At 64.6% G+C, this 450,010-nt stretch carries 464 protein-coding genes, 8 tRNA genes and 5 pseudogenes (2 of these 477 only partly in view); 285 read left to right on the top strand and 192 right to left on the bottom strand.

Annotation, left to right across the window (positions count from 1 at the left end; genetic code table 11):
* The 3 genes from EP007_RS03430 to EP007_RS03420 all read left to right on the top strand — a co-directional run.
* Positions 1-1,551: the 3' portion of an ATP-binding protein gene (locus EP007_RS03430; protein WP_128476318.1), read on the top strand. Its footprint begins 240 nt before the window's first position; only the last 1,551 of its 1,791 coding nucleotides appear in the window; the start codon falls outside the window, past its left edge; its stop codon occupies positions 1,549-1,551.
* A 65-nt stretch (positions 1,552-1,616) separates the two neighbouring features.
* A complete protein-coding gene (locus EP007_RS03425) occupies positions 1,617-2,045 on the top strand; it encodes a universal stress protein (protein ID WP_128476317.1) in 429 nt (142 codons plus the stop codon).
* Between the two features lie 85 nt (positions 2,046-2,130).
* The gene (locus tag EP007_RS03420) at positions 2,131-3,396 is read left to right on the top strand and encodes a DUF7115 domain-containing protein (RefSeq protein WP_128476316.1); all 1,266 of its coding nucleotides are present in this window, start codon (positions 2,131-2,133) and stop codon (positions 3,394-3,396) included.
* A gap of 38 nt (positions 3,397-3,434) precedes the next feature.
* On the opposite strand, the gene EP007_RS03415 is transcribed toward EP007_RS03420, so the two are convergent.
* Positions 3,435-3,848, bottom strand: coding sequence for a DUF5830 family protein (locus EP007_RS03415; RefSeq protein WP_128476315.1), 414 nt, complete (start codon positions 3,846-3,848; stop codon positions 3,435-3,437).
* 119 nt (positions 3,849-3,967) lie between these two features.
* Here EP007_RS03415 and EP007_RS03410 point away from each other — a divergent pair, with 119 nt between their 5' ends.
* From EP007_RS03410 to EP007_RS03390, 5 genes are all read left to right on the top strand, one after another.
* Positions 3,968-4,615 carry a TVP38/TMEM64 family protein gene (locus EP007_RS03410; protein WP_128476314.1) on the top strand — a complete coding sequence of 216 codons (648 nt, stop codon included), beginning with the start codon at positions 3,968-3,970 and terminating at the stop codon, positions 4,613-4,615.
* Between the two features lie 231 nt (positions 4,616-4,846).
* On the top strand, positions 4,847-5,314 hold the full coding sequence (locus tag EP007_RS03405; RefSeq protein WP_128476313.1) for a PGF-CTERM sorting domain-containing protein: 468 nt from the start codon (positions 4,847-4,849) through the stop codon (positions 5,312-5,314).
* Positions 5,311-6,837, top strand: a complete 1,527-nt coding sequence (locus tag EP007_RS03400; RefSeq protein WP_128476312.1) for a molybdopterin-dependent oxidoreductase — start codon at positions 5,311-5,313, stop codon at positions 6,835-6,837. Before EP007_RS03405 ends, EP007_RS03400 begins: the two co-directional genes overlap by 4 nt.
* Positions 6,838-6,873: 36 nt before the next feature.
* Entirely contained in the window at positions 6,874-7,149 is a 276-nt protein-coding gene (locus EP007_RS03395) for an ArsR/SmtB family transcription factor (protein WP_128476311.1), read from the top strand.
* Between the two features lie 34 nt (positions 7,150-7,183).
* Positions 7,184-7,471, top strand: coding sequence for a hypothetical protein (locus EP007_RS03390; RefSeq protein ID WP_128476310.1), 288 nt, complete (start codon positions 7,184-7,186; stop codon positions 7,469-7,471).
* Here EP007_RS03390 and EP007_RS17305 read toward each other — a convergent pair whose 3' ends face one another.
* Positions 7,472-7,630, bottom strand: coding sequence for an HVO_2523 family zinc finger protein (locus EP007_RS17305; RefSeq protein ID WP_166035420.1), 159 nt, complete (start codon positions 7,628-7,630; stop codon positions 7,472-7,474). It lies immediately after the preceding gene.
* 161 nt (positions 7,631-7,791) lie between these two features.
* On the bottom strand, positions 7,792-10,899 hold the full coding sequence (locus EP007_RS03385; RefSeq protein ID WP_128476309.1) for an adenosylcobalamin-dependent ribonucleoside-diphosphate reductase: 3,108 nt from the start codon (positions 10,897-10,899) through the stop codon (positions 7,792-7,794).
* 399 nt (positions 10,900-11,298) lie between these two features.
* Here EP007_RS03385 and EP007_RS03380 point away from each other — a divergent pair, with 399 nt between their 5' ends.
* Complete coding sequence (locus tag EP007_RS03380; protein ID WP_128476308.1) at positions 11,299-11,493, top strand: hypothetical protein; 195 nt, start codon at positions 11,299-11,301, stop codon at positions 11,491-11,493.
* Positions 11,494-11,657: 164 nt separating this feature from the next.
* Here EP007_RS03380 and trpG read toward each other — a convergent pair whose 3' ends face one another.
* Genes trpG through trpD form a run of 4 tightly spaced genes read right to left on the bottom strand, consistent with a single transcriptional unit; the run spans position 11,658 to position 15,608 of the window.
* Positions 11,658-12,278, bottom strand: a complete 621-nt coding sequence (gene trpG, locus EP007_RS03375) for an anthranilate synthase component II (protein WP_128476307.1) — start codon at positions 12,276-12,278, stop codon at positions 11,658-11,660.
* Positions 12,275-13,930, bottom strand: a complete 1,656-nt coding sequence (gene trpE / locus EP007_RS03370) for an anthranilate synthase component I (protein WP_128476306.1) — start codon at positions 13,928-13,930, stop codon at positions 12,275-12,277. The genes trpG and trpE overlap by 4 nt, the downstream gene beginning before the upstream one ends.
* The gene (locus EP007_RS03365; protein ID WP_128476305.1) at positions 13,927-14,607 is read right to left on the bottom strand and encodes a phosphoribosylanthranilate isomerase; all 681 of its coding nucleotides are present in this window, start codon (positions 14,605-14,607) and stop codon (positions 13,927-13,929) included. The genes trpE and EP007_RS03365 overlap by 4 nt, the downstream gene beginning before the upstream one ends.
* Positions 14,604-15,608: an anthranilate phosphoribosyltransferase gene (trpD, locus tag EP007_RS03360; protein WP_128476304.1), complete on the bottom strand. Its 1,005-nt coding sequence runs from the start codon at positions 15,606-15,608 to the stop codon at positions 14,604-14,606. The genes EP007_RS03365 and trpD overlap by 4 nt, the downstream gene beginning before the upstream one ends.
* 328 nt (positions 15,609-15,936) lie before the next feature.
* Here trpD and EP007_RS03355 point away from each other — a divergent pair.
* Positions 15,937-16,010 (top strand) — tRNA-Val (locus EP007_RS03355).
* Positions 16,011-16,111: 101 nt separating this feature from the next.
* Here EP007_RS03355 and EP007_RS03350 read toward each other — a convergent pair.
* The 3 genes from EP007_RS03350 to EP007_RS03340 all read right to left on the bottom strand — a co-directional run bounded on the left by EP007_RS03350 (position 16,112) and on the right by EP007_RS03340 (position 17,843).
* Positions 16,112-16,678, bottom strand: coding sequence for a DUF7504 family protein (locus EP007_RS03350; protein WP_128476303.1), 567 nt, complete (start codon positions 16,676-16,678; stop codon positions 16,112-16,114).
* Between the two features lie 2 nt (positions 16,679-16,680).
* On the bottom strand, positions 16,681-17,352 hold the full coding sequence (locus EP007_RS03345) for a DUF7344 domain-containing protein (RefSeq protein WP_128476302.1): 672 nt from the start codon (positions 17,350-17,352) through the stop codon (positions 16,681-16,683).
* Between the two features lie 185 nt (positions 17,353-17,537).
* The gene (locus EP007_RS03340) at positions 17,538-17,843 is read right to left on the bottom strand and encodes a lycopene cyclase domain-containing protein (RefSeq protein ID WP_128476301.1); all 306 of its coding nucleotides are present in this window, start codon (positions 17,841-17,843) and stop codon (positions 17,538-17,540) included.
* A 166-nt stretch (positions 17,844-18,009) separates the two neighbouring features.
* Between EP007_RS03340 and EP007_RS03335 the strand changes: the two genes are divergently transcribed.
* Both EP007_RS03335 and EP007_RS17300 read left to right on the top strand, forming a co-directional pair.
* Entirely contained in the window at positions 18,010-19,152 is a 1,143-nt protein-coding gene (locus tag EP007_RS03335; protein ID WP_128476300.1) for a CBS domain-containing protein, read from the top strand.
* Between the two features lie 107 nt (positions 19,153-19,259).
* A complete protein-coding gene (locus EP007_RS17300; RefSeq protein ID WP_166035378.1) occupies positions 19,260-19,421 on the top strand; it encodes a hypothetical protein in 162 nt (53 codons plus the stop codon).
* Positions 19,422-19,434: 13 nt separating this feature from the next.
* Here EP007_RS17300 and EP007_RS03330 read toward each other — a convergent pair whose 3' ends face one another.
* Positions 19,435-20,436: a phosphate signaling complex PhoU family protein gene (locus EP007_RS03330; protein WP_128476299.1), complete on the bottom strand. Its 1,002-nt coding sequence runs from the start codon at positions 20,434-20,436 to the stop codon at positions 19,435-19,437.
* 271 nt (positions 20,437-20,707) lie between these two features.
* On the opposite strand from EP007_RS03330, the gene EP007_RS03325 reads away from it, so the two are divergent.
* From EP007_RS03325 to phoU, 5 genes are all read left to right on the top strand, one after another.
* Positions 20,708-21,799: a PstS family phosphate ABC transporter substrate-binding protein gene (locus tag EP007_RS03325; RefSeq protein WP_128476298.1), complete on the top strand. Its 1,092-nt coding sequence runs from the start codon at positions 20,708-20,710 to the stop codon at positions 21,797-21,799.
* A complete protein-coding gene (pstC, locus tag EP007_RS03320) occupies positions 21,796-22,869 on the top strand; it encodes a phosphate ABC transporter permease subunit PstC (RefSeq protein ID WP_128476297.1) in 1,074 nt (357 codons plus the stop codon). The genes EP007_RS03325 and pstC overlap by 4 nt, the downstream gene beginning before the upstream one ends.
* Positions 22,866-24,491 (top strand): phosphate ABC transporter permease PstA, encoded by a 1,626-nt coding sequence (pstA, locus tag EP007_RS03315; protein ID WP_128476296.1) that lies wholly within the window; start codon positions 22,866-22,868, stop codon positions 24,489-24,491. Before pstC ends, pstA begins: the two co-directional genes overlap by 4 nt.
* Positions 24,488-25,405, top strand: a complete 918-nt coding sequence (gene pstB / locus EP007_RS03310; protein WP_128476295.1) for a phosphate ABC transporter ATP-binding protein PstB — start codon at positions 24,488-24,490, stop codon at positions 25,403-25,405. The genes pstA and pstB overlap by 4 nt, the downstream gene beginning before the upstream one ends.
* Before the next feature lie 379 nt (positions 25,406-25,784).
* Complete coding sequence (phoU, locus tag EP007_RS03305; RefSeq protein WP_128476294.1) at positions 25,785-26,462, top strand: phosphate signaling complex protein PhoU; 678 nt, start codon at positions 25,785-25,787, stop codon at positions 26,460-26,462.
* 302 nt (positions 26,463-26,764) lie between these two features.
* On the opposite strand, the gene EP007_RS03300 is transcribed toward phoU, so the two are convergent.
* Positions 26,765-27,505, bottom strand: a complete 741-nt coding sequence (locus EP007_RS03300; RefSeq protein ID WP_128476293.1) for a sensor domain-containing protein — start codon at positions 27,503-27,505, stop codon at positions 26,765-26,767.
* Positions 27,506-27,766: 261 nt separating this feature from the next.
* Here EP007_RS03300 and EP007_RS03295 point away from each other — a divergent pair, with 261 nt between their 5' ends.
* Genes EP007_RS03295 through EP007_RS03285 form a run of 3 tightly spaced genes read left to right on the top strand, consistent with a single transcriptional unit; the run spans position 27,767 to position 28,660 of the window.
* Positions 27,767-28,084, top strand: a complete 318-nt coding sequence (locus EP007_RS03295; RefSeq protein ID WP_128478490.1) for an ArsR/SmtB family transcription factor — start codon at positions 27,767-27,769, stop codon at positions 28,082-28,084.
* The gene (locus EP007_RS03290) at positions 28,081-28,398 is read left to right on the top strand and encodes a DUF7521 family protein (protein WP_128476292.1); all 318 of its coding nucleotides are present in this window, start codon (positions 28,081-28,083) and stop codon (positions 28,396-28,398) included. Before EP007_RS03295 ends, EP007_RS03290 begins: the two co-directional genes overlap by 4 nt.
* Positions 28,388-28,660 (top strand): DUF7521 family protein, encoded by a 273-nt coding sequence (locus tag EP007_RS03285; protein WP_128476291.1) that lies wholly within the window; start codon positions 28,388-28,390, stop codon positions 28,658-28,660. Before EP007_RS03290 ends, EP007_RS03285 begins: the two co-directional genes overlap by 11 nt.
* A gap of 50 nt (positions 28,661-28,710) precedes the next feature.
* On the opposite strand, the gene EP007_RS03280 is transcribed toward EP007_RS03285, so the two are convergent.
* Positions 28,711-29,544 carry a DUF4097 family beta strand repeat-containing protein gene (locus EP007_RS03280; RefSeq protein ID WP_128476290.1) on the bottom strand — a complete coding sequence of 278 codons (834 nt, stop codon included), beginning with the start codon at positions 29,542-29,544 and terminating at the stop codon, positions 28,711-28,713.
* A 388-nt stretch (positions 29,545-29,932) separates the two neighbouring features.
* Entirely contained in the window at positions 29,933-32,158 is a 2,226-nt protein-coding gene (locus tag EP007_RS03275; protein ID WP_128476289.1) for a CDC48 family AAA ATPase, read from the bottom strand.
* A gap of 260 nt (positions 32,159-32,418) precedes the next feature.
* Here EP007_RS03275 and larC point away from each other — a divergent pair, with 260 nt between their 5' ends.
* Together larC and EP007_RS03265 are read left to right on the top strand one after the other, a co-directional pair.
* Positions 32,419-33,810, top strand: a complete 1,392-nt coding sequence (gene larC / locus EP007_RS03270; RefSeq protein WP_128476288.1) for a nickel pincer cofactor biosynthesis protein LarC — start codon at positions 32,419-32,421, stop codon at positions 33,808-33,810.
* A gap of 39 nt (positions 33,811-33,849) precedes the next feature.
* Positions 33,850-35,487, top strand: coding sequence for an ATP-dependent nuclease (locus tag EP007_RS03265; RefSeq protein WP_128476287.1), 1,638 nt, complete (start codon positions 33,850-33,852; stop codon positions 35,485-35,487).
* 4 nt (positions 35,488-35,491) lie between these two features.
* Here EP007_RS03265 and EP007_RS03260 read toward each other — a convergent pair whose 3' ends face one another.
* A complete protein-coding gene (locus EP007_RS03260; RefSeq protein ID WP_128476286.1) occupies positions 35,492-36,247 on the bottom strand; it encodes a hypothetical protein in 756 nt (251 codons plus the stop codon).
* A 92-nt stretch (positions 36,248-36,339) separates the two neighbouring features.
* On the bottom strand, positions 36,340-36,639 hold the full coding sequence (locus tag EP007_RS03255; protein ID WP_128476285.1) for a hypothetical protein: 300 nt from the start codon (positions 36,637-36,639) through the stop codon (positions 36,340-36,342).
* Between the two features lie 279 nt (positions 36,640-36,918).
* Between EP007_RS03255 and radB the strand changes: the two genes are divergently transcribed.
* Positions 36,919-37,638 carry a DNA repair and recombination protein RadB gene (radB, locus tag EP007_RS03250; protein ID WP_128476284.1) on the top strand — a complete coding sequence of 240 codons (720 nt, stop codon included), beginning with the start codon at positions 36,919-36,921 and terminating at the stop codon, positions 37,636-37,638.
* 119 nt (positions 37,639-37,757) lie between these two features.
* Here the strand turns inward: radB and EP007_RS03245 are convergent, their stop codons facing one another.
* Positions 37,758-38,132 carry a 30S ribosomal protein S8e gene (locus EP007_RS03245; protein ID WP_128476283.1) on the bottom strand — a complete coding sequence of 125 codons (375 nt, stop codon included), beginning with the start codon at positions 38,130-38,132 and terminating at the stop codon, positions 37,758-37,760.
* A gap of 250 nt (positions 38,133-38,382) precedes the next feature.
* Between EP007_RS03245 and EP007_RS03240 the strand changes: the two genes are divergently transcribed.
* The 4 genes from EP007_RS03240 to EP007_RS03225 all read left to right on the top strand — a co-directional run bounded on the left by EP007_RS03240 (position 38,383) and on the right by EP007_RS03225 (position 42,140).
* On the top strand, positions 38,383-39,816 hold the full coding sequence (locus tag EP007_RS03240; RefSeq protein WP_128476282.1) for an MFS transporter: 1,434 nt from the start codon (positions 38,383-38,385) through the stop codon (positions 39,814-39,816).
* Positions 39,817-39,909: 93 nt separating this feature from the next.
* On the top strand, positions 39,910-40,470 hold the full coding sequence (locus EP007_RS03235; RefSeq protein ID WP_128476281.1) for a hypothetical protein: 561 nt from the start codon (positions 39,910-39,912) through the stop codon (positions 40,468-40,470).
* A 59-nt stretch (positions 40,471-40,529) separates the two neighbouring features.
* Positions 40,530-41,810: an AI-2E family transporter gene (locus EP007_RS03230; RefSeq protein WP_128476280.1), complete on the top strand. Its 1,281-nt coding sequence runs from the start codon at positions 40,530-40,532 to the stop codon at positions 41,808-41,810.
* A gap of 69 nt (positions 41,811-41,879) precedes the next feature.
* Positions 41,880-42,140 carry a hypothetical protein gene (locus tag EP007_RS03225; RefSeq protein ID WP_128476279.1) on the top strand — a complete coding sequence of 87 codons (261 nt, stop codon included), beginning with the start codon at positions 41,880-41,882 and terminating at the stop codon, positions 42,138-42,140.
* A 9-nt stretch (positions 42,141-42,149) separates the two neighbouring features.
* On the opposite strand, the gene EP007_RS17870 is transcribed toward EP007_RS03225, so the two are convergent.
* Positions 42,150-42,716: a hypothetical protein gene (locus EP007_RS17870; protein WP_243700438.1), complete on the bottom strand. Its 567-nt coding sequence runs from the start codon at positions 42,714-42,716 to the stop codon at positions 42,150-42,152.
* A gap of 144 nt (positions 42,717-42,860) precedes the next feature.
* Between EP007_RS17870 and dnaG the strand changes: the two genes are divergently transcribed.
* A complete protein-coding gene (gene dnaG, locus EP007_RS03215; protein ID WP_128476278.1) occupies positions 42,861-44,357 on the top strand; it encodes a DNA primase DnaG in 1,497 nt (498 codons plus the stop codon).
* 115 nt (positions 44,358-44,472) lie between these two features.
* Here the strand turns inward: dnaG and EP007_RS03210 are convergent, their stop codons facing one another.
* Positions 44,473-44,895 (bottom strand): GNAT family N-acetyltransferase, encoded by a 423-nt coding sequence (locus tag EP007_RS03210; protein WP_128476277.1) that lies wholly within the window; start codon positions 44,893-44,895, stop codon positions 44,473-44,475.
* Positions 44,892-46,202, bottom strand: coding sequence for a DUF92 domain-containing protein (locus EP007_RS03205; protein WP_128476276.1), 1,311 nt, complete (start codon positions 46,200-46,202; stop codon positions 44,892-44,894). Before EP007_RS03205 ends, EP007_RS03210 begins: the two co-directional genes overlap by 4 nt.
* A 572-nt stretch (positions 46,203-46,774) precedes the next feature.
* Between EP007_RS03205 and EP007_RS03200 the strand changes: the two genes are divergently transcribed.
* Positions 46,775-47,383, top strand: a complete 609-nt coding sequence (locus EP007_RS03200) for an undecaprenyl diphosphate synthase family protein (protein ID WP_128476275.1) — start codon at positions 46,775-46,777, stop codon at positions 47,381-47,383.
* Position 47,384: 1 nt separating this feature from the next.
* Here the strand turns inward: EP007_RS03200 and uppS are convergent, their stop codons facing one another.
* Positions 47,385-48,323 carry a polyprenyl diphosphate synthase gene (gene uppS / locus EP007_RS03195; protein ID WP_128476274.1) on the bottom strand — a complete coding sequence of 313 codons (939 nt, stop codon included), beginning with the start codon at positions 48,321-48,323 and terminating at the stop codon, positions 47,385-47,387.
* A 170-nt stretch (positions 48,324-48,493) separates the two neighbouring features.
* On the opposite strand from uppS, the gene pyrB reads away from it, so the two are divergent.
* From pyrB to EP007_RS03175, 4 genes are all read left to right on the top strand, one after another.
* Positions 48,494-49,408 (top strand): aspartate carbamoyltransferase, encoded by a 915-nt coding sequence (pyrB, locus tag EP007_RS03190; RefSeq protein WP_128476273.1) that lies wholly within the window; start codon positions 48,494-48,496, stop codon positions 49,406-49,408.
* Complete coding sequence (gene pyrI, locus EP007_RS03185) at positions 49,405-49,866, top strand: aspartate carbamoyltransferase regulatory subunit (RefSeq protein WP_128476272.1); 462 nt, start codon at positions 49,405-49,407, stop codon at positions 49,864-49,866. The genes pyrB and pyrI overlap by 4 nt, the downstream gene beginning before the upstream one ends.
* Before the next feature lie 128 nt (positions 49,867-49,994).
* On the top strand, positions 49,995-50,771 hold the full coding sequence (locus EP007_RS03180) for a hypothetical protein (RefSeq protein ID WP_128476271.1): 777 nt from the start codon (positions 49,995-49,997) through the stop codon (positions 50,769-50,771).
* Between the two features lie 88 nt (positions 50,772-50,859).
* Positions 50,860-51,681, top strand: coding sequence for a glycoside hydrolase family 18 protein (locus tag EP007_RS03175; RefSeq protein WP_128476270.1), 822 nt, complete (start codon positions 50,860-50,862; stop codon positions 51,679-51,681).
* Between the two features lie 222 nt (positions 51,682-51,903).
* On the opposite strand, the gene EP007_RS03170 is transcribed toward EP007_RS03175, so the two are convergent.
* Positions 51,904-52,467, bottom strand: coding sequence for an NUDIX hydrolase (locus EP007_RS03170; protein WP_128476269.1), 564 nt, complete (start codon positions 52,465-52,467; stop codon positions 51,904-51,906).
* Positions 52,468-52,749: 282 nt separating this feature from the next.
* On the opposite strand from EP007_RS03170, the gene EP007_RS03165 reads away from it, so the two are divergent.
* From EP007_RS03165 to EP007_RS03150, 4 genes are all read left to right on the top strand, one after another.
* Positions 52,750-54,198, top strand: coding sequence for an alpha/beta hydrolase (locus EP007_RS03165; RefSeq protein ID WP_128476268.1), 1,449 nt, complete (start codon positions 52,750-52,752; stop codon positions 54,196-54,198).
* Positions 54,199-54,284: 86 nt separating this feature from the next.
* Complete coding sequence (locus EP007_RS03160) at positions 54,285-54,497, top strand: DUF1918 domain-containing protein (protein WP_128476267.1); 213 nt, start codon at positions 54,285-54,287, stop codon at positions 54,495-54,497.
* 90 nt (positions 54,498-54,587) lie between these two features.
* A complete protein-coding gene (locus tag EP007_RS03155) occupies positions 54,588-55,211 on the top strand; it encodes an archaellin/type IV pilin N-terminal domain-containing protein (protein WP_128476266.1) in 624 nt (207 codons plus the stop codon).
* Positions 55,212-55,256: 45 nt separating this feature from the next.
* Positions 55,257-55,682, top strand: a complete 426-nt coding sequence (locus EP007_RS03150) for an RNA-binding protein (protein WP_128476265.1) — start codon at positions 55,257-55,259, stop codon at positions 55,680-55,682.
* Positions 55,683-55,720: 38 nt separating this feature from the next.
* Here the strand turns inward: EP007_RS03150 and EP007_RS17295 are convergent, their stop codons facing one another.
* Together EP007_RS17295 and EP007_RS03145 are read right to left on the bottom strand one after the other, a co-directional pair.
* Positions 55,721-55,876 carry a hypothetical protein gene (locus tag EP007_RS17295; RefSeq protein ID WP_166035418.1) on the bottom strand — a complete coding sequence of 52 codons (156 nt, stop codon included), beginning with the start codon at positions 55,874-55,876 and terminating at the stop codon, positions 55,721-55,723.
* 98 nt (positions 55,877-55,974) lie between these two features.
* A complete protein-coding gene (locus EP007_RS03145) occupies positions 55,975-56,562 on the bottom strand; it encodes a DUF2391 family protein (RefSeq protein WP_128476264.1) in 588 nt (195 codons plus the stop codon).
* Between the two features lie 60 nt (positions 56,563-56,622).
* On the opposite strand from EP007_RS03145, the gene EP007_RS03140 reads away from it, so the two are divergent.
* Positions 56,623-57,399, top strand: a complete 777-nt coding sequence (locus EP007_RS03140) for a 3-oxoacyl-ACP reductase family protein (protein WP_128476263.1) — start codon at positions 56,623-56,625, stop codon at positions 57,397-57,399.
* 411 nt (positions 57,400-57,810) lie between these two features.
* Here EP007_RS03140 and EP007_RS03135 read toward each other — a convergent pair whose 3' ends face one another.
* From EP007_RS03135 to EP007_RS03120, 4 genes are all read right to left on the bottom strand, one after another.
* On the bottom strand, positions 57,811-58,707 hold the full coding sequence (locus EP007_RS03135; RefSeq protein WP_128476262.1) for an enoyl-CoA hydratase/isomerase family protein: 897 nt from the start codon (positions 58,705-58,707) through the stop codon (positions 57,811-57,813).
* The gene (locus EP007_RS03130) at positions 58,704-59,591 is read right to left on the bottom strand and encodes a 3-hydroxyacyl-CoA dehydrogenase family protein (protein WP_128478488.1); all 888 of its coding nucleotides are present in this window, start codon (positions 59,589-59,591) and stop codon (positions 58,704-58,706) included. Before EP007_RS03130 ends, EP007_RS03135 begins: the two co-directional genes overlap by 4 nt.
* 128 nt (positions 59,592-59,719) lie before the next feature.
* Complete coding sequence (locus tag EP007_RS03125; RefSeq protein ID WP_128476261.1) at positions 59,720-61,210, bottom strand: zinc ribbon domain-containing protein; 1,491 nt, start codon at positions 61,208-61,210, stop codon at positions 59,720-59,722.
* Positions 61,207-62,385, bottom strand: a complete 1,179-nt coding sequence (locus EP007_RS03120; protein ID WP_128476260.1) for a thiolase domain-containing protein — start codon at positions 62,383-62,385, stop codon at positions 61,207-61,209. The genes EP007_RS03125 and EP007_RS03120 overlap by 4 nt, the downstream gene beginning before the upstream one ends.
* 156 nt (positions 62,386-62,541) lie before the next feature.
* On the opposite strand from EP007_RS03120, the gene EP007_RS18095 reads away from it, so the two are divergent.
* The 10 genes from EP007_RS18095 (at position 62,542) to EP007_RS03075 (ending at position 69,728) form a co-directional block, all read left to right on the top strand.
* On the top strand, positions 62,542-62,667 hold the full coding sequence (locus tag EP007_RS18095; protein ID WP_281062931.1) for a hypothetical protein: 126 nt from the start codon (positions 62,542-62,544) through the stop codon (positions 62,665-62,667).
* 2 nt (positions 62,668-62,669) lie between these two features.
* Positions 62,670-63,734: a YeiH family protein gene (locus EP007_RS03115; protein ID WP_243700437.1), complete on the top strand. Its 1,065-nt coding sequence runs from the start codon at positions 62,670-62,672 to the stop codon at positions 63,732-63,734.
* A 41-nt stretch (positions 63,735-63,775) separates the two neighbouring features.
* A complete protein-coding gene (locus tag EP007_RS03110) occupies positions 63,776-64,432 on the top strand; it encodes a hypothetical protein (RefSeq protein ID WP_128476259.1) in 657 nt (218 codons plus the stop codon).
* 87 nt (positions 64,433-64,519) lie between these two features.
* Entirely contained in the window at positions 64,520-65,818 is a 1,299-nt protein-coding gene (paaK, locus tag EP007_RS03105) for a phenylacetate--CoA ligase PaaK (protein WP_128476258.1), read from the top strand.
* A gap of 114 nt (positions 65,819-65,932) precedes the next feature.
* Positions 65,933-66,127 (top strand): cold-shock protein, encoded by a 195-nt coding sequence (locus EP007_RS03100; RefSeq protein ID WP_128476257.1) that lies wholly within the window; start codon positions 65,933-65,935, stop codon positions 66,125-66,127.
* A gap of 121 nt (positions 66,128-66,248) precedes the next feature.
* Complete coding sequence (locus EP007_RS03095) at positions 66,249-66,650, top strand: DUF5778 family protein (protein WP_128476256.1); 402 nt, start codon at positions 66,249-66,251, stop codon at positions 66,648-66,650.
* A gap of 160 nt (positions 66,651-66,810) precedes the next feature.
* The gene (gene hemA, locus EP007_RS03090; RefSeq protein ID WP_208023523.1) at positions 66,811-68,178 is read left to right on the top strand and encodes a glutamyl-tRNA reductase; all 1,368 of its coding nucleotides are present in this window, start codon (positions 66,811-66,813) and stop codon (positions 68,176-68,178) included.
* A gap of 134 nt (positions 68,179-68,312) precedes the next feature.
* Positions 68,313-68,588, top strand: a complete 276-nt coding sequence (locus EP007_RS03085) for a 4a-hydroxytetrahydrobiopterin dehydratase (RefSeq protein WP_128476254.1) — start codon at positions 68,313-68,315, stop codon at positions 68,586-68,588.
* Between the two features lie 8 nt (positions 68,589-68,596).
* The gene (gene lwrS, locus EP007_RS03080; RefSeq protein WP_128476253.1) at positions 68,597-68,968 is read left to right on the top strand and encodes an LWR-salt protein; all 372 of its coding nucleotides are present in this window, start codon (positions 68,597-68,599) and stop codon (positions 68,966-68,968) included.
* Positions 68,969-69,041: 73 nt separating this feature from the next.
* On the top strand, positions 69,042-69,728 hold the full coding sequence (locus EP007_RS03075) for an HAD family hydrolase (RefSeq protein WP_128476252.1): 687 nt from the start codon (positions 69,042-69,044) through the stop codon (positions 69,726-69,728).
* Between the two features lie 15 nt (positions 69,729-69,743).
* Here EP007_RS03075 and EP007_RS03070 read toward each other — a convergent pair whose 3' ends face one another.
* From EP007_RS03070 to EP007_RS03060, 3 genes are all read right to left on the bottom strand, one after another.
* Positions 69,744-71,675 carry a molybdopterin biosynthesis protein gene (locus EP007_RS03070; protein ID WP_128476251.1) on the bottom strand — a complete coding sequence of 644 codons (1,932 nt, stop codon included), beginning with the start codon at positions 71,673-71,675 and terminating at the stop codon, positions 69,744-69,746.
* Between the two features lie 82 nt (positions 71,676-71,757).
* Positions 71,758-73,005: a molybdopterin molybdotransferase MoeA gene (locus EP007_RS03065; RefSeq protein ID WP_128476250.1), complete on the bottom strand. Its 1,248-nt coding sequence runs from the start codon at positions 73,003-73,005 to the stop codon at positions 71,758-71,760.
* A 59-nt stretch (positions 73,006-73,064) separates the two neighbouring features.
* The gene (locus EP007_RS03060; protein WP_128476249.1) at positions 73,065-73,430 is read right to left on the bottom strand and encodes an aminoglycoside phosphotransferase; all 366 of its coding nucleotides are present in this window, start codon (positions 73,428-73,430) and stop codon (positions 73,065-73,067) included.
* Positions 73,431-73,552: 122 nt separating this feature from the next.
* Here EP007_RS03060 and EP007_RS03055 point away from each other — a divergent pair, with 122 nt between their 5' ends.
* From EP007_RS03055 to EP007_RS03045, 3 genes are all read left to right on the top strand, one after another.
* On the top strand, positions 73,553-73,909 hold the full coding sequence (locus tag EP007_RS03055) for an Hsp20/alpha crystallin family protein (RefSeq protein WP_128476248.1): 357 nt from the start codon (positions 73,553-73,555) through the stop codon (positions 73,907-73,909).
* Between the two features lie 9 nt (positions 73,910-73,918).
* Positions 73,919-75,592, top strand: coding sequence for an ABC1 kinase family protein (locus tag EP007_RS03050; protein WP_128476247.1), 1,674 nt, complete (start codon positions 73,919-73,921; stop codon positions 75,590-75,592).
* 186 nt (positions 75,593-75,778) lie between these two features.
* Positions 75,779-76,696, top strand: coding sequence for a ZIP family metal transporter (locus EP007_RS03045; protein WP_128476246.1), 918 nt, complete (start codon positions 75,779-75,781; stop codon positions 76,694-76,696).
* A 41-nt stretch (positions 76,697-76,737) separates the two neighbouring features.
* On the opposite strand, the gene EP007_RS03040 is transcribed toward EP007_RS03045, so the two are convergent.
* Complete coding sequence (locus EP007_RS03040) at positions 76,738-78,144, bottom strand: DUF6498-containing protein (protein WP_128476245.1); 1,407 nt, start codon at positions 78,142-78,144, stop codon at positions 76,738-76,740.
* A 110-nt stretch (positions 78,145-78,254) separates the two neighbouring features.
* Here EP007_RS03040 and EP007_RS03035 point away from each other — a divergent pair, with 110 nt between their 5' ends.
* The 8 genes from EP007_RS03035 to EP007_RS03000 all read left to right on the top strand — a co-directional run bounded on the left by EP007_RS03035 (position 78,255) and on the right by EP007_RS03000 (position 86,692).
* A complete protein-coding gene (locus EP007_RS03035; protein WP_128476244.1) occupies positions 78,255-79,343 on the top strand; it encodes an aminotransferase class I/II-fold pyridoxal phosphate-dependent enzyme in 1,089 nt (362 codons plus the stop codon).
* Positions 79,344-79,626: 283 nt separating this feature from the next.
* Entirely contained in the window at positions 79,627-79,896 is a 270-nt protein-coding gene (locus tag EP007_RS03030; RefSeq protein WP_128476243.1) for a hypothetical protein, read from the top strand.
* Between the two features lie 130 nt (positions 79,897-80,026).
* A complete protein-coding gene (locus EP007_RS03025) occupies positions 80,027-80,407 on the top strand; it encodes a translation initiation factor IF-5A (RefSeq protein WP_128476242.1) in 381 nt (126 codons plus the stop codon).
* Entirely contained in the window at positions 80,408-81,238 is an 831-nt protein-coding gene (speB, locus tag EP007_RS03020; protein WP_128476241.1) for an agmatinase, read from the top strand.
* A gap of 107 nt (positions 81,239-81,345) precedes the next feature.
* Positions 81,346-82,113 (top strand): Nif3-like dinuclear metal center hexameric protein, encoded by a 768-nt coding sequence (locus EP007_RS03015; RefSeq protein WP_128476240.1) that lies wholly within the window; start codon positions 81,346-81,348, stop codon positions 82,111-82,113.
* 515 nt (positions 82,114-82,628) lie between these two features.
* Positions 82,629-84,842: a methyl-accepting chemotaxis protein gene (locus EP007_RS03010; RefSeq protein ID WP_166035416.1), complete on the top strand. Its 2,214-nt coding sequence runs from the start codon at positions 82,629-82,631 to the stop codon at positions 84,840-84,842.
* Complete coding sequence (locus tag EP007_RS03005) at positions 84,839-85,570, top strand: bacteriorhodopsin (protein ID WP_243700436.1); 732 nt, start codon at positions 84,839-84,841, stop codon at positions 85,568-85,570. Before EP007_RS03010 ends, EP007_RS03005 begins: the two co-directional genes overlap by 4 nt.
* Positions 85,571-85,648: 78 nt before the next feature.
* Positions 85,649-86,692: a deoxyhypusine synthase gene (locus EP007_RS03000; RefSeq protein WP_128476238.1), complete on the top strand. Its 1,044-nt coding sequence runs from the start codon at positions 85,649-85,651 to the stop codon at positions 86,690-86,692.
* Positions 86,693-86,959: 267 nt separating this feature from the next.
* Here the strand turns inward: EP007_RS03000 and EP007_RS02995 are convergent, their stop codons facing one another.
* Positions 86,960-87,250, bottom strand: coding sequence for a hypothetical protein (locus tag EP007_RS02995; protein WP_128476237.1), 291 nt, complete (start codon positions 87,248-87,250; stop codon positions 86,960-86,962).
* 146 nt (positions 87,251-87,396) lie between these two features.
* Between EP007_RS02995 and EP007_RS02990 the strand changes: the two genes are divergently transcribed.
* Together EP007_RS02990 and EP007_RS02985 are read left to right on the top strand one after the other, a co-directional pair.
* Positions 87,397-87,978 carry a transcription elongation protein SprT gene (locus tag EP007_RS02990; RefSeq protein ID WP_166035638.1) on the top strand — a complete coding sequence of 194 codons (582 nt, stop codon included), beginning with the start codon at positions 87,397-87,399 and terminating at the stop codon, positions 87,976-87,978.
* Between the two features lie 130 nt (positions 87,979-88,108).
* Complete coding sequence (locus EP007_RS02985; protein WP_128476236.1) at positions 88,109-88,726, top strand: GNAT family N-acetyltransferase; 618 nt, start codon at positions 88,109-88,111, stop codon at positions 88,724-88,726.
* Positions 88,727-89,088: 362 nt separating this feature from the next.
* Here EP007_RS02985 and EP007_RS02980 read toward each other — a convergent pair whose 3' ends face one another.
* Positions 89,089-89,682 carry a transporter gene (locus tag EP007_RS02980; RefSeq protein ID WP_128476235.1) on the bottom strand — a complete coding sequence of 198 codons (594 nt, stop codon included), beginning with the start codon at positions 89,680-89,682 and terminating at the stop codon, positions 89,089-89,091.
* Positions 89,683-89,816: 134 nt separating this feature from the next.
* Between EP007_RS02980 and EP007_RS02975 the strand changes: the two genes are divergently transcribed.
* Entirely contained in the window at positions 89,817-91,001 is a 1,185-nt protein-coding gene (locus EP007_RS02975) for a metal-dependent hydrolase family protein (protein ID WP_128476234.1), read from the top strand.
* 15 nt (positions 91,002-91,016) lie between these two features.
* Here EP007_RS02975 and EP007_RS02970 read toward each other — a convergent pair whose 3' ends face one another.
* The 3 genes from EP007_RS02970 to EP007_RS02960 form a co-directional block, all read right to left on the bottom strand.
* On the bottom strand, positions 91,017-91,244 hold the full coding sequence (locus EP007_RS02970) for a DUF7385 family protein (protein WP_128476233.1): 228 nt from the start codon (positions 91,242-91,244) through the stop codon (positions 91,017-91,019).
* 15 nt (positions 91,245-91,259) lie between these two features.
* On the bottom strand, positions 91,260-91,859 hold the full coding sequence (locus EP007_RS02965) for a GNAT family N-acetyltransferase (RefSeq protein ID WP_128476232.1): 600 nt from the start codon (positions 91,857-91,859) through the stop codon (positions 91,260-91,262).
* A 64-nt stretch (positions 91,860-91,923) separates the two neighbouring features.
* Positions 91,924-92,376, bottom strand: a complete 453-nt coding sequence (locus tag EP007_RS02960) for a pyridoxamine 5'-phosphate oxidase family protein (protein WP_128476231.1) — start codon at positions 92,374-92,376, stop codon at positions 91,924-91,926.
* A 134-nt stretch (positions 92,377-92,510) separates the two neighbouring features.
* Here EP007_RS02960 and EP007_RS02955 point away from each other — a divergent pair, with 134 nt between their 5' ends.
* Positions 92,511-93,965, top strand: a complete 1,455-nt coding sequence (locus EP007_RS02955; RefSeq protein ID WP_128476230.1) for a replication factor C large subunit — start codon at positions 92,511-92,513, stop codon at positions 93,963-93,965.
* Positions 93,966-93,971: 6 nt separating this feature from the next.
* Here EP007_RS02955 and EP007_RS02950 read toward each other — a convergent pair whose 3' ends face one another.
* A complete protein-coding gene (locus tag EP007_RS02950; RefSeq protein WP_128476229.1) occupies positions 93,972-94,280 on the bottom strand; it encodes a HalOD1 output domain-containing protein in 309 nt (102 codons plus the stop codon).
* Between the two features lie 243 nt (positions 94,281-94,523).
* On the opposite strand from EP007_RS02950, the gene EP007_RS02945 reads away from it, so the two are divergent.
* Together EP007_RS02945 and EP007_RS02940 are read left to right on the top strand one after the other, a co-directional pair.
* Positions 94,524-95,597 carry a helix-turn-helix transcriptional regulator gene (locus EP007_RS02945; protein WP_128476228.1) on the top strand — a complete coding sequence of 358 codons (1,074 nt, stop codon included), beginning with the start codon at positions 94,524-94,526 and terminating at the stop codon, positions 95,595-95,597.
* A 73-nt stretch (positions 95,598-95,670) separates the two neighbouring features.
* Positions 95,671-96,366, top strand: coding sequence for a DUF7096 domain-containing protein (locus EP007_RS02940; protein WP_128476227.1), 696 nt, complete (start codon positions 95,671-95,673; stop codon positions 96,364-96,366).
* Positions 96,367-96,423: 57 nt separating this feature from the next.
* Here EP007_RS02940 and EP007_RS02935 read toward each other — a convergent pair whose 3' ends face one another.
* The 5 genes from EP007_RS02935 to EP007_RS02915 all read right to left on the bottom strand — a co-directional run bounded on the left by EP007_RS02935 (position 96,424) and on the right by EP007_RS02915 (position 100,551).
* Entirely contained in the window at positions 96,424-97,161 is a 738-nt protein-coding gene (locus tag EP007_RS02935; RefSeq protein ID WP_128476226.1) for an amino acid ABC transporter ATP-binding protein, read from the bottom strand.
* A complete protein-coding gene (locus EP007_RS02930; RefSeq protein WP_128476225.1) occupies positions 97,154-97,993 on the bottom strand; it encodes an amino acid ABC transporter permease in 840 nt (279 codons plus the stop codon). The genes EP007_RS02935 and EP007_RS02930 overlap by 8 nt, the downstream gene beginning before the upstream one ends.
* Before the next feature lie 51 nt (positions 97,994-98,044).
* The gene (locus tag EP007_RS02925; RefSeq protein ID WP_128476224.1) at positions 98,045-98,938 is read right to left on the bottom strand and encodes a transporter substrate-binding domain-containing protein; all 894 of its coding nucleotides are present in this window, start codon (positions 98,936-98,938) and stop codon (positions 98,045-98,047) included.
* A gap of 153 nt (positions 98,939-99,091) precedes the next feature.
* Positions 99,092-99,979: a transporter substrate-binding domain-containing protein gene (locus tag EP007_RS02920; RefSeq protein WP_368408098.1), complete on the bottom strand. Its 888-nt coding sequence runs from the start codon at positions 99,977-99,979 to the stop codon at positions 99,092-99,094.
* Positions 99,980-100,074: 95 nt separating this feature from the next.
* The gene (locus tag EP007_RS02915) at positions 100,075-100,551 is read right to left on the bottom strand and encodes a COX15/CtaA family protein (protein ID WP_243700435.1); all 477 of its coding nucleotides are present in this window, start codon (positions 100,549-100,551) and stop codon (positions 100,075-100,077) included.
* Positions 100,552-100,726: 175 nt separating this feature from the next.
* Here EP007_RS02915 and EP007_RS02910 point away from each other — a divergent pair, with 175 nt between their 5' ends.
* From EP007_RS02910 to EP007_RS02900, 3 genes are all read left to right on the top strand, one after another.
* A complete protein-coding gene (locus EP007_RS02910) occupies positions 100,727-101,887 on the top strand; it encodes a M24 family metallopeptidase (RefSeq protein WP_128476221.1) in 1,161 nt (386 codons plus the stop codon).
* A gap of 82 nt (positions 101,888-101,969) precedes the next feature.
* Positions 101,970-104,228 carry an NADP-dependent malic enzyme gene (locus EP007_RS02905; RefSeq protein ID WP_128476220.1) on the top strand — a complete coding sequence of 753 codons (2,259 nt, stop codon included), beginning with the start codon at positions 101,970-101,972 and terminating at the stop codon, positions 104,226-104,228.
* Positions 104,229-104,368: 140 nt separating this feature from the next.
* Positions 104,369-105,340, top strand: coding sequence for a succinylglutamate desuccinylase/aspartoacylase family protein (locus tag EP007_RS02900; protein WP_128476219.1), 972 nt, complete (start codon positions 104,369-104,371; stop codon positions 105,338-105,340).
* Between the two features lie 141 nt (positions 105,341-105,481).
* Here the strand turns inward: EP007_RS02900 and EP007_RS02895 are convergent, their stop codons facing one another.
* Positions 105,482-105,742, bottom strand: coding sequence for a hypothetical protein (locus EP007_RS02895; protein WP_128476218.1), 261 nt, complete (start codon positions 105,740-105,742; stop codon positions 105,482-105,484).
* Positions 105,743-105,856: 114 nt separating this feature from the next.
* The gene (locus tag EP007_RS02890) at positions 105,857-106,090 is read right to left on the bottom strand and encodes a hypothetical protein (protein ID WP_243700434.1); all 234 of its coding nucleotides are present in this window, start codon (positions 106,088-106,090) and stop codon (positions 105,857-105,859) included.
* A 138-nt stretch (positions 106,091-106,228) separates the two neighbouring features.
* On the opposite strand from EP007_RS02890, the gene EP007_RS02885 reads away from it, so the two are divergent.
* Positions 106,229-106,954 carry a LolA family protein gene (locus EP007_RS02885; RefSeq protein WP_128476217.1) on the top strand — a complete coding sequence of 242 codons (726 nt, stop codon included), beginning with the start codon at positions 106,229-106,231 and terminating at the stop codon, positions 106,952-106,954.
* Between the two features lie 37 nt (positions 106,955-106,991).
* Here the strand turns inward: EP007_RS02885 and EP007_RS02880 are convergent, their stop codons facing one another.
* Positions 106,992-107,831 carry a twin-arginine translocation signal domain-containing protein gene (locus EP007_RS02880; RefSeq protein WP_128476216.1) on the bottom strand — a complete coding sequence of 280 codons (840 nt, stop codon included), beginning with the start codon at positions 107,829-107,831 and terminating at the stop codon, positions 106,992-106,994.
* 95 nt (positions 107,832-107,926) lie between these two features.
* Between EP007_RS02880 and EP007_RS02875 the strand changes: the two genes are divergently transcribed.
* Positions 107,927-110,653, top strand: coding sequence for a DUF4350 domain-containing protein (locus EP007_RS02875; protein ID WP_243700433.1), 2,727 nt, complete (start codon positions 107,927-107,929; stop codon positions 110,651-110,653).
* 334 nt (positions 110,654-110,987) lie between these two features.
* Here EP007_RS02875 and EP007_RS02865 read toward each other — a convergent pair whose 3' ends face one another.
* Positions 110,988-111,338: a VOC family protein gene (locus EP007_RS02865; RefSeq protein WP_243700432.1), complete on the bottom strand. Its 351-nt coding sequence runs from the start codon at positions 111,336-111,338 to the stop codon at positions 110,988-110,990.
* Positions 111,339-111,515: 177 nt separating this feature from the next.
* On the opposite strand from EP007_RS02865, the gene EP007_RS02860 reads away from it, so the two are divergent.
* Both EP007_RS02860 and EP007_RS02855 read left to right on the top strand, forming a co-directional pair.
* Positions 111,516-111,884: a 2Fe-2S iron-sulfur cluster-binding protein gene (locus EP007_RS02860; RefSeq protein WP_128476214.1), complete on the top strand. Its 369-nt coding sequence runs from the start codon at positions 111,516-111,518 to the stop codon at positions 111,882-111,884.
* Between the two features lie 51 nt (positions 111,885-111,935).
* Positions 111,936-113,564: a cryptochrome/photolyase family protein gene (locus EP007_RS02855; protein ID WP_128476213.1), complete on the top strand. Its 1,629-nt coding sequence runs from the start codon at positions 111,936-111,938 to the stop codon at positions 113,562-113,564.
* Here EP007_RS02855 and EP007_RS02850 read toward each other — a convergent pair whose 3' ends face one another.
* The 4 genes from EP007_RS02850 to EP007_RS02835 all read right to left on the bottom strand — a co-directional run bounded on the left by EP007_RS02850 (position 113,565) and on the right by EP007_RS02835 (position 119,142).
* Positions 113,565-115,112: a DASH family cryptochrome gene (locus EP007_RS02850; protein ID WP_368408097.1), complete on the bottom strand. Its 1,548-nt coding sequence runs from the start codon at positions 115,110-115,112 to the stop codon at positions 113,565-113,567.
* Between the two features lie 2 nt (positions 115,113-115,114).
* Positions 115,115-115,909 (bottom strand): HAD-IIA family hydrolase, encoded by a 795-nt coding sequence (locus tag EP007_RS02845; protein WP_128476211.1) that lies wholly within the window; start codon positions 115,907-115,909, stop codon positions 115,115-115,117.
* 161 nt (positions 115,910-116,070) lie between these two features.
* Positions 116,071-118,410, bottom strand: a complete 2,340-nt coding sequence (gene ppk1 / locus EP007_RS02840) for a polyphosphate kinase 1 (protein ID WP_128476210.1) — start codon at positions 118,408-118,410, stop codon at positions 116,071-116,073.
* A complete protein-coding gene (locus EP007_RS02835; RefSeq protein WP_128476209.1) occupies positions 118,411-119,142 on the bottom strand; it encodes a metallophosphoesterase family protein in 732 nt (243 codons plus the stop codon).
* 207 nt (positions 119,143-119,349) lie between these two features.
* Between EP007_RS02835 and EP007_RS02830 the strand changes: the two genes are divergently transcribed.
* The 3 genes from EP007_RS02830 (at position 119,350) to EP007_RS02820 (ending at position 121,011) form a co-directional block, all read left to right on the top strand.
* On the top strand, positions 119,350-120,357 hold the full coding sequence (locus tag EP007_RS02830) for a DUF7490 domain-containing protein (protein WP_128476208.1): 1,008 nt from the start codon (positions 119,350-119,352) through the stop codon (positions 120,355-120,357).
* Positions 120,354-120,647 (top strand): hypothetical protein, encoded by a 294-nt coding sequence (locus EP007_RS02825; protein ID WP_128476207.1) that lies wholly within the window; start codon positions 120,354-120,356, stop codon positions 120,645-120,647. Before EP007_RS02830 ends, EP007_RS02825 begins: the two co-directional genes overlap by 4 nt.
* A gap of 76 nt (positions 120,648-120,723) precedes the next feature.
* Positions 120,724-121,011 (top strand): hypothetical protein, encoded by a 288-nt coding sequence (locus EP007_RS02820; protein WP_128476206.1) that lies wholly within the window; start codon positions 120,724-120,726, stop codon positions 121,009-121,011.
* Between the two features lie 179 nt (positions 121,012-121,190).
* Here EP007_RS02820 and EP007_RS02815 read toward each other — a convergent pair.
* Positions 121,191-121,264 (bottom strand) — tRNA-Ile (locus EP007_RS02815).
* 136 nt (positions 121,265-121,400) lie between these two features.
* Entirely contained in the window at positions 121,401-122,021 is a 621-nt protein-coding gene (locus EP007_RS02810; protein ID WP_208023522.1) for an FxsA family protein, read from the bottom strand.
* A gap of 131 nt (positions 122,022-122,152) precedes the next feature.
* On the opposite strand from EP007_RS02810, the gene hpt reads away from it, so the two are divergent.
* The 4 genes from hpt to arcD all read left to right on the top strand — a co-directional run bounded on the left by hpt (position 122,153) and on the right by arcD (position 128,520).
* A complete protein-coding gene (gene hpt, locus EP007_RS02805) occupies positions 122,153-122,698 on the top strand; it encodes a hypoxanthine/guanine phosphoribosyltransferase (RefSeq protein ID WP_128476204.1) in 546 nt (181 codons plus the stop codon).
* 865 nt (positions 122,699-123,563) lie between these two features.
* Positions 123,564-124,946 (top strand): uracil-xanthine permease family protein, encoded by a 1,383-nt coding sequence (locus EP007_RS02800; protein WP_128476203.1) that lies wholly within the window; start codon positions 123,564-123,566, stop codon positions 124,944-124,946.
* Positions 124,947-124,998: 52 nt separating this feature from the next.
* A complete protein-coding gene (locus EP007_RS02795) occupies positions 124,999-126,867 on the top strand; it encodes a threonine--tRNA ligase (RefSeq protein WP_128476202.1) in 1,869 nt (622 codons plus the stop codon).
* A 171-nt stretch (positions 126,868-127,038) separates the two neighbouring features.
* Positions 127,039-128,520, top strand: coding sequence for an arginine/ornithine antiporter ArcD (gene arcD / locus EP007_RS02790; protein ID WP_128476201.1), 1,482 nt, complete (start codon positions 127,039-127,041; stop codon positions 128,518-128,520).
* Between the two features lie 63 nt (positions 128,521-128,583).
* On the opposite strand, the gene EP007_RS02785 is transcribed toward arcD, so the two are convergent.
* The 4 genes from EP007_RS02785 to EP007_RS02770 form a co-directional block, all read right to left on the bottom strand.
* Positions 128,584-129,624, bottom strand: a complete 1,041-nt coding sequence (locus EP007_RS02785; RefSeq protein ID WP_128476200.1) for a dipeptide epimerase — start codon at positions 129,622-129,624, stop codon at positions 128,584-128,586.
* Positions 129,621-130,634, bottom strand: a complete 1,014-nt coding sequence (locus tag EP007_RS02780) for a DUF1611 domain-containing protein (RefSeq protein ID WP_128476199.1) — start codon at positions 130,632-130,634, stop codon at positions 129,621-129,623. The genes EP007_RS02785 and EP007_RS02780 overlap by 4 nt, the downstream gene beginning before the upstream one ends.
* An 81-nt stretch (positions 130,635-130,715) precedes the next feature.
* Entirely contained in the window at positions 130,716-131,546 is an 831-nt protein-coding gene (locus tag EP007_RS02775) for a ZIP family metal transporter (protein ID WP_128476198.1), read from the bottom strand.
* Between the two features lie 212 nt (positions 131,547-131,758).
* The gene (locus EP007_RS02770; RefSeq protein WP_128476197.1) at positions 131,759-132,454 is read right to left on the bottom strand and encodes an SDR family NAD(P)-dependent oxidoreductase; all 696 of its coding nucleotides are present in this window, start codon (positions 132,452-132,454) and stop codon (positions 131,759-131,761) included.
* 96 nt (positions 132,455-132,550) lie between these two features.
* Between EP007_RS02770 and EP007_RS02765 the strand changes: the two genes are divergently transcribed.
* The gene (locus tag EP007_RS02765; protein ID WP_128476196.1) at positions 132,551-133,084 is read left to right on the top strand and encodes a metal-dependent hydrolase; all 534 of its coding nucleotides are present in this window, start codon (positions 132,551-132,553) and stop codon (positions 133,082-133,084) included.
* Positions 133,085-133,126: 42 nt separating this feature from the next.
* On the opposite strand, the gene EP007_RS17290 is transcribed toward EP007_RS02765, so the two are convergent.
* The gene (locus EP007_RS17290; protein WP_166035414.1) at positions 133,127-133,273 is read right to left on the bottom strand and encodes a hypothetical protein; all 147 of its coding nucleotides are present in this window, start codon (positions 133,271-133,273) and stop codon (positions 133,127-133,129) included.
* A 288-nt stretch (positions 133,274-133,561) separates the two neighbouring features.
* Here EP007_RS17290 and EP007_RS02760 point away from each other — a divergent pair, with 288 nt between their 5' ends.
* The 7 genes from EP007_RS02760 (at position 133,562) to EP007_RS02730 (ending at position 137,154) form a co-directional block, all read left to right on the top strand.
* Entirely contained in the window at positions 133,562-133,987 is a 426-nt protein-coding gene (locus EP007_RS02760; RefSeq protein ID WP_128476195.1) for a pyridoxamine 5'-phosphate oxidase family protein, read from the top strand.
* A gap of 112 nt (positions 133,988-134,099) precedes the next feature.
* The gene (gene msrB, locus EP007_RS02755; protein WP_128476194.1) at positions 134,100-134,519 is read left to right on the top strand and encodes a peptide-methionine (R)-S-oxide reductase MsrB; all 420 of its coding nucleotides are present in this window, start codon (positions 134,100-134,102) and stop codon (positions 134,517-134,519) included.
* Between the two features lie 63 nt (positions 134,520-134,582).
* The gene (locus EP007_RS02750) at positions 134,583-135,239 is read left to right on the top strand and encodes a PKD domain-containing protein (protein ID WP_128476193.1); all 657 of its coding nucleotides are present in this window, start codon (positions 134,583-134,585) and stop codon (positions 135,237-135,239) included.
* Positions 135,240-135,340: 101 nt separating this feature from the next.
* Entirely contained in the window at positions 135,341-135,982 is a 642-nt protein-coding gene (locus tag EP007_RS02745; RefSeq protein ID WP_243700431.1) for a hypothetical protein, read from the top strand.
* Between the two features lie 59 nt (positions 135,983-136,041).
* A complete protein-coding gene (locus EP007_RS02740; RefSeq protein ID WP_128476192.1) occupies positions 136,042-136,431 on the top strand; it encodes a pyridoxamine 5'-phosphate oxidase family protein in 390 nt (129 codons plus the stop codon).
* A gap of 56 nt (positions 136,432-136,487) precedes the next feature.
* Positions 136,488-136,847 carry a hypothetical protein gene (locus EP007_RS02735; protein ID WP_128476191.1) on the top strand — a complete coding sequence of 120 codons (360 nt, stop codon included), beginning with the start codon at positions 136,488-136,490 and terminating at the stop codon, positions 136,845-136,847.
* A 46-nt stretch (positions 136,848-136,893) separates the two neighbouring features.
* A complete protein-coding gene (locus EP007_RS02730; RefSeq protein WP_128476190.1) occupies positions 136,894-137,154 on the top strand; it encodes a hypothetical protein in 261 nt (86 codons plus the stop codon).
* 519 nt (positions 137,155-137,673) lie between these two features.
* Here EP007_RS02730 and EP007_RS02725 read toward each other — a convergent pair.
* Positions 137,674-138,639, bottom strand: a pseudogene (locus EP007_RS02725) (twin-arginine translocation signal domain-containing protein); the annotation flags it as partial.
* 355 nt (positions 138,640-138,994) lie between these two features.
* Here EP007_RS02725 and EP007_RS02720 point away from each other — a divergent pair.
* Positions 138,995-139,180: a hypothetical protein gene (locus EP007_RS02720; RefSeq protein ID WP_128476188.1), complete on the top strand. Its 186-nt coding sequence runs from the start codon at positions 138,995-138,997 to the stop codon at positions 139,178-139,180.
* A gap of 82 nt (positions 139,181-139,262) precedes the next feature.
* Here EP007_RS02720 and EP007_RS02715 read toward each other — a convergent pair whose 3' ends face one another.
* Positions 139,263-142,448, bottom strand: a complete 3,186-nt coding sequence (locus EP007_RS02715; protein ID WP_128476187.1) for a type 2 lanthipeptide synthetase LanM family protein — start codon at positions 142,446-142,448, stop codon at positions 139,263-139,265.
* Between the two features lie 301 nt (positions 142,449-142,749).
* Positions 142,750-143,469, bottom strand: coding sequence for a metal-dependent hydrolase (locus tag EP007_RS02710; RefSeq protein ID WP_128476186.1), 720 nt, complete (start codon positions 143,467-143,469; stop codon positions 142,750-142,752).
* Positions 143,470-143,576: 107 nt separating this feature from the next.
* Here EP007_RS02710 and EP007_RS02705 point away from each other — a divergent pair, with 107 nt between their 5' ends.
* The gene (locus EP007_RS02705; protein ID WP_128476185.1) at positions 143,577-144,290 is read left to right on the top strand and encodes a helix-turn-helix domain-containing protein; all 714 of its coding nucleotides are present in this window, start codon (positions 143,577-143,579) and stop codon (positions 144,288-144,290) included.
* Between the two features lie 78 nt (positions 144,291-144,368).
* On the opposite strand, the gene EP007_RS02700 is transcribed toward EP007_RS02705, so the two are convergent.
* The 5 genes from EP007_RS02700 to EP007_RS02680 all read right to left on the bottom strand — a co-directional run bounded on the left by EP007_RS02700 (position 144,369) and on the right by EP007_RS02680 (position 150,661).
* Complete coding sequence (locus EP007_RS02700) at positions 144,369-145,343, bottom strand: deoxyhypusine synthase (protein ID WP_128476184.1); 975 nt, start codon at positions 145,341-145,343, stop codon at positions 144,369-144,371.
* Positions 145,344-145,470: 127 nt separating this feature from the next.
* Positions 145,471-146,808 (bottom strand): hydroxymethylglutaryl-CoA synthase, encoded by a 1,338-nt coding sequence (hmgB, locus tag EP007_RS02695; protein WP_128476183.1) that lies wholly within the window; start codon positions 146,806-146,808, stop codon positions 145,471-145,473.
* A 70-nt stretch (positions 146,809-146,878) separates the two neighbouring features.
* Positions 146,879-148,954 carry a hypothetical protein gene (locus EP007_RS02690; protein WP_128476182.1) on the bottom strand — a complete coding sequence of 692 codons (2,076 nt, stop codon included), beginning with the start codon at positions 148,952-148,954 and terminating at the stop codon, positions 146,879-146,881.
* 78 nt (positions 148,955-149,032) lie between these two features.
* Positions 149,033-149,617: a DUF2150 family protein gene (locus tag EP007_RS02685; RefSeq protein WP_128476181.1), complete on the bottom strand. Its 585-nt coding sequence runs from the start codon at positions 149,615-149,617 to the stop codon at positions 149,033-149,035.
* 192 nt (positions 149,618-149,809) lie between these two features.
* Positions 149,810-150,661, bottom strand: coding sequence for a TatD family hydrolase (locus EP007_RS02680; RefSeq protein ID WP_128476180.1), 852 nt, complete (start codon positions 150,659-150,661; stop codon positions 149,810-149,812).
* A gap of 250 nt (positions 150,662-150,911) precedes the next feature.
* On the opposite strand from EP007_RS02680, the gene EP007_RS02675 reads away from it, so the two are divergent.
* A complete protein-coding gene (locus tag EP007_RS02675; RefSeq protein ID WP_128476179.1) occupies positions 150,912-151,382 on the top strand; it encodes a hypothetical protein in 471 nt (156 codons plus the stop codon).
* Between the two features lie 413 nt (positions 151,383-151,795).
* On the opposite strand, the gene EP007_RS02670 is transcribed toward EP007_RS02675, so the two are convergent.
* The gene (locus tag EP007_RS02670) at positions 151,796-152,266 is read right to left on the bottom strand and encodes an NYN domain-containing protein (protein ID WP_128476178.1); all 471 of its coding nucleotides are present in this window, start codon (positions 152,264-152,266) and stop codon (positions 151,796-151,798) included.
* 175 nt (positions 152,267-152,441) lie between these two features.
* Between EP007_RS02670 and EP007_RS02665 the strand changes: the two genes are divergently transcribed.
* Both EP007_RS02665 and EP007_RS02660 read left to right on the top strand, forming a co-directional pair.
* Positions 152,442-154,019, top strand: coding sequence for a S8 family serine peptidase (locus EP007_RS02665; RefSeq protein WP_128476177.1), 1,578 nt, complete (start codon positions 152,442-152,444; stop codon positions 154,017-154,019).
* Between the two features lie 161 nt (positions 154,020-154,180).
* The gene (locus EP007_RS02660; protein WP_128476176.1) at positions 154,181-154,471 is read left to right on the top strand and encodes a hypothetical protein; all 291 of its coding nucleotides are present in this window, start codon (positions 154,181-154,183) and stop codon (positions 154,469-154,471) included.
* Here the strand turns inward: EP007_RS02660 and EP007_RS02655 are convergent.
* Positions 154,447-154,935 carry a hypothetical protein gene (locus EP007_RS02655; RefSeq protein ID WP_128476175.1) on the bottom strand — a complete coding sequence of 163 codons (489 nt, stop codon included), beginning with the start codon at positions 154,933-154,935 and terminating at the stop codon, positions 154,447-154,449. The two genes, EP007_RS02660 and EP007_RS02655, sit on opposite strands and share 25 nt — an antisense overlap.
* 117 nt (positions 154,936-155,052) lie before the next feature.
* On the opposite strand from EP007_RS02655, the gene EP007_RS02650 reads away from it, so the two are divergent.
* A complete protein-coding gene (locus EP007_RS02650) occupies positions 155,053-157,161 on the top strand; it encodes a hypothetical protein (protein WP_128476174.1) in 2,109 nt (702 codons plus the stop codon).
* A 4-nt stretch (positions 157,162-157,165) separates the two neighbouring features.
* Here EP007_RS02650 and EP007_RS18350 read toward each other — a convergent pair whose 3' ends face one another.
* Positions 157,166-157,228 carry a hypothetical protein gene (locus tag EP007_RS18350; RefSeq protein WP_449405021.1) on the bottom strand — a complete coding sequence of 21 codons (63 nt, stop codon included), beginning with the start codon at positions 157,226-157,228 and terminating at the stop codon, positions 157,166-157,168.
* Between the two features lie 326 nt (positions 157,229-157,554).
* Between EP007_RS18350 and EP007_RS02645 the strand changes: the two genes are divergently transcribed.
* Complete coding sequence (locus EP007_RS02645; RefSeq protein WP_128476173.1) at positions 157,555-157,734, top strand: hypothetical protein; 180 nt, start codon at positions 157,555-157,557, stop codon at positions 157,732-157,734.
* A 174-nt stretch (positions 157,735-157,908) separates the two neighbouring features.
* On the opposite strand, the gene EP007_RS02640 is transcribed toward EP007_RS02645, so the two are convergent.
* From EP007_RS02640 to EP007_RS02630, 3 genes are all read right to left on the bottom strand, one after another.
* Positions 157,909-158,211, bottom strand: a complete 303-nt coding sequence (locus EP007_RS02640) for a PadR family transcriptional regulator (RefSeq protein ID WP_208023521.1) — start codon at positions 158,209-158,211, stop codon at positions 157,909-157,911.
* A 28-nt stretch (positions 158,212-158,239) separates the two neighbouring features.
* Positions 158,240-159,340 carry a restriction endonuclease, SacI family gene (locus tag EP007_RS02635; RefSeq protein ID WP_166035412.1) on the bottom strand — a complete coding sequence of 367 codons (1,101 nt, stop codon included), beginning with the start codon at positions 159,338-159,340 and terminating at the stop codon, positions 158,240-158,242.
* A 103-nt stretch (positions 159,341-159,443) separates the two neighbouring features.
* Positions 159,444-160,337: a DNA adenine methylase gene (locus EP007_RS02630; RefSeq protein ID WP_128476171.1), complete on the bottom strand. Its 894-nt coding sequence runs from the start codon at positions 160,335-160,337 to the stop codon at positions 159,444-159,446.
* Positions 160,338-160,496: 159 nt separating this feature from the next.
* Between EP007_RS02630 and EP007_RS02625 the strand changes: the two genes are divergently transcribed.
* From EP007_RS02625 to gcvPB, 7 genes are all read left to right on the top strand, one after another.
* Positions 160,497-161,189: a DUF7504 family protein gene (locus tag EP007_RS02625; RefSeq protein ID WP_128476170.1), complete on the top strand. Its 693-nt coding sequence runs from the start codon at positions 160,497-160,499 to the stop codon at positions 161,187-161,189.
* Between the two features lie 461 nt (positions 161,190-161,650).
* Positions 161,651-161,830, top strand: coding sequence for a hypothetical protein (locus EP007_RS02620; protein WP_128476169.1), 180 nt, complete (start codon positions 161,651-161,653; stop codon positions 161,828-161,830).
* A 106-nt stretch (positions 161,831-161,936) separates the two neighbouring features.
* Positions 161,937-163,034 carry a glycine cleavage system aminomethyltransferase GcvT gene (gcvT, locus tag EP007_RS02615; protein ID WP_128476168.1) on the top strand — a complete coding sequence of 366 codons (1,098 nt, stop codon included), beginning with the start codon at positions 161,937-161,939 and terminating at the stop codon, positions 163,032-163,034.
* Complete coding sequence (gene gcvH / locus EP007_RS02610; RefSeq protein WP_128476167.1) at positions 163,031-163,414, top strand: glycine cleavage system protein GcvH; 384 nt, start codon at positions 163,031-163,033, stop codon at positions 163,412-163,414. Before gcvT ends, gcvH begins: the two co-directional genes overlap by 4 nt.
* Positions 163,415-163,617: 203 nt before the next feature.
* Positions 163,618-163,971, top strand: coding sequence for a twin-arginine translocation signal domain-containing protein (locus EP007_RS02605; RefSeq protein ID WP_128476166.1), 354 nt, complete (start codon positions 163,618-163,620; stop codon positions 163,969-163,971).
* Positions 163,972-164,120: 149 nt separating this feature from the next.
* A complete protein-coding gene (gene gcvPA / locus EP007_RS02600; protein WP_128476165.1) occupies positions 164,121-165,464 on the top strand; it encodes an aminomethyl-transferring glycine dehydrogenase subunit GcvPA in 1,344 nt (447 codons plus the stop codon).
* The gene (gcvPB, locus tag EP007_RS02595; RefSeq protein WP_128476164.1) at positions 165,465-166,925 is read left to right on the top strand and encodes an aminomethyl-transferring glycine dehydrogenase subunit GcvPB; all 1,461 of its coding nucleotides are present in this window, start codon (positions 165,465-165,467) and stop codon (positions 166,923-166,925) included. It begins immediately after the preceding gene.
* Between the two features lie 30 nt (positions 166,926-166,955).
* Here gcvPB and EP007_RS02590 read toward each other — a convergent pair whose 3' ends face one another.
* Positions 166,956-167,312: a response regulator gene (locus EP007_RS02590; protein ID WP_128476163.1), complete on the bottom strand. Its 357-nt coding sequence runs from the start codon at positions 167,310-167,312 to the stop codon at positions 166,956-166,958.
* Between the two features lie 124 nt (positions 167,313-167,436).
* On the opposite strand from EP007_RS02590, the gene EP007_RS02585 reads away from it, so the two are divergent.
* Positions 167,437-168,291 carry a class I SAM-dependent methyltransferase gene (locus EP007_RS02585; protein ID WP_128476162.1) on the top strand — a complete coding sequence of 285 codons (855 nt, stop codon included), beginning with the start codon at positions 167,437-167,439 and terminating at the stop codon, positions 168,289-168,291.
* 409 nt (positions 168,292-168,700) lie between these two features.
* Here EP007_RS02585 and thrS read toward each other — a convergent pair whose 3' ends face one another.
* Positions 168,701-170,629: a threonine--tRNA ligase gene (gene thrS / locus EP007_RS02580; protein WP_128476161.1), complete on the bottom strand. Its 1,929-nt coding sequence runs from the start codon at positions 170,627-170,629 to the stop codon at positions 168,701-168,703.
* A gap of 472 nt (positions 170,630-171,101) precedes the next feature.
* The gene (locus EP007_RS17285) at positions 171,102-171,269 is read right to left on the bottom strand and encodes a DUF7838 family putative zinc beta-ribbon protein (protein WP_166035410.1); all 168 of its coding nucleotides are present in this window, start codon (positions 171,267-171,269) and stop codon (positions 171,102-171,104) included.
* 233 nt (positions 171,270-171,502) lie between these two features.
* Here EP007_RS17285 and EP007_RS02575 point away from each other — a divergent pair, with 233 nt between their 5' ends.
* The 5 genes from EP007_RS02575 to EP007_RS02560 all read left to right on the top strand — a co-directional run bounded on the left by EP007_RS02575 (position 171,503) and on the right by EP007_RS02560 (position 173,520).
* Complete coding sequence (locus EP007_RS02575) at positions 171,503-171,742, top strand: glutaredoxin family protein (protein ID WP_128476160.1); 240 nt, start codon at positions 171,503-171,505, stop codon at positions 171,740-171,742.
* 110 nt (positions 171,743-171,852) lie between these two features.
* Positions 171,853-172,386 carry a cob(I)yrinic acid a,c-diamide adenosyltransferase gene (locus EP007_RS02570; protein ID WP_128476159.1) on the top strand — a complete coding sequence of 178 codons (534 nt, stop codon included), beginning with the start codon at positions 171,853-171,855 and terminating at the stop codon, positions 172,384-172,386.
* Between the two features lie 132 nt (positions 172,387-172,518).
* Positions 172,519-173,070 carry a hypothetical protein gene (locus EP007_RS02565; RefSeq protein WP_128476158.1) on the top strand — a complete coding sequence of 184 codons (552 nt, stop codon included), beginning with the start codon at positions 172,519-172,521 and terminating at the stop codon, positions 173,068-173,070.
* Between the two features lie 73 nt (positions 173,071-173,143).
* Positions 173,144-173,320, top strand: a complete 177-nt coding sequence (locus EP007_RS17280; RefSeq protein ID WP_166035408.1) for a hypothetical protein — start codon at positions 173,144-173,146, stop codon at positions 173,318-173,320.
* A gap of 2 nt (positions 173,321-173,322) precedes the next feature.
* Complete coding sequence (locus EP007_RS02560) at positions 173,323-173,520, top strand: hypothetical protein (protein ID WP_128476157.1); 198 nt, start codon at positions 173,323-173,325, stop codon at positions 173,518-173,520.
* Positions 173,521-173,607: 87 nt separating this feature from the next.
* On the opposite strand, the gene EP007_RS02555 is transcribed toward EP007_RS02560, so the two are convergent.
* Positions 173,608-174,561, bottom strand: a complete 954-nt coding sequence (locus tag EP007_RS02555) for a zinc-dependent metalloprotease (protein WP_128476156.1) — start codon at positions 174,559-174,561, stop codon at positions 173,608-173,610.
* Positions 174,562-175,468: 907 nt separating this feature from the next.
* Between EP007_RS02555 and EP007_RS02550 the strand changes: the two genes are divergently transcribed.
* The 8 genes from EP007_RS02550 to EP007_RS02515 all read left to right on the top strand — a co-directional run bounded on the left by EP007_RS02550 (position 175,469) and on the right by EP007_RS02515 (position 183,705).
* Entirely contained in the window at positions 175,469-176,698 is a 1,230-nt protein-coding gene (locus EP007_RS02550; protein WP_128476155.1) for a Cdc6/Cdc18 family protein, read from the top strand.
* Between the two features lie 112 nt (positions 176,699-176,810).
* Positions 176,811-176,990: a DUF7501 family protein gene (locus EP007_RS02545; RefSeq protein WP_128476154.1), complete on the top strand. Its 180-nt coding sequence runs from the start codon at positions 176,811-176,813 to the stop codon at positions 176,988-176,990.
* 470 nt (positions 176,991-177,460) lie between these two features.
* Positions 177,461-180,235 carry an AAA domain-containing protein gene (locus EP007_RS02540; RefSeq protein WP_128476153.1) on the top strand — a complete coding sequence of 925 codons (2,775 nt, stop codon included), beginning with the start codon at positions 177,461-177,463 and terminating at the stop codon, positions 180,233-180,235.
* 154 nt (positions 180,236-180,389) lie between these two features.
* The gene (locus EP007_RS02535) at positions 180,390-180,581 is read left to right on the top strand and encodes an LSM domain-containing protein (RefSeq protein WP_128476152.1); all 192 of its coding nucleotides are present in this window, start codon (positions 180,390-180,392) and stop codon (positions 180,579-180,581) included.
* Positions 180,578-180,751, top strand: a complete 174-nt coding sequence (locus tag EP007_RS02530; RefSeq protein ID WP_128476151.1) for a 50S ribosomal protein L37e — start codon at positions 180,578-180,580, stop codon at positions 180,749-180,751. Before EP007_RS02535 ends, EP007_RS02530 begins: the two co-directional genes overlap by 4 nt.
* Before the next feature lie 521 nt (positions 180,752-181,272).
* Positions 181,273-182,817 carry an amidophosphoribosyltransferase gene (purF, locus tag EP007_RS02525; protein ID WP_128476150.1) on the top strand — a complete coding sequence of 515 codons (1,545 nt, stop codon included), beginning with the start codon at positions 181,273-181,275 and terminating at the stop codon, positions 182,815-182,817.
* 72 nt (positions 182,818-182,889) lie between these two features.
* Positions 182,890-183,330, top strand: coding sequence for a hypothetical protein (locus EP007_RS17865; RefSeq protein WP_243700429.1), 441 nt, complete (start codon positions 182,890-182,892; stop codon positions 183,328-183,330).
* Positions 183,331-183,441: 111 nt separating this feature from the next.
* On the top strand, positions 183,442-183,705 hold the full coding sequence (locus tag EP007_RS02515; RefSeq protein WP_128476149.1) for a hypothetical protein: 264 nt from the start codon (positions 183,442-183,444) through the stop codon (positions 183,703-183,705).
* On the opposite strand, the gene EP007_RS02510 is transcribed toward EP007_RS02515, so the two are convergent.
* Positions 183,702-184,256: a DUF420 domain-containing protein gene (locus EP007_RS02510; RefSeq protein ID WP_128476148.1), complete on the bottom strand. Its 555-nt coding sequence runs from the start codon at positions 184,254-184,256 to the stop codon at positions 183,702-183,704. The two genes, EP007_RS02515 and EP007_RS02510, sit on opposite strands and share 4 nt — an antisense overlap.
* A gap of 195 nt (positions 184,257-184,451) precedes the next feature.
* Between EP007_RS02510 and EP007_RS02505 the strand changes: the two genes are divergently transcribed.
* Positions 184,452-184,536: transfer RNA gene (locus EP007_RS02505), tRNA-Leu, on the top strand.
* A 372-nt stretch (positions 184,537-184,908) separates the two neighbouring features.
* Here EP007_RS02505 and EP007_RS02500 read toward each other — a convergent pair.
* The 3 genes from EP007_RS02500 to EP007_RS02490 all read right to left on the bottom strand — a co-directional run bounded on the left by EP007_RS02500 (position 184,909) and on the right by EP007_RS02490 (position 186,499).
* Complete coding sequence (locus tag EP007_RS02500) at positions 184,909-185,310, bottom strand: acyl-CoA thioesterase (RefSeq protein ID WP_128476147.1); 402 nt, start codon at positions 185,308-185,310, stop codon at positions 184,909-184,911.
* 69 nt (positions 185,311-185,379) lie between these two features.
* Entirely contained in the window at positions 185,380-186,087 is a 708-nt protein-coding gene (locus EP007_RS02495) for a DICT sensory domain-containing protein (RefSeq protein WP_128476146.1), read from the bottom strand.
* Positions 186,077-186,499, bottom strand: a complete 423-nt coding sequence (locus EP007_RS02490; RefSeq protein ID WP_128476145.1) for a DUF7344 domain-containing protein — start codon at positions 186,497-186,499, stop codon at positions 186,077-186,079. Before EP007_RS02490 ends, EP007_RS02495 begins: the two co-directional genes overlap by 11 nt.
* A 117-nt stretch (positions 186,500-186,616) precedes the next feature.
* Between EP007_RS02490 and EP007_RS02485 the strand changes: the two genes are divergently transcribed.
* Positions 186,617-187,117 (top strand): helix-turn-helix domain-containing protein, encoded by a 501-nt coding sequence (locus EP007_RS02485; protein WP_128476144.1) that lies wholly within the window; start codon positions 186,617-186,619, stop codon positions 187,115-187,117.
* Positions 187,118-187,213: 96 nt separating this feature from the next.
* A complete protein-coding gene (locus EP007_RS02480; RefSeq protein WP_128476143.1) occupies positions 187,214-188,182 on the top strand; it encodes a sugar phosphate isomerase/epimerase family protein in 969 nt (322 codons plus the stop codon).
* Here EP007_RS02480 and EP007_RS02475 read toward each other — a convergent pair whose 3' ends face one another.
* Positions 188,183-188,614, bottom strand: a complete 432-nt coding sequence (locus EP007_RS02475) for an NUDIX domain-containing protein (protein ID WP_128476142.1) — start codon at positions 188,612-188,614, stop codon at positions 188,183-188,185. It lies immediately after the preceding gene.
* 93 nt (positions 188,615-188,707) lie between these two features.
* Here EP007_RS02475 and EP007_RS02470 point away from each other — a divergent pair, with 93 nt between their 5' ends.
* From EP007_RS02470 to EP007_RS02460, 3 genes are all read left to right on the top strand, one after another.
* Positions 188,708-189,079, top strand: a complete 372-nt coding sequence (locus EP007_RS02470; protein WP_128476141.1) for a DUF7522 family protein — start codon at positions 188,708-188,710, stop codon at positions 189,077-189,079.
* Positions 189,080-189,203: 124 nt separating this feature from the next.
* Positions 189,204-189,497, top strand: a complete 294-nt coding sequence (locus EP007_RS02465; protein ID WP_128476140.1) for a hypothetical protein — start codon at positions 189,204-189,206, stop codon at positions 189,495-189,497.
* A 45-nt stretch (positions 189,498-189,542) separates the two neighbouring features.
* Complete coding sequence (locus EP007_RS02460; protein WP_128476139.1) at positions 189,543-190,655, top strand: Gfo/Idh/MocA family protein; 1,113 nt, start codon at positions 189,543-189,545, stop codon at positions 190,653-190,655.
* 39 nt (positions 190,656-190,694) lie between these two features.
* Here the strand turns inward: EP007_RS02460 and EP007_RS02455 are convergent, their stop codons facing one another.
* Positions 190,695-191,546: a translation initiation factor eIF-2B gene (locus EP007_RS02455; protein WP_128476138.1), complete on the bottom strand. Its 852-nt coding sequence runs from the start codon at positions 191,544-191,546 to the stop codon at positions 190,695-190,697.
* 249 nt (positions 191,547-191,795) lie between these two features.
* On the opposite strand from EP007_RS02455, the gene EP007_RS02450 reads away from it, so the two are divergent.
* Positions 191,796-192,146 carry a hypothetical protein gene (locus tag EP007_RS02450; RefSeq protein ID WP_243700428.1) on the top strand — a complete coding sequence of 117 codons (351 nt, stop codon included), beginning with the start codon at positions 191,796-191,798 and terminating at the stop codon, positions 192,144-192,146.
* Position 192,147: 1 nt separating this feature from the next.
* Here the strand turns inward: EP007_RS02450 and EP007_RS02445 are convergent, their stop codons facing one another.
* From EP007_RS02445 to EP007_RS02435, 3 genes are all read right to left on the bottom strand, one after another.
* On the bottom strand, positions 192,148-192,351 hold the full coding sequence (locus EP007_RS02445) for a ribbon-helix-helix protein, CopG family (RefSeq protein ID WP_128476137.1): 204 nt from the start codon (positions 192,349-192,351) through the stop codon (positions 192,148-192,150).
* A gap of 122 nt (positions 192,352-192,473) precedes the next feature.
* Complete coding sequence (locus tag EP007_RS02440; RefSeq protein WP_128476136.1) at positions 192,474-193,952, bottom strand: RtcB family protein; 1,479 nt, start codon at positions 193,950-193,952, stop codon at positions 192,474-192,476.
* A gap of 87 nt (positions 193,953-194,039) precedes the next feature.
* Positions 194,040-194,495, bottom strand: coding sequence for an archease (locus EP007_RS02435; protein WP_128476135.1), 456 nt, complete (start codon positions 194,493-194,495; stop codon positions 194,040-194,042).
* Between the two features lie 138 nt (positions 194,496-194,633).
* Here EP007_RS02435 and EP007_RS02430 point away from each other — a divergent pair, with 138 nt between their 5' ends.
* The 4 genes from EP007_RS02430 (at position 194,634) to EP007_RS02415 (ending at position 198,524) form a co-directional block, all read left to right on the top strand.
* Positions 194,634-195,122 carry a GNAT family N-acetyltransferase gene (locus tag EP007_RS02430; RefSeq protein WP_128476134.1) on the top strand — a complete coding sequence of 163 codons (489 nt, stop codon included), beginning with the start codon at positions 194,634-194,636 and terminating at the stop codon, positions 195,120-195,122.
* A gap of 90 nt (positions 195,123-195,212) precedes the next feature.
* Positions 195,213-196,370 carry a DNA primase small subunit PriS gene (gene priS, locus EP007_RS02425; RefSeq protein ID WP_128476133.1) on the top strand — a complete coding sequence of 386 codons (1,158 nt, stop codon included), beginning with the start codon at positions 195,213-195,215 and terminating at the stop codon, positions 196,368-196,370.
* 66 nt (positions 196,371-196,436) lie between these two features.
* Entirely contained in the window at positions 196,437-197,408 is a 972-nt protein-coding gene (locus EP007_RS02420; RefSeq protein ID WP_128476132.1) for a hypothetical protein, read from the top strand.
* Between the two features lie 99 nt (positions 197,409-197,507).
* Positions 197,508-198,524, top strand: coding sequence for a sodium:calcium antiporter (locus EP007_RS02415; protein ID WP_128476131.1), 1,017 nt, complete (start codon positions 197,508-197,510; stop codon positions 198,522-198,524).
* A 112-nt stretch (positions 198,525-198,636) separates the two neighbouring features.
* Here the strand turns inward: EP007_RS02415 and EP007_RS02410 are convergent, their stop codons facing one another.
* Both EP007_RS02410 and EP007_RS02405 read right to left on the bottom strand, forming a co-directional pair.
* Positions 198,637-200,901 carry a CDC48 family AAA ATPase gene (locus tag EP007_RS02410; protein ID WP_128476130.1) on the bottom strand — a complete coding sequence of 755 codons (2,265 nt, stop codon included), beginning with the start codon at positions 200,899-200,901 and terminating at the stop codon, positions 198,637-198,639.
* Positions 200,898-201,143: a DUF7127 family protein gene (locus EP007_RS02405; protein WP_128476129.1), complete on the bottom strand. Its 246-nt coding sequence runs from the start codon at positions 201,141-201,143 to the stop codon at positions 200,898-200,900. Before EP007_RS02405 ends, EP007_RS02410 begins: the two co-directional genes overlap by 4 nt.
* 209 nt (positions 201,144-201,352) lie before the next feature.
* On the opposite strand from EP007_RS02405, the gene EP007_RS02400 reads away from it, so the two are divergent.
* Positions 201,353-202,132, top strand: coding sequence for an alpha/beta fold hydrolase (locus tag EP007_RS02400; RefSeq protein ID WP_128476128.1), 780 nt, complete (start codon positions 201,353-201,355; stop codon positions 202,130-202,132).
* A gap of 1 nt (position 202,133) precedes the next feature.
* Here EP007_RS02400 and panB read toward each other — a convergent pair whose 3' ends face one another.
* A complete protein-coding gene (panB, locus tag EP007_RS02395) occupies positions 202,134-202,946 on the bottom strand; it encodes a 3-methyl-2-oxobutanoate hydroxymethyltransferase (protein WP_128476127.1) in 813 nt (270 codons plus the stop codon).
* A 356-nt stretch (positions 202,947-203,302) separates the two neighbouring features.
* Here panB and EP007_RS02390 point away from each other — a divergent pair, with 356 nt between their 5' ends.
* Entirely contained in the window at positions 203,303-204,442 is a 1,140-nt protein-coding gene (locus EP007_RS02390; protein WP_128476126.1) for a phospholipase C/P1 nuclease family protein, read from the top strand.
* 52 nt (positions 204,443-204,494) lie between these two features.
* Here the strand turns inward: EP007_RS02390 and EP007_RS02385 are convergent, their stop codons facing one another.
* Complete coding sequence (locus tag EP007_RS02385; protein WP_128476125.1) at positions 204,495-205,517, bottom strand: hypothetical protein; 1,023 nt, start codon at positions 205,515-205,517, stop codon at positions 204,495-204,497.
* A 164-nt stretch (positions 205,518-205,681) separates the two neighbouring features.
* Here EP007_RS02385 and EP007_RS02380 point away from each other — a divergent pair, with 164 nt between their 5' ends.
* Together EP007_RS02380 and EP007_RS02375 are read left to right on the top strand one after the other, a co-directional pair.
* Positions 205,682-205,939, top strand: a complete 258-nt coding sequence (locus EP007_RS02380) for a DUF5822 domain-containing protein (RefSeq protein ID WP_128476124.1) — start codon at positions 205,682-205,684, stop codon at positions 205,937-205,939.
* Positions 205,929-207,710 carry an ATP-dependent nuclease gene (locus EP007_RS02375; RefSeq protein WP_128476123.1) on the top strand — a complete coding sequence of 594 codons (1,782 nt, stop codon included), beginning with the start codon at positions 205,929-205,931 and terminating at the stop codon, positions 207,708-207,710. Before EP007_RS02380 ends, EP007_RS02375 begins: the two co-directional genes overlap by 11 nt.
* A gap of 3 nt (positions 207,711-207,713) precedes the next feature.
* Here the strand turns inward: EP007_RS02375 and EP007_RS02370 are convergent, their stop codons facing one another.
* Positions 207,714-208,247 (bottom strand): HAD family hydrolase, encoded by a 534-nt coding sequence (locus tag EP007_RS02370; RefSeq protein ID WP_128476122.1) that lies wholly within the window; start codon positions 208,245-208,247, stop codon positions 207,714-207,716.
* A 52-nt stretch (positions 208,248-208,299) separates the two neighbouring features.
* On the bottom strand, positions 208,300-209,427 hold the full coding sequence (locus EP007_RS02365; protein ID WP_128476121.1) for an acyl-CoA dehydrogenase family protein: 1,128 nt from the start codon (positions 209,425-209,427) through the stop codon (positions 208,300-208,302).
* A gap of 207 nt (positions 209,428-209,634) precedes the next feature.
* On the opposite strand from EP007_RS02365, the gene EP007_RS02360 reads away from it, so the two are divergent.
* Together EP007_RS02360 and EP007_RS02355 are read left to right on the top strand one after the other, a co-directional pair.
* A complete protein-coding gene (locus tag EP007_RS02360) occupies positions 209,635-211,062 on the top strand; it encodes an APC family permease (RefSeq protein WP_128478480.1) in 1,428 nt (475 codons plus the stop codon).
* Between the two features lie 3 nt (positions 211,063-211,065).
* Positions 211,066-211,719, top strand: coding sequence for a potassium channel family protein (locus EP007_RS02355; RefSeq protein WP_128476120.1), 654 nt, complete (start codon positions 211,066-211,068; stop codon positions 211,717-211,719).
* 172 nt (positions 211,720-211,891) lie between these two features.
* Here EP007_RS02355 and EP007_RS02350 read toward each other — a convergent pair whose 3' ends face one another.
* From EP007_RS02350 to EP007_RS02340, 3 genes are all read right to left on the bottom strand, one after another.
* The gene (locus tag EP007_RS02350; protein WP_128476119.1) at positions 211,892-212,341 is read right to left on the bottom strand and encodes a hypothetical protein; all 450 of its coding nucleotides are present in this window, start codon (positions 212,339-212,341) and stop codon (positions 211,892-211,894) included.
* 120 nt (positions 212,342-212,461) lie between these two features.
* On the bottom strand, positions 212,462-213,793 hold the full coding sequence (locus tag EP007_RS02345) for a class-III pyridoxal-phosphate-dependent aminotransferase (RefSeq protein ID WP_128476118.1): 1,332 nt from the start codon (positions 213,791-213,793) through the stop codon (positions 212,462-212,464).
* Between the two features lie 90 nt (positions 213,794-213,883).
* Positions 213,884-215,143, bottom strand: a complete 1,260-nt coding sequence (locus tag EP007_RS02340; protein ID WP_243700426.1) for an MgtC/SapB family protein — start codon at positions 215,141-215,143, stop codon at positions 213,884-213,886.
* Between the two features lie 146 nt (positions 215,144-215,289).
* On the opposite strand from EP007_RS02340, the gene EP007_RS02335 reads away from it, so the two are divergent.
* Entirely contained in the window at positions 215,290-216,531 is a 1,242-nt protein-coding gene (locus EP007_RS02335; protein ID WP_128476116.1) for an AI-2E family transporter, read from the top strand.
* A gap of 153 nt (positions 216,532-216,684) precedes the next feature.
* On the opposite strand, the gene EP007_RS02330 is transcribed toward EP007_RS02335, so the two are convergent.
* Positions 216,685-216,972 carry a PadR family transcriptional regulator gene (locus EP007_RS02330; protein WP_128476115.1) on the bottom strand — a complete coding sequence of 96 codons (288 nt, stop codon included), beginning with the start codon at positions 216,970-216,972 and terminating at the stop codon, positions 216,685-216,687.
* A gap of 138 nt (positions 216,973-217,110) precedes the next feature.
* Here EP007_RS02330 and EP007_RS02325 point away from each other — a divergent pair, with 138 nt between their 5' ends.
* The gene (locus EP007_RS02325) at positions 217,111-217,401 is read left to right on the top strand and encodes an amphi-Trp domain-containing protein (RefSeq protein WP_128476114.1); all 291 of its coding nucleotides are present in this window, start codon (positions 217,111-217,113) and stop codon (positions 217,399-217,401) included.
* Between the two features lie 172 nt (positions 217,402-217,573).
* On the opposite strand, the gene EP007_RS02320 is transcribed toward EP007_RS02325, so the two are convergent.
* Positions 217,574-217,658 (bottom strand) — tRNA-Leu (locus tag EP007_RS02320).
* A gap of 171 nt (positions 217,659-217,829) precedes the next feature.
* Here EP007_RS02320 and EP007_RS02315 point away from each other — a divergent pair.
* The gene (locus EP007_RS02315; RefSeq protein WP_128476113.1) at positions 217,830-218,579 is read left to right on the top strand and encodes a DUF7117 family protein; all 750 of its coding nucleotides are present in this window, start codon (positions 217,830-217,832) and stop codon (positions 218,577-218,579) included.
* Between the two features lie 21 nt (positions 218,580-218,600).
* Here EP007_RS02315 and EP007_RS02310 read toward each other — a convergent pair whose 3' ends face one another.
* The 3 genes from EP007_RS02310 to glyA form a co-directional block, all read right to left on the bottom strand.
* Entirely contained in the window at positions 218,601-219,542 is a 942-nt protein-coding gene (locus EP007_RS02310; RefSeq protein WP_243700425.1) for an alpha/beta hydrolase, read from the bottom strand.
* 129 nt (positions 219,543-219,671) lie between these two features.
* The gene (locus EP007_RS02305) at positions 219,672-220,565 is read right to left on the bottom strand and encodes a bifunctional methylenetetrahydrofolate dehydrogenase/methenyltetrahydrofolate cyclohydrolase (RefSeq protein ID WP_128476112.1); all 894 of its coding nucleotides are present in this window, start codon (positions 220,563-220,565) and stop codon (positions 219,672-219,674) included.
* Between the two features lie 208 nt (positions 220,566-220,773).
* Positions 220,774-222,021: a serine hydroxymethyltransferase gene (gene glyA / locus EP007_RS02300; protein WP_128476111.1), complete on the bottom strand. Its 1,248-nt coding sequence runs from the start codon at positions 222,019-222,021 to the stop codon at positions 220,774-220,776.
* A 102-nt stretch (positions 222,022-222,123) separates the two neighbouring features.
* On the opposite strand from glyA, the gene EP007_RS02295 reads away from it, so the two are divergent.
* From EP007_RS02295 to EP007_RS02280, 4 genes are all read left to right on the top strand, one after another.
* Complete coding sequence (locus EP007_RS02295) at positions 222,124-224,241, top strand: hypothetical protein (RefSeq protein ID WP_128476110.1); 2,118 nt, start codon at positions 222,124-222,126, stop codon at positions 224,239-224,241.
* A 446-nt stretch (positions 224,242-224,687) separates the two neighbouring features.
* A complete protein-coding gene (gene tbsP / locus EP007_RS02290) occupies positions 224,688-225,512 on the top strand; it encodes a transcriptional regulator TbsP (protein ID WP_128476109.1) in 825 nt (274 codons plus the stop codon).
* Between the two features lie 81 nt (positions 225,513-225,593).
* Entirely contained in the window at positions 225,594-227,372 is a 1,779-nt protein-coding gene (locus tag EP007_RS02285) for a YcaO-like family protein (protein WP_128476108.1), read from the top strand.
* An 84-nt stretch (positions 227,373-227,456) separates the two neighbouring features.
* Positions 227,457-228,401, top strand: coding sequence for a hypothetical protein (locus EP007_RS02280; RefSeq protein WP_128476107.1), 945 nt, complete (start codon positions 227,457-227,459; stop codon positions 228,399-228,401).
* Between the two features lie 43 nt (positions 228,402-228,444).
* On the opposite strand, the gene EP007_RS17860 is transcribed toward EP007_RS02280, so the two are convergent.
* The 6 genes from EP007_RS17860 to EP007_RS02255 all read right to left on the bottom strand — a co-directional run bounded on the left by EP007_RS17860 (position 228,445) and on the right by EP007_RS02255 (position 232,782).
* On the bottom strand, positions 228,445-228,555 hold the full coding sequence (locus EP007_RS17860) for a DUF63 family protein (protein WP_394346052.1): 111 nt from the start codon (positions 228,553-228,555) through the stop codon (positions 228,445-228,447).
* A 32-nt stretch (positions 228,556-228,587) separates the two neighbouring features.
* Positions 228,588-228,794 carry a hypothetical protein gene (locus EP007_RS02275; protein WP_128476106.1) on the bottom strand — a complete coding sequence of 69 codons (207 nt, stop codon included), beginning with the start codon at positions 228,792-228,794 and terminating at the stop codon, positions 228,588-228,590.
* 109 nt (positions 228,795-228,903) lie between these two features.
* Positions 228,904-229,998 (bottom strand): hypothetical protein, encoded by a 1,095-nt coding sequence (locus EP007_RS02270; RefSeq protein WP_166035406.1) that lies wholly within the window; start codon positions 229,996-229,998, stop codon positions 228,904-228,906.
* A 182-nt stretch (positions 229,999-230,180) separates the two neighbouring features.
* A complete protein-coding gene (locus EP007_RS02265; RefSeq protein WP_128476104.1) occupies positions 230,181-231,308 on the bottom strand; it encodes a DUF63 family protein in 1,128 nt (375 codons plus the stop codon).
* Positions 231,309-231,430: 122 nt separating this feature from the next.
* Entirely contained in the window at positions 231,431-231,895 is a 465-nt protein-coding gene (locus EP007_RS02260; protein ID WP_128476103.1) for an Lrp/AsnC family transcriptional regulator, read from the bottom strand.
* Between the two features lie 92 nt (positions 231,896-231,987).
* A complete protein-coding gene (locus tag EP007_RS02255) occupies positions 231,988-232,782 on the bottom strand; it encodes an inositol monophosphatase family protein (protein ID WP_128476102.1) in 795 nt (264 codons plus the stop codon).
* A gap of 186 nt (positions 232,783-232,968) precedes the next feature.
* Between EP007_RS02255 and EP007_RS02250 the strand changes: the two genes are divergently transcribed.
* The 8 genes from EP007_RS02250 to EP007_RS02220 all read left to right on the top strand — a co-directional run bounded on the left by EP007_RS02250 (position 232,969) and on the right by EP007_RS02220 (position 237,873).
* Positions 232,969-233,220: a hypothetical protein gene (locus EP007_RS02250; protein ID WP_128476101.1), complete on the top strand. Its 252-nt coding sequence runs from the start codon at positions 232,969-232,971 to the stop codon at positions 233,218-233,220.
* Between the two features lie 216 nt (positions 233,221-233,436).
* Positions 233,437-233,814, top strand: a complete 378-nt coding sequence (locus EP007_RS02245) for a DUF7528 family protein (protein ID WP_128476100.1) — start codon at positions 233,437-233,439, stop codon at positions 233,812-233,814.
* Between the two features lie 46 nt (positions 233,815-233,860).
* On the top strand, positions 233,861-234,787 hold the full coding sequence (locus tag EP007_RS02240) for a DUF1028 domain-containing protein (RefSeq protein ID WP_128476099.1): 927 nt from the start codon (positions 233,861-233,863) through the stop codon (positions 234,785-234,787).
* A 90-nt stretch (positions 234,788-234,877) separates the two neighbouring features.
* Entirely contained in the window at positions 234,878-235,024 is a 147-nt protein-coding gene (locus EP007_RS17270; protein ID WP_166035404.1) for a hypothetical protein, read from the top strand.
* Positions 235,025-235,423: 399 nt separating this feature from the next.
* On the top strand, positions 235,424-235,624 hold the full coding sequence (locus EP007_RS02235) for a hypothetical protein (RefSeq protein ID WP_208023520.1): 201 nt from the start codon (positions 235,424-235,426) through the stop codon (positions 235,622-235,624).
* Between the two features lie 65 nt (positions 235,625-235,689).
* The gene (locus EP007_RS02230) at positions 235,690-236,175 is read left to right on the top strand and encodes a DUF309 domain-containing protein (protein WP_128476098.1); all 486 of its coding nucleotides are present in this window, start codon (positions 235,690-235,692) and stop codon (positions 236,173-236,175) included.
* 166 nt (positions 236,176-236,341) lie between these two features.
* A complete protein-coding gene (locus tag EP007_RS17740; protein WP_128476097.1) occupies positions 236,342-237,022 on the top strand; it encodes a DUF7344 domain-containing protein in 681 nt (226 codons plus the stop codon).
* 53 nt (positions 237,023-237,075) lie between these two features.
* Positions 237,076-237,873: a M14 family metallopeptidase gene (locus EP007_RS02220; protein WP_128476096.1), complete on the top strand. Its 798-nt coding sequence runs from the start codon at positions 237,076-237,078 to the stop codon at positions 237,871-237,873.
* Between the two features lie 177 nt (positions 237,874-238,050).
* Here EP007_RS02220 and psmA read toward each other — a convergent pair whose 3' ends face one another.
* Positions 238,051-238,815: an archaeal proteasome endopeptidase complex subunit alpha gene (gene psmA, locus EP007_RS02215; RefSeq protein WP_128476095.1), complete on the bottom strand. Its 765-nt coding sequence runs from the start codon at positions 238,813-238,815 to the stop codon at positions 238,051-238,053.
* Between the two features lie 4 nt (positions 238,816-238,819).
* Entirely contained in the window at positions 238,820-239,299 is a 480-nt protein-coding gene (locus tag EP007_RS02210; RefSeq protein ID WP_128478478.1) for an Rpp14/Pop5 family protein, read from the bottom strand.
* A 183-nt stretch (positions 239,300-239,482) separates the two neighbouring features.
* On the opposite strand from EP007_RS02210, the gene EP007_RS02205 reads away from it, so the two are divergent.
* From EP007_RS02205 to EP007_RS02195, 4 genes and pseudogenes are all read left to right on the top strand, one after another.
* Positions 239,483-239,887 (top strand): hypothetical protein, encoded by a 405-nt coding sequence (locus tag EP007_RS02205; RefSeq protein ID WP_128476094.1) that lies wholly within the window; start codon positions 239,483-239,485, stop codon positions 239,885-239,887.
* 456 nt (positions 239,888-240,343) lie between these two features.
* Positions 240,344-240,736: a hypothetical protein gene (locus EP007_RS02200; protein WP_128476093.1), complete on the top strand. Its 393-nt coding sequence runs from the start codon at positions 240,344-240,346 to the stop codon at positions 240,734-240,736.
* Between the two features lie 249 nt (positions 240,737-240,985).
* Positions 240,986-241,680 (top strand): annotated as a pseudogene (locus EP007_RS17855) (ABC transporter permease subunit); the annotation flags it as partial.
* A pseudogene (locus tag EP007_RS02195) lies at positions 241,672-242,377 on the top strand (ABC transporter permease); the annotation flags it as partial. The pseudogenes EP007_RS17855 and EP007_RS02195, both read left to right, overlap by 9 nt.
* Positions 242,378-242,527: 150 nt before the next feature.
* Here EP007_RS02195 and EP007_RS02190 read toward each other — a convergent pair.
* The 4 genes from EP007_RS02190 to EP007_RS02175 all read right to left on the bottom strand — a co-directional run bounded on the left by EP007_RS02190 (position 242,528) and on the right by EP007_RS02175 (position 244,813).
* Positions 242,528-243,142, bottom strand: coding sequence for a class I SAM-dependent methyltransferase (locus EP007_RS02190; protein ID WP_128476092.1), 615 nt, complete (start codon positions 243,140-243,142; stop codon positions 242,528-242,530).
* Positions 243,126-243,836, bottom strand: coding sequence for an RNase P subunit p30 family protein (locus EP007_RS02185; protein WP_128476091.1), 711 nt, complete (start codon positions 243,834-243,836; stop codon positions 243,126-243,128). Before EP007_RS02185 ends, EP007_RS02190 begins: the two co-directional genes overlap by 17 nt.
* Before the next feature lie 325 nt (positions 243,837-244,161).
* Entirely contained in the window at positions 244,162-244,494 is a 333-nt protein-coding gene (locus EP007_RS02180) for a hypothetical protein (protein WP_128476090.1), read from the bottom strand.
* Positions 244,495-244,564: 70 nt separating this feature from the next.
* Entirely contained in the window at positions 244,565-244,813 is a 249-nt protein-coding gene (locus EP007_RS02175) for a hypothetical protein (protein ID WP_128476089.1), read from the bottom strand.
* 104 nt (positions 244,814-244,917) lie between these two features.
* Here EP007_RS02175 and EP007_RS02170 point away from each other — a divergent pair, with 104 nt between their 5' ends.
* The 4 genes from EP007_RS02170 to EP007_RS02155 all read left to right on the top strand — a co-directional run bounded on the left by EP007_RS02170 (position 244,918) and on the right by EP007_RS02155 (position 248,993).
* Positions 244,918-245,868, top strand: a complete 951-nt coding sequence (locus tag EP007_RS02170; RefSeq protein ID WP_128476088.1) for an HhH-GPD family protein — start codon at positions 244,918-244,920, stop codon at positions 245,866-245,868.
* 129 nt (positions 245,869-245,997) lie between these two features.
* Complete coding sequence (locus EP007_RS02165; protein ID WP_128476087.1) at positions 245,998-247,047, top strand: hypothetical protein; 1,050 nt, start codon at positions 245,998-246,000, stop codon at positions 247,045-247,047.
* An 82-nt stretch (positions 247,048-247,129) separates the two neighbouring features.
* The gene (locus tag EP007_RS02160; protein ID WP_128476086.1) at positions 247,130-247,516 is read left to right on the top strand and encodes a hypothetical protein; all 387 of its coding nucleotides are present in this window, start codon (positions 247,130-247,132) and stop codon (positions 247,514-247,516) included.
* 67 nt (positions 247,517-247,583) lie between these two features.
* Positions 247,584-248,993: a serpin family protein gene (locus EP007_RS02155; RefSeq protein WP_128476085.1), complete on the top strand. Its 1,410-nt coding sequence runs from the start codon at positions 247,584-247,586 to the stop codon at positions 248,991-248,993.
* Positions 248,994-249,145: 152 nt separating this feature from the next.
* Here EP007_RS02155 and gdhB read toward each other — a convergent pair whose 3' ends face one another.
* The 3 genes from gdhB to EP007_RS02140 form a co-directional block, all read right to left on the bottom strand.
* Positions 249,146-250,435 (bottom strand): glutamate dehydrogenase GdhB, encoded by a 1,290-nt coding sequence (gene gdhB / locus EP007_RS02150; protein ID WP_128476084.1) that lies wholly within the window; start codon positions 250,433-250,435, stop codon positions 249,146-249,148.
* Between the two features lie 6 nt (positions 250,436-250,441).
* Positions 250,442-250,591, bottom strand: a complete 150-nt coding sequence (locus EP007_RS02145) for a rubrerythrin-like domain-containing protein (RefSeq protein WP_128476083.1) — start codon at positions 250,589-250,591, stop codon at positions 250,442-250,444.
* An 81-nt stretch (positions 250,592-250,672) separates the two neighbouring features.
* A complete protein-coding gene (locus tag EP007_RS02140; protein ID WP_128476082.1) occupies positions 250,673-253,585 on the bottom strand; it encodes a bacterio-opsin activator domain-containing protein in 2,913 nt (970 codons plus the stop codon).
* 94 nt (positions 253,586-253,679) lie between these two features.
* On the opposite strand from EP007_RS02140, the gene EP007_RS02135 reads away from it, so the two are divergent.
* The 3 genes from EP007_RS02135 to EP007_RS02125 all read left to right on the top strand — a co-directional run bounded on the left by EP007_RS02135 (position 253,680) and on the right by EP007_RS02125 (position 256,546).
* The gene (locus EP007_RS02135) at positions 253,680-254,291 is read left to right on the top strand and encodes an NADPH-dependent FMN reductase (protein ID WP_128476081.1); all 612 of its coding nucleotides are present in this window, start codon (positions 253,680-253,682) and stop codon (positions 254,289-254,291) included.
* A gap of 57 nt (positions 254,292-254,348) precedes the next feature.
* Positions 254,349-255,119, top strand: a complete 771-nt coding sequence (locus EP007_RS02130; protein ID WP_128476080.1) for a halocin C8-like domain-containing protein — start codon at positions 254,349-254,351, stop codon at positions 255,117-255,119.
* Between the two features lie 407 nt (positions 255,120-255,526).
* Positions 255,527-256,546, top strand: coding sequence for an NADP-dependent oxidoreductase (locus tag EP007_RS02125; protein WP_128476079.1), 1,020 nt, complete (start codon positions 255,527-255,529; stop codon positions 256,544-256,546).
* A 1-nt stretch (position 256,547) separates the two neighbouring features.
* Here the strand turns inward: EP007_RS02125 and EP007_RS02120 are convergent, their stop codons facing one another.
* Entirely contained in the window at positions 256,548-257,282 is a 735-nt protein-coding gene (locus EP007_RS02120) for a competence/damage-inducible protein A (protein ID WP_128476078.1), read from the bottom strand.
* Between the two features lie 157 nt (positions 257,283-257,439).
* Between EP007_RS02120 and EP007_RS02115 the strand changes: the two genes are divergently transcribed.
* The 11 genes from EP007_RS02115 to EP007_RS02065 all read left to right on the top strand — a co-directional run bounded on the left by EP007_RS02115 (position 257,440) and on the right by EP007_RS02065 (position 266,194).
* Entirely contained in the window at positions 257,440-258,024 is a 585-nt protein-coding gene (locus EP007_RS02115) for a thymidine kinase (protein ID WP_128476077.1), read from the top strand.
* A gap of 9 nt (positions 258,025-258,033) precedes the next feature.
* Positions 258,034-258,687 (top strand): YIP1 family protein, encoded by a 654-nt coding sequence (locus EP007_RS02110; protein ID WP_128476076.1) that lies wholly within the window; start codon positions 258,034-258,036, stop codon positions 258,685-258,687.
* A 103-nt stretch (positions 258,688-258,790) separates the two neighbouring features.
* Positions 258,791-258,979, top strand: coding sequence for a hypothetical protein (locus tag EP007_RS02105; RefSeq protein ID WP_128476075.1), 189 nt, complete (start codon positions 258,791-258,793; stop codon positions 258,977-258,979).
* Between the two features lie 57 nt (positions 258,980-259,036).
* Positions 259,037-259,300 (top strand): hypothetical protein, encoded by a 264-nt coding sequence (locus tag EP007_RS02100; RefSeq protein WP_128476074.1) that lies wholly within the window; start codon positions 259,037-259,039, stop codon positions 259,298-259,300.
* Between the two features lie 333 nt (positions 259,301-259,633).
* Positions 259,634-259,873: a hypothetical protein gene (locus EP007_RS02095; protein ID WP_128476073.1), complete on the top strand. Its 240-nt coding sequence runs from the start codon at positions 259,634-259,636 to the stop codon at positions 259,871-259,873.
* A 76-nt stretch (positions 259,874-259,949) separates the two neighbouring features.
* Positions 259,950-262,073 carry a DHH family phosphoesterase gene (locus tag EP007_RS02090; RefSeq protein ID WP_128476072.1) on the top strand — a complete coding sequence of 708 codons (2,124 nt, stop codon included), beginning with the start codon at positions 259,950-259,952 and terminating at the stop codon, positions 262,071-262,073.
* A gap of 171 nt (positions 262,074-262,244) precedes the next feature.
* Complete coding sequence (locus EP007_RS02085) at positions 262,245-262,475, top strand: hypothetical protein (RefSeq protein ID WP_208023519.1); 231 nt, start codon at positions 262,245-262,247, stop codon at positions 262,473-262,475.
* A gap of 175 nt (positions 262,476-262,650) precedes the next feature.
* On the top strand, positions 262,651-264,306 hold the full coding sequence (locus EP007_RS02080) for a tRNA uridine(34) 5-carboxymethylaminomethyl modification radical SAM/GNAT enzyme Elp3 (RefSeq protein ID WP_128476071.1): 1,656 nt from the start codon (positions 262,651-262,653) through the stop codon (positions 264,304-264,306).
* Between the two features lie 97 nt (positions 264,307-264,403).
* Complete coding sequence (locus tag EP007_RS02075; protein WP_128476070.1) at positions 264,404-265,024, top strand: hypothetical protein; 621 nt, start codon at positions 264,404-264,406, stop codon at positions 265,022-265,024.
* Positions 265,021-265,650, top strand: a complete 630-nt coding sequence (locus EP007_RS02070) for a hypothetical protein (RefSeq protein WP_128476069.1) — start codon at positions 265,021-265,023, stop codon at positions 265,648-265,650. The genes EP007_RS02075 and EP007_RS02070 overlap by 4 nt, the downstream gene beginning before the upstream one ends.
* 253 nt (positions 265,651-265,903) lie before the next feature.
* Positions 265,904-266,194 carry a hypothetical protein gene (locus EP007_RS02065; protein ID WP_128476068.1) on the top strand — a complete coding sequence of 97 codons (291 nt, stop codon included), beginning with the start codon at positions 265,904-265,906 and terminating at the stop codon, positions 266,192-266,194.
* Positions 266,195-266,257: 63 nt separating this feature from the next.
* Here the strand turns inward: EP007_RS02065 and EP007_RS02060 are convergent, their stop codons facing one another.
* Positions 266,258-267,031, bottom strand: a complete 774-nt coding sequence (locus tag EP007_RS02060; RefSeq protein WP_128476067.1) for a hypothetical protein — start codon at positions 267,029-267,031, stop codon at positions 266,258-266,260.
* Positions 267,032-267,219: 188 nt separating this feature from the next.
* Here EP007_RS02060 and rqcH point away from each other — a divergent pair, with 188 nt between their 5' ends.
* From rqcH to EP007_RS02030, 6 genes are all read left to right on the top strand, one after another.
* Positions 267,220-269,328 carry a ribosome rescue protein RqcH gene (gene rqcH, locus EP007_RS02055; RefSeq protein ID WP_128476066.1) on the top strand — a complete coding sequence of 703 codons (2,109 nt, stop codon included), beginning with the start codon at positions 267,220-267,222 and terminating at the stop codon, positions 269,326-269,328.
* A gap of 90 nt (positions 269,329-269,418) precedes the next feature.
* Positions 269,419-270,102 (top strand): DUF4013 domain-containing protein, encoded by a 684-nt coding sequence (locus tag EP007_RS02050; protein WP_128476065.1) that lies wholly within the window; start codon positions 269,419-269,421, stop codon positions 270,100-270,102.
* Between the two features lie 127 nt (positions 270,103-270,229).
* Positions 270,230-271,297: an mRNA surveillance protein pelota gene (locus EP007_RS02045; protein ID WP_128476064.1), complete on the top strand. Its 1,068-nt coding sequence runs from the start codon at positions 270,230-270,232 to the stop codon at positions 271,295-271,297.
* A 159-nt stretch (positions 271,298-271,456) separates the two neighbouring features.
* A complete protein-coding gene (locus tag EP007_RS02040) occupies positions 271,457-272,470 on the top strand; it encodes an amidohydrolase family protein (protein WP_128476063.1) in 1,014 nt (337 codons plus the stop codon).
* Positions 272,471-272,545: 75 nt separating this feature from the next.
* Positions 272,546-273,289: an SDR family NAD(P)-dependent oxidoreductase gene (locus EP007_RS02035; RefSeq protein WP_128476062.1), complete on the top strand. Its 744-nt coding sequence runs from the start codon at positions 272,546-272,548 to the stop codon at positions 273,287-273,289.
* Between the two features lie 34 nt (positions 273,290-273,323).
* Entirely contained in the window at positions 273,324-274,163 is an 840-nt protein-coding gene (locus EP007_RS02030) for a hypothetical protein (protein ID WP_128476061.1), read from the top strand.
* Here the strand turns inward: EP007_RS02030 and EP007_RS02025 are convergent.
* A complete protein-coding gene (locus EP007_RS02025; protein ID WP_128476060.1) occupies positions 274,124-274,714 on the bottom strand; it encodes a hypothetical protein in 591 nt (196 codons plus the stop codon). The two genes, EP007_RS02030 and EP007_RS02025, sit on opposite strands and share 40 nt — an antisense overlap.
* A 203-nt stretch (positions 274,715-274,917) precedes the next feature.
* Between EP007_RS02025 and EP007_RS02020 the strand changes: the two genes are divergently transcribed.
* The 4 genes from EP007_RS02020 (at position 274,918) to EP007_RS02005 (ending at position 279,940) form a co-directional block, all read left to right on the top strand.
* The gene (locus EP007_RS02020) at positions 274,918-276,252 is read left to right on the top strand and encodes a sodium-dependent transporter (protein WP_128476059.1); all 1,335 of its coding nucleotides are present in this window, start codon (positions 274,918-274,920) and stop codon (positions 276,250-276,252) included.
* Between the two features lie 336 nt (positions 276,253-276,588).
* Positions 276,589-277,953, top strand: coding sequence for a sodium-dependent transporter (locus tag EP007_RS02015; RefSeq protein ID WP_128476058.1), 1,365 nt, complete (start codon positions 276,589-276,591; stop codon positions 277,951-277,953).
* 104 nt (positions 277,954-278,057) lie between these two features.
* Positions 278,058-279,602 carry an acyl-CoA carboxylase subunit beta gene (locus EP007_RS02010; RefSeq protein ID WP_128476057.1) on the top strand — a complete coding sequence of 515 codons (1,545 nt, stop codon included), beginning with the start codon at positions 278,058-278,060 and terminating at the stop codon, positions 279,600-279,602.
* A gap of 2 nt (positions 279,603-279,604) precedes the next feature.
* Positions 279,605-279,940, top strand: a complete 336-nt coding sequence (locus EP007_RS02005) for an acc operon protein (protein WP_368408087.1) — start codon at positions 279,605-279,607, stop codon at positions 279,938-279,940.
* Here the strand turns inward: EP007_RS02005 and EP007_RS02000 are convergent, their stop codons facing one another.
* A complete protein-coding gene (locus tag EP007_RS02000) occupies positions 279,941-281,359 on the bottom strand; it encodes a cytochrome P450 (protein ID WP_128476056.1) in 1,419 nt (472 codons plus the stop codon).
* A gap of 82 nt (positions 281,360-281,441) precedes the next feature.
* On the opposite strand from EP007_RS02000, the gene EP007_RS01995 reads away from it, so the two are divergent.
* The gene (locus EP007_RS01995; protein ID WP_128476055.1) at positions 281,442-282,101 is read left to right on the top strand and encodes a helix-turn-helix domain-containing protein; all 660 of its coding nucleotides are present in this window, start codon (positions 281,442-281,444) and stop codon (positions 282,099-282,101) included.
* Positions 282,102-282,186: 85 nt separating this feature from the next.
* Here the strand turns inward: EP007_RS01995 and EP007_RS01990 are convergent, their stop codons facing one another.
* Both EP007_RS01990 and EP007_RS01985 read right to left on the bottom strand, forming a co-directional pair.
* Positions 282,187-283,032, bottom strand: a complete 846-nt coding sequence (locus EP007_RS01990) for a class I SAM-dependent methyltransferase (RefSeq protein ID WP_128476054.1) — start codon at positions 283,030-283,032, stop codon at positions 282,187-282,189.
* 298 nt (positions 283,033-283,330) lie between these two features.
* Positions 283,331-284,764, bottom strand: a complete 1,434-nt coding sequence (locus EP007_RS01985; RefSeq protein ID WP_128476053.1) for a cytochrome P450 — start codon at positions 284,762-284,764, stop codon at positions 283,331-283,333.
* Between the two features lie 82 nt (positions 284,765-284,846).
* Between EP007_RS01985 and EP007_RS01980 the strand changes: the two genes are divergently transcribed.
* Complete coding sequence (locus tag EP007_RS01980) at positions 284,847-285,506, top strand: helix-turn-helix domain-containing protein (protein ID WP_128476052.1); 660 nt, start codon at positions 284,847-284,849, stop codon at positions 285,504-285,506.
* Positions 285,507-285,621: 115 nt separating this feature from the next.
* Complete coding sequence (locus EP007_RS01975) at positions 285,622-287,463, top strand: acetyl-CoA carboxylase biotin carboxylase subunit (protein WP_128476051.1); 1,842 nt, start codon at positions 285,622-285,624, stop codon at positions 287,461-287,463.
* Between the two features lie 320 nt (positions 287,464-287,783).
* Here EP007_RS01975 and EP007_RS01970 read toward each other — a convergent pair whose 3' ends face one another.
* Positions 287,784-288,119, bottom strand: a complete 336-nt coding sequence (locus EP007_RS01970; protein WP_128476050.1) for a hypothetical protein — start codon at positions 288,117-288,119, stop codon at positions 287,784-287,786.
* A 222-nt stretch (positions 288,120-288,341) separates the two neighbouring features.
* On the opposite strand from EP007_RS01970, the gene EP007_RS01965 reads away from it, so the two are divergent.
* The gene (locus EP007_RS01965; RefSeq protein ID WP_128476049.1) at positions 288,342-289,313 is read left to right on the top strand and encodes a biotin--[acetyl-CoA-carboxylase] ligase; all 972 of its coding nucleotides are present in this window, start codon (positions 288,342-288,344) and stop codon (positions 289,311-289,313) included.
* Between the two features lie 219 nt (positions 289,314-289,532).
* Here the strand turns inward: EP007_RS01965 and EP007_RS01960 are convergent, their stop codons facing one another.
* The 5 genes from EP007_RS01960 to EP007_RS01940 all read right to left on the bottom strand — a co-directional run bounded on the left by EP007_RS01960 (position 289,533) and on the right by EP007_RS01940 (position 295,312).
* The gene (locus EP007_RS01960; protein ID WP_128476048.1) at positions 289,533-290,024 is read right to left on the bottom strand and encodes a universal stress protein; all 492 of its coding nucleotides are present in this window, start codon (positions 290,022-290,024) and stop codon (positions 289,533-289,535) included.
* Positions 290,025-290,376: 352 nt separating this feature from the next.
* Positions 290,377-291,216: a sugar phosphate isomerase/epimerase family protein gene (locus EP007_RS01955; protein WP_128476047.1), complete on the bottom strand. Its 840-nt coding sequence runs from the start codon at positions 291,214-291,216 to the stop codon at positions 290,377-290,379.
* Positions 291,213-292,805, bottom strand: coding sequence for an HAD-IIA family hydrolase (locus EP007_RS01950; RefSeq protein WP_243700423.1), 1,593 nt, complete (start codon positions 292,803-292,805; stop codon positions 291,213-291,215). Before EP007_RS01950 ends, EP007_RS01955 begins: the two co-directional genes overlap by 4 nt.
* A 114-nt stretch (positions 292,806-292,919) precedes the next feature.
* Entirely contained in the window at positions 292,920-293,804 is an 885-nt protein-coding gene (locus EP007_RS01945; protein WP_128476046.1) for a glycerophosphodiester phosphodiesterase, read from the bottom strand.
* 143 nt (positions 293,805-293,947) lie between these two features.
* Positions 293,948-295,312, bottom strand: a complete 1,365-nt coding sequence (locus tag EP007_RS01940; RefSeq protein WP_128476045.1) for a CDP-glycerol glycerophosphotransferase family protein — start codon at positions 295,310-295,312, stop codon at positions 293,948-293,950.
* Between the two features lie 205 nt (positions 295,313-295,517).
* Here EP007_RS01940 and EP007_RS01935 point away from each other — a divergent pair, with 205 nt between their 5' ends.
* From EP007_RS01935 to EP007_RS01910, 6 genes are all read left to right on the top strand, one after another.
* The gene (locus EP007_RS01935) at positions 295,518-296,711 is read left to right on the top strand and encodes a redox-regulated ATPase YchF (protein WP_128476044.1); all 1,194 of its coding nucleotides are present in this window, start codon (positions 295,518-295,520) and stop codon (positions 296,709-296,711) included.
* 32 nt (positions 296,712-296,743) lie between these two features.
* Positions 296,744-296,947, top strand: coding sequence for a hypothetical protein (locus EP007_RS01930; RefSeq protein ID WP_128476043.1), 204 nt, complete (start codon positions 296,744-296,746; stop codon positions 296,945-296,947).
* A gap of 57 nt (positions 296,948-297,004) precedes the next feature.
* Positions 297,005-297,205, top strand: coding sequence for a hypothetical protein (locus EP007_RS01925; protein WP_128476042.1), 201 nt, complete (start codon positions 297,005-297,007; stop codon positions 297,203-297,205).
* A 307-nt stretch (positions 297,206-297,512) separates the two neighbouring features.
* A complete protein-coding gene (gene sucC / locus EP007_RS01920; RefSeq protein ID WP_128476041.1) occupies positions 297,513-298,658 on the top strand; it encodes an ADP-forming succinate--CoA ligase subunit beta in 1,146 nt (381 codons plus the stop codon).
* Positions 298,655-299,524: a succinate--CoA ligase subunit alpha gene (gene sucD, locus EP007_RS01915; protein ID WP_128476040.1), complete on the top strand. Its 870-nt coding sequence runs from the start codon at positions 298,655-298,657 to the stop codon at positions 299,522-299,524. Before sucC ends, sucD begins: the two co-directional genes overlap by 4 nt.
* A gap of 90 nt (positions 299,525-299,614) precedes the next feature.
* Positions 299,615-299,863, top strand: a complete 249-nt coding sequence (locus EP007_RS01910) for a DUF7127 family protein (protein ID WP_128476039.1) — start codon at positions 299,615-299,617, stop codon at positions 299,861-299,863.
* A 5-nt stretch (positions 299,864-299,868) separates the two neighbouring features.
* Here EP007_RS01910 and EP007_RS01905 read toward each other — a convergent pair whose 3' ends face one another.
* Together EP007_RS01905 and EP007_RS01900 are read right to left on the bottom strand one after the other, a co-directional pair.
* Positions 299,869-300,201, bottom strand: a complete 333-nt coding sequence (locus tag EP007_RS01905) for a zinc ribbon domain-containing protein (protein ID WP_128476038.1) — start codon at positions 300,199-300,201, stop codon at positions 299,869-299,871.
* 76 nt (positions 300,202-300,277) lie between these two features.
* Complete coding sequence (locus EP007_RS01900; RefSeq protein ID WP_128476037.1) at positions 300,278-300,514, bottom strand: DUF7511 domain-containing protein; 237 nt, start codon at positions 300,512-300,514, stop codon at positions 300,278-300,280.
* Positions 300,515-300,819: 305 nt separating this feature from the next.
* On the opposite strand from EP007_RS01900, the gene EP007_RS01895 reads away from it, so the two are divergent.
* Complete coding sequence (locus tag EP007_RS01895) at positions 300,820-301,479, top strand: DUF7282 domain-containing protein (protein WP_128476036.1); 660 nt, start codon at positions 300,820-300,822, stop codon at positions 301,477-301,479.
* Positions 301,480-301,575: 96 nt separating this feature from the next.
* On the opposite strand, the gene EP007_RS01890 is transcribed toward EP007_RS01895, so the two are convergent.
* From EP007_RS01890 to EP007_RS01880, 3 genes are all read right to left on the bottom strand, one after another.
* Positions 301,576-302,307 (bottom strand): hypothetical protein, encoded by a 732-nt coding sequence (locus tag EP007_RS01890; protein ID WP_128476035.1) that lies wholly within the window; start codon positions 302,305-302,307, stop codon positions 301,576-301,578.
* 388 nt (positions 302,308-302,695) lie between these two features.
* Positions 302,696-302,770: transfer RNA gene (locus tag EP007_RS01885), tRNA-Val, on the bottom strand.
* A gap of 92 nt (positions 302,771-302,862) precedes the next feature.
* Entirely contained in the window at positions 302,863-303,096 is a 234-nt protein-coding gene (locus EP007_RS01880) for a DUF7553 family protein (RefSeq protein ID WP_128476034.1), read from the bottom strand.
* Positions 303,097-303,451: 355 nt separating this feature from the next.
* Between EP007_RS01880 and EP007_RS01875 the strand changes: the two genes are divergently transcribed.
* Together EP007_RS01875 and EP007_RS01870 are read left to right on the top strand one after the other, a co-directional pair.
* Entirely contained in the window at positions 303,452-304,405 is a 954-nt protein-coding gene (locus EP007_RS01875; protein ID WP_128476033.1) for an MBL fold metallo-hydrolase, read from the top strand.
* Positions 304,402-306,180, top strand: coding sequence for an adenine deaminase C-terminal domain-containing protein (locus tag EP007_RS01870; protein WP_128476032.1), 1,779 nt, complete (start codon positions 304,402-304,404; stop codon positions 306,178-306,180). The genes EP007_RS01875 and EP007_RS01870 overlap by 4 nt, the downstream gene beginning before the upstream one ends.
* A gap of 22 nt (positions 306,181-306,202) precedes the next feature.
* Here EP007_RS01870 and EP007_RS17735 read toward each other — a convergent pair whose 3' ends face one another.
* Positions 306,203-306,487 (bottom strand): hypothetical protein, encoded by a 285-nt coding sequence (locus tag EP007_RS17735; RefSeq protein ID WP_208023516.1) that lies wholly within the window; start codon positions 306,485-306,487, stop codon positions 306,203-306,205.
* 67 nt (positions 306,488-306,554) lie between these two features.
* On the bottom strand, positions 306,555-306,860 hold the full coding sequence (locus tag EP007_RS01860) for a hypothetical protein (RefSeq protein ID WP_128476031.1): 306 nt from the start codon (positions 306,858-306,860) through the stop codon (positions 306,555-306,557).
* A 121-nt stretch (positions 306,861-306,981) separates the two neighbouring features.
* Here EP007_RS01860 and EP007_RS01855 point away from each other — a divergent pair, with 121 nt between their 5' ends.
* Both EP007_RS01855 and EP007_RS01850 read left to right on the top strand, forming a co-directional pair.
* Complete coding sequence (locus tag EP007_RS01855; RefSeq protein ID WP_128476030.1) at positions 306,982-308,046, top strand: M20/M25/M40 family metallo-hydrolase; 1,065 nt, start codon at positions 306,982-306,984, stop codon at positions 308,044-308,046.
* A gap of 303 nt (positions 308,047-308,349) precedes the next feature.
* Complete coding sequence (locus tag EP007_RS01850; RefSeq protein WP_128476029.1) at positions 308,350-309,639, top strand: lactate racemase domain-containing protein; 1,290 nt, start codon at positions 308,350-308,352, stop codon at positions 309,637-309,639.
* 17 nt (positions 309,640-309,656) lie between these two features.
* Here EP007_RS01850 and EP007_RS01845 read toward each other — a convergent pair whose 3' ends face one another.
* Entirely contained in the window at positions 309,657-312,437 is a 2,781-nt protein-coding gene (locus EP007_RS01845) for an ATP-dependent helicase (RefSeq protein ID WP_128476028.1), read from the bottom strand.
* 378 nt (positions 312,438-312,815) lie between these two features.
* Between EP007_RS01845 and EP007_RS01840 the strand changes: the two genes are divergently transcribed.
* The 3 genes from EP007_RS01840 (at position 312,816) to EP007_RS01835 (ending at position 314,577) form a co-directional block, all read left to right on the top strand.
* The gene (locus tag EP007_RS01840) at positions 312,816-313,559 is read left to right on the top strand and encodes an MBL fold metallo-hydrolase (protein ID WP_128476027.1); all 744 of its coding nucleotides are present in this window, start codon (positions 312,816-312,818) and stop codon (positions 313,557-313,559) included.
* Between the two features lie 197 nt (positions 313,560-313,756).
* A complete protein-coding gene (locus EP007_RS18090; protein WP_281062930.1) occupies positions 313,757-313,888 on the top strand; it encodes a hypothetical protein in 132 nt (43 codons plus the stop codon).
* Positions 313,888-314,577 carry an alpha/beta hydrolase gene (locus tag EP007_RS01835; RefSeq protein ID WP_128476026.1) on the top strand — a complete coding sequence of 230 codons (690 nt, stop codon included), beginning with the start codon at positions 313,888-313,890 and terminating at the stop codon, positions 314,575-314,577. The genes EP007_RS18090 and EP007_RS01835 overlap by 1 nt, the downstream gene beginning before the upstream one ends.
* Positions 314,578-314,834: 257 nt before the next feature.
* Here EP007_RS01835 and EP007_RS01830 read toward each other — a convergent pair whose 3' ends face one another.
* Positions 314,835-316,382 carry an aldehyde dehydrogenase family protein gene (locus EP007_RS01830; RefSeq protein WP_128476025.1) on the bottom strand — a complete coding sequence of 516 codons (1,548 nt, stop codon included), beginning with the start codon at positions 316,380-316,382 and terminating at the stop codon, positions 314,835-314,837.
* A gap of 88 nt (positions 316,383-316,470) precedes the next feature.
* A complete protein-coding gene (locus tag EP007_RS01825; protein WP_128476024.1) occupies positions 316,471-317,712 on the bottom strand; it encodes an HD domain-containing protein in 1,242 nt (413 codons plus the stop codon).
* Between the two features lie 157 nt (positions 317,713-317,869).
* Here EP007_RS01825 and EP007_RS01820 point away from each other — a divergent pair, with 157 nt between their 5' ends.
* The 5 genes from EP007_RS01820 to EP007_RS01800 all read left to right on the top strand — a co-directional run bounded on the left by EP007_RS01820 (position 317,870) and on the right by EP007_RS01800 (position 321,602).
* Complete coding sequence (locus EP007_RS01820; RefSeq protein WP_128476023.1) at positions 317,870-318,265, top strand: hypothetical protein; 396 nt, start codon at positions 317,870-317,872, stop codon at positions 318,263-318,265.
* 76 nt (positions 318,266-318,341) lie between these two features.
* The gene (cofD, locus tag EP007_RS01815; protein ID WP_128476022.1) at positions 318,342-319,352 is read left to right on the top strand and encodes a 2-phospho-L-lactate transferase; all 1,011 of its coding nucleotides are present in this window, start codon (positions 318,342-318,344) and stop codon (positions 319,350-319,352) included.
* On the top strand, positions 319,352-320,113 hold the full coding sequence (locus tag EP007_RS01810) for a tRNA-dihydrouridine synthase (RefSeq protein ID WP_128476021.1): 762 nt from the start codon (positions 319,352-319,354) through the stop codon (positions 320,111-320,113). Before cofD ends, EP007_RS01810 begins: the two co-directional genes overlap by 1 nt.
* Positions 320,110-320,952 carry a triphosphoribosyl-dephospho-CoA synthase gene (locus EP007_RS01805; RefSeq protein WP_128476020.1) on the top strand — a complete coding sequence of 281 codons (843 nt, stop codon included), beginning with the start codon at positions 320,110-320,112 and terminating at the stop codon, positions 320,950-320,952. The genes EP007_RS01810 and EP007_RS01805 overlap by 4 nt, the downstream gene beginning before the upstream one ends.
* Positions 320,949-321,602: a DUF447 domain-containing protein gene (locus EP007_RS01800; RefSeq protein ID WP_128476019.1), complete on the top strand. Its 654-nt coding sequence runs from the start codon at positions 320,949-320,951 to the stop codon at positions 321,600-321,602. Before EP007_RS01805 ends, EP007_RS01800 begins: the two co-directional genes overlap by 4 nt.
* Before the next feature lie 2 nt (positions 321,603-321,604).
* Here the strand turns inward: EP007_RS01800 and EP007_RS01795 are convergent, their stop codons facing one another.
* Together EP007_RS01795 and EP007_RS01790 are read right to left on the bottom strand one after the other, a co-directional pair.
* Entirely contained in the window at positions 321,605-321,805 is a 201-nt protein-coding gene (locus EP007_RS01795) for a hypothetical protein (protein ID WP_128476018.1), read from the bottom strand.
* Positions 321,806-321,909: 104 nt separating this feature from the next.
* On the bottom strand, positions 321,910-322,452 hold the full coding sequence (locus EP007_RS01790) for a hypothetical protein (RefSeq protein WP_128476017.1): 543 nt from the start codon (positions 322,450-322,452) through the stop codon (positions 321,910-321,912).
* A gap of 106 nt (positions 322,453-322,558) precedes the next feature.
* Here EP007_RS01790 and EP007_RS01785 point away from each other — a divergent pair, with 106 nt between their 5' ends.
* The 3 genes from EP007_RS01785 (at position 322,559) to EP007_RS01775 (ending at position 324,844) form a co-directional block, all read left to right on the top strand.
* Entirely contained in the window at positions 322,559-322,732 is a 174-nt protein-coding gene (locus EP007_RS01785) for a 30S ribosomal protein S17e (protein WP_128476016.1), read from the top strand.
* 128 nt (positions 322,733-322,860) lie between these two features.
* On the top strand, positions 322,861-323,895 hold the full coding sequence (gene asd / locus EP007_RS01780; RefSeq protein ID WP_128476015.1) for an aspartate-semialdehyde dehydrogenase: 1,035 nt from the start codon (positions 322,861-322,863) through the stop codon (positions 323,893-323,895).
* Between the two features lie 88 nt (positions 323,896-323,983).
* A complete protein-coding gene (locus EP007_RS01775; protein ID WP_128476014.1) occupies positions 323,984-324,844 on the top strand; it encodes a hypothetical protein in 861 nt (286 codons plus the stop codon).
* A gap of 23 nt (positions 324,845-324,867) precedes the next feature.
* On the opposite strand, the gene EP007_RS01770 is transcribed toward EP007_RS01775, so the two are convergent.
* Entirely contained in the window at positions 324,868-325,545 is a 678-nt protein-coding gene (locus tag EP007_RS01770; protein ID WP_128476013.1) for an ABC transporter permease, read from the bottom strand.
* 169 nt (positions 325,546-325,714) lie between these two features.
* Between EP007_RS01770 and EP007_RS01765 the strand changes: the two genes are divergently transcribed.
* Positions 325,715-326,488 (top strand): CPBP family intramembrane glutamic endopeptidase, encoded by a 774-nt coding sequence (locus EP007_RS01765; RefSeq protein WP_128476012.1) that lies wholly within the window; start codon positions 325,715-325,717, stop codon positions 326,486-326,488.
* Positions 326,489-326,586: 98 nt separating this feature from the next.
* Here the strand turns inward: EP007_RS01765 and EP007_RS01760 are convergent, their stop codons facing one another.
* Positions 326,587-327,546 carry a D-2-hydroxyacid dehydrogenase gene (locus tag EP007_RS01760; RefSeq protein WP_128476011.1) on the bottom strand — a complete coding sequence of 320 codons (960 nt, stop codon included), beginning with the start codon at positions 327,544-327,546 and terminating at the stop codon, positions 326,587-326,589.
* Positions 327,547-327,702: 156 nt separating this feature from the next.
* On the opposite strand from EP007_RS01760, the gene EP007_RS01755 reads away from it, so the two are divergent.
* The 7 genes from EP007_RS01755 (at position 327,703) to EP007_RS01725 (ending at position 335,948) form a co-directional block, all read left to right on the top strand.
* Complete coding sequence (locus EP007_RS01755) at positions 327,703-327,993, top strand: DUF7521 family protein (protein WP_128476010.1); 291 nt, start codon at positions 327,703-327,705, stop codon at positions 327,991-327,993.
* Positions 327,994-328,218: 225 nt separating this feature from the next.
* Positions 328,219-330,066 (top strand): BatA domain-containing protein, encoded by a 1,848-nt coding sequence (locus EP007_RS01750; protein ID WP_208023515.1) that lies wholly within the window; start codon positions 328,219-328,221, stop codon positions 330,064-330,066.
* Complete coding sequence (locus EP007_RS01745; RefSeq protein WP_128476008.1) at positions 330,066-332,483, top strand: vWA domain-containing protein; 2,418 nt, start codon at positions 330,066-330,068, stop codon at positions 332,481-332,483. Before EP007_RS01750 ends, EP007_RS01745 begins: the two co-directional genes overlap by 1 nt.
* The gene (locus EP007_RS01740; RefSeq protein WP_128476007.1) at positions 332,480-333,205 is read left to right on the top strand and encodes a coiled-coil domain-containing protein; all 726 of its coding nucleotides are present in this window, start codon (positions 332,480-332,482) and stop codon (positions 333,203-333,205) included. Before EP007_RS01745 ends, EP007_RS01740 begins: the two co-directional genes overlap by 4 nt.
* Positions 333,202-334,146, top strand: a complete 945-nt coding sequence (locus tag EP007_RS01735; RefSeq protein ID WP_128476006.1) for a DUF7502 family protein — start codon at positions 333,202-333,204, stop codon at positions 334,144-334,146. The genes EP007_RS01740 and EP007_RS01735 overlap by 4 nt, the downstream gene beginning before the upstream one ends.
* Positions 334,139-335,092 (top strand): AAA family ATPase, encoded by a 954-nt coding sequence (locus EP007_RS01730; RefSeq protein WP_128476005.1) that lies wholly within the window; start codon positions 334,139-334,141, stop codon positions 335,090-335,092. Before EP007_RS01735 ends, EP007_RS01730 begins: the two co-directional genes overlap by 8 nt.
* 4 nt (positions 335,093-335,096) lie before the next feature.
* The gene (locus EP007_RS01725) at positions 335,097-335,948 is read left to right on the top strand and encodes a DUF58 domain-containing protein (RefSeq protein ID WP_128476004.1); all 852 of its coding nucleotides are present in this window, start codon (positions 335,097-335,099) and stop codon (positions 335,946-335,948) included.
* 90 nt (positions 335,949-336,038) lie between these two features.
* Here the strand turns inward: EP007_RS01725 and EP007_RS01720 are convergent.
* The 3 genes from EP007_RS01720 to EP007_RS01710 form a co-directional block, all read right to left on the bottom strand.
* A tRNA-Glu gene (locus EP007_RS01720) sits at positions 336,039-336,113 on the bottom strand.
* A 116-nt stretch (positions 336,114-336,229) separates the two neighbouring features.
* Positions 336,230-336,916, bottom strand: a complete 687-nt coding sequence (locus EP007_RS01715) for an NUMOD3 domain-containing DNA-binding protein (protein WP_128476003.1) — start codon at positions 336,914-336,916, stop codon at positions 336,230-336,232.
* Positions 336,917-337,158: 242 nt separating this feature from the next.
* Positions 337,159-339,138, bottom strand: a complete 1,980-nt coding sequence (locus EP007_RS01710; protein WP_128476002.1) for a 3-hydroxyacyl-CoA dehydrogenase/enoyl-CoA hydratase family protein — start codon at positions 339,136-339,138, stop codon at positions 337,159-337,161.
* A gap of 115 nt (positions 339,139-339,253) precedes the next feature.
* Between EP007_RS01710 and EP007_RS01705 the strand changes: the two genes are divergently transcribed.
* From EP007_RS01705 to EP007_RS01695, 3 genes are all read left to right on the top strand, one after another.
* Positions 339,254-340,405 (top strand): acyl-CoA dehydrogenase family protein, encoded by a 1,152-nt coding sequence (locus tag EP007_RS01705; protein ID WP_128476001.1) that lies wholly within the window; start codon positions 339,254-339,256, stop codon positions 340,403-340,405.
* A gap of 288 nt (positions 340,406-340,693) precedes the next feature.
* Positions 340,694-342,034, top strand: coding sequence for a S8 family peptidase (locus EP007_RS01700; protein ID WP_243700422.1), 1,341 nt, complete (start codon positions 340,694-340,696; stop codon positions 342,032-342,034).
* A gap of 208 nt (positions 342,035-342,242) precedes the next feature.
* A complete protein-coding gene (locus tag EP007_RS01695; RefSeq protein WP_128476000.1) occupies positions 342,243-343,781 on the top strand; it encodes a S8 family peptidase in 1,539 nt (512 codons plus the stop codon).
* A 57-nt stretch (positions 343,782-343,838) separates the two neighbouring features.
* Here EP007_RS01695 and EP007_RS01690 read toward each other — a convergent pair whose 3' ends face one another.
* Positions 343,839-344,267, bottom strand: a complete 429-nt coding sequence (locus EP007_RS01690; protein ID WP_128475999.1) for a GtrA family protein — start codon at positions 344,265-344,267, stop codon at positions 343,839-343,841.
* Between the two features lie 147 nt (positions 344,268-344,414).
* Here EP007_RS01690 and EP007_RS01685 point away from each other — a divergent pair, with 147 nt between their 5' ends.
* A complete protein-coding gene (locus tag EP007_RS01685; RefSeq protein ID WP_128475998.1) occupies positions 344,415-345,101 on the top strand; it encodes a DNA methyltransferase in 687 nt (228 codons plus the stop codon).
* Between the two features lie 9 nt (positions 345,102-345,110).
* Here EP007_RS01685 and EP007_RS01680 read toward each other — a convergent pair whose 3' ends face one another.
* Positions 345,111-346,481 (bottom strand): NAD(P)/FAD-dependent oxidoreductase, encoded by a 1,371-nt coding sequence (locus tag EP007_RS01680; RefSeq protein WP_128475997.1) that lies wholly within the window; start codon positions 346,479-346,481, stop codon positions 345,111-345,113.
* 334 nt (positions 346,482-346,815) lie between these two features.
* Here EP007_RS01680 and EP007_RS01675 point away from each other — a divergent pair, with 334 nt between their 5' ends.
* The 5 genes from EP007_RS01675 (at position 346,816) to EP007_RS18225 (ending at position 353,514) form a co-directional block, all read left to right on the top strand.
* Positions 346,816-348,018 (top strand): amidohydrolase, encoded by a 1,203-nt coding sequence (locus EP007_RS01675; protein ID WP_128475996.1) that lies wholly within the window; start codon positions 346,816-346,818, stop codon positions 348,016-348,018.
* A gap of 87 nt (positions 348,019-348,105) precedes the next feature.
* A complete protein-coding gene (locus EP007_RS01670; RefSeq protein WP_128475995.1) occupies positions 348,106-348,687 on the top strand; it encodes a hypothetical protein in 582 nt (193 codons plus the stop codon).
* A gap of 170 nt (positions 348,688-348,857) precedes the next feature.
* Positions 348,858-351,248, top strand: coding sequence for a methyl-accepting chemotaxis protein (locus EP007_RS01665; protein ID WP_166035402.1), 2,391 nt, complete (start codon positions 348,858-348,860; stop codon positions 351,246-351,248).
* Complete coding sequence (locus EP007_RS01660) at positions 351,245-352,426, top strand: BMP family lipoprotein (protein WP_128475993.1); 1,182 nt, start codon at positions 351,245-351,247, stop codon at positions 352,424-352,426. Before EP007_RS01665 ends, EP007_RS01660 begins: the two co-directional genes overlap by 4 nt.
* A gap of 104 nt (positions 352,427-352,530) precedes the next feature.
* Positions 352,531-353,514, top strand: coding sequence for an archaellin/type IV pilin N-terminal domain-containing protein (locus tag EP007_RS18225; RefSeq protein WP_128475992.1), 984 nt, complete (start codon positions 352,531-352,533; stop codon positions 353,512-353,514).
* Positions 353,515-353,565: 51 nt separating this feature from the next.
* Here the strand turns inward: EP007_RS18225 and EP007_RS01650 are convergent, their stop codons facing one another.
* From EP007_RS01650 to EP007_RS01635, 4 genes are all read right to left on the bottom strand, one after another.
* Complete coding sequence (locus tag EP007_RS01650; protein WP_128475991.1) at positions 353,566-355,548, bottom strand: SpoVR family protein; 1,983 nt, start codon at positions 355,546-355,548, stop codon at positions 353,566-353,568.
* Positions 355,545-356,855, bottom strand: a complete 1,311-nt coding sequence (locus EP007_RS01645) for a YeaH/YhbH family protein (protein WP_128475990.1) — start codon at positions 356,853-356,855, stop codon at positions 355,545-355,547. Before EP007_RS01645 ends, EP007_RS01650 begins: the two co-directional genes overlap by 4 nt.
* A complete protein-coding gene (locus EP007_RS01640) occupies positions 356,846-359,119 on the bottom strand; it encodes a PrkA family serine protein kinase (protein WP_243700466.1) in 2,274 nt (757 codons plus the stop codon). Before EP007_RS01640 ends, EP007_RS01645 begins: the two co-directional genes overlap by 10 nt.
* Positions 359,120-359,217: 98 nt before the next feature.
* Entirely contained in the window at positions 359,218-361,281 is a 2,064-nt protein-coding gene (locus tag EP007_RS01635; RefSeq protein WP_128475988.1) for a PrkA family serine protein kinase, read from the bottom strand.
* 570 nt (positions 361,282-361,851) lie between these two features.
* Between EP007_RS01635 and EP007_RS01630 the strand changes: the two genes are divergently transcribed.
* Positions 361,852-362,343, top strand: a complete 492-nt coding sequence (locus EP007_RS01630; RefSeq protein ID WP_243700421.1) for a DUF5820 family protein — start codon at positions 361,852-361,854, stop codon at positions 362,341-362,343.
* Between the two features lie 127 nt (positions 362,344-362,470).
* On the top strand, positions 362,471-362,920 hold the full coding sequence (locus EP007_RS01625) for a UPF0179 family protein (RefSeq protein ID WP_128475987.1): 450 nt from the start codon (positions 362,471-362,473) through the stop codon (positions 362,918-362,920).
* Between the two features lie 53 nt (positions 362,921-362,973).
* Here the strand turns inward: EP007_RS01625 and EP007_RS01620 are convergent, their stop codons facing one another.
* Positions 362,974-363,354: a hypothetical protein gene (locus EP007_RS01620; protein ID WP_128475986.1), complete on the bottom strand. Its 381-nt coding sequence runs from the start codon at positions 363,352-363,354 to the stop codon at positions 362,974-362,976.
* Between the two features lie 159 nt (positions 363,355-363,513).
* On the opposite strand from EP007_RS01620, the gene EP007_RS01615 reads away from it, so the two are divergent.
* The 3 genes from EP007_RS01615 to EP007_RS01605 all read left to right on the top strand — a co-directional run bounded on the left by EP007_RS01615 (position 363,514) and on the right by EP007_RS01605 (position 365,140).
* The gene (locus EP007_RS01615) at positions 363,514-363,993 is read left to right on the top strand and encodes a phosphate-starvation-inducible PsiE family protein (RefSeq protein WP_128475985.1); all 480 of its coding nucleotides are present in this window, start codon (positions 363,514-363,516) and stop codon (positions 363,991-363,993) included.
* A gap of 61 nt (positions 363,994-364,054) precedes the next feature.
* Positions 364,055-364,780 carry a ribosome assembly factor SBDS gene (locus EP007_RS01610; protein WP_128475984.1) on the top strand — a complete coding sequence of 242 codons (726 nt, stop codon included), beginning with the start codon at positions 364,055-364,057 and terminating at the stop codon, positions 364,778-364,780.
* Positions 364,781-365,140: a hypothetical protein gene (locus EP007_RS01605; protein ID WP_128475983.1), complete on the top strand. Its 360-nt coding sequence runs from the start codon at positions 364,781-364,783 to the stop codon at positions 365,138-365,140.
* Here the strand turns inward: EP007_RS01605 and EP007_RS01600 are convergent.
* Entirely contained in the window at positions 365,115-365,435 is a 321-nt protein-coding gene (locus EP007_RS01600; protein ID WP_128475982.1) for an FUN14 domain-containing protein, read from the bottom strand. The genes EP007_RS01605 and EP007_RS01600 overlap by 26 nt on opposite strands.
* A gap of 179 nt (positions 365,436-365,614) precedes the next feature.
* On the opposite strand from EP007_RS01600, the gene EP007_RS01595 reads away from it, so the two are divergent.
* From EP007_RS01595 to EP007_RS01580, 4 genes are all read left to right on the top strand, one after another.
* Entirely contained in the window at positions 365,615-366,499 is an 885-nt protein-coding gene (locus EP007_RS01595; protein WP_128475981.1) for a hypothetical protein, read from the top strand.
* Positions 366,500-366,690: 191 nt separating this feature from the next.
* Positions 366,691-367,005, top strand: coding sequence for a DUF2209 family protein (locus EP007_RS01590; protein WP_243700420.1), 315 nt, complete (start codon positions 366,691-366,693; stop codon positions 367,003-367,005).
* Positions 367,002-368,297 carry a GTPase HflX gene (gene hflX, locus EP007_RS01585; protein WP_128475979.1) on the top strand — a complete coding sequence of 432 codons (1,296 nt, stop codon included), beginning with the start codon at positions 367,002-367,004 and terminating at the stop codon, positions 368,295-368,297. The genes EP007_RS01590 and hflX overlap by 4 nt, the downstream gene beginning before the upstream one ends.
* Positions 368,298-368,490: 193 nt before the next feature.
* A complete protein-coding gene (locus tag EP007_RS01580; RefSeq protein WP_128475978.1) occupies positions 368,491-369,204 on the top strand; it encodes a DUF7344 domain-containing protein in 714 nt (237 codons plus the stop codon).
* On the opposite strand, the gene moaC is transcribed toward EP007_RS01580, so the two are convergent.
* The 4 genes from moaC to EP007_RS01560 form a co-directional block, all read right to left on the bottom strand.
* On the bottom strand, positions 369,205-369,753 hold the full coding sequence (moaC, locus tag EP007_RS01575; RefSeq protein ID WP_128475977.1) for a cyclic pyranopterin monophosphate synthase MoaC: 549 nt from the start codon (positions 369,751-369,753) through the stop codon (positions 369,205-369,207).
* Positions 369,746-371,185 (bottom strand): NAD(P)H-hydrate dehydratase, encoded by a 1,440-nt coding sequence (locus tag EP007_RS01570; protein WP_128475976.1) that lies wholly within the window; start codon positions 371,183-371,185, stop codon positions 369,746-369,748. Before EP007_RS01570 ends, moaC begins: the two co-directional genes overlap by 8 nt.
* A 94-nt stretch (positions 371,186-371,279) precedes the next feature.
* Positions 371,280-371,579: an acylphosphatase gene (locus EP007_RS01565; protein WP_128475975.1), complete on the bottom strand. Its 300-nt coding sequence runs from the start codon at positions 371,577-371,579 to the stop codon at positions 371,280-371,282.
* Between the two features lie 86 nt (positions 371,580-371,665).
* Positions 371,666-372,571 carry a DNA-3-methyladenine glycosylase family protein gene (locus tag EP007_RS01560; protein ID WP_128478473.1) on the bottom strand — a complete coding sequence of 302 codons (906 nt, stop codon included), beginning with the start codon at positions 372,569-372,571 and terminating at the stop codon, positions 371,666-371,668.
* An 85-nt stretch (positions 372,572-372,656) separates the two neighbouring features.
* Here EP007_RS01560 and EP007_RS01555 point away from each other — a divergent pair, with 85 nt between their 5' ends.
* Positions 372,657-373,106, top strand: coding sequence for a DUF555 domain-containing protein (locus tag EP007_RS01555; protein WP_128475974.1), 450 nt, complete (start codon positions 372,657-372,659; stop codon positions 373,104-373,106).
* 190 nt (positions 373,107-373,296) lie between these two features.
* On the opposite strand, the gene EP007_RS01550 is transcribed toward EP007_RS01555, so the two are convergent.
* Positions 373,297-373,536 (bottom strand): UPF0058 family protein, encoded by a 240-nt coding sequence (locus tag EP007_RS01550; protein ID WP_128475973.1) that lies wholly within the window; start codon positions 373,534-373,536, stop codon positions 373,297-373,299.
* 250 nt (positions 373,537-373,786) lie between these two features.
* Here EP007_RS01550 and EP007_RS01545 point away from each other — a divergent pair, with 250 nt between their 5' ends.
* Positions 373,787-374,194 carry a translation initiation factor IF-2 subunit beta gene (locus EP007_RS01545; protein ID WP_128475972.1) on the top strand — a complete coding sequence of 136 codons (408 nt, stop codon included), beginning with the start codon at positions 373,787-373,789 and terminating at the stop codon, positions 374,192-374,194.
* Here EP007_RS01545 and EP007_RS01540 read toward each other — a convergent pair whose 3' ends face one another.
* A complete protein-coding gene (locus EP007_RS01540) occupies positions 374,195-374,374 on the bottom strand; it encodes a DUF7836 family putative zinc-binding protein (RefSeq protein ID WP_128475971.1) in 180 nt (59 codons plus the stop codon). It lies immediately after the preceding gene.
* Positions 374,375-374,535: 161 nt separating this feature from the next.
* On the opposite strand from EP007_RS01540, the gene EP007_RS01535 reads away from it, so the two are divergent.
* Positions 374,536-375,753: a putative manganese transporter gene (locus EP007_RS01535; protein WP_128475970.1), complete on the top strand. Its 1,218-nt coding sequence runs from the start codon at positions 374,536-374,538 to the stop codon at positions 375,751-375,753.
* Positions 375,754-375,980: 227 nt separating this feature from the next.
* Here the strand turns inward: EP007_RS01535 and EP007_RS01530 are convergent, their stop codons facing one another.
* Complete coding sequence (locus EP007_RS01530) at positions 375,981-376,265, bottom strand: DUF357 domain-containing protein (RefSeq protein WP_128475969.1); 285 nt, start codon at positions 376,263-376,265, stop codon at positions 375,981-375,983.
* Positions 376,266-376,423: 158 nt separating this feature from the next.
* Between EP007_RS01530 and EP007_RS01525 the strand changes: the two genes are divergently transcribed.
* Both EP007_RS01525 and grxC read left to right on the top strand, forming a co-directional pair.
* The gene (locus EP007_RS01525; RefSeq protein ID WP_128475968.1) at positions 376,424-376,804 is read left to right on the top strand and encodes a hypothetical protein; all 381 of its coding nucleotides are present in this window, start codon (positions 376,424-376,426) and stop codon (positions 376,802-376,804) included.
* Positions 376,805-376,889: 85 nt separating this feature from the next.
* Positions 376,890-378,206: a glutaredoxin 3 gene (gene grxC / locus EP007_RS01520; protein WP_128475967.1), complete on the top strand. Its 1,317-nt coding sequence runs from the start codon at positions 376,890-376,892 to the stop codon at positions 378,204-378,206.
* Between the two features lie 4 nt (positions 378,207-378,210).
* On the opposite strand, the gene EP007_RS01515 is transcribed toward grxC, so the two are convergent.
* On the bottom strand, positions 378,211-379,113 hold the full coding sequence (locus tag EP007_RS01515) for a DUF7282 domain-containing protein (RefSeq protein WP_128475966.1): 903 nt from the start codon (positions 379,111-379,113) through the stop codon (positions 378,211-378,213).
* A 374-nt stretch (positions 379,114-379,487) separates the two neighbouring features.
* On the opposite strand from EP007_RS01515, the gene EP007_RS01510 reads away from it, so the two are divergent.
* Together EP007_RS01510 and EP007_RS01505 are read left to right on the top strand one after the other, a co-directional pair.
* The gene (locus tag EP007_RS01510; protein ID WP_128475965.1) at positions 379,488-380,009 is read left to right on the top strand and encodes a hypothetical protein; all 522 of its coding nucleotides are present in this window, start codon (positions 379,488-379,490) and stop codon (positions 380,007-380,009) included.
* Between the two features lie 112 nt (positions 380,010-380,121).
* On the top strand, positions 380,122-380,784 hold the full coding sequence (locus EP007_RS01505; RefSeq protein ID WP_128475964.1) for a hypothetical protein: 663 nt from the start codon (positions 380,122-380,124) through the stop codon (positions 380,782-380,784).
* A gap of 101 nt (positions 380,785-380,885) precedes the next feature.
* Here the strand turns inward: EP007_RS01505 and EP007_RS01500 are convergent, their stop codons facing one another.
* Together EP007_RS01500 and EP007_RS01495 are read right to left on the bottom strand one after the other, a co-directional pair.
* Positions 380,886-382,355, bottom strand: coding sequence for an MATE family efflux transporter (locus EP007_RS01500; protein ID WP_128475963.1), 1,470 nt, complete (start codon positions 382,353-382,355; stop codon positions 380,886-380,888).
* Positions 382,352-382,927: a TetR/AcrR family transcriptional regulator gene (locus tag EP007_RS01495; RefSeq protein WP_128475962.1), complete on the bottom strand. Its 576-nt coding sequence runs from the start codon at positions 382,925-382,927 to the stop codon at positions 382,352-382,354. The genes EP007_RS01500 and EP007_RS01495 overlap by 4 nt, the downstream gene beginning before the upstream one ends.
* 179 nt (positions 382,928-383,106) lie before the next feature.
* On the opposite strand from EP007_RS01495, the gene EP007_RS01490 reads away from it, so the two are divergent.
* Positions 383,107-383,406 carry a DUF7545 family protein gene (locus EP007_RS01490; protein WP_128475961.1) on the top strand — a complete coding sequence of 100 codons (300 nt, stop codon included), beginning with the start codon at positions 383,107-383,109 and terminating at the stop codon, positions 383,404-383,406.
* Between the two features lie 141 nt (positions 383,407-383,547).
* On the top strand, positions 383,548-383,736 hold the full coding sequence (locus tag EP007_RS01485; protein WP_128475960.1) for a hypothetical protein: 189 nt from the start codon (positions 383,548-383,550) through the stop codon (positions 383,734-383,736).
* Between the two features lie 40 nt (positions 383,737-383,776).
* Here EP007_RS01485 and EP007_RS01480 read toward each other — a convergent pair whose 3' ends face one another.
* Positions 383,777-384,439 carry a 2,5-diamino-6-(ribosylamino)-4(3H)-pyrimidinone 5'-phosphate reductase gene (locus EP007_RS01480; protein ID WP_128475959.1) on the bottom strand — a complete coding sequence of 221 codons (663 nt, stop codon included), beginning with the start codon at positions 384,437-384,439 and terminating at the stop codon, positions 383,777-383,779.
* 70 nt (positions 384,440-384,509) lie between these two features.
* Between EP007_RS01480 and EP007_RS01475 the strand changes: the two genes are divergently transcribed.
* From EP007_RS01475 to EP007_RS01460, 4 genes are all read left to right on the top strand, one after another.
* The gene (locus EP007_RS01475; RefSeq protein WP_208023514.1) at positions 384,510-385,838 is read left to right on the top strand and encodes an arylsulfotransferase family protein; all 1,329 of its coding nucleotides are present in this window, start codon (positions 384,510-384,512) and stop codon (positions 385,836-385,838) included.
* 92 nt (positions 385,839-385,930) lie between these two features.
* The gene (locus EP007_RS01470; protein ID WP_128475957.1) at positions 385,931-387,199 is read left to right on the top strand and encodes a Single-stranded DNA binding protein; all 1,269 of its coding nucleotides are present in this window, start codon (positions 385,931-385,933) and stop codon (positions 387,197-387,199) included.
* Positions 387,196-388,674 (top strand): hypothetical protein, encoded by a 1,479-nt coding sequence (locus EP007_RS01465; protein WP_128475956.1) that lies wholly within the window; start codon positions 387,196-387,198, stop codon positions 388,672-388,674. The genes EP007_RS01470 and EP007_RS01465 overlap by 4 nt, the downstream gene beginning before the upstream one ends.
* Positions 388,674-389,417 (top strand): metallophosphoesterase, encoded by a 744-nt coding sequence (locus tag EP007_RS01460; RefSeq protein WP_128475955.1) that lies wholly within the window; start codon positions 388,674-388,676, stop codon positions 389,415-389,417. Before EP007_RS01465 ends, EP007_RS01460 begins: the two co-directional genes overlap by 1 nt.
* 42 nt (positions 389,418-389,459) lie before the next feature.
* Here EP007_RS01460 and EP007_RS01455 read toward each other — a convergent pair whose 3' ends face one another.
* Positions 389,460-389,933, bottom strand: a complete 474-nt coding sequence (locus tag EP007_RS01455) for a hypothetical protein (protein WP_128475954.1) — start codon at positions 389,931-389,933, stop codon at positions 389,460-389,462.
* Between the two features lie 48 nt (positions 389,934-389,981).
* Positions 389,982-390,347 (bottom strand): group I truncated hemoglobin, encoded by a 366-nt coding sequence (locus EP007_RS01450; RefSeq protein WP_128475953.1) that lies wholly within the window; start codon positions 390,345-390,347, stop codon positions 389,982-389,984.
* Positions 390,348-390,704: 357 nt separating this feature from the next.
* Between EP007_RS01450 and EP007_RS01445 the strand changes: the two genes are divergently transcribed.
* Positions 390,705-393,557: a DEAD/DEAH box helicase gene (locus EP007_RS01445; protein WP_128475952.1), complete on the top strand. Its 2,853-nt coding sequence runs from the start codon at positions 390,705-390,707 to the stop codon at positions 393,555-393,557.
* Positions 393,558-393,666: 109 nt separating this feature from the next.
* Positions 393,667-394,251: a hypothetical protein gene (locus EP007_RS01440; RefSeq protein ID WP_128475951.1), complete on the top strand. Its 585-nt coding sequence runs from the start codon at positions 393,667-393,669 to the stop codon at positions 394,249-394,251.
* 47 nt (positions 394,252-394,298) lie between these two features.
* Here the strand turns inward: EP007_RS01440 and EP007_RS01435 are convergent, their stop codons facing one another.
* The 4 genes from EP007_RS01435 to EP007_RS01420 all read right to left on the bottom strand — a co-directional run bounded on the left by EP007_RS01435 (position 394,299) and on the right by EP007_RS01420 (position 399,282).
* The gene (locus EP007_RS01435; protein WP_128475950.1) at positions 394,299-395,174 is read right to left on the bottom strand and encodes a hypothetical protein; all 876 of its coding nucleotides are present in this window, start codon (positions 395,172-395,174) and stop codon (positions 394,299-394,301) included.
* 116 nt (positions 395,175-395,290) lie between these two features.
* On the bottom strand, positions 395,291-395,644 hold the full coding sequence (locus tag EP007_RS01430) for a HalOD1 output domain-containing protein (protein ID WP_128475949.1): 354 nt from the start codon (positions 395,642-395,644) through the stop codon (positions 395,291-395,293).
* Between the two features lie 111 nt (positions 395,645-395,755).
* Entirely contained in the window at positions 395,756-397,003 is a 1,248-nt protein-coding gene (locus EP007_RS01425) for a CBS domain-containing protein (protein WP_128475948.1), read from the bottom strand.
* A gap of 68 nt (positions 397,004-397,071) precedes the next feature.
* Positions 397,072-399,282 (bottom strand): AAA family ATPase, encoded by a 2,211-nt coding sequence (locus tag EP007_RS01420; RefSeq protein WP_128475947.1) that lies wholly within the window; start codon positions 399,280-399,282, stop codon positions 397,072-397,074.
* 126 nt (positions 399,283-399,408) lie between these two features.
* Here EP007_RS01420 and EP007_RS18085 point away from each other — a divergent pair, with 126 nt between their 5' ends.
* Entirely contained in the window at positions 399,409-399,543 is a 135-nt protein-coding gene (locus EP007_RS18085) for a DUF7128 family protein (protein ID WP_281062929.1), read from the top strand.
* A gap of 394 nt (positions 399,544-399,937) precedes the next feature.
* Here the strand turns inward: EP007_RS18085 and EP007_RS01415 are convergent, their stop codons facing one another.
* Positions 399,938-400,183 (bottom strand): DUF7508 domain-containing protein, encoded by a 246-nt coding sequence (locus EP007_RS01415; protein ID WP_128475946.1) that lies wholly within the window; start codon positions 400,181-400,183, stop codon positions 399,938-399,940.
* An 11-nt stretch (positions 400,184-400,194) separates the two neighbouring features.
* Positions 400,195-400,623 carry a DUF5796 family protein gene (locus EP007_RS01410; protein ID WP_128475945.1) on the bottom strand — a complete coding sequence of 143 codons (429 nt, stop codon included), beginning with the start codon at positions 400,621-400,623 and terminating at the stop codon, positions 400,195-400,197.
* Between the two features lie 93 nt (positions 400,624-400,716).
* On the opposite strand from EP007_RS01410, the gene EP007_RS01405 reads away from it, so the two are divergent.
* Positions 400,717-401,580 carry a shikimate kinase gene (locus EP007_RS01405; protein ID WP_128475944.1) on the top strand — a complete coding sequence of 288 codons (864 nt, stop codon included), beginning with the start codon at positions 400,717-400,719 and terminating at the stop codon, positions 401,578-401,580.
* Entirely contained in the window at positions 401,538-401,843 is a 306-nt protein-coding gene (locus EP007_RS01400; protein ID WP_128475943.1) for a chorismate mutase, read from the top strand. The genes EP007_RS01405 and EP007_RS01400 overlap by 43 nt, the downstream gene beginning before the upstream one ends.
* Positions 401,844-401,893: 50 nt before the next feature.
* On the opposite strand, the gene EP007_RS01395 is transcribed toward EP007_RS01400, so the two are convergent.
* Both EP007_RS01395 and EP007_RS01390 read right to left on the bottom strand, forming a co-directional pair.
* Positions 401,894-402,280, bottom strand: coding sequence for a PIN domain-containing protein (locus EP007_RS01395; protein ID WP_128475942.1), 387 nt, complete (start codon positions 402,278-402,280; stop codon positions 401,894-401,896).
* A complete protein-coding gene (locus EP007_RS01390; RefSeq protein WP_128475941.1) occupies positions 402,277-402,522 on the bottom strand; it encodes an AbrB/MazE/SpoVT family DNA-binding domain-containing protein in 246 nt (81 codons plus the stop codon). The genes EP007_RS01395 and EP007_RS01390 overlap by 4 nt, the downstream gene beginning before the upstream one ends.
* 107 nt (positions 402,523-402,629) lie before the next feature.
* On the opposite strand from EP007_RS01390, the gene EP007_RS18220 reads away from it, so the two are divergent.
* Positions 402,630-402,782 carry a PIN domain-containing protein gene (locus EP007_RS18220; RefSeq protein WP_128478472.1) on the top strand — a complete coding sequence of 51 codons (153 nt, stop codon included), beginning with the start codon at positions 402,630-402,632 and terminating at the stop codon, positions 402,780-402,782.
* A gap of 111 nt (positions 402,783-402,893) precedes the next feature.
* Here the strand turns inward: EP007_RS18220 and EP007_RS01380 are convergent, their stop codons facing one another.
* From EP007_RS01380 to EP007_RS01370, 3 genes are all read right to left on the bottom strand, one after another.
* Positions 402,894-403,340, bottom strand: coding sequence for a hypothetical protein (locus EP007_RS01380; protein WP_128475940.1), 447 nt, complete (start codon positions 403,338-403,340; stop codon positions 402,894-402,896).
* 118 nt (positions 403,341-403,458) lie between these two features.
* Positions 403,459-404,139 carry a carbonic anhydrase gene (locus tag EP007_RS01375; protein ID WP_128475939.1) on the bottom strand — a complete coding sequence of 227 codons (681 nt, stop codon included), beginning with the start codon at positions 404,137-404,139 and terminating at the stop codon, positions 403,459-403,461.
* A gap of 75 nt (positions 404,140-404,214) precedes the next feature.
* Positions 404,215-404,634 (bottom strand): ribbon-helix-helix domain-containing protein, encoded by a 420-nt coding sequence (locus tag EP007_RS01370; RefSeq protein ID WP_128475938.1) that lies wholly within the window; start codon positions 404,632-404,634, stop codon positions 404,215-404,217.
* A 166-nt stretch (positions 404,635-404,800) separates the two neighbouring features.
* Between EP007_RS01370 and EP007_RS01365 the strand changes: the two genes are divergently transcribed.
* Entirely contained in the window at positions 404,801-404,974 is a 174-nt protein-coding gene (locus tag EP007_RS01365) for an AN1-type zinc finger domain-containing protein (RefSeq protein WP_128475937.1), read from the top strand.
* A gap of 35 nt (positions 404,975-405,009) precedes the next feature.
* Here EP007_RS01365 and surE read toward each other — a convergent pair whose 3' ends face one another.
* On the bottom strand, positions 405,010-405,825 hold the full coding sequence (surE, locus tag EP007_RS01360) for a 5'/3'-nucleotidase SurE (protein ID WP_128475936.1): 816 nt from the start codon (positions 405,823-405,825) through the stop codon (positions 405,010-405,012).
* Positions 405,826-405,928: 103 nt separating this feature from the next.
* On the opposite strand from surE, the gene EP007_RS01355 reads away from it, so the two are divergent.
* The gene (locus tag EP007_RS01355) at positions 405,929-406,567 is read left to right on the top strand and encodes a hypothetical protein (protein ID WP_128475935.1); all 639 of its coding nucleotides are present in this window, start codon (positions 405,929-405,931) and stop codon (positions 406,565-406,567) included.
* Positions 406,568-406,573: 6 nt separating this feature from the next.
* On the opposite strand, the gene EP007_RS01350 is transcribed toward EP007_RS01355, so the two are convergent.
* Both EP007_RS01350 and EP007_RS01345 read right to left on the bottom strand, forming a co-directional pair.
* Positions 406,574-407,935, bottom strand: coding sequence for an LLM class flavin-dependent oxidoreductase (locus EP007_RS01350; RefSeq protein ID WP_128475934.1), 1,362 nt, complete (start codon positions 407,933-407,935; stop codon positions 406,574-406,576).
* A gap of 155 nt (positions 407,936-408,090) precedes the next feature.
* On the bottom strand, positions 408,091-409,386 hold the full coding sequence (locus EP007_RS01345) for a carboxylate--amine ligase (protein WP_128475933.1): 1,296 nt from the start codon (positions 409,384-409,386) through the stop codon (positions 408,091-408,093).
* A 773-nt stretch (positions 409,387-410,159) separates the two neighbouring features.
* Between EP007_RS01345 and EP007_RS01335 the strand changes: the two genes are divergently transcribed.
* The gene (locus EP007_RS01335; protein WP_128475932.1) at positions 410,160-410,948 is read left to right on the top strand and encodes an aldo/keto reductase; all 789 of its coding nucleotides are present in this window, start codon (positions 410,160-410,162) and stop codon (positions 410,946-410,948) included.
* Between the two features lie 217 nt (positions 410,949-411,165).
* Positions 411,166-411,717 (top strand): GNAT family N-acetyltransferase, encoded by a 552-nt coding sequence (locus tag EP007_RS01330; RefSeq protein ID WP_128475931.1) that lies wholly within the window; start codon positions 411,166-411,168, stop codon positions 411,715-411,717.
* Positions 411,718-411,742: 25 nt separating this feature from the next.
* On the opposite strand, the gene EP007_RS01325 is transcribed toward EP007_RS01330, so the two are convergent.
* Positions 411,743-412,255, bottom strand: a complete 513-nt coding sequence (locus EP007_RS01325; protein ID WP_243700419.1) for a DUF3592 domain-containing protein — start codon at positions 412,253-412,255, stop codon at positions 411,743-411,745.
* A 186-nt stretch (positions 412,256-412,441) separates the two neighbouring features.
* Here EP007_RS01325 and EP007_RS01320 point away from each other — a divergent pair, with 186 nt between their 5' ends.
* Both EP007_RS01320 and EP007_RS01315 read left to right on the top strand, forming a co-directional pair.
* Entirely contained in the window at positions 412,442-413,242 is an 801-nt protein-coding gene (locus EP007_RS01320) for a prephenate dehydrogenase/arogenate dehydrogenase family protein (protein ID WP_128475930.1), read from the top strand.
* Positions 413,239-414,651 carry a small ribosomal subunit Rsm22 family protein gene (locus tag EP007_RS01315; RefSeq protein ID WP_128475929.1) on the top strand — a complete coding sequence of 471 codons (1,413 nt, stop codon included), beginning with the start codon at positions 413,239-413,241 and terminating at the stop codon, positions 414,649-414,651. The genes EP007_RS01320 and EP007_RS01315 overlap by 4 nt, the downstream gene beginning before the upstream one ends.
* A 7-nt stretch (positions 414,652-414,658) precedes the next feature.
* Here EP007_RS01315 and aroA read toward each other — a convergent pair whose 3' ends face one another.
* The 3 genes and pseudogenes from aroA to EP007_RS01300 form a co-directional block, all read right to left on the bottom strand.
* A complete protein-coding gene (gene aroA / locus EP007_RS01310) occupies positions 414,659-415,960 on the bottom strand; it encodes a 3-phosphoshikimate 1-carboxyvinyltransferase (protein WP_128475928.1) in 1,302 nt (433 codons plus the stop codon).
* 78 nt (positions 415,961-416,038) lie between these two features.
* Positions 416,039-416,272: pseudogene (locus tag EP007_RS01305) on the bottom strand (universal stress protein); the annotation flags it as partial.
* Positions 416,273-416,348: 76 nt separating this feature from the next.
* The gene (locus EP007_RS01300; protein WP_243700418.1) at positions 416,349-416,636 is read right to left on the bottom strand and encodes a hypothetical protein; all 288 of its coding nucleotides are present in this window, start codon (positions 416,634-416,636) and stop codon (positions 416,349-416,351) included.
* Between the two features lie 84 nt (positions 416,637-416,720).
* On the opposite strand from EP007_RS01300, the gene EP007_RS01295 reads away from it, so the two are divergent.
* The 3 genes from EP007_RS01295 (at position 416,721) to aroC (ending at position 419,809) form a co-directional block, all read left to right on the top strand.
* Positions 416,721-417,305 (top strand): hypothetical protein, encoded by a 585-nt coding sequence (locus tag EP007_RS01295; RefSeq protein WP_128475926.1) that lies wholly within the window; start codon positions 416,721-416,723, stop codon positions 417,303-417,305.
* 58 nt (positions 417,306-417,363) lie between these two features.
* Positions 417,364-418,536, top strand: a complete 1,173-nt coding sequence (locus tag EP007_RS01290) for a M24 family metallopeptidase (RefSeq protein ID WP_128475925.1) — start codon at positions 417,364-417,366, stop codon at positions 418,534-418,536.
* Between the two features lie 106 nt (positions 418,537-418,642).
* A complete protein-coding gene (aroC, locus tag EP007_RS01285) occupies positions 418,643-419,809 on the top strand; it encodes a chorismate synthase (protein ID WP_128475924.1) in 1,167 nt (388 codons plus the stop codon).
* Between the two features lie 51 nt (positions 419,810-419,860).
* Here the strand turns inward: aroC and EP007_RS01280 are convergent, their stop codons facing one another.
* Positions 419,861-420,424, bottom strand: coding sequence for a plastocyanin/azurin family copper-binding protein (locus tag EP007_RS01280; protein ID WP_243700417.1), 564 nt, complete (start codon positions 420,422-420,424; stop codon positions 419,861-419,863).
* Positions 420,425-420,757: 333 nt separating this feature from the next.
* On the opposite strand from EP007_RS01280, the gene EP007_RS01275 reads away from it, so the two are divergent.
* From EP007_RS01275 to EP007_RS01265, 3 genes are all read left to right on the top strand, one after another.
* Positions 420,758-421,078 (top strand): HalOD1 output domain-containing protein, encoded by a 321-nt coding sequence (locus tag EP007_RS01275; protein WP_128475922.1) that lies wholly within the window; start codon positions 420,758-420,760, stop codon positions 421,076-421,078.
* Positions 421,079-421,091: 13 nt separating this feature from the next.
* Positions 421,092-421,988, top strand: coding sequence for a DUF7504 family protein (locus tag EP007_RS01270; RefSeq protein ID WP_128475921.1), 897 nt, complete (start codon positions 421,092-421,094; stop codon positions 421,986-421,988).
* A 101-nt stretch (positions 421,989-422,089) separates the two neighbouring features.
* Positions 422,090-422,722 (top strand): uracil-DNA glycosylase, encoded by a 633-nt coding sequence (locus tag EP007_RS01265; RefSeq protein WP_128475920.1) that lies wholly within the window; start codon positions 422,090-422,092, stop codon positions 422,720-422,722.
* Between the two features lie 17 nt (positions 422,723-422,739).
* Here the strand turns inward: EP007_RS01265 and EP007_RS01260 are convergent, their stop codons facing one another.
* Positions 422,740-422,946 carry a hypothetical protein gene (locus EP007_RS01260; protein ID WP_128475919.1) on the bottom strand — a complete coding sequence of 69 codons (207 nt, stop codon included), beginning with the start codon at positions 422,944-422,946 and terminating at the stop codon, positions 422,740-422,742.
* Between the two features lie 20 nt (positions 422,947-422,966).
* Between EP007_RS01260 and EP007_RS18080 the strand changes: the two genes are divergently transcribed.
* From EP007_RS18080 to EP007_RS01245, 4 genes are all read left to right on the top strand, one after another.
* Positions 422,967-423,092, top strand: coding sequence for a hypothetical protein (locus tag EP007_RS18080; protein ID WP_281062928.1), 126 nt, complete (start codon positions 422,967-422,969; stop codon positions 423,090-423,092).
* Between the two features lie 35 nt (positions 423,093-423,127).
* Complete coding sequence (locus EP007_RS01255; RefSeq protein ID WP_128475918.1) at positions 423,128-423,904, top strand: TIGR04282 family arsenosugar biosynthesis glycosyltransferase; 777 nt, start codon at positions 423,128-423,130, stop codon at positions 423,902-423,904.
* Between the two features lie 28 nt (positions 423,905-423,932).
* Positions 423,933-424,015, top strand: a tRNA-Ser gene (locus EP007_RS01250).
* Positions 424,016-424,395: 380 nt separating this feature from the next.
* Complete coding sequence (locus EP007_RS01245) at positions 424,396-424,716, top strand: DUF5785 family protein (protein ID WP_128475917.1); 321 nt, start codon at positions 424,396-424,398, stop codon at positions 424,714-424,716.
* A gap of 242 nt (positions 424,717-424,958) precedes the next feature.
* On the opposite strand, the pseudogene udk reads toward EP007_RS01245, so the two are convergent.
* Positions 424,959-425,591, bottom strand: a pseudogene (gene udk / locus EP007_RS01240) (uridine kinase); the annotation flags it as partial.
* Positions 425,592-426,066: 475 nt separating this feature from the next.
* Positions 426,067-426,261 (bottom strand): cold-shock protein, encoded by a 195-nt coding sequence (locus EP007_RS01235; RefSeq protein ID WP_128475915.1) that lies wholly within the window; start codon positions 426,259-426,261, stop codon positions 426,067-426,069.
* Positions 426,262-426,553: 292 nt separating this feature from the next.
* On the opposite strand from EP007_RS01235, the gene EP007_RS01230 reads away from it, so the two are divergent.
* The 6 genes from EP007_RS01230 to EP007_RS01205 all read left to right on the top strand — a co-directional run bounded on the left by EP007_RS01230 (position 426,554) and on the right by EP007_RS01205 (position 433,376).
* The gene (locus EP007_RS01230; RefSeq protein WP_128475914.1) at positions 426,554-427,312 is read left to right on the top strand and encodes a GTP cyclohydrolase IIa; all 759 of its coding nucleotides are present in this window, start codon (positions 426,554-426,556) and stop codon (positions 427,310-427,312) included.
* 154 nt (positions 427,313-427,466) lie between these two features.
* Complete coding sequence (locus EP007_RS01225) at positions 427,467-428,084, top strand: CBS domain-containing protein (RefSeq protein ID WP_128475913.1); 618 nt, start codon at positions 427,467-427,469, stop codon at positions 428,082-428,084.
* A 174-nt stretch (positions 428,085-428,258) separates the two neighbouring features.
* Entirely contained in the window at positions 428,259-429,704 is a 1,446-nt protein-coding gene (locus EP007_RS01220; protein WP_128475912.1) for a branched-chain amino acid ABC transporter permease, read from the top strand.
* Position 429,705: 1 nt separating this feature from the next.
* On the top strand, positions 429,706-431,628 hold the full coding sequence (locus tag EP007_RS01215; protein ID WP_128475911.1) for a branched-chain amino acid ABC transporter permease: 1,923 nt from the start codon (positions 429,706-429,708) through the stop codon (positions 431,626-431,628).
* Entirely contained in the window at positions 431,625-432,629 is a 1,005-nt protein-coding gene (locus EP007_RS01210; protein ID WP_128475910.1) for an ABC transporter ATP-binding protein, read from the top strand. The genes EP007_RS01215 and EP007_RS01210 overlap by 4 nt, the downstream gene beginning before the upstream one ends.
* Before the next feature lie 3 nt (positions 432,630-432,632).
* Positions 432,633-433,376: an ABC transporter ATP-binding protein gene (locus EP007_RS01205; RefSeq protein ID WP_243700416.1), complete on the top strand. Its 744-nt coding sequence runs from the start codon at positions 432,633-432,635 to the stop codon at positions 433,374-433,376.
* A gap of 398 nt (positions 433,377-433,774) precedes the next feature.
* Here the strand turns inward: EP007_RS01205 and EP007_RS01200 are convergent, their stop codons facing one another.
* A complete protein-coding gene (locus tag EP007_RS01200; RefSeq protein ID WP_128475909.1) occupies positions 433,775-435,073 on the bottom strand; it encodes an ABC transporter substrate-binding protein in 1,299 nt (432 codons plus the stop codon).
* Between the two features lie 342 nt (positions 435,074-435,415).
* Between EP007_RS01200 and EP007_RS01195 the strand changes: the two genes are divergently transcribed.
* The 3 genes from EP007_RS01195 to EP007_RS01185 all read left to right on the top strand — a co-directional run bounded on the left by EP007_RS01195 (position 435,416) and on the right by EP007_RS01185 (position 437,331).
* Positions 435,416-436,615, top strand: coding sequence for a phosphoglycerate kinase (locus EP007_RS01195; RefSeq protein WP_128475908.1), 1,200 nt, complete (start codon positions 435,416-435,418; stop codon positions 436,613-436,615).
* Entirely contained in the window at positions 436,616-437,239 is a 624-nt protein-coding gene (locus tag EP007_RS01190) for a GNAT family N-acetyltransferase (protein WP_128475907.1), read from the top strand.
* 18 nt (positions 437,240-437,257) lie between these two features.
* Positions 437,258-437,331, top strand: a tRNA-Thr gene (locus EP007_RS01185).
* Positions 437,332-437,423: 92 nt separating this feature from the next.
* Here the strand turns inward: EP007_RS01185 and EP007_RS01180 are convergent.
* The 4 genes from EP007_RS01180 to EP007_RS01165 form a co-directional block, all read right to left on the bottom strand.
* Complete coding sequence (locus EP007_RS01180; protein ID WP_128475906.1) at positions 437,424-437,771, bottom strand: DUF7344 domain-containing protein; 348 nt, start codon at positions 437,769-437,771, stop codon at positions 437,424-437,426.
* Between the two features lie 221 nt (positions 437,772-437,992).
* On the bottom strand, positions 437,993-438,196 hold the full coding sequence (locus EP007_RS01175) for a hypothetical protein (RefSeq protein ID WP_128475905.1): 204 nt from the start codon (positions 438,194-438,196) through the stop codon (positions 437,993-437,995).
* A gap of 88 nt (positions 438,197-438,284) precedes the next feature.
* On the bottom strand, positions 438,285-439,139 hold the full coding sequence (locus EP007_RS01170; protein ID WP_128475904.1) for a Rieske (2Fe-2S) protein: 855 nt from the start codon (positions 439,137-439,139) through the stop codon (positions 438,285-438,287).
* Positions 439,140-439,463: 324 nt separating this feature from the next.
* Positions 439,464-439,688, bottom strand: coding sequence for a TrmB family transcriptional regulator (locus EP007_RS01165; RefSeq protein ID WP_128475903.1), 225 nt, complete (start codon positions 439,686-439,688; stop codon positions 439,464-439,466).
* Positions 439,689-439,925: 237 nt separating this feature from the next.
* Between EP007_RS01165 and EP007_RS01160 the strand changes: the two genes are divergently transcribed.
* The gene (locus EP007_RS01160) at positions 439,926-440,573 is read left to right on the top strand and encodes a DUF7500 family protein (protein WP_128475902.1); all 648 of its coding nucleotides are present in this window, start codon (positions 439,926-439,928) and stop codon (positions 440,571-440,573) included.
* A gap of 170 nt (positions 440,574-440,743) precedes the next feature.
* Here the strand turns inward: EP007_RS01160 and EP007_RS01155 are convergent, their stop codons facing one another.
* Complete coding sequence (locus EP007_RS01155; RefSeq protein ID WP_128475901.1) at positions 440,744-442,081, bottom strand: hypothetical protein; 1,338 nt, start codon at positions 442,079-442,081, stop codon at positions 440,744-440,746.
* 151 nt (positions 442,082-442,232) lie between these two features.
* Here EP007_RS01155 and EP007_RS01150 point away from each other — a divergent pair, with 151 nt between their 5' ends.
* The 9 genes from EP007_RS01150 to EP007_RS01110 all read left to right on the top strand — a co-directional run.
* Positions 442,233-442,760: a chemotaxis protein CheW gene (locus EP007_RS01150; protein ID WP_128475900.1), complete on the top strand. Its 528-nt coding sequence runs from the start codon at positions 442,233-442,235 to the stop codon at positions 442,758-442,760.
* Between the two features lie 111 nt (positions 442,761-442,871).
* Complete coding sequence (cheY, locus tag EP007_RS01145) at positions 442,872-443,234, top strand: chemotaxis protein CheY (RefSeq protein ID WP_128475899.1); 363 nt, start codon at positions 442,872-442,874, stop codon at positions 443,232-443,234.
* Positions 443,231-444,271 carry a chemotaxis-specific protein-glutamate methyltransferase CheB gene (cheB, locus tag EP007_RS01140; protein ID WP_128475898.1) on the top strand — a complete coding sequence of 347 codons (1,041 nt, stop codon included), beginning with the start codon at positions 443,231-443,233 and terminating at the stop codon, positions 444,269-444,271. Before cheY ends, cheB begins: the two co-directional genes overlap by 4 nt.
* A 6-nt stretch (positions 444,272-444,277) precedes the next feature.
* The gene (locus EP007_RS01135) at positions 444,278-446,452 is read left to right on the top strand and encodes a chemotaxis protein CheA (protein WP_128475897.1); all 2,175 of its coding nucleotides are present in this window, start codon (positions 444,278-444,280) and stop codon (positions 446,450-446,452) included.
* A gap of 13 nt (positions 446,453-446,465) precedes the next feature.
* A complete protein-coding gene (locus EP007_RS01130; protein WP_128475896.1) occupies positions 446,466-447,080 on the top strand; it encodes a chemotaxis protein CheC in 615 nt (204 codons plus the stop codon).
* A 22-nt stretch (positions 447,081-447,102) separates the two neighbouring features.
* Positions 447,103-448,275 carry a chemotaxis protein CheC gene (locus EP007_RS01125; RefSeq protein WP_128475895.1) on the top strand — a complete coding sequence of 391 codons (1,173 nt, stop codon included), beginning with the start codon at positions 447,103-447,105 and terminating at the stop codon, positions 448,273-448,275.
* Positions 448,275-448,784 (top strand): chemotaxis protein CheD, encoded by a 510-nt coding sequence (locus tag EP007_RS01120; protein WP_128478468.1) that lies wholly within the window; start codon positions 448,275-448,277, stop codon positions 448,782-448,784. Before EP007_RS01125 ends, EP007_RS01120 begins: the two co-directional genes overlap by 1 nt.
* Positions 448,781-449,605 (top strand): CheR family methyltransferase, encoded by an 825-nt coding sequence (locus EP007_RS01115; RefSeq protein WP_128475894.1) that lies wholly within the window; start codon positions 448,781-448,783, stop codon positions 449,603-449,605. Before EP007_RS01120 ends, EP007_RS01115 begins: the two co-directional genes overlap by 4 nt.
* A 122-nt stretch (positions 449,606-449,727) precedes the next feature.
* On the top strand, positions 449,728-450,010 hold the 5' portion of the coding sequence (locus EP007_RS01110) for a FlaD/FlaE family flagellar protein (protein ID WP_128475893.1). It continues 1,241 nt past the right edge of the window; the window shows 283 of its 1,524 coding nt (coding positions 1-283); its start codon is at positions 449,728-449,730; its stop codon lies beyond the right edge, outside the window.

Below are 450,010 nucleotides of genomic sequence, written 5' to 3'. Positions count from 1 at the left end.
TATCCCGACGGCGAGAAACTGTTCGCGCGGGTCGCCGCGCTGGAGTACCGACAGGAGTACCGCGTTGACGACGCGACCGAAATTCACTCCAAGCGCGCGATGCGCCGCGAGGAAATCGAGGAGAGCGACTACAAACTGATGGCGGACTTGGAACCGGTCGCCATCCTCTACGAGGACGGCGACGGCGACCCGGAGGTAGACGCCGACCTGAAGCGCCGGATGACCGACCGCGTGCCCAAGCCCAAGTCGGTCGTCCGGGAGGCCAGCGACAAGACCGAAATCAAGACCGGTCTCAAGATGCCCGAGGACGGCGTGTTCCTCGGGCACCTCTCGGTCGGCGGCGAGAAGGTCCACACTGCGGCCGAACCCCCAACCATCGACTATCGACTGAAGGACGACTACGACGACGGCGACCCCCTCGTCTTCCGGCACACGCTGGTCGCGGGCGGAACGGGGTCCGGGAAGACCCACGGCGCGAAGAACGTCCTCCGGCAGTTCCTCGCCGGGGAGCGCCGCTACGAGATGGACGACGGCGCGGAGCGCCGGGCCGCGGTGGTCCAGTTCGACCCGCAGGACGAGTATGCCGAGATGCACGACGACAACTCCGACGTGACCTCCGAGGACGAGCGCCGATGGGAGCGCGAGAACGTCGCTCACGGCGGCCACGACGACACCGTGGCCTTCGTGCCGAAGGTCGGCGGTAGCTCCTACGCCGCCGACCACCACCGTGCCGAGCAGGTCGAGTTCACGATTCCGTTCTCGATGGTTCAGGGCAAACCGTGGCTGGTCGCGGGTGCGAGCCTCAACGACAACCAGTACGGTGCGCTATCGCATCTCGTCCGCCGGTTTTTCAAGCAGCACGGAAACGCGGGCACCTACGAGGAGTTCAAGCGGTTCCTCGACGACCCCGCGCTCCGCGAGGAGTTAGACGAAAGCGGGCGGGTTCACGAGGCGACCTTCGACGCAGTGAAACGCCGCGTGCTGAACATGCCGAAAGGCGTCTTCGACCAGAACGCTCGGCCGATAACCGACCAGATACAGTCGTTCGTCAAGCCCGGCCAACTCACCGTGGTCCCGACCTACCACATCAACAACTCGCGGGCGACCGAAGTGGTGGTGTTGGCTCTCTCGACGCTTCTCGTGGAGGAGAAACTCTCGAACGCCCCCGAGTACGACCGCATCAAGGAGACGCCCCTCGTCGTCGGGATGGACGAGGCTCACAACTTCCTCACCGACGCCGACAACGTGCAGGCCCGGAAGGTCATCGGGAAGTTCACCGACGCCGCCAAACAGGGCCGCAAGGAGCGACTGGGCCTGTTCCTCATCACGCAGGACCCACAGGACATCCACGAGGCCGTCTTCAAGCAGATAAACACCACCGTCGTCCTGAATCTGGGCGACGAGGACGCAATCAAGAGCGTCAACATCCCTTCGAATCTGGAGGGCAAGGTCCCCTACATGGAGAAGGGCCAGATGGTCGTCTACTCGCCGGACAACTCCGAACCGGTCGAAATCATCGGTCTCTCGAAGTGCGTGACGAAACACGGGTAGGACCCAGACCGGTTCGTCCGTCGTCGTCCTGAAAGCTTAACCGGGTGCCCCGTCAAACGTCGGTCATGACCGAGAAAATTCTCGTTCCCACCGACGGGTCGCCCCAGTCGGACACGGCGCTCGAATACGCCTTAGAGGAGTTCGCCGAACAGAACATCACCCTGCTCAACGTCATCGACCCTGTCGATGCGGGATACAGCGCGCCGGTCGGCATCCCAGGCGGGTCCGAGGAGTGGTTCGAGAACGCCAAGGAGAACAGCGAAGCGATGTTCGAGGAGGCCCAGACGGTCGCCGACGACTACGGCGTCACTCTTGAGTCCGCCACCGAGATGGGCCGACCTGCCCAGACCATCGTGGAGTTCGCCGAGGACGAAGGCTTCGACCAAATCGTGATGGGCAGCCACGGGCGCTCGGGCGTCTCGCGCATCCTGCTCGGTAGCGTGGCCGAGACCGTGGTCCGGCGCGCGACGGTGCCCGTAACGGTCGTGCGCTGAGTCGTCGCGGCAGTTCTCTCGGCGGCGCGAAACATCGCGTCACTTACCCGGCGGATTTAAGCCGGGGGGCTAATCATACCTGAGCATGAGCGTTCCCGGAATCGTACAGTCCCGGCTCGACGGCGAACAGGTCGCGGCGCAGGTCGCCCTCGGCGGCGAGGACGGTCTCTACGTGACTCGCACGCGGACCCTCATCTACCGCGCTGACGGACTCCTGAGCGACGAGTCCGTCGAGGAGTACCCCCACGAAGCCGAACGCATCGAAATCTCTGAAGGACGACGCAAGTCGGCCATCAGTCTCGACTACGGCATCGACGGCGAGGAGAAGTTCAAAATCCCGAGCAACCGCCTCTACGAGGCGCTTCACCCCGTCCTCGCGGGCGTGCTGAACGCCGCGGACGTGACCGGTCCCGACGAGACGGTCAAGCAGACCTACCAGTTCAGCGAACTCACGCTGGTCATCACCAGCGAGCGCGTCGTCAAGCATGTCGGCGCGGCGGTCTGGGACGAAGACTACGAGGAGTTCCACTTCGACGACGTGACCGCCCTCGACGTGGAGGAAGGAAGCGTCTCCTCCCAGATTATCATCGAGAGCGGTGGCCGACCCCAGCGCATCAAGACGCCGAGCGACCAGACCCGCGAGGTCCGCGAGCGCATCGAGCGCGCGCTGGTCGAACATCACGGCGTCGCGTCCTACGAGGAGTTCGCCCGCGAACACGCCGTCGAGGAAGACGACGAAACCGAGGATGAAGCCATCGAGGACGAACCCAAAGCGGAGAACGCCGACCCGCTGGCCGGGGGCGGCGTGGACCCCATCGACGCCAACCCGCCGGAACTCGACGACGACGGAGCCATCATCGAGAACGAGGCAAGCGTCACGACCGACGACCGAGGAGACGAGGATGTCACCGCGGTCGAGGCCAGCGAGGCCGCCGCGCGCGCCGCGGAAGCGAGCGCAAGCGAGGGCGTGAGCGAAGAGGAGTCGGACGGAAGCCTCGACGCCGCAAGCCCCGCGGACACCGACGACTCCGCGGCCGTCGAGTCGGAGACCGAGGTGGGGTCGAGCCTCGAAGAACCGACCGACGAAGTAGTCGGAAACGGGGCATCCGCGGAGGTCGTGGAAACCGACGACACCGGTGAAGTCGCCACAACTCCCGAAGAGACCGAGGAAATCGAATCGAGCGGCTTCGCCGACTCGGGATTCGAACCGGCGAGTTCCGAACTGGAGGCAGACGAGACCGACGAGCAACTGGAAGCGCTGACCGAAGCGGTCCAGCGCCAGAACGAACTGCTCGCCGAGCAACAGCGCACGCTACAGCAACTCATCGAGGAACTCAGCCGCGGTCGATAGTCGGAATCGCCGCCATACCGGCCGATTCTCGCGGAAAGTCAGTCCCGACCCGTCACCTTCCGGATGCACTCCGGACCGAACGCGCCGTGTTCTCCCGCGTCGAGTTTGATGAAGTGGCCCGTCGAGATGCTCGCGCCACAGCGCTGACAGGAGAAGTCGCCTTCCTTGGTGACGACCTCGCTCTGGAAGCTGACGTACCCACCACCGGTGGTCGTGACGATGCCGTTCTCGCGCTCGATGACGCCGCGCTTCTCGGCCTCGTCCAGAATCTTCCGGGTCGTCGCGGGATGGGTGGTGACGGTCTCGATGCGGTCAACCGCCTCGGCGACCGAAAGCTCGGGGTGTTCGAGCTTCGAGAGGAGTTCGACGCCGAGTTCCACGGGGTCGGCGTCGCTCGCGCTCTCTTCGCCGTCGGTGGGACCACCGCTCGTTCCGTCCTCGTCGTCGGCCATCACTCCGGAGTCGCCCGCGAGCCGGATTAAACCTTGCGCGAAGCGGACGATTCTCCGGCGGTCGCTCCGACGCCCCCGACCCAAAAAGAGGATACCCGCCGAACGGGAACCACGGAGCGATGGCCGACGTCGCGCGCCGCCAAGTGGCCGGACTCGCCCTCCTCGCGGTCGTCGCGGCCGCCAGCCTGCTCGTCGCCCCGGACCGCCTGTTCGGCGTCGCCAGCGATCTCGCGGACCGCCCGGTCGTCTTCGGCGTCCTCCTCGTCGGCGTCTACCTCGTCCGGCCGCTGTTCGCGTGGCCCACCACGCTCGTCGCCATTCTCGCGGGCTACGCCTACGGTCCGGTCTGGGGCTTCCCGGTCGCGCTTTCGGGCACGACCGCGAGCGCGCTCCTGCCGTTCCTCGCGGCGCGCTACGTCGGCGCGGGGTCGGGGCTGGTCGCGCGCCTCGGCGACTCCGGCGAGCGGTTCTTCGCGGCGACCGGCGACCTGCGCGGGATGGTCGCCTCCCGACTCGCGCCCGCGCCTTCCGACCCCGTCTCGGCCGCGGCGGGTCTCTCGGGCGTCTCGACCGGCGCGTTTGTCGTCGGGACCGCGGTCGGCGAGATACCGTGGACCGTCGCGGCGGTCCTCGCCGGTGGGTCGCTCGACAGTCTCTCGACGGCCGGACTGACCGCGATTAGTTGGGAACTGCTGGCCGCGGGGGCCGCGGTCGCCGTCGCGCTTCTGGCCGGACCGGCGTATCGCGCCGCGAGCGCCCGGCGGTAGCGTGACGCTCCGGCAGTGTTTTCTCTCGGACTTCCCCTGCGACTGCTCAACGACTATCGCGGACTTCGCCACCGACCGTTCGACCGCACCGCGGACTTCCCCTGCGACTGCTCAATTGAGCAGTCGCAGGGGAAGTTGGAACGAATTTGGAACGGAGTCGGCCCGAACCGGGAACGGAGTGGGTCCGAACTTCGAAAAATCCCTTTTAGGGTGGCTCTCGCCGGTAGAATCATGCGATTTGCAACATCGATTACGGTGGCAGTGGTACTACTCACAGTCTGCGTCGCGCCGATTACGGCCCAGCAGACGACCGAGTGCGGCCCGACGACCAGCGAGATGATGGGCGACGAGTCGATGAACGAGACGACCGCAATGATGAGTGAGACGACGAATGGCGAGATGATGGACAACGAATCGATGACCGAGACGACCGAGATGATGGGTAACGAATCCATGGACTCGGAAACGACGACCTGTGAGGGCGACTCGATGAGCGACGAGTCGATGGACGAGACGACCGATTCGATGTCCGACGACTCGATGGCCGATACCACCAGCGAGAGCATGAACGACGACTCGATGAGCGAGACCACCGCCGATTCGGACGACGAGTCCAGCGCGTTCGCGCCCGGATTCGGCGTCGGCGCGGCACTGGTCGCGCTAGTGGGCGCGCTCTACATCGCGCGGAGGCGACCGTGAGCGACCGACCCGACGCGGGGGGCGTCCTCGACCGCCGCGACTCGCGGGGTCTCCTCGCTTCGACCGTCGTCGCGGGCGCGGCCGGAGTCGCGGGCGTCGCGGGGTCCTACGCCGCGGTCGGCCGGACGCCCGCGTTCGTCGCCGCGCCGATAAGCGAGGTCGTGGTCGCTTCGACGCCCGACGCGGTCGTCGCGTGGTCCATCCAGACCCTCGGCAACCTCGGGGCGCAACTCGGGTTCCTGCTGGCGCTCGCGCTCACGGTCGGTCTCTTCGCGTTGACGACCGCAGTCGCCGCCCTCCTCGCCGACCGGTTCGCGGTCCCGCCGTTCGCAGTCGCGCCCGTGGCCTGCGTCGCCGTCGCGCTGGCGCTCACGGGGTCGGCAGTCTCCACGCTCGCGGCCGGTGCGGGCGCTGGTCTCGTGGTCGCGCTCGCGTCGCTCGGCGTGGACCGAGAGTCGGAGACCGCCGACTCCTCCCGGTCGGCCCGGCGGCGCGTCCTCCAAGCGGTCGCTGGCGCGTTCGCGGTCGGCGGCGTCGGCGCGGTCCTCGGGACCCGCGAGGGCGGCGACGTGCCCGACGCCGACGGCGAGATTTCGGCCGGGGTCCAGTCCCTACTGGACGAGGCCGGAGACAAATCCCTCGATGTGGACGGCATCGAGCCGCTCGTCAGCGAGCAGTTCTATCAGGTCGATATTAACAACGTGGACCCGACTCCGGACCGAGAGGACTGGACGCTCAGCGTGACCGGCGCGGTCGAGGAGGAGGTCGAGTTCGACTACGACGACTTGGCCGGGATGAACGACGCGACCGAACACCGGTTCGTCACCCTGCGATGCGTCGGCGAGCGCCTGAACGGCAAGAAGATGGACACCGCGCTCTGGACCGGCGTGCCCGTGATGGACCTGCTCGACTCGGCGGGTATCGAGACCGACGAGTGCTGTGTCATGCTCCGCGCCGCCGACGACTACTTCGAGGAGTTCCCGTTGTCGGCGCTCGAAGACGGCTTTCTGGCCTTCGAGATGAACGGCGAGGCGCTCCCCCGCGGCCACGGCTACCCCGTCAGGGCGCTGATTCCGGGCCACTGGGGCGAGATAAACGTGAAGTGGCTCACCGAAATCGAGGTGCTAGAGGAGGAAGCGAAAGGGTACTGGGAGAAGCGCGGGTGGCACGGCACCGGTCCCGTCAACACCGTCGCCAAACTCCACACCGTAAATCGCCTCGGCGACGCCGCGGGCGGCGGGACCGAGATACAGGTCGGCGGCCACGCCTACGCGGGTACGCGAGGTATCCGGCGAGTCGAGGTTTCGACCGACGGCGGCGACTCGTGGAGCGAGGCGACGCTCTCCGAGCGGTTGCCCGCCGAGGACGCGTGGCGACAGTGGGAGTACACCTACGAGGCGGCCGAACCGCACGAGGTCGTCGTCCGCGCCACCGACGGCGAGGGCGACCTGCAACCGAGTGAAGAGACCAATCCCTTCCCGAGCGGGCCGTCCGGGTGGGTCTCGAAACGCGTCGAGCCGTAAGTATAAGCGTCGTGACTGACAATCGAAAGACAGCAGATGGACAAGGCGCTCTGGTACTTGCTCACGGCGACCCGCGGCGGCGAGAACCGCGCGCGACTCATCCGCGAACTCTCCGAGCGCCCACGCAACGCCAACCAACTCGCCGACGCGCTCGACGTGCGGTACAAGACGGTGCGCCACCACCTCGACATGCTCGAAGACCACGGCGTCGTCGAACCGGGAGACAACGAGTACGGGAAGCTCTACTTCCTCACCGACCAGTTCGAACAGCACCGCGAAGCGTTCGAGGAAATCATCGAACACATCGAATGATACGGAACCGACCGACTGACACGGAGACCACAACATGAGTACGATACAGTTCGCCAGCGGAATCGCGGTCGTGAACATCCTCCTGCTCGGCCTGCTCACGACCGTCTGGGTCCGCAACTACCGGAAGTTCCGGACCTCGTTACTGCTCGGACTGGTCGCGTTCGGGAGCGTCATGCTCGCCGAGAACGTGGTCGCAATCTACTTCTTCTTCAGCATGAAGATGCTCTACTCGGGGGACCCGACCGTCCAGCAGGCCGTGCTGGTGCTTCGGGGCTTGCAGTTCGTGGCCATCGCGTTCCTGACGTGGGTCACGATGAAGTAGCTAGTAGAAGGTGTCAGCGCAATCCATGATTACGCCGTGTTGCGGACAGACGTACTTGCAGTGTCGGGAGTACAGCGGCGTCTCGCAGATGGGACACGGGCGGCCGCCTTGCTCGCTGGACGTGTCGTCGCCGTCTCCGCTTTCTACCGAATCGCTCATGCTCCGACGACGGGCAGCGAGCGCCAAGACTGTTTCGTCCGGTGACTCGCCCGAGCGACTGCGCCGGTCGTTTCTCTCCGCCGACCCGAACTCATCGACCGACCGAATCGCTCTGGCCCGCCGTCGAAAAAAGACGCCGTCAGTCCGGAGTCAATCCGGAGTCAGCACTCGCTCCAGCCACAGGACTCGCAGGTCTTGCAGCCTTCGGAGTAGTACAGCGACAGCGACCCGCAGTCGGGACACTCGGGGCTCTCGCCCGAGTCGATGATGTCCTGCCGGTCGGCCTCCTTGCTGGTTGCGACCGCACCGCTACCGTCGGTTTCCGGCTCCGAACGCCGCTCGACTCCCTCTTCGACCTCGGTGAGGTTCTTCTGCTGGGGGTAGGCTTTCTCGACTTCGCCGTCGAGATACCGGCGCAGGGCCGTGCCGATGGCGTCCGGGATGGAGTTTATCTGCTCGCCCTTGTCCCACGCGACCTTCGGACTCCGGATGCCTCGTAGCTCGTCGGCGATTTCCGAGGGATCGACGCCCGAGCGGAGCGCGGTCGAGATGGTCTTGGCCAGCGCCTCGGTGAACGAGGCGGTGAAGCCGCCGGAGTTGCCGATGTTGGCGAACAGCTCGAAGGGTCGGCCATGTTCGTCCTCGTTGATGTTGACGTAGAGTTTGCCGTACCCGGTGTCGATGCGCTGGGTGATGCCGTGAAGCACGTCGGGCCGGGGGCGCTTGCTGGCGTACGGACCGTCGCCGTCCTCGCCGTCGGCAATTTTGAGGATGGACTCGACTTCCCGGTCGAGTGCGGCCTGCACGTCCTCGTTGTCGAGGAAGCCGTCGATGCCGCCGAAGACCTCGTTGATCTGTTCGACGAGCGTCTCGGCGGCCTCGCTCTCGTCGGCGAACTCCTTGTTGTCCGCGCGAGTCGTGAGGACCTGCTTCGAGCGGGTGCCGTCGCGGTAGACGGTCACGCCCTTGCCGCCGTTCTCGTAGATGTACTCGTAGACTTCCCGCATGTCCTCTTTGCTCGCGTCGTTCGGGAAGTTACAGGTCTTCGAGATGGCCGAGTCCACGCCCTCCTGACAGGCGCACTGCACCGCGGCGTGGTCCTTGCCAGAGAGGTCGGAGGTCACGACGAACAGTTCGCCGATGGCGTCCGGGACGGTACTCAGCCCATCGACGCCGTCGAACTCGTTTGCCGCCATCTGCTCTTGGGCCTCCTGTTTGACCGCTTCAACGTCGATGTCGTTGTCCTCCAGCGTCCGGAGGAAGTAGTCGTCGAACTCCACGAGCATCTCGTCGCCCTGCACGTCGTCGGAGACGTTCTTGTAGTAGGCGACGTTGTAGATGGGTTCACACCCGCCCGTGGTGTTGCCGACCATCGAGGTGGTGCCGGTCGGGGCGATGGTCGTCGTATTGTGGTTCCGAATCTGGAAGCCGTCCTCCCAGTCGTCGGCGCTCAGGCCGGTCTGCTTTTCGAACCACTCGGCGTACTCGGTCGGGTTCGCGTACTTGCTCTTGTCCCACTCCTCGAAGGACCCGCGCTCCTCGGCGAGTTCGTGGGAGGTCCACTTGCTCTCGTGGTTGATGTACTGCATCAACTGGCGCGCGATTTCGTTTCCGGCGTCGCTACCGTACTCGACGCCGAGTTGGATGTAAAGTTGGGCCAGTCCCATGATGCCCAGTCCGATTTTGCGCATCTCCCGGACCTTCTGCTCTATCTTCTCGACCGGGAAGTCCGACATCGTGACGACGTTTTCGAGGAACCGGGTGCCGTACTCGATGCGGTGGTCGAAGTCGTCCCACGCCATCGCGTCGGCGAGGAAGGCGTCCACGGCCGCCTCGAAGTCGTCGTACTCGTCGCCGTGGTCGTCGTACCAGACCCGCCAGTCGGGCGCGTCTGTGTCCGCGAGCGTCGAGAGGTTGATATGGCCGAGGTTGCAGGCCTCGTACTCTTCGAGAGGCTGTTCGCCACAGGGGTTGGTCGCCAGAATCCGGTGGTCGGGGTGTTCCTCGACGTCGAACGAATGTTCCTTGTTGACGCGCTCGAGGTAGATGACACCGGGTTCACCGTTCTCGTGGGCACCATCGACCATGCGACTCCAGAGGAGTTCCGCGGGAATCGACAGTTCCTCGCCCACCTCGACGTGTTCGCCGAGGTCGAACATCTCGTAGAGTTCTTTGGTGTGTTCGGTGGCGATGTGGGGTTCCTCCGTCCGCGGGTTCGTGAAGGTGAACTCCTCGCCGTTCTTCACGGCCTCCATGAAGTCGTCGGTGACGCCCACCGAGATGTTGAAGTTCGAGAGGTGGCCCTCGGCGGCGTTCCGGAGGTGCTTGGGGACGCGACCCTCGTCGTCGATGAGTTCGCGGGCCTCTTCGAGTGCGTCTTTGAACGAGTTGTGAGTGTAGTCGTCGGGGTCGTTCAGACGGAGGCTGTGAGCGAGGCTCACGTCCTTGTTCTTCGCGTGGATGAACTGGATAACGTCGGGGTGAGAGACGCGCATGACGCCCATCTGTGCGCCGCGCCGCGCACCGCCCTGCGCGATGGTCTCGCACATCTGGTCGTATGTCCGCATGAACGTGATGGGACCGGAGGCGATGCCGCCCGTGCTACCCACCGCGTCGCCGTAGGGTCGGAGTCGCCAGAAGGCATAGCCCATGCCGCCGCCGCTCTGGAAGACTTCTGCGGCCTCCTTTGCGGTCTGGTGGATGTTGGTGATATCGTCGTCCGGCGAATCGACGAAACAGGCCGAAAGCTGTTGGAGTTCGTCGCCCGCGTTCATCAGGGTGGGCGAGTTCGGCATAAAGGAGAGGTCCTCCATCAGGGTCTCGAACTCCTCGCGCACGTCTTCGACGTGGGTGCGAATCTCGTCGGGAAGTTCCGGAACGACGGTCTCGTAGGAGAACTTGTTGACGTTGTAGACAGAGAGCGTCGTTTCGGCGTCGTCCTCGACGGTGGTGCCTTTCCCAAAGACTTCCCCGGCGAGTTCGTCGCGGCGGGGATGGTCGGGCTTGAGCTGGTCGGGCGTGACTGTGACTTCTTCGTCGCGCTTCTCGGCCTCGTAGACCGCTTCGGCCAAGGCGATGTTCTCGGCGACGCGCGGGAAGAGGCCCTCCTGCTCCTCGATGAGGTCCCCGTCCGCGTTCTTGCGGAGATAGCGTGCTGGTAGAATATTGTGGTACGCGTTTCCAGTAAGTCGGTCTTCGAGGGTCTCGCCCTCGGTCCGCTTGATCGGGAGCGTGAGTTCGTCGGCCGTCAGTTCGCCCGCACCGCTCATACGTCGGTCACCTCGGGCATCTGTCCGGCGATTCCCGCTCTCGGGAGTGGTGTAGTTCGATTCATTCGTGACGGAGCTTTCATTCTGAGGCCTCCACTTTAGTCCTTACTGTCTTATTTGGATTACTCCAATTATAGTTGAACTTTGATGCCTCTAGCCGGAATTAATTGAACCGTGAACGGCGGCTACACGAACGCCGGATTCACGGCTACGCGTTGTCGATCAATGATAGCGTCTGAACCCTAATAAGAGTATGCAGACCGTAGCGAAAGTAGTACACGAGTCGAACTAGTCGTTTAGTAATCAGCTTCTACACCGCTGATTTCCGGCGATTCGGTAGTATCGAACTATGTTAAGCGAGCGATACGTTTACGGTGCAGTGCGCTCGTTGTCCCGAGTATGAACGTCGCCCTCGCCGCTGGACTGCTTGACTCCGGACTGCTCGCAACCCCGCTCGGAAAACTGCTGGTCGGACTCGTCGCGCTCGCGGCTATCGTACTGGTCGGGCGCGTCCTCCTGAGCGTCGCGTGGAAGCTCCTGATCGTCGCCATCGTGGTCGTCGGCGGACTCTACACCACGGGCGTCATGCTGTAGCGCGGGCAAGTTTTAAACCCGAAGCCGTGACGAATCTTGCTCGGACGCTCCGCGCGGTTGTGCCGAGGGAGTTGGCGAGTCAGTCAACAGTGTCGATGACCGCACGACCGCCAGTCCGACTACCCTGAAAAGGCTGTGCCAAGCGACGAATCACCAGCGACGCGCTACGCGACGCCGTCGAGGAAGTTCCGAATCACGTCGTGACCGACGGCGGTCAGCACGCTCTCGGGGTGGAACTGGACGCACTCGATGGGGTGTTCGCGGTGGCGCACGCCCATCACCAGTTCCTCCCCGTCGTGGTCGGTGGTCGCGGTCACCTCGAAGCAGTCGGGAACCTCCGTCGCCACCAGCGAGTGGTAGCGCCCGGCGCGGAACCCCTGCTCCAGCCCCACGTACACGCCGCGCTCGTCGTGAGAGACCGGGAACGCCTTGCCGTGAATCGGTTCGGGCGCGCGACCGACCGACCCACCGTAGGCGTACACCGCGGCTTCCAGTCCGAGACAGACCCCGAGCGTCGGCACCTCGGGGCTAATCTCGCGGAACACGTCGAGCGTGACGCCCACGTCTCGCTCGTTCGCCGGGTGGCCCGGTCCTGGCGAGACGACGACGGCGTCGGGGTCGGTCTCGCGCACGTCCGCGAGCGTGGCCGTGTTCCGGACGACTTCGGTGTCGGCGTGCTGGCTCGTGTACTCCACGAGGTTGTACGTGAACGAGTCGAAGTTGTCCACGAAGAGGACCTGCTGGCGGTTCGCTGTCGCGGATTCGCCTCCGGCGCTCGCGGTCATTGCTCCACCTCCGGCGCGTCGGGGTCTGGAGTCTCGGACGCGTCCGAAGTCTCTCTCCCGTCCGACTCCTCGATACGTTCGAGGGCGGCCAGCACCCCGTCCATCTTCTGCTCGGTCTCCTCGTACTCGGCGGCGGGGTCGCTGTCGGCGACGATGCCCGCCCCTGCCTGCACGGTGATGCGGTCGCGCGGAGTCGTGTCCGGGTCGGACTCAACCGTCGCGGTTCGGATGACGATGGCGAAGTCGGCGTCGCCCGACCACGAGTAGTAGCCGACGCCGCCGCCGTAGAGACCGCGCGCCGCGAGCTCGAGGTCGTCGATTATCTCCATCGCGCGAATCTTCGGCGCGCCAGAGAGCGTTCCGGCGGGGAACGACGCGCGAGTCGCGTCGAAGGGGTCGGCATCGGCCGCGAGTCGGCCAGTCACGGTACTCTCGATGTGCTGGACGTGGCTGTACTTGAGGACGTTCATGAACTCCTCGACCTGCACGCTTCCGGCGTCGCTCACCCGGCGCACGTCGTTGCGAGCGAGGTCCACGAGCATGGTGTGTTCGGCCCGCTCCTTGCCGTCGGCGAGCATCTCGCCCGCGAGGCGGCGGTCCTCGACCGGACTCGACCCACGCGAGCAGGTGCCCGCGATGGGGTTGGCCATCACGTCTCGGCCGCGGACCGAGACCAGCGTCTCGGGACTCGCGCCGACCACGGTCAGGTCGTCGTAGCCGAGCAGATACATGTACGGCGAGGGGTTCACGTCCCGGAGCGCCGCGTAGAACCCGAGCGGGTCCACGTCGCCGCGGAGTTCGCGCTTCCGGGAGATGACGCCCTGATAGATGTCGCCGTCGAGGACGTGTTCCTTCGCGGTTCGGACCGCGTCCTCGTACTCCTCGCGCGGCCCGGCCGTCGCCGACTCGCGGACGAAGCCGCCGGTCTCGGGGGGTTCGGCCTCGCCGAGGAGGTTGGCCACGCGCTCGGCCTCCCGTTGCAGGTCGTCGTAGACCGCTCCGGCGTCATCGTCCGGTCCCACGAGCGGCGTGAAGACGAGCGAGACGGTTCCGGCGTGGTGGTCGAACGCGACGGTCTTGGTGTTGAGGACGAACTGCGCGTCGGGGAACCGCGAGTCGGGGCGCTCGACGCCGACCTCGTCCAACCAGAGGTCGTACACCGCGTCGTAGGCCAGAAAGCCGACCAGTCCGCCTTCGAACTGCTGGCGGTCCTCGTCGGGGAAGCCGCGCTGTTCGGCCTCGGGCATCGCATCCCGGAGCGTGTCGAGCGTATCGCCCTCGCGGTCTGCGGAGACGTACTTCGCGGCCCGACCGCCGAGCGACTCGACTGCCACGTCCTCAGGGGCGACCGTCACGACGGCGTCGGGGTCGTAGCCGACGTAGGAGTAGCGGGCGTGGCGGTCGCCCGACTCATCCGGCGAAAACGCGCCGTCGGGGTCGCTGGAGGCGGTCTTCTCGGCGCTCTCCAGCAGAAAGGCGTACTCCGAGGGGTCCGCCTCAGTCGAGCGCCCGGTCAGCGCCGCGTAGGCCGACAGCGGCGTGGCGTCCACGTCGAGTTCGACCGCGACGCGGACGACGGTCGGGTCGTCGCGGCCCGCGAGGTCCACGAACTGCTCGCGCTCCGGAGTCGTCGCGTCGTCCCCGAGTGTCATGGTGCCGGAGGTGAGTGGGTTCGTTTCGCGTTCGCCACGAAGTCGGCGACAGCGTCCGGGTCTTTTCGGCCCTCGACCGTCGGTGACTGGTCGTCGGTTCCTTCGTCGCGGTCCACGCCGCTCGCCACGTCCACGGCGAACGGCTCGACCGCCTCTACGGCGTCGGCGACGTTCGTCGGGGTAAGTCCCCCAGCAAGGACGACCGGCGAATCGAGCGTCGAGACGGCTTCGGCGGTCCGGTCCCAGTCGTGGGTCTCGCCGGTGCCGCCCGCGCCGTCGTCGTCAACCGAGTCTACCAGCAGTGCGTCGGCCACTTCGTCGTAACGTCGGGCGGCCTCGGGGTCGGTGGCGTCTACGACTTTGATGACCTTCGCCTCGACGCTCGAAGTCAGGTACGCGAGGTCGCCGACGCCGAACTCGTCGTGAAGTTGGACTGCGTCGGGTTCGACGGTCTGGACGAGTTCGACGGCGCGCTCGGGCGAGTCGGGCATCGTGACGAGGACGCTGGTGACGAACGGCGGGACGGCGTCGGCGATTTCGACCGCGCGCTGGGGGTTGATTTCGCGGGGAGAATCGACGGGCACGTCCACCAGTAGGCCGACCGCGTCCGCACCCGCATCGACGGCGACCCGGAGGTCGTCGGTGGAGGTGAGTCCGCAGATTTTCACGCGCGTCATGCTCTCACGGTGGTCCGTAACTCCTCGAACTGGTCGGCGGCCCCGCCGTCGTCGATGGCCTTGGCGGCGAGTTGTGTCCCGTCTTCGAGCGAGTCGGCTTCGCCCGCGACGTAGAGGGCGGCCCCAGCGTTGGCGAGGATGATATCGCGCTTCGCGCCGGTCACCTCGCCGTCCACGATGCCGCGCATGTCCTCGGCGTTCTCCTCGGGAGTGCCACCGGCAACGTCGGCGATGTCGTGGCGCGCGAGACCGAGGTCTTCGGGCGCGATGGTGTACTCCTCGATGTCGTCGCCCCTGACCTCCGCGGCTGTGGTCTCGTCGTGGACCGTGATTTCGTCCATGCCTGCGCCGTGAACGACGAGCGCGCGCTCGACCTCCATCTTGGCGAGCGAGCGCGCGAGGACCGGTACGAGGTCGGGGTCGTAGACGCCGACGACCTGCGCGTCGGCCCCGGCGGGGTTCGTCAGCGGGCCGAGGACGTTGAACACCGTTCGCATCCCCAGTTCCTTTCGCGGGCCGATAACTGCCTTCATCGCGGGGTGGAAGATCGGCGCGAGCATGAACCCGATTCCGTCGTCCTCGATGGCGCGCTCAACCGCCGGGGGTTCGGCGTCGATTTCGACGCCAGCGACCTCCAGCACGTCGGCGCTCCCCGACGACGAGGAGACCGAGTAGTTGCCGTGTTTGGCCACCGGGACGCCCGCGCCGCTGGCGACGATGGCGCTAGTGGTCGAGACGTTGATCGTGTCGTAGTCGTCACCGCCGGTCCCGCAGGTGTCCACGAGCGGCGAGCGGTCGGGGTCGATGGTTCGGGCGGCGTCGCGCATGCCTTGGGCGAACCCGGCGATTTCGGTCTCGGTCTCGCCCTTCGCCCGGAGCGCCGCGAGCAGTGAGCCGATCTGTGCCTCGGTCGCGTCCTCGAAGACGGCCGTGGCCGCCTCGCGCGCCTCGTCGAGGGTCAGATTCTCGCCCTCGGTGACGCGTTCGATGTAATTCTGCATTTGAAATCACCAATGTACGTCTTCGTCTTACAATGAACACAATCGTACATCGACTTAAAGGTGTCGGGGCGCAAAGAACTGTCCGGCGCAGGTCGGTCGTCGTCCTTGTCGGGGGGACAGAGTGGGCGCGAACTTCCCCGGAATCAGGGAGCGGAGGACGTTTCGAGCCAATCATGCTTCCCGTGAGAACGAAAATTGAGTTCACAGACCGCGACGACCCCTTCTCGGCGAACCTTCATGGTAAATCGCTGGACTGCGACCGAATCGAAAGGTTCAATTGTATCGCGGGTAAACGAAGAAATGCGTCCGACAAAGACCGCAGCAAAATGGGTTTGTGGTCTAGTTGGTTATGACACCTCCTTGACATGGAGGAGGTCGGCAGTTCAAATCTGCCCAAACCCACTCCACTTTTCCAACGTTTCCGAAGTTCGAGTTTCGACTCTGTGAAACTTCACTACTCACGACAACCGCTTTCGAAGTCACTGGCCCACCGAAACGACCGCTCACCCGATTTCGTACTCGGCGTCGCACATCGCCCGGAATCGCTCGAACGTCTCGTCGGCGATGGCGTCGGGGTTCGCGCCGTACACGCCGTGAATATCCTGCGCTCGCACGCGACTGGTCAGCGTCTGGAAGAACCGACAGACGCGACTGGCGTCGGCATACATCAACAGCACCCCGAGCGCGTCGAGGACGACCCATCCGGTTTCGGACTCGACGTGTCTGATCGCGTCGGAGAATCGCATGGCGATGCCGGTCAGGTCGTTCGGATTCACGGGGTCGGTCGTCCACAGGTCGCCGTCGTAGTCGCAGGTCGCGGGGACCACCGGGACGACACCGACGTTCGCGGGGTCGTGGCCCGCGTGCTCCAGTCGCGTTTCGAGTCGCTTCGGGTGGTCGCGCGCCGAGACTATCAGCACGTTGTCGTACGCGCGCTCCGGCAGGGCGGCCAGCGGGTCGGCGTTGGTCGGCGTCCGAACGAGCGTTTGGGACCCGGCGGGGGCGAACGCGTCGCGTCGCGGGTTCTCGCGTCCGGGCGCACGCTTGCTTGACCGCACCACCTCGTCCATCGTCAGGACTCCTGAATCTCCGGGGGCGTCTCGCCAGCACCGCCAGCGTGCCGGGAGTAGTACGTGTGCGCGACGGCGACCGCGCCGTAGACGGCGACGACGCCGGTCGCAAGCAGCACGTCGCCGACCAGCGAGAAAGGCGGCAGACCGAGCCACGCGCCCGTGAGCAGTCCCAGTCCGCCGACTGCGAGTCCGAGGTACCAGTTACACCACGGGATGTCGGGTCGGGTTTCGAGGTCGAGATACACGTCGAGTTGTCCGGCGGCGTCGGAAAGTTCCACGATACCGCGGTTCTGGTTGTAATCGACGATGTCCGCGTCGTCCAGTTTCGGGAGGTGAGACTGATAGAGCGCAGTATACACGCGCTTGCGTTCCGCCGCCGAAATCGCATCGACCGCGATGTCGTTTTCCCACGCAGCGACCTGTTCGGCGAGTTCCGACAACTGGACCGACTCGTCGGCACGCCTGAGATAATGGAGCGCGTATCGTCGCCGTTGATTTTTCAGAACGTCGAAAACCAGATCGCGGGAGAGTTCCGATTCGGACTCCTCCTCCTCGCTCTCGGCATCGACGATGTCAGAGACCTGCTGTTTCGCTACAGCCGAGTCCTGCTGGTCCGGAGTCTCCTCCGGCTCGGTACTTCCGGTTCCGGATGAGTCACCAATGGTGCTCATTAATATGCCACCCCTTGCTCGTAACCCAGCATGGATAGAACACATCGCCGGGATTAGCCTTTGTTATTCACCATTTACCTACCGACAATGGTTGCTTACGGATAGTTGCGATATCATCTCAGCCCGACGCAGTCATGCGGTAATCACCGCTTACGGCACGTTTGGTCGGCGTCGAACGCTCCGGGTCAGTTCCGGTCGCGTAGACTCTCGTGTATCCCGAGGACGAACGCCGGAACGACCACCATGAAGAGATGTTCCTCGATTGGAATCCCGAGAAAGTCGATGCCGGTTCGAAGTTGGATGGCAAACACGCCGATATGGAGCGTGTACCAGTCCCACAAATAGGCGATTGGATACAGCACCGCGATAGTGCGGGCGGCTTGAACCAACGCGTCGGCCCGATAGAGGAGTCCTACCGCGACGGTTCCGAAGACCGCCTCGCTCACGAGATACGTGTACTCGCCGAAGACCGCGCCGATGTCGGGTATCACTCTCCCCAATACGGGCGCTCTCGGCAAAACGTTACGGGCGGACGACGAAATCGAGGCACTACTCTGCAACCTGATACGTTACCCCCGAAGGGCAGCCGAAGAAGTTCCCAATTTCCTGTAACTCGGCCAAGTTTCATTATTACTGGTGGCCTACGTTCAAGTGACGATGGACATCGCTGATATCGCAACGACGGAATACATCGAGTTGGACGCCGAATCGAACGTCGGAAAGGCCCGTTCCATCTTCGACGAGCAGAACCCCAAAGGCATCATCGTGACCCGCGCAGGGAAGTACGAGGGCGTCATCACCCAGAAGCAACTGCTTCGCTCCCACATCGAGGACCACACCAAAGTCGATACGCTCACCAAGTCCGCACCGCGAGTCAAGCGAACCGACAACGTCAGAGACGTGGCCCGCGACTTGGTCGAGGGCGGGACCAAGGTCGCGCCCGTCTTCGAGTCGGGCAACCTCTGGGGTGTCGTCACGCAGGACCTCATCCTCGAAGCGGTGCTGGAGAACCTCGACACGTTGACGGTCGAGCAGATTTACACCGAGAACGTCGTCTCCATCGCGGAGGGCGACACGCTCGGGCAGGCCATCAACCGCCTGCGCGAACACGGCGTCTCCCGTCTCCCCGTCGTGGACGACGACGGACACCTCTCGGGCGTCGTCACGACCCACGACGTGGTGAACTTTGCGACCCGGAACGTCGAGAAGACGACGGTCGGCGACCGCTCGGGCGAGGGCGACCGACTGCTGGACCTCCCGGTGTACGACGTGATGTCGAGTCCGGCCGCCACGACCACGCTGGACGAGAGCGTCCGCGACGCCGTCGAGCGCATGTTCGACCACGACTACTCGGGACTCGTCGTCACCCCCGAGGACGACGACCGAGTGGTCGGCGGCGTCGTCACCAAGACCGACGTGCTCCGCGCGCTCTCGTACACCGAGGAGGACGTGCTGGACGTGCAGATCACCAACGTCAATCTGCTCGACACGCTCTCGCGGGAGTCGATCCGCTCGTCCATCGCGGAGATTTCGGACAAGTACCAGAAGATGCAGGTCCGCCACGCCCACGTTCGATTCCACGAACACAAGGAAAAGCTTCGGGGCACGCCGCTCATCCAGTGTAAGATTCGACTCCGAACCAACCGCGGGCAGGTCGCCGGGTCGGGCGAAGGCTACGGTGCAGAACAGTCGTTCAACGTCGCTCGTGACAAGCTAGAGCGCAACGTCCTCGAAATGAAGGGCGTCGAGAGCGACCGCGAGTACGAGGGCCAACTCCTCCGAAAGCTCGGTGAGTTGTAGAGACGACCCTCTCGTTTTCGGACCGTCGCGGCGAGAATCGGTGACACGTCGGCGGGTCGATTGTGCCGAAGCGCTAAATAATCGCCACCTGATAGTTCGTCACAACGATGGACGACGACGATAGCTCTGAGGCGGCCGATCATTTGCGAATGGTGGTGTACCTGCTGTTTCTGGGCGGGAGCGTCTTCGTCGGCCCGCTGGAAGCGGTGCTAGGTCTGGCAGTGTACTGGCTGTTCGACTCCGAGGAGACCGAATCGACGCCAGAGTAGACTTCGGGCGAACTCAGTTCTCGGGCCGCGGCGCGGCCTTCTGGAGGGCGGTCTCGGCGATGTTGCCGCCGTAGTCGGCGCTCCGGGACAGCGAGTCCACGACGAGGCTGAGTTGCTGGGCGCGCTCGGCGTCCATCCCGCGGATGAGGTCGTCAACCGCTCGGGTGTGTTCGTCGATTTCGCGGACGTGTTCGCGGGCGTCGTTTCCGAGTCGGGTCGCCTCCGTGCCCTCCTCTTCGAGGAGCGCGTCCATCGCCATCTCCACGATGTCGGCCGACTCGGCGTGGAGGTCTTCGAGGGCGTCGGCGACTTCGTCGGGAACCTCCCCGAGTTTCAGCGCGTGCTGGCCGATTTTGGCGGCGTGGTCGGCGACTCGCTCCAGTTGGCGGGCGCTGGAGTGGTAGTCGAAACACGTCTCGCGCGGGAGACCGATGTCGGCGGCGGTACTCGGGTTGCGAAGCGCCGACCGGAACACCCGCGAAATCATGAACCAGAGCCGGTCCACGTCGTCGTCGCGTTCGATAACGTCGGTGGCCAGATCGTCGTCGTTCTCGATCAGCGCGGTCACCGCGTCCTGAAGCATGGTTATCGAGACGAGGCGCATGCGCGTGATGGCGTTGTGAATCGACAACTCCGAGGAGTCGAGTAGGTCCTGCAAGACCACTCGGTCGCCGGTCTCCTCGATGACTTCCAGTCCGACGAGACCCTGCGTGGCGTCCCGGACCGTCCGGCGCTGGTCGGGCGTCACGCGGGTCGCTTCGAGGTTGATGATGTCGAACCCGCTGACGTAGAGGGTAAACACCGTCCGCATGAGTTCGGCACCTTCGAGATCGGCGATATCGACGGTGCCCTCGACCGTATCGTCTGCCGTCCGAGGCGAGAGCAACAGCGAATCGCCCTCGGGGTGGAACTCGACGCGGTCGCCTGCCTCGATGCCGTTTTCGGTCGCCCATCCCTTCGGAATCGAGACGGTGAACGTGGATCCGCCAGTGACCTGAACTTTCCGCGTCTCCATGTCACGACCCGAGATGCGCCACACAATAAATCTATTCAAATCTATATACGATAACATTCTCTCGGTGAGTCGTCGCGGCGATTCGTGAAACCTCGGTATCGAATCCACATTCCAGTTCCGAGGATATAGGCCATCTATCACCATTTGGAGGCCGTAGTCTCAGTTCTCTCGATGGGGCCGATATACAAGAATATCTGGGTATGAATGGGTACGTATGTATATATAGATATAATAGTAGGGTATTTACTTGGTCTCAGGCAACTATTTTCCAATGCGGGAAAGACCCTCTGTGGACCGTCGAACTGTTCTGCTTGGAGGGGGAACTGCCATCGCTGGACTAGCTGGCTGTATCAGTACGAGTTCGACGCCGCCTGGTAGTCGTGGGGGAACGACCACCGGGTCCGAGGCGTCGGACGACTCGTCTTCGGAGCAACTGAAGGCGGGTGGTTCCTCGACTGTATACCCGATAACGAGCAAGGCGGCGTCGGTGTGGAACTCCAACCCACCCGCCGACGACGAGGAATACTGGGGACCGAGCAACTACGGCATCGACACCGACGAGCGACTGGCGACCTACTGGGCCGGTCTGTACGACTTCGAAGCCAGCGGCTCCACGCCGCCGTTCAAGGTCAACGTCGGACTGAGTCACTCGGGGACCGGACTGGAGAAGTTGAAGAACGGTCTCGTGGATCTCGGTAACGCAAGCGCGTCCGTCGATGCCGAACTCCCGGACCTGAGCGAGGAGGAGCGAGAGAAGTACGTCAACCACGTCGTCGGCGTGGACGCCCAGCCAATCGTCCTCAGCAAGGAGGTCGCCGAGGCGGGCGTCGAACAGTTGACCGCCGAGCAGGTCCGGGACATCTACACCGGGGAGATTACCAACTGGTCGGAGATTCCCTCCTACGAGGGCGAGGACAAGGAGATTCAGGCCGTCGGGCGTGCGGAAGGGTCGGGGACCGACACTGCGTTCCGAGTGAACATGCTCGGCGGTCCCGACGCGGAGATGGGTGGCGTGGACGTGCGCAAGGGTCAGAACCAGCAGGTCAAGACCATCGTCTCCCGGTCGAACAACGCCATCGCGTACATGGCGCTGGCGTTCGTCACCGACGAAGTCGCCTCCATCGCGCTGGAGTTCGACGGCACGGTGTACGAACCCGGCAAAAACCTCGCGGACGAGGACTACCCCCTCTCGCGTGACCTCCACTGTTACACCTACGACGGAACCTCACAGAAGGAGGCCGCCTACCTCCGGATGATAATCAGCGAGTTCGGACAGGAGCGCTTCGTCGAACCGTCGGGCTACGCGATGTTGACCCAAGAACGGCGCGAGAACCAGATCGAAACGCTCTCGGACGCGAAATGATCGGAAGCGTCGCCACGCGCGTTCGGTCAGTCCGCACGACAGTCGGGGAGATGGACCGCGGGGAGCAGTTCGTTGACGGCGTCGCAATCGCGTCGGTGCTGGGCACGCTGTTGGCGTTCCTCGTCGCGCCCGCCTACACGGTGTTTCCGCTGTTCGCGTTCTTCGGCATCGTCATCTACGGGTGGAAAGCCTATCAGGCAAACACCGCGAAACTCCTGATGTTCCTGATGACGGCCTCGACCATCGTCATCCTCGGTCTCATCACTATTTACCTGATGCTCCGGTCGCTCCCGGTGTTTCAGGCGATGGGACTCGACATCATCTTCCGGACGAGCGAACCGCTCTGGTCCACCAGCGAGGGCATCTACTCGCTGGTCCCAATGATGTGGGGGACGCTCGTCACGACCCTGCTGGCGATGGCCATCGCCGCGCCCCTCGGCGTCGCCGGGGCGCTGTTCATCAGCGAAATCGCGCCGGGGTGGGCACGCGAAGTCATCAAGCCCGGCATCGAGATTCTGGCTGGCGTCCCCTCCATCGTCTACGGGTTCATCGGCTACGTCATCATCAACACGTACATGATGGACGAGTTTCAGCTCGCCAACTTCGGGAGCCTGTTCGCGGCCGGACTCGTCATCGGCCTGATGGCGCTCCCGACCGTCGTCTCCATCGCCGAGGACGCCATCGGGAGCGTGCCCGAGTCGATGAAAAGCGGGTCGCTCGCGCTCGGTGCGACCGACTGGCAGACCATCAAGAGCGTCACCATCCCCGCGTCGTTCTCGGGGGTCTCGGCGGCGGTCCTGCTCGGCGTCGGCCGAGCGGTCGGCGAGACCATGGCCGTCACCGTGATGTTGCCCCACCAGCAGGTCCTTCCCGACCCCCTCTACGACGTGTTCAAGGGAACTGAGACCCTGACGAGCGTCATCGCGGGCCAGTACGGCATCGCCTCGGGCGAGCAGATGTCGGCGCTGTTCGCGGCCGGGGTCGTGCTGTTCGTGACCGTCCTCGGACTTAGCATCGCCTCGCAACTGGTCGAAGCACACATGGAGCGCAAACTGGGTGGGAACCAATGAGCTACGAATCGAACAATCTGGTCGCCGACGAGTCGTCGCTGGCCGAGCGAGTCGCCGCGGGAGTCGTCGGTCTGAACGTCTTCTCGGTCATCATGGGTCTCGCGGCCATCTTCCAGTGGACCGAGGTCGAGAGCACCTTCTTCGGCGTGAGCCTGTTCGACCTCTACGGTGCCAGCCTCCTCGTCACGGGCGTCGCCGTCGTCGCGCTCGGTGTCGCCTCGCGCGCCGACCTCGTGGACGCGACCCCTGACCGGAGCGCCGGACTGCTCACGGGCGGTCTGTTCGGTCTCATCGGCGTCGTCACGGGCGCGCTGGTCGCCTCCCAGACGCTCGGTCTGAGTAGCGTTGCCCTCTGGCTGCCGGTCGCGCTCCTCGTCGGCGCGGGCGTCGTCGCAGTGGCGGTCCTGCCCCGCGAGGACATCGGTTCGACGCTCCCTGCGGGCGCGCTGTCGATTCTCGTCGGCGCGCTGTTCCTGCTCGACGTTCTCACCGTCGCGTGGGAGTGGGAACCCCAAGGCTTCTCGGCGACGTTCACCGGCCCGGTCGTCGTCCCGGCGCTGACCATCTTCGCGGGACTCGTCTGCGCGTGGGCGGCCGCGAAATCCCACGAGGGCTTTGGAACGCAGGGGCGACAGGCGGGGGCCTATCTGCTCGTCGGCCTGAACGCCTTCGGCATGCTCGGGGTCCTCCTCCTGCTCGTGCTCTTCATCGTGCAGAAGGGCTGGTCCCGGATGGTCGAGGGCATCAAACTCGGCCTGTTCAGCGAACCCGCGTTCTGGTTCCACATGCCCGGACTCGACCAGTACGTCGTCTTCGAGATTCCCGGCGTCTGGTTCCACTGGCCGTTCACGATGAACGGCTACTCGCTGTCCGGGGACGTGATGAACGGCGTGATGCCCTCCATCGTCGGCACGGTCTGGCTGGTCGTCGGCGCGGTGCTGTTCGCGGTGCCCCTCGGCGTCGGCGCGGCGGTGTTCCTTACCGAGTACGCCGAACAGGGCGGATTCACCCGCGCGGTCGAAATCGCCACGAACGGCCTGTGGAGTACGCCGAGCATCGTCTATGGCCTGTTCGGCTACGCATTCCTCGTGCCGCGACTCGGCAACAGCACGTCGCTCATGTCTGGGCAACTGGTGCTCGGCTTTATGCTCCTGCCGCTGGTTCTCATCACCAGCAGGGAGGCCATCCAGACGGTGCCCGACGAGTACCGCGACGCCAGCGCCGCACTCGGCGTCAGCCAGTGGGAGACTATCAAGAGCGTGGTCCTTCCGGCCGCGATGCCCGGCGTCATCACCGGCGTCATCTTGGGCGTCGGCCGCATCGCGGGCGAGACCGCACCCATCCTGCTGGTGGCGACCGGCAACCCGCAGGCCACGTCCGCGCCCGCGCTTCTCTCGGGCTTCCAGTTCACGTCCAGTCCGCCGTTCGTGGCGAACCCGGTTCTGCTGGACAGCATCAGCGCACTGCCCTACAAACTCTACGCGACCATCACGGCGGGCGTCATCAGCGACGACCCGGCGTTCGGCTGGGCCACCGCGCTGGTGTTGCTCGTCGTGGTGCTGTCGTTCTACGCCGTCGGTATCGCCTCTCGAATCTACTTCCGGAGGAAACTCGAACAATGAGCAACGCAGAATTCCAACAGAGCGAGCAAGCCAGCGAACAGGAACCGAGCCAGTCCACCACCGTCAGCGCCGAGAGCCAAGAGCAACTCAAAGACGAGTGGACCGACTACGAGTTCGAGGGCGCGCCCAAGATTTCGGTCGAGGACTTGGACGTGTACTACGGCGACGACCACGCCATCCAGTCGGTGTCGATGGACGTGCCCGAGAACAGCGTCACCGCACTTATCGGACCCTCGGGCTGTGGGAAATCGACGTTCCTCCGGTGTCTCAACCGGATGAACGACCGCATCAACGCCGCGCGCGTCGAGGGGTCGGTCGAGATAGACGACAGCGAAATCTATCAGGACGGCGTGAACCTCGTGGAGTTACGCAAGCGTGTCGGCATGGTGTTTCAGGCACCGAACCCGTTCCCGAAGTCGATTCGGGACAACATCGCCTACGGTCCGCGCAAGCACGGCGAAATCAACGACGGCCTGCTCGACAAACTGCTCGGCCGCGCTAACGACGAGAAGGAGGACGAACTCGTGGAACGGTCGCTCAGACAGGCCGCGCTCTGGGAGGAAGTGAGCGACCGACTGGACGACAACGCGCTCGGGCTGTCGGGAGGCCAGCAACAGCGCCTCTGCATCGGTCGGTGTCTCGCGGTTGACCCTGAAGTCATTCTGATGGACGAACCGGCCTCCGCGCTCGACCCCATCGCCACCGCCAAAATCGAAGACCTCATCGAAGAACTCTCCGAGGACTACACCGTCGTCGTCGTCACCCACAACATGCAACAGGCCGCTCGCATCTCCGACCAGACCGCGGTGTTCCTGACCGGCGGCGAGTTGGTTGAATACGGCGAGACCGACCAAATCTTCGAGAATCCCAACAGTCAGCGCGTCGAAGACTACATCACTGGGAAGTTCGGATAAAACGCTACGACCTTTTCCAGCGGTCGAAAATTCGCCGACGGCGAATTTTCTCCCTTGCAAAAGCTCGACCAAAAACACGGCGCTCCTCCCGCCGTTCGCTTCATTGTCGCGCCTTCGGCGCGACTGCTCGGAAGAGCTTCGCTCTTCCGGCGCTCACTTTGGTCGTCGCTTGGTCCGCTCGCTCACTCCCTTCGGTCGTTCGTTCGCGGGGGATTTCGGTGTGTGACGGTGGAAAGCCGATATTCGCGGATTTCGAAGTTGGTTGCTAGGCACGGACTCATAACCGTCAAGCCGCGAAACGTATCCATAGAGTAACGCCAGCGAGCAGTGAGTTATCGCGGGCGAAAGGTACAACACGGGGACACGCGCATTCGTAACTATGCCCCGAGAGGACTATCAGCAGAAGCTTATCGACCTCCGAGAGAACGTCCTCTACATGAGCGAGGTCGTGATGGAGCGGCTCCGGATGGGTCTGGACGCGCTCGAACAGAAAGACAGCGACCTCGCGTGGGAGGTCATCGACGGCGACGAGGAGGTCAACCAACTGTATCTCGACCTCGAACAGGAGTGCATCGACCTGCTCGCGCTCCAACAGCCGGTCGCTGGCGACCTTCGGTTCGTCGCGGCGTCGTTCAAAATTATCACCGACCTCGAACGCATCGGCGACCTCGCCACCAACCTCGGAGAGTACACCCTCGACGCCAACCACGACGTGTTCCCCGAGGTCGATATTCAGGAACTCGGCACGCTCACCCTCGATATGATAGAGGACGCGATGGTCGCCTACGACGACGAGGACGCCGACGGTTGTTACAGCATCGCCGACCGCGACGACGAACTCGACACGCGATGCGAGCGCGCCAGCGAACTCGTCGTCCGAGACCTCATCGAGACCGAACTGGAGAACAACACCGAGGAAGAAATCGAACAGCTCTTAGAGGACGTGTCCCGACTCTTGCTGACGGTTCGGGACCTCGAACGAATCGGCGACCACGCGGTCAACATCGCGGCCCGCACCCTCTACATGGTCGAGAACGACGACGAGCTTATCTACTAAGAACGACCTTTTCCTGCAGTCGGAACTTCGCTGTTGGCGAAGTTCCTCCCTTGCAAAAGCTCGGCCAAAAACACGGCACTCCTCCCGCCACTCGCTGCGTCGTCGCGCCTTCGGCGCGACTGCTCGGAAGAGCGTCGCTCTTCCGGCGCTCGTTTTGGTCGTCGCTTGGTCCGCTCGCTCGTCGCTCGGCGCGGCGCTTCGCGCCGCGCTACCCCTCCTCGCTCGCGGTCGAACTGCTGGACAGCGCGTGGAAAGTTCGGTATGGGCGTAGCGTGGACAATCCGGTCGTCTCGAAATCCTCCTCACCGCGAGAGCGTCGGCGTCTCGGCGTTCCCGCCGAGCATTAGCTTCGTGTACCACGCCGAAAATCGCGCGAGACCGTTGAGCAGGTGGAGCGAGGCGACTCCGAGCAGGACGCCGAGTCCTGCGACGCCGAGCGCGGCCGGTAAGGTCTGGATCTGCCACGAGCCAATGCTGACGACCGTATCGATGCCCACGAGCAGGTTCCGCCAGACCACGTACAGCGAGGGGTGGAGTCGAATCGGGGCGTCGGTAACGATACCGACGTAGACGCCGGGTTGGTCGTAGACCAGCGGCACCGTGAGCATATTTACCGCGGTCACGAGCAGAACGAGGACCGACACGAACGCGACGAGTCCGATGACTAGTTTCGACCCGAGATAGACCAGCGCCTTCCACGTTCCGAGGTCGGTCACGAGGCGCTTCGAACGCTCGACTACCGATCCCGACTCGGTCACGACCCACCCCGGTGACTCCACTTCGACGCCGAGCAGTAGCGTCGCAATCTCGCGCTCGACGTTGGCGAGTCCGGTCGAGATGGCCAGCACCGCCAGCAGAACCGGAATCCCGACGACGGTGAACGCGAGGCCGACGCCGAACGGGATGCCGACCGACAGGAACGTGAAGTAGGCGAGACCGAGCGGAAACGACAACACCAGATACAGCAAGTTCCGGTAGGTCTGGAGCCTGAACGGGACGCCGAGGACGGTCCAGAGCCGCCCGCCGCGGTGGTCTGTCAACATCGAGTTACGACGGAGTTCTCCATTGTTCATAATAAGTTTTCGGACATTTGCACGCTCGGCGGCCGTCCGTAGTATTTTACACGTTTGATTCCGAACCCACGGTCGGACGGGAATGGGACGTTGGCTCGACGCGCTCGGCGCTCGCTCGCGGACTCGACTCGCGCTCGGAGCAGTGCGTCCGCGACTCGCTCTCGTAGCGGGAGCGTCTCGGTGCCGACCCGACGGGAGGGCGTCGCCGTGAGCGAGACGGACGCCGGGGCGATGTTCGAACTGCTTGACGACGAGTACGCCCGCGACATCCTCGTAGCGACCTACCGAGAGCCGAAGTCCGCCGACGCGCTCGCGGAGGTCTGCGACGCCTCGCCCTCGACTATCTACCGACGCGTCGAGCGCCTCGAAGACCAGCACCTGCTCGACGCCGAACAGCGGCTCGACCCGGACGGCCACCACTACGAGGTGTACGCGGCGTGCCTCCAGCGAGTCACCGTCGAACTGACCGAGGACGGCATCGAAATCGACGTGGACCGTGACGAGGACGCGGTGGACCGCTTCACCAGACTCTACGAGGGGTTCAAATGACGCCCGGTATCGTCCTCCAGACGGTCGTCGGTGGCTCCCGAATTGCCGTCGTCCTCGCGCTCGCCGGACTGCTGGTCGCGGCGGGCCTGTCGCTGATAGTCGTCTACAAACTGTTCGCTGGCTACCGGCGCAACGGCACGCGCCCGATGCTCGCGCTGGCGGTCGGTCTCGCGCTCCTCGTGACCGGTCCCATCTTCCTGCGCCTCGCGTTCAGCAACATCTGGGAGGTATCGCCCGAAGTACGGTCGATTGCGACGGCCACTTCCGAACTGTTCGGTCTCGTGACCATCCTGTACGCCATCTATGACCCCTAACGTCGTCACGCTCGCGTTGTCGCTCCCGGCCGCCCTCGGCCTGTTCGTCTCCTACTTGGCCTACAGAGGCTACCGACGACACGGAAGCACGACCATGGGACTGCTCGCGGTCGGTGTCGCATGTTTTACCGCGATTCCGTTCGCCTTTCGAACCCTCGTCGCGCCCGCGCTGGCGTGGTCGGACGCGCTGACGATTCTGGCCATCGCCACGGCGTACAACGTCGGTCTCGCGGCGATTCTCTGGTCGCTCCGCGGGAACTGACAACCCGTCCCCTCCGAGCGCCAGCATCGACGTGACCGAGCGAAAACGAGTTACCGCAGTTCCGAGAGTTCGATGCTTCCGTTGTCGGTGACGAACTGGAGTTCCGGACCGCCCTCGCCGAGCGACCCCTCCACGTGATGCTCGGACCGAGCGTCCGCCTCGAATCCCGACAGCCGAACGTCGATTTCGCCGATGTCGTTGTTGGCCACGAGGGTCGCGTTCAGGTCGGGCGCAATCGCCGCGCTCACGTTCCCGTTGTCGGTCTCGACGGTCGTCTCGCCGCTTATCGCCGGAACGTCTACTTCGATGTTTCCGTTCTCGGTCCGCACGTCGCTGATGCCCGCGCCGCCACGAATCGTCACGCCCCCGTTCTCGCTCTCGGCGGAGACGACCCCGTCGATGCCGTGTGCCTCGATAGGTCCGTTCTCGGTGACGAGCGCCGCGTCGGATTCGACGTTACGAACGTCCACGCTCCCGTTCTTGGTCCGAAGTTTGCCGATATCGACGCCCGAGGGGAGTTCGACGTTCATCTCGACTGCGGGGACGCCGCCGAGCCACGACCCGTCCCCAGTCTGACGAGTCGAGACGGACAGTTCGCCGTTCTCGACGCCCATATCGACGCTCACGTCGCTCAGGTCGCTGAAGACCGACCCCGACTTTTTGACGGTCTCGACTCGAACGCGGTCGGCGTCGGTCGGCCGGACGCGAATCTCGCCGTTCTCGGCGTCCACCGCGACGGAGTTCACCGCATCCGCGTCGAAAGTCTGTGCATCTTTCATTCGCTTGCCGACAAACGGCGTCGCGCCGCTACACCCTGAAAGAGCTGCGAGCGCGCCCGTCGCGCCCAGTCCGAGGACGCGACGGCGCTGAGTGTCTATCTTCATTACACATCGACGTACTGTTCAGCCCATCATAAAGAAGGGAACAGATTCGCCGAACGAGCATCCGTCCCCAATATTTATTACCGATGCCGATTTTTCGGCTTATCTCACCACGAAAAAGCGCGTCTTCGACGTTCACTAGCGAATTACGTCCACTACGTTCCACCGCACACCGCAATCCACCGCGGGCGAACGACCGCAGGGAGTGAGCGAGCGGCCCAAGGAACCCCTCGAAATCACGCGCCGAAGGCGCGTGATTAAGGGGGTGACGCCGTGTCGTCGTGAGCAGAACGAACGACGGCTCGGAAGGCGCTGTTTGCCTTCCGGTGTTTTTCATGAACGTTTTGCCAGGGAGAGCGCGCCTACGGCGCGCTCGACCGCAGCAAAAGTTTCATTGGAAGCCGATCCGGCCGCCGCGCCGACTCTCGGTCGGACTGGACGAGCCGCCTTTGAACTCGTCTTCCATCTGCTCGTAGTAGTCGAGCAGGTCCTCGGTGATCGTCGGGCGGACGTTCTCCATTGCCTGCCGGAAGTGGCTCATGCCGACTTCGGTGGCGTCGTCGTCCTCACGGAGCGCCTCAATGGCGGCCTCGCGGGCGATGGATTCGAGGTCGCTACCCACGTAGCCATCCGTAATCTCCGCGAGTTCCCGAAGGCTCACGTCGGCCGACAGCGGCGTGTCGTCCGTGTGAATCTTCAGAATCTGCTCGCGGCCCTCCTCGTCGGGTTGGCCGATCATGACGAGGCGGTCGAACCGTCCCGAGCGGATGAGCGCCGGGTCGATCATGTCCGGGCGGTTGGTCGCGCCGATGACCATCACGTCGCCCTTCTCTTCGAGACCGTCGAGTTCCGTGAGCAGTTGGTTGACCACGCGCTCGGAGACGTTACTGCCCATCTCCTGACTGCGCGAGGGCGCGAGGCTGTCCAACTCGTCGAAGAAGATGACCGTCGGGGAGACCTGCCGGGCCTTCCGGAACGTCTGGCGGATGGCCTTCTCGGACTCGCCGACCCACTTCGAGAGGAGTTGGGGACCGCGGACCGAGATGAAATTGGCGTTGGTCTCGTTGGCCACTGCCTTCGCCATCAGGGTCTTGCCCGTGCCGGGCGGGCCGTAGAGCAGGACGCCGCTCGGCGGGTTGATTCCCAACCGCTGGAACTTCTCGGGCGAGGAGAGGGGCCACTCAACGCTCTCCTGCACTTGGTCTTTCGCGTCTTCGAGACCGCCCACGTCGTCCCACGAAATCTTGGGCAGTTCCACGAGGACTTCGCGCATCGCGGAGGGTTCGACCTCGTTGAGCGCGCCGTTGAAGTCCTGCCGTTTGACTATCATCCGGTCGATGAGGCTCGGCGGGATATCCTCCTCGTCGAGGTCGATTTCGGGGAGGTACCTGCGCAGAGCCTTCATCGCGGCCTCCTTGGTCAGGCTCTCGATGTCCGCGCCGACGAAGCCGTGGGTGTCGTTGGCGAGGTTCGGGAGGTTCACGTCGTCGCTCAGGGGCATCCCGCGGGTGTGAATCTGGAGAATCTCCTCGCGGCCGGTCTCGTCGGGCACGCCGATTTCGATTTCGCGGTCGAACCGGCCGGGACGCCGCAGGGCCGGGTCCACGCTGTCCACGCGGTTGGTCGCCGCGATGACGATGACCTGTCCGCGCGATTCGAGACCGTCCATCATCGTCAGCAGTTGGGCGACGACGCGGCGCTCGACTTCGCCGGTCACGTCCTCGCGCTTGGGCGCGATGGAGTCCAACTCGTCGATGAAGATGATGGAGGGCGACTCCTCGGTGGCGTCCTCGAATATCTCCCGGAGTTGTTGCTCGGACTCGCCGTAGTATTTGGAGATGATTTCCGGTCCCGCGATGGAGAAGAAACTCGCGGAGGTCTCGTTAGCGACCGCCTTGGCGAGCAGGGTCTTGCCCGTACCGGGCGGCCCGTGGAGCAGGACGCCTTGGGGCGGTTCGATGCCCAGTTTCTTGAAAATCTGGGGGTGCTTCATCGGGAGTTCGACCATCTCCCGGACGCGCTGAATCTCGCTTTCGAGACCGCCGATGTCCTCGTAGGTGATGCCGCCGCCGGTCTTCTCGAAGCCGCTGATTGGCTCTTCGCGCAACTCGACCTCGGTGTCTTCGGTGATGAGACAGACGCCGTCCGGTTCGGTCTCGACCGCGATGAGCGGAATCGCCTGACCGGGCGACCGCATGAACGGGTGGTTGGTCGAGGACATCACGGGGACGATGTCGCGCTCGACCACCGGACGCTTGAGAATCTGGCGCTTGACCATTCCGGCCGCGTCGGAACCGAACTGGACGCTGGCCTCCTCGGGCGGCGCGAGGACGAGTTTGTCGGCCTTCTCGGCCTCGGCCTTCCGGATTTCGACGCGCTCGCCGATGCCCACGTCGGCGTTCTGCCGCGTGAAGCCGTCGATGCGAACCGTGTCGGTGTTCCAGTCCTGCCGGTCCGCGCGCCAGACCTTCGCGGCGGTCGTTTCTCCGCCTTCGATTTCGATGATGTCGCCCGGACTGAGCTTTAGATGCAACAGCGTGTCCGGGTCGAGACGGGCGATACCGCGACCCGAATCGTTCGGGTACGCCTTTGCCACCTCTAGTTGGACTTCATTCATGATTTAGTGGTACGGGGATTGTTTGTCGATGCGCGCCCGCGAAGGATAAGTCCTTTGCTGATTGGGGGTTCGTCCACTGCACCGGCCGACGAAGTCGTCACAGCGGGGCGCATGCTATGGCTTTGCATACGTGTTCGCGCTACATAGCAGTTTGGCCACCGGGAGTATTTTGTGGCAGATTCGGGCGCGCGCTCGGCGGGCACTCCGCCGCCGTTACGAGAACCACCGCCTTTTTCGCCGCGAACAACCACCCCTACTGCATGAAGACGCTCGCATTCGACGGCCGGATGGGCGCGAGTGGCGACATGCTACTCGCGGCCCTGCTCGCGGCGGGCGCGGACCGCGACGCCCTCGCGCCCGTCAAGGACGCCCTACCCGTGCGCTACGAAGTCGGCAAGACCGACAAGAACGGCATCGCTTCGACCACCGTGTCGGTCCTGCTGGCGGACGACGGCGAGAGCGACACCGGAGCGGGCGGCGATGACGATGGCGACGACCGGCACTCGCACGAAAATAACGGTCACGGCCACTCTCACGGCGACCACGACCATTCACACGAGGGCGACCACGGACACCACCACGACCATTCGCACGACCACGGCGACCACGGACACGACCACGACCACGGCGACCACACCCACGCCGAAGGCTCCGGACCCCTCCGAACCTACCCCGAAGTGGTCGAGATAGTCGAGTCGATGGACCTGCCCGAGCGCGTCGAAACCGACGCGCTGGCGGTCTTCGAGTTGCTCGGCGAGGCCGAGTCGAGCGTCCACGGCACGGACCTCGACTCGACGCACTTCCACGAGGTCGGTGCGGACGACGCCATCGCCGACGTGGTGGGCGCGGCGCTCCTCGTGGACGACTTGTCTCCCGAGCGCGTCGTGACGACGCCGCTTTCGACGGGCGGCGGCGAGGTCGAGATGAGCCACGGCGTCTACCCGGTGCCGACCCCCGCCGTGGTCGAAATCGCCGAGCGCGCCGACTGGTCGCTCCGGGGCGGACCCGTGGAGACCGAACTGCTGACGCCGACCGGCGCGGCGATTCTCGCGCACTTCGCGGCGGGCGTCGAGACCCTGCCGTCGCTCCGCGTCGAGTCGTCGGGCTACGGCGCGGGCGGGTACGACTTCCCCGACCACCCGAACGTCCTCCGGGCGATGGTGGGCGAGGCCGAGGACTCCGGAAGCCTCGTTTACGACGACATCGCGGTCCTCGAAACGAATCTGGACGACGCGCCCCCCGAGATTCTGGGCGGGTTGCAGGAGTCGCTTGCGGAGGTCGGCGCGCGCGACGTGTCGGTCGTCCCCCTGACGATGAAGAAGTCCCGGCCGGGCCACCTCGTGAAGGTCATCTGCAAACCCGACGACGCCGAGGCCGTGGCGCGCCGCCTCGCCGAGGAGACCGGCACGCTCGGGATTCGCCGGACCGGCGCGACCCACCGCTGGATAGCCAACCGGGAGTTCGAGTCGGTCGCCGTGGAGGTCGGCGGCGAGCGCTACGAGGTGAGCGTGAAACTTGCCAGCGACGACGACGGCGCGGTGTACGACGTGAGCGCGGAGTACGACGACTGCGCGGCGGTGGCGCGGGAAGCGGGCGTGGCCGTGCGCGAGGTGATGCGCCGAGCAGAAAACCAATCTCAGTCTGGAATCTAAACCGAATCCTTTTTATTTGCCACACTAATGCTAAGATTTATGCCTAAAATGGAGCTTTCCGCGTTTCGTGCGCAGAATTTTAAATCTATCGTGGACTCAGACAAATTAGAGACAGACGATCTTAACGTGTTTATTGGAAAGAACGACGCCGGGAAATCTTCAATATTGGAGGCTATCGATTGTCTATTGAGCAAGAGTAAGCCAAAAAGCCACCAGTTCCACCAAAAAGAAGCAGAAGAAATCACTCTTACAGGAACGTTTTCTTCTATTCCTGAAGATCTCCATAAAAGGCTTGGTGAAGATTATTCTTCAGACGGTGACGAAATAACGATACAAAGACAATTCAAGAGAAGAGAGAATACGACCCCCAGTGCTACAACATTTGTGAATGGCGAAGAGCTTTCTAAAGGAGCCATAATTTACGAAGATGAACGGCTTACTAAGGCCAAGTCACGGAATCATATTTGGGAACATTTTCTCCCTCGACCAATTTGGATTCCGGCCGAACGTGACGTAAAGGAGGAAACAAAACTGAAAGGAGGCACGATTTTAAACAATTTGCTGGAACCGATTCTCAAGCGAGGAGGAATTGACGAAGATGATCCACTGCAGGAGCACATCAACGATCTTGAAGACTCACTAAATGAGACTGCGTCTGATCTTGGATCAGAGCTTACCGAGAACATGCAGGACCACATGCCGGATGTCGCTAATATCAACGTTGATACTGGCTCTGTGAAGATTTCGAACGCAATCTCTCCGACAATCTCGATTAAAGATCAATACATGCCAGAGAAAGTGAATGTCTCTGAGCGAGGTTCTGGTGTGGGAAGCCTCCTTATTCTTTCACTGATGCAAACTTACGTAGACATGGAAGTCGGTGAAGGGTACTGTCTTTTGTTCGAAGAACCGGGGAATTTCCTTCACCCAGCGGCAGAACGAAAAATGCTGAGTGCCATTCAAAATATTGCGGCGAAAGGGCAGGCATGTATTTCTACCCACTCACAAACGATGATTGATAGAAAGAGTGAGGCGAATCTCCACGTCGTCCGAAGAAAGAGTGGTGAGACTAGTATAGAATACATCGCCGATGATGCATTTGCTGCCGTTGATGAAATTGGAGCACGAAACAGTGATATTCTACAGAGCGACTTCGTGATCTACGTCGAAGGCCCCACAGAAGTCAAAGTCATCGAAGAAATTGCACGCCGCGCAATCGAAAATTGGTCGAAGCACAACATCACGATTCAACATCTTGGTGGAACTGGCAACATGGCCCACTGCGAACCCGCTCGTTTAGAAAAAATAAATCGGAATTTCGCTCTCTTACTCGATAGCGACCAGAAATCAGCAGATGGAGAACCAGATAAAAAAGTTCAGGAAATCGAACAGAAGTTCAAGGACCACGGCAAACCATGCAAGATTCTTGAACGGAGAGAAATTGAGAACTATTACTCGCATGAATCAATAAGCGAAATCTGTTACATTGACGTGGACGAGTCTTTTGTTGGAAAGTATGAAAATATGGAAGAAAAAATCAACGAAGAAATGGATGATGGATACAAATTCAAGAAGATAGAGACTGGAAAGGAAATCGTCCAACATATGTATGAGAATGAAGAGAAAATAGAAGAAATAGAGAAATTGCTGAGGGATTGCGTGGATAAAGTAAAATAGCAAGTCATTCCCCGTTCCGATGCTCGGCCATCGCTTCCTCCAGCGTCAGGTCGCCCGCCGCGACTCGACGAGCCAGTTCCTCGTCGATTTCGCGGTTGTCCGCGGCCCGCTCGCGGGACTTGTTCTTGATGACCTGTAGCTCTCCGGCGGTCGGTTCGATGTCCCGGCCCTCGACGCGTTCGCCCTCCAGTCGGGCGATGTTCACCGCGGCCAGCACGTCGCCCATGCCGCGCGCGCCGGTGCCCAGATACGGCGTCGTCCCGGTCTCGTCCACCAGTTCGACCGCAACGTCCTCCAGTTCGCGGACGAGTTGAGACCCCTGCAAGCGCGCGCCGTCGCCGATGCGGACCACGGGGTCCACGGCGTCGGCAACCTCCCGGCGCACGGTCTCGGACACGTCGGCCAGCGGAACGTGGAACGCCGCGACCACCACGTCGCCCGAGAGGACCGCGATGCCGGGCCGCGTGCCGGGGTCGATACCGACGACAGTCCGGCCCTCGCCGCCGCGGAGGCGAGCAAGGGCTTCATCGACTGCGCGCCGGGGGTCGTCGGGGTCCGCGAGGACGGTTTCTACCTCGGCGTCCGCGTCGGCGATTTCCTCCGCGGAATCGTCGTCGCCCTCGGCGCGAATCAGCACCGTCGCGCCCTCCGGGAGCGAGTCGCCGGGTTCGACCGTGGTGAAGGTCACGCCCCGGTCGCGCAACTCGTTGACCACGCCGTGATACACCTCGAAGTCCGCTGTGGCGACGACGACTGTCACTGGTCGGGGATAACGCGCCCGAGGTGAAAAAGTTCGCTCTGTTCGGTCCCGGCGAGCGAACCGACTGATTCGCCCCGACCGGCCCACTCGGGCTACTCCGAGTCGTCCCGCAATCGCGCGGTCTCTATCGCGTGGGCCATCTCTACGAGGTCGCTGGCGGTCTCCAGTAGTTCGGTCATCATGCCCGCGAAGTTGACCTCGCTGTCCTCGTCGGCGTCGGCGTCGTCCTCGGCCTCGGCCATGCGCTCCAACTGGTCCGCGAGTTCGGTCCCCTGCGCGTGGAGGGCATCAGTCTTGTTCCGAATCGACTCCGCGAGAACCGTCGGCGAGACGTGTGAGTCGTCGTTTTCGGATTCGACACTACTATCTTGGTGCGAATTTTTATCTGACATTGTCGTGGTCTGCCCACGACACCCGGCAGGGTGCTGGTACACCCTGTCACCTTTTGCAGTGACGAGCCGAGTGTCGTGTTTTGTCGTTGCATACGACGTGTCTTAAAATTAGGGAATCTCGGCGAAAGTACGGGTTTCGGGACTCGCGGTTCGAGACTAGTTTGGTGACTCGACTTTGGAATTTAGACTCATTGATGCCTGTGGAGACGACCGCAGTCAGTAACGGACGCACTGATACGAATCCGGAGTCTTTTGACTGGGTGGGTCCAACCCCACCCCGTGAATCAGGAGTCCATCCCGACCGGGTGCGGGCCGCTCGACGACCTGCTCGGCGGCGGGTTCGAGACCGGAACCGTCACGCAGGTCTACGGCCCGCCCGCGGCGGGCAAGACGAACGTCGCGCTCGGCGCGGCGGTCGAGGTCGCCGCGAACGGCGGGACCGCGGTCTACATCGACACCGAGGGCCTGTCGCTGGCGCGCTTCCGACAGGTCGCCGAGGCCCGCGTGGACGCCGCGACCGGCGTGGACGACGTTGACGAGTTGGCCTCCCGCATCATCATCAAGGAGGCCTACGACTTCGCCGAGCAGGAGGAGGCGGTCCGAGATACGGAGGAACTCGCCGAGCGGGCCGACCTCGTAGTGCTGGACAGCGCGACGGGGTTCTACCGACTCGAACGCGCCGAGGACGAGGAGGGTGGCGAGGCGCTGCGCGAAGTCGCCAGTCAGGTCACGCACCTGCTGTCACTGGCGCGCAAGCACGACCTCGCGGTGGTTCTGACGAATCAGGTCTACACCGACCCCGACGGCGACCGCGCGCGACCGCTCGGCGGCCACACCCTCGAACACTGGACCGGAACCGTGATTCGAATCGAGCGATTCCGGGGGGGCAACCGGCGCGCCACGCTCGAAAAGCACCGCGCCAAGCCCGCGGGCGAGAAGGTCCAGTTCCGAATCACGGACGCCGGACTGGAGCGCGTCGAAGACGGTATCGGCGTCTGAGCGACGCTGAGAGGAGTTGAGCGGCGGCTATCGAATCGTGAGGATTCACCGCCGAGTTCGGCGAACGCGATTGGCAGTCGCCGAGTCGGTCGGATGCGAGTGAGAAGTCGAGAGCGGCGTTACTCGTCTTCGAGAACGGCGTTCACGTTACCGGTCTGGCCCGGTCGGGAGGTGACGCGCGCGAGACCTTCGCTCGTCTCGATGAGTGCGCCCTTGGTGATGATGTTCCGTCGGACGTAGTTCGGGTTGGCGTCGTTCTCCACAACGTCCTCGATTTCGGCCTGTACCGTCTCGCCGTCCGCGGCGACGCTGGCCACGTCCGTCGAGAGGGCACGGACCTTCTCGGTGTTTCCGCGGGCGTCGAGGACTCGGAGTTTGGTCTCGCCGACCGTGGTTTCGGTGGGTTCGCGGCCCAGTTCGTGCTTCTTCTTTTTGTGGGACGGACGGAGCCGACCGCCGGTACGCTTGCGCGTGGAACCTCCTTGGTCTTTCATACCCGTGAAATCGGCGTCGGGCGTACTTATATCCTTTCTATCGGGGCGGCGGTCCTCGCGCGCCGGACCCGCGACCGATTACCGCCCGGCCGTCGTCCGATTACCGCCCGACCGGTGCCGACTGGGACGACGAATCGAATCGGAATCTCTGTTTGAAGAGAAAAAATCTTCGAAACCCTTCTCTGTTGCTCTATTTCCTCATTCTTAAGTATGTTCGACGCCGACTTTCGAGCACAAGGAGTGCTACAAGATGGCAAAGGGAGCAACCACGGACGAGCGAGTGACCGTTTCACAGGTGATGGACCGGATTCCAGTCGGGCGATTCCACCGACGACTGTTGGCCATCTGCGGGAGCGCGTGGGCCTTCGACGGGATGGAGGTCATCATCATCAGCTTCACGCTCCCGGTTCTCATCTCGGCGTGGGGGCTGTCGGGCCTCGCGGCCGGACTGCTCGGGAGCGCGAGCCTGATGGGCATGATTCTGGGTAACTGGGTGTGGGGTCGGTACGCCGACGAGCGCGGGCGTATCGACGCCTTCCAGTGGACGGTGCTGACCTACTCGCTGTTCGCGGGCCTGACCGCCTTCGCCACCGGATTCTACTCCGGGTTCGCGCTCCGGTTCCTGACCGGCGTCGGACTGGGCGGCGCGCTCGCGGTGGACACTTCCTACCTCTCGGAACACCTGCCGACCGACCGGCGCGGCCGCTATCTGGTCTACCTCGACGCGTTCTGGCCGCTCGGCAACGTCTTCGCGGTCGTGCTGGCGTGGCTGTTCCTCTCGGTCCTCTCGACCGGCGGGACCGTTGCGGTCCCGTTCCTCGGCGCGGTCGCTGGCTGGCGACTCCTGTTCGCCAGCGCGGCGTTCCCGGCCCTACTCGTGTTCGTTATCCGGAGCCAACTCCGCGAGACGCCCTACTACCTCGCCCAGAAAGGCGACGTGGAGGGCGCAAACGAGCGCATCCGGGCCATCGCCGAGGAGAACGGCGAGGAGTTCACGCCCATCTCGGCCGAGTCGGTCGAGACCGGCGAGTCGCCGAGTTACTCGCGGCTCTTCGAGGCGGACCTCCGCAAGCGCACCGCGATGATAGCCCTCGCGTGGTTCGCGGTCAACTTCGGCTACTACGGCGTGTTCATCTGGCTCCCGGACACGGTCGGCGCGGCGGGCGTCGTCGGCGACTTCTCGGTCGCCGGAACAACGATTGAGGGACTGTACGTCTACTTCCTGCTCATCGGCGTCGTCCAGTTCCCCGGCTACTTCAGCGCGGCCTACCTCGTCGAGAAAATCGGCCGCAAGCCAACGCTCGGGAGCTATCTCGTCCTCTCGGGACTGTTCACCTTCGTCTTCGCCGCCTCGATGCCCGAGGTCTCGCTGTTCGGTACCGGGTTCTCGGGCTTCTGGCCGTTCTTCGGCGGCCTGCTCGCGGCGAGTTTCTTCACGCTGGGCGCGTGGGGTGCCATCTACGCCTACACCCCCGAACTGTTCCCGACCGAGGTCCGGGCCACCGGCAACGGGTTCGCTGGCGGCGTCGGGAAAATCGGCGCGGTCCTCGGTCCGATTCTGGCCGGGACGCTCGTGGAAGTCGGCTATCTCGCCGCGCTCGCGCCCCTCGCAGTCGCGTTCGTTCTCGGCGGTCTCGTGGTCTTCGCGTTCGGCCGCGAGACGATGGGCGAACCGTTATTCTGAGACCGTCGAAGCGATTTTCGCTCCGGATTCGCCGCGGGGAGACCCCGAATGTCACCCAGAAATGATTTACCGGAAGTGGCGCTACCGGGAGACGTGACGAGTTCGCTCTCCCGGCGGTCGTCCCTCCGAATCGCCGCAATCGGCTCTATCGGTGTCCTCGCGGGCTGTCTCGCCTTCGGCGGCGACGCCGACGAGTCGTCTCCGGCCGACTGCGACGACGTAGCGACGCCGCCGACCCCCGACGGAACCGACGAAATCGCCCCGAAACCGTACCCCGACTTCCCGGCGCGACTCTCGCGCTCGAACGCGAGCGAGTTCGCGGCGGACTACGAGCGCGCCTACAAGCACAACGAAATCCTTGAACGCGAGACGAACCTGGCGTACCTCGATGTCGGGATAACCGACGCGTCGGACGCCGAGCGCACCGACGACGGCTTCGTCGTCAACGTCACCACCGAGTTCGGGTGGGGACAGCGCGGTGATAGCCAGGGCGAAACAGCCACGCAAGTCCACGCGGACAGTGGAAGCAAAGTGAGCTATCTCGTCGGCAAGAACGTCCTGAAGCGGGTCGAAGCCGACGACTGGGAGTTCGCGGACCCTCGAACGACCGAGGGAACGCTACTCGGGTGCGGACCGAGTACGACGGCCGAGTAGGGTCGAACCGCGGCGCGTTCCCCCAGACAACTTATTGTCTGGGCGCCGAACGGTACTGCATGGGTTGGGTCCGTGAGTTCTCGTTCGACCGGGAGCGAATCGCGTGGTGGCTAGTCGCAGTCGCACTGCTCGCCGCGGTCGGCTACGTCGTCTCGGCGTTTCTCGGAACGTTCCTGCTCGGACTGTTCGTCTACTACGCGACCCGACCGATATACCGGCGACTGCTCGGGCGGCTACACCAACCGACGCTGACCGCCGCGACGGCGTTGCTCGGCCTCGCGTTCCCCGGTCTCGTGTTATTGGCCTACACCGTGGTCGTCAGCATTAGCGAACTGAGTTCGCTCGCCGGAGTCGGCGTCAAGGAACTCGAAGGCGTTCTCGGAGCCGAGATGAACCTCTCGCAACTGCTCGACCCCCAGCAGTTGCTCGCGCTCCTCCAGACGACTCCCCAACAGCTACAGGCGGACATCCAGCAGTTCGCCGCCCAGCGCGGGACCGAGACCGCCCGCGAGATTCTGGGGACGCTGTTCACCCTGCTCGGCATCGTCGCCAGCACCGCGCTCGGCATCATCATCACGCTCGTCGTCGCGTTCTACCTGCTCCGAGACGACCACCGACTCGCGGCGTGGTTCCGGACCGAGGTCGCCAACGAGGACGGTCCGACCGTCGCGTTCGCGCGGGCCGTAGACGAGGACCTCGAAACCGTCTACTTCGGCAACATCCTGACGGCCTTCGTCATCGGCGTCGTCGCCGCGGTCAGTTACAATCTGCTGGACCTACTCGCACCCGCTGCGGTCTCGGTCCCATCGCCGACGCTTCTCGGACTGCTCAGCGGTCTCGCCAGCCTCGTCCCGGTCGTCGGGATGAAACTGGTCTACGTCCCGCTAGGCATCGTCCTCGCGGTCGTCGCGGCGGTCACCGACCCCGCGCAGCTGTGGTTCCCGGCCGCGTTCCTGCTCGTGGCGTTCGTCGTCGTGGACACGATTCCCGAATTCGTCCTGCGGCCCTACGTCTCGGGCCGAGACCTCCACACCGGTCTCGTGTTGCTCGCGTACGTCGTCGGCCCGGTGCTGTTCGGCTGGTACGGTCTCTTTCTGGGACCGCTGCTCCTCGTGCTGGTCGTCCACTTCGTCCGCGTCATCGTGCCGGAACTGGTCGAGCGCGGCGAGGGCGACGGGGACGGCGACGCGCATCGCTCCGATTCGCTCGCCCGCGGCGAGTCTGCCCCCGCCGGGAGCCTCCGTGCGCGCGTCCGCGCTCCGGTCCGTGCGCTCGCCCGCGGCGAGCGCACGGCCGACAGCGGGGCACACCGAACCGCTGACGGCGAGTCGGAGCCGTAGCCCCCACGTTTCTCGAAGACGGTGTTTTCCCTGCCAACCGATTTACCGCGCCGAGGTGTACGCCTCGTCATGCGACCGGTGATACAACTCTACACGCTCCGAGACCTCGACGACTCGGTCCCCGACCTCATCCGCCGCGTCGGGGAGACCCGGTTCGAGGGCGTCGAGTTCGCGGGACTGGGCGAGTCGGACCCCGGAGAAATTCGGGACGCGCTGGACGACGCAGGTCTCGACGCGGCCGCGGCCCACGTCGGCATCGAAGACCTCGAAGCCGACCCCGAGCAGTCGCTGGCCCACGGTTCCGAGACGCTGGCGGAACTGGTAGAGTAGTCCGGCGGGCTACGCTTCTTGTGGGCCGGTGTTTCGCTCCCGCTCGAACACGATGCCGACCACGAACCCGAAGACGGCGAGACTCCACCCGAGCGCGGCAGCCGCGAGATTCGGTTCGGAGCCGATGCCAGCGAGGAGCATCACCACACCGAACGTCGTCACTCCGGCGAACGCGGCGCTGACCCAGTTCTCGCCGGACCGCCAGACAGCGTAGGGATAGCGGAGCGCGATGGCGGTCCCGACGGCGTACACCTGTGCGATGCCCGTGAGGAGAAGTAGCTGATGCGCGGAACGCTGCGTGACGGAGGCGACGCCGCCGGTCACGGCGGCCGCAACGAGAAGCGCGACAGCATAGCGGAGGACGCGGTTCACGTCGGCGATGCTCGGCCCGGCGGAGTGAACGTTTCGGTTCGGACAGTTATTCGACCGAAAGGAACTCCAGAGAGCGTCGAGCGGAACGTCACCGTCGCGTCGTCGGGCGGTAGAGTTCGGGAACCAAGAGGACCGCATCGTCGGTTCGGCCGAATCGATGCCGGAAACAGCGTTTAGCGTGACGGCCGAGCGAGCGCCCCACATATCAAATTTCGGGAAAAGAACGCTCGGAAACAGTTCCGCTGACGACAGGTATATCAGTTGGGCTGTACGATTTTAAAACATCCATGGCAGCGCAGTTCATGGACTCATCACCATCACGCCCCTCTCCGGGGCAGTTCATCACTCATGGACGATACAGCCAAATACGTTATTCACGCGGACATCACGGCCGACGGGGTGGTAGAGCGGAGTGACGTCGTCGGCGCGGTCTTCGGGCAGACCGAAGGCCTGCTCGGCGACGACTTGGACCTCCGGGACCTCCAGCAGTCGTCGAAACTCGGTCGCATCGACGTGAACATCGACAGCGAGAACGGACAGTCGTTCGGGACCATCACCATTGCGTCGAGTCTCGACAAGGTAGAGACCTCCATCCTCGCGGCGGCGCTCGAAACCATCAGTCGGGTCGGTCCTTGTCGGGCCACCGTCGCTATCGCAGGCATCGAGGACGTGCGCGCCGCCAAGCGCCGGAAGGTGGTCGAGCGCGCCAAGGAACTGCTCACCGACTCGTTCGACGAGGACGTGATGACCTCTCGGGAGATTCTCGAAGAAGTCCGCCAGAGCGCCCGCGTCGAGGACATCGCGGAGTACGAGGGCCTGCCCGCGGGACCGCGAGTCGAGGACAGCGACGCCATCATCGTGGTCGAGGGCCGGTCTGACGTGTTGAACCTCCTGCGCTACGGCGTCAAGAACGCCATCGCCGTCGAGGGTACCAACGTCCCCGACGCGGTGGCCGAGTTGACGCAGAATCGGACCGTCACCGCGTTCCTCGACGGCGACCGGGGCGGCGACCTCATCCGGAAGGAACTCGCACAGGTCGGTGACATCGACTACGTGGCGTTCGCGCCCGCGGACCAATCGGTCGAGGACTTGGCGCGCCACGAGGTCATGTCGGCGCTCCGGAGCAAGCGACCGTTCGACGCGTCGATGGTCGGCGAGGAGAGCGACGGCGACGCGACCGACGAATCGTCCGCCGACGCCGAAGCGTCCCCGGCCGACAGCGAGGCCAGCGGGGCCGGTCCCGCCGCGACGGACGGGAGCGCCCGACCCGCACCCGAGAGCAACGAGACCGGACCGGACGGTCCGGCCTCGCCCGACGCCGAACCGCAACGCGCGAGCGCCGACGCCGACGACCGCTCGGGTTCGGACATCTTCGACGGTATCGAGGCGGAGGTCGCGGCCGAAACGATAGACGACGCCGAATCGCTCGCTGGCGAGGCGTCGGCCGACGCCGAAAGTGCCGACGCCGAAACCGACAGCGAGAACGTGGACGCCGAGGCGACTGCCGCCGAAACCGACGACGCGGCCGCGGACGCCGAGACAACCGAGCGGGAACCGGCGACGCTCCGCGAACACGTCGAGGCGGTCGTAGACGACGAGACCGGGACCGCCCGTCTGCTGGACCAATCGTTCGGGACGCTCGCGGAGGTCACGGCCGAGGACGCCTTTGACGCCGTGGAGTCAGCCGACGAAGCGCCTTTCGCGGTCGTGCTGGACGGGACGGTAGACCAGCGCCTGCTCGACGTGTCGGCCCAGCGCGGCGTCGGACAGATAGTCGCCCGCGACTGCGGGGAGTTCGTCAAGCGACCCGCGGACGTGCGCGTGCGGACCGCCGAGCAGTTCTGACTGGCGGGCCAGCGGCCCGCCAATCGGACCTCCGCGGTTACGATGCGGTTCGCTACGCTCAATCAGGCCACACTCCCGCGGTCAGAACCACCGCGAGTTCTTTCGAAAATCCGCCTCACAGCTCTCGGCACATCGTAATCGCGTCGCTCCCGTCCTCGTAGTAGTTGTCTTCCCGGCCGATTTCCTCGAAGCCCATCGACTCGTAGAGGGTTCTGGCGGCGTCGTTCTCGGGGTGAACCGAGAGGCGGAGTCGGGCGCAGTCTCGCTCGCGGAGGGAGTCGCACGCGGCCGCGAGGAGGCGGCGCGCGCGACCTTCTCGACGGTACTCGGGCGCGACGACGATTTCCGCGACGTAACTCGCCTCCTCGTCGTAGAGTGCGACGAGATAGCCCGCGAGGTCGCCGTCCGGCGTCACCGAGACGAGAGTGACCGGCGGCCCGTCCACGGCGTAGGCCAGCAGGGCCGGATTCGGCTCTCGGAGGTGGCGCTGAATCTCTCGCAGGGTGGCGCGGTCGTCCGGACGCGCGAGTCGAATCACGGCAGGACGACCACCGCGAGACCCGCGCCGACGAGCGCGCCTGACAGAGTAGCGAGGAAGTTGACGCCCTGATTGCTGAGCGCGTCGCCTTCGAGGGTGGCACCGAGCAGACTGTCTATCGTCATGCCGCTGACGCCCGCCGCCGCGACGACCAGCGCGCCGACCGCGTCCACGCTCCCGAACAGGAGCGCGGTGATGAGTGCGACGACTGTCGCGCCCGTCGCGCCAGCGAGTTCGCCCTGCCACGTCACCGCGCCGTCGGTGCCGGGTTCGACGCGCTCGAAGGTGGTGATGAGTCGCGGATTGTCGAAAACGCCCCCGATTTCCGAGGAGAGGGTGTCGCTCATCGCGGTGGCGATGGACCCCGCGAACGCGAACAGGAACACGTCGCCGCCGATTCCGAACTTCGAGCGCGCGGCGTACGCGAGGACGGCCACGAGCGCGACGGCGGCGTTCCCGAGGACGTTGCCGCTCCCGCGCGCGCCCTCGTTCTCTTCGGCGACGCCGCGGGCCTCTTTCTCCTCGTAGCGGAACTTGGTCGAAAGGCTTCCGATGCCGAAGAAGGCGATGAGGACCGCGAACCAGCCGTAGCCGCCGAGGACGATGGTGAGCATCGCCAACAGCGCGCCAGTCATCATCCCCGGAATCGAGGCCGCGTCGAGCGCCCACGAGACGTAGCCAAAGAGCGCGCTGACCGCCAAGGCGACCGCGACGCCCTCGACGGTCACCACGACGGCGAGGTCGGCGAACAGCCACAGCAGGAACGCGACCGACAGCATCACGAGGGGGTCGTCGCGGGCGAACAGTACCGACCGGAGCAGTCCGGCCAGAAGCGCGCCGCTGGACGCCAGAAAGACGATTTGCGGGAGTGCAGGCGTGACCGGCGTGCCGACGACGGTGAGCGCGAGGGCTTGTCCGGCCACGGCCGCCACGATGCCGCCCGCGACGAACGCGCCGGTGCGGAGTATCGGTTCGGCGTCGAACGTCCACGCTACCTGCTGGGCGAGGTTGCCGTAGCCGACGACGAGGACGCTGGCGACGAAGACGTGGTCCGGGAGGTTCGCAAACACCGAGAGGAGTCCGATTCCGGACGCGGCGAAACCGAACGCCGCGAGACCGTGAAGGCGGCCTTCCTGTCGGTCAGCGGGGCGGGCGAACCACTCGAACACCGGTCCGTCGGTGACCGAGAGCGCGCCCACGGCGACCGCACCGAACGCCGCGGCGGTCGCCCACCCCAACGTCGGGGCGGCGAGCGCCAGCGTCGAGACGACGGCGTACGCCGCCGCACGCCGAACTCTGGTGGTCACGTTATCCCCCCGTTCCGCCGACGCCCACTTAATCCTCCCGAAGCGGCGGGCGCGCGCGGCGCCGAATCGTCAGACGAACGTCGGACGAACGCCCCGAACGCGCTTGATTTCATCATTTAGACCCGATTTTTCGCTGGCTCGGACGCGACAGAATTTTCTCCCGGTTGCACTCGATGGAACTTCCGACTCGGCGCGAAAGGGGAACCATTCGATTCGGCGCGTGCGGGCGCGGCGCGCAGTCGCGCGCCACGCCAATCCGCGCGAGGTCTGCGCGAGCGAAGCGAGTGCAGGCTCGTCAGAGCCTGCCTCTGACGGTGGACAACTGAGCGACTGCAAGGAGCGAGCGAAGAGGTTGGGGAGGTGTGAGGCTCGCGGCCGCGGTGCGGAGCGAGGCTGTGCGGTATGATTTGTGTCGGCAGTAGCTAGGGACTCGTCGGTCTCCCTCAACGTATTCCGGCGACCCACTCTCCCGTCTCAGCAGTTGCCGAACCTCGACAAACACCCGCAAACGATAATCACCCATAAGCCTCGGTCCGTGACGTTTAGGACGGTGGCCGTCAAAGTATAGCGGCGTGGGAGTGTACGACCGCTATCTCGCCGCCCGCCTCCGCAGACACGACGCTGACCCGCCCGACCACGTCGCGGTCGTCATCACCGAGCGCGACCTGCTGGAGCAGGGCGCGTACGCGACGCTGGAAGCCTTCTTCGAGTGGGCGTTCGACTACGGTGCCGAGCGCGTGACCGTGTACGTTAGCGTCCTCGACCCCGAGGCCGCCCCGACGTTGCGGCGCGAACTCGAAGGGGTGTCGGTCCCGCGCCGGTTGGCGGTCCGCGGACCTGACGACACCCAGCGCGCCGACGCGCCGATTCAGGTCTCCATCGGCTTGGGCGGCAAACACGAGTTCGCTGGCGCGGTTCAGAAAATCGCCGAGGACGTGCAGGAGGGCGAACTGGCCGCCGAACGCATCGACGAGTCCGAGGTCGAACAGCACCTCGTCTTCCCCGAGAACCCGGACTTGGTGCTGAAGACCGGCGCGGAACGCCTCTCGGACTTCATGATTTGGCAGTCGGTCTACTCCGAACTCTACTTCACCGACGTGAACTGGCGGGACTTCCGGAAGCGCGAGTATCTGCGCGCGCTGTTGGACTACAAGAATCGCCAGCGGCGCTTCGGTCGATGACTCACTCCGCTGCCTTCCCCTCGCTCTCGATCTCTAACTCCTCGACGCCCAGTTCCTCGACGCTCGTCTCCTCGGGCAGACTCTCGCGGAAGCCGTCGATGACGCCGCGGGCCTCTGCGAGTTCCACGCCGCCGAGGGCCTTCACCAGCGTGAGTGCGCGCTTGGCCTTCGTGCGCCGCCACGACTCCTCGCGGGACTCGTAGGTCCGGATTCCCCGTAGGAAGTCGATTTTGGAGAACTCGGGCCAGTAGGGCGTACAGAAGAACACCGCGGCCTCGTTGCCGTTGGCGTGCCACGGCAGGAAGTTCGACGTGCGCTCGTCGCCGCCGGTCCGGATGATGAGGTCCACGTCTCGGACTGGACAGTCGTAGATACGGTCTTCGATGGCCGACACGTCGATGTCCTCGGGGTCGAGGTCGCCGTCTTCGACCGCACTTGCCACGTCGCGGGTCGCATTGAGCAGTTCGTTCCGGCCGCCGTAGGCCAGCGCGACGTTGAGAGTAAACGAGTCGTAGTGTTCGGTCCGGCGCTCGGCGTAATCGATTGCCTCCCGGACGCGCTCGGGGAGCGCTTCGCGGTCGCCGATGACCCGAATGCAGACTTCGCCATCGTGGACGCGGTCGTCGTCGCCGAACTCGTGCAGTTTCTTTTCGAGGAGGTCGAACAGCGCCTCGTTTTCGTGGTCGGGACGCTCGAAGTTCTCGGTCGAGAAGGTGTACAGCGTCAACTCCTCGACACCCATCTCCTGACACCAGTGTAACACTTGTTCGGTCGTCCGAGCGCCCGCGCGGTGGCCGTCCGGGGCGTCGCCGCCCTGCTTGCTCGCGTAGCGTCGATTTCCGTCCTGAATCACGGCGACATGGGTCGGCGCGCCCGAAATTTCTCGTCTGAGAAGTCGTTCGTAGGCCGCCCGAACTCGCCGCTGTACCCACTGTAGCATCCGTTAGTGACACCGACACCGCCGAGCGCAATTAGCCTTTTGACCCCGGTCGCCTTTCAAGCGGTCCTCCGAGGACTCCCCGGCGTCGCATCGAGATGCCGGTGTCGCGGTGTTCGCGCCGATTGGCGTTCCGAGAGATTCAAGGCGCGCGCCGCGTCCATACATTACCAATGCGGGACGACCAGCTACTAACTGCAAAACAACTCTCCAGAGAGGACATCGAGGACATCCTCGACCGCGCGGCCGAGTTCGACGCCGACCCGGCCGCGTTCGGGGACCGACGCGAAGACGCGATACTCGGACTGTGCTTTTTCGAGCCGAGTACCCGGACCAAGATGAGCTTCGAGACCGCCATCAAGCGCCTCGGCGGCGACACGGTGGACATGGGACCCGTCGATTCGTCGTCGGTCAAGAAGGGCGAGAGCCTCGCCGACACCGCGCGCGTCGTCGAGGGGTACGCCGACGCGCTGGTCCTTCGTCACCCGAGTCAGGGCGCGGCCAAGATGGTCGGCGAGTTCGTGGACGTGCCCCTGCTCAACGCGGGCGACGGCGCGGGCCACCATCCGACCCAGACCCTGCTGGACCTCTACACGATTCGGGAGAACGCCGGACTGGACGATCTGACTATCGGCATCATGGGCGACTTGAAGTACGGTCGGACGGTCCACTCGCTGGCCCACGCGCTGACGAACTTCGACGCCGACCAGCACTTCGTCAGCCCCGAGAGCCTGAAACTCCCCCGGAGCGTGCGCTACGACCTCCACGAGGAGGGCGCGATGGTCCGAGAACACACCGAGTTAGACGACATCCTGCCGTCGCTCGACGTGCTGTACGTCACGCGCATCCAGCGCGAGCGCTTCCCCGACGAGAACGAGTATCAGGAGATAGCGGGCGAGTACGGCATCGACCTCGAAACGCTGGAGGCGGCGAAAGACGACCTGACCGTGATGCACCCCCTGCCGCGCGTGGACGAAATCGCGCCCGAAGTGGACGACACCGACTACGCGACCTACTTCGAGCAGGCGCACAACGGCGTACCGGTCCGGATGGCTCTCCTCGACCAACTACTGGAGGAAGACGAATGAGCGACCACCAACTCCGCGTCAGCAAGATTCCGCGAGGGACCGTCATCGACCACATCCGTGCGGGGCAAGCACTCAACGTCCTCGCCATCCTCGGCATCGACGGCGAGTCCGGCGAGACGGTCAGCGTCGGGATGAACATCCCCAGCGACCGGATGGGCCACAAGGACATCGTGAAAGTCGAGGACCGCGAGTTGAGCCAAGACGAGGTGGACGTGCTGTCGCTCATCGCGCCCGAGGCGACCATCAACATCATCCGCGAGTACGAGGTCGCCGAGAAGCAGTATCTCGAACGCCCCAAGCGTGTCGTCGGCATCCTCTCGTGTCCGAACCACAACTGCATCACCAACGAGAACGAACCCGTCGAGACGAAGTTTGACGTGCTGGACGACGGCGTGCGGTGCGAATACTGCGGGACCATCGTCCGCGACGACCTCGCGGCCCACATCGCGGCGGAGTAGGCGTCCTCGGTCTCCTCGGGCGGGAGCGGATAAGCGACCGCTACCCCGCACGAAACGCCTCGTTACGCGACGAAACGGACCAAACGGTCGGTTTCGTTTATTTTCCGCCTTGGAGAACGTCCGCGGTAATGAGTTCACGACCACTCCCCGTCGTCGCGCTCGCGGCCCTCGTCCTGTTGGCCGGAGCGGGACCGGTCGTCGGCGTCGGCACCGATGGCGACGACTCGGGGTTCGACGCCCACGACCGCGTTTTCGACGCCGACGCGTCGGTCGCTGACGCCAGCGGCGGCGTTCCAGACGCCACCGACATGATTTCGAACGCCGACGACTCGTTCGCCCAGTACAAGGTTTCGCTGGACAATGTGACGGTGCGGACGTGGCTGATTCGGAACTCGACGGTGTTGAACGCGACCGTCGAGAACGTCGTCGTCCGGAACGCGACGACCGAGAACGGGAGTCAAAAGAACGTCACGCTGTCGAACGTCTCGGTGGGCCAGTTCGCGCTCGACCGGGCCCGAATGAAGAACGTCACCGCACGGCGACTCGTCATTCGGAACAAATCCATTCTCGACGTGCCCGGCGGGAGCTTTTTCGACCCGAGCGTGGAGAATCGAACTATCGACCGCCAGTGGACAAAAAACGACACCGTCTCGGGCGTCGTCATCGACCGCATCGTCGTAGATGCGGCCATCCTCTGTGGGAACGCGACGCTCGGCCATCGCGCGCCGGGAAACGGCTCTTTCGCACCGGTAACGGGCGACGAGCGACCGGACATCACGGTCGAGAACGGAACTGTCGGCGAAGCGCTCGTCATGCGGGGCGACGCCTCGAACTGGTCGGTCGAGTCGGTGGACCGACCCAACGTGACTGACTTGACCCTGCCGCAGGGATGCAATCGCGGGTAACGTCCCGAAATAGCGTTCGTCCCGCGGCGACCGACGCTCGCCCACCCGAGAGCGAACGACTTACCCGGTCCGGCGACTAACGCCGGGTATGTACGGCGTCGTCACGCGCAACGAGGAAGAACTCGACTGGTCGGAGTTCGACCGCGGATTCTTGGAGGTCAAGGACGTGACCGGTCGGTCGGCCGAGGCGCTCGCCGAGGCGGTGAACATGGTGTCGTGTTTCGGGGACAACGCCGCCGTCGAGGCCGACCCGGACCTCGCGGCCGTCAGCGACGAGGGCGAACTCGCCACCCGTGAGCGCACGTACTTCGACTGGGCCTACGTCTGCCCGACGCGCGAGGACTACCGCGAGGGCGTGCTGGAAATCGTCTCGGACTGCGCGGAGACCAGCCCCGACGTGCGACTCGACGACGTTGGGTTCCCCCGTGCGGAGTATTGTCACTGCGACCGCTGTAACGAGCAGTTCGAAGCCAGCGACTTCGAGGATCGCTTCGAGTGGCGCGCGAACGTCATCACCGAGTTCGTCGCCGAGGCCGCCGACCGGATTCCCGGCAAGACCTACTTCACGCTCTATCCCGACCCGTATCCGGGCCACCTCTACGAGCGCGCGGGTCTGGACCTCGACGCGCTCTCGGAGTACGTCGATGAGTTCATCGTCCCACTCTACGACATGGCCTACGAGACGACCTACTGGCTCGAAACCATCGCCAGCGGCTTTCGGGACGCGCTCGACGTTCCGTTCAGCGTCGAACTCTACGCCGTGGACGTAGACATCGACAACCTCGTCCACGCCGCCGAAGTCGCCGACGAGTACGCCGAGAACGTCTTTTTCGGCTACGACGCTGGCAACGCGCGGGCCGCGATTCGCCGGGCGCGCGCCGAGTCGCGCGACGGCGTCTCCCACGGGTAGCGTCGAGCGTTCGCGGAGAGGTTCAGTTTCTGGTTCACGAGGATTTGACTTTTCGACTTCGTCGCGTGTGGTCGCGGTGCTGTGCGGTTGCAGTGCTGTATGATTGGCGTCGGCAATAGCTAGCTTCTCTCGACTATTCTCTCCCAGCGTCTCACTTGTTAATTAGTTCCCAGCGTCAGCACTCTGTGCGAGAACGACGCGTGAGACGGCAACTCCCCAAACTCACCCTAACGCGAACTCCCGCCACGCTCGTAGGTCCTCCCGGTCGCGGGTATTTTCGGGCAGGTCGCCGAACCACTCGGCGTCGGTGATTTCGCCGTCGGGGTCGGCAGGGTCGGGCGTCTGGTCGCCATCGGCGCGGGCCTCGAAGAGCGGAAGGACGCCCCACGTCTCGTAGTCGTCGCACCGAATCTCGACCCGGATGTTCATCGCCAGTCCGTCGTAGTGAGCGTTAACGCCCGCCTCTTCGGCGAGCTCGCGCTCCGCGGCGCGGCGAAACGACTCGTCGGGGTCGGGTTCGCCGCCGGGGACGACCCACATGTCCACGCCCGCGTGCCAGACGAGTAGGAGTTCGCCGGAGGGCCGGTAGACGACCGAGTGCGCGCCGTAGGGTGCGCCGAACTCCGCGATTCGCTCGGCGAGGGTGCGAAAGCGCGAGCGCGAGACCCGACGGCTGTGGCTCCGTTTGAGGAACTCCTCGTGGGCGTCGGTCAGGCAGTGGTGGGCCTGCTCGGCGCGCTGGTCGGCCTGCGTGGCGAGATACCACAGGTCGTCAACGGTGGTCATCGGGGCGTCGTGCGGCCGAAATCGACTGACAGCGGGCGGGTCGAACCGCAGGGGAGGGCGAGCGCAGAGTCATATCCCGAGGGTTGTCCGGCCGTCCGAATAAGCCTTCGGTCGGCGAGGGAACGTCGGCGACGATGGAGCAGACGTATTCTCTCCCGAACACTTCATCGCTGGTTTTAAGCCCGAGTGTAAAGAGGGCTTTACTGTAAAGCGTACTTTACAACGCCCGACACTGACGCACCGCACGACCGACGACCGACTCCGCAACAGCAACCACAAACGATGACAAACTTCGACCGACGAACGGTCCTGAGTACAGTCGGCAGCGGCGCAATCGCGCTGCTCGCGGGCTGTCAGGGGACCGACGACGCGCCCGACACGACCGCATCGACCGAACCCTCCACGACGACCACGGCCGGGAGCGGAACCGAGACGACCACGCGCGACGCTCCGGACGCCGATGAGCTGAAACGACGCGCCAGACGGTTCGTCGCGCTTCTGGCGGACGGGGCGTTCGAGGACGCTCACGAGCGATTCGCCCCGGCCGCGGCCGAGCAGATTTCCTCGGACCAACTCGAACGGGTGTGGACCGGAGTAGAATCGCAACTCGGCGAGTTCCGCACGCTTTCGGCGTTGGAAGTCGGCACGCGGGAGGGGTACGACGCGGCGACGGCCATCGCCAACTTCGAGCGCGGCCGTCGAGAGGTCGTCCTCGCGTTCGGGACGGACGCCGTCACCGGATTCTGGATTCGGCGCGTGACCGGGGAGTGGTCCCCGCCCGCGTACGCCGACCAGTCGTCGTTCACCGAGCGCGCGGTGTCGCTCCAAGCGACCGACGCCTGCGCGCTGGAAGGGACGCTGACGGTCCCGGAGGGCGTCGAGCGAGCGCCCGGTGTCGTCATCGTCCACGGACAGGGACCGCAGGACCGCGACGGCACCGTCGGTCCCAACAAGCCCTACAAGGACCTCGCGTGGGGGCTGGCCTCCCGCGGTGTGGCCGTCCTCCGGTACGAAAAGCGGACAGAGGCCTGTGACGTGAATCTCGCGGAGATAACTATGGACGGGGCCGTGACCGACGACGCGCTCGCGGCCGCGGACGCGCTCCGGGAAACCGAGGTCGTCGCGGACGAGGACGTAATCGTCGCGGGCCACAGCATCGGCGGGACGTTCGCACCGCGCATCGCGGCCCGCGACGGGAACCTCGGCGGAATCGCCATGCTCGCACCGCTGGGCCGGTCAGTGGACGATGCCATCCTCGACCAGAACCAGTATCTGGCCGAGCGAGACGGTACCGTCACCGACGCCGAGCGCGAGCAACTGAACCGCTCGCGCACCATCGTCGAGCAGATACGCGCGCTCGACTTTCCCGACGACGAAGTCGTCTATCTCGGCGGCGACGAGTATTGGCGCACGCTCCGGGAGTACGACCAACTGAACGCCGCGAGCGACCTCGAAATCCCGCGACTGCTCCTGTTCGGCGAGCGCGACTTTCAGGTAACCGTCGAGGACGACCTCCCGCTCTGGACGGACGCGCTCGGCGACGACCCGGCGGTCTCGTTCCGGCGCTACGACCGACTCAACCACTTTTTCATGCCCGGCGACGGCAAGCCCGGCATGGACGAATACTTCGAGCGCAACCACGTCGCCGAGCGAGTCGTGGCCGACCTCGCGGCGTTCGCCGCCGACGCGACGGGCGCCGAAGTCGGCGTCGAAACGACCACCAGTAAGTGAGCGTCGCCGCGACCCGGCCGCGCGAGTTCCCTTCCACGTCACGCCGAACCGGGTCGTTTTTACCACCAGCGGGGCTATCAGGACCCATGAGCTTCGACGAAGACGACCGCGTTATTCTGCACGACGAGCACAGCGACTACGACGGCGAAGAGGGTCAGGTCACGCAGGTCATGGACACGATGTTTGGCGACAGCACCTACACCGTCAGCTTCGAGGACGGACAGGAGACCGGCATCCCCGAGGACGCGCTGGAAGCCGCCGCCGACGAAGACGCGGACGACGAAGAAGACGAAGCGTAACGACGCTCCCGCCGATTTTGTTTGTTACTGACAGCTCTTTCGAGCTACTGACATGGGGTATTAACTACCGGTCGTGATTTAGAGAGGGACGTGAAGAAATTACTACGGCAGAAGCTATCGGATAGAGGGCAGGTGGGCATCGGGACGCTCATTGTCTTCATCGCTATGGTACTCGTCGCCGCCATCGCGGCCGGGGTTCTCATCAACACTGCAGGCTTCCTCCAGACCAAATCCGAACAGACCGGACAGGAGTCCAGCGCGCAGGTCTCGAACCGCGTGCAGGTCGTCTCCGCGTACGGAAACGTTGCGAACGACGACCGGGTTGACTTCGTGAACCTGACCGTGATGCGCGGGGCGGGGTCCGACGATATCAATCTCTCGTCGGCGACCCTCGAATGGATCGGTCCCGACACCGCCACGACGCTGGTCGGGAACAACTCCACGATGGAAGGCGGCAACTACGTCATCGACCCGAAGAGCGACGAGTTCGAGATTAGCCCGATTCAGGACTCAAGCAACACCGTGCCGGTGCTGTCCGAACACGAGGACCGCTTCCGGGTCACGATTCCGGCCTACCTCCTCGACGACGACGGACAGGGTCTCGAAGAGGGCGAGGAAGCGAAGGTGAAACTCACCACGCAGTACGGTGCGGTAACGCTCTACCGAGTGACGGTGCCCGAGTCGGTGTCTACGAAAAACGCCGTCACGGTCTAACGCAACGAAACGCCTTTTTCCGTTCGGGGGTTCTACCCCCTGCTAATGGCCGAAGTTCCGTTCCACTACATCGACCTGCGGGCGTTCTGCTACGCGACCGAGGACGACAAGCGCGTCGAGCAGGCCCTGCGGAGCTATCTCCCCGACGAACTCGAAATCCAGCGCGCGAAGAGCGAGGGCCACCACGGCGACCGCATCCTCGTCCTCTCGGCGCGCGTCGAGAACGCCGACGAGATGCGCCACATCCTCTCGAAGGTAGCCGAACTCCCCGACGCCGAGCGCCTGCTGGACGAACTCGACGAGCGCGTGGACGACAACTGCTCGTTGTTCCTCCGCCTCGACAAGCAGTCGGCTTACCGCGGCGAGGCCGAACTCGGCGAGGGCATCACCTTCCGAGCGAAGGTGGAAGCCTACCCCGCGAAGAAGGAGGCCGCCGTCGAGAACGCCCGCGAGGCGCTGGCGTCGCTCTGAGGTCGTCGGGAGTTCCGGAAGGAAGGGTTCCGGCGGCGTCAGTGTGCCGTGAACCCGTCGATCATCTCGTCGCAGTCCGGACAGGAGACGAGTTCCGAACCGGTTGATTTACTGCCGAGCGGTTCGCCGTTCCGCTGCGTCTGGGTCTTCGCGTCCCGATTCAGGTCCGAACCGCAGTGTGGACATTCTATCATACGTCTCACCGAAAATCCTGTGAACAGGTACCAATACCCTCACGATACACATATACTTTGTGTCGGTGTGGTGGATTTCCCGACAGTTCCAAAATTCGTTAGGACCCCGGCAGGATGTCGCCGAGCGCGGCCCCGAGCGCCATCGCGGAGAAGGTCACGCTCGTCTGGCAGAGCGCCAGCCACGGGGTCGCCCAGTTGACGCGCCCCCAGACGGTCATCATCACGGCCGCGGTGACAAACGAGACGACGACGACGCCCACGAGTCGTCGGGGGACGAACCCGAACAGCGGGCGGTGAATCTCGACCTGCTGAATCTCGGCGACGTAGAGCAGGCCGATTACCAGCGCGACGGTACCCGCGAGCGTGACCAGTAGCGAGGCCGGATGCGCGGCGATGAACGTCCCGATTTCGATGGTGCCGCCCTCGACCAGCATCGGAATCCCGAACACCACGCTCCCGACCAGCGCCTCGGCGGCGTCGTGGCGGTCGAACCCCTGAATGACCTGACCGAACGCGCTCGGCGTCGAGACCCGGCGCGCGATGCGAATCGTCTCGCGGACCTGCTCGCGCTCCTCGGGGTCATCGACGGTCTCCTCTAGTTGCTCCAGTTCGTCCAGCAGGTCGTCGAGTTCAGGGTCCTCCAGCGAGTCGAACCGCCGCTCGGAGTCTGCTCTCCGGTCGCTCATGCGTGGCAATTACGGGCGCCAGTCATAAACGCCAAGGTCCCCGCGAGTCGTGGTTGCGATATGCCAGCAGCACTCGTCACCGGATCCTCGCGGGGTATCGGCCGGGCTATCGCCGAGCGGTTCGCGCGCGACGGCTACGACGTGGCGGTCAACTACGTCTCTAGCGCCCAGAAAGCCAGAGCAGTCGCCGAGTCCATCGAGCAAAAGACCGACAGTGAGGCCGTCGCAGTTCGGGCGGACGTGGGCGACCCCGACGACGCCGCGGACCTCGTGGACGCGACGGTCGAGGCCTTCGGTGGTCTCTCGCACGTCGTCAACAACGCGGGCGTGGACCAGCACGTCTACACCGAGGACCTCTCGCCCGAGGACTTCGACAGCGTGATGGATACCAACGTCAACGGCGCGTTCAACGTCACCAAGGCCGCTCTGCCGCACCTCCGGGAGGCGGCCGAGCGCGATGCGGCAGACAACGAGACGACCGACGCCGACCCCGCGCCGACGCCCTCCGTTACCAACGTCTCGTCAATTTTGGCCCACACCGGCGCGCCGGTCGAGTGTCACTACGCCGCCTCGAAGGCCGGGATTCTGGGTCTCACGAAGAGCCACGCCGAAGACTTCGCGCCCGAGGTGCGGGTCAACGCCATCGCGCCGGGCCACGTCGAGACCGACATGACCGCCGACCGGACCGAGGAAGAGAAGGAGACCGAGATGGCCCAGATTCCGGTCGAGCGATTCGGCCAACCGCGGGACATCGCCGACGCCGCGGCGTATCTCCGGGACGCCGGGTTTGTCACGGGCGAGACGCTGAACGTCAACGGCGGCGAACTGATGCGGTAGTGAGGTCGCAAGGCGGATTTCGAGTCACGCGGTTCGCGCTCAGTTTGCGAATCATCTCGGCGCGCGCTGGCGTCTGCGCGAACGGACGTGAGCGCAGGCTCGTCGGACGCGGTTTGTCTGACGGCGCGGCCTCGTGCCGCGCCTTCAGCGCGCGAGGGATGAGTAGCGCAACGAAGTGAGGCTTGCGAGACGCTTCGCGTCTCGCTGATCTGCGGACGCGGTTCGCAGACAACGCAATCGGTTGGGGAGGCGTGAGGTCCGCGGCCGCGGTGCGGGGCGGTTTGCGGTATGATTGGCTCAAGCCTGAAGCTAGCTCTCTTGACCGTCCGACTCTTCCGACGCTCGCGTTTCGAGAGACGAATCGAACTACCTCAAAAATAAACGAGTAACAGTCTCTCTATCGCTATTCGACTACTTCCCTTCCCACTCCGGGTCGCGGTCCTCGAAGAAGGCGTCGATGCCCTCGTTCTTGTCCTCGGAGGCGAACAGGTGCGCGAACAGTTCGGCCTCGTACTCGATGCCCTGCTCCAACTCCATCCGACTCGACGCCTTCACCGCCTTCTTGGCGAACTCCAGCGCGAGCGGACTCTTCTCGGCCATCGATTCCGCGAGGTCGTACACCCGGTCTTCGAACTCCGCATCGCCGTGGACCTCGTCCACGAGACCGATGTCGCTGGCTTCCTCGGCGTCGATGAGTTCGCCCGAGAGAATCAGCTTCATCGCTTGGCCCTCGCCGACGAGTCGGGGGAGTCGCTGGGTTCCCCCGCCGCCGGGCATGATGCCCAGATTTATCTCCGGTTGCCCCAGCTTGGCCCCCTCGTGGGCGATGCGGGTGTCGCAGGCCAGCGCGAGTTCGCACCCGCCACCGAGGGTGTGACCGTTGAGCGCGCCGATGACCGGTTGTTCGAGGTCGTCCACGTACTCGTAGACCCGCGGGCGCTTGCTGGCCTCGCGCTGTTCGAGCGGACCGCGCTCGCGGAGTTCGGTCACGTCCGCGCCCGCGACGAACGCGCCCGACTCGTCGTCGCCGGTCAGGACGACCACGCGCACGTCGCTGGCCTCGATGGCGTCATCGGACGACGTCCGATTGCTCATTGAGCTTTGCTCAATGGCGTCCAGCACGTCCTTCAACTCCGCGCGGAGTTGCGCGTTCAGTGCGTTCCGGGCGTCCGGCCGCGAGAGCGTGACGGTGGCGACGCCTTCGACGCGCTCGCCGACCGACACCGCGACGGTCTCGCACTCCGCGGCGACCGCTTCGGGACTGCCGGGCGAAGGCTCGTCGGCGTCTCCGGCGTTCTCGCCAGTCATTCGTCGTCACCCCAGTCGCCGCTGGTGCCGACGATTTCGCCGTCCTCCCACACGTAGAATCCCTCCCCGGTCTTCTTGCCGAGTTTCCCGGCGCGGACCTTCCGGCGCAGGATTTGTGGCGGTCGGAACCGCTCACCCAACTCCTCGCGGAGGTGTTCGAGGATGTCGAGGCGCACGTCGAGTCCGACCACATCGCCGAGTTCGACCGGTCCCATCGGGTGGTTGTAACCCAACTCCATCGACTGGTCGATGTCGCGGGGGCTGGCGACGCCCTCCTCGACCATCCGCATCGCTTCGACTCCCAAGGCGACCCCGAGGCGCGAGGAGGCGAACCCCGCGGTGTCCTGCACCTCGATGGCGGTCTTGCCCACGTTCTCCACGAACTCGGTGACGAATTCGACCGTCTCGTCGTCGGTCTGCTCGCCGACGACGATTTCGACCAACTGCATGATGTGAACCGGATTGAAAAAGTGCAGGCCGATTCCCCGACCGGGGTCGTCCAGCGCGGAGACGATTTCGGTCACGGGGAGCGAGGACGTGTTCGACGCGATGATGGCGTCGTCGGGCGCGGCCGCCTCCACATCCTCGAAAGTCTGTTTCTTCAGGTCCACGTCCTCCGGGACCGCTTCGACCACGAGGTCAGCGTCCGAAACGGCCTCGGCGAGGTCGGTCGTGCCGGAGATGCGCGAGAGCGTCGCGGCCTTCTCGTCGCCGGACACCTTGTCGCGCTCGACGCCGCCCTGTAGGTTCTCCTCGATGGCGTCGATGCCGTCGTCCACGAAGTCCCGCTCGATGTCCCGAATCGTCACGCTGTGCCCGGCCATCGCCGACACTTGGGCGATGCCGTGGCCCATCGTTCCCGCTCCTAACACGGCGACTTGCAGGTCGTTCATGTCGGATTGGGCGACCGGAGCGCGGTTAAGCGTTTATCTATCGATGCTGTGAAAGATAACTCGCGTTCGTGTAATCGGTTTCTGGCGGGGTCGTGTGGAGGAGTTAAATTCGTCCTCGGTCACTGCGTTCCCTGCGGGCGAATTTTAAACCCGTATCTCGTCACGCCCTCCTGGGTGTAGATACGCCGCATCGTCGTCTCCACGGAATCACCGATGTTCACGTCCTCGGGGTCCGCCGCGACCACCTGCGCCGGAACGCTCGCCTCGCCGCCGTCCGGTCCTCGCAGAGCCACGACGGCCACGCCGAAGTCGCCCGACTGGGCCTGCTGCTCGGCGAACTCCGGGGGCGCGCCGCCCTGCGAAATGACCGTCGCGGCCTCGACGCGCCCCTCGCCGGTCAGTTCCACCTCGTCGTACTCCTCGACGAGGGTCTTGCAGTCGTTGCACGCGCCTTCCGGCGGGAAGTTGAGCGCGCCGCAGTCGGGACACCGGCCCGCGAGGAGTCGGTGGCGCTGGTCGAGCGTGCGTTTCCACGACGGCACGCTGACGTACGCCCCGCCGCCGTCGGGCGGTCCCGAGGTGAGTTCCCCGCGCTTGCGCAGGTACTCGGCGTAGCTCACTTGCTCGTCGTCGCCGAGCGCGAGCGACGAGGGGATTCCCCGATTCTCGACCAGCAGGGCGTCCGCGCCCGCGCCGCTTCCGAACGACGCGGCTAAAACCTGTTTTTCATCCTCTGCAAGTGCCTTTGCGAGTCCGAGCGGAACGCTCGCGGCGGCGGTGTCGCCCAACTCGTGGACCGTCGCGCACTGCTGAATCGCGTCGGTCTCGACGCCGAGCGCGCCCGCCGCGCGGTAGGGGAGTTTGCCGTTCGGGGCCTGTACCGCGGCGGCGTCTACGTCGCCGAGGTCCAACTGCGACACCGCTCCGGCCAGCGTCTCGGTGAACGCTTGGCGCTCGTACCCCGTCGCGCCGAGACCTTCGACGGTCTCCGACCCCGTAGGCCGGAAGCGCGTGCCAGGGTACTCCTCGGCGTACTCGGCGCGCTGGCGGATTTCGGCCGCGCCCGCGCCCGAGAGGACGAACGCCGCCGCGCCCGCTCCGGCAGCGTGGTCCTCGTCACTGTCGGGGTCGCCGCGCGGGCAGTCCGCGGCGACGACGAGTCCGACCGATTCGTCCGAAGCGTCGGAGGCGTTCGAGGCGTCCGGCGAAGACGCTTCGAGGGACGCCTCGCTATCCCACGGTCCGGCCGAGAGCGCGGCGTCAAGCGCCCGCGTCCCGGCACGCGTGCTTCCCGTGAAGACGTGGCGCGTGGCGTCCGACGGAACGCCGAGCATTCCGCCGAGGCGGGCGCTTAGGTCTTCTTCGGCCAGCGGCGGCGTCGTGGACGCGAGCGCGAGGAAGGCCACGTCCGCGCCCGCGCGGTCGGCCGCGTCGAGCGCGTGCTCGGCGGCCTCGTAGGCCATCGTCACCGCGTCCTCGTCGGCGTCGGGCACGGCCTTTTCGTTCACTCCGGCGGCGTGGAACTGGCCCCACGCCTCCTCAAACGCCTCGGCCGAGACGCGGAATCGCGGCGCGTAGGCTCCGACCGCCTCGATACTCGGACGGTTCATTTTGTCACCTCCGCCTCGCGCTCGAAAACATGAACGACCGCGGCCCCGCCACTCCCGCCGACGTTGTGGGTCAGGCCGCGTCTCGCGCCCTCGACCTGCCGATTTCCGGCGTCGCCCGAGAGTTGCTTGAACGCCTCGGCGACCTGACCCGCACCGGTCGCGCCGATGGGGTGGCCCTTCGACTTGAGACCGCCCGAGGTGTTGACCGGCAACTCGCCGCCGAGCGCGGTTTCGCCCGATTCCGCGAGTCGGCCGCCCTCGCCGGGTTCGCAGAAACCCAAGTCCTCGTAGGCCAGAATCTCGGCGATGGAGAAGCAATCGTGGACCTCCGCGAAGTCGATGGCGTCCGGGGAGATTCCGGCCCGGTCGTAGGCGGTCTCCGCGGCGCGCCGGGAGGCCTCGATGCCGGTGTAACTGTCGCGCTGGAACAGGCCCACGGCGTCGCTCGCGGCCCCGACCCCGGCGACCCGGATTGGGTCGTCGGTGTACTCGTCCACGGCGTCCTCGCTGGCAATCAGGGCGACGGCCGCCCCGTCCGTGGTCGGACAGCAGTGATACAGCGTCAGCGGGTCGGCGACGGTCTGGGCGCTCTCGGCGTCATCAAGCGAACACTCGAAGCCCAACTGGGCGTGGGGGTTCTTCGCGCCGTTTCGGTGGTTCTTCACCGCGACGTGCGAGAGTTGCTCGCTCGTAGTCCCGTACTCGGCCATGTGGGCGTCGGCCATCTGGGCGTAGACGCCCGCGAACGTCGTTCCGGAGAGTCGTTCCCACTCGGTCTCGCCCGAGACGCCGAGCCAGTATTTCGTGGCATCGCCCGAGGCGTCGGTCATGATTTCGACGCCGCCAGCGAGAACCACGTCGGCCATGCCCGAGCGCACGGCCTGCACGGCCTGTCTGACCGCGTACCCCGAGGCGGCGCAGGCGTTCTCGACTCGCGTCGTCGGAATGCCGTGGAGACCGACGTGTTCGGTCGCCGCCGGACCGGACAGCCCCAACTGGCGACCGCCGACGCCGAGGGTTCCGACGAACGCCTCGTCCACGTCGTCCGAATCGAGACCCGCGGGCACCGACTCGCGGGCCGCCTCGAACGCACTGGCGAACAGCGACCGATAGCTTTCGTCGGGGAACGACCCGAAGTCTGTCTGGGCCGCGCCGACGAGATAGGCGTCACGCATGCGTGTCACTGTCACCTCTCGAAGGAAATACTTGCCGTTGTCGGCCGGTTCGCGCCTCGGCGTCCTCGCGCGCGACACCGGTATCTCCGGGCCTTCGACCGACTCGTGCCGAACCCGAAAGCCTAACGCAGGTCGGGCCGCCAGTTCGGAACGAGCATGGCACGAGCGCGGGTATCGCGGGAGTTGGGCAACCCGACGAGTCAGCGGCGGTCCGACCCCGGCCGCCCGCGAGCGACGACGGTCGGCCGCCTCGCGGTCCCGGCGGCGCGGGTCGCTCGCTGACGATGGCGTCGCGCTTCGCGCTCTCGAAGATGTCGTCCTCGCTCCGAGAGTTGCTTCCCGGTCTCGCGCTCCTCGCCGCCCTCGCACTCCTCGCTCGCGGTCTGGGTTCAGTCGCCCCGATTCCCGCGCTTCTCGCCGCGGTGTTGGTCGGTGGTCTTCTCGCCAACACCGTCGGCGTCCCGCGTCGCTTCGCGCCCGGCGTCGAAACCTACGCGCGCTGGCTGGAGGTCGGCATCGTCCTCATGGGCGTCCGGGTCTCGCTCGACGCGCTCCTCGACGCCGGGCCGAAACTTCTCGTCGCGGTCGTCGGCGTCGTCGTCTTCACGCTCGCCATCGCGGAGGCGCTCGCGCGAGGGTTCGACCTCCAGCGACGACTCGGGTCGCTGGTCGCGGCGGGCGCGAGCGTCTGTGGCGTCTCGGCGGTCGTCGCCGTCGCGGGGACCATCCGGGCCGACGAAGAACACGTCGCCTACGCGACCAGCACGATTCTGGTCTTCGACGCGCTCACGCTCTTTACCTATCCCGCGCTCGGACAGTTCCTCGCGCTTCCGGACCGCGTGTTCGGCATCTGGGCGGGGCTGACGATGTTCAGCACGGGTCCCGTCACGGCCGCCGGGTTCGCCTACTCGGAGGTCGCTGGCCAGTGGGCCACGGTGGCGAAACTGGCCCGAAACGTCCTTCTGGGCGGTCTCGTCGTGGCGTACTCGGTGGCCTACGCCGACGGCGAGTCGAGTTCGGACGCGAACACGGACGCGGGGTCGCCGTCCGACGGCGACTCCGTGTCCGCCGCCACCTTCCTCCGGAACCTCTGGGCGGGCTTCCCGAAGTTCGTCTTCGGCTTCCTCGGGATGGTCTTGCTGGCCAGCGCGGGCGTCTTCAACGACGCCCAACTCGTCCGCATCGAGCAGGCCTATCAGGCGGCGTTCCTCGTGGCGTTCGCCGGACTCGGCACGAGCGTCGCGCTCGACGACCTGCGCGAGACCGGGGTTCGACCGCTGGCGGTCCTCGCACTCACGCTCGTGGTCGTGAGCGCGGTCACGCTGGTCGTCGTCCAGTTCGTCTTCTGAAACGACAAGGGATTTACCTTCTCAGCAGGGAACTGCGAGGTATGGTCCTCGACGCACGGAAACTGAAAGACGCGCTCCTCCTCGCGCTCGTCGTCGGACTGCTTCTGACCGGCGGCGAACCCGGTGCAGTCAACGCACTCCCCGGATTCTCGGACCACACAGGTCCGACCGAGATGGAAGTCGCAGAATTCGAACGCCTCGATTCGGGGTGTCACAACGTAGTCGGAACGTATAGCAGTGGTTCCTCCAGCGGTGACGGTCCCTACTCACAGACGACCTTCATCGAGACCGGCGACCCCGACGCCGACCTCTCGGCGTGGGTCGAACGGACCTCGCCGCCGGGTGCCGACCTGAGTACCTTCCGGGTCCACGTCGAGTCCCACGGGAGCGATGCGGGTGCGGCGAGTGCGAGGGACGAAGCAGGCGCGGCGAACGCGAGCGGGATGGCGAACGACTCGCTCGCCACGAATAAGTCGTCCTGCGAGATGGGCGTCCAGTACCGCATCAAGGTGACGGCCAGCGGCGGGAGTCCGGAAGGCATCCTACCCGACGCCCACGGCGAACGAGTCCTCTGGCTCCACGACGGCGAGTACGCGGGCTGTTCGGGGAGTCACACGGGTCCCCTTGACGGTAGTTGCTCCCACATCCGACCGCAGGATGGCGGCCCGAACCGGACGTGGGCGAACGCGACGGCGTAATCGAATCCGGGCAGTCACGACGCTGGGGTCGGACGACCTCTTGCCGACCAAACAGTTTAGACCCCGCCTTGCGAATGATTATTGCACATGGTCTACAACGACGTGGAGACCGCTCCCCGCGAGGAGTTGCGCGACTTACAGAGCGAACGACTCGCCGAGACCGTCGAATACGCCTACGAGAACGTCGATTTCTACCGCGAGGCGCTGGAGGAGGCGGGCGTCTCACCCGACGACATCGAGAGCGTCGAAGATATCTCGAAGCTTCCGTTCACGACGAAGGAGGACTTCCGCGACGAGTACCCTGACGGCCTGTTCGCGGTCGGACACGACGATGTGAGTCGGATTCACGCCTCTTCGGGCACGACCGGAAAGCCGAAAATTGTGAGCTACACCGAGGAGGACTTGGGCGTCTGGCGCGAGGTGATGGCCCGGTCGCTGTACGCCGCTGGCGTCCGTCCCGACCACGTCGTCCAGAACGCCTACGGCTACGGGCTGTTCACGGGCGGTCTGGGCTTCCACGACGGCGTCGAGGAGTTGGGAGCCTGCGTCATCCCGACCGGCGGGGGCAACACCGCTCGGCAGTTGGACATGCTTCAGGACATGGAGAGCGACGTGTTGTCGGCGACGCCCTCCTACTGCCTCTACCTCGCCGAGGCGGCCGAGGAGCGCGGCATCGACCCCCGCGACCTCCCGCTCTCGACGGTCATCATCGGCGCGGAACCGTTCACCGACCCGATGCGCGAGGAGATAGAACAAGCCCTCGACGTGACGGCGGTAGACGTGTACGGTCTCTCGGAGATTATCGGGCCGGGGGTCTCCATCGAGTGTGAGGCGGTTCAGAACGGGCTTCACGTCTGGGAGGACCACTTCTTCCCGGAGGTCGTTGACCCCCGAACCGGCGAGCCACTGCCGGAGGGCGAGGAGGGTGAACTCGTCCTGACGAGTCTGACCAAAGAGGCCCTGCCGGTCCTGCGCTATCGTACCGGCGACATGACCTCGCTGACCTACGAAAAGTGTGACTGCGGCCGGACCGTCGCCCGGATGGACAACGTGACCGGGCGGACCGACGACCTGCTCATCGTCCGCGGAGTCAACGTCTACCCGAGCCAAATCGAGGAAGTGATGGTGGACATCGAACACGTCGCGCCCCACTACCGCATCGACCTCTACCGGAAAGGGAATCTCGACACGATGGAACTCACCGTGGAGTACGACGAGAACTACGAGGGAACGCACGACGAACTGGAGCGAGATATTCGCAGGGAACTCGAAGAAACCCTCGAAGTGAAACCCGACGAAATCGAGGTCGTCGGGCCGGGCGTCGTGGACCGAACCGAGGTCGGGAAGGTCAAGCGCGTCTTCGACCACCGCGGTGAGGACGAGTAGAGACAAACGAGTTCCGAACGAAGGCGAACACGAATCGAGTCGGAGCGCGAGACGGCCACTACCTTCGGCGAGGGGGATACCTTTTTAACTGTGGAACGTCTTGGGACAGATGCAATGGCGAAAGGTACGGTTGATTTCTTCAACGACACTGGCGGTTACGGTTTCATCGACACTGAGGACGCTGACGAAGACGTGTTCTTCCACATGGAAGACATCGGCGGTCCGGACCTCGAAGAGGGGCAGGAAGTCGAGTTCGAGATAGAGCAGGCGGACAAGGGTCCGCGCGCGAAGAATCTCGAACGCCTGTAAACGCATCGCGTAGAACTGAGTTTTTATTGATGCCGACCGAACAGCGGCGGCACTCGCACTCGAACCGGCCGTTCTCCGATGAACCGCAGGGCGTTTAACGACCGGTCGGCTTGCTTCGAGTATGGAAGACGCACTCGACGAGGAGCTTCATCGGCGGACGAAGCAGTTGCTTGAACCCGGCGACATCGAACTCAACGGGGCCGTCGTCCACACCGACTACGGCGGCGACGAGGAGACCGAGATGCACCAAGCGACCGTAGACGTGGGCGACGTTATCGCTAAGCACGCAGGCCACGAACCCACGGACACCTTCGTCTACTCGGGCACCGACGACACCGACTTCGCGTCGAACCAGCATCAAGGCCTGACGCTGGACGACGAGTCGTTCGTCTGGGAGTGTCAACAACTCCTCCGGGAAGGCTCGTTCGACATGGTGTTCTACTACGAGGCCAGCGCCGACCACGAGGGCATCCTCGACGGCATTCGGGACCTCGGCTTCGAAGTGACCGGCGTCGAAGGGTAGTTCGACCAACCGGGATACCCGCGGACGTGTCTCGTTTGGAAGGGTTTACGTACTGGCCGTACCAAGCCACGGATAACAGCGGTGCGACGGGTGACTCAAAGGGTGACAACATGACTCTCGGAATCTATCTCTCTGACACGCGATTGGGGAGGCGATGCCCGTGAGTGCGACGAGCGGCGTCGTCTCCGGGATTCGAATCAGCCACGACCGCGCGAGTCTCGACGACGTGGAGTCAGCCTACCACGCCGACGAGACCGCGATTCTCGAACGAATCGCCGACGTGCCGGGCGTTCACGAGGCGTTCGTCCTCCAGACGTGCAACCGGTTCGAGACCTACGTCGTGACGGACAGCGAGGCGACCGGACGGGCCGTGCTGGCGGAGTTCGCGCCCGACGTAGGCGACCACTCGATGGTGGAGATGAGCCACGAAGAGAGCCTTCGCCACCTCCTGCGGGTCGCGGCCGGACTCGAATCGCTCGTCCTCGGTGAGGACCAGATTCTCGGGCAGGTCCGAGACGCCTACGAATCTGCCCGCGAGGTCGGCACGCTCGGCCCGATGCTCGACGACGCGGTGACGAAGGCCATCCACGTCGGCGAGCGCGCCCGGACCGAGACCGCCATCAACGACGGTGCGGTTTCGGTCGGGAGCGCCGCCGTGAAGCTACTGGACGAACGGACCGACCTCGACGACGCGACGGCGCTGGTCGTCGGCGCGGGCGAGATGGGCACCATCGCGGCCCACGCGCTCGCCGACGCCCCGGTCGGAACGCTGTACGTCGCAAATCGGTCGCTCGACAGCGCGACCGAACTCACCGACGCGGTGGCTCACGAGGACGCCCGTGCGCTCGCGCTCGACGGACTTCCCTCGGGTCTCGACGCGGCCGACGTGGTGGTCTCGGCGACGGGGAGCGAGGGCCACGTCCTCGACGCCGAGGACCTGCGCGATTCCGGCGAGACGGTCGTCGTTGACATCGCCCAACCGCGAGACGTTTCGCCCGCCGTGGACGCTATCAACGGCGTGACTCTCCACGGCATGGCGTCGCTGGAGTCGGTGACCGACGCGACCGAGCGCCGACGCCGGACGGCCGCCGAGTCGGTCGAGGCGATGATCGACCGAGAGTTCGAGCATCTGCTGGAGAGCTACAAGCGCAAGCGCGCCGACGAGGTCATCTCGGCGATGTACGAGAGCGCCGAGCGCATCAAGGAGCGCGAAGTCTCCGAAGCCCTCTCGAAACTCGACGCTCACGGCGACATCTCGGAAGAGCAACAGGAAGTCATCGGCGCGATGGCCGACGCGCTCATCTCCCAACTGCTCGCGCCGCCGACCAAGAGCCTGCGCGACGCCGCGGCCGACGACGACTGGACGACTATCAACACGGCGCTCCGGCTATTCGACCCTGACTTCGGCGACGAACGCGAGGGCGAACCGCCGGAGTTCGTCCGCGAGATGGCTGGCGAGATTCCCGACGAGATGGCCGAACGGATGCCCGACGACGTGCGGGCGACGATGGCGGGCGACGACGACTGAGTTTTCCCGTCGCCACTACTTTCGCGGAGAGCGGCGGCCGTCGCCGGAGCGCCACCACGAGACGACTCCCGCTCGGCGGTTCGCCTTCGATTTCGACACCGACCTTTTTGAGCGAGAACGCCCAACCACTACACATGGCCGACACCCTTTCCGACGACGAGATAGCGACGAAAATCCCGGACGACTGGGAGCGCGTGGACGACGAAATCGTGCGCGTCTTCGAGTTCGACGACTATCTCCAAGGCGTCGCGTTCGCCGCCGAAGTCGGCGAAATCGCCGAGGAGGAGTTCCACCACCCGACCATCGAGATTCGGTACGAGGAGGTCGAAATCCGGTTCACGAGCCACGAGGCGGGCGGTATCACCGACGACGACATCCACATGGCGGAACTGACCGACGACCTGCGGTAAGCCCCACGATGGACGCTCGCTACGTCTTCGCGGTTCGGTTTCGCCTCGACCCCGCGACCGGCGGCGTCTCGGTCGAACCGAACAAGTTCGAGACGCGACTCGCCCGCGACGCCGACCCGCCGGGCGATGAGGGGTGGTTGTTCTTCCGAGACAACCTCTGGCGCGGGGAGATAAACGACGACCGCCACTTCCGGCGACTGACCGAGGAGGCGCTGGACGTGACCGTACTGTCGGTCGAGTACCGCGCGTTCGAGACCGACGAGGAGTATCTCGATGCGCTGAAAGACGAGATTCGGGGCGACCTCGGGACGTTCAACGCGGACTCGGTCTCGGACGTGCTGAACAAGTATCTCGGGAGTTCCGTCGAGGTACAGCGGTAAGGCAGATGTATGAGAGAGTCGATGCAACTCCGGAAAACGTTTAAATTACCCGAGCGCTTACTCCGTTGTCCCTATGGTCGCCCGAGAGTACGATTACTGGCTGCTCGACTTGGACGGCACCCTCATCGACGTGGACTGGTCGTATCCGCGCTCGGTGTTCGACAGGGTCGGGGTCCGTCTAGGTCGGGAGTTCTCGGACCGCGAAGCCGAAATCCTCTGGCACGGTCTAGGCGGGAACCGCAACGACCAGTTGCGCGAGTGGGAGATAGACCCCGACGAGTTCTGGCCCGCGTTCCACGATATCGAGGACCCCCAGCGCCGGGCCGAGGAGACGTATCTCTACGACGACGCCGCGTTCGTCGGCGAGTTGGACTGCCCGGTCGGCCTCGTCACCCACTGCCAACCGTTCCTCGCCAATCCCGTGTTGGACGAACTCGGCATCCGCGACTGGTTCGATACGGTCATCTGCTGTGACGAGGAGTTAGGCTGGAAACCCGACCCCGCGCCGATGCACCACGCGATGGAACAACTCGGCGTCCGCGAGAGTGGAGAGGGCGTCTCCGCGAGCAGAGCGAGCGGCGAGTCGTCGAACGGCGTCTACGCGGGTGACGGCGCGAGCGATGTCGGCGCGGCCTGGAACGCCGGACTCGACGCCATCCACGTCGAGCGCCACGGCCACCACCGCCGCGAACAGTGCGTGCTGGGCGATTATCGCGTGGAGAGCTTCGACGAGTTGCTGGCGATGCCGAACTCGGAGTGACTTTGTCGCCGGACGCTACCGCTCGAATCCCGACAAGTCGGCGAGAATACCGTCGAGTTCGTCGTCCAGCGCGGCGTCGAGTTCCCGGACGCCAGCCTTCGCCGTGCGGTCGGGGTTCGCCAGCACGCGGACCGTTTCGGTGCCGACAGACACGAAGCCGAGACCCAACTTCTCGGCGGTCGTGCGCAGGCCGAGACCGGCGTCGGCCCGTCCGGCGGCGACGTTTCTGGCGGGACTCTCGTGGGCTTTCGCCGCGAGTTCGAAGCCGTCGATGGACTCCACGAGGTCGTGGCGCGTCGCGCCGCGTTCGTCGGCGAGGTCGGCCACAGTCTCGCCCAGCGTGGTCCGTAGACCCGAGTCCGACCCCCGGTTGACGAATCGCAGGTCACGGTCAACGAGGTCCGCGAGACCCGCGATTTCCTCGGGGTTCCCGGACGGAACGACTAGACCCCACTCGCGTTCGTAACTGGCGAGTTCGCTCGCGTCGAGTTGTCGGTCGCTCGCCGAGTCGCCGGACGTGACCACGAAGTCGGGCACGCCGTCTCGAAGCTTCCGAAGCCCCACGCGGGACCCGACCGAGAGATAGCGCGGTCGCTCCAGCGCGTCGAGCAGGCGCGCCAAGGCGGGGTCGTCCTCACCGACACCCAACACGCTCGGCGGGCGTACGTCCGGCGAGAACAACTGCACTTCGACCGACTCGCCCTCGGCGAGGTAGGCGGTGTCGGCCGGGACCGAGACGACGCCGTCGGCCTCCACGAGGCTGGTGGTCGCGCCGCTCCCCTTGTCCACGACGTAGGCCAGCAGGTCCCCATCGCCCGACTCGCCGGGACCGGTCTCGGTGAGACCGACCGGCATCAGTCGCATTCGACCCTCGCCGTAGCGTTCCTCGGTGGCCATTCGGGCCTCGACGGTCGCCGTGGCTGGTTCGGGGACCTCGGCCGCGCGCCGAATCGCTGGCGCGACGAACGTCCGGAAGATGGTGAGCGCGGAGACGGGATACCCCGGTAGGCCGACGTAGGCGGATTCACCGGCAGACTCGGAGTTCGCTAATCGCCCGACGAGCATCGGCTTGCCGGGCTTGACGGCGACGCCGTGGAGGAGCAACTCTCCGCGCTCCTCGATGACCTGATAAATCACGTCCACCGCGCTCGCGCTCGTGGACCCCGACGACAGTACGAGATCGCACTCGTCGGCGGCCTCGCGGAGGATGCGCTCCATCTCGTCGTAGTCGTCGCCCGCGTGGGGGTAGAGCGTCGGTTCGCCGCCCGCCTCCTCGACGGCGGCCGCGACGGTGTAGCTGTTCACGTCGTAAATCTGGCCCGCCGCGCTGTCTACCTCCTCACCCGGCCGGACCAACTCGTCGCCGGTCGAGACGATGCCGACGGTCGGCTTTCCGCGAACCGGGACGGAATCGACGCCGAGCGCCGACAGCAGGCCGATTTCGCGGGCCGTGAGCCGCGTTCCGGGTCCAAGCGCGCGCTCGCCAGCCGCCACGTCCGCGCCCGCGAGCATTACGTTGTCGCCCGGCGCGACGGCGGTGCGGACCGCGACGCTGTTTCCATCCTCGGACTCGTCGGTTCGCTCGACCATCACCACGCTGTCCGCGCCGGGGGGCATCACCGCGCCGGTCGAGATTTCGACGGCGCGGCCCTCCGTGACTTCCACGTCGGGTTCCTCGCCCGCATGGACGGTCCCCGCGAGTTCGAGGCTTTCGGGGTCGGTCTCGTCCGCGCCGAAGGTGTCGCGGGCGCGCACCGCGTAGCCGTCCATGCTCGCGCGGTCGAACCCCGGCACGTCGATATCGGCGTCCACGCGCTCGGCGAGGACGCGGCCGCGCGCGTCGGCGAGCGCGACCCGCTCCGGGTCGGGAGTGAGGTCGAGGCTGGCGATTGCGTCTCTGGCGGTTTCCGGGTCGGCGAGGTCTCTGAACTCCTTTCTGTCGGTCATCGGTCGTGTTCTCCTGTTTCGAGGTTCGGTTGCTGTGTTCGCTGTTCGGTGTCGATTACTGCCGGATTGGCATCTGGTTCGGTCACGCTGACCACTCCCAGTCCTGTACAGCGACGGTCTCGCCCGCGGGAATCCCCTCGCGGCCCTCCGGCACTTCGACCCAGCCGTCCGCGAGCGCGACGCTCGACAGGACGCCCGACCCGGAGGCTCTGGTCGGCGTAGCGGTCGTTTCTCCGGTCTCTCCGCCCTCGTCAAGTTGCACCCGCGCGAACGTCCGGATTCCCGGTTCGCTCCGAATCTTCCGGTCGAGTCGCGCCGCCGTCGTCGGGAACGACCGGCAGGGAAGCCCGCCGACCGCCTTCAGCGCGGGCCGGAGGAACTGGACCGCGTTGACGATGCACGCAACCGGATAGCCGGGGAGCGCGATGATGGGTGTCTCCTCGACGACGCCCACCGCGACAGGGTGGCCCGGCTTCAGGGCGACGCCGTGGAACAGAATTTCCCCGAGGTCCGAGAGGACTTCGGGGAGCAGGTCGCGCTCGCCGACCGACGACCCGCCGGTCGTGACCACAACGTCCTTGGTCAGGTCGCGCTGGATGGCCGCCCGGAGCGCGTCGGGGTCGTCGGTCACCACGTCGCGGTAGATCGCTTGCCCGCCCCACCGCTCGACGTACTGTGAGACGGTCAGCCCGTTGGTCTCGACGACTTCGCCGGGACCGGGGTCGGACTGAACCAGTTCCTCGCCGGTGGGAATCACGCCGACCGTCGGCCGCTCGCGGACTGCGACCGACTCCACGCCGACGGACTTCAGCAGTCCCAAATCGGAGGGCCGGAGGCGGTGGCCGGGGGCGTAGAGGTGCTGGCCCGACTCCACGTCCTCGCCGACCGGCGCGACGTTCTCGCCCTCTGCGACGGCGTCGAAGATTTCGACTTCGGAGCCGAATTCGTCTACCTGCTCTATCATCACCACAGCGTCCGCGCCCTCGGGCAGTTCGCTCCCGGTGTGGACGCGGACTGCACCCTTGGTGGGCACTTCGTCGGCGTCGTCGGCCGCGCCCGTGCTCCGAAGCACCTCCGGCGAGCGGTCGCTCGCGCCGAAGGTGTCCTCGGCGCGGACCGCGTAGCCGTCCATCGCGGCCCGCGGGTAGTGAGGAACGTTTCGCGCGGCGACGACTTCCTCGACCAGCACCCGGTCGTCCGCGGCGGCAAGTCGCACCTCCTCGGTCCGGTCGTGAGACGTGACGGCGTCGAGCAGGCGCTCGCGGGCCTCGCCAACGCGCGTCTTGTCCTTGAACCCGGACCGCTTTCGGTCCGGTTGCTCTTCGGTCATGAGTGAAAATCGGCCGTCAGCGGGCAAAAACGTGTGGGAGTGTCCTCTCGACCGAGAAATCACCGACGCTTGATGGCTCGATAGCTGAATATCACGGAGACGCCGAGGAAGCTGATTAGACTGAGAAGCATGCCATCAGTGAGTTCGGCACCCTCTACGATGGCGGCGGCGACCACGAGAACGCCCGAAAGTGCGAACAATCCCCACTCCTGCGGACCGGTCAGGTGCCGTTCGATCTGCTCACGAAATATCCAGTACACGAAGAAGGCCGCCAGCGTGACGCCGAGCGGGAGACCCCACTCGCCGGGTGTCGCCCCGACCACGACGAACAGGACCGCGAAGGCGACTGCGAACAACACCTGCAATCCAAACCGGAGTCGCGCCAAACTGTTTCTCTCGGAGTCGTCACCTTCCTCCCGGCTCATTGACAGCGATAGCTCGCTCTCGGAACATATCACTGTCGTGTTTCGATTGACGCGCCGTCCAGAGCCTCGCCGCCCAGACCGCGACCACACCCTTTTTCGCCCTTCCGTCCTAAGACGCAGGTATGTCAGCGCTTCGTGAAGCCATGCGAGAGTTGCCGGACGCGGTGTTCGCCGACTTGCTGGAGAGCGACGACGCCTACCTGTTGGTCATCGACGTGCCGGGAGTCAACGACGAGACGGTGGACGTGGGCGTCACCGACGGGCGACTCGAAATCGAGGCGCGCCGCGAGAAGGACGTACCGATGTCGTACTCCTACCTCCAAGAGGAGCGGTCGCTGTTCCTCGACGCCGACCTGCCGCTCCCGCCGGACGCCACAGGGGCGGACGCGGAGGCGACCATCGACCGCGGCGTGTTGGAGATTCGCCTCCCGAAGCGCGAGGCGGCACCCGAACGAGAAATCCCCATCGAGAGTCGGTGACGCCGCGAGGTGGTCACACTGGGTAATCTTCGTGCGTACCGGCGATTCTTCGTCGTCGCGTACCACTTCCTGCCGCTGTTGCTGAGTTACGCCCGCGACCGTCGCCGGTTCCTGCTGTTCGGACGGTCGCGCCGGGTCGATAGCCAGACGCGCGTCGAGCGCGCCAACACCCTGCTGGAGTCGCTGCTCACGCTCGGGCCGACGTTCATCAAACTCGGCCAACTGCTCTCGACGCGCCCGGACATCCTGCCGCCCGAGTACGTTGACGAGTTGTCGAAGCTCCAAGACGAGGTGCCCCCCGCCGACTGGGCGGAGGCGCGCGCGGTCCTCGAAGACGAAGTGGGACCCATCGAGGAGCATTTCGACGAGTTCGACACCGACGCTATCTCCGGTGCGAGTCTCGGACAGGTCTACACCGCCGAAATCGACGGCGAAGAGGTCGCCGTGAAGATCCGGCGACCGGGTATCGAGGAACTGGTCAACGCCGACCTCCGGGTCATCCAGTGGTCGCTCCCCATCCTGATGCGATTCATCGGGCAGGCACGGGCGTTCTCGCTGGACAACCTCGCCGACGAGTTCGACCGCACGATTCGACAGGAGATGGACTACGAGCGCGAAGCCGCGATGCTCACCGAGATTCGGTCGAACTTCGAGGGCAACGACAACGTGGCGATTCCCGCAGTGATAGATTCCCACTCCGGGTCGCGCGTGCTGACGATGGACTACATCACGGGCACGAAAATAAACGACGTGGAGGAACTGGACGCGGTGGGCGTGGACCGCCACCAGCTCGCGGTCAACCTCCAAGAGGCGTACCTCCAGATGATGCTGGAAGACGGCGTGTTCCACGCCGACCCCCATCCCGGCAACCTTGCCGTCCAATCCGACGGCACCATCGTCTTCTACGACTTCGGGATGTCGGGCCGGGTAGACGAGTTCATCCAGAACAAGATAATCGAGTTCTACATCGGCGTGGCGAACCAAGACATCGACGCCATCTTGGACGCGCTCGTGGAGATGGGTACTCTCAGCCCGGAGGCCGACCGCAAGACGATGGGGAATGTGATGGAGTTGGCCATCGAGGACGCCCGCGGCGAGGACATCGAGAACTACCGGGTCCAACAGATAGTCGAGCAGGTCGAGGATACCATCTACGAGTTCCCCCTGCGACTCCCCTCGAACCTCGCGCTGGTCCTGCGGGTCGCCACCGTTGTCGAAGGGGTCTGCGTGACGCTCGACCCCGGCTTCGACTTCATCTCGGTGGCGACCGACTACCTGACCGAGCAGGGCTACCGCGAGGAGTCGATAAAGCAGTTCGCCAGCGAGACCGGCGACCAGATTCAGCGCTCCATCCAGTCGTCGGTCCGGGTCCCGCCCAAGTTGGAGAACACCCTCGACCGCATCGAGCGCGACGACTTCTACGTCCGCGCCGACGTGGAAGACGGCAACGACGTGTTCGAGAAGCTAGCCAAGCGACTCGTCTACGGCATGATGCTCGCCTCGGGCGTGTTCTCGACCGCGTTCCTCTACGCGCTGACCAACGTCGAGGCCGCGGGGGTCGCGGGTGTCTTCTCGTTCGGCGTCGCCGCCCTGCTCTACAAGAACTTCCGCGGGCAGAAGGGGACCCGAGTGACGCCCCAGTTCACCCGCCACGAGATGCGACAGCGCCGCGGCGGGGAGTGACGCCGCCGCGGTGTGGACGACCACGTCGGCGTTCCCAGAGAACGCGCGGCGCGTTTTCGGTAACTACCCGCTGATACTCGATGGTGTGCTCTGCCGAGAGCGACGACGCGCACTGGTTTTAGGATAGCCAAAAACTAATTTTTGATTTTGGAAAGTCTTTTTGGACGGTGGTGAGAAGAGATGCACATGGTAGGAGTCGAAAATCTCGTGCTGGTGTTCGTCGCGGGCCTCGTGACGGCGCTGGCGACGGGACTCGGCGCGCTCCCGTTCTTCGTGGTCGATGACTTCAGCGACCGCTGGAACGTGGCGCTGTGGGGAATCGCGTCGGGAATCATGGTGTCGGCGTCGCTGTTCGGCCTGATAAACGAAGGGCTGGCCTACACGGCGGGCGGCTTTCCGACGCTGATGGTCGGCGGCCTGCTCGCGGGCGTCGTCCTCGTGGAAGTCGCAGACCGAGCGCTCGACGCCATCGACCTCGGTAGCGAGGAAGAGGAGGAAGACGACCACGCCGCTCACGACCACGGCGCTGGCGACGCGGAGGCCGTCCACGCCGACGGCGGGGGTCACGACCACGACGAACACGCGATGGAGGCCGAAGCGTTCGCGGAGGGCGACCTCAAGAAACTCGTCCTCATCCTCGGCATCCTGACGGTCCACAGTTTCCCCGAGGGCGTCGCAGTCGGCGTCTCGTTCGCGGAGTTGGGTCTGGAGGGCGGTCTCTCGATTTTGGGCTTCACCGTCCCCCTCCTCGCGGTGTTCATGACCGTCGCCATCTCCATCCACAACGTGCCGGAGGGGACCGCCATCGCCATCCCGATGCGCGCGATGGACGTGAGCAAGTGGCGGATGGTCGGCGCGGCGGTGTTCTCCAGTCTCCCCCAACCCATCGGCGCGGTCGTGGCCTTCGCGTTCGTCCGGTGGGCCGAGTCGTTCCTCCCCTTCGGGTTCGGGTTCGCCGCGGGCGCGATGATATACCTCGTCCTCACCGAGTTCATTCCCGAGGCGCTGGAGACCGGCGCGGAACTCCCCGGCGGGGGCCGCCGGGAACTGCTCGCCGGACTGGCGGCCGGGGTCGTCGCCATGATTCCGTTGATGTACGTCTGAGGCGTTGGTTCGTTTCCTCTCGGTGAGTTCGGAAGCGCTTGTCAAGCGTTGTACAGCGAGACCCAGAGCAACGGCGCGACGACCATCGCCATCGTCGGAATCATGATGAACGCGACCGCGACCGCTTCGGCCTCCGAGGCGACAGGAGCGAGATACAGCACCGCGGGGATGGCGAGAAAGAAGCAGGCCAGACCGAGCGCGGCCGCCGCTATCTGTCGGTTCGGGTCGTCCTGACTCGTGTCGAACTCGGGGAAACCGAGACGTTCGATGGCGGCGTCGGCGTCGGAGACGGGACCGAGGCGATACGACTCACCGGAGTCGTCGGCGAACTCGACGACGGTCGTTCCGAACAGTCTGCTCGTGATGCGACGCCGGGCCGAAGGGTCCCGGATTTCCTCGACCGGACAGACCCACTGGGGCGCGTCGAGCAACGTGTCGTAGCAGACAAGCGCATCGCCCCGACGTTGGTATTCGAGGGTCCCAAAGCGGGCGTAATGAACCAACACGCTGGGGGTTACGACGACGGCGAGTACGACCGCGGCCGCGAGAAGCGCCCAGAGACCGACCACGAGGAACAACAGCGCCGAGAGCAGTATCAGGATGATTCCGCCCCGAGTCAAGAGCACGAGCGCGACCGGAATCAGACTGGTGAACAGCACGGCCGAGGTGTCGGTCCGGACGCGCTCGTCGGGCGCGCTCTCGGGCGCGTCGATGCTCGGCGGCGGGTCGCCGGTCTCGACATTGCCGAAAACCCACTCGCCGATGCGGAGCGGTTCTTTCTCAAGGTGGTCAACCCAGAAGCCGTACGCGTCGGCGAGTGTCTTGACCGCGACGATGACCATCAACAGGACGGTCCCCGCGGCGCGCGATTCGTCCACCACGGCGAGCAACGGCAGGAGCAAGACGACCAGAATCATCTGCCGAGCGGCGGACGAACCGGCCGCGCGCGCGGAAACGTCGGTGTACTCCGCCCGTCCGATGTACTCGGTGCGGAACTCATTTGCGCGCGCTGCGACCAGTCCGACCGCCGAGAGTAGGACCGTCGCCGGGAGCGCGGCCGACGCCGAGAGCAGGAAGTCCGCCAGCACGAGGACGGCGATTCCGACCCAGACGAACAGGAAACTCCCGGCCATCCCGAGCGCGAACGGCAAGTTTCGCGGGTAGACAGGCGGCCATCCCTCTCGAAACGCGACGCCGCCGCGCTTGTCCAGCAGTTCCGAGAACGGGAGGTCGGTGCTACCGAACTTCGCGCTCGGAACTTGTTCGGCGAATAGCGTCTTCAGCGCGGCGAACACCGCGGTGACGACGCCCTCGATACCGTAGAGGACGAGCAACGCCGCGAGGTTCCACTCCCAGACCAGCACGCCGACCAGCGGGAGCGCGTTCCCGCCGACGAGCAGCGCCGCTCGGGCACCGTGTCCGAGGACCGCGCTCGCCCGACTCTTCATACTGGCCCGAAAAGAGGTAGACGACTTAGGTGTGGCGGAGCGTTGTCAGGTCCGGGTTCCGGAGTTCAGCCTTCCCGTGTCTTTACCCTCGCTGGCGACGAGGCTTCGGTATGGACATCGCGCCCTTCGAACTCGAACGCTGGTTCGCCAAGTACGAACACGAGGCCGACATCATGCTCGCCGAGAGCGGCATCCGGAGTCTGGAGGCCGACCGGTTCGACCTGAACCCCGGCAAACTCGGCTACGTCATCCCGACCAACGGGGACCCGGAACTCCGTGAGCAAGTCGCCGACCGCTACGACCGCGGGACCGACGAAGTGCTGTTCACCTGCGGCGCGCAGGAGGCCAACTTCCTCGCGTTCCTGTCGCTGCTGGACGGCGGAAATAGCGCGAGCGGCGAGAGCCACGCCGTCGTCGTCACGCCGACGTATCAGGCGCTCCACGCTGTGCCGGAGGCAATCGGGGACGTGACTCGGGTCCCGCTCGAACCGCCGAACTGGGAACTCGACGTGGACGCCGTCGCGGACGCGATTCGCCCGGAAACGTCGGTCGTGGTGCTGAACAACCCGAACAACCCGACCGGGCGCTACCACCCCGAAGAGAAAGTGCGGGCGCTCTACGACCTCGCCGCCGACGCGGACGCCTACCTGCTGTGTGACGAGGTGTACCGCCTGCTGTCGTCGGACCCGCTCCCGCCCGTGGCGAGCATGGGCGAGTACGGCATCAGCACGACCAGTTTGACGAAGGCGTACGGTCTCGCTGGCCTGCGGTTCGGGTGGATTGCGGGACCTTCGGAGGTCATCGAACGGGCGTGGCAGTGGAAAGACTACACGACCATCTCGCCCTCGTTGTTCGGCCAACACCTCGCCCGACAGGCGCTCGGCGAGCGCGAGGACGCGATTCTGGCCGAGAACCGCGAACTCGCCGCGCACAACCGCGAGCGCGTCCGGGAGTTCGTGACTCGCCACGACCTCTCGTGGTACGACCCCGTGGGCGTCAACGGATTCATCTCGGTGCCCGAAGGCTTCGACGGGAGCGTGGACTTCTGCGCGACGGTCGTCGAAGAGGCCAGCGTCGTCCTCGCGCCGGGCGACCTGTTCGGCTACGACGACTACTTCCGCATCGGGTTCGGCCTGCCGACCGACGAACTGGAGGAAGGACTCGCGCGCGTCGGCGACTGCATCGAGCGCCGCGCCTGAGCAGTCGGTCTCACGAGCGCGCGAACGTCCCGGTTCGACCTCGAACCGGGACGTTCGCGGCCCTGTGACGAGAAGTCATGCCAAGACGTTGGGTTTTGTGAGAGACTAGCTGAGAGTACGTTTTAAAATTTATAGAGCATTTTAAACGCGTCGTAAAACGTCAAGATGATCGCGTAAAACCGACGAAAAACTGCGGGTCGGTGATGAAAGACGTGAATTGCTGCTAACGCTCTGCCCTTTATATGGGGTTAGGGGTCAAAGCGAGAGATAGGTGACCACCCCAATGTCGAACGCCCCCTCCACTCTCGACACGCCCCTCACGGACGAACTGACCGACGACCGAATCGCCGACGACTTCGACGTTCGCTCGGCGCTCGACGCGCTGGCGTCGCCGTTCCAGTTCGCCGGATTCTGGTCGGCGGTCCTGCTCCCGCTCCTCTACGTCCCGGTGCTGGCTGGCGGGATTCCCGGCATCGAACGGGTGTCGCTCGGCGTCCTCGTCGCGGCCCACGCCGTGGCGCTCGTCGCGGGCCACGGCTACCAGTCGGAGTAGTTGTCTTCACGGGTGACTCGTCTGCACAGAGGGTACCTGTCTACCCGAAATGATTGCGGGGTCGAAATGACGGAACGCGGGGAAAACGCATTCCAAACTGTTTATACCGTCTCATCTGCTATCCGGCCATATGGCAAAAGAGCAGAAGGAAGTACGAGACCTGCAGGAAGGTAACTACGTGATGATCGAAGAGGCAGCGTGCGAAATAAACTCCTACAGCACGGCCAAGCCCGGCAAGCACGGCAGCGCGAAGGCCCGAATCGACGCCGAGGGCGTCTTCGACGGCAAGAAGCGTAGTCTCTCTCAGCCCGTTGACGCGAAGATTTGGGTGCCCATCATCAACCGCAAACAGGGCCAGATTGTCTCCGTCGAGAGCGACGACGTGGCACAGGTCATGGACCTCGAAACCTACGAGACTATCACCATCAAGACGCCCGGTGACACCTCGCTCTCGCCAGACGACGAAATCGAGTACCTCGAAATGGACGACCAGCGCAAGATTCTCGAATAGATGTTCCCCGGCGCGTCCACCGACCGCGAGGCGGCCGAATACGTGGTCGTCGGCGCGCCCCTCGACGTTTCCACGACGTTTCAACCCGGCGCGCGATTCGGACCGGAGCGCATCCGTCGCTTCGCCCGGAGCTATGACGACTACGACGCGCGCGCCGACAGACGCTTTTCTGACCTCGCGGTCCACGACCACGGCGACGTGCGAGCGTGGGACGACGCCGCCGAATACCTCGACTACCTCGGCGGCGTCGCCACGGATGCAGTGCGCGACGACGCCGTACCGCTTCTGCTCGGAGGCGAACACACTGTCACGGTCGCTGGCGTCCGCGCCGTGGACCCCGACGTGTTCGTCTGTCTCGATGCGCATCTGGACCTCCGCGAGGAGTACGACGGCAACGAGTTGAGCCACGCGACCGTGACCCGACACGCGCTCGAGGCGGCCGACGAAGCCGTGATTCTGGGGGCGCGAACCGGGAGCGAAGCGGAGTACGAGCGCGCCAGCGAGTCGGACGTGACGGTCGTGGCACCCGAGGACGTGGGCGACTGGTCGCCCGACTTCGAGACCGACGACGGCGCTCGCGCGCCGTCGGTCTACCTTAGCGTGGACATCGACGGCGCGGACCCCGGTTTCGCGCCCGGCACGGGCACGATGGAACCGTTCGGCCTGACGCCCCGCGAGATGCGCGACGTGGTTCGCGCGGTGGCCGACACGGGACTCGTCGAGGGGTTCGACGTGGTGGAGGTCAACGACCGCGACGACGGACAGGCCGCCGCGCTCGCCGGGAAGTTGCTCCGGGAATTCGTCTTCGCGGACGCGACGAGTTCGGAGTAGCGGAGCGTGGCGATTTCTCTGCCCGAGTTGTCCGTTCTTCGGGGAGTATCTACTCCTGCCGGGAGCAGTGATACAGATACAAACCCTCCCGAACACAAACGCCGAACATGGACCTCTCCGAAATCGTCTCCCGGTACGACGACGAACTCCGAACGAGCGACTTCGCCGACGTGGACGCCAGCGCCAACGGCTTGCAGGTCGGTCCCGACGAGCACGAGGTCGAGAGCGTCGCGTTCGCGGTGGACGCCGCCGAGCAGACCATCGAGGCCGCGGCCGACGGCGGTGCCGACCTGCTGGTCACTCACCACGGTCTCTCGTGGGGCGGCATCGAGCGCGTGACCGGCCGCCAGTACGGCCGCATCGCGCCGCTCATCGAGAACGACGTGGCGCTGTACGTCTCGCATCTCCCGCTCGACGCCCACCCCGAACTGGGTAACGCCGCCGGAATCGCCGACCTGCTCGGACTGGCGGACCGCGAACCGTTCGGCGAGTTGGGACCGGAACACATCGGCCAGCGGGGGCGCGCGAGCGACCCGATTCCGGTTGACCGCCTGCGCGAGACTCTCGAAACCGAACTCGATCACTTCGGGCAGGGCGTGCGCGTCCTCGACTTCGGTCCCGAGAACGTCGAGGACGTGGCCGTCGTGACCGGGAGCGGCGTCGATTGGCTCGACGAGGCCATCGAGAAGGACGTGGACGCGCTCATCACGGGCGAGGGCAAGCAGAAGGCCTACCACGAGGCGCGTGAGGCCGGACTGACCGTCTTCCTCGGCGGCCACTACGCGACCGAGACCTTCGGCGTGCAGTCCTTGCAGGCGCTCGCCGACGATTGGGGTCTCGAAACGACCTATATCGACGCGCCGACCGGTCTCTGAAACAGCGCAGACCGCTCGCCGAAACAGGAGCAGTCCCCGCGACGACGCAGAGAATGTTGATTATAATACACATTCGAAACAGATACTATTAAAACCCCCTCGACTCAACTTGAACCACATGTCCGCCGGGTTTCAACAACCCTCGACGGTTGCCGGAGCAATGGTCACGCACCGGTTCTCGGCGGAGACGGGCCGCGGCCAATCGGCCCTGACAGCCGACCCTTCGGGTACGGCTAATTGAACCGCCGCTGGCGTCCGACCCTCGCCACGCGGGCCCTCGCGGTAGTTGGCACTACAGTTTTCTGACGAAGACTCGGAGATGCGTTCTAAACGCCGATTATCAACAATGATACGACCACCTACGCTTATTTTTCTCCAATACTTATTCGTTTTCGAGCAGAACCAAAATGGGACACAGATGGGCATTTGTGAGACGAGTACAACGGAGCTATGCGCTAAAACTCGCTATCGCATTGGTATCCGTCGTCGCCATAACGGTCGCGGTCGGCGCGTTGGTGCAGGCACAGACCGCCGAGCAGGTGCGCGACGACGTGCAAGAGGAGTTGACAACCCTGTCCGACTCACGGGCCGAGAGCCTCGACGCGTGGCTCTCGAGCGTGAAGACGCAAACCGGGCTGACAGCCAAACATTCGGTGTTCCAAAGCGGGGACACCGACCGGATTCAGGGCCACTTGAAGGGGTTGGTAGACGACGGTAACGTTCCCGATGGCGTCGTCGCGGTCCACTACTACGACGCCGCCGAGAAGACTATCGTGACGAGTTCGAGCGACGAGATGGTCGGCGTGAGTCCGGCCGAGCAGAACGCGCCGTTCGCCGCCGACCCGCCGACGTTCGAGGACGAGTCGGACGTGTACGTCTCGGAACCGTTCGAGGTGTCGGTCGTGGATTTCCCGGTCGTGGCGGTCATCGCGCCGGTTCCCGACCGGCCGGACGAACGCGTCATCTACATGGTGAACATCGAGAAGCACACGCGGTCGCTGACCGGCGGCGTCGAGGGCGGCTACACCGTCGTCCTCAACTCGTCGGGCAACTACCTTGCGCACCCCGACGAGAGCAAACTGCTGGATGGCCACGGTAGCGGGGATAGCCCCGCTGTCGAGGCCGGTCTCGCAGGGAAATCCGGGTTCGACCGGATGGACGGCGGCATGCTGATGGGGTACGCACCGATGGAGTCGGCCGACTGGGTCGTCGTCGTCCATGCGCCCGCCAGCGAGGCGTACGCGCTGAGCGACGCCGTGACCTCGAACATCCTCGGTCTCATCCTGCTGTCGGTCGTGAGTCTCGCGCTCGTCGGCGTGACCGTCGGCAGCAACACCGTCATCTCGCTCCGGCAACTCTCGCGGAAGGCCGACGCGATGGCGGGCGGCGACCTCCAAGTCGAGTTGGAGACCAACCGCCGCGACGAGTTCGGGTCGCTGTACGACTCGTTCGCCCGGATGCGCGACTCCCTGCGCGAGCAGATTCGGGAAGCCGAGCAAGCCCGCGAGAGCGCCGAAGACGCCCGTCAGAGCGCCGAGGTCGCGCGCAAAGAGGCCGAGAGCCAGCGCGAGGAGGCCGAAGCCCTCTCCACGCACCTCGAAACGAAGGCGAGCCACTACGAGGACGTGATGAACGCGGCGGCAGACGGCGACCTCGGTGTTCGGGTCGATACGGAGAGTCGGAGCGAGGCGATGGTCGCCATCGGCGACTCGCTCAACGACATGCTGGACGACATCGAGCGCACGGTGGCGAACGTCAAGCGGTTCGCCTCCCACGTCTCGAACGCCGTCGTGGAGGTCGAGGGGAGCGCCGAGCAGATGATGGCCACCGGCGAGGAGGTCAGCGACTCGGTCGGTGAAATCTCGCAGGGCGCGGCCCGCCAGACCGACCAACTCGGCGAGGTCGCCAGCGAGATGAACACCCTCTCGGCCAGCGCCCAACAGGTCGCCGCGACCGTGGACGACGTGGCCGCGACCTCCCAGCAGGCCGCGGCCGCGGGCGAACTCGGCAAGGACGCCGCCGAGGAGGCCCTCTCGGAGATGGACGCCGTCGAGGCCCAGACCGAGCGGACCGCCGCGGAAATCGAGGAACTCGACGCCGAGATGGAGGCCATCGGCGACATCGTGGAGGTCATCACCGAAATCGCCGAGCAGACCAACATGCTCGCGCTCAACGCCTCCATCGAGGCCGCCCGAACCGACGCCGAGGGCGACGGCTTCGCGGTGGTCGCCGACGAGGTGAAGAATCTCGCGGAGGAGACCAAGGAGTCGGCGGCCGAAATCGAGGGGCGCATCGAGCGCGTCCAAGAGAAGACTGCCCAATCCGTCGAGGGCATGTCCGAGACCAGCGAGCGCATCAGCGCCGGAGTCGAGACGGTTGAGGGCGCAATCGACGCACTGGAGGAAATCGCGGAGTACGTCGAGGAGACCGACGCCCGGATTCAGGAGATACAGGAAGCGACCGAGGACCAAGCCGAATCCTCGACCGCGGTCGTCCAGATGGTTGACGACGTGGCCTCCATCAGCGAGGAGACGACGAGTCAGGCCGAATCGGTCACGGAAGCCGCCGACGCCCAGACCGAGACCCTGGCGGCGGTCCGGGACGACGCCGACGACCTCGCAGAGCGCGCGGCCGAACTGTCGCGCCTACTGGACGATTTCCGCGTGACTCGCGGGGCCGGGCCGATGGACGACACCGACTTCCAGAGCGCGGAGGTGAGCGACCAATGATGGACCTCGGCGCGATCTGGTTCTGGCTCGGCACGGTCGGTATGGCCGTGGGAACTGTCTACCCGCTGTGGCGACTCCTCACCGAACGCCGGTACTCGCGCCACTACGCGGTGCTGGCGGCTGTGACCGGGTTTGCCGCGGTGGCGTATCTCGCCATGGCGTTCGACCTCGGGAAAGTGACCATTGGTGGCAGCTCGCTATACCTGCCGCGCTATCTCGACTGGCTGGTGACGACACCCCTGCTGGTGCTGTATCTGGGGATGCTCTGTCGCCCCGAGCGGAAGGTGTACTCCGCGCTAATCGGCGTGGACGTGCTGGTCATCGGGTCGGGCGTCGCCGCGGGCCTGCTCCCGGAACCGTACAGCTACGTCGCGTATCTGGTCGGCTGTGTGACCTACGTCGGCCTGCTGTACCTGCTGTTGACCGTCCTGCCACGACAGGCGAATCTCCACGGCGACCGCGTGAGCGCGGTGTTCCAGAAGCTTCGGAACCTAACCGTCGTCCTCTGGACAATCTACCCGGTGGTCTGGATTCTCGGACCGCTCGGGTTCGGCCTGGTACAGACCGGGACCGAGGTGATGGTCGTCACCTATCTCGACCTCATCAGTAAGGTCGGATTCGTCTTCATGGCGGTCAACGGGGCGGACGCGCTCGACCAACTGCGGACCGGGGCGGCGCTGACCGACCCCGCTGACGCGGGCGACGAGCGCGCACCTGCGGCGGACTGACGCGCTGGCGGTTCCCTCTCCTTCTCTCGCGGCTCCGTAATCGCGGCGTTCAAGCGTCTGGGCGGACCAGCAACCGATATGACTGACGACCACGAGGAGGAGACCCACGACGGCCACCACGAACCCGACCGCGAGGAGTTCCACCACGACCCCATCGGCCACGCCGAGGTTCGGGCGGGCATGACGGTCGGCGAACTGGCCGACTCGTACGGGGACGCGGGCATCGGCGCGGCGGATATCCACGAGGCCGTGGACATCTACGCCGAGATGCTCGGCGACGACGACGTGACGAACTTCTTCGGGCTGGCTGGCGCGATGGTGCCGACCGGGATGCGGCGAATCGTCGCGGAACTCATCCGGGACGGGCACATCGACGCGCTGGTCACGACCGGCGCGAACCTGACCCACGACGCCATCGAGGCCATCGGCGGGAAGCACCACCACGGAACTGAAGAACCCGGCGAGGACCGGAGCCTGCGCGACCACGACGAGCAACTGCGCGACGAGGAGGTTGACCGGATTTACAACGTCTACCTGCCCCAAGAACACTTCGCGCTGTTCGAGAACCACCTGCGCTCGGAGGTCTTCCCCGCGGTCGAAGGTGAGGGCGCGGTCAGCATCCGGCGCTTGACCGAGGCGCTGGGCCGGGCCAACAGCGAGGTCAACGAGCGCGAGGGCGTCGAAGAGGGCGCGGGCCTCGCGGCCGCGGCCTTCGAGAGCGACGTGCCGATTTACTGCCCGGCGATTCAAGACTCGGTGCTGGGCCTGCAAGCGTGGATGTACTCCCAGACTTCCGACTTTACGCTCGACGCGCTGGCTGACATGACGACCATCACCGACCAAGCCTTTGAGGCCGAAAAGGCGGGCGCGATGGTCGTCGGCGGCGGCGTCCCGAAAAACTACGTCCTCCAGACGATGCTGGTCTCGCCGGAGGCCTACGACTACGCGGTCCAGTTGACGATGGACCCGCCCCAGACCGGCGGTCTCTCGGGCGCGACCCTCGACGAGGCGCGCTCGTGGGGCAAGTTGGAGAAGGCCGCCCGGAACGCGAGTGTCTACGCCGACGCGACGATTACGCTCCCGCTGGTGGTCGCGGCGGCCCGCGAGCGAATGGGCGAGTGAGCGGAACGTTCCGACTCCGGCGCTCGGTGACACAATCCACCGAAAGGCGCTCGGCGACACAGATTACGTTTGGGTGGACTGAAAGGGGCCGCCCGGTCGCGCCCGAAGGGTTTGGTCGCCTCACCGACCACTCTCCGACGCAACTACGTCCGTCGGAGATGTCGGTGAGCGACCGCGAGCGGGCGGGGGCTTTCTACGACTCGTTCACGCCGATTTCGCGGCCGTTCTTCCGGACGCTACCAGCAGTGTAATCCCACCGGACGGAAATCAAATCACGTCCTCGGGGTCGTGCAGGTCCGCCATCCGCGAGGCTTCGGCGGCGTACTGTTCGCGCTCGCCGGGGTCGTCCACGGTGCCGAGGTTGTCCGCGGCCACCGACATCGCCGCGGTGGTGTCGCGCTCGTCCGAGAAACTGGTCAGAGCGCGCTCCTTCCGGAAGTACCGCTCCCCGTCCGGCGTCGCGTAGACGAGGATGACGAGGTTCTGCTCGTCGTCCGAATAGGTGCGCTCGACGAGCCAGACTCGAACCTCGTCGTCCGCGTCGGCGTCCGTCGCCATGTCGATGTGTAGGGTTGCCGCCGAGTTAGTCGTTCGGGGGACTCTTGAGGGCGGGGTTCGTCGGGGCCGCCAAGGAGACTGTGACGAGCAACACCCGCCGCCTCGCGCCCGACGACGACCCCGAGCAGTCGCCGACGGTCCGGGCGCTGGCCCACGCCGAGACCCACGAGGAGTTGATTCTCGGGTCTCGGGCGTACTGCCGGGAGGCGACCCGCGAGTACGACCTCGACGTTTCGTTCTCCCTGCTCGACTGGGAGGTCTCGACTCGCGCGAAACGCCGGGCCGCCGCGGTCAAGCGCCCCAAGATTCCGGATGCCGAGGTCGGCGACCCGGTGGACTGGCGGGCCGCGGCCGAGCGCGCGGGCGTCCCGCACGACGACCTCCGGACCTGCACGCTGTCGCTGACGTGGCGCGCCTTCGAGTCGTTCGATGTGGGCGAGTGGACCGCGACCCTCCGCCACGAACTCGTTCACGTCGAGCAGTTCCAGCGGTTCGGCACAACCGACCACGGGGAAGCGTTCCGGGAGCGCGCCGCCGCGGTGGACGCGACGGTTCGGTGCCCGCCGTTCGCGGACCCGAAGTACGTCCTGACCTGCGCCGATTGCGGGACCGTGGTCGGACGCCGGTACCGCGAGTGTAAACTGGTACGAGAGTGCGAGCAGTATCGGTCGTCGTGCTGTGGCGCGTCGGTAGTCTGTTCGGGACCGGAGGAGACCGGAGGGGTGTGATGCCTCGGGGTGCTGTGCGGTTGCGGTGCCGAACGGTCCCAATCTCTGAGGCGTGCCAGTCTCCACCAACTCCCGAGCAGCGCCGTTCCGACTCGCAACCGCTAACACCCTCTCTCACGAAGCCCGGACCATGACCGACACGCGACTCCGTCCGTACGACCCCGACCGCGACCCCCGAGACCTCTGGGACCTCAAGCGCGCCTTCGAGTTGGGACTCGGCTCGGGAACGGGCGGCGACGACAAGCAGGCCGTCTACGAGGGGAAACTGACCGAGGAGTACGGCGAGCGCTACCTCGACTGGGTGTTTTGGTGTACGAAACACGACCCGCGGTGCGTGACCGTCGCCGAGGTCGAGACGGGTGACGGAAACCCGGAGAAAAGTGAAAGCAATGCAGAGAACGCTGAAAGCAATGCAAAGAGAGCTAAAAGCAATACAGAGGATTCTCAAGAAACGGCGGAGGATGCCGACGACCCCGCGCTGGCGGGCTACGTCTTCGTCCTGCCCCAGCAGTTGGCGATGATTTGGGACGCCGCGGTCCTGAACGAGATTTACGTCCGGCCGGAGTTCCGCGGCACGGACCTCGCGGACGACCTGATGAACGCCGCGGTCGAACTGGCCGAGGACCAAGACCTCCCGCTCGACCGCCTCGTGCTGGACGTGGACCGCAAGAACGACCGCGCACAGGCGTTCTACGACCGCCACGGCTTCGAACACTGGGGCGAGATGGTCGCCCGAAAGTTGGAGTAGGGAACGCCTCGATACGGTGGCCTACGGCGGAAATATCTGGAAGATGTTTTAGAAAGCCCCCGCCCGCTCGCGGTCGTTCTGCGGGATATTTCCGCGCTCTCTGCACTGCCCGCGCGGAAATAGTTGCCCGCAGAGACGACCAAGCAAGCGCGAGCGGGCGGCCCCTTTCAGTCCACCCACACGGCGGGATTCGTCGCCGAGCGTCTGCCAGTGGCCCGTGGCGTCGAGCGCGTGCCTCACACCTCCCCAACCTCCGCACTCCCTCGCTTCACTCGGTCGTTCGTCCCTCGCGCGTGTTGGCGAACCACGAGGGTTCGCCAGCGCGCGCCGAGAGTTGGAAACGCACCGAGCGTCCGCCTGACCTACTCCGCTACGCTACTCAGCGCGCCGCCGAGGGCACCGAGAACCAGCGGGTAGACCGCGCCAGCGAGCAGAATCGCGGTCACTGGGTCGGCCGCGATGGCGGCGTCAGTGTCGCCGACACTGTGGGTAGCGACCAGCGCAACCCCGGCCGACAGCGGGAGATAGCCCAGCGCCACCGTCGCGCCCACCTTCGCGCGCTCGACCGCACCGCCGGGTCGCCCGTACGCGGTGACCACTCCGGCCGCGAGCAGGACGACGACCGGGAGCGCGAGCAGGAGCGCCGACCCCTCCTCGCCGGTCACGAAGTTCGCGGTCTGAGTCCCGCCCGTGATGGTCGGGAACTTCGTGGCGACGACGTGGGCGTTCAAGAAGAGCCACGAGACCCCTTTCCACGCCGGAATCGTCTCGCCGCCGAGCAGTTGCGAGACGAACCCGATGCCCCGGAGCGCCTCCGAGATGGCTTGCGATTTCGAGACGTACGTGACGAGATAGCCGAGCATCCACGCGCCGAGACCAGCGACCGCGCCGCGGACCAGCGTGGCGCGCCGACCCCCGCCGTCGGTCGTGAGAGACGCGTCTTCTGCGGTAGTCATAGTCAGGGCGTTCCGCCGACGGCAGGAGTGTCTTGTGGCCGGGAGACAGTGAAACGACACGTCGGCCGCCCTCGCGGCCGGTCCCGCTGGGTGAGTCGCGGGATTCAAGAGCGCCGACTGGGAACATCCACCATATGATTCTCCGTGACGCCCGAGTCATCGACGGGACCGGCGACGTTCACGACGACGCCGCGCTCCAGTTCGACCCGGAATCGGGGCGCGTCGAGACCGTCGGCGACGCCGACCCGACAAAGAACGAACCGACCTACGACCTCGGAGGGAAGACGATAGTTCCGGGCATCGTGGACGCCCACGTCCACTTCTCGCTCTCAGGCGAGGCCAGCGTGGACGACGTGGTGTCGATGAGCGACGCTGAGTTGATGCTGACCGAGACCGTCAACGCCCGCGAAACGCTCGAAGCGGGGGTGACCAGCGTCCGCGCGATGGGTGCCCGCGACCTCGACGTGGTGCTTGCCGAACACGTCGCCTGCGGCGACGTGCCCGGTCCGCGGATGGTCGCCAACTGTCGCTCCATCACCATCACGGGCGGGCACGGCCACCACCTCGGCCGGGAAGTGGACGGTCCGACCGAGTGCCGGAAGGCGGTCCGCGAGCAGGTCAAGCGGGGCGCGCAGTTCATCAAGTTCATGGCGACCGGCGGGGTGACGACGCCCGGCACGGACCCGAACTCCCCGGCGTTCACCCAAGAAGAGATGGACGCCTTGGTGGACGAGGCCCACCGCCGTGGCGTCCACGTCGCGGCCCACGCCCACGGCGGCGAGGGCGTCCGCGCCGCCGTCCGCGCGGGCGTGGACACCATCGAACACGGCACGTTCCTCGACGAGGCGACTATCGACCTGCTCGTGGCCGAGGACGTGGTTCTCGTCCCGACGCTCTCGGCCCCCTACCGCATCGTTCGCAACGCCGACCACGCGACCGACGAGGCGCTCCAGAAGACCAACGACGTGTACGAGCGCCACATCGAGTCGTTCTCGGCGGCGGTCGAGGCGGGCGTGGACATCGCGGGCGGCACCGACGCGGGGACGCCGTTCAACTACCACGGCGCGAACGCCACGGAAATCTCCTTTATGGCCGAGTACGGGATGGACCCCCACGACGCGCTCGTGGCGATGACCGGCCGCGCGGCCGAAGTCATCGGACTGGACGACGCGGGCACGCTCGAAGCCGACTCCTTTGCCGACTTCCTCGTGGTGGACGACGACCCGCTCGCGGACCTCTCGGCGCTCGGCGAACCCGAGACAGTCGTCAAAGGCGGGGAGGTCGTCGCCGGGACCGCGCTCGACAGACTCGCGGAGTAGTCCGCAAAATCGGACTCAGTGCGTGAAGACCAGAATCCGGCCTTCCTCGCGGACGACGCAGAACCGACTCTCTGGCGCGTTGAAGCTGTTTTGGCGCTTCTCCGAAATCAGGAGGTCGGCGAAGGGGTCCTCGCAGGCCGGACAGTCCAGTTCTTTCCGGTTCTCCCAGAGTTGGGTCTGGCCGGTGTCCCTGTGAAGTTTCAGCGCGTGGCGGTGGTCGTGAACGTCGAATCGTTCGGGCATGGTCGGGTGTTCTCCTCAGTCCTCCTTCGTCGCTTCGACCCACTGCTCGCGCGTGACGGTGTAGCGGTATGCGTCCACCGGCCCATCGGGCGAGGTTTCGAAGTTCCGGAGGAGTCCTTCGCACTGGCCGCCGAATCGCTCGACGTATCGCTCGATGGCCCGCCGCGATTTCTCGTTGTCCGCGTGGTGCGAGACCGCGACGACTTCGAGGTCGAGTCGGTCGAAGGCGACCTCCATCAGGGCGGCGGCGCGCTCGCCCGAGTAGCCACGGCCCCAGAACGGCTTGCGGAGCCACGTCCCAAGGATGCCGGTCCGGCGCTCCCAGTCGGGATGGAGTCCGGCCGCGCCCGCGATTTCGCCCGCCCCGTCCTCGCCCTCTTTTGGTCGAACGACGTAGTTGGCGACCTCGCCCGCGTCCCACACTTCGGCCTGCGAGTCAAGGAACTCTCTGGTCTCCTTCGGGGTCTGGTGAGGGTCCCACGACAGGTACTCGGTTATCTCCTCGATGTGGGGATTCCGGTGGGACGCGTGAGGGTAGAAATCCAATACGTCCACGTTCTGGGGCGTCAGCGGTTCGAGGACGAGCCGGTCGGTCTCGATGCGCTCCGGGAACATGTCGGACGTGTCGGAGACCGGTGGCAAAAGCGTTCCCCGAGCGTGTGTCGTGGTGACAGACGACTCAGTAATCGCCGGTCGCCTCCTTGCGCCCCGCTATCTCGTCGGGGTCGAGTCGGAAGAATCGGAACGTCGTCTCCCGCGGAGTGCGCTCGAACACGTCCACCAGCAGAATCTCTACCTGTCGCATCGACTCGCCGACCGACGAGTCCAGCGACTCCTCGGAAATTTCTTCCAGTTCGCCCTCCGCGACCACGCTGCGCCACCCCTCGTCGGTGTCGTCGTAGGTGACGAACGTCATCGACGCATCCTCGCTCACCGCGTCTCGCTTCCCGGCGTCCGGCCCGAACGCGAGTCGGAAGTAAAAGTGGCCCTCGGTCTCGTCGTAGCCGTACGATACCGGGAGCGAGAAGGGCGACTCGTCGCCGCGCGCGAACGAGAGAACCCCCGTGCCCCCGTGTGCGAGAAATTCGGTGCGCTCCTCGGCGTCCATCTCGACAGCACCTGCGTCTGTCATGCGAGATAGTACCACTCGGAGGGAGAAAAAGATATGGCGCACGTCGGTGGCCGTATCCGGTCGGTAAGGGCGGTCCGAGAGGACCGTTGGGGACTCCGCAACCCCTAAACGCCGCTCGCACCTACCGCCTCCTAATGACCGACTGGACCGAGAAGTATCGGCCCTCCTCTCTCTCCGAACTCCGCGGGAACAACAAGGCCCGCGACGCGCTGAAGAAGTGGGCCGAGACGTGGGACGAACACCGCGACGCCGCCATTCTTCACGGAAGCCCCGGCGTCGGCAAAACCTCGGCGGCCCACGCGCTGGCCAACGACATGGACTGGCCAACCATCGAGTTGAACGCCAGCGACCAGCGCACCTCCTCGGTCGTCGAGAAGGTCGCGGGCGAGGCCGCCAAGTCCGGGACGCTGACCGGGGGCGGCGACGGCCGCCGACTCGTCATCATGGACGAGGCCGACAACCTCCACGGGAACGTGGACCGCGGCGGGTCGAAGGCCATCACCGGCGTCGTCAAGGAGGCCGGACAGCCGATGATACTCATCGCCAACGAGTTCTACGACATGTCCAACACGCTCCGGAACGCCTGCGAGGAGATAGAGTTCCGAGACGTGCAGGCCCGGTCCATCGTGCCCGCGCTCCGGCACATCTGCAAGCAGGAGGGCATCGACTACGAAAAGGACGCCCTCCGCGCTATCGCGGACAAGAACGACGGCGACCTGCGCTCGGCGGTCAACGACCTGCAAGCCATCGCCGAGACCGAACAGCGACTCACCGCCGAGGACGTGGAGGTCACGGGCGACCGCGACCGGTCGAGCGGCATCTTCGACTTCCTCGACGCGCTGTTCAAGGAGGAGGACGCCCGGAGCGCGATTCAGGAATCCTACGACGTGGACGAGACGCCCGACGACATGCTGAACTGGGTCGAGGACAACGTTCCCAAGGACTACGAGGGCGCGGAACTGGCCACCGCTTACGACTTTCTCTCGAACGCCGACAAGTGGCTCGGCCGGGTGCGGGCCACGCAGGACTACTCCTACTGGCGCTACGCTGGCGACAACATCGCGGGCGGGGTCGCGGCGGCCCGGAAGGGCAAGAAAGACGACTGGACGCGCTACGGCCCGCCGAGCTACTGGCGGAAGTTGGGGAGTTCCCGCGGGAACCGGAACAAGCGCGACTACGTGGCCCGGAAAATCGCCGAGGCCGACGGCGTGAGCATGTCCACCGCGCGCCGCGAAATGGTGCCGTTTCTCGCGGCGATGACCCACCACTGCAAGAACCGGGAGCTGACGATTGCGATGACCGCCAAGTACGACCTCGACGCCAAGCACGTCTCGTTCGTCACCGGGTCGGGCAAGGACACCAACAAGGTCCAGAACATCGTCGAGTCGGCCGAACAACTCCGAGAGGAGGCGGCCGTGGAGCATTCTGGGGGCGCGTTCGCGGGAAGTCACGGGTCAGCGTCCGCCGCCGACGAGTCGGCGGCGTCGGATTCGGAGGCCGAAGCGTCGGCGGGGGAGACCGACGAGACCGAGACCAGCGACGACGAGTCCGACGACGAGGCGCAGGCCGGGTTGGGCGACTTCGGCTAAGGCCGACTACCGCGCGGGCCAGACCAGAATCTCGCCATCGACGCCGACCCGCACGTCGTGGCCCTCGTACTGGAAGGTGACGGAGGTCTCGGTCTCCCGTTCGCGCATCGACGCCACGAACTCGTGGAGGGCGTCGGGGTCCATATACTCGTACAGCGGCGCGAGTTCGGTCACGGAGACACCGGTGGCCCGCGAGATGGCGTTCGTGACCGCCGAGTCGAGCGTCTCGGTGCCCGACCAGTCGGCCTGCACGCGCAGGGGTGTCTCGCTCTCATACTCCACCGCATCGACCGTGTGCGTTTCGGTCTTCGACATTGTATCTCGCCGACTGTGCCAAAGGCTGACAGGTGCTTCAACCCCTGAAACGCTGTACCCCGATTGGTGGCTCTGCGGGCGGCTTGGTCCCGAGTTAACGCGAATTAAGCCCGTCAATTCGCTCCTACCCGGAGTAACCGCGCCCTACGTTCGGAGAAACGCGCCGTGGAATCGAGTTGGACGGGGCGAGACGGCCAAAACGACGCAACTCCTTTTTCTCTGCGCGTCGCAGGGACGCGACGAATGGGGGCGCGACAGTCCATCGCCGTGCTCGTCGGGGCGCTCTGTCTGGCGACTACAATCGGTCCGGCCGTCGGTGCGACGACCGCCGTCGGCGATTCGGTCGCCGGGACCACCAAGTCCGCGACCGCCGTCGGCGAAGCGACAGGCCCGCGCGCACTCACCGACGCGGAGACTCGGAACCAGAGCCAGCGCGTCACGCCCGACACGGTCGTCCTCGACGCTCGCGTGTACGAAAACGGCTCCGCGAGGTGGCGTGTCGTCTACCGCACGCGACTCGACGACGCCGAGACGACCGCGGCGTTCAGAAGCTACAAAGCGGATGTGGAAGCGAACGCGACCCGGTACAGCGAGCAGTTCGTCGAGCGGATGAACGCCACCATCCGGAGCGCCGAGCGGGCCACCGGCCGGGAGATGTCCGGCGGGAACTACTCGGTCCGGGCCGAGATTCGGGAGTTCCCCCAGCGATACGGACTCGTCGTCTACTCCTTCGAGTGGCGCGACTTCGCGGCGATCTCCGGGGACGAGGTCCGAGTCGGCGACTCGCTGTCGGGACTCATCCTCAACCAGAAGACGCGCCTGCTGGTCGAGTGGCCCGAGGGCTACGAGGCGACGACCGTCCGGCCGCGACCCGATTCAGGGGATGAGCGGCGCGAGCGGGCGGTCGTCTGGAACGGACCCATCGAGTTCGCGGCCAACGAGCCGAGAATCGTCCTGAACGCACCCAGTTCGAGTGGTCCTGCGGTGCCGTGGCGACTGGTCGCGGCCGTGACCGGCGGACTCGCGGTCGTCGCCGCGTTCGCGGCCGGTGGCTGGTGGCTCCGGCGCGACGGCGCGGACCCCGACCCGGACGACAAACCGCCCGAGGACCTGTTGAGCAACGAGGAGCGAGTCCTCAGACTGCTCGAACGCCGCGGCGGTCGCATCAAACAGCGCGCGGTCGTGGACGAACTCGGCTGGACCGAGGCGAAGACGAGTCAGGTCGTCAGGAACCTGCGCGAGCAGGGGAGGTTGGAGAGTTTCAGGCTCGGTAGGGAGAACGTACTCGCGCTGCCGACCGAGCGACAGGAGTCCTGAACCGCGGTTAATTCGGCTGAATCCGGGTTCAGCGACGGCGACTTATTATCCGTGGAGGGCGTCGAGTGCATCGATGAAGCCGACGTTTCTCGTCCTCCTGACTGCGGTGGGACTGGCGCTCGTAACCGGGGTCGCGGTCGCCGACCAGTCGGCGGGACCGACCGCCGACGGCCCGGAGTTGCCCGGCGAGGAGACGACGACCAACGAGAGCGACGGCGGCGAGGCGAATGACGAGACGAACGACGAGAGCAAGACAACGCCCGGTCTCTCGCCGGGCCAGCGACTCACCGGTGCGGTCGGCGCGCAGGGGGCGTCTGTGCAGGGCGAACTCCTGAATCGGTCGCTCTCCGAGCGACTGGCGAACGCGACGACGCCCGCCCAGCGCGCGCAAGTGGTGGCCGACGAGAACGAATCGCTGGCGGCGTACCTCGACGCGCTCGAAGGCGTCCGCGAGAATATTACGACGGCGTGGGAAGCCGACGACCTCTCGGAAGGTCGGTACCGGGCCGCACTCGCCGAGTTCGTCGTCCGCGCGCGAACCGTCGAACTCCGGGCCAACCGGACCGCGCGGGCGGCCGAGGAACTGCCGGAATCGGTGCGCGAGACCCACGCCATCAACGCGACGCGCATTCGGGACCTCGGCGAGCGAGCGCGCGAACTCTACCGGTTCGAGGAGCCGATTGCGCGAGAAGTCGCCAACCAGACGGTCGAAAACAACGGCGAGCGCGCGCTCCCAGTCGAGCGACCGTTCAATCTGACGACGGCGTAGCGCGGTCGCCGGAAGACGAGCCGAAAAAACGTCGAGTCAGTCCCCCGCGACGGCCGCTCACTTCACCCGCGAGAGGAACTGCTTGGCGCGGTCGGTCCCCGGATTCTGGAAGAACTCCTCGGGCGGACCGGTCTCGATCACGTCGCCGTCGGCCATCAGCACGATTCGGTCGCCGACTTCGCGGGCGAAGCCCATCTCGTGGGTGACGACCAGCATCGTCATGCCCTCGTCGGCGAGCGTTCGCATCACTTCCAGCACCTCGCCGACCAGTTCGGGGTCGAGCGCCGACGTGACCTCGTCGAACAGCATCACGCTCGGGTCCATCGCCAGCGCCCGCGCGATGGCGACGCGCTGTTGCTGGCCGCCGGACAACTGGTTGGGGTACGAATCGCCCTGCGCGCCGAGTCCGACCTCTTCGAGCAGTTCGTGTCCGCGCTCGGTTGCCTCGGACTTCGGAAGTCCCCGGACCTCCGTCGGCGCGAGCGTAACGTTTTGGAGCGCCGTCTTGTGCGGGAAGAGGTTGAAACTCTGGAACACCATCCCGATGCGCTGGCGCAGGCGGTTCACGTCCACGTCGGGGTCGGTGATAGGCGTCCCCTGAATCCGGATTTCGCCGTCCTGAATCTCTTCGAGGCGGTTGACACAGCGCAGGAGCGTCGATTTCCCGCTCCCGCTCGGCCCGACGATGACGACGACTTCCTGTTCTTCGATTGAGAGATCGACATCCTTCAGGACGTGCGTCTCGCCGAAGTATTTGTCCACCTCGTCGAACTCCACGGCCGGAACGTCAGTCATGGCTCTCACCCCATTCCGAGCGGCGTTCGAGATAGCGCACGAGTTTGCCCAGCGGGAGCGTGATGGCGAGATACGCCACGGCGACCAACACGATGGGTGTCCACGCGTCGAACGTGTTGCTGTTGACGTTCCGGAACACGCTGATGATTTCGGGCACCGCGAGGACCGTCAGCAGCGAGGTGTCTTTCACGAGGATGACTTGGTCGTTGCCCAGCGCCGCGAGCGCGTTGCGCGCGGCTTGCGGGAGGATGACCTCGCGCATCGCGTCGATGTAGGACATGCCGAGCGACCGGGCGGCCTCCATCTGGCCGTCGGGGACGGCGGTGATACCGCCCTTGATGGCCTCGCCGGAGTAGGCCGCGTGGTTGATCGTCAGGCCGATGATGGCCGCGGCGAAACTCCAGTTCTCGATGGGGAACGGTTGGGGCGACGCCCGCCAGAACGCCGGGATGCCCAGGTAGATGATGAACAACTGGAACAGCAGCGGCGTTCCCCGGAAGAACTCGACGTAGGCCGTCGCTATCGAGCGAGTGAACCGCGTCCGGGACACCCGACCCAGTCCGACCAGCGTGCCCGCGATGAGCGACAGCACGCTCGAAATGAGGAATATCTGGAGTACGAGCAGGTAGGCGTCCACGAACCGCGGGACGATGGCCTGCATCAGTTCGTAGTCCACGAAGTCGGTCAGTATTCGATACAACAGGTAGAGGACCGCCAACGTGAACAGTCCGGCGACTGCAATGCCGAACCACTTGACCCGCCGGTCGGTCAGCACCCCGTCGTTAGTCTGGGGTTCTTCGACGTTCGTTTCGTCTGAGTATGTTCCCGCCATTATCGATGTATACCACGCTATCGTCAACGACCAAAAATCCTGCCTCGGTCGTCAGTTGCTGGACGATTCGAAATACTCGCCGTAAATATCGTCGTATCGGCCGCTCTCTCTGATAGCCGCCAGCGCCTCGTTGACCTGCTGGCGGAACTCGTCGTCGTCCTGCCGGAACGCGATGCCGTACTCCTCGACGGTGAGCGTGAGGTAGGGCGGTGCGTCTTCATCGTTCTCGGCGGCCTCGCCCTCGCCTTCGAGGAAGACGACGCCGTCTCGCTCGTTGACGTACTTGGCGTTGACCGTGTTGTCGTTGATGACCGCGGACGCCTGATTGTTCAGCAGGGCGTTGAACGCGCCGGTAATCTGGTCGTAGCTGTCGAGGGTAAGGTCGCCGTCGAAGTCCTCTTTGAGGCCCTCGGCGGCACTCTCGCCCGTCGTCCCCTTCTGGACCGCGACCGTCTCGCCCTTGAGGTCGTCGAGTTGCCCGATATTACCGTTTTCGAGGATGGCGACGGTCTGGTAGGCCGTGAAGTACGGGTTCGAGAAGTCCACCTGTTCGGACCGCTCGTCGTTGATGGTCATCGCCGACATGACCACGCGGAAGTTATCGTTCTTCAGACTCGGGATGATGGTGTCGAACCCGGTCTGCTTGAACTCGTAACCCAGACTCATCTCCTCTTCGAAGATGGCTTTTGCGATGTCCACGTCGAACCCGGTCAGGTCGCCGCTCTCCGTGCGGTACTCGAACGGCGGGTACGGAATGTCCGACCCGATGACGATGGGTCCCTCGACGCTCGAACTCTCTTCGGTGGTCTCGCTGTCAGAGGTTTCGTTGCCCGTCATCTCTTCGGTGGTTTCGCTTCCGTCGCCCTCCGAGCCGCCGAGACATCCCGCAACCGTCAGGCCGCCGGTGACACCGGCGGTTCCCTTTACGAACGTACGTCGTTTCATGCGTATGATACGGTCCGGTTTAGAGCATACCCATTTACTCTTTTTGATTTTCTCCCGCTCCGCAAAATACGGTGACAGATATTGTTCGAAAAAGCTTCAATAGTAACTAACTTTCAGTAGAGTCGCAAAAGTTGCGAAGACTTCTGATACGGTTCAGTTCCCGGAGTCGGCCGTCGTCGCAGTTTCCGTGGTCGTCTCGCCCGATTGCTGGCCGCGTTCGACGATGGCCGCTGGCGGGTCGCCGGTGAAATACTCCCGGTAGATTTCGGCGTATCGCCCGCTCTCGATGACCGCGGCCAACGCCTCGTTGACCTGCTGGCGGAACTCGTCGTCGTCCTGCCGGAACGCGATGCCGTAGCGCTCGACGGTGAGCGTGAGGTAGGGCGGCGCGCTCTCGAACTCCTCGGCGGCCTGCCCCTCTCCCTCCAGCAAGGTGACGCTCTCCTGATCTTCGGTGTACTGGAGGTTGACCGCGTTGTCGTTGACGACCGCGACGGCCTGATTGTTCAGCAGGGCGTTGAACGCGCCGGTAATCTGGTCGTAGCTGTCGATGCTGAGGTCGCCGTCGAAGCGCTCTTGCAGTCCCTCGGCGGCGGCCTCGCCGGTCGTCCCCTTCTGGACCGCGACTGTTTGGCCGCGCAGGTCCTCAAGACTCTGGATACTCCCTCCCTCCAGCACTGCCACCGTTTGGAACGCGATGAAGTACGGGTCCGAGAAGTCCACCTGTTGGGCGCGCTCGTCGTTGATCGTCATCGCCGACATGATGATGCGGAAGTTCCCGTTCCGCAGACTCGGGATGATGGTGTCGAATCCGGTCTGGACGAACTCGTACTCTTGGTCCAGTTGTCCGGCGAAGAGGGCCTCGGCGATGTCCACGTCGAACCCGACTAGCGACCCGTCCTGCGTGCGATACTCGAACGGCTTGTACGGGATGTCCGACCCGATTTGGACGACTCCTCCGTCCTGCGCCCCGGATACGCCGCTCAGTGCGAGTCCGCCGACGACTCCTGCGCTCCCCTTGACAAACGTCCGCCTGTCGATGTGCATCTGTTTTCCCCCGAACTCACGTCTACGCGATACTATATAACCGTGGCGCGAAACGTCCATATTCGGACGAAAGAGCCGCTAAAATTCGATTAGTCGTCGCTCGGATACCCGGCCGCGGCGTCGGCGGTCCGCGAGTCGGGCGCTCCCGACCGTTCGTAGGACCACAGCGTCGTCGCCAACAGCGAACCGAAGATTATCAGCGCCGCGGTGTGGTGGGCCACCTGCACGAGCGGGGTGTAGACGAACACCGTCGCGCCGCCGAGGATGACCTGAATCGGCGTCACCGCCAGCGCGAGGGTGGCCGCGCCCCGGATGCGCTTCTGGCCGGTGTATTTCCACGACCCGGCGGCGGTGCCGAGGATGAAGAACCCGGTAACCATGGCGACGAGTCGGTGGAACCACTCGACGAAACTCGGCCACGTCTGCGGAATCAGGCCGCCGTCGCAGAAGGGCCACTGGGCCGAACACGATAGCCCCGCGCCCATCGCGGCGGTGTAGACGCCGAGCAGGATGAGCGTGAACGTGAGACCGGTCGTGACCGCCGCAAGGTGGCGGAACCGGACCATTATCGGACGCCTCCCGCGTGTCGGAGTGTGTGGACTTTCACGGTTGGAACTCCCCTTATCGGACGTTTCGGCCGGTCGTACTTAGGTCTGTTCGACTGGCTTCCCGAGCGGATTCGGCGGCCGAAGGCCCACCGAATCCACCTGCTTGAAGGCCGTCGGCCACGAGCGACCACATATGACCAAGCAGGAGCGTCTCGACGCCTACCTCGCCGAGAACGACCTCGAAGCGGTCTGGTTTGCCCGACCGAACTCCTTCGCGTGGCTGACCGGCGCGAGCAACGTCGTGGACCGCGAGACCGACACCGGGGTCGCCGCGGTGGGGTACGACGGCGACCGACTCGAAGTCGTGACGAGCAACATCGAAGCGAACCGCTTCCGCGAGGAGGAACTGGCCGACGAGATTCCCGTCACCGAGTTCCGGTGGTACGAGGGGTCGCTCGCCGAGGCCGTCGCCGACCACAGCGGGGTGCCCGCCACGGCCGACTTCGACGTGCCGGGGATGGCGACCGTAGACGCCTCGCCGCTCCGCCAACCGCTCACCGAGGCGGACATCGAGAACTACCGCGAACTCGGGCAAGAGACCGCCCAAGCGGTCGAGTCGGTCTGCCGGGAACTCCAACCCGACGACGTGGAGTCGGAAGTCGCCTCCGCGCTCCGAGTCGCGCTGTCGGCGCGTGACATCGAGGTACCGGTGGCGCTGGTCGGCGGGAGCGAGCGCGCTCCGAAGTACCGCCACTACACCCCGACGAACGCCCGACTCGGCGAGTACGCGCTGGTCTCGGTGACGACCCAGCGCGACGGTCTCCACGCCAGCGCGACCCGGACCGTCGCCTTCGAGTCGGAGATGGACGACGCCGACCTGAACGACCTCGGCGACAGACACCACGCCGCGCGCATCGTGGAGACGACCGCGCTCGGCGCGACCCGAGCCATCGCGGACCTCTCGGCCGACCCCGAGAGCGTCTTTCAGGCGATTCAGGCCGCCTACGAACATCTCGGTTACGCCGACGAGTGGCAAAAGCACCACCAAGGCGGCGCGGCCGGGTTCGCGGGCCGAGAGTGGTTCGCCGCGCCCGAGATCGGCGACGAAGCCGAAATCACGACGCCGATGGCCTACGCCTACAACCCGACGATTCAGGGGGCCAAAAGCGAGGATACCGTACTGGTCACGGACGACGTCTCCGAGTCGGACTCGGAGGCTCGCCGGACGGAGTCCGGCGGTGGGTTCGAGGTGTTGACCGACACCGGACAGTGGCCCACGACGGCCGTGGACGCCTACGACTACGACGCCGTGATAGAGCGGCCCGACGTGTTGGTGCAGGGTGCGGACGACTGAAGGCGTCAGATTTCGTCGTCTGTCGAACCCCGGTTCGACGCCTTCGGGTAGATTTTTACGGTCGGCGACGGTTCGTCCGATTATGGGACTAGACGAGGATTCACTCGACTATCACCGAGAAGAACCGCCGGGGAAAATCGAAATTTCGACGACCAAGCCGACGAACACCCAGCGCGACCTGAGTCTGGCGTACTCGCCGGGGGTGGCCGCACCCTGCCGCGCGATAGACGAGAACCCCGACGACGCCTACAAGTACACCGCGAAGGGGAACCTCGTGGGCGTCGTCTCGAACGGGTCGGCGGTCCTCGGGTTAGGCGACATCGGCGCGCAGGCGTCCAAACCCGTGATGGAGGGGAAGGGCGTCCTGTTCAAGCGATTCGCCGACATCGACGTGTTCGACATCGAGTTGGACCAAGAGGACGCCGAGGACGTGATTCGGACGACGAAGGCGATGGAACCCACGTTCGGGGGCATCAATCTGGAGGACATCAAAGCGCCCGAGTGCTTCGAAATCGAGGAGACCCTGCGCGAGGAGATGGACATTCCGGTCTTCCACGACGACCAGCACGGCACCGCCATCATTTCGGGCGCGGCCCTGCTCAACGCCACCGAAATCAACGGCAAGGATATCGAGGACCTGAAAATCGTCTTCTCGGGTGCGGGGGCCTCCGCAATCGCCTCCGCGCGGTTCTACGTCTCGCTCGGCGCGAAGAAGGAGAACATCATCATGTGTGACTCCTCGGGCATCATCACGCAGAACCGCGCCGACCACGGCGACGTGAACGACTACAAGGCCCAGTTCGCCCGCGACGTGCCGGAGGGCGACCTCGAAGACGCGATGGAGGGCGCGGACGTATTCGTCGGTCTCTCGGTCGCCGGAATCGTCAGCCAAGAGATGGTCCAGTCGATGGCTGACGACCCCGTCATCTTCGCCATGGCGAACCCCGACCCCGAAATCGGCTACGAGGAGGCCAAGGCCGCCCGCGACGACACGGTCATCATGGCAACCGGGCGCTCGGACTACCCGAACATGGTCAACAACGTCCTTGGGTTCCCGTTCATCTTCCGGGGCGCGCTCGACGTGCGCGCGACCGAAATCAACGAGGAAATGAAGATAGCGGCCGCGGAAGCGCTCGCGGACCTCGCCAAGCAGGACGTGCCCGACGCCGTGGTCAAGGCCTACGGCGACCAACCGCTCCAGTTCGGTCCCGAGTACATCATCCCGAAGCCGCTGGACCCCCGCGTCCTCTTCGAGGTCGCGCCTGCCGTCGCCGACGCCGCGACGGAGAGCGGCGTCGCCCGCGGCGAGTTGGACACCGACGAGTACGTCGAGACGCTGGAGGCCCGACTCGGCAAGTCCCGCGAGATGATGCGGGTCGTCCTGAACAAGGCCAAGTCCGACCCCAAGCGCGTCGCGCTCGCGGAGGGCGACGACGAGAAGATGATTCGGGCGGCCTACCAGATGCAGGAGGAGGGCATCGCCAAGCCTGTTCTCATCGGCGACAGCGACTCCATCGCGGCGACTGCCGCGGACCTCGGTCTGGACTTCGACCCCGACATCGCTGACCCCGCGAACGCCGACCACGACGCGTACACCGAACGTCTCTACCAACTCCGTCGCCGGAAAGGTATCACCGAGAGCGAGGCCGAGGAACTCGTACGGAAGGACAGCAACTACTTCGCCAGCGTGATGGTCGAACAGGGCGACGCCGACGCGATGCTGACCGGCCTGACCCACCACTACCCCTCGGCGCTCCGACCACCCCTGCAAGTCATCGGCACGGCCGACGACGCTGACTACGCCGCGGGCGTCTACATGCTCACGTTCAAGAACCGCGTCATCTTCTGCGCGGACGCGACGGTCAATCAGGACCCCGACGAGGACGTGCTGGAAGAAATTACTCGCCACACCGCGGAACTCGCCCGGCGGTTCAACGTCGAACCGCGCGCGGCGATGCTGTCGTACTCGAACTTCGGGAGCGTAGACAACGAGGGCACGCGCAAGCCACGGAAAGCCGCCGAGGCGCTCCGCGCGGACCCCAACGTCGATTTCCCGGTTGACGGCGAGATGCAGGCCGACACCGCGGTTGTCGAGGACATTCTCAACGGGACCTACGAATTCTCGGAACTTGACGACCCCGCGAATCTCCTCATCTTCCCAAACCTCGAAGCGGGCAACATCGGCTACAAACTGCTCCAGCGGTTGGGCGGCGCGGACGCCATCGGTCCGATGCTGGTCGGCATGGACAAGCCGGTCCACGTCATCCAGCGCGGCGACGAGGTCAAAGACATCGTGAATCTGGCGGGCGTGGCAGTCGTGGACGCCCAGCAGAACGAATAGGCTCCGCGAGCGAACGGAGTGAGCGAGCGACTTTTTTGCTGGAGATTTTTTGCGCGACGGTGCCGAAGCGAGTGAAACGAGCGAGGATACCCCACCGCGAGAGGCAGTAGCTTCAACTATCGTGAGACGCAGAACCAGACATGAACCACACTACGGAGCGCGTCACGCTCGCGCGACTCCCCTCCGGCGTCGAAATCGAGACGACAGTGCACATCTACGACGGCGCGGCCGACGGGCCGACGGTGTACGTGCAGGCCGCCCAGCACGGCCGCGAGATAAACGGGACCGAGACGTTGCGGCGCGTCCACGACGAACTGCTCGCGGGCGAGACCGACCTCGCAGGGCGACTCGTCGCGGTGCCGGTCGCCGACCCTCTCACGTTCGACCGGGTGTCGTACACGACGCCCGAGCAGTTGGACAGCGTAAACCCGAACATGAATCGGGTCTGGCCGGGCGACCCGGAGGGCACCGTCCACGAACGCATGGCGGCGACGCTCTGGGAGTACGCCGAGGACGCCGACGCAGTGGTGGACCTCCACACCGGGAGCGCCGACATGCTCACTCACGTCGTGTTCATGGAGGGCCACGAGGAGTCGCGCGCGCTGGCCGAGGCGTTCGGCACCGACCTCCTGCTCTCGGAGGAGGCGGGCGACGACGCCGACACAGAGTGGGCCGACCGCGACTTCGACGGGAAACTCCGCGTCGCGGCGACCCGCGAGGGAATCCCGACCATCACGCCCGAACTCGCGCACAACAAGCACCTCGTGGAGGACGCCATCGAGGCGGGCGTCGCGGGCACACTCTCGGTCCTCCGGCACCTCGACCTGCTGGAGGGCGACCCGGACGCAGACGGCGCGCGCCGACTGGCGCGCAACCACCTCGGTCGGGTCACCGCCGACGACGCAGGCCTGTTCCGGGTGGACTCCGACCGCGCGGTCGGCCAGCGCGTCGAACCGGGCGAGCGCGTCGGCACGCTCTACGACCCGACGACCTACGAGGTGTTACAGGAGGTCGAGACCGACCGCGCCGGAACGCTGTACTCGCTGACGCGGGAAGCAACGGTCTCGGGCGGCGAGACGCTACTGAGCGTCGCGTTACCCCGAGAGGAGTAGACGGGCGACGGAGTTCGAGTGAGAAATTCGCGTTCGGAGTGGTGAGAACTCGCGCTTGCGGGTGGAGAATCCTCGCCCGCGGGAACCAGTCTGGGACTCCGAAACGACGACGGCGGAGAAGGGTCGCTGGCGTCTCGGTCGTCACGTTCGTGCCGTGACGTACAGCACGGGCGCGACGACGAGCAGTGCGATGCCGAGGAACTTGAACGACAACGGTGCCATTTTCACCGGGAGCACGAGGAACAGCAGTCCGAACGTGATGGCGTTCAGCGACAGCACCTTCCGCGAACCGAGCGGTATAGCCGCCACCACCGACAGGACGAACGCCAGCAGCAGCACCTGCCCCACGTTGTACTGGAGCAGGAAGTCGTCGATGATGGGCAGTGGCACGAACTCTATCATCCTTACCGAAAACTCGCCCCGAAATACTCTTTAAAGTTCCGCTATGCGCCAGTCGGCCGGGTCGGTCGGGGGCGGATGGTCACCTCGTCGCGTCGCTCGTGGTCCCGAGCCGCGCTAACTTGTCCCTTGGAAGTCGAGCGGTCGAATCCAGACGTACCAGATGGCGAGTATCGCGGTCAGATAGCCGCTGACCCACACCGCGGTCCCGAGCGCCTCGTAGCCGACGGTCGTGAAGGCGTACTTGAGAAAGCCCGGTACGATGACGCCGGTCGCAAGCGCCAGTCCGAACCGAAGTTTCTCGCCGCCGCCCATCACCGACCACCGCCGTTCCGTCGGTTCATAGGACATGGTAGGGACTCCACGCAGGTCAACTCCTCGGTTTAGAATAGGAGCCAAGAGAGAATGGGAAAAGGGCCGGAAAATCTCTATCAGCAAATATAGTATTATGGGAAGATTTACATTATGAAGAATAGTAGTACGATGGTGATGAATGGGGAGCCACCGTCGGTAGAAAAAATTGTAGAGAGACTACAAAAGGAAGATAATCTACCAGACACAATCCATGCGAAACAAGTAAAACAGTTAGAGTATGGAAATGGATTGAAAGAAACCGAAGTAGAAATCTGGGAATCGCTTCCCTATCAATTTCGCTCAGAAGTAATATCTACCAAAGTTATTCAAGAGTTCGATTTCGAAATTAGCGTTATAAATAGTCCTGTGAGTGAGTTTGGAAAATCTGGAGATATAGTCCTTCAAGATAGAAACAAAATAGTGATTTATGACGAAAAACAAAATACGTACAAAATTCATCCGCTACAATCACCAAGAGAGCAAATCGGTCATACGATAACTACGACGCTGATTGGTTCTTCTCCGTTAACGACGTTTAATATCTCTTATGAAGGTGTAGAGTATGTTGCAGACCGTAAGGCCTATGTTTTACGATTCCAACCGACGGAGATGGTCAATTCGTTCTTAGAAAATCTTGACTATATTTTCATTTGGATAGATTCTGAATATTGGTTCCCAATGAAACGTGAGGTGGAATATAAAATTAAAGATGGAGAAATTTTCAATACTCATGAATCGGTAGATTTCCAAGAGATCGATTTATTGCAAAAAAGAAAGTTCAAGCAAGTAGATATAAATACCGAGTTGTCAGCGTCTATTTTTGACTTTGACCCGCCAAAAGACGCGAAACGTATCGATTAATTAGTGTCTTTCAGATTCTGAAACCGGTGGTTGCTTGTTATAGCAAGTCTTCAGGTATGCTAGCTATGCATTTTGTACAGGATTTTACATCTAAGCCCACACAATGTTTCCCAATACAAGTAGCACAATCAATGGGGTTGCCGTGCTCAGGGAGACACGGAGTGAGACAGTTTCCAACACATCCTGGAGCATTGACACCACAGTTGAAACATGCCTCAGCATCAACCTGTGTGGTCACTGCTTTTTCAACTGAGGCATTATTAATTTTTGGACGCTCTATTTCTCCCGTAACGTAGTACGTCTCGCTTTCTCCAGTTTTCACGTAGTAATGATCATTCACATATAGAGCAGTGAAATTTTCGCTTCCTACGAGTTTAGACAGTTGAACTTGTTCGCTACGTGTCACAGTAGTAGTGAGACTCGTTCTATTACCCTTGTTGCGAAGTGTAAAGTCAACACCAGCCGGAATACTATTAACCCGAGTAGGTAGTGACCTCCGAGTTTCGCCGGTTAGATTTTCTACTTTAAATTTCAACGACGTATCTCCTTGATCGAATTTTCCGATATTCGATTCAAGCACTTCTAAGAATTTCACTGTTCCAACCTCCGTGTCGAGGTTGGCAGAAGCCAGTTTCAGGTTTCTTCCTTCATATACCTCAGAATTTTGGTCTTTTACTTCGGGGTTCCCTACCTTTTCCAACAAATCTTTTAAATTTTCTGAATCAAGAAAATCATCTATTTCGAATTTTTCTTCAGGGTTCGGCCTCAAAAAACCGGAAGTTAATGCTGCACTGCTTGTTGCACAGGCGGCTCCGAGGAAGCGGCGTCGATTGAGTGAACGATTCTTCGAACTTTCTTTTTCCATTTCCCGCGGCATTAATACATTCTTATATTTTAGACTATAAATATATTTTTATTTATTAGATTTTATTTTGGTGTGGTTTTATATTATGTGATGGTCGTTTTTCGCTCATGCGGAGACGCACCTTCCTGACCTCACTCGCGGCCGCAACGGGCGGTTCGGCCGCAGGTATCGAACTGACCGACCGCGTACGCGCGGCGTCCGGTCAGATTCCCGAACTCGAATGCTACTCCACGTCGAGTTTGGTGGACTACAACTACGAACCGCTCACCGACGACACCGCCGTCGCGGTGTGGGCCGAGAACACCGCGACGAACAGCGACGCCGACTCGAACGGCGACGGCGTCCTCTACGGCGACGACGCGTCGATTCCGCTCGTCGCCACCGACTGGAACGTGGTCGGGTTCGGGTCGATGCTGGTCACGGACTCCGACAGTAGTTGGCGACGCGGCAACGAGGAGTTCCTGCTCAACGTCTGGGACGACGCGCTCGGCGGGTCGGGAACCGTCCTCTGGGACGAGGGGCACGGCCAGTTCTACGGTCTCTCGAAGTTCTCCCAGTTCGAGAGCTACGCGGAGAACAACGGCTACACCGTCGAAGCGACCACCTCGCTCGCGTCGGACCTCTCCGGAGCAGACGCGGCGGTCGTCACCTCGCCGAGTACGGCGCTCACGTCGAGCGAACTCTCCGCGCTCGGCGACTTCGTGGCGAATGGCGGCTGGCTGTTCCTCCACGACCAGTCGGACTACGGCGGCTACGACGCCACGGGGAACCTCAACGACATCGCGGGCTACCTCGAACTCGCGTTCCGGTTCAACGACGACCAAGTGACCGACCAGTTCCGGAACGGCGGCGAACCCTACCAGCCGACGACCACGCAGTTCGACACGTCGTTCCCTTACTTCGGTGACCGCGACGGTCTGGGTCTCGACCCCGACAAGACCTACACAGTGCCCGTGACGGAGGTCCTCGACGGCGACACGGTGAAAGTCGAGTTCGCCGACGGCACGACCGAGAACGTCCGCATCCTCGGGACCGACACCGCCGAGAAGTCCTCGAACAGCCAGTACGAGCGCGTCCAAGAGTGGGAGGGCATCGAGGAAAACACCTACCTCGAAAACAAGGCCGACGATGCCACCGCCTTCGGGCAGAACGAACTCGGTGGAAAGACAGTGGACCTCGTGTTCGACGAGAACGAACCGGTTCGGGACGCCTTCGGCCGCGTGCTGGGCTATCTCTACTACGACAAGTCCGGCGACGGGACCCGCGACGCCAACTACAACCACCAACTCGTCAAGCAGGGCCACGCCCGCGTCTACGACTCGTCGTTCGCCAAACACCGCGAGTTCCGGGCCTCGGAGGACGCCGCGCGCGCCGAGGGCCGACAGGTCTGGGCCGAGAGCGACCCCGAGAACTCGACCGAGATTCGTGACAACCCCGTGGACGACCTCTTCTTCCCGCAGACCGCGAGCATCCGGACCGCCTCGGGCGCGGTGGCGGACTCGCGCGTGCCGGTCTACGCCGAGACCAGCGCGACCCAGCGACTCGACGGCGGCCACGACTACAGCGGCGACATCCCACTGGTGGCCGTGGACGAGGACGCCAGCGTCGGCGTCGTCGGCGGTCCGTTCATCGACGAGGGCTACGAGCAAAACGAGGGGTACAGCACCGATACCTCGGGCTACGGCAACTACCCCTTCCTGACGAATCTCGTGGACTACCTCGCGGACGCCTCGGGCGACATCCTCATCGACGGCGGTCACGGCCAGTTCAACGCGAGTTACGGTCTCTCCGCCGAGGACGCCGCCTACTACATGCGCTATCTCGAAGGACAGGACATCGGCTTCGAGGGCGTCAACGAGTTCACCAGCGCGACCCTTGAGGGCGCGCGAGCGGTCGTCGTCACGACTCCGCCCGAGTCGTTCGCCCAGAGCGAAATCGACGCGCTGAACGCCTTTGTCTCGAACGGCGGCGCGGTCGTGCTGATGGGCAGCGGCGTGACTACGCCGGAAGCGCGCGCGAACGTCAACGACCTCGCCAGCGGTCTCGGGTCGGACCTCCGGGTCAACGCCGACCAAGTCGTTGACGACACCAACAGCGTGGCGACCAGCGCCGAGGTGCCCGAGACGACCGTCTTCGACGGGTCGTTCCCGCTGTTCGACGCCTACACGCCCGACGACGGCGGTTCGTCCGGACCCTCGGTCTCGATTCCGACTATCAGCGAGGACGGCGCGACCCTCAACGACGAGTACGTGGACGTGAAAAACACCGGGGCGAGTAGCCTCGACCTGACCGACTGGTCGCTCGAAGATGAAGCGAACAACACTTACCAGTTCCCCGATGGCTTCTCGCTCGACGCTGGCGAGACGGTGCGGGTCCACACCGGGAGCGGCACGGACTCGGCGACCGACCTCTACTGGGGTCGCGGGTCCGCGGTCTGGAACAACGACAGCGACACGGCGTCCGTCTACGACGACACCGGAAACCTCGCCGTCGAACGGACGTACCCGACCAACGACTCGGACAGCAAAATCGCCGTCAAGACCATCAGCGAGGACGGCAAGACGCTCAACGACGAGTACGTGGACTTCGAGAACACCGGGTCCAGCGGCGAGGACCTGACCGGGTGGACCGTCGAGGACGAGGCGGGCAACAGCTACCAGTTCCCCGACGGCTTCTCGCTCGGCGCTGGCGACGCGGTTCGTCTCCACTCGGGCGACGGCACGGACTCGGCGACCGAACTCTACTGGGGCGGGTCGTACATCTGGAACAACGGGGGCGACACGGTGTACCTCTACGACGACGGCGGAAGCCTCCACACCGAGTACAGTTACTGAGAGATTCGTCTCGCGGTCTTTTTCTCTCCCCCCATTCGCTACTCGCTGTCCTTCCGTTCGGTACTCTCTGCTCGGTACTCTTCACCTCTCGAAAAGCGGGACGGTGGAAGTGGGGAACTTCCGAGGTGTCGCGGTAACGTCGGTGGCTGTAACACGTTGGCTGACTGGTTGGTGGCGTGCGTCGGCGAGTCGATGACAGATACCCTCAAGGCGCGACGGACGGGACGACACGCCACGTTTCGAGCGATGTACCGGGGTACGAAAAGCCTCGCTAATTGTTCGATATATCACTCAATAGCGGTACGTTCCGCTGGCCGGACGAATCGAGCGACCGCTACACGTCGTCTGTCGGGTGGAGGAACGTCTGGAACTCGACGGTCCGGCCGTCGGGGTCCGCGGCGAAGAACTGGTAGATGTCGTACGTTTCGTTCTCGTGGGGTTCCTCGCGGGCGCGGTCGGCCAGTCGCTCGTGCATCTCGTCTACGCCCGCGCGGTCGTCGGCGACGAAGGTGAGGATGCCCTCGGTGTCGGCATCCTCGCGCTCGCAGAACCCGAGCAACTGATTGTCGTACTTCAGAATCGTGCAGTCGGGCTGTTCGAGCCACACGTCCGCGCCGACGGTCTCGATGTAAAACTCGACGATGCGTTCCAAGTCGGTCGTGGCGAAGAAAGTTATCGCGCTCACACAGTCCATCTAGGAGGCGGCGGATAAAATTGTTCGAGGTGGCGAGTCGTGACCGCGGACCACTCCTCGCGCCCGAATGCACCGGGTTCGATACGTCCGTCGTGCGCATTCGGTCGAAGATTGCACCGACCGCCAAACGTGCTAACAATTATCATTGTTGCACGCGTACGACCGTCCATGCCGACGATTCGGTTTCAAGGCGAAGCGATAGACTGCAAAGAAGGCACGGTTCTCCGCGACGCGCTCCTCGATGCGGGCCTGTCGCCGCACAACGGCACGTCTCAGTACCTCAATTGCCGGGGACACGCCACCTGCGGGACCTGCGCGGTCGAGGTCCGCGGCGACGTGAGCGAGATGGCCGCCGACGAGCGCAGGCGGCTCTCGATGCGGCCACACGACCTCGACTCGGGGCTTCGACTGTCGTGCCAGACCCGCGTCGAGGGTGATGTGCAAGTGGTGAAACACCCCGGCTTCTGGGGCCAGAAGGTCGAAGACGGCGGCGAACGCGGCGAGGAGGTCGCGCCCGACTCCGACCCGACTGCCTGACCGCGCCGTCGGACGCCCGGAATTAAGCCGGTGGCGTCCGAAGCGCCGACCATGACCGTCTGGGTTCTGGGCGACCAGTTGCATCCCGACGCGGGACCGCTCGCCAACTGCTCGCCCGGCGACGAGCGCGTCCTCCTCGTGGAGTCGCGCGGGTTCGCCCGCCGGATGCCGTATCACCCTCAGAAGCTCACGCTCGTCTTCGCCGCCATGCGCCACTTCCGCGACGAGTTGCGCGACGCTGGCTACGAGGTCGAGTACCGGCGGGCCGAGACGTTCGCCGACGCCCTCGACGCTCACTTCGCCGACCACCCCGCCAACCACCTCCGCGCGATGAAACCCGCGAGCCACGGCGCGGCCGACCGCCTCCGGGACCTCGTGACCGACGCCGCGGGCGAGGAGGGACGGCTGACCCTCGTGGAGAACGACCTGTTTCTCTGTTCGCCCGACGAGTTCGACACGCGCTTTCCTGACGCGATTCCCCGCCAAGAGACGTTCTATCGCTGGATGCGCGAGCGGACGGGGTATCTGATGGAGGGCTGTGACGACGAGTCCGTTGAGGAAGACTCCCGACCCGCGGGCGGCGAGTGGAACTACGACGAACAGAACCGCCAGTTCCCGCCCGCGGAGTACGATTTTCCCGACCCACCCGCGTTCGACGCGACCGAGACGACCGAAGCCGTCGCCGATTGGGTGCGCGACGAGTTCGAGACGTGGGGCGACGACGCGCTCGGCGTCGCGGACGCGGACCCGACCGACGCCGCGAGGACCGACCTCACCGACTTCGCGGACGAGGAGGAAGACGGAGCGCGAGACGGCCGATTCCGCTGGCCGGTCACCCGCGAGCAGGCCCTGACCGCCCTCGATAGGTTCGTCGCCGAGCGATTGCCCGAGTTCGGTCCCTATCAGGACGCCATGCTCGCGCGGTCGTGGTCGGGCAACCACGCCCTGCTGTCGCCCGCGCTCAACCTCGGCCTGCTCCGGCCCGAGGAGGTAATCGAGCGCGCCATCGACGCCTACGAGGCCGACGAGGCACCCATCGAGAGCGTCGAGGGGTTCGTCCGGCAGGTCCTCGGGTGGCGCGAGTTCGTCCGCCACGCCTACCGCCGCCGGATGCCCGAGATGGCACGAGCGAATCACCTCGATGCGACCCGCGACCTGCCGCCGCTGTACTACGACGGCGAGACCGAGATGCGCTGTCTGGAGACCGTCGTTGGGCGCGTCCGAAACCGGGGGTACAGCCACCACATCGAGCGCCTGATGATTCTGTCGAACTTCGCGCTGATGTACGGCGCGGACCCCCACGAACTGAATCGCTGGTTCCACTTCGGCTACGTGGACGCCTACCACTGGGTCACGACACCCAACGTCGTCGGGATGGGCACCTTCGCCACCGACGCGCTCTCCACGAAACCGTACGCCGCGAGCGCGAACTACGTGGACAAGATGAGCGATTTCTGTGAGGGTTGTCGGTACGACCCCGACGAGACCACGGGAGAAGACGCCTGTCCGTTCAACGCGCTCTACTGGGACTTCCTCGCGGAGAACGACGAGACGCTTCGGGACAACCACCGGATGGGGCTGACCTACCACAATCTCGACCGGAAAGGCGACGACGAACTCGACGCCATCCGCGAGCGCGCCGCCGAGGTTCGAGAGCGGGCCGCGAATGGGAGCCTCTAGTCAGTCGTCCGGTCCCTCGTAGATTCCGGGGTCCACCATCGGTTCGGGGTAGTCGTCCCCGAGTTCGACGCCGTATTCGGCCTGTTCGTCGGCGGTCAGCGTCCACGGTTCGTGCGCGTTTCCACCCGGAATCTCACTCAGTTCCGGACACCACGTCCGGACGTACTCGGCGTCGGGGTCGTAGCGGTGGGCCTGCCACAGCACGTCGAACGACCGGTCCCGCGAGTCGTTGCCGACGCCAGCGACGTAGGCCCAGTTGCCGTAGTTGCTCGCGGGGTCGTAGTCCACGAGCAGGGTCTCGAAGTGGGCGGCCCCGCGACGCCAGTCGGTTCGCAGGTCGTTGGCCAGAAACGACGCCGCGTTCTGGCGCGCCCGGTTGGACTGGTAGCCCGTCGCGGCCAACTCGCGCATCGCGGCGTCCACGAACGGGATTCCGGTTTGCCCCGCCGCCCATCGCTCGAACGCGGCGGCGTTCTCGTTCGATTGGTCCGACTCGTCCGGCGCGTCCGACCAGTCTCGCCAGTCCACGTCGCGCTCCCGGATACCCTCCGGGCGAAAGAGTTGCGCGCCGTGCTTGGCGACCTGAAACTGGAAGAAGTCCCGCCAGCGCAACTCGAAGACGAGCCAGTACGTCGAGTCGTTTTCGACGCGTTCGGTCTCGTAGCGTTCCACCTCGGCGCAGACTCGCCGAGGGGACAGACACCCGAGATTCAGCCACGCCGAGAGCTTCGAGGAGTAGTCCGGCCCGAGAAGACCGTTTCTGGTCTCGCGGTACTCGCGCAGACAGTCGCGCTCCCAGATGAACTCGTCCAGTCGCGCGAGTCCGGCCGACTCCCCGCCTCGGAAGTCGAGCGCCGCGCGGTCGTCCTCCTCGGCAGTCGGGGCTTCGACGGACGAGACCCCGAGCGCGTCCGATTTCGGAATCTCGCCGAGCGAAATCCGTCCCTCCGAGTTCGCGTCCGTGGCCGCACCCGCGGCCACGGACGCAGGCGCGGGCGGCAACTCAGGTGTCCCAATCGGCTCGCGCACGCGACTGTTCGCTTCGAGGCGGTCTTTGAACGGCGTGAAAGTGTCGGCAATCTCGGCGACCGGCGTCGGCAGGTCGTCGCGGTGGTGGAGCGTGTGGGTCCAGCACGTCCGGAGTTCGACGCCGCGGTCGGCCAGCGCGCGCTCGACGCCCGTCTCGACCGCTCGCTCTTCGGGCGCGGGGAGCGTCTGGCAGTAGACCGCCGACGCGTCCGCCGCGTCCGCGAGATCTGGCAGGACCTCCTCGGGCCGCCCGTGGCGAACCACCAACTCCGAATCTCGCTCGCGCAGGTTCTCGCGGAGGTCGGCGACACTCTCGCGCAGGAACTGGGCGCGGTGCGGACCGGTCTTCTCGTACTCGAAGGAGTCGGGACCGCCGTAGGGTCGCGGCCCGAACTCGCGCGGGTCGAAGCAGTAGACCGGCAGGAGGCGGTCGGCGTCCTCGACGGCCGCGGCCAGTGTCTGATTGTCGTGCAGTCGGAGGTCGCGCCGGAACCAGACGAGCGCGACGGACGAATCCACGCTCATCTCTCGTCCTCCCACGAATCCAGCAGAGCGGGCAGGTCGGCCACCGAGTCGAGAACCGAGTCGGACGCGACCGGCGACGAGTCCGTGTCCGCGCGAGTCGTGATACCGGACAGGACCAGCGCCGTCGCCATGCCCGCGTTCTCGCCGAGCGCGATGTCCGTGTCGAGTCGGTCGCCGACGACGAGGACCTCCTCGTTCCGCCCCGCGACGCGGGATTCGACCGCCTCGGCCGCAGTTTTGCCCGGCTTGCCGAGCATCGCGTCGGGGTCGCGGTCGGCGGCCTCCGCGAGCGCGGCGACGATGGGACCCGACCCCGGAACCGGTCGGTCCGGCGCGGGAATCGTCCGGTCGGGGTCCGAGGCGACGAACGCCGCGCCCTCCAGCGCCCAGAGCGCGTCTCGGAGGCGGTCGTAACTGAACTCGCGGTCGATGGAGGCGACGACGACCTCGGCGCGGTCGGGGTCGGTTACGACTGGAACGCCCCGGTCGGCCAACATCTCGCGCAGGCCCGCCTCGCCCACCAAGTAGGTCGCCGCACCGGGGTGTTCGGCGGCCACGTAGTCGGCGGTCAGCGACCCCGAAGTCACCACGTCGTCGGGACCGACCGTGAACCCGAGGTCCGCGAGACGGGCGGCATAGGCCGCGGGCGTCTGGGTCGGGTTGTTCGACAGCATCAGGAGGTCCAGTCCGCGCTCGCGGAGTCGGTCCACCGTCTCGATGGCTCCCGGAATCACCTCGTCGCCGTGGACTAGCGTGCCGTCCACGTCGAGGACGACGCTTCGGACGGTCATCGGTCGCTCGCCTCCGCGAGGCGGGCGGCCGTCTCGGAGGCGTCACGGCGACAGTGGGGGGTCTCGGTTTTCCCGATATGCATCGTCGGTGAGTTAGGACTCGGACGCCTTGGCTCTGTTTCCGACGGCGGTCTCGAACGACCGTGCTTCCGGGCCGCGGTCTACCGCGACCCGTCTCGGTTTCGAAGCGCCTCCTCGGTCTCCCGCATGAAGGTCTCCTGTGCGTTCCGGACCGCCTCGCCCTCGGCGGGTCGAATCTGTTCGTAGCTCCCGTCCGAGTGCATGACCCACCGCTTGCGGTTGTCCGAGAGGAACGTCTCCAACACCCAGTCGAGTTTCGACTGCAGTCGCGGGTCCTCGATGGGCGCGATGGCCTCGACCCGATTGTCGAGGTTCCGGGTCATCCAGTCGGCCGATCCGACGTAGTAGCCGGGGTCGTCGTTTCCGAAGCGGTAGATGCGGGAGTGTTCGAGGAATCGGCCGACGACGCTGTACACGTCCACGTTGTCGCTGACGCCCGCCAATCCGGGGCGGAGCCGACAGATGTCTCGAACGACGAGGTCAATATCGACGCCCGCCATCGACGCTTCGTAGAGTTCCGCGACCATCTCGGGGTCCTCCAGACGGTTCACCTTGGCGGTGATACTGGCGTCCTCGCCGCGGCGGGCGCACTCGGCCTCGTTGCGAATCAGGTCCACGAAGCGCTCGCGCATGTTGCCCGGCGCGACCAGCAGTTCCCGGTACTGCTCGTGGAGCGAGTGGCCGGTGAAGTAGTTGAACAACTTCACGAGGTCTTGGCCCACGTCGCGGTCGGCGGTCAGTAGACCGAGGTCGTCGTACCGCTTGGCGGTCTCTGAGTGGTAGTTGCCCGTGCCGACGTGCGAGTACAACTGGACGCCCTCGCTGTCGTCCTCGTCGCGGACGACCAGCGAGGTCTTTGTGTGGGTCTTGAAGCCGATGGTGCCGTAGGCGACGTGAATGCCCTCCGCTTCCAGTTTCTTGGCCCACTCCAAGTTGTTCTGCTCGTCGAAGCGAGCTTTCAACTCGACCATCACCGCGACCTGCTTGCCGTTCCGGGCGGCCTCGATGAGCGTCTCGACCACCTTCGAGTCGCTGGCGGTCCGGTAGATAGCGGCCTTGATGGCCAACACGTCGGGGTCGCGGGCCGCGGTTTCGAGGAACTGCTGGACCGTCCCGGTAAACGAGTGGTACGGGTGGTGGACCAGCACGTCGTCAGCGCGAATCACGTCGAAGATGTCGCGGTCGTCGGTCCCGATGTCCGCGAGTCGCGGATGGGGCTTGGGCGACCAGTCGTCGAGTTTCAGGTCGGGGCGGTCCAGTTCGAGCAGCGAGTCGAAGTCCCGGAACGCCAGCGGGCCGCGGCGCTCGAATATCTCGCAGTCGTCCAAATCGAGTCTGTCGGCCAGTATCTCGCGGACGAGCGGGTGGGCGTCGTCCTCGATTTCGAGTCGGACGACGGTGGCGAATCGGCGCTCTTCCAAGACCTCTTCGATCATCTCGATGAGGTCCTCGGCGACCTCCTCGTCGCGCCCGACCTCGGCGTTGCGAGTGACGCGGAACGTCGAGTAGTCCACGATTTCGACGTTCGGAAAGAGCAAGTCGAGGTTGTCGGCGATAACGTCCTCTATCAGGACGAAACGGGCGTTCCGGTCGTCAGCACTCGCGCTCTCCGTACCGGAGTCGCCCGAGTCGCCGCCGACCCGGACCAGTCGCGGCCGGTTCTGCGGGACCTTCACCCGTGAGAAGGTGAGGTCGTCGTTGGGGTTCTCGCGGGTCAATACCCCGAGCGAGAGGCTGAGGTTCGAGATGTGCGGGAACGGATGTGCCGGGTCGAACGTCAGCGGCGTCAGCGTCGGGAGAACCGAACTCTCGAAGTACGCCCGGAGGTCGCCGCGCTCGTCGGCCGAGAGGTCGTCGTAGTCGAGAATCCGCACTCCGGCGTCGGCGAGCGCCGGTCTGACGGTCTCGTGGTAGCACTCGGTCTGGCGCTCGAACATCGGCCGAGCGATTTCGAGTATCTCGTCCCACTGCTCGCGCGGGGTGCGACCGTCCGGCGTGCGCTCGGTGACGCCTGCTTCGATCTGCTGTTTCAGGCCGCCGACCCGCTTGCGGAAGAACTCGTCCATGTTCGTGGTGAAGATGGAGAGAAACTTCACCTGCTCCAGCAAGGGGTTGCGCTCGTCGGTCGCCTCGTGGAGGACGCGCTTCTGGAACTCCAGTTCGCTGAGTTCCCGGTTCAGGTAGTACGCCGGGTCCGACCGGTCGAAGTCGGCCGGGGCGTCGGCCGAATCGGCGGCGTCGGACACGACGGTGGTCGTCTCGGAACTGTCGTCGTCTCCCTCCAAGGCGGCGAGGTCGCTCCCGTTCGTCTCGGCGGTGTCTGCCATCGCCGCGTTCTCGGTGTCTACCGGTCGCACCTCCTGGGAGTCGGCCCGTTCGCCGTCCGCGGTGTCGTCGGAACGTGGTGGCTCGTTCGACATCTATCGGAACACCGATTCGTCGCCGTCGAGCCGGACGACCTTGTCCGCACTGCGTTCCACGTAGGTCTCCTCGGCGGAGACCGCGACGAACTCCTCGCGGTCCCAGTCGTAGGCCGTCAGCGCGCCGCCGTGGACGCATCCGGTGTCGAGGGCGACTCCGCCGTCGGCGTCGTGGGGGCGCTCGTGGACGGTGTGGCCCGTGAACACGGTCGTCTCGCCGTCGTACTCGTCGTACCAGAGCGGACCGACGTACTCCTCGTCGGCGTGGGGCGCGCGCATGTTCAGCAGGTCGTTGACGCTGTGGTCGCGCAGGTCGCGGCGGGGGTCCACGCCACCGTGGACGACCAGCGCGCCCGCCCACGAGAGCGCGACGGGGAGCGACCGGACGAACTCGGCGTTCGCTTCCGAGAGGTCGAGGTCGGTCTCGCCGCGGAGAATTTTGGCTTCGTTGTTCCCGCGGACGCTCACGAGGTTCGGCCGCTCGCGCACGATGTCCAACACGCCCTCGGTGTCGGGACCCTTGCGCACGAGGTCGCCGACGAACACCACGAGGTCGTCCTCGGACACGTCGAGGCGTTCGAGCAGCGTTTCCAGTTCCGCTCGACAACCGTGAACATCGCCGACGACGTAGATGTCGTCCCACTCCTCGGCGTCGATTCGTTCGTTGGGGACGCCCTCGGCGAAACGCGACTCGGACTCCTTCGACAGTTGCTCGCCGGTAGTAATAGCCATTCACCTCTAGAGAGGGTGAATCCGTATTAAACTGGTACTATGAGAGATATATAGTGGTTTTTAGACCGCTGGAGGGTGGGACCTCCCGGTCACGTCGCCATCGGCGTCTGGCGACACGATGTGAATCCGGTCGGTCAGCAGTTGCGACTGTGCCGTCGTGTTCGACAGACCACAAAACACTTCACGCGCACCTGTGAGCGTCCCGATATGAACCGCGACACGATGCTGGCGGGCGGAATCGCCGTCGTCGTCGCGGTGTCGCTTCTCGCCGCCACCGTGGTCCCCGGCGCGATAGCCCAACCCGAGTCCGACCCCGTTCGGTCCGGTCACCTCGACATTCAGGAGGTCTCTATCGCACCCACGGCGGTGTCGGGCGGCACCGCGACCCTACAGGTCGATACGCGCCTCGAACACTGGGGCGGCGAGTCCGAGAACGTCACCGTCCGCGTCCGGGCGGTCGGTCTCGAATCCGGACTGGTCGAGACGACGACCGAAACGGCCGTCGAACCCATCTCGGGCGAGCGCGAGGTGTCGGTCCTCCAGAATCTCTCGGTCGAACGCGCCGGTGGCTACCGCGTCGAAACCGCGGTCTACCGCGACGGCGCGCGCATCGCTGACGGAAGCACGGAGGTCCGGGGCGTCGGCACGCTCACGCCCGCGTACGCCCGGACCGATGTCCGGTTCCACTGGCAGAGCGGCGACGGATTTCCGCCGATAGAGTACACTGTCCGGAACGCCGAGAACGACCGCGCCACGCTCGACGTTTCGACGTTCCTGACCAACGAGGGCGACGCCGACTCCGAGGAGTTGCGAGTCGTCGTCACCGCGCGACAGGCTGACTCGAACGTCGTCGCCAACCGGACCGAAGTCGAAGTCGGCACCATCCGACCCGGCCGAACCGCGACGCCGAGCGTCGAACTGACCGTCCCCGACGAGTACAACTATTACCTCGACGCGGTACTGTGGAAAGACGGCGTCATCGTCGGCACAGCCCGTAGCGTGGCGAATCTGAACCCGACCGAGACCGTCCGCACGAACGAGACGGTCCGCGAGGTCGGCATCAAGGTCAGCGACTTCGAGGACGGCGACACCAACCGCGGAGCGCGCGAGACGACGGCCAGCTCCGACGCGGACGGTAGCGTCCCCGGATTCGGGGTCGGCGTCGCAGTCGCCGCGCTGGGCGGCGCACTGCTGCTCGCACGGAGGCAATCATGACCGAGACTAACACCGACACGGAAATGACCGAGGAATCGACTCACCAGCAGACGCCGACGACGACTTCCGGATTCGAGATACGGACGAACCTCTACCGGGCCGCGCTGGCGCTGTTCGTCCTGCTCGCCGTCGTCGCGGTGATTCAACTGTACGCCAGCGTCAACGCCACCATCAACACGTTCATTACGGCCGAGTACCGGTCGCTGTTCCGCGCGGCGTTCAATCTGGTCGTGCTGTTGGTCTCGGGCATCGGCATCTCGCGGACGGTGCGGGAACTGAGCGGAGAGTAGGCCCGACCGATTCGGTTCGGCGGGCGGAATCCAATTCTACAAAAAATTAATAAGCATTAGAGGGGAAAGAACCCCTATGGACATCGAATCAGAGGGTTCCATCGAACTGCAAGGCGATGAAGAACCGGACATTGACGACGAGGACGTGTTCCCGCCGAGTTTCATGCAGGAACACACCGACCACGATTCGCTCTGGGACTTCTTCGGCAACAGCCAGTGGGAGATCGACGGCGAGGAGGACCTCAAAGCGGTCCCCGACGACGAGTTCGACGCGTACGTCGCCGCGAACAGCAACTTCGACGATTGGGACGAGATGAAAGCGAAAGCCGCGGCACAGATGCTTGCTCGGGAGATGGACTTCTGAAGCGGTCGTCCGGTACCGTCGGCTACGCAACTCGCTATCCGGCGTCGGGTTGCGTTCGTACTCCGAACGAACTCTCGGAAGAACATTCGCTTCTAGAAGCTGGGAAAGCCCAGTATTTCGCCCCCTGAGGTGTATCAGGAATTGTTTCTCTATCGGACAGGAAACGTGAGGAAAGGGAGTGGGCCAACGCGGATTTGAACCGCGAACCTCCCGGTTATCAGCCGAGCGCTCAACCTAATTGAGCTATTGGCCCTCGAACGCATTCTCTGCTTGCGCCCTTGAATGTTTAAGCGTTTCCTTTCGATGCCGGTTCGGCACGCCCTCACGGTGTTTTCCGGACAATCGCCCGCCCGTTTTGCCTCGTCGTCGCTTGAGCGCAACCGGCCGCGCTACGTCTCTTTCTCGCCGTCCTCGCGCTCCTCGGACTCGATGTCGTAGGCGTCGTCGTCCACGCGGTAGGTGTCCTCCGAGGCGTCGGAGTGGCTCCGCGACCCCGAACTCGTTCCGCTCGCGCCGGGACTTGCACTCCCTGCGCCAGCGTGGCCCGGATTCCCACCGCCCGCGCTCGCTCCGCCCGCACCGACATCCTCGGCGTTCGGGAACCCGAAGGTGTAGACGTTGCCGGTGGCGAACCCGTTGGTTTTCTTCTCGAGATAGGGCTTGACGAACCACTTCTGGACCGCCTCGCGGACGAGGATGCGCGAGGGCGGGAACGCCAGAAGGAACCCCACGCTGTCCGTGACGAGACCCGGCGTGAGCAGGAACGCGCCCGCCGCGATGAGGAGCGCGCCGTCGGTCAGTTCGTCGGTCGGGACCCTGCCCTCGCCGACCGCTTTCTGTAGCTTCCGGATGGTGTGACGGCCCTCCGCGCGGACGAACAGCGTTCCGATTAGCGCGGTCAGGACGACCAGCGCCACCGTCAGCGCGGGTCCGAGTTCGCTCGCCACGACGACGAGGAACAGCGCGTCTAAGAGCGGGATGAGGAGGAGTCCGAAGAGTACGCGTTTCATCAGTGCTGTCTTGGCCGATGGTAGTCGTTCGCGCCCTAAAACGTTTTAGGTGCCGAGAGTGTTCGTCGGCCGTCCGCGTTCGCTCGCGCCGAGAGCGAACCGTTTTTGGACCGTTTCTACCAACCATCGCCATGGAACGACTCCGCGAGTCACTCCACGAAGCACCGATTATCGACAAAGACGGCTATCAGTACCTCGTTCACCCCATCAGCAACGGCGTGCCGATGCTCGAACCCGAACTGCTTCGGGAAGTCGTCGTCGGCATCACGCAGGCGGCCGACCTCGACGTGGACAAAATCGTCGCCCCCGAGGCGATGGGCATCCATATCGCCACCGCGCTCTCGCTCCAGACCGACGTGCCCCTCGTGGTCATCCGCAAGCGCGAGTACGGACTGGAGGGCGAAGTCGCGCTCCACCAGACCACGGGCTACTCCGAGTCGGAGATGTACATCAACGACATCGAGGAGGGCGACCGCGTCCTCATCGTGGACGACCTGCTCTCGACCGGCGGGACGCTGGCCTCCATCTGCGACGCGATGGACGAAATCGGCGCGGAAATCGCGGACATCGCGGTCGTCATCCGGAAACTCGGCGAGACGGCGCTCGACGAGACGGAGTACGAGGCGACGAGTCTGGTCGATATCTCCGTCGAGGACTTCGAAGTGACGATTCACTAGGTGCGATATGCTTATGACGGATGCGCAACGAATAGCTAGCGTTGGCAACTCGCCAACGTCCCAAGTCGTGCAATCCAACAGGGCAGGCCGATAACCTCGACGTGCCTGTGGATGCGCGGGGCTAGGACACTTCAATCATCGTTCTCCAAGAAAACCCGCCACAGAGGAGCGGCGGGACCGCCGTCACTTACTCCGCTTTCGTTCGGGCGGTGATGTACTGCCCGAGAAGCCAGCAGCACAGGCAGAGGATCATAACGACCTTGCCAAAGCTGACTCCGTAGAGCAGCAAGACTGTACCTGCAAACATGCCTGCAGAGAGCGCAGGGAGATGAGACACCTCAATCATCGTTCGTAGGGGTCGCCCCGACTGTGGGACTTGCGTCGTTTTGGCGACGCTATCAGACTGTCCGTTGACAATAATATAAAAAGCTTCGTAAGCGAAGTGAAAGTGAAGAGTATGGATTTTCGTCAATCAGTGTCAATTAGAATCTTTCGAGATAGTAACCGTCCGAGCTAACTGTGGTACTGAAGACGAGTAGAAGCTAGCTTCAGGCTTGAACAACTCACACCGCACGGCACCGCCACGACGCCACAGCACCACTCCGCACCGCTACCGCCCCGCATCAGCCTCACGCCTCCCCAACCGCCTGCGTTGTCTGCGAACCGCGTTCGCAGACTACTCAGCCCTCGCGCGGATGGGCGCGGCCACTCGCAGGCCGCGCCCGCACGCGCCGGGTCGAACGTTCCACCGAGCGAAACCGACGTACGAATAATACACAAACTTGCATATTACTTCCCTTCTAGAACCAAATATGCGCTCGAACGCGAAACAATTATTGAACCCGACCCGTTCGTCGGGAGTATAATGGCGACAGACACGGACGGCGAGATAGACCTCGATTACGAACTCGACGACCGGCCGCCGTGGCCTAAGTCCCTCCTGCTGGGACTCCAGCACGTCGCGGTCATGCTGGTTCCGGCGACCGCGGTGGCGTTCATCGTCGCGGGCGCGGTCGGCCTGAGCGCGGGTGACACGGCCTACATCGTCCAGATGGTCCTGCTGTTCTCCGGACTGGCGACCGTCGTGCAGGCCTACACGGTCGGCCCGGTCGGAGCCAAACTCCCCATCGTGATGGGGACCAGTTTCACCTTCGTCGGCGCGGCCTCCTCAATCGGCGCGAGCTACGGACTCGGGGCCGTCTTCGGCGCGATACTGGTCACGGGCTTCGTCGTGGAGGGTATCATCGGCTGGCAGTTCGACCGCATCGAACCGTTCTTCCCGCCGCTCGTGACCGGACTCGTCGTCATCATCATCGGACTCTACCTCGTCCCGGTGGCGATGGACTACTCGGCGGGCGGCGTCGGCGCGAGCGACTACGGCGCGGCCCACAACGTCGGTCTCGCCGCGCTGGTCCTGTTCGTCTCGGTCGCGCTCAACCTCTTCACCGACGGCGTCACGCGACTCCTCAGCACGCTCGTCGGTCTCACTGTCGGCTACGTCGCTGCGCTCGCGCTCGGTCTCGTTGACTTCTCGCCGGTCGCGTCGGCGTCGTGGGTCGCGGTCCCCAACCCCGGCGCGTTCGGGTTCGAGTTCGAACCGGTCCCAATCGTCACCTTCGCCTTTCTCTTTCTGGTCTCGGCGATGGAGACAGTCGGCGACATGTCGAGCGTCACGGCCGCCGAGGGTCGCACGCCCGACAGCGAGGAACTACGCGGCGGTCTGTTCACCGACGGCCTGCTGAGTTCGCTCGGCGCGGCGTTCGGCGCGTTCCCCGTCACCTCATTCTCGCAGAACGCGGGCATCGTCAACTTCACCGGCGTCATGAGTCGCCACGTCGTCGGTGTCGCCGGGGCCATCCTCGCGGTCCTCGGACTTAGCCCGAAAGTCGGCGCGGCGGTCGCCACCATCCCGAGTCCCGTCTTCGGCGGCGCAGTCTTGCTGATGTCCGGGATGGTCGCCGCCAGCGGCGCGCGCCTCGTCTTTCTCCACACCGATCTCGACCGCCGGAACATGGTCATCCTCGCGGTGTCGCTCGGTCTCGGTCTCGGCGTCGCCACGCGCCCCGACGCGATTCAGGGTCTCCCGAGTGCCGCCCAGACCTTCTTCGGCGAACCAGTCGTCGTCACCGCGCTGACCGCGCTCGTCTTCAACACGCTCACGCCCGGCGAGCAGAGTCCGCTGTTCGACGCGCCCCCCGAGGAATCGGTCGCCGAGACGGAGGAACCGCCCGCGTCCGCGGACGATTAAACGAGCAGCGAACCTCGGCACACTTTTCCCCGCAGATGCGGTCACTCCCTCCATGCGACTGCTGTTCGTCCACTCCGACCATCTGGAGTTCGAGACCACCACGGAGACCGGGGAGGGTATCGCCGAGACCGAGGGCGTCCCGATGGCGGGCCGGATGGAGGACTGCGTGACCGCGTTCGTCAGCGTCGAGACCGGAGACGAGGCCGACCTCGACGCCGCGGTCGCAAATGCCGCCGACGAGGTACGCGACGTGACCGACCAGTTGAACACCCGGAAAATTGTTCTCTACCCCTACGCTCACCTGAGCGACGACCTCGCGGCCCCCGAGAGCGCTACGAACGTCCTCCGGGACCTCGAAAACGCCCTCGACGGAGACTACGAGGTCCTGCGGGCACCCTTCGGCTGGTACACGTCCTTCGAGGTCGCCTGCAAGGGTCACCCGCTCTCGGAACTCTCCCGGCACGTCACGCCCGAGCGCGGCGAGGAGGACGGAAGCGACGAACGCGCGTCGAGCGACTGGAAACTCGCGTTTTCCGACGGCGAGACCGCCGACCTCCCGGCGACGGACGCCATCGACTCGCTCGACGCGGAGGACGACGACCGCGTGAGCGACGACATGCGCGCGCTCGTCGCCGACGAAGTGGAGCGCGAGACCGCCAACGCGGGCGAGCAACCGCCCCACGTCGAGTTGATGCGCGAGCAGGAACTGGTCGGCGACGACGAGATGAGCGACGCGGGCACCCTTCGGTGGTACCCCCGCGGGAAGCTAATTCGGGACTCCCTCGTCGAGTACGTTGACGACCTCGCGGTCGAGTACGGCGGGATGCCCGTCGAGACGCCCGCGATGTACGACCTCGGAGTGCGGGCGGTCCGGGAACACGCCGAGACGTTCGGCGAGCGCCAGTATCGCTTCGAGTCGGGCGACCGCCCGACGATGCTCCGACCGGCGGCCTGTGTCGGCCAGTTCTCCGTCATGCGGGACATGCAGATTGCGGAGTCCGACCTCCCGCTTCGCCTCTACGAGACGGCCACCTCGTTCCGGCGCGAACGGCGCGGCGAAGTCGCGGGCCTGACCCGCCAGCGCGCGTTCATGATGCCCGACATGCACACCGCGACCCGCGACGTGGAACAGGCCAAAGCGGAACTCCGGGCGCAGGCGACCCTCGCGCTCCGGACCAGCGACGACCTCGGCCTGAACTACGAACCCGCGATTCGCGTGACCCGCGAGTTCTACGACGACAACGAGGCGTGGGTTGAGTCGCTTGCCGAAGACCTCGGCACGCCCGCCTTGCTCGAAATTCTGCCCGAGCGTCGCTACCACTGGTCGGCGAAGGTGGACTTCGCGGTCATCGACGGGCTGGGTCGTCCCATCGAGATTCCCACCGTGCAACTTGACGTAGAGAGCGCCGAACGGTTCGACATCGAGTACAGCACGGGCGAGGAGACGCGCCATCCGCCGATTCTCCACTCCTCGCCGACCGGGAGCATCGAGCGCGTGCTGGCCGCCCTCCTCGAAACGGCCGCCGAGCGAGACGTTCCGCGACTCCCGACATGGCTCTCGCCCACGCAGGTCCGGTTCGTCCCGGTCGGCGACGAACACGGTGACTACTGCGATGCGCTCGCCGACGACCTCCGGTCGTCGGGTATCCGCGCCGACGTGGACGAGCGCGACGAGACGGTCGGCAAGCGCATCGCAACCGCCGAGTCCGACTGGGTACCCTACTACGTCGTGGTCGGCGACCGCGAGGTCGAAACCGACGACGAGCAGTTGGCGGTGACCGTCCGCGGCGAGGGCGAGGAGCGCGAATTGACGTTCGGGGAGTTAGAGTCGGCAGTCCTTGCCGACATCGGTGACTCGCCGAAAAAGCGGCGCTACCTCCCGAAACGAGTCAGTAAGCGCCCGAGCTTCGCGGGTCGGTAGCCGGAGTTTTCGAGGCGGCGTCTTAGGAGAACGCGACAATTTCGTGTTCGCTACGTACAGGTCCGCTCGACGCGCTGTAGGCATGTTTATCGGTGCCAACCCTCAAGTTGAATATTCCTTATGCGAATAAAACCGTGGTTGTTTAATACCCTCAAGTAATATCCTGCTCACATGGCTTCACTCGACTTCGAACCGCTGACGTACGACGAACTGTCGCCCGAGCGGCGGCCGACGCTGGCGCAGGCTCTCGTCCCCGTTCTCGGCGTCATCGTTTTCCTCGGAATCGGCTCGGGGTATCTCGGACTCGCGCCCCACGCGCCGCTCCTCTGGAGCATCGTTCTCACGGGACTGGTCGGCTACTTCTGGCTCGATCTCTCGTGGGACGACCTGTACGACGGCATGGCCAACAGCCTGCTGATGGGGCTACAGGCGCTTCTCATCCTGTTCACAATCTACGCGCTCATCGCTACGTGGGTTAGCGCGGGCACAATTCCCGGTATGATGTACTACGGGCTGTCGATACTCACGCCCGAGGTGTTCCTGCCCGTGACCGCGATTCTCGCGGCACTCGTCGCGTTCTCTATCGGGTCGTCGTGGACCACCGCTGGCACGCTCGGCGTCGCGTTCATCGGCATCGGGTCGGGTCTCGGCATCCCCGCACCGATGACGGCGGGTGCGATTCTGAGCGGGGCGTACGCGGGCGACAAGCAGTCGCCCCTCTCGGACACGACCAACCTCGCGGCCGCCGTCACGAACACGGACCTCTTCGACCACATCCGGGCGATGCGGACCGGCACCGTGGTCGCGCTCGGTCTCTCGATCATCCTCTACGCCGTCCTCGGTCTCCGCGCGGGCGGAGCGATTCCCGAGGGGCAGGTCGCCGAGATTCAGGGCGCGCTGGCGGGCACCTACAGCCTCTCGCCGCTCGTGTTCTTGCCGCTGGTCGTCACCTTCGGTCTCGCGCTCTACGGCTACCCGGCGCTCCCCTCGCTCGTGGCGGGCGTCTTCGCGGGCGTCTTCACGACGTTCGCGGTGCAGGGTGTCGGGTTCACCGCCGCGTGGGACGTGTTCCTGATAGGGACCGAACCCCAGACCGGCACCAAGTTGGTCAACAAACTACTGCACGTCGATGGTCTCTCCGGGTCGGCGTGGACCATCACCGTCGTCGTCGCCGCGCTCGCGCTCGGCGGAATCCTCGAAGGAATCGGCGTCCTCGCAGTGCTGGCCCACCACCTCGTGCAGGCGGTCCGCAGTTCGACCAGCCTCGTCGTGAGTTCCGGCCTGTCGGCGATTCTGGTCAACGTCTTCAGCGCCCAGCAGTACATGGCCATCGTGATTCCGGGGATGACGCTCCGGAACCTCTACGACGACTACGACTTGGAGAGCAGCGACCTCTCGCGCGCCGTCGAGGCCGCGGGGACCCCGACCGGTGCGCTCATCCCGTGGCACGCCGGTGCGGTCTACATGTCCAGTGCCTTGGACGTGACGACGCTCTCGTTAGCGAGTTGGTCGGCGTTCTGGGGGTCGTACTTCCCGTACTACTTCTTCGCGTTCCTCTCGCCGCTCGTCCTGTTCGTCATGGCGCTGACCGGACGCGCGACAACGCCGAACGACGCTGCCGACTCGTCGGCCACCGTCGCGGCCGACGACTGAGACGGCGCGTCCGAGACCCTTTTTCCGGGCGAGTTGTTTCGCGTGCCGTCCGCGAACACCGACTTACTCCCGGCGAGCGCCGGTCCCCGGCCGGTCGAATCCGGCGAGGTCGATGTCGCCCTCGGGCATCGGAACACCACTATAGGGGTCGTCGTCGAGCAGGAGCGACCCGTCGAGGTCGGCGTAGTCCAGCAGGGGCGCGAGGTGGGCCGCCGCCGAGATGGCGGCGTTCGTCTCAATCATGCACCCGAGCATGACCTCCAGTCCGTGCGCGCGAGCGGCGTGAATCATGCGCTTGGCTTCCCTGAGACCGCCGCATTTCATCAGTTTCAGATTGGCGATGTCCACCGTGTCCGCAATTCGGGGGATGTCCGCGAGCGTCACGCACGACTCGTCGGCCGCGATGGGGAGCGGCGAGCGGTCGCGGACGAACTTCAGGCCCTCGGGGTCGTCGGCCGAGACGGGTTGCTCGACGAATTCGAGGTCGTACTCGGCCACGGCCTCGATTTTCCGGACGGCTTCGCGGGGCGACCACGCCTCGTTGGCGTCCACCCGAATCGTCGCGTCGGGCGCGTGTTCCCGGACCGTCGAGAGTATCTCCTCGTCGCGGTCGGTGCCGACCTTGACCTTGAGGACCGAGTAGCCCCGCTCGACCGCAGTCTCGGTCTTCTCGGCCATCCGCTCGGTGGTGTCGATGCCGATGGTGTAGGAGGTCGGAACTGTCTCCGCGGGGTCGAGTCCCCAATAGCGATACAGCGGCAGGTCCGCGCGCTTGGCCGCGAGGTCGTGGAGCGCGACGCTGACCGCGCATCTGGCGGCCGGGTTGCGCTCGACGGTTTCGCGCATCCGGCGCTCGATGCGGTGGAGTTGGTGGGGGTCGCCGACCTCCTCGACTACATCGAGGAGGTCGGGGAGGACGGTCTCCACGGTGGCGGCCGTCTCGCCGTAATGGCTGGAGGGCGCGGCCGCCCCGACGCCCTCGTTGCCCTCGTCGTCGGCGATGCGGACCGCGACGTTCTCGGCGGTCTCTTGGGTCCCCCGCGAGATGGTGAAGGCGTTTTCGAGCGGGAGCGACAGGCGCTCGAACTCGGTCGTGAGGGTCATAGGAGTTCGTCTAACACCTCGTCGGCGTCGAATCGAACCGGGTCGGTCGCGGGCGCGTCGAGTTCGTCGGCGAACGTCTCGACGGCGTCGCGGGCCGCCTCGTCGTCGCCGACCTCTTTCGTGTTGAGCGCGCCAGCGACGATTTTGGTTTCGTAAACTGCCCGGGCAAGATTCTCGTAGAGGTCCACGTAGTCGGCGACCGGCGGGAGGTCGAACTCCTCGTAGCCGTGGACCGCCTCGCGGCCCGCCTCGTGACAGAGGACGAGTTTGTCGGCCATCGACCCGTGGAGGATGCCGCAGGTGACCGCCGAATAGGCCGGATGGACGATGCTCCCCTGTCCCTCCACGAAGAGGTAGTCGTAGTCGTCGCCGCGCTCCAGAATCATCTCCTCGACCGCGCCTGCGGTGAAGTCCGAGACCACGCGGTCGATGGGCGTGCCCCAGTTCTCTATCATGATTCCGGTCTGGCCGGTCGGGATGAATCCGACATCCGCGCCGCGCTCGCGGGCCGCCTCCAGCAGTTCCATCGTCGCGGTCATCTTCCCGACCGAGCAGTCGGTACCAACCGTGAGGACGACTTCGGCCTCGACTTCGTCGGCGACGCCCTGCGCGACGGTCAGGTCCTCGGGGGGCTTTCGCACGTCCCAGATGTCGCAGTCGTTCTCGTCGGCGAGGCGGGCGAACTCCTCGTCGTCTTCGAGGAAGTAGTGGAGACCCGAAATCAGGTCGGTCCCGCGCTCCAAGGCGGTGGTCACGTCCGAGCGCCACGTCTCGTCGAACCCACCGCCGATGGGGGCGATGCCGACGATGAGTGCGTCCACCTCGGGCGCGTCGGCCATCTCGGCGACGATGGGTGCGTCCTGCACGTCAGGGACGAACTCCGAGACTCGCTTTCCGGCGTTGTCGCGGTCGAGGACCGCCTCGATGTCGTAATCGGCGTAGCGCAACAGGCCGACCGCGGTCTTCGCGCGCTCGGGGAACTTCTCGTGAGCGAGTACGGCGACTCTCATGAGAGAAGGGTTGCGATACGGCGGTATAAATCTCAGTGTGACGGTAACGGATCACAGATTGCTGACGAGTCGTCGCGGGGTCTAGGGACCGGGCCGCACGAGTAGCCACGCGACGAACACCACGACGCCGCCGAGACCAGTGCTGGCCACGGCGTGGGCCCGGAGGCGGTCGAGCAGGTCGTGGGCGTCGTCGGTAATCTGGGCCACCTCGTACACCTCGCCGCCGAGTTCACATCGCGGGAGGAAATCCATGGCGACGTGGAGGAACACGCCCGCCGCGAACCCGAAGACGAGACCGTTGATGGGGTCGCTGGAGGGGAGTTTCAGAAGCGCGGACGGAATCGCTGTAATCCCGACGCCCGCGGCCGGAAGCAGGAGGACCGAGACCGGTTTGTCGGCCCGGCGGAGTCGGTCGGCCGCGGCGTAGCCCGCAGGACCCTTGTGAGAGACGATGGCCAGTCCGAGCAGGAGTCCGGGGTCGGGCATGTTACCGTAGACGAGTCCGATGATGGCTCCCGCGGCGAACGAGTGGGCGGTCAACTCCGCGGCGGTGTGGTCGAATGGCAGTTCCATGTGGGTCGCGCGGTGGCCGAGCGTGTGGGCCGAGAACCCGACGAGGACGCCGAAGGCGATGCCGAACCCGCCGAACTTCGGGTGGTGGCCGATGGCTCCCGGCACGATGAAGACGGCCGCGCTGGTTATCATCGCGCCGCTGGCGAGTCCGTACCCCCAGACCAACCGCCCGGCGTCGGTCGTCGCGCCGGACCGCTCGCCCACCAGCGCCGCGCCCGCCATCGCGGCGAACGCCACCCACGCGATAATCGCAACCTTGAGCGTGCCCGCGCGCAACGCGAACGCCGTGAGCGCGACGAGCGCGACGGGACCGAGAAGACCGAGACGAGAGAGTCGCATGTTGTTAACGAGTTCTGTGCAGTTAATAAGGCCTCCGATTGCGGTACTCAGGGCCGACAAGACCACGTCATCGACCATCTTTTTTGAACCCCCCGCGCCCGAGGCGCAGTTCGAGACCAGTTTCAACTACGAGGGGTATCGCATCACGCCAGAACAGAACACCTCTCCGAAGCTAATGCAGACCGAAACCGGGTGAGATAGCGCCGGAAATCTCACGCCGTCGCCTTCTTGAACTCCTTCAGACCGACGACGCCGCCGTCGAACGTCTCCGGGGCGGCCGCTGTGGCGACCCAGTGGAGGAGGTCCGCAGCGTCCTCGGGGTCACGGCCCTGCCCGCCGGTGAGGTCGGTGGCGACAGCGCCGGGGTCCACGACGCCGATTGGCTGGTCGATTTCGGCCGCGAACTGACGCACGACCGCCTCGACCGCGGCTTTCGAGACCGCGTAGGCACCGTACCCCGATTTCGCCTCGCGGGCGATTTTCCCGGAGGGGACCAACACTCGCGCGTCGTCGGCGAGATGCGGCAGGGCCTCCTTGACCGCGGCGAACACGCCGCGGGCGTTGGTCCGGAACGAGTCGTCGAACGCCGAGTAGGCGTCCTCGGCCAGCGGCGACTTGCCGGGACTGCCGTGGAAGACCCCGGCGCTGGCGACTATCACGTCGATGCCGCCGTCGCTCCCGCGCGCCGCGGTCTCCATCAGTCGCTCCACGTCGAACTCGTCGCGCACGTCGGCGCGCATCCCTTTGACTTCGCCGCCCGCGTCCTCGATATCCGCGACGACGGCGTCGAGTTCGTCTTGCTCTCTCGCGCAGACGACGACTCGCGCGCCCTCGTCGGCGAACCGCCGCGCGACTGCCGCGCCGATGCCTCGACTCGCTCCCGTCACGACCGCAGTCTGACCGTCCATACTCTGACTCAGGGACTCCGACGCCAAACCGGTTTCCGTCCGCACGCTCCCGGCGACTCCGCCACAGTTACGTCCTCCGAGCGGTCACGCTCGCCCGTGTTCAGAATCGGTCACTACGGCGTCTCGCTCGCGCTGTACGCTCCCCTCGGCGGACTGCTGCTCGCTGGCGGCCACTCGACCGCGGCCGTGGCGGGCGGCGCGGTCGTCTGCTGGCTGGCGATGCTCCCCGACTTGGACCACCGCCTGCCGGGTATCTCTCACCGCGGGCCGACCCACACGCTGGCGTTCGTCGCGCTCGTCGGTGGTGCGGTGTGGGCCGCCGCGAGCGCGGGGTCGTCTGCGGCCGGACTCGGCGGTCTCGCCGTCGGCCCGGTCGGGTTCCCGGCGTTCGCGGGTGGAATCGCTGGCTTCGCGGTCCTCGCACACATCGTTGGCGACCTGCTGACGCCGATGGGCGTCGCGCTGCTCTGGCCGGTCTCGGGCCATCGCTACACGCTGTCGCTGACGCCTGCCGACAACACGGCGTGGAACTACGGCCTGTTCGCGCTCGGGGTGTTCGCCACCGCCGCGGCGGCGTATCTCGGCGTCGCGGCGGCGACCGACGGGGCGGTCCCGCTGGTGAGTCTCTGAGTGATTCCGGCGATCCGACTGGGCCACGAACGTCTCGACGACTCACCGGTCCCGAAACGTGAGTTTGTCGGCCTTGTTGGTGACCGCCTGCATCATGCATCCGTGGCACACCCAAACGTCCCCGCCGTTGCGCGAGACCAGTCGAGTCCCGTCGGACTGCTGGCCTTCGCAGATGTCACAGACTCGCATACCGTAGGTTCATCGTCCCGCTGTTTCAATCTCTCGGGCGTCGGTCGGCGTTTCGGGCGCGTGTCGGCCCGCACGTCGGTCGTTGGCCTGCGCTCCAGTCGCGCGCCGATTCGACGGCAGACTTTACTCTCGCCTACCGACAGTTTCGATGATGCTCCTGACGCTGTCAGAGCGGGTCGTCCGCGTGGTCGGTCCCGACCCCGTGATACAGGGTCGAATTCCGGACCGTAGTTCGGCTAGTGTTATTATACGGCAAGCAATTATATCGGCGGCCGTCGTAGCCTCGCTATGGAACACGTCGAATACGTCTACACCTTCGGGATGACTCCCGCGGAGGTCGGAGAGTCACTCCGAGAGGGCGAAGTGGGGGTCCTCGCGCTCGCAAGCGACAGCGACGCCTACGCGGTTCCGGTCGGCTACCACTACGACGGCGAACGCCTCCTCGTCAGGTTGGGCGAGCGCGACGACAGCACGAAGATGGACTTCCTTGAATCCACCGGGACGGCGACGCTGGTCGTCTACGAGAAAGAGAGCGAAACCTCGTCGTGGAGCGTCCTCGTCCGCGGGAAACTCGTGGGACTTCCGCCCGAGACCGACCGAGAGATAAACGAGCAGTTCGGGCCGTTCCGCCTGTTCGACGAGGGCGTCGAGGACGTGGACGCCGCGGTGTACGAGTTACGGATGGAGGAGGTGACTGGGCGACGGACCGACTGACGAGGCGGGGTCTCGATGGAGAGAGTCCGTACCCGAGGACGGGGACTGACCTCGGGTACGGACTCTCGCGGACCCGCGCAACCTCTAACCCTCCCGAGACCCAACGGGAAGTATGAGCGAAAGCGACGACAAAGAGCGACGCGAGGACCTGCCCGAAGACGACGCCGAGTGGCGCGAACGCCTCAGCGACGAGGAGTACCGCGTCCTCCGAGAGGCTGGGACCGAACGGCCCTTCTCCGGCGACCACGTTGACCGGAAGGACGACGGCACCTACGCCTGCGCCGGTTGCGGCGCGGAACTGTTCGACGCCAAAACCAAGTACGATTCGGGATGCGGGTGGCCGAGTTTCTACGACGCGGACGACGACCGCATCGAGACTCGCCGCGACACCAGCAAGGGGATGGACCGCACCGAGGTGCTGTGTGCGAACTGCGAGGGCCACCTCGGCCACGTCTTCGAGGACGGCCCGGAACCGACGGGCAAGCGATTCTGCATCAACTCGGTCGCGCTCGATTTCGACGACGAGGAGTAGTCGAGCGCCGTCGGAAACCTCTGGACCCGAACATTTATTTTATTGATAGCTCTGTTGCATGACATGGTAGACCACTCCGAGGTACGTACCGAGTCCCGAGCCATGCTCGAAACAGAGACCGCAGACACGACCACTGAATCGACGGACGCCGAGCGCGACGACGAACCGTCCATCGACTATCGCGGGGCGACAGTCAAATACGCACCGGGCGCGCCGGTCGCGGGCAACCCCGTGCTGTTCGAGACCGACCACGCGCCCGACCACCCCGAGACCGAGTTCGAGTGGCGTTTCGGCGACGGCGCGACCGCGACCGGCAAAAAAGCGAGCAACGTCTACGACGCGGGCGGCCGGACGGAAGTCACCCTGACCGTCACCGACGGCGAGGGCGCGACCGAGACCGCCACCGAAACCGTGACGGTCTATCACGAGGTCGAGACCACGCTCGGCGCGAGCGAGGACGACCTCGTCTCGGTCGTCCTCCGCAGTGACGAGGAGTTCGCGCCGACCGAATCTGTCTCCGTGACCTCGCTCCGGTTCGGCGCGCCGACCGCGGTCGCTATGGGGTCGGGCGCGAGTCCGGTTCGGACCGAGACCGACGGCGACGACCTTCGCGTGTGGGTACGACCCGACCGGGCCGGACTCGACGACACTGAGACGGTTCGCGTGGCCGGGCGCACGACCGACGGTGTTCCGCTCGCGGGAACCGTAGACGTACGATAGCTAGTTCGACGCGGCAGTGTTCTCCGGAACGTAGCCACTCGATAGGTATGCCCCCGAGTCACACTTATCACGATACGGTGACTACGTCCAGACGAGACCTGATGAGCGAACCCGCTAGCGACGCGCCCGCGGGCGACCCGTCCCCGAGCGCGCCCTCCGCGACGACCGAGGAATCGGCTGGGACGAGCGTCGAGTCGGTCGAAATGACCGCCGACGCTCCCGAGACGGACGACTCCACGGAGTCGCCCGCCGAGTACGAACGCCTCCGGACGAAGAAAAAAGAGCGAACGGGCAACACTGAGGAAGCCACGGTCCGGGACGTGTTCGTCGGCGAGAGCCGAGTCGTCCTGACCGCGGGCTTCCCGTGGACGACCGACACCGAGCGACTGGTCTACGACCTCGACAGCGACCGCGATGTCCTCAAGCTAGAGGCGCTGGCCGAGTCGAAGGGCTTCGACTTCGAACAGGTGTCGTTTCTCGACGGCGAGAGCCTTTCAGTCGTCTACACCTGCGGCGAGTGGGTCCCGGAGGCCCAAATCGAGTACGTCGAGGGTGAGGGGTCGGCGAGTTCGACGTTCCTGACCGAACTCCGACTACTCGGCCGGGAACTGGCGCGCTCGCCCAAGTTCCTCCGGCGACTCGTCCGCCTCTCGCGCACCATGACGACCAAGCAGGCGGTCATCGCGGTCATCCTCGTGAAGAAGCTGATTATCCTCGCGCTGGTGGCGTGGCTGGTGCTGTAGCGACGCTCCGGGACCCCCACGGCGGGAACGCTTTTTCTCGCGCCGACCGAACGACGACCATGACCGATTCGGTTCCGGCCGCCGCCGAGGAACTGCTCACGAGCGAACCCCTGATGGCCCACTTCGCCACCTGCGCGGAGGGCCGCCCGCACGTCGCGCCGGTCTGGTACCACTACGACGATGGCGTGCTGGAGGTGCTGACCGGCGGGCGAAAACTGGCGAACGTCCGGGAGAACCCCCGCGTCGCGGTTTCCGTCCAGAAAGACGACGGCGGGCAGGCCGAGTGGATGGTCACCCTGCGCGGGACGGCGGAGGTGGTCGAAGACCGCGACGAGCGCCTGCGCGCGGCCGAGCGAATCAACCCGAAGTACGGCGCGTCGGCCGACGAGTACCCCGAGAACGTGTTAGTCCGCGTCGAGGTCGGGTCCGCGAGCTATCAGACGTACTGACCCCTCGGGCGTTGGCGACCGACAGACAAATTTTCCGTCGCCCCGACAGGTGACACATGACTACCTCGGACGCGAACGCGACAGCTTCGGACGCCGGGCGACGGCGGGACGCCTCGGTCGTCTCCGGTCCCGACGAGTCGGCCGACGCGACGGTCGGGGGCGCGCCCGCCGGAGACGCGCCGGGAGCGAGAGACGGCGACTCGTCGTCGCTGACCGACAAACTCGACACCGCGGGGACGATCATCTGGACCGGGTTCCTCGCGGCCATCGTCGTCTTCACGCTGATTCCGGTCGTCGGTCTCGCGGCGGGGTACGCCCCGTTCGCCCCGCCGGAGACGACGCCGTACTTCGCGCTCGTCGGGACCGCGTTCGTCGGGACCGTCGTGTTGGTCGGCGGCGCGATACTCGACGCGTGACTGAGTGTGCGAACACGCTTTTGGAACCCGACGCGTTCGTTCCAGTATGAGCAAGACGCCGTTCCGCGAGCGGATGTACCCCTGCGTTCGCTGTCGCCGCGACGTGCGCGTCGAGTCGCTGTTGCACCACTTCGCCGCGATTCACGACGAGCAGTTGGTGACCGCCGAGCGCGACGGGACCGACGCCTGCGCGCTCTGCGGGATGGAGCTGCCGGGCGACGACGAGAACAACGCGTGGAAACTGCGCGTGCGCCACTTCCGAGAGCATCACGGAAAGCGACTGCTGGATACCGACGCGATTCGCTAAAAAAGGGGCGCTATCCGACCGTTTGCGGGCGAGGCGACTCTACGAGTTGACGTTCGTGACCTTGAAGTGGAACGTCTCCTGCGTGCCGTCGCCGTAGGCCAGCGTCGCGGAGATGTAGTTGCCGCTGGGCTTGTCCTGAACCGGACTGACCGCCAGCGCGACGTTGCCGCCGTCGTAGAGACCGAACTCAGCGGTTCCGGTCGTTCCGGCGTCGTACACCGCGTTGGTGTCGAGCGAGCGGAGTGTCCCGTCCACGGGGAACCCGTCGGTGCTGTCGGCCGACCCCACGGTGTCGCCAGCGAGCGTGACCTCGGCACCGGAGCGTTTGATGGTGCTGACCGAGACGTTGGTGTCGAGCGCGAACTGCTCGACGGTGACCGACTCCTCGCCGACGTTTTCGAGCGTGAACGTCAGGCTCTTCGAACCGGAGGTTTCGGTCGAGGCCCGCGCCATGCGACCGGCGTCGCCTTCCTGCCCACCGCCGCCGGAACCGGGGTCGGCGCTGGCGTCGGGGTTCGTCTCGAAGATGGTCCCGGAGGCACCGACCGCGATGTCGTTGTTCGACTGGTCGATGACCGCCTTCAGGCCTTGGGAGTTCGGCGTCGTGTCCTTCGTCCACGACCCGTTCTCGCGGTCGAAGACGGACCCGGAGTTGCCGACCGCGTAGCCGTCGCCGTCGGTCATCTCGATGTCGCGGAGACCGGGCGTGCCGATCTTCTGTTTGAACCACTTGAGCTTGCCTTCGGCGTCGGGCTTGTAGCGGTAGACCGTGCCGCTCCCGCCGACGACCCACACGTCGTCCGCGGCGTCGGAGTCGATACCGTAGAACGAGACGTTCGAGTCAGCGATGCCGGTTTTCGTCCAGGAGGAGCCGTCGGTCGTGTGGAAGACCTTGCCGTTGCCGTTGATGAGGTGGCCCTTCCGGGCGTCGTAGAAGTCGATGGCCTTGATGGCCGCGCCCTGACCGGGCGACACGTAGTTCCACGTTCCGCTGGCACCGTTGCGGAACGAGTAGAAGACGTTACCGGAACCGCCCGCGACGTAGACGTTCGCGTCGTCGGCCTTGCCGGTCACGGCCACGTCCTTGAAGTTGTTCGTGGCGTCGTTCGGTGCGGAGTGGTTCACCAGATTTCCGGTCTCCACGTCGTACTCGCCGATAGCGCCCGACGAGCCGACGAACCAGAGGCGCTTGCCGTCGTCGGTCACGTCGGCACCGTAGAGGCTGTTGCCGTTACTGGTCGGGCCGTCGCCGATGACCTTCTTCCAGCCCTCGTCGGTGCGCTCGACGACGACGCCCCCGCCGCCGACCGCGAAGTCGTTTCGTGACGAGGAGGCAACGTCCCAGAGGGTCACATCGACCGGACTCGATACCAACTTCCACGATGCCGACTCGGCCGAGACTGCGCCCGTGCCGAGGGCGGACGCAGCGACTGCTGTGCTACTCATCTGCAAGAACCGTCGTCGCGTCGTATTGCGTTCGCTCATGTCGCAGTCGGCTCTGGTCGGCGATTGCTATTTCAAGGCCCGGCACTGTTTCAGCAGTTTCAACCGTTTAACTTTATTCTGCAGGCCGTAAGAGGACTGAATTCTCGGGTTTTGAGTATAATTTCTGTTAAGTAATGACGACTATAAACGATGAATAAACAATGCAAAATAGAGCGAAGACTTAAGGGCAAAACGGCGAACTCGCCGCTGATACGTTACTTTGTGACGCGACCTCTACCGGAAAAAGTAGCTCGCGCGCGCTCCGACGACGGGACGTTCGAGAACGAGAAGATATCGACTCAACCCAGAGAGCATCTAGATAAATTTTTTATATCTTCAGGATAAAATCCAGATGATGTCCGTAAAAAGCGATTCGTTCGGCACGACGCACAGCTCGACTACTCCCGACCTCAAAGACGAGTTCGAGGAAGATTTCACCGAACAGCGACAGTCCAAGCCGCTGTTCCGGATGGCGAGCTACACGTACTGCCACTCGAACCCGGTCTGTACGTTCTGTGGTCCCGAAGACTCGGACGCCTAACTCGCGCAAGTGACGCAGGTCGGTGTTTTATTTTTTCGAACGGCTGTCTGGAGTCGGAGTCCGAACTCCAGTTAGTCAGGGGTCACTCCCAGAGGAGCAAGCACGGTAGCGAGTCGGTGTCGGTCACGCGAAGCATGGTGTATCCGATGCCAGCGAGTCCGTGAAACAGCGTCGGGTCGGTCCACGTCTCGATGCCGGACGAGACGCGGTAATACCCCGTCTCGGACTCGCGCGCTACGACACCGCCCAGAAGCTCTCGGGCACCCTCCGTTGGCTGGTCCCAGTGGCGGGCCGCTTTGAGCAGAAACTCCGCGCGCCCGGCGTTTCCACAACACAAATGATCAAGCGGGGCGAGTCCCGTCCCCTCGATTCCGTCGAGTGCCCGGTCGATTCCGGTCGCCACCCGGTCGCTGTCAACGTATCGCTGCATCCCGAGCCGTCCGAGACCGACACCCGTTCGTCCGTGACACCACTGGTCTACGAACTCCGGTGGCTGATTTCCGGGACGATAGTATGGCCAGTTACCCCGGTCTGGGTCGTAACACTGTCGCTCGTACTCGATGGCTTCCATCGCCGCGTCCCGATACCGGTCGTCGCCGGTCGCGTCCCAGAGCCGGACCAGCGCGTACGCGATTCCGGCAACACCGTGAGAGAATCCGGTCAGCGGTCGCGTCTCGTCGATAGTATCCCACACTCGATACTCCTCGAACGTGGTGCGCTCGGCCAACAGATGATCGCCACACTCGACGGCCAGCGAGAGTAGCTCGGGGGAGTTCCGGCGGTCGTGAACGCCTAACAACCCAAGTATCGTTCCGGCCGCTCCGGAGACTACGTCGTAGGCGTCGTCGGCGGCGATTAGCTCCTCCGTTACGAGTCTCCCCGCACGAGCGGCGTCCGCGAGCAGTTCGTCGTCGTCGAGAAACTCGCCCAACACGGCGAGACCGTACGCGACCGACCCGATTCCGTTCGTCCCGCCTAACTCGTCAAGCCACGGGTCGTGACGCCGCTCGCCCCGTATCGAGTCACGAATCGGGCGAACGGTCTCCGTGGCGACTCTCCGATAGCGGTCATCACCCGTGACCGCGAAGAGGCTACCGGCCAACAGCCCGATTCCACACCGACCGGTGTACAGCGTCTCGGTCTCGGGCCGAAGCCGCAACTCGTCGTTCGACGGTGCGGGGGATGTCCAGTGATACTCGCCCTCGGACTCGGTTGCGAGAGTCTGTACCCGCTCGAAGAGTTGACGCGCTTCGGTTCGGAGCGTGTCGTCGCTCACAGACCGGCGAACGGCGTTCGTCTCGGGATAATCAGGACGAGACGGTTTCTCGAAACACCGCCGAATCAGCGCCACTTGACGGTCGAGGTCGGCAGGGTCAGCTGACTCGATTCGCTCACGAACACGTCGGCTTCCGGATTCGTCGGCCACCGCTTCGACACGGTGGTCGCCCAACTCGAATGCGGTCCCGTCGGTCCGGGACTCAAACCGAGGCGGGTCGAGGCGGCGAATCGCTCGGCGCTCGGCGTCGTACAGTTCCCACGACCGTTCGTCACTGATAGCCTTTCGGCAAAGAGGTACGGCGAGTTCATCGACTTCGATGCCGAATCGGACACCGCTTTGCAGACAGTCTCGGTCGGAGACCGACCGTAGAATCCGCCCGTACTCGACGGTCGAGCGATAGAGGACTCGGTTGTCCAGTCCAAAGAGAGCGTCGGGCACACCGAGTTCCGACAGACGCCCCGAATCTCTGAGGTCCAGTATCGACTCGTACGTCCGTCGAAATCCCCCGACGAGGTCATCGACGTACTGGCCGGGTAGCCGGTCTTTCCCGTCGATTGTCGGGACGTTCTGACCGCGCTCCATCTCTACCGGAAACTCCTCAACCGAGAGCACGTCGGTCGTAACGTTCTCGAACCGCGACTCCGTGATGCCGTCTAACTCCACGTTCTCCGACGACGTACCGAACCCGGCCAACGCCGTCGAGAGGTTCGACTCCTGTTCTTCGGCTACGTCGAACGGGAACAGTCCGGTCAACAGGACGCTGTCCTGAACGAGCGGACTCACTCCCGCGTGGGCTGGCCGAGAGCCGATACCGACGTACGGATGCAGGAGCGTCTCGGCGTCAACGAGTACCGGGTGTTCGCCGGTAGCCAGCAGGTTCTCGAACTGGCAGTCCACGAACTCAAGCAGGTAGGCGAGACACGCCAGCGACCCCGCCCGGCGGTAGTAGCGCCGGACCGCCTCCTCGTTGGGACACGGCTCGTCGTCGATCCACCCCATCCACCCGTAGCCGTCTCGGACCAGATACGTCGGCACGTAGTGGTCCGGAGTCGGTAAGTGGTCGTCGAGGTCCGAGAGCAGGCGGTAGAACTTGGCCCCGATTTCGACGCTCCGGGGCTTGTACACCACCGAAGTTCCGGACTCAAAGGTGAGGCGCATCACCGCCCGTCCGTCGCCGTGAGTGTCGTCGGCTAGCGGTTCCAACTCCACGATTCTGCCCTCTGCGCCGAATCGGTCGGCGAGTGCGGACCGGTCCGACGCCAACCGACTGGCGAACTCCGACAGATGTTCGCGCCACTGTCGTAGCTGTCCGGCGACTTGTCGCGCGAACATCGGATACTCGCAACACAGTTCGTAGAACCCGTGGTCGAGGAGATAGTCGCGGAACTGCTCGTAGTAATCTGACGACGGGTCTCGGACCTCCGAAGAGTCGGCGCGAGCCAACTCCTCGTCGCGCGCAGCGACGAAGGACTTGAACTCGACGTAGAGAATGCGCTTGAACTGGGACTGAAACCGTCGTTGGAACCACGACGCCATCGTGGTAAGCGCCGTCTCCGGAACAACGTCGGTGACGTGTTCGGGGAGCGTCTGCCAGCCGTACGCCGCGATGCGAGCGGAGAGAAGTCCGAACAGCGGCGTGCCATCGCTCGCCTCTTCGATGGCGGCAACGAGGTCCGGGGCGGCGAACTCGCCCTGTACGGCCGTCACGATGGCGTCGAGAAGAGCGATCCATTCCGGAAGTGGCTCGTCGGCTGCGAGTCGGTCAGTGGCGATAGCTTCCCGACACGTCTGTTGAGAGACGCCCAACTGGTCGAGTCGGCGCTCGAACGTCGCCTCGTCAGGGAACTGCTCTCTCCAGTCTTCTAATAATTCCGACACGGTCTCGTCGTTCTTACTCCCTGCCATCGCCTCCGGTTCCTCGATGCGTTCTAAAAGTGTCCGCGCTCGACCAGCTATCAGCCGTCCGTGTTCCGGCTGTATCGTGTCCATACCGGTATCTCTCACACGCCAATAATTAATCCTATTGCTCGATGGATAATTTAAACAAAAGACAAATAACGTATGAATGGGCGGCCTCGGCACTCATAGGGCTCGTCACGACTGGTTGCCGAGACCAGTTCGGAGCGGAGGCCTCGTCATCGGCCGGTCGGACCTACTCGCTCCGGCGAAAAGACCCTTACTCCTTCCGGACGACGTGGCGACAGTTCCGTGACCGGTCCCGCGATTAGCTTCGTCGTCACCGCGAAAGACGAGCGGGCATCCCGACTCGACCGACCGATTCTGCCGGGATTCACTCTTGGCGCGCCATCCAGAGCCGGAGACCGACCACCGTGTAGCCGGTCAGCGCGAGGAGCGCGCGCTCGCCGGTGTACGCGATGGGGAACAGGCGCTCGACGTTTTCCTCTTCCGCCCCTTTCGCCGGGTCCACGCCCGTGCTGTAGTGGGTGTTCTCGGTCGTCCGCACGGCGTCGGAACCGCCGCCAGCGTCGGTGCCGCCAGCGCCGCCCGCCCCCGATTGGGTCCCCATGCCGGTGTCCTCGGGAGCGAACGCCTCGACCAGCGCCTCGAAATCGACGTTCACGAGCGTCTGGACGAACCCCTGTTCCGTCGAGTAGAACACCTTGCCGTCGAGCGTGTAGAACCGGTCGTGGAGCGGGTAGAGGAGGTTCGCGCCGTTGAAGAACGCGTCGAGACCGATACCCGCGGACATGACCGCGACGAGGCTAACCCACCAGACTCGGACGCCGCGCGCGCCCCACTGCGAACGCACGAGCGAGTCGTCGCCTCGCCGCAGGTCCGCCCAGAGTACGAGTCCGCCGAGGACGGGCACGACGAGCGTGTGAAACGCCGCCCGGTGCGCGCCGGATATCCAGAAACCGAGGAACACGTCGAAATCGACCAGCGCCGTGGTCGCCATCACCGCCGCCACCGCCTTCCAGTCGAAGTGTTCGGCGAGCAGTGCGGTCCCCACGAGTCCCGCGAGCGCGACGTGAACCACCGTCGAGGGCATAAATTGGCATACGACACTTACCCACATTATCGGTTTCCCGCCGTCTTCGGCGAACGTCGAACCCCGATTTCGATACGCTTTTCCGGACGACTCGCACAGTCGCCACCATGACCGACGCGACCGAACCCCGCGCGGACCTCGCCGAGCGCATCGCGGGCGAGATAACGCTCAGCGACGACCCCGGCGCGACACTCCGCAAGTGGCGCACCGACTTCGGCGTCTCCCAGACCGACCTCGCGGACCACCTCGACGTGTCCTCGTCGGTCGTCAGCGACTACGAGAGCGGCCGCCGGGAGAGTCCGGGCATCGGCGTCGTCTCCCGCCTCGTGAACGCCCTGCTCGACATCGACGAGCGCCGCGGCGGCGACCGAATCCGACAGTACGCTCGCGTCGTCTCCGCGGGGTTCGAGAGCGACATCGTCAACGACCTCCGGGAATACCCCACGCAGGTCGCGCTCGACCGGTTCTACGACGCGGTCGGCGCGACGGAGATCGCCGAGGGCGACCAGAGCCACGTCACCGGCCACACCGTCATCGACAGCATCCAAGCCATCACGCGCCTCTCCAGCGAGGAGTTCTACCGGCTCTACGGCCAGAGTACCAGCAGGGCGTTGATGTTCACCAACGTCACCCGCGGGGAGTCGCCGTTGGTCGCCATGCGCGTCGTCACCCCGACGCCGAACGCGGTGGTCCTCCACGGTCTCGACCGCGAGGATTTGTGGGACCACGCCCCGAAGATGGCCCGCCTCGACGGTTTCTCGCTGGCGATTACGAACGAACCCATCGAGGACGTGTTGGGGGCGCTCCGGGAGTTTCCGTAACTCGCGGGTCTCGCACCGTCTCGCCGCGGGCTCCCACCGGTTCGGTCGCTTTCGTTCTCTCCGGATGCTGCGTACTGCTTACTCGCCGAACGCGCCAGCGACGAGCAGTGGGAAAACGAGCGTCGCCTCGGCTTCGACCTGCGTGTAGTTCGTCTCGTTGTCCTTTATTTTCCCCCACGAGACCGCTTCGTTCGGCGGTGCCCCCGACAGGGACCCGTCTCCCTCGATCCCCGTCGAGATGTAGACGACGTAGTCGGCACCGCCGCGGAACAGGTTCGTCATGATGGCGTGGTGTTTCGGGACGCCGCCGCCGACCGCGATGAGACCCGTCTCGTCGGCGAGCAGGCCGTCCTCGATGAGCGAGTCGTAGTCGTCCAGTATCTCGATTCCGACCTCGGAGTCGTAGCCCTGCCGGTAGTAGTAGAGGAAGTTGCCGACCTCCGCGTCGGTCAGCGCCGGGCAGTAGACCGGCACGTCGTTGTCGGCCGCCTGCTTCAACACCGAGTCCTCGTCGTCGAGCGTCGCGCCCAACTCGCGGGCGAACGCCGTCGGCGTCCGGACCTTCTCTTCGGCGAAGAAATCGTCGAAGAAGTCGTAGAGGTACTCTTCGAGCCAGACGTACCGGTCGGAGGGGACGAAAATGTTGCCGAGGCGATTGATACCTCGCTCCCGAAGTTCGCTCTCGTCGGCGTCCCACTCACCCATCTTGAACGGTTTCGCCGTCTTGATAACGTCCTCGGTCAGCGACCCGGAAGTCGTGATGAGTACGTCCACGTATCCCTCGCGGACGAGCGCGGCGACGACCTCTCGAAGCCCCGAGGAGATGATGTTCGAAGTGAACGTCAGATAGACGGTCGCGTCGGCGTCCTGCATCTGCTCGGCGATGTCGATGGCCTCCGCGAGTTGGGTCGCCTGAAATCCGGTCGTCGCGTACGACGCCAGCAACTCGTCGAAATCGAACGATTCTCGGAAGTCGTATCCGCGAACGTCGGGAGCGTCTATCTCCTCGTCGGTTCCGGGCACGACGTGGTCGTGAGTCTCGTCTTCGGTCACACTGGTCTCTCTCTCGGTGGTCGGTTTGAATCGCTCGCATTCGAAGTGGACGCCGGGTATCTCTGCTCGAAGTGCAGACGAGACGCCAAAAAAGGAATCGACCGCCGGAAAGTCGCGTTCGGGCCGACTACTCCACGTAGTCGTAGAGACGCTCGTTCATCCGGCCCGTCCCGGTAAACACGAACTCGCCGTCCGGCACCGTGAAGTCCTCCATCTCGATGGTCTTGTCGTGGTTGTGCCGGTCGTGGACGTTCTCGTACTCTTCGAAGGTGAGGTCGTAGCGGTCCGCTATCTGCTCGTCAACGTTGAGTTGGTCTATCTCCTCGCGCCAGTCGTCGCCGACCGTCTCGGCGTGGATTTCGGCCTGCGCGCCCGACCCGTAGGAACCGACGCCGAGTTTCTTCCCGGCGAGGTCGATGTCCTGCTCGGCGGCCTGCTTGAGCGCGGCGGCGCGGGCGATGTGGACCGACCCGGTGTACCAGTTGCCGACCTGTCGAGAGATGGAGAGCGTCGGTTCGACGGTGTTGGCGTACCACTCCTGGTAGGCCGCCGTCGAGCTAAGGTCGTCCATGTGGTCGCGGATGGCCTCCTCGTAGGCCTCGCGGTCCTCGAAGTCCTCCTCGCGGGGTTGGAAGCCGATTTCCTCGGCGAGGTCTTCCTCGACGGGCGTGTCTCGAATCATGTGGCGGTAGGCCAGCACCGCGGCCTTCCGGACCATGCCGGGGAACGGCGTGTGGAACGGGATGTACGCGAAGTCGTCGGGGTGGGTCGCGCCCGAGACCGACTCGAAGTCCTCCAGCGCCTCGCGCATCCGGGCGAGATACACCTGCATCGAGCGCTTGCCGTCCACGCTCGGGAACTGCTGGTTGGGCTTGAGGAAGTCCGTCTCGTCCGCAGAGCCGTACCCCTGTTCGGTCGAGAGTTCCACGAGGTTCGGGTCCTCGGTGATGAGCATGGCGACTGCGCCCGCGCCCTGCGTGGCCTCGCCGGGGTCGCCGCGGGCGTAGAGCGCCGTGTCGGTGGCGACGACGAGCGCGGCCCGGCCGCGATTCCGCCCGGCCTTAATCCAGTTGTAGGCGTCGTCGAGACTCTGGGTGCCCGCGATGCAGGCGAACTTGCGCTCGCCCTTGTTGGCGTGGTGGAAGTCGCCGTCGTAGACCTGTTCGAGACAGCCCGCAATGTACGTCGAGACGGGCTTGGAGTTGTCGAACGCGCTCTCGGTCGCAACGTCGATGCGACCGATGTCCTCGGGCGTCAGGTCCTTGCGGTCCATCAGACGCTTGGCCGCGTTCGCGCCCATCGTCACGATGTCTTCGTGTGCGTCCGGGAACGAACTGGCGTGCAGGCCGAGTCCCTTGGTGTACTTCTCGGGGTCCTCGCCCTTCTCGGGCGCGAACGTCTCCGCGAGGTCCAGTTTGAGCTTTCCCGTCCAGATTTCGATGGCGTCGATACCGACGGCTGTCATATACGAATCTGCGGCGACCGGCTATATGGGTTTGTCGATAGGGGATTCGACGTTTGTCGAATCCTCGTCGTCAGCCAGTCACGGTGAACGTCAACGTGCCCGTAGTGCCGTCCGCTAGCTCGTAAGCGAGAGTAATATCGACGGCCCGACCGTTCATATCTTGGTCACGGGTGCCGAAGCCAGCTTGGAACTGGAACTTGTAGAGGAATACGGTCGCGTCCGACCCGCTGGACAGGACCGCCTCGACGTTGGCCCCGGAGTGACCGTCGGCGTCCATGTCTATCGTCGTCGGGAGGTCAGTCCCGCCGGGAACGTCGGTCACACCGTTTTGTAGGTTGGCCTCGACGTATAGCTCGCTTTCCCACTTGCCCTCCCGACCCGACGGGTCGTTAAGCCGGTTGATGAACCCGGCTTGGGGGGCGACCGTCACGTCGGTGATAGTCAACCGCTGGTCGAATCGGTTCGTGACGCTGAACTCCAGCGCCGACTCGGTGGTCCCGCCGTCTGTCGGCGAGTCGGTCGCTTGCCCGTCGTCGTTGTACGTGAGCCCACTGGCGCCCGAGGAGTAAACCTCAATGGCGAGCGCGTCGCCGGACCCGCCGCTGGCGGCGTAGGCGTTCACGACGCCGGTCGTGACAGTGTCGAGGTCCACCGTCGCGCGGCCGTCGGTGTCGGTGTTCAGCCGGTCAGACGCGAACTCGGCAACGGTGGTGTCGTTGACCGAGAATTCAACCGGCGCGTTCTGCGCGGTCGGGACCGTCTTCGCGGTGAGCGCGACCGACGCACCCGCCGACTGGTCGTATCGACAGGTGTCGTTGGCGGCGTAGCAGGTCGTGCCGGGTTCGGTCTCGATTGCCGGAATATCCCATAGGGTTTGATAGGCAGCGTCGCTCCCGCCACTGCCGCTCAGCCCGCTTCCGTCGGCGTTGACCGCGGTCAGGTTCAGACTCGCGTTCTCCGGGGTTCCGGGGGCGAAGCCGCCACCTGCGGGCGGCACCGACGCCATGCCGATTCGGACCTCGACGTTCCGGTTCGCGCCGTCGAAGCCGGTCGGCGCGTCGTACTGAATCGCCACCCGGCCCTCCGCGTCGGTCGTCAGGTCGGTGAGTTGGTCGCCGCGCTGGCCTTGCGCCGCGAGTTCGTCCGCGGAAAGCGCGCTGTCGAGAGTCACGTTCACGGACGTACCCGAGACAGGATTGTCGAAGCGGTCGCGGACCTCCACGATGAGTTCTTGACCGCTGTTCTCTGCGACGCTCGCGCTGTCGCCCCGAACGTCGGTGACGTAGTGGGGGTCGGTGTCGATTACGTCGGTTCCGACCCCGACCTTCGCCAATTCGAGTTCGTAGGTCGCGGGTTCGAGGACGAGTCGAACCGCGCTTCGGTCGGGGTCCTCCTCGACCGCACGGATGTAACGGTCGTCGCCTTTCGTCTGGTTCAGTTCTGCCGAGAGCAAGTCCTCCCACTCGTCGGCCGGTCGCTTCGTCGGGACCAGAATCGAGACGTTGTTCGAGTCGTTGCCGACCGTGACGGTCCGGGTCGCGGCGCTGACCGAGCGCAGGTCCACCGTGGCGGTGCTACTGCTGGACTTCGAGAGGCTTCCGTTCAGCGCGACCAGCGAGATGCTGTTACCGTCCACGAGGCGCTGGCCCGCGAGCGTCCGGTTCGCGCCGTCGAACCGGTTGTAGAGGATGCCGTTGTCGTAGACGGTGGTCGGCGGATTTTGGTAGACGTGATAGAGCGGGTCGTAGGTCAGCCCGCGGGTCGAGAAGTTGCGCGCGGTCCCGGTCCAGTAGTCGCCGGTTTCGCCGCTCGCGGTGGCGTTTTCGAGCGTGAGGTTCGCCGGAGGCCTCGTCCGGAGGGTGCCCGAGGGCGGCGCAGGGTTGACGAAGAACGCTCGGACGGGGTACTGGGTGCCGAGCGCGACGGAGGCCGACCCGTCGCTCCCCGTCGCGGCGGTCCGGTGGAGGTCGTCGCGCAGTTCCTGCAACTGGCTCTGGACCTGCTGGTTGTGGGTGAACTCCACCTGCTCGTTCTGCTGGGGAACCACCGATGCCTGATAAATCGACAGGAGAATGACGAGAACGCCGAACAGCAGGACGGTCCCAATCTGGACCGTCACGCCGCGCTCGTCGGTTCGAAGTCGCACTACCCGGTTCCTTACGGGGCAGGTAGTTAAAAATAGCGCCTGCGCGGTCGGAACTCCTCGCTCCCCGCGCCCGGCGGATTACTCTTCGTCTTCCTCTTCGACGACTTCGGGGTCGCTCATCGCGCTCTGGAGGCTGTCGAGACCGTTGACCCACTCGATGACGAGACCGTATTCGAGGTCTTCGGTCACCTCCATGTTCAGGTCCTCGCCGTCGATAATGCGCGTTCCGGCGGCCGCGACGAGACCGAGCGCCGAATCGAGGTCTTCGCCTTCCTCGGCGCGTCCGGCCTCGATGACGTACTCCTCGACGCTCGCTTCGTCGGCGGGACCCTCGGCGACGTACTGGTCGGCCGCGTAGAAGACGCAGACGAGACTCGTCTGGACGCCGTCGATGAGCATCGCTTTCTCGTCGTTGTCGAACTCGACTTCTTCGAGAACGACCTCGCGGATGTCGCCCAGTTCTTCGAGCGCCTCCTCCTCGTCGATAGCGCCGTCGTCGTAGGCGGTCACAATTTTGGCGACCGCGATGGCCACGTCGTCCTGCAAGTTGAGGAGCAGACGGGCGGAGTCTTCGTTCTCCGGGTCGATGTCTTCCTCCCGGATGCGGTCGAGCCAGTTCTGCCAGCGTTCGTCGGAGTAGAATTCCTCCGGAGGCGCGCTCATGTCTCTTCGGAGTGTTGCGCGCTTCATAAATCCTACGAGGCGACTCTCGTCCCGAAAAATGCCTCTTTCGCGGCGCTCACGCTCTTACTCGCCGTTCTAGCCCCGAGTTAGCTGTCGTTTCGATGGGGTTTTGCTCCGTCGGTGAGTGGTCGTCCGCGTCGCTGGAGGATCGTCCTCGCCGGTGAGCGCTCGCTATCGGTCGAGCGTCGCCTCGGTGTCGAGTCCGTAGACCGACTTGGGCGTCTCGACGTGGGCGTTGTGAATCGCGTCGTCGTAGCCTGATTCTCGCATCCAGCGGACCCGGCGGGGCACCGTCTTCGGTCCCATGACCGCGCCGGGCCGGTCGGGGTCGTCCACGAAGTCGGTCTCCATCAGGAAGGGGTCGCCACGGTCGGCCGCGAGTTCGAGGCGGTCTTTCTCGCTCATCACGCTCGGGGTCGGTCCCGCGAGTCTCCCACCGGCGTAGTGCTTGACGACTTTCCGGGGCGCGAGACCCGCGTCTTCTGCCCACTCCGCGACCTCGGTCAAGTCCTCACTGGCCTCGGTGTGAAGTTGGACCGCGCAGTCGTTCTCCGCGCCGAGCGCGAGTCCGTGCCGGAGGACTTCGTTCGAGGCCTCCCACACCGCCTCGCTCGTGTCGTAGTGCGGGCGACCGGTCTTGAGCGCGACGGCGTCGCCAGACGCGACGTACTCCGCAGCGAGGTCCAGTCCGGCCTGCATCAGGTCACGGGCCTCTGCGGGTGAGAACCCGCGGTCGTCCACCAGTTTCGAGACGAGTCCGGGGTGGACGCCGAGGACGGGCCACGCGCGACCCGGAAGCACTTCGTCGGCGCGCGAGACGACTTCGAGCGTGGTCTCGAAGACCGGTCGGAACTGTTCGCCGGTCTCGGGTTCGACGCCGAGCAACCACGAGGGTTTGTTCACCACGAGCAAGTGGGTGCCACCGCTCCGCGCGAAGTCCTTCACGGCCTCGATGCCCCGGCCGTGGTCGGGGTCCAGATGCAGGTGGTTGTCGAGTACCGGCGTGCCGAGGTCGTCGCTCATACCCGCCAGTTCGGGCGAGCGTCGGAAAAACCTCGGCGATTCCGCTCGGTCGGAACCGGGACGCCTCCGCGTTTGGCGAGGTCGAGGCGTGTCCGTTCGGCGGTCACGCGCATGCGAACACGTAACGCACGCGAGCGTGTGGCGCGCTCACGCGACGCGCTCCCGCGAAAGAATATATATGTAAACGAGTGGGTAACGTAGTTCGAGAGACGGCGCGAGGTTGAAGGGCGCTCGCGTTCGAGTCAGAAACATGGACGACGCTGACCCGCGTGCCGTCCGCTCGCTGGCGGTCACGACCGACGACGTTATCGCGGCCTACGAGGCCCGCCAGCGGAGTCCACGCAGGCCGGTCCTTCGGGTGACGCCGCCGTTTTCGGCCCGGATGCGGGCGCGACTCCACGACCCCGGCGCGGCCGAGTCGGGAATGGGGACCGAACCGGGTGACGACCGCGACCCGGCGACCGGTGCGCTCCACCTCCCGCCCGAGCGATTTTTCGACACTGATGCGACCGCGGCGTACCCCTCGCCCGACGACACCGAGGACGCGCTTCGCTCGGACCCCGACGCCGAGTTTTCGGTGGAACGTCACCGGGAGCGCCACGTCGAAGCCGTCGAGGCGTGGCGCGAGACTGTTCGGGAGGCCGTGGCGCGCGAGGTAGTGGTTCGGCTGGGTGAGGGCGAGCGACATCGCGTCGAAGTGAAGGCGCTCGGCGAAGCGTAGCGGAGAGTCGTTGGCGGCGGCTCTCGCGTCTGAAGACGTGTTTGTGTCCTCGATACAGCGAGGAAGGTTGTCAGCGAGACGCTAGCTACTGCCGACGCCACTCAGACCGCGGCCGCACGGCACCGCACTGCAACCGCGGGCCTCACACCTCCCCAACCTCTTCACTCCGTCGCCACGCTCAGTCGTTCGTCCCTCGCGCGGTTGGCGCGGCGCAGTTGCACGCCGGAAGACAAACCGCGTCTTCCGTGCTGTTGCGAATCGGAGATTCGCCACATTGCAAAAAGCTTCGGTTTTCGACAACCTCGTTCGCTTCGCTCACGAGGACGCCAGCACGCGCCGGAGTGGGGAAACCCGTCCGCGTTCTCGCCGCGAAAAAATCGCACTCCGAAGTCGGTAAAACGACGACTCGCCGGTCAGTCCTCGGACGCTTCGGCGTTCCCGTCGGGGTCCACGATCTGCGCGTCGTGGGCCGCGTTGCGGAGCGCGTCCGAGCGGCCGTACTCGCCCGGCGCGATGGCGACGGTTCGGACGCCGTTCTGGGCGGCTTTCTCCAGCACGGGCTTGAAGTCGGTGTCACGCGAGGCGACGGCCAGCACGTCGAGACCGTCGGTGAGCGCGAACTCGGTGGCGTCCACGGCGAGTTTCACGTCCACGTCGCCGGAGGTGATGGTCACCTCGAACCCGTGGGCTTCTGCGGCCTGAATCAGGCCCGGACTCGCGTGTTCGTCCAGATACAGTCGTGTCGCCGCGAGTCGGCCGAGGTCCTCGGCGGCCGTCCGAACGTCGTCCAAGTCCACGTCGAACTCCTCGCGGAGGACGTTGGGACCGTCCACGAACAGCGCGACGGTGGTCTCTCCGCCGAGAAGCGAACGCAACGGTTGCATATCCTGCCGTAGCGCCCGTTCCGGTTTAGCGGTGCCGGTCTCTCGTCGGGAGATTTTATTACACGGTTTGAAACGGTTCAATAGTTTATTTATCGTTTGATTATAACTAAATAACACTTTATTACAGGAAAAAATTAAGATTTAAATAAGGGTAGTGTGTGGGATGTAATGTAGCATGTCAGATGACAGCACGCAGCGATTTAATCGCCGTACGTTCCTCAAGGCCACGGGTGCGGTTGGCGCAGCAGCCGCCACCAGTGGTATCGCAGCAGCAACCCCCGGCCGCGACCCCGGCCCGAAGAAAGACGAGATTCTCGTCGGCGTCTCCGCCGGTCAGGGCGACGTTGAAGGGAAGGTCGCCACGAGCGTCCCCGGCAACGCGGAAGTCGTTCACACGAACGACAAGCTCCGCTACGCCGCCGTGAAGTTCCCGAGTCAGGTTCCCGACAAGGCCAAGCAGAACTTCATCGACGCCATCAGCAGGAAGGACGGCATCAAGTACGCAGAGCGGAACAAGACCCATCAGGCGTTCGCCACGCCGAACGACCCGCGCTTCAGCAACCAGTACGCGCCCAAGCAGGTCGAGTCCCCCGCCGCGTGGGACGAGGTCAGCGGCTTCGGTGACTCGGGCGTCACCATCGCCGTCGTGGACACGGGTGCCCAGTACGACCACCCCGACCTCGACGGGAACTACGAGTCCAACCCCGGCTACGACTTCGTAGACAACGACTCCGATCCCGCTCCGCCGTCCCCGTCGAGCGAGCAGCACGGTACCCACGTCTCAGGTTGTGCCGCCGCAGTCGTTGACGACGGCACGGGCGTCGCCGGACAGGGTAACTCCTCGCTCATCAACGGCCGCGCGCTCGGCCCGAACGGCGGTTCGACCGCCGACATCGCCGACGCCGTCGAGTGGGCGACCGACCAAGGCGCGGACATCATCAACATGTCCCTCGGTGGCGGTGGCTACACCCAGACGATGAAGAGCGCCGTCCAGTACGCGGTCAACAACGGTGCGCTCCCCATCTGTGCGGCCGGTAACAGCGGTGCCAGCTCCGTCAGCTACCCGGCGGCCTACGAGGAATGTATGGCCATCTCCGCGGTTGACTCCAACGAGCAACTCGCCAGCTTCTCGCAGTACGGCGACGTTGACCTCGCCGCGCCCGGCGTGGACGTTCTCTCCACGGTTCCGACCGACAGCTACGCGGAGTTCAGCGGTACCTCGATGGCGACCCCCGTCACGTCCGGCGTCGCCGGTCTGACGCTCGCCGCGTGGGACCTCAACACGTCCGAACTCCGCAGCCATCTCAAGGCGACCGCGAAGGACATCGGTCTCTCCTCGAACAAGCAGGGTGCCGGTCAAGTCAACGCCCTCAACGCAGTCACTACCGAACCCGGTAGCGGCGGCGGCGGTGGCGGCGGCGGTGGCGGCGACGGCTCCACCAGCGAGACGGTCAGCGACTCGCTCAGTAGCTCCTCTGACTCCGACGACTACTCGTGGTCGTGGAACTACAGCAGCCCGAGTCAGATTGTCGTGGAACTCAACGGCCCGACCGACGCCGACTTCGACCTCTACATCAACGAGGGAACGACGGCCGCGCCCACCCCGAGCAGCTACGACTACCGCTCGTACACCACGAACAGTCAGGAGAGCATCACCATCGACAACCCCGACGCATCGACGGAACTCCAGATTGCCGTGGACTCCTACAGCGGCTCCGGTAGCTACGACGTGACCATCACCGAGTACCAGTAACTCGGTCGTTCACTCCGACTGCTTCCTTTTTTGGCGACTCGGCGATGTAGTGGCGACTGTCAGTCGATAGTCCGACCTCGCAGTGCGACCAAGGTTCAAATACGATACCGCACGAGTTCGGGCCGACCGGCGCGCCGAACGCACCTGCCGGTCCGACAACCATGACCCACTGCAACAACTGCGGTCACTCCGGTACGTTCGTACTGCTCGCCCAACTCGCGCTCGCGGTTCCCGGTCCCACGGCGGACGACGCGTCCGCCGCTGCGGACTCTGGAGTCAACGGCGACGCCGACCGACCGCTTTCGTCGTCGGGAGAACGCTCGTCGTCAGACGATGTCGCGTCGGCGGGCGACTGCTCGCTGGCGGTGCAGTGTCCGGCCTGCGACAGCACCGACGTTGCGGTCGCGGCCAGCGACCTGCTCGCGCGCTACGGGTCGAGTACCACGTCGTAACCGCCCTCGACCGCAACGTCATCTTCGTTCGGTGTCGTCGGTTCGTTCGGTTCGTCCGATTCGCTCGTCCAGACGACCAGGCGCGCGTCCGCCCGGCGGGCGGCCGCGGCGAGTCGGCGTTCGAGCATATCGGCGACGCCGCGACTCCACCACGACCGAAGCTGTCCGCGTCCGCAGAGCCACACCGCTCGCGGGTCGCGCTCGGCGACCAGTCGCGCCGCGCAGTCGGCGGCAGCGCGAGCGTCGTCGCTGTCGTACTCTCGGATAGTCCGACCGCTCGGTGCCTCGGCGCTGACGAGTAGCGACGTGGTTCTGCCGTCGGGACCCATCGACGCGCTGATGCCCGGCGCGACCGTGACAGTTTCCGGCGGCCGTGAGGGCGCGTCCGCGCAACGGATGAGCGCGGTCTTCGCCCCGCTTCTATCCAGTCCCACTCGGAGTTGATTCACGTCCCAAATAGTCATAATTGACTATATATCTCCAGTAGACAAGTTTGCATAATACTACCGGTGTCGGAGCAGAAATTTCCGCGCTCCAGTGTAGTTAGAACTATACAGTCGGCCCAGGACGATTCGGAGTGAATGGAGTTCGACCCACTCGACGACCGCCCCGGAGTCCGTATCTTCGACCCCATCGAGAGCGTGCGCTTCGAGTTGTACACGCCGGTCGCCGTCGGACTGACACCGCGGCCGACCGACGAGTTTTACTTTCCGGTGGACGACGCGGTCGGGTTCCACGCGGCGGCGGTCGAGATTCCGAAACTCGTCTCGACGGTGGTCCGCGGGCAGGACGGCGAGATGCTGGCCGACGCGACCGCGAGCGAGGTCCAAACGTTCGAGCGCGGCCACTACCTCATCGAACTCCAAAGCACGCCGATGAAGGTCTACCTCGCGGTGGACGGCGAGTTGACCGTCGTCCCCGGCGAGGAGTCGGTCACGGCGAAGTTCGGCGAGCGATGCCACGTCCGGCTCGGCGCGCGGTCGTTCCACGAACACCCGGTCGGGACGGTGACCGTCACCGACGACCCGGCAGACGCGATGAAGGCGGTGTCGCTGTTCGGGTCCGCGCTGAAGACGACTTCCTGCGAGCGGTCGTTTCCGACGCTCCGGGGGTATCCGCCGCGAATCGAGCGCGGCGACGCCTTCGAGGTGTCGGGCGATATCGAGACGCCGGAGACGGGCGTCGAACTCGTCGTGCCGCCAGAGCGCGAGTACGTCTATCCGGCGGCGTCGCTGGCGTACTACCTCGGTGCCGACCTCGTGGGCGGCGCGGACCCGCGACTCGTGGCGGGCGAGTTCGAGCAGTCGCTCGACGGGCCGGGCGGCTACGAGGCGACGGTCAACCGGGTTCTCAAGCAGGTGTTTTTCCTCGACTGCCTGACTCGGACCGAGGGCTACTACACCGTAGACCTCCACGAGCGCGAGCAGGTCGAACCGTTGGTGGACCTCGATTTCGAGGCGCTGTACGGGCAACCCATCGCCGAGCAGGTGCGCGAGTACCTCGCGGTGCCGTTCGACGTGCTGGAACCGCACATTTTGGACTGGCACCTGACCACCGACATCGTTCCGGCGGCGGAGAACGTCGCCGCGCTCCCGCACTTCGCGCACGAACTCTCGCTGTTGCGGACGCCGGGCGACCCGGACCTCGGGTCGCCGAAACCGACGATGGAAGAAGTCGAGGAGTTCACCAGAGCGGCGGTGGCTTCCGGCGATTTCACGCGGAGCGCCAGCGACTCCCCTCCGAGCGGCGGCGAGTTCGCACGGAGTGCTGGCAACGACTGGGAGTCCGACGACGAGATGTTTCAACTCGAACCAGTCGAAACAGTTGAACACGCGTGGGTCGGCGACGGCTACCCCATCGACGCGAACAAGGTGACGATAGACTCACTCCATCGGGAGGCCGAGCGCACGCCGCCCGACGAGGCGACCATCGAGGTCCACGTCGTCTGCAACGACTCGCGGATGGCCGAGGAGAACGTGGTCCGGGAGTTCTACGGCACGCGGGACCGCCTGAGCTACGACGTGTCGTTTCACGAGGAGACGACCGTCGCGGAACTCGCAACCTTGTTCGAGTCCTCGGCGGACTTTCTCCACTACATCGGCCACGTAGACGAGGAGGGATTCCGGTGTCGTGACGGCTTTCTCGACGCCGACTCGTTGGATTCGGTCGGCGTCGAAGCCTTCGTGCTGAACGCCTGCAAATCCTACGAGCAGGGCGCGAAACTCGTCGAGAAGGGCAGTCGCGGCGGCGTCGTGACGCTCGCGGAAGTCGTTCACTCGGCGGCGACGAAAGTCGGGCGGGCGCTGGCGCGGTTGTTGAACTCCGGGTTCACGCTTCGGTCGGCGCTGAGTATTGCGAAGATGGAAATCGAGGTGTCGATGGAGTATATCACAGTCGGTCACGGTGGATTGACATTGTGCGAGGGCGAAAACGGTGCACCAGTAAGATTTGACCTCCGACGAGACGGTGATGAGTTTTTAGTTGATTATTACTCGTATATAAATGAGTCCTATCGATTAGGTAGCTTAGCGGTTTTTATCGCTGAATCCTCAATGAGGCATCTGCCTTCCGGTCCACGGGGAACATTTCGAATGACTGAGGAAGAATTAAAATTAATACTAGAGACTGACTTTGCACCCATTAAGATGAATGGTGAGATCTACTGGAGTGGGAAGTTCTTTGACCTCTAATCTTTCAAGGTCCATTCGTCCAACCACTGCTGTTCGCCGCAACGTTTCCTGCCTGCGCTAGCACCATCCCCGCAGTGAACAAGAAACCGATTAGTCGCGGATGCTGTTCCAACTGGTCGAAGATTTTTCCGTTTGGCATGCAACTGTAGTGTCGGCTTACCCGAAAGTATATTTTTCTAAATTATTCTAACTATGAAATATAGTATGAAAGTTGGATGAAGAAGATAAAACAATTGTCAAATAGGGCTTAAGTTAAATAGTGCAAATTTTGCGTGGCAGAGCGCGCACGTCGCTTTCAGTCCGGTTCGTCACGGTGGTCGGAAACGCCGTCCTCGCTCATCCGAGCGACCCCGAGAGCAAAAATAATGTGTCCAGAATGTGGCTGTAGAGCGTGTGACAGAACGCACATACGTTCCCAGAATCGTGATACTGGTCGGACTCACGATTGACGTAACGGCGTCGTATCTGCTCCCGCGAGTGGGGTACGATGGAACGCTCGATTTGACCCTCCTCAGTCTCGTCGGCACGGGAACGCTGTTGGCGGGCATCGCGTTGTTGTTCTACTACGAGTAGCCTCGCTCACCGTCGAATCGGTCGTTTTGAACGCTTGCCACTCATACAAACGGGGTCCGAAACTGATCGAAAAGAGAAGGCGTGGGGCGACATTCCTGTTCCGTTCACCGCAACGTTCCCTGCCTGCATCAAAACTATCTCAGCAGTAAAAACCACGAGCAGGATGACGCTCGCTCAGTTATCGTCCTTGTCTAGCAGTTCTAAGAGCGTACGGCCATCATCTGTAATCTGATATTCGGTTTTCTCTCTGCTGTCATCTTCGATTTTAGAGGACTCAACCATACCTGCATCCTCCAATTCTCCGAGATGCTGGTAAATTGTTGAGGTGGTCACGCCAATATCCTTGTGCAACTGGTAGCCGTGCGATGGTGACTCAGCTAGTCGTCCAAGAATAGCCATTTTTGTCTTACCGATTAGCGACACGTTGTTTCTCCGTTTAGCCGTCTCCCAAATTTGCTTTATATCGCCAAGAGCCAATATGTCGCCTCAAACCTGCATGTATCGTTTATCGTTCTTCCACCGACTCTGCTAACTCCGTCCACCGATCCTTATTGTTCTGATTCGCTCGCATATCGTTCAGAAACGCTCCGACCTTGTCGAGGAAGAAGCCGCGATCTGAGTCATCGACGACTTTCAAGAGAGCAATTAGTTCCTCGGAGTCCATCAAAATCAACTCTAGTGGAGCCTCCTCAATTTCCTTCTCAATATCGGCTTTTTCACCAGCTCTGTACCCAGAGCCAACCACGTAGATGTATTCGCCCAGTTTGTGCTGTCGTGCCTTCTCGATGGCGTGCTGGACCGACGACCGGGTCGCAGGCTTGTCTTTCACCTCCATCGCCTTCTGCAACTCATCATCACGGAAGAGTTCGATGTCACCGGCGGCTTTCGAGAACTCATCAGATACGTTCGCGTGTTCAGCATCTACCTGCCATTCAACATCGGCAGCATGTTCGTAGTATGTCTGCATGATGCCCGCAACGACAGCAGGTAGCCGCTCACCTTTCCCGGAGTCCTTCAAATACGTTGTCACAGCATCCTCTACTTCGGTGTAAGGTGCGTTACTGACGGATTCAAAGTCTACTAACTGTGACTCCAGTTGTGTAATCGCATAGAGGGTCTGCCGGAGGATATTCACCGGGTCTTCCACTCCTTCTTCCACCTTGTCCTCCATGCGCTGGAGCAAATTGTGGAGTCGGTCCTGCTTCTTGGTGGCGCGTGCCCGGTTTTCTGTACTAACTTCCTCGTGTCGCGCAGGATTATTGACAAACGGTTCAGGACTGCCACCGAGTCGTTCTCCATGTGCCTTTTCCCACGGCACCAAGACGGAGTGGGCGAGAGATCGGGCGTCGTGAGCGCCCTCTAGTGAGGACCCGGCCTGCAACGCCCGGTAATGGACATCGCTGTTCGTTGCTTTAGCGAGCGTCGCGTTCACGAGGATGTAGCGATACGTCTTTTGTGAGTCGTTTAATACCTCCGCGATTTTTGTACGGATACGATAGTCCTCGACGTACTCCGATTTATCCTCAGAGTTAACGCGTTTCCATTCCCGGTCGAGGAGACGAGACGCTTCTTCGTTATTCACATCTACTTGGGCCAAATTCGACACCGGGAGCAACTTCAGACATGACGTATAAAATTTATATATCGGTGAGAAGAGACATGCAGAGAGAAAACTGCATAAGATACAATCCGTGATCGAAAAGAGTTGGTTACTCCTCTATGTCAACTAGCGTCTGCTGACTGTCGTCTAACTCTTCGACATCAACACCTGCTTCGACATCAGTACGGCTCGGCGATTCATAGTTCAGCCACAACGCTTCCTGACGGGTGTCTTTCGTCGTGTGCATCGTCTTCTCTTCGGCATCCACACGGTTCCAGCCGTGGTCCTCGAAGAGTTCCTCGTACAGGTCACAGGTGTACCCCGAGACGGCGACTTTCCCCTCACAACTGCGGAGTTTCTCGGCGAGTTCTCGGTGGTCGTCGTCCGTCATCTCGTGGCTGTAACTGTTGGTGTCGCCTCGTACCTCATGGGGATACGGTGGGTCGCAGTAGAACAAGGCCTCTTCGTCATCGTGCCGGTCAATCACTTCGATAGCGTCTTTGTTCTCGATTTGCACGCGTCGGAGGCGGTCCGCAACGTCGTGTAACTGCTCAAGACGCCCATGGTACCGGCTGACCGCTCCGGACATGTTCCGGCGGCTTGTGGACTTACAATACGCCCACCGACCCGGTGTAGCTTCCTGTGCCAATCCGGATCTGGTCTGTCCGGCGCGAACAAAGAACAGTCGTGCCCGCTCAATGTCACTCAATTCGTCGTTGTTCTTCTGCTCCACAGCCGTCGCAAGTTCTTCACGGCTGAACGGGGTGAGCGCAATCTTCTCTAGCAGTTCGTCCCTGTTTTCCCTCAATACTTTGAAAAAATTGACCACATCTCCGTCGAGGTCATTGTACGTCTCAACAGGGCTGGGGTCTCGGTTAATCAGGACGGCAGCGCTACCGCCAAATGGCTCAATGTATTGCTCGGTTTTTGCCAGGTGAGGAAGGATAAAGTCCAAATGGCTGTATTTCCCGCCATACCACCGGAAAGGAAGCATCTTGCCCATCTATACGACTATGTGGCGGGTAATACGGTAAAAGCGTTATCTTCGCAGGAATTGTCCGGACGCTCCGACGAGAAATCGTGCGAACGGTGTCTCAGAGGCATCTATGCACCGATGAAACTCCGGTAATTTTATGATAGTCAGCATCGACAAAAGAAATAAATGACCTCTGAACTCCGCTTTCGCGGGAGTGGCGCGAACCCCAACTTCTCGCAATGGCTCACCGACCGGAAGGAGAGGGGCAGTAACATCCTTCTCACCGGCGAGGTACCTGACGCGGTGTCGGCGCGCATCTCGCGGTTCCTCTTTGGCGGCGACGAACCGCGCCGGTTTCGCGTCCTCGGACTAACTGACCAGTCGATTCGCAACGCCGCGACCCGACTTCCGAGCGACACCTCCTACAACGACCCCGAGACGTGGGTCATCGACCAGCGCCGCGGCGAGCGGTCAGTCCCCGCGAGCGCGGAGAGGTTCGCCCGCGATTCCGAGCCGCTGGAGACCGACGACGCTCGCCAGCTCTGCGAGGAGATTCAGACCGCGATTCGCTTCTACGACGAGCGCGCCGACGGACTCGCCCCCGCGGAACTCCGCGTCGGCGTCGATTCGCTGTTCCCCCTGCTACAGGAGGACCGCGAGACGACCGAGCGCGTCCTGCGGTCGCTCGCCGCGGCGGTCCGGGGCGTCCACGGCATGGCACACTACCACCTCCGGGTTCCCGACGACGACCCGCTCGTCGCGGACCTCATGGACCTCTTCGACGCGCGCGTCGAACTCCGGAAGCGACCGCGACGCAACCCCGAACAGCGGTGGCACGCTCCCGACATCGACGCCGTGACGCCGTGGATGGAACTGTGAGCGCGTCGGGTCGCTCCCGACGCACCGCCAACGTATCGCGCTACGACCGACACATCCGCGCCACCGACCCCCGCGCCTACTCCGCGAACGCCTCGACGTTTCCTTCTCACAACGCTCCCGAACGCTCTAGTTCCGACTGTAGCGCGTAGTGCAGTTCAACCACAGACTCCGCCTGTTCGGTCCCCGCGAGCGTGTACGTCGGCGACGAACGACCGTCCTCGACGTCGCGGCGCTCTATTACCTCGAACGCGAGCAAGACTGACTTGTGGTCGCAGCGGAACCCCGACAGGGAGATGTCCGTGAGGGTACACAGTTGTGCGGCATCTGGGAGAGAATCGACGGGAAAATAGTCGCCGAATTGGCGTGAATACCGACGAAATGCTAGCTATTCCACCTTTTCAGCCGATATAGTCGAAATAGCTAAGAGTCCATAACAACACCGATACCCAAGACGCCGGTAGATGAGCTCAGAAGAATCCGAAGAGAAGATACTCGGCACGACGACAGTCACCCAGCGATGGCGCATCAGTCTGATCAAGGCCGTCCGCGAAGAGTTCGCCGAGGACGGACTCGACGTCGAAGAGGGCGACCGCCTCGTCTACAAACTCCGCGACGGTCAGATCGTCGTCGAACCGGCGTGACCGCGCGACGAGGCCGACCCACACGCCGTTCGTTTACTCGAACGCGAATACCAATCGACGACCCGGAAGACAAAGCATTACGTACCGGGCGGACCACCGTTTCGGTATGACGCTTCGGAAGCCGCCGCTGCGCGACGTACACGACGCCGCGGGAGCGACGTTTACCGAGTTTGGCGGGTGGGACATGCCCGTCGAGTTCGACTCCATCAAGGCCGAACACCGCGCAGTCCGGGAGGGCGCGGGCATCTTCGACGTATCCCACATGGGTCAAATCGAAGTGGCCGGTCCCGACGCCGAGGCACTGATGCAACGGCTCACGTCCAACGACGTGACCGACCTCGGTCGCGGTGACTCGCACTACTCGATGATTCTCGACGAAGAGGGGACCATCCTCGACGACACGGTGGTCTACCGCCTCCCGGAGACCGACGACGCGGAGTACCTCTTCGTCCCCAACGCGGGCCATGACGAGCAGATGCACCGGCGGTGGACCGCCCACCGTGACGAGTGGGACTTCGACGCCACCGTCGAGAACGTCACCGACGAGTACGCGATGTACGCGGTGCAAGGACCGGAGGCCCCGAGCCTCGTCGCGGACGCGACCGACGACTCGCTTTCGGACCTCTCGAAGTTCGAGGGCAAGTATGCCGCGTTCGCCGGAGCCGACTGCTGGACCGCCCGCACGGGCTACACCGGCGAGAGCGGGTTCGAGATTATCGTTCCCGTCGAGTCGGCCGAAGCAGTCTGGGACCTGTTCGACTGCCAGCCCTGCGGACTCGGTGCCCGTGATACCCTCCGCATGGAGATGGGCTTTCTGCTCTCCGGGCAGGACTTCGACGCCGAGGACAACCCCCGGAATCCCTACGAGGCGGGCGTCAGTTGGACGGTCAAACTCGATACCGATTTCGTCGGCTGCGACGCGCTCGAACGCGCCAGCGAGGAGGGCACCGACGAGGAGTTCGTCGGCATCAAACTCGTGGACCGAGGCGTTCCGCGCCACGGCTACGACGTGACCGACACCGACGACCACGTCATCGGTGAGGTGACCAGCGGGACGATGAGTCCGACGCTTGGCGACCCCATCGCGCTGGGCTACGTTCCGGCCGACTACGCCGACCCCGGCACGGTCGTCCGCGTCGTCGTTCGCGGCCAGTCGAAAAAAGCAAAGATTGCGAACACGCCATTTCTGAGTGACCAACAATGAGCTTCGAAGTTCCCGACGACCGGAAGTATCTTGAATCGCACGAATGGGTAGAGAGCGACGCCGACACCGCGCGAATCGGCATTTCTGACTTCGCGCAGGACGAACTGGGCGACGTAGTATTCGTCGAGTTACCCGACGAGGGCGACGAACTCTCCGCGGACGAGGAGTTCGGCGTCGTCGAGTCCATCAAGGCCGTCTCGGACCTCTACTCGCCAGTTAGCGGCACCGTCACCGCGGTCAACGACGCGCTGGCCGACCAACCGGAACTCGTCAACGAGGACCCCTTCGGCGAGGGCTGGATGCTGGAAGTGGAGGTAGCCGATGAGAGCGAGCGTGACGAGCTATTGAGCGCCGAGGAGTACCGCGACCAAATCGAGTAACAAACGCCTTTCTTCTCCGAATTTGTCACGGCGGGGACGACCTGCGTGAGCGGTACTAAATCAGCCGACGGCTTCTGTGACCCGTTTTCGGTATAGTGTCTACTACCCATTATAGACACCACTTTCTTTATCTAGCTATAGTATAAATTTTTTATTTTCTTATAATAAAATTTAATATTGCTGCATTGTTACTGTAGGATGCAATGTCGGATGCAAGTACCCGACGTTCGTTCCTGAAGAAGAGCGCTGCAACCACGACGGTCCTCGCTGGCGGACTGCTCGGCACGGCCGGTTCGGCGTCAGCGTCCACGGATTTCGTGGTCGAGGGGTACAACAATACCAGCGAAGAGGGGCATTACTCGTTCAAAGTCTTCGGTGACTTCGACAGCATCAACGGAGACACCGACGGCCTTTATGACTACATCCCAGTGGAGGATGGCGGAATCATAAACGTCAACAACGTTCCTCCGACGGGAGACGACGAGTACTGGACCATCGAGGGCGGGAACAAGGTAGAGATTCTCGAAGAGACCAACATGAGCATGGAAGTCGTCTAAGCGTCCGTCCACTGCTCGAAACGGATACGAGAGTTTAGCGGTTCGGAAACGACGGCAGTTCCCGAACTCCGCCCCTTTTCGAGGAGTATCGCCACCGCTCGGGACGAATACCCCTATCTTAAAACGGTACACTCCTTAGCTCCGACTACATGAGCGGACGACACGAGTCTGGGGAGCGGGGAAGCCCGTACGCGCCACACACCGACGACGAGACCGCCGCGATGCTCGACGCGGTCGGCGCGGACGACGTAACGGAACTGTTCGAGATCCCCGAGTCGGTCGCGTTCGACGGGGAGTTCGACATCGAAGAACGAAGCGAGCGGGAGGCCGAACGCCACGTCCGGGGTCTGCTCTCGCGCAACGACGACCTGACCGAGTTCCTCGGCCGGGGCCACTACGACCACTACGTGCCCTCGCTGGTGGACCACCTCTCGTTGCGCTCGGAGTTTTTGACCTCCTACACGCAGTACCAACCGGAGGTCACGCAGGGGTTCCTGCAGGCCCTCTTCGAGTACCAGTCGATGCTGGTCGAACTGACCGGTCTCAACATCGTCAACGCCTCGATGTACGACCACGCGACCGCGCTGGCGGAGGCCGCCCTGCTCGCGGCGCGCGTCCGGTCAACCGACGGCGACCGCGTGCTGGTGCCCGACTACCTGCTGGAGAGTCGCCGCGACGTGCTGGAGAACTACACCGACGGCGCGGGTCTCGCCGTCGAGACGTTCGCCACCGACGACGGGAACGTCGATATCGACGCGCTCGCCGAGGCAATCGACGCCGAGACCGTGATGGTCTACGCCGAGAATCCGACCACGCGCGGGACCGTCGAGGAGAACCTCGACGCCATCGGCGACCTTGCAGACGACCACGACGCGCTGTTCTGCCTCGGGTCGGACCCCGTGGCGCTCTCGGTGCTTCAGGAACCCGAGCGCGTCGGCGCGGACGTGGTGGTCGGCGACGCCGCGACGCTCGGTCTCCCCACCGCGTACGGCATGGGTCTGGGCCTGTTCGCCTGCCGCGACGACTTCGTCCGGCAGGTGCCCGGCCGACTCGTCGGCGCGAGCGAGGACGCCGCCAACAACCGCACCTACACGCTGACGCTTCAGACGCGCGAACAGCACATCCGCCGCGAGCGCGCCACGAGTAACATCTGCACGAATCAAGCGTGGGTCGCGCTCCGGACCGCCATCCACGCGGCGTATCTCGGACCCGACGGACTCGTGGACCTCGCCAACGACTGCGTGCGCCTCGCCGACGACCTCGCCGAGCGACTGGACGCCGTCAGCGGCCTGCGAGCGCCGGTTCACGACCGACATCACTTCCGGGAGTTCGTCGCTCACACTGACCAAGCCGCGAACGCAATCGCACAAGACCTCGAAGCGGAAGGGTTCGCGGTCCACGCCGTGGGCGACCACGAAGTGCAAGTCTGTATCACCGACGCGAACGAACACGCCGCGGACAGACTCGTTGCGGCCTTCGAGGAGGTGGCCTAAATGAACTACGACCAAGCGCGTTGGACCGACGGCGAGGTAAAGAGCGGCGAAGATGCAGAGGGGCAGTACGAACCGCTCCTCTCCGAGAAAAACAGCGCGGAAGTCGAGGTCGAGGCGCCCCTGCCCGACGAGTTGACCCGCGACAGCGTCGAACTGCCCGACCTCGAAGAACCGCAACTCGCGCGCCACTATACGCGACTCTCTCAGATGAACTACGGCGTCGAGTCCGGGCCGTACCCCCTCGGAAGCTGTACGATGAAGTACAACCCGAAGTTCACCGAGGACGTGGCCGCGCTCCCGAGCGCGGGAGTCCACCACGACCGCTCGGACCGAAGTTTGCAAGGGACGCTCGGCCTGATGCACGGCCTGCAGGACTATCTCGCTGACATCGGCGGGATGGACGCCGTAAGTCTCCAACCCCCGGCGGGCGCGGCGGGAGAGTTCACCGGTATCTTGGTCGCCAAGGCGTTCCACGAACACAACGGCGAGGGCGACCAGCGCGACGAGATCATCGTCCCCGACAGCGCCCACGGCACCAACTTCGCCAGCGCCGCGCTCGCGGGCTACGAGGTCGTAGAACTGCCCTCGGGCGACGACGGCCGGGTGGACCTCGAAGCCCTCGAAGCCGCGGCGAGCGACCGGACCGCGCTGTTCATGCTCACGAACCCCAACACGCTGGGGCTGTTCGAGCGCGACATCGAGGAGATAGCTGAGACCATCCACGACGCTGGCGGTCTGCTCTACTACGACGGCGCGAACCTCAACGCTCTGCTGGGACAGGCCCGGCCGGGCGACATGGGTTTCGACATCATGCACTACAACGTCCACAAGACGTTCGCAACGCCCCACGGCGGCGGCGGACCGGGCGCTGGCCCGGTCGGGGTCGTCTCGGACCTCGCGGAGTTCCTGCCCGCTCCTCGGGTGCGTGAGGCAAGCGAGGGCGACGGCAGCTTCGAACGCTTCGATCCCGAATCGACCATCGGCAAGGTCCATGGCTTCGAGGGCAACTGGCTCGTCCTCGTCAAGACCTACGCCTACATCGCGCGCCTCGGCGACGCTGGTCTCGCTGACGCCGCCGAGAAGGCAGTCCTCAACGCCAACTACCTCGCCAGTCAGGTGGACTACGACGTGCCCTTCGAGCCGTTCCACCACGAGTTCGTCGCCAGCGCGGGCGACCAAGACGCCGCGGACGTGGCCAAGCGCATGCTCGACTACGGCGTCCACCCGCCGACGACGAAGTGGCCCGAAATCGTCTCGGAGGCGCTGATGACCGAACCGACCGAAATCGAGAGCAAGGACACCTTGGACCAACTCGCCGACGCGTTCAACCGAGTCGCCGCGGAGGACGACGAGACGCTGGCGGACGCGCCGAACCGGACCACGGCGCGGCGCATCGACCAGACCAGCGCCGCGCGGAATCTCCGGTTGTCGTGGCAGTCGCTCGACGGCGACGAAGAGTAGCCAATCGGGCGGAGAAGAGAGCGTGCCGCCTCAGAGGACCGACGCGAGTTCGGCCTTCACGTCCTCCGGTTCGAAGGGCTTGGTGACGTAGCTGTCCGCACCAGCCTTGACGGCCTGTTTCATCTTGCTCTGCTGGTCCACGCTCGTCACCATCACGATGACCGGCGGGTCCTCGCTTCCCTTTATTTGGGAGGTCGCCTCGACGCCGTTCATCTCGGGCATCATGATGTCCATGGTGACCGCGTCGGGTTGGTGAGTCTCGTACTGTTCGACCGCCTCGACGCCGTTGGCGGCCTCCGCGACGACCTCGAAGTCGTCCTCGACCGCTTGGCGGACCATCGTGCGCTGGAAGTCGCTGTCGTCCACGATTAACAAGGTAGGTGCCATTCGTTACTTGTCATGCGATGGAGGGAGGCAGCTAAATAAAACCCAAGGAAGGTCCCCGTCACACCCGCGGGAACCGCCGGTATCTTCCGGAACGCTTTTTCCCGGCGCGGCGGGCTACAACGCCATGCGCGAACTCGCCCTCGACGACCTGCCCAAGCACTCGCCGTGGCCCGCCCGCATCCTCGACCCCGAGGGCGCGGACGACGACGCCGAGTACGGCGGAACCGGCGTCTCGGCCTACGACGAGGTGTACGCCAACCTGCACGGACTCCTCGAATCGAACCCCGAGACGGGATTCCGAGAGCTACAGCGGTCCGCGAATCGCTACGCCGAGGAGAGTCCCGTCCCAATTTCACGGGCCGAGGAACTCTATCTCGTAGACGTGGACGAGAAGCAGACGCTACAGGACGAGGCGCTGGTGGCCTCGCTCGCGGGGACGCTCGACGGCGGCGAGACGGTCGTCTCGCTCGGCTGTGGCTGGGGGTACGAACTCGGCGTCCTCGCGGCGGCCTACCCCGACTGCGAGTTCGTCGGGGGCGACCCCGCCGAAAACGGCGTCGCGCTCGGCCGGGCGCTATTCGGTGACAGAGAGCGCATCCGAATCGAGCCGTTCGACTTCCGAGACGAGACGTGGGACCTGCTGGAGGGCGTGTTGGCCGAGCGCGACCCCGACGACGTGGTGGTGTTCACGCAGGGGTCGCTGACCGCGCTCCCGAGCGTGCGGGACATCGTGACCGAGACGCTGGCGGGGTACGCCGACCGCGTGCGCGAGGGCGTCCACCTCGAACACGTCTACGAACTCCATCCCGAGGAAACTCTGTTGGGACTGCTCCGCCGAGGCTACACCGACCTGCGGGACTACAACGACGACCTGCTGACCTCGTTGCGGGTCGCGGAGGGTATCGAGGTGTCGAGCGCGACCTACGACGTGGTCGGCGGGAACCCGCTCCATCCCCTTTCGGAAATTCGGTGGGAGTGAGTTCGGGTAGTGTCGGTCGGGTTGCAACTCGGGGTAGTGTCCGTCGGGTTGGTGTGGTGGGGTCGATTCTGTTCGTCGGAGAAAAAAGGGACGAGGGTGGTTTCGAGGTGATGGAAGTGGCGCAGAAGCTATCTACTGCCGACTCAAAGGAGTCACCGCGACCGCACAGCACCGTAACCGCGAGCCACACCCTCCCCAACCGATTGCGGTCCTCGGCCGACGGCCTGCGGTCCTCATCCACCGGAAGACAACCCGCGTCTTCCGAGCCTGCGCTCACATCCGTTCGCGCAGACCTCGCGCAGATGGGCGCGTCGCCGACGGCGACGCGCCCGCACGCGCCGGTCGGGTGAGTGGAGTCGAGTGGAAAATCGTAGAAAGAGAGAAGTAGCGAGTAGCAGTCCGAGAAGCCTTAATCGAGGAAGTTCGGCTCGATGGCCTTGCTTTCGATTTCCTCGGCGAGGTGGTCGCGGAACGCCTCGACTGCCACGTCGTCGCGCTCGCGCTCCTCGCGGTCACGCACCGAGATGGTTCCAGCCTCTTCCTCGTTGTCGCCGACGACGAGCATGTAGGGCACGTTGTCGTCGTGGGCCTGCTGAATCTTCTTGCCGACCGTCCACGACCGGTCCTCGATTTCGACCCGGAAGTCGCCCAGATACCGGTTCTGAAGCTGTTTCGCGTAGCCGATGTTGTCGTCGCTCACGGGCAGGATGCGAACCTGCTCGGGGGCGAGCCACGTCGGGAAGTTCCCCTTGAAGTGTTCGATGATGATGCCCATGAATCGCTCGAAGGTTCCCAGAAGCGCGCGGTGGACCATCACCGGGCGGTGTTCGTTGTTGTCCTCGCCGGTGTAGCTCAAGTCCAGTCGCTCGGGAATGTTGAAGTCCAGTTGGACCGTGCCGATGGTCCACTCCCGGCCGATTGCGTCCACGGCGTTGATGCCGATTTTCGGCCCGTAGAACGCGGCCTCGCCCTCTTCGACGTCGTAGTCGAGACCTTCCGAGGAGAGGGCGTCTTTCAGCGCGCCGGTCGCCTGCTCCCAGATTTCGTCGCTTCCGACCGCGTCCTCGCCCTTCGTCTCCAACTTGTACTGCACGTCGAGGTCGAAGTGGCCGTAGATTTCGTCGATAACGTCGAGGACCGACAGAATCTCGCCGCGAATCTGGTCCTTTCGGATGAAGGCGTGGCCGTCGTCCTGCGTGAACCCGCGGACCCGCAGGAGACCGGAGAGTTCGCCGGACTGCTCGTTGCGGTAGCAGGTGCCGAACTCCGAGAAGCGAACCGGCAGGTCCCGGTACGAATACTGGTGGTCGTCGAAGACGTGGGCGTGGTTCGCGCAGTTCATCGGCTTCAGGCCGTACTCGGTGTCGTCCTGCTCCCACGCGAACATCTCGCCCGCTTCCTTGAACGTGTCGTAGTGGCCCGTCGGCTTCCAGAGTTCGGCCTTGTTGAGTTCCGGCGTCCAAACCTCGTCGTAGCCCAACTCGTCGTTCTTCGACCGAATGTAGTCCTCCAACTCGCGCCGGATGGTCATCCCGTTGGGGTGGTAGTGTGCGCATCCCGGCGAGTGGTCGGGGATGGAGAACAGGTCCATCTCTCGACCGATTTTCCGGTGGTCGCGCTCCTCGGCCTCCTCTCTGCGTTCGAGGAACTCCTCCAGTTCGGCCTCGCTCTCGAAGGCCGTCCCGTAGACGCGGGTCAGCATCTCGTTTTCCTCGTCGCCGCGCCAGTAGGCACCGGAGATAGACAGCAGCGCGAACCCGCCGATTTCGCCGGTGGACTCGACGTGCGGTCCTTTACACAGGTCCTCGAACTCGCCCTGCTCGTAGAACGAAATGGACTCCTCGTCGGCGGCCTCGTCGTCCAGAATCTCGCGCTTGAATCGGTTGTCCTCGTAGACCTCGAAGGCCTCCTCGCGCGAGCGCTCGAATCGCTCGATGTCGAGATCCTCCTCGATGATGTCGTAGGCTTCGTCCTCGATGGCTTCGAGGTCTTCCTCTTCGAGTTCGACGCCGTAGATGTCGTAGTAGAACCCGTCGTCGGTCCACGGGCCGATGGTTAGGCTCGCTTCGGGATGGAGACGCTGGAGCGCCTGTGCGAAGACGTGGGCCGCCGAGTGGCGAAGCACGTCCCGGTACTCGTCGCTGGAGGGCGTGACGATTTCCAGTTTCGCGCCGTCGGGAAGCGCGCTTGCTTTGTCCACGAGGTCGCCGTTCACGACCCCCGCGACGGTGTCGCGGCCGAGACCGGGACCGATTTCGAACGCCGCGTCTTCGACCGTGGCCCCCTCCTCCAGTTCGAGTTCCGAACCGTCGGGAAGGACGACCGTAATCTGGCTCATGTTTTGGTTACGGTCCCGGCGAACTGATAACCCTTTCTACACGCGAGTTGAGTCCGTCACTTCGTGCTGAGGTCGTCTCGCCGCGCGAACTGCCGAGGGTCGTCGGGGTCCGGTATCGGTCGTGGCCCAAGGACTCGCAGGGAGCTGTGTGAAGAACATCGAACCGACGACGCGCGCCGCGCTCTCGGCGCGACGAACGCCAAGCGTCCTTCTCCACCTCGAAACACCGGTCTCTCGTTTCTCGCGAGAAATAGCGATTTCGTATATCTGAATGTAGTTTACGAGTTCGCTCTGCGACGGCAGTTCGCGCTTCGAGGTCGTCTCGGGCCGTTCGTCCCGGCTCAAGTCCTGACGACTCACAAATCAGTCGAGCGACTTTCCGACGTTCGGGACCGTCGCTGATGAGTCGCCGAGAATAGTCGAGCGAGCGATGCAACTCTAAAGCAACGAGTAGTCGAGAGGGAGACCGTCCTCAGGCTTGGGCCGAGTCGATGTCGCCGTCGATGCGAACGAACCGGAAGTCACACTCCGGACAGCCCCACTTGGTTTTCTCGCCGAGGTGGAGCGTGGTGCTCGCGGTGCGGTAGAACGTCCGCTCGGTGCCACACTGGGGACAGTCGTGGTCGAGTTCCTGAGCCATGTTCGGAGTTCGAACTGCGCGGCATTTGAGGATACTGGTTTGAGCGCGTGGGTCGTCGTTCGGGGGTTTCGATGCGGGCTACGGTGTGCTGGCAGTCGTCGGGTTCTGCCGGAGAAGAGGTTTCTGAAAGGGCGTAAATTTCATGATGCTATATCAAGTCATCTGCTCGACGCTCCACGACGGAAACCGACTTTGGCACCACATTCTTGCCGACCGACGCCCAACGCTCGGGCATGTCCGTAATCCTGTACGCGCTCGACGGCTGTCCGTACTGCGAGAAAGTCCACGACTCGCTCGACGACCACGGCGTCGAGTACGAGACCGAGTGGGTCGAAGCGCTTCACTCCGAGCGCGACGAGGTCAAGCGCGTTAGCGGTCAGCGCGGCGTTCCGGTCCTCGTGGACGAGGGGCGTGGCGTGACGATGGCCGAGAGCGACAAAATCGTGGAGTACGTCGAGACCTCGCTGGCCTGAGCGAGACCGGAATCGGTGGACTGGCAAGAATTGGGAGTTGGAAGTCGGGAAACGACCCTCGCCGACCGTTCGGGGCGGGAGTTAAGTGCAGTCGGTCGGTAGTCGATGGTATGAAGATTTACACTGGTCGCGGTGACGAGGGCCAGACCGACCTTCGAGACATGTCGCGCGTCTCGAAGGCCAGCCCGCGAATCGAGGCCTACGGCACGGTAGACGAGGTGAACGCGCTCGTCGGGCGCGTCCGCCCGACCGGCCACGACGACGTGGACGGCCACCTCCGGGAGATACAGAACCACCTCCATGTCGTGCAGGCGGACTTCGCCAACCCCGACCCGGACGAAGACGACCCCGCGGTCCGCGAGGAACACGTCGAGCAGTTGGAGGAGTGGATGGACGCCTACGACGAGGAACTCGCACCGCTCGAATCGTTCATCCTGCCCGGCGGCGGCGACGCTGGCGCGCGACTCCACCACGCCCGGACGGTCTGTCGCCGCGCCGAGCGCCGCGCCGTCGCGCTTGAAGCCGAAGAAGATATCAACGCCATCGCCGTCACCTACCTCAATCGACTGTCGGACGCGCTGTTCGTTCTCGGGCGCGTCGTCAACCAGCGCGAGAACGTGCCCGAAGAGTCGCCGACGTACTGAGTTCGGGAGTTGACTTCTACGAGAAAGGACGGGGGGTTTCTTCGGAGCCGTTTTTTGCGGGGTCGTTTCGGTTTGTGGGGTCGTTTCGGACCGATACGTTAATTCTCCCGCGCTCACATGTGACAGGTAAGCATGCGGATACGCGAGTGGAAGGACATCGTCGCAGACGTAGTCGAAAAGGACGTGAACCCCGACGACTGGCGGGCAGTCGGCGGCAAGCGCGCTGGCGGCGTCGGCGAGGACCTCTACCTCGGGCATCCGCGCGGCGGGGTCTACCACCTGAAGACCTACGCGAAGAACCCCTACGAGGTGAAGGGAGTCGGGGCGCGCGTCGCGCGCAAACTCGACGACGAAATCGGGTCGTTCCTTCCCGAACAGAAGACTGGCGGCCGATTCGCGGTCCAAAATCCGCCCGAGAACGAGGACGACGCCGAGCAGAAGGCCAAACACCTCGAAGAGGTCGTCAAGGCGCACGCCGACGCGCCGACCACCCCGGACGACTTCTTCGACGACGTGATGGACGCGCTCGACAGTCCCGCGTTCGGTCCCATCGACTTCGACCGCTACGACCGACCCGACCCCGCCGAGGAACTCTCCAACCGGTTCGAAGAGGCCGAAGACCTCCTGAACGAGGAGTTAGACGACCTCGTCCACGACGACGACGTAGGGCGTGGCTTCCAGTAGTCGGTTCCGGATTTCCGGGAAAGCACCCGCGTAGACGAGTAGGCTTAAGCGAGTTCACCCGCACGGATTCTGCATGAGCGCGACCGATGTTGATAACGACGACACCGGAACTCGCTGGTCGTTCGACACGCGGTGGAGCGGCGTCCTCGAACGCGAGGGTGGCGGAGGGAGCGAAGAATCGGACGACGAAAGAGACGAGCGGCGCTGGCAGTTCGTCCAGATGCACGTCAGCGCGTCGCACGAACTGTAACGATGGTCAGGCCACCATCTTCGGAGGACAAGCGCGAGTCGATGAACCGCCTCAAGATAGCCATCGTCGTGCTCGTCGGTGCCTCAGCCGGTCTCATTACGTTCTCTGGCGGCGGGTCGCTGGTGCAGGTCGTGGTCGCAGTCGGTGCGGGACTGGTGGTCGGCGTGGTGCTTCTTGCGTATCTTGTTCGAATTGCCTGAGAGCGAAAGCAGGCTCCTGAGAATGAGAGCGAAATCAGGCTCCTAAGAATGAGAGCGAAAGCAGATTCCCGAGAATGAGAGTGTTATTCAGGGGTTCACGCGAGCGAGCCACTGCTGGGGGTCGTCAAGCTCTGCGTCGGTGGGCAAATTCTCTGGGCGGTCCCAGACGACCGTCGCGCCCTCGATACCGCGCCGAGCGGCGACCGCCTCGAAGAACGCCTTGCCGCGCTCGTATTGGCGACGTTTCAGGCCGAGTCCGAGCATCCGGCGGACGAGCCGCGAGAGCGGGTCGCCGCCCTGCCGTCGGGCCTCCATCTTCTCGCGGAGGTCGGCGTACTCGTCGTCGAACGCGCCGTCCATCAGGAGTTCGGCGTATCCCTCGACGGCGGTCATGGCGGCGTCCAGTTCCTCAAAGGCGTCGCGGTCGAGGCGGCCCTGCGCCAGCGCATCGACGCCCGACTCCATGCGGGTTTCGAGGTGCTCGGAAAGCCACGGGGCCGCGCCGAACTCCGCGGCGTGCGTGACTTCGTGGAAGGCTATCCAGCGCCGGAATCGGTCGTAGTCCACGTCGAGTTCGCGGGCGATGCGCTCGATGTTCGGCCGGACGAAGTAGAGGGCGTGTTCGTCGCCGTCTGCTAACAAAAGCGGGTCGTACTGCCCGAGGACGTTCCTGCCCAGCACCGACAGCATCAGCGACATCGTTCCGGTGTTGATGGTCCGGGCGACGCCCGGCATGATGTCGGGACCGTGTTCCTCGACGGGTTCCATCACTCGCCGGAACGTGTCGATGTTCGCGTCGATCCAGTGGTGGCGGTTCTGCACCTCGATGGTGTCGGGAACGTCGAACTCCGCGCCGGAGACCTCGCGGACGCGGGTGCGGGCGTCGCGCACGTCGGCCGCGTAGCCCTCCCGCTCGCTCGGCGACATCTCAATCGAACCGGGGTCGGTTGACGCCTTGGCGGCCTCGGCGACGGCGTGCCAGTCGATGGGACCGGTTCCGGAGGCATCGGCAATCGCCCGGACGCTGCGGTAGAGACTCACGGATTTCGGTTGGGGCCGAGCGGTCAAAATCTTTCTGCTGGCTTCGGAAGATAACTTTCGGCGGATGCCGAGGACGACGACGGGCAGTAATATCGAGGGGGACACACCAGTGTCGCGTTTGTAAGAGGGTCGAAAGGGGTTCCGGGGGGTCGGTCGGTTCCTTAGACCCTAACACCACGCTCGCGTATGTACTGTCTCTCTCTGTATAAAAGATGATTTAGAAACACTATATAGGAGTATTAAGCTCTAAAAGCTATATATTCTGTGCATTTACATTCGAGATAGTGGTGTGTGTATTTCTCTAGAAAACATTTTTCCTTACAGACGCGATGAAGGTGTGTCACCGTACCTCTATTTTCGACTCGCTCTACTTCGGTTCGTTTTCGCATCTCTATCTCGGTTCGTTCTCTAGTCGATCCGTTCTCTAGTTGATCCATTCTGTTGTCAATTGCTCCGTCCTACTTCCAGTTGGTCCGTCCCGTTTCTGATGTTCGGGCGGGTCCACTCTTCGACGGTCTCGACTGTCCCACCTCATCCGGTTTTCGACGGCCTTGGCGGTCCGACCCTGTCCGGTTTTCGACGGCCTTGACGGTCCGACCTCGTCTACTTTTTGACGACCTTGACCAACTGACTCCGTCTTCGTTTAAATCCGCGAGCGTCTTTGACTCTTCTAACCAATCAACTCTACCCCCACCCACCCAAACCTCTTACATCCGCGAGGTAGGTGTCTGTCCCAACCGAACACGAATCGATCAGTTCGCGCGCCAGAACATCCGCGAGGGTACCCTGAGTCGATTTCTCACTCGAAGAGGCGACAAACGACGCTGGCCCCACGTTTGGCCCCGAGTTACATCCGCGACGATACCCCCTCCATTTATGTGCTGAAGTACGAAGGGAGTGGCAACTGATGGCTACCGACGACGAGGCGGACCGCGACCCGCTGTTCCGCTACGACGAGCCGATATTCGCCGACGAGGACCTGCTGCGCATCTCTCATCTCCCCGGCCCGAACCGAATCGTGGGGCGCGACGAACACATGCAGAAGGTGGCTGAAGCCCTCAATCCCGCCATCTTCGGCCAAGAACCGACCCATCTCTTTATCTTCGGCAAGACCGGGACCGGCAAGTCGCTCATCTCCCGGAGCGTCTCCAAGCGTGTCGAGAACGAGGCCGAACACGAAGACGTGAACGTCAAGACCGCCTTCATCGACTGCGGGGAGCAGACCACCGAGGCGTCGGTCATCAAGACCATCGGGCGCGAACTCAACGACCCGAACGAGACCGGCATCAAGGTCCCCCAGCGCGGCCTCGGCACCGGCGACTACTACGACCGACTCTGGCAAATCATCGACATTTGTAGCGATGTGGTCATTGTCATCCTCGACGAGATAGACATGCTGGAGGACGACGAGGTCCTGCGCAAACTCTCACGCGCGGGTGAGAACCGACGGGTCACCGACTCGACTATCGGTATCATCGGTATCTCGAACAAGATAGATTTCCCGGACGAACTCAACGAGCGCGTCAAGTCGAGTTTCGCCCACGACGAACTGGTCTTCCCGCCGTACGACGCCCACCAGCTCGTGGACATCCTCCAGAATCGCGCCGATGCGTTCCGCGACAGCGTCCTCTCGGACGACGCCGTCCCGCTGACTGCCGCCCTCGCCGCCCAAGAACACGGCGACGCCCGGAAGGCAATCGATATCCTGCGAAACGCTGGTCGAATCGCCACCAAGCAGGAAGACGAGGAGGTCACCGAGGAACACGTCTACGCCGCCAAGGAGAAGACCGAGGCCGACCGCTTCGCCGAACTCATCGAGGGCGCGCCGACCCAAGCGAAGGCCATCCTGCTTGCTCTCACGCTCCTGACCGAGAACAAGCCCCGCGACCAGTTCCCAACTCAGCAAATCTACCGCCAGTACCAGACCATCGCGTCGGACCTCGATATGGACCCCCTCTCGGAGCGCCGCGTGCAGGAGATTCTACAGGAACAGGACTTCTTGAACGTCATCAACTCCGAGACGAAGGGCCGGGGTCGGGGGCGCGGCGTCCACACCAAGCACCGACTGCTCGAAGAACCCGAAATCGTCAAGAAAGTTCTGAACCGGGACTCCCGAATCGCGGACCTCGGCATCTGAGCGGAGCGAGACGAAGAGATACTCGAAAAATATTAGGGGCATATTACTCCAATGAAGGTATTTCAGATATACCTGCACAGAACTTATACGCCAGAACGTTGCCGTCATATCCATGTCAACGAACGCCACGACGTGGACCGACCCGAACGACTGTCCCTTCTGCGGAACCGAACTTCGGAACCCCGGCGCGGGCTTCATCGACCACATTCACGAGAATCCGGACTGCGAAACCGGGTTCGAGATGTGGCGGAGCAACGTCAACGACGACATCTGCGCTGGCTGGTCCGGATAGGTCTTGAACCGACGTAGCAGCGCGCGAGCGTTTTCTTTTCACGCGAGTTGCTGATAGCCAGCGACTCGAGTCCAGAGAGAATAATATCTTCCTTATACAGATATTCACAAAATTACTAATATTGCAGGAAGGCTTATACCCTCGTCTCGGCTACCGACGCCTACGATGAGATGCCCACAATGCAGCGGTGAACTCGTAGTCGCGCACGGGTACGAATCCTGTTCGACGTGCGGCCACATCCCACCCCACGGTGCCGACTGACCGCTGGTTAGCCACGAGAAACCGAATTATTGACCAAGTATCGCCCGGACGAATGCCCTTTTTCGACGCCGATTCGTAACGGCTCTTTCTTTCGGCGCTGATTCGTAACGTCCCTCCCTTCCACATCGAGTCGGTACCCGAACGACCCGCACCACCGAACCCACCGCCGACCGGCGGAGTTTTTTACCGGCGGGCGCTACCACCGTCCCGTGAACGTTCGGGGAGAAGTCGTCGAAGTCACAGACGTTCGAACCGTCAGCACGCAGTACGGCGAGCGCGACCTCGCGGAGGTTACGGTCCGCGAGGACGCCGGGCACGGAGCGTCGGCGGGGAAGGGAGACCGCAAGCAGGTCACGCTCTGGGGCAAGTGGACCGAGAGCGCCGACCTCCTCGAACCGGGAATGGAACTGCTCGTCACCGAGGTCGAAGAGAGCGAGTATCAGGGCGAGACGACCTATTCGACGGGAAAAAACTCCTACGTCGTGGTGGAACCCTCGTTCCTCGTGGACGTGACCGACGTTCGGTCGTGGGTCCAGTGTCCGCGGATGTACTACCTGAACAAACTCTCGGGGGTTCCGCTCGCGTACCCCGTGGTCAAAGGGACCATCGTCCACGAGGTGTTCGGAGACCTGCTCCGAGGCCGCGATTTGGACGAGTCCATCGACGAGCGCGTCGAGGAGGCCGGACTAGAACTCGGCCTGCTCGGCCGCGAGCGCGACGAAGTCGCCGAGGAGGTCCGCCAGAACGCCGCCGCAATCGAAGGCTGGCTAGCCCAAGGTGCCCTAACCGAAGAAGACAACTGGCGGAGCGAGCAGACGCTCATCAGCGAGCAGTTCGGCATCAAGGGTCGGGCCGACGCGCTCCGGCGCGGGATGCCCGTCGAATTAAAGACCGGCAAGAACCTCAAGCGCGACCCCCGGTTTCAGGACAAGATTCAGGCGGCGTGTTACGCCCTGCTCCTCCGGGAGAAGGGCGTCCCCGCCGACACCGGGACCCTGCTCTACACGAAGAACTCGGCACTCGACCGCACCGAGGAAGACGGCGACCTCTCGCCCGCCAAGGAGTTCTCTATCGGCGACGGCTTGCTGGATTTCGTCGTGCGCACGCGCAACGAAATCGCGGCGATGGAGTACGACGCCGTCGCGCCGAGGGCCGACAACGCTGAGGGTGACCCCGGCGTCCCCACTGGCTACGAGGCCGACGCGACCTGCGAATACTGCTTCGAGCAGGACACCTGCATGGTGGTCTCGGGCCGACTCGACCAAGAGTCCAAGGCTGGCCAAATCGGGACCGCGATTCCCGAAGAAGAGCGCGACTACTTCGACCGCGTCTACCGACTCATCGAGGAGGAGCGGCGGGCGACTCACGCCGAGTACGCCAAGCTCTGGCAACAGACCGCCGAAGAGCGCGCGGACGACGACCGCGCGCTCATCGGTCTCGACCCCGTGGGCCGCCGCCAGCTCGACGGCGGCCGGTGGGAGATGCGCGCCGAGCGCGCGGGCGGGACTGTCTCGAAAATCCGGGAGGGCGACGTGGTGCTGGCCAGCGACGGCGACCCCGTGAACGGCCACGCCGAACTCGCCCGCGTCGAACGCTTGGACGAGGAAGTCGTCGTCACGGCGGACGAAGCGGTCGAACTCCGGCGACTTGACGTATACCCCTCGGAACTCTCGGCCGACCGAATGCTGACCGCCCTGCACGACGCCCTGCTGAAGGGCGACCCGCGCCGGAAGGACGTGCTGTTCGGCCGCGAGGACCCCGAATTTTCGGACGAGCGCGAGACGTACATCGACAACAACGAGGCCCAGAACGACGCCGTGAACCTCGCAGTGAACGCCGAGGATTTCGCGCTGGTCCACGGGCCGCCCGGCACGGGCAAGACCTACACCATCGCGCGGACGATTCGCGCCTTGACAGAGCGCGGCAACCGCGTCCTCCTCTCGGCGTTCACGAACCGCGCGGTGGACAACGCGCTCGAAGCGCTCCGCGAACAGGGCTTCGAAGATATCGTCCGCGTCGGTACCGAGAGCGGCGTCCGCGAGGACATGCAGGACCTCCGACTGGAGAAGGCTGGCGACCCCGGCGAGCGCGTCGCGGAGTTGCGCGAGGCCAGCGTCGTCGCGGCGACCACGGCCACCTGCGGGTCCCGAATCATGCGCGAGCAGTCCTTCGACGTGGCCTTGGTGGATGAAGCCTCGCAACTCACGGAACCAGCGACGCTCGCGGCGGTCAACCTCGCCGACCGGTTCGTTCTGGTCGGCGACCACGAGCAGTTACCGCCGGTGGTGCGGACGGATAGCGAGTCGGTCGCCTCGAACGAGGCGAGCGGCGAGGAACGTAGCGACGACCCGCGAGTGACCGACCTCTCGACCTCGCTGTTCGAGCGTCTCATCGACCAGTCGCCCGAGGCGGGCGTCATGCTTGACCGCCAGTACCGGATGGCCCAGCGGATTCAGGCGTTCTCCTCTCGGGAGTTCTATGACGGCGAGTTGCGCCCCGCGTCGGGCGAGGTGGCGGCCCAACAGCTCGCGGACCTGCCCCACGTCGCGGAGACCGACCTCCCCGACGAGTTGCGGAGCAGAGGCGGCGTCTCGTTCGTGGACCCCGACGGCCGCACGGAGGGCAACACCAACCCCGTCGAGGCTGACCGCGTGGCCGAAATCGTCGCGGACTTCCTCGACGCGGGGGTCGAACCCGCCGAAGTCGGCGTCATCGCGCCGTTCCGCGCGCAGGTCGCCGAAATCGGACGCCGGGTCCCTGACGCCGTGACGGTGGACACGGTGGACCGGTTTCAGGGGTCGAGCAAGGAGGTCATCGTGGTCTCGTTCGTCGCCACCGAAACCCTCGACAGCCCCATCTTCGAGGACCACCGCCGGGTGAACGTGGCGCTGACGCGAGCGAAGAAGTCGCTCGTGCTGGTCGGCGACGAAAGTGCCCTGCGGACCGACGACCGCTACGCGCGGATGGTCGAGTGGGCGCAGTAGTCGTCCGTCAGTGAGTCGAGGGTCGTTCGGTGGCCCGGAAGACCCTCGGCCGCCCCAGACGTGTCAGTTTTCTATTCGGAGTGCCCCCAATGAAAGTTTCCTCCAGAGAGGTGTTTCCGGTACGTTTAAGACTTAGACGGGTGGCGCTAATGATATGAGTGGACGACCGCTCGACGTACTGGAAGCCTCTTTGCAAGAAGAGGTTACGGTGCAATTGAAAGGCGGCGAGGAGTACGAGGGCATTCTCACTGGCTACGACCAGCACATGAATCTTGTGCTGGAAGACACCGAGGAGGAAGACACAACCATTATACGCGGCGATAACCTCGTTTCGATCAACCCATGACTGGCGCAGGTACCCCGAGCCAAGGGAAGAAGAACACGACGACCCACACGAAATGTCGTCGCTGTGGCGAGAAGTCGTATCACACGAAAAAGAAGGAGTGTTCGAGTTGCGGCTTTGGCAAGTCCGCCAAGCGCCGCGACTACGAGTGGCAGAGCAAGTCCGGCGAGTAATCGCCCTCGAACGCTTCTTTCCCTCTGCGGTTTCTCCGTTTTCGCGTAGCCGTTGGTGTGTCGATTCGATTTTCTGGATGTGGCCGAGTTGCCGGAAGTAGAATCGCCAGAACCGAGATAAACGTGTTTTAGAAAGCCTCCGGCCGGTCGCCCCCGGAAGACAAAGCGCGTCTTCCGAGGTCACGCTCGCTTCGCTCACGCAGACACCCAAACGGAGGTTTGTGGTAGCGAGCGCGCTCCGGTGGAGTGTCACCGAGCGTTCGCTGGCGGAGGCGTCACCGAGTGTTCGCTGGCGGAGGCGTCACCGAGCGTTCGCTGGCGGAGGCGTCACCGAGTGTTTCCTCGTGGAACGTCCCACCGAGCGCACCCGATGTCGCCGGACCGGCGGCATCGGTGCCGGAACCGGAGGTTTCAGCGCCGCAACCGAAAGTATACACGAATGTGAATACTTTTTGTCTTCCACCCCGAATTTTCGGCACGATAGCGAGGGTTTTTACTACGGTGGCGCAGTAGCTTCGTTCATGCCAAACGGCCGGGACGCGGCCCGAAGCGGTTCGACCGAGAACGCCCAGTCGGGGGAGTCAGATGCGGCCTCCGCGGGGGAGACGGCCCCGGACCTGTCGGGTCCGACCGAGAAGTGTGGCGTCGTCGGCGTCTCGCTCGAAGAGCGGGACGCCGCGCGCCCCCTCTACTACTCGCTGTACGCGCTCCAACATCGCGGACAGGAGTCGGCGGGAATCGTCACCCACGACGGGTTCCAACAGCACGACCACGTCGAGATGGGTCTCGTCGGCGACGCCTTCGACCAGTCGGACGTGGAGTCCCTGCGCGGGAGCGCGGGCATCGGCCACGTCCGGTACCCCACCGCGGGGAGCGTGGACAAGTCCTGCGCGCAACCGTTCACCGTCTCGTTCCGGAGCGGTGCCTTGGGCCTGAGTCACAACGGGAACCTCGTCAACGCCGAGGAGGTCCGCAACGAGTTGGCCGCGGAGGGCCACGCGTTCACCTCCGACGGCGACACCGAGGTCATCGCCCACGACCTCGCGCGCAACCTGCTGGAGGCCGACCTCGTGCGCGCCGTCAAGCGCACGATGGGTCGCATCCACGGGTCGTACTCGCTGACCATCATGCACGACGACACCGTGCTGGGGGTCCGAGACCCCGAGGGCAACCGCCCGCTCTGCATCGGCGAACTGGACGACGGCTACGTCCTCGCCAGCGAGTCGGCGGCCATCGACACCCTCGACGGCGAACTCGTCCGCGACGTGCGGCCGGGCGAACTCGTCGTCCTCCAACCGAACGGCGAGGGGTTCGACTCCTACCAACTGTTCGAGCGCGAGCAGACGGCCCACTGCTTTTTCGAACACGTCTACTTCGCGCGCCCGGACAGCGTCATCGACGACCACCTCGTCTACGAGGTCCGCCGCGAGTTGGGCCGTAAGCTCTGGGAGGAGAGCGGCATCGACACCGACGTGGTGATGCCCGTCCCCGACTCCGGGCGGGCCTTCGCTGGCGGGTACGCCGAGGCCGCCCAAGACGACGGCGCGACCGTCGAGTTCGCCGAGGGCCTGATGAAGAACCGCTACGTCGGCCGGACGTTCATCATGCCCACGCAGGACGAGCGCGAGCGCGCGGTCCGCCTCAAACTCAACCCTATCAAGTCCACCGTCGAAGGCAAGACCGTCACCATCATCGACGACTCCATCGTCCGCGGGACCACCTCGACGCAACTCGTCGCCCTGCTCAAGGACTGCGGCGCGGAGGAGGTCCACATGCGCGTCGGCGCGCCGCCCATCGTCGCGCCCTGCTACATGGGCATCGACATGGCGACCCGCGAGGAACTCATCGCGGCCGACAAATCCGTCGAGGAGATTCGGGAGGCCATCGAGGCAGACAGTCTCGCGTACCTCTCGAACGAGGCGGTCGCCGACGCCCTCGACAGCGAGCGCGCGGACCTCTGTATGGGGTGTGTCACGGGCGAGTACCCCTACGACATCGAGGGCGAGACGACCGACCGCGACGTGACCCGGCCCGAGGTCGGGACGCCCGCGAACGCGGACGACTGAGCGGTTCGACTGGGACTTTCTCGGTCTCGCTCGGCCACAGTTGCTACCCGTCTCGAAGCCGACGGGTTCGGCATGGTCGAAGAAGACCTCGGCGAGGCGACCATCGTCTACGAGGGACCGGACGGCGAGACTGTCGAGCAGAACGTCGAGAACGAACACGTCGCCTACTTTCAGGACCACTGGATACTCAAGACCGGCGAGGACGACCGAGGCCGCGACCTCGTACGCCGCATCCCCGCCTCGCGGGTGTACCACGTCGAGCGCACCGTCGAGCAGTTCGAGGAGGAGGTCAGCACGCTCCGGGACCAAGTGGAGTCGGTCGCCGACGACCTGCGGACGAGACTCCTCGGCAGTGGCGGCGACGAGCGCGGGAGCGACAGCGAGTCCCCGAGCAGAAGCGAGAGCATCAGCATCGAGGTGGAGCGTGGTGAAGAGGACGAACCTCCCGGAAGCGACGAACTCGGCGGGACCGACGACGCGGACGAAGACGACGACTCCAGCGACGAGCGATAGCGTTCGAAGCGAGACCGAAGCGAGAGCGCGGAGTTCGCTTCGCACATCTGACCGCGTTGTGGGGTCTCGCGGGCACAACGGTTAATCCGCGCGAGACCGTCGAAGACGAAAATGGCTCAGGGTCCCGACTCACGAGACGAGACCTCGTCCCGCGAGGAAAGCGGTGAGGGCGGCGAAATCGGCGAGAACACCGAAAAATCGGGCGTTCGCTCGCGGACAGAACTCAGGCGAGTGCAGGTCCGCCAACCCCGACACGCGCTCGAAATCGGGCAAAACGACCGCATCGTCGCCAGTCACTACTACAAGACTGACGACGTGTGGGACGTTCTGCTAGAAACGTACGACGAGACAGAGCGCACTGACACCGAGACCTAGAGATACAACAGCAGGTACACGACGACGCCGAGTCCGAACGAAGTCATCCACAGCGAGGCCGCGACTCGACCCACCCGCGGATGGTTCGTCGCCGGGAGTTCCGAGACCGGCCGGGTCAGCGCGAGCAGGAGGACGTAGTAGAGAAGCGGGATACAGACCACCGCGAGCAGGATGTGAACTCCCAGAATCGGGTAGTAGACGAACTGCTCGACCATCGCGGACCCCTCGAAGTCGGTCGGTCCGAGGAGCGCGACGCGATAGAGGTAGAGGGCCAGAAACGCCGCGAACAGGACGACGCCCGCCAGCATGCCTTTGCGGTGGCGCTCGACGTTACCACGCCGAATCGCGCGCCACGACGCCCCGACGACGACGAACGCGACCGTGCTGATGACGGCGTTGACGTGCGGGATGGCCGACAGTACGGCGTCGGGCGCTCGGGGGAGCACGCCCGCGGGCACGACGCGGAGCGCGGCCGCGAACACCAGCGCGAGCGAGACGACGGTCAGTAACCCGGTCACTGCGGGGACGTGGCGCTCGACGAATCGTTGCATATCCGGACGTTAGAAGCGGTCCGACATACGCCTTGCCGTGTGTCTCGAACGCGCTGTGGGTCGGCGTCGGCGAGCATTCGACCCGCGCCGACGGTCGGCGATATCACCGTGCGGGTACGTGCCGTCCCGTCCTCGAAACGAAAGGCCTTTTATCCGCTTGGCCACTACAATTGAGTGCAGAGAAAGACACAGCAAGCGTGGGTAGCCAAGCTAGGCCAACGGCGCAGCGTTGAGGGCGCTGTCCCGTAGGGGTCCGCCGGTTCAAATCCGGTCCCACGCATCGCAAGCGCGACACACTCGCGCACAGGATGCAGGTGGAGTCCCTTGGGACTGCACCCACGCACAATTCCTTTCGGACGCTACATTTCTAGTGACTACTCCGCGATGCACCGTGGGCGCTGTCCCGTAGGGGTCCGCCGGTGAGCAGTCGGCGGTGTTGACTGCGAACGTCGTCACGGAGCGAAGCGGAGTGACGGAAGTTCAAATCCGGTCCCACGCATCGCAAGCGCGACACACTCGCGCACAGGATGCAGGTGGAGTCCCTTGGGACTGCACCCACGCACAATTCCTTTCGGACGCTAACTTTCGAGCGACGACTCTATTCTGTCGAATCGGGCCTACGTCGAAAAACTGCAAAAGCGGAGCGGCGGCGCTACAGTCCCTCGAACGCCCGAATATCCTCGCGCCACGATTCCGGAATCGGCCGCGAGGATTTGGTCTCCCTATCGACCGCGACCTGCACCGTCTCGCCGGTGGCCGCGACCTCGCCGTCGGCCCGGACTTCGTACTCCATCGGCATCGAACTCTCGCCGAGTTCCGGGACGCGCATGGCAACGGTCACGTCGTGGTCTATCTCGACCGGTCGCCGGAAGTCGATTTCGAGGCTGGCCAGCACCGACTCGATCTCGCGGAGCGGCACGTCCAGCACTTCCTCGAAGTAGGCCACTCGGGCCTGCTCGAAGTAATTAGCGTAGACGGCGTTGTTTACGTGCTCCATCGTGTCGAGGTCGCGGTAGCGAACGTCCACGTCGTGAGTAAACGAGTAATCGCTCATCGGTTGTCGGTCCGAGCGGAGGACAGTTCGGTCTGTCGCTTCCGGAACTCTGGGTTTTCGCGGGCCGACTTATCGGTAGGTTCGCTTCAGGTACTCGTCGATGTCCGCGACTAGCTCCGGGTCGTAGGTCCAGAAGCCTCGGAACGTCTCGGAGTCGGTCTCGGTTTCCTCGGCGAGGAGCGCGCAGGCCTGTCGTTCGTCGTCGCCGCCGTCGAAGACGACGAACCAGAACGCGCCGATTTCCTCGGCGGTCTCGGCGTGGACGGTCACGCCCGGCACGTCCGGGGTCCAGTCGAAGTCGCCGTAGACGTGTACGTCCAGCAGAGTTTCGGTGGCCAGCGCCTCGTACACGTCGCGCTGGGCGTCCAACGCGCGGGCCGACTGAAAACCAGTTCGGAGCGTGCCGTGGCCGACGCGGTGCGCTCGGTCTTCGAACTCCCGACTGGCCGCGAGCAGGTGGCGCTTCTCGAAGGCGACGAACGTGGTCTCGGCGAGCAGGTTCATCGTCGCACGCAGCGCCTCGCTCGCGCCGGGTTCGAGGTCCGCGTCGGTCGGCGAGACGAGGTGGCGCACCGAAGTCATGGCCGCGCTCCCGGCGAACTCGCCGTCCACGTTCAGGACGACGAATCCGCCGCTCCCGTCGTCCGGAATCGGTTCGTACTCGACGGAGACGTTCCGGGTCTCGAAGTAACTCTCGACCGACTCACACGGCCGAGGCGAGAATACCGTGATGCGTCTGCGCGCCGAGACCGCCTCGTCGAGAAACTCACAGAGCATCGTCGGTCCTTGAGTCGTGCCAGTCGGCGTCGCCGGGCGACGCCGACCCGGATTCGCGCCGTCGCTGGCCGAGCGAGCGCGCCAGTACGGTTTCGAGCAGTTCCGGCACCTCGGCAAGTTCGACCCTGCCGGTCTCCCGGTCGTACCGGACGAACCCCTCGCGTTCGAGTCGCGGCAGATGGGTGTGGTGGAGCGCCACAAGAACGGCTTCGCGGTCCTCGGGTGTTACCACTGCGGTCGAGTTCGCGTTCACCTGCGTCCACCCCGCGACCACGGTCGCCAGCGTTTCGAGGTCGGACTCACCCCACTCGGAGAGGGCGTAGAGCGCGTAGCGGCGGCAGTCCTCCGAGACGGTCTCGAACACCGTGTTGACTAACTCCGAGGCATCGGCCTCAGTCGATTCGTCCGCCATTACCTTGATTATTGTTGGCACACAGAAAAGAGTGTTTGGGTCGATGCTCCGTCGAACCCGGTCGTTTCGACTGGCAAGCGGGGTATTCAAATGCTTCGTGGCCCTACTGGTTCGCATATGGCTAAGTATTCGACCGGCGGGTCGTCCGGCAGCGGTGGCGGCGGCGCGTGCGAACTCTGTGGCACGTCGAGTGATTCGCTGACCGAGGCCAACGTGGCCGGTGCGCAGTTGCACGTCTGTTCGGACTGTGCCTCCTCGCACAACGACAACCAGCAGACGAAGTCCGAGGACGACGAGAAGCGCGAGCGCAAGCGCAAGGCCGCCCAGAACACCGCGAAGGCCAGCGGCGTCTACGACGGCGACTCGCGCCACTGGGAGGAGGAAGGAACCAGCTACGACGACGACCCGCTCCCGTATCTGGTCTCGAACTACGGCGAACTCGTCGAGGAGGCACGACGCGAGGAGGGCCTTCAGCGTGACGAACTCGCCGAGGAACTCGACGTGCCCGAGAACGACCTGCTGGCCGTCGAGCAGGGCCGGGCGAATCAGGCCAACGTCGGTGGAACGCTCGTCGAGGCGCTCGAAGACCGCCTCGACGTGCAACTCGCCGAGGAGTAGCGCAAAAGCAGCGAAGCGAAATTTGGGGCGTTCCGGGAGCGCGCTGGGGTCGAGAACCCCCGTAATCTTATTCACTGCGTCCGTGGTGGTCGGGATATGGATATCGGCGTACACACACCGCCGCTGTACGACCAGTCGCTCGAAGACGCCATGGCGTATCTCCACGGCATCGGCGTTGACGCCATCGAACCCGGCGTCGGGGGCCATCCCGGAGACACCCACCTGCCCCGCGAGGAGTTTCTGGGCGACGACGAGAAACAGAACCACCTCTTCGACCTGCTTGACGAGTACGAGATGCGTATCTCCGCGCTGGCGACGCACAACAATCCGCTTCACCCCGACGACGAAATCGCTGAAGAGGCCGACACCGAACTCCGGGAGACCATCGAACTCGCCGACCAGTTGGACGTGGACACCGTGACCTGCTTCTCGGGGCTTCCCGCCGGAAGTCCCAACGACGAGACGCCCAACTGGGTCACGGCACCGTGGCCGGACGAACACGCCGACGCCCACCGGTACCAGTGGGAGGAAGTCGCCGTCCCCTACTGGTCGGACCTCGCCGACCACGCCGCACAATTCGGCGTCGATGTGGCCATCGAGATGCACCCGAACATGCTCGTCTACGAACCTTCCGGGATGCTCCACCTGCGCGAAGCGACGAACCACCACGTCGGCGCGAACTTCGACCCCTCGCACCTCTACTGGCAGGGTATCGACGTGACCGACGCCATTCGCTTTTTGGGCGACCACGACGCTATCCACCACGTCCACGCCAAGGACACTAAGGTCTACGACGCCAACGCCCGCATCAAGGGTGTCCTCGACACGACGCCCTACGACGAGGAGGCCGACCGCTCGTGGCTCTTCCGGTCGGTCGGCTACGGCCACGGCGAGGACCATTGGAAAGACATCGTGAGCACGCTCCGGATGGTTGGCTACGACGGTGCCCTGTCCATCGAACACGAGGACTCGCTGACCAGTTCCAACGAGGGTCTCGAAAAGGCCGTCGCCATGCTCCAGCGCGCCATCTTCCGCGAGCAACCCGGCGAGGCCTACTGGGCGTGACTACAGGTCCGAGACGACTGGCTCGGGATACAGCGTCTCGCCACCGTCTCGGAACGATGACGGTGACTTCCAGACGCACTCGATGACCTCGTCGTGTTCGGGTTCGTACCCCTCGAACTCCGACTGCTCGTAGGGCCACGCCTCCGCAATGTCGGCCTCGTAGACCCGCCATACTTCGTGTTCGGTCTCCCCGCCGGAGGTGAACACATCCTCGTAGGTTTCGAGGGACGAGACGTTCTCTAGCGCGACGCCCAATTCCTCGTCGAACTCTCGGTGGAGCGCCTCCTCGGTGTGTTCGCCGAAGTTCGCTCCGCCGCCGAGGAGGTAACAGAACGACTCCCCGGTAACGGGGTCTCGGTCACGCGCGACGAGGAGTTCCTCGCCGCGCCGGACGACCCCGCGGGCGGAGACGCGGACGTGTCGGTCGGTCATGTAACCGCGGCCGACACTCGGGTCGGGCAAAAGCGCCCCGATTTCGCGCGTTCGGCTAGCAGATTTTTGGTCCGCGAGCGCGATTCGTTGGATATGGCCAACCAGCCAGCGGACCTCGAAGATCAACTCGTCAGCGCCTGTCGGACCGCCGTCGGCGACGAACTCCGTAGCGTGACGTACTTCACCGAGGACGACCAGGACCAACTCTACCTCCGCGGAGACCTCGAATCGGACGCCGACCTCGTGGGCTTCGCCGACAACGAGCGACTGGGCTTTCACTCCCAATCGCTGTACGACGAGACCGAACTCGGGGAGTACCAGTTCACGATGCGCGTGTTCAGCCACGGCTACCTCACGCGAGTCATCGTCGGCGACCACGGCGCGTTCGTCACTACCGACGCGATGGAGATGGACCGGTTCAAGGAACTCGCGTCGGCGATGCAGTCGGTCCTCGCCGAGGAGTAGCGGATTCGACCGTTCTCTTCCGAGCGCACCGCGGTGTTCCGAACGCGGTCGTTCCCACCGGCCAAGAACGGTCCTCTGTTCTTATGTTTATCTGCTATCTACTTCAACATAGGAGGCGAGACCCATGACCACGACGCTCAAAATCGCCGCGATGGTCCTGTTCGCCCTCGCCGTGTTCGTTCTCGGTGCGACTGCGACTACGGGCGTTCACGTCACTGACTTTGCCGCTGACCCGGTCTCGACCGTTGGACACGTCTGCGACCAGTGGGGAGTCCAGAACGACTGGGGAGACCACCGACACGGCGACGACTGGACGAACCATCCCCATCACGGCGACGACCACGACGGGCAAATGGGCCACCACGGCCAACACGGCGGACCGCACGGTCCCCAGGGGTCTCACGGCCCGCATCACTGACCGCCGCCTGAAACACTAAATCGCTCGTCGGAGTACACCCGACATATGACGCTCACGGTCGGAGTCCTCGGCTACCGGTTCATGGGGAAAGCCCACGCGAACGCCCTCGCGCGACTGCCGATGTTCTTCCCGGACGCGCCGGACGTAGAGCGCCACGTCCTCGTCGGCCGCGACGAGGACGCGCTCGCGGACGCCGCCCACCGGTTCGGCTTCGACCGCACCGCGACCGACTGGGCGGACGTGGTCGAGGAGGTGGACGCCTTCTACAACCTCGGGCCGAACCACGTCCACGCCGAACCGTCAATCGCCGCGCTGGAGGCTGGAACCCCGGTCCTCTCCGAGAAGCCGCTGGCCAACGACCTCGACGGCGCCGAGCGCATGGCCGAGGCCGCCGCGTCGGCCGAAGTGCCAACCGCGACGGCGTTCAACTACCGGTTCGTCCCGGCGCTCCGGTACGCCAAGAACCTCATCAACGACGGCGAACTCGGTGAGATTCGTCACTTCCGCGGGCGCTACTTGCAGGACTGGCTGGTGGACCCCGAGGAACCGTGGTCGTGGCGCAACAGCAAGGAGATGGCCGGGAGCGGTGCCTTGGGGGACCTCGGCGCGCACACCATCGACCTCGCGCGCTTTCTCGTCGGCGACGTGGAGCGCGTGTCGGGACAGCTCCGGACCTTCGTGGACGAGCGCCCGGTGGAGGGCGAGGCGGACCAAACCCGGCCCGTCACGGTGGACGACGCCTACTCCGCGCAGGCCGAACTGGAGGGCGGCGTGATGGCGACGTTCGAGGCCTCGCGGTTCGCCGACGGTCACAAGAACGACCACACAATCGAAATTCACGGCTCGGAGGGGAGCCTCCGGTTTTCGCTGGAACGCCTCAACGAACTGGAGGTCCTGCGCGACGGCAACCGGGGCTACGAGACGATTCTCGTCACGGACGCCGAGGACCCGTACGTCGAACACTGGTGGCCGCCGGGCCACGTCCTCGGGTGGGAACACACCTTCGTCCACGAGAACTACGAGTTCCTGTCGGCCGTCGATTCCGGGGGTTCGGCCGACGGCTACCGACCCAACTTCGAGGACGGTCTCGCGGTCCAGATGGTTCTGGCGGCGATTCAGGAGAGCGACGAGCGCGGCGAGTGGGTCCCGGTGGAGTGAGAAGCGAGTGGTCGAGCGACCGAACGACCGAGCGCCGCCTCAGAACTCCCGGATACCCTCGTCGGTGACGACCGAATCGAGCAGGTCGGTTGGGGTCGCGTCGTAGGCCGGGTTCTCCACGGAAAAACCCTCCGCGGGTTCGAGCAGGACCTCGCTGGGCGACCGGAAGTCGTTCTCGAACCGGAAGCCCTCGCCGACCAGTTTGGCCGAGGACCCGACGACCGTGACGGGCACGTCGAGGTTGTCCGCGGTGGCGGCCAGCGGGAACGTGCCGATGCGGTTGTAGAGGGTGTCCTCGACGATACAGTCCATCCCCAACAGCACGCGGTCGCATTCGGGCAGGAAGTGACCGCTCGCCCCGTCCACGACGAGGTGGGCGTCTACGCGGTCCATCTCCGCGAGGACGCGGGCGGTCTTCCGACCGAGGTAGCGCGGTCGGGCCTCGGTGACGTACACCGTCAGGTAGCGCCCGTCCGAGACCGCTCGCTCGATGGTCTCCAACACCGTCGAGGAGTAGTCGTGGGTCAGGATGGTCGTGCCGTCCTCCACGAAGTCCATCGCGTTCTCTGCGGCGCGGCGCTTGGCGGTCTCGACCTGCTCGACCACACGCTCGACGGCCTCGGCCAGCGCGTCTTTGGCCTCGGCGACCGACTCCGCGCCGTTGTCCTCGACCATCGAGACGACGGCGCGCTGGGTCGTCACCAGCGAGGCGTGGGAGGGGTTTGCCCGCCGGAGCGCCGAGGAGTTTCGTTCGAGGTCGCGCTCGAAGTCCTCGACCGACGCGAACTCGCGGTCCCGCAGGTCCTCCAGCGCGCGCGCGGCCTTCACGGCGACGACGGAGGAGCTATGGGTCTGCATCTCCCGAATCTCCTCGACCGTCTCGTCTATCATACCTGAATCCTCTCCACCGCGGGCCAAAGGTCTTGCTTCTCGGGCCGCGAGACGCCGGGTTCGGAGCGTCGCACTTGGCGCGAGCCTCGGGGTCGTCGCGGGCGTGAGCTTCGGAGAGCTATCCACCGTGGCGCGTGCGGGCGCGGCGCGCAGTCGCGCGCCGCGCCCTTCCGCGAGAGAAAAAGCAAAAGGAACCCACAACCCCACCTAGGCGACAGTCGAAAGTAGCCGCCACACCAACGAACCACCATGACCGAAGTTCGCTACTACTGCCCGCGCTGTGGAACCATCGCGGCGCTCGAACGCGAGGGGTATCTCGCCGACAAGTGCGTGACGCCCACTCCCCTCGACGGGTGGGAGTACGCCGACGCCTACGACGACTTCGAGGACAGCGACGGCGTACAAATCGTCTGTGGAGCCGACGAGACCGAGGGCGATGGCTGTGGCGAACTCTACTACCTCAGTTTCGTGAAGTACGAAAACGGCGAGGAGATAGACCCCGAGGACCGGTCGTTCGTGCCGCCGACGGTTGACGGTCCCGCGATAGCGGAGTCGGAAGAGGACGACGAGGACGGACCGCGATTCGATTTCAAACCGTAGCTCACGCGTTCGGCTCCGATTTCTCAGTTTCTGTCCCCTCGGACGCCGACGCTCCGCGCTCTTTCAGCCACCTGTCGAGGAGTTCGCGTATCGCGGCCTCGCGGTTGTCTCGGTGGTCGGCGAACGCGATGTCGTCGATTTCGTCGAGTTCCTCCTCGGAGAGTTCGAGCGTGATCGACTCCATGTCGAGGTGGTCCTGATGCATATTGAGAATTCACCGACGCACGGACACAAATAAATTCGTCAGACGCGCGGCCGACGACCGCTTCGAAGCGGACCATCGCTCGGGAAATCTGCGGGGGAGGCGTCTCAACTTCGGGGTCTGCGCTACCCCTTGATGTTACAGACCGGGAACGTCCGGGCCACCTTGTCGCCGATGCCGAGCGCGTCCGAGACCCGGACCACTTCGTCCACGTCCTTGTAGACGCCCGGTGCCTCCTCGGCGACCGTCGCGCCGCTCTGGGCCTTGACGTAGATGTGTTCCTGCTCTAGTTCGTCCTGTACGTCGCCGCCCCAGTAGTCCTGTTTGGCCTGCGTTCGGCTCATCGTCCGACCAGCACCGTGGGCCGTCGAGCCGAAGGTGAGGTCCATCGACTCCTCGCCGCCCCGGAGGACGTAGCTACCCGCGCCCATGCTTCCGGGGATGATGATGGGTTGGCCCACATCGAGGTACGCGCCGGGGACCTCCTCGTGGCCCGCGGGAAAGGCTCTGGTCGCGCCCTTCCGATGCACGTAGAGTTCGCGCTCCTCGCCGTTCTCGACGGTGTGAGTCTCCTTCTTGGCGATGTTGTGGGCAACGTCGTACAGCAGGTCCATCTCCAGCGACTCCCAGTCGGTGTCGAAGACCTTCCCGAACACCTGTCGCGTGCGGTGCATGATGAGCTGTCGGTTCACCCACGCGAAGTTGATGGACGCGCACATCGCGTCGTAGTAGTCTTCGGCGAGTTGGCTCCCGGCGGGCGCGGCCGCGAGTTCCTTGTCCGGGAGTTGCGAGAGCATCCCCGAGTGGGCCTTCTCGATGTCCCGGAGGTAGTCCGTACAGACCTGATGGCCGAGGCCACGACTGCCGCAGTGGATGAGGACGACGATTTGGCCCTCTTCGAGTCCGTAGGCGTCGGCCACGTCGTCGAGATACGTGTCGGTCACGCGCTGGACTTCGAGGAAGTGGTTGCCCGACCCGAGGCTCCCGATTTGGTTCTTGCCCCTATCTTTGGCCTTCTGGGAGACCTTCGCGGGGTCGCTATCGTGGCGGACGCCCTCGTCCTCGCAGTGGGCCAAGTCCTCCTCGACGGCCCATCCCTCTTCGAGCGCCCACTCCATCCCGCGGTCGAGGATGGTCTCCACGGCGTCCATGTCGCCCTCGACGATGCCGCCGCCGCCGAGTCCCGAAGGGATGTTGGCGAACAGGGCGTCGAGCAGTTCCTCCTCGCGGCCCTGCACCTCCTCGTAGGTGAGGTTCGTTTTCATCATCCGGACGCCGCAGTTGATGTCGTACCCGACCGCTCCCGGCGAGATACAGCCCTCCTCGGCGTCGATTCCGGCCACGCCGCCGACCGGGAAGCCGTACCCCTGATGGCCGTCGGGCATGCAGACGTTGTACTTCCGGACGCCCGGCAGGTGCGTCGAGTTTTTGAGCTGTTCGAGGCTCTTGTCGTCGGCGATCTGGTCGAGCAGGGTCTCGCTGGCCAGCACGCGCGCCGGGGCGCGCATGTCGCCCTCCTGTGGAATCTCCCAGACGTAGTCACGGACCTTCTGAAGCGTGACATCGCCCGCGTCGTAGGTCTCTCTCGCGTCGTTCGTGGTCATGCTCGTCAGTTCGTCGTCCCACCGGAATACGTTTCGCCATTCGGCTCTGCTCGTGACCTGTCAACGCGTTCCAAAACCGCCTCGCGCTCACACGTCCAACACGACGTAGGCTTCCCAGCCCTCGTCGGTCTCCTCCAGCACCATCTCGGAGTAGGTCACGGCCTTGATTTCGCGGGCCGAGATGTCGCCGAGCGGAACCCCTCGGGCGCTCGCCTTGACGCGCCACGCGTCGGGGGTGTCGCCGTCGCTCGCGCCGTGACCGCCGTCGCCGCCCGTCGCTTCGCTCACGTCGGCGTCGTTGTCCACCGGGAGGACCGCCCGCACGTCGCGCTCGTAGATGAGTTGGTCGAGGTAGTCGAAAAGCAGCGCCTCGCGGCTCTCAGCCTCGACCTCAAAGTCGAATCGCTCGCCGCGTTCCTCGGGAATCTCGTCGCACATCGCGGCGGCCATCCCGTCGCCCGCGGCGGCGAACACCGCGTCGAGGGTCGGTCCGGTCGCCGCCACCGCGACGTCGGCGGTGTGGTCGCGGAGTTCGTAGCTCATACCCCGAGTCACGGCGCGGCGCGGGAAAGGTCTCGCCTTTTCCGGTCGCGTTCGACCGCGGCCGTGACGCGAGCGGCGGACGGACGCGGCCGTGGCGGGGCGGTGGAATTATATTACCCACGGGCTTACGCCACACTAGTGAGCGTCAACGTCGATACCGAAATCGCTCGCCCCGGCGACGACAGCTACGCCGAGGCGGCGTGGAAGCTCAAAGAGCGCATCCGCCACGAAGAGGACGTGCTCAAACAGCGAAAGGGCTTTTTCACCGACGCCTACCGGCGCTCGACGGTTTATCTCCTGTTGAGCCGGAACGGGAGCGACGAGCGACTGATGGGGTTCGCGGCGGTTCGACGCGACGGCTACATCCTCTTTCTCGCCGTCTCGCCCGAGTTTCGCGGCGAGGGCGTCGGCAAGCGACTCGTCGGACTGGTCGCGGAGAACCACGATACGATTACCTGCCACGCGCGGGCGAGCAACGAGAACGCGCTGGGCTTTTACAAGCATCTCGGCTTCAAGGTTGACCGCCACATCGAGAATTACTACGAGGACGCTGGCGACGCCTACTACTTGAAACTCGGCAGGAGCGGCGGTCTCACCGAGAAACTCTCGGAGTTTATGCGCGGGTGAGGCGGGTCGCGGACGGCGAGCGCGGACCGACCACGGTCTCCAAGAGGATAGACAACATTAAAGACTCGGACCGAGCATAGCCGAGACAGCATGGAAGAGCGCACCCTGAGATACCTCCGTGGTCGGTTCCGCGACCACTACCGGGCCGCGGACCTCACGCCGCCGCCGGACCCGCAGTTCCGCGAGTGGGGGTATATCCCGTGGACTCACGGGCCGACGACGATGGTTCGCCACCAGTCGTTGCTGGAACTGGGCGAACTCGGGGACTTCCTCCGGCGCGAGCGCCCGCGCCACGTCTACTTCTCGGCCGGGCGCTACGACGACCCCGGCGCGGACGACATGGAGGAGAAGGGCTGGCGCGACTCCGATTTGGTGTTCGACATCGACGCTGACCACCTAACCGGCGTGGACCCTCAACAGGACTCCTACGGCGAGATGCTGGCCGCCGGGAAGGCCGAAGTCGAAAACCTCATCGACATCCTCGATTCGGATTTCGGTTTCGATGACCTGACGGTCGTCTTCTCGGGCGGCCGGGGGTATCACGTTCACGTCCGCGACGAGGGCATCCGGGGACTCGACCGGAACGAGCGCCGGGAAATCGTGGACTACATCCGCGGCGACGGCATCGAACTCGACGCCATCCAGCGCACCGAGATGGGCGGCACCGCGACCCGACGCGTCCTCAAGAAAGACGGCGGGTGGGGTCGGCGAGTCCACCGCGAACTTCTCGCGCTCGCCGACGAACTGCTCGAACTGGACGAGGAGGACGCCCTCGACCGTCTCAAGGAGTTCGACCGAATCGGTGACGGGCGGGCCGAGACCATCCTCGGTGCGGTCTCGGAGGACTACGAGAAGTTGGCGAACGGGAACGTCGAGCGCGGCGGGCCGGGTATCCGGCAGTTGGCGAAGGTCATCACCCAGTCGGTTGTCGCCGACCAGTCGGCCGCAATCGACGAACCTGTGACCACCGACCTCCGGCGACTCATCCGCCTGCCGGGGAGTCTCCACGGCGGCACCGGTCTCGAAGTGACGCGCATCCCGCGCGAGGAGGTGGCCGCCTTCGACCCCCTCGTGGACCCGGTTCCCGAGACGTTCACCGGCAACGCGATTGTGGTCGAGGTAACCGACCCCGGCCCGGTCGAACTCGGTGGGGAAAGCTTTAGCCTCTCGGCGGGCGACGTATCGCTTCCGGAACACGTAGCGGTCTTCCTGATGGCTCGGGACCGGGCCGAGAAGGGCCGGGAATGACCGACGACCGACCGAACGACGCGACTCGCCTGACGAGCGCGACAGCACGACAATGACGGGACGACGATGAATATAGACGAACTCCGCACGGTACAGAGCAAGGAGCGGTCGAAAGATAGCCTCCAACACCTGCGGGAGTCGTTCTACGCGGACGTGGCTGACTACATCGCCGACCTGAAAGACCGGCGCGACCGGGCGGCCCAACAGACCGACAGTCCGTTCGACGACCCCGAGGTCAACCGACTGACCGACGAGATAAAGACGGCCGAGGACGTGGTCGAAGCGGTCTACGAGCGTCGCGTCGGGAAAATCGTCAAGCGCGCCAGCCTCGCCGCGGCGGGAATGCCCGCCGACGAGGAGGGTCTGACCAGCGAGGAACAGGACCTGTTCGACGGACTGGTCGAGCGCATCGAGTCGAACAAGGAGGACGTATTGGACGTGCTGGCGGGCGAGAAAGAGAGTCCCGCCGGGGCGTCGCCGACGCCGACCCCTGCTGAGGGCGCGGCGGGCGAGACCGGAGCGGACCCCACCCAACCGACCGGAGCGAGCGCACGCGACGAACCGACTGCACACGACCCGAACGCCGCGCCCGACCCCGGCGACCCGCCCGCAGCGGCGACGAGCGACTCCGGCGAGGACGTGAGCGCCGCGGACGTGATGGGCGGCGGCGACGATTCGACCTCCGGCACCGACGACGCATCCGACACCCAGCGCCCGGCCGCCGCGGAAGCGGCCGCCATCGCCGACGCCTCCGGGGAGGGTCCGGCGGGCGCGGCCGGTGGGCAGTCGCCCGGCGGCGAATCCCCCGTCGAGTCGGCGGACGCGCCCGCGGAGCAACCGGCGAGCGGTGGAGACGCGGACGACGACCCGCTCGCGGGTCTCGACGAGCGCGTGACCGTCCGGGTCACCGACGACGTGGGCGAGATTTTCGGCGTGGACGAGCGCACGTACGACCTCGCCAGCGAGGACGTGGTGACACTGCCCGAGGCGAACGCCGCGCCGCTCGTGGAACGGGGCGCGGCCGAGGAGTTAGAGTAGTCGCCCGAGGACGCCGCGTCCCGCGGCCGACCTGTCCGCGCTCGGCGACCGCCGTCGGACAGTCCGATTTAAGTCGCACGCGCGACACCTCCCGCCCGCATGCTTCCCTCAATTTTGGAGTTCGCCCTCCTTGCGGTCGGCGCTACCGCGATAATCTGGAAAGCTAGTGGCCTGCTCGAACGCGCGGCCGAGCGCCTGTCGGTGTACTACGGGCTTCCGGCCGTCGTGCAGGGCGCGGTCGTCGTCGCAATCGGGTCGAGTTTCCCCGAACTGTCGAGCGCGGTCATCGCAACGTGGCTCCACGGGGAGTTCGACCTCGGCGTGAGCGCCATCGTCGGGTCGGCCATCTTCAACCTACTGGTCATCCCCGCGGTGTCGGGTATCCTCGGTGACGGCGTCGAGGCCGACCGGACGCTCGTCTACAAGGAGGCACAGTTCTACATGATTGCAGTCTCGGTGCTGGTCATCACCTTCGCGCTGGCGGTCATCTACAACCCCGTCGAGGGGATGCGCCTCGGCGGGTCGGTGACGCGCCCGCTGGCACTCCTCCCCATCGCGTTCTACGGGGTGTACGTCTTCACGCAGTACCAAGACACGATGGACCACGATGCCGCGTCCGGGCCGGGCGACGTGGACGTACTGAAAGAGTGGGCGCTTCTCGGGGTTAGCCTCGCGCTCATCGCGGGGTCGGTCGAGGGACTCGTCGTCGCCGCGAAGGGCTTTGGAACCCTGTTCGGGACGCCGAACTTCGTCTGGGGGCTGACGGTCATCGCTGCCGGAACCAGCCTGCCTGATGCGCTGGTCAGCGTGCGCGCCGCCAAGAACGGCGAGGGCGTGACGAGTCTCGCCAACGTCCTCGGGAGCAACGTCTTCGACCTGCTGGTCGCGGTCCCGGCGGGTATCCTCGTCGCCGGAACGGCGGCCGTGAACTTCGCCGTCGCGGTCCCGATGATGGGCTTTCTGACGGTCGCCACGGTGGTCGTGTTCGCGTTCCTCCGGACCGAACTCTCGCTCTCGACCGGTGAGTCGTACGCCTTACTTGGGTTCTACGGCCTGTTCGTTCTCTGGATGGTACTAGAGACGATGGACGTGACCGCGCTGGTTCCGGGGGCATGAGAATAGCCCGCAAATAGACTCGCGCTCGGTGAGGGTGACCCCGTGGTTTTCGTGAAGGGTTCGCTGCGCGAGAAATCGCGGGTGAGCCGCGATTTCTCGCACAGCAAACGTTTCACTGGAAAGTTCTGCCCAGCTGGTCCTTCTCTTGGGCGGGGTCGGCGGTGTCGAACTGCTCTTCGATCTCCTCGTAGCGCTCTCTGGTCTGCTCGGTGACGCTCGGGGTCACCTCGTCGAGCGCCTGCTCGAAGTGCTCTTTGCTGATTCGGACGTTGCCTACGCTCTCGCCGATGTTTTCGGGGTCCACGCTGTTGATGAACTCCCGGCTGGCGGCCATCGAGGCCTCGCGGGTGACGGCCTCGATGTCTGCGCCGACGTAGCCCTCGGTCTCGCTGGCGAGCCAGTCGAGGTCAACGTCGTCGGCGACGGGCTTGGACCGGGTGTGGACCTCGAAGATGGCTTCGCGGGCCTCCTCGTCGGGCACCGGGACGTGGACGTGGCGGTCCAGTCTGCCGGGGCGCAGGAGCGCGCTGTCGATGAGGTCCGGCCGGTTCGTCGTGGCGACGACGACCACGTCTTCGAGTTCTTCGAGACCGTCCAACTCGGTCAGGAGTTGGGAGACGACCCGCTCGCTGACCTGCGAGCCGCCGCCTTCTCCGCCGCCGCGTTCGGTGGCGATGGAGTCGATTTCGTCGAAGAACACCACGGTCGGGGCGTTCTCGCGGGCCTTGCTGAACACTTCGCGGACGCCTTTCTCGGACTCGCCGACCCACTTGCTCAGCAGTTCGGGACCCTTGATCGAGATGAAGTTGCTGTCGCTCTCGTTGGCGACGGCCTTCGCCATCAGGGTCTTCCCGGTTCCGGGCGGGCCGTACAGCAGCACGCCCTTCGCGGCCTGCATGTCGAGTTCGTCGAACACTTCGGGGTAGTCAAGCGGCCACTGGATGGTCTCGCGGAGGCGCTCTTTGGTGTCCTCCAGTCCGCCGACTTGTTCCCACGTCACGTCGGGGACTTCCACGAACACCTCGCGGAGCGCCGACGGCTCGATGCCCTTCAGCGCCTCTCTGAGGTCGCGCTCGGTGACTTGCAGCGAGTCCAGCACGTCGGCCGGAATCTCGTCCTCTTCGAGGTCGATTTCGGGCCGAATGCGCCGGAGCGCGTTCATCGCGCCCTCCTTGGCGAGGCTTTCGAGGTCCGCGCCGACGAAGCCGTGGGTGTTGTCGGCGTACGCTTCAAGGTCCACGCCGTCCGCCAGCGGCATCCCGCGGGTGTGGACCTGCATGATTTCGAGGCGGCCCTCGCGGTCCGGCACGCCGATGTCGATTTCGCGGTCGAAGCGGCCGGGACGCCGGAGCGCCGGGTCGATGGCGTCCACGCGGTTGGTCGCCGCGATGACGGTGACCTCACCGCGCTCTTCGAGACCGTCCATCAGCGAGAGGAGTTGGGCCACGACGCGCCGTTCCACGTCGCCGCCTGCCTCCTCGCGCTTGGGCGCGATGGAGTCCAATTCGTCGATGAAGATTATCGCCGGAGCGTTCTGCTCGGCGTCCTCGAACACTTCCCGGAGTTTCTCCTCGGACTCCCCGTAATACTTCGACATGATTTCGGGACCCGAGATGGTCTGGAAGTGCGCGTCGATTTCGTTGGCGACGGCCTTCGCCATCAGGGTCTTGCCGGTCCCCGGCGGGCCGTGGAGCAGGACGCCCTTGGGGGGTTCGATGCCCAACCTGCTGAACAGTTCGGGGTGGCGCATCGGGAGTTCGATCATCTCCCGGACCTGTTCGAGTTCGCCTTCGAGACCGCCGATGTCCTCGTAGGTCACGCTCGGCGTGCCCTCGGGACCGCTGCCAGCGCCCTGTGCGATTTCCTCGGCGGCGCGCTCGCTGATGTTGATCTCCGTCGAGTCGGTCACGACGACCGTCCCCTCGGGGTCGGTGCTGGCGACCTTCAGCGGGATGGACTGTCCGGAACCCATCCCCATCAGGCCGAAGCCGAACGGGACATTTTGGCCCTGCGTGATGGCCTGTCCGCTTAGCTTGTCCCGGACGTGCGGCGTGATGTCACCCCGAATCTGGAGATTCTGGGGGAGCGCGATGGTGACGGAGTTGGCGGGTTTCACGTCCGCCTTCTCGATGGTCACTTTGTCGTCGATGCCCACTCCGGCCTCTTGACGGAGTTGGCCGTCGATGCGGACGATGCCGCGTCCCTCGTCTTCGGGGTAGCCCGGCCAGACGCGGGCTACCGCTCGGCCCTGACTTTTCCCCTCGATGACGACGTAGTCGCCGTTTTCGACGCCGAGTTCGTGCATCGACTGGCGGTCAACCGCGGCCAGTCCGCGTCCGGCGTCCTTCTGTTTCAACGGCTTGACAGTAAGCTTCATAGTCCCACCTCTATACTGAGGACGCCGTTGGTGATAAACGCTTCCGCCCCGCCCTCGGGCAGTTGAAACTCCATCTGTTGGGTTCCGTCCTCGCCGTCGAAGACGACGATGGCCGTATCGCCGAGAACGTCCACGGAGGCGTCGCCCGCGACGCCGAGGTCGGCCGCCAGAACTTCAGCGTCCTCGTACTCGTAGCGCCGGGTGAACACGTCGTCACGTTCGGTTATCTGTTTCAGTGACATTCTACTCCTAACCAAAAGTTAGGCTTCTAAGTATTTAAATCTTTCTCTGAGAAATCGCAGTAAGGCGTCGGGGTAGACTCTGACGGTGGAATTGCGGTTCGGATAGCGATGTCTCGCTATCGACGAGCGTGATGGGGGCGACCGACCGGAGAAAAAACGCGAGCGAACGGACCGGGGATGTTTTGTTTCGCGCACACGAACCCTGCGTCATGCAACGGGTCACACACCACGGACGGACGACGGCCTATCGGGTGGCCGACCGCGGCGGCGAGGGGTCGCCGCTGCTCTGTGTCCACGGGTCGGGCGGCACGCACGAAGCGTGGAAGGGACAACTCGGTCGGCTTGCAAGTCAGCGGCCGGTCGTCGCGCTCGACCTGAGCGGCCACGGCGAGTCCGAGGACTTCGACGCCGACGCCGGGTGGGAGACCCTCTCGGCTTACGCCGACGACGTGCTGGCCGTCGCCGACGAGACCGATGCGGGCGTGCTGGTCGGCAACTCGCTTGGCGGTGCGGTCGCGCTACAAATCGCCATCGAGCGCGACCACGATTTCGATGGACTCGTACTGGCTGGCACCGGGGCGAAACTCCCCGTACTGGCCGACCTGCGGCGATGGCTCGAAACCGACTTCGACCGCGCGGTCGAGTTTCTCCACGGCGAGGACCGACTCTTCCACGACGCCGACTCGCGGTACGTCCAACTATCGACCGAGGCGATGCAAGGCGTCGGCCAGCGCGTCACTCGTCGGGATTTCGAGACCTGCCACGTCTTCGACGTTCGGGACGGTCTCTCGGAAATCGAGGTCCCGACGCTCGCGCTCGTGGGCGAACACGACCATCTCACCCCGCCGGAGTACCACCGGTCGCTCGCCGACGCCATTCCGAACGCTCGGTACCGGGAAGTCCTCGGCGCGGCCCACCTCGCCATGCTGGAGGAACCGGAGGGGTTCAATGCCGCCATTCGGGAGTTTTTGGACGAAGAAGAGGTGTAACTCAGTAAATCTCGTCTATCTCGTCTTCGCTGTAGCTGTGTTCTTTCGCGGGGAATTCGCCGGACTCCACGGCGTCGCGGAACCCCGAAACCGCCTGCTCCATCTCGCCTTTCACGTCGCCGAACTGCTCGGAGAAGTAGGGACTCCGGTCGCTCATGCCGAACACGTCGTTTAGCACGAGAACCTGCCCGTCGGTGTCCGGTCCCGCGCCGATGCCGATTGTCGGGATATCGACAGCCTCGGTAATCTGGGCCGCGACGTTCGAGGGGACGTGTTCGAGCACCAGCGCGAAGGCTCCGGCATCCTCGTGGGCCGTCGCCAGTTCCAGCATCTCACCGGCGCTCTCCTCGTCGGTTCCCTGCCGGAAGTAGCCCCCGAGTTGGTTGAACCGCTGGGGGGTCAGGCCCAGATGGGCCATCACGGGGATGCCCAACTCGACGAGTCGCTCGGTGAGAGAGACGGTGTGCGGGCCGCTCTCCAGTTTCACCGCGTTGGCTTCGGCCTCTTTGAGCATCCGGCCGCAGTTCTCGATGGCCTCGCCCTCGTCCACCCCGTAGCTCAGAAACGGCATGTCCGCGACGACCATCGCATCGTCGGTTGCGCGAGCGACCGCTGCGGTTCGACTTCGCATCTCCTTGACTGTGACGGGGAGCGTCGAGTCGTGGCCGAGTACCGCGTTGCCCATGCTGTCGCCGACCAGAATCAGGTCGATGCCCGCCGAATCGACGATTGCCGCTGTTGGCGCGTCGTACGCGGTCAACATGGTTATCTCCTCGTCGCCTGCCTTCTGCTGTAGCGTCCGCACGGTTGGCATGTGTTGCCACTCGTAGGCGCGTCTGTTAAAGATGTTCGGTCCGCGGACGTTGTTCTCCACAACCACTTATTCACAAGATTATTTATTTTAAACTTAGAAATATAATTAACTAATTGAAATAATGGTGGTACGTTGTGAGAAAAAATAACGATTCGAACGACGTTACGCGTCGCTCTGCCCTCCAAGGACTCTCCGCGTTTGGTGCTACTCTCGCGGTTGGTGCTGTCCCCGGTTCCGCGACCGGAAACCCCTCCGGAAGTTCGCCGGACTCCCAAGGCGAACAAATATCCTACGACGCTCTTGACCTCCCGTACCCGGACGTAACGGTGAAAACGCTCGATTCGTCGGTCCAACGGGTGACTAACCACCCCGAACTGCTCACGCTGTCGGAGGACGCCATCGAGCGCCACTTCCAGCAGGCGGACCTCGAAGGACGCGCCTACAGAGACGCTCGCAAGTACGTCTCCAAACTCCGAAAGGCCTACCCGGTCGAGCGCGTCGAGAACGGTAACGAGGTCTCCGTCAGACTCGCCGACGGGGCCAAGGAGAAGAAACGCCTCACGCCGAACGAAGCGAAGAAGCAGGCCCGGCGAAACGCCATCGACGTGTTCGCTGGTTCCGGAACGGACACCGTCGAAGCGCAGTGGGATATGAACCACCACACCGAAATCACCGACTCCATCTTGGAGGACTCGATAGGGACCGACTACACCATCGAAACCCACTCCGACGACCCGGACGAGTTCGGCGATGTCGCACGGGGCGAAGTCGATGACATCACCGGTCAGATTTCGATGAGTTCGATCACCGGTGAGGTCACGAAATACGCCGTCGCCGAGGTCCTCAAGGCCGGACTCGACGTGTACCACTCCAACTGGGCGCAGTATCACGACCGGGACGCCACTACCATCGACTTCGGTCCTCTCGGGGAGGCCTCGTTTGGCGACGGACTCGGACGGGCACCGCGTACCGGCGACGAATTTTTCACGCAGGCGATTAACGAGGATTCGCGCTACGACGGCGAGAAGAAACTCGGTTGGAGCCTTCACTACCTACAAGACTGCGCACAGCCCCTCCACACCGGGATGGGTGCCGAACAAGCGGGACTCGACGTGCGCGGCGTGACGAACGGGGACATCGACTTCGCAACCTTCCCCAAGAAGTGGCTCCACTACGGCTACGAACACATCGTGAACAACAACTGGAAGTCGTCGGACGCGAGTTTCGTTGACGACAACCTCCAGAACCACCTCAGCGACTCGTCTTCGCCCCGGATTTACAGCGCGGCGCAAGCTATCCGCGACATGGCCGACGTTTCGGGGCAGTACAGCTACAACATCTACGACACCATCTACAGCAACCAGTCCAAGAGCGAGGACTACTGGAACTGGGACGACAGCACGAAGCGAACCGTCTACGAGAACCTCGCAAACTGCTTCAGCACGCTCGGCTACCTCGGACGCGGCTTCGCCGAGGAGTTTGAGCGGGACTTCTGAACGCTCGCACACCCACTCGACCGACTTTTTTGCGTCTCGTCGCTCGCTCGGACTACCGCGTCCAGAACGACCCGTCGTACCACGTCCCGTCGTAGCGGAACGTCGCTCCCGCGAATCGGTCCGACGAATCGGACGGGACCTCCTCCGGCATGTGTTCGAGCATCCCGAGTCGTTCGAGGACGCGCTCAAGTCCGTCGGACATCGACCCCGACTCCTGATACAATCGCCCGTTCCCCACATCGGTGGCGGTCCGCAGTATCTCGGCTACCTCCGAGGAGACTTCGGAGTCCTCGAACACCGTCTCGACCGTCTCTCGCTCGACGAACCGTTCGAGTTCTCGCATCGACGTTGCGACTTGCTCCGCGGTGTAGCTGTATCGAGTCAGTTCGACCTCGCCTCGCTCGGCCACGGCGGCGAAGTAGTCGCCGTCGCGCTCGACGTAGTCGAACGGCGGCGAGGGAACGAGGTCGCTCGCCTCGGGGTCCATGTGGTCGTGAAATATCACGCCTCGGTCCCCGAGCGGAAAGTCGCTTCTGTCCTGCCCGTCGGCGTTCGAGGCCACGGATTCGAGCGCGCGGCGGACGACCATCGTATCCGTCTCGGCAAGCGAGGACGGCGGGCCGGTGACGACCTCGTCCGCGTCGCTCGGCGTCGAGTCCGCGGGGTCGAGATAGAAGACCCATCGGTCCGCCGTGGTCTCCGTCCGCCCGCTCTCGACCACCGAGTAGTACGTGCCGTCGTCCTCCAGAAAGTACGGCCGCGGTCGGGTCGTCGTCCCGAACTCGCGGTCGTACGCGAGTTGCAACTGGACGACATCGACCGACCCCTCGGCGAGGAGCGTCTCGACAACCGACCGCTTGTAGTCGTCGGGGTAATCGATTGCGAACTTGGCGCGCTCGGCCGTCGGGTCGGTCACGAGATACTGGTCGGCGAGTTCCTCGACCGACTCGCCGACTGGGTTCGTGCTGAGGGTGTACGTCACGTCCCCGCCGATACAGCCAGCGAGTCCGACGAGACCGATGGTTGCGGCGGACCGCGTCAGAAACGCCCGCCGGGAGGTGTCCGCTGTAGTCACACCGATACTCTCGCCTACGCCGTTAAATGCTTTTATGCGGAATATAAACTCAATAAAAACTCACGAGAGACCGACATGATTGTTTCTCACAGCCCTGCGAATAAATGGCAAACTCTGTGTCGGAGACTGCAACGTTTAAGCCGCGAGCGTCCCGCGTTCCAACCATGCCCGAACCAGTCGAGACGCACGACCCCGAGGGCGTTGATTACGGGTGGGTGATGCAGACCACCTTCGTCGTCACCATCGTCGTCGGCGCGCCCGTGGTTGCGCTCATCGCGTTGCTGGTCGGCGTCTCGCTCCCGACGTGGGCCGCCCGCGCAGAGTTCGCCATTCGTGTCGGCGCGCTCGTCTGGTTCGTCGTCGCGGTGGGCGTGTTCTTGTGTGCGCGTAAGCGAAGTAGTAATAATAACAATGAATCTTAACGAATGGTACGTCAGCGGGTATAAGAGTATCAGCGAAGAGTCTATCGAACTTGACGACTTAACAATATTAATCGGCAAAAATAACTCGGGAAAGTCAAATCTACTAGAATCTCTTCAGGTGTATGCATATAGTATAACTGGCCCGTCAAATTATGAAGATCAATTAGAAGATTTCGAAAATTGCCTTAATAAAACGGATGAGATGAGTACAATCACATTTGAAGCAACTTATAAAACTTCAATAGAGGAACGAAACCAGATATATGATTTAATTGATGGACTGAGTCCAGAGCTACTTTCAAAACTAAGTTTTGCTTCTTCACTACGGCACAAAGTAGAATTTGGTGAGAATTGGCAGTTGAAGGCTACAGCCTTTGAAGTAACCATTAATGATGAATTTGTGAAGATAAGAGAGCGGCAAAAATCAACCAAAGGCTACGATTCTCAGTTTGTCAAATTAAAAAACATGGAAAACAGAGGTCTACAAAAAGCATCGAAAATAGAAGATCTGCCGACTGAAGCAATGGCAATACGGAATCCAGAAAACTCTATACCGGGTTCGTTCCAATTGATTGAAGATTCACTTTCTTCTTGGGATGCTATTGATGCATTTCGGCAACCAAAAAACCGTACAGAAGCAAGAATGGCAACTGAACTTGACTCACAGGGGAAAAATCTAGTGCGAGTCGCTCAGACTTTACAGGGTAGTAACCGTGAACTCTTTAATTTAGCTGAGGAAAGATTTGTTTCAATTATGGATGCAGTAAAAAGTATCACTACTCCTTACCGTGAGAAGACAAATATTACGATTTCAGTAACGGAAATGGGTAATTCTGAGAAATTTGATCTTTCATCACTTTCTAGCGGTACAAAGGAAATACTAACTCTTATTTTTGGAACTATAAATGCAGAAAATGAGTCCGAGTTGTTAATGATTGAAGAGCCAGAATTGCACCTTCATCCTGAAGCGGAACGAGAAGTTTACGAAATGATTACTGAAGTAGCATCCGAATCTACACAGATTATTGTTGCTACCCATTCTAACGTTTTTGTAGATGAAAGTAACATTAGCAATATCATTCGTGCAGAACGAAATAGAACTACCGAATTTCGTAGTATATCTAGTGAAGATATTCACGAGGAACTCCTTGATCTCGGCTACAGTCAAAGTGGATTACTTCAATCTGAGGGGGTTATTTTTGTAGAAGGAAAATCTGATAAGATGGTGATTCTAGCGATTGCTAAGAATCTTGGTTATGATTTTAACGATTTAGGTATCACTCTCATACCACTAGAAGGAGAAAGTAAAATGAGAACTCACGGCCGATCACTTGTGAAGACTCTTTATGCATTCGGAATCCCGTACCGTTTCTTAGTTGACTCTGATGGAAAGGAAAAATATGAAGTTAAGAAACAATATGTAGATAACATCAATAGAGGAGAAAAGAAGACAGAGTGGTACACAACACCAGAACACTTTCTTGTTTGGTCGAAGTATGATTTAGAGTCATATCTTGTTAGCTGTCCTCAAGCAATCGCTGAGGAGACGAATATGGATGTCGATATGATATGTGAAATAATTAAATATAATTCACATATAGAGAAAAAATCAGAAGTTCTTGACAAGATTTATTCTCGATCTTATGACCAGCTAGAGGACGGAAATGCATATCAGAAAGACGTTGATGGAATGAAAATTGCAAAACATATTAACGATGTTCCTCCAGAAATGAAAAATAAAATAGAGGAATTTGTCTCGATTGTTGGTTGATTTTCATACCCACTCGAACTGCGTCCCCGCTCGGTCTGCGGTCTCCTCGTCGCTCGCCGAGTCGCCGACGAACAGCACGTCCTCGGGTTCGACGCCCAACTCCTCGATTGCCGCCAGCAGGGCGCGCGGGTGCGGTTTGCGCTCGGGCACTGTCCCTCGGCCGACGACGCTCTCGACGTGCGCCGAGAGGTCGTGGCGGTCGAGCGCGACGCGGACGGCCTCCTCGTGGTTCAGCGAGCAGACACCGACCGGAATCTCACGCTCGGCGAGTTCGTCGGCGAGGGGAAGTCGCTCGGAGACTTCGGCTCCATCGCGCTCGGCGGTTGCGATGAGGTCGTCGGCCTCGTCGCCGACCCCGGCCGCCTCGGCGGCCGAGAGGAGGTCCCACGCGCTCAGGGGGTCGGTGTCCACGCCCTCGCGCTCCAGCAGGTCGGCCAGTCGGCGCTCTACGTCCGTCCAGTTGACGACGAGGCGGACGAGCGTCCCGTCCAAGTCGTAGACGACCGCCTCGGCCTCGCTCGCGTCTGTTCGGGTCACGTTGCGCGGTAGGGCGAGCGTCGGAAAAGGGGTGTCGGTCCGCCGAGTCGGACTACTCTAACACGTTCCGCGCGATGACCTTCTTCTGAATCTCAGAGGTGCCCTCGTAGATGGTCGTAATCTTCGAGTCGCGGTAAAGTCGTTCCACGTCGAAGTCGGTGGTGTAGCCGTAGCCGCCGTGAATCTGGACCGCCTCGTTGGTCACGTCCACCGCGGCCTCGCTGGCGAAGTATTTGGCCATGCTGGCGGCCATCTCGACGTTCTCGCCCGCCTCGTCTTTCCGGGCGGCGTCGCGGGTGAGCAGGCGCGCGGCCTGCACCTGCGTCTGCATGTCGGCCAGTTTGTGCCGGATGGTCTGAATCTCCGAAATCGGCTGGTCGAACTGCTCGCGGTCTTGAGAGTACGCGACGGCCTCGTCGAGCGCCGACTGGGCGAGTCCGACCGACTGGCTGGCGATGCCGATGCGCCCGCCGTTCAGGATGTGGAACGCGGCCGAGAGGCCCTTGCCCTCCTCAGTCAGGCGGTTTTCGGCGGGAATGCGCACGTCGTCGAAGACGAGCGAGGTCGTGTCGCTCGCGCGAAGCCCCAACTTGTCCTCTTTCTTGCCGACTTCCAGTCCGTCGGCGTCCTTCGGGACGACGAACTGAGTCACTGACCGGGGGTCGTCGCGGTCGGTCTTGGCGAACAGGACGACGACGCCCGCGCGCTCGCCGTTGGTTATCCACTGTTTCTTGCCGTTGATAACGTACTCGTCGCCCTCGCGCTTCGCCTCGGTGGTCATCTCCGCGGGGTTCGACCCGGCTTGGGGTTCCGAGAGGGCGAACGCGCCCACCGGTCGGCCTTCGGCCATGTCGGGAAGCCACCGCTCTCTCTGGTCCTCGTCGCCGAACTCGGCGATACAGGAGGTGGCGAGACTGTGGACCGACAGCGCAGTCGCCACCGAGAGCATCCCGTAGGCGACTTCCTCGTTGACGACGCTGTAGGTCAGGCGGCCCACGTCGAGACCGCCGTACTCCTCGGGGACCGTGAGGCTGGTCATGTCGAGTTCCGCGAGTCCGTCCCACACTTTCTCGGGGAACGTCTGGTTCTCGTCGCACTCTGTGGCGGTCGGACGAATCTCCTCGACCGCGAACTCCCGCACGACATCGCGGATGGCCCGTTGCTCGTCGGAAAGGTTCATACTGGGACGATAGGCGACTGGGTGGAAAAAGTTGCCTGTTCCGGTGCCCCAGCGCGCGTTCGAGTGACCCGATATTTAAGCACTCTCGGGCGTTTTCAGCGCGTATGGCGACTACAACAAGTCACGACTTACAACCGGACGGGGCGATGGGCCGTGAGTAGCCAGAGCCGCTCGCCCAAGGCCGAACTCGGTCTACTGGACGCGACGATGATCGGAATGGGCGCGATGATAGGTGCGGGCATCTTCGTTTTGACGGGTCTGGCGGCCGAAATCGCGGGTCCCGCGGCTATCCTCGTCTTCGCGCTCAACGGCGTCGTGACCGCGTTCACCGGTCTCTCGTACGCCGAACTCGCCGCCTCGATTCCCAAGAGCGGCGGAGGCTACGCCTTCGTCCGCGAGATTTTCGACGACTTCTCGTCGTTCATCATGGGCTGGATGCTCTGGTTCGCCTACATGATTGCGGGCGCGCTCTACGCGCTCGGGTTCGCCCCGAACTTCCTCGAACTGCTCCACGTCTACGGCATCGTCGCGCCGCCCGACCAAGTGGGCGCGATAGTCGTGCCCCTGCTGGACGTCTCGGTCCCGGCGGCGTTTCTGCTGGCGTTTGCGGCGGTCCTCCTGCTGGTCGCGGTCAACGCCGTCTCGACGGCGGCCAGCGGGAGCGTCGAGACCATCTTCACCATCGTCAAGGTCTCGATTCTGGTGGTCTTCGTCGCGTTCGGCGCGACGGCACCGATGTTCTCGACCGCCGAGTTCCAACCGCTGTTCCCCGACTCCGGGGGTGCGTTCGCAATCCTGCCCGCGATGGGGCTGACGTTCATCGCCTTCGAGGGCTACGATCTCATCACAACCGTCACCGAGGAGGTAGAGAACCCCCGCGAGAACATCCCGAAGGCCATCTTCGTGAGCCTCGCCGCGACGGTCGTCGTCTATCTGGCGGTCGTCACGGTCGCGGTCGGTACCCTCGGCGCGCAGGGACTCGCGGAGGCGGGCGAGGCCGGAATCGCGCAGGCGGCCACCGAGTTCATGCCGACCGGACTCCCAGTCATCCAGAACGGCGGCGCGATAATCGTCTTCGGCGCGGTGTTCTCGACGCTGACCGCGTTGAACGCGGTGGTCATCGCCTCGTCGCGGGTCGCGTTCTCGATGGGCCGGGAGGGCCAACTCCTCCGGCGGTTCGGCCAGATTCACCACCGCTTCGGGACGCCGTTCGTCGCTATCCTCGCCAGCGCGGTGGTGATGCTCGCGTCCGTCGTCCTCCCGACCCAGAGCGCGGGCAACATGTCGAGTCTCTTCTTCCTGCTCTCGTTTATTATCGTCAACGTCGCGGTGATTCGACTCCGCCGGGAGCGCCCGGACATGAACCGACCCTACGAGATTCCCTACTACCCCGTGCCGCCGATTCTGGGCATCCTGCTGAATCTGGTTCTGACGGTGGTCCTCGTGGCGTATCTCGTCCGAACCGACCCGATGGCGCTCGGACTGAGCGCCGGGTGGATTCTGCTCGGCGGTCTCGCGTACGTCCTCTTAGAGCGGGTTCGGAGGCCGAGCGAGGAGACCGACGAGGACGAAGCGCGACTGGCCGACGACCGGCCAACGACCGATATCGACATGACGCCGGAGAGTGAGGACTGACCCATGACCGGAAATCTCAAGATAGTCATCGCCGGGGGCGGCCGCGTTGGGTTCCAGACCGCGGAACTGCTCGGCGACCACGGCCACGACGTGACGATAATCGAGCGAGACGAGGCAGTCGTCGCGGATGTCGCCGACGAGTGGGTGGCGACGGTCATCGAGGGCGACGCGACGAATCCCGATGTCATCGAACAGGCCGGTATCGAGCGCGCCGACGTGGTCGCCGCGCTGACTGGCGAGATGGGACTGAACCTCGCGGTCTGTATGGCCGCGAAAGAACTGTCGCCCGGCATCCGGACCGTCGCGCGAATCGAGCGTGCCACGGGCGAGTCGTACCTCCAGTTCGTGGACGCGGTGGTGTTTCCCGAGCGAGCGGGTGCGCGCCTCGCCGCCAACGAGATTCTGGGCAGCGACGTGCAGACGCTCGCCGACGTGACGGGCGCGCTTGACATCATGCTGGTTCGCGTCGAAGAGGGTGCCCCGGCCGCGGGGAAGCGACTCGCGGACGTTCGCCTCCCGCGGGGCGCGCTGGTCGTTTCCGACGAGGACGGCGAGCGCATCGCCGGGCCGGAGACGACCCTCTCGCCGGGTCGGCACTTCATCGTCGCGGTCGAACCCGACGTGGCCGACGAGTTGATGAATCTCTTGCGAAGTTAGAAGCTTTGAGGAGTGTCTTTCGGCGGGGACGCTCGGTGAGGGACTGTTCGCTGCTCGCTACTGGCGACGTTTCTTCGACTCCATCGTGAGAACAGCGATTACTGACTGTACGCCACTGTGAACCGCGCTGTTGCCGACATCTATTAGACCGCAACCGCTCGCACTGAAACGGTCAGGTCGCCGACTCGCTCCCCGCCAAATCGGCCTGCACCTGCGCCTTGAGGTAGTCGAGCGCGGCGATGGCGGCCGGTCCCGACAGACAGAACCCCGCCAACAGCGCCCGGTCGCGCGGCCCGAGGTCCACGCCAAGCGCGGCCATGGCGACGACGAACAGCGCGGCGGCGGCCGCGACGCCGCCGACGCGCCTGCTCGCGCGCACCCAGTCGAACCGCTTAGCGGGACGCCACATGAGGTTCTCGGCCGCCACCGCGAGACCGACGCCTTCGACCGCGCCGACGAGCGCGTAGGCTCCGGGCGGGAGCGCCGGGAGCGGGTCCGGAAGCGCGACGACGCCGATGACCGCGACGACGCCGAGCGCGCCCGCGACTCGACTCCGGAGTACGCCGAGAAGTCGCGCGACAGGCGAAGACTCCTCTCGGAGGGAATCGCTGAGCTGATACATGCTCGTAGTATCGAGGATTCGCGTTATCAATCTTCTCGGCGATTTCGAAACTGGCGACCGGGAACCGAAGCAATGAGACTGCACTCCGAGCGCCGAAAAAAGGTAAAACTGGACGCCCGCTCAGGCCACGTCTTCGACCGCAGCGCGGAACACGTCGAAGCCGAGTTCGATTTCGCGCTCGGTCACGTCGAGCGGCGGCAGGAGTCGGAGCGTCTTGTAGCCACAGCCCAGCACCAGCAGGCCGCGCTTCAGGGCGGCCTCGACGACGGCCTCGCGCCGCTCTTTGGTGTCGAACTCGACGGCGAGCATCAGGCCGCGGCCCCGAACGTCGGTGATGTTCGGTAGCTCGGCGTCTTCGAGCAGTTCGGTCATCTGGCGACCGCGCTCGGCGACGTTGTCGAGCAGGTCGTACTCCTCGATGGCGTCGATGGTGAACACGCCCTGCATCGAGTCCACGATTTTGCCAGCGCCCCACGTCGAGGAGAGTCTCGCCTTCTCCTCGGGGAACATCTCGGAGTTAGCGACGGTCGCGCCCGCCCGGAGTCCCTTCGCCGAGGTGATAACGTCGGGTTCGAGGTCGAGGTGATCGACGGCCCACATCTCGCCCGTGCGGCCCATCCCGGCCTGAATCTCGTCGGCGATGACGTTCACGTCGAAGCGCGCGCGAATCTCCGCGAGGTCCTCGACGAACCCGTCGTGGGGGACGCGATAGCCGCCCTCGCCCTGCACGGGTTCGAGGATGATGTAGGCCACCTCCTCGGAGTCGATGATTCCCTGCGCGGGGTCGAGTTTGTCCGCGACGACGTTGCCGCCGGGACCGTCGGTGAGCCAGTCTTTCTGGTAGGCCTCCTCGGTGGAGGGGTAAGGGACCGAGACGACGCCGCCGACCTCGGGGTAGCCCTTCCGGTGGTTGACCTTCGAGCGGTTGAGGCTGAGCGCTCCGAGCGTCCGGCCGTGGAACGCGCCGTCGAAGGTGAACGCGCGGTGGCCGCCCTGCGCGTAGCAGATTTTGATTGCGTTCTCGACCGCTTCCGCCCCGGAGTTCGAGAGGAAGACGGTGTCCATGTCGTAGTGGCTGGTCATGTCGGTTAGTCGGTCCATCAACTGGGTCGGACCGGGGAGTTCGGGGTTCTCGGGCGGCCAGCCACCCGCGGCGTAGAAGTCCTGTCCCGCGATTTTTGTCGGGTCCACGAGGTCGAACTCCTCGAACTTCTCCATGATTTTGGGGTTGTTGTACCCCAGCGGCGCGGCCGCGACGTGGCTCGTGAAGTCCATCAGGACGTTGCCGTCGATGTCCGTACAGAACGGGCCTTCCGCTTCCGCGGTGAAGTCCCAGACGAAGTCGTAGACGTAGGTACTCGGCGCGGAGAACTGATGGTGGTAGTCGGCCCACTCTTTGGCCCGCTTACTGGGCATCTCTTCGACGGTCGGCTCTGCGGTATGCCTGTCCATAAATGTGCTTGGGAGACACACCCTTTAATTGAATTGGTTTGTTGCGCTTCGGGCAAGACTTGCAACAGATTCGGAACATCGCAGCCAAAGTTAGATTGCGGCCAGCGCCGCGGCGACTGCGGACCCCACGAGCAGGACGCTGCTCCACGCGGCGACTCGATAGCTGAAACTCTTATTGGGTGCAGAGACAGTCAGTGCGGCTTTCACGACGATTGAGGAGGCGGTCGCCAGCAGGATGCCGAACACCGATGTCTGGGCGTCGAGGGTCCCGCCCATGTAGAGCAGGACCGCCGAGGAGGTCGCGCCCGCGCTGGAGACCAGTCCAGAGAGGAGCGCGGTGACGTAGAACCCGGCGGAGCCGAACTGCTCTTGGGCTAGCGCGCCGCCCACGATGACCAGCAGGAAGATGGCACCGAACCCGAGCGCGTTCCGGAGCGAGAACGGGCTTTCGAGGTCGATATCGACGTGTTCGGACCAGTTAGCCGTGTACGCCGCGATGGCGACGCTTCCGAGGATGACCGCGCCGAGCGGCAGGACCGCGCCGTAGAGGATGGGCCGCCCGCTCGGGAGCGTGAACGCCAGCGCGATGGCGAGGTTCCGGACCGCCATCGCGGCGTCGGCCAACAGGATGGCGGCCACGCCGTAGGAGGCCGCTTCGGGCCGCTGGCGAACGTGGTCTAACATCGTCCCGACGACCGCGGTCGAGGACGCGAGACCGCCGAAAAAGCCCGTGACCGCGATGCCCCGGCCACCGTAGGTCGTCACGACGGCGTAGTTGACGATGCCGATGGCCGCGACGGTAACGACCATCAGCCAGACGACCCGCGGTTCGATGCCGAACGCGAACTGCTCGTCGGGGAGCAAGGGATAGATGACGAACGCGAGGATAGCGAACTCGACGGCCGACCGGAGTTCCTCGCGGGACAGTCCCCACGCGAGACTGTGGAGTTCGCGCTTGAGGACGAGCAACAGCGACGACAGCACCGCCACCGTGACGCCCACGAGGATGTACCCCTGCATCACGAGCGCGCCGACGCCGAACGACACGAGCATCGAGACGGAGGTCGTCAGCGACAGGCCTTCCTCCTCCTCGTCGGTCAGGCCCTGGACCGCGAGCAGGATGCCCTGCACGATGACCAGCAGGCCGCCGAGAAAGAGCAGAACTTCCTCGTCGAGCAGGGTGAACACCGCACCGAGCAGGCTGATGAGCGTGAACGTCCGGATGCCCGCGGGCTTGTGTGACCACTCCCGTTCCAGTCCGAGGAACAGTCCCAGCGCACCCGCCAGCGCGATGCGGACGACCTCGTTGTCCAGCGGCACCTGCGTCAAGAAATCGACGATGCTCGGCACGGTCTCAGTATTACTATGTAGGTATAAATATCTCTCCCTCGTTCGAGAGACGCGACGCCGAACCGCGCGACGACTTGTCGGTCGGCCGTCCGCGCCGAACTCCCGGACTGCGAACATTTTTACCGGAGCGCGCGAGTGGCTTGGGTATGGTCGGCGGTCTGGACATCGACCGGACGCGAATGGGCTGGTGGCTGGTCGGACTGGCGCTGGGAGCGGCGGTGCTGTTCGTCGTCTACTCGTTCGTCGGCACGTTCGTCTTCGGCATCTTTCTGTACTACGCGACTCGGCCGGTGTACAAGCGTCTCCGACGGCGCATCCGCCCGGCGAGTCTGGCCGCCGCGACCGCCCTCTTCGCGCTGGCGCTCCCGGTTCTCCTTCTCATGGCCTACACCGCGGCCATCGGACTACAGGAGTTCAACAACATCGCCAAGGGGATCGACATCAACGGGCTACAGACGACGATTCAGCCCTACATCGACGTTTCGACGCTGGCCCGGAGTCCCGAGGAACTGCTGGCGAACCCCGACCCCGCGTTGATTCAGGAGATCGGTCGCTCGGCGCTTGAGTATCTCGGCTTCATCGGCAACGCGGTCCTCCACCTGTTCGTGATGATCGCCATCGCGTTCTACCTGCTTCGGGACGACCACCGGCTCTCGCGGTTCTTCCGCCGACAGTTCGGCGACGAGGGCGGCGTCGCGGAAGCGTACGTCCGGGCGGTTGACAGGGACTTCAACAGCATCTTCTTCGGCAACATCCTGAACGCGCTGCTCACGGGGACCATCGGCGCGGCGTCGTACAACACCTTGAACATGGTCGCGCCGACCGAACTCCTCGTCCCGTACCCCACGCTACTCGGCCTGCTCACGGGCGCGGCCAGCCTCATCCCCATCGTCGGGATGAAACTGGTCTACTTCCCGGTCTCGGCGTATCTCGGCATCGAGACCGCGATGGCCGACCCGGCGTTCCTCTGGTTCCCCGCGCTGTTTTTCGTCGTCTCGCTCGTCGTCGTGGACACGATTCCGGACCTCGTCTTGCGCCCGTACGTCTCGGGCCGAAACCTCCACATCGGTCTCGTCATGCTAGCGTACATCTTCGGCCCGCTCCTGTTTGGCTGGTACGGCATCTTCCTCGGCCCGATGATTCTGGTGATGGTCGTCCACTTCGTCCGCATCGTCCTGCCGGAACTCGTCGCGGGCGAACCTATCCGGCCGTGGGCGGTGGACCCGACGTACCTCTTCGACCGCGACCCGCCCGCGGCGAACCGGGGCGAGCGGTTCGCTACCGGCGATACGGGCGACGGGTCCGGGGCGAACGCCGAAACCGGAGCGGGCGACGGCGGGACCGGACCGAGCGACGCTGGACCGTCGCCGGGCCGGACCGACCGCTGAAGACGAAATCGGGGGCGTCGCGGGGCAGCAGCGTTCCTGCATCTGTGGACGCGACGGACTGCACGACGTGGCGGGCCGGAAACGCGGTGAAGCGCGACCAATCTGCGAGGCTGGCGCGGGGACCGACCGCGAATCGCGGTCCGCGAGTCCGACTCAGGCTTCGACGCTCGGTTCGACGTACTGGGTTTCCCACTCCCTGCGGGCCTCGATTTCGCGCTCGCCTCGACGCGTCAGGATGTAGAAGTTGGTCCGGCGGTCGCGCTGGCCCTTCTCGACCAACCCCTTATCAACCAAGGTATCGAGGTTCGGGTAGAGTCGGCCGTGGTGAATTTCCTTTTCGTAGTAGTTCTCCAGTTCGTCCTTGATAGCGAGTCCGTGCGGTTCGTCCAGTCCCGCGATGACGTACAGCAGGTCGCGCTGGAAACCTGTCAAGTCGTGCATGGGTAACGTATCAGCTAGGACGCCGACGGAAATGAAGATAACGGCCCTTCGTGGCCGACTCTCGCCGTGTAACCGTCCCGGTACGTCGCCGTCGCGCTCGGGGGCGAACTTATCCGGGTGGGCCGCGTAGTCGTCGGTATGCCCGAGGAAGTCCTCTTCGAGACCGAGCGCCGGATGGACCGAAACGACGTAGCGAACTACCTCCGAACAGTCGCCGAGAAACTGGAGGCTGGCGGGGACCTCACGCTGTCGGCGGGCGACCAGTCGGTGACGCTCGCGCCGCCCGCCCAACCCACCTTCGAGGTGAAGGCCGAGCGCGAGACGCCGAGTGGCGGCGGGTCGGGCGAACTCAGCATCGAGTTCGAGTTGGAGTGGGACGAGGACGGCGGGTCCGAGAGCGGGTCCGACGCGTCGCTCGAAATCGAGTAGCGCCGACGCCGAAACGCCATTTTCACCGCGCGATGTGTGAATAGTCGTCGCTATCCAATCAACGTCGCGTCAGAATGTTGCGAGGGCCCGCGTGGGCCGTCAAGTTTTGCGAGGGAAGAACGCTCCGAAGCGGTCTTCCTGCACTGTTGACGTGGCAAAGCCACGCTGTAAGTGCGAGGGAAGGGATTCGAACCCTTGGACCCCTACGGGAGCGGATCTTGAGTCCGCCGCCGTTGGCCAGGCTTGGCTACCCTCGCACGCGGTCGTCGTCTCCGGGGTTCGCGCCTGACGTTTTTCTCTAAAACGCCGGGTATATAAACCTCCTACGGTGTCGGATTCGGGGGTCGGTGTGTCCGTCTCCGCTATCGAGTCGGGGAGAGAACTCCGAGAGCGACCGTATTTTGTGTCGCGGCGACCAACCACCGCGCATGAAGATTCGCGGCCAGCGTGAGTGTAAGGACTGCGGCGCGCGGTGGTCCTACTACGAGACGGGGAGCGTCGAGTGTCCCGACTGCGGAAGCCTCCGGAGCGTCGGCATCGACGAGGAGCGCAACCTCCACACCGACACGCCGGTCGAGTTCGATTTGACCGAGGTCCGGGAAGCGGTGGACGCCCGGCCGCTCCGGGAAATCGCCGACCGCGCGGGCGACCTCTCGCGCGAGTACGTCCGCAAGCGAGGGTTCGTGCGCGGCGGCGACCTCCGACCGCTGGACGACGCCTACCTCGCGGCCCAAGAACTCCGGCACGCCGCCGACGTGGTAGGCCGCGGTCTCGACCTGAGCGACGACGAAGAGTGGTACTTCCTCGCGCTCCTCCGCAGTGCGGACGCCGACCCCGAAACGGACCCGGAGACCGACCAGCGTCCCGCGCCCGACGACGTACCGAAGTCGATGCACCCGATTCGCGGACTGGCCTACGCCGAGTCGGTGGCCGAGTACCGCCGCGAGATGGCCGATTGGGCGGACGAACGCGACTCGTCGGCCGTCGGCGACGACGGCCGCGACGCGCTCGAAACGCTCGGCGACCACGTCAGGCGCGTGCAGGCGCTCGACGGCGACGTGGACGCCGACACCGCGGAACTGCTCGTGGCGGCGGCCCGCGACGTGAGCGAGTACGTCCGCGAGGGCGACGCCGACGCGCTGGCGAGCGCGCGCGACCGGTTCGGCCGACTGGCCTGAGTACGCGGCCTGATTCCGTCGCTACTCGAACGTCTCACGAAGGTCCTCGGCGATGCCCTCGACGGCCTCGTGAGCGGTCTCGACGCTGGCGGGTTCCTCCAGCATGCCCACGAAGCCGTGGACCATCCCCTCGTAGTTCCGGTGAGTCACGTTGACACCCGCGTCAGCGAGCGCCTCGGCGTACGCCCGGCCCTCGTCCCGGAGCGGGTCTAACTCGGCGGTGACGACCGTCGCGGGCGGGAGTCCGCCGTGGTCGCACGCCTGTAGCGGGAAGGCGTAGGGGTTGCGGGCGTCGAGGTCGCTTTCGAGGAACTGGTCGCCGAACCACTCCATCTCCGACCGGGAGAGGAACTGCCCCTCCGCGTTCTCCTTCGTTGACGGCCAGTCGTCGCGGGGACTGGTCGCCGGGTATATCAGCACCTGTCGGTCGATGTCGGGTCCGCCGCGGTCACGCGCGACGAGCGCGGTGGCGGCAGCGAGGTTCCCGCCCGCGCTGTCGCCGCCGACGGCGAGTCGGTCGGAGTAGACACCGATTTCCTCGCCGTTCTCCGCGACCCACTCGACCGCGGCCACGGCGTCCTCGGTCGGAGCGGGGAAGGGGTGTTCCGGCGCGAGTCGGTAGTCTACCGAGACCACCGCGCAGTCCGCGGCGTCGGTCAGGTGGCGACAGACCGAATCGTGCGTGTCGAGGTTGCCGACGACCCACCCGCCGCCGTGGAAGTAGACGAGCGCGGGATGCGGTCCCTCGCTCGCCGGTTCGTAGACGCGGACCGGTAGCTCGCCGCCCGGTCCCGGAATCGTCCGGTCGGTCACGTCGCCGACCTCCGCGGTGGACTCGCCCACCCGGAGTTCCGCGAACATCGTCCGGGCCTCCTCCGGATCGAGCGTCGAGAGGTCGGGGGCACCCATCTGTTCGAGACGGTCGAGTATCGCCTGTACCTGCGGATGCGGTTCGGAAGTCACGTCGGTAGATTTCTCGCCGGACGACAAAAATATCCAGACAATCAACGACCGACGAGGTTGGTACTATTTCGCATATTTATCGGGTCAATGCGAACAGACCGGACGAGCCGGGAGGGCGGACGCTCCGACTCAGGGGAGGTCCACGGCCACGCCTTCCTGCCGACCCGCGGCCTTGACAGCGTTGTAGAGGAGCATCGCGCGAGTCATCGGGCCGACGCCGCCGGGAACCGGCGTGATGGCGCTGGCTTTCTCTTTGGCGCTCTCGAAGTCCACGTCGCCGACGAGTTCGTAGCCCTTCTCGTTGTCGGCGTCCACGCGGTTGACGCCCACGTCGATGACCGTCGTTCCCGCAGAGAGCATCGACCCGTCCACGAGTTCGGGGACGCCGCAGGCCGCGATCACGATGTCCGCTTGACGGGTCTTCGCGGCGAGGTCGTCAGTCCGGGAGTGACACATCGTCACGGTGGCGTTGCCGTCCTCTGCCTTCTGGACGAGCAGGTTGGCCAGTGGCTTGCCGACGATGTTCGACCGGCCGACAATAGTTACGTCCGCGCCCTCGGTCTCGACGCCCGCCGACTCCAGCAACTTCTGGACGCCGTGGGGCGTGCAGGGTCGGTAGCGGGCGTGGCCCGCGACGAGTCGGCCGACGTTCTCGGGGTGGAAGCCGTCCACGTCCTTTTCGGGGTCGATTGCGCGCAGGACCCGCCGCTCGTCAACGTGGTCGGGCACGGGCATCTGGACCAAAATCCCGTGAACGTCGGGGTCGTCGTTGAGGTCCGCGATGGTGTCGAGAAGTTCCTCTTCGGGGGCCTCGGGGTCTATCTCGACGTGAATGCCCTCGATGCCGACCTCCTCGCAGTCGCGCTGTTTCATCGAGACGTAGGTCTCGCTCGCGGGGTCGTCGCTCATCAACACGGTCGCCAGTCCGACTTCGCACCCCTCGTCGGCCAGCGTCTCGATGCTGTCCTGTAAGTCCGCGCGAATCTGCTCGGCGACGGTATCGCCGTCGATTATCTCGGTCATTACCGGAGACTGGGACGCCGAGCGTCTTCAACCCTCGGGTTCGTGCGTATTTTCTGCCCCTGAAACCTCGTTCGATACACGTACTTGCATTACAATTCTACGGGCGAATGCGGTTGGGTCTCGGCGCTCGCGTAGTATTCACTGCGTACGAGGTAACAAAAGAGAGAATACCGGCGTTAATTCCTGATTACCGAGTCGGCGAAGCGCATTATTCGTACAACTGATTCGCCTCGCAGAGTTCCTGCACGTCCTCGGCGACTTCGGCCTTCACGTCCTCATCGTCGATGTTGTTCACGACGCGCGCGATAAGGTCGCCGACGTACCGGCAGTCCTCCTCGTCGAACCCGCGCGTCGTGAGCGCGGGCGTTCCGGCCCGGATGCCGCTGGTGACGAACGGCGAACGCGTCTCGCCCGGCACGGTGTTGGCGTTCAGGACGATGCCAACGTCTTCGAGGGCCTCCTCGGCGTCCTTGCCGGTCACGTCCTCGTGGGACTCCCGGAGGTCCACCAGCACGAGGTGGGTGTCGGTGCCGCCTGAGACGAGCGAGAAGCCGTGGTCCTGTAGCCTCTCGCCGAGAGCTTTCGCGTTCTCGACGGTCTGGGACGCGTACTCTTCGAACTCGGGCTGAAGGGCTTCCTCGAAGCCGACCGCTTTGCCCGCGATGTTGTGCATCAGGGGACCGCCCTGCATCCCCGGAATCACCGCCGAGTCGATGTCGTCGGCGTACTCCTCGTCGCACAGCACCATCCCTCCCCGGCCCGCGCGGATGGTCTTGTGAGTCGAACCGGTCACGAAGTCGGCGACACCGACCGGCGAGGGGTGTTCGCCCGCGGCGACGAGACCCGTGATGTGGGCCATATCCGCGAGGTGGTAGGCGTCCACCGTGTCGGCGGCCTCCTGAATCGTCTCCCATTCGACCTCGCGGGGGTACGCCGAGTAGCCCGAGACGATGATGTCGGGGTCGAACTCCTCGGCGTGGTCGCGCAGCGCCTCGTAGTCGAGATACCCCGTCTCGGGGTCCACTTCGTACTGCTCGACCTCGTAGAGTTGTCCGGTAAAGTTGGCGTGGTGGCCGTGGCTCAGGTGGCCGCCGTGGGTCAGGTCGAGCGAGAGAATCTTGTCGCCGGGGTCGAGCATGGCGAAGTAGACCGCCATGTTCGACTGCGTGCCAGAGTGGGGCTGGACGTTGACGTGTTCGGCACCCCACAACTCCTCGGCGCGTTCGATTGCCGCTTCCTCGACGGTATCGACGTGTTCACACCCGCCGTAGTAGCGCGAACCGGGGTAGCCCTCGGCGTACTTGTTGGTGAGGACGCTCCCTTGGGCCTCCATCACAGCCTCGCTGACGTGATTCTCGCTGGCGATCATCTCCAAGGTGTCGCGCTGGCGCTCTACCTCTGCTTCGAGGGCGTCTGCTACCTCGGGGTCAACATCGCGGACGCGGTCGTACTCCATATCAAAAATCGCGGCATCCCGGAGTATAAGCTTACCTTTCGCGTGGGAGAACTCGGCGACAAAAATATAAACTCCCGGTGAGACACCTTGTACGACGCCGACATGATAGAGTGGGAGGAGACAGAGTCCGAGTTGCGCGTGTTCGACCGTACGAAGACGGAGGTGTGTATCCAGACCAGCGACTGGAACGCCACGGGGACGGGCTACGATGTGGACCGCGCTCTCGACGAGACCATATCGGGCTACGTCTCGGAGCTTCGATTCCCCGCCGCACTGGTGAAGATACTCGGTCTCAACTCCGGGGAGGAGTACACGCACGGCGGCGACGCGGACCCGCTTGATCTTTCGAGCGACGAGTATCTGCTCGATATCAGTCTCAATATCAAGACCTACGTGCGCTTTTCGGGGACCGCGACCATCTCGAAAACCGACGACTACAACGAACTTCACGTCTCGTTCCCCGAACCGACGCTCGTGACTCTCGGCTTCCGGAGCCATCACGAAGTGCCAGTCGATACCATCACGGTGCCGCCGACGCCGGACGGTCTGGCGACGGCGGTCACGCACCTCTCGTCGTCGCACAAGGTCACGGGTCCCGACCGGTCGTATCCGACGCTTCGAGGCCATCCGCCCCGCGTCGAACTCGATGACGAGACCGATATTCCGGAGCCAGTCCGTGACGAACGATTCGACGTGGGAATCGAGGTGGCGATTCCCGACGAGTTCAAGTACGCCTTCGTCGCGGCACCGCTTGCGTACTATCTACAGGCCGAGATGTCCGTCGAGGACCGCCGCTCGCCGGTGATTCGCGCGCCTGAGGCAGGCGTCGAACACCGGTTGACTCCCTTCCCCGGCTTCCAACACGAGGTTGCCGACCTCCTCCGGCGGGTGTTCTTCCTCGACTGCCTCGTTCGGAACGCGGGCGAGTACAGTTGGGACCTCGCGGAACTCCCGCTGTTGGATGATATTGGCATCGACGCCGAAGCGACTTACGAGTCCACACCGGCCGAGCAGTTGGCGACGTATCTCGACGCGCCCTACCGGCGCATCGACGACGACCTGCCGGAGTGGCACCTCGCCATGCACGTCGAACCCTGCTCGGACAACTCGACCTCGCTCCCATACTTGCTCGACAATCTCTCGCTCGTCTACCCTCCCGAATCGACCGACTTGGAGAAAGATGAACTGCTGAACAAGTCTATCGACGATTTCTACCGCGCGGGCGACTCCGAGACGCCGCCTTCGACGTTGGCCACCCCGAGAGAGCGCGCCGCGATGGCTCGGAAAGGACCCGGCTCAGTCGAATCCGTCGATAGACGCGACCCAGTTCTCCACGAAGGGCAGGTCAACGGGTGGCTCGCCGATGGCGTGCCAATAGACGTGTTCAAGACGGTTCCCGAAGCCTACGAAAACCGCTTCAAGTACCTGAACCGTGAGGACGACGACATCGACGTGACCGTCATCCTCAACGACGACGAGATGGCTGACGAACACGAGTCGGTCGCCGAAATCTACGAGGAGCGCGCCGAGAATCTTCCCATCAACGTCACCGTCCACGAAGGCCTCTCGAAGGCCGAACTCGCGGACGTGTTGGAGTCACCCCTGGATTTCGTTCACTACATCGGACACTGCGAGGAAGACGGTCTGCGGTGTCGAAACGGCAATCTCTCGGTGGCAAACATCGAGGAGAGCAACGTCCAGACGTTCTTCCTGAACGCCTGCGGTTCCTACTACGAAGGCCACGACCTCATCAAGAAGGGGAGCGTCGCGGGCGCGGTGACGTTCACGAAGGTCCTGAACAAGCAGGCCGCGAAGGTCGGCGTGGCGTTCTCCCGACTCCTGATTCACGGCTACGACATTGCACACGCGATTCAACTCGCCCGACGCCGCATCATGATGGGCAAAGACTACGCGGTCGTCGGCGACGGAACGCATCGACTCACGCAGTGTGACAATCGGTTCCCCGCTTTAGCAACGCTCGAACATAAAGGCGACCAATACGAAGTCACGTACAGAAATCTCTCGATACCTCATGTTGGCGGCGTTTACGAACTTTATCGCAGCAATCAAGAAAAGCCGCGACTACAGAGTTCGGAATCGAATTTTACTGTCAATCAGACGGAGCTCCTCGCATTTCTAGAACGCGCAAAAGCGCCGTTCGTGTACGACGGCGATTTGTTCTGGTCCGAAGAACTTTTGCACCGAATTAACAGTTCCTAAGGACCACCACTTCCACCTGCCGCGTCCTGGATAGTAACCAGGAGTGTCCCTCCCACTGCCATCGCGTACGCTGCGTCCATCGCTCGCGGATTCTCCATGACCCATCGTCGAATCTTATCTCGCATGGCTTGATTCTTGTTAGTGCCCCTCACTACTTTATTGTTTTGCATATTTCATGTGGAAGGTAAATGCCGGATAACACGGGAAACCCGCCATTAAACCTACTCACAGATGACGCGAATGCTGAAGGTTCGTCTCTCACCGTCTTCTCCCCTGTTGATTTAAAATCTGATATATTAATTACGACGAGGTAGACACAGAACCCAAAACCGGTTCCTAAATCATCTTTGAATTGCTAAACTGTCTCTCGGCTCTCCCCGGATAATCTGTGATTTCCCTCCGTTACTAACGTTAAAATTAAGTAGGAGTAAAACGTTTGTGGGTATATGGAGACCGAATCGAATTTACTCGACCAACAAATCACCGAAATCCTTCGGACGGTCATCGATGAAGCACCCGAATCGATGCTCGTCGTCAACCCGTCGGAGGATGCCATCGAGGAACTGATCGACGTCGCCACCACGTACGAGGGCGACCTGCCGGAACTGCGCATGCTCGCGCAGTTGGGCACCCTGAAGGACGTGATGGAGGACTTCATCGTCGCTAGTAACGCGGCCGACCTCATCGACTCGGGGGCGCTCTCGCTGCGCACCACCGACGAGGTTCCGAGCAACTCCCTGCTCGTCACCGACGAAGTCGTCATCGCGCTCGTGACGGCCGACGACCGCGTCGGCGGTCTCACCGCCGATGACGAGGCGTTCGTCGCGGAGGCCTACGACTCGTACTCCGCACAGTTCGAGTCGGCCGACGAGTTCTCGCTGCGCACGCCGCCGCTCTCGCGCGTCCGCGACACGCTCGGCGACGAGATCAGCCCGGACGCCCAGAACGACTTCGACGAGGTCCTGTCCTCGATGGAGACTGCCCGTGGCGACGGTGACGGACTCGACGAAGTCACCATCAGCCTGCTCGTCGCCGCGAAGAACGAGGCCCTGCTGTACGACATCAGCAAGTGGGGAGAGGACGTTGGCATCGCCAGCAAGGCGACGTTCTCCCGGACGAAGACGAAGCTCGAAGACACGGGTCTCATCGGTACCGAGAAGGTTCCCATCGATGTCGGCCGCCCGCGCCTGCGCCTGAAGCTGGCCAACGACGAACTCCGTGACGCGGAGACCGACCAGCTCGCCAGCGCGGCACAGAGCCTCCTCAACTAATTCCGAACTCGTCACTTTTTCGCGCCGTAGCTCCCGAGCGATAGCAGCGCGTTTTTCCGGTCGCATTCCGTCGCTACCGCTATGAACGCACCGACAGTCGGACTCGTGGGCGCAGGTCCGGCAATCGACGCCGTGAGGGCCGCGCTCGCCGATACGGGGACTGAGACCGTCGAGTGTGAACCCGAGAACGTCGCAACTGTCGATTTCGCGGTGGTCGTCGGCAGAGCCGACGACCACCGCGACGCGCGGTTCGCCATGGCGAACCGCGCGGCCCGCGACGGCGGGACGCCGTGGCTCGCGGTCGAACTCGGCGGTGTTGGCGGTCACGCACTCGACATCGACGCCGCGGTCTCGGGATTCGCACCGGGAACCGCCTGCTGGCGCTGTCTTCGGACGCGCGTCGCCGCGAATCTGGACGACGAACGCGAGGGGTCCGATGAACCCGAATCCAACCCAAGCGAGGTTTCTCCGGCGAGCGCGCGCTTCGCGGGCGCGCTCGCCGGGCGCGAGGCCGAAACCCTTCTGTCGGGCGGCGAGTCGTCGGTCCTCGGCGGCGTCGTGGAGGTGCCCCACGCCGAGCGAACCCTGCTCCCCGTACCGGGATGTGGGGTCTGTGACGACGAGTCCGACGCGAGTCTGCGCCTCCCCTCGTCACTCGACCCCGAGTACGCCGACACCGAGTTAGAGACCACGCTTTCGCGGGCCGAACAGGCCGTTGACGAGCGCGTGGGAATCGTCTCCGCCATCGGCGAGGCCGAGTCGTTCCCCGCGCCGTACTACCTCGCGGAGGTCGCCGACACGACGGGGTTCAGCGACGCGCAGGCGGCCGAACAGGCCGCGGGCGTCGCCGACGACTGGAACGCGGCGCTGATGAAGGCACTCGGCGAGGCGCTTGAACGCTACGCCGCGGGCGTCTACCGGACCGACAGGTTCGAGACCGCTCGCGCAGCCGACCTCGATTCGGCGGTCGAACCGGCGAGGTTCGTCCGGCCGGAGGGGTGGACCGACGCCGACGCGGACGAGACGCTGGCGTGGGTCGCTGGCCGGAACCTCCACAGCGGGGACGCCGTGGACCTCCCCGCGGAGTTCGTCCACTTCCCGCCGCCGGAAGTCCGCTACAAGCCCTCCATCACGACTGGACTGGGACTCGGCAGTTCGACCGTCGAGGCACTGCTCGCTGGACTCTACGAGGTCATCGAGCGCGACGCGACGATACTCTCGTGGTACTCGACGTTCGACCCGCTCGAACTTGCGGTCGAGGACGAGCGATTCGACGCGCTCAGATCACGCGCACGCGCGAAGGAGTTGTCGGTGACGCCCCTGCTGGTCACGCAGGACGTGGACGTGCCGGTGGTCGCGGTCGCGGTCCACCGCGAGGGCGAGTGGCCGCGGTTCGCGGTTGGCTCGGACGCCGACCTCGACCCGGCGAGCGCGGCGACGTCCGCGCTCGCCGAGGCGCTCCAGAACTGGATGGAGTTGCGCTCGATGGGCGAGGACGACGCCGCCGACGCGGACGGCGCAATCGGCCGGTACGCAGACTTCCCCGAAACCGCCCGCGAATTTGTCGCGGCCGAGACCGCGATTCCCGCCGGGAGCGTCGGCCCGGCCGACGCGCCCACCGGCGAGACCGAACTCGACGCGGTTCTCTCCCGCCTCGCCGACGCCGACCTGTCGGCCTATGGCGCACGCCTGACGACCCGCGACGTGGAGCGTGCGGGTTTCGAGGCGGTTCGGGTCGTGGTGCCCGAGGCCCAACCGCTGTTCACCGGCGAGTCGTTCTTCGGCGAGCGATTGGGCGAGGTTCCGCCGGAGTTGGGCTTCGAGGCCCGACTTGACCGCGAGTTGCACCCCTACCCCTGACGCTCAGCGACTCCGGAACGCTACCGGCGGCAATTCAGCCCGGAACCGCAACGCACTACAGCGGTCGCCTGACTACGACCGTGCGTGTACGCGCTGACTCGTCTCGCAGGCTACGCCGTCCTGTTGGTCACGCCCGTTATCTTGCTCGCCAGTGCGCTGTCCGCGGGCGGTGTCTCGGCGACCGCCGTCGGTCTCGAAGGCGGAATTGTTCTCGCGGGCGGTATCGCGGCGGCGCGCGAGCGCGAACGCGCGCTCGTCGCGCCGGACGCGCCCGAACTCGACCGAAGCGACGCCCTCGACGCGCTCGCGGTCCCCGTGGCCGCGGTCCTCACCTACTGGCTGAGTGTCAACGCCGGTCTCGGGCCGGTTGTCGCCTCGGCGCTGGTCGGTCTCTTCGCGGGCGTCGCCGTCCCAAACGTCGGCGTTTCGGCTTACTGCGGGTCGTTCGTGGGCATGGCCTCGCCCGCGCTCTTCCCCTCGGTCGGCTACCTCGCAGTCGCGGGCCTGCTCTCGGGCCTCGCGTTCGTCGCCGCCGACCGCGCCTTTTCGGGATTCGGAGGAAAACTTGGCACGCTCGCGCTGTTCGGATGCGCGACTACGGCCGCCCTCACCGGGGCGGACTACGCCGCCGGGAGCGCGCTCCCGTGGACCGACGCGGTTCTTTTCGTGCCGGTCGCAGTCGTGGCGGCCGTCCTCACCGTCGTCCTGAGCCTCCGCCTCGAACTCGGTGCGGTGGTCGGGTCGGCGCTGGTCGGTCTGGTCGCCGGACTCGGCTTCCCGACGATTCTGGCGGGGGCTGGCGAGACGCTTGCCGCCGTCGCGTTCTGCGCGTCGTTCGTCGGCATGTCCTCGGCGGAGCGTCTCGACGGCGAGGCGCGAGTCGCGCTGGCCGGGGCGGTCTGCGGACTGGTCTTCGTCGGCGTCGCGGCGGCGGTCCCCGGCGCGGGCGGGAAACTCGGAACCGTCGCGTTCGTCGCCTGCGTCACGACCGCTGGCGCGGAGCGACTGCTCGCTCGCGCGCGAGCGTGAGGACGAACTGGCTCGAAATCGGGACTGGAGGAAGAGACGGGTTTCAGACGCCGAATGTCGCCCGGAGCATGTCCCGCGTGCCGGGACCGAGACCGACCGCGACGATGGCCACGAGCAGGAGGATGGCGTAGCGCGGACTTTCCTCGTCGAACACCTAGATGACGAACAGCGTGGGAGAATCTAATATCAAGAAATCTTTTCATCTTTAGTAGCAATATGAAATGATACAAATAGGATACCTATTGAAACAGACATAAGAATGAGAGAGAAGTTTTGACCATCAGGCATCAAGACGGCACTAATCGAAAGCACTCCGAAGATTAGAGCAGCAACTACATATTGAATGGCCCGAAGTCGGTTTACTAACTCACGCATCTCGGATTGCTCAGCCATACATTACAAATACATACAGAATATAAATACTTTTATTTTTGATATAGGATTTTACTACTGTTCTTGAGATTAGCAAAAATTAAACAAGTAAAGTGTCTGATTCTGGAATCTAAATTCCTTGAGCGAAGTTGTACGAGAGGTCCACACTCTCTTCTGCCATCGGGCACAAGCCGCTCCCGTCGTTACAATTTTCGGGATACATGAAAGCACCGTGGAACTCGGTCCAGATGTGCGGCGTTGGCAGAGACCCACTATAGGTGAACTCGTCCAAGAGACCTATGCTTGCATTGTATGCCCGGTATCGGTCACAAGCAACACTTGCGTCCGATTGGGGAACATCGATGAAAGCTTCCGCTGTCTCTTCCTCGAACGGGCTTTCGTCCTCAACGGTGACCTCCTCCTGTTTGAAATCGTATGTGTACGATGCCGAAGGCCCACTAGGCCCGATGCTGACTGTTGCAGTGCCGGATCCGCTCTGTTCCTCTGCTCCGGCAGGACTCCAATCCTCAAGTTTTGCACCGTTGCTCTTGTTCCAGTCGTGAGTCATTCGTGCATTCTCGATTTGTCCCTTCCAAGCATCGTCGATGTAGTCGGCCAACCGCTGATCGACTCTTGTCTGGTACACCATGACGTCCGAGTTGTTGTTCCATTCATTCTCGTAGATTCGGAACTGAACGTTACTCGGCGCAATCTCGTTACTCTCGTAATCGAGACGTTTGTCCGAAATCTGAGTGAACTCGGACGACATCGTCGAGAACTGTGGATTAGACTCTTGTTTCTTGGCCTCTAGGTGAGCGTCGGCTTTTCGGAAGAGGTCCGTATCGTCAGTCGATGAGGTGGACAGAGAGGAAGTCTCTTCGTCTTTCCCTCGGATTCCGTAATAGACGGACGGTTTCCCATTGTTGACAACTGCGTTGAACGCAACGATGTCACCAGTTTCTGAGACGTCATGCTGACGGAGTTGTTGGCGTCTACTTTCACTAAACTCAGCATCGACGTCTTCGAGAAGTTCGTCAACGGCATCTTCCAGCGCACCACGGGTGATGGGGTCCGAGAGAGTGCCACGCACTTTTGCGGCTTTGACAGAGTCACTAAGTTTCGCGCTAGCGCTACCCAGTACTGAGGTTCCTCCAACGAGAAGTCCAGCGCCTGCTTTGAGAACATTTCTACGTCGCATTGAACATCTATTTTTATCTTTTGACATCGCAATTAATGGGTGATGGTGTTAATTAAAATATCTTTCTAAGAATAAGTTATATAATGTATAATAGATATGAGTTAAATCATGTCCACTAGTATAATGGAGTATTTGCCGACTGAGTGTAACTCTGCCATTGTTCAACAGTGGTGGTTACTAAAATACTTAGGTGAAATGGAGTACTTCTCTTAGACGCCGAACGTCGCTCGCAGCATGTCTCGCGTACCAGGGCCGAGGCCGACCGCGACGATGGCCACGAGCAGAAGGATGGCGTAGCGCGGACTCTCCTCGAAGATCTGCTCGTCGAATACCCAGATGACGAACACCGCGGCCACGATTTTCACCAGTAGGAACGGCCAAGCCGCCCCGACCACGTCTATTACCGGCTCAGGAAATTGTTTTCCGACGTCGATGAGCGCTTCGTTTACTGGATGTTTTGGCTCAAGATCTCTGGGAAGCCCAAGTTCTTTCGCCCAGTCGATGCCGACGACGTTGGCCACGCCATCAACCGAGTGCGCCCAGATGACGACGATACCCATCCGACCCGTGCCGCGGTTGACCTCTGGCGCGTAGCGTTTGACGGCCGCCCACGTGAGAACCGTCACGAGCGTCGCGCCGACGAGGACGACGGCCGTAATCTGAGGGAAGAAATCGACGTAGTCGGTCGTGGACGAGAGGAAACCCAGATAGCCGACCGTGACCGAGAGGAGGGCCGCGCCGACGCCCGCGACGGAGTACCGGTAGCTGTCGGTGACGCCCGCGTTGCGGAGCCAGACGCTCCCGAGGAGCGCGGCCAGCGTGACCGCGAACATCGTGAAGTAGATGACCGGGCTGATGATGAGCGTGTTCCACGGGAACGTGATGGCGGCCTGCGCCGGATCGAGACCGTCGAAGGCGTCCTCGACCACGCGCAAGGCCCCGCCCAACAGCATGTAGGGGAACAGCGCGTAGAACAGCTCTCGGTCCTGACCAACGTCGAGTCGCCGGAGCATGAAGACGACGCCCAACAGCGCCAGCAGCATCGTGAGCGCGTATCCGACCTCAGAGATCAGCGTGTAGCCGGGGTACGCGACCGGTTCCGCCGCGGCGGTACACGCGGCCGAATCGTAGAGAAAGCTCACCGACCCGTCGGCGTAGGCCGCACACTGGGCGCTCTTGGCGTCGGCGACGACCGGTCCCCAGAAGTAGTGCCAGACGAATCCGTAGTAGACGCGCTCCGGGAACAGGAAGATGCCGCCGACGAGCGCGGTCAGCAATGCGGCGACCGCTCCGCCCCAGAGGCGTTCTGAGTCCATATCCTCGGTTACGGTGCTCATGTTTTTCAAAGCGCAAGCCGCCGGTTTTACGATTCCGGTCTCGGTCGTCGCGGCCGACTGACAGAGCCAGGTCTGCTCGGGAGGCTCCGTCGGCCCGTCGAGTCGCTATCGTTGCGGGGTCCTCAGACCTCGCTCCCGTCGATGGGCAACTCCTCGGTCTCGTAGGGGCTGTCGAGGATGACCATCGTCTGCGAGCGGGCGAATCCGTCCATCTGGGCGATGTTCTCGAACATGAGTTCCCGGAGTCGGTCGGCGTTCTCGGCGTACACGCGCATCAGCACGTCCCACGAACCGGTTGTGAGATGAACCTCTTGGACGCCGTCGATGTCTTCGAGGCGGCCGAGCGTCTCCTGTTCCTGTCCCTGTTCGACCTGTAGGCCGACGACTGCCGAGATACCGTAGTCGAGCGCCTTCGGGTCTACCTTCGCGTGGTACCCCTCGATGACGCCAGCGTCCTCCATCCGGTTGACTCGGTCGTGGACGGTCGCACTGGACATATCGATGCGCCGCGCAATCTCGCTGAACGGGGTCCGCGCGTCTTCTTGTAACGATTCCAAGATTTCTCGGTCGGTCTCATCGAGTTCCATATCCTACATCAGATTCTTTCAGGCTAAATATCCTTAGAATTCATCTCGTCAAAATCGGGGATTGCGTTTTCTGATGGAGGACAGAACCCGACTCAGTCGAGGTCTCGGACGGCCGCCACCAGTTCGTCGTGGGTCTCGCCGTTCGAAGCGACGAGGCTCTCGGAATCGTGTCGCCACGGGTCGCCCTGAAGGTCGGTGACGGTCCCACCCGCCTGCCGGACCATGTGTACTCCTGCCACGGTGTCCCACGGGTTGGGATCGACGTTCGTCACCGTGCCTTCTAGCGACCCGGCCGCGACCATCCCGAGAGTCACCTGCGCCGAACCGAACCGGCGGATGTCGGCGAACCGCTCGACGAGTTCTCGGCAGATCGCGGCGTACTCCTCGCGCCGGTCGAACCCCCACCAAATGGTCGGCGCGACGGCGAACGTCTCGGGGTCGGTCTTCTCGCTGACCGAGACCGAGTCCCCGTCGCGGTACGTGCCGTCGCGTCCGGCGACGTACGTCTCACCGAGCGCAGGGCAGTCGTTGACCGCGGCGACCGGTTCGCCGTCCCGGACCGCCGCGACGCTGGTCGTCCAGACCGGAATCGACCGGACGTAGTTGTTCGTCCCGTCGATGGGGTCTATCACCCACGCGTCGCCCTCGTCGGGCACCTCCTTCAGTTCGTCCTCTTCCTCGCCGACGATGGCGTCGTCGGGGTACTCCTCGCGGATGACCTCGATGACTCGCCGCTGGGTCTGGCGGTCGGCCTCGGTCACCACGTCGGTCTTCTCGGATTTGGTCTCCACCTCGATGTCCGCTCGAAAGCTCTCGGCGGCGATTTCGCTCCCCGTGCTGGCGGCGCGTTTCGCCACTGCGAGACGCTCCTCGGCGTCGTCGGTCATGTGTTCGTCGTCGGGCGTCGTCGGAAAAGCCCTGTCGATTCATCACTTTCGGCTCGGAACGACGGTGGAGCGAGCCTTCGACCTCGGCGCGACGACGCCGCGAGCGCACGGTTCGCGCACGGACGCTCTGCAACCTTCGCTCGAAATGCCTGAAAATTTATATCCCAGAGCGTCGTCGGGTGAGTCATGGAAGCGGGCGACCAGCGCCGACCCCTGAAGTTCCGAGTACCCGTCTCGGAGACTTTCCTACAGGAGTACGGCGTCCCCCTCGGCGTGCTACTGCTCTCGCTGTCCTCGCTGGCGGTGGTCGTCGCGCGCGAACCTGGCGATGGGGTGGTCGTCGGCGTGGTGGTCATCGGACTTTCGCTTGGCGCGGTCCTGACCGGACTGATGGTGTACAACGTCGTCGTCGCTGCGCTCGTCGCGGCGAAGTTGTGAGTCGAACGCTCGGCCCGACCCGGAGTTTTAAGCCCGCGCTTGAACTACACCTGACCACGATGTCGAGTCACGGCTTCACCGAGCCTGCTGAGGATAGAGTAAGTCGCCAGTCGGCGGCTGGTCGAGAAATTCGCCGCGGAACGTAACCATTCTGCGACCGACCGAGACGACGCCGATGAGACTGTCGCCGTCACCGTCGCGGGCGAGACTCACGACCTGACCAGAGCCGAGGCCGACCGGCTACGCGCGGCGCTCGGCGAGGCGTTGACCGAGCGCCGAGAGTTCGTGCGCACGGTCGGGACCCACCGCGAGGACGGCAGTTACGTCGTGGAGCGCCGCGGGGCGGACTCCTCGGGCCACCGAAAGGTGTTCGAGAGCGTCGCCGAAATCCGGCGACTCTACGACTGTCTGCCCGAGTCGTTCACCGCCGCGGACGTGGAGCGGTCGGGGCTGACCGGCGGGCGCAGGCACGTTCTGGTTCATCACTTCGCGGAGCATCCGGCCTTCGACTGTGAGTTGGCCAAGCACCAGCCCCTCACCGCGACCAAGACCGACGAAACGCCCCGGAGCGCGGGAGGTGAAACCGGAGACTGATACCGACTGGCGAACGCTTTTCGCTCTCGATTCCGAGGAGTCGGACATGGAACCGCGACCATCCACGTTCTCCATCGTCGCGCGCGACCCCGAAACCGAGGCGGTCGGCGTGGCCGTCCAGTCGAAGTTCGTCAGCGTCGGCTCCGTCGTTCCGTTCGCCAGCGCCGACGCCGGAGCTATCGCCACCCAGAGCTTCGCCAACGTTGCCTACGGCCCGGACGGTCTCGACCTGCTCCGCGAGGGGCAGTCTGCCGAGGAAGTAGTCGAAGAACTCACCGACGACGACCCCGAGGCACCACAGCGGCAGGTCGGCGTCGTCGGGCGAGACGGCTCCGTCGCGGCGTACACCGGCGAAGAGTGCTTCGAGTTCGCGGGCGACCGGCAGGGCGAGAGCTACACGGTGCAGGGAAACATCCTCGAAAACGAGGCGACCCTCGACGCGATGGAAGACGCCTACCGGGACACGGAGGGCGGTCTGCCGGAGAAACTCATCGCCGCGCTCCACGCGGGCAACGAGGCGGGCGGCGACAAGCGCGGCGAGCAGAGCGCGGCGCTCTACGTCGTCAAGCCCGAGGGCGGTTACGACGGGAAGAACGACCGCTGGATAGACGTGCGCGTGGACGACCACGAGGCCCCAATCGACGAACTCGAACGGGTGTTCAAGCTTTACGACGTGACCCTACTGGAGCGCGAGGAACCCGACGACGTGCGGGAGCTATCGGGTGAAACCGCCGAGGAAGTCACCGCGACGCTCGCGGAGTTGGGGTTCTACGACGGCGAGGCGACAGAGACCTTCGGCGAGGACGAGCGCGACGCCCTCGAAGCGTTCCGCGGGATGAACAACTTCGAGAACCACGACCTCGCGGTCGTCGAGGACGCGCTCGCTCGCGGGTGGAGCGAGTCGGTCGGCAACGGTGAAGACCGCATGGTTGACGCCATCTGGCACGGCCTGTCGCGCTTGGAGCGCGAGTAGTCGGGCGGGCCGTTCGCGGTCGAAAAACGCGGAACATCCGGAACGCGGTTCCCGCCGAACTCATTACGCGCGAAACCCAACGTACCGCCCATGAGAGACGAGGAGGAAATCCGCGAGCAGTACGAGTTCCTGACCGAACACCTCGAAGACGAGGAGATGCGACACGAGGGCGTCAGACAGATGTTTACGTACTACAAGCGGGCGCTCGGATGGGTTCTGGAGGAAGAGCATATCTAACTAACCTAATAATTCGAAAAATTTCGACACCTATGTTCTGAAACCTGTGTTTCGCCCCGGTACCGGTACAGGGTTCCGACGGCGTTAGGTTTAAGTTGTTACGGCGTTTTGTTTCAGTTGACGCTTCGCTTGGAGGGCCGAAGCGTCAGCGGGGACCAATTCAGGGCGGCAAGCGGTTCGCGGGGCTTTTTCACCCCCGCGTGTTCCGCTTTCCTTTCCATATTCCTTTCGAGCACCCACGACTTCGATAGTCCCGACTTCGTCGCTCCGAACGTTCGTACTGACTCGACCGCGAGGCGGCACCAAGACCTAATTGCGTGCGACTCGTGAGCGTGGTTTGATGCACTGGAAGCGACGGCGCGACCTCGAAGGGGCAAGGAACTCGGCGTCTGGTTGCTGATGGACGACGACGGGAGCGTCGAGCGCGAACTCTACGTCGAGAGCCACGAGTACCGCGGCGGTCACTTCGACGTGTACGTGATGGCCGACGACGAGTGGGACCACGAAGGCGAGTTCGAGACCAGCGAGGAGGCCTTTTCGCGGGCGCTCGACCTGCTCGAAGCGAGTTCACACTCCGTAGCGCGCGAGGGGTCCGTCTAACGCGACGAGGGAGCGCCACCGACCCGACCCACGACTCTTACCCGGTTCCGGAACGACGTTCCGGCATGGACAAACACACCCGCGACGAATCGGTCGGGCCGCCCCGTGCCGGGACCCCGACCGGGTGGCGTCCCGCGGAGGGCCACTGGGAACACGACACGCTCCGGCGGGCGACGGTCCACGGGATTCGACTGTTCAACGTCGGCGAGTTCCACGAATCGCACGACTGCTTCGAAGACGAGTGGTACAACTACGGAAGCGGGACCACCGAGAGTTCGTTCCTCCACGGGATGGTCCAAGTCGCCGCGGGCGCGTACAAGCACTTCGACTTCGAGGACGACGGCGGGATGCGGTCGCTGTTCGAGACGGCGCTCCAGTACCTCCACGGCGTCCCCCGCGACTACTACGGGGTGGACGTGCTGGACGTGCGCGAGACGATGACTCGGGCGCTCGACGACCCGACCGTACTGGAGGAGTGGCGAATTTCGCTCGACGGAGCGTACCCGACCGCCGACGACTCGGATTTCGCCTACGCGGAGTCGCTGGAGTGAGACGGCGTTTCCCTCTGTTTCTCGCTGTGTGCTGACGATTCCCGTAGATTGCCCCCGAACTCTCCTGCGCAATCAAAACGAATCAACAACTTATATACTATCGGCGTCGTTCGTCAATCCAGAGCGGTCTCTCACTGCTCGCGCGACACCCGACGGAGGTCACGATATGACAACGACCGACTCTTGCCCCGATACGGCGGACGCTAACCCGCACAGTCCTGAGCGCGCCGTCCCGCTCGATGCCACGTTCGACGCTCTCGAAAACGAGGACTGTCGGGTCCTGCTTTGGCACCTCGCCGAGAGCGACGACGCGCTCGTCGTCGATGACCTCGTGGACCGACTCGCGGAGACGGAGACCGACGAAGAGCGACTGCGCGCGCGACTTCACCACAGCCACTTGCCCAAACTCGCCGACGCGGGCCTCGTGGCGTACGACGCCGAGCGCGAACTCGTCGCCTACGGCGAGGACGCCCGGTTCGAGGCGATGGTTCCCATAATCGAGTCGTTCGAGCAGACTGACCACCCTATCTCGCTGGACTCGCTGCTCGGCCTGCTCGCGGATTTCCGGCGGCGCGAGGCGCTGGTCACGCTCCTAAACCACGAGGACCTGTCACTCCCGGACCTCGCCGACGAGGTGACTATCGCCGAGCGCGGCGAACCCCTCACGCGAATCGACGCCGACGACGTGTTGCAGGTCTATCTGTCGCTGTATCACACGCACGTCCCGAAACTCGCCCGCGCGGGCCTCGTGGACTACGACCAAGACGACGACTACGTCGCGCTGACCGATGCGGGTCTCGCGCTCGAATCGCCGATTCGGGCGCTGTGTGACCCGACCGACGACTGATCGACGGATTGGAGTCGAAACGCTCAAAAGCGCGCGGTGCGCCTTTTCTTCCGATGCGAATCGAGCAGTTGGGCGAGGGGACCCCCGAAATCGCCGTCGTCGCCGCGATTCACGGCGACGAACCGTGCGGCGTTCGGGCGATAGAGCGTCTCCTCGCGTCGTCGCCAGCAGTCGAGCGCCCAGTCAAGTTCATTGTCGCCAACGAGGAGGCGCTGGACCGCGGCGTCAGATACGTCGAGGAGGATCTGAACCGCGCGTTTCCGGGCGATCCGGACGCCGAAACCCACGAGCGGCGACTCGCCGCCGCGCTCTCCCGAGAGGTGCGCGACTGCACGACGCTCTCGCTCCACTCCACGCAGTCGTACGCCGACCCCTTCGCGCTGGTCGATACCGTCGATGCGGTCGCGCGCTCGGTCTGCCCGTATCTGCCGGTCTCCGTGCTGGTCGAGACCGAAGCCGAGAGCGACGGCCGCCTCATCGAGTACCCCCACGTCCTCGAAGTCGAGTGCGGCCTGCAAGGCTCCGACGAGGCCGCCGACAACGCCGTGGACCTGATTCGGGGCTTCCTCGAAGCGACCGGTGCCCTCCCCGACGACGAACCGGTCGCCGGATTCGACCGCGACGAAGTCGAGGTCTACCGACTCGGTGGCCCGGTGCCCAAGGTCGGTGACGACGACTTCCGTGTGTTCGCCCAGAACTTCGAGCGCGTCGCCGCGGGCGAGCGCTTCGCCGCCTCCGACGAGCGCGAACTAATCGCCGACGAATCGTTCTACCCGGTCCTGATGTCGCCGTACGGCTACGAGAACGTCTTCGGCTACCGCGGCGAACGCGTCGGCGTCCTCGACGGCTGACTATCTGATTCTCCGGCCTTTGGCTCCGGTACGACCGACGACCCACTGGCGTAGCGTGCGCTCCGCGTCTCGGTCCGTTTGGCGTGCGCTGGCGCGACCCCGCAAAGAACCCGGACACGCTTCCGGCTGAACACCCACGACTGCTCGATTAGCGAAACCGCGGGAAAGAAGGGGCCTCTACTCCTCTTCCGGCTCGTCTTCGTCGTCACCGTCGCCGAGCAGGCCGAGTTCGGCGAGGTACTCCTCGGTCTCGTCGTTCGTGAGTTCCATGAACTGCTCGGACTCGGCGTCCACGGTGGCGAGACCGACGCCCTCGGGGCTGAGTTCGCCGTCGTTGACCGACCCGAGCGCGCGGAGTGCGAGTTCGATGCCGCCGTCCAAGTCCATCGACTCGCTGTAGTTGTCTTCGAGGTACTCCTGAATCTCGCCGCGGTCCGCGCCGACCGCGAGGGCCTTCCACTCGTAGGGAGTGCCCGACGGGTCTGTCTCGTAGAGGCGCGGCTCGCCGTCCTCGATGCCACCGATGATGAGGGCGACACCGAACGGGCGCGCGCCGCCGACCTGCGTGTACTGCTGGATGTGGTCGGTGACATCCTTGGTCAGCGTCTCGACGCCGATAGGCTCGCCGTAGCGCAGGCGGTTGACCTGCGTCTGCTGGCGCGCGAAGTCGATGAGCTGGCGCGCGTCGGCGACGTGGCCTGCCGAGGCGATGCCGATGTGGTCGTCGGCTTTGTGAATCTTCTCGACGCTGGTCCGCTCCATCAGCTCCGAGCGGATGCGCTTGTCCACCGCGAGCACGACGCCGCCTTCGGTGCGGATGCCGATGCTCGCAGTGCCGCGTTTGACGGCCTCGCGGGCATATTCGACCTGATAGAGCCGTCCGTCCGGGGAGAAGATGGTAATCCCACGGTCGTAGGCCTGCTGTTGGGCTTGTCCCTGCATAGTATCACTCGAAATCGAGTTCCGTCGCGCCCGCGAACGCGCCGTCGGTCCGCACGTCGAGGAGTCCGTCTCGCTCGACTGCCGACCGCTGGGCGTCCTCGAACACGACTTTTCTCTCGTCACGAATTTGGCCGTCTGCTCCTAAATACTTTTCTTCACAGGCACGGACCGTACCGCTTATACCGCTGACGCGCAGGCCGACGGAGTCGTCTCGAATTTCGTCCACGCAGGCGAGCGCCGCGCGGGCCGCTTGGACCTGGCCGTGGCGGACCCGGAGGATGGCTTCCCCGGTGCCGTCGCCGAACTCGAACTGGAGGACCTTTAGGTCGGCGTCGGCGCTCCCGGCGTCGCCGAGCAGGTTCTGTGCCGCGAACCAGACGCTCCGCTGGAAGTCCCGGCGGTCGATGTCGGCGTCGGGCCACGATTCGAGTTCGACCGCGAGGTAGCGCCATCTGGGTCGGAGATGTTTCGGGAGGTGTTTCACGATGTCTCCGCTTCGGTCGGAACCCGCTTGAAGGCTAGTGGTTTGCACGGTACGCTCGTGCTCGACGCCCAGCCGATTTGATAATTTCTACCATCATTCAACTATTAAGATAAATGTCAGTAAGTAACAATGAAGATGTGAACCGATTAATTTTAGTCAATCAACTACGTTAGTATTCAATGCATGTCTGACGAAAGCAACAACGTGAGCCGACGTAACGTCCTGAAGAAAGGTGGAGCGGCCGCGACCGTCGCTGCCGGCGGTCTCGCCGCCACTAGTGGATCTGCCGCCGCACTCGACTGGCGCTACCTCCTCGTTCAGGGTCAGGGTAGCTTCCAGATCGAAGTGTACGCAGACAACGTCGAAGTGACCGACAACGGTGTCGATGGTACGCTCGACGTTGAGCAGGCCACCGACAGTTCGGGCAACTCGTTCTACATCCTCTCAGGAGAGGTCTACGGCGAGATCAACTCGACGCCCAACGACTACGCTCAGTTCAAGATCTACGGTCACCAGAAGTTCGACGACCGTACCTGGGAGAGCGGCGTCGATGTTTACTGGAAGACCGACGAACTGAGCCAGTCCTAATCCGTTCCCGACCTCATTTTTTGCGGTAGCGCGTCAGTACAGTCGAAGAAACCGCTCTCGGAGGATTCAACGACGAATTCGACTCTGGCGACTACGCCCAGTTCGGACTCTGTGGGTTCCGTACTTCGACGATTGAATGTAGGACTCGAATGTCGATCTCTACTAGAAGGCCGACGCTCTGTGGGCATCTTGACATCTTCCCCGCGCTAAAGTGCGGTTTTCTCTTTGCACTTCGTAAGCCGGTCGTCATCCCGATTTTTGCGTTTCTGTTTCGATATCACTACTCTCTCGGTGTCGTGAAACGTTTACCGTACGGCCGCGAGCGTACGTGACAGTCGATATTTCGGCTAGCCGCTTGCTCTTCGAGGCATAATACTGCTGTCTGAATGGCAGAAACTTACAAAGACGGTGCAAACCGATTAATTTTAGTTACTCAATCGAATTAGTATTCAATGCATGTCGGATGAAAGCAATGACGTGGGCCGACGTAACGTCCTAAAGAAAGGTGCAGCAGCCGCGACCGTCGCTGCCGGTGGTCTCGCAGCGACCAGCGGTTCCGCCGCCGCCCTCGATTACCGCTACCTTCGCATTCAGGGTAAAGGTAGCTACCAGATCGAGATCTACGCCGACGACGTTCAAGTCCAAGAGCCTGGCCTCGAATTCACCCTCGACCAGTACGACGATGGAGGCGACACCGTCTTCATCGTCTCGGGCGAAGTCGACGGCGAAATCAACTCCACCCCGGACGACTACGCTCAGTACCGAGTGTACGGCTTCGACCGTTTCGACGAGAAGACGTGGGACAGCGGCGTTGACGTCTTCTACAAAGCCGACGAAGTAACCCAGTAAGAGACGACCCTGCCGAAGTCGGTCAATTTTTGCATTTTATTTCTGTGTGGACTTCTCGTTAGTCTCTCTCATCTGAGAACGTAGTCACTGTTCGACCGAAAACGACGGCCAGTCTTCTACCGCTATCGATGAGTTCCTTCATCGAATTTTTGTTCAATTTTAACGGGCAATTTTTATAGGAACGCGAAGTAACTCGCTCGGGAGTGTAAGACAATAACACGAAACGCAGGCGCGACAGGGAAGACGACCGTGCGAGGCTGGCGACCGACCGCTGGCGACTTCGACCGACGAGAGTTCCTCAAATCGGGAGTCGCGCTCGTCAGCGGGACGGCCATCGCTGGACGGGTCGGCGCGCAGGACGGCGGCACGACGAACGTCGCGTTCACCCTGCGTCAGTCCACGATGCTCGTCCTCGCGGGCGTGGCGGTTGCCGTCGCGTTCCGAGCGGGGGTGTTCAACATCGGCATGCAGGGCCAGTTCGTCGTCGGCGGGTTTGCCACCGCGGTCACGGTGCTGTTCCTCGCGCCGATACTACCCGAGGGCGCGGTTGGGGGCGTCCTGCTGATGTGGCTGGGAACGCTCGCGGTGATTCTGGCTGGCGGCGCGTACGCGGCGCTCCCCGGACTGGTGAAGGCCTACGCCGACGCCAACAAGGTCATCCGACCATCATGCTCAACTTCATCGCGTCGGGCGTCGTCTTCTTCCTCGTTGACCAGTACCTCCGGCCTGCGGGCGCGTCTGCGCCCAACACCGAGACGTTCCCGCGGTTCGGCTTCAACGCCATCGCGGTGAGCCTCCTCACGGCGAACAACCCGCTCGGCGTCGTCCCCGCAGGAATCCTGTTCGGCGGTCTCGACGCGGGCGGTCAGTACATCGGCTTCACGCTCGACGTGCCGCCGGAACTGGTGAACGGCGTGGTCGGTCTCGTCGTCCTGTTCGTCGCTACGCTGGTGTTGATCATCCGGTACGAGGCCGATCAAATCGTCGCGGGACTGGCGGTCTGGTTCGTCGGACTCAGCTTCGGTCCGTTCACCGCGACGGTCATCTGGGGCGGCGTCTCCAGTCCGTCGCTCCCGAACATCGACAACGTGACCGTCCCGGTGCTTGCGCAGGTGCCGGTCGTCGGCCCGATTCTGTTCGATGTGTCGCCGTTGGTGCTTTTCACCGTCCTCCTCGCTATCGCGGCATGGGTCGTCCTCTACCGCACCAAGTACGGCTACTGGGTGCAGGCCGCGGGCGGGAACCCCGAGGCGTTGGACACCGCGGGCGTGGACGTGAACCGCGTGCGCTACGCCGCGGTCGTCTTCTCGGGCGCGCTGGCGGGGCTAGGCGGCGCTGTCCTCGCCATCGGCATCGGGAAGTGGGTTCACCGGGACCGGCGTGACGATGGGGGACGGCCGAGGCTGGATAGCCATTGTGGCGTACCTCTTTGGCAACTACAACCCGCTGGGCGCGTTCGGCGCGTCGCTGTTGTTCGGTGCGGCCGACATGTTGGACGTCCAGTTCCAGACGGTCGGCATCTCGCTTCTGGGGAGCATCGTCGGTCTGTTCTCCTACGTCGCGGTGCTAGTCGTGCTGAACCTGGTCGGCTGCACGCGTGTCCCGGCGGCGGTCGGCGAACCGTACGAGACCGAGGAGTGAGTCGGCCGCTCCGCGCCGTTCCAGAATAACTTTCATCATTTCCTAAGAAAGACGTATATTTTGAAAGAAAGCTTCTCCATTGCTAACAGACGTGAGATTCGTACTGCGGTCGGCCCGCGACCAGTCCGGTCGCACGTTGGCCTGCGTGGATTACTCGCCGTTCCCGCGCTCGGCTACCAACACACCGACCTGCTCGTGAACTTTCTCCACCGCCGTCAGCGCGAACCCGGCCTCGGTCAGCGCGTCGGCCAGATGTCCCACGGTCGAGGGGTCGTCCACTTCCGGGCTGTAGAACGGTTCGTCGGGGTTCGGTTCGCCGAAGAACATCACGTCGCCGAGGACGAACTTCCGGGGTCCCAACTCCGCGATGGTCTCGATGGCTTCGACCTTCTCCTCGTCGCTGAGGTGGTGCATGGCGAAGTTCGAGACCACGATGTCGGCGCTCTCGACGTTGGGGTTCCGGAAGCGCCCTTCCCCGAACGCCACGTTCTCGATGCCCTTCGAGTCGGCCTTCTCGCGGGCGCGCTCCATCATCCCCTCGCTGATGTCGCGGCCGACGACCTCCCCGGCGTCGTCGGCGAGCGCCAGCGCGATGGCTCCGGTGCCGGTGCCGAGGTCAGCCACGGTGTCCTCGGGACTGGGGTCTGTGTGTTCGACCACGAGCGAGACGCAGGCGCGGTACTCTTCGGTGTCGTTCTGGCTGTCGTCGTACTCGCCGGCGATGTCGTCGAAGCGCGAAGCGTGTTCCTCAAGCGTCCTCTTCATACCTGCCGCGTTTGACGCCCGGTGCAATGAACGCGTCGGACATGCGCTCGCGGTTGCGCTCGGCGAGCGCCGCCCACTCCGCCAGACCTTGCCGAATCTGGTCGCTGGAGAAGCCGATTGTCTCGCCGACCGCGACCAACTCGCGGGGTGCCCGCAGTTGGAGATGGCTGGTCGGGTTCGCGCTGACGACGTACGGCGCGTCGTACTGGGTGACGATCTCCCGAAGCTTTCGGAGGTCCTGTAAGGCCTGCACGCGCGGGCCGCCGTCCTCGCGCAGGACCCGCGAGAGGTCGAACTCCACGCGCGTCCCGTGTTCTGCCGCGGCCTTCGCCAGAACGTGGTTGAAGTCGCCCCGGCCGCGCATGGGGTGGGCCAGCACGTCCACGCGGTCGGACTCAACCGCGAAGCGATTCAGGGCGTTGGTCCCGCCGTGGAGCGCCACCACGGTGTGTTTTGGCCGGTAGTTGCCGACGTGGCCCGACGCCACGTCGGGGTTGTCGGCCCGGATTTCGATGGCGTCCACTACGTCCACGTCGTACTCCTCGGCGATTCGCTCGGCGTCGTAGTCGGGAGTGGCGTCGCTATGGTTGCGCACGACGACGCCGTCGAAGCCGTGTCGGGCGGCGGCGGCCGCGAAGCGCGCCGCGGTGCTGTCGCCGTCGGGATGGGCGTGGACGCCCTCGTAGCGTGGCATAAGGACCGTCTCGTCGTGGATGTTCTCCCGGCGCGGTTTTGGGTCTGTCCCTTCGAGGTCGGGATTTGGTAGGGTCGATTTTTATTTGTTACTGGGAGGACAGTCGAGAAGTAGCTAAGCTACTGCCGACGCCACTCAGACCGCAATAGCACGGCGACCGCACAGCGCCGCAACCGCGCCCCGTACCTCCCCGCTTGCGTCTGCGCTCGCGCAGGACCGCAAGCGCGAGCGCAGACGCGGCGCGTCCCGTGGACTGTCAGGGTCGAGCAGCGTGAAAAATTGAGACTCACGTAACAGAGCGGAAGACGCGCTTCGTCGGGGTTTCTCAGAACTGGTAGCGCCGGTCGTCCTTCTGCTGTTGCTGGGGGAACGATTGGCCGCCGCCGGTCATCTGGTCGTAGGTCATCCCCGAGAGGTACTCGTCGTAGGTCACGTCGTAGCCGCTCCGGAGGTGGAAGTCGAGATTTCCGGTATCCACCGTCCGCTGGAACAGCATGTGAATCGCCCGCCGGACCAGTTCGTCGGTTTCGTCGGCGTCGAGCGCGGTCTCCAGCATCGCCAGTTCGTTGCGGGTCTCGCCGTCGAGCGACACCGAGAGTTCGTCACCGAGGTCGGCGTACTCGCCCTCCACGTCGTCCTGTAGGTCGTCCAGACTCATGCCCGGAGGATTGGCACCGCGGCGGAAACGCCTTTCGACTGGGGCGCTTTCGAGCGCTAGAAAGGCAGAATCACCGGAGGTCCGCGCCGCACTCCCGACACTGCCCTCTGTCGGCCCAGTTGTTCGCGGCGCAGTCCGGGCACTGGGAACCGCCGGACTCGGACTCGCGGGGCCACGAGAACGAGGCGAGCGCGCCCGACAGGAGGAGCGCGCCGCCGACCGCGAACAGGCCGGTGACTCCCCAGAAGGTTATCGCCAGTCCCGCGAGGACGAGCGCGGCCTCGACGAGCATCGCCGAGCGCGCGACGCTAACACTCACGGCCCGAAAGTGTCGTAGCAGTCACATAAACCGACGCGGTTCCGACCGACTGCCCTGCGACCGAACCGCCGCCCATTTACCGACTTCCGCCCTATTGCTCGCCGATGAGCGACGCCGAATCGGACGACGCCGACTACTCGCTCCCCGAGGACCTTCCCGCGGTCCGCGACGCCCTAACCGCGTGGTACGAGACCGACCACCGACAGTTCCCGTGGCGGGAGACCGACGACGCCTACGAGATTCTGGTCTCGGAGGTCATGAGCCAGCAGACCCAACTCGGCCGGGTCGTGACCGCGTGGGAGGCGTTCCTCGACGAGTGGCCCACGCCTGCCGACCTCGCGGACGCCGACCGCGCCGACGTGGTGGGCTTCTGGACCGACCACAGCCTCGGCTACAACAACCGCGCGAAGTACCTCCACGAGGCCGCCGAGCAGGTCGTCACCGAGTACGACGGCGAATTTCCGGAGACTCCGGAAGAGCTTCAGAATCTCATGGGCGTCGGGCCGTACACCGCCAACGCCGTCGCCTCGTTCGCGTTCAACAACGGCGACGCCGTGGTGGACACCAACGTCAAGCGCGTCCTCCACCGCGCGTTCGACGTGCCCGACGACGACGCCGCGTTCGAGACCGCCGCCAGCGAGGCGATGCCCGAAGGCGAGTCGCGCGTCTGGAACAACGCCATCATGGAACTGGGCGGCGTCGCCTGCGAGCAGTCCCCGAAATGCGACTCAGCGGGGTGTCCGTGGCGCGAGTGGTGTCACGCTTACGAGACCGGCGACTTCACCGCGCCCGACGTGCCGACACAGCCGAGTTTCGAGGGGAGTCGTCGGCAGTTCCGCGGCAAGGTAATCTCCATCCTGAAGGAGTACGACGAACTCCCGCTGTCGAAACTCGGCCCGCGCGTCCGGGTCGATTACGCGCCGGAGGGCGAGTACGGCCGCGAGTGGCTTGAAGGGCTTCTCTCTGACCTCTCGGACGACGGACTGGTGGCGGTTGAGAAGACCGATGGAGACGGCGACTCTGCGGACGACGAGGCGGTCGCACGACTGCGGTAGTGGCGGGTTTTATTTGGAGTCATTTAACATAAAAATAATAATGGGCTTAGGAGCAGTCTATAAATGAATCTAGATAAGTATATACTATTTTAATAAATTTAATATATAAATAATAATGTACTTGCACAAATGGAAATGGTGTTATATGTGGAGTATATCGTATATCATGCAATGTCAAAAGAAAATAAATCAGATGGAATCAGCAGACGAAACGTTCTCCGGAGTTGCGCTACGGGTGCTGGGGTCGGTATCAGTGGGCTTAGCGGTAACGCGATAGCGAAGCGAGGAGCGAACGGAAGCGAGCTAAAAGAGTTCGAGCGAACCGCCGAGGTGCAGTCTATTCTGGAAGAACTCGGCCTCAATCGAATCCCGCGCCGTGGGACGGCAGAGACTACTGAACTTGACGGCGAATCTTTCACTCTTAAAACAGTTCAGATTGACCTCGGGTACGGGACGCTTCTGGTCGGGAGCGTGGACGACGAAATAAGCGCTGCCTTCACTTTCGATGGCGATGCACAAAAGAAGGCTCCGAACAAAAAGTACGACGATATTCCAACCGGTGTTGACGCGTGGTTGTTGGGAGCCGAGGACGAAGCAACCTTTCTCCGAACTGCGACGGACGAAGAACGAGAGGCCGCTCTCTCTGCGGCCTCGCTGGACGACCACGAGAGCATACTCGTCTACACTCGGTCGGACATCGAAGGACTCCACGTAGATGTTCTTGACCCCGAGTCAGTCGGAATTTCTCCGGACGAGTACGACGTTGAGAGGGTCGGGGCCGATTCGACGACCGACTCGACTGACGTTCCGACAACTGAATTTATCCGATACAACATCATCCCCGAGGAGACGACTGCTGCTTCAGTCTCCCCAGAGTCGGCGACGTTTGAACCTGAATTCATATCTGGCGCGGCTAAGGTCGTTGCGAAAAAGATAATCAAAAGCCTCGGGTTTGCGGGTTTAGGGTCGCTCACGGATAATTGTGCTGTCAAAGCTGTCGGATGCGTCGCCTCATTCTCTGGTAGTATCGCTGGATGTCTCAAATGTTCACCTGCCTGTGTCGGCAGCCCGACTGGTGTCGGTGCTGTCATCTGTGTTCTCTGCGTCTTCGGCGTTTGTTCGCACCTTCTCAGCGGAGTGAGTTGCGCGAACGCGATGGATTGCTTTGAAGGCGTCTGAAACAGGGCAAGAGAGAATCGAAATGTAACCATATCTCAGACAAACATACAAGCGTATCTACCCCGTCTTTCAGCACGATACGATGAGAATACAACGAATTGACCAACTCCTCTGGGGCGCGTCCTTCGCGGTCTTGGGCCACCTTCCGGTCGTCTACGACACGTCGCTCCCGCCGGTCGTCCTCGTCCTCTGGTACGTCACGTTGAACCTCCTCGGACTCTCGACCGTCGCCGAGGAGTTCGGCTATCCCTCGGTCCTCCGGACCCGGCCGGAGGCGGTCGAAATCGCCACCGCGGCGCTGTTGGCCCTTGCGCTGTCGCTGATTTCGATATTTGTCCTGTTCCCGCTCGCGTCGCCGCTGTACTCACTGTTGGCGGTCGTCGGACTGGCGACCGCGGCCGCGGTCGTTTGGACGACGCTCGACTCGCTCCGAAACGGTACCTCGAAATCGAACGAGCGCGGCGAGTGAACGCGTCACTGAAACGCCCGTTTCACTCTACAGAAAGCGTTTACCCCGACCCGTCGAAGCCCCGTTCATGTCCCTCCGACGCCGCGAAACCCTCGCGCTGTCCGGTGCCTTCCTCGCCGGACTCGCGGGATGTACGGGAAGCGACGACCCGCAGACGACCGGAACCGCGACCGACACGACCAGCGACACGTCCACTCCCGAGGAGACGACCACCGAGGAGTCGCCCGGTTTCGAGGACTTCGACGCGCCGCCCTTCCCCGAAATCGACCCCACGACCGACCCCGAACTCGCCGAGGACCTGCTCGCCGACCAGATTCGGGAGAACGTCGGGTTCGCGCTCGACCTGCTCGCGGTCCTGCGCGACCAGCAAGACGACCCGAACCTCTTCTACTCCCCCTACAGCGTCTCGGTTACGCTGGCGATGACCTACGCCGGTGCGCGCGAAGAGACGGCCGCCGAGATGGCCGACGCGCTCCGGTTCGTTCTCGACCGGCAAAATCTCCATCCGGCGTTTTCGTCGCTCGCCGCCGAGTTCGAGCGACGCAACGAGGACGGCGAGGATACGGACGCCCGGACGGTGTCGGGCGACGACGAGGACCCCGGTCCGGCCTTCGAGTTCACCACCGCGAACGGCGTGTGGGGCCAAGAGGGGTTCTCCTTCCGCGAGGAGTTTCTGGACCTGCTCGATGCCTACTACGGCGCGGGCCTGCGACTCGCGGACTTCAGGGGCGACCCGGAAGCGGCCCGAGAGCGAATCAACTCGTGGGTCGCCGAGCGCACCGAGGGCAACATCGAGGACCTGCTTCCCCGAGACGCCATCGACCAAGCGACTCGTCTCGTGCTGACGAACGCGGTCTACTTCTCGGCGCGCTGGGAGATTCCGTTCTCCGAGGACGAGACGGAGGAGCGGACCTTCACCGCGCTCGACGGTTCGACCGCGCGGGTGCCGACGATGCACAACGAACTGAAGGCGAACTACGCCGAAATCGACGGCCACCAACTGGTCGAACTCCCCTACGCCAACGGCGAGACGAGCATGGTCGTCGTCCTCCCCGCGGCGGGCGAGTTCGAGACCTTCGAGGCGTCGCTGACGGTCGATAGACTCGCCACGATGCTCGACCAGACGAGTCGCGCGCAGGTCACGCTCGCGCTCCCGAAGTTCGAGGTCGAGTCGTCGTTCAGCCTCGTGAAGGCGATGACGAATCTCGGAATGGAGCGAGCGTTCGGGCCGTCGGCGGACCTGTCGGGGATGAGCGAGGAGAATCTGTTCGTCAGCGATGTGGTCCACCAGAGCTTCGTGTCGGTGGACGAGCGCGGCACCGAGGCGGCGGCCGCGACGGCGGCGGTAATCGCTGAAAGCGCGTTGTCGAAGCGAGTCGAGATGACCGTGGACCGGCCGTTCCTGTTCTACATCCGGGACCGCCCGACAGAGACGCCGCTGTTCGTCGGGCGCGTGACCGACCTCTCCGGCGAGTAGTCATCTCGAAAAATACCGACCGCACTGCCCGCCCCTGACCCGGCGCACCGGTCTCGTCCGAACAAGCAAATCCCTAGGTCCCTTCTCGAAGCGAACCCGGTGCGCCCGCCGTCTGCGGAGTTCGCTTCGTCAGTGGTCTCCGACCGCGCTCGCTACGGCCAGAGACCGCGACTCGATTTCGCCTCGCCGACCCGTTCGAGCGCGACGACGTAGGCGGCGTCGCGCCAACTCAGGTCGCGGGTCTCGACTTCGGTCCGTACGTCGTCCCACGCCGAGAGCATGTGTGATTCCAATTCCTCGTTGACGCGTTCGAGCGACCACTGACGACGATTGATGTCCTGCAGCCACTCGAAGTACGAGACGGTGACCCCGCCCGCGTTGGCGAGGATGTCCGGGATGACTTCGACCCCGCGCTCGTCGAGGATTTCGTCCGCGGCCGAAGTTGTCGGGCCGTTCGCGCCCTCGACCACGATGTCGGCCTGCACGTCGCTGGCGTTGTCCGCGGTGAGGACGTTCCCAATGGCCGCCGGAACCAGCACGTCCACGTCGAGTTCCAGAATCTCCTCGTTCGTGAGCGTGTTCGGCGCGTCGTACTGCATCACGGCCTCGGGCTGTTCCTCGTGGGAGGGGACCGCGTGGGTGTCCAGCCCCGTCGTGTCGTAGGCCGCGCCGTTCACGTCGCTGACGGCGACGACGTTCGCGCCCCAGTCGTCGAGTAGGCGCGCGGCGTTCGCGCCGACCGAGCCGAATCCTTGAACCGCCACGGTGGCCTCGTCTACGTCCGTGTCGTAGTATTGGAGCGCCTCGCGTGCGATGATGGCGACCGAGCGACCCGGCGCTTCCTCGCGGCCTTCGCTCCCCCCGATGACGGGCGGCTTGCCCGTGACGACGCCGGGCGTCGTCTCGCCCTCCTGCATCGAGTAAGCGTCCATGAACCACGCCATCGTCTGGGCGTCGGTGCCCATGTCCGGCGCGGGGATGTCGCGCTTCGGGCCGATAGTCTCCCGAATTTCCTCGGCGAAGCGTCGGGTCAGACGCTCCTTCTCTTCGGTGCTGAGTTCCTTCGGGTTCACGACGATGCCGCCCTTCCCGCCGCCAAAGGGCAGGTCCATCACGGCGCACTTCCACGTCATCCACATCGAGAGACCGACACACTCCTCGGCGGTCACGTCGGGGTGGAAGCGCAGGCCGCCCTTGTACGGGCCGCGCACGTCGTCGTGCTGGGCGCGATACCCCGTGAACACTTCGACGCTTCCATCGTCGCGCTTCAGCGGCACGCCGACTTCGACCACCCGCGTCGGGTGTTTGAGGCGTTCGATGACGCCCTCGTCCACGTCAACGTGCGTGGCCGCCGCCGAGAGCTGTCGCAAGGCCGTTTCGAGCGCCGATTCGGTCTCCGAGTAGTCGTCTCCCTCGGGGTCGTCCAGTGTATTCGTTGCCATAGTAAATTACTCGTAGGGCATCCGTCGATTTCGCATCGAGCGTCCACAGTCGTCGCAATCGCCGGGGTGACTGCTCGCGCTCACCGTCGCACCGCAGTGCAGACACTCGTACTCGTAGTCCTCGTCTGCGTCGTACTCCGGGTCGCGGGTTTTCATTCGGTAAATATTGCTAAGACGCTACCGCGTCATGGACTGTCTTGTTGAATAGTAACCCGTGTTCCTCCGAGACGTGGGTTACTATTCAACCTCCTCGGTGTGCGGGCGGTTCTCGAACAGCGACGCAAACAGTTTCCGCTGGATTCGCCGAACGTGGTCGTAGAACGCGGTGTGAGAGATATCCAGCATCGCGGCTACGTCCCGGCCGGTCACGTCTCGGTCGGCGTCGAAGTAGCCCGCGTGGTAGGCCATCTGCGCGACCTCCAACTGTCGCTCGGTGAGGTCGTCGCGGAGTCGCCCGGCCCGCCCGCGCGTGTCCAGCGCCCGCGTTCGCTGGCGCTGTGCGACCGGTTCGGCCGAGTCGTAGCTGTTCGAGACGACTTCGTCTATCGACCGCGTCGTGACCGAGTCCGGTACGTCCACCGTCAGCGAGAGACCTTCGGGCGTCGCTCGGAAGCGTTGGAGGACCGCTCCGTGGTCGGCCAGCACCGAGGTCACGAAGTCCTCGCGCAGACGGAGTCCCACGAGTCCGCCCTCGTCGGTCTCCCGAACCGACTCCGCGTCGGCGACGCCGACCGAGGCCTCGGCCGACGCGACCACGCGGTTGAGGTCCGCGCCCTCGACGGTGACGAACACGAGTGTCGTCCCGTCGTCGCCGACCACGTCGCCCTCGACTTCCAGCGACGCGCCGGTCTCTCCGGCGAGTCGGGAGAGGACGCCGCTCGGGTCCGAAACTCGGTATTCGAGTTCGACCACCGCGTCGCTTCTCAGGGCCTCCTTGCGCTGGACCGCGTTGATCGCCGCGGCCACGGTGTCGCCGAGTTCCCGGAGGACCGACTGGACCATCTCGTCGAAGGCGTTCGGTCGGTCGGCGTAGACGGTCAGCGTCCCGAACAGCACGTCATCATACGCGAGCGGAATCGACAGCACCGACTGGAAGTCCCGCGATACCGCCTCTTTGCACCACTGGCCGGTCCGGAGGTGTTCGGCGACGTTGGCGACGAGCGTCGCCTCCCGACGCTCGGCGGTTCGGACGCTCGGTTCGGCGGCCGCCGAATCGCCGTCGAATTCGAAGGGCACGCCGTCGAGGTACCCCTGCTCGTCTCCCGCCCACGCTCGTGGCCGGAGCGTCCGACTCAGCGACGTGGTCTCGCCGATCCACGCGAACCGGAACCGGTCGTCGGCGGTCAGTCGCTCGCAGACCGCCGCCTCTATCTTCTCGCGGGACTCCGCGCGGACGAGCGCCTGGTCTATCTCGCGGATGAACTCGTTGACCCGGTTGAGTTGCGACAGTCGCTCGTTCTGTCGCTGGAGCGCCCGGTCGCGCTCGCGGAGTTCGCTCTCGCGCTCCACGCGGTCGAACGCCGCCTCGGTCGTCGCGGCCAGCAGTTCCGCCACCTCCGCGCCGACCTCGTCGAAGGTCGCCTCGGCGGCGGCCGCGAGGAAGACGCCGTGGTCGCCCAGCGGAACCGCAACGTAATCGCCGAGCGTCGAGAACGGCGACTGGGGAGCGCGGTCGGTCCGGTCGAGGTACGCGTCTCTTCCCGCGGAGTCATCGGTCCGGGTCTCGTCCTCCACGAAGGCCTCGGTGAGGGGGTTCTCGCGGTCGAGGCGGAACTCCGGGAGCGCGCCGACGAGTTCCTCGAACTCGTCGGAGACCGCCGTCGGGTAGAGGACGTTCTCCTCGCGGTCGAACCGGTAGAGCGCCGCGGCGGCCGAGGGGAGAACCGCGGCGGCGTCCGATACCACGCGGTCGGCTATCTCGGCTTTCGTCTCAGCGTAGAGCAGGCCGCGACTGGTCCGGTGGAGTTGCGTGAGCGCCCGCTCGCGCTGTTTTCGCTTCGTGATGTCACGGCAACTGTAGAGGGTCGTCCCGCCCTGAATCGACACCTGTCGGACGTTGACCAGCAGGGTGTGTTCCCGGCCGTCCTTGTCGGTCGCAGTGCATTCGATGTTGGTCAGAGTCCCCTCGGCGTCGAGTCCGTCCGGGTCGAAGAGGTCCTCGCCGAGAAGCGCGTCGATGGTCCCGAGGTCGTAAATCTCCTCGGCGCTGTGGCCGAAGATGAAGTGGACGTTCGGACAGACGTAGGTGAACTCGCCCTCGTCGTCGGTGACAAGGACGGTGTCGGTCATGTTGTTCAGCGTGACGCGGTGGAGTTCCTCTGACTCGCGCAGTTCCTCCTCCAGTCGGACGCGCTCGGCGACTTCGCGGCCCTCGACGACGAGGCGGTCCACGTCGCCGCCCTCGTTCGCCACGGGTCGGACGGTAAATTCGAACCGGGCCTCGCCGTCTGCGTCGCCAGCACCGGCGTCGCCGCCGTCGCCCGGCAGTCCCGCCTCGAACTCCGCGTACTCGCCCCGGCGAGCGCGGTGAACCGCTCGCTGGAGGTCCCGCGACGACTCGTCGGTCCACGGAAGCCCCCAGAACCGCTTGCCGAGGACGGCGCGCTCGTCGCGCCCCAGCGCGTCGAGCGCGCCCCGGTTTGCGCGGACGACGGTCCCGTCGGCGTCGAGGACCGCGGTGAACTGGCCCGGCGTGGCGAAAAACGACTCGAACTGGTCGGCTTGCTCGCGCCGTCGGCGCTGGTCGCCTCGTCGCTCGACCGCCGCCCGACATCGTTGACGGAACGCGGCCGCCTCCGTATCTGCCGGGAGGTAGTCGGCGACGCCCGCCCCGACGGCCTCGCTGGCGAGCGATTCGCTCCCGTCGCTCGGTGCCAACACGACGGGAATAGAGCATCCGCGTGACCCGAGCGCCGCCAGCAGGTCGAGACCGGTCTCCTCGCCGAGTCGGTGGGCGGCGACCACGCAATCGAGTTCGGCGCGTCGGTCGGTCGCCGCCGCGACTGCCTGCTCGACCGTCGAGACCGATTGTGCGGAAACGTCCTCGTCTTCGGCGAATATCGGTCCCACTCGCTGGTCCCACCGCTCCGGTCCCGCGAGGAGGACCCGCAGTCGGTCGTCGGCGGTCCGGCGTGACCGAGTCGTATCCATTAGCGCCGAGGTAGTGTTCGGACCGATAAGTGTCCGTTGTCTCCGATTCGGGTCGCCACCCACCTATTTGGCGCTCGCCTCCGAGGAAACAGGTATGTCGGACACACCTCACGTCGTCGCGCTCTGTGGAAGTCTGCGAGACGAGAGCGTCACGCGGGTCGCGCTGGAAGTTGCTTTGGAGACCGTCGAGAGCGAGGGCGGCGCGGCCGACCTGCTCGATCTGCGCGAGTACGACCTGCCCGCGTACGACCCCGACACCGACGACGCGGACGCGGGCGACGCCGCGGACCTCAAGCGCGCCGTCCGCGAGGCCGACGCCGTCCTGTTGGGGTCGCCGATGTACCACGGGTCGTACTCCTCGGTGCTGAAGACCGCGCTCGACTACTGCGGGTTCGAGGAGTTCGAACACAAGACGGTCGGCCTGCTCGCGGTGTCGGGCGGGGGCTTTCCCATCACGGCGCTCGAACACCTCCGGTCGGTCTGTCGGGCGCTCGACGCGTGGGTCCTGCCCCATCAGGCCGCGGTGCCTCGGTCGCACTCGGCAATTCGGGACGGCACGTTCACCGACGAGGACGTGGCCGAGCGCGTCCGAGAACTCGGCCGCGAGGTCGTCCGCTACGCCACCATCGAACCCAATCCGCCGACGATGGAGAGCGAGGAGAACGTCGGCGCGGTTGACCAGCTTACCCAAAATAAAAAATACTAAAATAAAGTTAGAAAAAAAAAACACATTTTTTAATCAAGGGGTTCGAATGTTAAGTCGATGTCAAAAGACAAAAACAGCGATAAGGATTCCAGAATAAGTCGTCGATCCCTTCTCGGAACGATAGGACTCAGTACTGCTGGGCTAGGAATTAGATCCGATTCAGTCCGTGGTGAAAAAAGCGAACTTATTGAACTAAAAAGAGCACAACAGAAAAGTATTGTAGATAAAGCACAGAATCAACCCGAGTTCGAACAATTGAGTAATCATTTTGAGGAACAATACAGTTTCACTGTAAACAAAGCGGATGTTGAAGCGTATCGGGTAATCTCCAAAGATGAGCAAGGTTTGTCCGGAAGGTTAGTGACCTTCGGTTTTGAATCAGCAGAGAAAACGTCAGACCCGAAAGAAGCGAGGATTGGTTTCTCCTTCTCAAACGGCGAACTCTTTGATTCGAAGGGTCAACTTCTCTGGGAACGAGATGGTAAACTGATAGTCAACTTTGCTACCATTGAGAACGGTCAAGTTCGTACAAAGGAAATCACACAATCTGGTGAACCTTCTGTCATCAAAGGAGAAAGTGTTTCGATTCAGGGTATTGGCGAGTGTACCGGTTGTAAAGAAATCGTAAAATACGTTTGCAAATATGGATGTGGATTAAGTACGACCGCGATTTGCCTTGGGGTAGGTTTGGTAAACGCCATTGCTGGTGCAACCTGTAGCGTCGTCGCTGAATACGTATGCAAAAATATTGACTTGACTAAAGATTGTAGACGAGCGGCCGGAGCAGTGTGTTACGACTTTGGTTACTGTAACACTCCACCACTGTGAATAAAATCTAATAAATGAAAAGTTACACAAGTGAACGTCTGAAGCTGTTTTTTATTCTTTTAATAGTCGTATCTGCCGGTCTGTTACTCGATGATCTGTTTCGCAGTAGTTTGGTTTCGTTTGTCTGTATAATGATTACGATGTGTCTCGGAATTTTTCTTGTAGATGTACTCATAATAGGTAAAAGTGTTAGCCAGAGCATCTCACATGCTGTTCGATATACTGCCGTCTACTCTGTACTGTTGTATCTAATTACATCCATTTAAGAATAATAATCGTTCAAACATCTCTGACCTCGTGTTTTCTACGAATTATATGCGCTGAGTCTGGTTAACTTATTTATGTTTAAACCGACCATCCCTGCCCCTTCCGCAGGTCCCTTCCGGGTAGCGACTCTTGGTACGACTATGCCGGAAACTAATCGCAAGTACCTACTGGCGCAACGCCCCGACGGCAAACCCGACCGAGATACCTTCGAGTTGGTCGAGGAAGACGTACCGGACCCGAACCCCGGCGAAGTGCTGGTTCGGACGCTCTACCTCTCGGTTGACCCCTACATGCGCGGACGGATGGACGCCGGAGAGTCCTACGCCGACCCGTGGGAAGTCGGCGACCCGCTACAGGCCGCCGTCGTCGGCGAAGTCGTCGAATCGAACGGCGCGGGCTTCGAGGAAGGCGACGTAGTGACGGGGAACCTCCAGTGGGCCGACTACGCGACGGCGCGCGGGAGCGACCTCCAGCGAGTGAACCCCGACCTCGGTCCGATTTCGACGGCGCTCGGCGTCCTCGGGATGCCGGGCCGCACCGCCTACTTCGGCACCCGCGAGGTCGCACAACCGAAGGCCGGTGACACGTTCGTCGTCACGGGCGCGGCGGGCGCAGTCGGGTCGGTCGCTGGCCAAATCGCCAAGCAGGCGGGCGCTCGCGTCGTCGGCTTCGCAGGCTCGGACGAGAAAGTCGAATTCCTCGAAGACGAACTCGGTTTCGACGCCGGTATCAACTACAAGACTACCGACGACTACGGCGCGGCCCTCGAAGAGGCCGCGCCGAACGGCGTGGATAGCTACTTCGACAACGTCGGCGGTCCCATCACGGACGCCGTCTTCTCGAAGCTCAACGTTGACGCCCGCGTCGCGGTCTGTGGCCAGATTTCGATGTACAACGCCCAAGAGATGCCCACGGGACCGCGAAAGCTCGGGAAGCTCATCGAGACCCGAGCGACGGTCGAGGGACTGCTCGTGCAGGACTTCATGTCGCGGTTCGAGCAGGCGACCCGGCAACTCGGCGAGTGGGTCGCCGAGGGCGAGATTCAGTACCGAGAGACGGTCACGGAGGGCTTGGAGAACGCGCCCGACGCCTTCCTTGGACTCTTCGAAGGCGAGAACATCGGCAAGCAACTCGTGAAGGTCGGCGAGCGCGAGGAGTAAGCTACTCCTCGGCGACGATTTCGACGCGCTCGCGCAACCACTCGGCGGCCGCCGCGACCGTCTCGGGGTCCGAGTCGGTCACTTTCAGTCGGTTTCGCTCGTCGGTGGCGGGGTAGCTCCCGACCGTCACGTCGAACTCCTCGCGCACGCCTGCCACCGCGTCCAGCAGGGACGCCTCGGGTTGGGGCGTGTAGAGCGTAGTCGAGACGGCGTCGCCGCCGAACTCCCCGGCGACCTGCTCGAACAGCGCGTGCATCTCCGCCGGGACGCCGGGGAACGCGTACACGTTGTCGAGGACGCAACCGGGACACAGCCCCTCGGGATTTATCAGCGACTTGCTTCCGGCCGGGAGCGACGCCCACGCGTCCACGTCGAGGTCCAAGTCGTGAGCCTCGACCGTCTCGGGGTTCTCGTCGCGGTACGCCGCCACTGTTTCTACCACGTCCTCGCGGACGGCGTCGGCGACGACGAGTTCGCGGTCGAACGCGTTGGCGATGGCGTCGGCCGTCACGTCGTCGTGGGTGCCGCCGAGACCGCCCGTCACGACGACGGCGTCGAAGGCGTCGGCCCACTTGCGCACGGTGTCTGCGACGAGTTCGCGGTCGTCGGGCACCGTGAGGATTCGCGCGACCGTCGCGCCGGAGTCGGTGAGTCGGCCCGCGAGCCACGTCGCGTTCGTGTTCTCGGTGTCACCCGCGAGTACCTCGTCGCCGACGGTGAGAATGGCGACCTGCATCGAGCGAAGCGAAGTCGTCCGCGGACAAAAGGGACGCGGTCGGGCACGGGGAGTGTCGCTATCGGTCTCGTTCCTGGACGCGATAATCGCTGTACGTTCACACGTCGCCGACCCGAATCGGCAACCCTTTTGACGCTCCTGTGAGCGCGAACCGGACATGCACAAAATCACGAACAGCGGGTGGGTCGAAGTTGTCACCGGCTGTATGTTCTCGGGGAAGACCGAGGAACTGCTCCGGCGGCTTCGCCGGGCCGAAATCGCGGGCCAAGAGGTCGCGGCGTTCAAGCCCTCGCTGGACGACCGGTACGGCGAGGGGACAGTGGGGTCGCACAACGGCCGCCAGTGGGACGCGACCGTGGTTGACCCGGAGGAGAGCGTCTGGGACATCCCCGAGGAACTGAACGGCGAGGAGGTCGTCGCCATCGACGAGGCGAACTTCTTCTCCGAGGAACTGGTCGAGGTCTGCGAATTCCTCGCGGACGACGACCGGCGCGTCGTGGTCTCTGGCACCGACCAGACGTTCCGGGGGGAACCGTTCGACCCACTGCCGCGGCTCATCGCGCTGGCCGAATACGTGGATAAGTATCAGGCCATCTGCGCCCAGTGTGGCGAACCGGCGACGCGGAACCAGCGGCTCATCGACGGCGAACCGGCCCACGTCGAGGACCCGACCATCATGGTCGGCGCCGACGAGTCCTACGAAGCGCGATGTCGGAACTGTCATACACTCCGGAGCGACTAGTTCGAGCTAATGACTCAGTGGGTCGAGAACCCGACCGGCGGGCGCGACCGCGGTCCCGCGGCGCTGGCTCGCGCGTGGCTGGAAGTCCTCGTCGCGCCCCGCAGATTCTTCGAGCGCGGCGTCGCGCCGGGCGACCAAGCACCGGGCCTCGTCTTCGCCATGACGGTCGTGCTGGTAGAGGTGGCGACCCGGTTCGCGCTGGTCCCCAGTGCGGTGCCCTCCATCGGCGGTCGCCCCGCGCTCGCGGCGCTGTTCGGTCTCGCGCTCGCCACCGTCTTCGTTGCGCCCGCGGTCCTCCACCTCACCGGCGCGCTCCAGACCGTCCTTCTCATGGGAGTCGTGCGCGACCGCGCGGGTACCAGCGAGACCGTGCAGGTCATCGCCTACGCGACGGCACCGTGCGTCTTTGCGGGGATTCCGAGTCCCACGCTCCGACTCGCCTGTACGGCCTACGGCGCGGTCCTGCTCGTCGTCGGTCTCCGGACGGTCCACGGGACTTCGACGCTCCGGGCCGCAGTCGCTGGCGCGATTCCCGCCGCGATAGTGTTCGGCTACGCCTTCCGGGGAGTTGCGGCGTTTGGCGAGGTCGTCGTCTGGACCGCTAGCGAGGTGTGTTTGCGGGTCTCGGAACTCGGCGCACAAGTCTGTCTCCCGCTCGCCTGAGAGACCGACAGCGCGGACTTCTGTCTTCGAGCGACGGTCGGGCAATAGGCTCACTGAGTTAATTCAACAATCATTATGAGGGTCGTTTTCATTTTACTCGCGTATGGTCTCCCCGTTCGAAAATCCCGTCGTCCGATACGGTATCGCGTTCGTTCAAACTTTACTCCTCGTCGTCATCGCGTTCGCCTTCCTCGACGGGACGATGCGGTGGCTCGTGCTGGGTATCGCCATCCTCGACCTCCTCATCGTTCCGCGAATCCTGAAGATGAGCGCCGAACAGAGCGCGGACTGACGACTCGCCGCTCTCGGACTCGGCTACTTATAAGACGCTCCGACTCGAAAGGCGCTCATGCTCAACCTCATTCTCGACGACTTCATGGTCGAGCTAAAAGACGGAGCTATCAAGAATGTCGGTCCCTCGAACAAGTCCGGCACCGCGAAACTGTTCGACGTGGAGTCGGCCGAGGCCCGCGAGTTCGGCGACAAGCGCGTGAAGGTCGTCTGCGAGGACGCCGAGGGCAACGAGGTCCAAATCGCGCTGTTCCCCGAGCAGGTCCGCGACATCGCCGACGACATCGAGGCGATGGAAGACGACAGTCCGGTTTTCGAGTAAGGCCAGCTCGGGTCGATTTACCGCGGTTCAGGTCGGTGAGTGTAGCTAGCTACTGCCGACGCCAGTCATACTGCAACCGCCCCGCACAGCACTGCCACTGCACAGCGCCGCAACCGCCCCGCACAGCACCGCAACTGCACAGCGCCGCAACCGCGCCTCGAACCTCCCCGCCATGTACCCTCGGCCGCGCAGAACCGCGAGCGCGGCCGAGTGCGCGGCGCATCCTCGTGGTCGGTGTAGTCTCGCGGGACCACAGATTGGTTCGGTTGCGACGACTCAGAGTTCAAATTCCGCGATGAACTTTAAAGAGTCTCGCCGTTGCGGTTCTACCGGATGGGACACGACGAGGCCGACGATTCGCACGACCACGAGGACCCGCAGAAGGGCGACCACTACCGCCACCGCGACGGCACCGACGAAATCGTCTTCGCGGTCGAGGACGGCCACGTACTGGCGATTCGGGAGTACGGGCGCGTCGAGGAGTTCGCGCAGGCGGTCGCCGACGCCGAGTTCGTGGGCACCCACGAGGGCGTCGCCGACCTGCCGGGTGCCGAAGCGTTCGAGGACGAGTGAAGCGAGTCGGTCGCTTGGTGCGCCGGGGCAGTTTCGACAACAGTTTTAGGCCGGGGCTATATTTCCCGCGTATAAGATGGGTTCGTGTATCATCTGCGGGACTCCTGCTGACGGCGCAATTTGCGACAGCCACGAGCAGGACGTCCTCTTCGAATTTGCCGGCGACAACCCCAACCAGTTGACGTCGGGACGGTATTACAGCGGAACTGTCGATGGCTTCGCCGAGTTCGGCGTCTTCGTCAACATCGGCGACCGAGTCACCGGTCTGCTCCACAAGAGCGAACTCGACCAGCGACTCGACTCGCTCGACTGGGACGAAGGCGAGACCGTCTTCGTTCAGGTCACGGGCGTTCGAGACAACGGCAACGTCGATCTCGGCTGGTCGATTCGCCAGTCCGAGCGCGAGTTCCGGGGCAAGCTACTCGACGACCCCGAGCGCGGTGCCATCCTCCCTGAGGACACCGACGCGACCGACGAAGACGACGAGAGCGACGACCAACAGGCGACGACCGACGGCGCTGGCGCTGTCTCCCCGGCCGAGCGAGAGACCGACAAGACGGACGAGTCCGAGGAGTCCGACGAAAGCGACGACTCCCAGTCTGAAACCGAGTCCGACACTGAGGAGTCCGACGCCGACGAGTCGTCCGCCGACAGCACCGACACCGAGGAATCGCAACCGGAGCGCACTCGCGTCACTATCGACAGCCTGAGCGACCGCGTGGACGAGGAGGTCCGAATCGAGGGCGAAATCGTCGGCGCGCGCCAGACCAGCGGCCCGACAGTCTTCGAGATCCGCGACGAGAGCGCCACGGTGGACTGCGCCGCGTTCGTGGAAGCGGGCGTCCGCGCCTACCCTGAGGCCGAGACGGGCGACCTCGTCGCCCTCGACGGCGTGGTCGAACTCCGAAACAACGAGCTACAGGTCGAGACCGACGAACTGGAGAAGTTGGAGGGCGACGACCGCAAGGCCGTCGAGACCCGACTCGAAGCCGCGCTGACGAGCGAGGCCCGCCCCGACGACGTGGACCTGCTGGCCGACCACGAGTCGGTCGCCGCGGTCCACAGTCGCATCCGAGACGCCGCCGAAGAGATTCGGCGCGCGGTCATGGAGTCCCGGCCGGTCATCGTCCGGCACAACGCCACCGCCGACGGCTACGTCGCTGGCGCGGCCATCGAGCGCGCGGTCCTGCCGCTCGTCCGCGACGAACACGCCAACAGCGACGCCGAGTACCACTTCTTCGACCGGCGGCCGCTCGAAGGCGGCGACTACGACATGGCCGACGCGACGAAGGACGCAACCCAGATGCTCGACAACCGCGAGCGCCACGACGAGAAACTGCCGCTGTTCGTCCTCGTCGCCGCGGGAAGCACCGACGAGTCCCGCGACGGACTCGAACTGCTGGACATCTACGACGCGCCGCGAGTCACCATCGACGCGGGCTACCCCGACGATGGCGTGGCCGACCTCGCCGACGTGGCGGTCAACCCGCACCTCGACGGCACTGACGCGGCCGACCTGACGGTCGGCGCTCTCGGCGCGAACGTCGCGGCCCACGTCAACGACGACGTGCGCGACGACGTATCCCACCTCCCGGCGGTCAGTTACTGGGAGGACGCCCCCGAGGACTACACCGCGCTCGCTGACGAGGCGGGCTACGACGCCGACCACACCACGGCGCTCCGCGAGGCCGTCGCGCTCGAAGCCTACTACCAGTCCTACGAGGACAAGCGCGAACTGATTACGGACCTCCTGTTCGAGCACGAGAAGCGCGACCTCGCCGAACACGTCGGCGAGCAGTTCCGCGAGAAGCTCGAAACGGAACTCGACACCGTGGGACCGAACCTCTCGGTTCGGGGCGAGAACGGTGTCTCCTTTACGGTGCTGGACACCGAGGCGTTCACCCACCGCTTCGACTTCCCGCCGACGGCCGTCCTGCTGGACGAGATTCACCGCCGAGGACTCGGCGCTGACGGCGCGCCCGGCGACGAACACGTCACGCTCGGCTTCGGCGAGGACGAGATTCACCTCCGGAGCGACGGCCGGGTCAACGCCCGCGAAGTCGCCGCGGCCGCCGCCGAACAGGCTGACAAGGCCGGTATCTCGGCGACGGGCACCCGCGACGGAGCCATCGAGTTCCTCGCGGGCGAGCGCGACGCCGCGCTCGACGCCGTGGTCGAAGCGGTCAGCGACCAGTTGTAGACCGCCTGCGCTCGCAGTCTCGCGGTCACAGGTATCGCCGTCGAAATCATCGCCGTTTTCAGATTTCTCACGTCGAACCGAGCGACGCGGCCGTTTGGACCAAAAGAGCGGTCGCCCCGGTGGTCGGACTGCCACCGCGACTTTCCCTCGCGGCGTCGTACTGGCGTCGCCATGAGTGCGCTCGATACGGCGATGGGTCTCTACCTGACGCTGGTCGAGCGCCGGTTCTGGCCGACGCTCGCCGTTCCGGTCGTGATGGTGCCGAACCGGGTGTACCTCGGTGCCCACGACTGGGCGCAGTCGGTCGTCGCGGTTCTCGTCGTGGCGGCCGTCGTCGTCGGCGTCTTCCGGTATCAGACCGGCGGGGAGTCGCGCGCGGAACCGGGGTCGGCGGTGTCGTGACGAGGCGGCGTCGCAGTTGTACCGGGCGAGCAGTTTTGACGGACGAGGTTGTCGCTGGTCGTGGACGGCGGTCTGACGAGTACGGGATGAGGAGTGTGCCAGTGACCGGACCGTCGTGACCGAGTCGTACTCGTAGACGACACCCTTATCCCGCCGAACCGACCAAAAACAGGTAATGAGTACCGAGACGCCGGACGCCACAGAGACCGAGGCGTTCGAGCGGGTGTGCGAAGAACTCGTCGAGCGCATCCTCGACGGCGAAGTCGAACGCGACGAGTTAGAGGGAGAGAAGCTGTCGGTCTGCTCGGAGTTCTCCTCGCCGAAAGTGCCGAAAAACTCCGAACTGCTCGACCACGCGCCCGAGGAACACCGTGAGGACTTACAGGAAGTCCTCCAGAGCAAGCCGGTTCGGACCGCCTCGGGCGTCTCGCCGGTCGCCATCATGACCAGTCCCCACCAGTGTCCGCACGGGAAGTGTCTCTACTGTCCCGGCGGGCCGGGGTCGGAGTTCTCCTCCTCGCAGAGTTACACCGGCCACGAACCCGCCGCGGCCCGCGGCGTCCAGAACGACTACGACCCCTACGGACAGGTGACGCTCCGGCTCGAACAACTGCGCGAAATCGGCCACCCCGTCGATAAGGTCGAACTCATCCTGATGGGCGGGACGATGACCGCCCGGAGCCACGACTATCAGGAGTGGTTCGTCAAGCGCGCGCTGGAGGCGATGAACGACTACGACACCGGGAAGGAGCCTCAGCCCGCTGAGGGCGTCAGCTTCGCCCAAGACCCCGAAAACGTCGATTTCCGCTATCTGGAGGACGTTATCGCCGAAAACGAGCAAAACGACGTGCGCGCCATCGGCATCACCTTCGAGACCAAGCCCGACTGGTGCGACCCCGAGCAGATAAACCGAATGCTCGATTTGGGCGGGACGAAGGTTGAGGTCGGCGTCCAGACCACCTACGAGCGCATCAACCGCGAGATGCACCGGGGCCACGGCGTGCAGGCCTCCATCGACGCCAACCAGCGCCTGCGCGATTCGGCGTTCAAGGTCGGCTTCCACATGATGCCCGGCCAACCCGGCATGTCCAAGGAGATGTGTCTGGAGGACTTCCGCAGACTCTTCGAGGACGAGAAGTGGAAGCCCGACTACCTGAAAATCTACCCGACGCTCGTCGTCCGGGGCACCGCGACGTACGACTCGTGGCACCGCGACGAGTACGAACCGCTCCAGAACGAGGAGGCCGCCGAGTTAGTCGCCGAAATCAAGTCGATGATTCCCAAATACACCCGCCTCCAGCGCGTCCAGCGCGACATCCCCGCGGACTTCATTGATGCGGGCGTCTGGAAGTCGAACCTCCGGCAGTTGGCCCGCAAGAAGATGGACGACCACGGGTGGGAATGTGACTGCATCCGGTGCCGCGAGGTCGGGATGAACGACGAGGACCCCGAGAACGTCGAACTCGACGTGATGACCTACGAGGCCGCCGGGGGCACCGAACATTTCATCAGCTACGAAGACCCCGACAAGGACCTCCTGATAGGGTTCTGTCGCCTGCGCGAACCCGGAAATCCGGTTCGTCGGGAACTCCAGAACGCCGCGCTGGTCCGCGAACTCCACGTCTACGGCCCGATGGTCGAAGTCGGCGACCAGAGCCACGACTGGCAGCACAAGGGCTACGGCAAGAAACTCCTCCGCAAGGCCGAGCAGTTGGCCGGAGACGCGGGCTACGAGAAGGTCAGCGTCATCTCGGGCATCGGCGCGCGCGAGTATTACCGCGAGAAGTTGGGCTACTATCAGGACGGGCCGTACGTCTCGAAGCGCCTGTGAACGCGGCGAACAGCGATTTCTGGTCGCTTGAACTCCGAGTATCGGCGACTTTATACCTCGCCTGCGTCGTAGTCGCTCGTAGAGACGTGATTACGAGATGACCGACGCCCCCCGGCCGAACGAGTCCGAGGACATCCTCGAACGACTGTTTCGGAGCGGTCGAACGAACGCCGCCCTCTCGTGGTTGTTCGTCGGCGTCCTCGCGCTGGTGTTCGTCGAGAGCGTGCTGGAGTTCGACCGCCAGTGGTTGACCTTCGTCGCCGCGGCGGGCGTCGTCGTCCTCGTTCCGCCGGTCGCACACCGCGACTGGCGCGTGATGTTGCCGTGGGAGTTGCTCGCGGTGGCGCTCCTGCCGATTCTCGTCCGGGGCCTGTCTGGGGGCGAACTCGGCCTGTTCGCGTACTACCTCTCGGTCGCCGGACTCGCGCTGGTCGTAACCGTCGAACTCCACATGTTCACCTCGCTGTCGGTGACCCATTGGTTCGCCGTCGCGTTCGTCGTCATGACGACGCTGGCGTCGGTCGCGGCGTGGTCCATCGTTCGGTGGAACTTCGACCGCATGTTCGGCACGTCGTACCTCTCGACGAACGATGCGCTGATGACCGAGTTCGTCTGGGTGACGGTGGCCGGATTCGCGGCCGGACTCCTCTTCGACGCGTACTTCAGGCGACGCGACCGCCAGCTTTGGCGAGCCATCAACTGGGTGTTTCGCCGATGACGGTACTCCCGCGCCCCTCGACGGCGAACCAGCGCCGCATCACGCGAGCGATGCAGGTGGTGTTGCTCGGCGTCGTCGCCTCCGGCGTCGTCGCCGGTCAGCCGAAAGCCATCGTTAACGGGAGCATCGCGCTCCTGATAACGACGCTCCCGGCGATGCTCGAACGCAACTACGAGATTCCGCTGGACCCGTGGCTCGGCCTCTGGATTACGACCGCCGTCTTCCTCCACACGCTCGGGTCCGCAGGCTTGTACGCACAAATCGTGTGGTGGGACCATCTGACCCACGCGTTCTCGGCGTCGTTGGCCGCGGCGGCCGGATACATCACCGCCCGCGCGATGGACCTTCACAGCGACGACATCAACATTCCGTCCCAGTTCGCGTTCGTCTACATCCTCGTGGTCGTGCTGTCGTTCGGCGTGGTCTGGGAACTGTTCGAGTTCGGACTCGACGCGGTGGCCGCCGAGACCGGTCTCACCATGCCGCTGGCCCAGCACGGTCTCGACGACACCATTCGGGACCTGATGTACAACTCGCTGGGCGCGCTGGTGGTCGCGTTCTTCGGGCAGGTCCACCTCACCGGCGTCGCCAGAACAATACGAGAGCAGTTGTTCGTCTCGGAGTAGCCCCGACTCTGGCGAGCGCCGTCGCTCGCCCTGCCAGTGACCCTTTACCGGCGGACGAGGTAGCGAGCGCCTGAACCTCTCCCTCTCAGGCTCGGGCGGCGACTCCCAGACCCGATGCCGACCTGCGACTGTCGCGTCTGCGAACCCGCCCGCGAGGTGGACCTACGACCGCATCGCCGACTCGCTCGACATCGAGGCCCAGTACGACGACCGCGGCTACGCCGAGTTCGAGTTTCTGGCCGATGGCGAGACGATGGCGCTCGTCTCTCCCGACGAGACGACGTTTCCGGACCTCGACAAGGTGCCCGACGACCGCGACCTGTGGGTCAAGGAGTGTGGCATGTTCCGGGAGACGCCCGACGGCCACCCCATCCTGAGCGACGAACTGTGGGCCGAGGAGCGCGACCACCAGACCACCTTCGACCAGACGCTCGAACAGGTCCGAACCGTCGCCCCGACCGCACCGTCCTCACAGAAATCGAGGAGATTTACCGGCGACGGCCCGAGGAGTACGCCGAACTGGCCGACGAGTACGAGGGGCTGAATCTGGAGTTCGGGCGCGACGGGATGGAACTGGAAATCTGATGCCCCGCTCTCGCGCTCGGCGTCACTCGTCGCGGAGTCGGGTGAGGTCGGGTCGGAGTTCGTTCTCGACGTAGGCGGCGATTTCGCCGACGTACTCCGGGTCGAACGTCCAGAATCCGGTGTAGGTCTCGGCTTCGACCTCCTGGGCGACGAGCGCGCTGGCGGCGTCCGAGTCCTCGCCCTGGGAGACGACGAACCAGAGGTCCCCGACGGTGCCGCCGTCCTCGTCGGCGAACACGGTCATCGAGTCGGTCGCCGGTGGCCGCCAGTCGGGGACGCCGTAGAGGTTCACGTCGGTCCCGCGGTCGGCGAGGCGGACGTAGGTCTCCCAGGTCTCGCGCTCGTCGCGGAGCCGCGAGAGCCGCTGGACGCCGGTGTGGATGGTACCCCCCTTCGTGCGGCCCGCCCGTTGCTCGATGACGCGGGAGATTCCGACGAGCGGAATCTTGCCCTCGCGCTCGACAGTGTAGACGGTACCGTCGAGGTTGGTCAGGAACGCCTGAATCGCGTGGAAGAGTTCCGGGTCGTCCGCCGAGCGGTGGGCGAACGACCCAGAGTTGAGCGTCTCGATGAGGTAGTCGTAGAGCGTGTCCACGTCGATGGCTGCGAGGCATCGCTCGCCCTCGGTGAGCAGGAGAAATCGGTCGGGAAGCGTCTCGTCTCGGAACGACGAGAGCGCGACGTCATAGCGCTCGAAGTACCGCCGAATCTCCGCGACCCGCTCGTCGTCGGTGTCGGCGTTCACCGCGATGAGTTCCCGGTTAGCAGACTTCCGGCTTTGAATGAAATCTCGCATAAACTCCCTTCGTTCAACTCTATACACGGCATCGGACTATAAATTCTCTGTTAAGCTGAATATCCATCTTCATTCACTAATTATCCAAAACTGTCAGGTCCCATCGGGGCGACTCCGTCCGTGCGGCTCGACGCGCCGCCCGACCGGGTAGCGATACGCCTTTCCGCGCCGGTAGAAAACGAATAGGCATGGACCAGAAGCGGGAACTGTCGAGTATCGACCTCGCGGCCGTCGTGGCCGAACTCGGTACCTACGAGGGCGCAAAACTCGACAAGGCCTACCTCTACGACGACGACCTCCTGCGGCTCAAGATGCGGGACTTCGACCGCGGTCGGGTCGAACTCATCGTGGAAGTCGGCGAGACCAAGCGGGCGCACGTCTCGGACCCGGAGAACGTCCCCGACGCGCCGGGTCGGCCGCCGAACTTCGCCATGATGCTTCGAAATCGACTGTCGGGCGCGGACTTCGCGGGCGTCGAACAGTACGGCTTCGACCGCATCCTCCAGTTCCACTTCGAGCGCGGCGACGAGGACACCACCATCGTCGCGGAACTGTTCGGACAGGGGAACGTCGCGGTGCTGGACGAGAACAACGAGGTCGTTGACTCACTCGACACGGTGCGGCTCAAGTCCCGAACCGTCGCGCCGGGGAGCCAGTACGAGTTCCCCGACGAGCGGGTCAACCCTCTCGATGTCGATTACGAGACCCTTGCGGCTCACATGGAGGATTCGGACACCGACCTCGTGCGCACCCTCGCCACGCAACTCAACTTCGGTGGTCTCTACGCCGAGGAAATCTGTACGCGCGCTGGCGTCGAGAAGGGCACGGACATCGGGGACGCCGACGCGGACGATTACGAGGCCATCTTCGACGCCATCGAGCGCCTTGCCGACCCCGTCCACTCCGGGGAGTTCGACCCCCGCGTCTACAGCAAGGACGACGTGTTAGTTGACGTGACGCCGATGCCCCTGCAGGAGTACGACGACCTCGAAAGCGAGGCGTTCGACACGTTCAACGAGGCGGTCGATTACTACTTCGCCAACCTCGTCCCCGAGGGCCAGACCGAGGCCGAGCAGTCCGCAAGCGACCAGCGCCCCGACTTCGAAGCCGAAATCGAGAAACAGAAACGCATCATCGAACAGCAAGAGCAGGCCATCGAGGGATTCGAAAAGGAGGCCGAGGAGGTCCGCGAGAAGGCCGAACGCCTCTACGGTCACTACGGTCTCGCCGACGACATCCTCACCACGGTCCGGAACGCGCTGGACGAGGGCACCTCGTGGGAGGAGATAGAGGCTCGGTTCGAGGAGGGTGCCGAGCAGGGCATCGAGGCCGCCGAGGCCGTGCGAGGCGTCACTCCCGAAAACGGCATGGTCACGGTCGAACTCGACGGCATCGACGTTCCCCTCGACGCCGAGATGGGTGTCGAGAAGAACGCCGACCGACTCTACACCGAGGCCAAGCGCATCGAGGGCAAGAAGGAGGGCGCGCAGGCCGCCATCGAGGACACCCGCGAGGACTTGGCGGAAGTCCAACAGCGCAAGGAAGAGTGGGAGGCCCAACCCGACGAGACCGACGACGAGGACGGTGACGACGAGAGCGAAGACGTAGACTGGCTCTCGGAGCCGTCGATTCCGGTCCGCAAGCAGGAGCAGTGGTACGAGCGATTCCGGTGGTTCCGGACCAGCAATGGCTTCCTCGTCATCGGCGGGCGCAACGCCGACCAGAACGAAGAACTCGTCCAGAAATACATGGACGGCAACGACCTGTTCTTCCACGCGCAGGCCCACGGCGGTCCCGTGACGATTCTCAAGACCTCGGACCCGAGCGAACCCTCCCGCGACGTGGACGTGCCCGACGCCAGCAAGCAGGAGGCCGCCCAGTTCGCAGTGTCGTACTCGTCGGTCTGGAAGGACAGTCGATTCGCCGGGGACGCCTACATGGTCACGCCCGACCAAGTGAGCAAGACGCCCGAGAGCGGCGAATACCTCGAAAAGGGTGGGTTCGCTATCCGCGGCGACCGCACCTACTTCCGCGACGTACCGGTCGGCGTCGCCGTCGGAATTTCCTGCGAACCCCACACCCGCGTCCTCGGCGGCCCGCCGGAGGCCGTCGTTCCGCGGGTCGAGACCCACGTCGAAGTCGAACCCGGCCGCTACGCCCAGAACGACATCGCCACGCGCATCTATCGGACGTTCCGCGAGCGGTTCGAAGACACCTCGTTCGTCCGGAAGGTGGCCAGCGCGGACCTGATTCAGGAGTTCCTGCCGCCGGGCGGGAGTCGGATGCAGGAGGAGTAGTCGGCGCTCACGTACCGTTCAGGGTTCGTCGGCCCGACCCCTTCGCGGCCGAGTAGTCAGACCTAACTTCCCGCGTTCGAAGTTCCGTGCATGTTCCGCGAGGCGCTCACGTACCCGGTTCGGGGCGACGGCGAGGAGGCCCTGCTCGTCGGCGCGATTCTCGCCGTCGCGGTCGGTCTCCTCGCGCGACTTGGCGTCCTCGCGGTGTTCGCCGTCGTTCCAGCCGTCCTTCTGGTCGGATACGCCCAGTCGGTCCTCCGGGCGACCGTCGAATCGCCCAACGGGACCGCGGCGGCCAAGGACGCGCCGCCCGAGTTCCGGAACAGCCGTGCGCTCGCGGCCGACGGTCTCCGGGCGCTGGTCGTCGCTGGCGGCTACCTCGTCGTTCCCGCGGGTGCGCTCGCGCTCACGGTCGGCGGGGCGAGCGCGGGCGGACGACCCGACTCGCTCGGAACGACGGTGGTCGTCTTCGGCGCGGGCACGGTCGCGCTCTTCGTCTCGCTGGGGTTCGCCTACCTCCTGCCCGCGGCGCTGGCCGGAGTCGCCCGGACCGGCAAACTCGGGGCGGCGCTTGACCGCGGCCGCCTGTTCCGGAGCGCCCGGAGCGGCGGCTACTTCGTCGGATGGGTCGCGGCGCTCGTCGCGGCCGCCGTCGCCATCGCCGTCCTCGGGATGCTGGCCGCGCTCGGGCGACCGGGCGAGGTGGCGGCGCTCGCTGGCGGATTTTACGCCCTCGTGTTCGTGGTCCGATTGGCGGGGCGTGGAGTCGCCTGACGCGGCCGCCGGGAGGGGCCGCCGAGAGTGTGGCCGGAGTCGGTCGTCGTGCCTCTCGGGCCGCTCGGGACGCCGACCGCCGGAGACGACCGCAGGTGACTTATCGCCCGGCGAACGACGTTGACACATGCGAATCACGAGCAGAGAACCCGCCGAGGGCCGCCGCGAGCGCATCACGCTCGTCCCCGAAACCCTCGACGACCTCTGGCATCTCACCTACGTCCTCGAACCCGGCGACTTCGTGGCCGCCGACACGACCCGACGCATCCAGCGCAACGACGACCAGATGCGCGACACCGGCGGCGAGCGCGAACACCTCCACGTCACGCTCGGCGTCGAGGACACCGAGTTCCACAAGTTCTCGAACCGCCTGCGCATCAGCGGCGTCATCGAAAGCGCCTCCCGCGAGGACCAACTCGGCCAGCACCACACGGTCAACGTCGAGGAGAACAAAGAGATAACCATCGAGAAGTTCTGGAAACCCGACCAACTCGACCGCCTCGAAGAGGCCGAGGAGGCCACCGAGAACGCCGACGTGGCCATCGTCACCGTCGAGGAGGGGAAGGCCCACATCCACACGGTCGCCCAGTACGGCACCGACGAGTACGCCGAGTTCACCGGGACGACCGGGAAGGGCGAGTTCTCCCGCGGCCGCGACGAACTGTTCGCGGAACTGACGAACGCCTTGAAGCGGATGGAGACCGACGCCATCATCCTCGCCGGGCCGGGATTCACCAAGCAGGACGCGCTCGACTACATCGAGGAGAACGCCCCCGACCTGACCGAGAAGATTACCACGGTAGACACCAGCGCGGTCGGCGACCGGGGCGTCCACGAAGTGCTGAAGCGCGGCGCGGTCGAGGAGGTCCAGAAGGACACCCGAATCGCCCAAGAGGCCGAACTCATCGACGAACTCACCAAGCGCATCGGCGAGGGACCGAAGGTCGCCTACGGGGCCGAGCAGGTCCAGAAGGCCGCCGACTTCGGGGCCATCGAACACCTCCTGATTCTGGACGAGCGCCTGCGCGAGGAGCGCGGCGCGGACGGCGAGTGGGCGTTCGACGTGAACGAACTCATCACGACGACCGAGCAGAAGGGCGGCGAGGTGACGGTGTTCTCCAACGAGTTCGCGCCCGGCGACCAACTCGCGGGATTCGGCGGCATCGCCGCGCTCTTGCGCTACCGACTCGACTGATGACGCCGTGCCGGACGCTGAACGTTGGCGCGCAAGCGGGAGCGTCGGAGACCAAATCCGTAGTTTATCGGACGGTCTCGCCTTCGAAAGTAACCGCGTCCACTGCCGCCACATAAACGAATAGGGACCTTCAAGACCGTTCGCAAGAATCCACCGCACATGATTGTCGAGGGGACCGTCCTCCGCGGACCGGACTTCGAACCCATCGAGGGCCGCGTCGTGGTCGAGGACGGTGAAATCGCCGCCGTCGAGCAGGCATCGGTCAAATCCTCCCACATCGTCCTCCCGGCGTTCGTCAACGCCCACACCCACATCGGCGACTCCATCGCCAAGGAGGCCGGAGGCGGCCTGAGTCTCGACGAACTCGTCGCGCCGCCTGACGGTCTCAAGCACCAACTCTTGCGCGCCACTTCGCGCGAGGAGAAAGTCCAAGCCATGCGCCGGTCCATCGAGTTCATGCGGACGACCGGCACCGCATCGTTCCTCGAATTCCGCGAGGGCGGTGTTGAGGGCGTGTCCGCGCTCCGCGAGGCCGCCGAGGGTATCGGTGTCGATCCCGTAATCTTGGGCCGCGAGACCGTCGAAGCGATGCAGACCGCCGATGGGTTCGGCGCGAGCGGCGCGCGCGACGCGGAGTTCTCACGCGAGCGCACTGCGACGAGCGAGGCGGGCAAACTCTTCGGGATCCACGCGGGCGAGCGCGACGCCTCGGACATCAACCCCGCGCTCGATTTAGACCCCGACTTTCTGGTTCACATGGTCCACCCCGAACCGCTCCACCTCGACCGACTGGCCGACAGTTCCGTCCCGGTCGTGGTCTGCCCGCGCTCGAATCTCGTGACCGGCGTCGGCGTCCCGCCCATCGCGGAACTGGCTGACCGGGCCACGGTGGCGCTGGGGACCGACAACGTGATGCTCAATTCGCCGTCGATGTTCCGCGAGATGGAGTTCGCCGCCAAGTTGGCCGACGTGAGCGCGCGCGACGTACTCCGGATGGCGACGCGAAACGGCGCGAGAATCGCGGGTCTCGACTGCGGCGTTATCGAAGAGGGCCGCCCGGCGAAACTGCTCGTCCTCGACGGCGACTCGGACAACCTCGCCGGAGCGCAGGACGCGGTGCGCGCCGTCGTCCGCCGCGCGGGCGTCGGCGACGTGGCCGACGTGATTCTGTAGCACATTTCGACGCTGTTCGCTCGCCTGCGCACCCACCTGCCTTTTATCGTGTTCCGCGTCGTTCTTCGTCTCCGCATGAGCGTCAGTTTCGACTTCACCGACGATGTGGCACTCGTGACCGGCGCGAGCGGCGCGCTCGGGAGCGCGGTCTGTACGGCGTTCGCCGACGCGGGCGCGACGGTCGCCGCGGCCGACGTAGTGGCACCCGACGATGCCCCTCTTGACGCCGAGCGCGACCGAATCGACTTCTACGAGGGCGACTTCACGAACGAGGACGACGTAGCGCGCGTGGTCTCGGAAGTCGTGGACACCCACGGCGGACTCGACTATCTCGCCAATATCGCGGGAACGTGGCGCGGCGGGACCCCCATCGCGGAGACCGACGCCGAGACGTTCGACTTCCTGTTCGACGTGAACCTGAAGACGACGTTTCTCGCCAGCAAGCACGCTATTCCGCACCTCCGTGGCGGCGACGGAAGTGCGAGCGACGATGCGCCCGGCGACCGACGGGGCGCAATCGTGAGCGTCAGCGCACGCTCCTCACTCGAAGGCGGTGAGGGCGACGCGCTTTACCGGGCTTCGAAGGCGGGCGTCCGTCTGCTGACCGAGAGCATCGCCGAGGAGGAGACGGGCGAGGTCCGGGCCAACGCGGTCATGCCGAGCGTCATCGACACGCCCGCGAACCGCGAGATGATGCCCGACGCCGACCACGAAAAGTGGGTCGTCCCGGCCGACATCGCCGAGACGGTGCTGGTCCTCTGCTCGGAGGCGGCAGGTGTTACCAGCGGCGCGGCGGTGCCGGTGTACGGCGAAGCCTGAAGACTTATCAGGCAGTCGTCGGTGGCCTGGGGATATGGACGGACGGCTCCCCGCTGGTGTGAGTAGACGGGTCCTCCTCGCGGCGGTCGTCGCGCTGTCGCTGACCACTGCGGGCGTCGTCGGCTACCGACTCGCCGACCCCGCCGACCACGACCTCGACCTCGCGGAGTCGCCCGACGAAATCGCCTACGACGCGCTCTCACAACTCGATCACCGTGACTACGCCGTCGCGTGGCGGATTCCGCCCGCGCCCGACGACGAGGGCGGTGGGTCCGGAGACGACGCCGAGTCGTCCTCGTCCAGCGACCACCGCGTCTTCCTGAGCGCCACCGTCGAGGGGTCCGAGAACCGGATTCGCACCCAGTCGGGCGGCACGGTGCTGTTCGCCGACGAGAACTGCCGTTGGTCGGCGCGGTCGGAGACCACGAAACCAGACACCGACGGCCCGGACCGGTGCGACCCCGACCGCCGACTGATCTCGTTCTACGGACTTGAGGGCGACTGGGCCGCGGTGCGCGAACCGGACGCGAACGTCACCGTCCTCCGCGAGACCGAGACCGCGCTGGTCCTGCGGGTCAACGACACCGACACGGCGCAGTACCTCCTGTCGGGGAGAGACGACATCAGCGAGAGCGAGTATGCCCGCGAACGGGACCTCCGCGCAAATCTCACGCTGGTCGTGGACCGCGACGCGGGTCACCTCCGGCGCGTCGTCTTCCGTCAGTCCGCGCTCTCGGAGACGGACGAGGAGAACCTGACCCGCGAATACAGTCGCCACGTCTACACCTTCTCGAAGTGGGACCGAGTTACCGTCGAGCGCCCCGACTGGGCGGGCTACTCGCTCAAAGAGTTCCTCGCGGACGTGACGCGCTGACCGACGCCCGCCGCGACGCGCCCGAGACCGCCCGCCAACAGATAGAGCCAGACGACCTCGGCGAGACTCGCGGCCAGCAGACAGACGACGAGGACGACGAACAGCGCGATGCCTTGTTGACCTGACTCGACTGCGGTCAGGAGTACGAACCCCGGAAGCAGTCCCGCGACGAACGGCGCGTACAGCACCGCGAGGAGCAACCAGACTGCCGGGTCGGCAGTCACCTGTCCCGCGAACAGCGGTCTGGCCAGCGCGAGCGCGACGCCGACCACCGGCGCGAGCGCCGCCAGCGTCCGACGCGAGGGCGCGAACACGGCTTGGCCGAGTCGGAAATCGAGCGCGCGGTCGATTGCCTCCCCGAAGAGCCACGACGCCAGCGCCGCGAACGCGCCCGCGACTACCAGCGCGAGAAGGTAGCCCGCGAGCGTCGTGGGGAGCGCCGCGCCGTAGCACTCCTCACAGCCCGTGCGGGCGTACCAGTCGAGACCTCCGACCGCGGGCAGGGCCACCCCGATCATAAATGGAAGGCCGCGTCGAAGTCGGTCGTCCATCGGTCGGGCCGTCTCGGGCCGCGAGCAAGAACGTACCGGGTGTGTCACGAGACCTGACGCTCCGTCGCGCTGTGGACTCCACTCGACGTTCGTCTAATTCCGGCACGCCTCAAACTACGTGTCAAAAAACAATTGGCAAAAACCGCCGCGACGGACCAGAATCGTTTCGTTTATATCGGGCTGTTTGCAAGCTACCCTCACACATGGCACAACGCGAGACATGGACGAGTCGTATTGGATTCATTTTCGCCGCCGTCGGGAGCGCCGTGGGTCTCGGGAACATCTGGTCGTTCCCGTTCCAGACCGCGGCCAACGGCGGCGCGGCGTTCCTCGTCGTCTATCTGCTTGCCGTCGTCCTCATCGGCTTCCCGACGATGATGGTCGAGTTCGTCATCGGACGGCGCGGCGAGCAAAACCCCGTGAGTTCGTTCGATAAACTCGGCTACGGAAACTGGTCGTTCGTCGGCGGTCTCGGACTGTTCTCCTCGCTGGTGACGCTGGCGTTCTACAGCGTCGTCGGCGGGTGGGTCCTCAGCTACATCGTCGGTAGCGCCACCGGGGCGTACTTCGGCGACGCCGGGGCGTACTTCGGGTCGGTCGCGTCGGGTCCCGTCGCCATCGGCACGCACGCCACGTTTATGCTGGTGACTATCGGTATCGTCGCCGCGGGCGTCACCGACGGTATCGAGCGCGCCGCGAAGTTCATGATTCCCGCGATTCTCGTCTTGCTCGTCGCGCTCGCGGCGTGGGCCACCACGCTCAGCGGGGCCTCGGCGGGCTACGAGTATTACCTCTCGCCGGACTTCGGCGTCATCGCGGACAACTTCGGGTCCATCGTTCCGCCTGCGATGGGACAGGCCTTCTTCACTCTCTCGCTCGGGTTCAGCGTCATGATCGCCTACTCGTCGTATCTCGGCCGCGACGATAGCCTCCCGGCCGACGGTGCTGCCATCGTCGTCGTCAACACCCTCGTCGCGCTCCTCGCTGGCTTCGTCGTCTTCCCGTTGCTGTTCGCCACGGGCGGCGCTGGCGGCGCGGGCGGCGGTGCCGGAACGGCGTTCATCGCCATCGCCGGGGCGTTCGGGCAACTCCCCGCAGGCGGAATCATCGGCATCGTCTTCTTCATCGTCCTGCTGTTCGCGGCGCTCTCCAGCGCGATTAGTCTGCTGGAGGTGCCGGTGTCTTACGTCTCCGAGAACTTCGGCTACGGTCGCGTGCCGACCACGCTGGCGATGGGTATCGGAATCGCCGTCGTCGGCGTGCCCGCGACGTTCGGCACGTCGTGGCTCGGCTTCTACAACGACGTGGTGTTCAAAATCCTGCTGCCCATCTCGGTGTTCCTCCTCGCCATCTTCGTCGGCTGGATCGCGGACACGGAGGCGGTGGACGAACTCGGTCGGGGGTCAACCATCGGCGAGACGTTCACGTCGGCGTGGCTCTGGTGGGTCCGACTCGTCGTTCCTGCCGTCGTCGTCATGACGCTCTACCTCGGCGTCAAGGCGCTCTACACCGGTCTGAACAACGGAGCGTACTTCTAACCCGACGAACCGCCGACTTTTTTCGACGCGATAGGTGACCGCGAACGCGACCGGATAGCTCTAACGCTCGCGGTGGGGTGGCTTCCGCTCCCCACTCCGACTCCTCTACTCGTCACAGACTCCCGACCAACCGCAACTTCTCGGGGCGTGAAGTTACGAATCGTCAAACGAGGTCTCTTTGAGACACCTCTTTCTAAGAACTGTTACTAGCCCGCGTATTTTCTCCGAACCAATTCTGGAAAACAGCCTGGAAACCCGATTATAAACCATAATATCCGGGGATTAACGATTCCAAACTCGAAACCCTCTTACGGATGGATTGGCGAATGTGTCTCTATGACACGCGAATCGTGGCACACGCGCCTCGGCTTCATCCTCGCGGCGGTCGGGAGCGCCGTCGGACTCGGTAACGTCTGGCGGTTCCCGTGGATGACGGCCGAGAACGGCGGCAGTGCCTTTCTGGTCGTATATCTCGCAATCATCCTCTTGGTCGGCGTTCCCGGACTGCTCGCGGAGTTCGTCATCGGGCGGCGCTCCCAGCGCAACCCCGCGGGTGCGCTCTTTTCGCTCTCGTCAGGTTCGAAGTCGTGGGGCGCGGTCGGACTGTTCGCCGTTGTGACTGCCGTCGTCCTGCTGTCGTTCTACAGCGTCGTCGGCGGTTGGATTCTCCGGTACTTCGTCGCTAGTTTCACGGGGTCGTACTTCGGGTCGCCGGGCGCGTACTTCGGGACCATCGACTTCGGTCTCCCGGCCGTCGGGTTCCACGCCGCCTTCCTCGCGCTGACCGCGCTGGTCGTGGTCGGCGGCGTCCGCGACGGCATCGAGAAGGCGACGAAGGTGATGATGCCCGCCATCGTCGTCCTGCTGGTCGCGCTGGCGGGATGGGCAGTCACCCGACCCGGCGCGGGCGCTGGCCTGTCGTTCTATCTGGACTTCGACGCGGCGTACCTCCAAGCCAACTTCTTCGACGTGCTGGGCGCGGCGGCCGGACAGGCACTGTTCACGCTCTCGCTCGGGGCCGGAACCATGATTACCTACGCGTCGTACCTCGGCGACGACCGGAACCTCGTCACCGACGGGAGCGCCATCGCCGTCCTCAATACCGGCGTCGGCGTCCTCGCGGGTCTCGTCGTCTTCCCGCTGCTGTTCGTCACGTTCGGCGAGTTGACCGGACCGGCCGCCTCCGGCGGCGGTCCCGGCGCACTCTTTGTGAGTCTGGCTGGCGCGTTCTCGCAGGTTCCGTTCGGGCAGGCGCTCGCGGTGCTGTTCTTCGGAGTCATCGTCCTCGCGTCGCTCTCCTCGTCTATCAGCATGCTCGAAATCCCGGTCGCCTACCTCGTGGACGAACACGGCGTCGAGCGTCGCGGGGCGACGCTCGCGCTCGGGAGTCTCGTCCTCGTGACCGGGAGCGCAAACGCGCTCCGACCGTCGCTTTTCACCTTCGTCTCGGGGACGCTCGTGGACCTGATGCTGACCGCCGGACTCGTGGGCTTTCTCGTCTTCGTGGGGTGGGTCCTCGGCACCGATGCTCTCGAAGAATACTCGACCGGCGCTGGTCCCACTGTCCGGTCGCTCGGTCCGGCGTGGCTCTGGTCGGTCCGGACGATTTTGCCGCTGTTTCTCGCTGGCACGCTCGTGGTGAATTTGCTGGCGCTCGCGGGCGTCTCGCCGATGGCGCTCGTCGCCGCGCTGGTGGGGTAGGCGCTGTTTCGGTCTTTCGTTCCTCCATTTTAGGAACGCTTTTCCGCTCCGTGGTCCTCAAATCGCTCAATGAGTAGCCATCGGAGGGTTCGACGACTATGACGATGGAAGACAAAATCGAAGAACTCCGCGAGTTGCGCGAAGAGGCGCTACAGGGCGGCGGCGAGGACCGCATCGAGTCCCAGCACGACAAGGGCAAGATGACCGCGCGCGAGCGCATCGACTACTTCCTCGACGACGGCACGTTCAACGAGTTCGACCAGCTCCGAACGCACCGAAGCCACAACTTCGGCATGGAGGAAAAACAGGTCAAGGGCGACGGCGTCGTGACGGGCTACGGCGAGGTCAACGGCCGGACGACGTTCGTCTTCGCCCACGACTTCACCGTCTTCGGCGGGTCGCTCGGCGAGGTGTTCGCCGAGAAAGTCTGTAAGGTCATGGACAAGGCGATGGAGGTCGGCGCGCCGGTCATCGGTCTCAACGACTCGGCGGGCGCGCGGATTCAGGAGGGGGTCACCTCGCTCGCTGGCTACGCCGAAATCTTCCGGCGCAACACCGAGGCCTCGGGCGTCATCCCCCAGATTTCGGCCATCATGGGTCCCTGCGCGGGCGGCGCGGTCTACTCGCCCGCCATCACGGACTTCATCTTCATGGTCGAAGACACCAGCCACATGTTCATCACCGGCCCGGACGTTATCGAGACGGTTACGGGCGAGGAGGTCACCTTCGAGGAGTTGGGCGGCGCGAAGACCCACGAATCGACCTCCGGCGTCGCGCACTTCGCCGAGCAGAGCGAGGAGGAGGCGCTGGACGACATTCGCCGCCTGCTCTCGTACGTCCCGCAGAACAACGTCGAGGACCCGCCCCGCGTCGAACCGTGGGACGACCCCGACCGGCGCGACGAGGAGTTATCGAACGTCGTGCCCGACCAGCCTCAGAAGCCCTACGATATGACGCGAGTCATCGACGGCGTCGTGGACGAAGACTCTTTTTTCGAGGTCCAAGAGGGGTACGCCAAGAACATGGTCGTCGGCTTCGGGCGACTCGACGGTCGCTCGGTCGGCATCGTCGCCAACCAGCCCCGAGTCAACGCGGGGACGCTCGACATCGAGTCCTCCGAGAAGGCGGCGCGCTTCGTCCGGTTTTGCGACTCGTTCAACATCCCCATCCTGACGTTCGTGGACGTGCCCGGCTTCATGCCCGGCACGGACCAGGAACACGGCGGCATCATCCGTCACGGCGCGAAGTTGCTCTACGCCTACTCGGAGGCCACGGTCCCGCTGATGACCGTCATCACGCGGAAGGCCTACGGCGGTGCCTACGACGTGATGGCCTCCAAGCACATCGGCGCGGACGTGAACTACGCGTGGCCGACCGCCGAAATCGCGGTGATGGGACCGCAGGGCGCGGTCAACATCCTCTACGACGACGAACTCGACGAGGCCGAGGACACCGAGGCCCGCCGCGAGGAACTCATCGACGAGTACCGCGACCAGTTCGCCAACCCCTACACCGCGGCCGACCGCGGATTCGTTGACGACGTGCTGGAACCGCCGGAAACGCGACCGCGACTCATCGAGGACCTCGAAATGCTGGCGAGCAAGCGCGACGAACTGCCCGACAAGAAACACGGCAACATCCCGCTCTGACCATGGCGACGCCACACTCCGAAGAGCGCGAGGAGTCCGCTCCGGACCGAGCGGACGCCGACGACGCCGAGAGCGACCCGCTGGCCGACGCCGACCTCCGGATTCCCGACGACGCCACCGACGAGGAGGCCGCCGCCATCGCCGCGGCCATCGGTGCCCACCTCCGCTCGCAGGAGGCCGCCGCGGCCGCGGCGGCCGAGAGCGACGAGGAGACGTGGGACGGCAAGCGGTGGTCGTTCGCGGGTCGCCTGCGCGGCGTGCAGGGCCGCGCGGGCCGCGTGCCGACGAGTGCGCCCACGGACGCGTGGGCCGCTTCGGGGCGAAGCGACCGGTTCTGACTACTCCTTCTTTCGCACGCCGACCTCGACTTCGCCGGGGTCCAGCGTCAGTCCCATGGAGGGTTCCAGTTTCTCCGTCACACGCTCGAACTCGACGCGGCGCGCGAGCGTCGCCAACACGAGTTTCAACTCAGTCATGGCGAATCGCATCCCGATACAGTGGCGGGGACCGCCCCCGAACGGGAAGTAGGCGTACTCCGGGCGGTCGGACGCTCCGGCCTCGCTACTCCATCGCTCGGGTCGGAACTCGTCGGGCGAGTCCCACCAGCGGTCGTCACGCTGGACGCTGTAGGTGTCAAGTTGGAGCGTCGTTCCCTCAGGAACGCGGTAGCCCTCGAGGGCCATCGACTCGGTCGGTTCGCGGTAGAGCGCGTAGACCGGCGGATAGAGCCGAAGCGACTCCTTCACGACCTGTTCGGTGTAAGCGAGTTCGGGAACGTCCGAAAAATCGGGGTCACGGTCGCCCAGAACGTCGCCGAGTTCCGCGTCGAGGCGCTGGCGAACGTCCGGATTCCCGGCGAGGAGCCAGCAGGCGTAGGTCAGCGCGGTCGCGGTGGTCTCGTGGCCCGCGAACAGGAAGGTGACGAGTTGGTCCCGGACCGCCTCGCGGTCCATCCCGGTCGCCTCGGCGTCCGCGGCCGCGACGAGCAGGGAAAGGAGGTCGTCGCGCCCTGTTTCCTCTCCGCTCCCCATCTCGCGCTCGGCCATCAAGTCGTCCACGAGGGCGTCGAGGTCGGCCATCGCGCGGTCGTAGCGCCGTTCCGTTCTCGTGGGAACCCACTCCGGGAGGAACGACAACAGGCCGAAGTGGTCCATCATCGCGCCGATGGATTCGGTCGCCTCGCGGACGACTGCGCCGCGCTCGGCGTCGAAATCGAGGTCGAATAGCGCCCGAGTGAGGATTCGAAGCGTCAGCGAGGCGAAGGCGTCGCCGAGTTCGACCGCCTCGCCGTCGGCCCAGTCGTCGGCCATCGTGGCGGCGTTCGCCACCATCTCGTCGGCGTAGCCCCGTATTTTCTCGGGCGTGAACGCCGACTGGAGCGCGGTGCGCTGGCGTCGCCACCGCTCGCCCTCGGCGAAGGCGATGCCCTCAGGCGCGACGAGGTCGCCGAACGCCATCTCGAACTCCCCCTTCCGGACGGCGTCGTTCTCCGAGACCAGCACCGTCTCGACCACTTCGGGGTCGAAGACGGCGACGATTTCCTCGCCGAACGCGCTGTAGGAGACGAGGTCGCCGCGGGCCGCCAGTCGCTCGGTGAAGGTCGGGCCAGCGCGGGACGCCGCGACGGTGGACCCGACGACCGGGAGGCCCGTGCGGTGGGGCGGCGTCTCGGCCCCATTCCCGTTTTCGGCGGCCCTCGCCGTCTCGGCCGTCTCGTCGCTCGCTCGGTCTCTCGCCGACTGGTCGAGTTCGCTCATGTTCGAAGGGAGGGCGGCCCGCTCCCTCCGGGTTGCCGCGAAGCAGTTGGCCTTTTTATGTAGGGCGTCCATGCGTCCCAGTGTGAAATCGCTCGACGTGACCATCCGACTCCCGCCGGAAATGCAGTTGTCGGTCTCCGAGCGCGTGACGACCGGCGACGACTTCGAGCGCGAGGAGGTGCTGTCGTGGCACACTCACGAGGAGGAGGGAATCGAGTACTTCCTCTCGCTGGTCGTCGGCGACATCGAATCGGTCCGAGAAGCGCTGGCCGCCCTCGAATCGGTACGGTCGTTCGACCTCGCGCCGATTGACGACGACGCCTTCTACGCCTACGTCACGATGGACCTCCGCCCAGAGGACGAGGCGTGGCGCTCGGCGATGGACGGCCGCCGCGTCGTCCTCGTCCCGCCGATAGTGTTCGGGCCGGACGGCGCAATCGCGCTGACGGTGCTTGGCGACCCCGAGGAACTCCGGCAGGTCGTCGCGGAGTTCCCCGAGCGGGTCGGCGTCGAAATCGACCGCGTGGGCGACCACCGCGGCCTCGCGGGGTCGCTGGCCGGTCGGTTGACGATGCGCCAGTTTGAGGCCATCGAGGCGGCCAGCGAGTTGGGGTACTACGAGGTGCCCCGCGAGGCCGAACTCGCCGAGGTGGCCGCCGCGCTCGACTGCACGGAGAGCACGGCGTCGGCGCTCCTGCGGAAGGCAGAGCGCGCGCTCGTTGACGCCGCGCTCGTGCGATGACCGTCCGTTGACAGAACGTGTTGCTATGCAACGTCCGCTCGCAGAACTGGGACTTGCGAGCGTGAGCCATCTCGAAGGCGGAATGCTACGCTCGGCAGACTGCCAACATGTGCTCCGAGACATCTGCGGCGGTCCGGTCCTCGCGGAGCGACCGGACGACCTCGCGCACCGACTCGACGGCTTCCTCGTCGGCGTCGGCCAGTTCCGGTTTCGTCCGACTGGCGACGTTCTCCAGTCCGACCAGTTTCTCCACGGCGAACCCCGCGGTCTCCAACTCGCGCTCGAACTCGTCGGCCCGGTAGCCGTGACACTCGGCCCAGCCGTCGCCCTCGGCGCGCTCCGCGACGCGCTCTGCGGTGTAGTCGCCGTCCTCGGCGATAGGCCCGAGGAGACCGTGTTCTGTGTCGAGAGTGAACTTCAACACGTCCCGGAGCATGGCCAGACGGCCGATAACCGAGACGAAGACGGGCGAATCCGACTTCGCCACGCGCCGAAGTTCGGCCATCGCGGTCGCGCGCTCGTCGTCGTCCACGACGTGGCTCAGAGGACCGCCGAGACAGCAGACCGCGTCGAAGGCGTCGTCGTCGAACCGGAGGTCCCGAACGTCCCCCTGCTCCGCGGCGACGCGGTCGGCGAGACCCCGCTGGGCGGCCTTCTCGCGGGCGAGTTCGACCTGCGACGCCGAGAGGTCCACGAGCGTCACGTCGTATCCTCGCTCCGCCAGCCAGCAGGCGTAGCGGCCCGCCGCGCCGCCAACGTCGAGGACCCGGACGGGGTCGGAGCGATTCTCGGGGTCGGGCAGGTACTCGGCGAGGTAGTCGGTCGTGTTCTCGAACTCCATGCGAGTCACGGGGTCGCGGTCGAGGCGTTCCCACTCGGACTCGCCGAACTCGTCGTAGTAGCTCTCGGGGTCCATGTTGCGGTCGCTCATCGGTCTGCGCCCCCGTCGAGCGTCGATTCGCTGGCAATTCGCCGTCGGCACGTCGTATCGGTGTTCATCGTTCGTCGTTTCTCCTGTATCGGTGATTGTCGGTCGGTAAGCGAGGCGTGAGAACGGTCGGTGGCGCAGAGTTTCACCCCGACGCCGGGCCACCGGCGGTCAGGACTCCACCCGACGAAGAGCGGTCGCTGGTCCGTGATTCGGGCCAGCGCGGGGCGGAGTCGGTCGATTCACGCTCGAACAGTCAGCCCCCCGATAAATAAAAGTTGCCGGAGTGCGGTACTGCGGCTCACCCTCGTTCGAGAACGCGCATCTCCATCGACTGGTCGGGCCGCATCGTCGCGGCCATCGAGAGGTCTGGGTCGCCTTCGTAGGTCGGGTCGAAACTGACCTCGCGGGCCAGCGTCGCTAGCACGAGTTTCAGTTCCGTCATAGCGAACCGCATCCCGATGCAGTGGCGCGGGCCGCCGCCGAACGGGAAGTAGGCGTAGTCGGGAATCTCGTTCTCGAACTCCTCGGTCCATCGTTCGGGCCGGAACTCGTCGGGTTCGTCGTAGAACCGGCCGTCGCGGTGAAGCTTGAAGATGGGAATCGAAATCGCGGTACCCCTCCTGACGCGGTAGGAACCGAGCGTCACGTCCTCGGTGGGTTCCCGGAACAGGACGTGGGCGGGCGGATAGAGTCGCAGGGTCTCGTTCACGACCTGCTCGGTGTAGTCGAGCGCGTGCAGGTCGGTCATTTGCGCCCGCCGGTCGCCGAGTTCGGCGTCGAGTTCCGCGCGGAGGCGGTCGAGTTTGTCGGGGTTGCGCGCGAGCAGGTGCCACGCGTACGTGAGCGCCAGCGCGGTCGTCTCGTGGCCCGCAAAGAGGAACGTCACCATCTGGTCGCGCACCACGTCGTCGGCCATCGTGGTCCCGTCCGGTCCCTCGGCGTCGAGCAAGACCGAGAGCAGGTCGTCGTACGAGTCGGGTCCGTCGCGCCGTCGCTCGGCGATGAGGTCGTCCACCATCGACTCGAAATCGGCCATCGCGCGCTTGAACCGCCGGTTCTTCCGCGTGGGCACCCAGTTCGGGAGGAACGCTGACGCGCCGCTGGCGTCGCCTCGCTCGTTGAGTGCGGCGGCGGCCGCTCGGACCACATCGAGGCGACCCGATACGTCCACGTCGAACAGCGACTTGGCCAGAATTTCGAGGGTCAGTTCCGACATCACGTCCTCGACGTTCACGAGTTCGCTGTCTACGAGTTCGTCGCCGAGGCGGTCGGCGTACGTCACCATCGCGTCCGCGTAGCTCTGAATCTTGTCAGGCGTGAACGCCGGTTGGATGCGGACCCGCTGGTCGCGCCAGACCTCGCCCTCGGTCAGGAGCAACCCTCGCTCGGCGAACCCGGCCGCGGCCTCCCGGAACATCTCTGCCTTCACGAACTTCTCGTTGTCCGCGACCAGAATCCGCTCGACGTACTCCGGTTCGAAGATCGTGCAGAACTCCTGTCCGGCAACCTCGTAGCGGACCGCTTCGCCCTGTTCGTCGAGTCGGTCGTAGAAGCCGAACGGGTCGCGCGCGAACTGGAGGGTGTTGCCGACCAGCGGCGGCGCGTCCAACTTCGGCGGGTCGCGGACCGCCGGGCCGCCCTCGGCGTCGTGTGCCGGACCGCTCTCCGCGTCGCGGGCCGCCGCGCTCTCTCCCGCCTTGGAGGCGTCGGCGCTGGAGTCTGAATGGCTCATGCTCGACAGTTGGGTCGGCCCATCGATAGAAACTCCGTCGAACTGCCTAGCTCTTTTTTATGTAGCGGCGGTATCGCCGACCGTGAAGTACCTCACGCTCACCCTCCGGCAACCGCGAGAGACGCGCCACCCGATGCAGAACTTCATCGCCGACTCCCCGGCGGTGGACCGCGAAGAGTTGCTGGCGTGGAACATCCTCCGCGAGGAGGGCGTCGAGTACGTGCTGTTCTACGTCGAGGGCGAAATCGACCCTTACCGGGCGGCGATGGACGAGGTGGAGTCGATTCCGGAGTACACGCTGGTTCCCATCGACTCGCGGTCGTTCTACGCCTACGTCCGGCAGGAGACCCGCGAGACCGACACTGACTTCCGGTCGGTGTTCGCCCGGCGGCAGTTGCTCGTGGTGCCGCCCATCGAGTACACCGGCGGGGGCCACATGCGGTTCACGCTCGTCGGCGCGCCGGACGACCTGCGGACCCTGCTGGGCGACCTGCCCGAGCGAATCGCGGCCGACGTGGAGGAGGTCGGCGACTACGACCGCAGGCACGGCACCGTCGCGGCCGGACTGACCGACCGACAGTTCGAGGCGGCGTCGGTCGCCGCCGAAGTCGGCTACTACGAGGTGCCACGCGAGGGGTCGCTGGCCGACGTGGCGGCGGAACTCGACTGCGCGGAGAGTACGGCGTCGAACCTGCTCCGGAAGGCCGAGGCGAGCGTGATGTGCCGCGTCGTCGGCGAGTGAGTAGTCGCCGCGTGTCCCCGTCAACAGACCTGCGCCGAGCAGTTGACGACCTCGCGGCGGTCGTCGGGAAGAACCGACAGAATGAGGTATCCTTCCCGAATATTTGCCGCTAAGAATGTTCGACAAGGTACTCGTCGCAAACCGCGGCGAAATCGCGGTTCGCGTGATGCGGGCCTGCGAGGAGTTGGGTATCGACACCGTGGCTGTCTACAGCGAGGCCGACAAGGACTCGGGACACGTCCGGTACGCCGACGAGGCGTACAACGTCGGTCCGGCCCGCGCGGCCGACTCCTACCTCGACCACGAGGCGGTCGTGGACGCCGCGAAGAAGGCCGACGCAGACGCCATCCATCCCGGATACGGCTTCCTCGCGGAGAACGCCGCGTTCGCGGGTAAGGTCGAGGAGACCGAGGGCGTGAAGTGGATCGGCCCGTCCGCCGACTCGATGGAACAACTCGGCGAGAAGACCCACGCTCGCAAGACGATGCGCGAGGCCGACGTGCCCATCGTGCCGGGCACGACCGACCCCGTCGAGGACCCCGCAGAGGTGACGGAGTTCGGCGAGGAACACGGCTACCCCATCGCCATCAAGGCCGAGGGTGGCGGCGGCGGCCGCGGGATGAAGGTCGTCCGGAGCGCCGAGGAGGCCGAGGACCAACTCGAATCCGCCAAGCGCGAGGGCGAGGCGTACTTCGACAACGACAACGTCTATCTGGAGCGCTACCTCGAAAACCCGCGCCACATCGAGGTCCAGATTATCGCCGACCACCACGGTAACGTCCGCCACCTCGGCGAACGAGACTGCTCGCTCCAGCGCCGCCACCAGAAGGTCATCGAGGAAGGTCCCTCGCCCGCGCTCACCGACGAACTGCGCGAGGAAATCGCGGAGGCCGCCCGCCGCGGTGCCGACGCCGCGGGCTACTACAACGCCGGTACCTTCGAGTTCCTCGTCGAAGAGGACACCGAGCGCGAGGGCGGCGAACTGCTCGGGCCGGAGACGAACTTCTACTTCCTCGAAGTCAACACCCGGATTCAGGTCGAACACACCGTCACCGAGGAACTCACCGACATCGACATCGTGAAGTCCCAGATTCGGGTCGCCCAAGACGAAGAACTGGGCTTCTCGCAGGACGAGGTCGAACTCGAAGGCCACGCGATGGAGTTCCGCATCAACGCCGAGAACGCCGCGAACGACTTCGCGCCCGCGACCGGCGGCGACCTCGAAACGTACGACCCGCCGGGCGGCATCGGCGTCCGACTCGACGACGCGCTCCGACAGGGCGACGAACTCGTCACCGACTACGACTCGATGGTCGCCAAACTCATCGTCCACGGGTCCGACCGCGAGGAGTGTATCGTCCGCTCCCAGCGCGCGCTCGCGGAGTACGACATCGAGGGCATCCCGACCATCATCCCGTTCCACCGCCTGATGCTCGAAGACGACGCCTTCGTCGCGGGCACCCACACCACGAAGTACCTCGACCACACGCTCGACCCCGAGCGCATCGAGGAGGCCCAAGAGAAGTGGGGCGGCAAGACCGATTCGACCGCGGGCGACGACGAAGAGGTCGTCGAGCGCCAGTTCACCGTCGAGGTCAACGGCAAGCGCTTCGAGGTGGACTTAGAAGAGCGCGGCGCGGCGGCGATTCCGACCGCTGGCGCGAGCGGCGGTTCCGGCGGCCAGAAGCCCCAACCCGCGGGCGGCGACTCCGGCGGGTCGGACGGCGCGGCGGCCGACGCCGAGGGCGGAAGCGTCACCGCCGAGATGCAGGGCACCATCCTCGACGTGAACGTCCAAGCGGGCGACGAGGTGGCCGCCGGTGACGTGGTCTGCGTGCTGGAAGCGATGAAAATGGAGAACGACGTGGTCGCCGACCGCGGCGGCACCGTCTCGCAGGTCGCCGTCGCCGAGGGCGACAGCGTGGACATGGGCGACGTGCTGGTCGCCTTCGAGTAGTCGATTTCGGTCTCTCGGTTTCTGTTGCTACGAGACTTCTTTTCGAGATGTCACACCGACCTTCGACGACCGGATGACAGCGGTACTATCTCGCCGGTCGTGGCCGGGGAGAGCAACAGCGGTGACTTGTGCGACGCGCTAATCGACATCAGGTAACGAGCACCCCGCTCGCCGGTTCAGAGTCAGTCGCGGCTCTCACTGACGAAAATACTGACTACTGAGTTACAAGTTGAAGTATATACATCTTAAAACGGGGTGTCGCGTCCACGGAGTAACGTGGACACTCGTCGTCTGTTACGCTCCTTTGTCGTTGTGCCTCGCTATGGGCCGCCGTTGTTCTCTGACAGGAAGTTGTCGCTGAACCACGCCGTGGGATAGCCATCGAGGTCTACTTTCCAGTAACCGTCCCGAGAGCAACCATCGACGATGGTGCCACTCGTCTTGCGGTTGTAGAACTCGTAGTTCTTTAAGTCACAACTCTCCCAGCCGGGAATGTCTCTCCCGTCCGCGTTCAGGTATACTTCTTGTCCCACGTACAGGTCGCTCGCCGATGCAGAACTCGTGGCGGCACCCATGAGGGCTCCGCCTCCTACGATAGCGCCGGACGCTTTTAGAATGCTACGTCGACTTTTTTCTGGGTGGGAGTTATCTGCCATTGCATTTACACGTATATGGCAGAAATACATAAAATTTTCTAATGAAAAGAAACAATTTTAATTATAGTAAGTATTAAATTAGGGATAGGTCTGTCGAACGTACACTCAGGCAGAACAATCGGTCTCCGGCGGGTACCGGCGCGTTGCCCAAAATCACGCTCGCCGAGATTCCGTCACGATGGAATCGTCTCTTTCATCACTATTCCATTCTTACCGACCGCCATGAACGACACCCGTCGGGCCGTTCTTGAAGCCATCTCGGAGGACCCAGTCGCGGGTCCGGAACTTGCCGACCGTCTCGGCGTCTCGCGCAACGCGGTCTGGAAACACGTCGAAGCGCTCCGCGACGCGGGCTTCGAAATCGCCAGCGGCGACGATGGCTACCGCCTTGACGGCGCGCCGGAGTACAGCGGTCCCGCGGTCGAGTACGGTCTCGACGCCGATTTCGCGGTGGAGTACCACGACGCCATCGGAAGTACCAACGACCGCGCGCGGGAACTCGCCGGGGAGGGTGCCCGAGACGTGGTGGTGTTGGCCGACGAGCAGACCGGAAGCCGGGGTCGTCTCGACCGCGAGTGGTCGGCCCCCTCCGGAGGAATCTGGCTGAGCGCGGTCCTCCGGCCCGACTTGCCGCCCGCCCATGCCCCGGCGCTCACGCTGGCGGCCGCGGTGGCCATGACCGACGTGGCCCGCGAGGCGGGTGTGAACGCCGAAATCAAGTGGCCGAACGATATTCTTGTGAGCGAAGCGAGGCAAAGTGGTGATACGACCGACGAAACGGCCGACCGCGGCGGAAAGAAACTCGCGGGCATCCTGACCGAGATGGAGGGCGAGGCCGGTCAGGTCTCGTGGGTCGTGGTCGGCGTCGGACTCAACGCCAACGTCTCGGCCGACGAACTCCCCGAGGGCGCGACCAGTATCCGCGAGGAGGTCGGCGACGTGGACCGTCGCGTCTTCGTCCAGCGCCTGCTGGAGCGGTTCGACGAACTCCGGGCCGACCCTGAGACCGCAGTCGAGGCGTGGCGCGACCGGTCGGCCACGCTCGGCCAGCGCGTCCGGGTGGAGACCCCGACCGGAGAAATCGTCGGCGAGGCGATAGACGTAGCGTTCCCCGGCGCGCTTGTGATTGAAACCGACGACGGCGAGCGCGTCCACGTCCACGCGGGCGACTGCGAACACCTTCGGCCGGTGTGACGGAGGCAATTTTCGACCGGGCGCGCGCCCTCTTGACAGTCATCCCGGCGCGTGCGGGCGCGAGGGACGAGCGAACGTAGTGAGCGAGGAGGTTGGGGAGGTGTGAGGCTGATGCGGGGCAGTGCTGTGCGGTATGAGTGGCATCGGCAGTAGCGACCTTCTCGGACTGTCCTCGATAACTCTCGCTATTTAGAACACCGCTTCGTAACGCTTGCCCACTCACGTCGCCGATTCCTCGGCGGCCGCGCCCTCGCTGTCGGATTCGGTCGAATGCTCGTCGTCGCCGACCTGCACAGTCAGCACCGGGACCGAGCAGGCCCGGACGACCCCCTCCGCGACGCTCCCCAGAAGCAGGCGGTCGATGCCGCCCCTGCCGTGGGTCCCCATCACCACGAGGTCGCAGTCCTCGCGCTCGGCGTACTCCACGATGCACTTGCTCGGCGACCCGTCGAGAAGCCGCGACGAACACTCGACGCCGTACTCGGACGCGATGGCTTCGACCCGCTCCAGCGCGCTCTCGCCCTCATCGCGCAACACCTCGTCAACGCCCTCCCACGAGGTTTCCATGTGGAGACCCGCGAACGTCGCGGAGTTGACGACGTAGACGCCGTGGAGTTGCGCGTCGTGTGCGGCCGCCAACTGAGCGGCGTGTTCGACCGCGCGCTCGGTCTCGGTCGAACCGTCCGTCGGGACGAGTATTCGGTCGTACATCTATGTGGTGTTTGGTACCGTCTCACAGGGTATAAGCCTTTACAGTATTCCGGTCATGCGCGCCGCGGTGGTTTCTGCCCGGTATCGGTCCCCCCCGAAATCGAGGCATCGAGACTGAGGGTGTCGGAACGTGGAGTCTCGAACCCGGAAGCGCCGAGACTCGTTTACCGTCGCTACTCGGACGGCCCTTCCGACCCACTGCCGACGAGGCCGGAGAGAAGGTTGAGGAAAGTTCTCCTGCTCGTTCGAAGCATACGAAAACTATCGGGGAGAATCTATAAGAAGGCGTCGGAATTTCTCGTCGTCGCGGGCAGAAATCTGGACTCCGAGACCGCTACCGAGAGTTGGACGCTCAGAGGACTTCTTCAAGCTTCTCGGCGCTGAGCGCCAGATAGTCCTCATCGAAAGTGTACACTTCGACCGAGACGGTGCCTTCCCACCCCTCGCGCAGGGGTGCCAGCGCGGTCTCGAAGTCGGTCGTTCCCGACCCCGTTGGGACGTGTTCGTCGGCGTCCTCGCGGGCGTCGTTGACGTGGACGTGCGAGACGCGCTCGCCGCGGTTGGCCAGAAAGTCGGCCATCTCGTCGGGGTCCATCCCGTCCACGCGGGCGTGGCCGGTGTCGAAGGTGGCGCTCGCCTCGGTCTCCGCGAACACGCGGTCCAGATGGTGGACCGTGAAGGGGACGCCCGGAAGGTTCTCGACGCAGATTTCCACGTCGCGGTCGGCCGCGAACCGGTCCAAGATTCGAATCGAGTCTAGCAGACGTGGGGCGATTTCGTCCAGTTCCCACTCGGGCGGCCGGGCGCTGGTCCCGGCGTGGAGAACCGCCTTTTCAGCGCCCATCTCGGCGGCGGTCTCGATGCAGGCGCGCTGTTCGGAGAGCGACCCCTCCCGGACCGGGTTCCGGGGCGACCCGATTTCGAGGTCCACGAACGGCAGGTGGACCAGCAGGTCGATACCCTTCTCGGCCGCCAGCGACCCGACCGAACCAGGGTCGAGTCGCGTGCGCTCGGTCGCCCCGTCCATGTAGAGTTCCGCGAAGTCGAACCCGATTCGGGACGCCGCGCCGAGCGCCTCCTCCCACGGAACTGTTCCGGTGTGGGTCTGAGTGACGTATCCTCGGCGGACCGCGGCGCTCTCGGTTCCATCGCCGTCCGTTCGTTCGCTCTCGCTTTGCTCGCCCTCGCTCACTCCTCGCCACCCCCGCCGTCGGCGGCGACGCGCTCGCCGGACTCGGAGTCGGGCGTCGGCGCGACGAACTCGCGTAGCGCGGCGATGGTCGGCGCGACCAGCGTCGGCGACCGCTCGCTGGTCTCGACCGCCTCGCGGGTCGCATCGCCCGACAGCACGCAGACCGACTCACAGCCGACGTTCTCGGCGAGTCGTACGTCTGTCTCCAGTCGGTCGCCGACCACGGCAACGTCCTCTGGCGCGTACCCTTCGGCGTCGAGGACCGGCGCGACCATCTCGGCGTTGGGTTTGCCGAAGATTCTGTCGGGCGTCCGGTCGGTCGCAGTCTCCATCATCGCGCCGATGGCCCCGCAGTCCGGGACGAACCCCTCCGCGGTCGGGCAGACCGTGTCGGGGTGCGCGAGCAGAAACGTCGCGCCCTCGCGGATTGCGAGCGTCGCCTGCCGGGCCTTCTCGTAGGTGAGTTCCGTGTCAAAGCCGACGACGACGGCGTCGGGCGCGTTCGCGCCGGAGTCGAACTCATCGACCACCTCGACACCGCGGTCGGCCAGCGCGTCGGCCATCGCTTCGGTCCCGAGGACGAACACGCTCTCGGGGTCGGTGCGCTCCAAATGCTGGAGGACCCCGTCGGTCGAGAGCAACACGTCCTCGGGGTCGGTCGGAATCCCGAGATTCGACAGGCGCTTCGCGTAGTCGTCCTTCCACTTCGAGGAGTTGTTCGTCAGAAAGTAGACGCTCGTGTCTCGCTCGCGGAGCGCGGCGACCACCTCGTCGGCCCCGGTCACGAGGTCGTCGTCCAGATAGACCGTGCCGTCGAGGTCGAAGAAGACGGCCTCCTTCTCGCCGAGCGAGGAGAGCGAGGCGAACCGCCGGTCGGCCGCTTGAAGGTCCTCGAAGTCGTCGATTTCGACCCAGCGGCGACCCGACACGTCCGCAGTCTCCACGTCGTGATTTTGGCTCCCGACGAGGCGGTCGATGGCGGCCTCGGTCCAATCGCCGTAGTTGCCCTCGCGTTCGATGGTCCGGGTTATCTCCTCGAACAGCATCGCCGAGAACTCCGCGGAGAAGCGGTAGGCATCCGTCGAGACGCCGTACGCCTCGTCCTCGGAGATTCCCTTGTCGATGTGTATCACGCGGCCGTCGTCGTCAAGGGTTACCTTCATCGCCTCTTCGGAGTAGGTCGCGGTGTCGGTGGCGACGGCGCTGTCGGTCTCGGCGTCGAGCAGGTCGGCGAGCAGACCTGGTTCGAAGACCACGTCGCCGTTGGTCAGCACGAAGGGTTCGCCCGCGACCGCCTCGCGGGCCAGCGACAGCGAGTACATGTTGTCTGTGTTGGCGAACACCTCGCTCTCGCGGACGGTCACGTCGAGTGCCGGGCGCTCGCCCGCGATTTCCTCGCAGAGCGCCCGCACGTCGTCGGCCAGATAGCCCGCGACGACCGTCACGTCGGTCACCCCCGCGTCGGCGTAGGCCCGGAGCTGGTGCGCGAGAATCGGTGTCCCGTCCACCTCGATACAGGACTTAGGCTTCTGAAGCGTGAGCGGCCGGAGTCGAGACCCGATACCCGCCGCTAAAATCACCCCATTCACGAATAATTCACCGAACCAGAAGCCAACGCAGGCGGTATTAACGCTACCGGCCGCCTCTCGGCGCGTAGATAGGTTCGGTACGAGCGAAGTCCGGGGCGGTTCAGTTCGGCGCGGTCAGTCCGCCGCGCCGCCGAACCGGAGGACGCCGGGATAGTCGGCGATGACGCCGTCAACGCCCGCCTGCCGGAGTTGGTTGGCCTCGTACCAGCGCTCGACGGTCCAGACGTTGACCTCGCGGCCCTCCTCGTGGGCGAGTTCCACGAGGTCAATGTCCTCGTAGGGACCGAGCGACCCGTACTCGGCGTTGAACAGCGCGGTGCCCGCGATGGCGTTCCACGGCGGATGCACCGCCTCGCAGTCGTATCGTCGCGCGATTTCCATCCCGTCGGCGATGGAGTCGGAGAACACCGCTGCGAGGGGAACCGTGGGGTCGGCCTCGCGGACCGCCGCGAGCGCGCCCTCGGCGAACGACGAGACCAGCACCTCGTGGTCGAACGGAGCGAGCGTCGCAAGAACGTCCTCGGCGAACGCCTGCCAGAGTTCGCGCTGTTCGTCGCGTGCCTCCGGGGGAAGGTTCTCACGGGGACGCACCGCCGCCGACCCCGGATTCTTGAACTCGACGTTGACGCCGACTTCCGGCGGAAGCGCTTCTAGCATTTCTTCGAGCGTCGGAACTCGCTCGCCGGTGCCGAGAACGTCCAACTTCGCCAGCGTCTCGTAGGGAGTCTCCCAGACGTTCCGGTCGGCGAGTTCGTCGGCGGCGTCGGTCAACCGGCCGAGGTCGTAATCGTGGAACGTGACGATTTCGCCGTCCGCGGTGGGCATCACGTCAAGTTCGACCATCTCGGGGGTCCCGCCGACCGCGACGCCCGTGGCCGCCTGTTCGACCGCCGCCACCGTGTTCTCGGGGTAGACCCCGGCAAACCCGCGGTGGGCGATGAGCGATACGTCGGCCCGATTCGGCGCGTCCTGCCCTGTCGTTCCGCTCGTGTGTACCATGTTGTGAGTCCGAGCGCCCCGCGACAGCGGAGGCGTCGTCTGCCACCCTTAGCCGGGGGTTTTGCCGAAGCGGACTTCAAGGTTTCTTTTTGAATATAAATAACGGCGACGAACGGAACGGAGACGATAGAGACCTCCATAGACTACGTAGTCGGCCGCTCTCTGCCGATTTTGCTCGATTTGTCGCGCGCTTCGGCGAGTCGCTGCCGGACGAGCGCCGCGACTTGGGCCGACCGAGAGGCGACTGGCGCGCAGTCGGTAGCGACCGACCGGCCAACTGCGGAGTCGCCGTCGGGCGATTTCCTCGTTGCGGGGTCGCCGCCGAGAAGTCGCGCGCGGAGCGCCGCGCGGGCGGGCGCGTCGGCGTCCCCGGTCGGGTCGGCGGCCGCGTCGAGCGCCCGGTCGAGACCCGCGAGCAGGTCCTCGAAAGAGTCGGCGACCGGTCCGGGCGTCACCGACTCGTAGTCGAAGTAGAATCCCCGGCGGGCGCGGTATTCGGCGAGGTCGTAGGGGTAGAAGACGACCGGGCGGTCTAACAGGAGGTAGTCGAAGTAGACCGAGGAGTAGTCGGTGACGAGCGCGTCAGCGTACCGGAGGAACGGGTAGATGTCCGATGTTTCCGGGAGCGCGACGATCTGCGAGAGACCGTGGGGCACATCGAGGCTGTCCCGCGGGTGAGTCTTGACCACGAGGGTCGCGTCTCGCTCGGCGAGGAAGGAATCGAGCGCCGCGAAATCGAGGCGGTCGGCGGCCGAATTGTCGGTCCACTCCCGGAACGTCGGCAGGTAGAAGACCAGCGCGCGCTTCTCGGCGAGGTCCCGAACGCGGGCGAGCGCCGCGGCGTCGATTCCGACCTCCTCCCCCGGAAACTCGGCGAAGAGCGCGTCGTTTCGGGGATAGCCCCCGACAGCCATCCGCTCGCGGTCGATTCGCAGGCCCGACGCGAACTGGTCGGCGACGCCCGCGCCGGGAACCGTGAGCAGGTCGAACTCCACGGCCATGTCGGCCTGAGCGCGCCGGACGGGTCCCGGCAGGTCCAGAAATTCGGCGTCCCACGAGATTCGCTTGAGAGGGACGCCGTGCCAGAGCAGGACCGCGAACGCGCCCGCCGCGGCGGGCATGGCAAGGTCCCGGTGGCCCTGCGTCAGGAAGACGACGCCCGCCCGGAGCGCGAGCGCGACTCCTCGCGCCGAGTAGCAGTGGTACGCCTCGAACCCCACGGTCTGCAACTCGTGGACGACTTCGGGGTCCTTCGAGAGCCAGACCGGACGAATCTCGGGGCACTCGGCGGCGACGTGGAGGTAGAGGTACTTGGCGTTGTCCGCGAACGCCGCGCCGCCCTGCGCGCCGAAGACCCACAGCGTCTCCTTGCGGGGCGGGTCCACTGCTTTGAGGGCGCGGTAGAGCGCCCACTGGCCGAGAAACGAGGCGTGGTCAGCGAGTGTGCTGAGCGTCTCCGGACAGTCCGCGAGCGACGTGTTCACTTCCGAGACCCTACTCAGTTCCATCGACTCCTCTCCGGCGTCGGCGACGGTTGGAAAATCATTACGACGACCCACGACGCGGGGGCGCAAAAGGTCGGCGGGGAATCGGGCGGGAAATCTTGGCGTCCGTGGCGACGCCGCGAGGAGACGGTAGCCGACCTGTGACAACCATTTACAGACGAACGCGAGGTAGAAAGCCGTTTAGGGAACCGAACGCTGTGTTCGTGCAATGAGTTACAAGATCGGTCTCGTGGGCAAGCCCTCGGTGGGCAAGTCCACCTTCTTCAACGCCGCGACGATGAACGACGTGCCGGAGGGGGCCTACCCCTTCACGACCATCGACCCCGCCGTCGGCGAGGCGTACGTCCGGGTCGAGTGCGCCGCGCCGGAGTTCGAAGAGACGTGTACGCCGAACGTCGGTTACTGCGACGACGGCACCCGGTTCGTCCCGACGAAACTGGTGGACGTGGCGGGCCTGATTCCGGGTGCCCACGAGGGCGCGGGACTGGGCAACCAGTTCCTGACCGACCTCAACGAGGCCGACGTGCTGGTCCACGTCGTGGACTTCTCGGGCACGACCGACATCGAGGGCGAACCCACCGAGGGCCACGACCCGCGCGAGGACATCGACTTTCTGGAGAACGAACTCGACATGTGGTACCTCGAAGTGCTGGAGAAGGGCATCGACCGCTACGAGAGCGGCTACGACGGCAACGAGGACGACATCGAGGTCGAACTCGCCGAGCAGATGAGCGCGTTCCGGACGAACAAAGACGAGATAAAGCGCGAAATCCTCTCGCTCGGTCTCGAACTCGACCCCGCCGAGTGGGACGACGACGACCGCGAGGAGTTGGCCCGCGAGATTCGCAAGACGACCAAGCCGATGGTCGTCGCCGCGAACAAGATGGACACGCCCGAGGCGCAGGCCAACTACGAGGAAATCACCAGCGACCCCGAGTACGAGCATCTGACGGTCGTGCCCGTCTCGGCCCACGCCGAGAAGGCCCTGAAGCAGGCCGACGAGCAGGGCGCGGTCGAGTACCGACCCGGCGACGGCGACTTCGAAATCGTCGGCGACGTGTCGGGCGACCAGCGCGAGGGACTGGAAGCCATCGAGTCGTTCGTCACCGATTTCGACGGTACGGGCGTCCAGCGCGCGCTTGAAGAGGCGCTGTTCGAGGAATTAGGTCTTGTGCCCATCTTCCCCGGCGGCGCGAACGGACTGGGCAACGAGAACGGCGAGGTCCTGCCCGACTGCTTCCTCCTGCCGGAGGGCGCGACCGCCGAGGACTTCGCCCACCACATCCATTCGGACCTCGGGGAGGGCTTCCTTCACGGCATCGACTGCCGGAGCAACCGACAGGTCGGCGCTGACACCGTGCTGGACAGTCGGGACGTTATCGACATCGTCTCGACGAACTGAATTTTAAAAGCCAGCGGTGTCTCTGAGTAGGTATGGCGACTGACCCGCGCTGTCCCGACTGCGGCGTGACGATGGAGCGCGTGAAGCTACACACCGGCGACGGTCTCAGTCTCAACGTAAATACGGGCGAGAAGAAAGACGGCCTGCTCGGGTCGCTGGGAGTGAACGAGTCCCGGAGCGTCTCACCCCGTATGTGCCCGGAGTGTGAACTTCTGCGCCTCTACGCCGAGAAGTGAGCTTGGAAGTTAGAGAAGACCAACATATTTTTCGCGGCGCCCCGGCGACTTCCCCGTATGGCCGACGTTGCGCGTTGTCCCGATTGTGACGTGCCGCTGGAGGAAGCCGACCTCTTCACCGGACAGGGAGAGTTCCGAGTCCGGTCCGAGACCGAGAGCGACGACGTGCTGGCCGCCGTCGGCGTGACGAAGGCGCTGGACGTGACGCCGCGGCGGTGTCCCGACTGCGGGTTGGTGCGGTTGTACGCCGCGGAATAGATAGTCAGTAACGACTACTTTCCGATACCCTTTTCGGCGCACTCTACGACGGTCCGAGCGCGGTGTTACAGCACCGCGCGAGAAGAAATGTCTCAAGGACTACTGTATTGTCGTAGCAGTACCGAGTGCTGCCTACGATACACGACCCATTTCTACTGCGGGCCACTTAAAATTGCCGATTACAACTATTCTCCCACGCCTTGATTCCTCACTTCGTATGAGACTAAATCACACGGAAGCGACGCCACGATTCCCGACGATTCCGATACTACTAACTCTTGCACGCCGGAAGTATCGGGCGAGTCTAATGAGATTACACGAGTATCAGGCGAAGAGCGTCTTCGCCGACGCAGGGATTCCGACGCCGGACGCGTCGCTGGCGTCGTCCGTAGACGAGGTCGTCGAGGCCGCCGAAGACATCGGCTACCCCGTCGCCGTAAAGGCACAGGTACACGTCGGCGGCCGCGGAAAGGCCGGTGGCATCAAGCTCGCTGAGAGCAAGGAGGAGGCCGAGCAGGCCGCCGAGGACATCATCGGGATGGACCTCAAGGGCTACCACGTCGAGCGCGTGCTTGTCGAGGAGGCCGTGAACTTCAAGAACGAACTCTACGTCGGCGTGACGATGGACCGCGGCGAGGGCAAGCCCGTGGCGATGGTCTCGACCAAGGGCGGCGTGGACATCGAGTCCGTCGCCGAGGAGACCCCCGACGCCATCGCTCGTGAACACATCGACCCGGCCTTCGGGATGCATCCCTATCAGGCCCGCAAGGCGGTCTACGACGCGGGCGTCCCCCGCGAACTCGCCTCCGACGTGGCGAGCGTCCTCCAGACGATGTACCAGCTCTGGGACGACCGCGACGCCAGCGAGGTCGAAATCAACCCGCTGATGGTCACCGAGGACGACGAAATCATCGCGGCCGACGCCGTGATGAACATCGACGACGACGCGCTGTTCCGCCAGCAGGAACTCGCCGAGATGGAAGAGGAGACGTTCGAGGACGACCTCGAACGCAAGGCCGGAGAGTACGGCTTCGACTACGTCCGACTCTCGGGTAACGTCGGCATCATCGGCAACGGCGCGGGCCTCGTGATGACGACGCTGGACCTCGTGGACTACTACGGCGGCGAACCCGCCAACTTCCTCGACATCGGCGGCGGCGCGAAGGCCGAACGCGTGGCCAACGCGCTGGACATGGTGTTCTCCGACGAGAACGTCGATGCAGTGGTCTTCAACATCTTCGGCGGCATCACCCGCGGCGACGAGGTGGCCAAAGGTATCAACTCCGCACTTGAGCAGTTCGACGAGATTCCCAAGCCCGTGGTCGTCCGCCTCGCTGGCACCCGCGCCGAGGAGGGCCGCGAGATTCTGAACGACGAACTCGTCACGGTCGAGGAGACCCTCGAAGACGCGGTTCAACGCACGGTCGAACATTCCGAGGAGGAAGCACAATGAGCGTTCTAGTCGATTCCGACACCAGAGTCGTCGTACAGGGCATCACTGGCGGGGAAGGCAAGTTCCACGCCGAACAGATGATGGAGTACGGGACCAACATCGTCGCCGGTGCGGTGCCGGGCAAGGGCGGCCAAGAGGTCGCTGGCGTCCCGGTCTACGACACGGTCCACGAAGCGGCCCGCGAGGAAGACGCCGACGCCTCGGTCGTCTTCGTCCCGCCCGCGTTCGCGGGCGACGCCGTCTTCGAGGCGCTCGACGCGCCGCTCGACCTCGTGGTCGCCATCACGGAAGGCATCCCGACCCAAGACATGGCGAAGGTCAACAAGCGACTGAGCGAGGTCGATACCCGCCTCATCGGGCCGAACTGTCCGGGCATCATCACCCCTGGCGAGTCCAAACTCGGCATCCTGCCGGGCAACATCTTCGAGTCGGGCGAGGTCGGTCTCGTCTCCCGGTCTGGCACCCTCACCTATCAGGTCGTGGATAACCTCACTAGCCGAGGAATCGGTCAGACTACCGCCATCGGCATCGGCGGCGACCCCATCATCGGGACGGACTTCATCGACGCGCTCGAACTGTTCGAGAACGACCCCGACACGAAGGCGGTCGTCATGTGCGGCGAAATCGGCGGCGAGGACGAGGAAGAGGCCGCCCAGTACATCGCCGAGAACATGGACACGCCGGTCGCTGGCTTCATCGCGGGCCGGACCGCGCCGCCGGGCAAGCGCATGGGCCACGCGGGCGCAATCGTCTCCGGTAGCGGCACCGGCACCGCAGAGAGCAAAATCAACGCGCTGAACGACGCTGGTGTCCCGGTCGGCGACACGCCCAACGAGGTCGCGGACCACATCGAAGACTTCCTGTAGCGCGGTCGCTCTCCCTTTTCGTCGGTTCTATCTTCTCCCCAAATCCGCCGCGGGCGGAGGACTTACCCGTCAGACGCTCTAAGTCAGTGTGTGAAGACTCCCCAACCCCTTCAGTCCGCCGCGAACGAGGAGGACGTGACCATCGCTCGCCGGGAGTACGACGACGAGAACGTCGTCACCGTCGATTTCGGTCCCGGCGTCGAGGTGTCGCTGGACTGTCTCGGCGACCTCGCCATCGTCGTCGCTGGCGCCCGGCAGTTCGAGTTCGAGATGCCCGCCGAGGCGACAGACGTGACGATAAAAAACGGGATGCTCGTTATCGCGGAATCCGACCGCTAACGTCGCTACCGATTCAGCTCGCCGAGACAGTTCCGACAGTATCTCGCGCCGGTCATGTTCGACGCGCCGCAGGTCGAGCAGGCGAACGAGGCAGGTGCAGGTACGGCGTCGGGCGCGTCCGCGTCGCCTGACCCGCGGCCGTCGGCGCGAACCGTACCCCTATCGAGCGCTCGGGTGGCCCTGTCCGACACCTCTCGCGGTACGTCGTCGCGCTCCGCGAGCGCCAGTAGGAGCGTGGCATCGCGTATCTTTTCGAGTCCGCGCAGCAGGCCCAAGTATAGGAGCGTCGGCGCGGCTATCACGAAGCAGGCCATCAAAAGTCGGAGGGCGAGGTCCATATTCGACTGCGACCGACGATACTTATTAATTCTACCGATTATTTGAAGTTCTGTGTCTCGGTACCGAATCTGTACCTCAGCGAGTCGCTTCGAGGTCCACGAAAGCGTCGTCGTCGGCGGTGAGCCACGACGACATGCGCTCCATCTCGGAGACGCCAGCGGGGTACACCGTCCGTCGGTCCGGCCGGTCTTCGTACTCGACGACGACGGAGCGCAACGCGATGTCTGGGCGGTGGTCGCGGGTCTCGGTCTCGAAGTCCGCGCAGTGGTCCGGGGCGGTCCGTGTGTCAAAGGTGTCGGGGTCCGTACTCATGGTATTCCGGCCGCGTTCGTCGATGCGACCTGATTCGGTTAAATATTTTCTATGAACAATATATATGCGTTTGGTCGAATCTGATGGGTCAATAGCCGCACGGCGATCGGCTCGGGGTCCTCGGACCTCGATTCCGGGGTCGCTTTCGCGTCTCTTGTGGTGTGTCGTCGCATCACGTTGGCTTCCGTAAGGTAATTTTCAGTGGCGTGTCAACCCCGTATCGAGTTCCGGAGGCGTCTCGACTGCGAGCGAAGTTCGCTCGTCCGATAGTCTCCCGAGACACATCTCTCGGAACCGAGCATACGATGACAGATACGACGCGAACGGTCCTCGTTGCGGGACTCGTCGCCCTCGCGGTTCTCACCGGAGCGGCCCTTGCAAGCCCCGCAAGCACGACCACGACGACTGACGAACAGGCCAACGAAACCGCCTCCGTCTCGATGCCCGACCAGAAGTTGGACGGCGACGCCGTGACCATCGACGACGCCTCTCTCCCCGACGGCGGATTCGTGGTAGTCTACAACCAGAGCGGCGCGCCCATCGGCCACACCGGCTATCTCGACGCGGGCGACCACGAGAACCTCTCGGTCTCGCTGAACACGACCGTCGAGACGGCACAGGTGCTGGTCGTCTCGCCCGTCCGGAACAACGGTAGCGAGAGCTACAACGCCTCCGCTGACACGATGGTCTACCAGACCGAGACCGGTTCGGACGTGTCGGACACGAGCTACGTCTACTTCCAAGAGCGCGGTGAGGCGACGACCGACGACGGTGCCGAGGAGACGACCGCTCGGGACACCTCGGTCACGACCACCGAGGAGATGAGCGAGGAGTCCACGACGGCGGCCGACACCACCGAAGAGACGACGACTGACGACTCCAGCGGGAGCGTCCCCGGATTCACGCCGATTACCGGCGTCGTCGCGCTGGTCGCGGCCGCGCTCGTCGGCCTGCGCCGGAGCTAAGGCGTCGCTTCGACTTTACACTTCTCATACACTTCTTGTACTCGGCATCCAGTTCGCTCCTCATCACGGCAACCAAATACTGAAAAGAAAACCCAGTTAGAGCACTTCTTTCCCGGTCCCGGCTGTCACTGTTTGCAGTACCTCGACCGCTTCGGAGAGTTCTGCTGTCGATTCAAAGCGCAGCGTGTCTGGTCGTGACAGACCGACCTGTGAAGCAGCCCAACTGATTATCTGCCCGACGTGACCTTGCTCTGACTCGTACCATCGTAATTCGATTTCCAACTGCTCCGGGTGTGATTCGACCGATGCGAGTCGAGAGAGGTCGTGACAGACGTTCCCTACGCAGAGGGATGGTGGAGAAATGCTACATTCCGTACCGGTGACTTTCCATTCTACCAGTACGCGATTCGGGAGAATCACTGCCGGTTCGACATCAATGGCGTTTTGGACCGCAGCAATGACTTCGCCGGACGAATCGCCAGTAATCGTGAAATCTTCGTGTTCGGGAACGTAGCGAAGACACGTTTCGGAATCGCGTGCGAGTTCGATCTTCCGTACGCCAAAGATGCGGGCACTCCCAGTCATCTCCAGAAGTAACTCGATTACTTCTAGTGACCTCTCAGACACGTCAGCTTCGTACCTCACAGTGTCGTTGTCACCGATTCGTGAAAAGCGGTCGTCCAAATATCGGATAATCGACGGATAGTCGTCGGCGACTGTTTCCGTCTCAATCGAGAGGGCGAATCGGTCCGCGGACGATGACGCCGCTTGGATGACCTCAAACAGTATTTCGTCGTGACGTGGTGTACCCTCTATCGGATAGCTCACGACGAGAGTGTGAGTGGGTTTGTACTGGATTGTATCTCGTTTCAGAACCAAGAGACGATACGCTCCCTATATTTACCAAATACACACTTATATATTAAATCAGTGTAGTTCTACGCAGGTCGGCTGCAACGTTGTATCCGTCGAATCCTGCGTAGTCACGTCGCTCAGGAACCGACGATACGATTCGCCGCTCACGAAGTGGCGAGCACACGGAACGCTTCCCGTATTGTTCGCGGCAGGATAATGGGTCGGGGCGGATTCGAACTTGAGCAAGACATTCCTGCTCGCTTCGCTGCGCGGGCGTGTGACTTGCTGAGTTCGAATCCTTCGGAAACCATTTCGACGGCGCAGGCTCCTTGCTTCGCTCGTCGTGTTGCGCCGTCAGAAATGGGTCGGGGCGGATTCGAACCGCCGACCTGCTCCGTGTGAAGGAGCTGTCATAACCGGACTAGACTACCGACCCGCGCACTCCATTCTTCCCCCTTCCCGGACTTAAGACTTACTTTACGGTCGGAAAAGCGACTGCCGTCCGGGAGTCTCCCCGAGACCCCGGCGTCAGACTCGCTCGCGGGCCTTTCGCACCGCGCGTCGGGCGCGGTCGGCGGCTTCGTCCTCGGTCGCTTTCAGTTCCGCGCGCCATCGCTCGACGCGGGTCGTCGGCGTCTGCTCGCGGCCGGTCGCCTTCCGGAGTCGTCGCTCGACGGGGGTCAGTTCCTCGCGGATGCCGCGGGCGAGGTGGTTGCTCGCGCGCTTGGCGTAGTACCACGCGTCTTCGAAGTGGTTGTTCATTTCTCACGCACCATTGTGTTTTCACGCGAAGGTCAAATATAGCGTTTGCCCCTGCGACGCCTAATCGAAACTTGTCGGCGCGCTGACTGCGCGACGACTTCCACGTTGTGACTTTGCGATACGACGGCCGTGACGACGTTGTGACTCTGCGAGGCGACGAACGTGAGGGTATCGTCCGGTTGAGTCACGGTTGAGCAACTCATACCGTACCGGCGACTGCACCGCGACCGCACCGCAGACGCGGCCGAGCGCGACCGCAGCGCGTCCGAGAGAACGGGAAACTGCGCGCGATTCCGTTTCGGTCCGACTGTCGCGTGTCAAAAACTGTTTATCGGCAGGCGGTTACAGTGACGATATGTTCACGCGGCTCTCGATACCGACGCCGTTTCAGGTCGGTCCGGTCAACGCCTATCTCGCTGGGCGGACGCTGGTAGACCCCGGACCGGGAAGCGAAGAGGCGTGGGCGGCCCTGCTCGACGAACTCGAATCCCGCGATATGGGACCCACGGACATCGAGCAGGTGCTGGTGACCCACCCGCACCCCGACCACTTCGGACTCGCCAAGCGACTCCGGGAGGCGGGCGCGCGCATCGTCGCCAGTCCGACGACCGCCGAGATTATCGCCGACTTCGAGACCCGCCTCGACTACGAGCAGTCCTATTTCGTGGACTTTTTCGAGACCCACGGGATGGCACGCGAGACGGCCGAGACCATCACCGACCTGCCGGAGGTGTTCCTCAACGTCGCGCCCGGCGTCGAGACCGACGCCGAACTCGGTGACGGCGAGACCGTCGAAGTCGCCGGAACCGACCTCACCGCCGAGGCCGTACAGGGCCACGCGGCGGGCGAGACCGTCTTCACCTACGAGACCGACGGCGAGGAGCGCGCCATCGTCGGCGACCACGTCCTCCCCGACATCACGCCCAACCCCTTGCTCCAACCGCCCGCGACGGACGACGGCGAGCGCCCGCGGGTCCTCCCGGCGTTCAACCGCTCGCTAGCGAATCTCCGCGACCGCGAGTTCGACCGCGTGTTGCCGGGCCACCGCGAGGAGATTGCGAACCCGAGCGAGCGAATCGGCGAGATTCTGGCGTCTCACGACGAGCGCACGGAGAACGTCCGCGAAATTGTCGAGGACGGCCCGACGACCGCGGTCGAAGTGATGGAGGAGCTGTTCGACGACCTGCCAGCGACCGAGTATTTCTCGGGGATGAGCGAGGCGGTCGGTCACCTCGACGTGCTGGACGAGCGCGGCGAAGTCGAGTCCAGCGAGCAGGGCGGCGTCGTCGTCTGGGAGGTGGCAGAGTGAACGACCTCCAGTCGGTCGCGCTCGGAGACGAGGACGCCGATTTGGTCATCACCGGCGGCCGAGTCTGTCTCCCCGAGAAGGGCGAGTTCCAGTCGCGCGACGTGGTCGTCTCCGACGACCGTATCGCCGCGCTTCCCGAGGACGCCACCCCGGTAATCGGCGACGAGACGCGAGTCATCACCGCGACGAACCGCGTCGTCGCGCCCGGATTCGTGGACGCCCACACTCACCTCGACCTCCACCAGACGTTCGAGAACGCCTACCACTACGCGATAGAGGGCGGCACCACCACGGTCGTCTCGGAGGTCACGGGCTACGGCCCGGCGTTCGGCGCGGAGGGCGTCGAGCAGTTCCTCGCGGCCACCTCCTACCTTCCGGTTCGCGTCCGGGCGGTCGTTCCGCCCCAACCCCTGCTCGATACCTTCGAACCTCGCCGGGCCGACGACGAGGAAGCCCAAGCGCTCGTGGACCTGCTGGCCGACGACCGCGTCGTCGGCGTCGGCGAGACCGACTGGATTCACGCCGTAGGTCGGGACACGCCCGCCGAACTGCTCTACGAGCGCGCCGACGCCGAGGACAAGACCGTCTCAGGCCACGCCGCCGGTTGCTCGGGCGAGAAGTTTGCCGCGTTCGCCACGATAATCGACGACGACCACGAGGCCATCTCGGGCGAGGATATCGTCGAGCGCGTCGAGAACGGCATTCACGCCATCGGGCGCTACGGCTCGATTCGGGACGACATGGAGGCTGTCGGCGACGCCTACCCCGAGGTTCCCACCGCGGAACTCTCGCTCTCGACTGATGGGATGTGGCCCCGCGAACTCATCTCCGAGGGGTACATGGACGCGGTGGTCCGCCGCGCCATCGAGGAGGGCGTCGAACCCGCCGACGCGATTCGCATGGCGACGCTCAACCCCGCGCGCCACTTCGGACTCGCCGAGGAGGGCGTCGGGTCGCTGTCGCCGGGGAGCGTCGCCGACGTGGTTCTCATCGACGACCTCGACGAGGTGAACGTCACGACGGTCGTCAGCGGCGGCGAAGTCGTCTACAACAAGGGCGAGTCGAAGGTCGCGCCCCGGAGCCACGAGTACCCCGACCGCTTCTACGACTCCGTGAACGTCTCGACCGACCCCGAGCAGTTCCGAGTGCCCGCCGACGCCGCGGGCGTCGGCGGCGAGAGCGGAGTCGAGAAGGCCGACGGCGAATCCCGCACGGGCGAGGTCCGCGCGGTCGAGTACCAGCAGGGACTCCTCTCGGGCGAGACGACCGTCTCCCCGCCGGTCGAGGGCGACGAACTGCTCGCGGACCCCGACGACGACATCCTCAAGGCGACCCTGCTCGACCGCCATCCGAAGGGCGATGGCACTGGTTTCACCGGGTTCGTGACCGGTCTCGGTCTCGACTCCGGCGCGGTCGCAACCACGCTGACGTGGGAGACCACAGGCGTCCTCGCGGTCGGCGCGGACGACGAGGCCATGCTAACCGCGGTCGAACGCGTCGCGGAGATGGGTGGCGGATGGGCCGTCGTGGACGAGGGCGAGGTCGTCGCGGAACTCCCGACCCGCGTCGCGGGCGTCTGCTCGGACCTCGAAGTCGAGGAGACCGCAAAGCTCTACGACGCCGTGGAGTCGGCGCTCCGACGACTCGGCGCGGACGTGGACCGTCCCATGCTGGCGGTCCAGACGATGACGTTCCCCGGCGTCCCGAAACTCAAGTTCACATTCTCGGGGTACGCCGACATTCTGAATCGGGAAGTCGTCGGGTTAACGCCCTGAAAAACAGTTTTCGAGTCGCCGCTCAGTCTTCCGACATCTCCTCTTTTGGTTCCGACTCGCCGCCGCTACCTTCGGTCGTCTCGGTCCCCGCCGCGCTCGCGTGTGCTGTGTCTCGCCCCTCGGGATGCTCCCGAATGGTCCGAACCTGCTCGTACGGGAAGAAGTTCCGCCCCGTCTCGCGGTCCACCCAGACGCCGGTGTCGTAGAACTCCAGTTCGTGGCCCGGAACCGGAGACGTGACCTCTCGTTTGCCCCCCTGTTCGCCGTTTCGCCGCACGAGGTACACCGAGTACGTGCTCTCGGGCATCGCAGATGGAGTTCGACGCACTGCTCGAAAAGTATATGGGTAAATACCACTCGTGCGAGTGATTCGCTTACCGCGACCGGAGGCGCGAGAACCGACCGCTAGCGGCTTCCTCCTCGGCTTCGGCCGCCCGTCTGGCGCGTCGCCGCTGGAGTCGGTTGTACGCCACGCCCGCGCCGATCACGAGCGCCATGATGGCCAGCGACCGAAGTTTCGGCTTAATCGCCGGGCGCTCGGGTTCCTCGCCGCCGTCGGCCGCCGTCAACTCGCCCGATTCGCCCGACTCGCCCGAGCGAAGCGACCGCTTCTCGCCGCTACCGGGGTTCATCGACCAGTGGAACTCCGAGTCGTGGAAGTGGATTTCGAGAATACCCATATCGAAAGTTCACCGAGCGTGAACTTAGCGGTTGGGGGCGACCGGTTGCTCGGCCGCGCTCCAGACCGCCGGACGGAGCGCATTCGTGACGTTCATTACCACGCGCTGATTGGTCGGACGTATGGACGAGTCAACCCGCGAGTTCCTCGACGATTTGCTCACGACGCCGAGTCCGTCCGGCTTCGAAGCCGACGTGCAACGAATCTGGGTCGATTACGTCTCGGAGTTCGCCGACGAGGTGCGAACCGACGAGTACGGCAACGCAGTCGCAGTCGTGGAGGGCGACGACCCCGCAGTCGCGTTCACGGGTCACGCCGACGAAATCGGCCTGATGGTAAACAGCGTGGACGACGAGGGCTTCGTCCGCCTCTCGCGGGTCGGCGGCACCGACCGCACGGTCTCGAAGGGCCAGCACGTCGAGATTCACACCGACGACGGCATCGTCCGGGGCGTCGTCGGCCAGACCGCCATCCACCTCCGGGACCCCGAAGACGAGGAGTTAGAGGACATCGCCGAACAGCACGTCGATATCGGCGTCGAGAGCGAGACCGAGGCCCGCGAACTCGTGGACGTGGGCGACCCCATCACCTTCGACACGCCGATTCGGGAGTTGGAAGGCACCCGGATGGCGGCCCGCGGGATGGACAACCGCGTGGGCATCTGGGTGGCCGCGGAGGCCGCCCGGCGCGCGGCCGAATCGGACGTGGACGCGACTGTCTACGCCGTCAGCACCGTTCAAGAGGAACTGGGCAAGCAGGGCGCGAAGATGGTCGGGTTCGACCTGCCGGTGGACGCCGCCCTCGCGGTGGACGTGACCCACGCGGTCGATTCGCCCGACCTCGGCAAGGAGAAAGACCAGCACGGCGAGGTCGAGTTGGGTGCTGGCCCGGTCGTCGCCCGCGGTTCTTCGAACCACCCCGAGGTCGTCCGGACGGTCCGCGATGCCGCCAGCGAGCGCGACCTGCCGGTGCAGTTGCAGGCCTCGGGGCGCTCGACGGGCACCGACGCCGACGCCTTCTACACCTCGCAGGGCGGCATCCCGTCGCTGAACCTCGGACTGCCGAACCGCTACATGCACACGCCGGTCGAGGTCATCGACACCGACGACCTTGACGCCGCGGCCGACGTGCTGGCCGCGTTCGCCGCAGACTCCGCCGGACGTGACGGGTTTGCCGTGGACATCTGAACCGGAGACGAGTTCCGCGAATCGTCGGCGACAAACTACAGGATGCGCCGCGTCTGCGCTCGCGCTCGCGGTCCTGCGCGAGCGCAGACGCAGGCGGGGAGGAACGGGGGCGCGGTGCGGTGGCGGCCGCGGTGCTGTGCGGTCGCGGGACGATAGACATCGGCGATAGATTGCGTGCGGTCGCGTTGCTGTCGCGGTCGCAGTGCTTTGTGGCGCTGTCGGACACCACACCGACGACCGAACCACTCAGACTCGACTCACGTATCGACGCTTTCAGGCGCGACGACCGCGAACTCCTCGGGCATGGAACTCCCCTACGGCGATACCACCATCGAGGTCGCCCTGCCCGACTGCGACGTGACGGTCGCCGACCCGCCCGGTGGCGACCCGGTGGACCCCCGCGAGGCCGCCGCGGAAGCGATGGCCGACCCGCACGGGGCGCTCCTCTCCGAGCGCGTGAGCGCGGACGACGAGGTGGCCATCGTCGTGACCGACGTGACCCGCGCGACGCCCGACGACGTGTTGGTCGATTTGCTCGTCTCGGAACTCGACGCGGCTGGAATATCCCGCGACCAAATTTCCATCGTGGTCGGTCTCGGTCTCCACCGGCCGATGACTGACGAGGAGTTACGGAACGCACTCGGCGAGTACGCCGACCTCGCACAGAACCACGACGCCGAGGCCGCCGAGGTCGTCGGCGAACTCCGAGGACCCGACGGCGAGTCCGTGCCCGTCGAGATGAACCCGACCGTCGCGGCGGCCGACGCCGTGGTCTCGACCGGGATGGTCGAACCCCACCAGTACGCGGGATTCTCCGGCGGCGCGAAGACCGTTGCTATCGGCGCTGGCGGCGAGTCGCTCATCCGGTACACCCACGGCCCGGCGATGCTGGCCCGCGAGGGCGTCCGCTTGGGCCGCGTCGAGGGCAACCCCTTCCGCGCAATGCTCGACCGAGCGGGCGATCTGATAGGAGTCGATTTCTGTCTCAACGTCACGCACGGTCCCGCCGGAATCTCGGACGCGAGCGCGGGCGACCATCGAAAAGTGGTCGAAGACCTTGCAGAGTCGTGCAAAAACAATATTTCTGTTTCTCTAACCGATACGTATGATGCTGTCGTCGCGGGCGTCGGCGCGCCGAAAGATGCGAACCTCTACCAGACCACGCGGGCCGCGACGTATCTCGCTCTGGGCGACTACGACCCGCTCGCGTCTCCGGCGCGGCGCGCCGGAGACGCAAGCCAGCGGGAAGGCGGTTCGGGCGCGAGCGGCCGCATCGTCGTCCCCGCGCCCTTGCAGGAGGGCGCGGGCGAGGGCACGGGCGAGAAACGCTTCTACGACTGGCTCAGTCGCGCCGAGAGCGCCGACGCCCTCTACGACGAGATGCGGCGGGGCTACGACCCCGGCGCACAGCGCGCGTTCGTCGTGGCCCGCGTCCTCCGGGAGTACGACCTCTACGTCACGAACAGCGACCATCCCGAGGTCGTCGAGGACTGCCTGATGTGCGCCCGCGAGTCCGTCGCCGACGCCGTGGAACCCGGAAGCGACGTGCTAGTCGTCCCGGACGCGCTCGATACGTTGCTGACCGTCGCGTAGCACCGACGAATGCGCGGCTACTTCGCGGCGGAGGCTCCACCGGTCTCGTCGCTTTCGTCGCCGTACTCGTCGCCGATTTCGTCCAGCACGCGCTCGTGAAACTCCTGCAAAACTGCACTCTCGTCGTCGGCCAGCACCACGTCGCTGGCCATCAGCGTGGCGAGACCGAACGCCCGCGGCGTCGGCGTGTCCACGCGATTCCCGACGACCTCCATCTCGCCGGACTGGACGGCGGCCATCAGGTCCTCGATGGCCGAGATAGCGAGTTTGTCCTCGATTATCTCCCGGTAGGTCTCCTCGATGACTGCGAAGTCCTCTAACTCTTCGGCGAACCCCAACAGCATCTCGCTGGAGACCTGCTGTTCGCTGGCGGACTTCTCGTAGCCCTTGTAGCGTTTCAGAATCATCAGCGCGCGCGTGGCGTTGATGCGGAAGTACCGCTGGAGGAGGTCGGTGCCGTCGAGACTCGCCCGGAGGTCGTCGCGCACCTCCTCGGAGTCGATGTCCCGCAGAATCTCGGCAACGTCCACCTTGCGGTTGAGCGGCATCGAGACCGTAAATCCGTGGTCGGCGACCGCGACCGAGACGTTTGTGTTGGCCGCGTTCGCACAGCGGTAGGCGACGACCCGCGAGAGACCGTCGTTGAATTTTCGGCCGTAGTTCGAGTGGACGTAGTAGTGGCGCTCGTACGACTCGCGGTCGAGTTCGACCTCCACCGCGAGTCGCGTCGTCGTGCTGACGCTCTCGGGTCCGGCGTAGCGAATCTGCTCGTCGAACATCCGGGCGACGGCGCGGACGCTGTTCTCGTCGAGCGGGAACTCCCGAAGCCAGACCCGGACCGCGGGCTTGCCCCGCTTGCGGAACTTCTCCAAGAGTTCGCCCTGAAAGTCGAGGATACTCCGCCCGAGGTCGTAGGACAGCGGCAACCGCTCGGAGAACCACGAGGGGACGGTCGGTCTCGCGCTGGTCCGGTCAACGTACACCTTCGACCCGCGGCGATACTGGTACTCGAAGTTCTGGCCGCCGAGGACGAACACGTCGCCCTTTTCGAGGGTATCGAGATACTGCTCGTCCAAGTCGCCGACCCACTCGCTGTCGCCCCGCGTGAACACGTCGCAGGTGAACGAATCGGGAATCGTCCCGATGTTGGTCATGTAGATGACCCGCGCGAGTTTGCCGCGTTTCCCGACGAGGGGTTCGCCCACGTCGAACTCCGGATAGTGGTACTCGCCGTCGGGTGGGTCGTTCTCGTCGCGCCAGATTTTCGCGTAGACCTTCTTCTCTTCCAGTCCCTCGTAGTCGGCGGTCAGGTAGCGAAACAGCGTCTCGAACTGCTCGTCCACGAAGTTTCGGTAGGGGTACGCGCCCCGCAGAATCTCGCGGACTTCCCGCTCCGGGCGCACCTCGTTGATGGCCATCCCGTAGACGTGCTGTGCCGCCACGTCGTAGGCCTCCTCGGGGACGAACACGCGGTCCACGAACCCCTCCTCGGCCTTCTTGAGCATCACCGCACACTCCACGAGTTCGTCGCGGTCGAGCGCGACGACTCGCCCCGTGACGGTCTGGCCGAGTTGGTGGCCCGCCCGGCCGACGCGCTGGAGCAGGGAGGCGACCGATTTGGGCGACCCGACCTGCACCACGAGGTCGATGTGGGGCATGTCGATGCCCAGTTCCAGACTCGTGGAGGTCGTCACCACGTCGAGCGTGCCGTCTTTCAAGTCCTGCTCGATGGACTGGCGGGCCTCCTTCGAGAGGCTTCCGTGGTGACAGCCAGAGTTGTCCTCGTCGTAGGCGTCGTAGCGCTCCCGGAGGTTCTGGAGGACGCGCTCGGCCCCCGAGCGCGTGTTCGTGAAGACGAGGGTGTTGGTGTGGTCGCCGATGAGGTCGTGTAACTGGTCGTAGAATCGCTCGTTGACCACCTCGCGGGGTGTGTCGATGAGGTCGTCGGTCGGACACTGCAACTCGATGTCGAACTCCCGGACGAACCGACTGTCCACGATTTCGCAGTCGCGGGGCGTCGGAGCGGTGGCGTCACCGTCCGGAGCCTCCGTTTCGCACCCGACTAGAAACTCCGCGATGTCCGCCAAGGGTTCGACGGTCGCCGAACAGCCGATTCTGGTCGGCGACGTCTCGGCCATCCGCTCCAGTCGCTCCAAACTCACCGCGAGGTGGGTGCCGCGCTTGCCGTCCGCGAGACTGTGAATCTCGTCCACGACGACGTACTCAACGGTCTCCAACTTCTCTTTGAACTTCGGGGAGTTGAGCAGGATGGCCAGCGTCTCGGGCGTCGTGTTCAGGATGTGTGGCGTCTCCTCCAGCATCTTCCGGCGCGCCGAATCGTCGGTGTCGCCGTGCCGGATGGCGTGGCGGACCGACGGTTCGCCGTCCATCTTCTCGGCGATACCCTGTAGGGGAACCTCCAGATTTCGGTGGATGTCGTTGGCCAGCGACTTGAGCGGCGAGACGTAGAGGCAGTAGACGGAGTTGTCCAACCCCGCTTCCTGCTCGCGCTCGCGGCGGAACAGTTCGTTGAGAATCGCGGTGAACGACGCCAGCGTCTTGCCCGACCCCGTGGGCGAGGCGACGAGCGCGTTGGTCCCGTCGCGGACGAGCGGGATGGTTTCCTTCTGGGGCGGTGTGAAGAAGCCGCCGTTCTCGGGGGCGTACTCGCCGAACTCCTCGACCCACCACTCTCTGACGGCCGGTTCCAGCGATTCGAGGACGGCGGCGTCGTCGAGTTCGACCGAGTCGGCGTCGAAGTCGAAATCCCCGCGCGCCAGCAACTCGCGCGCTCCCATTTAACGGTCCGTTGGGAGCGGACGGTTAAGACGGTTTGGCCACCGGAGTGAAAGTGAAACTCGTCGTTGTCAGTCGATACGGCGGGTCCGAGCGGAAAGAGGGCACGGGCGAAAGTGTTCCGGAACAGCAAGCGTGAATTTTCTAACCGATGGCGTTCGCGGACGACGCAATCAAAATCACGAACGCAGATTCTTATTTAAATCTTTGGCACCTATAGGAAGTGAAACACGCTTTTTCAGAGCGTCTTTCCTCGCTTCTCTCGGACTCGGTGGAAGTCCAATCCAGATAAATCAGAGGCGTCGAGTCCTGCGGGAAACCGGCGACGCTCGACTCGCCGGTCCAAAGCCATTAACAGGATTCGGACCGGCGAACCGAGTATGCGAGTCACCTTTCTCGGAACCGGCAGTGCGATGCCGACCGGCGAGCGCTACCAGACCGGCATCGTCGTGACCGACGAGGAGACCGAGCGCCACCTGCTCGTGGACTGCGGAAGCGGCGTCCTCCACCGCCTCCAGCAGTCGGGCGTCGGCTACGAGGAGATTTCGACTGTCTTGCTGACTCACCACCACCTCGACCACGTCGCCGACCTCCTGCCGCTGTTGAAGGCCCGGTGGCTGGCGGGCGAGGAACACCTCGAAGTCGTCGGCCCGACCGGTACGAAGTCGCTGGTTGACGACCTGCTCGACGTACACGACTATCTGCGAGGACGAGTAGACCTCCAGATTCGAGAGGTCGGTGCCCACGAGTTCGAGGTCGCCGGATTCGAAGTCGAGGGGTACGAGGCCCGACACTCCCTGCCGTGTCTGTCCTACCGATTCGGTGACAAGTTCACCTTCAGCGGCGACAGCGAGGCGTTCGAGGCGCTGGCGAACTTCGCCGACGGCTGTGACGTGCTGGTTCACGACTGCTCGTTCCCCGACGACGTTGACGTGGACAACCACCCGACGCCGACCCAACTCGGCGAGGCGCTCGCGGGGTCGGGCGCGGACATCGGGAAAGTGTTCCTGACGCATCTCTACCCTCACACCGAGGGTCGTCACGAGGAGATGTTACAGTCCATCGAGGCGCAGTACGACGGCGACGTGCGGTTTGCAGATGATTTGCGGACTGTCGAGTTGTAGAACGAGACACATCCGCAAATTCTCTGCATTTTGGACGACCTCCGGACCGTCGAACTCTAACTTCGACTTCCTTCGGAGGAGTCCCCATCGCCGATAATTTTCCGACTGTCAAGTTGTGAACCAGTCAGTGACGCGAACGTCACCTGCTTACTGCGTCGTCCGAGAAGGCTCAAGGCCGCATCTCGGCTAGCGAGCGTATGACCGATTCGGAGACGCCGCCGCCGACCATCGACCGCGCTTCGACTCTCCGCTCTAGTGCGGACCGCACGCGAAAAAGCGACGAACGCGCGCCTCGTTCGCGCCTCTCGGCGACGCCGGAGGAACACTGATGGCAACTCCCAATCCCCACGATGGCGGGGCGGACCCCCACGCCGGGCAACCGGTCGCCGCTGCGGGCGCGGTCTCGGACGGGGCGCCCGCCGACGACGCCGACGCCGCGGTTATCTTCATCCACGGTCGCGGCGCGACCGCCGAGGGCATGCTGGAGATGGCGGGCGAGTTCGACGCCGAGGGCGTGGCCTACCTCGCGCCGCAGGCCCGCGGCCGGACGTGGTACCCCAACTCCTTCCTCGAAGCTATCGCGGACAACGAACCGAGTCTCTCGTCGGCGCTAGCGTTCCTCGGCGACGTGCGCGAGCGCGTCGCCGACGCCGGAATCGCGCCCGAGCGGACCTGCTTCGTCGGCTTCTCGCAGGGTGCCTGTCTCGCCAGCGAGTTCGTCGCCCGGAACGCCGAGCGCTACGGCGGGCTGGCGGCCCTGAGCGGGGGACTCATCGGCCCAGAGGGCACCCCGCGAGACTACGACGGCGACCTCGACGGGACGCCGGTATTTTTGGGGTGTAGCGACCGCGACCCGCACATCCCGGTCGAGCGCGTCCACGAAACCCGCGACGTGCTGGACGGACTGGGCGGCGACGTGGAAGAGCGCATCTACGAGGGGATGGGCCACGGCATCAACCGCGAGGAAGTGGCATACGTTCGAAACATGGTCGAAGAGATAGCGTCGGGGGAGAGGTAGTTTTCGGGGTGAAGCAGGCTCTTCCCCCTCGGGAATCACCGTCGAGAGAGCTAGCTTCGGGTTTGAGCGATGGAGTCCCAACGACCGCACAGCACCGCGTCAGCCTCACGCCTCCCCAACCGCCTGCGCTACTCGGCCTTCGGCCTGCGTTGCTCGTCCCTCGCGCGGTTGGCGCGGCCCCTCGCGCGCCGCGCCAGCACGCGCCAAGTGGAATGTCCAATAGTCGAGACGCAGGCCGAAATCCCCGCCCAAGCGTCTCAGAAGGGGTACTCCCGCGCCTCTTCCTGCACTGAAATCCACCGCGTCTCGGTCAACTCTTCGACTATCCACTCGGCGTTGTACCGGCCGATTCCCGAGGCGTTCACGCCACCGAACGCGACGTTCGGGTCGTCGTTCAGCGGTTGGTCGTTGACGTGGACCATCCCCGTATCCAGTCGCCGGGCGATGTCAATCGCGCGCTCGGCGTCCTCGCAGTGGACCGACCCCGAGAGACCGTACTCCGTGTCGTTGGCCAGCGCGACCGCCTCGTCGATGTCCGAGAAAGAAATGACCGGCGCGACCGGCCCGAAGTGTTCCTCGGCGGCGACCGGCATGTCGTTCTCGACGCCCGAGAGAACGGTCGGTTCCACGAACCAGTCGTCAAACTCGCCGCCCGATTCGATGTTTGCACCCTGCTCGACCGACTGCTCCACGAGGTCCCTGATGGTCTCGAACTGCGAGGCGTTCTGGACCGGCCCGACCAGCACCGCCTCGTCGCGGGGGTCGCCGACCGGCAGTTCGCTGGCGCGCTCGGCCAGTCGCTCAACGTACTCGTCGTACACCGATTCGTGGACCAGATGGCGGTTGATGGAGATGCACTCCTGCCCTTGGTGGGTAAACGAGCCGAAGACCCCGCCGTCCACCGCCCGGTCCAAGTCCGCCTCCGCGGTGACGATGTGGGCGTTGTTCCCGCCGAGTTCGAGCGCGGGCGTCGATAACTGCTCGGCCGCCGCCCCGCCGACCTTCCGGCCGACCTCGGTCGAACCGGTGAACGAGACGACCGAGGCCGCGGGGTGGCCAGCGATAGTCTCGCCGATGGCCGACCCCTCGCCCGTGACGACGTTTAGGACGCCGTCGGGGAGTCCGGCCTCCTCGAAGAGACTCGCCAGCGCCAGTCCGCCGACGATTGCGGTGTGTGTCGAGGGCTTGAGAACGACCGCGTTCCCGAGTGCGATGGCGGGCGCGACCGCCCGCATCGAGAGATACAGCGGGAAGTTCCACGGCGAGATGATGCCGACGACGCCCGCGGGTTCCCGGAAGACGAGGTTGCGCTTGCCCTCCACCGCGGACTCGCGCTCCTCGGTGTCGGTCGGGTCGGCGGCGTCCGCCAACTCCTCGGCAACCGCCATCGTCCCCGTGGTCAGGTCGAGTTCGATGTCGGCTTTGAGTCGAGCGCCGCCACACTCGACCGCAAACAGGTGGGCGAACTCCTCGTGGTACTTTCCGACGAGTTCGCGGGCCGCGGCGACTACCGACGCTCGCTCCTCGGGCGTCCGGTCGGCCCACTCGCGCTGTGCCGACTCGGCGGCCGCGTACGCGGCATCCACGTCCTCGTCGGTCCCAGCCGGGATCGTCCCGACCGCCACTCTTGTCGTCGGGTCCACCACGTCGAGTCCCGCGCGGTCGCCCTGCGCGCGCCACTCGCCGTCCACGTAGACGGCGTTCCACCCGTTTGACGGGGCGAACCCGAGGTCCTTGAGGTCCGGAGTCGTCTCCTCACCCGCGTCCGTCTCGGCGTCGGTCGGTGACTGGCGTTCGCTTTCCATGGCAAAAGAAAAATTGCAATTAACTTAATATCTTTCTAAAATAAATAAGAAATGGAATACGTGGTTCGCAAGCAACGCTCCGGACGACTCACTCCTCGCCTTGCGCCCCGAACTCGTCCAGCGTCGTGCGCTGGCCGGGCGACCGGACCTCGCTGACGAGCGCGCCGTCGGTCTCCAGTCCCAGCACTCGCTCGGCGGCGTGCCCGACCGAGTCCGTGTGGTCGCCGGGCGCGTACACCCCGAGTCGCCACTGCTCGCGCTGGACCTGCCGGAGCGCCGAGACCAGCGTGGACTGCTGGCCGAGGCGTCGAATCTCGCCGTTGACGATGACCCGCGTCGAGGACTCGGTCATGCTCGGTCGCCCCAACACGTCGATGATGACCGACTCGGGACCGACCCCCGCGTCGGCCGCGATGTCCGCCTCGAACTGCCGAATCCGGTCGTGGTCGGCGTCGATAACCTCGTCGGGCACGTCGGCCATCTCGACCCAGACCGCCCGCTTGTAGAGGTCCCGCGCGCCGAGTCGCCGAGCGAACTCCTCGGTCGGGGCGCTCCTTCGAAGCGCCGCGAAGAGGTCGTGGTCGTCCATCCGGCGGAGTTCGTCCGCGGAAATCGCGGTCTCGTCTAGCAGGCGCTCGCTCGCGCGCTGGAGCATCCCCCGACAGATGCGCGTGACGTGGTGGTTGTAGACGGTCGGGTTCATCAGCGCGCGCGCCAGAAGCAGGCTCTCGGCGGTCGGGACGTTGCCCTCCGCCAGCACGAGTTCGCCGTCGATGAGCGTGAGTTCCCGGACCAGTCGGGAGTGGTCAATGGTGCCGTAGGGGACGCCGGTGTGGTGGGCGTCGCGCACGAGGTAGTCCATCCGGTCCACGTCGAGTTCCCCCGAGACCAACTGGCCGAGTTTCCCGCCGCCAGCGATGAGGTCGGCGATTTCGTCGGGGTTGTGACCGTGGTCTCGAAGCACGTCGCCGACCTCGTTGTCCGCCAGCAGGTCGTGAACGTCGTCGTGGTACTTGCCGGTGTGGCGGTGGATAACTTCCTCGATGGTGTGACTGTAGGGTGCGTGCCCGATGTCGTGGAGGATGGCGGCCGCTCGGACGCGCTCGGCCTGCTTGCCCTGAATCCCGAGGTGGTCGAGTCCCTCGCAAGCGAGGTGGTAGACGCCGAGGCTGTGTTCGAAGCGAGTGTGGTTCGCGGAGGGGTAGACGAGATGTGCGGGACCCAACTGCTTGATGCGCCTGAGTCGCTGGACCGCGGGCGTGTCGAACAGCGCCCGCGCGACGCCCTCGACCTCGATGTGGTCGTGGACGGAGTCCTTGATGGTCTTCATGTGACAGAATTGTCCGCCTTCGTATAAAAACCGCCGGGAGTGGCGAGGGTGGGTCGCCACTCGCTTTTTCGATACTGCCGCGCTCGCCGAAACGCCACTGCATCGCCGAAGTGACAGATACTTCAACTGGTGTCCGAGAATCGAATACAGAGTAATCATGGCTGAATTTACGAGCGATAGCGAGCGAACTCCGTGGCGTTTCCGTCTGTTGACCGCCGCGGCACTCAACGTGGTGTGGTCGTTCTCCGCGGTCCAGTCGTCCGGGTCGTCGTACCCGTTCGACCTGTCGGCGTGGGGGCTGGCGCTCGGCGTGTCGGTGCTGGTTCTCACCCCGGTCTTCTACCACGCGCTGTACCGGGACGCTGGCGACATCCGCGAGAGTGATTCGCGGTGGGTTCCCGACCGGCGTCTCTGGGTCGGCGGCGGTGCCCTCGTCTCGGCCGCGTCGCTGGCGCTCTTCCTGAACCCGCTCGTCCACTACGTCGCCGCGGCGTATCTGGTTCAGCGATACCGGAAGTTCCCCGGCCGGGACCTCGCTGGCGATTTCGAGTAGCGACCGGCGATGTCGGTCGTTCGCTGCGCCACGAGACAGCACAAGCGTTTACCACTCGGAACACGCACCTCGGAACATGACGACGTTTCTCTCCGGGGGGACCGGAACCCCGAAGCTACTCGCCGGAGCCGAGTCGGTTTTCGACCCGGCAGAGACCACCGTCGTCGCCAACACCGGCGACGACGTGGATTTGGGCGGCCTGCTCGTCTGTCCCGACGTAGATACCGTCCTCTTCGAGCAGGGGGACCTGCTGGACTTGGAGACGTGGTGGGGAATCGCCGACGACACCACCGAAACCCACGAGGAGTTACACAACCTTGCCGAGACTGCCGACCTCGCCAAGGGACCGCGCTACCTGCCCGACGAGGCCCAGACCGACGGTCGCCACCTCGCAAACTGGCGGCGCTTCTCCGGCGTCGCGGAGTTCATGGAGATCGGCGACCGCGACCGCGCGGTCCACCTGACCCGGACCAGTCTGTTGGACGAGGGCCACAGCCTCACCGAGGTCACGCGCCTGCTCGCCGATGCTTTCGACGCGCCCGTGGACGTGGTCCCGATGAGCGATGACCCCGTGGCTTCTATCGTCCACACCCCCGAAGAGAGCGACGAGTACGCCGACGAGATGCACTTTCAGGAGTTCTGGGTTGCTCACCGCGGCGACCCCGAAGTGGACCATGTCGAGTTCCGCGGCGGCGAGGACGCCGACCCCGCTCCGGCCGCCCTCGGGGCGATAGAAGAGGGTCCCGTTGTCGTCGGTCCCTCGAACCCCGTCACCAGCATCGGGCCGATGCTCGCCATCGAGGAGCTACACGACGCGCTCGACGACGCCACCGTGGTCGCGGTCTCACCCTTCGTGGAGGACGAGGTGTTCTCCGGCCCGGCGGCCGACCTGATGGCGGGCGTCGGCTTCGAACCCTCGACCGCTGGCGTCGCGGCGGCCTACCCCTTCGCCGACGCCTTCGTGCTGGACGACCACGACGACACCGACCTCGACCGCCCGGTCGTCAAGACCGATACCGAGATGTCCGACGAAGACGACGCCGAGCGCGTGGCCCGCGCCGTCGCCGACGCGCTGGAGGTGATTTGATGTTCGAACCTCGACTCGCGCTCGCCAGTCTCAGCGGCCAGTCCGACGCCGAGTGGGCGAGAGCGGCCGATGAGCTCGCTGGCGCGGCGTTCCTCGGCGGTATCGCGCTCGACGCTCCAACCCGCGAGGCCGCCCGCGAACTGGTCGAACGCGACCGCGACGAGTTCCTTCCGGACGACCCCGCCGGTTTCGTGGACGACCAACTCGCCGCGCTCGAAGACGCCGACCTCCGGCCGGGGTTCAACGTTCGGACGACCTCGCTCGAACCGCTCCGGGCGGTCGCCGAAATCTGTGCGGACCGCGGCGCGATTCTCGAACTCAACGCCCACTGCCGACAGGACGAGATGTGCGCGGCGGGCGCGGGCGAGACCCTCCTCCGAAACACCGACCGACTCCGCGAGCAGGTCGCCGCCGCGGCGGGCGAAGGTCCCGACGTGAGCGTCAAAGTCCGCGCCGAGGTGCCGAGCGTGGACCTCGCCGAGACCGCCCGCGCCGTCGCCGACGCGGGCGGTGACGCGATGCACGTCGATGCGATGGACTCCGAAGGTGTCGTCGCCGACGTGGCCGCCGTCGCCGCGGAGACCGACCTCTTCGTGATAGCGAACAACGGCGTCCGCGGCGAGGCGACCGTCAGGGAGTATCTGGCCTGCGGCGCGGACGCGGTGAGCGTCGGCCGACCGAGCGATGACCCCGCGGTCCTCGGGCGCGTGGCGAGCGCACTGGACGAGTGGGTCGCCCAAAAACCGGAGGTGCGCGCATGACTCCGGCCGAGAACGCCCAACTCGCGCTCCTGCTGGAAGTCGCGGGCACGCCCAAGCCCGGCAACGTCGATAGGGCGCGGGACCTCTCGGACCTGCGATTCGAACACTTCCTCGCGGGCACGGTCGGCGCGGGACCGGGCCTGCGCGCGGCCGAGCGCGGCGCTCCGGTCGGCGAGGCGTTCGAGCGCGCCGTCGAGGGAATGAGCCAGCAGGAGGGCGGCAACACCCAGTTCGGCGCGCTCCTCCTGCTGGTGCCCCTCGTCCGGGCCGCCGCGGACGGCGACCTCTCGCCGGAAGGCGTCGAGCGCGTGGTCGAAAAGACGACCGTCGAGGACGCGGCGAACTTCTTCCGGGCGTTCGACCACGCCGAGGTGTACGTGGACGACCCGCCCGAAGACGCCGGGGACCTCGACGTTCGCCGGGGGAGCGACGCGGTTCCGGCGGTCGAGGAGCGCGGCGTCACCCTCTACGATGTGCTGGCGCTCGGCGACCAATCCGACGACGTGGCCGCCGAGTGGACCAATCAGTTCGAGCGCACCTTCTGGGCGGCCGACCGTCTCGCGGAACTGGCGGGGTCGGTCCCGGCGTCGGCACTCGGCGCGCGGGTCTATCTCGAACTGCTCGCGCGCCAACCCGACACCCTCGTGGCGAAACAGCACGGCGCGAAGACCGCAGAGAGCGTCCGGGTCCGCGCCCAAGAGGCGCTGGAAGGCGGGCCGGAGGTCGTCGAGGCCTTCGCCGACTCGCTGGTCGCCGACGGCATCAATCCGGGGACGACTGCCGACCTGACCGCCGCGGGCCTGTTCGTCGCGCTGGCCCGCGGGGAGGTGTCGGTGTGAGCGACGACGCGTCCGGTGTGTCGGATACGTCGGAAGACCGCCAGTCCGCGGGCGACTCTCGGTCGCCCGCGGACTGGCCGGTCGAGTTCCGAGGCGTCACCGAGTCGCTGGTGACGACGCTCGGCCCGAACGACCTGTGGAACGTCGCGGCGCTGGGCCTGCATCCGCCGGACAACGGACCCTCCGCCGACGCGCCCGTGACCGCCCGGACGTGGGGCAACACCCGTACTCGCCGGAACTTCCACCGGCAGGGTGGTGGCTACGTCCAGTTCGCGCGCGACCCCGTCGATTTCGTGGACGCCACGCTTTCGATCTTCGAGGTCGAGCGGCCGGTCCTCGACGCCGCCGACGCGTGGGTCGAGATCGAAGCCGAGCGCGTCGATTCCGGCGAGGACGGCGACACCGAGTGGGAGGAGTGGACCCTCTCGCCCGTGGATTCTGGCGTCGAGCGCGAGACGGTGCCAACGATAACTCGCGGGTTCGGCGCGGTTGTGGAGGCGACCGTCGCGGCCTCACGACTCGACGTGGACGCCTACGACGAGTCGGAACTCAGAAATCGGTTGTCGTACTTCGAGTCGGTCGGGCGAAACTGCGGGGACGACCGCGTGCGTGCGGCGTTCGACCGACTCCGCGACCACCTCGACGAGTAGCTTCAGCGACCGTCCTTTCGGTCGATGGTGACCGTCCAGTCGGGTATCTCGTCGGGTTCGTATTCGAGGTCCCAGACGCCTTCCACGTCCTCGCCGTCGCCGAACGCGCCGAGGACGAGTGCTTCCAGTTCGCTTTCGAATCTCGGACCGTCAGTGCTCACTTCGACCAGTTCGCCGTCCGTATCTCCGTCTGCTCTCCTCACTGTGCTAATCGAATCTAGAAGTTCAGGGATAATTATATTTGCGAATATCTGACGATATTTCGTCGACACCTACACAAAAATTCAGCACAATCTCTGACGGAGCGTCAAGTCTCGTCCACGTCGGCTTCCAGAACTACGTCGGCGGCGGTCCGGTTCGGCGGCCCGAGCGTGTCGTCGCGCGCGAACCGGGCGATTTGCTCGCGGCCCGACGCGACGCTCGTCCGGCCGGTCTCCAGTTCGGGCAGGAGTCGCGCGTAGAGGTCGAGTTCGTCGTCGAGCGCGCCCAGCAGCGCCGACCGCGCGGCCCCGTACGACTCCTCGCGGTTCAGGTAGACCGAGAGCTTCGTGCTGTACTCTTGGAGGCGCTCTTTCGTCCCGTCGTCCACCGCGGGGTGGTCGAGCAGGTCCACCGCCGCGAGGTCCTCGGCGTCCTCGTCGCCGTCGCTCGCGGCCTGAATCTCGTCGCGGGCCAGTTGCTTGGCGGTGTCGTACTTCGACGCCAGTTCGGTCTGGGTCTCGCGGCTCTCCTCGGTCCACGACTCCAGCAGGTCCAGCGCCTCCCCGATGGCGTCGATTCGCTCGGCGAGTCGGCGGCGCAACTCCGCGGCGTCCTCGACGGTCTGGACCGCTTCGACGAAGGTCGGCATGGCTTCGACTACGACGCCGAAGGGCCTTGGGTTGTCGGGTCGCGGACCGGCCGTCCGACGACCGAAGACCGCAACGCACTTACTTTCCGGACGTGGAAACCCAACCATGGCAATCAAACCCGACTACGTCAAGAAGACGGGGCGCGTCCTGCTGGAGCGATACCCCGACGCCTTCACGACCGATTTCGACCAGAACAAAGACAGCGTCCAGAAACTCACCAACATCGAGTCGAAGGGCGTCCGCAACCGCATCGCTGGCTACGTCACCCGCAAAAAGTAGCGCCGTCGAGTTCCTGCGTACTTCCGCGACTTACCGCCCAGTAGCGACGCCCTCGGTCGGGTTCGCTGTCGGGCAAAAAGCTGGCCTTCCCAAATCGTTTTATCGACGTACCACCGAACCACGATACGATGACTGTACGAGTCGGCGTTCTCGGTGCGACCGGAGCGGTTGGCCAGCGATGTATCCAACTGCTGGACGGCCACCCGGAGTTCGAACTGGCGGCAGTAACGGCGAGCGAAGACAGCGCGGGTCGCTCCTACGGCGACGCCGCGAAATGGCGGGTAGACTCCCCGATTCCGTCCGCGGTCGCTGACCTGACCGTCAGCGAGACCGACCCTGACGCCGTCCCCGACGACGTGGACCTGCTGTTCTCGTCGCTCCCCTCCGGCGTCGCCGCCGAAGTCGAACCCGACTTCGCCGAGGCGGGCTACGTCCTCTCCTCGAACTCCTCGAACGACCGACTGGCCGACGACGTGCCCCTCGTCATCCCCGAAATCAATCCGGGCCACCTCGACCTGCTGGAGGTCCAGCGCGACGAGCGCGACTGGGACGGTGCCGTCGTCAAGAACCCCAACTGTTCGACCATCACGATGGTCCCCACGCTCGCGGCGCTCGACCAGTTCGGACTGGAGCGCGTCCACGTTTCGACGCTACAGGCCGTCTCAGGCGCGGGCTACTCGGGCGTCTCCTCGATGGAGATACTCGACAACGTCATCCCCCATATCGGCGGCGAGGAGGACAAGATGGAGACCGAGTCCCGAAAGCTTCTGGGAAGCTTCGACGGCGCACAACTCTCGAAACACGACGCCGACGTGTCGGCGTCGTGCAACCGCGTGCCGACCATCGACGGCCACCTCGAAAACGTCTGGGCCGAGACCGAGCAGGACGTGACCGAAGAGGAAGTCGAGGACGCCTTCTGCGCCATCGAGAGCCTCGACCTGCCGAGTTCGCCCGACCAACTCATCGAGGTCTTCGAGGACCCGAGTCGCCCGCAACCGCGACTCGACCGGACGCTGGGCGGCGGCATGGCCATCGCGGCGGGCGGCGTCCAGACGACGCCCGCGGGCGTCCAGTACAACACGCTGGCGCACAATACGATTCGCGGCGCGGCGGGCGCGGCAGTGCTGAACGCCGAATTGCTCCAGAGCGAAGGCTGGATTTAACGATAGTCGAGTCGCTTCCGACCCTCGCTCGCGGTGATTGTTGAACGAGACGACAGGAATTTTCTTCCCTCGGTCACTCGGATGGCGTGTGACGACCGATTCCGACCCCGCGCCCGCGGACTCCTCGACCTTCGCGTGGTCACATACCCCAGCCGAGTCCCGACTGCTCTCCGGCCTCGTCGCGCTCTCGGTCGGTGTCGTCGCCGGGTTTGCGCTCGGCATCGCTCTCGGCGTGGTTGGTCTCGCGGTCCTGCTGGCGGTCGAAGGGCGCTATCTGGTCGCGGTCGCCACCCTCCTCGCGTTCGTCTTCGGTCTAGCGCGAACCGCGCCCCACCTCTTCGCCACCGGCGAGAGCGCGCCCCCATTTCGCGGTCTCGGCCACCGGACGCTCGCGGCGTCCGCTGTCGGCGGTCTCGCCACGCTCGCGCTCGCCGGATACGTCCTCCCGAGAGAACTCTTCTCGGCGCTCGTCGGCGCGACGCTCCTCGTCCCGCTGGCACTCGCCAGCCTGCTCGCCTCCGAGGGCGACCTCGACGCCGAAAACGGGCGACTCACCTACTCGGGAACCGACATCGACCTCTCGACGCTCGCCGGAGTCCGGCGCTGGTCGGTCGGCGGCTACGTCGCCTACCGACTCTCGTACGCCGAGGGGGTCGCGACGTTCGCCACGCCGCGGACGCTCGTGGTCCCCCGACGGGTCGATTCCCGACTCCGCGACGCGCTCGATACCGGCGTCGCGGCCGAGTCGGGCGACCCCGGTCCAAAGCGAACGGGGGTCCGAGTCGTCGCCGCCGCCATCGGCCTGTTTTTCTTCGGCTTCGCCGGACTCCTGCTGACCGTTGACCCGACCGGGGCGACCCTGCGGGGCGACGCCGTACTGTGGTACGCCGCGCTCGTCATCGGTCTCTTCGGTGCCATCTTTGTCGGACTCGCGGTTCGGGGCGGCTGACCGCTTGGACGACTCGGAAGTCCTCAGATCTGGTTCCATAGGTCCGAGACCAGTCCTCGCGGGTCTGACCGAAGGCGTCTAACCGCGGGCATCACGTCGTGTTTCACCGCCCGGAAACCGACGATAGCGAGACCGGTGACAAGCGCGACACCGCCGACGACGCCGGGAACGCCGCCCGCCGGTCCGTTGGCGAGTTCTGGCGCGACGACTGCCAACAGACTCGCCGGAACGAGAAAGAGGAGTCCGAGTTTGAGAAGTCCGTCGGCGAGTCGTTTCCAGCGAGTGGGTTCCATACCGTCGGCGACCGCCGCCTCGGTCTCGCGCCGTTGCTGTTCGGTCGTCCGGAACTCCAGCGCATCGAGGCTCCGGGTTTCCTCGCCGACGAGTTCGCGTCGTCGGTCCGCGGCGAGTTCAGCCACCTCATCCGGGTCGATGTGATGGAGTTCTCGGACACGCTCGACCGTGAGACGGGCATCCGCGAGCGTCCGCGCGAGTTCCTCGTCGGAAACCTCCTCGAACGCGAGTTCGAACTGCCGGTCGGGATAGTTGGCGAGAAGTCGGAAGTCGTCCATCCCGGCCGCGACCCGCGAGCGAATCTTCCGCTGGTCGCGCCGCCGCTTCGCGGGCGCGCTCTCGGCGAAGTCGTCGTGGACGCGCCGTCGTTGCGTCTCGGTGAGGAGCGACGCAGGTTCGTCGGCCATGGTGGAGTGCTCTGTGGTGTGTCAGTTTATTCTACCGAACTGTCGAGAAGCGGGGGTGTACTCCGTACACCGAGGCAGATGTTTCACCGTGTACGCCCGTACACGCCGGAAAAATCGCGTTAACGGTCTCGCCCTCTTTTGGGGTCGTCGTCGGTAGCCGTCATCACAGATGTCGATGCACGGAACGCTGTTTGCAAAAACGAAGTCGTTCGTTGGGAAAGAGACTCGGTTGCGTGCGTTCACCGTCGCTCTCGGTCTGACGGCGCTCGGGTCGATAGCGAGTTTCGTGACGTTCCTCGTTCTCAGAGGCGTCCTGTCGGAAGCGTTCGGAGACCCGCTCCCCGGATTGGTGTACAAGTTTCGGATGCGGGGCGTCCAGTGGGGGTTCACCGGCTTCGTCCTCGCGTATCTGCTCGTCACGCGCGAGTGGGAGCGGTACGTCCGGTTCCGGCGGCCGCGACTCGCCGACGGCGCGTGGGTACTGGTCGGCCTGTTCGGGTTAAACGCGATGACCGAAGTCGAGAAAGTCGTCGTGCCGCGTCTCGGTCTCTCGCTGGAGACGATTAGCGGCGCACCGCTTCAGTCGGTCCCGCTCTCGACGTGGCCACTCGCGTGGCCGCTGGTGTTCGCGGGCTTGTATCTACTCCCCGCAATGGTCGAAGAGCAGTTCTATCGCGGGCTGATTCAGACTCGACTCCGGGGGACGTTCTCGACAGTCTCGGAAATCGTGTTCGCGGCCGGGTTCTTTTCGCTCTCTCATCAACTCTACATCGTCGGTGGCGGCCCGGAGATGATGGCGACGGGCGCGGTCCACTTCTTCGCGCAGGGACTGGTCTTCTGTGTCCTCTACGAGCGGTCGGATAACCTGTTCGTCCCCGCGACGGTCCACGCGCTCAGTTGGACGAGCGCGTACGCCATTCTGACCGGATTGATAGGGCTGTAGCTCCTGACTTCGACCGCGCTCGGCTCTCCTTCCGCAGGCGTCGCCGCTCGGGTAGCGGACGCGAGCGAGAGCGAGCGACGACGCCGCGACGCGCCCGCTCAGACGACCCGATTCTCCAACTCCTCGCCGTCGTCCAACCGCCGGACGTTCTCGGCGACGATGTCGGCCAACCGCGCGTAGTAATCGGGCGTGTGGCCCGAGCAGTGGGGCGTAATCAAGCAGTTCTCGAAGTTCCAGAGCGGGTGGTTCTCGGGGAGCGGTTCCGGGTCGGTCACGTCGAGCGCCGCGCCGCGCAGGTGGTTACCCCGGAGCGCCCACACCAGCGCGTCGGTGTCCACGACCGGCCCGCGGGCGACGTTGACGAGGACGGCGTCCGGCGGCATGGTCTTTAGCTCCTCCTCGCCGACGAGTCCGCGCGTCGTCTCGGTCAGCGGGCAGGCGAGGACGAAGTAGTCCGTGCGCGCGAGGGCGTCGTGAAACTCCTCGTCTCCGAACCCGACCACGTCGTCTGTCGGGCCGCCCTTCTCGGGGGTGTAGCGCACGCCGACCGTCTCGACGCCGAAGCCTTCCAGTCGTTCGACCACGGACTGGCCGATGGCTCCCAGTCCGACGACCGTGACGGTGCTGTCTTGCAACTCGCGGGACTGGAAACTCCGCCACTCGCGGTTGCGCTGTCGTCGCCACCCCTCGTGGAGTCGCCGCGCGAAGACGAGCAGGTTCCCGACGACGTGTTCGCCGATGTTCGGCCCGTGGACGCCCGAGGCGTTCGTCACCGCCACGCCGCGGTCTTCGAGCGCGTCGAGAGGCAGGTGGCCGGTCCCGGCGTAGGCGCAGGCGAACAGTTCCATCGCCTCGGCGCGCTCCAGCAGGTCCTCGTCCAGTTCCATTCCCGCGACGACCGGCGCGTCGGCGAGTAACTCGCGCTCCTCGTGGGGCGTGCGCGCGTGGACGATTTCACGGTCGGGCAGGCGCTCGCGCAGGTCGGCGACGTACTGCGAGACGGGCGTTCCGTGGGTGCTTTTGCGCAGGACGACCACGTCAGGTGCATCTTGGGTCATTCGTGGCGTCGTTTCGTCGCCGAAGAGTAAAACCGCACCTGAAGCGGCGATTCAATGGAACGACTCGCTTCACATCTTTTTTGAACGACGCCGCCACGTTCCCACATCTCGAAAACGACGCCCCGGAACTAAGCCTGCGAGAGCGTACCCTCGCTCATGAGTAGTTCACAAGCGTTCGCCGGGTCGGCCGTGGTCGCGCTCAAGGCCCTCACGCTGGCGCTCGGCGGCACGATAACCTACTTCGCGTTCAAGGCGTACCGGCGGACGAACGCCCCCGCGCTCCGGGCGTTCGCGGTCGGGTTCGGTCTCGTGACGGCGGGGACCGTCCTCGGCGGCGTCGTCCACCAGCTCACGAGCCTCAGCATCGAGGGCGGCATCGTCATCGAGAGCGTCTTCACCGCGCTCGGGTTCGGCGTGTTGACCTACGCGCTGTACGCCCGAACGTAGCGAGTGCGGGGTCGGAGGGAGAATCGTCCGATACCGTGGATGAAAAGCTATTTACACGACCCGCGAACAGAACCACCCAACCGCCCGTTGCCCCTCCGACAGTTTCGCCGACGGGCGACCCCGAACGATGGCCCGGACTGGTACGACGACCGTCGCCCGCCCACCACCCTCCCCGCCTCGCTGGCGACTCCCGCCCGAACGCTCGCCGGAGGTGTCCGACAAGCCGTGAGTCCCCTCTGCCCGCTCTCGACGCTCCCGCTGGCGCTTCCCGGAGTCGAAACGCTCTCGTCGGTGTTCCTCCGACCGCTCGGTCTCGCGGCGCTGGCGGCCGCGGTGCCCGTCCTCGCGCTGTACCTCCTGAAACCCGACCCCGAGCGACGCTCCTTTCCCGCCGTCGAGTTCCTCGTCGGCGACCGGGAGACGAGTCGCCGCCACCCCGCGCTCCGCCGCCTCCGGCGCAACGCCGTCCTCGCGGTCCAGTTGCTCGCAATCTTCGCCCTCGCGGTCTCGCTGGCCGCGCCCTACGTCCCGGTCTCGGAGACCCGAACCGTCTCCGAGACCGTCGTCGTCGCGGATGCGAGCGCGAGCATGGCGACCCAGTCGGGCGGCACCGCGCGCTTCGACCGCGCGATTTCCGTCGCGAAGGGGGCGGCGACCGAAGAGACCTCCGTGGTCGTCGCGGGCGCTGAGACTGCCGTCGTCGCCCGGCGCGCGCCCCCCGCGGAGGCCCGTACCGCACTCGACGGACTCGCAGTTTCGGACGCGCCGGGCGACCTCCGGGCGGCCATCGACCGCGCCGCGGCGGTGGCGGGCGAGGACGCCCGCATCGTGGTCGCCAGCGACTTCGCGTCGGGCAACTGGCGGAGCGCGGTCGATTCGGCCCGCGCCAGAGGCTACGACGTGTCGCTCCGGCAGTTTGCTGGCGGCGGGTCGGCCAACGTCGGCGTCGTCGAGTACGCCTTCGCCGACGGCACCACGTCGGTCCGCGTGAAGAACTTCGGCGAGGGCGAGGCGACCCGGAAAGTCACGCTCGGCGAGGCCAGCGAGTCGCTGACGCTCGCTCCCGGCGAAGTCGCCACCGCCGACCTCCCGGTCCCGGCGGGCGGCGGCCGACTCGAACTCTCGCCGGGCGACTCGTTTGCGACCGACGACGGTCTCGTCGTCGCGGCCCCGTCCGACCCGACGATGGACGTGCTGGTCGTGACCAACGACCCGAACCGACCGCTGATTACCGCGCTGGAGGTCGTCCGCGGGACCGACGTGACCGTCAAGAATCCGCCCGCGTCGATTTCGGAGTCCTACGATCTCGTGGTCTTCAGCGCGGTTGACCCCGGCCGACTGCTCGACGGGACGACGCAGGTCGCCCGCGAGACGCTGGCCGGTGGCGGCGGCGTCGTGATTCAGGCCCAGTCGAACCTCTCGGGGGTCGGCTACGGCGACCTCTTGCCGGTCGCGCCGAACGGCACCCTCACCGACCCGGCGGTCCGTCAACCCAACGAGACCGACCTCACGGCCGACGTGACCTTCCCGACCCCGGAGACCGCGGTACGGGCCGACCTCCGGGCCGGTGAGTCGCTGCTCGCCACGGAGAACGGGACGCCACTGCTGGCCTCGGCCCGCTTCGACGCCGGAAACGTGTTCTACTACGGCTACCCCGCCGGTGACGCCTCGTTCGCGCACAACTACCGGTATCCGGTGTTCTGGAAGCGCGTCGTCTACGACCTGACGGGCCGCCGCTCGCTGTCGGCGATGAACCCGGAGACCGGCACCACGCTGTCGCTCGGCGGCAACGCGACCGTCGAGACGCCCGGCGGAACGCGCCAGACGAGCGCGCTCGCGTTCCGCGAGACCGGGTTCTACGAGGTCGGGGGCGACCGCTACGGCGCGTCGCTGGCCAGCGCGAGCGAGTCGAACGTCTCCGCGCCGAGCGTCGGCGACGCGGGCGCGAGCGCCGGTGACACCGACACCGAGACGACGACCGTTCCCCTGAAACTCACGCCGGTCGTCGCGGGCGTCGCGGCCCTGCTCGTCGTGCTGGAACTGGCCCTCCTGCGCTATCGAGGTGACCTCTGATGAGTCCGATTTCGCCTCTGTTGGTGGTCACGCGCCTGCTATCGACCACTATTCCCGGCGTCGGCGTCGCGGTCGAGTTCGCCCGGCCGCTCGTCTTCGCGGCCGTGCCCCTCGCCGCAATCGCTCTCTGGGTTCTCGTCCGGCGGGGAAGTGGCGACGACGCCGCGCGCTCGTCCGACCGGAGCGCGAGTCGGCGCGCTCGACTCGCGCTGTACGCCACCCGACTGCTCGTCGTGACCTGTCTCGTCGTCGCGGCCGCGGGACCGACGACGGTCACGACGGCGACGACGGCGGGCGACCCGACCGTCACGATGCTGGTGGACGACTCGGCCAGCATGCGACTCCACGAACCGGTCGCCGACGACCTCGAAACCGGAATCGAAGCGGAGGGCGTCGCCGTCGAGCGCGTCACGGTCGCGTCGGACAACCGCTCGCGCGTCGGCGACGGCCTCACCGCCAACCTCCGGCCGAACGCGAGTCTGCTGGTGGTCTCGGACGGGCAGGTCACGCGGGGCGCGTCGCTGGCCGGAGCCACCGACCTCGCGCGCTCGGTGAACGCGACGATAAACCGAGTCCGCCTGACGACCGACCGCTCGGATTCGCGCGTCGTCGTCACCGGCCCGCGGAAGGCCAGCGTCGGCGTCGAGAATCGCTTCGGCGTCCGGGTCGCGGGCGTCGAGGGCGTGCCAACTGGGCGTCCGATTTCGGTCGCCATCGACGGCGAGGAGGTCGTCTCCCGCGAGGTCCCCGACGACGGGGCGTTCACCGTCGAACGCAACTTCTCGGAGACCGGCCCGCACCGCGTCACGGCGCGACTCGGCGGCGAGGACGCCTACGCGAGCGACGACACCTACCGCAAGACCGTGCAGGTCGTCGAGCAACCTCGCGTCCTCTACGTGAGTCGCGGCGACTACGCCTTCGAGGGGTACCTCCGGGAACTGTACGACGTGACCCGCGCGGAGTCGGTCCCCGACGACCTGCGTGACTACTACGCGGTCGTCGTCCACGACGTGGCCGCGCCGGACCTCGGGAACGTGAGCGCGCTCCAGAGCCACGTCATCGACGGCGGCGGTCTCCTCGCGGTCGGTGGCGACAACGCCTACGAGAAAGGCGAGTACGGCGATTCGCGCCTCTCGTCGCTCCTGCCGGTCGAGGTCGGCGGTTCGACCGGCCGGACATCCCGCGTCGCGCTCGCGGTGGACGTGTCGGGAAGCGCCTCCGAGGGGATGAAGATTCAGAAGGCGCTCGCGCTCGACGTTCTCTCGCAACTCGGCGACCGCAACGAGGTCGGCGTCGTCGCGTTCGACGGGAGTCCCTACCGGGTCGCCGACCTCTCGTCGCTCGACAGCGACCGCGAGAGCCTGCAGCGCAAGATTCGAAGCCTCCGGAGCGGCGGGACGACCGACATCGCGTCGGGACTGCTCGGCGCATCGAAACTCCTCGGCGACGAGGGCGGCACGGTCATCCTCCTGAGCGACGGCCGCGACGACGCGAATCCCTCGTTCGCGGCGGCCGAGCGACTCGCCAACCGGAACGTCCGCGTCGTCAGCGTCGGCGTCGGCACCGTTAACGAGCGCGTTCTCGGCGGCATCGCCGAGCGCACCGGCGGGTCGTTCCTGCTGGCGAACGAGACCAATCGGCTCCGCGTCGAGTTCGGCGGCGCGAACCGACGCTACAGCGGCGACCACGCGGTCGTCGTGGACGACGGCCACTTCGTCACCCGCGGGGTGAACCCGACCGCGAGTCTGCCCGGCGTCAACGAGGTGAGCGTCAAGCCCGGCGGCGACCTGCTGGTGGCGACCGGCGAGGGCGCGCCCGCGCTCTCGACGTGGCGGTTCGGTCTCGGCCGGGTCGGTGCGGTCACGGCCTACGGCCCGGACGGCGGTCTCGGTGGTCTCCGGACGGAACCCGACTCGCTGTTGCTCTCGCGGACCGTCAACTGGGCCATCGGCGACCCCCAGCGGAAGGCCACCGGCGTCGTCGCCGCGCCCGACACCCGCGTCGGTGAGTCCACGACGGTCGTCTACGCTGGCGAGGGGCCGCCGAACCCCTCCGAGAGCGCCGCCCTGTCGTTCTCGGAGGTCGCGCCCGGCCGGTATGAGGCAACTTCGACCCCGACCGACCTCGGCTACGAGTCGGCGCTCGGGAGCGCCTACGCGGTCAACTACCCGGCGGAGTACGCCGCGCTCGGCGTCTCCTCGGAGCTAAAACGGGCGGTCGAACGAACCGACGGCCGGGCGTTCGACGCGAACAACCCCTCGGCAATCGCCGACGCCATCGAGCGACAGGCGACCCGCGAGCGAGAGGTCCGGCGGTCGTGGGACTGGGTGGTCCTGCTCGCGGGCCTACTGGTTCTGGTCGGCGAAATCTGCGCTCGGCGACTCCGCCGACGCCGCGGTAACGGAGTGATTCCATGAGCTACATCGGCGATACCATCAACGTCGCGCTCGCGCTGCTCGTCTGTCTCTCGGCGTTCGGACTCGCCGCAACGACCGTCGTCCATCAAGAGTCGGTCGGCGATCTCCGGACCGAGAACCAGAAGCTGACCGACCGAAACGACGAGTTGTCCGCGCAGGTCGAGCGCAAGCAGGCGCGCGTCAACGAGTTGAATAAGTCGCTCCAGAGCCTCAACGAGTCGCTCGAAACCCGACTCTCGGACATCGAGGACGTGTCCAAGCAGTTGCGCGCGACCGAGGAGCGACTCAACGACACCCAGCGGGAACTGAACTCGACGGAGAACAACCTCGAACGCACTCGAACCCGCCTGTCCGACGTGAAAGACGAGCGCGACAGACTGCGACGCCAGTTCGAGACCGCCGAGGAGCGGACCGACCGACTCAACGAGACGGTCGAAAACCTCCAGTCAACCGCCGACGCCCGCAACGAGACGCTCGAACGCGTCAACGACACCGTCAGACGCCAACAGCGCCTCCTCGACCGGAAAAACGAGACGATTCAAGACCTCCGCGAGGAGATAGCCCGCTTACAAGAGCGCATCGATGAGTTGGAGTCCCAGTCGAACGACTACCGGCGGCCCGACCGACTCTGGCGGAGTCGGTCGGGCGGCGGGGTCGCGGGCGCCGCGGCGTCCGCGACCCCACGAGGTTCTGACGGACGCGCTCCGGAGGTGCGAGGATGAGCGACGAGTCCGAGGCGCCGACGGCCGACGCCGCGGCGGACAACGCAACTCCCGCGAACGACGCCGCGGAGGACTCTTCCGACGCGAGCGACCGCGACGACATCGAGGCGGCGCTCGCCGAGATTCGCCGGGAATGCCGGAAGGTGGCGTTCGTCTACGCCAGTCTCGACGCGGTCTGCGTCCTGCTGGTGGTCCGGTTCGCGGCGACCCTCGTCGGTATTCCCGCGCTCGAAATCGAGGTCGGGACCTCGGCGTTCGACTCGCTCGGCGCGCCAGCGCCGAGCGTCGGTAGCGTAATCGCCCTCCTCGTCGGAGTCGTCGCGTTCGCCGCGGAGTTTCGCCTTCGGACGCGACGGCCCGCCGCCGAGCAGTTCGAGGCGGCCAACCCCGAGGTCAGCGAGGCGCTCCGGACCGCGCGCGACGCCGCGCGCGACGACCGCTCGAACCCGATGGTCCAGTCGCTCTACGGCGACGTACTCGACCGACTCCGGGACACCTCCAGCGTCAACCTCCTGAACGCGACCCGCCTCGCGGCCACGTTCGTCCTCGCACTCGCGGTGAGTCTGGCGACGGTCCAGACCGCCGTTATCGGGGTCGAAATCGGCGTTGCCGGACCCTCCGGACCGGGCGACTCCGCGCCCGGCGACTCGGACGGCGACGCGCTCTCCACGGAGTCGGCGGCCCTGCAGGACGGCGAGGAGGTGCTGGGCGACCCGACCGACGTGTCCGCTGGCTCGGAGAACCTCTCGGCCGCGGTGGACGCGAGTCCCGGCGGCGAGGGCGACCGCGACTGGAACTACGAGGGCGATTCGAGCGACAGCGGCGACGACTCCGCCGTGGACCCCCAGCGCGCCGGGTTCACCTCGCCCGAGCGCGTTGAGGACGCGGCGCTCGTCCAACGATACGCACACGAACTCGAAGGAAACACTACGGATGACTGACCGAAACCAAGCCATCGACGACGTGACGAACCGCATTCAGGCGATACGCTCGGAGGTCCAGCGGCGCATCGTCGGCCAAGAGCAGGTCGTAGACCAAGTGCTGGCCTGCCTGCTCTGTGACGGCAACGCGCTGTTGGAGAGTACACCCGGTCTCGGCAAGACGCTGCTCGTCAGGACGCTCGCGGAGGTCACGGGTCTCTCCTTTTCGCGCATCCAGAACACTCCCGACCTGATGCCTTCGGACGTTATCGGGACCGAGATGGTTCGGGAGACCGAGACCGGCCGCACCTTCACCTTCGAGAAGGGACCGGTGTTCGCCAACCTCGTCCTCTCCGATGAGATAAACCGGGCGACGCCGAAGACCCAATCGGCCCTGCTCGAAGCGATGGAGGAGGGACAGGTGACGGCGGGCAACGAGACCTACGACCTGCCGGAACCGTTCTTCGTCCTCGCCACGCAGAACCCCATCGACCAAGAGGGGACCTACCCTCTGCCCGAGGCCCAGTCCGACCGCTTCCTCATGAAGATTCTCGTGGACTACCCCTCCGCGGCGGCCGAGCGCGAAATCGTGGACCGCTACACGGGCGACGTGGACGCGTCGGTCTCCGTCGAGTCGAAGGTCTCGACCCGCGAACTCCGGAAGATGCAACAACTCACCCATCAGGTCCCCATCGCCGACGACCTCCGTGACCTCGCGGTGGACCTCGTGCGCGACACCCGGACTGCCGAGGACTTGGAGTACGGGGCGAGTCCCCGCGCCAGCATGTCGCTGGTCCGCGCGGCGAAGGCCCGCGCGCTCGTGGAGGGGCGCACCCACGTCGGGCGTGAGGACATCACGGCGATGGCCGTGCCGGTCCTTCGCCACCGCGTCGTCGTGGACTTTCGGGCCGAGCGCGAGGGACTGACGCCCGACGACGCGATACGCGCGCTAGTCGAGGACCGCTGAGACGATGATCACGACCGACTTTCTGGACGAACTCGACCGCTTCGACGCCGCCGACGACCGAGACGCCCGCTCCCAACAGCAAGGCGACCGCACCGCGGAGGCGGTCGGCGAGGGCCTGACCTTCGCGGACTACCGCCGGTACTCACCGGGCGACGAACCTCGATTCATCGACTGGAACCTCTACGCCCGGACCGACGAACTCTACGTCAAGCAGTTTGAGGCCGAGCGTAACTTCACGGTCCACGTCCTCGTGGATTCGAGCGCGTCGATGGACTTCGGCGACCCCGACAAGTTCGAGACCGCCGCGAAAATCGGGTTGGGGTTCGCCTACCTCACCGCCCGCGAACACAACGAGTTCCGGTTCGCGGTCTTCGACGAGACCGCCCGCAGACTCGACCGCGGCCGGTCGAACCGCGGGGAAGTTCTCGAACTGGTCGAGGAGTGCAACGCGGTCGAACCGAACGGCGAGGCAGACTTCGAGGCGGCGCTCGCCGACTACGCCGCGACTATCGACTCGAAGGCACTGGTCGTCGTCTGTAGCGACTTTCTCGCCGAACTGGACGCCATCGACGCCGGACTGGAGGCACTGGCCTCGAACCAACTCCTCCTCGCTCACGTCGCCGCGCCGGAAGAACAAACGCTCCCGACCGGCGGCGACACCATCTTCGAGGCCTTGGAGTCCGACCAGTCGCTCCGAGCCTACGTGAGCAATCGGCTAGCAGCGTCGTATCGGGACCGATTCGACGACCACCGAGAGGGCGTCGAAGGCGTCGCCCGCGACCTCGCGGCGCGCTATGAGTTCGTAGATACAGGCAGACCCTTCTTCGAGTCGTTCGGCGACGTGTGGTTCGAGTGAGTCGAGGTAAGAAGGTTGAATCTGCGGAGTCGAATATCGACACCGAATTGAGGAATCGTAGCCGTAATGGTTTATTTCACGTCAAAATTATGCTCCGTCTGGGATTTGAACCCAGGTCACAGGCTCGAAAGGCCCGAATGATTGGCCGGGCTACACCAACGGAGCGTTTATCTTCTTCCGGGTCCGCTCCCGGACGCATTTTGACGAATGGCCCGGATATTTATAAACCTCACTAAATCCATCTCGCCGTGGCGTGATTTGCCACGGATTAAATAGGTGAATTACACTTTGGCGTCGAAAAGTAGTTCTATCGGCGCGTCGAACTCGATTTTTCGGTGGTCCGCCTTGCCGTGACAGCGGTTGCAAAGAAGGACTAAGTTCTCTTCGTCGTGAGCGTCCTCGATTTCGAGATGTTCCGCGTTCCGGAATATTCTCACGGGAACGACGTGATGGACCTCTAACCGCCTCTCGGACCCATCGTGGCCACAGTGTTGGCAGACTTCGTCGCGCTCGCGGATGGTCTCTCGTGCAACGGACCATCCCGACCCGTATCGCCTGCTGTAGCCACCCCGCCAGTTCGGATTGTCCTCTCCGGCCGTCGATTTACTCATCTTCTGTCGAGTCTCTTTCGACCGAGTAATTCCTTCGAGCGAGTCGGCGATTTGTTCACGAACGTCGTCGGGTATCTCGTTCCCTTCGCGTGCCTCCGACATCCGTTGCCGGGTCTCCTCGGAGAACGACCGACCTTCTAGCGATTCGGAAATTTTTCGCTTTTCTTCTTTGGTCCGTTCTCGGCCGTACATCGGGTGGTTCTCGCCGCGCATCTCTCGGGTCGGAATGTCGAACTTTTTCATGTACTTGCGAATCGTCGAGGGCGAGACGCCGCACTTGTCCGCGATTTCTTTCTGCGTAAGTCCCTCGTCCCAGTATTTCGCTTCGAGCCAGTGTTCTTTTTGATAGAGCTTCATCTATCGTCTTTCTAGACTATCGAGACTATAAACTTCCTCGATTCGGTGACGAAACGATACCGAGGAGAGCGTACTGTCCGAACGACGCCGATGGCTCTCGAAAAGTGAGTTGCAAATAAACGGGGTTGGTCGAAACTCCGGTTCGTCGCCGGTCAGTTCGCTCCGCTTACTTTCCTTCGAACTCTGGCTCACTTCCGTCAGAGGCAAGCTCTGACGACGGTCGCCTCACTTCGACGGCTCGTTCACTCGCCTTTGAAGTTCGGCTCCCCGTCGCCCATGAACGCCGTGATGCCTTCCATTAGGTCGTCGGTGTTCATGAGGTGGCCGAACGCCTGCGATTCGACTTCCAGACCCGCATCCGTATCATCGCGGCCCGCGAGCATCGCGCGCTTGGTGTACTTTTGGGCGATTGGCGGTCCGGCCGCGAGGTCGGCGGCGAGTTCGTGGGCGCGGTCCTCGAACTCGGCCACTTCGACAACTTCGTTGACGAAGCCGTAGTCGGCCATCGTCTCGGTTTCGAAGCGGTCGGCGGTGAAGATGATTTCCTTGGCGCGGCCCTCGCCGACGATGTGCTTGAGTCGCTGGGTGCCGCCCCAGCCGGGGAGGAGACCGAGGTCGTGTTCGGGCTGGCCCATCTCGGAACGGTCGGTGGCGATGCGCATATCGGCGCAGGTGGCCATCTCCATCCCGCCGCCGAGACAGTAGCCGTCGATGGCCGCCAGCACGGGCATCGGGCAGGCTTCGAGTTTCCCGAAGGTCTGTTGGCCCTTCTTCGAGAGTTCGACCGCCTGAATCGGGTCGCCGCCGCCCGCGGCCATGCTCTGTACGTCCGCGCCCGCCGAGAAGGCCTTGTCGCCCTCGCCAACGAGCAAGAGTGCGCGCACGTCGTCGTCCGTTTCCAGCGCTTCGACCGCGTCGCCGAGGTCGTCCAGTAGTTCCTCGCTGACCGTGTTCATGCGGTGGGGGCGGTCGAGGACGATCTTGCCAACCATGTCGCCGGGCTTCTCGACGCGGATGGTGTCGTAGTCGTATTCGCCTTCGTCGCTGTCGTCTTCCTCGCCGCCGTAGAAGCCGCCGCTCTCGGCGGCCTCGCGGAGGTAGTCAGCGGGTTCGTAGCGCGCCTCGCCGGTCTCGTCGTGGAGGTCGTCGAGGGTGTCCAGCAGGATGTCGAGTCCAGCGTCGTCGGCCATCTTCGCGGGACCCTCGGGGAAGCCAGCGCCGAGCATCACGGCGTCGTCGATGGCGTCGGGGTCGGCCACGTCGTTGCCGACCAGCTTGGCGACTTCGTTGGCCATTACGGCTTGCAGGCGGTGGACGGCCGTCTCGCTTCCGGCGTCGGTCGGGATGTCCGCGCCGCCGTTCTCGTAGTCGTAGAAGCCCTCGCCGGTCTTCTTGCCGAGCTTCTCGGCCTCGACTTTCTCCACGAGGAGCGGGCACGCTTCGTAGGTCTCGCCCAGCACCTCGTTCATGTATTCGAGGACGTGGTAGCCCACGTCGATGCCGACTTGATCGGCGAGTTCGAAGCTCCCCATCGGGAGACCCATGTCGAACTTGGTCGAGCTATCGACCTCGGCGACGGTGTAGTCGCCGGACTCGACCATCCACGCCGCCTCGTTCATTAGCGGGACGAGGACGCGATTGACGATGAAACCGGGGCTGTCCTTGCGGACGCGGACGGGCGTCTTGCCCATCTCCTCGGCGAGGTCTTCGGTCAGGTCCAGCACCTCGTCGTCGGTGTGTTCGCCCGAGATGACTTCGACCAACTGCATCCGGACCGGCGGGTTGAAAAAGTGCATCCCGCAGAACCGCTCGGGGCGCTCGGTGACCTCCGAGAGTTCCGTAATCGAGAGGCTGGAGGTGTTCGTGGCGAAGACGGCGTCGTCGGACGCGTACTCTTCCAGCTCGCCGTACACGTCTTTCTTGATTTCCATCTTCTCGGGGACCGCCTCGACGACGAAGTCGGCGTCCTCGACGGCCGCCTCGAAGTCAACGACCGGCGTCACGCGGTCGAGGGCGGCCTCGGCCTCCTCGTCGGTGAGTCGGTCTTTCTCGGCCAGTTTGTCGAGGCTCCACTCGATTTGGTCGTAGCCGTTCTGGACGAACTCCTCTTTGATGTCGCGCAGGTTGACCTCGAACCCTGCGAGGGCGGCGACTTCGGCGATGCCGTGGCCCATGTTGCCTGCTCCGAGAACCGTGATGGTGTTGATATCGTCTACTTCCATGTTCGTATAGTCGGTTGCCGGGCGTTTGAACGTTTCCCTCTTGTGGGTTAGAAACTCTCGACGAGTTTACTGTCGGTTACGAAGTAATTTACGGGAGGGTGTGTAATCTGGAAGCATGGACTTCGCACTCTCCGACGAGCAGAAACAGATTCGTGAAGAAGTTCGGCGCTTCGCCGAGAACGAAGTCGCTCCGGTCGCCAAGGAGTACGACGTAGAGGAGAAGTACCCCCACGAGGTCATGGACAAGGCCGCCGAGATGGGGATGCTTGGCTCCATTATCCCGATGGAGTACGGCGGCGCGGGCTACAACAACCTCGAATCGGCAATCATCACCGAGGAACTGTTCGCCGTGGACCCCGGCATCGGTCTCTGCATCACCTCGGCGTCGTTCGGTGCCCACGCCGTCATGGAGTACGGCACCGAAGACCAGAAGGAGCGCTTCCTGTCGCCCATCGCGGAGGGTGACGCCATCATGGGCGCGGCCATCTCGGAACCCGACACGGGGTCGGACGTGTCCAGCGTCTCCACCAGCGCCGAGAAGGACGGCGACGAGTGGATACTCAACGGGAACAAGATGTGGATCACCAACGGGTCGGTCGGCGACTACTACGTCGTCCTCTGTCAGACCGACCCCGACGCCGACGGCCGATACAACGGCTTTTCCCAGATCGTCGTCGAGGCCGACCGCGACGGTTTCGAGTCCGAGAAGATTACGGGCAAACTGGGTATCCGCTCGTCCGACACCGCGGAACTCATCCTGAACGACGTGCGCGTGCCCGAGGAGAACCTCGTCGGCACCCGCGGGATGGGCTTCCTCCAGCAGATGCAGTTCTTTGACGAGACCCGGACCGCCGTCGCCGCCCAAGGCGTCGGTATCGCCAAGGGTGCTTCCGAGGCCGCGCTCAACTACGCCGAAGAGCGCGAGCAGTTCGGCCGCGAAATCGGCGAGTTCCAAGCGATTCAGCACAAACTCTCGGAGATGCATACCGAGACCGAGGCCGCGCGCAACCTGACCTACAAGGCCGCGTGGAGCGTTGATCAGGGCGAGGACATCACGAAACTCGCCAGCATGGCCAAGGAGTTCGCCTCCCGCGTGGCCGTTGACGTGGCCAACGAGGCCGTCCAGATTCACGGCGGCGCTGGCTTCGTCAACGACTTCCCGGTCGAGCGGTTCTACCGCGACGCGAAAATCACCCAAATCTACGAGGGGACCACGGAGATTCAGAAAAACATCATCGCCCGCGAACTGCTCGGCAAGGGCTACTGAGCGACCGGAGATAGAGCCGGATTTTCGCCTGCGGCAACTTTCCCGGTTCGCGGTGTCACATCCCAAGCGAGCGGCGTCCGGACCGGTCACAAGTCGTTGTAACCGAGTTCCACTCTTCATATCGCTCGGTTCCTGAACGTACGGTCAACGGACCGTATCGAGCAGATATTTTCGAACGCTACGCTATCGAGGCTATCTCACTTAAAATATAATATCTCCAACCATCTTTTTGCTTTTATCATAGATAAAACCGAACTATTTAATAAAGAATATCTCTGGTTCATAGACATGCGGAACGAAACCAATCGACGTACGTTTCTGAAAGGAGCGGGCGCGGCGCTCGGCGGACTCGCACTGCCGACGGCGGTCTCGGCGGAGTCCGCGGACAAGCGATACCTCGTGGACCTCAAATCGGCGTCCGACGGCGTTCTCGACGACGTGGATGTCGTCCACGACCTGAGCCAGATCGACCTCGCAGTGGTTGAGGCCGAGAAGGGACAGGTCGAAGGCGAATCGTTCTCGAAGGACGTAGAGATGGAGTTCGACTTCGCGGAGACCGAGGACAACGGGAACGGCGACGAACCCGGCCCGCACAAGCTCTCGCAGCTCCAGTGGGACAAACAGGACCAAGGCGTCTCGGGTCTCCACGGGAGGACCCGCGGCGAGGGGACTCGCGTGGCGGTCCTCGACTCGGGGGCGATTCCGAACCACCCGGACCTGAGCGGTCCGCTCAACACGGACCTCTCGAAGAACTTCACGGGCGACGGGGGCGACTTCACGCCGTGGTACAACGACCACGGCACCCACGTCGCGGGCATCATCGCGGGCGACGACCAGAACGACGAGGGCGTCGTCGGCACCGCACCGGGGACCGAACTCGTCGCGCTCCGGGTGTTCACGGGACCGTTCTCGTTCTTCGGCGACATCATCGCGGCGATGACCTACGCGGGCGATATCGAGGCCGACGTGGCCAACATGAGTCTCGGCGCGTACCCGCTACCCGACAACAAGGAGAACCGGCTTCTGAAGGAGTCCATCGAGCGCGCGACCGACTACGCCGCCTCGCAGGGCACGCTGATGGTGTCGGCCGCGGGCAACGACGGGAAGAACCTCGACGAGGACGGCGACGTTCTCAATCTGCCGAGCGCGGCGGACAACGTGATGAGCGTCAGCGCGACGGGTCCCGTCGGCTACCGGTGGGACGACAAGGGCAACGGCAAGTTCATTCGGAACTACCACGCGGCGTTCAACAAACTCGACGAAGAGCCGACCGACCCCGCCCCGTACACAAACTACGGGAGTGAGTCTATCGACATCAGCGCGCAGGGTGGAAACTCCGTCCAGAACCCGCCGTCGGACGCCAACTGGCAGTACGACATGGTGCTGAGTACGGTCTTCGAGTGGGGCGACAACGACGAGATGGTGCCCGAATACGGCTGGAAGGCGGGCACGAGCATGGCGGCCCCGCAGGTCTCGGCGGCCGCTGCGCTCGTCAAGAGCGCCAACCCCGACGCGACGCCGAGCGAAATCCGCGAGCATCTCGAAGCGACCGCGCGCGACGTGGGTCCGGCCAAGTACCACGGCTCGGGCTACCTCGACATCGAGGCCGCGCTGAACGAGTCGATTTAGACCGCTCGGGCAACCGCAGCCCAGTCACTCTATTTTGGTTCTCCGACGCGGCGCGCGCTTCCGGAGCTGTTCGCTGACCGGTTCGAGAATCGCCGAGGTTCAAGCTTTCGTTTCTATCTCTCAGAGAAACTAAAACTGAGTTCATAAAAAGGTGCGTTTTAGTATTTTAAATCATAATTTTTAAGTCAAAGAAATAGGTGTTTAAATTATGGGAAATAAAACCAATCGACGTTCGTTTCTGAAAGGAGCAGGCGCGGCGCTCGGCGGACTCGCGTTCACCACCACGACGGTCTCGGCGAAATCAGCCGAAGAGCGGTACATCGTGGACCTGCGCGACGCCAACGAGAGTGACTTAGAGGGACTCACGGTGGTCCACGACCTGAGCCAGATCGACATCGCCGTCGTTGAGGGCGATAAGAAGGCCCTCAGCGGGATGCGCCACTCCAAGGACGTGGAGATGCGGTTCGAAGTGGACAAAGAGTACGACGAAGACGAGGACGAGGAGTACGACGCGTACGACGATGATGGGGACGAGGAAGATGAGGACGATGATGAAGACGCCTCCGGAACCCCGTCTCGGTACGAACTCCAGTGGGACAAACACTCCCAAGAGATTGGCGAGGTCTTCGAAGAGACCACGGGACGGGGAACCCGCGTGGCGGTCCTCGACTCGGGGGCGATTCCGAACCACCCGGACCTGAGCGGCCCGCTCAACACGGACCTCTCGAAGAACTTCACGGGCGACGGGGGCGACTTCACGCCGTGGTACAACGACCACGGCACCCACGTCGCGGGTATCATCGCCGCCGACGGTTCGAACACCGACGGCGTCGTCGGCACCGCACCGGGGACCGAACTCGTCGCGCTCCGGGTGTTCACGGGACCGTTCTCGTTCTTCGGCGACATCATCGCGGCGATGACCTACGCGGGCGATATCGAGGCCGATGTGGCCAACATGAGTCTCGGCGCGTACCCGCTGCCCGACAACGAGGAGAACCAAACGCTGCGAGACTCCATCGAGCGCGCGACGGACCACGCCGCCTCGAAAGGCACGCTGATGGTGTCGGCCGCGGGCAACGACGGGACGAACCTCGACGAGGACGGCGACGTGCTCAGTCTCCCCAACGAGGCCGACAACGTGATGAGCGTGAGCGGGACCGGACCTATCGGGTTCCGGTGGGACGACGCTGCGTCGAGCGAGGACGACGAACACGAACACGACGACGACGAACACGACGACGAACACGAACACGACGACGAACACGAACACGACGACGACGAGGTGGAAGAGCCACTCGACGAGTTGCGGAAACCAACAACGACGCCCGCGTCGTACACGAACTACGGGCGCGAGGCCATCGACATCAGCGCGCCCGGCGGAAACTCCGTCCAGAACCCGCCGTCGGACGCCAACTGGCAGTACGACATGGTTCTAAGTACCACCGTTACGTGGGACGACGACGACAACATGATCGCCGACTACGGTTGGAAGGCGGGCACGAGCATGGCGGCCCCGCAGGTCAGCGCGGCCGCCGCGCTCGTCAAGAGCGTTAATCCCGATGCGACGCCGGGTCAAATCCGCCGCCACCTCGAAGCGACCGCGGAGGATGTGGAGCAACCGACGTACAGCGGCGAGGGACACCTTGACCTCGAAGAAGCGGTCGAGGAGGACATAGAGTACGAGGACGACGAGGACGACGAGGAAGAGTACGAGGACGACGAGGAAGAGTACGAGGACGACGACTGACCTCGCGGGACCGCCGACGGTCCGAGCACCCCCGCTCGCGGCGTTCGGCGACGCTTTTCACGCGATTTGCCACGTCCAGCGCGAGTCCAGATAGTACCGATAGAGACCGCTGATGAAGATGGCGAACCCGTTAGCGAGCAGGTAGACCAGTCCAGCCCAGTTGACGAACGCCCAGAGGAGCGCGAGCTGAATCGGAATCGCGCTCCCGCGGACGACGTTCGTCCGGAGCAACCCGACCAGATAGTCCGACCGGTCGCTGTAACTCGCGTGCTGGAACGTCCACGCGTTGTTCGCCACGAACTGGAGGATGATGGTCAGTTCGATGGCGATAGTGGCCGCGACCAGATAGTTCAGTCCGCCCAACTCCACGAGTAGCCACAGCACCGCGCTCTGCACGAGGGCCGCGCTCGCCCCGACGACGACGAACCGATAGAGTCGGACGACGGTCGGGTGGTTCGTTACGCTACGGTATCCAGAGTCGCCCACGACAGTATAAAGGGTCCCCGAGCGAGTAGTAGGTTTTGCATTGCGTTGGCCGAGGGCGTTCGGTACGGACGCAACGGGGTTCCGATGGCGCGGGTCGCGGGGTCTCGGACCCGAGAAGCTATCTGGCGGCCGACAGTACCTCGGTCCATGCAGACGTTCGTGACCCTCCCGTACGAGCAGGAGACCGAGATTCCGCCCGAGTACGACGACGTGCGAACGCCCGAGACGTACGTCCGACACTTCCTACGCGAGTTCTCCGAGGCGGGCGACGTTGTCTTCGACCCGTTCGCCGGGTTCGGCACGACCCTCACCATCGCCGAGGAGTTGGGTCGGGTGCCCTACGGCGTCGAGTACGAGGCCGACCGAGCCGAATTCGTCCGCGAGCGACTTGACCGCGGCGAGAACGTCGTCCGGGGAAACGCGCTCGAACTCGACCCCGACGACTTCCCGGCGTTCGACTGCTGTCTCACTTCTCCGCCGTACATGGAGCGGACGATGGGTGTCAACCCCTTCCGCAACTACGCCGAGGACAGCAAGAGTGACTACCAGACGTATCTCGCAGACGTGACCGACCTGTTCGCTCGACTGCGCGGCCTTGCGGCCCCGAACGCGCACGTCCTCGTGGACGTGTCGAACATGAAGTACGAGGGCGCGGTGACGACGCTGGCGTGGGATGTGGCCGACGCCGTCTCGGAGTCGTTTTGCTTCGAGGGGGAGGTCGTCGTCGGATGGAACGGAGACGAACTGGACGAGCGAGACGGCGGAACCTACGGCTACGGCTACGACCACAGCTACTGTCTGGTGTTCCGTACCGACGGGAGCGAAAGCAGCTGAGACGCCGTCTTAGACGGTGTACTCGTCCTCGCGGAACTGGACGTACTTGCCGTTTCGGAACTTGCGCTTGGTCGTCTTGTACTTCGTGACGATTTTCGCGCCCGTGAATCCCGTCGAGAGTTTGTACTTCAACAGGCCGCCCTCGCCTTCGTCGGCCAGAACGTCACTCGCCGCCGAGAGCACGCTGTTCCAGTCGTCGGGACCGTAGTCGGCCACGATGTCCGCGAAGGTGACGTTCCGGGTTATCTCCTCGCCAATGGCGTCCTTCCAGCGGTCGTTGTAGCTCCCCAGTCGGCCTTTTCCGGCGAGTTCTCCGGCGATTTGCCCGGTTCGGGCCGCGACGTGATAGCCGCCCTCGTGGAACGCCGAGGTGGTGCCCATCGCGCCGCCCGCGACGGCAATGTTCGCCGCGGTCGGCGACTCGATGGGTCGCGTCGAGGAGATGGGGTAGGTCTCGGTCCCCTTGCTCTTGCCGCGGTCGGTCACCAGCGGGAAGTCCGCGAGGTCGTACTCGTCGCCGAACTGGCGCTCCAGCAGGCGCTCGATGTACTCGGCGGGCCGCGGGATGGTCTCGTCGTCCTCGCGGAGCAGGTCATACTGCTCGGGGTTGTCCACGTCGTCGAGGTTCATCCCGATGGGCATCGTCAGGCCGACGCGCGCGACCGTGCCGTCGTTCGGGAAAATCCACGGATAGGCGGTCTCGCCGGGCATGATGCCCCACCAGAACTTGAGCGAACTCGGTTCGAACAGTTCCTCGGGGAACTCACGATACTCCTGATACGCGATGTGGTTGGCCTCGTTGGGAGCCAGCACGTCCGAGATGGGTCGGTCAGCGGGCGAGAACCGGTCGAGCGCCCGCATCGTGACCTGTCGCTGGGGACCGTCGGCCAGCACGAGATAGTCGGTCTCGATTTCCTCGCCGTCCGAGAGTTGCACGGTGTGAGTCGGGTCGCCGGTTAGGTCGGTCGTCACGTCGGTCACGCCGACGCCGACGCGGAACTGTGCGCCCGCTCGTTCGGCCCGCTCGCGGAACCAGTCGTCCATCCGCGCGCGGTTGAAGGTGAACCCGAACCCGTCGTACGACGACTCGATGCCCGTGCTCTCCATGACGCAGGCCTCGTTCGGCCCGAAGAACTCGGTCCGGTCCAACTCACGGAGGATGACGTGGTCGGGTATCTCCTCGAACGGAATATCCAGAATGTCCACCCAGTAGTCGAGCATTCCGGCGGCGTCGGTCGAGTCCGGTCCCAACTCCTCGCGGTCGGCGCGCGGTACGCCCTTCTCGACGAGGAGCGCGTCGGCACCCTGCTCGGCGGCCGCACGCGCGGCGGAGGTCCCGGCGGGACCGCCGCCGACGATAGCAACGTCCACTCGCTTCATACGGTTACGGTTTCCCGCTGGGTATTAAATGGTTGACCTTCCGATTCCGTGACGGCAGGGCGTGGATTATCGCGGCATGTTGGAATAACTACAACTCTTCCCGCGGCCCGAAACCCCGAATCGGCCGAATCGAGGCCGAATATCGCGCTTTGAACTCAATCCGGATAGTCGTCATGTCCGAGCGTGAGTTAGTATAGTAAGCCCAGAGGTCGGCGGTGACGGTCGAATCCGACCGGCGCGGAACGCCACCCTCGTCGTCGTCCGGCCGGTCGGGACCGAACTCAAAGCCTTTCGAACCGAAATACTCATACGCCCGCTTTCGAACTTTCGTGATATGCGAGCAATCGTCAATGGTACGATTCACACGGTGTCCGAGCGCGGCACTATCGACGGCGGCACGGTACTCCTCGAAGACGGCGAAATCGCGGCGGTCGGCCCGGACGAGGAGGTCGAACTCCCGGACGACGCCGAGGTGTTCGACGCGGCGGGCCAACACGTCACGCCGGGGCTGGTGGACGCCCACAGCCACGCCGGGATGGCCGAGTGGGGCGAACCTGAGGACGGCGACTTCAACGAGGTTTCGGACCCCGTGACGCCCCACGTCAACGCGCTCGACGGCTTCCACCCGCGCGACGACGAACTGAAACACGCCTTTCAGGGCGGCGTGACCACAGTCTCGGCCCGGATGGGGAGCGCGAACGTCGTCGGCGGCATCATCTGCTCGATGAAGACCTACGGCGACGTGGCCGACCGGATGTTCATCCGCGAGGACGGAATGAAGGCCGCTTTCGGCGAGAACCCCAAGCGGTTCCACGGCGACGAGAAGGACCGCCAGCCCTCCACGCGGCCCGGCGTCGCGGCGACGCTCCGACAGGCGCTGATGGAGGCCGAAGACTATCTGGAGAACCGCGAACTCGCCCGCGAGAACGACCAGCAGTTCGAGCGCGACCTCGGGATGGAGAATCTGGGCCGCGTCGTGGAGGGCGAACTCCCCCTGCGCGTCCACGCCCACCGCGCCGACGACATCGCCACGGTGTTCCGAATCGCCGACGAGTTCGGCATCGAGAAACTGTCCATCGAGCACGCGACGGAGGGCCACGTCCTCGCCGAGGAGTTCGTCGAGCGCGACGTTCCGGCGGTGGTCGGACCGACCATCTCGTCGGCCAGCAAGTACGAACTCCGGAACATCACCTTCGAGACGCCGGGCATCCTCCACGAGGCGGGCGTGAAAGTCGCCATCCAGACCGACGCGCCGATTCTCCCGCAGGAGCATCTGGACGTGTGCGTCGGTCTCGCGGTGCGCGAGGGCCTGCCCGAAGACGTTGCGCTCCGGACCGTCACGCGGAATCCGGCGGAGATTCTGGGCATCGAGGACCGCGTGGGAACGCTCCGAGCGGGCACCGACGCCGACCTCGTGGTCTGGGACGGCCCGATGTTCGACCTCGATTCGGACGCCCGACAGGTGTTCGTGGAGGGCGAGCGCATCTACGACAGCGAACGCGACGACGTGGACCCGCGCGAGGAGTACGCGTGGTGAGGTAGAGCGCGCATTTTGCGGACGTTGGGTGCGACCGCGCCGACGAACAGTATTTCGTGCCTTCGGTCCGTACGTGCGGGAACACGCATGCGTCACAGAACGCGGACCGCGGTCTGTCGGGTGGTCGAGCGCGCCATCAGGTACGGCATCGTCGCCGTCTTCGGCGAGGGGGTCCGCCAGCGGAATCCGGGAGCGGTCGTCAACGCGGTCTTCGCGTTCGCGGCGACGTACCTCCCGAACGCCATCGAGCGCGGATGGGACGTGGATTTTCGCCCGTGGCAACGCGTTTACGCCGGGGTCGCCATGCTTGCCCACGCCGTCGGGATGCTCGGGCCGTACGACGAGACGTGGTGGTGGGACCATCTCACGCACACGCTCTCGGCGACGCTTCTGGGCGGCGTCGTCCACGCCGCCGCGCGCCGCCGCGACCGCGACCCCGAACCGCGCGTCCTCGCGGCCATCGTCCTCGCCGGTCTCGTCTGGGAACTGCTGGAGTACGCCATCCACATGGTCAGTCGTCGCCTCGGCGTCGAACCGATTCTCGTCCACTACAGCACCGCGGAAACGGTGCTTGACCTCGTCTTCAACGTGGTCGGCGCGCTCCTCGTAATGGCGTTCGGCGACCGCCTGCTCGGGAATTTTACGTCCCGACCTGAAACGCGGTCGTGAGCGGAACCGTCGGACAGAGTCGGTCCGACCGCCCGTTTCTCTGAGAAAAGCGTAATCGAAACTCTCCCGAATTTATATTTTTACCCTATTGGGATTGAGAGATATATATTCGAGTATCAAATATGATTTTGGGCGGAGTTATTAAGGTAGGCACGGGTTCTCTGAGGAATATGTCTAGAGAATCGTCTGGCTCGTCAGCGGACCCGCCGAGGGGACTCCTCTCGCGGTTGGGGAATCGTCTCCCGACGGGCGCGATACCGAACGTCCTCAGGCGGACGTTCGCCGCGAAGTTCTTCGGCGTCGTTCTCATCGTGATGCTCGTGACGAGTAGCGTCGGCGCGTACAGCTACGTCTCCACGCAGGATGCGCTGGAGAACGACGTGAAAAACCGCGTCAGTTCGACGGCCGACCTGCAAGCGAACGGTCTCGGCGAGTGGGTCCGGAGCAAGCGGACGCTCACCCGGACGCTTTCGCAGGCCCAAGCGTTCCGTACCTACAACCAGCGCGGGGTGGGCTACTACCTCGACGCCCAAGAGTCAACGCTCCCTGACGACGTTCGAGCAGTCCACTTCGTCAACACCACTTCGTGGAGCGTCGAGGTCAGTTCGAACGAGGACGCCGCGGGCACGAACCTCCGGGAGAGCGGCGTGCCGTGGGCGAACGAGGACCGCTCGGCGGACCTCCGGCGACCGAGCGACGTGTTCGTCTCGAACCGGCCCTACGACGCGGCGGGAAACGAGGGCCGCGTGGTCGCGTTCGTCAGTCCCGTCCCGGACAAGGCCGAGCGCGCGGTCGTCCTGACAGCGAATATCTCCGCGCAGGTCAACGGGCTTCACCAGCCGGTCAAGGACGGCGAGACGGTCGTCTACAACCTCGACGGCGAGGAGGTGTTCGGCACGAGCGACGCCCAGTTGACGGGCGCGCTCTCCGGTGACGCCGTCGTCGGGTCCGAGAGCGCCGAGGACGGACTCGTGACCACTCCGGAGTTCGTGGCGAACCACAAGTCGGTCTCGGGTGCGAACTGGGTCGTCGTCTCCTACGCGCCGAAATCGAGCGCGTTTGCGATGCGCGACCGAGTCGGAACGAGTCTGTTGACGACGATTCTGGCCGCGCTCCTCGCGCTCGGGTTGGTCTCGGTCGTCTTCGAGCGCCGGACCACCGCGACGCTCAAGGAACTCACCTCGAAGGCCGAGGAGATAGAGGGCGGCGACCTTGACACCGAACTCCGGAGCGGCCGCATCGACGAACTCGGCCAACTCTACGAGGCGTTCGCCAGCATGCGCGACTCGCTGGCCGAGAAGATTCGGGCGGCCGAGTCCGCGCGCGAAGAGGCCCGAGAGGCCCAGTCGGTCGCCGAACGCGAGCGGACGGAGGCCCAAGAGGCCAAGGAACGCGCCGAAACGATCAACTCTCACCTCGAACGGCGGGCCGACAGCTACGGCGAAGTCATGCAGGACGCCGCCGACGGCGATCTCTCGCGGCGGATGGACACCGACGCCGAGAGCGAGGCGATGGCGCGCATCGCCGCGGCGTACAACCGCATGATGGACGACCTGACCGATACGATGCTGGAGGTCCGGTCGTTCAGTCGGGCGGTCGCGGGCGAGAGCGGACAGGCGACCGACAGCCTCACAGAAGTCGAGCGCGCCAGTCAGGAAGTCAGCGAGTCCGTCCAAGAGATTTCTGACGGCGCGGTCGAGCAGAACCGCGACCTCCAGCGGGCCAGCGAGGAGATGAGCGACCTCTCGGCAACCGTCGAGGAGGTCGCTTCCTCGACGGAAACGGTCGCCCAGCGCGTCGAGAAAGCCACCGAGGAGGGCCAAGAGGGCCAGCAGGCCGCCGAGGATGCGATAGACGAACTCGCCGACATCGAGTCCCGGACCGAGCGGACGGCCGAATCGGTTGAGCGCCTCCACGAGGAGGTGACGGACATCGAGGAAGTCGTCGGCTTCGTGACCGACATCGCCGAGCAGACCCACGTCCTCGCGCTCAACGCCTCCATCGAGGCGGCCCGCGCGGGCGAGGCCGGGCAGGGATTCGCGGTCGTCGCCGAGGAGGTCAAGAACCTCGCCGAGCAGACCCAAGAGGCGACCGACGAGATTCGGAACTCCATCGACCGGGTCCGCGACCGGACCGAGACCACCGTCGAGGAGATGGACGAGACCCGGACCAGCGTCTCCCACGGGACCGAGACCGTCGAGGCGGCCCTCGACGCGCTCGAAGGTCTCGTCGAGGACGTGTCCGAGACCAACGAGAGCATCCACGAGATTAGCCGAGCGACCGAGCGTCAGGCCGAGTCGGTCCAAGAGGTCGTCACGACCGTCGAAGACGTGTCGAGCGTGAGCGAGGAGACGACGGCGCAGGCCGAGACCGTCTCGGCGGCGGCCCAGCAACAGACCGCCTCGCTGAACGAGGTTTCGGGGAGCGTCGAGGACCTCGCGGACCGCGCCGAGAGTCTGAGCGACCTGCTCGAACAGTTCGAGTTCGGCGACGACGAGCGAAACGACTTCGAGTTCGCGGGCGACACCGAGACGACCGACGGGCGGGTGAGTCCGGAATGAGCGGTGACGGGACCCGACCGTCGTCGGTCTCGCGGCGGCGACTCCTCGGCGGCGCGGCCAGCGCGCTCGGAACGGCGACGCTCGCTGGCTGTTTCGGCGGCGACGACTCGGACTCCGCGGCGGGCGACGCCGACCCGACGACCGGCACAGCGACCGAGACGACCCGGCGAACGACGACCGAGCGCCCGCAGAACACCGACGCCCGCGTCGGGATGGTCTACGCGCTCGGCGGTCTCGGCGACAACTCGTTCAACGACATGGCTCACGCGGGAGCGAAGAAGGCCCGCGACCGGTTCGGAATCAACTTCGAGAACGCCGAACCATCCTCCGCCGAGGAGATTCCGACGCTCCAGCGGGAGTTCGCGGCGGCGCAGTCCCCGGAGACCGACCTCGTCTGTGGCATCGGGTTCGCGCAGGCGAGCGGCATCGCCTCGAATGCGATGGCGTTCCCCGACCAGCAGTTCCTGCTCGTGGACGGAACCGCCACGGACGAGAGCGGGGCGCTCCTGCCGAACGTGGCCAGTTACGTCTTCGAGGAGCATCAGGGGTCGTTTCAGGTCGGCCACCTCGCGGGACTCGTGACCCAGCGGGAGTTCAGCGCCGGGACCGGAGCGACGACCGACGACCTCGCGGTCGGGTTCGTCGGCGGCGTAGACGTGCCCCTCATCCGGAAGTTCGAGGCCGGATTCCGGGCGGGCGTGGCCCGCGCCAGCGAGGCCATCGAGGTCAGGTCGGCCTACGCCGACTCGTTCGCGGACCCTGACGCGGGCGAGCGACTGGCTGGCGAGATGTATGCCGACGGCGTCGATATCGTCTACCACGCCGCGGGCGGGACCGGAATCGGGGTGTTCCGCGCGGCCCAAGACGCCGGGCGGTTCGCCATCGGGGTGGACAACGACCAGTCGCTCAGCGTCCCCGAGTACAGCGACGTAATTTTGGCCAGTATGGTCAAGCACGTCGATAAGGCCGTCTTCCGGTCGATAGCCAGCCTCGTGGACCGGAAGTTCCGGTTCCGCGTCGGGACGGTCAACGCGCTCGGCCTACTGGAAGGCGGGGTCCGAGCGACCTACGGGACCGACATCGGCCCGGCGATTCCCGACGACGTGACCGCGCAACTGGACGCCTCGCGGCGCGCCGTCATCAAGAACGAAATCGAGGTCCCCTCGACGCTCTCGTGAGGCGTCGGGGGCGCTCGGGAGTTCGTCGCCGAGCGTCGAGTCTCGGTCATCATATCCGATGACCGGTAGTATAAACTATCTGGGTTGTATACGCTCGGAGTAGCATGGTTGGGAAGCGTCGTCGGTGGCACAGAGGACAGGTCGGTATCGGGACACTCATCGTCTTCATAGCGATGGTACTGGTCGCGGCGATGGCCAGCGGCGTCCTCGTGAACACGGCGGGATTCTTACAGACGAAATCCGAACAGACCGGACAGGAGTCGGTCGATAGCGTCGTGAACCGACTCCAAGTCACGTCGAAGGTGGGTCGGGTTCCGGGCATGGGGAATCGAAACTACATCGTCATCGACGAGGGGTACGAGGACCGACCCGTCAAAGACTACGACTCTCGGCTCCGGATTCCCGAGGGAGAGAAGGTCCGACTTGAGGTTACGGGGCCTGACCAAAAGCTGGTCATCGGCGGAAACAACTCGCCGCTGTACACCGCTCCCGCTTCCGCGACGTACCGAATTTCGAGAGTGAACGGAGACCAGATTCGGTTCGAGGACCTGACCAACGACGAAGTGGTTGCGACGGTCACACCGCCCGTGACTATCGAGACGACCGCAGACGAAGACGTGGAACTGAGTTACCCGTCGGACGAAATCGTCTCCCCCGACGATCAAGTCTTCTTCGGTGCATCCTCGTTCGGCGGGGAAACCGGCACCGCGGACTTCTTGGGCGCGTCGAAACTCTGGACGGCGAACCTGACGGTCGCGCCGAGTTCGGGGTCGGGCGCGATAGACCTGACGGACGCGACGCTCGTCTATCGGAGCGACGAACGGGTAGCGTATCTGTCCTACGCCGGTGACGGGACGGCCAACGAGAGCGCGTTCGCCGTCGAGACGGTCCGTGGAAACGGCGACGACGTGCTTCAGGGCACCGAGCAGGCCAAACTCACTGTCGATGTGGACGCAATCGAAGGGTCTCGACACGGCCTTCCCCTCAGCGAGGACGCATCGGTCACGATACTGACGCGAGCGACGAAAATCACGATTCCGCTCGACCCGCCGAGTACGTCCAGCGGACGACCCTACGTCCCGCTCTGAGCGCGGTCCCCGCGGACGCCCGGCGTTTGAGGCGACGATGGGCCGTCCTCGCTACGCCAACCATTCCTCGGGTTTGGTGTCGTAGTCCACTTCCGTCGCCGCGATGTCCTCGACTTCGCTCCACGGCAGGTCCTCCATCGTGAACTGGTCGCCGTCGTAGCGCAGGAGTTTGCCGACCTCCTCCGGTTCCGGCTCTCTGTCGCGTCGCCGTGCGATTTCGGCGTCGCGGTCGTCCACCTCCTTGACGATGGTCTTGAGGTTCACTGGGCGACCCCAGAGGTCGAACGCGCGTTCGAGGGTCCGCTTGGCCTGCTCGATGTCGAGCATCACGCCGTTGTAGTGGTGGCCCAGTAGCAACTCGTTGCGGTTGTCGTAGTTGCCGTCGTACACCCCGATAGTCGGCTTGTTGAAGTTGGTGAACTGGAGCATCAACTTCTTTTTCACGTCCTCGTAGTCCGTGCTGGCGACCCGGTAGTCGCCGGTGGTCTGACTGAACTCGTAGGTGAAATACTGGTTGTCTGTGACAAACTCCTGTGTCAGGAAGCTGTCGAGGAACGTCACGTCGTTGTTGCTCGCGCGGACCTCGCGCATCTTGTCCCACCCGGTGGTGTACTCAACATCCGCGAGGGCGTCCTCGACGGAGTCGTAGCGCGCGTCGTCCACGATGTAGCGCGCGAACTGCTCCAAGTCCTGCTGGGAGACCGACCGGACGAACCCGCGGTTCTGTCGCTTGCACAGCGAGAAGTGGCGCTCGGCCAGTCCCTCGTAGGTCAACAGCTTCCACGGGTATCGCTCGACATCTATCTCCCCTTTTTTCGTGCGTTCCAGCGCCTCCTCGTCCACTTTCTCGGGCGCGAGGGCGTCCAGCTCGTCCAGATTCTCGGGGTCGATGCCGTCAATTCGCGGGTCGGGCGCGAGCAGGTCCTGCACTTGCTCGAAGTCCACGGTATCGTGGAAGTTGCGCCACGTCACGCCCTCGGTCCGGAGAAGCTTTCGACAGACCGCCCGGCGGTTCTCGGTGTTCTCGATGTACTCCCAGAGTTCCTTGCCGAGTTGGTAGGGGTTCAGCCCCGGCGAATTGAGGACGCGCGCTTGATGGTCGGCGTACAGCAGGAACTCGTCGTCGCCCGCGAACGCCTCCTCGCCCATCATCACCGACTCCCAGTAGGCGGCCCACCCCTCGTTCATCACCTTCGTGAGCTTCTGGGCCGCGAAGTAGTACGATTCGGCCCGAAGCATCTCCAGAATTTCTTTCTGCCACTCGGCCATCTCCTCGGCCTTCCCGGATTCGGCGTCGTAGGCCTTGCCGTGGTCCCGGAGGAACGCCAACACGTCCATCTCGGGGTCGTCTAAGTCGGCCGCGTCGGCCTGCTCGTCTATCCACTCCTCGTCGAAGACTTGGCGTTTCACCTCGTCGGAGAGGTCCATCTCGTCCAACTTCTCGGCCAACTCGTCGTCAGGAACGTCGTCCTCGTCGTCCGCGCGCTCGAACTGTCGCTTGAACGGTTCGTGTTGGTCGATGTTGTCTTCGAGACACAGCACGCTGTCTATCCATCGCTCGACGGCCTCACGCTCGATTTCCGGGTCGGACATGTACTCCTCGATGCGCCGGGCGTGGCGTTCGAGCATCGCCGCGGCGTCCAACTCGTCTGCGAACATCCGGTACCAGCGGTTCTTGGCGAAGAAGTCGGCGTGGGCCTCGACGTGGGTGATGACTGCCTTCTGGTCGGCGACGGCGTTCGATTCCTGTAGGAAGGCGTGGGAGGGGTCGTCGTTGATGACGATTTCGAAGGCCTTCCCGCCCGTGTACTGGCCCTGCTTTTGCTGGCGGTCGTACTGCATGCCCCAGCGCCAGTGGGGGTAGCGCTCTTGGAACCCGTTGTACGCGATGAGTTCGTTCATCTCGTCGTAATCGACCACCCAGTAGTTCACGTCGTAGGGGTCGAGTCCGAGCTTGTGAGCCAGATTTCTGGCCTCCTTGGCCGGTTCCTGTAGCGGTTCGGCCGCCTTCTTGGTTCGGGGTCGCTTTTTCATGATTCGGCCTCCGTGCTGAGGATTTCGTAGATGGCGTCGGTCACGTCCTCGGGGCTGTTGACGAAACTGACCGCGACTTCCGAGGAGTCGCCGAAGTGGTCCGCGACTTCCTCGGCGTGAGTCGCGTTGATGGCCTTTCCGTCGGGTTGGGTCTCGACGTAGGCGTGGAGGTTCGCGGGAATCTCCTCCATCAGCGGCACGACGTTCTCGCTGGTGTCGTTCCGGGAGTTCTCGCTATCCCCGGCCGCGAACACGTAGCGGTTCCAGTCGGTCCACGGGTAGCGCTCGTCGAGAATCGCCGCCGCGAGTTCGTACGCCGAGGAAATCTTCGTGCCGCCGCCCGACCGGATGCCGAAGAACTCGTCGCGCTCGACCTCCCACGCCTCGGCGTCGTGGGCGATGTAGACGAACTCGGCGTTGTCGTACTTGCCGGTCAGGTACCAGTCCAGCGGCGTGAACGTGCGCTCGACCAACTCGCGCTTCTTTTCGCGCATCGACCCGGACACGTCCCGGATGTTGACGACGACGACGTTCTTCTCGCGCTCCTCGATGATTTCGGGGTAGCGGTAGCGCTCGTCTTCCTTCCGGAAGGGGACGTGACGGACGCCTTCCTCCTTTATTTTCTGGGCGGTACTCCGGCGCGTAACCGTCTCTTCGACCTCCTCGATAGAGTCGTAGGTGGTCTTCTCGTCGTCGGGAATCTTGCGGTAGGTCTCTTCGAGCCAGTGTTTCGAGACGTTGATGGCGTTCTCGCGCGCCCACGAGAACGTCTTGTCCGGTCCCCAACCGTCGATTTTCAGCACTTCTTCGAGGAAGTCCGGGTCGAAGTCCATCGCCAGCTTGCGCTTCAGGCCCTCCTTGAACATCCGCTCGAAGTCCAAGGTGGAGTCGGGACCGGTCCGAGTCATGTCGGTGAAGTCGCCCTCCTTCTCCTCGATGACTTCCTTGCCTTTCGGTTCCAAATCGAGACCCAACTCGTCGTCCAACTCCTCGGCGAACTCCTCGGGGTCCATCTCGTAGTAGTCGTGGTCGCCGCTCTCGTCGCCGGGGTCGCCTTCCTCGTCGCCGTCTCCGGGTTGGGGCTGTGGCTCGCCCACCGGGTCGCCCACGTCGGGGTCGCCCTGCCCGAGACCGCCCTCGTCGCGCTGGTCGTAGGCGAACTCCGGCAGGTCCACGATTTTGATGGGGATGTTTATCTCGTCGGGCAGGCTCTGTCCAAGGTCGCCGTACTGGATGAAGTCTGCGAGGTCCTCTCGCTTGGCCTCGCCGACCTCTCGGTACCGTTCTAAGTCCTCTCTCAGTCCCATTTGTAGCTCACCTGACTCATGACGTGTTGGCTGGTCAGTTCGGCCGACGCCTCGCTGTAGCCGAACATCTCGACGAGATTGTCGATGGTCTCTGCTTTCACCGCGGCCGTCTCTGTGTTTCCGGGCGGGTCGGCCCACTGGTTCGGGTCGAAGTCCTCGTACACCCGGCGCACGTCGTCCCAGTCGTAGTTCGCCAGCACCGTCTTGATGATGGGAATCTCTTTGGGGTCGATGTCGCCCACCTCGAACCCCTCGTCGCGGTTCTCCCACGCGTGGCGGTTCAGCGCCGTGATGACCTTGTTGCGCCGGAACTCCTCGACTGCCGGAGAGGGCGCGTGGTCGCCGCCGTAGCTCTCGGGCGAGAACCGACCGAGGTGGTCGGTCTCGAACACCTTCATCTTCAGCGGGTCGGGTTCCACGCGCTCGCCGCGGTCGTTCTCGACGCGCTCGTCGGTCGCCCACGCGTAGACATGTTCGATGTACTCTTCGACTGTCTCCTCGTCCACGCGCTTGTCGGCCATGATGGCGTCTAACACGTCGTCCTCCTGCTTCTGGAAGATGTGGTTTTTCACCGGGACGAGTCGGTTCTCGTACTCGGTGCGCTCGGCCGTCGAGAAGACGGGCGCGCCCGTCAGTCCCTCGGCCATCGCGTTCAGGATGTCGCGGGGCATGATGACCGCCTCGACGGGGTACTCGGCGTGAGCGCGCTCGCTCTCGTCGTTGAGCAGGTCCGCGATAACGTCGCGGGTGTAGGTGACGGGAATGCCCTGCTCGCCGTCGCTCGGGTCGTCGCTGAACTCGAAGTCGTCCACGTCGAGTCGGTCGTCGCCGTCGAGCAGGTAGCCCCTGTCAAACAGTTTCGCCTTATCCACCAAATCGAGACCCGCGGGCACGTCCTCGCCGTCGAGTCTGGTGACGACGCTGTAGAGCGCGGCGGCCTCGACGGCGTGGGGCGCGAGTTCGCGCTCGCCGACGCCCGCCCCGTGGTCGTCGTTTCGCACCTGCACCGCGAGCGGTTCCCGAATCAGGGTTTCGAGTTCGTCGTAGCTCTCGGCCTTCCACACGTCGGTTTCGTTCGTGAGTTCCCGGCGGATGAGTTCGGCCTCCAGACTCAGGTTCGTGAGATACTTGAAGCGCCGCCGGTCGAGTCTGCGCTTGAGCGCCTTCAGGGGGTCTGCACCTCCCGCCTCGGCGTGCTGATTGAGTTGGGCTTCCAAGTCGGGGTTTGAAATGATGAGGAGTTGCGTGTCGATGTCCATCTGGATGCCCTTGTCCAGCTTGACGGTCTTCTCGTCGGGGACGTTGAGCAACTTCTGGAGCAAGTCGGCGTGCTGGGCGGCGTCCTCCACGATGGTCAGCAGGCCGTTGCCCTGCGAGAGAACCCCGTCGTAGCTGAACGCTTGGGGGTTCTTGCGACCGCGGGAGTCCAACTCCTGTAGCATGCCGCGCATCCACGACCCGACGAGTCGCTCCTTGGGCGGTCCGGAGTCCTCAGAGTGGAGGACGCCGATGCCCGTTCCGATGTCCACGACGTAGTTTTTCACTCGGAGATGGTTCGGGTCGGTGATGGCCGAGAACAGATTCTCCTCGCCGGTCCGGCGGTACTGCTCTTCGAGGTAGTCGTACGCCTCGCGGCTGAAGGGGTCGAGCGCGCTATCGACTTTGAGGTCGATGTGGTCCGCGACTCCCTCGTTGATTCGCTCAAGGATGTCCTCGCGGACCTCCTCGGGGAACACGGTCAGGGGGTTGGTCTGGACCGGACTCGGGAACCAGTTCTCCTCGTCGGCGACCGCGCGCTCGTCGCCGTAGCTCAGGCTCCTGGCCTCGCTCGCGCTGGCGATGTTCCACTCGACGGTGTAGCGCCGTCCCTCCTCGGTCTTCGAGAACTCCCGGAGGCCGTTGACGAGACACCGCTTCAGTTCGGACTTGCCGGTCGCGGTCGGCCCGTCGAACCAGATTATCTTCTCGGCCTTGCCGCGCTCGGCCGCGATGGAGCGCAGGTCGTCCACGAAGGCGTTCAGGACCTCCGTGTTGCCCAAGATGGCGTGTTCGCCGTCGTTGTGCGGGTCGTCGAAGAAGACGTATCGCTCCGTCTCGTCGCCCTCCTCGACGACGGTCCGAGTGCCCATCGACTCGATGGCTTCCAGTAGGTACTTGCTGGCGTGGGCCGCGACGGTCGGGTTCTCGAAGGCCTCGTCCACGAAGTCGGCGAGGCTCTTTGGCTCCTCGTAGGTCTCCCGGAGTTCGCGGTCGGCCGCCTCGATGAACTCGCCGCCGTCGGGCGCGTCCTCGGGGCGGGAGGACGACTCCTCGCGGCCGGTGGCGTCGCGGCCGGTCCGGTCGTCGTGGCCGGTCGCCACGGTTAGTCCTCCATCTCCGCGCGGGCGACCTCTGCACCGGCGAACTCCAGCACCTCCTTCGCGCCCTCGCGGGAGTAGCCCTGATCGACGAGTGCGTCTATCCACGCGTTCTGTTCGTCGTCGTCCATCTCGTTGCTGGAAACCAGCGCCGAGAAGTTGATGTTATGCTTCTTGTCCTCCCAGAGCTTGCGCTCCAGCGCGCGGCGCAGGCGGTCGTTGTCCTGCGGGTCGAACGGCGACCCCTCGCGGGCGCGCCGCGAGACCCAGTTGCTCACCTCTTGGCGGAAGTCGTTCTTGCGGTCGCGCGGGATATCGAGTTTCTCCTCGACGGCCCGGAGGAAACTCTCGTCGGGTTCCTGCTCGCGGCCGGTGAGTTCGTCCTCGACGGTGTCGTCGTCGATGTACGCCATGACGTGGTCCATGTACTTCTCGCCTTGGCGCTGAATCTCCTCGATGTCGTAGGCCAGCGCGTGGCGCACGTCCTCGATGGCGCGGTCCTTGTACTCCTCGCGGACCATTTCGAGGTAGCGGTAGTAGGTCTCGAAGTTCTCTTCGGGGATGGAGCCGTGATTTTCGAGGTTCTCCTCGAAGTGGTTGAACACCGACAGAGGCGAGAGGAACCCCCTATCGCGGTGGGTCGAGTTCATGATGGCCTCCGCGATTTCGTCGCCGATGAACCGGGCCGAAACCCCTTCCATCCCCTCACCGATGTCGGCGGACTCCTCGCCCTCCTCGCGGAGTTTCTTCACGTCCACGTCCTCGCCGTCCTTGATTTCGCCGTTGTAGGCCTTGACCTTCTGCATCAGGTCTACCATCTCGCTGTCGGGTTCCTCGATGCGGGTCAGGACGCCGAACAGTCCCGCCATTTCGAGCGTGTGTGGCTCGATGTGAACGTCGGGCACGTCGGCGTTGAACAGCATCTTCCGGTAGATTTGGGACTCCTCGTCGTATTCGAGGACGTACGGGAAGTCGATGCGCTTGGTCCGGTCGTTGAACGCCTCCATCTTCTCGTCGCCCTTCTTGTCCCGGTACTCGGGCATGTTCGTCCGGCCGACGATGACCTGGTCGATGTCGATTCGGGGGTTGTTCTTCGGCTTGATGGTCTGTTCTTGCGTGGCGTGGAGGAAGTCGTAGAGGAATTCGCGCTGAAGCTTTAGGAGTTCCTCGCCCGAGAAGATGCCCCGATTCGCGTTACAGAACGCCCCCGAGTAGTCGAACGCGCGGGGGTCGGACTCGCCGTAGATGGCGATTTTGCTGTAGTTCACGTCGCCGGTCAGCTCGGTCTCGTCCTGATTCTTCTTGTCCTTCGGTTCGAAGGTCTCGACGGCTTGTCGCTTGTTCTCGTCGGCCGTGAGACGGACGACCTCGACGTGATTCTCCAGCACCTGCTTGATGTCGTCGTCGTAGTGGGCCAGCAGTTCGTCCATGTAGAACGCCGAGGCGGGGTCGAGGCTCTGCTCGTTCTGGATTGTGTAGGGCGCGTCCAGATTCTCGTTGAGGTCGTCGATGACGCGCTGGCGCTGGTCCACCGGGAGTAAGACGAGGGGGTCTTGGTTCATCGGCGACCGGACCGTGTCGTCGGCCGGGTCTTGGTCGTGAATCACCTCACAGAGGTTCGTCCACCGGTAGGTGTACATCCGGCCCTCGTCGCTGAGAGTGTAGTCCTCGAAGTAGGTCCGGACCTGCCGGTCGAAGTCAGACTTGCCCGAGCCGACCGGACCTAGCAGGAGTTTGATACGCTTCTCCGGGCCGAGACCGCGCGCGCCGGACTTCACTTTGTTCACGAACTCGTGGATTGCGCGGTGAATCTCGTGGCCGTAGAAGGTGTTCTCGCCGTCGTGAAGCGGGTCCTCCGAGGCGAGCAGGTATTCGACGACTCCGGCGTCCTCGTCGTACTCGGTGCCGTAGTAGTCGAACATGTCCGCGACCCGCTGGTGGGCGTTTCTGGCGATTTTTGGGTCCTCGTACACCTCGTCGAGATACCAGTCGAAGGACTTGGTCTCGCGGAGGTCTTCGGGCATCGATTCTTGGTACCGCTGGCTGAGTTCTTCCAGTGATTCTGTCATCGTATCACGTATTTCGTTGGGAGAGTCCGAGAGCGCGCGAACCGCTGACCGATGGTTCTGGCCGTTCGCGGTCGAAATATGTGGTAGTTACACACGCACAAAGAGGTGTCGGCCAGTCTGTTAATTGACAACTTACCGCAAGCTCGGTGCTGTCGGTGCCAGATGCCCCTTTCAACCCCTTCGGTCCCGCTCGCGCGCGGGACGCTTACGTGCTGGCCGATCATGTGCGTGCCATCCCCACACCACATTCACTGCGACACGACATCGGAGGGCGACAGGGTTCGGGCGGACGTGAATGTGTTTTGGTAGGTGTTACCGCATACCGCGTGGCGCGTTACCACCGATACTATTTAATAGATGGGATGAAGCCATATAAATGTTATTCCGATTCAATTTCGGCTCTCACTGAATTAACTCTCTCGAATCCGACGACTGAGGCGGGCGAGTGGCGTCGTCCCTCGTTTGAGAGTTAGTACCATATAACGTCTTTAAATATACCCGTACGCAGGGAGTCGCTGTCGCCCGCTGGCGACCAGTAAGGTCTTCCGCGACAGGGGCGAACCGACGTATATGAGCGACGGCGACGATACGAACGACGCCGACATGTCACCGGAGAGCGACCCCGACACCTCATCCCGGCGCGACTCCGACCCCGACTCGTCGGCGCGCGACGGACCGACCGACGCGGACCTGCCGGAAGGCTGGACGGTCTGGAACGACGAACCCGACGGGCGGGCAATCTACGCGTATCGCCCGGACGTGTTCGACGCCGACCAGTTCCCCGCGGCCTGCATGCCGACGCTGTACGTCGCGGCGGGACAGGCCAACCGACCGGCCGCGGAGGCCGAATACGGGCGGACGAACGTCTGGCGCGTCGAGTTCTTCCTCGAACCCGAGGTCGAACTCGTCCCGGCGCGGACGTACGACACGCGCGCGGAAGCGGTCGAGAACGCACGCGAACTCGCCGCGGAGTTCGCCCGTGGGGACCTCGACTATCGGGACGCGTATCAGGTCCCGCGGGATGCGTATCTGGACGAACTGGACGAACTGACTGGGGAGTAACGAACGCTCGTCGCGCGCTCGGTGATTTTGGCCGCCGAGCGACCGGCGTCTACGCGAATTTCGCACCGACGGCGTCTCGAAACGATGGGACGAGAGTCTTAACCGAGCGGCCTGCGTATTCGTCGCCATGTCGTCCATCACCCTCATCGGAACTCGACTCGCCAACCCCGGACAGGAGTTCGTCTATCAGGGCGAAGCCGCCGCCTGTGACGGCTGTCCGTACCGCGACCAGTGTCTCAACCTCTCGGAAGGCGTGCGCTACCGCGTTAGCGACGTGCGCGAGGGTGCCCAAACCCTCGACTGCGGCGTCCACGACACCGGCGTCACGGCCGTCGAGGTCGAACCAGTCGGAATGAAAGCCAACGTCTCCGCGAAGAACGCCTACGCCGGGAGCAAGGCGAGTCTCGACGGGCCGTGCCCGCACACGGAGTGTCCGAGCCACGAGTACTGCGAACCGGTCGGCGCGGACTTCGACGAGGACTACCAGATAGCCGAAATACTGGGTGACCCGCCCCACGACTACTGCATGCTGGATAGGGACTTGACGCTGGTCGAGTTCGCGGCGCAGGAGGAGTAATCCGTCAAAAATAGTCGTCGTAGTAACGGCTCCGCTCAGGCTTTCGACTGAAACTAGTAGTAAATAAACTCGTCGTTGACGAGAACGTACACGTCGTCGGCGAAGTTCACTTCTACGTTCGCCGGGTCGGCCGTAGTGGAAATCTCGTCGAATCTATCGCCATCAAAGTTGACGGTCCCGCCAAACTGGATCTTACCGTTTTCCGACTGGAAGTACGTGTCACTCTCGATGCTCCCGTCTTCACCTTCTACGTACGCACTCGGGAACTCCACCTCGTAGTTCTGTGGGCCAGTTGAGGTGTTCTTCGGTTCGACCCGAATTAGGGTATCGTACGTCGCCGCCGATGCCGAACCGGTGACGCTAGCGAGTCCGGCACTACCGACAGTTGCCGCGGCGATTCCTTTCTTCAGTACCGATCGTCGTGTTTCGGACATTGCGGTTGGAAGTCCTACCATAATAAGTTAATATTTTCTAATTAATAGATAAATATTTAATAATAAAATATAAAATATATTATATAGTTGGTCCAGTTCGATCTTCTCGAATCGCTGACTGAAACCTAGATTCTTTATGATGTAACCCAACTCAGGCGTATGGCCGCCGACGAGGAGGTTGCGGACGCTTCGGTCTCGGAGGCCGACACCACCCCGGAGCGAATCCTCGATATGAGCGAGTCGCTCATCCGCTACGTCGAGGTCGTCGCGGCGCTCGTGTTAGTCGTTCTGTTCGCCATCGGCGTCTTCGACCTCGGGTTGCAGATTTTCCAGACGGCGGTCAGCGGCGACATCACCGATCCGCTCGTCGTCGTCGGGTTTATCGACACCGCGCTGTTGCTGTTCATCATCGTGGAGGTGTACGAGACCGTCGTCGCCTACACCCAAGAGAGCAACACCCGCCGCATCGTCCGGTTGGTCATCTACACCGGCGTCATCGCCATGGTCCGGAAGGCGATTATCTTCCGAACTGGCGAGTACAGTTCCGAAAACGCCGCGCTGTTGGCCGCGACCGCCTACACCATCATCATCCTCGGGTTAGCCGTGTTGCTCCTCGTGGAGCGACGGACCGACGAGTAGGGTCGGGGGTGCTCTTCTCCGACGGGAAGCTTATTTTAGCCGCGGGGCACTACCGTAATCCATGATACCACTCGAAGAGGCGGTGACCGCCCGCCTCGAATCCCACGGCGAACGGTTCGAGGTGCTGGTAGACCCCGACGCCGCGCTCGAAATCAAGCGCGGCGACTTCGACGGCGAACTAACCGACGTTATCGCGGCCGAGGACGTGTTCGAGAACGCGAGTCGCGGCGACCGACCCGCCGAGAGCGCCCTCGAAGAGGTGTTCGGCACGACCGACCCGCTCGAAATCATCCCCGAGGTCATCACGGACGGAGAGATACAGATTACGGCCGAACAGCGCCGCGAGATGCAAGAACAGAAGCACAAGAATCTGGTCAACCGCATCACGCGCAACGCGGTCAACCCCCAGATGGACAACGCGCCCCACCCACCCGAGCGCATCGAGTCCGCGCTGGAGGAAACCGACTTTCGCGTCGATCCGATGGAACCCGTCGAGACGCAGGTCGATGACGCCCTCGACGCGCTCCGGCCGGTCATCCCCATCCGGTTCGACGAAGTGACCGTCGCGGTGCAGGTGCCCGCCGACTACGCCGGGAGCGCGCAGGCCAAGATTCGGCAGTTCGGCGAACTCGAACGCGAGGAGTGGCAGAACGACGGCGGGTGGGTCGGCGTCCTCACGTTCCCCGCGGGAATGCAGAACGACTTCTACGACCTCGTGAACGAACACACCAGCGGCGAGGCCGAGACCCAGATTATCAAGGACGAAGACGACATCAGCATGCGCTAAATGGCGCTCGTAGACGTGCTGGCGTACGACCAACCCAACGACGAGACCACCTATCGGGCGGTCGAAGCAGGTCGCGCTGGCGAAATCGTCGCCGCTCACGAAGACGAGCTACGGAAGCGCCGCCTCGTCCTCCTCGCATTCGCGGGGGTAGCGAGCGCCGCGGCACTCGGCTACACGCTTCTGGTCGTCCAGCGACCGCTGTTCGGGCTGGTCGCCGTGCTGGGTGCGCTCGGACTGACGGTCTATCAGGCGTGGAAAATGAAGCGGTTCGTGCCGACCGTCGTCGCGGAGAGCGTCGAACGGCGAGACGCCGCTGAGCAGTACGACTTCGAAACTATCCCTTCCGGAAGCCGACCATGAAGCCGCCGGTGAACCCGGCACCGACCGAGAGCGTCGAGAGGATGGTCGTCACCCACGACGGGGGCGCGCCGTTCTGGGCGACTTCGCTGGTCTGGAGGACGCCCGCAGTGAGGCGGTCCCAATCGACCGTCAGGATACCGCGCGATTCGAGGAACTTGAAGAGAGCCAGTTCGAGACCGACGATGACGGCGAGTAGCTTCGCTATCTTCTTGGCGGCAAAGCCGATGATACCGCCGACGACGGCCCCGGACCCGAATTCGAGTCCGAGTTGTTGGGGGTCTATTTCGAGGGGCATATCCAAAATGGCTCATTAGCGGGTTAAGGTTCTTGTGGTGAACTACTCCGTCATTGATTACGACCGAGAGCGGTTCAAGTTCTAGGTGCTACTTTAATACTGGACGCGGTCTCGGCGGTAGTTCGCCTACGCGACGTATCGACCGGAAATATTTGTACAGCGACAGTCAATAGGTAGACATGAAACGCGTTGCCCTGACGGCTCTCCTCGGACTGACGCTCGTCCTCGCGGGATGCAGTAGCGCACCCGGCGGAAGCGAAGCATCGCCCTCGACTACTGCCGAGACGACGACTGTAACAGACGTGACGACTACAATTCCGACGACTGCAACCGCTACTGCGACGACAAATACTGACGATACGACGACAGCGACCGTAGTCGAAGACGATTCTCCTCCGGGCCTCTCCCCGTCGGGAGTGACGGACGCCGAGGCGTTCGCCGCCGCCCACGAAGCGGCGCTGGCGAATCGGTCGTACACGTACACTCGGAACGCGACCGTCACCGCCCCGAACGGAACCCGACTCGGCAACTGGACCGAACGCGTACAGGTCGGTCCCGAACGACTGCGGTTCAACAACACACAGACCGGGACCGGCGTCACCGTCGGCGGGCACGCAATCGACGACCTTCGCGTCTACACGAACGGTTCAGTCACGCTGTTCAACACCGATAACTATCGACGCCACGCGGGGCGAGGATTTGCGGCGACCCAGTTCAGTAGCACGTCGCTTCTCACGGACGCGTTCGACGCCTCCGAGACGAGCGTGACGACGGTCGAACGGAACGAACGGATGTGGTTCCAAGTCGCGGCCGAGCGCGACGACGAGACGTTCACCTACCGCTACTCTAACGAGACCGTCGAAGTCCGGGCGACGAACCTCACGGCCACCGCGCTCGTCGCTCCGTCGGGTCTAGTGACAGACCTCACCTACGAGTACGACTTCGAGCGCGGGAACGTCTCGGGCCATCGGACGATGGACGTTCGATACTCGGCGGTCGGCGAGACGACCGTCGAACGACCACCGTGGTACGACGAGGCGATCAACGCCACGAACGGTCGGTGAGCAGTCGATTGGCGACGACCTCTCGGAAGTCCGGCCGACGCATGATTGAAATGCCGCGGGACCGTAGCCTCCTCACATGGGCATTGCGGACGTGGAAACCGAGGTGAAGGCCCGGCGAGGCTAACGCCAGCGGAACCACCGTTGTCGGCGTCGATATCAGCGGCCGCCACGAGGAGTCCGGCGAGTACCTGATGGTCGCGGCGGCGGTCTACGCCGCCGTCGGCACGAATCGTCTGCGGTCCGTCGAGGGGATGGGGTTCGCAACGAGCAGGAATCCGCCGACGTTCGAGAACGCCGCCCGCGTCGTCGCGGATGCAGTCGCGGACCTGCCCGAACCGCCCGAGGGTCCCGTGGTTGCCGAGCGCGGCGAGTTCTACGAGGAACCCGACGTGAGAGTCGAGCAGTTCCTTGGCCCGAGTTTCAAGTACGTCGAGAGTATAGCCGAACGCAAGACCGTGCAAGCCGCACACCACGCCGCCTACGCCGCCCGAAAACTGTTCCTATGAAAGCGATAATCGTCAAGCGAGTCGATTCCGGCACGCCAGACACCGAAGAGATACGCGACCTCGCCCGCGCCGCGGGCTACGAAGTCGTCGCCGAGTTCACCCAGTCGCGCAAGGAGGACGCGGCGCTACAGGTCGGGGAGGGGAAAGCGACCGAAATCGGGACCGCGGTCGCCGAGACCGGAGCCGAAGTCGTCATCTTCGACAACGAACTCGGCCCGTACCAGACGTACAACCTCGGCCAGACGTTCCCCGAGGAGGCCAAGGTCATCGACCGATTCAGGCTCATCCTCGAAATATTCGGCCAGCGCGCACGGACTCGGAAGGCCCAGTTGCAGGTCGAACTGGCCGAGTTGCGCTACGAACTCCCGCGCGCGGAGGCCAAGACCAGCCTCGCCAAGCGCGACGAGCGGCCGGGGTTCATGGGGCTTGGCGAGTACGACGAGAGCCGCGAGCAGGACATCAAAAACCAGATTTCGAACATCAAGGACGAACTCGACTCCATCGCCCGGACGGAGGCCGACCGCCGCGCCCGCCGGAGGGAGTCGGGATTCGACCTCGTGGCGATGGCTGGCTACACGAACGCCGGGAAATCGACCCTGATGCAGAGCCTCGCGGCCGACATCGAACTCGGCGAGAACGAGGAGTTGCACCCCGACTTGGACACGACCGCCGAGGCGCAGGACCGACTGTTCACCACGCTCGGCACGACCACGCGAAAGATGGACATGGAGCGCCGCGACGTGCTCCTCACGGACACTGTGGGGTTCATTAGCGACCTGCCCCACTGGCTGGTCGAGTCGTTCAAATCCACGCTCGACGCGGTGTATCACGCCGACCTCGTTTTGCTCGTCGTGGACGTGAGCGAACCAATCGAGGAGATACGCGAGAAACTCGTCACCTGTCACGACACCCTTTACGAGCGCAACGAGGCACCCATCGTGACGGTGTTGAACAAAATCGACGCCGTGAGCGAGGACGAACTCGCCGAGAAGGTCGAAGCCCTTTCCGCGCTCGCGCCGAATCCCATCGCGGTCTCGGGCAAAGAGCAGACGAATTTGGTCGGCCTGCGCGGGCGCATCGACGACGAACTCCCCGACTGGGAGCGCGAGAAGTTGGTCCTGCCGATGACCGACGACACGATGAGCGTCGTCTCGTGGGTCCACGACCACGCGCGGGTCAACGACGTGTCCTACGCCGACGACGAGGTGGTCGTGGACTTCGAGGCCCGGCCCGCCATCGTCGAACAGTCCAGAGCAAAGGCCGGGGAGTTGGCGAACGCGCTCTCGGCCTAAGTGGGTCGGTCTCGACTCCCGAAACGCGCGTTACGGCGGCTTTCGACCCCGGTAACCGCGATTTCCGTCCTCGTATCTCTGATTGTCTCGATGCCGACGGAAACCCCGAGCGAATAACAAAGTAGCCCCGACCGTCAGTTACCGACGACAGGCGCGGCCACGCCCGATCTCTCGAACACTCCCTTCGTAGACGATGGACAGCGACCGAAACCGCAGGCGCTCGAAGACCGACCCTCGCTCTCGGGAGCGACTGGTCGCCGCGGTCGTCCGAAACCGCCGCCGCAGATATGCACTCTACTACCTGCACCAGCGGTCCGGTCCCGTCCCGGTCGCGGAGGTGGCGCGACAGGTCGCGGCGTGGGAGCGACCCGCGACGCGCGACGAGGTGGCTTCCGAGCGCGTCGCGGCGGTCGCCGCGACGCTTCGACGGCGTCACCTTCCGATACTAGCCGAGTGGGGTCTCGTCGCCTATGACGCCGACCGCGACAGGGTGGTGGGTCGCGTGAGCGACCCGACCGTCGAGTTGCTACTGGCCAACGACCCGCGGACGCGAGTCGCGTGGTACAAGGTGTATCTCCTCGTCACCGCGATTTCGGCCGGATTCCTCGCGCTGGTCCGACTCGGCGTCGCGCCGTTCGACGGGGTGGACTCAATCGTCGCGGCGGCGCTCGTCGTCGTCCTGTTTGCAGTGGCGAGTCTCGGCCACTGGTACGACGTGTACCGCTGGCGGCGGGCGAACGAGGACATGCCGCCGGACTTCCTCGTCACGCTGGAAGAGGAGGTGACGTATCGGGACCCGCGCGGGGAAGCGGACGACGAGGCGGAAAACGAGGAACGAAACGAGTCGGAAACAGCCGAAAACGAGGGAACCGACGGCGAAGACGAGACCGGCGACAGAGCGACTTGATTACAGTTCGCGCTTCTGCTTCTCGACCACTCGGACGTTCTCGATAGCCGTCTCCGGATACTGACCGTCGGCGTCCTTCTCGGCGGCTTTCACCATGTCCCAGACGACGTTCAGCCCAGTCGTGACGCCCTCTAAAGCCTCCATCTCGCACCCGGTCTTGCCCGTGGTCTCGACGGCGACTTCGAGGCTCACGCGCTCGTCGCCGACTTCGAAGTCGGTCTCGACGTTCGTGATGGGAATCTGGTGGCACATCGGAATGGTCTCCCACGTATGTTTGACCGCCTGCACCGCGCCGACGCGGGCGGTGGCCAGCACGTCGCCCTTGCTCACGTCGTTGTCCCGAATCGCCGCGACAGTGGACGCTTGAAGACGAATCTCGCCTGCGGCGACCGCTCGGCGCGCCGTGTCGGGCTTGTCGCCCACGTCCACCATCTGGACCTCGCCCTCGTCGTCGGTGTGGGTCAGTTCGGTCTCGCTGTCGGCTCCGTCCCCGGCGGCGTCGCCGCTTCCGTTTCGGTTCGCCTCCGGCGACCCGCGCTCCTCACGCATCGTCGCCACCCCAGATTGCGCGGGGAAGTACGTCTAACAGGTCCGAAGCCAGCAGGCCGTCGTGGCGGTCTTCCAGCAGCTCCGCCGCGCGGCCGTTGGCGTACGCCGCCGCGCAGGCCGCCGTGAAGGGATCGTGGGCCGCGAGCAGGCCCGCGGTCGCGCCTGCGAGCGTGTCGCCCGTGCCGCCGACCGTCATGCCGGAGGTTCCGGCCCGCGAGACGCGGGTGCGCTCGCCGTCCGAAATCACGTCCTCGCTCGCCTTCGCCACCACGACGTGGCCGAGGTCGGCGGCGAAGGCCTCGATTTCGTCGGCGCGGTCCGCGAGCGCGTCGGCCGACTCGACTTCCGGGCCGCCCATCTTCGCCAACTCCTTGCGGTTGGGCGTGCAGACGAGCGTGGCGTCAGTCTCGACTTCGGGAACGACCGGGAGCGCGTCGGCGTCCACGACGGCGCGCCCGGAGAACGATTCGAGGAACTGCTTTGCGGCCTCTAGGGTCTCGTCGGCGTTGCCGAGGCCCGGCCCGAGGACGACCACGTCGTCGTAGCTCTCGGCGGTGTCCACGAGGTTCGGAACCTGCTCGGGCGTCAGACGCTCACCCTCGTAGGATTGGACGATGAGGTCTTCGGTGTAGCCCTGAATCTGGGGCGCGACCGGGCCGGGCGCGGCGACGAACGAGAGGTTCGCGCCCGCCCGGAGCGCGGCCTGCGCGGCGAGCGCTGGCGCGCCGGTGTACGGCCCGCCGCCGATGACGTAGGCGCGGGCGTCCCCGGTCCCTGATTCTCGCCTGACCGGGCGCATGTCGCCCGGCCCGACGTATCGCTCAGCCGCGGCGGGAATGCCGATGTCGGCGACCGTAATCTCGGCGTCCAGCGAGTCGAGACCGGGTTTCCGGTCGTGGAAGGTGACCACGCGGTCGGCCGAGACCGCAGTGCCTTCGGCCCCTCCGGTGTCCGCATCGACGCCGGAGGGAACGTCCACCGCGACGACGGTCGCGTCGCTCTCGTTGATTCGCTCGGCGGCGGTGGTCTCGGGTTCCCGGAGCGCGCCCGTGACGCCGGTTCCGAGCATCGCGTCCACGACGACTTCGCAGTCCGGAAGGGCGAAGTCCCGCGAGTCGGTGACGGTCTCAGTCGCGTAGTCGCTCTGTTGGAGCGCCGACCAGTTCTCGCGGGCGATGTCGGTCGCAATCGTCTCTTCGCGGCCCAGCAAGTGGACCGACACGTCGTAGTCGTTCAGGAACCGGGCCGCGACGAAGGCGTCGCCGCCGTTGTTCCCGCGGCCCGCGACGACGGCGACCCGCGCACCGGGGTCGGCGACCGCCCGGACCTCGCGGGCGACCGCGTTCCCGCTCGACTCCATCAACTGCTTGCGCGGTACGCCGAGGGCGGCTGCATTCGCGTCCACCTGCGCCATCCGCTCGGAGGTAATCATACCCGGCGGTTCGGCCGGGAGCGCGTTAAGTGCTGTCGTCGGGGGTCGTCACCGACGCTCGCGCTGGCCGACGCCGCAGGCCGTCGGGAAATTCTCACCGCCGAATTCGGAAACTGTCTTCGCCTTCCGGGTCGCCGTACTCGACTTCCACGTCCTCGACCTCGGCGGCGGGACTGCCGGTGTGACACCACTCGACCATCTCCTCGACGGCCGCCGCTGGTCCCTCGAAGACCGCCTCGACGCGGCCGTCATCGAGATTTCGGACCCAGCCCTCAACGCCCTTTTCGACGGCGGTGTTGCGGGTGTTCGCGCGGTAGTAGACGCCCTGTACCGTCCCGGAGACGAACGCGTGTGCCCGCGTTCGCTCCTCGCTGTTTTCGGAGTCGTTCGGCATGGCTCGGACGCCGATTCGTCGTTCCGACGGAAGTCGGTTCGGGTGCGTGCGAACCGGCCGCGAGATGCGACGTGTCCGAATCGGTGCTACTCCTGATTCCGCAGATAGTGAAACACGTAGGTTTGGGCGTAGCCCGCGTACTCGCCCCCGAACGCGGTCCGGATGGCGTCCGACGTTTCGGCGTACGACCCGCGCTCGCAGTCGGGGTAATACTCCTCGATGGCGCTCTGAATCCACGTATCCAGCGGAACCGCCTCCAGATACCCCAGCGAGAACAGCAACACGCAGTCGGCCACCTTGTCGCCGACGCCGACGAACGCCTGTATCGCCTCGCGGGCGTCGGCGTAGTCGAGACCCCAAACGTCCTCGGCCGTGGTCTCGCCCGAGGCGACCAACTCCGCGGACCGCTGGACGTAGGGCGCGCGGTAGCCCAAGCCCAACTCCCGGAGGTCGTCCTCGCTGGCGCGCGCGAGGCGCTTCGGGGTCGGGAACGCGTGGTAGGTCTCGCCGTCGAACGCGACGGTCTCGCCGAACTCGCGGGCGAGGGCGGTCTGCATCCCGTGGATGCGCTCGACGCGCATCTGGGCCGAGCAGATGAACGAAATCAGGCAGGGGAAGAAGGGGTCGTCCACGATACGAAGTCCCCGGTAGGCGTCGGTGGCCTCCGAGAGCAGGTCGTCGTCCGGAATCGCCTCGAAGATGGCTGGCAGGTCGTCGTCGAGTCGGAGTCGCTCGACTACCAGCGAGTCGGCGTCTGTCGTCGCTTCCCATTCGATCATCCCGTCGCGCTGGCGCACGCGGACCACTTCCGGGTCGGCGTCGGCGTGGCCGCCGACGACGGTCGAGTACCACGCCGACCCGCCGCTCGGACCGACCGAGTCGTACATCCGGTCGTCTTCGCGTCGCCAGCAGAACGTCTGGCCGCTTTCCAGCGTCGCTTGTAGGTCTACGCCCCCCGAGAGGTCCGTCACCGGTATCGAACCCGACTCCATCGCGGGACCGAACGGGACGAACACATGGGAACCTTTCGCTTTAGGGCCAAAGTTGATACTGTTGGCGCTACAACTTCTACGCGTCATGAACTGCAGAGTTGTCGTGGAAGCCGCAGTCCCGGTCTACGACGTGGAGACGGCGGACGAAGCAGTTCGGATCGCCATCTCGAAGACCGGGGAGTTGCTCAACCCCGACCTCAACTACGTCGAGATAAACATGGGCGAGCGGTCGTGTCCGCACTGCGGGGAGGAACTGGAACCGGCGTTCATCGCGGCCGACGAGAGCCTCGTCGCGCTGGAACTGGAGATGACGGTATTCAACGTCGAGCGCGAAGAACACGCCTCGCGCATCGCTCGGAAGGAAATCGGCCAGCGCCTCGAAAATATCCCCCTGACCGTCCTCGAAGTCGAAGTCATCGAGGACGACGAGGAAGACGACTCTGAGACCGACGCCGAGGAGGCGTCCGACGACGCGGAGGACGGAACGAGCGACGACGACGAGGTTCTTCCCGAGTTCGAGGACCTCATCGAGTAACGCCCGGCGCTGTCGGTCTCCCCGGCGACGTGCCCTTCGCGGCTTGTTGCCTCACACTGCGGCCTCGACTTCTCTGTCTACAGGCGGTTCGGTAGTCGAAGCTATTCGAAGAGACGAAGCTGAAAACGGCCGCTCGCGGACAGCGCTGCCGCTGTCGAATTGATTTCCTGAGGAAGCGTCGCGTCGGAGTTCAGTCGGCCTTGGCGGCGACCTTCTCGTCCGCCTCGGCTTCGGTCATTTCGGACGTGATTGCGTTCGCCATAGCAAAGACTGCCGCCTTGTGGTCAGTCTTCGATTTATGAATGGAAGTTGGTCGTACGCCAAGAGACTCGTACTCGTCGAAGTCGATTTCTGTGCTGTTCTCCGCCTCGAAGTAGTTCCCGACCTCCGCGAGCAGGCCGTGAAGGTGGATAAGTTCCTGCTTCTTCATAAGCAAACGAGGCTAACAGTTGCAGGGTTATAGTATTATCTTGAGTCCAGTTAACATGCTTTGCGTACCACTCTGGCGTACGACCCCGTAATCGGCGGTGTTACCCGATAGCACGGTAGTACGCGATTATCTCGTAGCGTTCCGTTCGTTCCGCGCGGAAACGCGAGCTTGGACGAATCGTAACGCGCGTTCCGACGGAGTTTCCGCGAGTCTGTAAACTTTTTATCGGCTCAGGACCGTTGGTCCCGCTATGGAGGGTTACGACGACCACCTCGAACGGGCAATGGACGAGACGCCCGAGAGAGAGGGCAGCGGCGACCGTTTCGACGTGCCCGACGCCGACGTGCGCCAAGAGGGCAACGTCACGGTCTACGAGAACTTTCAGGACACGCTCGACAGACTCGGCAGGGACGAGGACCACGTTCTGAAGTTCCTCCAGAACGACCTCGGGACTAGCGCGCACATCGACGAGAGCGGACGCGCGCGCCTGACCGGCGAGTTCGGCCAGCGCCGCATCGAGGACGCCCTCGACGAGTACGTCGAGAAGTTCGTCCGCTGTTCGGAGTGTGGCCTACCGGACACGAAACTCGAACGAGAACAGGGAGCGCAGTTGTTGCGGTGCGAAGCGTGCGGTGCGCGCTCCGCGACCAGTAGCTAGCTACTGGAACTGTTTTAGCGTCTCCAAGTCCCGCTCGGTCCGCGCGAACTCCGCGGTCCGCCGCGAGGCGTGACAGCCCGGACAGTGGAACGTCTCGTCGTGGGACGGAAGGTTGTCGGGCGTCGCTTCCCAGTCCTTGCCACACTCCGGACAGAGCAGCCGCACGTACGTTTCGTTCATACAAAGTACCATGGGCGTGGCTAATAGAAAAAACTTGCCGCGAAATCCCCTCGGAGAACGAGCTATGCCGAAAGTTATAAATTCTACTATGCTAAATCTATTTTTAGATATGTCTAATCCACTGTTCGGCGGCGAACTCGTCGCCGCGGAGGACCCCTGAGATGTCCGAACTGTTCGATATTTTCGTCGCGTCGGTCCGCGACGGCTACGTGCAAGTCAGCGCGTTCGTCGCGGTGACGGTCCTGCTGTTCAGTCTCGTCCAATACTGGACCGGCGGGGCGCTGGTGGAGCGACTGAGCGACAGCGAGCGCATCCAACCGCTCGTCGGCGCGGCGATGGGGCTGACCCCCGGCTGTGGCGGTGCCATCGTCATGATGCCTCTCTACGTCCGCGGGACGGTCAGTTTCGGCACCGTCGTCGCCACGCTCATCGCCACCGCGGGCGACTCGGCGTTCGTGATTCTGGCGCTCGCGCCGAAGGCGGGTCTCTACGCCTACGGCATCGCATTCGTCGCGGCCGTCGTCTCGGGCTACGTCATCGACCGGTTCGGCGTGGGTGTCGCCCGAGTTGACGCCGCGGTTCGAAAAATCGACCCGGCCGTGACCGACGGCGGCGCGATGTCGTCCGGCGCTCCGGTTCCCGGCAACCCGGCGACCGGCCCGCACGGCTTCGAGGGCGATAGCTGTGGGACTCACGACGACCCCGCCCGCGAGTCTCCGGTCCTGACGCCGCTCTCTCACGCGGTTCACGCGCTCTGGTGGGTCGCCGCGCTCGCGGCGCTCGCGCTCGGTGTGACGTACCTTCTCGCTGGCGCGCCCGAGGTCCCGCTGGAACTCGGTCTCTCGTTCGCGGGCCTGTTCACCGTCGTCGGCATCGCGGGAACCTCGCTGTCGTTTTTCCTCTACTTCATCGGTCGGCGGTATCTCGGCGACGGGCAGGTGGGCCGCGCCCGCGAATCGTTCTCCGGAACGTACGACACGCTGGTCCACGCCGCGATGGAGACGAGTTTCGTTACCGTCTGGGTGCTGGCGGCGTACCTGCTCTACGAGTACGGCGTCGTCCTGCTCGGCGTGGACGTGGGCGCGCTGGCCGCGGCCGCGGGCCTGTTCGCACCCGTCGCGGGCGCGCTCGTGGGACTCATTCCGGGCTGTGGCCCGCAGATCGTCCTCACCGGCGTCTACGCCGAGGGCGCGGTTCCCTTCTCGGCGCTGGTGGCCAACGCCATCAGTCAGGACGGCGACGCGCTGTTCCCCCTGCTCGCGGTGGACAAGACCGCCGCGGTCGTCGCTTCCATCTACACCACGATTCCGGCGCTCTTCGTGGGCGTCGGTCTCCACCTGCTGTTCGGTCCGATGTTCGGCTTCGGCGTCGTCGGGTGAGTAGCCAGCACGGCTAACGATGTCCTCGCGCAACCTCCTCGCGGGGGTTTCGAAGATGGCTAATTCGCACAAAGAGCAGCGACGGCGCGAAGCGGCGAACGAACAGGGTCTCCACGAGAGCCACGAGACGGACCGTCGCCACTCGTCGCACTGAGCGACTCGCCCGTCGTGCTTATTTTGACGCTCCGTCACCGACTGCGAAGGTCCGAGTCCGAGACCGCGAGCGTTCAGACGGTGAAGAGGTGGCCCTCGCGCGGCACGTCGAAGAGGCCGACGCGGGCACCCGCATCCAGCCACGCGTGGCCGTAGGAGAACGACGCCAGTGCGTTCACGGGGTCGTCGTTCTCGCGGAAGTGACGGCCGTCTTCGAGGTAAGAGGTCGCCATCTCCAGACACTCGGCGGCGGCCTCGCCCATCGGTGTGTCCTCCGGCGGCGCGATTTTGGCGGCGTCGAGCGCTTCGGCGAGCAGGCCCTCGTAGCGGTCGGTCTTCTCTTCGAGGTCGGCGGGCATACTCGCCATAGGCCGAAACGAGGGGTAAAAACTTCGACTGTCAACGGTGCAGTCACCCGACGTTCGCGGACGAGTGGCCGACGGCCGCGGGCATCGGAGCGGCGTTTCGAGGGCGGTCGCCGCGAAAGAATTATTTCCGCTTCGAGCGACGACCGCATGTGAGCGAAACAGAACGAACGACTGGCAGTCTCGGGACGATAGGGAGCTATCTCCTCGTGTTGGTCGCTCTCGCCGCGCCGTTCGCTCCCTACTGGTATCTCCAATCGGGAGTACGCGGTTCGTTCGGCCTTCCCGCTATCGCTGTCGTGGCGGTCGTCGGTGCCGGTGCCCTCCTCGCGGGCGCTTCCCTCGTCGGCAAGTACACGGACTCCTCGGCCGAGAGTGTACTCGTGGTCGGCGGACTCCCGCTCGGATTCAACGCGGGGTCGCTGTTGGGCGAGTGGAGCGGCATCTCCGAGCGACTCACAGTGTTCCTCGGACTGGCTGGTGCGCTCGTTTCGACCCTGTGGCTTCTCGCTCTCCGCGACAGAATCCCGTAACGGGTCTCGTTGCGTCTCAGCGCGGGAACCGGAAAACCGAGGGGACAACACAAGCTAAATACCCTCTCGGTAGCAATATTGCACCATGAGCGAACACCCGCACGTAGAGATTTACACGAAGGAGGACTGCCCGTACTGCGAGAAGGCAAAGGACCTCTTCGACTCGAAGGGCGTCGAGTACGAGACGTATAACGTCACCGGAAACGAGGAACTGTTCGATGAGATGGTCGAGCGTGCCGACGGCCGCCAGACCGCGCCCGAAGTGTTCATCGACGACGAACTCATCGGCGGGTTCGACGACACGCAGGCGCTTGACGAGGCGGGCGAATTAAACGAGAAACTGGGAATCGAAACCACGGACGGCGGCGTCGAACACCGCACGATGATAATCTCGGGGAGCGGCATCTCGGGTCTGACCGCGGCCATCTACGCCGCGCGGTCGAACAACGACCCCCTCGTGCTGGAGGGCGACGAACCCGGCGGCCAGTTGACCCTGACGACTGACGTGGAGAACTACCCCGGATTCCCCGAGGGAATCAGCGGCCCGGACCTCATCAACAACATGAAAGAGCAGGCCGAGCGCTTCGGTGCGGAGGTCAAGAACGGCGTCATCGAGGACGTAGACGACTCCTCGCGGCCCTACCGCGTCGAACTTGCGAACGGCGACGTGTACACCACCGACGCCTTTATCGCCGCCTCCGGCGCGAGCGCTCGGACGCTGGGCATCCCCGGTGAGGACGAACTCATGGGCTACGGCGTCTCGACCTGCGCGACGTGTGACGGCGCGTTCTTCCGCGACGAGGAGATGATCGTCGTCGGCGGGGGCGACGCCGCGATGGAGGAGGCCAACTTCCTCACAAAGTTCGCCTCGAAGGTGTATCTGGTCCACCGCCGCGAGGAGTTCCGCGCCGAAGACTACTGGATAGACCGAACCCACGAGAAGGTCGAAGAGGGAGAGATAGAGGTCGTCAAGAACGCGGAAGTCCGCGAGATTCACGGCTCCGTCGAGGATGGCGTCGATTACGTTGACCTCGTGCGCCACCCCGAGGGCCGTCCCACCGACAAACTCGACGACCCCGAGACCGAGGCGTTCGAGATGGACGTGGGCGCTGTCTTCCTCGCCATCGGCCACACGCCGAACACCGACTACCTCGAAGACACGGCCGTCGAGATGGACGACGCGGGCTACATCAAGACCGAGGGCGGCAAGGGCGGTGGCCAGACCGAGACCGGCGTCCCCGGCATCTTCGGCGCTGGCGACGTGGTGGACTACCACTACCAGCAGGCCGTGACCGCCGCGGGCATGGGCTGTAAGGCCGCACTCGACGCCGACGACTACCTCGAAACCGCCGAACTCGAAGCCCAAGAAGGCGCGACCGAGGCCGCCGCGGGCGACGACTGAGCCGTTAGGCCTGAGTCGTCTCGTTACTTGTTCCGTCGGTCGTTTCGTTGGTCGATCCGTCGGTCACGTCCACGACGGCGATTCCGTTGACCGCTTCCCTCGAATCCGGCTGGGTGTACGGCCCGTCGGCCGTCCGGTTTGAGGTCACCAAGTCGAACTCCTGATTGTCGTTCGAATCGCGGTACGCGATTGCGACGAGTTGCTGAGACTGGGTGAGCGACGGGTCGAGTTCCACCGTCACGTTCTCCTGTGCGCCCGGTTCCACGTAGTCGGAGACGCCGAGGATGCTCTCGACGACTTCTCCCTCGACGACGCCGTTGTCGTGAACGACGACGAAGCCGCCTTCCGGAATGGTTACCGACTGCACGGTGACCGCGCTCCCGTTCGAGGTCTGGCGCTCGAACGTGATGGTCGTCTCGTTCTCTGCGGGTGTCGCCTCGGTCGTGGTCTCGGCAGTCTCGTTTACCAGCGTCAGGTTGGCAGTTACCGCGGCGTCGCCGACGAACACGCCGTGGGTGAACGTCCCCGCGGGGAACCCGGCGGTGTCCTCTCCCGTGACGTTGAACTGCACCGGTCTCGTCTCGTTGGCGGGTACGTCAACGAACGTCGCCGCGATGACGTTGCCGGTGATTCGGTAGCTGACCTGCTCCGTGACCAGTTCGTCGCCCCGGTTGACGACGGTCGCCGAGACGGTGTAGTTCGTTCCGGCGCTGACTCGTTCGGGCGACGAGAGATTTTCGAGCGAAACGCTCGCTGTTGGCTCCGCCGTCGTGGTCGTCTCCTGAAGCGCGGCGGACTCGTCGGCGGAGGATGGTGCGCCGGTCACGACGACGCCCGCTCCCGAAACGACGAGTGCGGTAACGAGAACTATCGCCGCCGTCCGGCGTCGGCCGCCACTCGGCGTCATCGTGCCCTCACCTCGTAACACCGTATTTTTCGGGTATACATGATGTGTGAGAACACACTTTGCATCGGAGGATATAGTCTCCCGACCGTTCACGGGGTTATTCTCGTGCTAGAGCGCTATAACGCCGAATAATGCGGCCGGTCGGCGAACTGCTACCGAGGGTGTGTCGCTTCGGCGGGAAACGACGCCGCCTCCGCCGAACCGAGTCGTGGTAAACAACCGCATACCCCCCCGTAACTCCTAATACAGGCTACGAGAATCCTGTAATATTAATTTCCGAAATCGAAAGAATCCGTTGCCGACCGAACGGTCGTGCTTTTTTATCAATTAGTTAATCGCATCTACGGATGCCCCCACAGGGGCGAGAGAGAACTATGCCACGAGAAGACAACACGGAAGAGACCGACGACTCGCGGCGGTCGTTCATGAAAAAGGGTGCGCTGGCGTCGAGCGCGGTCGCGCTCGGACTCGCCAGTAGCGGAAGCACCGGCGCGCAGGAGAACGCACAGGAACCGAACACCGGACTCGTCTTCGTCGATAGCTACAAGCCCGGCGTCGGGTTCCAGCTGGTCAGTCGGCTTCAGCAGCCGACGGTCGAGGGAATCCTCGGCTACGTGGACCCGGCCAACCCCGGCCAAAGTAGCGGTGCAGTCGTCGATCCGGACGACTGGAACGGCTACATCATCAACTATCAGGGCTGTGGTCCCGGCAACTACGAGATGATCTTCCTGCGGGAGGGTCTGCTCGAACAGGGAACGACGTACTCGTTCACCACTAATGCCGTCTTCTTCAGCAACCAACTGGGCCTGCTCGAATCGGAGATACAGCAGGGCACCGGCGGCGGTGGCGGCGGTAATGGTGGTGGCGGTGGCGGCGGAAACATGACCAGTCCATGATGAACGGAGGTCGGGGAAGTGCATCCGCGGTCGTTCGGCGTTCGGAACTCGTCGGCGATGGGCCGCGCGACCCCGGTCGAGAGGACGCCGCGAAATCGCCACGGAGGACATGATGCAAGAGAACGCGCAGCAACCGAACACCGGACTCGTCTTTGTCGATGACTACCGGCCCGGCATCGGGTTCCGAGTGGTGAGCCGAATCCAACAGCCGACAGTCAACGAGATTCTGGGCTACGTGGACCCGGCAAACCCCGACCGAGGCGACGGCGCGGTCGTTGACCCGACGGACTGGAACGGATACCTCGTTGACCAACAGAAATGTGGACTCGGTAACTACAACCTCGTCTTCCTGCGAGAGGGTCTGCTGGAGGAGGGCCAAACCTACTCGTTCACCACCGACGCTATCTTCTTCAGCAATTCGCTCCAACTGCTCGAAGCGCGGATACGGCGAGGCGCTGGCCAAGCGGCCGGGCAGGATGCGGGAGACGAGACGACCGAAGAAGGTGGAACCGAGACCCAACCCGAGGCGACGACCGAAGAAACGACGACGGAGACGGACACGACCGAGGAACCGACGACGACGCAAACGACCACGACGACCGAGACGACTCCTCCGGCCGACGGCGCTACGACCACCGCGCCGGACGGAACGACCGCGACATCGGACGGCACGACGACGCTGGACGAAACGACGACGCCGTCCGACGAAACCACGACCGCGGTGGAGACGACCGAACAGGTCATCGTGAACGCAACCGAGACGAACGACGGGTAGCCTTGCGCTGTCCCGTCGGGGAAGCCGGGCGAACGCTGACCAGCGTTCGACCGTCGTCCGGTGGCGGTATCTCTTTTTCCGCAAAGAAACGCGACGGCCGGTTAGTCGTCCGAAATCGCCGCATCGCCGTCGTCCGAATCGACGGCTCCCTGACTGGGCGTGCCGCGAACGTCCCCGTCGCGCCATGTGTCCTGCGAGAACCACAGGTACGCGATAATCGCGCCCGAGACGTTCGAGATGAAGAACGCGATCCAGATACCCCTGACGCCGAATATGGCGTCAGTGGGGACGAACGGAATCTGGAGACGGAACTGCGAGGCGACGTAGGCGACCGGAAGTCGAATCCCGGCCAGCGTCACGATGGAGATCACGGCGGCGACCATCGTCTTGCCCGCGCCGCGGAGTCCGCCGGTGAACGCCCGCATGATGCCGATGAAGCCGAACGAGAGCGCGACGTACCGCAGGAAGGTCGCGCCTTCCGCCAGCACCTCGGGGTCGTTGGTGAACACCGCGACGATGGGCGTCGGAATCAGGAAGATAAGGACGCCAGCGAGCGCGAGGACGACGAACAGACCCTTCGCGGCGACGTAGTTCGCCTTCGCCGCGCGGTCGTACTTCCCTGCGCCGATGTTCTGGCCGGTCATCGTCTCGACGCCGCGCGCGACGGCGATGGCCGGGAGGAAGATGACCGAGAACACCCGCGTGCCGATACCGTAGGCCGCGACGACGGTCGTCGGGAACAGGCCGACGATTATCAGGAGCGCGTTGATCGAGAGCGCGCGGCCGGTCCCCTCGATGCTCGCGGGGATGCCGATTTGGAGAATCTTCCGCAGATACTCGAAGTCCGGTCGCATGTCTTCGAGGTTGATCTGGATGCCGCGATTCCCCGCGAGCATGATGGCGAGACCGACCAACATCGCCACGCTCCGGGAGAACACCGTCGCAATGGCGGCCCCTTCGATACCGAGCTCGGGGACTGCCAGCGGTCCGATATTCCACCCGTTGATGAGGAACGGGTCGAGGATGACGTTGAGAACGACCGTCCCGCCCATCACGAACATCGGGGTAATCGTGTCGCCAGCGCCGCGCATGAGCGAGATGAACACGAAGAACCCGAACATGAACGGGAGACCGAGCGCGATGACCTGCATGTAGGCCGTCGCGCCCGGAAGGACCTCCGGCGAGGCCCCGAGGAAGTCGAGGAACGGCCGGACGAACGGGTAGCCGACCGCACCGAGAATCACCGACGCGATGAACGCGAACGAGACCGTCTGGGAGGCGGCGTACTCGGCTTGCTCGGTCTCGTCGGCTCCGGTGTGCTGGGCGACGAGGACGCTCCCTGCCACCGACAGTCCCATCCCGAGCGAGATAAGCAGGAACACCATCGGGAAGCCGAAGCTAATCGCCGCCAGCGCCTCCGTCGAGTATTGGCCGAGCCAGAACGTGTCGGCGAGGTTGTACGCCGTCTGCATCAGGTTCGTGACGACGATGGGGAGCGAGAGGTAGATGAGCGGCTTGACGATGTTGCCCTCGGTGAGTTCGAGTTCCTCCTGTCCCTTGAAGAAGTTCACGCGGCCACCTCCGGCGTGCGTCCCAGTTCATGTTCGAGATGTTCCTCGACCAGCCGTCGGGTCTCGCTCGGGGCTTCACCGAGCGCGACTTCCCGGACGTGCGCGCCGTTTATCGCCGTGACGATGAACCGCGCGACCTTCTCCGGGTCGGCGTCGTCGAACTGCCCCGACTCGATGCCGTCGCGGACGGCGCTGGCGATGACCTCTCGCAGTCGGTCGTCCATCTCCACGAACCGCTCGCGGTAGGTGTCGTGATACGGAGACTGGGCCTTCAGTTCGATGAGCGCGATGGGGGAACTGTCCTCGGCGCGCGAGAATATCGCCTCCAGAAGGGTGTCGAGTCGTTCCCGCGGGTCGCTCGCCTCGCAGGCCAGTCGTCCCTCGAACTGCGCCAGCAGGTGGTCGAGAAACGCGTTCAGCAACTCCTCTTTCGTGTCGAAGTGGTAGTGAAACGTCGCCTTCGAGACGGACGATTCGTCGGCTATCCGCTGCATCGTCAGGTCGGCGTAGCCGTGTTCGCAGAGGGCACGGTACGTCGCCTCCATCATCTGTTCGGAAGTCTCTGCATCCATTCTCTACGCGAACTTACTGACTAGTCAGTCAAAAGTGTTTTGAACCGAAACCCGGTCCGGTCGATGCTCCGTCTCGAACCCCGTTACACCGTCCGTTGAGACGACGCCGCCCGTTTCCGCATCCTCCCGCCCGACTCCACATCCTCACATCTTTACGTTTGCCTCCGGAAGAGAAAGGTATGACTGACACCGAAGTCGAGACGGTAACGTACACCATCGAGTCGCCCGAGGGCGAGACCGAAGACCTGACGCTTCCGAAAGGCGTCGTTGACCTGCTCCGCGAGGACGAGTCGGAGACCGACACCTCGGTACTTGGCGACCTGACGATGCTCTCGTTCGCACAGCAGGCCCACGCGCTCGTCCACCACGCGCCCGAGGAACCCAGCGACGAAGTCCTCGCCAACGAGGAGAAGACGATGGAACTGTTCGAGGAGCGCTTCGGCCAGACGTTCGGCGAGATGACCGGCCACTCCCACTAATCGCTCGGAACTGATCGTCCGCCGAGCTATCTTTTCGACGACGTTTCGACGCGGAGCGACGCGTCCCGAAACCCGTCGAGAGGATTCTCTCCCGCCGGTGGTTAAAAACAGTTTACATGGCAGGGGACAGTGACTCCCCGAATGCCTGTGAAATACGTCCCGATGCCGGAGATGGACGAGCGAGAAACACGGATTCGGGTTCGCTGTCGGGACTGTTCGTTTGAGCGCGTCGTGCAGGGGACCGACGACTCGAAACCCGCAAAGGTCCTCATCGACCACGGCCAGCGGACCGGCCACATGCTCGCCATCGACCGGTTGGAGGCGTCATAGAACTCTCCCCCGTCTCGACACTTTCGGCCCTCCGTCGCTCTCAGACGACCGCGTACCGCAGTCGCACGCCGTCGTCTACCCGTCCTACGTCTTCGAGGTCGAGTTCCGGGAACTCCGCGACGAACCCCTCGCCGTCTGCCAGCGTGGGCGCGTCGCGGCCGCCGATGAGTTTCGACCCGACGAACACCCGGAGTTCGTCGGCCAGTCCGTCCTCGAACAGCGAGAAAATGAGTTCGCCGCCGCCCTCGACCATCAGTTGCTCGACGCCCTCTCGCTCCAGCGACGAGAGTGCGCTCGACAGGTCCACGCGCTCGTCGCCAGCGGTGACGAGTCGCGCGCCCGCGGTCTCCAGCGCCTCGATTCGCTCGGCGGGCGCGGACTCGGCGACGAGGACGTAGGTCGTCGCGGCGTCGTCCAAAATTCGGGCGTCGGTCGGCGTCCGCGCCCGAGAGTCGGCGACGACCCGCATCGGGTGGGCGGGTTCGTCGCGCTCCCTGCGGGCGACCTGTCGCTCGCTGTCGTCCAGCGTGAGGTGCGGGTCGTCGGCCAGAACCGTGCCGACGCCGACCATGACCGCGTCGCTCCCGGCGCGGAGCGCGTCCATCCGGTCGAAGTCGGCCGGGCCGCTGATGGCTATCTGCTCGCGGCGCTTCGAGGAGAGTTTGCCGTCGGCGCTCATCGCGGCGTTGACGACCACGCGCATACTCCCGGTAGCGGGTCGGCCCGAAAACCGCTTTCGGTCGATTTATGTCGCCGAGCGTGTAGTTCGAGGTGTGCGCCGCTACCGTGTCGCCTTCGCCCTCGTGGTCCTCGTCTGCGCCAGCACGCTCGGGTATAGTTACGTCTCCTCGCCCGCCAACGCCGCGGTGACGACCTACGCACAACAGGCCGACCTCCCGGCCGACGAGCGAACGCAGGTCGTGCCGACCCGCGACAACGTCACCGTCGTCGCTGGACACGGCATGAAGGGCGAGTCGGCCGCACTGGTCGCGTTCGGTCCCGACGGGAGGGTCCTCTATCACAACGACACCTTCCACGGTTACTTCGACGTAGACCCCGTGACGGGGACCGAGATGACCGTCGAGTACGTCGCCGAACGTAACTACGAGGGCGACGACTGCGACGGCAAGTGTACCGTCTCGGCCGTCGAGCGTCTGAACCTCTCGACCGGCGACATCGAGCGAGTCTACTCCCGAATCATCCCCGCCGACCGCGGGGCCAACTGGCACGACGTGGACCGCCTCGGGGAGGACCGACTGCTCGTCGGGGCCATCAACACCGACGAAATCTACGTCGTCAACACCACAACGGGCATGACGACGTGGGAGTGGTCAACCAAGCAGGCCTACCCCATCTCGGGCGGCGGTCCCTACCCCGCAGACTGGGCGCATCTCAACGACGTGGAGAAACTCGCTGACGGCCGAATCATGACCAGCCTCCGGAATCAGGACGCGGTCGCCTTCATCGACCCCGAGACGGGCGTGCAGGGCAACTGGACGCTCGGCGAGGACGGTGCCCACGACATCCTCTACGAACAGCACAACCCCGACTACATCAACGAGTCGAACGGCGGCCCGGCGGCCATCGTCGCCGACTCGCTCAACGACCGCATCGTCGAGTACCAGCGAGAAGACGGGTCCTGGGAGCAGTCGTGGGTCTGGAGCGACGACGAGATGAAGTGGCCCCGCGACGCCGACCGCCTGCCCAACGGCAACACGCTCATCGCGGACACCAACGCCCACCGCGTGCTGGAAGTCAACGAGACCGGCGAGACGGTCTGGAGCGCGGAGTTCTACGCGCCCTACGAACTCGAACGACTCGGCACGGGCGACGAGAGCGCGGGCGGGCCGAGCGCCGCCGCGGCGGGTCTCGACTCGCGCGGCGCAGATTCGGTCCCGAACGCCTCCGAGACGACTTCGGTCGCGGGATTCACGCCTCGAAAGGTCTCGAACAGCATCTCGTTCGTCCTCCCGGTCTGGATGGGGATGATCGACGGCGCGCTCGCACTCTTGCTCGCGCTGACCCTGCTGGTCTGGGCGGTCTTGGAGTACCGGAACGCCTCGTTCTCGCTGTCGTTCCAGTGGCCGGTGCGCCGAGAGTGAGGCGTCGGGCGCTCGCGGTGTCGATTCGTGCGCCAATCGCGGTTCGGTTTCCGTGACGAACACTTTTAATCCGTCCGGGCAAAGTTCCAGTGATGAGTTTGGACGACCATGCCGAGGACCTCGCCTCCGACCTCGGCGTTGACAAGGAGGAGGTCAAGGCGGACCTCGAGAACTTAGTGGAGTACAGCGTCCCCGTGGACGAGGCCAAGCAGAGCCTGCGGCGCAAGTACGGCGACGGCGGCGGCGGTTCCGGCGGTCCCTCGAAAGCCGATATCGCCGACGTGTCCACCGAGGACAGCAACGTCACCGTCACCGCGACGGTGCTGACGGTCGGGCAGCGCTCGATTCGGTATCAGGGAAACGAGCAAGTCATCCACGAGGGCGAACTCGCCGACGAGACCGGGAAAATCTCTTACACCGCGTGGGAAGACTTCGGTCTCTCGGCTGGTGACACCATCACCGCGGGCAACGCTGGCGTCCGCGAGTGGGAGGGCGAACCCGAACTGAACCTCGGCGAAAGTACCAACGTCGCCTTCGAGGACGCCATCGAGGTTCCCTACCCCGTCGGCGGCGAGTCGGACCTCGAAGCACTCGACCCCGGCGACCGCGGCATCACTCTCGATGTCGAAGTCGTCGAGGTCGAGCAGAAAGTCATCGACGGCCGCGACGGCGAGACCGAAATCAAGAGCGGCGTCCTCGCCGACGAGAGCGCCCGCCTCCCGTTCACCGACTGGGAGGCCCGGCCCGAACTCGCCGAGGGCGCGACCCTGCGCCTCGAAGACGTGTACGTCCGGGAGTTTCGCGGGGTCCCCTCGGTCAACCTCTCGGAGTTCACCGAGGTCTCGCCCCTCGACCGCGAGTTGGCTATCAGCGACACCGGCACGCGGATGGCCGTCCGGGAGGCCGTCGAGACCGGCGGTGCCTACGACGTTGAAGTCCTCGGAAGCGTCGTTGCGGTCCGCGACGGGTCGGGCCTCATCGAGCGCTGTCCCGACTGTGGCCGAGTCACGCAGAACGGCCAGTGTCGAAGCCACGGGGACGTGGACGGCGAGGACGACCTGCGCGTGAAAGCCATCGTTGACGACGGCACCGGCACCGTCACCGCGGTTCTGGACGCCGAGCGCACCGAGGAAGTCTACGGTGGCGACATCGAAGACGCCAAGGCCCAAGCCCGCGACGCGATGGACAAGGAAGTCGTCGCCGATGAGATTCGTGAGCGCGTCGTCGGCCACGAGTACCGCGTCCGCGGGAACCTCTCGGTGGACGACTACGGCGCGAATCTCGAAGTGACGGAGTTCGAGCAGTCGGGCGACTCGCCCGCCGACCGCGCCGCCGACCTGCTCGCGGAGGTGGCTCGATGAGTTCGAACGGCGAGGGTAACGACTCGGACGGCGACAGTCAGGGCGGCGCGGGCCGCCGCGAAGTCGCGTGGCGCGTCTTCGCCGCGGAGTACGACGATTCGGACTTCGACTATTCGGAGAGCGACGAGGAGCGCGCGCCCAACTACGTGGTCACGCCGACCGGCGCGCGAATCAACCGCCTGTTCGTCGTCGGAGTTCTGACCGAGGTCGAACGGGTTAGCGACGACGTGTTGCGCGGCCGTGTCGTGGACCCGACCGGTGCGTTCGTCCTCTACGCTGGGCAGTACCAACCCGACGAGATGGCCTTCTTGGAGAACGCCGACCCGCCCGCATTCGTCGCGGTGACGGGCAAAGCCAGAACCTTCCAACCCGACGACTCCGACCGCGTGTTCACGTCGATTCGCCCCGAGTCCATCAACCGCGTGGACGCCGACACCCGCGACCGCTGGGTGGTCCAGACCGCCGAGCAGACCCTCGCGCGGGTCTCGACGTTCGCCGACGCCATCGACTCGGGCGAGCGCGGCGACGCGCTCCGGAACGCGCTGGAGACCGACGGCGCGGACTCGGGACTCGCGGCGGGCATCCCGCTCGCGCTCGACCACTACGGGACGACGACGGCCTACCTCGCCGACGTGTGGGACCTCGCGCTCGATTCGGCGCGGGTCGTCGCGGGTGAACTCTCGGCCGACGAGGTCGGTCCGCTCGAACTCGCGCCCGGCGAGGGCGGCGACGAGACCGACGTGGACCTCGACTACTCGCTGACCGACGGCGAGGCGGGCGAGGCGGACCTCGATACGGCGACGGCGGACCCGTCGGACGAGACCGAAACCGCGGACGACTCTGACACTGCGGAACCGACCGACTCGGCGTCCGAGACCGACCTCGGTGACGCGCCGGAGTCGGAGACGACCGCCGAGTCCGACGGCGACGAGGAGGGACCGGACATCGGCACCGCTGGCGCTGGCGACGAGATGTACGAGTTCGACGACGAGGAGCGCGAGGAGGTCGAAGCGGAGTACGGTCTCGAATTCTCCTCGGGGTCCGAAGTCGATAGCCCCGAGGAGTCCGACCTCGACGCGCCCGACCCGGAGACCGGACTCGATAGCGACCCCGATTCGGGAAGCGACTCGGCCGCTGGCGACGACCTCGGCGACTTCGGAGGCGTCTCCGACGCGGACGCCGCCGACGCGACCGACGAAGGCGGTGCAGGCGCGGCCGACGAAACCCCGGCCGAGACGGCCGACACCGACTCGACCGACGATGGCGAGCAGGAAGCGCCCGCGAACCTCGAAGACACCGTGATGGACGAGATGCGCGAGTTGAACGACGGCGACGGCGTGGAACGCGACACACTGCTGGCGGCGGTGGTGCAGGAGTACGACGTGACGCCAGCCGACGTGGAGGACGCGCTCGAAGCCGCGCTGATGGCCGGTCGGTGCTACGAGTCGGGCGAGGAGACGCTCAAGCCTATCTGATGAGCCTCGTGGAGCCGGTTCCCGGCGAACCGGCCGCGCTCGCCGACCTCGCTGGCGAGCGCGCGCTGGTGATCGCGGACTTCCACGCGGGCGTCGAGCAGGCGCTCCGCGCGGAGGGCGTCTCGCTCGACAGCCACGCGAGCGAGCGCCGCGAGCGTCTCCTCGCGCTGGTCGCCCGGACCGACGCCGAGCGGGTCGTCTTTCTGGGCGATTTGATGCACGCCATCGGCGACCCCGGCGGCGCGGAGCGCGGCGAAATCGAGGTCCTGCTGGAACGCTTAGACGAGCGCGGTGTGGCCGCCGCGCTCGTCAAGGGCAACCACGACGGCGCGATAGAGTCGTGGGCCGACCTCAACGTGACTGACGGCGCGGGGGTCCGACTCGGCGACGTGGGGTTCGTCCACGGCCATACGTGGCCCGCGCCCGAGGTGCTGGACAGCGAGGTGGTCTGCGTCGGCCACGAACACCCCGCGGTGCGACTGGAAGACGAAGTCGGCGGAAGCCGCGCCGAGCGCGTCTGGCTCCGGGGGTCGCTGGCCGCGGACGCTTTCGCCGACCGCGGAACGGAACCGCGGCCCGGCGCGGAAATCGTCGTCTTCCCGGCGTTCAACGACCTCGTAGGCAAGACGTGGGTCAACGTCGCGGGACAGGAGTTTCTGGCCCCGTTCCTGCCCGCCGGGTTGGCCGACGGGCAGGCGTATCTGCTCGACGGGACGCGGTTGGGCGCGTACGAGGACGTGTAGTTCGCTCCCAAAAAACGCGCTTTGCCGCCAGACCGATTTCTCTTAGACAGTCCGCTCGCTCGCCTCTTGGACCGCTCCGACGAGTTCGTCCGGTCGGTCGGACCCGACGAACACCGACTTCCTGCCGGTGCGCTCGAACCGGACGCCGCTCCGACCGCTGACGGTGTAGGCGATACCGCTCGGACTCCACCGGATGCCCCACCCGCCGTAGCGCAGGGGGCTGTAGCCCGTCGCCTGCACGTCCGCGAGGTCCGAGAAGGGCACGCGCTTGTCCGACCGGTGGAACGGCGCGAAGTTGACGTAGACGCCGTCGTCCCGGACTTCGGTCCGGAGAGTAGCGACTCGGAGGAAGAGCGCGGCGGCACCGAGCGCCGCGAGTCGCCGAGCGGTCTCGCGGAGGTCGCGATTCCGGCGCGCGAGGGCAACGAGGTCCGCAAGAGCGCCCAGAGCGAGCAGTCCCCAGAGCCACAACTGGTCGAACCGCTGGGTCTCCCGGAAGTGAACTTCGGTCTCCATGGAACTGCTTCGCCGTTTCGGGAGAAAAACCTTCGCCGGAAGTCGGGGCTACCGAACGAGAATATCGTCTTCGAGTGCCGCGACCTCTGACATGATGTCTTCGACGGCCTCGTCCGATACGTCGAACTCGCGGAGCGAGGCTTCGAGATGAGTCGCAATCGCCGCGAAGTGTTCCTGTTCGAGACCGAGACCCTCGTGGGCCTCGCGCATCTCCGCGCCGTCGTACTCGACCGGCCCGCCAGCGACCGCACTCAGGAACTGCGTCTGGTGAGCGCGTTGGGCCGCCATATCGACATCGTCGAAGAAGCCCGCGACCGACTCGTCGTCGAGGACGCGCTCGTAGAAGTCGTCAACGATGCTTGAGATCTGTTCTTCGCCGCCTAACCGATGGTAGAGGGTTTCTTCTGAAGACATCCGTGTATTTCCGTCCTGGCCGCCGGGGTCGGCGACCGTGCGATAGTCGTAACTCTATTCGCGGTCGAACCGGACCGGCGACGGACGAAGATGGGCGCGTCTCGGGGTTATAATTTCCCCCGAACACGTTCGGAAATAGACCGAGTGGTTCGAGGGCGTCGGGGTTCTACTTTTTTGCGAAGTAATGTGGGTCGCGCTCGACGCTCCCGTCGCTGGGTGGCTCAGAATCTATTCGTATCGCCCACCGGTTCAAAAATCTGGTACTATAAAATTCGCGGCCTGACAAACGCTCTCGGACCGACTCGTCGGATTTCACAGGCAACGTGCTTATGACCGTCTCCCCGCTAAAAACGACCAATGAGCGACCAACGGGCCGCGGGTTCTGCGGCCTTCGCACGACTCGGCGAGCAGGTGCGGGCGGCGCTCTCCGAACGCGGCTTCTCGACGCCGACCGAGCCACAGCGACGGGCTATCCCGCCGCTCGCTCGCGGCGACCACGCGCTGGTCATCGCACCGACTGGGACTGGCAAGACCGAGACCGCGATGTTGCCGGTTCTCGACGCCGTTGCGAGCAACCAGGCCGAGAACGGTCCTCGGTTCGGTATCTCGGCGCTGTACGTCACGCCGCTTCGCGCCCTCAACCGGGACATGCGCCAGCGATTGGAGTGGTGGGGCGAACAGTTGGATTTGGACGTGGACGTGCGCCACGGCGACACCACCGACTACCAGCGCCAGAAGCAGGCAAACGACCCGCCGGACGTGCTGGTGACGACGCCCGAGACCCTGCAAGCGATGTTAACTGGTTCGAAACTCCGGACGGCCCTCGAAGACGTGCATCACGTCGTCGTTGACGAGGTCCACGAACTCGCCAGCGCCAAGCGCGGCGCGCAGTTGACCGTCGGCTTGGAGCGCCTGCGCGAACTCGCGGGCGACTTCCAGCGCATCGGTCTGTCGGCGACGGTCGGCGACCCCGGCGAGGTCGGGCGCTTTCTGACCGGCGGCGAGGACTGCGAAATCGTGGAGGTGGACGTGGGGAGCAAAGTCGAGTTCGAGGTCAGCGAACCCGCGATTACCGACGAGGACGAGCGACTCGCGGGCGAACTCGCCACCGACGAGTCGGTCGCCAGCCACGTCCGGGCGATTCTGGAGGTGGTCGCAGACCACGACTCGACGCTCGTCTTCGTCAACACGCGCCAGACCGCCGAAGCCCTCGGGTCGCGGTTCAAGCAGTTGGACGCGAACGTCGGCGTCCACCACGGGTCGCTGTCGAAAGAGACCCGCATCGACGTGGAGGACCGCTTCAAGGCCGGGGAGTTAGACGCTCTGCTCTGTACCTCCTCGATGGAGTTGGGCATCGACGTGGGCCGCATCGACCACGTCGTCCAGTATTCGAGTCCCCGCGAGGTCGCGCGCCTGCTCCAGCGCGTTGGGCGCGCGGGCCACCGGAGCGAAGAGATATCGCACGGAACCGTCATCACCAAACACCCCGACGACACCCTCGAAGCGCTGGCCATCGCGCGCCGGGCAAAGCAGGGTGACGTGGAGACCGTCGAGATTCACGACGGCAGTCTCGACACCGTGGCGAACCAAATCGTGGGGTTAGTGATGGACTTCGGCGACCTCTCGGCGATGCGGGCCTACGACATCGTGACCCGCGCCTACCCCTTCCGGGACCTCTCGGAGTCGGAGTTCAAGGCGGTCTGCCGCGAGTTGAAGGGCAATCGTCTCGTCTGGCTGGACGAGAAGGAAGACCGAATCGAAAAGTCGAGTCAAACGTGGCAATACTTCTACGCCAACCTCTCGATGATTCCCGACGAGCAGAAGTACGCCGTCGAGGACATCGCCAGCGGGTCGCAGGTCGGAACCCTCGACGAGCGGTTCGTCGTCAACTTCGCCCAACCCGGCGAGATATTCGTCCAGCGCGGCGAGATGTGGCGAATCACGGAGGTTGACGACGACGAAGAGACTGTCAAGGTCTCGCCAATCGAGGACCCCGGCGGCGAGATTCCCTCGTGGGTCGGTCAAGAGATTCCGGTCCCCTCCGACGTAGCCCAAGAGGTCGGCGAGATGCGCGCCGTCGCGGGACCGCAGTTCGAGCGCGGCGCACCCCGAGAGGGCGTTGCGACGGAGTTCACGAACCGCTACCCGACAGACGAGTACACCGCGAGCGAGGCGCTCTCGCAACTCGACCGCCACGCCGAGACCGAGTCTCCGCTCCCCACCGCGGACCGAATCGTAATCGAACACGCCGCCAACACCGTGGTCGTCAATTCGTGTTTCGGCCACAAGGTCAACGAAACGCTCGGGCGGGTCCTCTCGTCGCTGGTGGGCCAGCGCACGGGGTCGTCGGTCGGTCTCGACGTGGACCCCTACCGCATCGAACTCGACGTGCCCGCGAAGGTCAACGGGCAGGCAGTCGCGGCGGTCCTCGAAGAGACCGACCCGGACCACGTCGAGGCAATCATCGAGTTGAGCCTCAAACATTCCGACTCGTTGAAGTTCAAGCTCTCGCAGGTCGCCGCGAAGTTCGGGACGCTCCGGACGTGGGAGGGCAGTTCGGGCGGACCTCAAATCTCGCGGCTGATGGCCGCGCTCGAAGACACGCCGATGTACGACGAGGCGGTTCGGGAGGTGTTTCACGACGACCTCGCGGTCGAGGAGACCGCCGAAGTCCTGCGGCGAATCCACTCAGACGACATCGAGGTCGTCACCACGGGCGGGCGCACCCCGGTCGGGTCCGGCGGGCGCTCGTCGGGCCGGGAACTGCTCGCGCCCGAGAACGCCGACGCGAGCGTCATCCAGACGGTCAAAGACAGGATTCGGGACGACGAGGTCATCCTGTTCTGTCTCCACTGCGAGGACTGGAAGCGCAAGAAACCCGTCCGGCGCGTCCGCGACGGACCGGAGTGTCCCGAGTGCGACTCGACACGCATCGCCGCGCTGAACCCGTGGGCCGACGAGGTGGTGAAGGCCGTCCGTGCGTCCGAGAAGGACGACGAGCAGGAGAAGATGACTCGCCGGGCGCACAAGGCCGCGAGCCTCGTCCAGAGCCACGGCAAGCAGGCCGTGATAGCCCTTGCGGCCCGCGGCGTCGGTCCCCGGAATGCGGCCCGAATCATCGCCAAGTTACGCGAGGACGAAGACGAGTTCTACCGCGACATTCTGGCCCAAGAGCGCCAGTACGCTCGAACCCAATCGTTCTGGGACTGACCGGAAATCGTCGCTTTCGGCGGCGTAACGCCAGTTATCGGACTCGCGCGGGCGTGAACGGTGTGAACGGTCGGACCGCTATAACTTCCGGACCGACGGGAGGTATCGCATGGGAGAGGGTGAATCGCGGCGTCGGCGCGACTTCCTCCGGGCGGGCGCAGTCGCGGGACTGGTCGCGTTCGGGTGGTCGGCGGGCGGCGCATCCGGGGCGGACCGGACCGCGGCGACCGCGAACCAGCAGACGACCGACGGCGAGCGGACGACGGACGACCAGCGAACGACGACGCAGGACGCCGAGAGCGCGTATGCGTTCAGCTACGACCTACAGCAAGGCGACCGCTTCCGCGTGGAGTCTCGGCTACGAACCGCGGAGGACGACCCCGCGACGGAGACGATTCCAGCGACGTGCCTCGACGGCGGGTCGCGGGAGTTCGCGGCGTTCGTCGTCCGAGCCTACCGGAGCGACATTCAATTCGGCTACGAGGGGCTGTTCGTCCCACCGACGGTCTCGGCGACTGCGACCGAGGCTGCGATGCAGGACGAGACGACGACCCGCGCTGGGAACGCGCTCCCGGAGATACGACTCGGCGAGTGGTATAGGGTCGCGTCGATGTCGAAGTGCGATAGCCTCTCTCGGCTATCGCTCGAACCCGCGGCGTCGCCGACGACCGCGCTCGGACCCAAGTCGCGGTAAGCGCGCCCGTCGCCGTCCGAGACGAGTCAGGCCGGAGAAAAAGCGGTCTACCGCTCGGTTCGCGTCACTTCGACCGTCTCGTCCATGCTCTCGTGGACGACGGCGACCGCCGCGGGGAGCGCGTTCTCGAAGTCCACGGTCGCCTCGTAGGGGACCTCGCCGATGCACTGGTTGCCGATTTCGGAACCGCTTCCGGCGTCGCTCACTCGGACGGTCAGCGCGTCGGCGTCCGCGTCGTAGTTCGCGGCCCCGAGTTCGAGGTCCGATTGGGGCGTCGGCGTTTTGACTCGCCCTTCGACTGCGACCGTCTCGCCGTCGAATGTGACGCTCGCGCTGTGGGCCTTCCCGCACTCGCCCTGCCCCGTCGAGAGCGCGCTGTCGGCAACGCTCGGACCGGGACAACCCATCGCCGTCGAGTCGCCGAAGGTTTCGACCCGGCCATCCGGCATGACACCCACGTCGGTTCCGGCGTCGTTGCAGTCGAACTGGCTTCGCTCGACGGTGAACGTGGTGGTCTCGCCGTCGGCGAGACCGACCGCAATGTCGTAGTCCGCGGGTTCGTTCAGGTCGATTGCGAGGTAGGCGTCGGCCGCGAACTCGATTGTCCGGTCCACGACGATGTCGGCGCTTCGAGACACTTCAACGTCGATTTTGCGGCTCTCGTCGGCGTCGTTCCAGACGCGCACGTCGCGGACCCGGTTGTTGTCGGGGAACGCGACCGACTCGCGGTCGCCGACCGAAATCGTCCGGAAGGGGTCGTCGTCGTCCGACCGGACGCCCGAGAACTCCTCGGGCGACGTGGTCGTGGCGGGGTCGGTCGTGGTTTCGTCCGGACTCGAACCGGGTGAACTGCCGATACAGCCAGCGAGACCGATGAGGGCGGTTATCGCACTGCCGCGACGGAGGAGTTCGCGTCGGTTCATACCTCACCGTTGCCGGGCCAGTTCAAAGGACCTTCCGTAGGCTCAAATCGCTTTTTTACATACCGAAGCTGACGAAGAGACTGGAGTCGAGTCGCCCCGGCGTCGCCCGCGAGCGACTACTCCAGCAGGACGTAGCTCTCCGAGACCGTCACGTCGTAGCCCGCGTACCGAAACGAGACTTCTATCTCCGTGGCCAACTCCTCGGTTCGCGTGAAGATGAGACCGCCAGCGGGCGGTGTGGTTTTCGTGTCCACGAGCGAGTCGAGACTTTCGGTGTCGAGGCAGTCCTCAAGCGGCGCGAGCGCGTCCGCGTCGGCGTCTTCGGCGTTTGCGACCGCGGCGACGACCGCTTCGCTCGCCGACTCGTCGGCGTCAGTGAGGTGTCGGCGGCGACGGTCCTCGACCGGGGAAGCGGCCCGCGGCGTCTCGAAAGCGGACTGGAGCGACTCTTCGGGCATCTCGATTGTCACTGTGTATCACACTAGTTTAACTTCTATGAAAATTTATGAACAACACCGGTGTTGATTTTTCACTGGGTAATTTAAAATAGTAGCTTCTCGCTCGATTGGGGCGCTCGCCTCCTACCCCTCGGAAACGTCGCCGATGCGCCACCACCGGAGGAGTTCGGCGGTCCGCTCGCGCTCCCGTTCGGTCCGGTTTCTCGGCGACTTGCGCTCCTTGTCCGACAGCGCGTTCTCTTCGAGGATGCTGGCGGCCTCGTCGAACGACGCCTTCGCGCCGTACCCCTCGCCCGTGCCCGAGAACAACCCCTCGTCGGTGAACAGCCGAATCGTGGCCTGTAGGAGCGGCGTCCCCCGTAGCTTCTCCTTGTGGCGGTGGAAGACAACGTTGGCCTCCAGCACGTCCATCTTCTGGTACTTGCCGTCGATTTCCTCGATTCGGTCTGCCACGTCCGCGCGCGAGAGGTCGTCCATCAGATCGACGCCGAACACCTGCACGTCGTACTGCTCGTCCTCGGTCCACGTCAGCGCCCGGAGCAGGTCGGTCTCGGTCACGATGCCCGCGGGTTCGGCGGACTCCTCGGGGACGACGACCAGCGACGAGTAGCCCCGCTCCAGCATCGCGTCGAGCGCTTCGTCGAGACCCGCGTCGGGCGTTATCGTTGCGACGGGTGAGTTCATCACATCGCGCGCTGGCAGGTTCAGCAGTCGCCCCTCGACCCCCGAGCGCTCGCCCCAGCCGCCGTGCGTGCGACCCTGACTCTTGGAGACGCCGCCGCCGAACGAGTCGGTGGCATCGCTGTTGCCGCCCTGTTCCTGTTTGGTCTCTCTCGTCGTGAACTCCACGAGGTCGAAGAGGCTTATCATGCCGACCGCCTCGCCGCCGTCCACGACCGGGACGCGAGTGAACCTGTGGGTCCGAATTAGGTGAATGACCTCGCCGAGACTTTCGTCGGGACCGACCGTCAGCAGTTCCGAGGCGTACACGTCGGCCACGTCGAGCGCGCCGAGGTTGTCGTGAACCGTCTGTAGGAGACCAGTCGCGCTCACGACGCCCCGGAACGCGTCGCCCTCGAACACGGGCAGCAGTTTCACTCCGTTCTCGACCATCAACCGCGCGGTCTCGCGCACGTCCTCGGTCCGAGATATCTTCGGCGGGTTGCGCACCACCGACTGGGCCTTCGTGTCGGGGTCGCGGTGCGAACTCACCAGCTCGTTGCGCGTGACCAGTCCGTCGAACTTCCCCTCGCCCCGGACGACGATGGCGTCGAGGCTCCGGTCCTCGTCGAACATGCCTCGGAGCTTCCCCAGTCTCGTGCCGGGGTTCACATCAACGTATTCGGTCGTAACCGCGTCGGAGATGTTCATTCGTTCCCCACCGGTTCGGGTTACTGTCCGCGCCAGTTTGAACGTTCTTGCCGACAGTCACTCGGCGGTCAGTCGAGCGTCGGCCGGAGCTTCTCGACGGCGGCGTCGAAGTGCTTCCGGCCGATTTCGATCTCGTCGGCGTTCCGGTCGGCCTGTTCGACGCCCCACGCGTCCGCGGCCTCCCGAATCGCGCGCATCGAGGCGTCGCGGACGACCGCCTCCAAGTCCGCGCCGGTGTACCCCTCCAACTCGGCGGCGAGGTCGTCTAAACTCACGTCGTCGGCGAGCGGTTTGTCGTCGGCGTGGACCGACAGAATCGCGCGGCGACCCGCCTCGTTGGGCGCGGGCACCTCGATGTGTTCCTCCAGTCGGCCGGGGCGCAAGAGTGCGCGGTCGAGCGCGTCCCGCCGGTTGGTCGCGGCCAGCACGACCATGTTGGGATTCTCGGCGAGACCGTCCATCTCGGTCAGGAGTTGGGAGACGACCCGCTCGCTGACTTCCGCGCCGCCGCCCATCCCGCCCCCACGCTCGCCCGCGATGGAGTCGATCTCGTCGAAGAACACGATTGCGGGACTCGCCTGCCGCGCGCGGTCGAAGATTTCCCGAACGGCCTTCTCGGACTCGCCGACGTAGCGGTCCAGCAGTTCCGGGCCGTCAACGTGGATGAAGTTCACGTCGCTCTCGCCCGCCAGCGCCCGCGCGAGCAGGGTCTTGCCCGTGCCGGGCGGCCCGTGGAGCAGGATGCCCGTCGGCGGTTCGGTGTTGGTCTTCTCGAAGATGTTGCGATACGCCAGCGGCCACTCGACGGCCTCGGTCAGCGTCTGCTTGGCCTCGTCCAAATCGCCCACCGCCGAGAAGTCGATTTCGGGCGATTCGGCGACGAACTCCCGCATCGCCGAGGGGTCCACGGAGGCCATCGCGCTCTCGAAGTCCGCGCGGGTGACTTCGACGTTCATCAGCTCCTCTTCGTCGGCCCCGGCGTCGCGCGCCCGCCGGAGCGCCGCCATTGCGGCCTCCGTCGAGAGCGTGTGGAGGTCCGCGCCGACGAACCCGTGCGTGCTGGCCGCGAGTCTGTCGAGGTCCAAATCCTCTGCCAGCGGCATTCCGCGGGTGTGAACGTCCATAATCTCGCGGCGGCCCGCCTCGCCGGGCACGCCGATTTCGATTTCGCGGTCGAAGCGCCCGCCTCGGCGGAGCGCGGGGTCGATGGCGTCCACGCGGTTGGTCGCGCCGATGACCACAACCTCGCCGCGGGACTCCAGCCCGTCCATCATCGAGAGCATCTGGGCGACGACGCGGTTCTCCACGTCGCTGTCCTCGTCTCGCTCGCCCGCGATGGCGTCTATCTCGTCGAAGAAGACGATTGTCGGGGCGTTCTCACGGGCCTGCTCGAACACCTCCCGCATGCGCTCCTCGCTCTCGCCCTTGTACTTGCTCATGATTTCCGGCCCGGAAACCGTGATGAAGTGGGCGTTGACCTCGTTGGCGACCGCCTTCGCTATCATCGTCTTCCCGGTGCCGGGCGGGCCATAGAGCAGGACGCCCTTCGGCGGGTCGATGCCGAGTCGTCGGAACAGTTGGGGGTTCGAGAGGGGCAGTTCGACCATCTCGCGGACCCGCCGGAGTTCCTCTTCGAGACCGCCGATGTCCTCGTAGGTCGCGCCCGTCGGCTTCGTCGGGGCGTCGTCGCCCGCGCCGTCGTCGCCCCCAATCGGTATGGAAACGCTCCCGGATTCGGAGTCGGCGCTCGTCCCGGCCGCGCCGGAACTCCCCGACAGCGCGACCCTGACCGCGGTGTCGTCGGTCACGCGGACCACGCCGTCGGGGTCGGTCCCCCCGACGTGGAAGGTCCCGCCGTCCCCGAGGCGTTCGATGCGGACGCGCTCGCCCTCTTTGACCGGCCGGTCTCTGAGCGTTCGCTTGAGCGCGGTTTCTAGCGTCTCGCGGTCGTCGGGGTCGAACGTCGCGGTCGGCGCGAGCGTCACCGACTGGGCGTCGGCGACCGAAATTTGCCGGACGGTCACGGTGTCGCCGATGCTGACTCCGGCGTTGGCGCGCGTCTCGCCGTCCACTTGGAGGACCCCGCGCTCTACGTCGGTTCCTGCTGGCCACACCTTGACCACGGTGTCGCGCTCGCCCTCTACGACCACGGTGTCGCCGCTCAGGACGCCCAGCGCCGACCGGGCGGATTCGGGGACGCGCGCGATTCCCCGGCCCGCGTCGCGCTTCTCTGCGCCCTGTACGGTGAGTTCGACTGCGGCCGAACCCTTCGCGTTCATGACACCCTCTCGTTGCTCGTCCGTATTGAGGGTTCCCCTGTGGAACGATGACGGGTATCCAATCGAGACGCCGACGGCCCGCTATCCGGGGTAAACGATTTACTTTCGTCCGGTGTATCCACGAACATGGTCGTCACAACCGAACGCGACGAGATGACGTGGTACAAGTGCGAGGGCTGTGGAATGATGTTCGACGACGAGGAGGACGCCGAGCAACACGAAGCCAACTGCGACCACGAAGACCCCTCGTACATCCAGTAGCTCGGTGGTTCGTCGGGGGTGTGCGTGGTGGGGTTGTCGTCCTGTGGGTTCAGGAGTTTTGCGTGGTCCGTGTCGGTCTCGGAGTGGGAGACGACGGAGAGGTTGCTCAGAAGTGGAAGACGTGGTAGAGCTAGCTATTGCCGACGCCAATCATGACCGCACAGTACTGCACCGCAACCGCAGGCCTCACACCTCCCCAACCTCTTCGGTCGCTCCTTCCAGTCGCTCGGTCATCCACCGCCAGAGGCAAGCTCTGACGAGCCTGCACTCGCTTCGCTCGTGCAGACCTCGCGCGGTTGGCGCGACGCCGCCGTGCGTCGCGCCAGCGCGCGCCGAAAAGAGAACCGACCCTCGCGCCTCCCGGAAAAAGTCACCCGACCTACGCCACTCGACCCTACAACCCGGCGCGCTCGCGGTGTTCATTCGCCGACTCGCGCGCCTCGGCCTTCGTCTGGCAGGTCTTCCAGCGCACTTCGTCGCCCGACCCGTAGGCCAGCGCGTCCTTGAGTTCGTCGCGGAGGACGCCCCACCCGACTTCTAGCACGTCGCCGTCCTCGCCGAGTTCGTAGACGCCGTACTGCTCGGGCGCAGAGCCGACCGTCGGCCGGTTCAGCGTCTGCCAGCGTTTCGGTAGTGGCATATTTTCGCCTCTTAGTCCTCGTTGACGATTTCGTAGGACTGTTCGCCGAGTTCGTCCTCCTCGAAGACGAACACCCGGCCGCGGGCCGTCTCGGGGTCGGCCTCGACTTCGATGGCGTAGCCGTCCACGCGCACCGTGACGCCGGGGAACAGTTCCTCTTCCTCGCCCGGTTCGAGCATTACCCGACCGACGCCGGTCGATTCGAGGATGTCGTCGTGGGTGTTGCGGTCGTTGACGTACATCAGCACGCCCTCGGTCTCGGTCGGGTCCGTCACGAGAATCTGGACGAGTTTGCCGGGTTGGGCGCGGAGGGTGCCCGACTCCTTCGTCGGAACCCCGCGGTAGTAGGCCTCCCGGCCGTCGGTGTACTCCACGACGATGCCGTCCTCGGACAACTCAACGCCGAGGGTGTCGGGGGCCACGTCGTTGCGTGCGCTCATGCCCGGATTTTCGTCGGCGTCGGGGAAAAGGGGTGTGTTTCGGCGATTGCGCGAACCACCAGCGTCATTACCACCCGCGAGAGAGTCCCGCACATGGACGGCCGAGCATCCGCCCCCGCGGCGGGCACGGTACTCAACGCGCTCGCCTGCGGGAAGGGGTCGGCGTTCGCCATCGACGCCGAGACGACCGCGACGGTCGAACTCGACGCCTCGGGGTCGTTCGACGCCGAAATCGCCGACGCGCCCGACGCCGACACGACCCTGATAGAGCGCTGTGTCGAGTTGGGGGTCGCGGAGTACGCCGACGAAGTAGCGGATATCTCCGGCGGCCGCGTCCGGACCGAGAGCGAGATTCCGATGGCCGCCGGACTCAAGAGTTCCAGTGCCGCCGCGAACGCCACCGTGCTGGCGACGCTCTCGGCGCTCGGCGTCGCCGACGAGGTGCCCCGCGAGGCGGCCTGCCGACTCGGCGTCCGGGCGGCCCGCGACGCGGGCGTGACCGTCACCGGCGCGTTCGACGACGCGAGCGCGAGCATGCTCGGCGGCGTCACCGTCACCGACAACCGGAGCGACGAACTGCTCGCCCGCGAACCTGTCGAGTGGGACGTTGCGGTCTGGACCCCGCCCGAGCAGGCCTACAGCGCCGACGCCGACGCCGAGCGGTGCCAGCGCATCGCGCCGGTCGCAGAAGTCGTCGCGGACCTCGCGCTCGACGGCCGGTACGGCGACGCGATGACGGTCAACGGCTTTGCGTTCGCCGCGGCGCTCGGGTTCTCGGCGGACCCGATGTTAGAGGCCCTACCGGACGTGCAGGGCGTTTCGCTGTCGGGCACCGGCCCGAGTTTCGTCGCGGTCGGCGAGCGCGCGGCGGTCGAACAGGTACGCGAACATTGGAGCAAACGAGATGGTACGACATGGTTGACGACGACACAGAACGACGGCACCCGGACGAGATGAGCCTCGCGGAACTCCGCGAGGAGATCGAAAGCATCGACCGCGAGATAGTCGAACTCATCGCCCGCCGGACCTACGTGGCCGAGACGGTCGCGGAGGTCAAAGCCCAGCGGGAGATGCCCACGACCGACGAGGACCAAGAACAGCGCGTGATGGACCGCGCGGGCGAGAACGCCGAGCAGTTCGACGTGGACGCCAACTTGGTGAAAGCGATTTTCAGGCTGTTGATAGAGTTGAACAAGGTCGAACAGCGCGAAACGCGGTAAGCTGTGTACCCACGGCGACTGCAAGTAGTACGTACTCTTTCAGTCGGCAGTCACTCTTCGTCGGTCGGTTCGAGTGAGACTCGTTCGACTTCGATCTCTTCGTAGTCTTTCTCGGAAGAAAGTACGTTCATCCCTCGCGTTTCCGCAGTCGCCGCGTGGAACGCGTCGAACGGCGTCATTCCCTCGTCGTAGTAGTTGACGGCTTTCAGCACTACCTGTTGCTCCTCCTCGTCCCGTACGGGAACGAGTTCGAGTAGATTCGCCACCAGCGGAACGTAGTCGAACTCGTAGCGTTCTCGGGCGAGAAGTAATTCGAGATACGAGAACGGTGACGTTTCGACATCGTACTCGGCGAGGGCGTCCTCTGCGGAACCCTGCAGCCAATCAGTCTCTTTGGCGAGCGCGAGCAAGAAATCGGTCTCGACGTACACCGTCATCTGTCACCGCCGACCTCTTCGGCCTCGTCTTTCGCCTCTGCCTCTATGTCCTCCTGAATCTCCTCGATTGACGTATCACGAAGCTCACCTGCGGCTTCGCGGACCGCGGCGAGAGGGTCGTCTGCCACCGGAATTAGTTCGATTCTATCCTCATACATAACGATGTGATACTTCTGGCCGTACTTCTCTCGAATCTTTTTCGGAATGTACAGTCGCCCCTGCCTATCCGTCTCTGCTGACATAGAGTATACTACGTTACCACTGGAAAAGAATCTTACCACTAAAAGATAGATCATGGTTCAGGATATAGCGTTTTGAGAGTGATAACGAATCAACTCTCGCAGACGGAATCAACGAGGCGGCTCAAACGCGCGTCGGAGAGAAATCGGAACAACTTCTGCTGTACGTCGCGTGCGTGCTGGCCAGCGACGCCGACATCTGGAGCGACGACTCCGACTTCGAAGAACAAGTTGTTGTCGATATCCACTTGACCAGCGGGTAATTGTTTGGTTCGACACGCTCTAACCGCCAAAACGCAAGGATCTGAACTAGACCGAACAGCGCGAAACGCGGTAGCAGGAATTGCTACACCCCTCTCCGGCTAGCTATGGGTTTATGTCGGAGACGTTTTGACAAGCTTCCGTCCGTGCTTCCAGATGAAGTGACGAGCTTGCCTTCCCGTACTGGTGAAGACGAGCGCGGCCGCGAGTGCTATCGAGAGGCTAGAAAGCGAAACGTCTTGCCACACTGGTAGCGTCTCCTCGAAGGGAAGAAACAGGCTCCAACCGAGAATCAGCAGATAATGCAACCCCGTCTCAGCGATAAAGTATCCGCCACTAGCCGAGATTGAGGGACGGAACCCTGCTACCCAGAGTACGGCGACGACGACCGTTCCGAAGAGCAATCCGACTTCCATCGAAGAGATAGGAATCGAGACAGGGGCGGCATCGGCTATGTTCCATCCGGGACCGAAGAACGACGAACCGACGAGAAACCAGACGAAAAGGAAATGGACCAACGAGGATTCTCTCTTCGGAGAGTTGGACGAGGGATGTTGCATTACAATGTCATGGTGAAGAGTATTTTAAGAACTTTGGGGGGAAAGCCATTCTGAGTCCTGAACGAGACCGAACAGCGCGAAACGCGCCAACGGTGACTCCCCAGATGCCGACGCTTTCTCAGTACGCCCAGAGCCGCCCGATTCGGTCCTCGATGTCCGGATGCTCCTCGCGCAGGGTCTCGACAGTCGTCTCACCGCCGACGTTGATGAGGTGGACCTCGCCGCGGCGCTCGCCGTACACGTCCTGAAAGTCGTAGACGACGCCGACGATGTCGGTGTCGGCGGGCACGTCGTCGCTCTCGACCAGCGACTCGACCTGCCTATCGACGTTGTACTCCACGAGTCGATTTATCGCCTCGGTCCGGCCGATGTCCTCGGGCAACGCCGCGACGCCTGCTTCGAGGGCGGGCTTCAGCAGGTCGAGACAGTGGTCGATGCCCGGCGGTTCCGAGAGACCCTCAGTCAACGCGTCGTAGGTCGCCGTGACGGCTCCACAGCCGGTGTGACCGACGACGACCGCGGTATCAGTGCCGGTATGTTCGAGAGGGTAGAGCACGTCGCCCGAGACGACTTCGCCCGCGTCGGTCCGCTGGACGACGCGGTTGCCGATGTTGCTACAGGTAAAGAGGCGTCCGGGTTCGTCGTTGCCCCACATCGCGTCCTGAAGCACGCGCGAGTCTGAGCAACAGACTGTGACCGCATCCGGGTGCTGGGCGTCCTGTACGTCGCCAAACGCCGACTGGAACTCCGCGGCGTGGTCGGCGTTGCGCTGGAGCAGTTCGATGACGGTCTCGTGCATGCTCGCTCGGACGAACTCGGAGAAAATTACTCCTCGGGTCTCGGTTGAGTCTCGTCTCTCGCCGTCGTCTTCGCGCTACCGCTGTTCGGGGTGCGCGGAGCGACGCGGCGTCGAGACCGAGTCGGGGGCCGACTCGTGGTAGAACGAGAGGAGTTCTTCCAAGAGTACCGCGTCTCGGTCGTGGGGGTCGTAGTGGTGGTCGATGAAGTCCTCGGCGTCTTGGACGTTCCCGCGGAGCGCGTGCTTCCGGATGAAGAGGACCGATTCGAGAAACGAGAGGCCGTCGCCCTCTGAGGGACCCGCGTCGCGGATGAGCGCGTCTTCGAGTTCCTCGAAGTCCAGCGTCTCCGGTTCGAAGTCGGGGTCGAGTTGCGCGAGGACGTACTCCGAGCAGAACCGGTGGAACTCCGACTTGCTCTCGACGACACCCTCCTCGACGAGTGATTCGATTTCCTCAACCACGGGTTCGGGAAATCGGACGGTACTCTTGACCATGGTAAGATGTTCTCAGCAAGGTTAAATAAACTTTGCTCACGTCGGTCTCAGTTGGCCGGAAGTCCGGCCTCTCGCGGCGTTCGACGCACTTTTCGCGGGTTTCGCGTACCGCTGTCCAAGCGCCTTCGACCCATACTTCCTTGGTCATTGGCTGTGTATCTCACGCATGGACACCTGCGAGGAGTGCGGCGAGAATCTGGCCGGACCGCGGGGCTGTTCGTACTGTCAGGGAACCTTCTGTCCGGACCACCAACTCCCGGAGAAACACGACTGTCCCGGCGTGAAGAACCTGGACAAGACCGGCGACCGCTTCGACAGCGGATTCGACGAGTCGGCGTAGAGTCGGGCGACCGCTCCGGTACTGCTCGCGCCCGGTCAGAATCGCTCGGCGAGGTCGTCCAGTTCTTCGTGATGCTCGGTGGTGTGGGGCGCGGTCAGCGGCGAGACGCTGACCTTCCCCTCGAAGACCGCCCGGCGGTCGGTGCCCTCGGGGTCCGAAAGCGAGTCGCCGTCCAACTGCTCCCACGTCCGGTCGTGGAGCGTCACCACGCCGTCGTCCCGCGTCGCGTCCATGTCGTAGACGTGCGAGGGCCGCGTGACGACCATCGGCGCGCGCTCCGCGGCGTCGGCCGCGGAGCGCGCGCCATCTTCGCCCGCGCTCGCCTCGGTGGGAAGCGGCGCGTTGACGTTCAGATACTCTGCCTCCTCGAAGACGCCCGCCTCGGGCGCGTTCTCGACGAGGTAGCGCACCGCCTCGGCGACCTCCGCGTACTCCTCGACCTTCGTCTCTCGGGGCCACTCGTTCTGGGGGATGTGGAGCGACGCCGCGATGGCCGGGACGCCGAAGAACGCCGCTTCGACCGCGGCGCTGACGGTGCCCGAGCGCCCGAGGACGTACGCGCCGATGTTTGCGCCCTCGTTGCACCCCGAGACCACGATGTCCGGGTAGGGACCGAGTTCCGCGAGTCCCGCGACCACGCAGTCGGAGGGCGTCCCCTCGATGGCGTAGCCGAGTTCGTGTTCGCGGACCGGCACCTCGTAGGTCATCGCCCGGCCGACCGCGCTCTGGTCGTCTGCGGGCGCGACGGTCGTGACGTTGCCGACCTCCGAGAGGGCGTCGTAGAGGGCGCGGATGCCGGGGCTGTCTATCCCGTCGTCGTTCGTCAGCAGGATTTCGCGGGAGTCGGTCATTGGCGGAGAGATTGTAGCGTAGTGAGAAAAACGCAACGGCATTCTATCGCTTCTTGGTAAAACAGATAAGAATTAATTTCCCTATCCTCCACAGATAAACTGTATGGCGATAAGCGAGCAGGCGGTAACTACTCTCGTTCCATTGCTTCTTCTCGTCATTCTCGAACTGAGCCGTATTGCCCGAGACATTGACCTCACTGAAGTAGTGAATCAAAACCACGGATTCTTCCTATTCTCTGATAATAAGGTCGGTAAGCATCAGTCAGAGCTTGGCCGTTTTAATTTTCTTCATGCTGCTAGCACGGTACTCCTCGCTTTTGTGCTATTTTTATGTACTACCTCGGAAAGTGATGTTAGATTTGTTTTGGGAGTTTTCTTGTGGGCTATTTGGGTTTTACTCCCTGTTCTCGAAGTTGAGGAATATGACACGCTTCTCGCTAACGGGGTTCCATATTCCTCATTCCATTTTCATGTGGTGGCCTCGACCGTATCCGCTATTTCCATCGCTTTTTATACTGAAATACGAAACCTTGTTGCTAGTTTTGAGCCAATACTGGTCACAGAAGCGTCTGTGCCATTTGTTTTCATAGTTCTCTTGATATACACCTGTACCAGGATTTTTCTTTCTTTGCTCGAAGACGAAATTGAGCAACAACAGTGCGACAATGGTCAACGTTCAGAACCAAGGCCACGTATCCAAAGCCGGAAAATGAAAAAGAAGAAAAAGAACAACGGTCGATAATATCTTTCAGTTCCGCGCCGGGTGGTCCTCGGCAAGCCCCGTCCGACCCTCTTTTTCGAACAGGTTCTCGCGCAGGGTCTCGCCCTCGTAGCCCTCGCGGACCAGTCCGCGCTCGCGCAGTTCCGGGACCACCATGTCCACGAAGTCCCGGAGCGTGCCGGGCCGGACGATTTCCTTGACGTTGAAGCCGTCCACGCCTACGTCCTCGTACCAGTGCTGGAGAACGTCGGCGACCTGCTCGGGGTTCCCGACGACGACGGGGGAGGTCGATCCGAGTCCCGCGAACTCCGCGACCTCTTCGACGGTCCAGTCGCGGTCGGGGTCGTTCTTCGTGAACGCGTTGATGGCTCCCTGAATCGCGTCGGTCTCGATGTGTTCGACCTTCTGTTCGGGGTCGAGTTCCGAGAAGTCGAGGTCGATGAACCCCGAGAGCAGGGCGAGGGTCGCCTCGGTATCGACGTTCCCGGCGTACGTCTCGTACTTTTGCTGGGCTATCTCTTCGGTCTCGCCCACGACGGGCGCGATACCGGGGAAAAACAGCAGGTCGTCGGGGTCCCGCCCGCGCTCCGCGGCCCGGTCGCGCATGTCCTCGACGTAGTCCCGGACGCCCTCCTCGGTGAGTTGGCTGACGAAGACCGCCTCGGCGTTGTCAGCGGCGAACTCCCGGCCGCGGTCCGACGACCCCGCCTGATACAACACGGGCGTTCGCTGGGGCGAGGGTTCCGCGCCGTGGGGACCGGGCACGTCGAAGAACTCGCCCTCGAAGTCGATGGCCCGCACCTTCTCGGGGTCGGTGTAGACGCCGCGCTCGCGGTCGCTGACCACCGCGTCGTCGTCCCAACTCTCCTCCCAGAGCGCGTAACAGACCTCCATGAACTCGTCGGCGCGGTCGTACCGGTCGTCGTGGTCCATCCGCTCGCCGAGTCCGAGGTTTCGGGCCGCGCTTTCGAGATAGGAAGTGACGATGTTGAACGCGACGCGGCCGTCCGTGAGGTGGTCGAGCGTCGAGAGTTCGCGGGCCAACTGGTAGGGGTGGTTGTACGAGGTGGACTTGGTGACCGCGAAGCCGAGGTTATCGGTGACCGACGCCATCGCGGGGACGAGGTACGCGGGGTCGTTCGACGGCGTCTGTATCGCGTTCTCGATGGCGGTCTCCCTGTCGCCGCCGTACACGTCGTAGATGCCCCGCACGTCGGCGAAGAACACGCCGTCGAACCCGCCGCGCTCGGCGGTTCGGGCAACCTCCTGCCAGTAGTCGGCGTCGGTGTAGCGGCTCGACTGGTCGCCCGGCGTCCGCCAGTTGCCGGTCGTGACGTGTTCGACCGCGTTCATCGTGAAGAGATTCAGGTGGATGTAGTCGCTGCTCATTGTTCGTCCGGTGGTGTTCGCCGAGGGAAAAGTCGGGGATACCGGCGAGACGTGTGGTAGAACTGAGACACTCGTTTCTCGGAGTCGGAAGAGAGACGCCGACGAATCGAAAAAGAGAGCCGGAGAGAACGAACGAGACGCGGCGAAACCGTCACCTAGCAGGAGCAGTAGTATTCCTGCGTCCCGAACTCGGTGCTGAGAAGCTGATACGCCGGTCCGGGGTCGCTCGGTCGGTACACGCCGGTCGTCAGGTCCGCGCTCGCCTCGAAGTCGCCCGAGAGGAGCGAGAGCCAGTCGTCTCCGCTCAGTACGTCCGCGAAGGCGTCGTCGCTCCCGAGCAGTTGCATGTAGTCTGCGAGGTAGACCCAACTCGCGTCCCGGATTTCGTCGGCCTCGTAGCTCTCTCCCACGGCGTCGCTGTACGCGGCCAGCGGGAGGTTCGCGCCCGCCTGCACTGGCAGAGAAATCCACTTCCACGGCCGGGTGTTCACGTCGATGAGGACGTACTCCTCGCGGTCGCCGTCGTAAAGGAACTCGGCCTCGCTGATGCCGTAGTAGTCGGTCTCGTCCAGCACTGCGAGCGCGTTCTCCTCGACCTCGCGGGCGGACTCGCCCGTCGCGCGCCGGACGACGCAGGAGGTGCCGTAGCCCAAGGGGTAGCGGACCCGAGCGTTCCCGACGAACGAGACGGCGTCCCCTGATTCGGGGACGTAGGAGGCCAGCGAGCAGTCCTCGCCCTGCACGGCCGGGACCTTCTCTTGGGCCATCACGCGGATGTCTTCGTCGGCGGCGTTGGCCACCACGTCGTCCAGTTCTGCTTCGTCGGCCACCTCGATGACGTTCGTACCGACGGCCTCGGAGAACTTGCGCTTGAGCGCGGGCTTGATTACTAGCGGGAAGCCCAGTCGCTCGGCCGCCTCTGCGGCGGGGACGCTCTCTCTGTTCTCTCCGGCAGGTCCCTCTTCGCCGCCGGTCTCGTCGGGGTCGGTCTCGGCGATGCGGTAGGTCTCGGGGTAGGGAACATCCAACTCCTCGGCGACGGTGTAGAGCGATTCCTTGTCCAGCACGCGGTCGATGGTCGCGCGCTCGGCGAACGGGAGCGCGACGCCTTCCGGTTCCGTCCGGGAGAAGGCGTGAACCCACTCGTCCATGCACCCGAACGCCACGGGTTCGTGGTCCAACTCCGCGGCCAGCGCTTCCACGTCCTCGCGGAATCCCTCTTCGTCGTCCAGCGGGTATGTGACCCGCCCGGCGAAGTCCACGGTCTCGGAGTAGGGCGCGACGCCCTTCTCGTTGCGGTCGATGGCGATGACGGGCACGTCGCGGGCCTTCAGCGCGCGCGCCACGCTCAGGCCGGTGACGTGGGCGTTGCAGACGATTGCTGGCGGGCGGTCGAACTCGGCGTCCGCGAGCGCGTCGCGGAGTCCCTCGAAGGAGCGGAAGGTTGCCATACCCCTGCTTGGCGTCTCGCGCGCTAAAAGTCGTGCGAGTCGGCAACACCGTCCGGGGACTACGACGAGTTGGGATTTCCTTCCGGCGCGCGCTGGCGTCTGCGCGAACGGACGTTCGCGCAGGCTCGTCGGACGCGGTTTGTCCGACGGCGCGACCTCGTGTCGCGCCATCAGCGCGCGAGGGCTGAGGACCGCAACGAAGTGAGGACCGCAAGCGGTTGGGGAGGACGTGGCTCTCGCGGTGCTGTGCGGTTGCGGTCTGATTTGCTCAAGCCTGACGCTAGCTTCTACTCGACTTTTCAGTTAGCGATTTTCCTTCCTCTGCAAGAAACGTCACTCCCCAATTGTGCGAATTGTCTCTCCCAGAGACCTGCCACAACCGGCAAGTGTGCGTCCGTCGAACTCGGACTATGCTTCGACAGCGAACCGAGACCGACGAGCCACGCGCAGAATCAGGAGACGACGGCGGTATCTTGCGGAAGGGGCTTCCCTTCGCACTCGCCTTCGCAATGGGGTTCGTCCTCGGCAGACAGCGCGGGGACGGTGCCGAGGCCATCTCCGGCGAGGAGGGCGGACTGAGCGAGACCGCGCGCGAGGTTCGGGAGCGCGCGACTCCCGGCGAGAGCGAGGTTGGCGAGTCCGTTGAGTCCGAATCTGCCGAATCCGAGACTGCCGAAACCGAGACCGCGGAGTCCGAATCCGCCGAACCCGAGACCGCCGAAACCGACGAGGAGGTCGCCGCCCTCTCGCCGCCGACGACCCACGGGATACCGATGCTCGGTCTCGGCACCTACCAGATAGAGGCGTACGACGAGTGCGTCGAGACCGTCGGGCAGGCCCTCCGGATGGGGTACCGGCATATCGATACGGCCGAGGGGTACGACAACGAGGACGCGGTGGGCGACGCCGTCGCTGATTCCGACGTGGACCGCGATGACGTGTTTCTGGCGACGAAGGTGAGTCCGGATAACCTCGACTACGACCACGTACTGACCAGCGCCGCCGATAGCTTCGAACGGCTCGGCGTCGATTTCGTGGACCTACTGTACGTCCACTGGCCGACCGGCGAGTACGAGACCACCGACACGCTCGAAGCCTTCGCGGAACTCCGCGAGGAGGGACTCATCGGCGAAATCGGCGTGAGCAACTTCACAGTTGACCTGCTCGAAGAGGCCGTCGAAGTCTCCGAAGAACCCATCTTCGCCAATCAGGTCGAGATGCACCCCCTGCTTCCCCAGACCGAACTCCAACAGTTCTGCGCGCAGGACGACGTGGACGTGGAACTGGTCGCGTACTCGCCCATCGCTCGCGGCGACGTGTCGGACGTAGACGAGTTACAGGCGGTCGCCGAGAAACACGACGCGACTCCCCAACAGGTCAGCCTCGCGTGGCTCCGCGAGAAGGAGGTCACGGCCATCCCGAAAGCGACCAGCGAGGACCACCTCCGGGAGAACTGGCTCAGTCTCGACGTGGAACTCGACGACGAGGACGTGGAGAAGATAGATTCCATCGAGGAGCGTCGGCGAATCGTGGACCCCGACAAAGCGCCGTGGAACCAGTAGCGCGGAGCGCGAGGTGCTTCGCGCAGGGTGTGAGAATTAAGGGCATATTACGACATTTATCATGAAAGACCATTATCTTTAACTGCCGCCCCGTCCTCGGTCCGGGCGCAATGGGACGACGACCCACGTCGATGGCCCCGTACAACTCGCTTCGCGCCGGACCGACCGACGGTCCGCTTTCCGACCCGCTCGGCCTGCGCGGGCGCGACGGAGGATGATGAGCGCCAACGCCGCCGAATCCGACGCCGAGCGTCCGGACTTCCCGAACGCACCGCGGAACTTCACGGACGAGGAGGGCCGCGTAATTCGGTTCCGGGCCGCGGGCGACTCCGCGGGCGAATTTGGAAACGAGTCGGTCTCCGAGCGCGACTCACTCGCGGCGATGTACGACGCCTTCGACGCACCCGACCGCGCACAGGGCATCCCACCCGCGAATCCCCGTCGGCGCGCTCAGTGGCTCGACAGGCTCCGGGAGGGCATCGAGGTCGTTGCACGCCACGAGGGCGTCGCGGTCGGCCACGCCATCTTACTCGACGGCGGACCGGGTCACGAACTCGCGCTGTTCGTTCACCCCGACTACCACGGGGCGGGCGTCGGCACGGCGCTCCTCCGAACGCTCCTCGGTTGTGGCCGGTCGGCGGGCGTCGAGCGTGTCTGGCTGTCGGTCGAGCGGACGAATCGCCCGGCGGTCAGCCTCTACCGCTCGGCCGGGTTCGCCCCGATAGACAGCGGACTCGGCGAGTTGGAGATGGCGCGCTCGCTCCGGTAGCGGAGAGAAAAGTCGTCGGTCCGCGCTACGACCGCCTGAGACCGCGGACCACGTACACGCAGCCCATGAGTCCCACCACCCCGCCGAACGCGGCGATTTTCAGCGGCCCGTTCGTCTTCTTGGCCTTGAGGAACGCCTTCCCCGGCGAGTTCGGGTTCACGTACGCGGTCACGGTGTCGCCCGCCGTGTACTCCTCCAAGACCGATTCAGCTTCGGACCGCTCGTCGTAGTTCGTGGTGAGTTGAGCGGGGTAGAGATTCTTCGACGTGTAGGATTTCCCTTCGTACTCGTACTCGAAGGTAACTTTCGGCTCGAACCCCGAGCGTCCGCGACGTTCAGCGACGCGGTTTATACTCGTCTCGGTGACCGTGGCGTCCACCGTGGTCGCCTCCTCGATGGCGTCGGACTGTTGTGTGTAGTCGTAGCCACCGTAGCCAGCAACGGCGATCCCAACTATCAGTAGCAACGCTCCCCCGTAGAGAGCGTCGGGTTTTTTTCCCATTATCGATATTTTCATATTTTGCGTATAGGGCGTCATAAATACTCGCCGCAATTAATAATACCGGATGGTTTCGAGGGCGGCGCGGGCCAACTATGCGGTTCAGTTCCGAGAGCCGCTGTCGTTGCGGTCTCGGACGTTCGCCGGGGGAGCCCGCCGTCACCGCCGGTCGCTCGACGGTCCGTAGCGAACCCCTTTTGAGACCCGACCGGCTAGCCACTCCCGATGAAGTTCCTCGTCGTCGGCGCGGGCGAGATGGGCCGGTGGTTCGGCGGAGCGATAGCGGCGCACGCCGCGGAGACCGACGCGGGCGACGAGACGGACGTAGCGTTCGCCGACACCGACACCGAAGTCGCAAGGGCGGCCGCCGACGCGGTCGGCGGCCGCGCGGTCTCGCTCTCGACCGACGAGCGATTCGACGCGGTCTGTATCGCGGTTCCGATGTCGGCCGCCGAGTCGGCTATCGAGCGCCACGCGCCGACGGCCCAGCGCGCGCTCGTGGACGTGACCGGTCGGATGGCCGACCCCGTGGCCGCGATGCGCGAGGCCGCGCCCCACCGCGAGCGCGTGAGTCTGCATCCGCTGTTCGCGGCGTCGAACGCGCCGGGCAACGTCGCGGTCGTCATCGACGAGTCCGGTCCCGTCACCGACCGAATTTCCGAGGCGCTCGCGGCCGCGGGCAACCGACTGGTGGAGACGACGCCCGGCGAACACGATTCGGCGATGGAGACGGTCCAAGCCGGGACCCACGCCGCGGTGCTGGCGTTCGCCGCCGCGGCCGAGGACGTTCCCGACGGCCTGACGACGCCGATTTTCGAGGACCTGAGCGCGGTCGCCGAGCAGGTCACCGGCAACTCGCCCTCGGTCTACGCCGAGATTCAGGCGACGTTCGACGGCGCGGACCGAGTCGCAGAGGCGGCCGCGTGCATTGCCGATGCCGACGACGAGGAGTTCGAGCGACTGTACCGCGAAGCGAGCGACGCGATTCGGGACGCGAGCGCGACCACGGAGAAAGAAAACAGATGAACGACGAGTTACGACAGAAGGTCCGGGAGAACGCGAAGTACCTCCGGGAGGTCCGACCCATCGACGCCGACGAGATAGCCGAGTACATCGAGAGCCAACCGCACCCCGGCGTCGTCCGCCAGATTCTCCGCGAGGAAGCCCCCTCGCTCGGACTAGTCGAGCGCGGGGACCGCACCTTCGAACCGGTCGAGGAGGGTCCGGTCTCGCCCACGTTCCACGGCGTCGAGGCGTTTCCCCCCGAGTACGGGAGGGCGCTCGAAGACCTGCTGGTCGAGCGCTTCGGTCCCGACTGGCACGAGGGCGAGTCGGGCAACCGACTTCGGAACGTCATCGCGCGGCTCAAGGAGGATTATTTCCAGAATAACCCGGTCGAGTACGACGAGACCGCGGCGCTCGGGTACGCTCTCTACCACCTGCCGGACAACTACGCCGTGGTCCAGTACGTCGTCCACGAACTCGCCGAAGAGGGACTGTTGGACCGCCGACTCCGAGTTCTCGACGTGGGCGCTGGCGTCGGCGGTCCGGCGCTGGGACTCGCAGACTACCTGCCCGAGGACGCCGTGGTGGAGTACGACGCGGTCGAACCGAGCGCGGCCGCCGACGTGTTCGAACACCTGCTCGCGGACGCCGACCGGAATTTCCACGCCGAGGTGCATCGAGAGACCGCCGAAGAGTTCGACCGGCCTTCCGACCGCCCCTACGACCTCGTGCTGTTCGCCAACGTCCTGAACGAACTCGACGACCCCGCCGCGGTCGTCCGGCGCTATCTCGACTTTCTCGCCGACGACGGGTCTGTCGTGGCGCTCGAACCCGCCGACCGCGAAACCAGCATCGGACTCCGGCAGGTCGAACGCGCCGTCGCCGACGAGGCGCGCGCCGCGACGGTATTCTCGCCGACCCTTCGGCTCTGGCCCGGCGAGTTCCCCACCGACCGCGGGTGGTCGTTCGACGTGAAACCCGACGTGGCGGTGCCGGGGTTCCAGCGCAAACTGGACGAGGCCGCGGGCGCGTCGGGCGAGTTCGTCAACGTGGACGTGCAGTTTTCCTACTCGATTCTGCGCCCCGACGGCACCCGGAAGGTCGAGTTCGACCTCGACACCGAACACGTCGCCAAGATGGCCGACATGGAGCGCCACGTCACCCGGCGCATCGACCTCGTGGCGCTCAAACTCAGCCACTCGCTGTCAGAGGGCGACCGGAATCCGCTGTTCAAAATCGGCGACGGGAGTGAGATTGAGGACCACTTCGCGGTGCTGACCCGCGAGACGGCGATGAACGCCGACCTCGAAACGGCCGACTACGGCGACCTGCTCTCGTTCGAGAACGTGTTGGTGCTGTGGAACGACGACAACGACGCGTACAACCTCGTCGTGGACGAGGACACCGTCGTGGACCGGATTCCGGTCTGAGTCGGCGTCATCGGTTCACGGTCGCGCCGAGGTCGTACAGCACCTCGAAAAAGTCCGGGAATGATACGTCCACGTGTTCGCCGCCCGAAATCGTCGTCGGGCCGTCGGCCGCCAGCGCCGCGACGGCCAGCGACATCACGATTCGGTGGTCGCCCCGGCCGTCGAGTTGCGCGCCGGTCAACTCCGACTCGCCGCCCCGAATTGTCAGCGTCTCCTCGGTCTCCTCGGTCTCGACGCCCAACTTCTCCAACTCCTCGGCCATCGCGCTCACGCGGTCGGTCTCCTTATACCGGACGTGTTCGCAGTTGACGATGCGGGTCTCGCCCTCGGCGACCGCGCCGAGCGCCGCGATGGTCGGCAGGAGGTCGGGCGTGTCGCCCACGTCCACCTCGACGCCCGAGAGGGCCGAGCGCTCGACCGTCGCCACGCCGTCGTCGCGGTTCCAATCCACGTCCGCGCCCATCCGCCCGAGGATGCCGACGATTTTCGAGTCGCCCTGTGCGCTCGGGTACGCGCCCCGTACGCGCACCTCGCCGTCCTCTTCGGCCGCAATCGCGCCCACCGCGAGCAGGTACGAGATAGACGAGAAGTCGCCGGGGACGTGGTACTCGCCGTCCGCCGGTTCGTAGAACTGGCCGCCTTCGACGTGATACACGCCGCCGCCGTCCACTTGGCGCTTCCCAGCCTCGATACCGAACTCGTCCAGCAGTTCGAGCGTGATATCGACGTACGGCGCGGACTTGAGTTCGGTTTCGAGTTCGACCTCGACGCCCTCTTCGGTCACCGCGCCAGCCATCAGCAGGGCGGTCACGAACTGCGAGGACACGTCGCCGGGCATCGAAACCGTGCCGCCCGAGATGGGTCCGTCCACGACGAGGGGGGCCTGCCCGTTCCCGCGGGTGCTTCTGGCGCTCCCGCCCAATTCCTCGACGGCCCGGAGCAGTGGTCCGTGGGGCCGCGAGCGCAGGGAGCTATCGCCCGTCAGGACGGTGCCGCCGTCCGCGAGGGCGGCGGCCGCGGTCACGAGGCGCATGGTCGTCCCGCTGTTCGCGCAGTCGATAACGTCGCCCGGCACTTCGGGGCGGCCGTCGAACCCGTCCACGTTGAGGTGGTCGGACTCTCGCGTGACATCGCCGCCGAAGGCGTCCACGGCGCGCATCGTCGCTTTCGTGTCGGCGCTGACCAAGGGGTCGTAGACCAGCGCGCCGCCGGAGTAGCCCGCGGCCAGAATCGCCCGATGGGTGTAGCTCTTCGAGGAGGGCGCGCGCGCCGACCCCGAGAGCGTCGATGGGTCTATCTCTACGTCCATGTGCGGCCCGACGGGCCGGGGGCGTATCAGAATACCGGAGGTGGCGAAGTATTCGCCCGACGCCCGATTCGCGCCCCACTACCGAACGACCGTCACGGGCACCGTCGCCCGCCCGACGATTTCCTTCGCGGTCGAACCGACTAGTCCCTCGTAGCGCTCCGAGAGGCCGCGGTGGCCGACGAAGATGGCGTCGTCCCCCTCGATGTCGGCGTCGTCAGACCTTGCCCGACCGCTCGAAGAATCCCGCCCTTCGGCGAACTCGGTGATGACCTCGACCGGTTCGCCGTAGAGCAGGCCGGTCTCGACTTCGACGCATCGGCTGATTTGCATTGGGGGGATTCCCCGAGACCGGTCGGCGAGAGAAAGTCGCGTCGTCGCGCTCGGGGCCTCAGAACTCGCGTTCGCGGTCTCGCGCTCGGTCCTCGTGTCGCTCCGGCGGTCGATTCTCCATCGCGTCGGCGATGCGCTCGAACGCCGCGACGAACCGCACCGCGAGATTGAGCGACCGCCAAAGGAGATACGTCACGAAGAGCAACGCCACCACCAGCACGCCGAGAAGCGGTCGAGTAGCGATGAGAAGGCTATACAGCATGACGAGGACCGACAGCAGGGCGAGCGTTCCGCGGACCACCGGAGACGGTTTGCGGGTACGCTCGGAATCATCCTTACCTGACATGTTCTCGGTTTCGAACGGCGGGGGCGAAAAGCTTCCGTCCCGACGCGGAGAAAGTATTTACCTCGCCCGCGAGAGTCGCCGGACGTGCCACCGTCGAAACGCCGCCGGACCGATAGCTCGTCGCGTCTCGGCGCTCTCCGGTCGTCGCGCCGCCGCGCCCTCCACCTCGGCGCAGTCGCGCTCGCCGGGTCGGTCGCCGGATGTTTCTCCGGGGTGCTCGACGACGCTAACGACGAAACGACCGCTGCGTCCGGTCCCGAGACGACCACGGAACCGACCGACGAGTCGCCCACGACCCACGCGCTCGGTGTCGATACCTCGCTTCCGGAGGGGTCCGTCGAGTTCCCCGAGGGACCGAAGTCCCGCCCCGAGCGCCCGGCCGACCTGACCCCCGAATCGGTCCGGACGTACGTGGAAACGTTCGAGGGCCGGTGGGTCTACAACGACCTCTACCGGGGCGAGTCGAGTTCGGTCTCTCAGGAGTGCGGCGTCGATTCGGTGACGGAGTACGGCGAGGGCTTCCAGGCCATCGCGTGGTGTTCGGCGTGGGCGAACTCCGGGAAAGGTGAGACGACGATTCACGCGGACTACTTCACGCAGTACGCGACCTACTTGATCGGGCCGGACTCGACGGTTCGACGCGAGGGGAAACCGGGGACGCGGAGATGAGTTCGGCGGGAGTTCCGGAACCCGTATCGTTTTGCCGTTCGCGCGGCTTGCAATCGGTATGAACCCCGACCTGTCACCGCTCGCGGACGCGCTCGCAGACGCCGACGTAGACGGCTACCTCCTCGACGCCGACTCCGAGGAGTCCGACCAGTTGTACCTCTCAGGCTTCGACGCGCCTGACCCCTTCGTTACGCTCTACACGCCCGAGGAGACCGCCCTGCTCGTCTCGGGGTTGGAGTACGGCCGCGCGACCGAGGAGAGTCGCGCCGACGCCGTCGCCCGACTCTCGGACTACGGCTTTCAGGAGAAGGTCGCCGAGTACGGTCGCACCGAGGGCAAACAGCGCGTCGTGGCCGCGTTCTTGGCGGACCGCGGCGTCGAGTCGGTCGCCGCGCCCGAGCGGTTCCCGCTGGGCACCGCCGATGGCCTGCGCGAGCAGGGTCTCTCGGTCGAGGTGCTTGACGGGGACGTGGTGGAGGAAATCCGCGCGACGAAGACCGACGAGGAGGTCGAACACGTCCACGCCGCACAGCAAGCTAACGAGGCCGCGATGGCGGCCGCCGAGGAGTTGATCGACGCCGCCACCGTCAAGGACGGCGTCCTGTACCACGACGGCGAGGCGCTGACCAGCGAGCGCGTCACGGAGGAAATCGAGGTCACGCTCCTGCGGCACGGCTGTGCGCTGGACGAGACCATCGTCGCCTGCGGCGCGGACGCCGCGGGACCGCACAATCGCGGGAGCGGACCGCTCGAAGCCAACGAGACCATCGTCATCGACATCTTCCCGCGAGACAAGTCCACGAAATACAACGGCGATATGACTCGGACGTTCGTCAAAGGCGAGGCCAGCGACGAGGTTCGGCGGCGCTACGACATCACTCACGAGGCCTTCGAGGTCGCGCTCGACGCCATCGAACCCGGCGTGACTGGCAAGGAGGTCCACGACGCGGTCTGTGACGTGTACGAGCGAGAGGGGTTCGATACCCTCCGGAGCAACCCCTCCGCGGAGACCGGATTCATCCACACCACGGGTCATGGCATCGGTCTCGACGTTCACGAACTCCCGCGTGTGAGTCCGGACGGCGGCGAACTCCGGCCGGGCCACATCGTCACCATCGAACCCGGTCTCTACGACCCCGAGGTCGGCGGCATCCGCATCGAGGACCTCGTGGTCGTCACCAAAGACGGCTACGAGAATCTGACCGACTATCCGATTCGGCTGGAACTGTAGGCGGCGCGACGGGCGTTCGGCGACGATTTTCGCTCGGATCGATTCCCACCGAGCAACTTGCGGCTTCTGCAAACCCTAAATAGTCGCCCGGACCAACGTCTCCGTAATGAACGGAAACAGCTTCGGACGCCTCTTCCAAGTGACCACCTTTGGCGAGAGTCACGGCGAGGCGATGGGCGTCACCGTCTCCGGTTGTCCGGCCGGACTGGAACTCGACGAGGACGACGTACAGGCCGACCTTGACCGCCGCAAGCCCGGCCAGTCGATGATAACGACGAGTCGCGGCGAACCCGACCACGTCTCCATCAAGTCGGGGCTACAGGACGGCTACACCACGGGCACGCCAATCGGGATGGTCATCGACAACAAGGACGCCCGCTCCGAGAAGTACGAACCCTTCGTCACTGCGCCCCGACCCTCCCACGGCGACTTCACCTACTCCGCGAAGTTCGGCACGCGCAACTGGGGCGGCGGCGGCCGGTCGTCGGCCCGCGAGACGGTCAACTGGGTCGCGGCCGGAGCCATCGCCAAGAAGATTCTCGCCCGAGAAGGAATCGAACTCAAGGCCCACGTCAATCAGATCGGCGACATCGAGGCCCCGGAAGTCTCCTTCGAGGAGATGCTGGAACACAGCGAGGACAACGAGGTCCGGTGTGCCCACCCCGAGACCGCCGAGCGAATGCGCGAGCGAATCGACGAGTACCAGCAGGAAGGCGACTCCATCGGCGGATCCATCTACTTCGAGGCCCGCGGCGTCCCGCGGGGACTCGGCGCGCCCCGATTCGACTCGGTGCAGGCCCGACTCGGACAGGCGATGATGAGCGTCCCCGCCGCGACGGCCTTCGAGTTCGGACTCGGCCGCGAGGCCCGCGAGTACACCGGACTGGAGCGAAACGACGAGTGGGAGTTCGAGGACCCCGACAATCCCGAGGAGAGCGACCCCGTACCGGTCGAAAACGACCACGGCGGGCTACAGGGCGGCATCACCACGGGCGAACCCGTCTACGGCGAGGTCACGCTCCACGCGCCCACGTCGATTCCGAAGTCCCAGACCACCGTGGACTGGGAGACGGGCGAACAGAAAGAAGAACAGGTCATCGGCCGCCACGACCCGGTGCTTCCGCCGCGGGGCGTCCCCGTCGTGGAGTCGATGCTCGCGCTGACGCTCGTGGACTTCATGCTGTTGGGCGGGCGCATCAACCCCGACCGCGTGGACGACCGGCCGGGCGAGTACGACACGGACTACCACCCGAGCGGTCCGCAGAACGAGTAGCCCCGCGTCGCCGAAAAAAGCCAGTCCGACCGGTTTTTGGACTCTCTTCGACTACCCGGAACTGTTGGCTCCGCCGCCACCCTGTATCGACACCTCGCCGACCATCGTGGTCGGGTGGACGATACAGATGTACTGGGCCATCTCCTCGCTGGTCTCGAAGCGGACGCCCTGTACGCTCCCTTCCCCCGTGATAATCTCGGTCTCGGCGACGAGCGACGGCGTTCCCTGTCGGTCGTCGGTCGCGTTTCCACCGGTCTCGTTGCCGACGCCGGTGACGTTCCCGTCCGAAATCTGGAGCGAGACGTTTTGGTCGGGCGCGGTCCCATTTATCTGCTGGAACACGTCGGACGAGACGCCGAGCGGTTCGAGGACTTCGAGACTGTTGCCGTTCGCGTCCTGAATGGCGAAGTTGTGGCCCACACCGTCAACGTTCTCCCAGAACAGCGTGTAGGTCGTCCCGGCTTGCAGGTTCAGCGTCGGGTTCGACGGCGCGTTCTCGGACCCTTCGCCCGGCAGTCGCCAGCCGAGCCACCCCGCTGTTTCCCCGCCGAGGATGATTACCTCTTCGCCGCCGCCACCGTCCTGTGCGAGGACCGTCGCGTTCAGACCTGCCAATGCACCTGTCGCCGCTGCCGCTTTCAGAAAGCGGCGTCGAGACTGTGTCATGAAACCCCACCGTGTACGTCTCCGCGAGAGGGAGTAAATGGGGTCAATCGTTCTCCGCGTTTACTCGCAGGAGGCTTCGTAACGGGAGCTTTCCGTCCGCGTAAACGGTCTCGACGCCAGCGACGCCCTGCCGCCCCACCCGACACGAGCGTCACGAGCGCGGTCGGACTCCGATTCCACGGTTCGACTCATCGGGTCGAACTCACCGACCACTTTCGCCATAAATTTATTGTAACTATAAATTGAATACGAAGTAGGGTCGGAAACGTGTCCAAAAGTAACATGGAAAAAAATACCAACGATAGCTCGGGGGTGACCGAAGCGCCTGACCGTCCCGGCGTCTACCGCGCGACGTACGACCCGGACGGTTCGGCGACGCTGAGCGATGTCGTCATCGAAGCGATAGCCGAAGTTGCGGACGTGGACCCGACGACGACTGTCATCCCCATCGCCGACAGAATAGACCCGGACGCACTCGACTCGCTGTTCGCCGACAGCGAGGGCAAGGCCCAAGCCACCTTCCGGGTTTGCGGTCTCGAAGTCCTCGTTCGGAGCGACGGCCGCGTTCGAATCGTAGACGAACACGTCTCAGACGACGACTAAGGAGGTGAGTGGTGTGCAAGATACGAAACTCGTCCGGACGTGCGTACGCAGCGACCCGCACACGCTGGTCCTGCGCCGAACGGGCGACGACGATTCCCGATTCGACGTACTGCTCGACCTACTGACCAAGGAACCCACGGACGCGGTGGCGGTGACTCACCGCCAGTCCGAACAGTTCCTCCACGAGTGGCGCGAGCGAGTCAACCGGCCCCCCCGAAACGTCGGCGTCGTCAGCGTCGGCGAACGGATGCGCTCTTCGACCGCCACGGCCGCGCCGCTCCCCACTGACCGGACCCCGCTCCGGGGCGTCGCGGACCCGACCGACACGGAGGCACTGCGCGCCGCCGTGACAGGGTATCTCGACGCATGGCCCGACGGGGACCGGACCCTCGTCTACTTGGACTCGTTGACCGACCTTCTCGATTCTCTCGACACTTCGCAGGCGACCGAATTTCTCCGCGAGTTCTTCCGCGCACTGGACGCCCGCGACGCCGTCGGCTACGTCTGCTTGCGACCCGCGGCCCACGAGCGACGGGTCGTCCGCGAAGTCGCGTCACTGTTCGACACGGTGGTCGAGACCGTCGAGACGCCGACCACCGCGGTCGCTCGGCCCTCGGTGGACGACTGCTTCGAGGCCGTCGCGGACCCCCGACGCCGGTACGCCCTCGACGCGGTGTCCGACGGCGACCCGGTTTCGGTTCCGGACCTCGCCGACCGCGTGGCGGCCCGGAGTTCGGTCGGCCGCGAGCGGGTCGTGACCTCGCTCCGGCACGTCCACCTGCCGAAACTCGCGGCGTTCGGGATGGTCACCCGCGACCGAGAGCGCGACCGAATCGAACCGGGCGACTACTTCGAGCGCGTCGAACCGTATCTCCGGAAGGCGCTCGGAAGCGACGGCGACCGGTACTGATTGCTCGCGGCGTTCGGTACCCCGGTTCTCGGCGCTCTGACCGAACGACTGTCCATCCCGCTCCGACCGGTTTTTACCCCGCGCGCCCCTCGATACCGACGATGGACGCGAACCAGCAGACTCGCTCGAACCCTTTCGGGATGGACGCCGACTGCGAGAACTGCCCGGAACTCTGTGCCACCCGCGAGCAAGTCGTCCACGGCTACGGTGACGTGGGCGCGGACTTCCTGTTCGTCGGCGAGACCCCCGGTTCCGGGGCCGACCGGACGGGCGTCCCCTTCACGGGCGACGAGCGAGGCGAAGCCCTCCAGCACGTCTTGGGCCTGCTCGGTCTCAACAACTCCCTGCCGAGCGACCCGGAACCGGAACTCGACAACGCCTTTGTGACCTATCTCGCGCGCTGTCGAGACCCTGACCGGTCGCCGACCGACGAGGAGATTCGGACTTGCGAACCCTACCTCAACGCCGAGGTGAGGATGATAAACCCCGAGATTCTGGTGCCGGTCGGCCAGCGCGCGCTGACCGAGATTGCGACGGAGTACACCACGACCCCGGCCGCGGAGTTCGACGCGAACGACGACCACGCGACGACGATTCGGGGCCGGGGCTTCGAAATCGTCCCCATGCGCGACCCGCTCGCGCTCTCGGACGCCGAGCGCGAGGCGTTTCTCGACCACTTCTCGTCGCTGATGAGTCGGGACTACCGCCAGACGAAGGGGCGGCGGAGTCGCTGAATTCCGGTCTGAGTGGGTCAGCGACCCCAGTAGGGGTTCGATAGCAAGCGGTTCGGCGACGCGCCCGCCTTGCTCGCTCCGAGGAGTGCCGCGAGCAACAAGACAACGACCGCGAGCGCCGCGACGCTGTCGAGGACCGCGGCGATTAGTCCGACGAGCGCGCCGACCGCGACGAACGTCACCGTCAGGACCGCCAGCGTCGCCAGCGCTTTTACCCAGTTCATACGCGAGGGGAGGGTCGCCGGTGACAAAAAGGGACCGCCGCGTCGAATGGCGGGGTCGCCGAGAGCGCTCCGGTGTTGTCGAAGACTCGGGGTTCGCCTACTGCTCGGGGTTCGCCGACCGCTCGGGGTCGCCGAGCGGAGAATGACGACTTTCAAGGCCGCGGCCCACCCAGAGTGAGGTATGACTGTCATCGCCGTCTTTGCGGATCCGCCGCGGCCGGGACTGGTACTGCCGGAACTCGCCGAGTCGTCGCCGCTCTCCGAGCAGGAGGCGGCCGACCTCTACGCCGCGACGCTGAAAGACACCGTCCGGGCGGTAGAGCGGAGCGGCGGCGAACTGCTGGTCAACTATCGCAACGAGGAGTCGCTTCCCGACGAACACGCCGACGCGGGCGACCCGAGCGCCGAGGCGGAGGTCCGGGCGCTCGTCGCCGACGCCCTCGAAGACCCCGACGACGCGCGCTTCGAGGTGCAGGTCGGCTCGACGTTCGCCGCGCGTGCTGGCAACACCGTCTCGCACCTGCTCAACGAGGAGGGCGCGCAGTCGGCCGCGGTGGTGCGGGCCACTGCGCCGATGCTGACTCGTAAGGAGATAGACAGCGCCGCGATGAAACTCCGGCGCAACGAGGTCGTTCTCGGCCCGAGCGAGCGCGGTCGGGTCCACTTCGCGGGGTTCACCGAAACGGTGGACTTCGAGGATGCCTACGCCGCGCCCGAGGTCGAGACCCTGACCAACCGCGGCGTCGATGCGGGCCACGAGGTCGGGTTCCTGCCGACCGCGACCAGCGTGGCCACGGGGGCCGATTTGGTCTCGCTCGTGCCCGAACTGAACGCCCGCGCCGCCGCCGGGCGCATCGTTCCGGGCCACACCGCGACCCTGCTTCGGGAGTGGAGTCTCCGCGTGGAGGACGGCGACGCCGGTCTCGAACTGGTTCGAAGGCAGACCGACAGTTCTTAGACGCGCGAGTCGCTACGTGCGAGTGCGCGGTGGGATGGCAGAGCGGCCTATTGCGCCTGCCTTGAAAGCAGGTGGCGTCATGCCTCTTGGGTTCAAATCCCAATCCCACCGTATTCTGACGAAACTTTACTCAGTAGCGATATTTTTACTTCGAACTCCGGCGCGTGCGAGCGTGACCCGCAAGTGGTCACGCCCATCCGCGCGAGGTCGTCGTGAGCGGATGCGAACGACGGCTCGGCGGACGCGGTTTGTCCGCCGGTGGACGAGGACCGCAACGGAGTGAGGACCGCAGTCGGTTGGGGAGGCGTGTGGCCCGCGGTTGCGGTGCTGTGCGGTGACTCCTTGGCTCAAGCCTGAAGCTAGTCTCGCTGTCCGACTTGTCGTGTTCGTACGAATTACTGTCCGATTTACGGGGCCGAACCGACCGAGACCGAGAAGGACACCTACGCGAGAGAGAAATCCTTTTCCTCTACCCACCCAACGGTTCGCACATGGACTGGCCCCACGACCCCGACGGCGAAGAAGGGAGCGAAGGCGGACGCAAGTACGGCATGGCGATTCTCGCCAAGAAACTCGACGACGAGGCGGACTTCCCGCTCGACAAGCGGGAGTTCGTTGAGGACCACGCCGACGAACCGATTCGCATCAACTACCAGCGCGTCGTCAGCGTCGAAGACATCTTCGAGTACGTCGAGGGCGAGCAGTTCGAGACCATCGTGGACTTCCACAAGGCCGTCGGCGCGGGGATGCGCCGCGGCGGGTTCTGGGACTACCACCCGCAGGGCGAGTCGCCCGAGAAGAAGAGCGCCTGAGTCGGCTTTTTTCGGTACTACTCCGCGTTCGCGTTCTCGTCGTTCCACTTCTCGGAGTCCGCGTCGGACTCCCCAGTCGCGCGTCCGTCGCCCTCGCGCGCCCCGCGCTCGGCGTCGCTGGCGTCGGAGTTGGCGGCGGTTCGCTCCGCGTCGTCCCTACTCCGCTCTGCGTCCGCCGCGCCCGTGTTCGTCACCGTGAGTCGTTCGGCGTCCTCGCGCTCGACGCCCTCGTCGCTCAGGGTCCACGCCGACCCCGAGTCGGTGTAGGTCTCCGCGCGGACCTTCTCCTCCAACAGGTTCACGGCGACGGCGTTGGCACCCTCGGGAATGATGAGGTCGGCGCGCTTCTTGCTCGGCGCGACGAACTGCTCGTGCATCGGCTTGACCGTCGAGAGGTACTGGTCGATGACTCCCTCCAAGTCCCGGCCGCGCTCGACCACGTCGCGCTCGATGCGCCGGAGGATGCGCACGTCGGCGTCGGTCTCGACGTAGACCCGGATGTCGAGCATCTCATTGAGTTCCTCGTCGTAGAGCGCGAAGATGCCCTCCAGCACGATAACGTCGGTCGGTTCGACCGTGACGGTCTCGTCTTTCCGGTTGTGTATCTCGAAGTCGTACTGGGGCATCTCGATGGTCTGGCCCGAGAGCAGTGCGTCCATGTGTTCGCGCAGGAGGTCCCACTCGAACGCCGAGGGGTGGTCGTAGTTGACCTCCGTGCGCTCCTCGTAGTCCATGTGACTGAGGTCTTTGTAGTAGTTGTCCATGGGAATGCGTGTCACGGAGTCCTCGACTTCCTCGGTGATTTCGCGGGCGACCGTCGTCTTTCCGGCCCCGGTGCCCCCCGCGATGCCGACGACGAACGACGGAATGGTCATTGATGTGGTGCAGGGCGGACTGCGGTTTGAATCTCCCGGATTCGGATTCTTCGTGCTATCTGTGGGAAATGTTGGAGTATCGTGAGTAGAGCGCAGTTCGGCGAGGGCGAAACTCGACTGTCGTTCCGTTCTTTGACTTCCTCCTCTCTTTCACCTCGGCGCGTGCGGGCGCGACGCCGCGGGCGTCGCGCCCTTCCGCGCGAGGGCTGAGGACCGCAGCGAAGCGAGGACCGCAGGCGGTTGGGGAGGCGTGAGGCTCGCGGTTGCTGTGCAGGGCGGTTGGCGGTATGATAGGAGTCGGCTCTAGTCCGCTGTGCGGTCGCGGTGCTGTAGCAATTGTAGTGTCGTCGCGGCATGCTACTGTTGCGCGTGAGTCTCCGAGTAGTACGTCGTTACGGACACCTATCGCTACTCACGAGCGGTTTCCAGAGAAAATCACGAGTCGTACCGCCGTCAAGCGGACAACTGCGCTAATTTAAAGTCGCGTAAGATTCGTCGCGCGCGGACCCTTGTCCGCTTGCTCGATCTCGAACTCTACGTCAGTGCCTTCCTCGAGGTCGGGGCCGCCGATATCTTCCATGTGGAAGAAAACGTCCTCGTCCGCGTCCTCAGTGTCGATGAAGCCGTAGCCGCCTGTGTCGTTGAAGAAGTCAACGGTTCCTTCTGCCATAGCAAATTAACGAATGTCCGCCGCACGGATAAGTATTGTGAGATACGTCTACGAAACGGCGTCAAATGTGGACAGATATTTTCCGATTTCGGCTGAATATCGTCAGAGTCCGACCGTACAGTCACTTCGGTTCCGTATCGACGCGGATTCCGGCCCTCTCGATAGTATTCTGTCCGTATCGACAATTGCCCGAGAGAAATTCCTCGTTTCGCGCTGATTCCGTTCTCAGTTCTGGAAACGCTACCACAATTAGGATAACTTATAACCCGTCGCTACGAATAAACGCCCAACAGTGACGAACGCGCAGGTCACCCTGATTCAGATCGACAACTACGGACCGTGGACCGTGACGCCCGAACCGCGCCGGGAAGTGGACCTCCAGACGCTCCAGTCGCGGCTGTACGCCGACCTCGCCCAACTGGTCGGCAACCGCGAGGGGTACGTCTTCTTCACCCGGTTCGACAACATGATTGCGGTCACGAACGGAATCGACGAGGCCGACCACGCGCTGATGCAGGAGTCGGTCGCCAACCGCTACCCCGTGACCGTCAGCTTCGGCGTCGGCGTGGACCCGAACCCGGTCGATGCGCTCTCGACGGCGACCGAACACATTCAGGACGCCGGGAGCGCCCAAGCGGCCGACCGGACCGAAATCCTCCGGGGGGCGACGCTCGACCCCGACGAGCGCGCGGACGACGACGTGCAAATCGCACACTTTGACGTGAACGACGCCACCGGGAAGTACACCGACCGGATGAACGCCTTCGACTCGTTCATCCACATCGAGCAAGGGTACGCCGAACTGATGCGGTACTTCCGCAAGGCCCACGACGGTCTCTCCTTTTTCGTCGGTGGAGACAACGTCATCGCGCTGGCACCCGACCTCGACGCGGCGGCTTACGAGGACACCGTCCGACACGTCCAAGAGACCGCGGAGGTCGAACTCAAAGTCGGGGTCGGACAGGCCGCGAACGCCCAGACGGCGGGGATGGCGGCCAAGCACGCGCTCGAAGACTGCCGCGACGACGGCGACCGCGTCGTCATCGACTGACTCGCGGACCGATTTCTGCGAGCGACGACCGTTCCGCACTACCAGTTCGTCCTCCATTTGCCCGCAGTGAGATAGTTAACTTCTAGCGTTGGTCTCTTACGGGGATAAAGTTGCCGGGGATACTTTTTAGAGAACCTGTGACAATCGTTCTCACATGGAAGGCGAAGTGACCGTTCGGGACGTGATGTCCCGAGAGTACGTCGGTGTCAACGAGTCTGATACGGTTCTCGGAGCAGTCAGACTCATGCGCGAGGAGGGAACCGGTTGCGTGGTCGTCCTGCACGGGAGCGAACCGGTCGGCATCGTAACCGAGTCGGACGTGCTCGCGCTGGTCGCCGAGGAGCGCGACCCCGCCGAGACCGAGGTGTCTGCGGTGATGTCCGACCCCGTTGTCTCGGTGGACGCTGAGCGCGAACTCTCGGACGCCGCGGCCACGATGTCCCGCGAGGACATCCGGCGACTCCTCGTCACGAACGCGGACGAACTTATCGGAGTCCTCTCGGAGCGCGACGTGATTTCGGCCTCGGCGTCGCTGTCGGCTGTGCCGTCGCTCCGCGGCGACTCGCCTCCGGGCGTCGGCGGCGGGCCGATGGGCGAGCAGCGACTGGGCGGCGACCCGATGACGGACGACCGGCCGTCCGAACCGGCCGAGGTCACCGCCGAGAGCGGCGAGTATTCCGACCGTAGCATCTGCGAGACATGCGGGACGCTGAGTCGGGAACTCGCCAACGTCAACGGACAGCTAATCTGCGCGGACTGCCGGGAAGTGTAGTCGGCGCGGACCGGAGACTCGCCGGTCGGGAATGCTGACTCTTTCGGCTGACGCTCTGAGAGCGGGCTATCCGCTCGCTTAGTGGATGTGAAAAAGCACAAGACACAAATAGGTCGGCATTGCGAGGTACGGTGTATGGTATGGTGTGGCATTCAACCATGGGGGTGATTTCACATGCCACCTAGTACGGGGTTGGCAAACGCGGTCATGACCGGGTTAGTCACCGGGAGCATCGTCGCGCTGGGCGCTATCGGGTTGGCGCTGGTGTACAACATCGCCGAAGTCCCGAACTTCGCGCACGGAGAACTGCTGATGCTCGGGGCGTACATGGCGCTGTTCGTCAACAAACCGGCGACTGTACCGGTCTTCGAACAGCTAACGGACGCGACGACCCGTGAACTCAGTGGTCTCGGGATGGCGGTTCTGTTCGTCCTTGCCGCGGGGTCGGCGCTCACCGCGGTGTACTTACTCGGGGGAGTACCGGCGCTGAAGGGGTCGTGGTGGCCCGGCGACCTCGCTCCGGCGCTCGCGGTCGGGGTCCACGCCGTCGCCGCGGCCGCGCTGGGTCTCGTCGTCACGCTCGGGTTCCCGTCGATTTGGGCCGGACTGTTGCTCTCGGCGCTGATGCTGGCGTGGATAGCGCCGTTCCTCGAGAAGGTAATCTTCCAGAAGTTCCGCGCGAAGGAGGCCTCGCTGGCGACGATGCTTATCGTCACCCTCGGTCTCTCGTTCGTGCTTCGGTTCGGCACGCAGGCGTTCTACGGGGGGCAGGTCCGGACCTACGTCGTCCCGCAGGTCGGCACGGTGTTCGGCTACGACATCGGCCTGTCGGCGGCGAAGTTCTTCGACTTCTACGTCGCTGGCGGCGGGCTGACGATGCACGTCATCGACACCGGGCCGGAGACGAACCAGACGATGTTCACCGCGACTTACTCGTGGCTCGCAATCGTCGCGCTGGTCGGCCTGACCATCGGCGTCGCGGCGGCGGCCTACCGCTGGCGGCGCGGCGGCGCGGAGGGATACGGCGCGAGTCACACCGTCGGTCCGAAACTCACCGCTGCGCTCGGCGGCGTCGTGACTTTCGTCGCGCTTCTGTCCGTCCTCGGGGGCGGCGGGACAGTGCCCGAGTCGTCGTCGCTCTCGACCCGCGTCCGCCTCTCGGTGATGCGGGCCTCGGTCCTGTTCATCGCCGTCGGGATGATGGGGTTCCTGCACTTCCTGTTACAGGAGACCAAACTCGGGAAGGCGATGCGGGCGTCCAGCGACAACATCGACCTCGCCAAGATTACGGGCATCAACACCGACCGCGTGATGATGGCGACGTGGATAATCGCCGGGGCGTTCGCCGCTGTCGGCGGCGTCATGCTCGGCGTGCTGTTCAGCCAACTGACGGTCAACATGGGCTTTTTCCTCTTGCTCCCGATGTTCGCCGGAGTCATCCTCGGCGGACTTCAGTCGGTGTACGGCGCGATTCTCGGGAGTTACATCGTTGGGCTGTCGATGGACGTGGGTATCTACGCGATTCCGAACATCGGCTCGACGTACCGCATCCCCATCGCGTTCGCCATCTTGTTCGTCGTGTTGCTGGTCAAGCCGGAAGGCATCACGGGGGGTGGGTAGCATGGCACTGTCATCCAGTCTGGTTTCGCTCGGCACCATCGTGGGCATCTACGCGATACTCGCGCTCGGACTGAACATTAAGTTCGGCTACACCGGCCTGCTCGACATTGGCCATGTGGCGTTCTATTTGATGGGTGCGTACGTCACCGCGTTGCTGGTCCTTCCGCCAGCCAGCGAACAGCAGTTCGCCACGTACATTCTGGGGTGGAGTTGGCCGTGGCTCCCGGCCATCGCGGTCGGGACGGTCGTGGCCGGACTCCTCGGAATGCTGGTCGCGCTCCCGGCGATACGTCTCCGGGAGGACTATCTAGCAATCGCCGTCCTCGGCATCTCGGTTATCCTGAAGCGCATCGTCCAGTCGGAGGGCTGGCTGGCCAACGGTCCCGGTTCGCTCCGCGGCTTCAGCCAGCCGTTTCGGAGCCACTTCCCGCTCCCGGCCGACACGTTGCAGGCCGCCGCGCTCCTCGGATTCGTCGTCCTCGTCCTCTGGACGGCGGCGACCTACCTGCTCGCGCAAGTCGGTACCGGGCGCGACTCGGAACTCGCGTCTGACGGCGGTGAGCCGAAGGCCGACGGCGGCGTCGCCGCGGGCCGCACCATTTCGGGGACGCCGGGCGTCGGCGGGTGGGTCGTCGATGGCCTGCTCGCGCTGACGACGCTCGGTGTCGGTTACGTCGCGGCCCGCCGCTCGCGCACGGAGACCGGCGCGTCCGAACAGCGACTCCTGCTCGGCGGCGGCGCGGTCTTCGGTCTCGCGGCCGGAGCCGTCGCGTGGCAGGCCTTCGAGTGGTGGACGCTCCTCGGCGTGAACCTCGACTGGCTGTTCGGGGTCGTCGTCTTCGGAGCCATTACCACTGGCTTCTACGGCGCGAACCGCCGCTATGCGCCGATGGCCGGGGCCGTCACCGCGGTGGCCGCCTTCGGTGGTGCGTTCCTCGCGGGCGACTCGCCGATGATCGCGTTCGTCTTCCTCGCGGCGTTCTCGCTGTTCACATGGGTCTTCGGCGCAGTCGCCGTCGTCCGACGGTACAGCGACCTCTCGGCGCGCGACTTCGGCGTCGCGCTCGGTCTCGCGGTCGTCTTCGTCGCGTGTTTCGTCCCGCTCATCGTCCTCGGTGGCGGGTCGGGTGACGCGATGAGCGGCGTCGGTCTGTTCGGGACGGTCGGAATGCTCGTCGCGTTCCTCTACGCCGTCTACTACCTCGGGTCGAACTGGAACCGGTTCGGGTCGGGCGTCGAGTTCGTCCGCATCGTCGGCGTCGGCGCGATTTGGTTGTTTGCCATCCGGTACTTCGTGATGGCGAGCATCACGCCGTTCCAACGCGCGGGCGCGGGTGCGGTCGCGGACAATACTATTCAGAACCTGCTCTGGCTGTTGAAGTTCCAAGCCGGAAGCGCGGAGTTCGACTACGCGCGATTCCTGCTGGTGCTGACGCTGGCGTCGCTCGGGATGCTGTACTACCTCGCGGAGATTACGGTCGAGTCGCCGTTCGGCCGGGTGCTGAAGGCCATCCGCGAGGACGAGGACGTGGCGACCTCGCTTGGCAAGAACACCTTCGCCTACAAGGTCCAGAGCATGATGCTCGGGTCGGCGCTGGCCGGGTTCGCCGGTGGCCTGACCGCCATCTACTTCCAGAGTCTCGTCCACACGATGTTCGCGCCGCGGGTGACGTTCATCGCGTTCCTCGCGCTCATCATCGGCGGCACCGCCAACAACAAGGGAATGATTCTGGGCGCGACCATCTACTGGGCCTTCCAGAAGGCGACCGCCGACATCGCCGGGTTCTTCCCGACTGCGGCGAGGTCGTCGGTGCAGGCGCTCCGACTCGCCTTCATCGGCGCGCTCCTGATAATCATCCTCTACTACCGCCCCGAAGGGCTGTGGGGCGAGAAACGAACGGTCGCGGAGGTGGCAGAAGAATGAGCGAAACAGCCGAATCCGACCGCGAAACCCACGGCACCGGCGAATCGATACTCGAAGTCGAGGGCCTGCGCAAGACTTTCGGCGGCATCACCGCGGTTGACGGCGCGACTTTCGAGGTCGAGGAGGGCACCGTCACGGGTCTCATCGGTCCCAACGGGGCCGGGAAGACGACGACGTTCAACCTCATCAGCGGGTTCTACGAACCCGACAGCGGTGATATCCGGTATCGGGACACCGACCTCCAAGACATCATGCGCGCGAGCGGGACCGAACAGGGAATCTGGATGAGCGCGTCCGGGATGACTTTCGGCGGCGTCGGCCTCGCGGCCGCCGCCTCGGCCGGGGTCTCGACGCTCGGACTCGGCGGCGCGGCGCTCGTCGGTGCGGGACTGGGCGCTGGGGTCTATCAGGCCGAGGAGAAGGTGAAGAACGACTACCTCGACGTGAAGAACAAGCGCCCGTTCCGGGTCTCGCAGGCGGGTCTCTCGCGGACGTTCCAGTTAACCCGCGAGCTACAGGGGATGACCGTGCTGGAGAACCTGATGCTCGCACCCCAAGACCAGCGCGGTGAGCGTCTGACGAGCGCGTGGTTCCGCCGCGGCGCGGTCGAAGACGAAGAAAACGACGTGCGCGAGCGCGCCGTCGAGATGTTGGAGTTCCTCGAAATCGACCACCTCACCAACGAGTATGCGGGCAACCTCTCGGGCGGCCAGCGCAAACTGCTGGAACTCGGCCGGGTGCTGATGACCGACCCCGACCTCATCCTGCTGGACGAGCCAGTCGCCGGGGTCAACCCCGCGCTGACCGAGAAGTTGCTCGAACGAATCGAGAGCCTGCGTGAGCAGGGCTACACGTTCTGCATCGTCGAACACGACATGGAGGTCATCATGAACCTCTCGGACACCATCATCGTCATGGACCAAGGCAAGAAGCTCATGCAAGGGACGCCACAAGAGGTACAGAACGACCAACGGGTTGTGGACGCCTACTTGGGGGGATAACTCGTGGCGCTACTCGAAGCCCGTGACATCGTCTCGGGCTACGGCGACGCCCAAATCCTCCACGGCGTCTCGATGGATGTGGCAGACGACGAAATCGTCTGCATCATCGGCCCGAACGGTGCCGGGAAGTCCACGTTGATGAAGGCTGTGTTCGGTCTCATCGACTGCTGGGAGGGGTCGGTCACGTTCGACGGCGCGGCCATCACTGACCTCCGACCGGACGAAATCACCCGCGAGGGGATGTGTTACGTCCCGCAGGTGGACAACGTCTTCCCGAATCTCACCGTCCGGGAGAACTTGGAGATGGGCGCGTACATCCTCGACTCGATGCCTGAGGATGCCCTTCAGGAGGTGTTCGACCGGTTCCCGATTCTGGAAGAGCGCCAGAACCAGAAGGCGGGCACCATGTCCGGCGGCCAACAGCAGATGCTGGCGATGGGCCGCGGGCTGATGGTGGACCCGGACCTGATGCTGGTGGACGAACCCTCGGCCGGTCTCGCACCCGACCTCGTGGACGAGGTGTTCGAGAAGATAATCGAGATCAACGAGTCGGGCACGGCCATCCTGATGGTCGAGCAGAACGCCCGGAAGGCCCTGCGGAACTCCGACCGGGGCTACGTGCTGGAGATGGGCGAGAACCGCTTCGAGGATTCGGGCGAGGCCCTGCTGGACAACGACGAGGTGACGGAGCTGTACCTCGGTGCCGGTGGCGGCGGCGACACCGGCGAGGCGGCGACGGACGACTAGCGCCACGTTTTTCGACTGTTGGGGGCGTGAGGTCTCGCTGTACGGTGGCGGTCGCAGTGCTGTGCAGTAGCGATTGCAGTGCTGTGCAGTGGCGCTCGCGGTGCTATGCGGTGGCGGCGACACCTGTGTTCGAGGCCGAAGCTAGCTGTTCTGTCCCTATCCTGTCGGTCGTCGCTAACTTTACCGGCTCGGCGGTCGTCACTCCCGACGTACGCCCATCTGATGCTCTCGCGTGGCTCAGCCCTCTCTCAGGGTAGTCGGACTGGCGGTCCCGACCCGACCACGGCCGGAACCGCACGAGACGTCCGAGCAACCTTCGTCCCGTCTTCGGGTTTAAACTCTGGCGTCGCTGGTCGTCGGTCGCTTCGAGTGGAAAAATATGCTCGCTCGTCGCGGTCCTACCCTTGGGTCGTCGTGGTCGTGCCGCCACTGCCGCCGCCGAGTCGGCCTTGGAAGAAGCTCCGGGGAATCGTCTCCAGCACCTCGGTCGAACCGTCGTCCTGAACCTGCAGGATTGCGAACTGGTTGAGCGGTTCGAGCGCCTCGTTGAGGTTGACGGGACTCGACGCGCCCTGATAGTTGATGTCCTCGCCGTTGGCGAGCAGGTCCTTGGCTCGCTGGAACTCGCCGACGGTGACCGTCTCACCCTCCTGCGAGACCGACCGGATGTTCTGTGCGATGGCGGTTCCGGACGCCTCGCCCGCGGTCTCCATGGCTAGCGCCTGTAGGAACAGGCCGTCGTACGCGTGCGGGGCGAACAGCGTTCCGGCTTGGTCGCCCATCTTCTCCTCAAAGGTGGTCCGGCCCTGCGTCTCTTCGGGGTCGGGTGAGGCGAGATACATCCCCGACGTGATGTTGCTCAGACCGCTCAGGAACTCCGTGGAGTTCAGGCCCTCGCTGAGGACCCACTCGCCGCCGTAGCCCCCGTTGTTCCACTGGTTGAGGATGGTCCGACCGTTACCGGGGTAGCCGATGAACCCGATTGCGTCGGGGTCGTTCTGGAACAGCGAGTCGAGCGTCGAGGTGTAGTCGCTGGCCCGCTGGCTGTAGCCGACCATCCCGACGGTTTCGCCTTGGAACTGCTCGCGGGCGCGCTCGGCGAGACCCTGCCCGTAGGGGTTGTCCACGAAGAGAAACGCCGCTCTGTCCGCCCCGATGTACTGGTCGTCGCTTAGGATGCGACCCATCACGATGCCCTGCTGGGCGTCGTTGGGCGCTGTCCGGCCGAAATACTTGATACTCTCGTCCTCGTTGTAACCGATTTCTGAGAGGGCAGGCGAGGTGCTGGCGTTGCTCATCTGCATCACTTGGTCGGCGGCGACGTTCTGAGCCAGCGGGACCGAGACGCCGCTGGACGCCGCGCCGACGAATCCGATGATGTTCTGCTCGTTGACCAGCGTGTTGTACTGCTGGATGGCCCGAGACGGTTGGGTCTGGCTGTCGGTGTTGGTCACGTTTATCTGGCGGTCCAACGGCCCGCCCGCGTCGTTCACGTCTTGGACGGCAATGTTGACCGCTTTCTGCATCCCGCTTCCGTACGCGCTCAAGTTCCCCGTGATGGGGAGAATCGACCCCATCTGGATGGCTCCGCCCTGTCGGGCACCCGCCGACGTTGACAGTCCGGTCAGCCCGGCCACCCCCGCGGCCGTCGCGCCTTTTAAATACACCCGTCGCGTCGTTCGATATTTCTCTGACATCTCCGACGTATCACACGACGTGATAGCAATAAACTATTATGTATGATTCCCGCGGCGCGTCCTGATAGTTCAATCGCCCCGAGAACTGACGCGGGAGAAAGCGGCGTTCGAGCGCGGTTCGTCGTCGTCCGGCTCGTCGTCGCAGTCAGAGTTCGCTTTCGAACTCCGAGTGCGGAATCGTCGCCGTGGTTGTCATAGTCTTCCAAAATCTCTCTGACGGGGTATAAAAACGTCTGTTGATTGTGAAGATATCACATACTCGCTGAAAATTCACTCGAAAACGAATTTTTATTTGTCGGATGGCCCGACACATATTTCCCTCCCGATGTTGGACACACGTACATGGCGATAGAGACCCTCGACGACCTCGCCGTCCGAGGGACCACGCTGGGAGTGCGTATCGACATCAACAGCCCCCTGACCGAGGAGGGCGCGCTCGCCGACGACGCCCGCCTCCGTGCCCACGTCGAGACTCTCTCGGAACTGCTCGACCGCGGCGGTCGCGTGGCTGTCCTCGCCCATCAGGGCCGACCGGGCGGCGAGGAGTTCAGGGACCTCCGCCCGCACGCGCGACGACTCGACGAACTGCTCGACGCGCCGGTCGGGTACGCCGACGGCACCTTCTCGGGAGAGGCCCGCCGCGCGGTCGAAGGTCTGGACGACGGACAGGCGGTCGTGCTGGAAAACACCCGATTCTACAGCGAGGAGTACATGGAGTTTTCCGCCGACCGCGCCGGGGAGACCGAACTCGTGGACAAACTCGCACCTGTTCTGGACGCCTACGTCAACGACGCCTTCGCGGCGGCGCATCGTTCCCAACCCTCCATCGTCGGCTTTCCGACCCGGATTCCGGGGTACGCGGGCCGCGTCATGGAGGCGGAACTCGACGTGCTGGGCGACATCGAGGCGACGCCCGAACCGCGGACCTACGTCGTCGGCGGCGCGAAGGTGCCCGACTCGCTGGCCGTCGCCGAGAGCGTCCTCGAACGCGGTCTCGCCGACGAAGTGCTGACGACCGGCGTCGTCGCCAACGTCTTTTTGCTCGCCGACGAGACCGATCTCGGCGACGCCAGCGCCGACTTCGTCTACGAGCAGGGCTACTGGGACGAAATCGACCGCGCGGCCGACGTGCTGGCGGAGTACGGCGACCGCATCCGCCTCCCGGTCGATTTAGCGGTCGAACGCGACGGCGAGCGCCGCGAAATCGCGGTCGAGGACCTACCGCCCCGAGAGGGCGAGACCGTGATGGACGTGGGGTCCGCGACAATTGCGGAGTACGGCGAGGTAATCCGCGATTCGGGAACGGTCATCCTCAACGGCCCGGCGGGCGTCTTCGAGGACGAGACGTTCGCTCGCGGCACCCGCGAACTGTTCACCACTGCGACGGCGGCCGAGTACAGCATCGTCGGCGGCGGCGACACCGCCGCGGCCATCCGGAAGTTCGACATCGAGGGCTTCGACCACGTCAGCACCGGCGGCGGCGCGGCGCTCAACATGCTGACCGGCGAGGACCTGCCCGCCGTCGAGGCGCTCCGGAACTGAATGGTCGGTATCGAAGTCGGCACGACGGCGGACGCCGACGCCGTCGCCGACCTGTGGGTAGCACTCGCGGACGGCCAGCGCGAGTTCGACTCGCACCTGCTAGCCGAACAGAACCGCCAGACGCTCCGGGAGACCATCGCACAGCGCGCGGTCGCCGACGAACTCCTCGTCGCCCGCGCGGACGATGAGTCGAGGGAGACGGACGATAACTCGAAGAACGCGGACGACGAACCGGAGGACGCAAACGCCGGTGGCGAGACCGACGAAACCGGCGGCGACGAGACCGACGATGCGGCGGCCGAACCCGACACGAGCGAGACGGACGACGCCCCACTCGTCGGGTTCGTAACCTTCGGCATCGAGTCGAACAGCTACGAACAGGACACGCTCCGCGGTATCGTCCAGAACCTCTACGTCGTCTCCGAGCGCCGAAGCGAGGGGGTCGGGTCGGCCCTGCTCGACGCCGCCGAGTCCGAACTATCCGACGCGGGCGCGGACGCCGTCTCGCTGGAAGTGATGGCCGACAACGCCGACGCCCGGCGGTTCTACCGCCGCCACGGCTACGCTCCCCACCGAATCGAACTGGAAAAATCGGTCGAAAACGATACGCTCACAAAGGAGTAGCCAGAAGTGCCGGTACGCGCCAGGGGAGCTTGGGCGGTTCAAGCACCCGACTTGTAATCGGGAGTTCGTGGGTTCAAATCCCACCCCTGGCTTCCTCTCACCTTCGACAGCGACGGCAGTAGTCCGGTAGTTTGCCAACGACTTCGCGCCTCCGGCCTGCCGGAGGCGCGGAGGGAGCGCGCACCTACGCGTAAAACGCCATTATCTGTTCGTTGAGGTCAGTCTGCACGGACGGGAAACCCCACTCCGACTCGTCCAGCAGCGACGCGACGAACGCCAACTTTTCGGTGGCAATAACGGTCTCGCCGTCGTCGGCGACGACGCCCGCATCGACCAAGCGGGGCAGGTGGTTGTGGTGGAGCGCGATGCGCAACTGACGCCGGTCGGTCTCGTCGTCCTCGTCGGAACCGTCGCGGGGGAGCAGGAGACTCGGCAGTTGCTCGCGGGGGACCGACCCTCGCTCGTCGAGGAGGGCGACGATGGCGCGTCGGTACTCGTTGCTCAGCAGGTCGAACGCGGTTTCGGATTCCATGGGTGGCGAGGCACGCTGGGGTTGCGTGCCGGTGTTCAACTCACTTGCCTCGAAGTTAATTAATCCTGTTGCCGATTTTTATTCTGATGTGTTACTGTGCCTCGAACGTCCACGATGACAACCTCCGAGTCGGCGTCGCCCGTGAAGTTCGCCACGAGCGGCCGGGTGTAACCGTAGACAGAGCGGTTGCGTTCGAGTTCGACTTCTCGCCGAATCGCTCGCTAGAACGTCCCGACGTTCGAGAAGTCGTCGTCTTCGCAACTCGAACACTGGTCGGGTTTCGAGATGAACACCGACCCACAGCCCTCGCACTCGTAGAGGTCCGGACCGTCCTCGCGCGCAGTTCCTTCCTCGTCGGGACTCGACTCTGCGGACCCCGCCATTCGCCTGAGCCTGTCGAGGACTGCCGAGAGCATACGTTTCAACGCTTGTGAATGATTACTGGGGCTATAAAACGTTTGTCGTGAGGTGCTGTAACTGACACGTTCGCGGTGGCGATGCGACCGAGTGCGGTCACTCCTCGTCGGGTCGCGGCAGTGCGACGAACGAGGTCTGGACGATGTTGAACGGGTCGTACACCGACTGATGACACTGACAGTAGATTTCGTCGGCCGCGCCGAATCGGGCGCTGGACGCCAGCGCCTTGTACCCCGGCACGCAACAGAAGTGGGTACACTTGTTCAGGTTGGCGACGAACCCCTCCTGAGTGCTGGCCGAGAGCCATTCGTTGCCCTGCTCGGCCATGTCGCGGATGCGCGTACTCCGGATTATCTGTATCGGGAGCGTTCCGCTCGGCGGCACGTCTTGGGAGCGCCACGTCGCCAGCGCGGGCTTGCCGAGGCCGCCCTCGCCGATACCGTTGCTCCACGTCTCGTAATCCTCGAAATGCTCGATGTTGACCTTTTCGCCGCCTTCCACTGCCTCCTGTTGCCACTCGTAGGGCGGCGAACTCGCGTACCGGAAGAAGTTATCCTGGTCTGCCTCTGGCGCCACGCCGGGGTAGGTCTGGACCCCGCAGTATTGGAACCACTCGCTGGTGTAGGTGATGTCGCCCAGTTGCATTCTGGACACCGTCACTTCTCGACCCTGTTCGGTGACCGTCTCCGGCTCGGGCCAGATGCCCTTGACGAACCCGTCGTCGTCTATCTCTATCGGAATCTGGGGCATCGCCCGCGGCGCTGGTCCCGCGGTGTTCTCCGGACCGTAGAACTGGGTGATGCCCCCACCCGCCCCGGTCGGTGCCGTCGTCGTCTCGACACCCGTGGCGGCCACGGTGCCGAGACCCGCGAGCGACGCGCTCCCGACGACGCCCTTGACGAACCGCCGTCGTCCCGACTCCTCGGGATACTTGTCCTCCGGTTCAGACATCGCTGCTCCCCCTAACTGTGGCCGTGTTACTGCCAGACATGCGAACCCCCTCGAAGGACAGTAGGCTTCTGCGCTAAAATGGCTGTCGGGGGTCCTCGACCCGGCTTCCCGACCGCGGTGCGCTCCCCGATTTCTCCTGTTACTGCCCCTCTAGAGGCGATTGCTCGAACGGTCGAGACGGCCGCTGTCTTTTTGGTCTTGCCGTGAGTCCCTTCGCCTATGGCTCTCTCGAAAGAAGAACGCGAGCGCATCCAGCAGTTCGTCGCCACGCCGCGCTATCAGCGCACACCCGACCAGCTCTGCCCCGAAGACGACGAGGAGTAGTTACTCGGCTACCGCGAACCGTCCGTCCCGCTTCTCTACGAGTTCTCGCTCACGAAGCGTTCGCAGGATGCTGTACAGCGTGATCTTCTTGACGCCGAGACCCGACTGGAGTTCGTCTATCGACGCCTCGGCGGTCCGCAGATAGAGATAGACCAGTTTCGCGCGCGGCGACTCCAGTTCGCTCGGCAGTTCCTCGATGCGTGTCGTCGGACGTTGAACGCTCATTTGGATACTCGTGACGAGTAGTTCGACGATAATAAATCCACTCTACAACAATCGTCGAAAATCCGGCGGGACGTAGCAAAAATTGCGTCCTCCCGAACGAATCGTCGCTCGATTGGGGAACCGAACGAGAGTTCTCGGCGAACCGAGCGGTTCGAATCGGCGGCGAGACGCCCGAGACCGCACCGCACGTCAGTGTAGGCGGTGGGTTTATGTGAAATCGAACGGTATTCACTCCCAATGTGTCCGATGCCCGACGACGGTCGGGACCCCGAGGAGCGGTCGGCCCTCGACCCGACCGACCACGCGAGCGACGACGGCGCGGTCTCCCCCGACGAACTCGACATCGAGAGCGAGGAGAACGTCGTCTCGCTCGATCAGGACCGATACGTCATCGGCACCGACCAGCGGCCCACCGTCCCCGAGGACGCTGGCGATTCCGGGTCCGACGGCTCCCAGTCCGGCGACGGCGGCGCTAGAGCGTCCGAGTCTAGCGAGCAGACGGTCGCCGCCGGGCCGATGGACTCGGGCGCGGTCAAGGAGTGGCTCGAAGACGACCTCGACAGCGTGCGGGCCAAATACGGCTTCCACGTCACCGCGAAATCCGACGACGCCATCAGCCACCAGCAGATGTTCTCCGACGACGTGGGCGCGGTCTTCGACAGTCTCCTGCGGTGGTACGCCCAGCAGTTGACCACCGAGACCGCGGTCGAGGACGTGTTGGGAATCCTGCTCACCGAGTCGAACGTCCGGGTGCGCTACTCGCCGTCGTGCCTGCAAGCGATTTTGGAGACCTACGACCTCGGTCCCGACGACACCATTGCGGACCTTTTCGAGGCCGTGCAGGACGACCGTGGGATGGTGTTCCCGCCCGAGAACGTGAGGTGACGTGAAATTCTCGACGCGGAGCAAGCCATCGAGCGCGCCCACAAGCGAAGTCCCAAGGGCCGCCTGTTCGGTGACTAACTGGTCGTTCTTTTCGTTCTCTCCGGTTCGACTCGCCGAGGTCCGTTTCGACTCGCCAAGTTCGTCAGCGGCGCGCGGTGCGCGCTCCCGACTCAGTTCTCTCCCGGCGGTCGCTTCTCGTCCGGGGACGGTCCCGCGAGCGACATCCCGACGACGAGCAGCGGCGCTCCCACGACTGTCAACGCGAGCGCGTACGCGACAACGAGGACAGCGATAAACAAGCTGAACCACGAGGTCGGTGTAATTAGCGTCCCGAACGGAAGCACCGAGAGCGCGAACCCGGCCGCCGCCGTCGCCACGGCGAGCGACCAGTTGTCGCGGCCGAACGCGTATCCGGCCGGGAACAGCGCGAACACCGCAACCAGTGGCGGAAAGCTGGTCAGTAGCGAGCGCGTGAGTCCGTTCTGGTCGAACGCGAGTGCACCGACCAGCGTGGTCCCCGCGGCGAGGACGACGCCGAGCGCTCCGGCCGCAAGGAGTCGGCGATACGTCACTCGCGCTCGGACGCCGGGGCGCGCGAGCAACGCGCCGAAAATAACTGCGGTCGCGCCGATGCCGAACACTGGTGCGACGACCCCGCCGAGCAGAGAGACGCCTCCGGCGAGGAGCGCCCCGCCCGTCAGGAGGACGCCGAATCCGGCGAGAACGATTCCGGCGCGCTCGGCGACGCGCTCGAACGTTCCGCCAACGCGGGCGAGTCCGCCCCCGAGGACGCCGACCGAGAGTGCGAAGACGCCGGTCGGGAACAGCACCGAGAAGAGGAGACTCGTCCCCATCGCGGGACCGACCCGCGACCCGACGGCGAGCAGACTCAGTAGGGGACCGAGCGCCGTCTTGTCCGGGACGAACGTGACGAATCCGCGGTTCTCGAACTCCGTGAGCGTCATCCGGCGGCCGTCGTCGGAAACGGTCGCGCCGGGCACCGACCACCCGACCCGCGTCCCCTCGGGCGCGACGACGACGAGGCGGTCGGCACCGAGACCGTGGAGGTTTCGGTAGCCGTAACTGTCGGTGAACTCGCCGGAGCGGAGCGTTCCGCCGACCGAGCGCTCGGCGAAATGGGGTTCGCGGTAGCGCATCGTCAGGACGCTCCCGGAGACGTTCGCGGCGACGAACTCGGTGTCCCACATCGCGCGGTCGGCGATTTCCGCCCGGAGCGTGGCGTCCGCGCGCAGGCGCTCGACGCCCGCGGAGTCGGCGAGACGGTTCCGGACGACCCACGTCGCGGTTCCGTTCCGGGCGACGGAGACGGTGGCGGTGCTTCGTTCGACGGTGATATCGACGCCGTCAGCGGCGGCGGTCTCCTCGAACGACTCCCCGCAGGCGTCACAGAGCGGTCGCGGCGGTGGCGCGGCGGTACCGGGCGCGACGACGCCGAGAACAGAGACGACGACGAGCGCGCAGACGACGAGGTGGAGGGCGCGAGCCATACGCCGTCATTACACTCCTGTGACAAGTAGGTTTCTCCTGCGCGCCGCGACGGCGCGAGACTCCCGTCGTCGTCTCGCGGCCGATTATCAAATCCGAGAGACGAGGGTGGGTTTTACATGCTAGGGTTCGATGTTCATATTAGAGACTGCTATGGAGGTTCAGGAGACCGACGCTAGTGACGGAACCGACGAGACCGACTCGCCAGAGGTCGCCGAGGGACCGACGCGACAGGTCGTAGAGTTCCGCCTCGGCGAGGACTACTGCGCTATCGACATCGAGGAAGTCGATAGCATCGTGGAAATAAAGAAGGTGACGCGCATCCCCCGGACGCCCGACTCCATCGACGGCGTGATGGACCTTCGGGGCGAGACCACCGCCATCATCAATCCCCGGACGTTCCTCGGCATCGACGGCGACCAACCGACGCGCGAGGAACAGAACGTCCTCGTGTTGGACCGGGCCGACGACAAGCAGAAAATCGGCATCCGGGTTGACGAGGTGCTGGAGGTCACGACCTACCCCGAGAGCAAAATCGACACCGACGACGACCTCTCGGACCTCGAAACGCGGGGCATCGAAGAACAGGTCTCGCGGGGCATCATTCGCAAGCCCAACGGCGACGGACTCGACCTCGTTGTCTGGATAGATATCGACGCGATAATAGATCAGCTGAAATGAATCGGGACAGTTCCTTCCGTCGAAAACGCCACGGAATCAGCATCAATCGTGATAATCAGAGGGGAGAATTTATTTCACCCCGTTTCAAATCAACCCCTTGGTGACTATCGCATGGCTAAGAACGTACTCATCGTAGACGACTCCGAATTTATGCGGAATCTACTTCGGGAGATACTGGAAGAGGAGTTCGAAATCGCTGGCGAGGCCGAGAACGGCGTCGAGGCAATCGAACTCTACGAGGAACACAGTCCGAACCTCGTGATGATGGACATCGTGATGCCCATCCGCGACGGTATCGAGGCGACCTCCGAAATCAAAGAAGAGAACCCCGACTCGAACATCATTATGTGTACCAGTATCGGACAGGAAGAGAAAATGAAGGCCGCCATCAAGGCGGGCGCTGACGGCTACATCACCAAACCCTTCCAGAAACCCAGTGTGATGGACGCCATCGAGGACGTTATCTCAGCATGACGCGGGCAGTCGTCGTGGACGACTCCCATTTCATGCGGACCGTTATCTCTGATATCCTCGAAGACGGCGGCATCGAAGTCGTCGCGCAGGCCAACAACGGCAGAGAGGGCGTCGAAGCCGTCGCCACCCACGACCCGGACGTGGTGACGATGGACGTGGAGATGCCCCAGATGAACGGCATCGAGGCCGTCGAAGAGATTATGGCGACGAATCCGACCCCGATTCTGATGCTGTCGGCCCACACAGAAGACGGCGCGGAGGCGACTTTCGAGGCGCTCGAAAAGGGTGCGGTTGACTTCCTCGCCAAACCGGGCGGCGAGGTCTCGACCGAGATTTCGGCCCACGGCGACGCACTGGTCGAGAAAGCCGAGTCGGCGACGCGGGCCGACCCCGACTCCGTTGAGGACGTGGACACGTCGAGTTCCGACACGCTCGACACCGACCACGGCTACGTCGAGAACCCGACGCTCGTCGTCGGAGCCTCGACGGGTGGCCCGCGAGTGGTCGAGCGCGTGCTGTCGAGTCTGCCGCGGGAGGCCGACTTCCGGGTGCTGGTCGTCCAGCACATGCCCGACGGCTTCACCGGTCGGTTCGCCGAGCGACTGGACCGCCGGAGCGAGTACGACGTTCGGGAGGCCGAGGACGGCATCCGCATCGGCGGGGGCGAGGCCGTCGTGGCGAAGGGCGACTACCACATGGCGGTCGCGGGCTACGGTAACGGTCGGCTGCGCCTGCGCCTGACGCAGGACGAACCGCTCCACGGCGTCCGCCCGGCAATCGACGTGACGATGGAGACGGCCGCTGAGACGGTTGACGGGCCGCTGACCGGCGTCGTCCTCACCGGCATGGGTTCGGACGGCGCGAAGGGAATCGAAGCCATCGCCGGTGCTGGCGGTGCCACGCTCGCGCAGGACGAGGAGAGCTGTTCGGTGTTCGGCATTCCGGCCCGCGCAATCGAGACCGGATGCGTGGACGGCGTGCATTCGGCCGACGAGATGGGCAAGGCGATTCTCGACACGATACGAGACAACAGGTGAACCGATATGGAAGACTACATTCAGGATTTCATACGTGAGAGCGAAGAGAACGTCACGGAGTTGAACAACTCCCTGCTCGAACTGGAAGACGACCCGAGCAACGAGGCCGCGATGGACTCCATCTTCCGGACGGCCCACACGCTGAAGGGTAACTTCGGCGCGATGGGCTTTCAGGACGAGAGCGACCTCGCGCACGCCATCGAGGACTTGCTCGACGAGATTCGGCAGGGCCGGATGGAGGTCACGCCCGAGGTCATGGACCTCGTGTTCGCGGGCGTCGATGAGATAGACCACGCGCTCGGCCAAATCGAGGAGGACGGCGAATCGAACATCGACCCCGACGACATCATCGCCGACATCCGGAGCGTCATCGAGGGCGACGAGGAGGGTGACGCCGAGAGCGAGGAAACCGACGGCGAGAGCGACGCCGACGCGTCGCTCGCCGAAATTCCGGTCGAGGAACTCGACGACCCCGCGGCGCTCTCGAACGCCGACGGCGAACTCTTCCACATCGACGTGGACATGGGCGACCCCCAGATGAAGGGCGTCGATGGCATGTTCGCGCTCGAAGGACTGAACGAGGGTATCGACCTGCTCGGGACCGTCCCCGACGTGGACGCGGTCAACGACGGCGAGTACGAGGACGGCTTCGACGCCTTCGTCTCGGCCGACGACGCGGGCGAGGTGGAGTCGGCCGTCGCCTCGGTCGGCAAGATAACCGGCGGGACCGTGACCGCGCTCGACGCCGAGGAAATCGACGCGGCGGGCGCGGCCAGCGGGAGCGACGCGCCCGACGAAACGGACGCCGCTTCCGACGCGAGCGAATCCGGCGGTTCGCCCGACGAGACGGTCGAAGCCGACTCAGGGTCGTCGGCGTCCGGTTCGGACGCCAACGACGCGAGCGACGACTCCGCCGACGTGGCCGAGACAGCCGAGGCGGACGCCGACGACGGTGGCTCCGAGGAGAGCGACGACAGCGGTTCGTCCTCGTCGTCTTCGTCATCGTCCTCCTCGGGGTCGGACAGTTCCGACGCCGAGGAAATAGAGGAGATTCAGTCGGTCCGCGTGGACGTGGACCAACTGGACGACCTCCACGGGCAGGTCGAACAGCTCGTGACCAGCCGAATCAAGCTTCGGCGGTCGGTCGAGCAGGCCCAACTCGACAGCGCCGAGGACCACTTAGACGAGTTGGACAAGATAACCTCCAGCTTGCAGGACACCGTGATGGACATGCGGCTAGTCCCGCTCAAGAAGGTGGTCAACAAGTTCCCGCGACTCGTCCGGGACCTCGCGCGCGAGCAGGAGAAGGAGGTTGACTTCCGGATGGAGGGGACCGACATCGAGTTGGACCGCACCATCCTCGACGAAATCAGCGACCCGCTGATGCATCTGCTTCGGAACGCGGTGGACCACGGCATCGAACCTCCCGAGGAGCGCGAGGCCGCGGGCAAGTCCCGCGAGGGGACGATTCGACTCCGCGGGTTCCGCGAGCGCGACCGAGTGACCATCGAGGTCGAGGACGACGGACAGGGCATCGACGCCGACGGCATCCGGACGAAGGCCGTCGAGAAGGGCGTCATGTCCCGCGAGGAGGTCGATGCACTCAGCGAGGAGGAGGCCCAGAAGTTGGTCTTCCACGCCGGGTTCTCGACCAACGACGAGGTGACCGACGTGAGCGGTCGCGGAGTCGGGATGGACGTGGTCCAAGACACCGTCTCCCGACTCGACGGTGAGATTCGCGTGGACAGCACGTCCGGCGAGGGCACGACTATCAGCCTCTCGCTGCCCGTCACGGTCGCCATCGTGAAGGTCCTCTTCGTCCAGTCGGGCGACGAGGAGTACGGCGTCCCCATCAAGAACGTCGATGAGATTCGCCGGATGGAGGACGTACAGACCGTCGAGGGCGAGGAAGTCGTCACGCACGACGACACGGTCTACCCCCTCGTGCGACTCGGTGACGCGCTCGGCGTGCCTGGCGAGACCAAGAACGGCGACGGCATGCTCGTTCGGGTCAAGGAGTCCGAGCGGAAGGTCGCCATCCACTGCGACGCCGTGAGCCGACAAGAAGAGGTCGTCGTCAAACCGTTCGAGGGCATCCTCAGCGGCATCCCCGGACTGTCGGGTGCCGCGGTCCTCGGCGAGGGCGACGTAGTGACGATTCTAGACGTGGAGACACTTTGAGAGGTGACGAGATATGAGCCGAGGTGACGATAGAAACTTGCACATCGATATACGAAAACTGAACCTGTTCAACCAGATGGCCAAGGAGGGCGCGAACACGGTCGCCAACCATCTCAACCAGATGACGGGCATGGAGACCGAGATGGAGATCACGAAGATCAACTTCCTCGACATCGAGGACATCAAGACCCACGTCGGCCACGAGAAGCAGGTCGGCACCCACATCGAACTCGTGGAACCGCCCTACGGCTACATCCTGTTCCTGTTCAGCGCGAGCAGCGCGAAGAAACTCGCTACGGGGATGCTCCCCGGCAGCGCCGACCCCTCCTCGAAGGGCTTTTCGGACATGGAGCGGTCCGCGGTGCAGGAGATCGGCAACATCATGACCAGCGGCTTCATCGACGGGTGGGCCAACGTGTTGGACACGACCATCGACATCTCGACGCCGAAGTTCACCTACGGGCCGGGTTCGAAGATGGTCGAGAACCTCATCGCGCCGAGTCCCGACGAGATGGCGCTCGTCTTCGACTCTCGGGTCCACGCGAGGGAGGCCAACGTGGAGGTCAAGGTGTACACGTTCCCCGAACTGGAAGAGCTCGTCTCGCTGATGCAGCAGATAGATATATGAGGACTGCCCCGAGGTCAGAACTATGAACGTCGACATCGAATCACTGGGAACGTTCAACCGCACCGCCCAAGCGGGTGCCGAGCGGGCGGCGGAGAATCTCACCGGGATGACCGGCATCGAGACCGCGGTAGACGTGACCGAGGTGACGTTGGCGTCGGCGGCAGACCTCGCGCGACACGACCGGCGGGTCGGCGTCGCCATCGACTTCGAGGGCGGCATCGACGGAACGAGTCTCCTCTCGTTTTCGCCGGAGGCCGTCGAAGTCCTGTTGGACACGCTCCTGCCGGGCGACGGCGTCGAGGAGAGCGCTATCGCGGAGGTCGGCAACATCGTGACCAGCGGGTTCGTGGAGGGGTGGGCCGACCAACTCGACGCGACCATCGACATCGCACCGCCCGAGTACGTCGAAGGGACCGGCGAGGAACTGCTCGACACGGCCGGATTCGAGCGCGACCGTGCGTTCGTCTTCCGGAGTCAGGTCAGCGCGGTCGGCGAGGAGTTGGACGTGGAGTTTCACATGTTCCCCGACCGCTCCTCGATGGAAGAGATGCTATCGGGGGGCGACGACCCCATCTCCGTCGAGAAGCTGACGGCGCTCCGCGAGATGGCCAAGTCCGGCGCGGCGACCGCTTCCGAGAGCGTCTCGGCGATGACCGGCATCGCCACAGGCGTCGATATCACGTCGCTGAGTTTCGTCCCCGTCGAAGACGTTCCCGCGGAGTTGGACTACCGACCCTACGTCGGCGTCGTCCTCGAAACCAACAACCCGCTCGGCGGGTACGTCCTCGTGCTGTTCGACGAACCGTCAGCCCGCGAGGTGGTCGCATCGCTCGTTCCCGGTACCGACGAGGTGACGGCGTTCGAGGGGCAGGCCAAGTCCGCGATGGAGGAAATCGGCAACGTGATGACCAGCAGTTTCATCGACGGATGGGCGAACGTCCTCGACGCGAGTATCGACATCTCGCCGCCCCAGTTCGTCCACGACGTGGGTCCCGCAGTCGCCGAGTCGGTCGTCGCGCGCCTCGGTCGCAAACAGGCGTTCGCGTTCCTCTTCGACGCGACGCTTCGGGCCGACGACACTGAGTTCGACTGCGAAATATACGCGCTTCCGGACGAGACGGACCTCAGAACCGTGCTGGACGACCTCGACCCGGACGCGACGGCCGAACGGACGACGAAGGCAGGGTCGCTATGATGACCGCGGAACGAACACCGTTTACCGACGAATCGCCCGAACGAACGCGGGTCGGCGTCGCAGAGTTCGCGGTCGCCAGCGGCGACACCCGACTCACGACCAGCGGACTCGGCTCCTGTGTCGGCATCGCGCTTGCGGACCCGACCGCTGCCGTCGCCGGGTTGGCTCACGTCATGCTCCCGGACGCACCCGACGACGACCGGGGAAAGCCCGCCAAGTCGGTCGAACAGGGCATCAAAGTCCTGTTGACAGAACTCGAAGACGAAGGGGCCGACCTCGAACGCGTCGAGGCCAAACTCGCGGGCGGGAGTCAGATGTTCGATTTCTCTGGCATCAGCGAAGCCGTCGGCGAACGGAACGTCGAGCGAATTCACGCCACGCTCGCCGACCGCGACATCTCGGTCGTGGCCGAGGATGTCGGCGGCGACTACGGGCGCTCGGTGGAGTTGACCCCCGAGACGTGGACGTTGAAAGTGTCGAGTACCCATCAGGGAGTTAAGAATCTATGAAACCTGACGACGAAGCGTTCGACCGACTGTTGGAGTACGTCGAAGCCGAACTCGGCTTCGCCACTAGCTACTACGACGATTCGTATCTCGACCGGCGGGTCTCCTCGCGGATGCGCCGGAGCGACACCGAGGGGTACGCCCAGTATCTCGACCTGCTGAGAGACGACGAGAGCGAACAGGAAGCCCTCCTCGACGCCTTCTCGGTCAACGTCACCAGCTTCTTCCGCAACCCAGAAGTCTGGGAGGAAGTTCGGACCGTCCTCCGGGCGCTCTCGGCCGAGCACGACCGGATTCGGCTCTGGAGCGCGGCCTGCTCGGACGGCCGAGAACCCTACTCGATGTCGATGCTCGCGCTGGACGACCCCGAAGTCGCGGACGCGAACGTCGAGATAACCGCGACCGACATCGACCGCGAGATTCTGGCGGCGGCCCGACAGGGCGTCTACGAGAACACCCGAACGACCGATATCGGCGAGCAACTCGCCCCTCTCGACGAGTACGAGCGGTACGTCAAGCGCGACGAGGATCAGTTCGCCGTGACCGACGCGGTCAAGGACCTCGTCTCGTTCGAGCGCCACGACCTCATCAACGGCGACCCGAAGTCGGACTTCGACCTCGTGGTCTGTCGCAACCTGTTTATCTACATCGACGCCGAACACAAACTCCCGATTCTGGAGACGGTCTCGAAGTCGCTGTCGGTGGGCGGCTACCTCGTCATCGGGAAGACCGAGACGCTTCCCGACACGCTCAAACCAGCCTTCGAACCGGTGGCCCGACGACTCCGGATATACAAGAAAACGGACAGTACATCCGTCCAGTAGAAGTCCGGAGAAAACGACACATAGCGGCCATCTGTCCCGATTTTTTGAGTGTCAGACGGCGAGTATCAACGCTGATAACTCAGGGGGAAGATTAATGTGCTGGAAGTTCGCTGTTGTCGATAATGAAACTTATCGGTCTCAGCGACCAGTTCGTCTACCTCCTCGGGACGGGCTTGGTCGGCATGGGAATCATGGATTTCATGGACGAAGAGGAGGGCGAGAGCGCCGACGCTGACGGCAACGGCGACGGTGGCGATGACGACCTCTTCGGCGACGGTATGGGCGACGATATGGGTGGCGAGATGGGCGGGGAGATGGACGACGACTTCGGCGGCATGGACGACGGGATGGGAATGGACGACGGAATGGGGATGGACGGGGAGATGGACGACTGGGCCGACGGCG

Origin of the sequence: Halorussus pelagicus (assembly GCF_004087835.1) — an archaeon.
Lineage (GTDB): Archaea > Halobacteriota > Halobacteria > Halobacteriales > Haladaptataceae > Halorussus > Halorussus pelagicus.
Note: the sequence above shows the minus strand (reverse complement) of the source record. Positions and strands in the feature narration are given on the sequence as shown.

Coding starts and splice junctions, on each gene's coding strand:
- EP007_RS03425 (WP_128476317.1), top strand. CDS start 1,617: ATGACCGAGAAAATTCTCGTTCCCACCGACGGGTCGCCCCAGTCGGAC.
- EP007_RS03420 (WP_128476316.1), top strand. CDS start 2,131: ATGAGCGTTCCCGGAATCGTACAGTCCCGGCTCGACGGCGAACAGGTC.
- EP007_RS03415 (WP_128476315.1), bottom strand. CDS start 3,848: ATGGCCGACGACGAGGACGGAACGAGCGGTGGTCCCACCGACGGCGAA.
- EP007_RS03410 (WP_128476314.1), top strand. CDS start 3,968: ATGGCCGACGTCGCGCGCCGCCAAGTGGCCGGACTCGCCCTCCTCGCG.
- EP007_RS03405 (WP_128476313.1), top strand. CDS start 4,847: ATGCGATTTGCAACATCGATTACGGTGGCAGTGGTACTACTCACAGTC.
- EP007_RS03395 (WP_128476311.1), top strand. CDS start 6,874: ATGGACAAGGCGCTCTGGTACTTGCTCACGGCGACCCGCGGCGGCGAG.
- EP007_RS03390 (WP_128476310.1), top strand. CDS start 7,184: ATGAGTACGATACAGTTCGCCAGCGGAATCGCGGTCGTGAACATCCTC.
- EP007_RS17305 (WP_166035420.1), bottom strand. CDS start 7,630: ATGAGCGATTCGGTAGAAAGCGGAGACGGCGACGACACGTCCAGCGAG.
- EP007_RS03385 (WP_128476309.1), bottom strand. CDS start 10,899: ATGAGCGGTGCGGGCGAACTGACGGCCGACGAACTCACGCTCCCGATC.
- EP007_RS03380 (WP_128476308.1), top strand. CDS start 11,299: ATGAACGTCGCCCTCGCCGCTGGACTGCTTGACTCCGGACTGCTCGCA.
- trpG (WP_128476307.1), bottom strand. CDS start 12,278: ATGACCGCGAGCGCCGGAGGCGAATCCGCGACAGCGAACCGCCAGCAG.
- trpE (WP_128476306.1), bottom strand. CDS start 13,930: ATGACACTCGGGGACGACGCGACGACTCCGGAGCGCGAGCAGTTCGTG.
- EP007_RS03365 (WP_128476305.1), bottom strand. CDS start 14,607: ATGACGCGCGTGAAAATCTGCGGACTCACCTCCACCGACGACCTCCGG.
- trpD (WP_128476304.1), bottom strand. CDS start 15,608: ATGCAGAATTACATCGAACGCGTCACCGAGGGCGAGAATCTGACCCTC.
- EP007_RS03350 (WP_128476303.1), bottom strand. CDS start 16,678: ATGGACGAGGTGGTGCGGTCAAGCAAGCGTGCGCCCGGACGCGAGAAC.
- EP007_RS03345 (WP_128476302.1), bottom strand. CDS start 17,352: ATGAGCACCATTGGTGACTCATCCGGAACCGGAAGTACCGAGCCGGAG.
- EP007_RS03335 (WP_128476300.1), top strand. CDS start 18,010: ATGGACATCGCTGATATCGCAACGACGGAATACATCGAGTTGGACGCC.
- EP007_RS17300 (WP_166035378.1), top strand. CDS start 19,260: ATGGACGACGACGATAGCTCTGAGGCGGCCGATCATTTGCGAATGGTG.
- EP007_RS03330 (WP_128476299.1), bottom strand. CDS start 20,436: ATGGAGACGCGGAAAGTTCAGGTCACTGGCGGATCCACGTTCACCGTC.
- EP007_RS03325 (WP_128476298.1), top strand. CDS start 20,708: ATGCGGGAAAGACCCTCTGTGGACCGTCGAACTGTTCTGCTTGGAGGG.
- pstC (WP_128476297.1), top strand. CDS start 21,796: ATGATCGGAAGCGTCGCCACGCGCGTTCGGTCAGTCCGCACGACAGTC.
- pstA (WP_128476296.1), top strand. CDS start 22,866: ATGAGCTACGAATCGAACAATCTGGTCGCCGACGAGTCGTCGCTGGCC.
- pstB (WP_128476295.1), top strand. CDS start 24,488: ATGAGCAACGCAGAATTCCAACAGAGCGAGCAAGCCAGCGAACAGGAA.
- phoU (WP_128476294.1), top strand. CDS start 25,785: ATGCCCCGAGAGGACTATCAGCAGAAGCTTATCGACCTCCGAGAGAAC.
- EP007_RS03300 (WP_128476293.1), bottom strand. CDS start 27,505: ATGTTGACAGACCACCGCGGCGGGCGGCTCTGGACCGTCCTCGGCGTC.
- EP007_RS03295 (WP_128478490.1), top strand. CDS start 27,767: ATGTTCGAACTGCTTGACGACGAGTACGCCCGCGACATCCTCGTAGCG.
- EP007_RS03290 (WP_128476292.1), top strand. CDS start 28,081: ATGACGCCCGGTATCGTCCTCCAGACGGTCGTCGGTGGCTCCCGAATT.
- EP007_RS03285 (WP_128476291.1), top strand. CDS start 28,388: ATGACCCCTAACGTCGTCACGCTCGCGTTGTCGCTCCCGGCCGCCCTC.
- EP007_RS03280 (WP_128476290.1), bottom strand. CDS start 29,544: ATGAAGATAGACACTCAGCGCCGTCGCGTCCTCGGACTGGGCGCGACG.
- EP007_RS03275 (WP_128476289.1), bottom strand. CDS start 32,158: ATGAATGAAGTCCAACTAGAGGTGGCAAAGGCGTACCCGAACGATTCG.
- larC (WP_128476288.1), top strand. CDS start 32,419: ATGAAGACGCTCGCATTCGACGGCCGGATGGGCGCGAGTGGCGACATG.
- EP007_RS03265 (WP_128476287.1), top strand. CDS start 33,850: ATGCCTAAAATGGAGCTTTCCGCGTTTCGTGCGCAGAATTTTAAATCT.
- EP007_RS03255 (WP_128476285.1), bottom strand. CDS start 36,639: ATGTCAGATAAAAATTCGCACCAAGATAGTAGTGTCGAATCCGAAAAC.
- EP007_RS03245 (WP_128476283.1), bottom strand. CDS start 38,132: ATGAAAGACCAAGGAGGTTCCACGCGCAAGCGTACCGGCGGTCGGCTC.
- EP007_RS03240 (WP_128476282.1), top strand. CDS start 38,383: ATGGCAAAGGGAGCAACCACGGACGAGCGAGTGACCGTTTCACAGGTG.
- EP007_RS03230 (WP_128476280.1), top strand. CDS start 40,530: ATGGGTTGGGTCCGTGAGTTCTCGTTCGACCGGGAGCGAATCGCGTGG.
- EP007_RS03225 (WP_128476279.1), top strand. CDS start 41,880: ATGCGACCGGTGATACAACTCTACACGCTCCGAGACCTCGACGACTCG.
- EP007_RS17870 (WP_243700438.1), bottom strand. CDS start 42,716: ATGTGGGGCGCTCGCTCGGCCGTCACGCTAAACGCTGTTTCCGGCATC.
- dnaG (WP_128476278.1), top strand. CDS start 42,861: ATGGACGATACAGCCAAATACGTTATTCACGCGGACATCACGGCCGAC.
- uppS (WP_128476274.1), bottom strand. CDS start 48,323: ATGCTACAGTGGGTACAGCGGCGAGTTCGGGCGGCCTACGAACGACTT.
- pyrB (WP_128476273.1), top strand. CDS start 48,494: ATGCGGGACGACCAGCTACTAACTGCAAAACAACTCTCCAGAGAGGAC.
- pyrI (WP_128476272.1), top strand. CDS start 49,405: ATGAGCGACCACCAACTCCGCGTCAGCAAGATTCCGCGAGGGACCGTC.
- EP007_RS03180 (WP_128476271.1), top strand. CDS start 49,995: ATGAGTTCACGACCACTCCCCGTCGTCGCGCTCGCGGCCCTCGTCCTG.
- EP007_RS03175 (WP_128476270.1), top strand. CDS start 50,860: ATGTACGGCGTCGTCACGCGCAACGAGGAAGAACTCGACTGGTCGGAG.
- EP007_RS03170 (WP_128476269.1), bottom strand. CDS start 52,467: ATGACCACCGTTGACGACCTGTGGTATCTCGCCACGCAGGCCGACCAG.
- EP007_RS03165 (WP_128476268.1), top strand. CDS start 52,750: ATGACAAACTTCGACCGACGAACGGTCCTGAGTACAGTCGGCAGCGGC.
- EP007_RS03160 (WP_128476267.1), top strand. CDS start 54,285: ATGAGCTTCGACGAAGACGACCGCGTTATTCTGCACGACGAGCACAGC.
- EP007_RS03150 (WP_128476265.1), top strand. CDS start 55,257: ATGGCCGAAGTTCCGTTCCACTACATCGACCTGCGGGCGTTCTGCTAC.
- EP007_RS17295 (WP_166035418.1), bottom strand. CDS start 55,876: ATGATAGAATGTCCACACTGCGGTTCGGACCTGAATCGGGACGCGAAG.
- EP007_RS03145 (WP_128476264.1), bottom strand. CDS start 56,562: ATGAGCGACCGGAGAGCAGACTCCGAGCGGCGGTTCGACTCGCTGGAG.
- EP007_RS03140 (WP_128476263.1), top strand. CDS start 56,623: ATGCCAGCAGCACTCGTCACCGGATCCTCGCGGGGTATCGGCCGGGCT.
- EP007_RS03135 (WP_128476262.1), bottom strand. CDS start 58,707: ATGACTGGCGAGAACGCCGGAGACGCCGACGAGCCTTCGCCCGGCAGT.
- EP007_RS03125 (WP_128476261.1), bottom strand. CDS start 61,210: ATGAACCGTCCGAGTATCGAGGCGGTCGGAGCCTACGCGCCGCGATTC.
- EP007_RS03120 (WP_128476260.1), bottom strand. CDS start 62,385: ATGCGTGACGCCTATCTCGTCGGCGCGGCCCAGACAGACTTCGGGTCG.
- EP007_RS18095 (WP_281062931.1), top strand. CDS start 62,542: ATGGCACGAGCGCGGGTATCGCGGGAGTTGGGCAACCCGACGAGTCAG.
- EP007_RS03115 (WP_243700437.1), top strand. CDS start 62,670: ATGGCGTCGCGCTTCGCGCTCTCGAAGATGTCGTCCTCGCTCCGAGAG.
- EP007_RS03110 (WP_128476259.1), top strand. CDS start 63,776: ATGGTCCTCGACGCACGGAAACTGAAAGACGCGCTCCTCCTCGCGCTC.
- paaK (WP_128476258.1), top strand. CDS start 64,520: ATGGTCTACAACGACGTGGAGACCGCTCCCCGCGAGGAGTTGCGCGAC.
- EP007_RS03100 (WP_128476257.1), top strand. CDS start 65,933: ATGGCGAAAGGTACGGTTGATTTCTTCAACGACACTGGCGGTTACGGT.
- EP007_RS03095 (WP_128476256.1), top strand. CDS start 66,249: ATGGAAGACGCACTCGACGAGGAGCTTCATCGGCGGACGAAGCAGTTG.
- EP007_RS03085 (WP_128476254.1), top strand. CDS start 68,313: ATGGCCGACACCCTTTCCGACGACGAGATAGCGACGAAAATCCCGGAC.
- lwrS (WP_128476253.1), top strand. CDS start 68,597: ATGGACGCTCGCTACGTCTTCGCGGTTCGGTTTCGCCTCGACCCCGCG.
- EP007_RS03075 (WP_128476252.1), top strand. CDS start 69,042: ATGGTCGCCCGAGAGTACGATTACTGGCTGCTCGACTTGGACGGCACC.
- EP007_RS03070 (WP_128476251.1), bottom strand. CDS start 71,675: ATGACCGACAGAAAGGAGTTCAGAGACCTCGCCGACCCGGAAACCGCC.
- EP007_RS03065 (WP_128476250.1), bottom strand. CDS start 73,005: ATGACCGAAGAGCAACCGGACCGAAAGCGGTCCGGGTTCAAGGACAAG.
- EP007_RS03060 (WP_128476249.1), bottom strand. CDS start 73,430: ATGAGCCGGGAGGAAGGTGACGACTCCGAGAGAAACAGTTTGGCGCGA.
- EP007_RS03055 (WP_128476248.1), top strand. CDS start 73,553: ATGTCAGCGCTTCGTGAAGCCATGCGAGAGTTGCCGGACGCGGTGTTC.
- EP007_RS03045 (WP_128476246.1), top strand. CDS start 75,779: ATGGTAGGAGTCGAAAATCTCGTGCTGGTGTTCGTCGCGGGCCTCGTG.
- EP007_RS03040 (WP_128476245.1), bottom strand. CDS start 78,144: ATGAAGAGTCGGGCGAGCGCGGTCCTCGGACACGGTGCCCGAGCGGCG.
- EP007_RS03035 (WP_128476244.1), top strand. CDS start 78,255: ATGGACATCGCGCCCTTCGAACTCGAACGCTGGTTCGCCAAGTACGAA.
- EP007_RS03030 (WP_128476243.1), top strand. CDS start 79,627: ATGTCGAACGCCCCCTCCACTCTCGACACGCCCCTCACGGACGAACTG.
- EP007_RS03025 (WP_128476242.1), top strand. CDS start 80,027: ATGGCAAAAGAGCAGAAGGAAGTACGAGACCTGCAGGAAGGTAACTAC.
- speB (WP_128476241.1), top strand. CDS start 80,408: ATGTTCCCCGGCGCGTCCACCGACCGCGAGGCGGCCGAATACGTGGTC.
- EP007_RS03015 (WP_128476240.1), top strand. CDS start 81,346: ATGGACCTCTCCGAAATCGTCTCCCGGTACGACGACGAACTCCGAACG.
- EP007_RS03005 (WP_243700436.1), top strand. CDS start 84,839: ATGATGGACCTCGGCGCGATCTGGTTCTGGCTCGGCACGGTCGGTATG.
- EP007_RS03000 (WP_128476238.1), top strand. CDS start 85,649: ATGACTGACGACCACGAGGAGGAGACCCACGACGGCCACCACGAACCC.
- EP007_RS02995 (WP_128476237.1), bottom strand. CDS start 87,250: ATGGCGACGGACGCCGACGCGGACGACGAGGTTCGAGTCTGGCTCGTC.
- EP007_RS02985 (WP_128476236.1), top strand. CDS start 88,109: ATGACCGACACGCGACTCCGTCCGTACGACCCCGACCGCGACCCCCGA.
- EP007_RS02980 (WP_128476235.1), bottom strand. CDS start 89,682: ATGACTACCGCAGAAGACGCGTCTCTCACGACCGACGGCGGGGGTCGG.
- EP007_RS02975 (WP_128476234.1), top strand. CDS start 89,817: ATGATTCTCCGTGACGCCCGAGTCATCGACGGGACCGGCGACGTTCAC.
- EP007_RS02970 (WP_128476233.1), bottom strand. CDS start 91,244: ATGCCCGAACGATTCGACGTTCACGACCACCGCCACGCGCTGAAACTT.
- EP007_RS02965 (WP_128476232.1), bottom strand. CDS start 91,859: ATGTTCCCGGAGCGCATCGAGACCGACCGGCTCGTCCTCGAACCGCTG.
- EP007_RS02960 (WP_128476231.1), bottom strand. CDS start 92,376: ATGACAGACGCAGGTGCTGTCGAGATGGACGCCGAGGAGCGCACCGAA.
- EP007_RS02955 (WP_128476230.1), top strand. CDS start 92,511: ATGACCGACTGGACCGAGAAGTATCGGCCCTCCTCTCTCTCCGAACTC.
- EP007_RS02950 (WP_128476229.1), bottom strand. CDS start 94,280: ATGTCGAAGACCGAAACGCACACGGTCGATGCGGTGGAGTATGAGAGC.
- EP007_RS02945 (WP_128476228.1), top strand. CDS start 94,524: ATGGGGGCGCGACAGTCCATCGCCGTGCTCGTCGGGGCGCTCTGTCTG.
- EP007_RS02940 (WP_128476227.1), top strand. CDS start 95,671: ATGAAGCCGACGTTTCTCGTCCTCCTGACTGCGGTGGGACTGGCGCTC.
- EP007_RS02935 (WP_128476226.1), bottom strand. CDS start 97,161: ATGACTGACGTTCCGGCCGTGGAGTTCGACGAGGTGGACAAATACTTC.
- EP007_RS02930 (WP_128476225.1), bottom strand. CDS start 97,993: ATGGCGGGAACATACTCAGACGAAACGAACGTCGAAGAACCCCAGACT.
- EP007_RS02925 (WP_128476224.1), bottom strand. CDS start 98,938: ATGAAACGACGTACGTTCGTAAAGGGAACCGCCGGTGTCACCGGCGGC.
- EP007_RS02915 (WP_243700435.1), bottom strand. CDS start 100,551: ATGGTCCGGTTCCGCCACCTTGCGGCGGTCACGACCGGTCTCACGTTC.
- EP007_RS02910 (WP_128476221.1), top strand. CDS start 100,727: ATGACCAAGCAGGAGCGTCTCGACGCCTACCTCGCCGAGAACGACCTC.
- EP007_RS02905 (WP_128476220.1), top strand. CDS start 101,970: ATGGGACTAGACGAGGATTCACTCGACTATCACCGAGAAGAACCGCCG.
- EP007_RS02900 (WP_128476219.1), top strand. CDS start 104,369: ATGAACCACACTACGGAGCGCGTCACGCTCGCGCGACTCCCCTCCGGC.
- EP007_RS02895 (WP_128476218.1), bottom strand. CDS start 105,742: ATGATAGAGTTCGTGCCACTGCCCATCATCGACGACTTCCTGCTCCAG.
- EP007_RS02890 (WP_243700434.1), bottom strand. CDS start 106,090: ATGTCCTATGAACCGACGGAACGGCGGTGGTCGGTGATGGGCGGCGGC.
- EP007_RS02885 (WP_128476217.1), top strand. CDS start 106,229: ATGAATGGGGAGCCACCGTCGGTAGAAAAAATTGTAGAGAGACTACAA.
- EP007_RS02880 (WP_128476216.1), bottom strand. CDS start 107,831: ATGCCGCGGGAAATGGAAAAAGAAAGTTCGAAGAATCGTTCACTCAAT.
- EP007_RS02875 (WP_243700433.1), top strand. CDS start 107,927: ATGCGGAGACGCACCTTCCTGACCTCACTCGCGGCCGCAACGGGCGGT.
- EP007_RS02860 (WP_128476214.1), top strand. CDS start 111,516: ATGCCGACGATTCGGTTTCAAGGCGAAGCGATAGACTGCAAAGAAGGC.
- EP007_RS02855 (WP_128476213.1), top strand. CDS start 111,936: ATGACCGTCTGGGTTCTGGGCGACCAGTTGCATCCCGACGCGGGACCG.
- EP007_RS02845 (WP_128476211.1), bottom strand. CDS start 115,909: ATGACCGTCCGAAGCGTCGTCCTCGACGTGGACGGCACGCTAGTCCAC.
- ppk1 (WP_128476210.1), bottom strand. CDS start 118,410: ATGTCGAACGAGCCACCACGTTCCGACGACACCGCGGACGGCGAACGG.
- EP007_RS02835 (WP_128476209.1), bottom strand. CDS start 119,142: ATGGCTATTACTACCGGCGAGCAACTGTCGAAGGAGTCCGAGTCGCGT.
- EP007_RS02830 (WP_128476208.1), top strand. CDS start 119,350: ATGAACCGCGACACGATGCTGGCGGGCGGAATCGCCGTCGTCGTCGCG.
- EP007_RS02825 (WP_128476207.1), top strand. CDS start 120,354: ATGACCGAGACTAACACCGACACGGAAATGACCGAGGAATCGACTCAC.
- EP007_RS02820 (WP_128476206.1), top strand. CDS start 120,724: ATGGACATCGAATCAGAGGGTTCCATCGAACTGCAAGGCGATGAAGAA.
- EP007_RS02810 (WP_208023522.1), bottom strand. CDS start 122,021: ATGAAACGCGTACTCTTCGGACTCCTCCTCATCCCGCTCTTAGACGCG.
- hpt (WP_128476204.1), top strand. CDS start 122,153: ATGGAACGACTCCGCGAGTCACTCCACGAAGCACCGATTATCGACAAA.
- EP007_RS02800 (WP_128476203.1), top strand. CDS start 123,564: ATGGCGACAGACACGGACGGCGAGATAGACCTCGATTACGAACTCGAC.
- EP007_RS02795 (WP_128476202.1), top strand. CDS start 124,999: ATGCGACTGCTGTTCGTCCACTCCGACCATCTGGAGTTCGAGACCACC.
- arcD (WP_128476201.1), top strand. CDS start 127,039: ATGGCTTCACTCGACTTCGAACCGCTGACGTACGACGAACTGTCGCCC.
- EP007_RS02785 (WP_128476200.1), bottom strand. CDS start 129,624: ATGACCCTCACGACCGAGTTCGAGCGCCTGTCGCTCCCGCTCGAAAAC.
- EP007_RS02780 (WP_128476199.1), bottom strand. CDS start 130,634: ATGAGAGTCGCCGTACTCGCTCACGAGAAGTTCCCCGAGCGCGCGAAG.
- EP007_RS02775 (WP_128476198.1), bottom strand. CDS start 131,546: ATGCGACTCTCTCGTCTCGGTCTTCTCGGTCCCGTCGCGCTCGTCGCG.
- EP007_RS02770 (WP_128476197.1), bottom strand. CDS start 132,454: ATGGACGGTCAGACTGCGGTCGTGACGGGAGCGAGTCGAGGCATCGGC.
- EP007_RS17290 (WP_166035414.1), bottom strand. CDS start 133,273: ATGCGAGTCTGTGACATCTGCGAAGGCCAGCAGTCCGACGGGACTCGA.
- EP007_RS02760 (WP_128476195.1), top strand. CDS start 133,562: ATGGAACACGTCGAATACGTCTACACCTTCGGGATGACTCCCGCGGAG.
- msrB (WP_128476194.1), top strand. CDS start 134,100: ATGAGCGAAAGCGACGACAAAGAGCGACGCGAGGACCTGCCCGAAGAC.
- EP007_RS02750 (WP_128476193.1), top strand. CDS start 134,583: ATGGTAGACCACTCCGAGGTACGTACCGAGTCCCGAGCCATGCTCGAA.
- EP007_RS02745 (WP_243700431.1), top strand. CDS start 135,341: ATGAGCGAACCCGCTAGCGACGCGCCCGCGGGCGACCCGTCCCCGAGC.
- EP007_RS02740 (WP_128476192.1), top strand. CDS start 136,042: ATGACCGATTCGGTTCCGGCCGCCGCCGAGGAACTGCTCACGAGCGAA.
- EP007_RS02735 (WP_128476191.1), top strand. CDS start 136,488: ATGACTACCTCGGACGCGAACGCGACAGCTTCGGACGCCGGGCGACGG.
- EP007_RS02730 (WP_128476190.1), top strand. CDS start 136,894: ATGAGCAAGACGCCGTTCCGCGAGCGGATGTACCCCTGCGTTCGCTGT.
- EP007_RS02720 (WP_128476188.1), top strand. CDS start 138,995: ATGTCCGTAAAAAGCGATTCGTTCGGCACGACGCACAGCTCGACTACT.
- EP007_RS02715 (WP_128476187.1), bottom strand. CDS start 142,448: ATGGACACGATACAGCCGGAACACGGACGGCTGATAGCTGGTCGAGCG.
- EP007_RS02710 (WP_128476186.1), bottom strand. CDS start 143,469: ATGCCCTCGACGGTGGTTCACGTCGCGCTCGCGGGACTCGTGGGGACC.
- EP007_RS02705 (WP_128476185.1), top strand. CDS start 143,577: ATGACCGACGCGACCGAACCCCGCGCGGACCTCGCCGAGCGCATCGCG.
- hmgB (WP_128476183.1), bottom strand. CDS start 146,808: ATGACAGCCGTCGGTATCGACGCCATCGAAATCTGGACGGGAAAGCTC.
- EP007_RS02685 (WP_128476181.1), bottom strand. CDS start 149,617: ATGAGCGCGCCTCCGGAGGAATTCTACTCCGACGAACGCTGGCAGAAC.
- EP007_RS02680 (WP_128476180.1), bottom strand. CDS start 150,661: ATGAGCGACGACCTCGGCACGCCGGTACTCGACAACCACCTGCATCTG.
- EP007_RS02675 (WP_128476179.1), top strand. CDS start 150,912: ATGGACGACGCTGACCCGCGTGCCGTCCGCTCGCTGGCGGTCACGACC.
- EP007_RS02670 (WP_128476178.1), bottom strand. CDS start 152,266: ATGCAACCGTTGCGTTCGCTTCTCGGCGGAGAGACCACCGTCGCGCTG.
- EP007_RS02665 (WP_128476177.1), top strand. CDS start 152,442: ATGTCAGATGACAGCACGCAGCGATTTAATCGCCGTACGTTCCTCAAG.
- EP007_RS02660 (WP_128476176.1), top strand. CDS start 154,181: ATGACCCACTGCAACAACTGCGGTCACTCCGGTACGTTCGTACTGCTC.
- EP007_RS02655 (WP_128476175.1), bottom strand. CDS start 154,935: ATGACTATTTGGGACGTGAATCAACTCCGAGTGGGACTGGATAGAAGC.
- EP007_RS02650 (WP_128476174.1), top strand. CDS start 155,053: ATGGAGTTCGACCCACTCGACGACCGCCCCGGAGTCCGTATCTTCGAC.
- EP007_RS02630 (WP_128476171.1), bottom strand. CDS start 160,337: ATGGGCAAGATGCTTCCTTTCCGGTGGTATGGCGGGAAATACAGCCAT.
- EP007_RS02625 (WP_128476170.1), top strand. CDS start 160,497: ATGACCTCTGAACTCCGCTTTCGCGGGAGTGGCGCGAACCCCAACTTC.
- EP007_RS02620 (WP_128476169.1), top strand. CDS start 161,651: ATGAGCTCAGAAGAATCCGAAGAGAAGATACTCGGCACGACGACAGTC.
- gcvT (WP_128476168.1), top strand. CDS start 161,937: ATGACGCTTCGGAAGCCGCCGCTGCGCGACGTACACGACGCCGCGGGA.
- gcvH (WP_128476167.1), top strand. CDS start 163,031: ATGAGCTTCGAAGTTCCCGACGACCGGAAGTATCTTGAATCGCACGAA.
- EP007_RS02605 (WP_128476166.1), top strand. CDS start 163,618: ATGTCGGATGCAAGTACCCGACGTTCGTTCCTGAAGAAGAGCGCTGCA.
- gcvPA (WP_128476165.1), top strand. CDS start 164,121: ATGAGCGGACGACACGAGTCTGGGGAGCGGGGAAGCCCGTACGCGCCA.
- gcvPB (WP_128476164.1), top strand. CDS start 165,465: ATGAACTACGACCAAGCGCGTTGGACCGACGGCGAGGTAAAGAGCGGC.
- EP007_RS02590 (WP_128476163.1), bottom strand. CDS start 167,312: ATGGCACCTACCTTGTTAATCGTGGACGACAGCGACTTCCAGCGCACG.
- EP007_RS02585 (WP_128476162.1), top strand. CDS start 167,437: ATGCGCGAACTCGCCCTCGACGACCTGCCCAAGCACTCGCCGTGGCCC.
- thrS (WP_128476161.1), bottom strand. CDS start 170,629: ATGAGCCAGATTACGGTCGTCCTTCCCGACGGTTCGGAACTCGAACTG.
- EP007_RS17285 (WP_166035410.1), bottom strand. CDS start 171,269: ATGGCTCAGGAACTCGACCACGACTGTCCCCAGTGTGGCACCGAGCGG.
- EP007_RS02575 (WP_128476160.1), top strand. CDS start 171,503: ATGTCCGTAATCCTGTACGCGCTCGACGGCTGTCCGTACTGCGAGAAA.
- EP007_RS02570 (WP_128476159.1), top strand. CDS start 171,853: ATGAAGATTTACACTGGTCGCGGTGACGAGGGCCAGACCGACCTTCGA.
- EP007_RS02565 (WP_128476158.1), top strand. CDS start 172,519: ATGCGGATACGCGAGTGGAAGGACATCGTCGCAGACGTAGTCGAAAAG.
- EP007_RS17280 (WP_166035408.1), top strand. CDS start 173,144: ATGAGCGCGACCGATGTTGATAACGACGACACCGGAACTCGCTGGTCG.
- EP007_RS02560 (WP_128476157.1), top strand. CDS start 173,323: ATGGTCAGGCCACCATCTTCGGAGGACAAGCGCGAGTCGATGAACCGC.
- EP007_RS02550 (WP_128476155.1), top strand. CDS start 175,469: ATGGCTACCGACGACGAGGCGGACCGCGACCCGCTGTTCCGCTACGAC.
- EP007_RS02545 (WP_128476154.1), top strand. CDS start 176,811: ATGTCAACGAACGCCACGACGTGGACCGACCCGAACGACTGTCCCTTC.
- EP007_RS02535 (WP_128476152.1), top strand. CDS start 180,390: ATGAGTGGACGACCGCTCGACGTACTGGAAGCCTCTTTGCAAGAAGAG.
- EP007_RS02530 (WP_128476151.1), top strand. CDS start 180,578: ATGACTGGCGCAGGTACCCCGAGCCAAGGGAAGAAGAACACGACGACC.
- purF (WP_128476150.1), top strand. CDS start 181,273: ATGCCAAACGGCCGGGACGCGGCCCGAAGCGGTTCGACCGAGAACGCC.
- EP007_RS17865 (WP_243700429.1), top strand. CDS start 182,890: ATGGTCGAAGAAGACCTCGGCGAGGCGACCATCGTCTACGAGGGACCG.
- EP007_RS02515 (WP_128476149.1), top strand. CDS start 183,442: ATGGCTCAGGGTCCCGACTCACGAGACGAGACCTCGTCCCGCGAGGAA.
- EP007_RS02510 (WP_128476148.1), bottom strand. CDS start 184,256: ATGCAACGATTCGTCGAGCGCCACGTCCCCGCAGTGACCGGGTTACTG.
- EP007_RS02500 (WP_128476147.1), bottom strand. CDS start 185,310: ATGAGCGATTACTCGTTTACTCACGACGTGGACGTTCGCTACCGCGAC.
- EP007_RS02495 (WP_128476146.1), bottom strand. CDS start 186,087: ATGCTCTGTGAGTTTCTCGACGAGGCGGTCTCGGCGCGCAGACGCATC.
- EP007_RS02490 (WP_128476145.1), bottom strand. CDS start 186,499: ATGGCGGACGAATCGACTGAGGCCGATGCCTCGGAGTTAGTCAACACG.
- EP007_RS02485 (WP_128476144.1), top strand. CDS start 186,617: ATGGCTAAGTATTCGACCGGCGGGTCGTCCGGCAGCGGTGGCGGCGGC.
- EP007_RS02480 (WP_128476143.1), top strand. CDS start 187,214: ATGGATATCGGCGTACACACACCGCCGCTGTACGACCAGTCGCTCGAA.
- EP007_RS02475 (WP_128476142.1), bottom strand. CDS start 188,614: ATGACCGACCGACACGTCCGCGTCTCCGCCCGCGGGGTCGTCCGGCGC.
- EP007_RS02470 (WP_128476141.1), top strand. CDS start 188,708: ATGGCCAACCAGCCAGCGGACCTCGAAGATCAACTCGTCAGCGCCTGT.
- EP007_RS02465 (WP_128476140.1), top strand. CDS start 189,204: ATGACCACGACGCTCAAAATCGCCGCGATGGTCCTGTTCGCCCTCGCC.
- EP007_RS02460 (WP_128476139.1), top strand. CDS start 189,543: ATGACGCTCACGGTCGGAGTCCTCGGCTACCGGTTCATGGGGAAAGCC.
- EP007_RS02455 (WP_128476138.1), bottom strand. CDS start 191,546: ATGATAGACGAGACGGTCGAGGAGATTCGGGAGATGCAGACCCATAGC.
- EP007_RS02450 (WP_243700428.1), top strand. CDS start 191,796: ATGACCGAAGTTCGCTACTACTGCCCGCGCTGTGGAACCATCGCGGCG.
- EP007_RS02445 (WP_128476137.1), bottom strand. CDS start 192,351: ATGCATCAGGACCACCTCGACATGGAGTCGATCACGCTCGAACTCTCC.
- EP007_RS02440 (WP_128476136.1), bottom strand. CDS start 193,952: ATGACCACGAACGACGCGAGAGAGACCTACGACGCGGGCGATGTCACG.
- EP007_RS02435 (WP_128476135.1), bottom strand. CDS start 194,495: ATGAGCTACGAACTCCGCGACCACACCGCCGACGTCGCGGTGGCGGCG.
- priS (WP_128476133.1), top strand. CDS start 195,213: ATGGAAGAGCGCACCCTGAGATACCTCCGTGGTCGGTTCCGCGACCAC.
- EP007_RS02420 (WP_128476132.1), top strand. CDS start 196,437: ATGAATATAGACGAACTCCGCACGGTACAGAGCAAGGAGCGGTCGAAA.
- EP007_RS02415 (WP_128476131.1), top strand. CDS start 197,508: ATGCTTCCCTCAATTTTGGAGTTCGCCCTCCTTGCGGTCGGCGCTACC.
- EP007_RS02410 (WP_128476130.1), bottom strand. CDS start 200,901: ATGAAGCTTACTGTCAAGCCGTTGAAACAGAAGGACGCCGGACGCGGA.
- EP007_RS02405 (WP_128476129.1), bottom strand. CDS start 201,143: ATGTCACTGAAACAGATAACCGAACGTGACGACGTGTTCACCCGGCGC.
- EP007_RS02400 (WP_128476128.1), top strand. CDS start 201,353: ATGCAACGGGTCACACACCACGGACGGACGACGGCCTATCGGGTGGCC.
- panB (WP_128476127.1), bottom strand. CDS start 202,946: ATGCCAACCGTGCGGACGCTACAGCAGAAGGCAGGCGACGAGGAGATA.
- EP007_RS02380 (WP_128476124.1), top strand. CDS start 205,682: ATGCCCGAACCAGTCGAGACGCACGACCCCGAGGGCGTTGATTACGGG.
- EP007_RS02375 (WP_128476123.1), top strand. CDS start 205,929: ATGAATCTTAACGAATGGTACGTCAGCGGGTATAAGAGTATCAGCGAA.
- EP007_RS02365 (WP_128476121.1), bottom strand. CDS start 209,427: ATGAACCTTTCCGACGAGCAACGGGCCATCCGCGATGTCGTGCGGGAG.
- EP007_RS02360 (WP_128478480.1), top strand. CDS start 209,635: ATGATCGGAATGGGCGCGATGATAGGTGCGGGCATCTTCGTTTTGACG.
- EP007_RS02355 (WP_128476120.1), top strand. CDS start 211,066: ATGACCGGAAATCTCAAGATAGTCATCGCCGGGGGCGGCCGCGTTGGG.
- EP007_RS02350 (WP_128476119.1), bottom strand. CDS start 212,341: ATGTATCAGCTCAGCGATTCCCTCCGAGAGGAGTCTTCGCCTGTCGCG.
- EP007_RS02345 (WP_128476118.1), bottom strand. CDS start 213,793: ATGGACAGGCATACCGCAGAGCCGACCGTCGAAGAGATGCCCAGTAAG.
- EP007_RS02335 (WP_128476116.1), top strand. CDS start 215,290: ATGGTCGGCGGTCTGGACATCGACCGGACGCGAATGGGCTGGTGGCTG.
- EP007_RS02330 (WP_128476115.1), bottom strand. CDS start 216,972: ATGCACGACTTGACAGGTTTCCAGCGCGACCTGCTGTACGTCATCGCG.
- EP007_RS02325 (WP_128476114.1), top strand. CDS start 217,111: ATGCCCGAGGAAGTCCTCTTCGAGACCGAGCGCCGGATGGACCGAAAC.
- EP007_RS02315 (WP_128476113.1), top strand. CDS start 217,830: ATGAAGATTCGCGGCCAGCGTGAGTGTAAGGACTGCGGCGCGCGGTGG.
- EP007_RS02305 (WP_128476112.1), bottom strand. CDS start 220,565: ATGACCGAGATAATCGACGGCGATACCGTCGCCGAGCAGATTCGCGCG.
- glyA (WP_128476111.1), bottom strand. CDS start 222,021: ATGGAGTACGACCGCGTCCGCGATGTTGACCCCGAGGTAGCAGACGCC.
- EP007_RS02295 (WP_128476110.1), top strand. CDS start 222,124: ATGATAGAGTGGGAGGAGACAGAGTCCGAGTTGCGCGTGTTCGACCGT.
- tbsP (WP_128476109.1), top strand. CDS start 224,688: ATGGAGACCGAATCGAATTTACTCGACCAACAAATCACCGAAATCCTT.
- EP007_RS02285 (WP_128476108.1), top strand. CDS start 225,594: ATGAACGCACCGACAGTCGGACTCGTGGGCGCAGGTCCGGCAATCGAC.
- EP007_RS02275 (WP_128476106.1), bottom strand. CDS start 228,794: ATGGCTGAGCAATCCGAGATGCGTGAGTTAGTAAACCGACTTCGGGCC.
- EP007_RS02270 (WP_166035406.1), bottom strand. CDS start 229,998: ATGTCAAAAGATAAAAATAGATGTTCAATGCGACGTAGAAATGTTCTC.
- EP007_RS02265 (WP_128476104.1), bottom strand. CDS start 231,308: ATGAGCACCGTAACCGAGGATATGGACTCAGAACGCCTCTGGGGCGGA.
- EP007_RS02260 (WP_128476103.1), bottom strand. CDS start 231,895: ATGGAACTCGATGAGACCGACCGAGAAATCTTGGAATCGTTACAAGAA.
- EP007_RS02255 (WP_128476102.1), bottom strand. CDS start 232,782: ATGACCGACGACGCCGAGGAGCGTCTCGCAGTGGCGAAACGCGCCGCC.
- EP007_RS02250 (WP_128476101.1), top strand. CDS start 232,969: ATGGAAGCGGGCGACCAGCGCCGACCCCTGAAGTTCCGAGTACCCGTC.
- EP007_RS02240 (WP_128476099.1), top strand. CDS start 233,861: ATGGAACCGCGACCATCCACGTTCTCCATCGTCGCGCGCGACCCCGAA.
- EP007_RS17270 (WP_166035404.1), top strand. CDS start 234,878: ATGAGAGACGAGGAGGAAATCCGCGAGCAGTACGAGTTCCTGACCGAA.
- EP007_RS02235 (WP_208023520.1), top strand. CDS start 235,424: ATGGACGACGACGGGAGCGTCGAGCGCGAACTCTACGTCGAGAGCCAC.
- EP007_RS02230 (WP_128476098.1), top strand. CDS start 235,690: ATGGACAAACACACCCGCGACGAATCGGTCGGGCCGCCCCGTGCCGGG.
- EP007_RS17740 (WP_128476097.1), top strand. CDS start 236,342: ATGACAACGACCGACTCTTGCCCCGATACGGCGGACGCTAACCCGCAC.
- EP007_RS02220 (WP_128476096.1), top strand. CDS start 237,076: ATGCGAATCGAGCAGTTGGGCGAGGGGACCCCCGAAATCGCCGTCGTC.
- psmA (WP_128476095.1), bottom strand. CDS start 238,815: ATGCAGGGACAAGCCCAACAGCAGGCCTACGACCGTGGGATTACCATC.
- EP007_RS02205 (WP_128476094.1), top strand. CDS start 239,483: ATGTCTGACGAAAGCAACAACGTGAGCCGACGTAACGTCCTGAAGAAA.
- EP007_RS02200 (WP_128476093.1), top strand. CDS start 240,344: ATGTCGGATGAAAGCAATGACGTGGGCCGACGTAACGTCCTAAAGAAA.
- EP007_RS02190 (WP_128476092.1), bottom strand. CDS start 243,142: ATGAAGAGGACGCTTGAGGAACACGCTTCGCGCTTCGACGACATCGCC.
- EP007_RS02185 (WP_128476091.1), bottom strand. CDS start 243,836: ATGCCACGCTACGAGGGCGTCCACGCCCATCCCGACGGCGACAGCACC.
- EP007_RS02180 (WP_128476090.1), bottom strand. CDS start 244,494: ATGAGTCTGGACGACCTACAGGACGACGTGGAGGGCGAGTACGCCGAC.
- EP007_RS02170 (WP_128476088.1), top strand. CDS start 244,918: ATGAGCGACGCCGAATCGGACGACGCCGACTACTCGCTCCCCGAGGAC.
- EP007_RS02165 (WP_128476087.1), top strand. CDS start 245,998: ATGGAAATGGTGTTATATGTGGAGTATATCGTATATCATGCAATGTCA.
- EP007_RS02160 (WP_128476086.1), top strand. CDS start 247,130: ATGAGAATACAACGAATTGACCAACTCCTCTGGGGCGCGTCCTTCGCG.
- EP007_RS02155 (WP_128476085.1), top strand. CDS start 247,584: ATGTCCCTCCGACGCCGCGAAACCCTCGCGCTGTCCGGTGCCTTCCTC.
- gdhB (WP_128476084.1), bottom strand. CDS start 250,435: ATGGCAACGAATACACTGGACGACCCCGAGGGAGACGACTACTCGGAG.
- EP007_RS02145 (WP_128476083.1), bottom strand. CDS start 250,591: ATGAAAACCCGCGACCCGGAGTACGACGCAGACGAGGACTACGAGTAC.
- EP007_RS02140 (WP_128476082.1), bottom strand. CDS start 253,585: ATGGATACGACTCGGTCACGCCGGACCGCCGACGACCGACTGCGGGTC.
- EP007_RS02135 (WP_128476081.1), top strand. CDS start 253,680: ATGTCGGACACACCTCACGTCGTCGCGCTCTGTGGAAGTCTGCGAGAC.
- EP007_RS02130 (WP_128476080.1), top strand. CDS start 254,349: ATGTCAAAAGACAAAAACAGCGATAAGGATTCCAGAATAAGTCGTCGA.
- EP007_RS02125 (WP_128476079.1), top strand. CDS start 255,527: ATGCCGGAAACTAATCGCAAGTACCTACTGGCGCAACGCCCCGACGGC.
- EP007_RS02120 (WP_128476078.1), bottom strand. CDS start 257,282: ATGCAGGTCGCCATTCTCACCGTCGGCGACGAGGTACTCGCGGGTGAC.
- EP007_RS02115 (WP_128476077.1), top strand. CDS start 257,440: ATGCACAAAATCACGAACAGCGGGTGGGTCGAAGTTGTCACCGGCTGT.
- EP007_RS02110 (WP_128476076.1), top strand. CDS start 258,034: ATGACTCAGTGGGTCGAGAACCCGACCGGCGGGCGCGACCGCGGTCCC.
- EP007_RS02105 (WP_128476075.1), top strand. CDS start 258,791: ATGGTCTCCCCGTTCGAAAATCCCGTCGTCCGATACGGTATCGCGTTC.
- EP007_RS02100 (WP_128476074.1), top strand. CDS start 259,037: ATGCTCAACCTCATTCTCGACGACTTCATGGTCGAGCTAAAAGACGGA.
- EP007_RS02095 (WP_128476073.1), top strand. CDS start 259,634: ATGGGACACGACGAGGCCGACGATTCGCACGACCACGAGGACCCGCAG.
- EP007_RS02090 (WP_128476072.1), top strand. CDS start 259,950: ATGGGTTCGTGTATCATCTGCGGGACTCCTGCTGACGGCGCAATTTGC.
- EP007_RS02085 (WP_208023519.1), top strand. CDS start 262,245: ATGAGTGCGCTCGATACGGCGATGGGTCTCTACCTGACGCTGGTCGAG.
- EP007_RS02080 (WP_128476071.1), top strand. CDS start 262,651: ATGAGTACCGAGACGCCGGACGCCACAGAGACCGAGGCGTTCGAGCGG.
- EP007_RS02075 (WP_128476070.1), top strand. CDS start 264,404: ATGACCGACGCCCCCCGGCCGAACGAGTCCGAGGACATCCTCGAACGA.
- EP007_RS02070 (WP_128476069.1), top strand. CDS start 265,021: ATGACGGTACTCCCGCGCCCCTCGACGGCGAACCAGCGCCGCATCACG.
- EP007_RS02065 (WP_128476068.1), top strand. CDS start 265,904: ATGGCGCTCGTCTCTCCCGACGAGACGACGTTTCCGGACCTCGACAAG.
- EP007_RS02060 (WP_128476067.1), bottom strand. CDS start 267,031: ATGCGAGATTTCATTCAAAGCCGGAAGTCTGCTAACCGGGAACTCATC.
- rqcH (WP_128476066.1), top strand. CDS start 267,220: ATGGACCAGAAGCGGGAACTGTCGAGTATCGACCTCGCGGCCGTCGTG.
- EP007_RS02050 (WP_128476065.1), top strand. CDS start 269,419: ATGTTCCGCGAGGCGCTCACGTACCCGGTTCGGGGCGACGGCGAGGAG.
- EP007_RS02045 (WP_128476064.1), top strand. CDS start 270,230: ATGCGAATCACGAGCAGAGAACCCGCCGAGGGCCGCCGCGAGCGCATC.
- EP007_RS02040 (WP_128476063.1), top strand. CDS start 271,457: ATGATTGTCGAGGGGACCGTCCTCCGCGGACCGGACTTCGAACCCATC.
- EP007_RS02035 (WP_128476062.1), top strand. CDS start 272,546: ATGAGCGTCAGTTTCGACTTCACCGACGATGTGGCACTCGTGACCGGC.
- EP007_RS02030 (WP_128476061.1), top strand. CDS start 273,324: ATGGACGGACGGCTCCCCGCTGGTGTGAGTAGACGGGTCCTCCTCGCG.
- EP007_RS02025 (WP_128476060.1), bottom strand. CDS start 274,714: ATGGACGACCGACTTCGACGCGGCCTTCCATTTATGATCGGGGTGGCC.
- EP007_RS02020 (WP_128476059.1), top strand. CDS start 274,918: ATGGCACAACGCGAGACATGGACGAGTCGTATTGGATTCATTTTCGCC.
- EP007_RS02015 (WP_128476058.1), top strand. CDS start 276,589: ATGACACGCGAATCGTGGCACACGCGCCTCGGCTTCATCCTCGCGGCG.
- EP007_RS02010 (WP_128476057.1), top strand. CDS start 278,058: ATGGAAGACAAAATCGAAGAACTCCGCGAGTTGCGCGAAGAGGCGCTA.
- EP007_RS02005 (WP_368408087.1), top strand. CDS start 279,605: ATGGCGACGCCACACTCCGAAGAGCGCGAGGAGTCCGCTCCGGACCGA.
- EP007_RS02000 (WP_128476056.1), bottom strand. CDS start 281,359: ATGAGCGAACTCGACCAGTCGGCGAGAGACCGAGCGAGCGACGAGACG.
- EP007_RS01990 (WP_128476054.1), bottom strand. CDS start 283,032: ATGAGCGACCGCAACATGGACCCCGAGAGCTACTACGACGAGTTCGGC.
- EP007_RS01985 (WP_128476053.1), bottom strand. CDS start 284,764: ATGAGCCATTCAGACTCCAGCGCCGACGCCTCCAAGGCGGGAGAGAGC.
- EP007_RS01975 (WP_128476051.1), top strand. CDS start 285,622: ATGTTCGACAAGGTACTCGTCGCAAACCGCGGCGAAATCGCGGTTCGC.
- EP007_RS01970 (WP_128476050.1), bottom strand. CDS start 288,119: ATGGCAGATAACTCCCACCCAGAAAAAAGTCGACGTAGCATTCTAAAA.
- EP007_RS01965 (WP_128476049.1), top strand. CDS start 288,342: ATGAACGACACCCGTCGGGCCGTTCTTGAAGCCATCTCGGAGGACCCA.
- EP007_RS01960 (WP_128476048.1), bottom strand. CDS start 290,024: ATGTACGACCGAATACTCGTCCCGACGGACGGTTCGACCGAGACCGAG.
- EP007_RS01945 (WP_128476046.1), bottom strand. CDS start 293,804: ATGGTACACACGAGCGGAACGACAGGGCAGGACGCGCCGAATCGGGCC.
- EP007_RS01940 (WP_128476045.1), bottom strand. CDS start 295,312: ATGGAACTGAGTAGGGTCTCGGAAGTGAACACGTCGCTCGCGGACTGT.
- EP007_RS01935 (WP_128476044.1), top strand. CDS start 295,518: ATGAGTTACAAGATCGGTCTCGTGGGCAAGCCCTCGGTGGGCAAGTCC.
- EP007_RS01930 (WP_128476043.1), top strand. CDS start 296,744: ATGGCGACTGACCCGCGCTGTCCCGACTGCGGCGTGACGATGGAGCGC.
- EP007_RS01925 (WP_128476042.1), top strand. CDS start 297,005: ATGGCCGACGTTGCGCGTTGTCCCGATTGTGACGTGCCGCTGGAGGAA.
- sucC (WP_128476041.1), top strand. CDS start 297,513: ATGAGATTACACGAGTATCAGGCGAAGAGCGTCTTCGCCGACGCAGGG.
- sucD (WP_128476040.1), top strand. CDS start 298,655: ATGAGCGTTCTAGTCGATTCCGACACCAGAGTCGTCGTACAGGGCATC.
- EP007_RS01905 (WP_128476038.1), bottom strand. CDS start 300,201: ATGGACCTCGCCCTCCGACTTTTGATGGCCTGCTTCGTGATAGCCGCG.
- EP007_RS01900 (WP_128476037.1), bottom strand. CDS start 300,514: ATGAGTACGGACCCCGACACCTTTGACACACGGACCGCCCCGGACCAC.
- EP007_RS01895 (WP_128476036.1), top strand. CDS start 300,820: ATGACAGATACGACGCGAACGGTCCTCGTTGCGGGACTCGTCGCCCTC.
- EP007_RS01880 (WP_128476034.1), bottom strand. CDS start 303,096: ATGAACAACCACTTCGAAGACGCGTGGTACTACGCCAAGCGCGCGAGC.
- EP007_RS01875 (WP_128476033.1), top strand. CDS start 303,452: ATGTTCACGCGGCTCTCGATACCGACGCCGTTTCAGGTCGGTCCGGTC.
- EP007_RS17735 (WP_208023516.1), bottom strand. CDS start 306,487: ATGCCCGAGAGCACGTACTCGGTGTACCTCGTGCGGCGAAACGGCGAA.
- EP007_RS01860 (WP_128476031.1), bottom strand. CDS start 306,860: ATGGGTATTCTCGAAATCCACTTCCACGACTCGGAGTTCCACTGGTCG.
- EP007_RS01855 (WP_128476030.1), top strand. CDS start 306,982: ATGGACGAGTCAACCCGCGAGTTCCTCGACGATTTGCTCACGACGCCG.
- EP007_RS01850 (WP_128476029.1), top strand. CDS start 308,350: ATGGAACTCCCCTACGGCGATACCACCATCGAGGTCGCCCTGCCCGAC.
- EP007_RS01845 (WP_128476028.1), bottom strand. CDS start 312,437: ATGGGAGCGCGCGAGTTGCTGGCGCGCGGGGATTTCGACTTCGACGCC.
- EP007_RS01840 (WP_128476027.1), top strand. CDS start 312,816: ATGCGAGTCACCTTTCTCGGAACCGGCAGTGCGATGCCGACCGGCGAG.
- EP007_RS18090 (WP_281062930.1), top strand. CDS start 313,757: ATGACCGATTCGGAGACGCCGCCGCCGACCATCGACCGCGCTTCGACT.
- EP007_RS01835 (WP_128476026.1), top strand. CDS start 313,888: ATGGCAACTCCCAATCCCCACGATGGCGGGGCGGACCCCCACGCCGGG.
- EP007_RS01830 (WP_128476025.1), bottom strand. CDS start 316,382: ATGGAAAGCGAACGCCAGTCACCGACCGACGCCGAGACGGACGCGGGT.
- EP007_RS01825 (WP_128476024.1), bottom strand. CDS start 317,712: ATGAAGACCATCAAGGACTCCGTCCACGACCACATCGAGGTCGAGGGC.
- EP007_RS01820 (WP_128476023.1), top strand. CDS start 317,870: ATGGCTGAATTTACGAGCGATAGCGAGCGAACTCCGTGGCGTTTCCGT.
- cofD (WP_128476022.1), top strand. CDS start 318,342: ATGACGACGTTTCTCTCCGGGGGGACCGGAACCCCGAAGCTACTCGCC.
- EP007_RS01810 (WP_128476021.1), top strand. CDS start 319,352: ATGTTCGAACCTCGACTCGCGCTCGCCAGTCTCAGCGGCCAGTCCGAC.
- EP007_RS01805 (WP_128476020.1), top strand. CDS start 320,110: ATGACTCCGGCCGAGAACGCCCAACTCGCGCTCCTGCTGGAAGTCGCG.
- EP007_RS01790 (WP_128476017.1), bottom strand. CDS start 322,452: ATGCCGACCTTCGTCGAAGCGGTCCAGACCGTCGAGGACGCCGCGGAG.
- EP007_RS01785 (WP_128476016.1), top strand. CDS start 322,559: ATGGCAATCAAACCCGACTACGTCAAGAAGACGGGGCGCGTCCTGCTG.
- asd (WP_128476015.1), top strand. CDS start 322,861: ATGACTGTACGAGTCGGCGTTCTCGGTGCGACCGGAGCGGTTGGCCAG.
- EP007_RS01770 (WP_128476013.1), bottom strand. CDS start 325,545: ATGGCCGACGAACCTGCGTCGCTCCTCACCGAGACGCAACGACGGCGC.
- EP007_RS01765 (WP_128476012.1), top strand. CDS start 325,715: ATGTCGATGCACGGAACGCTGTTTGCAAAAACGAAGTCGTTCGTTGGG.
- EP007_RS01760 (WP_128476011.1), bottom strand. CDS start 327,546: ATGACCCAAGATGCACCTGACGTGGTCGTCCTGCGCAAAAGCACCCAC.
- EP007_RS01755 (WP_128476010.1), top strand. CDS start 327,703: ATGAGTAGTTCACAAGCGTTCGCCGGGTCGGCCGTGGTCGCGCTCAAG.
- EP007_RS01745 (WP_128476008.1), top strand. CDS start 330,066: ATGAGTCCGATTTCGCCTCTGTTGGTGGTCACGCGCCTGCTATCGACC.
- EP007_RS01740 (WP_128476007.1), top strand. CDS start 332,480: ATGAGCTACATCGGCGATACCATCAACGTCGCGCTCGCGCTGCTCGTC.
- EP007_RS01735 (WP_128476006.1), top strand. CDS start 333,202: ATGAGCGACGAGTCCGAGGCGCCGACGGCCGACGCCGCGGCGGACAAC.
- EP007_RS01730 (WP_128476005.1), top strand. CDS start 334,139: ATGACTGACCGAAACCAAGCCATCGACGACGTGACGAACCGCATTCAG.
- EP007_RS01725 (WP_128476004.1), top strand. CDS start 335,097: ATGATCACGACCGACTTTCTGGACGAACTCGACCGCTTCGACGCCGCC.
- EP007_RS01715 (WP_128476003.1), bottom strand. CDS start 336,916: ATGAAGCTCTATCAAAAAGAACACTGGCTCGAAGCGAAATACTGGGAC.
- EP007_RS01710 (WP_128476002.1), bottom strand. CDS start 339,138: ATGGAAGTAGACGATATCAACACCATCACGGTTCTCGGAGCAGGCAAC.
- EP007_RS01705 (WP_128476001.1), top strand. CDS start 339,254: ATGGACTTCGCACTCTCCGACGAGCAGAAACAGATTCGTGAAGAAGTT.
- EP007_RS01700 (WP_243700422.1), top strand. CDS start 340,694: ATGCGGAACGAAACCAATCGACGTACGTTTCTGAAAGGAGCGGGCGCG.
- EP007_RS01695 (WP_128476000.1), top strand. CDS start 342,243: ATGGGAAATAAAACCAATCGACGTTCGTTTCTGAAAGGAGCAGGCGCG.
- EP007_RS01685 (WP_128475998.1), top strand. CDS start 344,415: ATGCAGACGTTCGTGACCCTCCCGTACGAGCAGGAGACCGAGATTCCG.
- EP007_RS01680 (WP_128475997.1), bottom strand. CDS start 346,481: ATGAAGCGAGTGGACGTTGCTATCGTCGGCGGCGGTCCCGCCGGGACC.
- EP007_RS01675 (WP_128475996.1), top strand. CDS start 346,816: ATGCGAGCAATCGTCAATGGTACGATTCACACGGTGTCCGAGCGCGGC.
- EP007_RS01670 (WP_128475995.1), top strand. CDS start 348,106: ATGCGTCACAGAACGCGGACCGCGGTCTGTCGGGTGGTCGAGCGCGCC.
- EP007_RS01665 (WP_166035402.1), top strand. CDS start 348,858: ATGTCTAGAGAATCGTCTGGCTCGTCAGCGGACCCGCCGAGGGGACTC.
- EP007_RS01660 (WP_128475993.1), top strand. CDS start 351,245: ATGAGCGGTGACGGGACCCGACCGTCGTCGGTCTCGCGGCGGCGACTC.
- EP007_RS18225 (WP_128475992.1), top strand. CDS start 352,531: ATGGTTGGGAAGCGTCGTCGGTGGCACAGAGGACAGGTCGGTATCGGG.
- EP007_RS01650 (WP_128475991.1), bottom strand. CDS start 355,548: ATGAAAAAGCGACCCCGAACCAAGAAGGCGGCCGAACCGCTACAGGAA.
- EP007_RS01645 (WP_128475990.1), bottom strand. CDS start 356,855: ATGGGACTGAGAGAGGACTTAGAACGGTACCGAGAGGTCGGCGAGGCC.
- EP007_RS01635 (WP_128475988.1), bottom strand. CDS start 361,281: ATGACAGAATCACTGGAAGAACTCAGCCAGCGGTACCAAGAATCGATG.
- EP007_RS01630 (WP_243700421.1), top strand. CDS start 361,852: ATGAGCGACGGCGACGATACGAACGACGCCGACATGTCACCGGAGAGC.
- EP007_RS01625 (WP_128475987.1), top strand. CDS start 362,471: ATGTCGTCCATCACCCTCATCGGAACTCGACTCGCCAACCCCGGACAG.
- EP007_RS01620 (WP_128475986.1), bottom strand. CDS start 363,354: ATGTCCGAAACACGACGATCGGTACTGAAGAAAGGAATCGCCGCGGCA.
- EP007_RS01615 (WP_128475985.1), top strand. CDS start 363,514: ATGGCCGCCGACGAGGAGGTTGCGGACGCTTCGGTCTCGGAGGCCGAC.
- EP007_RS01610 (WP_128475984.1), top strand. CDS start 364,055: ATGATACCACTCGAAGAGGCGGTGACCGCCCGCCTCGAATCCCACGGC.
- EP007_RS01605 (WP_128475983.1), top strand. CDS start 364,781: ATGGCGCTCGTAGACGTGCTGGCGTACGACCAACCCAACGACGAGACC.
- EP007_RS01600 (WP_128475982.1), bottom strand. CDS start 365,435: ATGCCCCTCGAAATAGACCCCCAACAACTCGGACTCGAATTCGGGTCC.
- EP007_RS01595 (WP_128475981.1), top strand. CDS start 365,615: ATGAAACGCGTTGCCCTGACGGCTCTCCTCGGACTGACGCTCGTCCTC.
- EP007_RS01590 (WP_243700420.1), top strand. CDS start 366,691: ATGGTCGCGGCGGCGGTCTACGCCGCCGTCGGCACGAATCGTCTGCGG.
- hflX (WP_128475979.1), top strand. CDS start 367,002: ATGAAAGCGATAATCGTCAAGCGAGTCGATTCCGGCACGCCAGACACC.
- EP007_RS01580 (WP_128475978.1), top strand. CDS start 368,491: ATGGACAGCGACCGAAACCGCAGGCGCTCGAAGACCGACCCTCGCTCT.
- moaC (WP_128475977.1), bottom strand. CDS start 369,753: ATGCGTGAGGAGCGCGGGTCGCCGGAGGCGAACCGAAACGGAAGCGGC.
- EP007_RS01570 (WP_128475976.1), bottom strand. CDS start 371,185: ATGATTACCTCCGAGCGGATGGCGCAGGTGGACGCGAATGCAGCCGCC.
- EP007_RS01565 (WP_128475975.1), bottom strand. CDS start 371,579: ATGCCGAACGACTCCGAAAACAGCGAGGAGCGAACGCGGGCACACGCG.
- EP007_RS01560 (WP_128478473.1), bottom strand. CDS start 372,571: ATGGAGTCGGGTTCGATACCGGTGACGGACCTCTCGGGGGGCGTAGAC.
- EP007_RS01555 (WP_128475974.1), top strand. CDS start 372,657: ATGAACTGCAGAGTTGTCGTGGAAGCCGCAGTCCCGGTCTACGACGTG.
- EP007_RS01550 (WP_128475973.1), bottom strand. CDS start 373,536: ATGAAGAAGCAGGAACTTATCCACCTTCACGGCCTGCTCGCGGAGGTC.
- EP007_RS01545 (WP_128475972.1), top strand. CDS start 373,787: ATGGAGGGTTACGACGACCACCTCGAACGGGCAATGGACGAGACGCCC.
- EP007_RS01540 (WP_128475971.1), bottom strand. CDS start 374,374: ATGAACGAAACGTACGTGCGGCTGCTCTGTCCGGAGTGTGGCAAGGAC.
- EP007_RS01535 (WP_128475970.1), top strand. CDS start 374,536: ATGTCCGAACTGTTCGATATTTTCGTCGCGTCGGTCCGCGACGGCTAC.
- EP007_RS01530 (WP_128475969.1), bottom strand. CDS start 376,265: ATGCCCGCCGACCTCGAAGAGAAGACCGACCGCTACGAGGGCCTGCTC.
- grxC (WP_128475967.1), top strand. CDS start 376,890: ATGAGCGAACACCCGCACGTAGAGATTTACACGAAGGAGGACTGCCCG.
- EP007_RS01515 (WP_128475966.1), bottom strand. CDS start 379,113: ATGACGCCGAGTGGCGGCCGACGCCGGACGGCGGCGATAGTTCTCGTT.
- EP007_RS01510 (WP_128475965.1), top strand. CDS start 379,488: ATGCCACGAGAAGACAACACGGAAGAGACCGACGACTCGCGGCGGTCG.
- EP007_RS01505 (WP_128475964.1), top strand. CDS start 380,122: ATGCAAGAGAACGCGCAGCAACCGAACACCGGACTCGTCTTTGTCGAT.
- EP007_RS01495 (WP_128475962.1), bottom strand. CDS start 382,927: ATGGATGCAGAGACTTCCGAACAGATGATGGAGGCGACGTACCGTGCC.
- EP007_RS01490 (WP_128475961.1), top strand. CDS start 383,107: ATGACTGACACCGAAGTCGAGACGGTAACGTACACCATCGAGTCGCCC.
- EP007_RS01485 (WP_128475960.1), top strand. CDS start 383,548: ATGCCTGTGAAATACGTCCCGATGCCGGAGATGGACGAGCGAGAAACA.
- EP007_RS01480 (WP_128475959.1), bottom strand. CDS start 384,439: ATGCGCGTGGTCGTCAACGCCGCGATGAGCGCCGACGGCAAACTCTCC.
- EP007_RS01470 (WP_128475957.1), top strand. CDS start 385,931: ATGAGTTTGGACGACCATGCCGAGGACCTCGCCTCCGACCTCGGCGTT.
- EP007_RS01465 (WP_128475956.1), top strand. CDS start 387,196: ATGAGTTCGAACGGCGAGGGTAACGACTCGGACGGCGACAGTCAGGGC.
- EP007_RS01460 (WP_128475955.1), top strand. CDS start 388,674: ATGAGCCTCGTGGAGCCGGTTCCCGGCGAACCGGCCGCGCTCGCCGAC.
- EP007_RS01455 (WP_128475954.1), bottom strand. CDS start 389,933: ATGGAGACCGAAGTTCACTTCCGGGAGACCCAGCGGTTCGACCAGTTG.
- EP007_RS01450 (WP_128475953.1), bottom strand. CDS start 390,347: ATGTCTTCAGAAGAAACCCTCTACCATCGGTTAGGCGGCGAAGAACAG.
- EP007_RS01445 (WP_128475952.1), top strand. CDS start 390,705: ATGAGCGACCAACGGGCCGCGGGTTCTGCGGCCTTCGCACGACTCGGC.
- EP007_RS01440 (WP_128475951.1), top strand. CDS start 393,667: ATGGGAGAGGGTGAATCGCGGCGTCGGCGCGACTTCCTCCGGGCGGGC.
- EP007_RS01435 (WP_128475950.1), bottom strand. CDS start 395,174: ATGAACCGACGCGAACTCCTCCGTCGCGGCAGTGCGATAACCGCCCTC.
- EP007_RS01425 (WP_128475948.1), bottom strand. CDS start 397,003: ATGAACATCTCCGACGCGGTTACGACCGAATACGTTGATGTGAACCCC.
- EP007_RS01420 (WP_128475947.1), bottom strand. CDS start 399,282: ATGAACGCGAAGGGTTCGGCCGCAGTCGAACTCACCGTACAGGGCGCA.
- EP007_RS18085 (WP_281062929.1), top strand. CDS start 399,409: ATGGTCGTCACAACCGAACGCGACGAGATGACGTGGTACAAGTGCGAG.
- EP007_RS01415 (WP_128475946.1), bottom strand. CDS start 400,183: ATGCCACTACCGAAACGCTGGCAGACGCTGAACCGGCCGACGGTCGGC.
- EP007_RS01410 (WP_128475945.1), bottom strand. CDS start 400,623: ATGAGCGCACGCAACGACGTGGCCCCCGACACCCTCGGCGTTGAGTTG.
- EP007_RS01405 (WP_128475944.1), top strand. CDS start 400,717: ATGGACGGCCGAGCATCCGCCCCCGCGGCGGGCACGGTACTCAACGCG.
- EP007_RS01400 (WP_128475943.1), top strand. CDS start 401,538: ATGGTTGACGACGACACAGAACGACGGCACCCGGACGAGATGAGCCTC.
- EP007_RS01395 (WP_128475942.1), bottom strand. CDS start 402,280: ATGACGGTGTACGTCGAGACCGATTTCTTGCTCGCGCTCGCCAAAGAG.
- EP007_RS01390 (WP_128475941.1), bottom strand. CDS start 402,522: ATGTCAGCAGAGACGGATAGGCAGGGGCGACTGTACATTCCGAAAAAG.
- EP007_RS01380 (WP_128475940.1), bottom strand. CDS start 403,340: ATGCAACATCCCTCGTCCAACTCTCCGAAGAGAGAATCCTCGTTGGTC.
- EP007_RS01375 (WP_128475939.1), bottom strand. CDS start 404,139: ATGCACGAGACCGTCATCGAACTGCTCCAGCGCAACGCCGACCACGCC.
- EP007_RS01370 (WP_128475938.1), bottom strand. CDS start 404,634: ATGGTCAAGAGTACCGTCCGATTTCCCGAACCCGTGGTTGAGGAAATC.
- EP007_RS01365 (WP_128475937.1), top strand. CDS start 404,801: ATGGACACCTGCGAGGAGTGCGGCGAGAATCTGGCCGGACCGCGGGGC.
- surE (WP_128475936.1), bottom strand. CDS start 405,825: ATGACCGACTCCCGCGAAATCCTGCTGACGAACGACGACGGGATAGAC.
- EP007_RS01355 (WP_128475935.1), top strand. CDS start 405,929: ATGGCGATAAGCGAGCAGGCGGTAACTACTCTCGTTCCATTGCTTCTT.
- EP007_RS01350 (WP_128475934.1), bottom strand. CDS start 407,935: ATGAGCAGCGACTACATCCACCTGAATCTCTTCACGATGAACGCGGTC.
- EP007_RS01345 (WP_128475933.1), bottom strand. CDS start 409,386: ATGGCAACCTTCCGCTCCTTCGAGGGACTCCGCGACGCGCTCGCGGAC.
- EP007_RS01335 (WP_128475932.1), top strand. CDS start 410,160: ATGCTCGGTCTCGGCACCTACCAGATAGAGGCGTACGACGAGTGCGTC.
- EP007_RS01330 (WP_128475931.1), top strand. CDS start 411,166: ATGAGCGCCAACGCCGCCGAATCCGACGCCGAGCGTCCGGACTTCCCG.
- EP007_RS01325 (WP_243700419.1), bottom strand. CDS start 412,255: ATGACGCCCTATACGCAAAATATGAAAATATCGATAATGGGAAAAAAA.
- EP007_RS01320 (WP_128475930.1), top strand. CDS start 412,442: ATGAAGTTCCTCGTCGTCGGCGCGGGCGAGATGGGCCGGTGGTTCGGC.
- EP007_RS01315 (WP_128475929.1), top strand. CDS start 413,239: ATGAACGACGAGTTACGACAGAAGGTCCGGGAGAACGCGAAGTACCTC.
- aroA (WP_128475928.1), bottom strand. CDS start 415,960: ATGGACGTAGAGATAGACCCATCGACGCTCTCGGGGTCGGCGCGCGCG.
- EP007_RS01300 (WP_243700418.1), bottom strand. CDS start 416,636: ATGTCAGGTAAGGATGATTCCGAGCGTACCCGCAAACCGTCTCCGGTG.
- EP007_RS01290 (WP_128475925.1), top strand. CDS start 417,364: ATGAACCCCGACCTGTCACCGCTCGCGGACGCGCTCGCAGACGCCGAC.
- aroC (WP_128475924.1), top strand. CDS start 418,643: ATGAACGGAAACAGCTTCGGACGCCTCTTCCAAGTGACCACCTTTGGC.
- EP007_RS01275 (WP_128475922.1), top strand. CDS start 420,758: ATGGAAAAAAATACCAACGATAGCTCGGGGGTGACCGAAGCGCCTGAC.
- EP007_RS01265 (WP_128475920.1), top strand. CDS start 422,090: ATGGACGCGAACCAGCAGACTCGCTCGAACCCTTTCGGGATGGACGCC.
- EP007_RS01260 (WP_128475919.1), bottom strand. CDS start 422,946: ATGAACTGGGTAAAAGCGCTGGCGACGCTGGCGGTCCTGACGGTGACG.
- EP007_RS01255 (WP_128475918.1), top strand. CDS start 423,128: ATGACTGTCATCGCCGTCTTTGCGGATCCGCCGCGGCCGGGACTGGTA.
- EP007_RS01245 (WP_128475917.1), top strand. CDS start 424,396: ATGGACTGGCCCCACGACCCCGACGGCGAAGAAGGGAGCGAAGGCGGA.
- EP007_RS01235 (WP_128475915.1), bottom strand. CDS start 426,261: ATGGCAGAAGGAACCGTTGACTTCTTCAACGACACAGGCGGCTACGGC.
- EP007_RS01225 (WP_128475913.1), top strand. CDS start 427,467: ATGGAAGGCGAAGTGACCGTTCGGGACGTGATGTCCCGAGAGTACGTC.
- EP007_RS01220 (WP_128475912.1), top strand. CDS start 428,259: ATGCCACCTAGTACGGGGTTGGCAAACGCGGTCATGACCGGGTTAGTC.
- EP007_RS01215 (WP_128475911.1), top strand. CDS start 429,706: ATGGCACTGTCATCCAGTCTGGTTTCGCTCGGCACCATCGTGGGCATC.
- EP007_RS01210 (WP_128475910.1), top strand. CDS start 431,625: ATGAGCGAAACAGCCGAATCCGACCGCGAAACCCACGGCACCGGCGAA.
- EP007_RS01200 (WP_128475909.1), bottom strand. CDS start 435,073: ATGTCAGAGAAATATCGAACGACGCGACGGGTGTATTTAAAAGGCGCG.
- EP007_RS01195 (WP_128475908.1), top strand. CDS start 435,416: ATGGCGATAGAGACCCTCGACGACCTCGCCGTCCGAGGGACCACGCTG.
- EP007_RS01190 (WP_128475907.1), top strand. CDS start 436,616: ATGGTCGGTATCGAAGTCGGCACGACGGCGGACGCCGACGCCGTCGCC.
- EP007_RS01180 (WP_128475906.1), bottom strand. CDS start 437,771: ATGGAATCCGAAACCGCGTTCGACCTGCTGAGCAACGAGTACCGACGC.
- EP007_RS01170 (WP_128475904.1), bottom strand. CDS start 439,139: ATGTCTGAACCGGAGGACAAGTATCCCGAGGAGTCGGGACGACGGCGG.
- EP007_RS01165 (WP_128475903.1), bottom strand. CDS start 439,688: ATGAGCGTTCAACGTCCGACGACACGCATCGAGGAACTGCCGAGCGAA.
- EP007_RS01160 (WP_128475902.1), top strand. CDS start 439,926: ATGTGTCCGATGCCCGACGACGGTCGGGACCCCGAGGAGCGGTCGGCC.
- EP007_RS01155 (WP_128475901.1), bottom strand. CDS start 442,081: ATGGCTCGCGCCCTCCACCTCGTCGTCTGCGCGCTCGTCGTCGTCTCT.
- EP007_RS01150 (WP_128475900.1), top strand. CDS start 442,233: ATGGAGGTTCAGGAGACCGACGCTAGTGACGGAACCGACGAGACCGAC.
- cheY (WP_128475899.1), top strand. CDS start 442,872: ATGGCTAAGAACGTACTCATCGTAGACGACTCCGAATTTATGCGGAAT.
- cheB (WP_128475898.1), top strand. CDS start 443,231: ATGACGCGGGCAGTCGTCGTGGACGACTCCCATTTCATGCGGACCGTT.
- EP007_RS01135 (WP_128475897.1), top strand. CDS start 444,278: ATGGAAGACTACATTCAGGATTTCATACGTGAGAGCGAAGAGAACGTC.
- EP007_RS01130 (WP_128475896.1), top strand. CDS start 446,466: ATGAGCCGAGGTGACGATAGAAACTTGCACATCGATATACGAAAACTG.
- EP007_RS01125 (WP_128475895.1), top strand. CDS start 447,103: ATGAACGTCGACATCGAATCACTGGGAACGTTCAACCGCACCGCCCAA.
- EP007_RS01120 (WP_128478468.1), top strand. CDS start 448,275: ATGACCGCGGAACGAACACCGTTTACCGACGAATCGCCCGAACGAACG.
- EP007_RS01115 (WP_128475894.1), top strand. CDS start 448,781: ATGAAACCTGACGACGAAGCGTTCGACCGACTGTTGGAGTACGTCGAA.